This window comes from Corallococcus sp. EGB, from assembly GCF_019968905.1.
Taxonomy (GTDB): Bacteria; Myxococcota; Myxococcia; order Myxococcales; family Myxococcaceae; genus Corallococcus.
The window spans coordinates 1,654,155-2,107,979 of sequence record NZ_CP079946.1 but is presented as its reverse complement, the minus strand read 5'-3'; the positions used below and the strand labels follow the sequence as shown (position 1 = coordinate 2,107,979).

Sequence of the window (453,825 nt, the reverse complement as noted above, 5' to 3'; positions counted from 1 at the left end):
GGACACCGACAACGAGCGTGGGCTGATGGGCGTCGCGTTCGATCCCAACTTCGACAGCAACCACTATCTCTACGTCTATTACACGTCGGTCGCCGGCAGCATCCACAACCGGGTCAGCCGCTTCACCGCCAACGGCAACGTGGTGGTTCCCGGCAGCGAGCTGGTGCTCGCCGACTTTCCGACGCTCGACGCCGCCAACCACAACGGCGGCGCGGTTCGCTTCGGACTCGACGGCAAGCTCTATGTCTCGGTCGGAGAGAACGCGGTCTCCTCCAACTCGCAGAGCCTGAACACGCCGCTCGGCAAGCTGCTGCGCTTCAACCCGGACGGCAGCATCCCCACGGACAACCCCTTCTATGCGACCGCCACCGGGCTCGCGAAGGCGACCTGGGCGATGGGGCTGCGCAACCCCTTCACCTTCGACGTTCAACCCGGCACGGGAGTCCTGTTCATCAACGACGTGGGCGAAGGCGGCTGGGAGGAGATCAACCGCGGCCAGGCCGGCGCCAACTACGGCTGGCCGATGACGGAGGGCTATTTCACGAACCGCCCGGAGCTCACGCAGCCGTTCTTCGCGTACCCGCACGGCGCTGGCACGGCCGCCGGCAACTGCATCGCGGGCGGTGCCTTCTACAATCCGCCGGTCACGGCGTTTCCCAGCGCGTACGTCGGCCAGTACTTCTTCGCGGACTACACCAACAATTGGATCGCGCGCATCGACCCGAACACCGGTGTGCGTTCGCTGTTCGCGACGGCCGCCGCGGGGCCCGTGGACCTCGATGTCGGGCCCGATGGCGCGCTCTACTACCTGGCGCGCGGCGCGGGCCAGGTGGGTCGCATCGCCTACACGGCTTCACTGCCGCCCACCATCGCGCAGCAACCGGCCAGCACGTTGGTGTCCGTCGGCAATCCGGCGACCTTCACGGTGTCGGCGAGTGGCGAGCCGCCGCTCACCTACCGGTGGCAGCGGAACGGCGTGGACATCGCCGGCGCGACCTCGCCGGGCTACGAGCTGAGCGCCGCGCAGCTCGCCGACAGCGGCGCGCGCTTCCGCGTGGTCGTGACCAACGGGCTGGGCTCGACCACCAGCACCGAGGCCGTGCTGACGGTGACGACCAACAAGCCCCCCGTGGCCACGATCGTGACTCCGGCCGCGGGCGCGACCTACACCGCGGCCACGAACCTGACGTTCTCCGGCTCGGCCAGCGACCAGGAGGATGGCACGCTGCCGCCGAGCGCGATGACCTGGAACATCACCTTCCACCACGACACCCACACGCACCCGGCCATGGCCGACACCACCGGCATCGCGAGCGGGAGCTGGCCCATCCCGAGCGTCGGCGAGAGCTCGGCCAACGTCTGGTATCGCGTGCGGCTCACGGTGCGCGACTCGATTGGCCTCACCCATACGACCTATCGCGACGTCCACCCCGTCACGGTCCCGCTCACGGTGACCAGCGTGCCGAGCGGACTGCAGGTCCTGATGGACGGGCGACCGGTCGCGGCGCCACACGACACGACCGGCGTGGTCGGTGTCGTCCGCTCCGTGGGCGTCGAGTCGCCGCAGTATGCGAACGGAAGGTTCTGGGCGTTCTCGTCGTGGTCGGACGGCGGCGCGCAATCACACACCTTCATCACGCCTGGCAGCGCGGCCACCTACACCGCCCTGTTCACCGAGACCTCGGGCGGAAGCTGCTATCAGATTCAAAGCGAGCGCACCGACAAGTGGCTCACCGTCAACACCGCGGGCAAGGTCGTCGCCGGCAGCACGACGCAAGCAGGGGGACAGGTCTTCCAGCTCGTTCCGAATGGCACCCGGTACAAGCTCAAGGGCTCGGGCGACGCGTTCCTGACGGTGGTGGCGAACCAGCTCACGATGGGCGCCGATTTCACCAGTGGGGAGTCGTTCACCCGGATTGCCTGTGGTTACGGCGGGCGCACTCGCGTCGGATTCCAGTCCTCCACGGGCAGCGCGCCCCATTGGAAGGAGACCGCGGCGGGCGAGCCGATCCAGAGCGGTGACGGCGGCAATGGCGGCGCCTGCAATCCGGCCGATGGCGGTGCCTGGGAGGCCTTCTATCTCGAACCGGTGGCCTGCCCGGGCGACAGCACCGGCCCCGTGTGCGGCAACGGCACTGTCGAGAGCGGCGAGCAATGTGACGATGGCAACACCCAGCCGGGCGATGGTTGCGATGCGACATGCCAGACGGAGGCCAGCGGCAGCGCGGGCTGCTTCCGCATCCAGAGCGAGCGCACCGACAAGTGGCTCACTGTCGATGGCGCGAACAAGGTGGCCGCGCTCGGCACGACGCAGAGCGATGGTGAGGTCTTCGAGCTCGTCACCCACGGCGCGAAATACAAGCTCAGGGGAACGAACGGCGCGTACCTGGCGGTGGTCGCGGATCAGCTCACCGTGAATGCCTCACCCAGCACGGCGGAGTCGTTCACCCGCTACGATTGCGGTGTCCATGGCGGCCGCAATCGCTACGGCTTCGAGTCGTCGACAGGCACCGCGCGCAACTGGAAGGAGGTCACCCCCGGCGCTCCCATCCAGAGCGGCAATGGCGGCAACGCGGGCATCTGCAACCCCGCCGACACCGGCGCGTGGGAGGCCTTCTACCTCGAGCCCGTGACCTGCCCGGTCAGGGGATGATGAGCCGTGTACCGGTCTTCACCCGATCCAAGGCGATGAGCGTGCGGAACGCTCACGGGCTCGGAAGGCGTCCCGAGGTGGGCGCGGAGCATCCTTCATGAGGTCCCCGAGGGCCGTATGCCATTGAGCGCCAGGCGGAGCACCCGGCGCGCGGAGTGCGGGTCGTTTTCGTTGGCGACTGCAATCGCGTTCGCCAGCATCATCAGGTCCTCCGGTGTGGCACCGGAGTGAAGCGCGCCCGCCGAAGACGCCCTGACGACCAGGGCGTTCATCACGTCGAGCAGCATGTCGGTGCAGCAGATGTCCTCGGCGGAGAGGCCCTCCGGGCCGGCCAGCAGCGCGGCGGCAAGCCCTCGGTGGGTCGCGGTGTAGACCGTCACCTCCTCGAGCCACGACGCCAACTCACCGGCGGGATCCTTGCCCGGCTGCGCGGCCGCCCGCGCGCACAGCTGCGCGACGCCATCGCGAAAGATCACTTCCAGCAGTGACTGCCGCGACGGGAAGTGCCGGTGCAGCGTCGCCGAGCCGACCCCCGCCCGCCGTGCAATCTCCTCCAGCGATACCTGCGCGCCATCCCGGGCGACCAGCTCCGCGGCGACCTCGACAATCCGCTCCCGGTTGCGTCGTCCATCCGCTCGCAACGGCTTCCCTTGCTCCACGGCGCGCTTCTCCCCAACAGACGGTTCTTTTGACAAACGGGGGCCTCCCCCATATCTAACCACGAAAATAAACGGTGGGGTCCCCCACTTACCAAGGAGCTGCCGATGCGTCGCACCACTCCCGTTCTCGTCACGGCTGCCACAGGGCGGCAGGGGGGCGCCACCGCCCGGGCACTGTTGGCTGGCGGCCACACGCCGGTCCGCGTGCTGGTGCGCAATCCAGCGGCGGCGAACGCCCAGGCGCTCGCGGCGGCTGGCGCCGAGGTGGTCGTCGGAGACCTCGACGACCCGGCGTCGTTGCGCGCCGCCTGCGCCGGGGCTCGGGCGGTCTTCTCCATGCAGTCACCGATTGCCTCCGAGGCCGGCATCGACTTCAGCAAGGAGCTCCAGCAAGGGAGGAACCTCGTCGAGGCCGCGCTGGCCGAGGGCGTCGACACGTTCGTGCACACGGCGACGTCCGGCGTCGGCGACCACCGCAACGTCGAGGGCTGGGCGGAGGGGCGCTGGAAGTCTCACGAAGTGTACTGGGAGAACAAGCTCGCCACCTGCGACCTCGTACGCACGGCGGGCTTCAAGCACTGGACCCTCATCCTGCCCTCCACCTTCATGGATCACCCGATGCTGGATCCCGCCGGATTCGTCGACGGGCACCGATTGCTCACGGTGGTCAGGACCGACACGCCCATTCCGCTGATCGCCCCAGAGGACATCGGCAAGGCGGCCGCGGCGGCAATCAACGATCCCTCGAAGTTCCATGGAGTGACGCTGCAGCTCGCGGGTGACCTCCTCACGCTTCCCCAAATCGCCGAGGTCCTCTCGCGTGTCGACGGCAAGGAGTACGTCGCCCAGTCCGCCACGATTGAAGAGGCGGTCGCGGCCGGCCTGCATCCCGGCGTAGCGCAAGGCATGACATACATGAACGTCGCCCCGGTCCTGGCGCGGCCCGAAATCGCGCGTTCCTACGGCCTGTCGCCCATGAGCTTCGAGACCTGGGTGCGCCAGCGTCGCGTGACGACCTGAGCACCGTGAGACACCGACAAATGCGTGTCTTTTAATACCCATCTTCCACGTCCCCCGTTTCTCGTGGTCTTGCAAGGATGCCGTGGCGACGGACTCCCCCCGCCCGGCTCGCATCCCCCCCACTGAGAAATGGAGTTCGTGATGAAGCAGCTCCTCTTGAGCATGTTCGGCTTCGCGGGCGTCGTTGGCGCCGCGGGTCTCCCCTCCGTCGCCGAGGCCCAGGTCCCGTCCCCGTCCTGGGTGGCCCAGCTCGGCGCCAACCTGGATGAGCAGGCCACCGCCGTGGCCGTGTCTGGCTCCAGCGTCTACGTGGTGGGTCAGACGACCAGTCAGCTCGGCGCCGACCCGAAGGCCGGCGGTCAGGACGCGTTCATTGCCCGGTATGACACCGCCGGCAACCTCCAGTGGGTCCGCCAGCTCGGCACCACCGGGGCGGACCGCGCCACCGCCGTGACGACCGACGCGGACGGCAACGCATACGTCGCTGGCACCACCTTCGGCGGCTTCGACTTCTACACGAACGCCGGGGGGATGGACTTCTTCATCGCCAAGTACGACGCCGCCGGCAACCGCCTGTGGCTGCGCCAGAACGGCACGCAGATGGATGACTTCGCCACGGGCATCGTCGTCGGCGCGGACGACACCCTCTATTTCACCGGCTACACCGGCGGCAGCTTCACCAACGGCGGTAACCCCGGCAACTACGACATCGTCGCCGCGCTCTACGACACGGGGGGCAACCCGTACTGGCTCCAGCAATACGGCACCGGCAACAGCGACATCGCGCGCGGTATCGCCGTCACGCCGTCGCATGAGGTCTACATCGTCGGGAACACCTTCGGCAGCATCGACGGCACCACCCCGCCGGTGAGCAGCGACATCTTCCTGCTCAAGCTGAACATCCTCGGCGTCCAGCAGTGGGTCCGGCAGATCGACGCGGGCGAGCTCGATGACGCGAAGAGCGTCGCCGTGGGTCCGGACGGCGCCGTCTACATCGCTGGCGATACGTTCGGCAGCCTGGATGGCAACACCAACAACGGCACCATCGACGTGCTGCTCGCCCGCTATGACAGCGCGGGCAACCGCGACTGGAGCCGCCTGTTCGGAGGCGCTCAGCCCGACTACGCGTTTGGCGTCGCCGTCACCTCGGACAATGTCGTGCAGGTGGTCGGCTACACCGGCGGGATCGCCGGCATCCCGTATGCGGGCGCCAGCGATGCCTTCCTCACCCGCTACGACGCGCTCGGCACGCAGCTGGGCACGCAGACCCTGGCCACCCCGCGCCAGGACATCGCTCGCGGCGTGGCCGTGGACGCCGCCGGTAACACCTACGTCACCGGGCAGACGGCTGGCAGCCTCGGCGGCAACACCAGCGCCGGCGGCAACGACGCCTTCCTCGTCCGCTTCTGATTCGACGCGGGAGTCCTGACGACTCCAGGCAGCGCCCTTCCCTGCGGCTCCACGGGGAGGGCGCGTTCGCCTCCCAGCCACACCTGTGGCTGCTCGACCGCATGCGGGCACCTGGAATCGGAACATTGCGTCGGACACGCCAGCGCAGAAGGCTGGCACGCGGCCTGCTCTCCTTGAGGCCCCACGTGGACCTCGCCCTTCGAATCACCGGGCAAGTCACCCAAGCTCAAGGAAGACACCATGGGTCAGGTCGCTACACGGCGAGAGGTCCTGCTACAGGCGCTGGCAGGCTTTGCGCTGGTCCAAACACTCCTGCGGAAGGACGCGCTCGCGGGGCCCGTGCGTAAGGAGGTCCAGGCGTGGCTCACCCGCACGCATCAGCTCTGTTCGGATGTCCATGACCGGAAGTTGGAGCCACGGGAGTGGCAGCAGCAGGTCGAGGCGCTCTTTGCCCGCGTCCCTCTGTCCGAGTTGCTCCGGGCCATCGACGCGGACCGGCTGAAGCCGGGGATCGAGCTGCCGGATGACCGGGCTGGCGCCATGTCCGCGCCGTTGCCCAGGATTGAAGGGCTGCCGCGCGTCTTCGGCACGAAGCTCTTCGGGCTGGCTCAAGGCCGGGCCATCGTGCCTCACGGACATCAGAACATGGTGTCCATGCACGTGGTGCTCGCTGGAGAGTTCCACCTGCGCCACTTCGAACGGGTCGAGAGCCAGCCCGAGCACCTGGTGCTGCGCCCGAGCATCGACCGCGTGTCCGGACCAGGGGATCTCTCCAGCATCTCGGACCAGCACGACAACGTGCATTGGCTGGTGGCCACGAAGGGCCCGGCCTACACCTTCGACCTCATCGTCGACCGGATCGACCCTGCGCTCGGCTTCGCCTGGAAGCTCGACTACGTGGATGTCGACGGCGCAGAGCCCCTCAAGGGAGGACTGCTGCGCGCACGCCGGATCGAATTCGAGGAGGCACTCCGCCGCTACGGGAAGACCTGACACGAGCGTCGAGACGCTCACCCAGCAGGTCATCGATGTCACAGCCATGCCAGGCGCACCATCCACTCCGCCCATTAAAATACATCCACACCCAATCGTCCCAACTGCCCGCCAGGGCGTCTTGGATTGAAGCCACACTGAGAGTAACGTCCTCAATGCCTCTCAACCCAAGGAGCGCCAGATGCTGCGGATGCTTGTTTCCGGAGTCGCCCTGAGTTTTGCCTTCGTGGTGGGAATGGCGGGTTCCGCTTCTCAGCTCACCCCGAGCGAACCCGTATCGAATGAAGTGCTCGTCTCCACCGCCCCCAGCAGCGCGGTTCCGGACGGCATGTCGGAAGAGCCCTCGCGACTGCTCGGCTGCTGCACGGGAGATGGCCTGTTCTGCACCAACACGGCCGCATGTCAGGCCCGCGGGGCCGGCGTCTGCGGCGCACCCTGTAACTAAGCCTCGTCCCGGTTGACGTCACACACAGGCGCTGGACGCACTGGACGTCCAGCGCCTGGTGGGCAATCCCTCACAGCCGGAAGACAAGCACGTCCTGGTTCGCGGGGCTCATCCATACGATGGCGTCGAGGCTGGGGAAGTAGATGGCCCGGCGCCTCGCGATGCCGCTTTGCAAGACGGGCGCGGCGTTGGCGAAGGTCTTCGGACGCAGCGTCGCGGGCGTCGTCTTGAGGTCGAGCTCCAGCCAGCTCATGCCGCTGTTGAGCTTCGTGTACACCCAGTAGACGCCCTCCGTGGGCACGTAGACCATGCCGTGACCGTCGGTTGCGTGATGGGTGTCGGGAAACGACGCGAGCGACAGGCCGCCCTCGTAGTTCCACGTCGAACCCGACGCGAGCACGCTGTGCGTGGCCACGTCGTAGCGCTGCCAGCGGCCGGGCGAGGCATAGTCCCCGGAGCTATTTGGCGGCATGAAGAGGGTCACGACGTCGCCATCCTGCGTGTAGGCAGCGCCTGTCCAATCCCAGCTCCCCCAGCTCGCGCGCGGGGCAAGCCAGGCGTTGGTGCGCAGGTCGTAGTCAGCAGCGAAGGGCCCCCCGGAACCGCAGGAGCCAATCACCAGCTTCGACTCGTGGTCGAGCACCGCGATGACGTCCTCCGTGAGGGCATATTCGTCACCGTTCGCGCGCGGGTGCGTCTTGAGGGTCCACTGGTGGCTCTCGAGCGAGTACCGCCACAGCCGGCGGCAGGCGACCACCAGCTCGTTGCTCTCGGGCACGTAGAGGAAGCCGTCGTAGACGTGCCGCGCCGTGGGGTTGCCCATGGGGTTGCTTTCGGTGCGGTCCCAATAGAGCTCGTCGTAGTACCAGTGGTCGCGCTGCGCCCAGGTGCCCGCGTCGACCTCGGCGCTGTAGGCCGCGGCCGACTCGGGACAGCCCGCGAAGGTGCCTGACTGGCGGTACGCCTGACTCCAGAGCCGGGAGTCGCTCGGCATGTGCTCAATCGACCAGCGCATCGAGTCGAGGTCGAAGCGATAGATGCCGTTGTTGCTCGAGTCGCCATGGCCGCCGCCGTGACGCCACAGCCGGCGACCGGCGAGGTCGAAGGCCGGCGCGTTCCACGCCTCCGTGACGCCGCCCCAGCCCTGGCTGCCGTAATCCCGCCACCCGGGCATGGCGGTCTGCACCTGCGCCGCCAGGACGTCGAGGTTCGTGCCCGCGATGCTCACCCACCGGCCGTGCGGCACCAGCGCCCAGCTCGCTTCGTTCACACGGCCGTCGCTGTCGCGCCCGGGTGTCCACACGTCATTGACGACCGTGCCCACCTCCGTGCCCTGCCCCCAGCCCAGAGAGACGCCCGCGTCGCGCACGCCCGCATCGAAGGAGGAGCCGGCGTCGCGTGTGCCCGCGTCGCTGGAAACGCCCGCGTCGGACGGCGAGACGGACTCCGTACACCCCGAAAGCAGCAGCAGCGCGATGAGCCATCGTGACATGCCGGAGAGTGTAAATGGCTGCGACTGTCCGTCACACACCCCAGCACGGCGGATTGAAAACCCGGGAGTCCCAGGGCCTGCCTATCTCCGCCGGGCCGTCCCCTCGAGGTAGGTCCGGAAGTCGGAACCGGGAGGGGCGATCTCGAACTTGACGTTGAGCGTGCCGCCGGCGTTCAGCCGATACGACAGGCGGAACCGGGGCGTGCCAGGCGCCCCATCGGTGACGAACTCGGCGCTCGCCGGCGAGCCCTCCGCGCGGGCCGAGTACTGGAGGACGTGCCCTTCGTTGTCGAAGTAGCTCGCGCGCACCGCCCCCGGCGCTCCCGAAAAGAGGACCATCAGGTCCTCATGCCGCCCACCCGGCGTGGAGGACTCGTTCCGGCGGAGCAGCACATGCCCCTGCACATCCGGCTGGAACGTGAAGGTTCCCGCGGACGCACCCGGCGTACCGCCGCCCGCCGCGTCCCAGGTCCCCAGCAGGAAGGCGAAGGGCTTCAGGGCCTCGGTCAACTCGGCCGCGGGAGGGACCGCAAGCGGCGGCTCGTGCCGCCGCGGGCCCGTGGCACACGCGGAGAGCGCCTGGAGGAGGGAAGCACCGACGAGGAGGGTTCGAAGAAGGGAGGTCGTCATGGGAGGGCCAGCCTCCTATGAGGTGGCCCATGACGACACCAGGAACCCCGCGCTCAAAAGCGTAGGGCGCGCCGCGCGCCCCTTCCCCACGAGGAAGGGGCACCCGCCGCGAATCACTCCTTGCCGAAGGCCTTGGCGATGAGCTTCTGGACGCTCGACTTCTCGGGCTCGATGGCGATGGCGGGGGCGGGCACGCCCATCGCGGCGCCGAGCGCGGGGCGCAGGCCCGATGCGATGCCCGGCTTGATGTGGTGACGCAGGTCCACCGCCACGTCCGTCTTCACGTGGGTGCCCACGCCCACGGCCGTGTTCACGTCCGCGGAGTGCTTGAGGAAGCCGTTCTCGATGCCGAACTTCCCGCCCGCCTGGGCCGACGCGCCCGCCACCGCGCCCGCGGTGACCGAGCCGTGCACGCGGCCCACGTGGCCGCCCGCCGTGCCGTACACGCCCGCCGTGGCGCCCGCGCCCACCTGGCCGGAGACCATCGCCGTGGCCGTCTTCGGGTCCACCGTGGCCACGGCCTCCGCGAAGGCGGTGGCGGAGGCCTTCGCCTCGCCCTTCACGAAGCCGCCCACGTGCTGGTTGAAGTCGTGGCTCGCGCTCGCCGTGACGCCCACGCCCGTCTCCACCTTGGCCGTCAGCGCGGCGGTGTAGGCGTGCGAGTTCGTGTCGGCCGACACTCCGGCCTGGGCCTGCGCCTTGAAGCTGTTGGCCTCGCCGGTGACCTGCACGCTCGACACGCCCAACCGGCCCGCGTGCGCCTTCTGCATCTCGAAGGAGGCGTTGGGGCCCTGGACCTCGGCCTGGGCCGAGTAGTGGTGCACGCCACCGCCGCTGTGGCTCGTGGTGGAGGCCTGCACCGAGCCCATGTTGGCACTCAGCCGGCCACCGCCGAAGGTGTCCTTCTGGTAGGGCGTGGCCGGCTTGTCGATGAACATGGTCTGCTTCGCGGCCGGGGGCGCCTTGAGCTTGTTGTCACCGCCGCTCACCGACACGTCCGAGCCCTGGCCCGTGGTCGTCTCCCAGGGGGTGTACGAGGGCGCGCCCTCGGGAGCACCCGCGTGCTTCGGCGGCGTCGACGTGGTCGCGGAGGGGGTCGCCGCCGGGGGCTTCGCGGTCGTCGCCGCGGTCGTCGTCGCCGGGGGCTTCGCGGTCATCGTCGCCGGGGGCTTCGCGGCCGTCGTCGAGGCGGGGAGCGTCGACGCGCGCGCCGGCGGCTTGGGCTGAGACGTCGAGGAGGTCGGGAGGGTGGAGGAGCGGGAGGGGGTCGAACCGATGCGACGGGCCATGGCGGGAACCTTAGTAGGGCGAAGGGGGTGGGGGGCAATGATGCTCTGACCAATTGCATCCGCCATGCCCTGCGCCTGTCGAACGGTGGGGCCAAAGCCCGCCCGTGGTTTCAAGGGGTTGGCGGATGCGGCTTCACGGCAGGGGGCAGCGGGCTGATGACTGCCGTCATCAGCCGGAGGACCGCGGTCATCAGGCCAGCAGGTTGGCGATGTCCTTCACGGGCTGCGGAGCGGCCTCGGTGTTGCCCAGCGCGCCCATGACGCCGCCGAAGATCATGCCGGCCGGGTTGGCGCGGCCCTTCGTGATGGAGCCGATGACGCCCTCCGCGGCGCCCTTCAGGGTGTTGAGGTAGCCGGTCGCGGCGCCCTCCAGCACGCCCTTGAAGCCCCCCTCCGAGTTGCCAATCCCGGTCAGGACGTTGCTGACTCCGGGCAGGAACCACAGGGCCTTGCCCGCCTCGCCCGCGAACCACTGGAAGTTGTCCTTGTTGCTGCCGTCCGCCTTGACGTGGGTGTCCTTCGTCGTCGGCAGCTGGTGCTCGCCCAGGGAGGAGTAGCCCTTCTCGGCGAAGTCCTTGAGCATGCCGGCCTCGGTGCCGTGCCGCGCGTCGCCGTCCTTGGTGAGGCCCTCGATGTTGCCGTCGCCCACGCCGTCCTGGACCTTGTTCGAGCGGTCCCCGCCGGTGGAGGCCTTGGCGCTGTCGATGAACTCCAGCACCTTGGCCATGCGGTAGACGGCGTCGGCGTTCTGCTTCGGGTCCTTCAGGTCGAGCTTGGGGTCGACCCCCGTCTGCTTGCACAGCTGATCGAACTTGATGTCCTTCTGGCGGCCCAGCTTCTTGAGCACCGGGGTGTCGTCGACGATCTGCGCCGCGGAGCGGGTGTCACCGGCCGGCCGCCGGTCATTGGCGCTCGGCACGCCGGAGCCGGAGGACTGGGGCGCCGGAGCCGGCGCCTGGAGCGCCGGGGTGCGGGGCTGGTGCCGGTTGATGATGGCGGCGGGCTCGAAGGAGTCCACCATGCTGAAGCCCTGCTCCAGCTTGCCCCGCAGGCCCTGCTGGGGGCTGGCCTGGACGGGCCCCGCGGAGAGCTGCTGCTTCGGGTTGATGGCAGACGCCGGAGCCGCGTTCGGGCGCAGCATGGAGGACGAGAGGGCCGTGGGCTTGATCATGGGAGTCACCTGGGGCTGGGACAGCGTTGCCGGGCCCTGATGCAGCGCGGATGCCAGCCATGTGGCCCCCCCAACCCGCTGATTTCCCTGGGACGGCGGGCTTCCATCAGGTGCCCGGCCGGTGACCCCAGTCACCAGGCGGATGGCGCCAGTCACCAGGGCGTCCGCGCTTGCCGTCCGGCCGCGTTTGCCCGGAAGCTGCCTGGCAATGATGGACCCACGCCTTCCCGCCAGGCTTCTGGAAGACCTGTCCCAGATGCGCAGCACCTCCGGGCCGCGCACGCGCCTCGACATCGACAGGGGCGGTGATGAGAGCGAGGAGCTGCCCGCCGGTCTGGTTCCCTTCGCCCGGGATGGGGGCGGCGGCGTCTGGTACCTCGACGTCGAGGATGACTTGAAGAAGGGCGTGGGGGCCGTCTTCTATCTCCACATGAGCGAAACGTACGGCGACACCCGCTACATCGCGGCCTCCTACGATGAGCTCCTGCAGCGCGTCGCGGAGGGTCTGCATCCGCATGACGTGCCCTCGTTCGATGAGCTCGCGTCGCGGAAGGCGCCGAAGAACGTGCGCGTGCCGGGCATCAAAGGCGAGGTGGACGTCGAGCGTGTCCACGCGAGCACCGGCAGCCCCGCGGTCGTGACCGTGCACGACGACGCGCGCTGCGAGGGAGGCTTCGTGGCCCGGGCGGGCACGTGCGTCTACATGACCGAGGCGGGCCGCATCACGTACGTCACCCTGGCCGAGCGCGCGGTCGTGGACGGCATCTCGTGCGCCGAGGGCACGGCTCTCGCCATTCATCCCGAGACAGGGCGCCCGCTGAAGTTCACCCCCACGGAGCCCGTCGTCGTCGAAGGCCTCCCGCTGGCCCCCTTCCAAGAGGTCTCGGTCTCCCCCGGGGTGAGCGGCGTGCTGGCCCGCGACCACGACGTGGACGGGCTCCCCCTGGCCGGTGGCACCCGGGTAGCGCTGCTCATGGAGAAGATCCACAGCGGCACGCTGCGGGCCGACGCGACCGTGGCGGGGACCGCGCTTCCCGCTGGCACCTGGTTCGAGCTCGTGGCGGACCGTCTCTTCCGCACCCGCCCGCCCGCGGCGTGATGGCCGCGGGCGGAGGCCCCCCTCAGGCGGCGTCTGACTTGGAGCGGTGCTCCTTCATGAAGCGGTGCCGTCCCAGGTAGCGCCCGACGGCCTCCAGCGCCGCCTCGTGGTCCTTCAGCTTGCTCAGGCAGATGGAGCGTTTGCCCTTGAAGAGGCCCTCGCCGGAGACCTGGAGGTCCAGGTACTTCTTGAACATGCGGTCGGCGGTGGTGGCGGAGGCGATCCGGTCGAACTCAATGGGATGCTCCCACTCCGAGCAGCTCACCTGCGCGTAATCCAGCCGCACCTGGTAGCTGGCGTCCTTGCCCTCGAAGGTGAGCGCCGGGAAGTGCTTCTCCACGTGCTGCCGCTCCTCCTCCGTGGACGGCTCGTAGCGGTAGGCGAGCGACAGGTCGTGGGCCTCGGAGAAGCGCTCCTCGTAGACGCCCCACAGCCGCGCCTCGATGGCCTCCGCGTCCACGAAGGCCTCCACCCACGAGGACTCCACGGGCTCCAGGAGCACCTGCGCCATGTCCGCGGGCGTCAGGTGGACGCCCACGTTCTCCATGCGCGCGCCCAGGGGCGGGTGGGAATCGAACGGATGGGGCGTCACGGCGACCTGCAGGTCGTCGTGCACCGCATCGGACTGGGCGTACTCGGAGAAGCCGTGCGCGACCCGCTGCGCGATGGCCACCGACTGGTGCTGCTCGTCCTGGGCGAAGAGCTTCGCCTCCACGCGGTCCCGGAAGCTCGCGTACGCGCCCACCTTCACCAGCGAACGCGCGATGTCCTGCCCCGACGTGACGCCCGCCGCCAGCCGGTCCGCGGCGAGCTCGCTGGCGCGGCGGCTGCGGCCCAGGGAGAGCTCGAAGAGCCCGCGGTAGGCCGCCATGAAATAGAAGACAGGGCGCGTCACCCCGCCCTCGTAGAGCGTCTGCAGGTAGTGGCTGAAGTGCATGAGCATGGGCGCCAGCCGCTTGCCGTGCCCGGTGTCGCCGCCCAGCAGGTGCCCCATCTCGTGCGCCAGGACGGCCTCCGCCTCCGAGCGCTCCAGCAGGCGCAGCAGGGACAGGCTCACGAAGAGCGTGCGGCCGGAGAGGGTGCGCCCGTTCACGCGCACGTCGTTCTCGGTGACGAAGAAGTTGGTGTCGATGCCCGCGAGGATGTGGTCGGGCGGCGACGTCTGGAGCCGCTTGCACAGCCGGCGCACGCAGTCCCACAGCTCCGGGGCGCGTTCCGGAGGGACCTCCTCCGCCTCCACGTCGAAGTCCATGGGCGGGCGGCGGAAGATGGCCACCACCACCGCGAAGATGGCGATCGCCGCCATGATGCCCACACCACCGATGAGCTTCGGGTAGTAGCGCTGGGTCCAGAGCGCGGTCACCCAGAAGGAGAGCCACACCACCAGCACGCCCTGCCCCATCACCTGGAGCGCGCTGGTGATGCGCAGCACGAGCCAGCCCACCACGAAGCTGCCGTACTGGAAGGGGCGCGAGATGAACGCGGCCAGGCCGCACAGGAGCGCGACCAGCGTGGAGGCCAGCCCGAGCCCCAGCAGGCCCCACGAGGCCAGGTGCGCCCACCCGAACTGCTTCATGTCCGAGCACGTGCTGCCCAGGTTCCTGCGGTAGCCCGCCAGCTCCTCGTCCTCGCTCAGACAGGCCGCGGACGCGGGGACCGCGCGGTAGAAGGCGAGCGCCTCCTGGCGGTCCTCCGCGCTCAACTGCGTGTCGAGGCCAATCTGCTTCTCGACGACCTCCAGCACCTGAGCGTCGATGCGGTCGGAGGCGTGACCGGAGAACCAGAGTCCGAACAGCGGCAGGGCGAACAGCAGCAGCGCGGGCAGCACGTAGCTCGGGACGAAACCACGGGATTTTCGAGAGGAGGCCATGGGCACTGGAGAATCAGCAAACCGCATTCCGAGTCAACCCCCACCCTCCCCTCACTTCAACGGCAGCGGCCCTGCCCGGAGAGGGGCTTGTTCGTCACGAACTCGCAGACACACGGGTTGACCCGGCAGGTGAACGAGTCGTTCTCCGCGCACAGCGATTCCACCTTGCGCCAGCCCAGGACGGGCATGTCCTCGAAGTCCAGCTCCTGCGTGTAGAGGACGTTGCCCTTGAAGCCGAAGGCCAGGTGCAGGGTCTCCGTGTTGGCCTCGCCCCGGGAGGGGGAGCAGAAGCGCTGCATCGGAGAGCGAAGCGCCATTCGCGCCAGTATGAGTGTTTCCCGCTTCCGTGGACAGGCTCCCCCCTGCGAGCCGCTGCCTCTCGCCGGTGTCCTCGTATTTCATCGCGGATGACGCGGTCACCTGCGAAATAGGGCGAGGTGAAGGTTCGTTCTTCCGGAGAGCGAGCAACCAGCCCCCACGGGAGCACAACGAATGAGCCGCCTGACGTCACCCTCCCCCACTTCGCCCCATGTGAAGCCGCGCCGGGCCTTCGTGCACTCATGGCGCGTGCGGACGCTCTCGCTCGCGCTGGTGGGAGCCGCCGCCGGCCTCAGCGCTTGCGCCGCGCCGTCCACGCTCGCCGTGTCTCCCTCCGGAGTGCCCGCGTTCAGCGAGGACATGCTGTCGCCCGAGTTCTGGATCCGCCGTGCCCCCGCTCCGGATGCCGTGCTGCTCGATGCGGAGCAGGTGGCGGCGAAGCGCCTGCGCGCGTTCGGGCCGGATGGCGGCTTCATCGACCTGAAGGGCATCCCGCCCACGCTGACGCGCGCACAGGTCGCGGGCTGGATCCGGGACGCGCAGCGGACTCCCATCCCGGCGGCCATCGACGAACAGGGGCGGCCCGTGACGGAGGCGATGCTCGACGAGCTTCGCCAGAACGCCGCGGGCCAGCACATCCCCGAATCATCCGCCGCGCGCTACGGCCTCAGCGTTCGGCGCACGCACCTGCGGTCGCTGCCGTCCAGCCGGCAATTCTTCGCCTCGGGGGAGCTGCGCGACTACGAAAGCCTGCAGGCCGGAGTCCTGTTCCCGGGCGAACCGGTCATCATCGCGCATCAGAGCGCGGACCAGCAGTGGCTGTTCGTCCTGACGACCCAGGGTCCCGCGTGGGTCCAGCGCGGCGACATCGCGGAGGGCACGGCCGACGCGGTGTTCTCCTACGTGGCGACGGTCCCCGGGCGCGTCGTCACCGGCGATCAGGTGCGCACGGTCTTCACGCCGGAAGCGCCAGCGGTCTCCGAGCTCGAACTCGACATGGGGACCGCGCTGCCCCGGGCCGACGTGGCACCCGGTGAGCCCGTCAACGGCGCGAGCAGCTACGCCTCGTGGCCGGTGCTGCTGCCAGTCCGAAAGCCGGACGGCACGCTGGCCTTCCAGAGCGCGCTGGTGCGCCGCACCGCGGACACCGCGCCGGGCTACCTGCCGCTGACGCGCGCCAACATCCTCCGGCAGGCGTTCAAGTTCCTGGGCGAGCGCTACGGCTGGGGGCACCAGTTCAATGCGCGCGATTGCAGCGGCCTGACCAGCGAGGTGTACCGTGGCATGGGGCTGTTCCTGCCGCCCGACTCCGGGAAGCAAGGCAGGAGCGCCGCGCTGAACCACCGCCTCTTCACGGCGCAGGACTCGCACGACGAACGGGTGCGGGCCCTGGCGCAGGCGCAGGTGGGTGACCTCGTCGTCGTCCCCGGCCATGTGCTGATGATCATCGGCCACGTGAATGGCGAGCCCTACGTCATCCAGGATGTCCCCTACGCCGTGTTCAAGGACCCGGCCACGCAGCAGCTCCGCAAGACGAAGCTGAACCAGGTCTCGGTCACGCCCCTGCTGCCGCTCCACGCCGACGACACGACCCTGTACGTGGACGCGATGACCAGCCTCGTGCACGTCACGCAGCCATAGGCCCGGCCGACGTTCGAGCGATGACCGTTCGGGCCTCGGTGAGCCGCAGGATGTCCGACAGCGGATCAGCAGCCATGGCGCAACCGCGCGTTCCCGAACCGCGCGGGCGTCGTCCCCACGATGCGCCGGAAGTGGCGATTCAGCTGGCTCTGGTCATAGAAGCCGACGCGCGTCGCGACCTCGGACGCCCGCAGGCCGCGCTGGAGCAGCTCCTTCGCCCACATGATGCGCAGGTGCGTGAGGTACGCGTGCGGCGGCAGGCCAATCTGGGCGCGGAACGCTCGGCACAGGTGGAACTTGTCGAGCCCCGCGTGGGCCGCGAGGTCATCGAGCGTGACGGCGTCGCCCATGCGCTCATGGAGGTATGCCATCGCGCGCCGCACCGGCCGCGTGTGGTCCGGCGTGGCGCCCCTCAAGACGGTGAACGCCTGCACGGCCTCGACCACCGCGACCTCCAGCGTGAGGCGATCCGCGCCAGCGGCGACCGCATCCAGGAGCCGCTGGAAGGGAAGGCCCCGCTCGTCACCAGGCTTGAAGTGGGGATGCGCGAGGACCTTCCCCTCCAGGTAGACGCGCTGGATGTCGCTCTCGGGCAACACGACGGCCTGGTAGGTCATCGTCCCATCGTGCGCGACGTCGCGATGCACGTCGCCTGGCTGCTTCAGGTGGACCGCACCAGGCCCGCCATTCCAGACCCTGCCCCGGTTCCACCACTCGCTCTGCCCGCGCTCGATGCGCACCACGACGTGGTGCTCCTTCATGCTGACGCGCAGCTGGTCGGTCGTCATCCTCAAGGCCTGGAGCCCAGGGACCGGAACCGGGAGCACCTCGGTGGTGAACATCCCCTCAGTGTAAAGGCGCGCCGCCCCTGCTCGCTTGGGCATTCTTGGCGCGAAATTCCCGCCAAGAAGCGCCAAGCACGTGCGGTCCGGGCGCCGTAGTTCATGGGGCATGAACGATAGAAAAGTCGCCCTCGTCACGGGGGCCAACAAGGGAATCGGCCTGCAGATCGCCAGGGACCTCGCCGCGCATGGCTTCACCGTGCTCGTCGGCTCGCGAGACCTCGCCCGGGGCGAGGAGGCGGCGAAGACCATCACCGGGGATGCCCGCGCGGTCGCTCTCGACGTCACGGACGGGAAATCCATCACGGCCGCCGCCGAGCGCATCCGCAAGGAGCTCGGCCGCCTGGACGTGCTCGTGAACAACGCGGGCATCGCCCGGTCGGGCAGACAGGCGGAGAAGCCCGACCTGCCGCTGGCTGAGCGCGCGAAGGCAGGCCTTGCGACCGCAGCGCCGCTCGACGAGTTCCGCGCGGTCTTCGAGACGAACGTCTTTGGCGTCATCGCCGTCACCCAAGCGATGCTTCCGCTCCTCCGGGAGGCCCCCGCGGGACGCATCGTCAACGTGTCGAGCGGCGTCGGCTCACTCACGAACGCCTCGAACCCGGCGAATCCCTACCATGCGATGTACGGGGTCTATTCGACGTCGAAGACGGCCCTCAACGGCATCACGCTTGCCTTCGCCGTGGCCCTGGAATCCACCCGCATCAAGGTGAACGCCGCGTGCCCGGGCTACACGGCTACGGCCCTCAACAACTTCCAGGGGCCCCGCACCGTCGAGCAGGCCGCGCGCGAACCCGTGCGCCTCGCGCTCCTCGGCCCGGATGGCCCCACGGGCACCTACTCGGATGAACAGGGCGTCATCCCCTGGTGATGCCTGGACGGGAAGGCCGGCGCCAACGTCAGCGCCGGGCCCCGTGATGACGCTAGCTGGCGCGCTTCGCCTTCGCGCGCGAAGCCTTCGGCTTGTTGCTCTTGCTCTCCAGGTTGAGCACCACCGCGGCGCGGATGAGCGCCTTGAAGGCCGCTTCGTTGATCTTGTCGCCTTCGTGGATGTCGATGGCGCGCCGGACGTTCCCGTCGAGGCTGGAGTTGAAGAGACCGGCGGGGTCCGGCAACGCAGCGCCCTTCAGGAAGGTCAGCTTGACGGCGCTCTTGTACGACTCGCCCGTGCAGAGGATGCCGTCGTGGGACCAGACAGGCGTCCCCATCCACTTCCACTCCTCGACGACGTCAGGGTCCGCCGCGTGGATGAGCGCCCGCACCTTCGCGAGCGTCTTGCCACGCCAGTCCCCCAGGTCCTGGATCCGCTGGTCGATCAACGCGGACGCGGAGTCCGTCGCCACGGTCTTCTTCATGTCCCTCTCCAATCAGGCGGTCAGGCGGCGCCAGAAGAAATACGACAGCGCCCAGAGCATGCCGGTGCCCGCCGCGAAGCCCCACGCCTCCGGGCCATCCCCCACCGAGAAGTGCGCGATGAGCGCCGACACGAGGTTGATGGCGAAGCCCGCGTAGGCCCACTCCTTGAGCCTCGCCGGCACGGGCGCGAGCAGCACCGCGATGCCAATGAACTTGGCCCACGACAGCTCCACCCGGAAGTAGGACGGGAAGCCCATGTGGGTGAACGCCTCCGCCACCTGGGGCAGGCTCAGCTGCGCATAGGCGGTGAAGCCCATCTGCAGACAGAAGAGCACGGTGGCGATCCAGAAGCCGAGGGTCACGGCCTTGGGGGAGGTCCGGGCGGCGACATGGGCCGGGTTCGGAAGGGTCGATTCCATGGGTGGCGGGTCCTCTACTGCTTCGAAGGGTTGGCCGCCTTCCAGGCGGGAGACTGGATGCCGAACTGCTCGGCGTACTCGGAGTTCAGGCGCTGCCAGTCGTACTTCATGGCGTCGCCACCGACGATGCGGCCCACCGGGTCGCCCGAGAGGAGATGGTCGAGCACGTCGAAGCAGATGTGCCAGCCCGCGGCGCCCCAGGAGATGAAGCCCTTGTCGATGTTGTGCCAGAGCGTGAGGCGGGTGCCGCTGTCACCCACCGGCTCCAGCTCCCAGCGCAGGTCCTGCTGCCCCCAGCTGTACTCGAGCAGCTTCGGTTCTTCGGCCCGCTTCACGGTGGTCTCGGAGACCATGGGCGTCGGCGCGCCGACCGTGGAGAGCTTCACCGGCCCTGGCGTGGCCAGGCTGCGGTCCGCGTCGAACGGCGCCCACTCGGCCAGGTGCTTGGGGTCGGTCAGCGCCTTCCACACCTTCGCAGGGGGATGACGCAGATCCCGAACGAGGACGAGCGTCCACTTGTCGCCTTCCTTCTGGACCCTGGCTCCGGCCGCGGGGCCGGGGACGTACTGCGCACGGTGACTCATCGGTTCTTCCCCTTCTTGGGTTTGGGCTCGGGTTCGGGCTTGGGTTCAGGTTCGAAGTCCATCTGGTCGAGATGGCGTTCGAGCGCGTCGACGTGGGTCGTCCAGAAGCGCCTGAATGGTGCGAGCCATTCATCCACCGCCATCAGCGGCTCCGGCCGGATGCGGTAGACGCGCCGCTGGGCGTCGATGCGCGACTCCACGAAGCCGGCGTCGCGCAGCACGCGCAGGTGTTTGGACACCGACGTCTGGGGCATCCGCAGCTGGTGCTCGATTTCGCCGACGGAGTGCTCCGACGACGCCAGCAGGCTCAGGATGGCCCGGCGGTTCGGCTCCGCGATGATCGCGAACGTTGAGTCCATGGGCCGTATATACCCATCTGGTCATATGCCTGTCAATTCATATGACCCCACCTGGCAGGCAGGCGTGCGGTCGTGGCCCTGCCGTTCACCGCGCCTCATCACCGCTTACCGAGCGCTGACGCCGCTCGCGGAATGCCTCCGGCGGCGCGGTGAAAAGGGGGCCAGAGTCACGGCATCCGCTCGCGGAGGACTCCATGCCCCTGGCTCCCCTCACTTCGATCCTGATCACCACCTGGCTGATGGCCGCTCCCAGTGACGACGTGGCGGCCATCCGCTCGGTGGTGGCCGACTACACGGAGGGCGTGAAGTCCGGCGACGGCGCACGGCTCCAGCGCGCCTTCCATCCCGAGGCGAAGCTCCTCTCCGTGGGGCCGGACGGGACGCTCGCCACCTGGCCCGGCCAGGACTACATCCAGGGCGCGGTGAAGCGTCCCCTCGCGGAGCGCGAGGACCGGGTGCTCCAGGTGGACGTCTTCGGCGATGCCGCGGTCGCCAAGGTGGCCGTGCGCACGCCCAAGGCGGACTTCGTCGACTACATCTCCCTGCTCAAGCTGGGCGGACGGTGGACCATCGTGAGCAAGGTGTACCACCGCGCGCTCCGGGCGGAGCCCCGCCCCGCGGGCCCGCTCGTGGGCCGCACCGTGGCGCTGCTGCTCACCCATGGCTTCAACCTGCCGGAGATGACCGAGACCCGGCGCGCGCTGGAGGAGGCTGGCGCCAGGGTGGAGCTCGTGGCCCCCACAACGGGCAGCGTGCGCGCGGAGGTGCCAGCGGGACAGGTCAGCGAGTTCCCCGTGGACCGGGCGCTGTCCGACGCGCGCGCGGACGCGTATCACGCCCTCTATCTGCCGGGCGGCACGCACAGCGCGGACGCCCTGCGCCTCGTCCCCGGCGCGGTGGCCTTCGTGCAGGACTTCCTCCGCGCGAGGAAGCCGGTGGCCGCCATCTGTCACGGGCTGTGGCTGCTCGCGGACGCGGGCGGGGTGAAGGGCCGGCGCGTGACGTCCTTCCCTTCCCTGCGGCGCGACCTCCAGAATGCCGGGGCCACCTGGGTGGACGAGCCGGTGGTGGAGGATGGCCTGCTCGTCACCAGCCGCCAGCCCGCGGATCTGCCCGCGTTCAACTCGCGGGTGGTGGCGCGCTTCGCCCAGACGCCCTCGCCCTGACCTGGACCATGACGGACACCCGCCGCCTCTTCTGGAAGCTGAACCTCGCCGGGTGGCTGGGGTACGGCGTGGTCACCTACACCACCTACGCGCCCGTGCTCGCGGGGATGACGGTGGAGCGGCGCAACGCCATGCTCGTCTTCAAGGCGCTGCGGATGGGGATTGGCTTCGCCCTGAGCCTGGGACTGCACCGCGCCTGCCGCCGCGTCCGCGCGAGCCCCCTGCCCCCATGGGGCCAGGCGCTGCTGTTGTTCGTCGTCTGCTGGGGGCTGGGCGCCGTGTGGTGGCTGCTCTTGCGCGCGGCCTCCTCGCCCTTCTTCCCGGAGCGCACCGTGCTGGACTGGACGTGGGTGCCGCACGGCGGGCTGGACCTGGGCTGGGTGTTCGGCGGGTGGTGCAGCATCTACTTCGGCGTGAAGTCCTGGCAGGAGAAACAGGCCGGGGAACGGGCCCGGCTGGAGGCCCGGGCGCTGGCCCACGAGGCGCGGCTCCAGGCGCTGCGCTATCAGCTCAATCCGCACTTCCTCTTCAACGCGCTCAACTCCCTGCGCGCCACCATCACCGAGGACCCCGGCCGCGCCCAGACGATGGTGACGCAGCTGGCGGAGTTGCTCCGGAGCACGCTCACCGGCCCCCAGCAGGCGCTGATTCCCCTGGAGCAGGAGCTGGAGGGCATCCACAGCTACCTGGCCCTGGAGAAGGTGCGGTTCGAGGAGCGGCTCCAGGTGGAGTGGGCGGTGTCGCCCGCCGCCGCGCAGGCCCTGCTGCCCGCCCTCACGGTGCAGCCCCTGGTGGAGAACGCGCTCAAGCACGGGGCGCGGCGCGGCGCGGTCCTGCATGTGGCCCTGCGGGCGACGCTGGAGGCGGACGAACTGTGCCTGGAAGTGGCCAACACCGGCACCCTGCGACGCGCGGCGGACGCGCACGCGGCGCCGGCCTCCATGGGCATCGGGCTCCGCAACGTGCAGGAGCGGCTGGCGGTGCTCTTCCCCGGCCGGCATGCCTTCTGCCTGGAGGAGCACGACGGCTGGGTGCGTGCCACACTGCGGCTGAAGGTGTCCCATGGAACGACGACTCTCAGCGCTGCTGGTGGATGACGAGCGGCTGGCACGCGTGGAGCTGCGCAGGCTGCTCGCGGCCCACCCCGACGTGGAGGTGGTGGGCGAAGCGGAGGACGTCTCCGGCGCCACCCGCGTGCTGAGGGCCCGCCGTCCGGATGTGGTGTTCCTGGACATCCACCTGGCGGAGGCCTCCGGCTTCGAGCTTCTCGACGAGGAGCTGGGCGAGACGGCGGTGGTCTTCGTCACCGCGCTGGACGCGCACGCGGTGCGGGCCTTCGAGGTGAACGCGCTCGACTATCTGCTCAAGCCCGTCTCGCCGGCACGGCTGGCGCGCACCGTGGAGCGGCTGCGCTCCTCCCTGTCCGGACAGCTTCCCTCCGGTGAGCGCAGGCTCACCCTCGAAGACCGGGTGCTCGTCCAGGAGGGCGCGCGCACCGAGCTGGTGCGGGTGAGCGACGTGCGCTGCATCCTCGCGGAGGACGACTACTCCCGCCTGGTGCTCACCGATGGGAGGGAGCTGCTGGTGCACGAGTCGCTCAAGCGCTGGGAGTCGAGGCTGCCCCCGCGCCACTTCGTCCGCGTGCACCGCTCCACCGTCGTCAACCTCGAGCACGTGGAGCGCATGGAGCGCGAGGAGAACGACACCTTCCGCCTCCACCTGCGAGGGCTCGCCGTCCCCCTCACCATGAGCCGGCGCTACGCCGTGCGGGTGAAGGAGCTGCTGGCGTAGTCAGGCGGTGTCGCGCCAGAGCCGTCGGGCAGACCTCGGGTGGAACGGAACGCAAGGGCACTCCATGCGCCCAGCAGGAGCAGGGACAGTCCCGTAATCCCCATGACGACAAGTGCGGACACATGAGGCTCAGGAGCCGTCATGGGCAGGACGCTATCGCAAGGCCGTCAGACCTTGCGTCACATCGCTTGGATGATGGGGACATGCGCCCTTCCCCTCTTGCTCGGGCCCTCGTCATCAGTGTGTTGCTTCAGGGCGCGTCCGGCTGCACCGGATCGGTCGGCCAGGTCCTTCGTTCGTCCTTCGCCCACCGCCCGGTCGTCCCGGGCGAGACGTATGCGTACACCGTCACCGCGCTCACCGACGAAGGCGGCGAGAGTCTTCCGTCGAATCCGGTGGTGCCGATGGCGGGCGACGTCGTGCTCGAAGCGCTGAAGCTCCAGCCACCACCGACGCTCAAGGTCGTTCATGGCGGGTCACCGGGCATCAAGGCCATGGGCTCCTTCCACCGAGGCACCGAGCCTTCACGCGCGACGTCACCTGCGAGGCCACCTGGAGCTCCGACGCTCCGGCCATCGCCACGGTGGCACATGGCACGATCCAGGGGTTCTCGGAGGGAGCCACGATACTCCACGCGAAGGTCGGGACGGTTGAGGCCCAGGTCGCGCTGGAGGTCATTCCCAATGTGACCCGGGAGCTGAACGGATTGAACTTCCAGCCTCCCGGTGCGCCGCTGGTGCAGGGCTGGGCGGTGGCGGACGACTCGGCCTTCAATGCGGCCCGGGGCTGGGGCTGGCAGGATGTGGCGGGACTCCAGACCCGGGGGTGACCGCAACGGCACCCAGGATCCGCGCCTCGCCAGCTTCGTGGTGACGGCTGGCGCGAAGTTCCGGCTCCAGGTCCCGGATGGCCAGTACCACGTGGCGGCCTCTACTGGCTCGCGGTGATGCGCGTCAGCGGCCTGGACTTCAACCAAGCGCTCGCCGCAGCGAAGAGCTGGTAGCGGATCACCCGGAAACCGCCCTGCGCACCGCGGGGCGTTGAGAGTGACGCCTGACGTACTCCACCAACCGCGGATACCCATCGAGCAGCATCAGCGTGTTCGCAAGGTGGAGGATGGAAGCCATCACCACATCGGCGGCGGTGAAGGCCTCACCCATGAGGAACTCACGGCCGCCGAGTCCCCTTTGGATGTGGTCGAGAGCGGCCGTGAGCCGCGTCCTGAGCTTCATGGCCTCCCCTTCAGGGACTTCGCGCGCCACCGGTGACTGCGCGTCCCGGTAGAACTCCATCACCAGTGGGTCGAGGATCAACTCGGCGAAGGTCATCCAGCCGTAATAGGGACCGCGCTCCGTGCTCCCCACCGGCGGCGCCAGGTGCTTCTCCGGGAACCGGTCGGCCAGGTGCAGACAGCTGGAGAGGGAATCCAACAGCGTGAGGTCCCCATCCACCAGGGCGGGGAGGTCTCCCAGCGGATGCACCACCAGGTATTCAGGGGTGGTGTTCTCCTGCCGCGAAAGATCGAGTCGGACCAGTTCATACGGCACGCCTAGCTCCTCCAGGAGCCAGCGGGGACGGATCGCTCGGGTCCTGAGGGCGAAGTAGAGCTTCATGGGTGGCACTCCTGAGGTTGCGTGAGGCCTCAAGATGCGGGTTCCAGGCTGCTCGGACAATGCGGCCCCGGGCGAACTCATTGTCAGGCTAGGCTTGACGGCCATGATTCCACCGGCCGACATGGTCCTCTTCGCGATGGTCGTCCGTGAGGAGAGCTTCACCCGCGCGGCACTCAAGCTCGGCATCACCAAGCAGACCGTAAGCGAGCGCATCCGCCAGTTGGAGGAGCGGCTCGGCGTCCGGCTCCTCGAACGGACCACGCGGCGCCTGCGTGTGACGGGAGCGGGCGTGAGCTACTCCGAGCGCTGCGCCGCCATCGCCGCGCTCATCGACGAAGCGAACAGCGAGGTGCAACAGGGGAAGGCGGCTCCCTCCGGCCTGCTGCGGGTCTCCTCGACGTTGCTCTACGGCCGGCGCTTCCTGACGCCTGTCATCGCGAAGTACCTCGACCTCTATCCCCAGGCACAGGTGGAGCTGGTGCTGGCGGACCGGCGGCCGCACCTCATCGAAGAGGGGATCGACGTCGCCATCCACATCGGCCCCCTGACCGACTCGTCGCTCGTGGCGCGGAAGCTCGGGGAGACCTCGAGCCATTTCGTCGCGAGCCCCCGCTACCTGGCGAAGCACGGCACGCCGGACGCCCGGGACCTCCGCTCCGCCCGCTGCATCGGCTTCACCGCGTTCGATACGTGGATGGTCCACGGAGTGAAGACGCGGATTGATCCGGTCCTGACGGTGAACGACCTGGAGCTGGCGTGCGAGGCGGCCATCTCCGGAGTGGGCATCGGGCTCGTCCCGGACATCCTCTGCCGGGAGGCCATCCGCGACGGCCGGCTGAAGGTCCTCTTCGGCCCCAAGCCCGCGATGCTGCGGCCCATCCACGCCGTCTATCCCAGCCGCACGAACCTGCCACCCAAGGTCCGGCTCTTCGTCGACGTCCTGGCCGAGATGACCGCGCCGACACCGCCGCGGTCCCGTGGACGGAAGCGGAAGTGAGGCCGACTTGGGCGCGGTGATGAAGAGCTCCCCCAGCTGCGCGGCCTGCTGCCTGGCGAAGTCCGCGGAGGTGTTGCCCAGCAAGGCGACGACGACCTGCGAGTCCGGGAAGAGCATCAGCATGGCCCTTCCGCCTTCGATGGCGCCCCGGTGGTGGAGGATGCGCCGCCCCTGGGCGGACACGCCGATGCGCCAGCCGATGCCCACGCCCGTCTCCTTGTCGGACTTGAGCATCTGCGAGGTGAAGAGCAGGGCCAGTGTCTCCTTGCGCAGGAAGTCGGGCTGGAGGAGCGCGGAGCCGAACCCTTCGGACCCGACAAGCCTCCCGTGCTGCGCGACGGCCACGGAGAGGCCCGGCACCTGGAAGTCCTTGAGCAGCTTCTGGGCGAAGGCACGCGCCTGCTGGATTCGTTCTTCATGGCGCGAGGAGACAGGCGGGAGTGGATATGACGCATCTGGCGAGGCGCTCGCGGGCGTCACCGCGAGCAGCGTGCCCAGGCGAGCCGGGTCGCCCGCGCAACGAACGGGCAACCCAAAAACGCAACACAGTTGCATTTAAATCCACGAGGCATTACTTGGCTCCCCTCATCCGCGCGGTCGACGGCGTTCACCTGACGGGGCCATTCCATGTCTGTATCGGACAACAGCGGGGTCACGACGGAGGGGGACCTCCCCGATTCGTCCTGTGACTGCCTCCACCATCGAGCGCAGGCTTCACGCCCCGCCGATGGATCAGCCGGGGGCCTCTGGGCTTCATGGGTACCGCTCCTGGCGTGTGCCGTGTGCCCGGGTCACCTTTCGGCCTACGCGCAGGTGCTGTCCTTCGTGGGGATCGGCGTCTCGCTCTCCGAGTCCTCCCATCTGCTCATCCTGATGGTGGCCGTCTCCCTGTCGCTCGCCGTGAATGCATGGAGGGCGTGGCGACTTCGCCACCTGGCGCCGCTTGCGATTTCAGGAGTGGGTAGCGGGCTGCTCGTCCTCAGTCATGCGCTGGATGAGAATGCGCTGCTGCTCTGGAGCGGCGTCGCGGTGCTGCTGGGAGGGGTTCTCTGGGAGCGTCAGGTGTGGCGGCGATTCCCGGTGCGCCGCGCCTCCGCATCCCTGGCATCCGCGAAGGCTTCTTGACGAAGGCCGCGGGTGGAGTTCTCCACCAGCGGCTGGAGGATGAGGCTGGGCACGAGCGCGCCGAGTGTGGCCGGGTCGATGGCGCGGACCACCTGGAGCCGGTCCTGGAAGCGGGTCTGCTCGATGTCGAGATAGCGATCCAGGAAGTCGACATCCTCAACCGGCTGCAGCTGCGCGCGGGCACCTGGCACTGACGCTCCGGCCCTTCAAGCGGCACCGCCGGCCGGACCCACTGTTGGCGCCGAGCCCTCTTCCAGACGGCGACCACTGGAGGCAGGAGGGCTCCCCGCGCGCCCCTGGCCAGCACCTTGTCGGAGAAGCGCCGGTGGACCTCCGTGACGCCGCGCTCGCGCTCCAGCCGCAGGAGTCGTTCCCGCAGCGGCGCAAGGTCCCGGCCGGGGTCGAAGCCGCTGTAGGCGGCCTGTTCCGCAAGCGCTTCGAGCTCCGCGTCGGAGCAGTCCGTCAGTGAAGACAGGTTCGCGAAAGCTCCTGACATGGGCCCGCGGCGATACCGCACCCTGCGAGAATTCATCACGGACACCGCACCTGGAGCGGGCTCCCTTCAGTCCCCTCTGTCCTCCGCCGTGAAGCACATCGCACGAATCTGGGACTCCAGTTCGGGCGGCACCCGGACCCGAGGCTCGAACCTGTTCGAGAACATGGGCACCTCCCGGGTCGGACGCGGAAGTGGCTCCGCTTCACGCACGGCCACGGAGACGACCTCCTCCATGAATGATTCACAGACGCCGAAGTCCCCCGCGCGCAGCACCAGCGGGATGTCTGGCGAGTAGGAGCGACTCATGACCACGGTCGCCGCGGTCCACCGCCGCACCGTGCACTCCCACAGCGCGTCCACACGGGGTGAGGCGTCTTCCTCGCCGATGAAAGGCCCGACCTCCAGCACGGACAAGGGCTGTCCCTCCTCCGCCACGCCGTGCACGGCCACCCACTCCGTGGACGCGCCGTCTTCCGTCGAGCAGGCCCACAGCGGCACGAGCGTGAGCTTCACCAGCACCGGCCCGGCAAGTGACTGCTCGGCGCGCGCCAGGCAGCGGCCATGGTCCAGCCGCCCCGTCAGGAAGGGTTTCGCCGGGGCGGTCCGCCGCACGAACTCCGCCCATTCCCCACGCTTGCACGCCTCCAGCGCGGCGGTTGCGTTCTTCCATCGGCCCGACAGCACCTGCTGTGCGATCTCCACTTCCATGGTGGAGGGCAGTCTGCACCCTTCAGACAGGCTCTAACAAATGTCAGGGTAGAGGCGGCGCAGGAGCATGGGGCAGCAAATGCCCCTCAACAGGATGGCCGATTCCACGAACTCCGGCCCGTTGCCGCTCACCCATGGCGAACTCATTCACCAGCCGTGAGATGCACGATGCCACGCCCGGGTGGAAGTGCGGATCGATGGCGGACGTGCGCGGCGCTGCGCTCCTTCAGCGAGCGCGCTGCCAAGCTGTTGGCGGACGAGTCGTACGATGTCGCGTGTGGCAGCTTGGGATCGACCGCTGGCAGATGCATGACCATCGCCTGCATCCACTCCAGAAATGCATGGTTCGGCTCCGTCGGGAGTTCGGTGACCGAAGAGAGGCGTGAGCGTCGTCTCCGACCGCGTCCGAGGTTCAGGACGTGACCAGGACCTCGGAGAGCGCGGCGCGGGCTCCCTTCATCAAGTCGGCGAGCCCCACGGGCGCGCGCAGGCTCCTCGCCGTCAACGTCAACGTCGAGAGGTCGAGCCTCCGGTCCGGCGGAACCGCGAAGTGGTCCGATACATGACTCAGCGCGACACCGAAATAGTAGCCCACGCGCGGAGAGACGACGCTCGTGGGGGTCGCCCGGCGCGAGGTGCCCTGGCACCAGAGCGTGAGCTGATAGGACATGATCCGCTTGGGACCGGTCGGACGTCGTCCCAGGGTGAGCCGCACCTGTTCGCCCCGCGCGTTCGGCGAGGCGAACCGGACGTCGAACTCGATGCCCCTGGCTTGGGTCATCAGCCGGTCGAACGCCCTGCACGCGGCACCGGGTTTTCCGCCCGGCGGTGGACGGTGGTTCCTGGCTCCCTCCAGCTTCGCCTTGTCGGCCTGCTCCCGAGGAATCAAGGCGCTCGCGAGGTTGGCGTCCCTGAAGATGGCGCCTTTGAGGTTGCACGCCAGGAACCTCGCGTGTCGGAGGTCGGCCTGGGTGAAGTCGCAGTCACGCAGGTCGCACGCGTCGAACTCGACCCGGAACAGCTTCGCGCCCCGGAACGACGAGCCCTTCAGGTTCCAACCCTGGATGTTCGTCGATTCCTTCCACGGCGGAGCACGCGTGAGCCGGGCCTCGGTGAAGTCACTCTTCACGGCCTTCACGCCGCTCACGTAGCCAGCCCCCACGAGATTCGCCCGCTGGAACGAGGAGCCGCTCACATCCGGCACGTCCACGGAGGCCGAGGACCAGAACGAGGGCGTCAGGCGCGCACCGCAGAAGTCCCCCTTGCGCCGGGCAACCAGCGGCTGCTTCGGCTCCTTCACGGGCCTCGCCTTCTTCGCCGGCTCCTTCTTCAGCGGGGGCAGCCGCTTTTCGTCCCAGGCGTCGAAGGCCGTCGTCCCGAAGATGTGGCCCTCCACGAGATGTTGGAGGTACCTCTCGTCCGTCACCTTCACCGAGAGGTCGAAGTGATGGAGACGCGTCCACGCGGCATCGAGGAAGGCTCCCATGCCCTTCTTCTCGAGGGGAGACAGCTCGCGCCGGGCCTTGTACAGCAACCCGTCGCTGGCCGCGTTGTGCCGCGCGAGGAGTCTCGAGCGCGCCACGAAGCGCGGCGTGTGCTCGGCGTGCCACCGGTCATCCCAGACCACGGCGGCGCCCGCGTCCGAATGAAGGGGCGACTCGGCTTCTTCAGCCTCCTTCGCCAGGGCGACCCGCTTCTTCGCCACCGCCTTCGGCGCCCCCCTCACCAGATAGTCGATGTCACACGCGCGGCGCTTCGCATCCAGGAGCAGCATCAAGGCGAAGGCCCTGCCTGAGCCGAAGTCCCTCGGGGTGCCAGCAAAACCCGTCAGGCAGTGCAAGGTGACTTCCCGTCCCGCCTTCTTCCCCACCCGCACATAGAACGTATCCGTGGACACGAGGTCCTCCGCGCGAAGCAGTTGTCGACGACCGACCCATCTGGCCACCGAACGTCCGCGACTCAAAGCGGCATCTCCGATGAAAATGCCACCCGGTCACCGTTGCCGGATGCGGGCCCTCGATCGGCGCGCGCAGCGCCGCGGCTACGTGCTCGCGGCTGGGGGAGTAGAGGCAGGAAGCCAGCGACACGAAGGAGGCGAACAGGTTCGCGCCGCCGTAGACGTACGGGATGCCCTTGTCCCGGGCCAGGGTGTTGTTCCAGTTCAGGCGGGTGTTCGCGAGGTACGTGTCCACCCATTCGTGGACATCCTGCTTGAGGCCGGCGAAGGAGATGCTCCCGAAGGGGCCGCCGTCCACGCCCACGGCCTCCATGGAGAGGAAGCGCATGGCGACCGCGTCCCCGGTGGCGACGCTACCGCCGTTGCCCCTCGTCGTGCCGACAGGGTTGGGCCATTCAGAGCGGCGGAGTCAAGAACTCACGATTACAAGCCATGCCCCTGGAACACTGCCCCAGGGGTGGTAGCGAATGCGGCGACAGGCCGTCCGATGGCTGTGTCTTGGTATGAGTTGTCCGATGCTGGCGCTCGGTGCCTGCGGTGACGATTCCGGCCCGGGAACCTCACCGGACGCGGGGACCGAGGTCGACGCCGGAACGCAGGCAGACGCCCAGCGGGCGTCCGCGCTCCATGCCTGGACGGACGAGGCGGCGAAGACATACTGGAGCAACCTGCCCGGCGTCACCCGCTCCGGCATCACATGGGGCACGCTCAGCGCCGAAAGCAAGACGGAGGCGCTGCACCTCGCCTCCCTCGTCCTCACCGCCGAGGGATATGCCGACATGAGCGTCATCTTCGCGGCGACGGCTACCTCGGCGAACAGGGCGCCCCTCCCGGCGGCGCGGCCACGTGCGGCTGGGTGCTCGAACGCGCGCCGGGCGTGAGCACTCCGCTGGACACATGGGCGGAGGCCACTTCCCGTCATGCCTGGGTGGGCCTTGTCGTGCTCGCGGCCATGGCGGTGGCGGTGTCCCGCAGGCGCGCCCCTTCGCTCATGGGCGGATGAGCGCTCCCGAAGGCAGCCCGAAGCGAAGCAGCGCGCATTCGATGTGCTGGAACCCCATCGCCAGCGCGCGCGCGGCGGCCCGGGCGTTGCGGACGTCGAAGGAGCCTTGCGCCCTCCCCTCCTCGAAGATGGACGTCAGCATCGCGACCTCGCGCGCCCGGGGACGGGCGAGGCGCGGCTCGATGAGCGGCAGCAGCTCCCGCATCGCACGGGGCGTGACGCGCAGCCGCTGGACCGTCCGCTCCGCCATTCCCTGGCGCACCTCGATGAAGGTCCGCATCTTCTCCGCGGGCGTCCACGCCGCGCCCACGGCCGCCTCCAGCCGCGCGAGGCCCCGGTCGCAGACGTCATCCACCACCGCGTCGAACAGCTCCTTCTTGCCCTGGAAGAGCTGGGCCATCCTCGCGGGCGACAACCGCGCGCGGGCAGCGATGTCGCGCAGGGAGGCCTGCAGGAAGCCCTTCCTCGCGAAGACTTCTCGCGCGGCCTTGAGGACCGCCGCGCGCTGCATGGGAATGAGAGACAAGACAGTCATCTTGAGAGCTCGCGAAGGGCGGAATGACTGGATGGGCATTCGGGTCAGTCCCGACCGGGCAAGAGCCCCACCGCGCCCGGGCACGACATGGGGCCAGGAAGAGAGAGGTCAACCAGGAGGCCGCTTCAGGAGGCCCCGGATGAAGATGTCGAAGCAGTGCTCCACCGACGCCATCAGCGCGGCCTCGGCCTCGCGCGGCATCAACTTGACGGTGATCTGGCTGAGCAACGCCACGAAGCCACGAGCCACGGACCTGGGCTCGGCCACGGTGAACACCCCCTGCTCCACGCCGTCCTCCAGGAGGCTCGCCAGGACCGCCGCGTCAGACTCCAGCATCCTGGGCACGAGGTGCGCCGCCTGGAGTCCCAGCTCGAAGATGGTGCTCAGCTCGAGGCGCTGCCCTCCGGGGGCACGGGTCTGCTGCTCCAGCTTGCATTGGATGTAGGCCCGGACCCGGGCCTCGGGCGTCTTCGCCCGGCGCACCCGCGCGTTGAGCTCGGCCAGGCTCTCCCCGTACCCCCGCTCCACACAGGCCTCGAAGAGCGCCTCCTTGCTCTCGAAGTGCAGGTAGATGCTGCCCTTGCCGACGCCCGCGCGCCGGGCGATGTCCTCGACCGAGGCCTTCTTGAAGCCAAAGCGCGCGAAGACCTCGCCGGCGGCGTTGAGGATGGCTGTACGTGGGTCCTGACTCACTGACCCGATTCATACGAGGGTCATCCGGTCAGCGCAAGTCCCCTTCTTTCGCCCCTGGAACAATCACAGACTCATCCTTCGGAGCCCCGTGCCGCTGAAGGCATCGTGCGCCCCAAGCCGACGGCGGCATGCCTGGCGGCGGCCACCCAGGGAGGCGCGACGCGCTACGCGGAAGGAGCGCTGGGGGCGGACGGCGTGGTCACCGTCACCGTGGCGGTCATCCGCGGCTCCCAGCGGACGCGCCCCATCCAGTTCCGCTTCAGGCCTGACTTCATGGACATGCGGCCGACGTTCCCACCGTGGCTCGGCCGCTGGCTCCCGGCGCGGACGTGGCGCCCGACGGCAGCCCTGGCACGATCGTATACTCCGAGGACACGGCTCCCTCCTCGGTGAACTTCGCTTCGGGTTGCAGACACCACTTCAACTTCATGCACTCCTCGCATCTCTTCGCGGGTCCTTGCCCCCTATGCGCGCCCCGGAATCCATCGCCACCTTCACATGGGGACTCCGGGTCGTCTGGCTCTGCACGGGCCTCATGCTGACCACGTGCAGGTCCCCCTCCCCCGCTCCGGACACCCCCTCCATGACCTGGGCAAGCCTTCCGGCCTCCGACGCGCGGGTTCAGTACGCGGGCCGGACGTACCGCTCAGACACCGGGGTCGTCTTCTCCCATCCGGGCGTGACGGTCCGCGCGCGCTTCCAGGGAGACGCCGTGCGGATGCGGCTGGACGACGCCGGCCAGGGCGGCGACGTGGGGACCAACCACTTCGACGTCGTGGTGGACGGTGCGCCTCCCAGGCTGCTCGCGGTGCATCCCGGTCAGGGCACGTACCTGCTCGCCAGTGGGTTGGCCCAGGGCCCGCACACGGTGGAGCTCATCAAGCGCACCGAGTCCCTGGTGGGCACCAGCACGCTCCTCGCGCTGGAGGCCCATGGCGAGTTCCAGGAGCCGCCTCACCGCCCCACGGGGCTCCGGATGGAGTTCGTCGGAGACTCCATCACCTGCGGCTACGGCACCGACGTCACCTTCGTCCCGGAGTCCTCCTCCTCGAAGGCGCCTGGCTTCATGGCGAAGCACCAGAATCCCAGACGCAGCTATGGCTGGCTCACGGCCCGGGCCCTGGGCGCGGAGGCGTCGCTCGTCTGCTATTCGGGCCACGGCGTGTACCGCAACCTGGACCTGACCACGTCCGGGCTGATTCCCGCCATCTACGAGCGCGCCGTCCCGGACGCTCCCGCTGCGTGGGATTTCTCCATCGACCCGCCGGATGTGATTGTCATCAACGCCGGCACCAATGACACGTTCGCGGGCAGCGGCACCGCCGCGTTCCTCCCGGATGAAGCGGCGTTCAAGTCCGCGTACCGGACGTTCCTCGCACGGCTCCGCGCGCTGCACCCTCGCGCGCACATCGTGTGCACGCTCGGCAGCATGACGGATGGCTTCAAGCGCATGGAGCAGGGGGGCGTGGTGACGTCCGTGCACGTCGGCGATTGGATTTCCGACATGGTGGCCGAGCGCCAGCGCCAGGGCGATGCCCGGGTCCACCGCCACGTGATGGCCATGCAGAACCCCTTCGCCGACGGCGTTGGCGAGGACTGGCACCCCTCCGCCGCCACGCACCAGAAGATGGCGGAGTCGCTGAGCCGGTTCATCCGGGACGTCGTGCGCCCCTGAGCCAGGGCCCTCCTCAGCGCCTGGCGTCGCGGCGTGCCTGGGTCCGCCGGTTCCGGGCCGTGGCCCTGACCTGACGCTTGAGGGCTGGAAAGCGCTCCTGCTTCAGGGCCCCTCCCTGCTTCTGGCGGGAGGCGCGCTGCCCGGAGACAGCGGCCTTCGCGGTGCGCCCGGCGGCGCGCGTCCGGCGCGCGGGCTTGCGTCCCCCCGCCACCGCGCGGGCGGGCGTCTTGCGCTTCTCCCGCCGGGGGCCCGGGCTGCCCGCGGCGCGGGTCCGGGACTGCGCCTTGCGCTCGAGCAGGGCGAGCCGCTTCTCGAAGCGCTCCAGGGTGGCGGCGAAGTACTCCGCCTTGCGCAGGGTGTTGCGGTTGCCCTCGGCGCGGCGGGAGCGGGACGGCACCTCCCTGCCGAGCGCCTCCCTGCGCTGCCGCTGCGCCGCGTCCTGGTACTTCTCCATCAAGCGGCGCGTGCGCTGGATGCGCCCTCGCAGTTCCCGGGGCGACAGCTCGGCCAGGTTGCGTGGGGCGCTGGACAGGACGAGCTGGGCTTCACGCTCGGTCAGCAGGGACATCCGCTTCGACGGCACGGTGCGCATGGGCATCCTTCCTCCATGGGATTGCATGGCGGAACATCCACACCGTCCATCCGCCAGCAAACCGCTCCCGGAGGCAGCGGCGCGTGCCCTACTGGATAGGCCGCACCCGCCCGGGGACGTGCCCTCCGGGGAAGAGGGCCGTCCTCCGGGCGTCCCTGGCGCCCTACCTCACTTCACGGGCGCGCACTTCGCGGGGCCGAGCGTGGCCTGGAAGTACGGCGTGTAGAGGTCAGGCGTGAGCGTGAAGTTGCAGGTGTTCACCGCGTCCGGCGACAGGTTCTGGTGCTCCTGCATGTAGCGCGCGACGTAGTCACGCACCCCGTCCGCGGAGGACCACAGCAGGGTGCCCTCCTTGAACATGCTGAATCCGCCGCCGCCACCGCCGCGGTAGTTGTTGACCGCGATGCGGAAGAGCTGGTCGTCCTTCACGTCCTGCCCCTTGAAGCGCAGGTGCGTGAGCCGGGAGCCCGCGGGCTTCGTCAGGTCGTAGCCGTACTCGATGCCCGAGTAGAGGTCCCAGTTGTAGTCCGCGACGACGGGCGTGGTGGCCTTCGCGTCCGCGGGCTTCGCGGGCAGGTTGGCCGCGTCCAGCTGCTTGAAATAGAGCGTGTTCAACTCCAGCGCGCGCCGGAGGATGGAGCCGTTGATCTCCATCACGTACAGCGTGTTGTCGTAGATGTAGACGCTGTAGGCGTCGCGCAGGGTGACGTCCCCCGCGGGCAGCGCCACGTCATTGCTGAACAAGGCCGTCGCGGACAGGTCCACATCGAAGCCGGCCTCCTTCGCGGCCTCCTCCTGCACGGTGTTGAGCAGGTCCGCCAGGGGGCTGTCCACGTAGCGCCCGGGGAAGCCGCCCGTGAAGGCCGCGGTGGTGCTGCCAATCTTCTGGTTCACGTAGGCCACCGTCTTGTCGTGGTAGGCCTGGGTGGCCTGCACGACGGTGGCATCCACCGCCACCGTGTCGTCCACGGCATGGAGCGACGAGTCGTGCGCGTCCACGCCCCAGCGCTTGCCGTTCCAGGTGACGTTGAGCTTCACGTCGGCCAGGTGGCTGCCCCAGCGGTTGGGCTGCGTGAGGAGGACCTCGCGGCCATCCTGCTGCTTCAGCAGCATCTTCGGGATGGGCTGGTGCGTGTGGCCGGTGAGGAGCACGTCCACGTCCGCCACCTGCTGGGCAATCTGCACGGCCTCGTTCTCACCGGGGAGGTTGCCCCGGTCGGTCCACTTCGAATCATCCGCGTAGTCCGCGAGCCAGGACTCGGGGCTGCTCGCGTTGCCCGTGGGCTGCTTGTCCGGACCGCTGTGGATGGCCACCACCACCACGTCCGCGCCGGCCTGCTTCATCTTCGGGACGTAGACCCTCGCGGTCTCCAGCGGATCATCGAAGCGGAGCCCGGCGATGTTGTCCTTGCGCTCCCACGTCGCCACGCCCGGCGTCACCAGGCCGAGGATGCCGACCTTCACGTCGCAGACCGTGGTCAGCACATACGGGGTGAAGGCCTCGGAGCCGTCCGCGACCTTGCGCACGTTGGCGCCGAGGATGGGGAAGTTCACCTCGCGCTTGAACTTGTCCAGGACGTCCGGGCCGTAGTTGAACTCGTGGTTGCCCAGGGCCATGGCGGCGTAGCCCAGCTCGTTCATGGCGGCGGCCATGGGGTGCTTGGGCGTGTTGTCCACCAGGGCGTAGTAGGTGCCGAGCGGCGAGCCCTGGATGGTGTCACCGGTGTCCACGAGCAGCGTGCAGTCCGGGTTCTTCGCCCGCTCCTGCTTGACGAGCGTGGCCACCCGGGCGAGGCCGCGCTTCGCGTCCGCCTTCCCGGTGAAGTAGTCCCACGGGAAGATGTTGGTGTGCAGGTCGCTCGTCTGCAGCAGCGTCAGCGTGCGCGGGGAGGTGTCCACCGGCGTCGGGTCGGGGTCGACGGGCGGGTCGTCATTGGAGTCACAGGCGGTCAGCAGCGAGCTGGCGCCCAGGAGACAGAGCGCGCCGGTGCGCAGCGCGCGCATCAGGAAGGAGGAGCGGTTCACGAGGCCTCGACCTTGAGCCATGCCGGAAGGGAATCTTCCGGAGGGGCGCGCACCCTACATCGCTACTCTGACATTCCGTATGGATTCACCCGGCGTCGGGGTCCAGGTTGGCCACCACGCGGTGCAGGAGCGACAGGAACGTGGCGCGCTCGCGTTCGCTGAAGCCCGCCATCGCCTGCTCCGCGACCTCCTCCAACTGGACCTTCGCTTCCGGAACGCGCTTCCGGGCCTTCGCGGAGAGGGAGATTTGGCTCGCGCGCTTGTCGTCCGGGTGTGGCTGGCGCTCGATGAGCCCGTCGCGCTCCATGCGCGTGAGGAGCGCGGCCATGGTGGGCTGCTCGACGTGGGCGTACTCCGCGAGCTGCTTCTGGAGGAGCGGCCCTTGCTCCTCCAGCGCGATGACCACCGGCAGGTAGGCCATCCCGAACTCGAGCGGCCGCAGCCGCTGCTCGAAGTGGCGCATCAGCAACCGGGACGCATGGTTGATCCAGAAGGTCGGTACGGCCTCCGGGTCCCACGGGGGGGCCTTCCTGGCGCTCATTGGAGGCCCCCCGCCCCGTCCTCCGACTCCTCGTCGGCCGTGGGGTAGGCGGAGACGGCCAGCGCGATGCCCTGGTCCGCGAACCACCGGACGTCGTCGGGCGGGAAGTGGATGGAGCTGGTGAAGTGCCGGGCGGTTCCGACGAACAGCCCGAAGTCCACGACGCAGGGCACGGCCAGCTGGCGCAGCTCCGCGAGCAGGGAGCCCAGCACCTCCAGCTGCCGGCGGGCGGCGGCGACGGGCCCGTGCAGCGTGCCCTCCCCGTCCTCCACCAGGGTGAGGTTGAAGCCAGAGGTCGAATGCCGCCCCTGACGCCGCTGCTGCCCCTGAAACCAGACGGCATCCGGATGGCAGTCCGGGAAGCGGTCCAGGACGGATGCCACATCGAAGTCCGGAGCCTGGGCCCGCAGGACAGCCACCGTCATGACACCGCTCCATTCCACCGCTTCGACGAACGCATGGGGCCATCCTCGGATGGCGCGGGCGTTTTCGCGAGCACTGTCAGGAGGTGACTGTCCGGTCGTCCAGGTGCGCGCGGACGCTCCGTGCGTCCCGGCCGCGGCTGCTGACCCGAGGTCTCGAATCCCATCGCTCACGTCCCCCGGGCCGCGGTCCGCCCGGGTCAGATTCCGAGAAGGTCATGCAGCCGAAACTGAACCGGCTCCTGCGGGCGCTCGCCCGCGAGGGGCTCGACGTTGCTTACGACGGTCGTGTCTACACGGTCCGCCTCCAGGCGGATCCCCACGCTCCCCCCGCTGAAGTCCTCCTTCCGCCGGACCTGCCGGTGGAGGGCAAGGCGCTCCGGCAGCTCGCGGCGCTCGCCGCGCTCCATCACCCCGACGGCGGCCGCGTGAAGCAGGTGCGGGCGACGCCGGACTTCCATCCGGGTGACTCCGGGGTGGCCATCGGGTCGGTGGTCCACACGGAGGGCCTGGTGGTGCCCGGCGCCGTGGGCACGGACATCAACTGCGGCATGCGCCTGCACGTCGCGGACATCCCCGTGGAGGCCTTCCTCGCCCGCCGCGACGCCTTCGTCGAGCGGATGAAGGGGCATTGCTTCTTCGGCACGCGGGACGTCGCCCAGGGCTCGCGGGCGCTGGAGGCGCTCCTGCGCGACGGGCTGGCCGGCTGGCTGGGGGAGACGCAGACCCGGCCCCTGGGCATGGCGGCGCGCGTGGACCTGGGCCAGCTTCACCGTGAGTCCGAGCGCGTCCACCTGGGCGGGGCGCTGGAGGGCGACCCGGCCTGGGCGCCCACCGGGCTGCGGCGGGAGGGCGTGGTGCGCGACCCCGGGCTGGCCACCATTGGCGGAGGCAACCACTTCGTGGAGGTGCAGCGGGTGGAGGCCGTGGTGGACCGCGCGCGGGCGTGGGCCTGGGGCGTGCGGGAGGGGCAGCTCGCGTTCATGGTGCACTCCGGTTCGCGCGACATGGGCAGGCACGTGGGCAGGGCGTGGCAGGAGCGGGCCCGGGCCGCGTGGCCCCCGGGGACACCGCATCCGGCGAGCGGCATCTTCCCGCTCGCGGACCCGGCGAAGGTGCGCGAGTACCTGAAGGCCGAGGCCACGGCGGCCAACTACGCCTTCCTCAACCGGCTGCTGCTCGCGGAGCTGGTGCGGCAGACGCTGCGGGAGCTGTTCGGGGACGTGGAGGCGCCGCTCGTCTACGACGTGCCGCACAACATCACCCTGCCCTGGGAAGGCGGCTGGCTGGCGCGCAAGGGGGCCTGCCCGGCGGAGGTGGACCAACCGGTCATCGTCCCCGGCTCCATGGGCGCCACGTCCTACCTGATGCGGGGCCTGGGCAACGCGAAGGCCCTGGCGTCGGCCTCGCATGGGGCGGGCCGCGCGCACTCGCGCTTCTCCATGTCGCGCGGCGGCGCGAAGCACCGCGAGGAGGACCTGGGCCTGACGGGGGTGGACTGCATCGCGCTGAGGGCCGAGCGCCGCATCGAGGAGGCCCCCGCCGCCTACAAGCCCATCGGGCCGGTGGTGGCCTCGCAGGTGGACGCGGACATCGTCCGGGAGGTGGCCCGGCTGCGGCCGCTGATGACGTTCAAGGCGTGAGCCGAAGGCGTCTCAACGGCCCTGCACCTTCCCCGCGCGCGGAGCCGGCAGCCGCTCCGCGCGCAGGCGGCGAACCCGGGTCGTGCTGATGATCAGCCCGTCCACCTGCCCCGACTTCGCGCGCGTGAAGGTGACCGTCCCCACCTCGTCGCTGACGAAGCGGTCTCCACCGGCGGGTTCGAGCACGGTGCTCTTCTGGCGCTGCCAGCGCATTCGCGGCCTGCCGTCCTCCATGCGCACCGTGAAGGTCATGTCCACTTCATCGCTGTGGTACTGGCCCGCGAGCGCCTCCATCGCGGAGGCGGTCGGCATCCTCGCGTCCACGCGCGTGAAGACGCGGGCGGGCAGTGCGCTCTGCGTGTCCCGGGTGTGGAGCTCGCGCGGCGTCCTGGCGGCCTGCGCCGCGAAGCGCCACTCCTCCGTGGACTCCCCCGAACGGAACAGGCCGGGTTCGAGCGGCACGAGCGGCGCTTGCGAACCCGCGCCGCGCAGCGCCCCGTCCTTCACCTCCAGGCGAACAGCGCATCCACCTGCGCATGGCGCGCCACCGGAGGGGCTGCTGGCGCCTGGGCCCGGGCGACGGACGGATGCACCGCCCAGAGGACCCACGCGGCGAACAGCCAGCAACGGAAGGATGGGGACCGCACGCAGACCTCTTCCATGGAGCAGTGACCTCGGCGTGACGCAGGGCGTCTGGCGATTGGCTCGCAAGACACTCCCTGCCTCGTTAGCCTGCGCGCCCATGTACTTCGAAACCTTTTCGCAGATGAAGAAGCAGCTCGGGCAGTTGGGCAAGTGGTTGGAGACGGCCGCGGCGCACGCCAAGGCGAAGTCCTTCGACCCGAACCTCTACCTGGGCTTCCGGCTGGCGCCGGACCAGCTCCCGTTCGTGAAGCAGGTGCAGATCGCCTGTGACGCCGCGAAGCTGGGGGCCTCGCGGCTGACAGGCAAGGACGCGCCGTCGCACCCGGACACGGAGCAGACGCTGGAGGAGCTCAGCGCCCGCGTCCGGTCCACCCTCGAGTACCTGAACACGCTGACGGCGAAGGACTTCGAGGGCGCGGCCAGCCGCGTCATCACCCACCCGCGGTGGGAGGGACAGGTGATGAGCGGCGCGGACAACTTCCTGGAGCACATCATCCCGAACTTCTACTTCCACCTCACCCACGCCTACGCGCTGCTGCGTCACAACGGCGTCAACCTGGGCAAGGCGGACTACCTGGGCACGCTCAGCCTCCGCAAGCCCTGAGGGCCTCGGCCCGCCGCTCCGCGAGCGCCAGCGCCCACGGCGGGAAGATGCGCAGGTAGGCGTCGTAGTGGATGGCGCAGGTGCGGCTGAACACGCCGGCCAGGGGCTCGGGGGGCCACGCGCCCTCCGTCTCCTGCCACGCGCGGAGCCACGCCACGCCCCGGCGCGTGGCGTCCGCGTCCGCTTCACCCGCCGCCACCAGCGACAGCAGGGCCCAGGACGTCGTCACCGCGTGGCCCGAGCGCCCCTCCACCCAGCGGCGCTCGCGGCAGGCCTGGATGGTCTCGCTCCAGGAGCCGTCCCCGCGCTGGTGCGCCTTGAGGAACGCGACCGCCTTGCGCAGCGCGGAGTCGTCGGCCCTCGCGCCCGCGGCCACCAGGCCGGTGACGCCGAACCACGTGCCGTAGCTGAAGCACACGCCCCAGGAGCCCTCCCAGCCTCCGTCCGGACGCTGCTGGCGGCGCAGGAAGTCCGCGCCCCGCGCGATGGGCCGCGCCACCGGGGCGTCCGGGAAGGCCCCGCGCCACGCGGCCAGCGCCTGCACGCAGGCGGACGTGCACTCCACGTAGCTGGGGTCCACCATGATGCCGGCGAAGACGTCCGAGGGATTGAACCGCTCCAGCCACCGCGGCCCCCGCTGCCGCTCGTAGGTGGCCCACCCGCCGTCCCGGTTCTGGAGGGACAGGATGAACGCCACGGCCTGCTCCAGGCGCTCGCGCGGGACGCGGTTGAGCCCGAGCGGCTCCAACAACAGACACGCCTTCAGCGCCTCCGCCGTGCAATCACTGATGGGCCAGCCGTGCGCGCGCGTGCTGAAGGGCCACCCTCCCCGGCTCGGGTGCCGGTAATGCCTCGCGGCGTCGGGTGAATCCTCCAGCACCTGCTGCGCCTCCAGGTACCGCCCCGCGCGCGCCAGCGTGTCCCGGCTTCCGGCCGTCTCTCCGGAGGCCACCAGCGCCTGCACCGCGAAGGCGGTGTCCCAGAGCTGGGAGGAGTTGTAGCCATTGACCGTGATGCCTTTGGAGGTGTGCTGGAGGTAGTCCGGCAGGCGCTCCAGGTGGGCCCGCACCTCCGGGCCGTCCGGCCGCGCCACGTGCCACACCACCATGTCGAGCACCTTGTTGATGGGCCCGATGCAGATGAAGTGCGTCGCTTCGTCCTCGCCGCGAATCAGCGCCAGGGATTCATCCAGGGCGCGCGCCCGCAGCCGCTTCGAATGGAATCGCTCGTACAGCGCCAGCGCGCGGTGCACGGCGCGCAGCGCCAGCCCGTGGGGACTGTAGCCGTCCGTGGGCGCCACGCGTCCGCGCGCCGCCTTCCAGTCCACGTCCGCGTAGGGCTGGGGGTACAGCTCGCGCCGCAGCTCCGCCAGCAGCGGCGCCTCACGCGCGCGGGCGCGGCGGCCGTAGAGCCAGCCCATGGGCAGGTACACCATGCGGCAGTGGCACCAGAGCCGCGACGGGTGGAAGGGCAGCGCCCGCGGCAACAGCCATAGCTCGGGCGGCACGGGCGCCAGGCCCTCGTATTCATAGACGCCCAGCAGGGCGAGGATGGACTTTCCCCAGGACGCGCTGGCGAGCGCTCCGCCCCGGGGAAGAAACCACGCCCGCGCGCGCACGAGGCCCGGGTCGTCCGCCCCGATGCCCAGCAGCCGCAGCGCGACGTAGTTGAGCACCGACGTGAAGACGAGGCTGGGCGACTCCACGTCCAGCCCCCAACCTCCATCCGCGTTCTGGTGGGCGCGCATGAAGGCCACCATTCCGTCGCGGACGGGCCCCTCCGGCGTGCGGCCCATCACGTACAGCCCGGCCACGTGCACCGGCCCCAGGAAGAGCGGGCCGCTGTAGTCCCCCTTCCAGGAGCCGTCCGCCTCCTGCGTCCGCGCCAGCACGTCGAGCGCCCGCCGCATCAGCGCCACGCCTCCCCACCGCCCGAGGGCGCCCCTGCGCAGCGGGCATAGAGCGCGCGCAGGTCATCGTCGGAGCCCACCCGTTCCTGCGTGAGCCGCATCAACATTTCCACCGTCTCCCGGCGGATCTTCACCGGCTCGGGGTCGAGCACGGCGGGATTGCCCTCCACCGCGTTCAGCGTCGCGGCCGCGAAGAAGAGCGGGTAGAGGCAGAACAGCCGCAGGCCGGGCTCCTCCGCGGGCAGGGCCAGGGAGTATTCGAGCGCGACGTCCAGCTCCCGGCGCGTCACCGCCACCAGCTCGTCCATCAGCGCCACCGCGCGCGCGCGCAGCGAGGGCAGGACCAGGGTCGCGGGCGTGAGGCCATGCGCGGCCATGCGGTCCCTGGGCAGCCAGCAGGTTCCCCGGTCCAGGTCCTCGCGCACGTCCTTGAGGATGTTGGTGAGCTGCAGGGCCCGGCCAAAGGCAGACGCCCGGGGCATGAGCCACGCCTCGCGCCAGACAACCCGGGGAGCGCTGGCGACGAAGAGGCCGGTCAGCATCTCGCCCACGACGCCCGCCACGTAATAGCAATACATGAACGTCGCCTGGAGGTCGGGCAGCCCCATGACCTGTCCGCTCCCTCCGTGCAGCCGTTGAATCTGGTTCATCCCGCCGGTCATCGTGCGCACGCACCGGGCGATGGGGGGATGGACCCAGGAGGGAAGCGAGGCCAGGGTTTCGAGCACGGTCTCCGTGTCGGAAATCAGCTCCGCCTCCGCCGGAGGAGCCTCGTCCCGCAGCGCGAGCCGCGCCTTTCGCGCGAAGGAGCGGGCACGGGCCTCCCAGCCCGGCTCCAGCGACACCAGGGCGGCCAGCTCGTCGAGCAACGCCCCCTGATGCCCCCCGGGGGACTCATCCTCCACCGTGTCCGCGATGCGGCACAGCAGGTAGGCCGCCGTCACCGCCAGGTCCAGGGGCTCGGGCAGGAGCGGGATGTTGAGCGCGAAGGTCCGGGACACCCGGGGCAGTTGCCCGCGACAGAATGACGCTGCCTGCTCTCTCATGCCTGCCTCCTCTGCGTGCGACACCGCGCATGAATGGATAACTCGTCAATGACAGGCATGGATTCTGGGGTTCGAGCGGAGGCCACGTGGAGGACGCCGAGGTGGTGATCGCCGGGGGAGGGCCCGCGGGATGCGCGGTGGCGGCGGCGCTCGCCGAGTTGGGGTGGTCCGTCCTGCTGCTGGACGCGGGCGTGGACCGGCACAAACAACTCGCGGGCGAGCTGCTCCACCCCGCGGGCATCCGGGACCTGCGCGCGCTGGGCTTCGGGGACGTCGTGGAGGGGTGGACGGCCCAGCCCGTGAAGGGCTTCGCGGTGCGCTTCCATGCCCCTGCCCGCACGCTCGTCCTTCCCTACGGTCGCGGTCTCACGGGCCTGTCGCTCGAACACGCGGCCCTCACCCTTCCCCTGCTGGAGTCGGTGTCGCGGCGGCGCGGCGTCACCGTGCGCGCCCCGGCCCGGGTGACGGCCGTGGAGCACAACTGCGAGCACGGCGTGCGCCTGCGCTACTCGCACGCGGGCGCCGAGCACACCGTGCACGCCCGGCTGCTCGTGGCCGCGGACGGGCGCGCCTCGCCCGTGCGGAGGATGCTGGGCATCGCCGAGCACCACCGGCGCATCTCCACCATGCTGGGCGTGACCGTGGACAGCGACTGCCTCACCCATCCGGACCACGGCCACCAGTTCGTGGGCGGCGCCGTGCACGCGCTGGCCTATGCCATCCAGCCCGGCGTGGCGCGCGTGATGGTGGACCTGCCCCTGGGCAGCACCCTCCAGACGGTGCGGGCCCAGCCGGACCTGCTGCTCGCCCTGCCCCCGCGGCTGAGGGAGGCGGTCTGGCGGGCGCTGGAGGAGCGGCCCGCGGTGCGCATGGCCTCCAACGACGACTGGCTGGCGGAGACCGTCTGGATGGGGAGCGCCGTGCTCGTGGGCGACGCCGCCGCGTGCTGTCACCCCCTCACGGCGAGCGGCATGGCGTCGTGCTTCCACGATGCCCGCGCCCTCCAGGAGTCGCTGCACCGCCACCCGGACGACGTCGCCCGCGCGCTGGAGCACTACGCGCACGCGAGGCGGCCGGCGCAGCGCACGCGCGTCGCGCTCGCCTCCGCGCTCTACAGCGCCTTCGCCGGCCGGGACGAAGGGATGCGGGCGCTGCGGATGGGCCTCTTGCACTACTGGGAGCACAGCCCGCGCGGCGCGCGCGCCTCCATGGCCCTGCTCTCCTCCGAGGAGCCCCGCATGCGGGTGATGGCCCGCGAGTACCTGCGCGTCGTCTTCCATGCCTTCGCCGCGATGCTCTCGCCCAACGGTCCCGGGGGCAGCCTGCGGTCCACCGCGCCGCTGTTGCGCTCGGCCGGGCCGCCCTTGCGCGGCACCGTGGCGAGCGCGGTGGAACAGGTGGGCAGCTGGCTGCATCATCGCGTCCGCCGTCCCGTCTACACGCTGGCCCGGGCGGGCTGGGCTTCCCCCAGGCGCGCCTTCGCATCCAACCGGTATCCCCGGCCGCGCCAGACCACCTCGCGCGACAGCTTCGCGGACAGCGCCACGCCGGCGCCCAGCAAGGGGAGGACCGCCGGCACCCAGTAGTGCCGGGGCGCGACGTCCGGCCCGTGACAGGCCCGCTGGAGCCGCAGCTGGCTCCAGACGGAGAAGCCGATGGGCAGCGCCGACACGAGCGCCAGGCGCCAGTCCCTCCTCGCCGCCGCCAGCGCCACGCAACCCCACGACAGCCCGGTCACCGCTCCGCGTACCCAGTGGGTCCGCGCGAAGCCGCCGGGAATGCCGGCCTCCGCGAAGAGGATCCACCGCCGGAAGACGCGCAGGAAGGCGCCCAGCCCCAGGCGCCCGGTGACGACGCGCAGGGGAGCGTGGACGACGCGGTTCTTCCATCCGGCCTCGTGCAGCCGGCGGCCCAGGTACATGTCGTCCACGAACTGACCGGCGGCGCAGCCCACGCCCCCGATGGACGCGAGCGCCTGGCGGCGGAAGACCATCAGCTGCCCCATGAGGAAGGGCAGCGCGCCATCCGGCGCCGCGTTGCACGCCACCGACGCGCCGTACCACGCGTTCACCAGCAGCCCGTAGCCCACATCGCCCGCCAGGGGCGTGTCCGCCGCCGCGTAGATGGGCGCGAACGTGGCGCCCGTCCGTTCATCCTCCAGCAGCGCGCCCACCAGCGCCGTGAGCCCCCCGGGCGGGGGCCGCGTGTCCGAATCGCTGAAGGCCAGCAGCTCGCAGCGGGAGCGATCCACGCCCACCTGCATCGCGTTCAGCTTGCCGGTCATCCCCGAGGGGGGCTCGCCCGCCACCACCAGCTCCGCCCGCTTCGCGCGCGTCGGCGTCCTGCCCACCTCCTCCAGAGTGGGGAGGAACGCCGGGTCGTCCTCGCTGTCGAAGACGAAGAGCACCTCCCAGTCGCCGGGATAGTCCAGCTCCAGGAGCGCGCGCACGTTCTCCCGCGCCTCCACGTCCAGCCCGCGGATGGGCCGGATGACCGTCACGGAAGGGGGCTCGAAGTGTGTCGTGGGCGGCGGCGCCCGCCGCCGCAGGCCGGCCATCAGCTCCCGGTGTCCCCGCGCGAGCACGCCCAGCGCCGCCGCTCCCGCCGCCATCCCCCCGAGGCTCCATGTGCTCATGGCCGCACCTCCGTCCCCGGGACCCGCGGCCGCGAGCGCCTCCAGTGGCCGGGCCCCCACCAGTTGAAGTCCCCCATCAGGCGCATCATCGCGGGGACGATGAGCACCCGGACCAGCGTCGCATCCAGCGCGACCGCGATGGCCATGCCCAGCCCCATCGCCTTCACCACCACCACCGACGCCAGCGTGAAGGCCACGAACACCGCCACCATGATGGCCGCCGCGCTGGTGATGAGGCCGCCGGTCCGCTCCAGCCCTTCCGCCACCGCATGGGTGTTGTCGCCGGTGCGCAGCCACTCCTCGCGGATGCGGCTGAGCAGCAGGACCTCGTAGTCCATGGACAGGCCGAACAGCGCGCAGAACAACAGGATGGGCAGCGACGGCTCGATGGGCGCGGGCTCGAAGCGCAGCAGCCGGTGCAGGTGCCCCTCCTGGAAGATCCACACCAGGGCCCCGAACGAACCGGCCAACGACAGCAGGTTCATCAGGAGCGCCTTCAAGGGCAGCACCACGGAGTGCAGGAGCACGAAGAGGACGATGCACGTCATCCCCATCACGAACCCCACCGCCGCGGGTGTATGGCGCTTCACGAAGGCCGCCGCGTCCACGTCCGTCGCGGTCTGCCCACCCACGAGCCACCGGCCGTCGCCCACCGCGCGGTCCTTGCGCAGCTCGCGGACCAGGTTCCTTGCCTCCAGGCTGCTGGGGGGCGCGGAGGTCAGCACCTGCATCACCGCCACGCTGCCGGTGACGTACGCGGCCCGCGCGGCCTGGAGCTCGGGAGGAAGGAGCTGGGGAGGTGCCGCGGCCATTCGCAGGACGGTCGCGCGGTCGATGCCGGGGCCCAGGTCCACCGCGCTCTCCACGCCGACCACACCGGGCAGGGACGCCACCCGACGGCTGGCGTCGTAGAGGGCGCCCGCGCGCTCCGGCGTGAGCGGATTGCCTCCGGGGAACTCCACCGCCACCAGCACGCGGGTGGCGGCCTCGCGGGGAAACAGGCGCGCGAGGGTCTCCGCGCCCCGGCGCGCCTCCGTGTCCTCGGGCAGCGCGGTGATGTCCGTGGCCGCCAGTTGCAGGCGGCGGAACGGCAGCCCCATGGCCAACAGGAGCGTCAGCGTCGGCAACAGCACCCACCACGGATGCCGCATCACCCAGGTGGCCAGCGCATGCCAGCCGCCGCCCCCTCCCACGGTGCGCGCGAAGGGCAGACGTCCCCGGTCCACCCGGGGCCCCAGCCACGCGAGGAGCGCCGGCAGCACGGTGAGCGCGAAGAGGACCGCGAAGGCCACCACCAGCGCGCCGCCCAGCCCCATGGCGCTCAGGTACGAGCCTCGGAAGAAGAGCAGGCCGCCCAACCCCACCGTGACGGCCAGCCCGGAGAACGCCACCGCCCGCCCGGCGGTGTCCAGCGTGCGCATCAGGGCCTGCTCGGTGGTGGAGCCCTGCGCGAGCTCGGAGCGGAAGCGGCTCACGATGAAGAGCGAATAGTCGATGGCCACGCCCAGCCCGATGAGCGAGACGACGTTGAGGGTGTACTGCGCCATGTTCGTGACGTGCGACAGGAGCAGCACGCCCGCCACGCCGCAGACGACCGCCAGCCCGCCCACCACCAGCGGCAGCATGGCCGCCACCACCGTCCGGAACACCCACAACAGGACCAGCAGCGCCAGCGGGAAGGACAGCAACTCCGCGCGCAGCAGGTCGTGCTCCAGCAGGTTATTGAGCGCGGCGAGGAAGGCCACCTTGCCGGTGAGCGTCGTCCGGAGGTTCGGGTCCTCCAGCGCCGAGCGCACGGCGGGGAACGCAGCGATGGCCTCGCGCTCGCCGCCCTTGAGCCGCACCAGCGCCAGCACGTCGTGGCCCGTGGCGGCCACCAAGCGGGCCCGGAAGGCCGCGGGTGCCCCGACGGGAGACACCACCGACGCGACCTGTGGCAGCCGCTCCACGCGCGTCAGCACGGAGGTCAGCGCCTGGGTGAAGCGCGGGTCCTCCGTGGTCCACCCATCGTGGTGGAAGAGGACCGCCAGGGTCTGATCATTCGACCCCGCGGCGGCGCCCCGCGCGAGCGCCTCTGCCTGCGCGGACTCGATGCCCTCGATGGTCCCGGTGGTGAGCTGCCCGCCGCGCAGCAGCGCCCACACCGCCGCGCCGAGCAGCAACAGCGTGCCCACCAACACCCAGCTCCGGTGCCGGAACACGCCCACCGCCAGCCGGGCGAACACGGATGGTCCGCCCCCCACCGGTGAGTCGTCACTCCGTCCCGCCATCCCTGCCCTCCGTCCACCCGCTCCGCCGCACCCCAGGGAACTGGTGACGAAGGGAGCGCTTGGGCAGGGGCTTCATCCTTTGGGGCAATGCGGGAGTGGGCGGGCCTCCTGGAAGGTCACCCTGCCGTCCCGCTGGCAGCGGACATGCGGCACGCCATCCGTAGGACGGATCGTCACGCTCGGACGGCTGCCGTCCTGCACCATCCCAAGCTGGGTATAGGTCCAGGAGCCCTGGGCGTTCGTCATGACAGGCGACCGCGACGTCCCGTTGCGCAGGACGACGACCGGCCTGCCTCCGCCGGAGGCCAGGCCCGACGCGCCATGCTTGTCATCCACCGGCGAGGCCTTCGGGAAGTGCGGGGCCAGTCCCCAGACCGCCAAGAGCCAGGGGGTCCGTCAATCTGTTCCGCCTGCCAGGCAGTGCCGTCCCTGTGTCCATACCGAAGGCAGTTGTGGGTCTCGTTCGTGGAGACGACGTGGCCATTGCTCACGATGTCGCAACTGCCTCCCGTGACATCCGGCCCCGGAGCGATGACGGAGCTGGAGGCGAGTGGCGCGGCCACCACGTTGAAGTGGAACGCGCCCTCCACGGTCTTTCCGGATACCGTCTCGATGGTGACGGACAGGGACGCCGTTCCTGTGGCAGGCAGTTTCCAGGTGACGCGCTCCTCGGAGAGTTCGAGGGTTCCGCGCTGGCGCTCCGGCGCGCGGGCTTGATGGTTTCCCCCGAGGCGACGATCCGGAAGCACTCGGCCGTGCTTTCGACGCAGGGCCCCGCGCCGTCCTCCCGTTCGATCAACAGCGCCACGTCTCCAGGCCCTCGGGATTGGGGATGTGGCGAGCCCTGCTCGCCGCTCCCTGGAAGCCTGGTCAAGCGGATGCGCATCACGAAAGATTCATCAGAACCACTTCTCCATGAAACGCGTGTCATTCCGGCACGGGCATGCGCACCCCGGTGAGCTTCCGGTCCTCCAGCACGGAATGCAGCGCATGGATGCGTCCGCTCGCGTCTACGTCCACGCGAATCACCATGTTCAAGGCCAACAGCGGATCCGCTCCTGGAGGGTAGACCGCCACCACGGCGGGCAGGCCATTGAGCATCCGTGCCTCCCACGCCACTGGCGGGCCCCGCATCTCCATCAGCCGGCGAATGAAGAGGATGACGCGCTGTGGGCCCACGATGGGCACCTGGGCCGCGCGCACCTTGCCGCCTCCATCCGAGAGGGCGTGCACATCCGAGGCCAGCAGAGCCTCCGCGGCGGCCACGTCTCCCATCACCAGCGCGCCCAGGAAGGCCTCCAGCGCGGCCCGTGTGCGAGCCTGCACGTCGCGCGTGGGGACACAGCGTGCCTGGTCATACGTGGCCATGACCGCGCGGGCGCGGTGGTGCACCACCTTCACGTTCGCTTCGGACATGCGCAGCGCCTCGGCCACTTCCAGCACCGAGTAATCAAAGACATCGCGCAGCAGCAGCACCGCCCGCTGCTTGGGCGACAGGGCTTCCAGCGCCAGGAGGAAGGCGAAGGACACGCTCTCCAGCAGCTCGTAGCGGCCCTCGGTCGAACCGCCCCCGGGAAGCCTCGCCTCCACTGACGGTGGGACCTCCTCGTCGCCGGTCTCCACGGGAGAGGGAAGCCAAGGTCCGACGTAGCCTTCACGGCGCCGCCGACGCAGGTGGTCCCGAGCCAGGTTCACGGCCACGCGGGTCAACCAGGGTCGCAGCAAGTCCAGTCGCTCCGGCGGAGTCGCGAGCGCGCGAGCAAAGACCTCCTGGACCAGGTCGTCCGCGTCCGCGGCCACGCCCGTCATCCGGTAGCAGAGTCCCCAGAGGAAGCGCTCATGCTCACGCGCCGCCTGCCCCACTGCGCCTCGCGCCTGTGCATCCATCCCGTTCAAGTCCTCAGGTTCCAACAATCCAGGAGTACCAGCGGAGCGCGGTCATCCATGGCACCCCAGGCTCCCGAACATCCAGGAGGCCCCCCTCCCCGCCCGGTCCGGCAAAACCTGTCCAACTGTCAGACAAGTTCCCGAGGCCCAGAGTCGGCACTGGGGTCCACGCCCGGCACCATCCAAACCTGTCCGACTGTCCGACCGGTCTCCGACACTCGGATTCATCAAGGAGCCCTCCCGGCCACTGCCCTCCAAAACCTGTCCGACTGTCCGACAGGTTTCCGCAGCCCGGTCCCAACACCACGCCCCCTCGGCCACGGTCCTTCCAAACCTGTCCGACTGTCCGACAAGTTTCCGCTGTCCGACCGGTGCAGGAGTCCCAGCCACGGTCCTCCCAAACCTGTCCGACTGTCCGACAGGTTTCCACTGGCCAGTTGGGGCGGGAGGCCGTGCCACGGTCCTCCAACAGCTATCCGGCTGTCCGACAAGTCCCCCCTGTCCAGGCGGACCTGAGGCCCAACTGCGGTCCATCCAAGCCAGTCCGACTGTCCGACAGGTTTCCGATGTCCGGGGGCGTGGGCCCCCAGCCACGGTTCCCAACCTGTCCGACTGTCCGACAGGTTTCCCCGGCCTGGGTGGAGACGGTGGCTCCGGCCACGGCTCTCCCAACCTGTCCGACTGTCCGACAGGCTTCCGCTGTCCAGGCGGAACAAAGGCTTCGAGCTGCGGGCGTGCAACCTGTCCGACTGTCCTACAGGTTTTGCCGCTTCCGGCAGACAGCGCGGAGCCTGCCGCGGATCCCTCAAGCTGTCCGACTGTCCGACAGGTTTTGCCGCTTCCGGCAGACAGCGCGGCCCTGCCGCGGTCCTCCCAACCTGTCCGACCGTCCGACCGATTTTCCGATGCCTGGAGACAGCGCGAGGGGGCCTGCCGCGATCCTCCCAACCTGTCCGACTGTCCGACCGGTTTTGCCACTGCCCGGAGACAGTGAGGGGGTCTGTCGCGGTCCTCCCAACCTGTCCGACTGTCCGACCAGTTTTGCCACTGCCCGGAGGCGGCGAGGGGGTATGCCGTGGTCCTCCCAGCCTGTCCGACGGTCCGACTGGTTTTGCCACCGCCTGGAGACAGCGCGAGGGGGCCTCTCGCGGTCCTCCCAACCTGTCCGACTGTCGGCCAGGTTTTTGCGCTGCGCCGCCGCCGGGGCGGGGTTTCTGGCCTGGACGCCCATCCGCCTCAGGCTCCCGCCGCACTGCGCTGAGACGTCGCGGTGCGCTGCACCAGGGCTTGCTCCACGGCCTCGGCGCTCGCCAGGGATGCGTCCGCGAGCATCCCCTCCGCGCCCACCCAGTCGCCCACGCGATACAGCCCGTCCACGTGCGGCACCTCCACCGAGGGACGCCCTGAGAGTCCCCCGTTCGCGGCTCGTGGCAGTCCAGCGCTGACGGTGAGCGAGGGACGGAAGCGTCGCGCCACCACCTTCGCGCGCCAACCCGGCTGGAGCACCTCCATCACGGCTTCCAGCTCCGACTCGCTCGCCTCCGTGTCCGCCCCACCCAGGTACTTCGCCACGTGCACCATCGCCCCCCTCCCGGGGCAAGCTTCGCGGCAGCCGAATGCACCGACGCGTACCAGGGCCCGTCCAGCCCCAACGCGAACAATGCCTCCGGCCTCGGCAGCGCGGACAACCCCAGCTCCAGCGTCGCAGCCTGGACGGGCACCGCCTCCCGCGCCTCTCGCGCGAGCACCGCGTCTCCCGGCAGGAGCGCCGCCACGTCCGCGGGGCTCCCCGCCAACACCACCGCGTCCGCCCCCCGCACCGCGCCGCCCACGAGCCGCACGCCTTCGACCCGCTCGCTCCCCTCCTGGAGGACGACGGCATCCACCCTCGCGGACAACTCGAGCCGCGCACCGGCCTCGCGCCCCACGCGCTCCACCGCGTCCACGAGGGTGCTCCAACCTCCGTCCACGTACAGAACGTTCGCGGCGATCGCCAACTGGAGCTGCTTCAGCGCCGCTCCCGCGCTGAGCACTTCCAGGTCCGCGCAGTAGGTGGACACGCGGATCAGCGCCGCGATGAGCGCCCGGCTGTCCTTTCGCGTCAGGCGCGTCTCCAACCACTCGCGCATCGACAGCGCCCCCAGGGTCTGCGTGTCAATCCGGGCCAGCCCCGCCAGCACCCTCGCCACCTCCAGCTTCCCCGCGAGCGACAGCACGTCCGTCGTCATCAGCGTCACGGCGCCTCGGGGCAGCGTGTGCAGCCGGCCCGCGACGAGCGCATGGGACCCCGTCTGCGCCGGGACGCCTCCCGTGGGCTTCACCCCCAGCCGCTCCAGCACCCGCAGCGCCGCCCCCGCCCGGTACAGGGCATGCGGGCCCAGGTTGAAGCGGAAGCCCGCCACCTCCGTCGTCCGCGCCCGCCCGCCCAGGTGTTTCGAGCGCTCGTACAGCGTCACCTCGCAGCCGCCTCGCGCGAGCAACGCCGCCGTCGTGAGGCCACCCAGCCCGCCGCCCACCACGGCCACCTTCATCGCCTGCATGTCCGACCTCCGTTCCGGCGCCGGGTCCATTCCGGGCGTCCAACGGCCACCACGACGGAGCGGGTCGAAAGGTTACAGCGCCAGCCGAGGAGCCGCGCCGCGAGGTGACCCCCGGAGCGGAAGCAGCGGGCCCCCAAGCCACCGGCGCCGGTTGAGCCCGCCCCCGCCCTCAGCTCTTCGCGGAGGCCGTGTGTCGGCGCACCAGCACGTACGCGGCCGGCAGTCCCACCAACACCGTCAACGTGGACAAGGCCAGGCCCCCCAGCACGGTGACGGCCAGTGGCCGCTGCAACTCGCCGCCCTCGCCCAGCCCGAGCGCGAGAGGGGCGAGCCCCAGCAGCGTCGCCAGCGTCGTCATGAGGATGGGGCGCAGGCGCACGGCGGCGGCGTGGCCCACGGCCTCGGCGGCGGTCAGCCCTTCGGCGCGTCCCACCTCCGCCCGGTCGAGCAGGAGGATGCCGTTCTTCACGACGAGCCCGACGAGCAGGATGCAGCCCATCAACGAGGAGACGTTGAGCGGCGTGCCGGTGAGGCGCAGACAGGCGATGCCCGCCGCGAGCGCCACGGGGACCGAGCCCAGGATGAGCAGCGGGAGCACGACCCCGCGGAAGTGGAAGGTCAGGACCAGGAAGACCCCCAGCGTGGCCAACGCCAGCACGAGCACGAGGGCCTGGAAGGACTCGCGCTGACTCTCGCGCTGACCGCCCAGCCGCACCTCCACCCCCACCGGCGGCTTCAGCGTGGCGAGCCGCGCCTCCACCTCCGCGGTGACGCTGCCCAGGTCCCGCCCCTCCAGCCGCCCCGTCACCGCCACCAGCGGACGCAGGTTGTCCGAAAGCAGCGCCGCGGGCTGGCACTCCTGGCGCACGCGCGCCACCTGCGTCAGCGGGACCAGCTGCCCCGCGGCAGTCCGCAGGCGCAGGTGCTGGAGCACCTGGGGCTCCATGCGGTCGGCGTCACGCAGCCGCACGCGCACGTCCACCAGCCATCCCTCGCGGGGGATCGTCCCGACGACCTCGCCCGACAGCGCGGTGCGGACCTGCGCCGACACGTCCCGCGCCGTGAAGCCCAGACCGCCCGCCGTGACCAGGTCCACATCCAGGTGGGTCTCCGGAATGCACCCGGTGACGCCGTCGAACAGGTCCGCCAGGCCCGGGATGTCCTGCAGCCGCTCGGCGACCCGGGGCGCGAAATCCCGCAGCACCTGGACGTCCTGCCCCAGCAGCTTGACCTCGACAGGGTCCGGTGCGCCCTCCAGGTCGGAGAGCACGTCCTGCAGCAGCTCGACGAACTCCAGCCGGACGCCGGGAAGCGCGGCTTCGGCCCGCGTGCGCGTCTCCTCGATGATGTCCGGCCCCTGGCGCGTCCGCCGCGGGGAGAGCGACACGGTCAGGTCTCCCCGCGAGGACTCGGTGGCCGTCGGCGGCCCCAGCTCCGCGCCCAGGCGCCGGCTGGTGCCAACGACCTCGGGGATCTCCGCGACCACCGCCTCCAGCGCGCGCCCAAGCCGGTCCGCCTCCGCGACCGAGGTGCCCGTCGGCGTGAAGTAGTCCACGACGAACGCGCCCTCATCCAGCTCCGGCAGGAATCCCGTCCCCACGCTCCGGTCCAACATCGCCAACAGGCCGGTGAGGAGCGCCACGCCGGCCACCAGCACTCCCGGCCGCGCACGCCACTGCGTGAGCATGAACCCCGGGATGACCGGCTCGGGCGCGGGGTGGCCGCCGGGCGGGACGAGCAACCACCCGCACAGCAGCGGCGTCAGCGTGACGGCCAGCACGAGGGAGAGCAACACGGCGGTGCACAGCGTGAACGCCAGCGCGGAGAAGAACTGGCCGGACACGCCGGGCAGCAACGACAGCGGCGCGAAGACCACGACCGTGGTGAGCGTGGAGTTGGTGACGGGCCAGGCGATCTCCCGGAGCGCGTCCGCGGTCGCCGCCCACCGCTCGGTCCCCGCAGCCACCCGGCGGTACACCGCCTCCACCACGACCACGGCGTCGTCCACCACCAACCCGATGGCCACCGCCAGCCCTCCCAGCGACATCAGGTTGAGCGTCCCACCCGTGAGCCAGAGCACGCCAAACGTCATCGCCAGCGTGGCCGGGAGCACCACCGCCGCGGCCGTCATCGCCCGCCAGGAGCGAAGGAAGAGGCCCACGACCGCGAGCGTGAGCAACCCACCGAGGATGACCTCGTCCCGCACGTGGGCCACGGACCGGGCGATGAGCCCGGCCTGATCATAGGAGAGCCCGACGTCGATGCCCGGCGGCAGTCCCGCCCGCACCCGGTCGAGCTCCGCCTGGATGTCCCGCGCCAGGGTGACGGCGTCCGCCCCGGGCCGCCGGCCCACGTTGACGAGCACCGCGGGCCGGCCGTTCGCGTACGTCATGGAGAGCCGGTCCGCGTGTCCCTCCTGGATCCGCGCGACATCGCCCAGCCGCACGGGCGCCTCGGGTGTGCCGCCCACGACGAGCGCCGCCAACTTGTCCAGCGACTCCAGCGGCCCCCTCACCACCACCAGCGCCTGCTGGTAGTGCACGTCCACCCGGCCCGCCGGTTCGAGCATGAGCGCGCTGCCCACCTGGGTGGCGATCGTGGGCAGGTCCAGCCTCGCCTGCTCCAGCCGCTGTGCGTCCACGGCGATGTCAAGCTCGCGCACGTCGCCGCCAACCACGTCCACGCGCCCCACTCCCGCGAGTCCCGCCAGGCCCGGACGCAGCGTCCGCAGGGCGAACTCGCGCAGCCGGGCGGAGTCCGCCGTCCCGGTGACGGCGAGGGTCTGGATGGGAAAGGACGACGGGGTGAGCCGCTCGGCGGAGAGCGCCGCGCCCGGGGGCAGCGCGTTCTGCACCTCCGCGAGCCGGGCATTGACGAGCCCCAAGGCCCGCTCCATGTCCGTGTGCGAGTCGAACCAGAGGGATATCTCCGCGGCCGCGCGGATGGTCCGGGAGCGCACCTGCCGCACGCCGATGACGGTGGACAGCGCTTCCTCCACCGGGCCGGTCACGGACAACCGGAGGGTCTGCGCGCTGGCGCCATTCAGCGTCGCGGTGACGACGATTCGCGGGAAGGTCACCTCCGGGTAGAGCCCCCCGGGCAGGCGGCTCGCGCCGAGCACCCCCGCAAGCGTCAGCGCCGCCAGCAGCACCACGACCCCGGGCGCGTTGCGCCGCAGCAGCGTCAGCCACGTCACCGCAGGACCTCCACGCCGGCGTCGTCCGGCAGGGAGTACCCCCCTTCCACGACGACGGGCTCGCCCACCGCGAGCGGCCCCTGGATGATGGCCCCGCTATCGTCCTCGGAGACGACCTGGACCGGCACCCGGTGGACCCGCCCGTCCCCGAGCCGCGCGACCGCGACGCCCCCATCCTCCTGGGGCAGGAGCGCCGATGCCGGCACGGCCAGGGCGCTGCCCAGCGACGCCACGACCACGTAGGCTCGCGCGGTCGCGCCCAGGCGCAGCGCCCCGCTCGGGTTGGCGAAGCGCAGGCGGAGCAGCACGTTGCCGCTCTGCGGATCCACGGAAGGGGACACCGCGACGACCTCGCCCTCGCGGGTCCCCTCCAGCCCGTCGACGGTGAGCGTCGCGCGTTGACCGGGTTGGACCGCCAAGACCTCCTGCTGGGTAACGAACGCGCGCAGCTCCAGCGGATCCGTCGCCGAGACCTGGACCACGGGGGGGTTCGCGCCCTCCACCATCTCCCCCTGCCGCACCCCGATGGCCGTCACGACTCCATCGAAGGGGGCCCGCAACGAGGTGCGCCCCAGGCCGCTCCGCGCCAGCTCCAGGGCGCTCCGGGCCCGAGCCTCGGCGGCGCGGGCGGAGTCCTCCGCGTTCCGGTCCTGCTCCGCGTCCTGCCGCGCCGCGACTCCGCGCGCGGCCAGGATGTCCGTGCGCGCACGCTTCTCCTTCGCGGCCTCGAGCGCCGAGGTGGCTTCGCGCAGGGAGGCCTCCGCCTGCTGGAGGTCGGCGGTGGCGTTGACCGTGTCCACCTGGGCCAGGACCTCGCCCGCTCGCACCCGGTCTCCTTCCGCCACGCGCAGCAGCGACAGCCGGCCGGGCGCGGGCGGTGAGAGCCGGACCTCGCGCCCGGGCGGGGCCGCCAGCAGGCCCGCGACGCGAAGGCCGCGCACGGCCTGCCCCGGAGCCACGGGGGCGACGCGGACGCGCGGGAGGGGCGGCTCGCCTTCCGCGGGCGGCGTCCGCTGGCACCCCACGCCGGAAGCGAAGAGGCAGGCGAGCAGCGTGAATCTAGGGCTCATCGAGGGGCATCCCGGCGGCGAGTTCGAGGTCCGCGAAGGCGGACTGGGCGGCGAAGGCGGCCTCGATGGCCTGCGTCCGCATCTCCGTGGCCGTCTGGAGCGCGGCGTTGAGCGCCACCCGGGGACTGCGGCCCACGCGATAGGACTCCAGGGCCATGCCCTCCGTCTTCTCCACGGCGGGGAGGATCTCCTCCGAGTAGCGCGCGAGTCCCGCCAGCGCGGCGGACAGGCGCGCATGGCTGGAGACGAGGTCCGACCACCGGGAACGCCGCTCCTCGTTCTGGCGGGCGTGCGCGAGCTCCAGCGAGGCCGCGGCGCGGACCGTCTCTCCGCGTCCCCGGCCAGGGAGGAAGAGGTCCAGGTCGAGCGCGCCGCGAAGATACGCTCTGCTGCCCCCAGGACCATCCGCTTCCACGGAGACCCCCACCGTGGGCGCGGGCCACTGCTCCCGCCGTGACGCTCGCAGGGAGGCCTCGGCCGCCGCCACGTCCGCCTGACGCGCCTCGGCGGCGGGGGATTGCGCGCTTCGGGCCAGCACGGCTTCCAGTGAAGGCAGCGCGGGCGGAGGGGCGTCCACCAGCTCCAGCGCCGCACCCGGGGGCCGGCCCAGCAGCAGGGCCAGCGCCGCCGTGGCGGCGGCGAGCTCACCCTGGCGGGTCAGCCATTGGACTTCGGCGGAGCCTCGCGCGATGCGGGCCTGGAGCAGGTCCAGCTCCGGGGCCGCGCCGGTGTCGAAGAGCAGCACCGCGGCGGCCTCCGACTCGCGCGCGAGCGCCAGTGCGCGCGCGGAGGTCTCCAGGAGCTGGTGGGCGCGCACGCATGAGAAGTAGGCACGCCGCGCATCCGCCCGGACCGCGGCCTCGCTCGCGCGGCGCTCGTCAGCGGCGCCGCGGGTCGTCCACTCCGCGGCGAGCACACGGGCGGCCCGGGCGCCCGGGGCCGGAAGCTTCTGGACCAGTCCCACGGCCCACCGGGGATCATTTCCCCCTCCCCCCAGGGACAGGGTCAGCGGAGAGAAGGTCCGGGCGACCTCCTCGTCCCCTCGGGCCACGGCTTCCTGCGCCCGGGCCTGTGCGAGCGCCGGAGCCTGACTGCTGGCTTCGAGGAGCGCCAGTCGCAGGGTGAGCGGCTCCCCCAGCGCGGTGCCGCCATACAGCAGCAGCAACGTGACGACCCTGGAAGACCATGCACTCCCGTGCCACATCGAAGAACAGTCCTCCCGACAGCACCGTCGCCACCATCACCCACCGGGGCCGCTCACCGTAAGGGCGGCGGCGTCTCCGCCCCGGCAGGGTGCATATAGCGGGGTCTGGCCCGCACCATGTGAGTGTGAGAAAAAACTCATCCCCTCCCCAGGCGGACTTCATGAGCGCTGGCGGGGCGGTGCACCGTGACGCTCAGGCGCCCCGGTCCACCGGCAGCCCCGAGCGCGCGAAGGAGAACACCAGCGACGTCTCGATGCGGCTCACCTCCGGACGGCTGGTGAAGGACTGGATGGTGAGCACGCGCAGGTGCTCGGTGTCCCGACACGCGACGTGCACCAGGAAGTCCGTCGTGCCCCCCAGGCAGTAGACCGCCACCGTCTCCGGCAGCGAGCGCAGGTGGTCCCCGATGCTGCCGAAGGCCTCGCCCACGTGGAGCCGGAGCTGCACGGCGATGAGCGCCTGGAGGCCCGACCCCAGCGCGCGCGGATCCAGGTCCGCGCGGTAGGACCGGATGCCCCCGTCCGTCTCCAGCCGCTTCACCCGCGCGAGGCACGAAGATGGGGCCAGCCCCACCTGCGCGGCCAATTCCTTGTTGGACAGCCATGCATTGTCCTGGAGGGCCTCCAGAATCGCGCGATCAATTCGGTCGAGTGTGGCCATCCGAGGCTTCCGGGCGAATTCCATTCGATGGATGCCGCACAATCCTGACCCGTATTCTGTCTCTACGAGGTCTACAACGCATGGTCCTCGTTCGTGAGCAGCCCGGAGTATCAGGCCGTGGAACGCGCGATGGCGCCCCGGCTGTCGGCGTTCTGGGACGAGCAGTCCCAGAACCGGAAGCTCTTCCTCCGGGGCAAGGCGGTCCGGGACTCGGCCGCGAAGGGAGGGCTGACGCCGGAGCAGCCGCGCCTCGTGGAGTACTACCACGACGACTTCGTGCGCTCGGGGGCACAGCTGGACGCAGCGGGCTCGAAGCGCCTGGCCGCGCTCAACCAGCGGCTCGCCACGCTCTACACGACGTTCAACCAGAACGTGCTCGCCGACGAGAAGCGCTACACGCTCCTGGAGAACGAGGCGGACCTGGCGGAGCCGCTGCGCATGGCCGCGGCGGCCGAGGCCACCGCGCGCGGACAGCCGGGGAAGTGGGCCGTGGCGAACACCCGCCCGGTGGTCGCGGACTTCCTCCGGCGGGACCTGCGCGAGAAGGTCTGGCGCAACTACGACAGCCACGGGGACCACGGCGACGCGCATGACAACAACGCGGTCATCACGCGAATCCTCGCGGCACGCGCGGAGCAGGCGAAGTTGATGGGCTTCCCCACCCACGCGCACCGGCAGCTCCAGCGCGCGATGGTGAAGACCCCGGAGCGCGCCATGCAGTTGCTGGAGATGATGTGGACGCCCGCCGTCGCGCGCGTGAAGGAAGAGGTCGCCGCGATGACTGCCATTGCGCGGAGCCAGGGCCCCAAGGAGCCCATCGCGCCCTGGGACTACCGCTACTACGCGGAGAAGGTGCGCAAGCAGGCGTATGGCTTCGACGACAGCGAGGTGAAGCCCTACCTCCAACTGGAGACCCTGCGCGAGGGCATGTTCTGGGCGGCGGGCCAGCTCTTCGGCTTCACCTTCACGCCCGCGCCGGACGTGCCCGTCTACCCCCCGGACGTGCGCGTCTTCGCGGTGAAGGACCGGGAGACGGGCCGCGAGCGGGGACTCCTGTACTTCGACCCCTACGCGCGGGAGGGCAAGTACAACGGCGGACAGACGGAGACGTACCGCGTCCAGGAGCGCTTCCGGGGCGAGGTGCCAGCCCTGGTGGCCATCAGCATGCCCTTCGTGAAACCGGGAGCGGGGAGCCCCGCGCTGCTGGGCTGGCGCGACGCCCAGACGCTGTTCCACGAGTTCGGCCACGCGAGGCACACGCTGAATAGCGACGTGACGTCCCCGGCGCTCGGGGGCACCCGCGTGGTGAGCGACTACGCGGAGTTCCCCTCCAAGCTGTTCGAGCACTGGCTCGCCACGCCGGAGGTGCTCGGCCGCTTCGCCGTGCACCACGCGACGGGCCAGCTCATGCCGCAGGCGCTCGTGGCGCGCCTCCAGAAGGCGGCGACGTTCAACCAGGGCTTCTACACCGTCGACTTCCTCACCTCCGCGCTGGTGGAGATGAAGATGCACCTGGCGGGGAGCAAGCGCATCAACCCCGATGCCTTCGAGCGCGACGTGCTCCGCCAGATGGGCGCGCCCGCGGAGGTCGGCACGCGCTTCCGCATGCCCCACTTCGGACACGTCTTCGCCAGCAACGCCTACGCTGCGGGCTACTACCGGTATCTCTGGGCGGACATGCTGGCGGCGGACGCGTTCGAGGCCTTCCAGGAAGGGGGAGGCGCGTACGACGCGGGAGGTGGCCGCGAGGCTGCGCGAGCACGTGCTGTCCGTGGGCAACACCGTCGACCCGTTCGAGGGCGTCCGGGCGTTCCGCGGGAGGGACGCGCACCTCGACGCCCTGATGCGAGAGCGCGGCTTCGTGACACAGGCGCCGGCCGCCCCTTGAGCCATGGGGTGGGGACGGCCATACATTGCCCCCATGCTCGACCACACAGGCATTGGCGTCGCGGACGTCGCTCGCTCGGCCGCATTCTACGACGCGGCCCTGGGGGCGCTCGGCCTCCGCCGGGCCATGCAGCTTCCCGCGGACACCGGGGCGGATGGCATTGGCTACGGCCGCGAGTACCCCGTCTTCTGGATCGACCGCTTCCATCCCCACGGTGTGAAGCAACACACGGCCTTCGCCGCCACGAGCCGCGCCCAGGTCGACGCCTTCCACGCGGCCGCGGTGGCGGCGGGTGGAACCGACAACGGGCGGCCCGGGCTGCGCGCGGAAGCCTCCGGCTATCCGTCCGGGTACTACGCCGCCTTCGTGTTGGATCCGGACGGCAACAACATCGAAGCGGTCTTCCGGGAAGGCTCCCGCTAGAGACCGCGATGCGCGCCGTGACGGGCGGCCTCACTGCACGGCGCGCGCGAACTGCCCCGGGGTGACGCCGACGATGCGCTTGAAGTGCCGGTTGAGCTGACTCTGATCACAGAGCCCGACCTGGAGGGCGACCTCGGCGGGCGCCAGTCCCTGTGTCAGCAGCCGCTGCGCCCGCGAGACGCGCAGATGGGTGAGGTATGCGTGGGGAGGCATGCCCAGCTCCTCGCGAAAGGCGCGGCACAGGTGGAAGCGGTTCCAGCCCACTTGATGGGCCAGCGCATCCAGGGTGATGCCCGCCGGAATGGCTTCGTGCAGGGCCTCCACCACGCGCTGGATGGGCCAGCGGTAGCGCCGCTCCCACGCGCCTGAATGCTCCAGGCATCCGACCAGCGAGGAGAGGGCTTCGGTCAGGGCCGTCTGGAGCGCGAGGGCGTTGGGGCGCCCCGCCAGGCCCGGCTCCACCACAGCGTGGAGGCGCACGAAGGCGGCCGCCGCGGGCTGCGACGTTTCGAGTTGGAGCTGACGAAGCCGGGCGGAGGCCGGCGCCCCCAGAGCTTCGCGGGCCTCGGCGACCAGGGGCTCGTCGAAGGCGATGACCTGGAACCGGGCGGGCCCGTCGCGGCGAAGGTCCCGGTGCACCTCCCCCATCTGCTTGAGGTCGACCGTCCGGGGCGAGGAGGAATGGACCCGGCCCCGCCCCCACCACTCCGAGTGCCCCCGCTGCGTCAGCATCACGGAGAAACGCTCCTTCACGGAGCGCAGCAGCCGCCCGTCGGTCTGGTAGCGCACCAGCCGCAGGCCAGGCAGCTCCTGGAACAGGAAGGTCTGGATGGACAGGGGGCCATCCACGACGGCGTGAGGGAGCGCGGGCACGGATGGATTCTAGGGATGAGCCTTCCCCGTGGCTTGGGCGAAGTTGACATCCACGACATGTCAACAACGTCCAAGCCCAGGGTGCCCCGGCATGGGTACGTCTTGCATTGCAGGCCCGGCCCTCCCCTCACCTGGCCGGGCAGGAGGGCGTCATGTCAGGCATCCAGGACAAGGTCATTGCCATCACCGGGGCCAGCAGCGGCATTGGCGAAGCGGCGGCGCTGCTGCTCGCCGGGCGCGGGGCGAAGGTCGTGCTCGGTGCGCGTCGGCTGGAGCGGTTGGAGCCGGTGGTGGAGCGCATCACGAAGACAGGAGGGCAGGCCCTCTCCGTACGAACCGACGTGAGGCGGCGCGAGGACGTCGCCGGGCTCGTCCGACGGGCCCGTGAGCGGTTTGGCAGGCTGGACGTGCTCATCAACAACGCAGGCAGCCTGGCGACCTCTCCGCTGGACGACCTGCGCGTCGACGACTGGGAGGAGCTGATCGACACCAACATCAAGGGGGTGCTGTACGGCATCGCCGCGGCGCTGCCTGTTTTTCGCGAGCAGGGCTTCGGGCACGTCATCAACACCGCATCGACCTCGGCGCACCGGATCGTGCCGGGTCAGGCGGTCTACGCCGGGACGAAGTTCGCCGTGCGCGCCATCTCCGAGGGGCTGCGCCAGGAGGCAGGCGCCAGGCTGCGGGTGACGGTCATCTCTCCGGGGATGACCCGGACGAACTTCCTCGAGCACGTGAAGAACCCGGAGCTCCGGGCCCGGTTCGAGGAGGTCCGGGACAAGCTCGCGATATCGCCGGACGCGATTGCCCGGGCCATGGCCTTCGCCATCGAGCAGCCCGCCGACGTGGACGTGGGCGAGGTGATTGTCCGTCCCACGGCGCAGGACTGAGCGGGCGGAGCACCGTGAAGGACCGCTGGCTCGACCGGAGCCGCGGCGTCTTGTACGGTTCCCGCCGTCATGCGGCGGTCTGGAAACCCAGCAGGTAGCAGGTCCGTGGAGACACGGTCCCCTGCCTCTCCGGGGTACCCCCGGGGAATCCATACACGGAGCACTTCCCCACGCGTGGCCGACCCCGCGGCAAGCCGCGACCCTGGCCACGCCAGACGGGACAGGTGGGACCGGGCCGCCGCATGGCGGATGCGTGCCGGATGAGCGGGCGGACCGTGGTGGCCCGGGCGCTCGCGTCCGCCTTCCTCGCGGCGCCGTGGACAGTCTCCGGCCTGGTCGCGAAGGGGTCTGAGGTCGTGGGCGGCCGGTTCTCCTGGCTCCGGTCGCTCGCAAGGAGCGTGCTGCGGTTCTTTCCCCGGCCACCGCACGGAAGGCTGGAGCTGCTCGCGGAGGTGCTCGCGACGCGGGCCGCGTTGAAGCAGGCCTGCGCGAATCCCGAAGCGCCAGTGCGGGTCGTGCGCTGGCTCACCTCCGAGCCGGAGATGGGACGCCAACCGTGGCCCATTCCGGCCCTGTCCACCCAGGCGGACCTCGCGGACTGGCTGAAGGTGACGAGCGCCCAGTTGGACTGGCTCGCGGATGGGATGGGCCGGGAGCACACGTCCTCGCCGGGACGCTGGCGGCGCTATCGCTACACCTGGATTCCCAAACGCAGCGGCGGAGAGCGGCTCCTGGAGCAGCCCGGCGAGGAGCTCGCGAGGCTTCAGCGACAGGTGCTTCACGGCATCCTGGACCGAATTCCTCCGCACGAAGCGGCATACGGCTTCGTGAAGGGCCGTGGCATCCGCGGCTTCGTCGAACCGCACACGGGACAAGCAGTCGTCATGCGGTTGGACCTGGAGGACTTCTTCCTCTCCGTGCGGCCTCCGAGGGTCTGGGGGGTGTTCCGCGCCGCCGGGTATCCAGACGGAGTGGCGGGGGCGTTGGCGGGGCTCTGCACGAACCGGACGCCTGGAGCGGTGGTCGCGAAGGCCCGAAGGGCAGACGACGCCCGGAAGGTGGATGCGCGCTGGCTACTGGCACGGAGGCTGGAGTCGCGGCACCTGCCTCAAGGGGCACCGACCTCGCCAGCGCTCGCGAATCTCGCAGCATACAAGCTCGACGTCCGGCTGTCGGCGCTCGCGGCGGCCCTGGGCATGCATTACACACGCTACGCGGATGACCTGGCGTTCTCAGGAAGCGACGCGAGGGCAGGCAGCGCACACCGGCTGCTGCGGTGCGTGCGCAGCATCGTGCGCGACGAGGGCTTCACGGTGCGAGAGGACAAGACGCGGGTGATGCACCAGGGCCACCAGCAATGGCTCGCGGGAGTGGTGGTGAATCAGCACCCCAGCCTTCGCCGCGCGGACTACGACCGGCTGAAGGCCCTCCTGCACCTGAGCCGCACGCGAGGGCCGAACAGTCAGAACACCGGCGGCCATCCCGACTTTCGTGCGCACCTGCTCGGAAGGATTGCCTGGGTGACGCATCTGCACCCAGCCCGCGGAGCCAGACTGCGCGCGATCTTCGAGCAGATTGTCTGGGACTGAGGGCGCTAGAATCAAGGGATGTCGCAGAACGAACGCGGTCTTTACGAGCTCCTGATCACCGAAGCACTAGAAGGTCAGCTCAACGCTTTGGCCCCTCGGCTGGAGGCCCACCGCTCCGCGCTGCATGAAGCAGAGGCAGCGGACCGTATTGGCCTCCATGTAGCTCAGGTGGTTGAGCGCGCCATCGCTTCGATTGACCGAAAAGATCGCGTAGTTATCGGCACGGCCGTCGCGCGCAAGCTCGTCGAGCTCGTTGTATGCGCTACAGACGCGAGCGCCCTCACGCGTGAGCGTCCGGTGGAACCTGCCAGTATACTTCGCAGCATTCTCGGGAAGCTCCCCGATGGGCGCACTGAGACGCTTTCCGAGCCACTCATCCCGCTGCTCGACACGACCCTGCTAACGAATGCCCCCGGCGAACCGCGCGTAGGCAATCAAGTACTCGCGGAGATCCACTCAGCCGATCAAATTGACGTCGTCATGGCGTTCATCCGGCGCAGTGGAATTGCCCCCATGCTGGAGGCCCTGCGTACACATTGTCATGCGGGCCGGCGACTCCGCGTGCTGACGACGACCTACACAGGCTCGACAGAGGCACGGGCACTCGATGCGCTCCGGGAACTGGGGGCGGACATCCGGGTGTCCTATGACCAGAGCAGCACCCGACTCCATGCGAAGGCATGGCTCTTCCACCGTCGGTCAGGGTTCTCAACAGCCTACATCGGGTCATCCAACTTGACCCATTCCGCGCAAGTCAGCGGTCTCGAATGGAATGTTCGTGCTTCGCGCGCACGCAATCCAAGCGTTGTCGACAAGGTCGCTGCAGTCTTTGAAAGTTACTGGAACAGCGGCGACTTTGCCCCATACGACCGCGAGCAGTTTCTGGCCCGTACGGCGAGCGCTGGCGACCGAAACTCACCACTCGAGTTGAGTCCCATTGAGCTCCGTCCTGAGCCCTTTCAGGAGCGACTGCTCGAGCAGATCGCCTTGTCACGGCAGCGTGGCCATCATCGAAACCTGCTCGTCTCCGCGACGGGCACAGGAAAGACGGTCATGGCGGCGCTTGACTACGCGCGGCTGCGCGAGACCCTTCCTCGCGCACGTCTCCTTTTTGTCGCCCACCGCGAGGAGATTCTCATGCAGACCCGTTCTACGTTTCGCCATGCGCTCCGCGAGCATTCCTTTGGCGAACTGTGGGTGGGCGGTGAGCGTCCCACGCACTTTGAGCATGTCTTCGCATCAGTCCAGAGCCTGACTGCGACAGGGCTCAAGCATCTGGATGCAGCCCACTTCGACGTTGTCATCGTCGACGAATTCCACCACGCCGCCGCCCCCACCTACCAGAGTCTCCTGGAGCATCTCCGTCCAGTAGAACTGCTGGGGCTGACCGCTACCCCTGAGCGAAGCGACGGCATGCCTGTGCTCGACTGGTTTGAGGGCCGAATTGCTGCAGAGTTGAGGCTCTGGGATGCCATCGATCAGCACCGGCTCGTTCCCTTCGCCTACTACGCCGTTCACGACGGCATAGATCTGCGCGAGGTTCCATGGCGCCGCGGACGGGGTTACGACGTCGAGAGCCTCTCAAATCTGTTTACGCGCAACGACGCGTGGGTACGGCTCGTATTGAAGGAGGTCGCACGCCGGTCGGAAGACCTCTCTCAGATGAGGGCGCTGGGGTTCTGTGTCAGCGTCGAGCACGCCCGTTTCATGGCGCGGACCTTCAGCGATGCTGGCATTCGTGCCATCGCTATCTGGTCCGATACACCTGACGATGAACGGCGCCAGGCGCTTCGGGACCTGGCGCAGCGGCGCGTGAATGTCGTGTTCTCCGTCGACCTTTTCAACGAGGGTGTGGACGTGCCGGCCGTCGATACCCTCTTGATGCTGCGGCCCACGGACAGTCCCACGCTCTTTCTTCAGCAGTTGGGTCGCGGACTTCGCCGGCATCCGTCCAAGTCGGTGTGCACCGTCCTCGACTTTGTCGGCCACCACCATGCCGAGTTCCGGTTCGATCATCGCCTCCGGGCGCTGCTTGGTGGAACCCGCGCCGAGGTGGCCAGGCAAGTCGAGCAGGGCTTCCCGTTTCTCCCAGCGGGCTGTCACATGGAGTTTGACCGCGTCGCGAGTGAGATCGTGCTGGCAAGTATCCGCAACGCGGTCCCTTCACGCTGGAGCGAGAAGGTGGAGGAACTGCGCGGCTACGCCAAGACTGCCAAGAACATGTCGCTCAGTGGCTTCCTCGCGGAGTCCGGGCTTGAGCTCGAAGACATTTACGCTGCGGACAAGAGCTGGTCGGACCTGTGTCAGGACGCGGGGCTCCCTGTGCTTCCCGCAGGCCCTCATGAGGCTTCCTTGCGCCGAGCCTGTGGTCGGCTCCTCCACATTGATGACGGTGGGCGGATTGATACCTACCGGCGACTGCTTGACTCGGATGCAGCCCCCCATGAGAAGGCGCTCTCCTCTGTGGACCGACGCCTGCTTCGGATGCTGGTTGCATCGCTCGTCGATAAAGCGGTGAGCAAGTCATCCACGCTGGATGAAGGATGCGCAATCCTCTGGGGCCACCCCCAGATTCGCCGAGAGGTCCTCGCACTCCTCCACACGCTCAGCAGTCGCATTTCCCACCTACCTTCGCCTTTGGTGAGTCATCGGGACGTGCCGCTGACCATCCATGCTCGCTACACGCGCATCGAGATTCTTGCAGCGTTCGGCATTGGTGATGGGGCCAAAGTGGCTCCTTGGCAAACGGGCGTCTACTGGGCCAAAGAGTCCAAGACGGACCTGCTCGCGTTCACACTCGACAAGACGAGCGGGCACTTCTCGCCGACGACACGCTACCGCGACTACGCCATCAGCCGGGACCTCATCCACTGGGAGAGTCAATCGGTCACGCGCGCCGACAGCGAGACGGGACAGCGCTACCAATGCCACGTCCAGCAGGGCACCAGCATCATGCTCTTCGCGAGGCAGCGCAGCGACGACCGCGCGTTCTACTTTTTGGGCCCTGCAACCTACGTGAAGCACGAGGGCGAGTTGCCCATGGCGGTCACCTGGAAGCTTGAGCACGCGCTCCCAGGCGACCTTTTTGCGTCCTTCGCGGCGGCGGTCGCATAAGCACCCTTAGGTTGAAGTCCTGGGGCCGGCGACCCACCAACTCCTTGGCGGTTGTAGGCGATGTCCGTCAGCTCGGATTGTCGGCTCCACGCAATTGCAAAGCGCCTGTTATCGGTTGCGCCTCCCCCGTAGGGCAAACGCTTTCCGGACCCGACTCCGAGAGCCCGCCGCATGCGCCTCGCCCCTTCCATCCTGGGACGGCCGCGCTCTCGCGAGACGTGGCCCTGGCGCAGCAGGAGGCAATGCCAGACGCAGGCGCCCCGGTCCGGAGTGTGGATCCAGCGAAGGTCCTGGTCGGCACCTGGGGCAGAGACCGCACCTACGGTCCCGAGGTCCGAGGTGTGCTCCCCCTCGTCTGCGACCCGGCTGGATGGCGCGCGTCCATCACGGGCTTCATCGTCCCAGGCCCCCTGGAGAAGCAGCCCCTGCGATTCTTGCCTCCAGGGGGTCAGGATGACTTTCGCGTGTCGCTGTCACCGGATGGAAAGCGCATCCTCGGGCATTGGGTTCAACCCCGCATCCTCGTGGCCGGTGTCCGCTACGCCAACGCCCGCGGCATGACCGTGCCGCGGGCGCGCCGGAGCGCTACCGGTGCTGGGCGAGGAGCCAATCCCAGAACGCGTAGTTGTCGTACTGCTGGGTCCAGCAGTCATGCACACTGCCGGGCAGCACGGTGAGGCGCAAGAGGGCGTCGCCCGTGGCCACCACCCCGGGCTGTGACGTCCACGTGGGGCTGCTGGCGCCCGGGAACAGATACGTCACCGTCTGGGCGGGAGCCGGCACCTGGACCAGCTGGAACTGCCCGTAGTTCTTCGTCACGCCCATCAGCCAGGAGGTCTCCGCCGACAGGGAGCCGCCGTCCGCGAACGAATGCACCGCCCACACCGGAACGTTCTTCAACTGGGTGATGGTGGGCCCCGGCCCACCGATGTTGGTGGCCATGGGCGCCAGCGCGGCCAGCCGGCTCCCATACGCGTACGCGTACTGCCAGCTCCCATAGCCGCCGAAGCTGATGCCCGTCAGGTAGATGCGCGTCGTGTCCACGCGGTAGTTCGCCACGAGGAAGCTGATGAACGCGTCCAGCTCCGCGGGCTGCCAGTTCGTCGGCGCACGAGGCGTGAAGACCATCACCTGGTGCTGCCCGAAGTACGCCTTGCCCTGGCTCGTGAAATGGATGTTCTTCAACGCCCCGTGACGCGTCACCACGTTCAGCAGGTCCGCCTCCGTGGGGGACGTGCCGAACTCACCATTCCCGTTCAGGTGGATGATGACCGGATAGGACGCGGTGGACGTCAGGTAGCCCGGAGGCAGGTACTCCCCATAGGCATAGCCCGCTCCCGTGCTCGCGGGCAGCCGGGCCACGACCTGGTCCTCTGTGGTGATGGTGAGTCCCGCGCGTTGCGTCCCCAACGCCTCCGCGTCCTCCTGCTCGAAACCGCCTCCGCAGGCGACGGCCCCCAACGCGACAACCAGCGCAATCCATTGCATCCGCATCGTGCCCTCCAGGTCATGGATTGAAGCACCCGCAGTCTGCGATTCCAGACAAACAACGAAAAGCATCAATTGCTCGAACAATCACATTTCACCGTGAATGCTCAGCAGCGCCGCAGGATTCCGGTCGAGTGGCAATGCGCAGGGACTCCATGGAGGTACACCGCGCCACGTCCACCCACGCTTCGGGCCAGGCGCCGTGAAGGTGCACTTCAGGGCTCTTGGCGGATCCGGCTTCATCGGCGGACATTGCATCGTGCAGCTCCTGGCTGCGGGCCATCAGGTGCGCACCACCGTGCGGGACCTGACGCGCGAGGGCGAGGTCCTCACCGTGTTGAAGGAAGGCGGCGTGGAACCGGGCTCCCGCCTTTCCTTCGCCGCTGCGGGACGCGGGCTGGGCGGAGGCTGCGACTACGTGCTGCACGTGGCCTCCCCCTTCCCCTCCGGTGCCCCCCGGCACGAGGACGAGCTGCTCATCCCCGCGCGTGAAGGAGCGCTCCGAGTGCTGCGCGCCTCGCGAGACGCGGGCGTCAAGCGCGTGGTGCTGACCTCCTCGTTCGCGGCCATCGGCTATGGCCATCCGCCCGGGAAGACGCTGTTCCCCGAGGCGGATTGGACGGACCCGCAGCGCCCCGGCGTGGGCGCCTCCCCAAAGTCCAAGACGCTGGCGGAGCGCGCGGCCTGGGACTTCCTCGCCCGGGAGCCTTCAGCGTCTGGGATTGCTGGAGGCCCGTCCCAGGTCCTGAAGGGGACAGCCCTCCGTCACCGCCTCACGTGGGCAGGGACTTCAGGAAGGACAGCAGGGCGGCGTTCACCTCCGCGGGGCGCTCCTGCTGGATCCAATGGCCCGCGCCCGGGAGGACGACCATGTCCCGGAGGCCGGGCACCAGCGCCTTCATGGGGTCCACCGGCGAGAAGGCGCGGCCCGGGTCCTTCTCCCCGACGATGAACAGCGCCGGCTGCCGGATGAGGGCGGTCGCCAGCTCGGGCAACTCCTCCCAGTCCCGGTCCATGTTGCGATAGCGATTGAGCCCGCCCCGGAAGCCGCTGTGCTCCAGCTCCTTCGCGTAGTGCGCGACATCCGCCTCCGTCAGCCACGCGGGCAGCGCGTCCGGCGCATCGAGGCCGGTGAGGAGGCCATCCCCCTTGCGGCGCGTCTTCGAGACCAGCGCCTGCGAATCGAAGCCGGGGGTGCCGGCCAGGATGGTGCGGACCGACCTCGGAATGTCCGCTTCGAGCTCCGCCTCGGCGACGCCCGGCTCCTGGAAGTAGAGGATGTAGACCCACGTGTCCTTGAACATGCTCCGGAACAGCTGCGTGGGCGGCAGGGGCGCGCGGCCCAGGTGCGGCACGCTCATGCCCACGACGGCCCGGAAGCGGTCCGGGTGCAGCGCGGCGCAGGTCCACGCCATCGCCGCGCCCCAGTCGTGGCCCACGACCACGGCGGTCTCCTCCCCCAGCGCGTCCAGCAGGCCCACGAAGTCCGCGAGCAGCTGCTTCATGCTGTACGCCTCGATGGGCTCCGGCGCGTCGCTCTGGCCATAGCCGCGAACGTCGGGCGCGACCGCGTGGTAGCCCGCGTCCGCGAGCGCCACGAGCTGGTGCCGCCACGAGTACGCGGACTCCGGCCAGCCATGGAGGAGCAGCACCAGCGGCCCCTGTCCGGCCTCCGCCAGGTGCAGGTGGATGCCATTCGTCCGAACCATGCGATGGGTGATGTCGGCCATGGGCGTGTTCTGCACGACGCGCGCCTCCGCCGCCATGCCTCGGGTGACAGCGGGTTCGGCTGATGACGGTGGGCATCGGGCCGGTGACAGCCGTCACCAGGCACGGGGCCCCGGGCCCCCGCGCGGTCCTCGTGAAATCCAGGGGTTGCACGCGCCCTGGCGGCCCGTGGGGGCTGGCATGCCCGCTGCTATGGGGTCCTGCATCGCCTCACCCGAAACCCCATCCCCTTCGAGGTCTCCCGCCATGGCCATCTCGCCCCTCCGCAGCCCCTCCGCCTCCGTGTCCCGCCTGCCGGTGCAGGACGCCGCCACCTCCCGTCCCGTGGGCCGCCAGGGCGGCGTGGACGGGTTCTCCTCCAGCCAGAGGCCGGGCTCGCCGGGGCTCGCGGCGTTCCAGGACGGCTTCGACGTCGGCGGCGGCAAGGGCGCGCAGCTGGGCAAGCTGCTCCAGGACACGCTGACGGTGCTGTCCTCCGTCGTGCAGTTGATGGCGCAGGCGGCGGGCGGCGCGCAGGGGCCCCAGGGCGCGCAGGGTGGGCCGTGCGGCGCGGGTTCACAGCCCTTCTCCGACAGCAGCTTCACGCCGCAGACGTCCTCGGGCCGTCCGCCCGTGTCGCTCGACGGCGGCGCCCCGGCCCCGACGGGCTCGCAGCCCGTGGCGCCCAACGGCAACACGGGCGTCGTGGGCCCCTCGGCCCCGCAGCAGGTGTCCCCGTCGCAGGGCGGCGGCACGAAGCTGGGCGGCAACCTGCCCCCGGGCCTGGAGAAGTTCCGCGGCGCCATCGAGTCCGCCTCCGCCAAGACGGGCATGCCGGCGGAGATGCTGGCCGCGCAGATCTGGCAGGAGTCGCGCGGCAACCTGGATGCCGTCACCACCAACGGCGGCAACGGCCTGACGGACACCGGCCTGATGCAGGTCAATCCCAACACCTTCCAGGAGCTCCAGGCGAAGCACCCGGAGCTCCAGGGCAAGAACCTCTCCGACCCGGAGACCAACATCCTGGCGGGCGCCTACTACATGAAGGACATGAAGGCGCAGTTCGGCAGCGATGAGCTGGCCCTGCGTGCCTACAACTCCGGCCCCAACGGCGTGGACCGCAACAACCCGGACGCCATCCCCGCGGGCACCGGCGACGCCACCTACGTGCAGAAGGTGAAGTCCTTCATGAACACGCTGGCCACCGGCCAGGGCTCGCTGCCCGCGTAGGCCCCCACGGAGCGCCGGAGCACCGCCCCCAGGGCTCCGGCGTTCACGCCAGCGGCACGTACGGCTCCGTGCGCAGCACCCCTGGTGGAACCTGCCCCCGCCGGAAGCCGCCGCTCGTTGAGCCCCTCCGGCAGGATGGCATCGTCGGGGACGACGACGGCGGCCTCCGAGCGCAGCGGGTCCTGCGGCGTGGTCTCCGGCACATCGTGGTACACGGCGAGCATCGTGACCTCCCGCTGCCGCAACAGGCCCACCGCTCCGGCGAGTTCGCCCGGCTGCTGGAACGCCTCCGAGATGCGCAGCGCCTCATCGAGTTGGTGGACGATGCGGTCGACGGCCCTCCGCACCGCCGCCGCGTAGAACGATTGGGTCGATGCCTTCACGCGACGAGACCGACGCGCGCTCCGCCGCGGCGGCTTGACGCGCCTTTGCGATTTTCAGGCGCTCGCCATGACGCGTTCATGTCCCAGGGATGGTGGAGGACTGGAGCAACAGGGCGGATGACTGGTGCAAGATGCCCCGCCATGCCCCCTACCCACATCCCATTGTTCGTGTTGGCCGGGCTGTCGTCCGGGTGCCTGCTGCTCGGCGCGTGCTCCGGCACCGCCAGCGACAACCACCCCGCGCAATCCCTCACCGTCCGGGAGCTGAACATCGTCGACGAGCACGGGCAGGCGCGCGTGCGCATCGGCGCGCCGATCCCCGACCCCCAGGGCCTGAAGCGCGCCACCACCGCCTACGGCATCCAGTTCCTCAGTCCCTCCGGGCAGGAGATTGGAGGGCTCGGGATGCTCGACGACATTGGCTTCCGCGGGCTCTGCTTCGACAGCGAGGAGGGTTACGAGGCCATGTGCATGGCGCTCGATCAGGGAAAGCCCACCATCACCTTCCGGCATGACTGGAAGGAGCGCATCACCCTGGGCGTGGTGGATGGCGTGGCGGGCATCGTGCTCCACGACGCCCAGGGAACGCCCCGCCTCAAGCTGGAGGTGGACCCCGATGGGAAGACGCGTGTCGTCGGCATGACGCCCACCCCGTAGGCGGTGTCAGCGCGTGGCCGGAGGCACGACGCCCTGGCTGTAGCTGTCGCAGATCGACAGGTACTCGTCGCTGTCCATGGCGAGCGCGGAGACCCGCATCTTCTTCACGCGGGGCTTCTCGAGCGTGGTCTTGATCTGCACCATCTTGAGGATGGGCAGGCCCATGTACGACTGGGAGTAGTAGACGTTCTCCTCCATATCCCCCCAGCCGATGAGCACGCCATCCGGGAACCGGATGCCGTCCCGGCCGATGAGCAGCACGGGCGTGTCCAGCTTCCCCAGCCCCCGGATGCAGTTGAAGAGCATCCAGGCCGAGGCCAGGGTGATGAGCGCGACGGCGATCCAGATGTTGCTCACCGGGAGCGACCGCACGGTGAGCACGCCGAAGAGGCCCGTGGCCAGGATCCAGATGACCACGCCCGCGATGAGCTTGCCCCGCGAGTAGTAGATGGCGCGCGGCTTCTCCGCCTGCTTCTTGGACTGGGGGGAGCGGTAGATTTCCATGTCGGGATGTCCGTGGGGTCAGCCGGCCAGCCGGTCTGACAGATAGGCCAGCAGGACTGGCGCGTTGATGACCTTCGCTTCGTCGAACTTCCGGGCCCGCCCCTGCGCGACGATGACCAGCTCGCGGGACGCGTAGCCCTGGTCCACCTCGTCCTGGAGGCGGATGCTCTCGATGTCGTCCCAGCGCCAGAGCCTGCCCCGGTGGATCAGCCCCGCATCGCCCAGCACCAGGGGCCCGAAGCGCACCGGCTTCCCCGAGGCGACCTGGTGGTTCACCCGCTCTAGCAGGCGCGACACGACCTGCTCCAGCACGGCCGCGTGCAGCGCGTCCGCGTCGCTCCACAGGTCCAGCCGCAGGCGCAGCGTCCCTCCCGTGTGGCGGAGGATGACGCGGTCATGCGCGTGCTGTTCGATGATCTCCCGCACGTCCCGCCAGCGGATCCGCAGTGAGTCCGCGCGCAGGCCGTCGGAGTCCACCGTCACCGTGTGCGGCGCCAGCAGCCACGCGAAGAGGTCTCGGGCCCTCCAGCCCAGGACCCAGATGCAGCAGGGGATGCCCAGGAGGAGCAGGGAGAAGCCGAACCCGCTCCGGAGCACGTCCTGGATCATCTGGTGCGGCAGCAGGGGCACGCCCAGCGGATCCAGCAGCGCCGCCGCCTCCACGTAGAGCAAGCCCAGGCCCGCCAGGAGCCAATACACCGAGTGCGTTGGAAGGATCTTGTGGTGCTCGTGCTTCAGTGAAGCCTCCAGACGGGCCTGGACGGCTTGTCTATAGGTAATCACTCCTGTCTCCGCGACGTATTTCGCTCCTCGGGCGGGCGTTCTCGCGGGCTGGGAAAAAACATGCTCATGGACTGAGACAGCACTGTCTGACTTTGCCTGGAATCACTCCTATCCCAAAGCAACACAGTCCGGGTGTTTCGCGACGGGCACAGTCGTCCGGACACAATCGCAGACACCTGTCTCCGCCGCGCACCGGCCCGGCAACGCCGGTGCGGGGACGGAAAGCCCCGTGCTTCAGCGGCGCGCGTAGGAGCCGGTGCGCAGCTCGTCGATGAGGCTGGGGCCCTTGGGCGCCCAGCCCAGCAGCGTCTCCGCCTTCTGGGACGTGAAGCGCTGATCCAACGCCAGCGCGTCCGCGAACGGACCGAACTGCTTGCGGGCCTCCTCCAGGGGCCACGCCACCGTCTTGCCGGCCACACCCGCGCCCTCGCTCGCGGCCTGGGCGGCGTCCTTCACCTTCACGCCCGGGCCCTGCGTGGCGAGGAGGACGGTCCCCGCGGGCGCCTTCTCCAGGGCGCGCACGTAGAGGTCCGCCAGGTCGTCCACGAACACCACCGCCCAGTGGTTCTCCCCCGTGCCCACGTAGCGCACGGCGCCCCCATCCTTCACGGACCCGGTGAGCATGGCGGGGATGCCGGTGCCCTGCCCGTAGACGACGCCCGGGCGGATGACGATGGCGCGCACGCCCGGCGTGTTCAGCACGCGCTGCTCCACCCCGGGGCGCCAGGCGACGATGGGCGTCGAATTGAGCGGCGCGTCCTCGTTGGCGACGCCCTGCGTGTCACCATGCACCCAGACGCCGCTCGTGTAGAGGAATGTCTTGTGGGTGCCCTGGAGCGCGTCCGCCACCGCCGCCACCGCCGGCGCGTCCACGTTCTTGTCGTTGGACGTCGCGGTCCAGAGGACCGCGTCCACGTCCTTCACCATGGCCGCCAGCCCCGCCGGGTCCTTCAGGTCGCCCCGGGCCACCTGGACGCCCCTGGTGGCCAGCTTGCTCCGCGCCTCTTCCGACCGCGCCAGCCCCACCACCTGATGGCCCGCGCGCTTGAGCGCGTCCACCACCGCCGTACCGATGTAGCCCGTCGCGCCCGTCACAAGGATTCTCATGGTCCACCCCTTCTTCCGGTTCAGGTTGCGCCCCCCTGATGCGCGGCGCCCTTCCGGGTTTCACACTCCCTGGAGCGCGGTGTCCGGGGCCGGCTCCGGAGGCCCTTCCCGGACGGGGGCCTCCGAGGACCGCCACGCCCAGGCGAAGGCGGCCAGGTTGAAGGCCATCATCGTCAGGGAGAACAGCCACAGCCGCAGGCAGACGGCGATTCCCGCGTGCAGCAGCAGCGTGGCCACCAGCCAGTGCCGCCGCAGCCGGGGGACCCAGACCATCCCCGCGTAGCCCACCTCGATGAGCAGCGTGCCCCAGCAGGCGAGCTTCGCCAGCAGCGGGTACGACGCGAGCCAGGCGAAGTCGAAGGCCTGGAACTGCGGCTGCATCAGCGCGCGCCAGAGGGCCTCGCCGTTCCACCACTGGAGCCCCTGGGCCTTGGCGAGTCCCGTGTCCAGGTAGATGAAGCACAGGTGCAGTTGCAGCGTGCGCAGCGCCACGCGGGCGGTGGACGACGGGCCGGTGAAGACCCGGCCGGCCCGCGCATCCAGCGACCAGCGCCCCGCGGACGGCGCGAACACCAGGTAGAAGCAGAGGACGTGGAGGATGGTATCCACGCCATACAGCGACAGGTACGCGTTCGCGGACGTCAGGCCGTGCGTGAACCAGGCGAGCAGCGCGAACACGCGCGTGCGGTAGCCCACGAGCAGGCCCACCAGGCCCACCGTGTAGAGGGAGAACACGGCGTACAGCGTGACCCGCGTGTCGATTCCCAGCGGCGCCAGCATCCGCCCCAGCCACCCCAGGCTGGGCGCCCAGTCGCCCGCGCCGATATCGGTGATGACCCACTGGACGAGGCCGAAGTTGCCATACAGCTCCAGCAGGTGCGGCCACAGGATGGAGAGCTGGACGAGGGAGATGAGCGCGACGGCGATGCGCAGGAAGGCCAGCCCTTCCGGCGCGGCGGGCTCCAGCCAGAAGCGCCTCAGGTGGGGCAGGACCCTGTTCATGGCGAGGCCTCGGCTGCGGTGCCTTCGCGGCGGCCAAAGGTCCCGGTGTAGTGGATGGCCCACTCCGGCCGCTTCCCCGCGGCCCACGCCTCCATGGAGGGAAGCTGGTAGGACTGGGTGACGATGGTGACCCGCGAGGCATCCGGGTGGATGCCCAGCATCACCGCCGCCCACGACTGCGCCAGCACGTCCTGCGTCTTCCGGTTGGCGCGCAGGCCGGAGGCGACGATGCACTGGTAGCGCAGCCCCACCTCCAGGTTGTCCGAAGCCAGGGGTTCGAACACGGTGCGTCCGTCACCCAGCGCCAGGAAGAAGCCGGTGCGCGTGTCACTGGCCACCGCGGGCGCGAAGAAGCGGTAGTCGCTGATGACGCCGGACAGGCTCTGGTAGGTGCGGACGGCGCGGTCGAACGCGTCCTCCGAGTTCGCTCGGGCCAGGCCGGTCCACAGGAAGGCGCCCACCGCGGCCAGATGCAGCACCGCGATGCACGCCCAGAGGGCCGCCTGGCGTTCATCACCCTCGGGCCGCGATGGGACGGGGTTCATGGCTACTTGAGGAACTGGTAGGAGCCGGGGGTGATGTCCGCGAGGACGGCATCGATGGCGAAGGCCACGCGCTCCGACTTCGCGCCCGAGGCCTGACCCGCCGCGGTGTTCGGATCCATCACCAGGCCCATGATGTTCGCCTCCTCATCGAGGACGACGCTCTGGGCGCTGGCCATGCGCCGCACGTAGGCGATGGGCAGCGTGCCGTAGAGTCGAGACCCGTTGATGCCGCCCCGGGACGAGAAGGTGGGCAGCCGGATGTAGAACGTGTCCGGGGACACCTGGCGGATCTGCGCGACGATGGCGTCCACGTCCGCCTGCGTGAAGTCGTGGGTCAGCGTGCGCGTGGACACGGACGCGAAGCTGATGGCGCTGGTGAGCGCCACGCCCACCGTGGCGACGGCGGCCACCTTGAAGCCGGCGTGACGGAACGCGCGGCGCACGATGTTTCGAGACAGGAATTGTTTCATGGGGGGCCTTCGGGGTGAATGCAGCGGCAGGAATGCGGCTGCCCCTCAGGTACGCCCCGGTGAATCTTTATTCTCGGGCCCGGGGTGCGCGGTGACCGCCCTCCCCCTTCAAGCGGAGGGGGAGGCATCCGGGGCGCGGATGGCCTACGGTGCGGCGCCATGAGCTTCGCCGACAAGATGCGCGTCTGGATGCCCCTGCATGAGAACGGTGTCAGCCGCGCCGCGCACTTCATGGGGGCCTACCTCTTCACGTTCGCCCTGCTGGTACCGCTGAGCTGGGTGCACGTGCCCGGCACGCCCGTCACCGCCGCGCACCTGCTGGTGGCCGCGGTGGCCGTGTACGCCATGACGCTGGAGTGGACCGCCGGCCTGCTCATGGCCCTGCCGCTGGTGCCCACGCTGCTCGCCGCGGAGGCCGTGGCCCGGCTGCCCACGGGGACGGCCGCGGGCATCGCGGTGGGCGTCATGGTGTTCCGCTTCGCGATGGTGGTGGGCGCGCACGTCGCCTTCGAGAAGAAGACCCACGGCCTGTCCCTGGGCGGCCCGATGCTCTTCTTCATCGAGCCCGTGTACCTGCTCACGCTGGTGCTCTTCTCGCTGGGCCTCAAGCAGGACCTGCGCTCGCGCGTGGCGTCCGGCGGCGTCGAGCCGGCCTCCGGCGCCTGAGCGCATGGAAGGCCCCGGCCACATCGTCCGAAGTCCCGCCGCGCGGTGGGGGCTGCTCACCCTGCTGTCGCTCCTCGTGCTCTCCGCCGTCCCCCTGTCCGCGGTGACGTCGCTGGGGACGCTGAAGGAGGGCTACACGGACCATGTGCGCCACCCCTACGTGGTCTGGGTGGGGCTGCATCACGGGCTCCAGGCGCTCTACACCGCGCCCCTGGGCGAGCTTCGCGAGGGCATCCCGTACCGTCAGGCCACCAACCACTGGCTGGACGTGCCCTACGTGTATCCGCCCGGCGCGCTGGTGCTCTTCCTGCCCCTGGCGCTCGTGGGCGAGTGGGTGCCCCTATCGCCCCAGGCCTTCGGGCAGGTGTGTCTGTTGTACCTGCTCGCCTTCGCGCACGTGGCGCTCTACGCGGTGCTGCGGCTTCTGGACGGACAACCGGCGGGAGGCCGCTGGGCGGTGGGCGTTCTCTGCTGGCTGGTGTTGATGCGGCTGGCGCTCAATGGCCAGTACGACGGCGCGTGGCTCGTCTGCGGGGTGCTGGCGCTGGCGGCGCTCGCGCAGGACCGGCCGGTGGTCGCGCTGCGGTGGCTGGCGGTCGCGGCGCTGTTGCACTACCGGGCGCTCGTCCTCATCGCGGTGGGCGTGGTGGCGCTGTGGCGCGCGGTGCACGGGCGTCCGGTGCGTCAGTGGCCGTGGGGCACGCTGCTCGGGGTCGCGGCGGCGGGGGCCCTCTGCGTGCGCACGTTCCTGTGGATGGCGCCGCTGGCCGCGCAGACGGACGCGGCGACGCCTTCCATCCTGGGAGAGCCCGGCACGGTGGCCCTGGTGATGGGCTTGAGCGCGGCGATGCTGGCGCTGTCCTGGCGCGGCTCGGATGGGCTCGTGGTCGCGTCGGTGGGGCTGGGCGTCGTGCTCGCGGTCATCGACACGCGCCACTGGTGGCATGCCTCCGCGCTGCTGCTGGTGCCCCTGACGGTGGGCGTGCTGCGCGCGCCGCGCTGGCCCACGGTGGTGCGCCTGGGGCTCGTCGTCTGGGCGGGGGCGCTGGAGATGGCCGTGTGGTACGGCAGTCCCCTCTGGTTGTTCCGCGACCTCAACCGTTTCCTGCGGATGGTGTGACCGCTCAGCGGGGCAGGACGCGGAGGCGGGCCTCGTCCCAGACGAGCCCGTAGCGTCGCAGGAGGTCCTCGATGCCCGCGCCCGCCCGGGAGGGGCGCGGACGGGGTGAACGCCACGGCGCGCACGGGCTCGCCCATGTCGAGCCGCGGCAGGGGCTGACGCCGCGCCACGTCCCACGTGCGCACCGTCTTGTCCGTGCCGCCCGACGCGAGCCTGCGCCCCGTGCTGTCAAAGGCCAGGGTCCAGACCTTGCCGGTGTGCCCCTGGAGCAGCCCCACGGGCCTGCCGTCGGACACCGACCAGAGCTGGATGTCCGGGTCGCCCGCCACCGCGACGAGCGCCCCATCCGGGCTGAACGCCACCGCGCGCACGGAGCCCGTCGCTCCGGGCAGCTCCAGCAGCACCCGCCCCCGAGCGCGCATCCAGCACGAGCGCCTTCCCCTTCAGCGTGCCCACCGCGATGCGCTCGCGGTCGGGGCTCACCGCCAGGGACACCGCGGCCTCCGCTCCCCCCGGCGCTGAGCCCCCGTCCGTGATGCGCCAGCGCCGCCAGCCGTCCTCTCCCCCCGCCAGCAGCTCGCGCTCCTGTGAGAACGCGAGCGCCTCCACCCAGGCCCCCTGCGCGCTCAGGCCCCGCTCCGCGGGGACCTCCGGGCGGCGCCACACGTTCAGGACGCCGTCCATTCCCCCCGAAGCGAACGTGCGCCCGTCCGGCGACAAGGCCACGCTCATCACGAAGGCGTGATGCGCATCCAACCGCTCCAGCAGCGCGCCCCCGCGTCCGTCGATGAGCTGCACGCGCCCATCCCATCCGCCCTGGACCAGGAGCTGGAACCCGCCGTCGATGGCGGCCACGGAGACGCTGCCGTCATTGCGGAACACGTCCGTGAGTTGTCCGGACCGGGCGTCCCAGAAGCGCACGGCCCGGTCGCCCGCCGCCGTCATGATGCGCTGTCCATCCGAGGAGAACGCGCCCGCCTCCACCTTCTCCCCGGGGCCCACGAGTCGATGGACCTCCCTGCGCGACGCCAGGTCCCAGACCCGCGCGCCGCGGTCCGCGCTCGTGGACAGGAGCCGCCCGCCGTCCGGGGAGAAGGTCACCGCGATGACGTTGTCATCATGCTCGAAGCGGAGCAGCTCGGCGCCGGAGCGCACGTCCCAGACCCGGACCGCCTTGTCCAGGCCTCCGGAGGCCAGCCGCCCGCCGTCGGGAGAGAAGGCCAGCCCGAGCACGACGTCGGCGTGGCCCGGAAGCACCGCGTACGGCTGGCCCTGGCGCCAATCCCAGATGCGGAGCTCTCCAGGCCTCCCCGCGGAAGCCAGCCAGCGGCCGTCCGGGGAGAAGGCGACGGCGTGGACCTCGGCCGTGTGGCCCTTCAGCTCCGCCATCAGCTCGCCGCGCTCCACGTCCCAGAGCCGGACGACGGAGTCGTAGTGCCCGGACGCCAGCACCCGGCCGTCCGGCGTGAACGCCAGGGCCAGCACCGACCCGGGATGTGCTGCGACCAGCGAAGCGTGGAGGCGTGCGCCACCGCCTGGCCCTGGCCCCACTGCGCCGCGAGCGAGTCCCGCGACGCCCTGGCGAGCGCGAACGACGCCGCCGCCACGCCCCACTGCCGGGCCCCGGTAGCGGCTCCGCCCCGGGCCTCATGGATGCGGGCGCGCAGCTCCCGCCCGGTGGCGGCGTCCGGCGCGCCGTCACTGGCGGACCGGTGCGCTGAACAGGAAGCAAGCAACAGCGCGAGACACCACCACCGCATGAGGCTCCCTCCGGAGACAGGGCACGGCTTGCCTGGGCGCGGACCGTCCGCACCTTTGGGCCAGGACCGTAGCCCGAATGGGAGGACGTCATGCCGGACAAGGCGACCGTTGAACGAGCGAAGAAGGACCTGCGCGAAGGCAAGAGCCCCAGCACCGCCGCGGGTGAGTTCGTACACGAGGAACTGGAGCACATCCGCGGAGGCGAGCACGGCGCGCGCTCTTCGAAGCAGGCCATCGCCATTGGCCTCTCAGAGGCGCGCCGCGCGGGCGTGCCGTTGAAACCACCCAGGAAGGAGCAGGCCTCCGCGCGCACACGGCGCTCCGCGAAGAAGGACCTGGAGGTGGGCCAGCAGGAGCGCAAGCCTCGGGCTCCCTCGAAGAAGCGGAGCAAGGCCATCGAGGGGGTGCTCCAGCGCGAAAGCCGTCAGGCGGCGTCCAAGCAGGCGCTGTCCGCTCAGGCGAAGAGCGCCTCACGCCGGAGGAAGACCACCGCCCGCAAGACGGCCGCGCGCAGAGCGGCGGCGACCCGCAAGTCCTCCAGCCGGCCCCGGAAGTAGCCGCCATGCCCGCCACGATGAAGAAGCCGCGCGGCCCCACGGCCTCTCGCAAGCGCACGGCCACCGCCTCCCGTGGAAAGGCGAAGCGGCGCACCTTGTCCCGCGAGGTGACGGAGCACAGTGACGCGATGACCTTGGAGGACCAGGTCTTCAAGCGCACTCCGAAGGAGATTGCCCGCTCGGTGAAGCGCTCCGCGGAGCGCAGCCACCGGCGCAAGACGTCGCCGTTCCAATCGGCCATGTCGATGCTCTCGTTCTACGGCAACCGCGCGGGCCGGAACCTCCCGGCGTCCCGCAAGCGGGCGCTCCAGGAGGCCAAGGAGGAGCTGCGCAAGCTGTATCACCGCCCCACCCAGGCGCCCTGAACTCGGGGCTACAAGCCCGTCGGATAGGTCTCCGGAGCCTCGCCCCGCTCCCATCCGGCGGTGCGCTCCAGCGGTTCGAGCGCACGCGTCTCATCGATGTGCAGCAGGGCGTCGAACTGCTCCGGCAGCCGGGTGTGGAAGTAGTGGCTCATGCGCTCCGTGTCGGGCCGGTAGATGACGCCGATGGCCCGCTGCAGGCGCCGCTCGCGGAGCGCTCCGGCGGCCTCGCCCAGCTCGCGGAGCTCCAGCAGGAAGCCCGGCAGGCCGACCTGATGGAAGAGGGACTCACAGCTGCCCGCCAGGCCATGACGGATCCGCTTGCGCTCGGCGGAACCTCCCCAGCTGGAGGCCGCGGTGACGGTGCCCCGGTACGTGCTGAAGCCGATGAGCCGCGTCGCGTCCCGGTGCCGCTGGCGCGTCAGCTGTCCCAGGTTCACTTCCCCCGAGGCGCCCATCTCCGTCGCGCGCGCATCCCCGACATGCGAGTTGTGGGCCCAGACCACGACCCGAGCGACCCCCATGCGCCGCGTCAGGAAGCCCATCAGCAGGTCCAGCGTGTCCGCCATGTGCGTGTCGCGCAGGTTCCACGACGAGACGCGCCCGTGGAACATGGACCGGTAATATTCCTCCGCGTTCTGGACGACCCGCGCGTTCTGCTCGGCCTCGAACTGCGCGTCCTCCGCGATGAACCCATCGCGGTGCAGCAGGGTCTCGCGTTCTCGCTGGAGGTCGCGGAGCTGGGCGATGACCTCCCGCTCGCAATCCGGCGACAGTCCCAGCGACGTCGCGTGGCCGTAGTCCTGTGGGTCCTCCCCGAAGTGCTCGAAGCACGCGTAGCGGTGCCGGGCTCGCTTCGCGGCCTCCGGATCCGCGCGGTCCAGGTACTTCAGCACCGCGCCCATGGAGGCATGAAGGCTGTAGAGGTCCAGCCCGTAGAACCCGACCTTCTCCCGCGCGGAGTGGCGGTCGTTGTGCGTCCGCAGCCAGCCCGTGAAGTCGAGCACGTCCGCGTTGCGCCACATCCACGCGGGGAAGCGTTGGAAGTCGGAGAGTGAGTCCACGGCATCCGCGTCGGTGCCCATCGCGCGCACATAGCGGTTGATGCGGTACGCGTCCGGCCAGTCCGCCTCGACGGCGACGGCGTTGAAGCCCTTCTCCTCGATGAGCCGGCGCGTCAGCAGCGCGCGCAATCGGTAGAACTCGTGCGTGCCGTGGGTCGCTTCGCCAATGAGCACGCAGCGCGCGTCACCGACCAGGTCCATCAGGGGGTCGAAGTCCTCCCGTGTCCCCTGGAGTGGCAGTGCGGACTCCTTGATGGCTCGCACCAGCAGTCCATCGTCTCGGCTCGCCATGGTGTCTCCTCCCCCGTGTCTTCAACACTTGGGTCGCGCAGGCACCGAAGGAAGACAGCGGACGGCCATGCGGGGCCCCAGCACCTTGACCACCCCAGGTGCGGGGCTGGATGTTCCAACCCATGCCCCAGCGCGCCCCCTCGCTTTCCCAGACGCGGCTTGCTGACGTGACCGCCTCCCTGCGCGGCCATGTCGAGCGCGGTGAGCTGCCCGGCGTCGTCGCACTGATTGCCCGAGGCGCCACCGTGCACGTCGACGCGCTGGGCATGCAGGGCCTTACGGCTTCCGATGCGCCCATGCGGCGCGACAGCCTCTTCCGGCTTGCGTCCATGGCCAAGCCCATCACGGCGGTGGCCACGTTGAGGCTCGTGGAGGACGGGAGGCTTCCGCTCGACGGTGCCGTGGATCCATGGCTGCCGGAGCTGGCGAACCGCCGCGTCCTGCGCACGCCCGATGGGCCGCTCGACGACACCGTCCCCGCGAGGCGGGCCATCACGGTGCGCGACCTGCTCACGCTGCGTTGGGGATTGGGTGCGGTGATGGCGAAGCCCGGCACGCATCCCCTCCAGCGCGCCATGGCCGAGGCCCATGTGTCGCCCGGCTTCCACGTGCTCACGGCTCCGCCCGACGAATTCATGCGGCGGCTGGGCACGCTGCCGCTCCGCTACCAGCCCGGGGAGCGGTGGGCCTACCACACCGGCTACGAGGTCCTCGGCGTGCTGGTGGCGAGGGCCTCGGGCATGCGCTTCGACGACTTCCTGCGCGAGCGGCTCTTCGCTCCATTGGGCATGAAGGACACGGCGTTCACCGTGCCCGCGGAGAAGCTCGACCGGCTCACGACGGCCTGCTCGCGCGACCCTGCCACGGGAAGGCTGGAGGCGTGGGACACGCCGGCGGACAGCTTCTGGTCGCGGCCTCCCGCGTTTCCTTCAGGAGGTGGCCAGGGCGGGCTGGTGTCCACGGCCGATGACCTCCTCGCCTTCTGCCGGATGCTGCTCAGCGGAGGAAGGCATGGGAACACCCACCTGCTGTCCTCCGCGAGCGTCCGGGAGATGCTGACGGATCAGATTTCGGAGGAGCAGAAACTCCGCTCGCCCTTCTTCCCCGGCTTCTGGGATGCGTCCGGGTGGGGCTTCGGAGGGGCCGTGTGCACGAAGCCGGATGGCATCTCCCCCACCGCGGGGCGCTACGGCTGGGCCGGCGGCTACGGCCCGACGTTCTTCATTGATCCGCGCCAGGACCTGACGGCCCTCCTGTTGATCCAGCGAAACGCACAGGGCCCCGAAGACGGGGCCCTGGCCTTGGAGTTCTCCAAAGGCGCGTACCAAACGCTGGAGAACTGAGGCCCATCCTCAGAGCGCCGGGGCGGGCGTGGCCGCTTCGGCCTGGGCGCTCGCGGAGGAAGCCGGGGCGGCGCCACGCGCGGCGGCGTCCAGGTTCGCGAGGCCCCGCTCGAACTCCTTGCCGAGCATCGTGTCCATGTTCACGACGAGCGACATCGCCTTGCCCATCAGGGTGTTCTCGCCCTCCATCGCCCAGCTCACGCGGGTGCCGCCATTCTCCGGAGTGAGCGTGAAGGTGGCCTGGTTCGTGGCTTCGAAGGGCTTGAAGAACTCCAGCTTGAGGACGACGCGAGCGCCGGGCTGGCTCTCCGTGATGGTCATGCGGCCGTCCCCGGACTCACCGCCGGCGCAGGTGAAGCTGGCGCCCGGACCTTCGTTGGGTCCGTCGAAGGACTCGGTCATGCCGGGCACGGGCTCGGAGCGGAACGGGTTCCACGTATTGAACCGGTGCAGGTCGTTGATCAGCGCGTAGACGGTGGCCGGGGGCGCACCGACGTGCGCGTTGCGCTCGATGCGGAAGCGGTCCGGGCGGGTGGCGACGAAGGCGCCCAGGGCGACGACGAGGACGAGGGCGGCGACTGCGAGCTTGGTGGCCATGGAAGGCTCCTGTTCGGCGGAAGAAGTGCTCCCGGCTGAGCGGGAGGGTTCATCTCCACGTCGAACGAGGGGCCGCCGGATCGACACGGCATTTTCCGCCCCATTTTACGCGCCCGGGAGTGCCCCCGGAATACAGCTCACTTCACGGCAGGGCGGAGGGCCTGGAGCCGCGCCTTGTCCAGCTTCGCGGCGATGCCCACGCTGCGCCCCGCGAGGTTCGCGACGCTGTACTGCACGGAGCTGCCCAGCACCTGCGCGCTCTCCGACAGCGTGAGTCCGTAGTCCTGCTCCAGCCACTGCGTCATGCCCTGCGTCGCGGAGCGCAGGGCGTCATCCAGCGAACCGCCCTGACCCAGCGTCATCAGGTGCGTGGGCGACTCCACACGAGGCGTGGCCGGAGGCGGCTTTCCGTGCAGGACGTCCACGGTGAACTCGACGTCCATGGAGGTCTCCAGCGCGTACTGGGACGTCTCGCCGTCGCCCTGCGCGGCGTGCGCATCGCCCAGGTACAGGAGCGCGCCAGGCTGCGCCACGGGCAGGTAGACGGTGTTGCCCTCCACGACCTCGTTGAAGTCCATGTTGCCGCCGTAGCGGCCGGTGTCGCCGGTGGACAGGGGCGCGGCGCCGAAGCCGGGCGCCACGGCGAGACCGCCCAGCATGGGCCGCAGCGGTACGGTGAAGGCCTTCAGGCGTTCCGTCGGGTTCTCCGGCGTCGCGACGCCGCGCTCGGGGTCGAGCTTCCAGCGCACGGGCTTGCCCAGCTCCGTCGCCTTCGCGGCGAGGCCTGTCGTGAGGGCGCGGCCCACGATGCTGTCCAGGCTGTCCGCGAACGAGCGGTTCAGCTTCAGGCGGCGGATGCGGATGGCCAGCGTGTCGCCGGGGTTCGCGGTGGCGATGAAGAAGGGCCCGGTCTGAGGGTTGCCGAAGAGGGCGCGGGTGACGCCCTTCGAGTCCATGCCGCCGGAATCGAGCGTCGAGGTCCGCACGGTGTCGCCCGGCCACACGGTCAGCACCGGCGCGCGGTGCGCGGTGAACTCGTTGGACCAGGACGCGGGCGTGAAGTCATGCACGCGCGGAGGGCCCTCGGGGCGAGCGGGGAGCAACCGGGCCGAGAAGGAGTGGGACACCCGCGCCTTCGGGTTGTTGCTGTCGGGATAGTCCGCGGTGCCGCGCAGCATGTCACCGCTCACCTTGCCGTCGAAGACATAGGTCTGCTGGCGCGAGTCCGTGACAACGAAGTGGACGGCGTTGCCCGAGCGCTCCCCCTTCAGCGCGTCTCCATCCAGCACGCCCGTGAGGTGCTTCCCGTCACGCTCCAGCGTGAGGAACTGGTAGGCGGGATTGCCCCACAGGTCGGTCGTCACGAGCCAGGACTCAGAGGCCGCGAGCGCGCCAGCAGGCAGACAGCAGAGGAGGACGGCAAGGGAACGGATCATGGGCAATCGCAGTGTAGAGGAACGGCCCCAGCCCTGCGTCGCATCAACCAGTGTCCGCAAGCCCGCGACCACGCATAGGCCTCCCCAGCCCCCAGCCATGAGCGCCATCCAGGGGCTGAGAACATGAGAACCCGCAGGGGGCGCCCTCTCCGACGGCACCCGGCCAAAACTTGTCCGACTGTCGGACAGGTTTGAAAGGCACGGCGGGAGCAGCCCGCCTCGACCGGGCGGCCGAAACCTGTCCGACGGTCCGACAAGTTCGGAACGGTGCGACCGGGAACGGCCCGCCTCGACCGGGCGGCCGAAACCTGTCCGACTGTTCGACAGGTTCGGAACGGTGCGACCGGGAACGGCCCGCCTCGACCGGGAGGCCGAAACCTGTCCGACTGTCCGACAGGTTCGGAACGGTGCGACCGGGAACGGCCCGCCTCGGCCGGGAGGCCGAAACCTGTCCGACTGTCTGACAGGCTCGGAACGGTACGGCAGGGAGCAGCCCGTTTCGGGCAGGCGGCGAAAACATGTCCGACTGTCCGACAGGCTCAGAACGATACGGCTGGGAGCGGCTCGTTTCGGCCAGGAGGCCGAAACCTGTCCGACTGTCCGACAAGTTCGGAACGGTACGGCTGGGAACGGCTCATTTCGGCCTGGAGGCCGAAACCTGTCCGACTGTCCGACAAGTTCGGAACGGTACGGCCGGGAACGGCCGACTTCGGCCTGGAGGCCGAAACCTGTCCGACTGTCCGACAAGTTCGGAACCTGAAGCATCCCCTCATCTGAATCAGATGAGTCCGAAGGCCTCTCGGAAGACGGAGTGCTCGCGGACGAGTTGTCCGAATCGCTCCACCAACGGGCGGAGTCGTTCATCGCTCATGCGCGGCATGGCCATGAAATAGTAGGTGCCTTGGGTGAAGAGCGAGTGCGTACGCCGCTTCACCGTATTCACCTTCAAATGCTTGTCGTACCCCAGCGCCTCCCCCGCGGCTCCCAGCAGCGTCAGAAGGACCTGAGCCAGGGCGCTGATGAGCAGCAACCTGTCTCGACGCTCCGGCGTCTTCACGCGCACCTGCTTCAGCCCCATGCCGAACTTGAGGTCCTTCACATCCCGGAACGTCTCCTCGATGGTGAATCTCCGGGCGTAGACGTCCAGCACCTGCTGTGCCGTGGCGTCCGTGCGGCTGGTGGCCAGGCACCAGGAGTCTTTCATGCCCTTGCGTTTCACACACACCACGGCCCCCGCCTGTGCCATGGAGGTGGTGACGCGTGCGCCTCGGAGCACCTTCGCGCGTCCGCCTTCCGGGACCCACTCGGCCGCGCGCTTCGTCACCTCATCCTCGGACGTGACGAGCACATCCGCACGGAAACGCACCACGTACTCGAAGCCCAGTTGCCGCAAGAGCGCATAGAACTTCGCATCCGCGAAGCCCCGGTCCGCGACCACCGTCACCTTCACCTGCGAGGCAATCACCTCGCGCAGGCGCTGAAGCGTCTGGTCCTCCACCAGCTGCCGGTTGCCCACGGAGGCGGACTTCACCAGCGTCGTCCACAAGAGCGGCGTGGCCCGCCCATGCTGGGTGATGAGGCTGGCCACGAGCGTCTCCTGGTCGTCCTGCTCGAAGTCCGTCCAGTCCAGCGAGATGACCGCCTCGGTCCGCTCCGCCAGCACGAAGGGCACCCAGGACGCGAAAAGCTTCCAGACGTCGAAGCCCCCATTCGATAGCAGTCGGTCCACCTGCTTCACCGCGTGCTTGGACGTGACGTCCTCTCCACGCGCCCACGCCATCGCCTTGCCGATGGCCGCCACCGACAGGCTCGCCGCCTGCACCGCCCCCAGCGTCGCGTGCGACAGGGACAGGAGTCGTTTGACGTGCAGGTCGTCCTCGAAAACCTCCGTCAGAAACGCCCGCACCTGCTCTTCGTCGATCGCCACCTTGCGACTCATGGTGGCTGCCTCTTTGCCCGACTGCCAGCTCCATCGCACTCAGCTAGCGAGCGACCGTATGCTGATCAACTCGCTAAATGAGGGGATCCTTCAGGTTCGGAACGGTACGGCTGGGAGCGGCTCATTTCGGCCGGGAGGCCGAAACCTGTCCGACTGTCCGACAAGTTCGGAACGGTACGGCTGGGAGCGGCTCATTTCGGCCGGGAGGCCGAAACCTGTCTGACTGTCCGACAGGTTCGGAACGATGAGGCCGGGAACGGCCCGCCTCGGCCCGGACGCCGAAACTTGTCTGACTGTCCGACATGTTTGAAAGGCACGGCGGGAGCGGCCCGGTTCGGGCCGGCGGCGAACCCCTGTCCGACTGTCGAACAAGTTCGGGACCCTGCGGCCGGAACGCTCCCGTATCGGCCAGGCGGCGAAAACCTGACCGACTGTCGGACAAGTTCGGAACGCTGTGGCCGGAGGCGTCCGCGTCCGGGAGGCGGAGACCTGTCCGACTGTCGGACACGGTTGGAACGGCGAGGCCGAGAGCATCCGCTTCGTCGCGGTAGCGGAAACCGGTCCAACCGTCGGACAAGTTCGGAACGGGTGCGGCTGGGATGCTCCCGTTTCTATTCCAGCCGCAGAAACCTGTCGGACAGGTTCGGAACCGCGCGGTCGGGATGCGCCCCGTTTCATCCGAGCCTCGGAAACCTGTCCGACTGTCGGACAAGCCCGGGCCAGCGCGACTGGGAGTTGCCGCTTCGCCCAGCCAGGTACCGGAGACCTGTCGGACCGTCCGACAGGTTTGGAGAATCGCGGCGGGGAGCACCCGCTCCGCCCAGGAGGCGGAGACCTGTCCGACTGTCGGACAGGTTTGGCTTACGCCGCCCCGGCAGCAGGGTCATGCCTTGACGCCACGCAGCCCCCGTCAGCGCAGCCGCTGACCGAAGGCCCGCAGGCGGTCGCGGGCCTTCAACAGCTTCTCCCGGGGAATCGAGAACACCGCGCGCACACGCTCCGGGTCGCCGCACCACGCGCCGCCGTTGAGCACCACGTGGGTGTGCTCGTAGATGATGCGCGGCAGGTTGTCCGGCGTGAGCTTCACTCCCTCCATCGAGCGCCCCAGCCACGCCGTCATCCTCGGCGCGACGAACAGGCCACCCACCTCCGTGGCCTCCGCGCGGCCGTCGTCGGGCAGGGCCTCCGCGATCAAGGCCCGCTTCTCCGCCAGGTCGCGCCGCATCCGCGCCAGATAGCTCCTCAGCGCCTTGTGCCTCGCGACGTAGAGCAGCTGTCCATCCGGTCCGCGCGCATGGGCCGCGTACAGGTATGCCGCCGCTCGCGCAGTGGGCGTGTGCAGCACGCCCGGGGCGCTGTCTCGCAGCGCCGTCACCAGCGCCCGGTCCTTCGTGGCCACCCAGCCCACCCGCAGGCCTCCGGCCGCGAACTCCTTCGACAGTCCGCCCAGCAGCACCGTCCGCGCGCCGATGCCGGGTACCGCGCCCTCCAGCGTCACCGGGCTGTGCACCGTCTCCGCCGTGGGGTTGGTGAGGTTCACCAGGCCGAAGATTTCATCCGATATCCAGAGGCAGCGCTGCTCCACCACGAACGTCGCCAGCGCCATCAGCTCCTCGTGCGACAGGTAGTGTCCCGTGGGGTTCGCCGGCTGAGACAACACCACCGCATCCGGCGGCCCTCCCCGCGACCGGCGCGACAGGAGCGTGCCCACCGGCCCGGTCTCCACCTCGCACCCCGCAGCGAGGAACGTGGGCGCGAGCACGCCGTAACAGGGCGTCACCAGGAACACACGCGGCGCCCGCCCCAACCGCTGGCGCAGCGCCACGCCCAGATGGTGCATGAGCGGCCAGACACCGGGAGCCACCACGACGTCCTCGGGGGCATAGCGGGCCCCTCGCGTCTCCAGCAGGAAGGCCGCCACGGCCTCCGACAGCCCCGTCTGCGCTCCCTCCGAGCGCGGCGCCACGCCCGCCGCGATGAGCCCCTCCACCAGCGGCAGCGGCAGCGGGCCCTCGTTCTCGCCGTAGTCCAGGCGCACGAGCTCCGGGTCGTCCTCGCGGAAGAACTTCGGCGCGAACGCCGGCAGCGCCTCCAGCTTCGCGATGCGCTGCGAGCGCGGCAACGGCACCTCCGGCACCCGGTGCGGCGAGGGCGGCTCCGGCTCCGCGAAGGCCATGCGGAAGGCGAGCAGCTCGGAGAAGGTGCGCTCGTAGAACCACTCCGCCAGGACGCTGATGCGCGAGTACGTCACCTCCGCCGCCACCTCCAGGTCCGCGCGCAGCCGCTCCGGCACGGGCAGCAGCAACGTCAGCTCCAGGTCCGGCCACACGGCGTTCTTGATGAGGCCGTACAAGATGACCAGGTTGGGCGCGTGCGGCGTCCGCGCGAGGAACTCGAAGAGGGTGCGCGGCTCCACCTCCCCGGTGATGTTGAAGAAGGCGCTCTCGTCCAGCACTACCCAGATGCCCCGCCGCGCGGCCTCCGTCACGATGTCGCGCAGCACCGCCAGGTTGGTGCGCTCGCCCGGCTCCACCGTCAGGAGCACCGCCTTCACGTCGAAGGCCGTCAGCAGGCGGCGGATCTCCCCCAGCGTGTCGTGCGTCACGGTGGCGCGCACGCCCGCCTTGTCCAGCGCGCGGGCATAGAGCGGATGCAGGCTGCGCGACACCAGCACCGCGTCCCCGGGGTCGCACGTGGCGAGCAGGAAGGAATAGACGGCCTGCTCGCGCTCGGGCGCGACGAACACCGAGTCCTCCGACAACCTCAGGCCGAAGTGGCGGTCCAGGTAGCGCGCCACCAGCCTGCGGAAGGACGCGTCTCCGGCCTCGTGCGCGTAGGGCAGGTACGGCGCCTGCGACAGCCGCTCCGCGAGCGCCGTGACGAACCCCAGCTGCTCCGCGGACGCCGCCCCCAGATCCAACTCCTCCTGGAGCGCCGCGATGCCCAGCGAGCGCAGGGAGGAGCGCAGGGCCAGCGTCTCCCGGGGCAGCGACAGGTGCGCCTCCCACACCGCCACCTCGTGCCAGATGGGGTGACCCGCCTGGAGCCAGCCCAGCGCCGTCGCCGCGCGCAGGGGCTCCGGGCTGTGGGCCTCCATGAAGAACTCGAACTCGCGCCCGGTGCGCTGCTCCAGCGACACCAGCGGGCGGATGTCCGTGTCCGCCGCCTGCATCACCCGCCGCGCCACGCGCACCCGGGTCGTGAAGCCGCGCCGGGTGAACATCCGCGCGATGATGGCGCGCCCCGGACGGCCCGCCAGGTTCAAGAGCAGCCGCCCTCCCGGCAGCAGCCGCTCCGGCGCCTCATTGAGCAGCCGCGCGATGAGCCCCAGGCCGAAGTGGTCCTCGTAGACGTTCTGCAACGAGGTGTAGTTGGACAGGTCCAACAGCGCCTGCTCATCCGCCTGCGCCAGCTCCGCGGGCAGCTCGTCACCGCGCAGCACCTGCGGGATGCACCCGACGATGAAGTCCCACGTGGGAGTCTGCGGCAGGCTCAACAGCAGGTCGCTCTCCCCGAACGACAGCCGCGACACCAGCTGCTCGTCGCCGTTGAGCCACGCATTGCACAGCCCCACCGCCGGGGCCTGCGGGTTCAGGTCCAGCCCGCGGATGCGCTGGAGCCCCGTGAACTTCGCCAGCGCGATGCAGATCCACCCGGAGCCGGAGCCCACCTCCACCAGGTGCTTGCCGGCGTACTCGTCCAGGGGGACCTTCAAGAGCCCCTCCAGGAACGTGAAGGCCCACGCCTCGGGCGCGAAGATGGACGGCGGAATCAAGAGCTCCAGCCGCTCCTGGGACGCGCCCACCGCCACCACCACCGACGCCAGCCGCAGCGGCGCCCCCTCCGGCTGGTTCCGAGCCAGCTCCGCCAGCTCGCGCAGCTCCGCCAGTGCCCGCGGGCGCTCCTCCGGCCGGGACAACGCCTCCGAAAGCGTACGCAACTGGACAAAGGCTTCACGGGCTGACGCGGGATAGGTGGCCATGGCGCACCCGACTGTCCGGGCCCGCTTCCCCTCTGTCAACGACAGCCTTTCCCGAAAGCCTGACGCGATGCAGTACGCATTAACAGATTGTCATTCCCAGTTTACACGGGAAATCTTGCATCAAACGCCAGTAAGCAGCGCCCACCGGGCGGCACCTCTCGCCCGGTGAGGACGCCCATGAAAAGACAGCCGCAACTGGCCTTGCTCGCGGTGTTCGCCGTCATCCTGATACACGCGCAGCCGGCGCGGGCGCAGATCGCCGCCGCGCACGTGTATCACAATCACATGCCCAACTTCTGGGCGTACTACGACCTGACCCAATACAACGCGACGCCGGTGGGCGGCCCCATCCGCTACGCGTATGACGGGCAGGTCATCCAGATCAAACAGTCGCCCCCGTCCAACTACACCTATTTCCTGCCGTCGGGCGCGCCCATGCCGCACGACGACCTGGTGACGTACTACTCGCACCACGCGAAGGTGGGCGCGTATCAGTTCTGGCCGCCGGACGTCGCCGCGGACATGAAGACGAATGCCTCCACGGGACAGGTTCACGTCACCATGTCCGGCGCGGTGGTGAACAACGTCAACGACCTGGTCACCCGCCGCAACGTGTCCGGCTACGACAACGCCAGCTGGGGCGCGACCTGGAGGGACCGGTACACCACCCTGCGCACGCCCGCGGGCAACCGCACGCTGGACCTCATCCACTTCACGGGCCACCACTCCATGGGGCCGCTGGTGGGGCCGGACTACTTCCTCAAGGACCTCATCTACCAGAACGCCACGCTGTCCCAGTCGTACTTCCTGGGCACGGGCTTCACGTCCTCCAAGGGCTTCTTCCCCACGGAGCTGGGCTTCAGCGAGCGGCTCATCCCCACGCTGGCGAAGCTGGGCGTGAAGTGGGCCGTCATTGGAGACAACCACTTCTCCCGCACGCTGAAGGACTACCCGTTCCTCAACGACCCGGGCTCGGACACGCTGGTGTCGCCGCCCAACCGCGCGGACCTCCAGAACACCAGCACGGTGGGCGCGTGGGTGAGCGAGGCCATGGCGCACGAGCAGCAGGTCATCCGCAACAAGTATCCCTTCGCCTCCACGCCGCACTGGGTGCGCGCCGTGGACCCGGCCACGGGCGCCGAGTCGCGCGTCGTGGGCATCCCGGTCAACCAGAACGGCTCCTGGCTGGAGGGCTGGGAGGGGCAGGCCACCGTGGACGTGGTGGGGCTGCGCAACTTCGAGGGGCTCACGCCCCAGAAGCAGTTCTTCGTGCTCGCGCATGACGGCGACAACTCCGGCGGGCGCGCGGGGTCGCTCGACACGTGGCTCAACGGCCGCGCCGTCACCTGCACCGGCGGCGTGCAGTGCCTGGGCATCGACGAGTACCTGGTCAACAACACGCCCGCGACCACGGACGTGGTGCACGTGCAGGACGGGTCCTGGGTGGACACGCGCGACTCGTCGTCCGACCCGCAGTGGCACCACTGGCGGCTGCCGTTCGGCATCTGGAAGGGGCAGTTCCCCGACTTCAACTCCGCCACCGGCCTCAACCTGGCGCCCAAGACGAACCTGAGCGGCGTGCAGGAGGGGATGACGGTGTCGCTGGAGCACGGCTGGCACTACCTGGAGCGCAACTTCGCGCTGCTCCAGGCCGCGCTCAACTACGCGAAGACGGCCGAGCAGGTCTGGCTGGACGCGCACCCCAACCACTGGAAGCCCACCACGGCGCTGGACTCGCAGGTCACCTACGCGGGCAACCAGCTCAACCCGTGGATGCTGTCCTTCCCGGTGAAGGGCGACGCGGCGAATGACTGGGCGGGCGGCGCGAACCCCGCGGAGCTGGCCTGGTACTTCCTCCTGCCGGCCATGGACTCCGGCTTCGGCTACTACGACGAGAACGTGGACGACAACGTGAAGCCCACGCTGTCCTTCAACCAGTCCCTCTCCTTCTCCAAGCCGTACGTGCAGGACCAGCTGGCGCAGGACCGCACGGGTCCTTCCATCTGGTGGCCGCAGCGCTGGCCATACAACCCGGGCAGCGCCAACACCGACAAGTCGGAGGGGTGGACGCTGCACCACTTCGACAACAACTTCGCGCTGTATACCTATGCGTTCGACGTGAGCGGCATCGCCAGCATCAAGGCGCGCGTGCGCGTGCACACGGCGAAGAGCATCGACCCGTTGGACAACACGCCCCGCGTCTACGATCCGGTGGCGCTGAAGGCCTCGGGCGTGCCGAACATCGACCCGTCGCGCGTGGGCGCGTGGGTGGATTACCCGCTCCAGCGCCGTGAGTTGCGGCCGGTGATGAACGGCGTGGCGTGGCAGCCGGCGCACCTGCCGGTGATGCAGAAGGTGGCCGCGCAGGAGATTGGCGACCTCTATTACGTGTACCTGGGCGCCTATCGCGACCAGGTGCTCGACTACTACGTCGAGGCAACCGACGCGCGCGGCAACGTGACCCGCAGCGAGCTCCAATCCGTGTACGTGGGCGCGGGGAGGTACCGGCTGGAGGGCGGCAAGTACATCGAGGACCTCAACGGCTCGGTGGTGGGCACCTATCCGTTCCTGCGCGTGGACACCACGGCGCCGTCGGTGCCCACGGGGCTCGCGGCGACGCGCACGGACCGTTCGGTGACGCTGACGTGGACGGCCTCCACGGACAACGTGGGCGTGACGGGCTACCAGGTGTTCCGCAATGGCACGCAGGTGGGCTCGCCTTCCACGACGAGCTACACGGACAGCGGGCTCACGGCGGGCACGGCGTATAGCTATACGGTGAAGGCTCGGGACGCGGCGGGAAATACCTCCGCGGCGAGCAGCGCGCTCTCCGTCACCACCCTGCCCCCGGACACCACGGCTCCGTCCGCGCCCGCGGGGCTCTCTGCTTCAGGTGTCACCAGTTCTTCGGTCGTGCTGAGCTGGACGGCCGCCACGGACAACTACGGTGTGAGTGATTACCTCGTGTTCCGCAATGGCACCCAGGTCGCTGCGCCCACGGCGACGACGTACACGGACACGGGGCTGTCCTCGAGCACGACATACAGCTACACCGTGAAGGCTCGCGACGCGGCGGGCAACACCAGTGTCGCCAGCGCGGCGCTCTCCGTCACCACCGGCCTGGGGTACACGACGACGGTCTATTACAAGAAGGGCTTCGCCACGCCGTACATCCACTACCGGCCGGCGGGCGGCACGTGGACGACGCCTCCGGGTGTGCCCATGCCAGACGCGGAGGTGGCAGGCTACGCGAAGTACACGGTGAACCTGGGCTCCGTGCAGCAGTTGGAGGCGGACTTCAACAACGGCAGCGGCACGTGGGACAACAACAACGGCAGCAACTACCTGTTCCCCCCGGGCACCTCCACGTTCAACGCGGGTGTCATCACGACAGGCGCGCCGGTGAGCGACACCACGGCGCCGTCGGTGCCCACTGGCCTGACGTCTCCGTCGAAGTCCGCGACGACGGTGTCCTTGAGCTGGACCGCGTCCACGGACAACGTCGGCGTGACGGGCTACCTGGTGTTCCGCAATGGCACACAGGTGGGCACGCCCACGTCCACGAGCTACACGGACAGCGGGCTGTCCTCCAACACGGCCTATAGCTACACGGTGAAGGCACGCGACGCGGCGGGCAATACGTCCTCGGCGAGCACCGCGCTCTCCGTCACCACGTCCACCAGCGGAGCCACGGTCACGTTCAGCGTCACGGCCAGCACGGTGATGGGGCAGAACGTGTACGTGGTCGGCAACGTCGCCGCGCTGGGGAGCTGGAGTCCAGCCAGTGCCATCCTGCTGTCCCCGGCGAACTACCCCACGTGGAGCGCGGCCGTCGGACTGCCGGGCTCCACGGCGATTGAGTACAAGTTCATCAAGATGGACGCCGCCAACAACGTCACCTGGGAGAGCGGCGCCAACCGCACCCTGACGACGCCGGCCACGGGCACCTCGGCCGTGAACGACACTTGGCGCTGAGCGGATGAACGCACCTCGCGGCGGGCCTGGAGGCCGGGCCCGCCGTCGGGTGTAGTGTCGGGCCCAGGAGACGCCCGATGCAGCCACGAATCGCCGCGACTGCGGATGACACGGATTGGCGGATGCCCGTGGGAGGCCCCGGGCTGCTGCTGACCGTTCCCTCCTGGGGACACTGGCTGCGGCGGCCCCTGCTCCATGTCGAGGCCACCCGGCCGTACCTTCTGCGCGTGATGCACGGCGGGCAGCCGCTGTTCTGGATGCGGGTTGATGACTTGTGGGAGGGGTGTGCCTGGTTGCGCGGCCCGGCGAACCTTACGGGCGCGATTCCTCCCATCACCGCGGAGGAGGCCCGGCGTTACCCGGACCCGGGTTCACCCGGCTGGTGGGCGGCGTGGAGCCGGTCCTGGATCCGTCGGTTCGACGAGGCCACACCTTCACTGCTTCACGCCGGGCGATGGTGTTTGCGGCCCCTCCAGGCAATTCCCACGACAAAAGCATCGGGCTATCCCTGCATGCCCAGCGCAGGAATGGGGGAGTTGCCCGAGCCCCCCTGCGCGCTCGACAGGGCTCTGCGCTCCCAGCCCTTCCGCTCGGAGGCCTGGTCCTGGGCGGAGTCCGATGAGCTTGTGGAGCGCAGCGGCGGAGTCATGCAGCTTCGTGCCACGTCGATAGAAGGGGACGGACGGGTGAAGGCATGGCGCAAGCACGCGCGGGACGGAACGCTGCCGCCGGTCCTGCTGCTCTACTTCGCGCTGGTGCAGAAGTGGCTCGTGGTGGATGGCCACGACCGGTTGCACGCGGCGCTCCTGGAAGGCCGCGAGCCGCCGTTGCTGGGGTTGTGGAGCGTCTTCGAGAAACCCGTGCCGGAGGATGAAGGGACGCGAAACCGCCGGACGGGTTCCCTGCTCGCGGCGGAAGTCCGCCTCCGCTCGAAGCCGGGCGACGTGGAGACCGTCAATCAACGCCTCCTTCGCGCACACGAACGGGTTCATCGGCTCGCGGTCACGCGTGCGTTCCCGCTGCGAGGAGGCGCCGCGACCTGGAAGGCGGAGGTCACCGCCTGGCAAAAGTGGTCGGGCGTCACGGTCCAGCCAGACGACTGGGAGGCCTTCGTCAGCGGGCCTCGGTAACGGAGGATTCCACCGAGGGAAAGTTGGAGCCGAAGCGCTCCCGGAAACGTCAGACCGGCCCGGTATGAATCTCCCTGCGCAGCGCCATCCAGGGCGCCGCCGAAAGGGTTGCCTTCACAATGAACATGTCATTGATTTCCCTCGGGCTTTTGGTCGGCATGACAGGGGTCGGCTGCGCGGGACTCGACGAGGCCGAGGCGATGGACGCCTCCATGCCGGCGGACGCGACCTCCCAGGTCGCCCAAGGCCTGGTCACCCAGGTCACCGGCACCAGCGCGGTCACCTTCGTCGCCACGTCGGGCAACGAGACGAAGCCGTACGACCAGTCCGCCACGTCGGTGGTGGCCTACACGCGGGACTCAACGACCGGGGCGTTCACGGCCTATCCGGGCACGGGCTCCGCGGACGGCACCCTCTCCGTGCCGAACGTCCCTTCCGGCCGCATCTACCTGAAGCTGGGCTCGCGCTACCTGGTGAGCACCGGCCGCGCGTTCGACCTGGGCTCCACCGAGTGGGGCCGCGATGGCACCTTCCCCACGCTGCCCACTCCCGTGACGGTGTCCGCCACCGGCCTGTCTCCCTGGCAGCCGGGAGACTTCCTGGACATGTATTCGTTGAACCCGGGCGCGTTCGGCTACATCTCCGGCAGCGCCACGGGGTTCCCCCTGGCGGGCGCCACGTCGCTCTCCGGGCTGAGCTTCGATTACGCCAACATGACCAACCCGGTGCTGCTCGACAGCGGCCTCGGGGATGTGTTCTCGCTCGCGCAGATGCGGTTGCAGACGAGCGCGAATGGAGTGCCCTACCGCGCGATGCACAGGGTGCTCGACACGAGCATGACGCAGGTGGAGGGCCAGCCCGTCACCGTCAGCGGAACCTTCACCCAACCCGTCGAGACAGGCACCTTCGCGGTGGACTGGAGACGCTCGGCCTTCGAAGCCCTTCGCACCCAGGTGAACCCGGGCGCGGTCAGCACGTACAGCGAGATCTGGATGTCCGCCCGGCCGGCCGCGCTGAGCTCGGCGCTCGCGTCCATCAGCGGGCCGCCACTGCTCGTGAAGCTCAATCCTGACACGCAACGGACCGACATCGTCACGGGGAGCATGACCTACAACAACCCGCTCCCGGCGACGTGGCAGAAGGTGGCGCTCGCCGCCGCGGGCTTCACGAAGAGCTACGCGCTGGGAACCGCGGCGCCCTACACCATGAGCGTGGACATCCGCGTGGATCAAGAGGCGAGCGCGTTCACCGCCGCGCCCGTGCAGCCCCTCGTCGGGCCGGTGCAGGCGCCCCAGGTGAACACGCGCGGCGCGTTCCAGAACCTCACGGGCGTAGGGATCGACGCCTCGCTGCGCTGGTCGAAGCCACTGGTCGGCACGGCCACGAACTACGTGGTGAACATCTACCGGCTGGGCACGAGCAACGGTTCCACCACCGTGACGCGCGTGGCGGCGCTGCACACGGATCTCCAGAGCGTGTACCTGCCCCCGGACGTGCTGCAGGCGGGCCAGACGTACTTCGCGGAGATCCAGAGCTGGTACCAGCCCGGCTCCGACCTCGCGACGAGCCCGTTCAAGCGCTCGCTGCCTCGAGGCCGCGCCAGCGTGCTCACCGGCATGTTCAGCCCGTAGGCGCTGAAGGCCGGGGCCCGCTGGCATTCCGCTGGCGGTGCCGGGCACCGTCAGCCTCGCGGAGGTCCTCTCCGGCGGTCAGGGCATGTCGAACAGCAGGCCCAGCCGCTTGAACTCGACCTTGTCGAGCGCCTTGAGGAAGGTCCCGAGCACCGACGGCTCCACGTTCACCACGTCGGCGGCGAGCAGGACCTTCTCGGGAAGAATGGTCAGGGCCATCCCCAACTGGACCATGGAGGGCGGGAAGACCTGCCAGTCGAGGATGGGCTCGGAGACGATGATGGGGGCCGTCGCTCCCGGCTGTCCCGACGCGGGGCCTGCCCCCGCGAGCAGATACATCGACTGGCCATAGACATACTGGGCTGCAGGGACGGCACACCGCTGTGGGTGGTGCACCGCGAGGACGGTTCCGTCTCCGTCCTCTCCGCGATCATCCCTCGGACGCGTGATGCGTCCTCCGTGGGGTTCACGTATTGGGTTCCCACGATGCGGCGCTTCGAAGGCACCTACGTCTGGGATGACCGGGGCACCGTGCTGGGCAACGAAGGTGGGGATGGCTGCATTGGTGAGTGTCCCGCCACCAAGGACATGCCCGACTCGGCGCGCGACCTGGATGCCTTCCAGGTGGAGCGGCTCGAAGGCGAGCCCGCGCGCATCCGCGTGGGTGCGCCCAGCGAAGGCACCTGGCGGCGGATCCCCCATGCCCCCCTTCCCTCCTGGAGCCAGGAGCCGTTCGAGAGCGCCCCGCGCGCTCTGTCCGTGGAACAGGCGATGGCGCTCCCCGAAGGAACCATCGTCAGCGTCAAAGGCGACGCGGTGCTCGCCAGCGCGTCACCGCCGCGCGTCTGCGTCCACTTGAACAGTGGGTCGTGCTGCGCCGAGGGCTCGCCGCGCCTCTACGACGTGGACGGCATCCCCCTGCGGCCGCACGTGGGCCCGGAGGTCTCCACCCACTTCGTTCCCCTGCTCCGCCGCTACCGGGATGGCTTCGTCCAGTACGACGTGGGCGCGAAGCTGGGCGCCCCCTACGGCGGTTCGGTGCTGGAAATCCCGCCGCCTCCGGACGTGGCCAACTGGGATCCGGCCCAGCCTCCCCGCGCTCCTCTCTGCCCATAGGCGCTCAGGCGGGCAGCAGGCCCCGAGCGCGGCGCACCACGCGCTCCACGCCGCTCTTCATGTGGTCCAACGGCAGGAAGCGGTTCACCGGCGTAGGCCGGTAACCCAGCGGCCCCAGGTGCTTGCGCAGCACGTGGTTGGCGCGCAGCGCGCGCAGGTGCCGGGCCGTCTCGCGGGTGTTGAAGATGATGGACAGCGACACGGAGACATCCCCCGTGCCGTTCTTCACGTAGTGCGGCGCCACGAAGGGGATGTGCAGCGCGTCCCCGGGCCCGAAGGCATAGCGCGTCGCCGTCGCGTCGAAGGTCTCGCGATAGCTCACCTTGGAACCCGAGCGCGCGACGAACGCCTCCAGGTCCGGCGCGGGGACCACCTGCTCATCCCACGCCTTCGAGATGTGCACCGCCTTGCTGCCCCGGAACTGCAGCAGCAGCGTGGAGTAGCGGTCCAGGTGGAAGGGCGTGACGCTGCCGGGGGACGCGATGAAGAGATACAGCATCGGATCCACGGCGCGACTTCCCACGCCCTGCGCGCGCATCAGGTCCTCCACCTCCGACAGGAGCGCGCGGTACAGCTCGTGGAAGCTGGGGTCCTGCTCCGGCGCGCGCAGCATGATGTACGAGTTGCTCGTCATCATGTTCTCCACGGTGTCCTTCAACGACAGGCCGGTGCGGTAGTCCACGTGCGCGCGGTCGAAGTCCGCGTCCTTGGGCAAGAGGCCGGAGCTGAAGAACACGTTGTCCGAGGGCAGCCGCTGCACCACGCCCGCCAGGTTCTCCAACTCCAGCGCGGGATGGCCCAGGAGCGTGTGACGGCACCGGAAGGACTCACGGTCGAACTGCAACGGCGACCCGACAGACTCGAAGATGCGCTTCACGGATGTGAGCTCCTCGTCGCGCGTGGCGACAGGTGATCACTCCATGGCAACAGAGCGTGGATACAGCCGTCAAAGTGGGGCGTTTTGCCCCGGGTTCTCATGGGGCGTTCTGCCCCGCGCTCCTCTGAAGACAGTCGAACTCGTGGAATGTGAAACGATTGGAATCCAACCAGACCCAGGCTGCCTGCCTGCCCTGCCGTCGCCCTCAGGGGAGGGACAGGCGCGGCCGGGAATCATGCCCATGTTTCACCTCACACCTCGATGGGAGGAGAAGACATGGCGCTGGAAGCAATCCTGTTGTGGGCGGTGATTGGCCTCATCGCTGGATGGCTCGCGTCCGCGGTGGTCGGCGGTGGCTACGGCCTGATTGGCGACATCGTCGTGGGCGTGGTGGGCGCTTTCCTGGGAGGATTCATCCTCCGGGCGCTCGGCACGGGAGCCCCCTTCGGCGGACTCGCGGGCACCATCTTCGTGGCGTTCATCGGAGCGGTGGTGCTGCTGCTGATACTGCGGCTCATCCATTCGAGCACCGTCCGAAGGGTCTGATCCGTCCGGCCTGAAGCCGCGGAGACCGCTCGCGCGGGGCGCATGCGTCCCGCGCGAGCGGTGCTTCCGGGCCTGATGACGCCAGACACCAGGGGCCTGACGGCAGTCACCAGGGCGGCGGCCCTCCGGCGCCTTGGTCACGTCTGTCCCCTGAGGAATTCCACAGGGTTACCTCTTCGATGAGCGTGTGGGGAGCATGGCACGCGCCGTGCTCTAGCCCCCTGCATCGCTGAACCGGCCGGCTGACCCCGCCGGCCCATCCGAACCTCGAGGAACCCCGCCATGGCGCTCTCCCCCCTGTCGAAGTCGTCCGTTGCCAGCTCCTCCTTCTCGCCCCGCACGTCCGCCACGGAGCTCTCCAGCCCGGTGGCGCGCCCCACGGCGGTGACGGCGGACGCGGTGAAGGCCAAGAGCGGCCCGGGTTCGCTCCAGGGGATGTTCCAGGCGGATGGCTTCGACGGCCCGGCGGGCGTGGGCAAGAAGGGCGCGCTCCAGGGAGCCAACCCGCTTCAGCAGCTGTTCGAGCTGGTCCAGACGCTGAAGCAGATGATGGAGATGCTCGGCGGAATGAGCGGCGCCGGTGCGCAGCAGGGCGCCGCGGCGGGCAGCGAGGGGGCGGCGGGCGTGGACGGCGCGGCGGGCGGCGAGGGGGCGGCGGGCCTCGAAGGCGCGGAAGGCAGCGAGGGTGCGGGCGTTGGCGAGGGCGCCGGTGAAGCGCCGCAGGCCCAGGCCGCTGCCCCCGCGGAGGCGGCCCCGGCAGCGCAGGGCACCCCGGCCCCCGCGGCCCCCAAGCAGCAGGCGCCTGTCTCCGGTCCCCCGTCCGTGGGCGCTCCGGGCGCGGCGAAGGGCAAGAACACCATCACCCTCAGCAACGACGGCGACAAGCCGATGACGGTGAACTTCACCCCCAACGCGGGTGAGAAGGCCATCGACTCCGTCACGCTCAAGCCCGGTGAGACCAGGACGGTGCAGTTCCCGGACAACTGGTCCGGCAACTTCCGCAGCGACAAGGGCGACGGCAAGAACGCGACGCTCGGTGAGGTGAAGTTCGACGGCGGGTTCGGGAACACGTACTACGACGTCAGCTACATCGAGGGTCACAACACCGCCATGACCATCCAGCCGGAGAGCGGCGGCCGCCTGTCCGGCACGATGGAGAACCTGCTCGCCTCCGCGCCCGACTCGGTGAAGGCCAAGGGAGCAGACGGCACGGCGTACGGCATCAAGAAGAGCACCACCTCCAACGTGCAGGATCCGGAGGTGGTAGACTTCTTCCGCAAGCACGTCGGCGCGGATCAGGGCTACGTCATCCCCACGGACGACGCGAGCACGCTGGGCAGCAACACCAGCAACCTGGTCGTCCACCTGAAGGACCTGGCCTGATTCCCCTCAACCGAGGCCCCCATCCATGAGCGTCCGCCTTCCGTCTGGTCTTCCCCGCCCGGGCCTGCCCCTGCAGAGCCCCGCGCAGGAGAAGGAGGAGAAGGCGCAGCAGCCCGGTGAAGGCAGGTCCTCGGGCAAGGCCTCCGCGAAGGGCGGCACCGGCAAGGGAGGCGTCGCCGTCAAGGGCGGCTCCGCGAAGGGCGCCTCCGCCAAGGGGGGCCTGGAGCAGGCCGGCCCCCAGGACGGCATGGACTTCGGGCGCTCGGGAGAGACCGAGCGCAAGGAAGGCGGCGGCGCGAAGGGCGCCCAGCAGCAGCAGACGGGGATGGCGTCCGGCACGTCCCAGGGCGCCGCCAGCCTGGGCTCACTGGAGCAGCCTCCGGCCCTCGCGGCCCAGACGCCCCAGACGGCCCCGGCGCTCCCCCAGCCGCCGCCAGCGGCGCCGCAGGTGGGCGTGCCGCCCCAGCTCGCGCGCCAGCCCGCCGCTTCGGAGTCCTCCCGGGAGCGCACCGCGACGGACGGCCAGTCGTCGGAGGCCGCGAAGCAGGCGCTGGAGGGCCGCGCGAAGCTGCGCATCGCGGTCCTCAACCGGCTCCACCGGGGGCTCACGGAGGTGGAGGGGAAGATGGGCGCCTTCCTCGCCAACCCCGGCCGCCAGGGCGTCGTCACCCTGCCCGTGGTGCTGAGCGTGAGCAGCGTCACCTTCGAGTGGTGGAAGTCCGCGAACGCGGTCCCCGAGGACCGGGCCTACCTGGCCCAGGTGCTGGGCGAGCCCGGCTCGGTGGACGACGCCACGCTGCTGGGCACGCTGCGCTCGGAGATTGCCCAGGCCTTCGCGGAGTTCCCCCGCACGCCGCAGGGCGTGGAGGCCCGCAGGCTGTACGAGGCCGTCCTCCAGAAGTACGAGGCCGCTCGCATCCAACCCATCATCGCGGGCCACGACACCGGCCCCGTGGTGGAGGAGTGCGCGCGGCTGGGCCTCCCTTGCGACAAGGACTTCACCCGCTCCGTGCTCCTGTCGCCGTGGATGCTGGCGGTGGGCCAGAGCCCGGACGAGGGCACCGCGGCGCAGGTGATGGTGGCCGGCCTCACCCTGCCCCAGCTGGGCGCGCTGGTGGGCCACCTGCGCCAGCTCAACCCGCTGCTCAGCAATGCCCAGCTGCGCGCGCTGCTCCTGCGCGCCTCCACGGACATGAAGCTCGCGCTGCGCAAGGTGATGGGCCAGCAGGAGGTGGAGCAGGTGCAGGCCCTGGCGCGCCAGCTCCTGCGGCTCAAGGCCGTGCAGCACCTCGCCGTCTGAAGGGGCGTCCTTCCAGCGTCAGGCGCGGAAGAAGGTGGGCCGCAGCGCCAGCTCCGCCGTCGGGTCCAACGTCACGGACGCGAGCAGCGCTTCGGCATCGGCGCGCGTCGCGTCCAGCCGGTGCGCCAGCTGCGTGTACGTGAAGGTGAAGGCCACCTCTTCACGCAGCACGTAGAACTGGAGCTGCGCGAGCGGCAGCGACTGCATCCGGAAGGTGTACTCGCGCAGCAGGCCGGCGTTGGCGCCGAAGGTGGCCTTGCGCTCCGACACCGGGTGGAAGGCCTCCGCCGTGGCGGATGGACCGGGGAGCCATGCGGCGTCAGTCCTATGAGGACTCGCGGCCGAAGTTGGACATGGCGCGCGAGCCGCCGCCGTCCGTGTTGCCGAGCGCGACGGCCTTCAGCCCGCCCTCCTGCGCGGCCTGGGCCTCGGACATGCCCTGGGCGCTTTCGACGATCATCATTCCGCCGCCCTGGTGCTGGTTCCAGCTGATCTCCATGGAGTCCGCGAGCCGCTGCGCGTCCACCGGAATCTTGGAGCCGGTGCTGGGGTCCTTGAGCAGGTAGCGGCCCTGGTCGTCCTTGCCCTCCACGGAGACCCAGTGCGCGCGGCCCGTCTCGCCCGGCTTCGTGGTGGGGTCCACCAGGCAGGAGTCCACCATCACCGCGCCCTTGCCGCCGCGGGCGAGCGCTTCGTCCAGGGCCTTCGTGTCCAGCTTCGCCGACGTCTGCGTCACCTTGGCGCCCTGGTTCGCCAGCATGTTGGACAGCTCATGCGGCGACGTGCCCTGGCCCTGCGTGAAGCGCGACTCCAGCGCGTCCATCTTCTCCTTGTTGGACGTGGGCTGGGTCTTGCTGCTGCCAATCTCGTTGCCCAGCATCACCGCCACCGCGGCGCCGCAGTTGTTCTGGTTGGTCTGCTTGAGCACGTCCGGGTCCGCGCCCACGTCGTCCCAGCCGCCCAGCTCCGGGGCCTGGGGCGCGTTGGCGAGCGTCCCGTTGACGCCCAGGTCCTGCGCCGACGCGCCGGAGACGGACTGGAAGCGGCTCGCCCACGCCTGGTTGAGGGCCTGCACCACGGCGAAGGCGTCCGTGGCCTGCTCCGTCTGGACGGCGGTGGGCGTGCCCTCCACCTGCGAGACGACCTTCGACTCCGGCAGCCCGACCTGCTGCGCGGTCTGCTGCGGCTGGGCGGACGGCTGCACCTGCGCCAGTTGCTGGAAGGTACGGAGGAGGTTGGAGGGAAGGTTCACGCTCACGGTCGTGGCTCCGGAGGGGGGAAGGGGGATGTCATCCTACCTGTGATGCCGCCCCGTGTTAAGGCTCCCCGGATGGATCCAACCCGTGCTTGCGCAGGAGTTTCCGGAGGTAGACACGGTCGATATCAGCTTCGCGAGAAGCCCTCGAAATGTTGCCTTCGCAGCGCTCGATGAGGTTCTTCAGGTAGTCACGTTCGAACACTTCGATGAGGTGCTCTTTGGCTTCCTTGAAGGGCAGGTCCAGGTCCGGACCCTTGCGGCCGTCCGCGCCCGGGGGCGCCTCCAGGTCCGGCAGGGCCTCCTCGCCCAGGTTGACGACCTGTTCCACCACGTTGCGCAGCTCGCGCACGTTGCCGGGCCAGGGGTACTGCATGAGCAGGGCGCGCGTCTGGTCCGACAGCGCACTCTGCGGCCGGCCCATCTGCTTGAGCATGTGGTCGATGAGCAGCGGGATGTCCTCCGGGCGCTCGCGCAGCGCGGGCAGCGTCACGCGCAGCACGGCGAGCCGGTGGAAGAGGTCGCGGCGGAACTTCCCCTGCTGGACGGCCTGCTCCAGGTTGACGTGTGAAGCGGCCACCACGCGCACGTTCACCGTGAAGTAGTCGTTGCCGCCCACGCGCTTCACCTGCCGGCGCTCCAGCACGCGAAGCAGGCGCGGCTGCAGCTCCAGGGGCAGCTCGCCAATCTCGTCCAGGAAGACGGTGCCGTTCTGCGCGCGCTCGAAGGCGCCGGCGCGGTCGCCCTGGGCGCCGGTGAAGGAGCCCTTCACGTGGCCGAAGAGCTCGGACTCGATGAGGGTGGAGGGCACACCCGCCAGGTCCACGATGACGAAGGGGCCCTTGGCGCGCGGGCTCTGCTGGTGGATGGCCTCCGCGCACAGGTCCTTGCCGGTGCCCGTCTCGCCGTGGATGAGCACGTCCGCGCCGCCGGGCGCCAGGCGCTCCAGCACGGTGAAGGCCTCGCGCATCTTGCGGCTCTGGCCCACGAGCGCGCCGAAGCGGTCGCGTGAGGACAGGGGCAGCGAACGCTCGCGCGAGTCCTCTGGCACCAGCTTCAGCTCCGTGGTGCCCAGGGTGATGACGCTGCCGGGGCGCAGCTCCATGGCGGTGAAGCGAAGCCCCTCCACGAACGAGCCGTTGTGCGAGCCCAGGTCCGTGGCGACGACGTGCTCGTCGTGCACCTCCAGCTTCAGGTGCTGGCGGGAGACGGCCTTGTCCGCGAGGACGATGTCACACGTGGGGTTCTTGCCCACGGTGTACGTCCCCTGCTTGAGCGGGTGGGACCTGCCGGCATCCGCGCCGGAAAGCACCCGGAGCACCATCCGCACCTGTCCCGCACGGCCCCGGTTCAGGGTGGCCGTGGCATCCAGGAGCGCCTCGTCCTCGTCTGGCGGCAGCGACACGGTGGCGGACGGTAGCACGCCCCGCCATCACCGCCAGCAGCCGCGCGTGTCGTCCTACCTGCGCCGGCCGCGAGGCGGCTTGCGGGCAGGCGGGCGGGGGGGCTCCTTGGGGAGGGTCTGAAGCCAGGAGTCCACCTCCCCCACGCGTTCGTCCATGCCGGACTCGCTGAAGCGCGCCCGGGCGCGGGTGGCCTCGCCTCGGGCCTCTGGGGACTGGCCCGTCTGGTACAGCGCCCGCGCCAGCGCGAAGCCGGACTCCGCCAGCGCATCCGGCGGCGCGGAGGCGAAGGACACCGCCAGCTGCAGCGGCGCCACGGAGTCTCGCGCCCGGCCCAGCCCCAGCAGCGCCTGGCCCACGCCGTCGTAGGAGGGCTGGAGGCCCTCGTCACCTTCGGGCAACAGCTCGCGCTTGAGGGCCACGGCCTGCTCGTAGGTCTTGAGCGCGTCGTCGTAGCGCTTCATCCCCAGCTGGCACATGCCCAGCTCGTCCAGCGCCTCCGCCACCTGGGGGCTCTTGTCGCCGTGGAGGGTCTTGTAGAGGTCCACCACCGCCTGGGCGTGCGGCAGGGCGCGCCCGGGCTGACCGGCCTCGCGCAGGGCCAGGGACAGCAGGCCGTGGCGGCGGGCCACGTCCGGGTGCACCGGCCCCACCGCCGCCTCGGTCCTCGCGAGCGACGTCTCCAACAACGGCACCGCGGCCTTCGCGTCGCCGGTGCCCAGCACCAGCCGGCCCAACAGGAAGAGCGCCCGCGCGCGCTTGGGGTGCTCGGAGGGCAGCGCCTTGTCGTAGAGGGCGCTGGCCTCCTCCAGGCGCTTCCTGGCCTCCTCCATGTGGCCCTGGGACATGGCGAGGTTGGCCTGGTTCACCTTCACGTCGGCCTCCAGCACGGGCTCGCCGCCCAGGCGCTGGAGGGTGGCCTCCGCCAGCTCGCCCCAGTTCGCCGCCGGGTCGTAGTGCTTCTGGCCATCCTCCACATAGAGGAGCTTGTTGAGGATGGCGACCTTCAGCCGGTCCGCCCGGCCGGCCTCCGCGTCGAAGACGGCGCGCGACAGGAGGCGGGACGCCTCCGGCGACTGGCCCGTCTGTTCCTGGAGCCAGCCCAGGTGGAAGCGCATCTCCGCCTTGAGCGGCAGGTAGCCCGTCTTCTCCACCGGCGCCTCCAGCGCCTTCACCGCCGCGAGCGCCGCCGGGTAGCGGCCCGCGTCCACCTGCGCGCGCACCTCCGACAGCTGATCCTCCAGCTTTTCAATCGCGTCGCGCAGGGCGGGGTCGGAGGGGCGGCGCTGCTGCTCGGCCAGTGACTCCACGTCCTCGCACTCGTGCAGCGCGGGCAGCGCGTGGGCCATGTCCACGGACTTCTCCACCATGGCGGCGTCCGCGCCGGACAGCAGGTCCACCGTGGCGCGCAGGTCCTTGCGGCGGCGCTCCAGGCACACCACCTGCCGGTCCAGCTGCTCCTCCGGCTTCACGCCGCTCACGCGCGCCTCCTCGCAGGCCAGGACGCGCTGGTGCTTCCACGCGTCCGCGTACTGCGCCAGCACCTGCGTGGTGCGTGAGGCCATTGCTTCCGCGAAGGGCTTCCCGGTGGCGCGGAAGGCGGACTCCACCCGCGCCTTCGCGTCCGGCGTCCAGACGGTGTCCATCCCCGCGCCCGCGTCCACGCACACCTGGGACTGCTGCCACGCCACGCCGCCCGCCACCGCGAGCGCGGTGGTCATCGCGCCCGCCGCCCCCAGCCAGCGCTTGCGCTGTCCGTGGCGCTGCTCCTGGGAGAGCGCGTCGAGCAGGGCCTGCATCGAGGCGAAGCGCGCGTCCGCGTCCAGGGACAGCCCGCGCAGCACCGCCTGGCGCACCCAGCCGGGCACCTTCGCGTCGCGCGGGGGCTCGCGGATGAGCGCGGGCGGCGGCGCGATGACGGGGGCCCTGGCCGGCGCGGGGCTCAACGACTGCGTGCCGCCCAGCGACGCCGTGCCGCCCAGCGACGCCGTGCCGTCCGCCTCCGCTTCCGCGGTGCGGCTGGCGGAGGCGTAGGCCTTGATGCTGCCGGGGTCGAAGGGGCGCGTGCCGTAGAGCGCGCCGTAGAGCGCCGCGCAGAAGCTGAACTGGTCCGTGCGCGCGTCCAGCGGCGTGCCCCGGAACTGCTCCGGGGACATGTAGTTGGGCGTGCCCACCAGCAGGCCCGCTTCCGTGAGCGTGGTGTCCAGCATGCGCCGGTCCGAGGACTCCAGCACCTGGGCCTCCTCCGGCGTGGCCGCGGCCTCCGGGGCGTCCCCCACCTGCCGCGCCAGGCCGAAGTCCGTCACGTAGACGCGGCCCGCGTGGCTCACCAGCACGTTGGCGGGCTTGAAGTCGCGGTGCACCAGCCCCGCCGCGTGCGCGGCCTGCAGGCCCCGGCCCGCCTGGAGGTAGCGCTCCAGCACCTCGCGCCAGGACGGCTTCGCCTCCTTCAGCCACGAGCCGAGCGTGCCGCCCTCCACCAGCTCCATGGCGACGAAGACCTGGTCGCCCCACATGCCCACGTCGAAGACGGGGATGACGTTGGGATGGGACACGCGCGCCATGGCCTGCGCTTCACGCAGGAGCCGCGAGCGCGCCTCCTCGTTGTCCCGGTTGGCGCTCGGGTGCAGCAGCTTGAGGGCGATCTTCCGGTCCAGGTCCGGGTCATAGGCCGCGTACACCACGCCCATGCCGCCCTGCCCCAGCTTGCGCAAGAGCAGGTAGCGGCCCACCTGGGGAACGGGCGGGACGTCCTCCGCGCGGCGAGGCCGGGGGCCCGTCCCATATCCTCCCGAGCCCCGGCCCGTCCCCGCGCCGGAGCGCACGGAATCCGAATTGCCGGTGCCGGTGCTTCGCCTTCCGGTGTCTCTCTTCGTCATGGGGCCGTGACCTGATCCGCGAGTCTACCGCCGGCCGTCGCCCGCTCCGAACATCCTTCCGCGACGCGTCAACCCAGGACGCCTGCCTGGTGACGGTCGTCATCAGCGCCAGGAGCGTGGTCACCAGGGCCTGCGCACAGGGTGGGACACAAACCCCTGGAATCTGGAGGACGCCGGGGGCGCGGCGGCTGGCATGCGGGCCGCAATGGGGGAGCCCATCGCCGTCCTCGCAGCCCTCCCCTTCTGGAGTCCCCCATGGTCCTCCCCCCCGCCCTCCGGAAGCCGCTGTCTCCCGTCAGCCCTCCCGCCGTCGCCGAGAAGCCGGCCGTGGCCGCCCCCCAGGCCGCGCCCGTGGAGGCGAAGAAGCCCGCCTCTGTCGTGGCGGACGGGTTCGACGCGAAGAAGCCGGCCGCGGGCCCGGACCTGACCGGCGTGGGCAGCGCGGTGAAGGCCGCCGTGGACGCGAAGCCGGCGGTGGTCCCCCAGCTGCGCGTGGGGCTGGCGGCGACGGGAGCGGCCCCGCCCGAACGCCAGACGGTGTCCGGCGAGGACAAGGCGAAGCAGGCGGTGGACCTGAAGACGGTGGGCGAGGCCCGACAGGAGACGGCGGACGCCCAGCAGGCCCTGCGGGAGAAGACGACCCAGGAGGCCGACCGGCTCTTCGCCATGGCGGCTGGCCAGGCGCAGGTCCCCGAAGGCGCCAGCGTCAAGCGCGTGTCCGACAGCGAGGTGGAGCTCACCCGCGTCAACGGCCAGAAGGAAGTCGTGGAGCGCTCCGTCGCGACGAAGAAGGACGGCGCGGTGGTGATGGACAGCGCCACCTACGAGGACGGCGTCAACAAGCGCGACCGGCTGGAGATGAAGGCGGACGGCGCCACGCGGGTGGAGCGCGCGGAGTGGAAGGGCGACAAGAACGAGGCGGCGGACCTCAAGTCCTTCGGTGACATCTCCAGGACCCGCGACGCGGGGCTGACGTACACGCGCAACGAGGTCTCCCTCGAGAAGAACCAGGACGGCGACCGGCTCCACGCCGACGAGTACTCGCAGGTGAACGGCAACGCCGAGGGCAGCCGCACCTCGTACTACCAGCAGAAGGGCGGCGGCAGCATCGACAACAAGCTCAAGGGCCCGTTCGACTTCAGCAAGCCGGTGGACCGTTCGGACACGTATTCGTATTCCATTCCGGCGCCGGACGCGGACGGCAAGCAGGCCCCGCCGCAGTACAGCCGCGTGCAGAACTTCTCGCAGGACAACGTGAAGGCCACGTCCTACGTGGACCGCACGCTGGACGGCCACACGCAGTTCGCCGGTGAAGGCCCGCACACCTACGAGGACATGGCCCGGGTGCGCGACGAGTACTCCCAGCACGGGGGCGAGGACTACGACGCGGACAAGACGGGCGACGGACGCCCGCCGAAGCGCTGGACGGTGGACCTGCAGAAGGGCGCGGACCGGCTGGACTCGCAGACCTTCATCGAGGGCTTCCCGGACGCGACCCTCAAGACGGAGAAGACGCGCGAGGGCAGCACCGTGAAGGAGAAGTTCGAGGGCAAGACCTTCGAGAAGGCGGACTCCTCCAAGCGCGTGCCGGTGAGCGGCGAGTCCTCCACCACCTACGCCCAGGACGGCTCCATCGAGAAGCTGGACAGCAAGAGCCGCGAGCCGGACGGCTCCGACCTGGAGCAGCACTACCAGGGCAGCCGCAAGGCCACGGACCAGGGCCTGGAGCTCCAGGAGTCGCTGGAGACGAAGCGCACGAAGGACGGCAGGACGGAGAGCGTGCTCAAGGAGGACACGTCGCTGTTGTCGGATCAGGGCGCGCAGCTGGTGGGCTCGCGCACCACGGTGACGGACGCGGATGGCCGCCAGGGCATCCACGAGGTGGGCAAGGACGGCGAGCGGATGCGGCTGTCCGGCAAGGGCGGCGCGGACATGCGCGACGTCACGGACGCGGAGGCCTTCAAGGACGACGCGTTCGGCAAGGTGCTGCTGGAGCAGGCGTCCATCTCCACCGCGAACACGGTGAACCAGTACGCCAACAGCGGCGGCGCGAAGGCGCTGACCGTCCTCCAGGGGCTGAGCCAGGATGCGGGCCGGCTGCCAGCGAAGGCGACGGAGGTCCTGGGCCGGGACGCCCTCTCCAAGGGCCTGAACGCGGCGCAGGGCGGCGCGAGCGCGCTGGGCGGCGTGGCGGGCGTGGTGGCGGGCGGCATGACGCTGTCGCGAGGCATCCGCGAGAACAACATGCCGGACATCGTGAAGGGCGTGGCGGACACGGCCAACGGCGCGGCGAGCATCTACACGGGCGGCAAGGGCTTCACGGAGGCCATCAAGGGCTTCAAGAACGCGGGCGCGCTCACCACGACCTCCAACACAGCCAACGCGGCGAAGAGCATCCCCTGGGCGAAGACCCTGGCGGATCCGAAGGTGGGCAGCGCGCTCACGAGCACGGTGCTGGATTCGGTGAAGGGCATGGGCGGCATCGGCAAGGTGGCCGGCACGGCGGCGGGCCTGGGGAGCAAGGCGCTCTCCGCGCTCAAGGCGGCGGGCGGCGCGGCCAACGTGCTGGGCGCGGTGGGCGGCGCGGCGGGCGGCGTGATGGACATCGTCAACGGCGCGAAGGCGAACGACGGGGCGCAGATCGCCAAGGGCGCGGTCGGCATCGCGGGCAGCCTGGGCGGCGCGGTGGCGGTGGGCGCGATTGGCGGCCCCCTGGGCATGGCCGTGGGCGCGGGCATCGGCTTGCTGACCTTCGGCTTCGGGAAGCTCATGGACCTCATCAGCGACAAGCCGCACAAGATCGCCGAGCTGCAGATCGACTGAGGCGAAGCACGGAGCGGGGCGGCGGTGGAATCGGAGCCACCGCCGCCTCCTCGACTTCAGCGCTTCCCGCGCAGGGTGCGCTCGTAGTCCTCGTAGCGCAGCTTCGCGATGGTGCGCCGGTCGCGGGTGCGCACCACGATTCCTTCCGGGTGCTTCGCGGCCCCGGCATCCAGCGCGCACCGGGTCGAGGGCGCGTGCTCGCGCAGCCAGGCGGACGCGCCCTCCAGGTCCTTCGGGAGCGCGGCGCCGTCCTGTTCGAGGATGCGCGGCGTGGTCTCCAGTCCGTGCTCGCGGGTGAAGACCTGGAGCGCGTCCTCGGTCACGAAGGGCTGGCCGCCGGACTCACGCCAGCCGGCGATCTGCTCCGCGGACCAGGCGAGGGGCGTCTCGTAGTCGTTGAGGCGGATGACATCGAAGACGCGGTAGCCCACGCGCTTCTCGGCCGTGTACTGCTTGCTGTGGGCGGTGACGTTGCCGCCGTACACCTCGCCGAAGACGACGGTGATGCCGCCCGCGTCGAGCCGCTTCCCGAGCAGGGCGTCCGCCACCGGGCGCAGGTGCTCCACGATGCCCAGGGCCGGGTTCCCGATGAGGTCACCGCTCGCGTAGAGGAACTCCTCGCGGCTGCCGAGCAGGTACGTGCCGTCCGGCAGGAACACGATGCGCGCGTTGGTGCCGTCCACCTTCTCCGTGCCGACCACGGGTCCGTCGAACGCGATGGCGGGCTCGGCCAGCCGGCCCTTGTCGCCCATCGTGTGGTACGTGGGAATGGACGGGTACTTCGTCAACGAGTTGAGCGTGCGCAGGTTGGCGGTGCGGACGGAGAACGTCATGGCGCGGCCTCGGTGTGTGGGGGGCGACGGTAGCAGAAGCCCCGGGCGGCTCGCGGGACGCCGGGGCTCGCGGGCACCTGACATGCGGTAGGCGCCAGGCCCATGGGCATGTACGGAGAGGTCCTGGGCATCGGCCCGTTCCGCCGCGAGCTGGTGCCGTATCTCCAGCAGCCGGACGCATGGCACGAGGGAACGCACGAGGGCGCGGTCATCGTCGTGCCGGTGTTCGACGCCCCCGAGGGCAGCACCCGCAGCCAGAAGCTCGCCCACTGCATGGGGGCGGAGGCGTGGGACTTCAACACGCACGCGATCGACCCGTGGCACGTGGACGTGGAGGCGGTGCGGCTGTTCCTGAATCCCGGAGAGGAGCACCGGCTGAAGTGCTTCCTGAAACTGCGGGACGCGGGCTTCGCGTTCTTCTTCAGGCCGAACGGGTAGGCCCTGTGTCCATCCGTCGCGATCTCCGCGAAGGACGCGGAGGAGGTGCTGGCGACCTTCGACCGGGAGGGCCTGCTCGAAGCGGTGCTGCTCGTGCACCGGTGCCTGGACCTGGACCTCTTGGACATCACCTATGCCGTGGAGCCGTTGCTCCGGCACACCGGGCGCTACACGGGGCCCAAGGAGCTGGGCCTGGAGGCAGAAGTGGTCGCCACGGGGGTCTTCCACCGTGGGCTCGCGGCTCACATGGACTACGGCGCGAAGCGGTATGCCGACACGCGAGAAGGCACGAGGATGCTCGTGTCCTTCGTCAATGCCGGACTGGGGGCCTTCCAGGCGGAGGTCCTCGCCCACTGCATGGGCGCGACGGCCTGGGACTTCAACACGCACGCCATCGAGCCCGAGCGGGTGCGCATCTCGGACCTCGCTTCCCTCTTGATGGACGACGCGCTGGTGACGCGGTTCCACGCGCTGGGCGACGCGAGGTTCCAGTTCTTTTTCCGCGTGCGCCTCTACAGCATCCCCTTCTGACGCTCACTTCACCGTGAGGACGCGCGTGTCGGTGTTCTGCACGCCCTTCCAGTCCGTCACGGTGAAGCTTGCGCGGTACGTGCCCTTCGCCGTGTAGCGGTGCGTCTGGAGCGCGGTGGGCCTGCCCCGCCCCGTCGCCTTCGCGCTGCCATCTCCAAAGTCCAGGCTCCACGCGTCGTTGCCGGTGCCCGTGGTGGACTGGAAGCCCGTGCTGCCGGAGAGGTCGAACGTCACGGTGAGCGGTGCCATGCCCGTCGTGATGGAGGGCTGGAGCCAGGCCGCCGCGGTTGCGTGCGTGTAGCCGCTCGCGCCGAGCACCTGGAAGCCGTCCACGCTGGACGCCGAGGAGTCCAGCCACCACGAGCAGGTGCCGGTGGTGTGGAAGTACGACGCGACCTTGATTTCAGGGTGGCGCTTGAACGTGTCCAGCGCGTCGCGCAGCCACTGGCCCTTGCGGCCGGGCACGCTCGAGTCCTCCACGGAGCCCCACTCCGGCAGCATCACCGGTTTGCCCCTGGCATTGGCCCACGCGAGCACCGGAGCTACCGCCTCCTCCAGCGAGCGCCACGTGTCGCCCGCGTTGGGATTGCAGCCGTTCCAGTTGTAGGCATCCGCGCCCACCCAGTCCACGTAGGAGCTGCCCGGCCAGAACGCGTCCGCCGCGCCTGACTGGAAGCTGGAGGGGACAAGCGTCATCGAATAGCTCACGTTCGTCACGCCCTGCTGACGGAACACCGTGACCAGGCGCCGGAACGCCGCAGCGAACTCCGCGGGCGTGCCGTGAGCGGTGCCGGCCATGTCCGGCTCGTGGTTGAAGATGAGGAACAGCGGCTTGCCCGTGCCCTTCAGGGCCAGCGCATGCGCCTTGAGTTGTGAGTCCTCCGCGCCGCTCGCGATGCTTGCCCAGGACACGCCGCTGCCGTCCTGCCGCTTCGCCGTGATGGACAGGAGCGGGATGCGGCCGCGCTCCAGGTCCGCGAGCAGGAACTTGTTCGGCTGCGCTTCGTCCCACACCGCGTAGATGCGGTGCACGTCCATCTTCCGCGCCGCCAGCCGCTCCAATGCGTCCAACGCCGCCGCGTGGTCCTCCGTGCCACGCTTGCCCGCGAACGCGCCGAACAGGACGCCCGAGGCCGGCTCGAACGTGACCGCCGCTACCGCAGCCGTCAGCCCCGTCTCGCCGGAGTCCTCCATCGGCCCGCAGCCGGTGAAGCCCACCAAGAGGGCAAGCCCTCCGCCAGGAAGAGAAGAAATCCACTTCGGGACGGAGAAACGGCGCATGAGGGGGCTCCGGGGGAAAGGAAGCCCCAGGGTGCCAGCCCGGCTCGGCAGCTGTCGACGGCCGCCCTCCGAAGGAGACCACGGCTACGGTTCATCCCAGCCCGCTCTCCATCCCTCGTCGCTCAGCATCGGCATGCAACCACAGGGGTCTGACATGGACGCGTGGCCCCACTGCTCACGTCGCGCCATGGAGGGCGAGCCCCCGGGCCGCATGCGCCGAAAACCTGTCCGACTGTCGGACAGGTTCGCAACCCAGGGCCACGTACGCCGAAAACCTGTCCGACCAGTTCGCAGCCCAGGGCCACCACGCACGGCGGAAACCTGTCCGACAGGTCCGGAGGACAGTGCCGCTGGCGCCGAAACCTGTCCGACTGTCGGACAAGCTCGACGGCTCGCGCCTCAGGTTGCGAAAACCTGTCCGACTGTCGGACAGGTCCGGAGCCCAGGGGCGCGGGTGCCGCAAACCTGTCCGACTGTCGGACAAGCTCGATGGCTCGCGCCTCAGGTTGCGAAAGCCTGTCCGACAGCCCAACGACCGGACGCGTTCGCGGGGTCGTGCCCCAGGCTGCGAAGACCTATCCGACTGTCGGACACATTCGTGGTTCCGAGGCTCTTTGACGGACGGAGCCCTGTCCGACTGTCGGACACGTTCGTGGCCCCCGGCTTCAGGCTGCGAAAACCTGTCCGACTGTCGGACAGGTTTCTGGACAGCGCGCCCGGCAGGCGGGCCCTTTCCGTGACTCCACCTTCGCGCCTACGGCTACACCTCGTCGCGGGCTGCGGCTGCCGCCCCTGGCTCCATCTTTGCTTTCAGGCGGACAGGGCCATCGGGGACCACCACGGTCTCGGCACGGATCTCATGCGGGTGCCCGTCCAGCACACGGCGCGGCTTGTCGCCGGGCTCCGCGTGGCGCTCGTCCTGGTGGTGGGTTTCCAATCGGAGTGGCGTGGATGAACTTGCGGCACCCCTTCAGCGCTGGCGCATCCGGATGCGCAGGCACTCCGCGACTTCCTCCCGCAGAACTTCCGGGAAGCCCGACAGGCCTGGCGTGTCGTTGCACTCCTACAGCGTGGAGGTGCCATCCTTTGCCTGGAGGAAGTCCAAGCCCAGCACGTACGCCCCCAGGTGCCGCATGGCCCGGCGTGTGTACTCCGCGAGCTCCGGCGGCGGATCAATGCCCTGGTACCTGCGCGTGTCGACGTTGGCCTTCCAGCCCGCGCTCTCCCGCGTCATCGCCCACATGCGCTCGCCACCGCGAGGCAGCGGACGTCTCGCTCATCGTCGATGAAGGGCCCGACGGCCGCGTGGTCGTCTGCGGCGAAGAGGAGGTCCGAGAGCTCCGTCCACGCTCCGGCGTCGCGCACCAGCGCCTTCCCGAACCCCGCATGGGGGTTGCCGACCTTGACGACGAACGGCACGGGCCGATCCAACCGGCGCAACATGTCGTCGCTGAGCGCGGCGTCGAATGGGATGGCCGGCAGCCCTGCCTCGCGCATCACCGCAAGGATTGACAACCGGTCGTGACAGCGCGCCAACACGGGCGCCGGGTTGGTGCAGGGCACGCCGCTCAAACGGATGAGTTCCAGCGCCGCGCGGTGCCTGGGGTCGGGGCGGATGCCCATACCCGCCAGAGCACGCCGTCCAGCCGGGTCGCGGCTTCGCGGGTGATGCACCAAAGGTCTCCGCCGCGAAGGACCCAGGAGCACTCCTGGAGCCTGCGGTAGACGACCTCGCACTCCGGAAAGTAGCGCTACCAGGACTGTTCACCGTTGATGACCGCGAGAGTCGGTCTCGTCCGGCCATCATTCCACGTCCTGGCTTGGACCGCGCTCGGGCAGGCCCCCTTCCCTGTCCGGTCTGGACGGAAGCCTTTTCCCCATGACGCGCCGGTTGACGCGCGTCCCTGGCACCCCTCTTATCTGCTCCTCACCTTGAGCAGGAGTCCCCGTTGGCAGGTGTCCCGGTTGAATTGACCCCGGAGGAGTACGAGGCAGTCACCCGGCGGCCCGGCATGTGCGTCGTGGACTTCTGGGCGCCGTGGTGTGAACCCTGCCACGCCTTCGCGCCAATCTTCACCGAGGCGGCCGCGCGGTTCCCGGACATCCGGTTCGCGCGGCTCGACGCGGAGGCGCACGAGGCGGTGGCCGAGCCGCTGGGCATCGATGCCTATCCCACGCTCGTCGCTTTCAAGGACGGCCTGGAGGTCCACCGCGTCTCCGAGGCGCTGTCCACCGAGTCGCTGAACCGGTTGCTGAACGCGCTGAAGGCCGTGGACGTCGCGGAGGAGAAGCGCCGCATCGCCAACCGTGAGCGGACCGCGGCGGGCCAGCGCCCCTCCGGTGTCCCCGAGGGCGCCACCTGGGACGACAGCGACGAGGAGTGGTCCTCCGGCCCGAAGGATGACAAGGGCCGGCCCCACGGCACGTGGCGGTACTGGCGCGCCGACGGCACCCTCTGCAACGAATGCATCATGAAGCAGGGCACGCCGCACGGCCCCTTCAAGCGCTTCCATGAAGACGGCTCGGTGTCCCAGGAAGGCGCCTTCGAACAGGGCCAGCTTCATGGCCCGCGCACCTGGGTCGCCTCCGAGCACTTCACCACCGAACGCATGCACGAAGGCGGCGTGAGCGAGCGCGTGCGCCGGACGGTGATGCACTACGAGCACGGCACCGTGCGGCAGGTGCTGCACTACGACGGCAAGGGACAGCGCGTGGTGCCCTCCACCGGTGAGCCCTACCCCACCCGCCCCGCCCACGTGCCCGAGGACGCCGAGCTGCGCGAGGACCTGAACCAGTGGGCGAAGGTGATGCTCAACGCGGACGGCGAACGCCACGGCCTCACGCGCTTCTGGGACCCGAACGGGCAGCTCCTGTGGGAGGCCGAGTTCGAGAACGGCCGGCGCCACGGGCGCTACGGGTCGCGCGCGGAGAACCAGTACGCGGACTTCCGGGTCCACTTCGAGGAGGGCCGGGCCGAGGGCGACCTCGCGTGTGGCGAGTGGTCCCTGCTGGACTCGCAGCGGGCGGTGGTGCTCACGCGCGACCTGGGCCGGGCGATGGATGAGCGGACGCTGGCGCATTCGCCGGTGTTCTCGAACCTGGCCCGGAGCGCGGAGGACTGGCACGAACTGGCGAAGGAGGCCCGCGCGGACCGGCGCTACCGCGAGGCCCTGCTGGCCACGGCGCGTGCGTGCGCTACATCCCTGGATGTCCAGCAGCTGAAGCAAGGCCTGGAGGAGCTGACGCTGCCTCGGACCCAGGGCTCGGCGCTCGCGGTCGCGGACGAGGTGGTGGAGGAGGCGGGCCAGGCGTGGGCCCCCATGGCGGATGCGCTCATGCGCGGCGGAGAGGCCGCCACGCTGCTGCGGGCGTACGCGGTGCTGCTGGACCAGACGGACCGGCCTCGCGCGGCGCTGGACTTCCTGCACGCGGCGATGCTGCTCGCGCCGGAGCGCAAGGCGTACCTGTTCACCCGCGGCCTCATCCTGTTGAACCTGGGCGTGGCGGACCAGGCGCGGAAGGACGCGGAGGGGCTCGCGGAGGTGGAGCCGGAGACCGCTGCGTTCCTCGACACGTACGCGCGGGCGTTGTTCCCCCGGTTCGACTTCTGGGCGGGCCAGGAGCCGCCGCGCTGCACCTACGACGGCCTTCCGGAGAAGCCCGCGCAGCCCCTGGAGTCCATCCAGCAACTGGTGTGCAAGTACGCTACGCGGCTCCAGGCGATCCGCGGCGTGCTGCTCCAGCGGATCAAGCCCGGCGCCGAGGTGTCCTGGCTGCCGCCGGACCTGTCAGGCCTGCTGGGCGACGGGCCCGTGGCGCTGAAGCAGTACGAGTTGGAGCGGGACGAGGACGCGCAGGTGGAGGTCGATGAGACGGTCGACCTGGAGATGGGGCTCGCGGACCTGACTCTGATGTTGCGTGGAGACTGGAGCGCGTTGTCGTGGCTGTTGTGGTCGTGCGGGGAGACGACGTTCCGCATGCCTGCTCGCATCGCGCCTCCGGAGGATTACGGACAGGCGGTGGGGCAGGCCTCGCAGCGGCTGTGGCAGTGCCGGGACCGCAAGTTCCGCGGGAGCGCCAGCACGACGAAGCCCGGCCAGGGGTTCCTGTTCGAGGGCGTCTCGCTCGGCGACCTGCACCCGAACCTGGTGTCCATCGCGGAGCGGCAGTACGCGGAGACGCAAGCGATGTTCTATTGGCTCAATGACCCGGATCACGTCTCTCCGTGGCAGAGCAATCTGAGGGGCAGCTAGGCATGAAGCGGATTCGTGAAACCATTGAGGTCGCCGAGCCCCTGTGGCGGGCGCTGGAGCAGATGAGCCACGACCTGGGCGTAGACCGGAATGCCCTGGTGGCCCAGGCCCTGTTCATGCTCGCGAAGCAGAACGGGTACGTGGCACCAACGCCCGTGGCGCTCGGAGTGGCGGTCGCGGGAGAGCCCACGCAGGTGCCGGCGGCCCGGACTCCGGAGCCCGGCGTGCGTCCGGCGGAGCTGCCTGTTGCCGCAGCCCCTGTGAAGGAGGCCCTGTCCACCGCCCCGGCCGCGGCCGCGCCTGGACCCATGAACGCTCTCGCCCCCGTGGATGAGGCCGCCCAGGCGCGAGCCCGCATGCAGGAGGTCCTCGCGTCCGTGGATGCAGTCGCGCAACCCCGCGATGTGCCGTTTGCATCCGATGCCGAGGAGGAGTTGGACGAGGAGGACACCTCCGACGCCGACGCGTCCTCCGACGAGGGGGAAGAGGCCGGCGACGACGAGGTGGATGAAGACGAGGCGGCGGACGCATCTTCGGACGATGCGGAGGCCGACGGAGAAGCCGACGGAGCCTCCGACGACAAGGCGGCGGACGTAAACGCCGCAAGCGCGTCGGACGATGAAGCGGCCGACGAAGGGGCATCCTCCGCCGAAGACGAAGTGGCTGACGAAGCCGATGAAGCGGCCGACGACCAGGTCGCCGATGAAGAGGCATCCTCCGCCGAAGACGAAGCGGTTGACGAAGACGAGGTCGTTGACGAAGACGAAGCGGCCGACGAAGGCGAAGCGGCCGACGAAGGCGAAGCGGCCGACGAAGGCGAAGCGGCTGACTCAGGTACGGGCGAGGACGACGTGCCCTCTGAATCCTCGGACGACGAGGCATCATCCGAGGGGTCCGCTTCGGACCAGGGCTCGGCCGATGAGGACGAGGCGGATGCATCGGCTTCCGAGTTGGACGACGCGTCCACTGCCGACATCGAGGCCGCGATCGGCTCCGAGGAACGTCCCGGCTCTCACGCGGCCGAGGACTCCGAGCGCGAAGAAGCCAAGACGGGTGAGGAGGCGACGGACTCCGACGAGGACGACGAGCGGGCTGCCGCTTCCGCAAGCGACGAGGAGCAGGACTCGGGCTCCGACGACGAACCCGAGGAACAGGACTCCGGCTCCGGCGAGGAATCCGAGGAGCATGACCTGCCCTTCATCGCTCCTCCGGCCTCGCAGGCCTCCTCCGCCCGCCGGCAGGGCCGCGTCCTCCGGTCATCCGCCCCCGAGGACACTCCCGCGGAGTCCAACAAGGGCCGCAAGTCCGCCCCCGCGCCCGCCCCCAAGCCCTCCGCGCGCATGGACCTCTTCGTTCGCCTGAGCCCGGACGGTCCCCCGACCCGGGTGGACGTGGAGCGCTTCACCCTGGGGCGCGGTCCGCAGTGCAGCCTCGTCGTGAAGTCCGGCAGGGTCTCCCGCGAACACGCCGCCGTCGTGCGCGTCGGGAATGACTACTTCATCGAGGACCTGAACTCGTCCAACGGGACCTGGATCAACCACCAGCGCATCAAGCGCCAGAAGATCGCCGACGGGGACACCTTCAACCTCGGGACCGAGGCCATCTACTTCTCCCTCCAGCCCTCGGAGGACTGACGCGCTCAGGCCTTCCGCGGCGGATTGCGGATGCCCAGGGCGGAGATGACTCCGCCCAGCACCAGCAGCGCGGCGGTGACCTCCATCACCCGGTGGAAGCCCGCGACGTCCAGTCGCGGGCCCACGATGAGCCCCGTGAACGCGATGGCGATGAGCCCCGCCACCCGGGCAATGGCGTTGTTGATGGCCGAGCCGATGCCCGCCTGCTCCTTGTGGACGGACCCGAGCACCGCCGCCGTCAACGGCGCCACCGTCGTCGTCAGCCCCAGCCCGAACACCAGCACACCCGGCAACATCTGCGTCCAGTAGTTCACGGGCGTCCTGGCGCGCAGCAGGAGCAGGAACCCGGCGCCCGCGACCCACGGCCCCACCGTCATGAACAGGCGCGGACCGAACCGGCCCGCGAGCCCGCCGAACACCGGCGACAGCAGCAACATGATGATCGTCGTCGGCATCAGCGACAGCCCCGCCGTCGTCGCTCGGAAGCCGCCCACCTGCTGGAGGAACAGCGTGATGACGAACTCGCTCAGCGCCAGCGCCCCATAGATGAACGTCGTGGCCAGGTTGCCCGCCCAGAAGTTCCGCGCCCGGAAGAGCCACAGGGGCATCATCGGGTGCGACGAGCGCCGCTCCTGCCAGAGGAACGCGAGGAACGCCGGCACGCCCACGCCCAGCGACGCCAATACCGTGGGATGCGTCCAGCCCACCGTCCCCTGTTCAATCAGCGCGTAGACCGTGCCGCCCAGCCCCAGACACGCCAACGCGGCCCCCGGGAGGTCGATGCGCGCGCCCTCCGGACGGGCGGGCTCCTCCATGCGTGCGAGCAGCGTCAGCGTCAGCGCAATGGGCAGCACGTTGATGCCGAAGATCCAGCGCCACCCCACCGTGTCCACCAGCAGCCCGCCCACCAGAGGCCCCGCGATGAACGCACCGCCCGTCCAGCCGGTCCACGCGCCAATGGCCTTCGCCTGCTCGGGGCCGGAGAAGAAGGACAGGATGAGCGCCAGTGAGCCCGGCACCAGGAGCGCGCCCGCGGCCCCCTGCAGCGCACGCGCGAGGATGAGCACCGCGCCCGTCGGCGCCACCGCGCACAGCAGCGACGTGGCCCCGAAGCCGAGCAGACCCAGCCGCAGGATGCGCTTGCGCCCGAACGCATCCGACAGCGAGCCCGCGGCCAGCATCAGCGCGCCCAGCGTGATGAGGTAGGCATCCACCACCCACTGCTGGAGCGTGAGCCCTCCACCCAGCTCCCGTACCATCGCCGGCAACGCGACATTGATGATCGCCCCGTCCAGGAACGTGACGAGCGAGGCGAGCACGGCGATTCCCAGGACCAGCCGCTGTGGAGAAGTCACGGTGCCGCGACTCTTCCGGAGGCCGCCGACCCGCGCACCCGGTAGGACCCACGGGACGTCAGCCAGCGGACGACACCCGGAAACCAGCGAGGAGCCTGATGGCTCCCCACCGGCGAGGGCTCACAGACCCGAAGGTCCGTGAGGTCCATCAGAAATCGCACTTCGGGCCACGCTCCGTGCAGAGCGGCGAGGTGAGTTCCTTGCGCTCCTGCTGCTCCGCTCCCGCGCCCGACAGGAGGCGGACGGTCTCACGCTTCAGGCTCAGCTTCTTGGGCTTCTGCATGTCCTGCTTGTCCATGGCAGCTTCCTCTCGTTGCGACCCTTGACGGCGTTGACTGCAACTCCAAGCCAAACAGCTGCTTCCCGAGCAAACAAGCGCTCCACGCATTAACAGCAAGGCCCTTAAATTCATTTCCTCCAGCGTTCCCCCCACATGCGACGCGCGCTCCCATGGAACCCCTTGCTGCAAGGCGTCGAGCACACGGCGGCGGTGCAAGTGCTCGCAATGCTTGTCGATGCGCTGTCGGACCCTCCCTCCCAGGTGCCTTCCCTGGCGTCCCTCGCGCGAGGTGACGCGGGGCGCGCGGTGCTCTTCGATGCGCTGGCCCGGGCCCACGGTGACGCGGGGCATCGTGCGAGGTCGGAGGCCTTGCTGGAGCGCGCCACGGAGGCGCTCGGGGCGGAGACACTGGGGCCGGACCTCTATGATGGCTTCACGGGCATCGCGTGGGCCGTGCAGCACGTGCAGCGCCCTTCTGAATCACCGGAGGAGGATCCGCTCACGGACATCGACGCCGCGCTCGGCGACTTCCTCCAGACGCGCCCGTGGCCCCACCGCCACGACCTGGTGAGCGGGCTGGTGGGCATGGGCGCGTACGCGCTGGAGCGCCTGCCGCGCGACGGGGCGCGACACTGCCTGGAGGCGGTGGTGGCGCGGCTCGGAGAGCTGGCGGAGCGGACGCCCGAGGGACTGCGCTGGCGGACGCAGGCTGGCCATGTGGAAGCGCGGCTCCAGGGTGAACAGCCCGAGGGCAGCTTCAACCTGGGCGTCGCGCACGGCATGGCGGGCGTGCTCATCCTGCTGGGCGGCGCGGTGGCCTCGGGCGTTGAAGCGGCTCGCGAGCTGCTTCATGGAGGTTGGACGTGGTTCATGGCCCGGCGCGGAGCGGACTCCGCTCCCGCTCGCTTTCCCACGCGCGTGGGGGCCGGGAACGAACCTCTCACGTGGCCGCGCCGTCCGGCGTGGTGCTACGGGGATCCGGGCGTGGCGCTCGGGCTGCACTCGCTGGCTCGCGCGGTGGGGAATGCCGCGTGGGAGGCGCAGGCCCTCGCGCTCTGCCGGGAGGCCGCCGGACGTTGGAAGGACGCCGCCTCCGTGAAGGACGGCGGGCTCTGCCATGGATCCGCGGGGCTCGCGCACCTCTACAACCGCCTGTTCCAGGCCACGGGCGAGCCCGCCTTCGAGACCGCTTCCCGGTATTGGTTCCAGCAGCTGCTCACCGTGCACCGGCAGCCCGGCCTGGGCGTGGCCGGGTTCCGCACGCTGGAGCAGTTCGACGACGGCACCGAGGGGTGGACGGACAACGCCGGTCTGCTCGCGGGCGCCACGGGCATCGCGCTGGCGCTCCTCGCGGCGACCTCTTCCGTGGAGCCCTCCTGGGACCGCATGCTGCTCATGTCCCTGCGACCCTCTTCTTCCCTGGACGCCCCATGACACCGCCGGGCTTCGCTCCCTCGGGGTTCTTCGTCCTCCGCACCCCGCTGCTGCCCTTCGACGAGCTGCGCGCCTGGAGCCAGGGGCTCTGCGCGTCCTCCTCGCTGGCGGCCCCTGCCCCGGAGCTGGAGGCGGCGCTCGGCCGGGACCGCCTGCTGCTGCGTGAACGGCTTCGGGCCGTGATGGCGCGGCCGGAGGTGCGGGAGGCGCTGTTCCTCGCGTCACCCTCGCTGGAGGAGCACCTGCCCGCGTGGACGTCCGCGCCGGAGAGTCCCCACGGCGAGAAGCTGGAGCGGACGCTCGTGCGCTACTGGCAGCGCATGTCGGCGCGGGCGACGCCCTTCGGCCTCTTCGCGGGCAACAGCCTGGGCCTGTTCGCTCCGGCGACGCGGCTTCGGCTGTCCGCCCGTGAGACGTACCGGCGCCACACGCGGTTGGACACGGACTACGTCGACGCGTTGATGGAGAAGCTCGCCGGGCTGCCCGCGCTTCGCGAGGCCCTGCGCTACCGCCCCAACTCCAGCCTGTACCGGGCCGCGGGCCGGCTGCGCTACGCCGAGTCGCGGCGCGACGGTGGCTCGCGGACCCACCAGCTCGTCGGCGTGGAGCCCACGCCGTACCTGGAGGCCACGTTGGAGCGGGCCCGCGCGGGAGCCTCGCTCTCCTCGCTGGCGCGGGCGCTGGTGGAGGCGGATGCCGAGGTGTCGCTCGACGAGGCCACGGAGTACGTGGACATGCTCGTCGAGAGCCAGCTCCTGGTGCCGGACCTGGCGCCTCCCGTCACGGGACCGGAGCCGCTCCACGCGCTGCTCGCGCACCTGGAGAGCGTACCCGCGATGCGCGAGTCCCACCGCGTCCTCGAGCACGTGCAGCGCGCGTTGACGGAGCTGGAGGGTTCGCCGCCGGGCGCGGAGCCGGCTCGCTACCGCGCGCTGGCTCGCGGGCTGGAGGCCCTGCCCTCCCCCGTCGACCTGAGCCGCCTGTTCCAGGTGGATCTGCGCAAGCCCGCCGAAGCGTTGACGCTGGGGCCCGCCGTGGTGGACGCGATGGTCCAGGGCGTCACCCTGCTGCACCGCCTCAGCGCCGCCTCCGAGTCCCCCACGCTGCGGCGCTTCCGTGAAGCCTTCGTGCAGCGCTACGAGGCGCGCGAAGTGCCACTGCTGGAGGCGCTCGACGAGGACGTGGGCATCGGCTTCGAGCTGGCCAGCCCCGAGGCCGCGGAGGACGCGCCGCTCCTGCGCGACCTGGCCCTCCCCGCGCCCCGCTCCGAGGAACGTGTCGCGTGGGGCAAGGCGCAGGCCCACCTGCAATACCGGCTGTCGGAGGTGCTGCGGACAGGCGGTCCCCTGGAGCTGGACGCCGCCGACGTGGAGGCGCTCGCCCACCCGCGACCGGGGCCGCTGCCGGATGCGTTCTCCGTCCTGGGCACGGTGCTCGCGGCATCACAGGAGGACGTCGACGCGGGGCGCTTCCGGTTCGTCTTCGAGTCGATGATTGGCCCCTCTGGCGCGGCGCTCCTCGGACGCTTCTGCCACGGCGACCCGGAGCTGCTGCGCCACGTGACGGCGCACCTGCGCGCGGAGGAGGCCCTGCGCCCGGAGGCCACCTTCGCGGAGGTGGTGCACCTGCCGGAGGGACGCGTCGGCAACATCCTGTGCCGCCCCGTGCTGCGCGCGCACGAGCTGGTGTACCTGGGGCGCTCGGGCGCGCCGCCGGAGCAGCAGCTCCCGCTCACGGACCTGTCCCTCTCCGTCCAGGGCCGGCGCATCGTCCTGCGCTCCGCGAGCCTGGGGCGCGAGGTGCTTCCGCGCGTCACCCACGTCCACAACTTCGGCCGCGCGCACCTGCGGCCCTATACCTTCCTGGGCACGCTCCAGCAGCAGGGCGCGAGCCCCGGCCTGCGCTGGCAGTGGGGTCCGCTCGCCAGCAGCGCGTTCCTTCCGCGCGTGACGATGGGCCGGCTCATCCTCCACCGCGCGCGCTGGCGGCTCACGGCGTCCACGCTCCACGCGCTCGGTGAGCGCGAAGGCGCCGAGCGCTTCCGCGAAGCGCAGCGGCTGCGCGAACGGCTGCGGCTCCCTCGCTTCGTGGGCCTGGAGGACCGCGACAACGTGCTGCCGGTGGACCTGGAGAACGTGCTCAGCCTGGACACCTTCGTCCACCTGGTGCGGCAGCGCACGGACGCGGTGCTGGTGGAGCTGCTGGAGGACGACGGGCTTTGCGTCACAGGCCCCGAAGGCCGCTTCGTCCACGAGGTGGTGGTGCCCTTCGTGCGCGACGCGTCAGCGGTGCCCGCGCCCGCCGTGCACGTGCCCCGGCCGCCGCGCCTCCAGCGCTCGTTCCCTCCCGGCTCCGAGTGGCTGTACCTCAAGCTCTACACGGGCACGGCGCTCGCGGAGCGCGTGCTGAAGGATGCCGTGGCGCCGCTGGTCCGTCAGGCGCTGGCGTCCGGCGCCGTGAGCCAGTGGTTCTTCCTGCGCTACGGAGACCCGGACTGGCACCTGCGCGTGCGACTCCACGGCGACCCGCGACGGCTGCACGGTGAGGTGCTGGAGCACCTGCACACGCTCGTGCGCCCCCTCCAGCGGGACGGGCTCGTCCACCGCGTGCAGGTGGACACCTACGAGCGCGAAATCGAGCGCTACGGCGGAGATGCCGGCCTGCCGCTCGCGGAGCAGTGGTTCCACGCGGACAGCGAGGCGGCGCTGGAGCTGCTCGACACCGTCGCGGAGGATGGCGGCGCGGACGCACGCTGGCGGCTGGTGCTGTGCGGCATCGACTCGGTGCTGACGGACCTGGGCTTCGACCTGGAGGGCCGCGGCCGGCTGCTCGAAGGCTTGCGCCAGGGCTACGGCCAGGAGTTCTCCGTGGACGGCGCCGTCGAGCGGCGGCTGGGCGAACGGTTCCGCACGCACCGCCAGGAGCTGGAGTCCCTGCTGTGGCGGCCGTGGCTTGATGAAGGGCCGCTCGCGCCGGGGTTCGCGGCCCTGCGGCGCCGCGCGGAGCGGCAGGGGCCGGTGCTGGGACGGCTGCGCGCTTGCGCGGATCAGGGACTGCTCACCCAACCACTGGACCGCGTGGCCGCGAGCCTCGTCCACATGCACACCAACCGGATGCTGCGCACCGCCGCCCGAGCGCAGGAGCTGGTCCTCTACGACCTCCTCCACCGCCTCTACGCCTCCCGGCTGGCTCGCGAGCGGAAAAAGTCCTGACACGCCCCGTCCGGCCCGCGGCCTCCCGATGCGGTGCCGGAGGCCAACGCCATCGCACACCCGCTCGGGCCCTGCGCCAGGACACGCGCAGGGCCCGCCGTGCGCTCCCACCCCAGGTCGCCTTGACTTCGAAATTACGCAGATAATATTACGGTCGAAATCAAAGGAGCCACACATGACCGCCAGCTACATCGTCGACGCCGTCCGGACCCCGCGTGGGCGCGGGAAGATGGGCAAGGGAGCCCTGACGGGTCTGCACCCGCAGGAGCTGCTCGCGCAGACGCTCAACGCGCTCCAGCGCAGGGGTGGCTGGGATGCACGCGAGGTGGGCGACGTCATCGCGGGGTGCGTGTCGCAGGTGAACGAGCAGGGCGCGAACATCGCTCGCAACGCGGTGCTGGCGGCGGGGTGGCCGCAGGACGTGTCCGCCGTGTCGCTCAATCGCTTCTGCGGCTCCGGGCTCCAGGCGGTGAACTTCGGCGCGATGGGCGTCGCCTCCGGCGCCATGGACTTCGTGGTGACGGGCGGCGTGGAGAGCATGTCGCACCTGTCGCTGGGCGCGGACGGCGGCGGCCAGGACGGCGGCAACGTGCGGCTGCGCGAGCGCGTCTACCAGGTGCCCCAGGGCATCAGCGCGGACCTCATCGCGACGCTGGAGGGCATCACCCGAGAGGACGTGGACGCGTGGGCCCTTCGCTCGCAGCGCCAGGCGGCTCGCGCCATCGAGGAGGACCGCTTCGCGGGGTCCCTCTTCGCGGTGAAGGACCCGGCCACCGGCGCCGTGCTGCTGGAGCGCGACGAGTACCCGCGCCCGGACACCACCGCGCAGGGGCTGGCCGCGCTCAAGCCCGCGTTCGTCGCCATGGGTGAGACGGTCGTGGGCCCGAACGGCGAGACGCTGGACGGCATCGCGCTGGCCGCCTACCCGCAGGCGAAGCGCATCCAGCACGTGCACACCGCGGGCAACTCCAGCGGCATCGTGGACGGGGCCGCCGTGGTGGCGCTGGCGTCGGAGCGCTACGTGAAGGAGAAGGGCCTCAAGCCCCGCGCCCGCATCCGCGCCATGGCGACGCTGGGCACCGAGCCGCTCATCATGCTCACCGCCCCCGCGCCCGTGAGCGAGAAGGCCCTGCGCATGGCCGGCATGAAGGCGGGCGACATCGACCTGTGGGAGATCAACGAGGCCTTCGCCGCCGTGGTCCTCCAGACGACGCGCGCGCTCGGCATCGACCCGGAGCGGGTGAACGTCAACGGCGGCGCCATCGCGCTGGGCCACCCGCTGGGCGCCACCGGCGCGATGCTCGTGGGCACGGCGTTGGATGAACTGGAGCGCACGGGCAAGGGGACGGCGCTCATCACCATGTGCATCGGTGGCGGCCAGGGCATCGCCACCATCATCGAGCGCGTGTAGCGCTCGGCGCTCGCTCCAGGAGCGCGCCTAACGCTCCCGGAAGGCACGCACCATCGCATTGAGGCGCTCGCGGACCTCCGCAATGCGCCCGGGCTCCTGGGCCTCCAGCGCCAGACGGAAGGCGGCGATGACGGACGCGAGTTCCTCGCGCGGCAGGCCGGTGAGCTGGACGAACAGCGCATCGGCCCGAGCGAGCACGGTGGTGTTGGGCAGCGCATCGCGCGGGTGCAGCTTGAGCGCGGACATCCGCTGGCGCGCCTCTTCAATCTGCGCGGGCGTGAGACGGCCGGGGCGCTGCTCGATGACAAAGGCCTCCTTGCGCCCGGTGGCCACCACCGTCACCTCCACCTCCAGGATGCCGTTGAGGTCGTAGGTGAAGCGCACGTCCACGGCCTGCTCGCTCGCGGGCGCGGGCGGCAGTCCCTGGAAGTGGTATTCGCCCAGCTTGACGTTGTCCTCGCAGCGGGCGTGTTCGCCCTGGTAGATCTCCAGCTTGATCTCCCGTTGGAAGTCGCTGCTCGTGTAATAGCGCTCCACCCGGCTGGCGGGGATGACCGTGCCTCGCTCCAGGATGGGGCTGAAGACACCGCTGACGTGCTGGCGGCCCGCCCGCGCCAGGGTGGCGACGCCCAACGTGAAGGGCGCCACGTCGGTGACGACCAGGTCTTCCACGGCCCGGTCCCCGCCCTTCATCGCGGCCTGCACCGCGGCGCCCAGCGCCACGGCCTCGTCCGGCGGCAGCTTGCGCAGGGGCAGCCGGCCGAACAGCTCCGCGCTCATCGCCGCCACGCAGGGCATTCGGGTGGAGCCTCCCACCAGCAGCACCTCGTCCACGTCCTTCGCCTGGAGCGACGCGTCCTTCAGCGCCTGACGGATGGGGCCACGCACGCGCTCCAGCACGGAGGCCCAGGCGCGCTCCGCGTCATCGCGGGTGAGCTCCAGGTCCAGCGTCAGCCGGCGGCCGGTCTCCAGCGGCAGCTCCGGCAGCACCACGCGCGTGCGCTCGGAGGCGGACAGCCGGCGCTTGGCGGCCTCGCAGGCCTCTCGCAAGCGGGACCACGCGGCTGCGTGCTCCTCCAGGTCCACGCCCTGCTTCTCCCGGAACAGGTGCGCCATGTGGCGCGCCAGCGCGGTGTCGAAGTCCTCACCGCCCAGCCGCGCGTCTCCGGCGGAGGACTGGATTTCAATGACGCCTTCGATGATCTCCAGCACCGTCACGTCGAACGTACCGCCGCCCAGGTCCAGCACCGCCACGCGCATCTCACGGTCGCGCTCGTGGAGGCCGTAGGCCAGCGCTGCGGCGGTGGGCTCGTTGATGATGCGTTCGACATTCAGGCCCGCGATGGCGCCCGCGTCACGGGTGGCCTGTCGCTGGAGGTCTCCGAAGTAGGCGGGCACCGTCACCACTGCCTCCTCGATGGCGATGCCCAACGCGGCCTCCGCGTCCCGCTTCAGCGAGCCGAGCACCAACGCGGACAACTCCTGCGGCGAGAAGCTCCGGCCTCCGATGACGCGCTGACGGTCCGTGCCCATGTCGCGCTTGAAGGCCACCGCGCCGGAGACAGGGTCCAGCACCGCATGGGCCTTCGCCGCCGCGCCCACCAGCACCTCGCCCGCGGCGTTGAGGCTCACCGCGCTGGGCGTGAGGATTTCGCCCAATGCGTTGGGCAGAACGGTGGGACGGCCATCGCGCAGCACCGCCACCAGCGAGTACGTTGTCCCCAGGTCGATGCCCAGGATGGGCTTGTGGCCCGCACCACCGCTCATCGTCTCACCCCTGACATATGTTCCCCAGCGCCTGCTCGAAGGCCGTGAAGGCCTCGTCCAGATGGCGCTGGCGTTCCTGCCGCGCCGGATCCTCGTCCGCGCCGAAGACGGTCAGTTGATCCGCCAGCCGCTTCCTCAACTTGATGCGCTCTGCATACAGCTGACTGCAATCACCTTCGTCTCCCAGCGCGACCAACTCCCGGAGGTGCACACAGCCCCTCTGGCGATCCAGGCCGGAGAACCGGGCGCAGAGGACTTCCGCCTGCTTCCGGGCGGTCTCCACCCGCTCCTGCCCCGGCACGCGCGTTCCTCCGTTCGGCCGGGAGAGGAAGCCTTGAATGAGCATGGCCGCCACGAACAGCGCCACGACTCCCAGCACACCCAGCGCCACCTTGAACCCCGCGGAGGGAAACGCCGCCGCGGGATGGACCGGGGCCAACGGAACGGCCGTGCCATCCGGCGCGTGGGCCACCCGCTCCTTCCCATCCGGCGGCGCGGGGGAGTCCAGCACCTGGTAAAGGAGCGGTGCATGCTGGCGCAGAAGGAACACCGCCTCCGAGGCCTCCCCTGGCTGGGCCTCCGACAGCGCCAGGAAGGCGGACCGCGCGCTCTCCGCGTGCCCCTGGAGCACGGCCTTCGCGAGGCTTGAGCGCAGCGTGCCGTTGAAGGTGTCCGGAAGAGCCCCCAGTTCCAGGACCAGCGGCCAGAGCACGGCCACGCCCTCGGACGCGAAGGCGTCCGCCAGGTCTTCCGACTTCATCCAGGCCACATAGCGCCCGGCCAGGTCCCGCCCGGGACCCGGATGGACCTTCAGGTGCAACAGCAACACGAACTGCACGAACCAGCCGGGCGGCGGAGGCGGTTCCTCGGGGTTCTTCCCCATCCGCTCGAAGGCGACCTGCGCCACCTTCCACGCGCGCTCCACCTCGTCGAGCTCGAGCAACTGGTTCGCCAGCATCCAGAGGAACCGGTGCGGCGCCTCGCGTCCCAGCAGCGCAATCTCCGCGTCCTCCAGCGCGCGGGGGAAGCGCTGCGCCAGCTCCGCCAGGAACCCGCGGAGGCCCTGCCGGTACGCATCACGGTACGCGGCCAGGGCCTCCGGGATGCGATCCGCGGCGAGCAGCGCCTCCACCAGCCATTGCCGGGGCTCCACGGCATCCTGGAGCGCCTCCACCGCGCGGCGCGCCACCTCCACCGGCGCCTCTGGAGGCGCATCCGGAGGGAGTGCCCGGAACTCCGCGCGGAAGCGCTCCAGCGTATTCAGGGGGAGCGCAGTCTCGGGGGGCTGCTTCGCGGCGTCGTCCCGAGCTTCCGCCTGGGTGCGCGGGGCCTCGCGCCCTTCGCGGCGCGCGAGCGCGGTCTCGTAGGCTTCACGCAGGCGGGCAAAGCCCTCCGGGTCCGTCTCCGGTTTGCGTGTCTTCAGCTTGCGCAGATACGCGCGGCGGATGACGTCCCCACCGGGATCGGCATCCACCTCCAACTCCCGGAGCGCTTCCTGGAAATCCATGCGGGCGGCGACGATAGCCCAAAGCCCGCAAATGCCTCGCGGCCCCCTCGGGCGGACGCGTTGACAGGAGCGTCCGTCTCCGACATGAGGAAAGGTCGCTCCTGCAAGCACCGGGGCGCGCGGTCCAGACGTCTTCGCTGGCCGTGAAGCCAGACTGGAGCGCCCCATGGATGCCCCCACCGAGCTGCCCTCCTTCCTCGCCCAGGCGTCACACTGGCCCGTCGTGCCCGTGCTCACCCGGGTGGGGTTGGCCATCGCCATCGGGCTCTTCATCGGGTTGGAGCGCGAGCACAGCCGCAAGACGGGCGTGCGCACCTTCGCGCTCACCGCGCTGATGGGCTGCCTGGGCGGACTCACCGGCCAGGCGTTCGCGCTGGTGGCGGCGGGCTTCGTCACGCTGCTGGTGCTGCTGATGAACGGCCGGGAGCTCCTGCTCCACCGGCGCCTGGCGCTCACCACCTCCACCGCGCTGATGGTGGTGACCTTCTGCGGCATCCTGTGCGGCATGGGCCACACGTTCACGCCCATCGTCGTGGGCGTCCTGACGGCGGCGCTGCTCGCCTGGAAGCAGTCCATCGCGGGCTTCGTGGGCGGCCTGTCGGACAAGGAGCTGAGGTCCGCCATCCTGCTCGCGGTGCTGACGTTCGTCGTCCTCCCCATCCTGCCCGCGCACCCGGTGGACCCGTGGGGCCTCATCGAGCCCCAGTCCAACTGGGCCAGCGTCATCATCATCGCGGCGGTGGGCTTCGTGAACTACATGCTCCTGAAGACACTGGGGCCTCGGGGCATGGAGGTCACCGCGTTCTTCGGCGGGCTGGTGAACAGCCGCAAGGTCATCGTGGAGCTGGCCACGCGCCTGAAGGAGGTGGGCGCGCCGCTGTTGCCCTCCGCCTACCGGGGCATCCTCCTGGCCACCGTCGCGATGCTGCTCAGAAACGGCCTCATCGTCGTCATCTTCGCCTCGCAGGCCGCCGTGCACTGCGCCATCCCCTTCACCCTGATGCTGCTGGTGAGCGCGGTGCTGTGGCGGCGCTCACCCGTGCAGGCGCCCGCGGAGGGCACGCCCCGGCTGGCGCTGGAGTCCCCCTTCCGCCTGATGGCGGCGCTCAAGTTCGGCGCGGTGTTCCTGGGGCTCAACGTCGCGGGGGCGCTGGCGCAGCGCCACTTCGGCTCCGCGAGCTTCTACTTCGTCAGCATCCTGGGGGGCTTCCTGTCGAGCGCGTCGTCCATCGCGTCCGCCGCCACGCTCATCAGCCACCATGAGATTTCAGCGGCCACGGGCGTCAACGGCGTCATCCTCTCCAGCCTCACCAGCATCGTGGTGAACATCCCGCTCATCCGGAGCATGGCGCAGGAGGCATCCTTCCGGCGCCGCGTGTCCACCGCGCTCCTGGCCGTGGCGGTGGTGGGGCTGGTGGGCGTGGGACTCAACCTGATGGTCTTCGACGCCCTCCTCCACTCCGTCTGAGCCCGGGCGTCACGGCGGGCACGGCCGCCACCGTTGGCCCCTCTCATTCGTGTTCCTGAACGTGACGCCGAAGAGGCGAACCGCGCGGACCTCGTGGACGCGGTCCGCGCCATCGCCTCCCGCCGCTGAGGCTCCGGAGGCCCTACGGCAGATACCGCCACGCCGCCGTCACCGCCGGCTGGAAGCAGTGCACGTGGGCCTGGGTGGCGCTGGGAATCTCCTGGACCACGCCAGCCCCGTAGCCCTGCGTGCGGCACCACTGGCTCACCTCCAGGCGCGAGCCCGGAGCGGTGTAGTCGCCCAGGTTGGACACCGGCCCCAGCACGGACTTCTCCACGTTCGTCTGGAGCCCGGAGTTGAAGCAGCCCACCCACGGCCGGGACGTGACCTCGAACACCTGCCCCGTCGTCCAGCCCTGGCTGTTGCAGAAGCGGTGCGCGGCGGCGGAGCAATGGGTGCTCGTCACGCCCCGCTCGTCGGTGCAGCCCGCGTGGATGCGCGCCAGCTCCTCGAACGTCACGGCCACGCTCTCATGCTGGATGGGCGCGCACGCCACCGTCAGGTCCGTGGACGTGGACGCCACCGGCACGCCCGCCAGCGAGATGGGCGGACGGTTGCTGACCAGCTGCAGGATGGTGTCCCAGGTGTTGGTGGTGTTCGCCATCGCGTCGCCGGCGCCCCGCTGTGCGCACACGCGGTGCATCGCGGACAGGCATGCGGCGGAGTTCAGGGCGCTCGTGCCATTGCACGCGGGCGCCTGGGCGCTCAGCACGAACTGGCCCGCGGAGGGCGTGTGCTGGATGGCCTCCTCGCGGCAGTTGGCGCCGTGCGCGGTCAGGCAGATGCTCCGGTTGGAGCGCGCGTGCGTGAAGATGCGCACCTCGTCGATGGCGCCCCGGAACGAGCCCTCGCCGTTGGCCGGGCAGCGCTGCGTGTCCAGGTTCGCGCCCGCGCCGATGTAGAGCGCCCCCGCGCCCAGCTGCGCCGTTCCCGGCGCGACGGGCAACGCTCGGTTCGTGGGCACGCCGTTGAGGTACTCCTGGAAGACGCCGGTGGTGCCGTCCCACGTATAGGCCAGGTGGCTCCACTGCCCCACCGGCAGCACCGGACCGAAGCCCAGCCGCACGCGCTGGCCGTTGACGACCAGCGAGAAGTGCGGCTGGTTGCTGGCCTCGTAGATGATGTCCAGCCCGCCCGCCTTCTGCATCAGGTAGCGGTAGGGATTGCCGGTGGTGCACCCCTGCTGGATGTCCGCGTCCGGCCGCACCGCGAACTCCACGGACAGGCCGCGCACGGCCGTGCCCACGCCGGGAGTCGAGGCCCCCGCCAGGTCCACCTTGAGCGCGCCACCACCGGGCAGCACCAGCGCCTTGCCCTTGCCGTGCGGCTGCCACAGCGAGTCCGGCGAGGAGCGCGTCAGCGCGTTGCCCGGCGAGATGGAGGCGCCTCCCACCAGCGTGCCGGTGAAGAAGTGGCCGGACAGGTCCGGCGTGCGCGTCAAATCGTACGCGCCCGCGCGCGTGACGAGCTCGTTCATGGGCAGGAAGAGCAGGTGGAAGGGGTCCATCAGCTCGCCCAGGTCCACCTCGTTGTAGTCGGCCGTGTTGCTGCCGAAGAGGGCCAGCACGTCGTGCGTCTTGGTGACGGGCAGGTAGTGCGCCCCGTTGCTCTGCCCGGGAGGGAAGCTCCGCGACGGCAGGCGCTCCTGCTCGAAGTTCCACATGGGCCCCGAGTAGAAGAGGTGCGCGATGTCCATGCGGTCCGTGTTGATGGCTCCGTCGATGTGGTACGCGGTCCAGTTCGTGTCCGCGCCCACCAGGCTCACCGCCTCGCGCCGCGCGCCGTCCGTGTAGGTGACGGCGACGTAGACGAGGTTGCGGCCCTCGTGGTCCACCCACGCGTAGGCGCCGCGCACCATGGCGCCGGAGGGGGTGTCGCCGAAGTCCTCGCCCGTGGCCGCCTTCAGCCGCTTCCACGCGAGCGGGTAGCTCTTCACGCCGGCGTTCGGGTCGTTGAACATCATCGACAGCGGGCGCGGGGTGCTCCAGCCCGTGGCCGCGCACGGCGTGGGGTTGTACGCGTACATCATGTGGTCGATGTCGCCGTTGTTCGCGGGCGCCCCCTGGAAGATGAGCAGCCGGCCGTCGGACGTCATCGTCGGCTCGATGCCGCGAAGCGTGGCGCCGGTGACGGTGCGCAGCGTCTCCAGCGGACCCGTGGAGAACGACGCCACCTCCGCCGCCGTCGTGAAGGGCTGGGACACGCGGATGTCCGACGTGCGCCGCCGGAAGACGTTGTCCCCGTTGAACATCTTCGAGTCGAAGAGGAACGGCTGGTACACCGCGACGCCGGCCGACAGCGCGTAGGGCTGGGCGGGGTTGGTGAAGCAGAACGCCAGCGCGTTCTCTCCATCATGCACGTCCAGCGTCCGGCCCGCGGAGAAGGCCCCCGCGAAGGACGGCTTGCCCGAGGCGTCGTACGTCACCGCCTCCGGCCGGAACACCCGGGCGATCCACGTCGTGGTCGTCGTCGCGTGGTCCTCGCGGATGTTGCCCACGAAGATGCGCCCGTCCACCGTGGACGAGTGCCCGTTCGCTCCGAACGGCGTCCCGATGCGCGTGTTCACCAGCGACGGCCGTCCGTCCGCGAACGCCGCCCCGGGGAGGCCCCCGAGCGCGGTCCCCAGCAGGACACCGAGGCTCACACTAAGTAGGTTTTTCATGAAATCTAGATTAAACCAATTCCCATCCCGGGTCGAAGCGGGCCGGGTTCCCGCTCCCTGTCGGGGCTGGACACACCTTCGAGGAGCACGGATGGCGACGAGAGCCGTGAAGGCGTTGGGGATGCTGGCGGCGGTGCTGGGGCTGACGGCCTGTGGCGGGGACACCGCGGCTTCGCGGGACGCGGCGCCTCCGGCGCCGGTGGTGGCGGAGCGCGAGCAGTCCGCCACGGCGGCTCCCGTGGGGCAGACGGTGTGGCTGAAGGCGTGCGCGACGCAGAAGTATGTGTCCGCGGACCGGAACCTGGGGACGACCGCGCCGCTGGTGGCCAGCCGGGACAGCGCGCAGGGCTGGGAGCAGTTCCAGGTGGCGGACGCGGGCAATGACTTCATCTCGCTGCGCGTGGTGGAGACGGGCCTGTACGTGTCCGCGGATCCGAACGCGGGCGGTCAGGTGACGGGCTTCCGCACGGCGGTGGGGGACTGGGAGCGCTTCACGTGGGTGCCCTTCGCGGATGGCTCCGTGGGGCTGCGCGCGAAGAGCACGGGACAGTACGTGTCCGCGGACGTGAACCAGGGCGCCAGCGCGCCGCTGTACGCCAACCGCGCCACGGCCGGGTGCTGGGAGGCGTTCTCCTTCGGCATCGTGGGAGGCGGCGAGGACCGCTGGGTGCAGATCTGGGCCGACGAGTTCGACGGCGACAGCGTCAACGCCGCCAACTGGACGCCCAACACGACCGTGCACGTGAACAGCGAGCAGCAGCAGTACACGGCGTCCGGGGACAACATCTCCGTGAGCAACGGCACGCTGAAGCTCACCGCGCGGCTGCAGTGGAACAACGGCTATCCGTTCACCTCGGGCCGGCTGGAGAGCGCGGGCAAGCGCGAGTTCGGCCATGGCCGCATCGAGGCGCGCATCAAGATGCCGGTGGGCGCGGGCCTGTGGCCGGCGTTCTGGCTCCTGGGCAATGACATCAACACGGTGGGATGGCCGGCGTGCGGGGAGCTCGACATCATGGAGAACGTCGGCTACGGCGATTGGACGTCCGGCGCGCTGCATGGCCCGGGGTACTCCGGCAACACGCCCATCAACGGCCGCTTCTATCCGGCGTCCAGCGTGAGCAACTGGCACGTGTACCGCACGGAGTACTCGTCCTCGGACATCAAGTGGTTCATCGACGGGGCGCTGGTGAAGACCACCACGCGCGCGGAGGTGCAGCGCTACGGTGCGTGGGTCTACGACAAGCCCCTGTTCATCATCCTCAACCTGGCGGTGGGCGGCGGCTATCCCTTCGGCGTGAACGGCGCCTCGACGCCGTACTACGGCGTGCCGCAGTCCACGGTGGACCTGGTGCGCAACGCGCCGCAGACCCTGGAAGTGGACTGGGTGCGCGCCTACCAGTGGCGGTAGGCTGACGGGCATGCCGCTTCCTCCCCTCCTCCTGCTGGCTGACAGCGCTCCGCTGTTCTGGCGCGTGGAGGGGCGCCCCTTCCTGGACTGCGTGCGCGTGCTCACCGGCGCGGAGCTGCGCGTGCCGCCGGTGCGGGCCGCGTACCTGGGCGCGTCCAACGGCGACGTGCCGGAGTTCTACGACATCTTCGTCGCGGCCATGGAGGGCATCGGGCTCACGCGCTGCCGGAGCATCCCGGCCGCGCCCTCCGGCGAGGACCTGGCGTGGTTGAAGGACGCCGACGTCATCCTCCTCGCGGGCGGCGACCCGCGCGTGGGCTGGGACGCATTCCAGGCGCACGGCGTGGACGCGCTTCTGCGTCAAAGGCGCCAGGCCGGCGCCATGCTGATGGGCGTGTCCGCGGGGGCCATGCACCTGGGCCTGGGCGCATGGCGCGACGACCTGCCCGGCGAGGGTGAGCCCTTCCCGGTGCTGGGCCTCGCGCCCTACCTCATCGGCGTGCATGAGCCTCCCGAGTGGCCCGGCCTCAAGCTCGCCCTGAGGCGCATGGGGCTGCCCACGCGGGGGCTGGGGATTCCGAAGGGGGGCGGCGTGCTGCTGCACGAGGACGGCAGCGTGGAGCCCGTGCGCCAGCCCGTGGTGGACGTGACGGTGGACGTGGAGGGACGGCTGCACGAATCGCTGCTGCTGCCTCCGGCCACGCCGTACCGGGGCGAGTCCCCCGAGGCGCCGGTGGACCGGCGGACGCTCCAGTAACGACTCCCTGGCGAGGAACGACGATGGCGACGACAACGGGCTGGACGGTGGCGGCGTGGGCGCTGGCGGCGGGGCTGACGGCGTGCGCGGGGGCACCTCTGCGCGAGGCGGGCGTGGCTCCCCGGGACGACGGCTGGGTCCAGGTGTGGAGCGACGAGTTCAATGGCACGGAGGTGGACACGAGCAACTGGCGCATCCAGACCGACGTGCACGTGAACAACGAGCAGCAGCAGTACACGGCGTCGCCGGACAACGTGTCGGTGAGCGGCGGCACGCTGAAGCTCACGGCGCGGCTGCGGGAGGTGAACGGGTATCCGTTCACGTCGGGCCGCGTGGAGAGCGCGGGCAAGCGCGAGTTCACGCACTCCCGCGTGGAGGCGCGCATCAGGCTGCCGGTGGGCGTGGGGCTCTGGCCGGCGTTCTGGATGCTGGGCGCGGACATCCAGGCGAAGGGATGGCCGGCGTGTGGGGAGCTCGACATCATGGAGAACGTCGGCTACGGCGACTGGGTGTCCGTCGCGCTGCATGGGCCGGGCTACAGCGGCAACACGCCCATCAACGGCCGCTTCCATCCGCGCACGCCCGTGAGTGATTGGCATGAGTACCGCGTGGAGACCTCGCCCGAGGCCATCCACTGGTACATCGATGGAGAGCGCGTGAAGACGTCCACGCGCGAGGAGGTCGAGCGCCACGGCGCGTGGGCCTACGACAAGCCGCTCTTCATCATCTTCAACTTCGCGGTGGGCGGCGGCTACCCGGAGGGCGTCAACCAGACGAAGGAGCCGTACTTCGGCGTGCCGCAATCCACGGTGGAGCTGGTGCGCACCGCGCCACAGACGATGGAAGTGGACTGGGTGCGGGTGTCCCAGAAGCGCTGACGCCATCCCTCTCCCGGGGGATGGTTCGCGCCGGGCCGGGATTCCTAGGGTGTTCCTCGTACTGGAGGAACAAGCCATGGCGGTCACGGTGGTGGTGGTGTCAGGGCCCATCGGGGCGGGGAAGACGGCCCTCGCACAGGGACTCACGCGGCGGTTCGGCGCGCTGCATCTCCACTCCCGGGACCTGCTGCACGAGCACGGCGGTAGCGACTCACGGCGTTCGCGCCAGGACCGGAGCCTCTCGCTGGACCACGTGACGGGTGGGCGCTGGCTGGCGGATGGGGTGCTCGCCGCGCGTCAGGAACACGGGTTGAACACCGTGCGTCGGGAGCCGCGGACCTCCACGTGCATCGTCATGGATGCGGCGCACAGCGCCGTGCAACTGGAGGGCCTGCGCGCGAGCCCGGAGCTCCGCGTCGTGCACATCCACCTGGAGGCGTCCGAGCCGGAGCAGGCCCGGCGCGACGCGGAGCCTGACACCTTCGAGGAGGCCTGGGCGCATCCCGCGGAGCGCGCGGTTCATGAACTGGCCTCGCTGGCGGACCTCGTAGTGGACACGGGGAAGACTTCGCCTGAAGCGGTGCTCGTGCGAGTGGCCAGCCGGCTCGGGCTGTACGGCCGGTCCGGAGAACGGCGGGTGGACCTGATCATCCCGGGACCGCACGGTGATGAGCACATGCACCTCCTCACGGCACAGCTCGCGCCTCACTACGACGTGCTCCTCAAGGTGGGCGGACCAGACCGGAAGCCCTCTCGTGAGGAGTTGGAGGACGCGTTCGCCCAGGGCCGTCGCGTGCTCATCGAAGGTGCCGGGACGACGGCAGGTGGATGCCTCGTGGCCGCGGGCATTGCCCCAGGCCGGGTGCGGCGGACCGTCATGGTGTGCCGCACGGAGGGCCTCGCGTTCGATTGGGTGCGGCTTCGCGAAGCGGCCACCCTCAGCGCCCCTACGGACCTGGCCGTCACGCTCGCGGGGGAGCTGGCCCGGACCAACTGGAACGCGCGGCGCTTCGACCAGCTCACCGACGCGGCCCGTCACCACCTGGAGGAATTGGAACGCGTCGCGGGTGCGCCCACGTCCCACCTCTTCCCCGCGCCGCAGGCCCGCCATTTCATCGAACGGCGGCCGTGGTGAGCCTGGCGCTCACGAATTCCTGAAGCCCTTTCAAATCCTCCGGGCTGGTGTGTCCATACAGCACCCGTCCCCGGAGCCCGTGTGCCCCCACCTCTCCCATCCCCGAGCCGATGGCTGCTGCTCGGGCTGCTGCTGGGATTCGCGTCCCCCGCCGTGGCCATGCCCACCGGCCCTGGCGCTTTCTGCGCGGAATATCCCACCGCGCCCGCGTGCCAGGGCACCCAGCCCGCGTGCACCTATTGTCACGTGGCCCCGCCCCAGCGGAACGGCTACGGCGCCGCGCTGGAGGCACACCTCGCCCCCGGCAAGCCCCGCCCCCTGTCCGACGCGGACTTCGCCGCCGCCCTCCCCGCCGCGCTCCGCGCCACCGCCACCGGAGACGCCGACGGCGACGGCGCTCCCAACCAGTTCGAGATCGAGCAGGGCTCGCTCCCCGGCGACGCCGCCAGCGTCCCGCCGAGCGGCGTCTGTGGCGGCGGAGCGAATCCCCAGTTCAAGGTCTGCCAGTACGACCCGCGCTTCGCGTACCGCCGCATGCTCAGCGACTTCTGCGGCACGTCCCCCACCTACGCCCAGCTGACCGCCTTCCTGGCGCTGGGCAGCGAGGAGCAGCAGCGCGCCTTCATCCATCAGGAGCTGGACCGTTGCCTCCAGTCCGACTTCTGGCGCGGCAAGAACGGGCAGCTCTGGAAGGTCGCCCACCCGAAGATCCGTCCCGTCGGCTCCATCAAGTCCGGCGAGGACGCGGGCATCATCCCGCTGGCGGACTACTTCGATGACTACGCCCTCTTCGCGTGGTCCCAGACGGACGACCACGACGCGCGCGACGTCCTCACCGCCAACTTCTACGTGAAGCGCTCGGGCGCGGGCCCCACGACGTACACCGCCACCAACAGCCTGTCATCGCAGTTCGTGGAGGCCTCGCGCCGCGCCGGCAACATGACGAGCGCGTGGACGCTGACCTCGTTCGTCATGTTCACCGCGCTGCCGCGCAACGCCGCGTCGCAGATGTACCGCGCGTACCTGGGCCTGGACATCGCGAAACAGGAGGGACTGCACAGCGTCCCCAATGAGCCACGTGACTACGATGCCAAGGGCGTCCAGGCGGCCCAGTGCGCCGCGTGCCACGCGACGTTGGATCCCCTGGCGTACCCGTTCCGCAACTACAACGGCCTGGGGCCGCTTCCCAACCGCTACGTGCCCAATCGCCTGGAGCTGCTCTTCCCCAACGAAGTGGCCACGCTGAAGAACACGCCCGAACAGGGCGTCATCCTGGGCCAGCCGGTGAACACCTTGATGGAGTGGGCCCAGGTCGCGGCCAACAGCGACGCCTTCGCCATCTCCACCGTCACGGACTACTGGAAGCTGCTCGTCGGGCACGCGCCCCTGCCGGAGGAGAACGAGGAGTTCGTCCGCACCTGGCAGGCCTTCCGCACGACGCACGCGTACCGCGTGCAGAAGATGCTTCACGACCTCATCCGCACGGAGGCCTACGGTGCGCCCTGAACGCCTGCTGTTGACCTGCCTGCTCCTCACGGGCTGCTCCGAGAAGCTCCCCATCGCCGTCGACCTGGGACCGGGCGCGGACGCCGGCGTGACGCCCGGGTGGGACGGCGGCGTCGCGAAGTCCCAGAAGGGCAACCTGCGCTTCAAGGGCCCTGAGCGTCTGTCGCTCGACCTGGCCCAGGCGCTGGAATTGCCCGCGGCCTCCGTGTGCAACGAGCTGGGCCAGTACCCCTGCCAGAACGTGCACGGCGTCGCGCTGGGCGGCGTGGATCCCTACGAGCACAGTGTCTACGAGACGGCCTCCACCACGGGAGCCACCACGCCCATCGCGGTGGAGCGCATCATGCTCTCCGCCTGCAACGCGCGCATCGCGTTGGACGTGAACACACCCGCCAGCGCGGTGGTGTTCAAGGGCGTGCTCCTCACGGCGGACGGCAAGCTGGCCGACGCCGCGAGCCCCGCCGTCGCCACGGCGGTGACGTCCCTGGTGCGCCGCGCGTGGCTGCGTGACCCGACCGTCGACGAGCGCGACACGCTGGTGCGCCTCGCCGCGGAAGTGCAGGCCACGGGCGCGGCGGCTCCAGGCGTCGCCTGGATGCAGGCCGCGTGTCTCGCTGTCTTCTCTTCCGCTGAAGCCGTCTTCTACTGAGGAACCCCACCCATGACCCTCAAGACCACGGGCCGGCTGTCGCGCCGGGAGCTGCTGCGGGCGCTGTCGCTCTGCGCAGCGGGCACCACGCTGGCCCCCTTCCTCTCCGGCTGCCGCGACACCCTCCAGACACCCGAGTCGCTGGAGAAGCTGGGCCGCCAGCGGGATCCGCTCGACGGCAAGCCGAAGTTCCTCATCGTCATCGGGGCGGCGGGGGGCGCCTCCATCGTGGACAGCTTCCTCGCGGTGCGACAGTCCGAGTCCGCCAACGCCGCCACCCTCAACACCTTCCCGGATGCGCAGGTGCAGTCCGTCGCGGGCAGCCCCTTCCGAGCGGTGAAGTACAGCAACTCGCGACTGGGCAGCATCAACATCCCGGTCAACACGGACCAGTTGGCGTTCGTGAAGAAGCACGCGCACGAGATGCTGGTGGCCACCTCCGTGGGCACGTCCGTGAACCATGGCATCGCGCAGAAGCGCTCGCTCACCGGCAATGGCGCGTGGCGGGGCCGCACGCTCCAGGAGGCGGTCGCGCTCCAGTGGGGGAGCGGCACGCCGTTGCCCAACGTCAACATGGGCACCGGCGGCTACGCCGAGCGTGGCACCGACGACAGCCTGCCCCTGTCCTGCTTCGGAGAGCCGGTGGTCAATCCGTCCCTGTGGCCCCTGGGCCTGGATGGCTCGCGAGGCATCGCCGGGGCGCCGTCGAAGGACGTCATCGCGCTGGCCCGGAGCACCCGGAATGCGTTGGACGAGAAGTCCATCTTCGGCCGCACGTTCCAGGACAGCGCGGCGCTGAAGCGTTGGAGTGAACAGCGCGGCGTGCAGCAGCCGAAGCTGGAGGCGATGGACCTCATCACGAAGCTCAACATCCTCCCGGAGTTGCCCTCCATTCCGCTGTCGAAGTACGGGCTGGAGGGCTCACCGGACGGAGCACGCCTGCGAGAGGCGTTCCCCGGCTTCTTCACCGACCCGGTGCAGGGCCAGGCGGCGCTCGCGTTCCTGTTGCTCAAGTACCGGGTGTCCGTGTCGGTGACGTTGGGGCCGGACTTCAACGTCGCGGTGGGCGGGCCCAATGGCATCGCCAATCCGCCGCTCGCGTTCGACATCAGCCACAACGACCACCGGGGCGGCCAGGCCTTCATGTGGGCGCGCATCCTGTCCACGGTGGACTCGCTGATCACGCTGCTCAAGGCGGAGCCGTTCGACGCGGAGTCGGGGGAGTCCATGTGGGACCGCACGCTCATCTACGTGGCCACGGAGTTCGGCCGCACGCGCCCGCGTCCCTCGGGCGCCACGGAGTTCGGTTCGGGCCACGACCTCAACAACGGCTTCCTGCTGCTGTCTCCCATGGTGAAGGGCAACACCCTCCTGGGGGGCGTGGACCCCAACACCACCCTCACCTACGGCTTCGACGCGCGCACCGGAGAACCCCAACAGGGCAAGTTGACGTCCAACGAGCCGGACATCTTCTCGGGCGTCCTCACGGCCATGGGCGCGGACCTGAGCGGCAGCGGCCTCCCGGACGCGAGCGCCTTCAAGCGCGCCTGACACCACCCCATCCCGCAGCCAACAGAAGGCAGGCGCCAGCTCAATGCTCCACGGGGAGCCCCGCGGAGCCGCCGCGAACGGAGACGACGCTGGCGGACGCCAAATGCGGCTACCAGTGCAAAGGCCGGACCGAGAGCAGAGGCGCCCGCCGGGCACTGTCTTTCAAAACCTGTCCGACTGTCGGACAGGTTTGCGCCACCTGAAGCCCGGGCCCGCGGAACCTGTCTGACAGTCGGACAGGTTTTCAACCCAAGTCGCGGGCCTGCGGACCTGTCCGACTGTCGGACAGGTTTTCGACCCGAGCCGTGGGCCTGCGGACCTGTCCGACTGTCGGACAGGTTTTCGACCCGAACCGCGGGCCTGCGGACCTGTCCGACTGTCGGACAGGTTTTCGACCCGAGTCGCGGGCCCGCGGACCTGTCCGACTGTCGGACAGGTTTTCACAGCCCGTGCCCCGGGGGTGCCTCCCGACTGGCCAGCAACGCGGACGGTGGACCTACGCTCGCATGTCAGACCCGTGGGGTTGAGTGGTGACGCGGGGGATTCCGTGCTTCCGACCCCTGACGGCTTGCTCAGCCGCCGTAACAGTTCAGGGTCGACCCGCCACAGTAGCTGGACCCGGAGTTGCTCCAGGAGCCTGCGGAGTTGGTGCAGATCTGGTCCTGCCGGCGCTCCAGCGTGGGCGTGCAGCAGCCCACCTTGATGGTGCGCGTCTGGCCCGGGATGCAGCCGGCCTGCGCGGACACCTCCCGCGTGTCTTGCTGCACCGGCGTACCCTCTTCAGGGGCCTCCACGCCACAGCCCACGGTCCCCAGCAGACAGGCCGCCAGCAACAGTCCCCGCTTCAGCGTCTTCATGTGCCGCTCCCGGTGGTGAGTCAGAGCCGTCCGGGACGCTATCAGTCGCTCCCGGGCTCACCAGGATTCCCGGGGTTGCCCAGGCCCGGCAGTCGCGCCCACAACACCGTGGCGTTGGGCCTCGCGGGCTCCGGGGTGATGCCCAGCTTCTTGAAGTCCTTCGAGTAGCGCGACCCCTTCAGCACCACCACGCGGCGGGCCACGCGCCGGGCCTCGTCCACCGTCTCGCGCGTCAGCGGCGAATAGTCCGCGTGGCGGCGCAACGCTTCAAACGCGGCGGAGGACTTGCGCTCGCGCTCGAACATCGGATCGAAGAGCACCACGTCGAACGCGCCGTCCGGCACCGTGCGCAGGTACTCCGCCGCGTCCGCGTGCACCACGTCCACCGCGCACGCGGCCGGGTGGCGCTCGAGCCCCTCAAGCCCGTGCCGCACCAGCAGGTACAGCGCCGGACTCTTCTCCAGCGCGGTGACGCTTCCGCCCGGCCCGACCAGGCGCGCCGCCACCTGCGAATCCGCGCCCAATCCCAGCGTGCAGTCCAACACGCGCTCCCCCTCGCGCAGGCCCGCGACCCGCACGAGCTGGTCCTCCGTCACGCCCGCGTCCAGCTGCTTCACCCGCAGGTGCGCCAGCCCTGGCGAGAAGCGCAGCGTCCCTTCCGCGTCCACCAGCGACACCGCCGTGGACTCGAAGACGACCAGCGCGTCCGCCATGTCGGTGAGCAGCTTCTTCAGGGGCAGCTTGTGGTGACGCTCCACATACGGCACGCCCACCGCCTCCGCCGCACTCCACGCACGCTGTGCGAGCGGCGCATCCACCCGGTCCGACGTGGTGACCACCAACGGCTTGCGGGCGGAAGGCAGGGGCGCGGACGGAAGGAACATGGACCAGTGCAGCCTACCCCGCGCGCAAGCCGTCCCTCCGGGGCCTGTGGCTGTCCACCGCCCGTCACCCATCCGCCCCCCCGGCCGCATGGCCCCCCTCGGCGGGGCTTCCTACCTCTTCGTCATCAGGCGGGGATATCTCGAAAACCGCGTTCATACGGCCTTGCCGGTTCAGGGCCGAAGTCAGACGACGAAGAGGGGACGGACATGCGACATCCACGAATGGCCCATGCGAGCGTGCTGCTGTTCAGCATGGCGGGGCTGATGACCCTGGCCCTGCCACGCATGGCGGAGCCCCCGGTGCGGCCGGTGCTGGACATCCCCAGCGCGGCTCCCACGGGGAGGGGACCTCGCGCCGTCGCCCTGGGTGACTTCGACGAGGACGGACACCTGGACGTCATCACGGCCAACCACCCGGCGGGCACCGTGTCCGTGCTGCGGAACCTGGGGGACGGCACGTTCGCGCCCGGCCTGGAGGAGCGCACCGGGGCCCTGCCCGGCGCGGTCGCGGTGGGCGACTTCAACGGGGATGGCCACCTGGACGCCGTCACCAGCCACTTCGGGGGCACGGTGTCCGTGCTCCTGGGGCGCGGCGATGGGACGTTCCAGGCGCGGAGCGAGCACTCCGTGGGCGCGGAGCCCTCGGCGGTAGACGTGGGCGACTTCGATGGCGACGGACGCCTGGACGTGGTGACGGCCAATGCGCTCGACGACTCCGTGTCGGTGCTGCTGAACCGGGGCGAAGGCCGGTTCGTGTCCCAGGAGGACATCGCCACCGGCACCAACCCGTTCGCGGTGGCGGTGGGCGACGTCAACCACGACGGGAAGTTGGACCTGGTCACCGCGAACTACGTGGACACGGTGTCGGTGCTGCTCGGCAATGGGGACGGGACGTTCCAGCCGCGCAGGGACTTCACCACGGGCAACGCGCCCTACTCGGTCGCGGCGGTGGACGTGGACGGCGACGGGACGCTGGACCTGGTCACCGCGAACTTCCGGGGCCGGAGCGTGTCCGTGCTGCACGGCGACGGCACCGGCGCGTTCCTTTCGCGCGCGGACTTCCCCGTGCAGGGCTCGCCGTACTTCGTCGCGTCCGGCGACTTCAACGGCGACGGGACGCTGGACCTGGTCACCGCGAACTTCACCGACGACACCGTGTCCCTCCTGCCCGGACAGGGCCACGGAGCCTTCGGCGCGCCCACGCGCCTGCCCACCGGCGAGGGGCCCGCGGCGGTGGCGGTGGGCCTCATCGACGGTGACCTGAAGCCGGACGTCATCACCGCCAACACCCGGGGCAATGACGTGTCCGTGCTGCGAGCCGCCGCCTCCGCGGACGTGGGCGTGACGCTCACCGCCGTCCCCCGGGCGGGCGAGTCCACGCCGCGCATCGACTACACGCTCACCGTCACGCAGCACGGGCCGGATCCGCTGAGCCGGGCCGTCATCACCGTGGCGCTGCCCCGGGGACTCGAGGCCACCACCCGGGACTGCCACGTGTCCGCCGGCGCGCTCCAGTGCGAGGTGGGCCCGCTGGCCGTGGGCGACAGCGCCCTCGTGCACTTCAGCGCGCCGCTGCCGCGCTCCAGCCTGGGCCTGTCCTACCGCATCACCGCCATGCGGACGTTCAGCGTCCCGGCGGACCCCCAGTCCGCCAACGACGTCGCCAGCCAGGACTACGCGTCCCTGGGGGGACTCGCGGCGACGTGGTGAGCGCGGCCCGCCCGGCACACGGACGGGCCCGCTTCTGCGGGGACGCTTCAGCGGGGACGCTTCAGCTTGGACCACATGAGCCCGACGAAGGTGTCGGGGGCGGGCTCGGCGGTCATCAACTCCGCGTCCTCGTGGCCGCGCACGGGAGGCGGCAGCGGCTTGGGGGCCACGGGCAACGGCAGGGGCTCCGAGCTGTGCAGCCCCTGCGCGTGGCGCTCCATCACCTCCGCGAAGGAGCGCTGGGGCGCGTTGCGCTCCGCCACCGGCGCGGCGCCTTCCACCCCCTGGAGTGCCCGGATGCGGAGGATGACGTTCGCGCCCTCCGCGCGCGAGATGCCCGTCACCCGCCCGATTGGACCTCGCGGCCCGCGTGCCCGGCTCATCGGTTCCCTCCCGCTGCTCGAAGGGAACCGTAGCGCCTCCGGGCCCCCGCCGGCCACAGCCCGGCCCCCCGGAGGACCCTGGCGGGGCCTGCCCGGCCGGCCGGTCTTCACGAAACACTGAAACCGCCCACCGGGGTCCCGCGTACCAGGGAGAGCGCCCACTTCGAAGGCGCCCGGAGGCTTCGCGACCCATGTCGTCCGCCCGAACCGTGTCTTCTCCCACCCGGCACCCGGTGGCCCGCCGGCTGTGGCCCGCCGTGCTGGTGCTGGCCGCCGCGCTGAGCGCGTGCACCGAGGCCCGCGGCGCTCCGCCCGGCGCGAAGCCCGAGGCCACCGCTTCCGCCCCCGTGCGGGACGGCCGCGCGTACACGAAGCCGTCCGACGCGGAGCTGAAGCGCACCCTGTCCCCGCTGGCCTACCAGGTGACCCAGCACGAGGGCACCGAGCCGCCCTTCCGCAACGCGTACTGGAACAACCACGAGGAGGGGCTCTACGTGGACGTGGTCAGCGGCGAGCCGCTGTTCTCCTCGCGCGACAAGTTCGACTCCGGCACCGGCTGGCCCAGCTTCACGCGCCCCCTGGACAAGGCCCACGTGGTGGAGAAGCGCGACAGCACCCTGGGCATGGAGCGCGTGGAGGTCCGCTCGAAGGACGGCGACTCGCACCTGGGCCACGTGTTCGAGGACGGTCCGGAGCCCACGGGCCTGCGCTACTGCATCAACTCCGCGTCGCTGCGCTTCATCCCCGTGAACGCGCTGGCCGAGCAGGGCTACGGCGCGTGGCTGCCGGCGTTCGGCCGCGCGGCCCCCAGCGGGCCCCAGGGCTCGCTCGCCCCCGCCGCGGGCGCCGCCATGCTGGCGAAGGCCCCCGGCCCCACGGAGGCCCCGCGTGAGACGGCGTACCTGGCAGGTGGGTGCTTCTGGGGCATGGAGGACATCCTCCGGAAGATCCCGGGCGTCATCGACACGGAGGTCGGCTACACGGGCGGCGCGAAGAGGGACGCCACCTACGAGGACGTGCACACCGGGGAGACGGGGCACGCGGAGGCGGTGCGCGTCGTCTTCAACCCGAAGCTGCTGACGTACGAGGCGCTGCTGGAGAAGTGGTTCTTCCGCATGCACGACCCGACGACGCTCAACCGCCAGGGCAACGACGTGGGCACGCAGTACCGCTCCGCCATCTTCTATCTGTCCGAGGAGCAGCACCGGACAGCGGAGGCGGTGAAGGCCCGCGTGGACAGGTCCGGCAAGTGGTCCCGGCCCGTCGTCACGCAGATCGTCCCCGCCGGCCCGTGGGTGCCCGCCGAGGGCTACCACCAGGACTACCTGGTGAAGAACCCCGGCGGCTACACCTGCCACTACCTGCGCGACTGAAGAACGGCCCGCCGCGCCGTCACGCGGCGCGGTCGTGGACCTCGAAGGTCATGCCCGCCCTGCGCAGGCGCTCCACCAGCACCATGCCCATGGCGGATGCGGGGGTGAGGACGCCGCCGCGCTTGGGGATGGGGTCGAAGGCGAGGCACAGCGCGGACTCGGCGAGCATGCGCGCCGTCGCCGCGTAGCCCGGGTCTCCCTTCGCCGCGACCTTGCCCTCCACCTTCACGCGCTGGCCGCTCTTGGGCGAGTGGCCTTCGCCGAACAGCTTCACCTCGAAGAGGCCGCGCTCGCGCACGGTGGCGGAGGGGCCCTGTCCCGGCGCGGGCAGCACGTGCTTCTCCAGCAGCTTCCGCGCGACGTCCACGTTCGACAGGGCCATGAAGCCGCCCAGCCCCGCGGTGGTGGCCACCGCCAGCGCCAGGCCCCTGGGCCCGGGGCCGAAGTCGGAGACCTCCGAGTAGAAGAAGTCGCGGCCCCACGGGTAGCCCAACAGCGCGTTGGAGCGCCGCACGACGCGCGTGTTGACGGACGCCATCACGAAGGGCGCGGTCCACGTGCCCGTGTCCGGGCTCTTCTTCACCGTGGCCAGGTCGCGCTCCTCCTTCGTGCCGCGAGAGGGCTCCGGGTCCAGGGCGTGGGCGCTGGTGAGCACCTTCTTGAGGGACGGCTCCGCCTTCACCGCCGCCAGGGTGTCCATCATGCTGGCGATGGTGCCGCCGCTGAAGCCGCCGCGCATGCGCGTCAGGTGGAAGCGCACCTGGTCGCAGTGGCCGCCGTGCTTCTCCCGCATGTAGTCCTGGACCATCAGCGTGCCCAGGTCGGAGGGGATGGAGTCGAAGCCGCAGGTGTGCACGATGCGGGCGCCCGTCTCGCGCGCCCGCGCGTCGTGGGCGTCGATGGTCCCGCGCATGAACTGCACCTCGCCCGTGAGGTCGCAGTAGTCCGTGCCCGCGCGGACGCAGGCCGCGACCAGCTCCTCGCCATAGCGGGCGTAGGGGCCCACGGTGGAGATGATGACGCGCGTGCGCGCGAGCATCGCGTCCAGCGAGGCCGCGTCCTTCGCGTCCGCGAGCACCACCGGCAGGTCCGCGAAGTCCGGCCGCACCCTCGCCAGCTCCGAGCGGACCTGATCCAGCTTCGCATCGTCGCGTCCGGCGATGGCCCACTTCGCCTTGTGGGTGTCCTGCGTGCGCGCCAGGTACTCGGCCACCAGGCGGCCGGTGAATCCCGTGGCGCCCCACAGGAGGATGTCGAATTCGGCCTTCGTGTCGTGGGCCATGAGGGTCTCCTAGTAGCGGAAGTCCGCCGCCACCGTGGACAGCCGCATGCCATAGGTGGAGCGCCCCGGCCACGTCATCGTGACGCGGGTGCGCAGCTGCGACAGGGGCACGGGCGGGGACAGGGTGTAGGTGTCGTTGAACAGGTACCAGCCCTGCGTCATGTCCGGCAGGTCGTGGGTCACCGTCGACTGGGCGATGACGGTGTTGCCGCGCAGGAGCATGCTGCCGCCCTTGCCGCACATGAGCGGCGCGGTGCAGCTGGCGTTGCGCATGAAGTACTTCACGTTGACGTAGGCCACGAGCACCTCGCCCGAGGCGAGGGCCGGGTAGCTGAAGTCGACGGAGCTGCTGGAGCCGTTGCCCTCGATGTACGTCGCGTCGAAGTCCGGCTGCGCGGTGTCCTTCACGTCGTTGACCAGGTCCACGTCGTCCGGGACGCCGCGCACGCCGGAGCGCGCCACGGCGGCGTCCGGGCGCACCGCGTTCACGTCCGTGAGGCCCGCGCTCGACGTGGCGAAGGCCTCCGCGTCCTCGGGAGGGAGGCCTCCGCAGCCCACCAGCAGCACCCCCGCAACGGCACCCACGGAATACCGCGAACACTTCCAGGACATGGCGGCCTCGGACTCAACTCAGGGTCAGGAGCCCGAGCGCGTAGCCGGAGCCTCCATGTGCGCGCAAGCGGGATTCCATGATGCGCGGGCGCGGTGTTCAGCCCCGGCCGACGCCGAAGTAGGTGAAGCCCGCGCCGCGCGCCTGCTCCGGGTCGAAGACGTTGCGGCCGTCGAAGATGACCGGGCGCCGCATCAGCGACTTCAGGCGGCGCAGGTCCGGGTGGCGGAACTCGCTCCACTCGGTGACGAGGAAGAGGCCGTCCGAGCCCTCCGCCGCGTCGTAGCAGGTGCTGGCGTACGACACGCGATCCGCGAAGCAGCGCCGCGCGGCCTCGCCCGCCACCGGGTCGTGGCACTGCACGCGCGCGCCCGCGGCCAGCAGCCCTTCGATGAGCTCCACGGACGGGGCCTCGCGCATGTCGTCCGTCCTCGGCTTGAAGGCCAGGCCCCACACCGCGAAGGTGTGGCGGGACACGTCCCCGTAGTGCCGGAGCGCCTTCGCGAGCAGGCTCCTCCTCTGCCGGGCGTTGGTGGCCTCCACCGCGCGCAGCAGGTCGAACTCCAGCCCCACGTCCCGCGCGGTGGCCATCAGCGCGCGCACGTCCTTGGGAAAGCAGCTGCCCCCGTAGCCGACGCCCGGGTGCAGGAACGCGTAGCCGATGCGCCGGTCCGCGCCCACGCCCCGGCGCACGTGGTCCGCGTCCGCGCCCACCTTCTCGCAGAGCGCGGCGATGTCGTTCATGAAGGAGATGCGCGTGGCGAGCATCGCGTTGGCCGCGTACTTCGTCAGCTCCGCGGAGCGCGTGTCCATGAACAGGATGGGGTTCTCCGTGCGCACGAAGGGCGCGTAGAGCTCGCCCATGATGCGGCGGGCCCGCTCGGAGTCCGCGCCAATCACCACGCGGTCCGGCTTGAGGAAGTCCTCCAGCGCGGCGCCCTCCTTGAGGAACTCCGGGTTGGAGACGACGTCGAAGGCGTGCTCGGTGTTGCGGGCGATGACCTCCCGGACCTTGTCCGCGGTGCCCACTGGCACGGTGCTCTTGTCCACCACCACCGTGTAGTGCTGGAGCGCCCGGCCCACGTCCTCCGCCGCCGCGAGCACGGACTGGAGGTCGGCGCCGCCGGACTCGCCCATGGGCGTGCCCACCGCGATGAACACCACCGCCGCGCCCCCCACGGCCGACGGCAGGTCCGTGGTGAAGCGCAGCCGCCCGGCATCGCGGTTGCGGCGCACCAGCTCCTCCAGGCCCGGCTCGTAGATGGGCAGCTGCCCGCGGCGGAGCATCGCCACCTTCGCCGGCTCCACGTCCACGCAGGTGACGTCGTGTCCGGTTTCGGAGAGGCACGTGCCCGCGACCAGCCCCACGTAGCCCGTCCCGATGACGGCGATCCTCATGGCGCTCCTCCCCCTCTACGGCTCCGCATGGGGCGCTCGGCCGGACGCGGCCTCGCGCGCGTAGCGCTCCAGCGTCCGCGCGCGGTGCGCCGCCGTGTGCGCGGCGAGCACCCGCGCCCGCGCCCGCCGCCCCACCGCCTGGCGCTCTGCTTCCGGCAGCTCGCGCAGGTAGCGCAGCGTCTCTTGCGCGTCGTGCGACACCAGGATTTCGGCGCCCGGCGTGAAGAAGGTGTCCAGCCCCTCCCACGCGTCGCTGATGACGGGCACGCCGCACGCGGCCGCCTCGAACAGCCGCACGCTCGGCGAGTACCCGGCGCGCGCCATGTCCGCCCGGGTGACGTTCAGCGTGAAGCGCTGCGCGGTGTAGAAGGCCGCGTGCTCCGGCGGCGCCAGGTGCTGCACGCGCTCCACGTTGCGCGGCCAGGCGAGGTGCTCGGGGTACTGGGGCCCGGCCACCACGAAGCGGCCCTCGGGGATGCGCCGGGCCGCGTCCAGCATCAGCCGCTCCAGCACCGGCTGCCGGTCGTGGCTGTACGTGCCCAGGTAGCCCAGGTCCCAGCGCTGCGTCCCCGCGCACGGGCCATACAGCTCCGGGTCGCAGCCACAGTAGAGCGGCCGGGCCGCGGGCGAGCCCAGCTCCCGCTCGAGGCGCTGGAGCGTGGGCCCGCCGGTGAAGGACAGGTAGAGCTGGTAGCCCGGCACCAGGTGGGGCGCGAGGTACTCGAAGTCCCCGCGCTCCAGCTTCGCCAGCGTCACCGGCGTGTCGATGTCGTAGAAGGCCGCGACGCCCTTCGCGGTGCCCTGCACCCACGCGCCCACGTCCACGCCCTGCGGGACGTAGGAGCCCACCACCACGAGGTCGGCCTTGCGGACCTCGGAGGTGAAGCGCTCGCGCAGGTCGTCCAGGCTCGCGTACAGCTCCGTGCGCCCGGCCCAGGTGCCGCGTGGGTCCCGGTGCGCGGCGTACCAGGGCACGTCCCGCTCCAGGAAGAGCACGTCGTGTCCGCGCCGCACCAGCTCGCGCACCAGCGCCCGGTAGGTGGTGGCGTGGCCATTGCCCCAGCTGGAGGTGATGGACAGCCCCAGGATGACGATGTGCATGCGCTGGGGCTCCATCACACCGCCCCTCCCCGCGAAGGCGCGCGGTAGCCCAGCGCCGCCTCCACCTCCACCGCGCGGTGCGCGTACGTGTGCTCGGCCAGCACGCGCTGGAGCGCGGCCTGCCCGATGCGCCGGGCGCCCTCCGGGGTGAGGCGCCGCAGGTGCTCGGCGACCTCTTCGCCGGAGCGGGCCACCAGCACCTCGCGGCCGGGCTCCAGGAACAGCTCCACGCCCTTGAAGGCGTCGGTGATGAGGCAGGCGCCGGCGCCGGCGGCCTCGAACACGCGCGTGGCCGGGGAGAAGCCGAAGCGCGCCATGCTGTCGCGGTGGACATTGAGCACCGCGCGCGCCGAGCAGTTCACCGCGTTGTGGTCCTGCGTGTAGACGTGGCCCAGGCGCACGACGTTGGCGGGCAGGGCGCGGCCCTCCCAGCCGCTGCCGCCCAGGAGCATGCGCGAGCGGGGCAGCGCCTCCGCGGCCTTGAAGAAGAAGTCCTCCACGCGCGCCTCGCGGTCCGGCAGCCGGTTGCCCAGGAAGGACAGGTCGCAGGCGAAGCGCCAGTCCGTGGGCACGGGGTGGTGCGTGGCTGGATCCAACGCGTTGTAGATGGGCACGCACTGCTTCGCGCCCAGCTCGCGGTACGCGTTCACCACCGGCGCGCCGCCGCCGTACGTGAGGATGTGGTCGTAGCGCGGGATGAGCGGGAGGAAGGGGTCGCGGGCGTCCTTCATCACGCGCTCCAGCGTGGCGGGCGCGTCCACGTCCCAGAACACCCCCTGCGTGCCGGCGCGGCGCAGCTCCGGCACGCGCGCCTCCAGGTACGCGTCGAAGGTGCCCACGCCGCTGGCCTTCACCACCACGTCCGCGCCGAAGGCGTCATCCAGGCAGTCATCCACCGCGCCCTGGTTGTTGGCGTAGACGACGACGCGGGCCCAGTCCGGGTCCTGGATGTCGCGGTGCTCCTGCCGGCCATAGGCGTCCGGCTCGTAGAAGGTGACCTGGTGTCCTCTCGCGTGCAGGGCGCGGATGAGGCCCCGGTAGTAGGTGGCCGCGCCGTTCCAGTAGGCGGACACCAGGCTGGAACCAAAGAAGGCGATGCGGAGGCCATGGCTCATACGAGGACCCTTTCAGGGGACTGCGGATGGAGGACGTCCCCGGGCATGCCCAGCTCCTGGCAGATGCCCAGGAGCTCCTCCACGCGGTGGGCGCACGTGTGCCGCGACAGGACCGTGCGCAAGCCGGCCATCGCGAAGGCATGCCGCATCTCCGCGTCCGCGACGAGCGCGGACAGGTGGCGCCGCATCTCCGCCCCGTCGCGGGCGACGAGGTAGTCCTGGCCCGCGGTGAAGAGTCCGTCCGCGTCCCCCCAGGGCGCGGACACCAGCGGGATGCCGCACGCCAGCGCCTCGAAGGGGCGGATGGTGGGGATGCCGGGCAAGAGCGTGGCGTAGGGCCGGCGGGGGATGTGCACGGTGACGCGCGCCTGGGAGAAGGCCAGCGGCACGCGGTGGTTGGGCAGCCAGCCGGCGTACTCGATGCCGGCGTCGAAGAGGGCGCGCAGGGCGGGGGCCGGGTAGCGCACGCCATGCACGCGCGCGGTCAGCCCCAGCGCGTGCACCGGCTCCAGGAGGAACGCCTCCAGCTCCTTCGTGCGCTCGTCGTCGCCCCAGTTGCCAACCCACACCAGGTCGCGCACCTCGCGGTTGCGCGGGTGCGGGTGGAACACGCGCACGTCGGCGGCCTCGTGCCAGGTCCACGCGCGCGCCGCCCAGCCCCGCTCCAGGTAGAGGTCGCGGAGCACGTTTCCAAAGGCGAGCACGCCGTCGTACCGCGACAGGTCGTAGCCGGCCATCCCGCCGGGCGAGCTGACGCCCCGGTGGTGGGTGTCGTGGAAGAGGAGGCGGAAGCGGCCGCCGTCGCGGCGGTGCTCCCCGATGCGGCGCACCAGGTCCGGCGGCGTCCATTCGTGGACCAGGACCAGGTCCGCGCCGTCGAGCACGGCCTCCAGGTCCAGCGCGTCGGGGGTGTAGCGCTCCGGACGCACGTGCGGGTAGAGGGCGCGGAGCTCGTTGAGCGCGGCCAGGCCGTGGGGTTCCTCCAGGAGGTTCTGGAAGCTCCACGCGTCCGAGGCTTCGAGCGCGCGCACGGTGTGGCCGCGCGCGGTCAACTCCGTCACCACGCCGCGCAGGAAGTGGGCATTGCCATGGTTCCAGTCCGACAGCAGGGAGTGGCAGAAGAGGATGACGCGCATGGGTGAACAGACTCCTTGGTTCGTCAGGACACGCGGCGCTCGAGCCGGGCGAGGCTCGCGTAGAGCTCCAGGTATGCCTCCGCCATCCGGCCGGGGTTGAAGGTGAGCGCGCGCGCGCGGCCCCGCGCCGCCAGCGCCCTGCGCTCCTTCGGGTGGTTGATGAGAAAACGCAGGGCCCGCGCCAGCGCCCGGGGGTCCTCGGGCGGCACGAAGCACGCGGCGTCCCCCCACACCTCGCGCAGGCTGGGGATGTCCCCCAGCACCAGCGCGCAGCCGGCGAGCGCGGCCTCCAGCGCGGACAGGCCAAAGGGCTCGTAGCGCGCGGGCAGCGCGTACACGGGCGCGCGCGCCATCCACCGCGCGAGCACCGGAGGTGGAAGGTGTCCCAGGGGCCGCGTGCTCCGCGTCGTCGCCGCGGCGCCGCCTCCGGGGTGCAGGGCGTCTCCCGCGACATGCACGGGACAGGGCAGCCCCGGCGCCACGGCCTCCAGCGCGGCCAGGTTCTTCGCCTCGTCCCATAACCGCCCCGCCGCGAGCACGAAGCGCTCCTTGCGGGAGGGCGGGAAGCGCGTGGGGCACCGCGCGTTGGGGATGACCCGCGCGGTGGGGAACGCATGGGAGTCGCCGCTCGGGTCGTGGCGCGCGGTGGGGCTCGCACGCAAGGCGGAGCGCTGGCGGGCGAGGGGGCCGCCTCGGCAGGCCTCGGCTCCCTCCAGGCGCCCGCGCGGGAACGGAAGCGCGCCGTAGTGCCGCCGGATGGAATCGAGCATGGCCCGCGTGGGCGCCACCACCCGGGACGCCGCATGGAGGCCCTTCGCCACCTCCTCGCGATAGCGGCGGTAGCAGGCCGGTGCGTCCGCGCCCTTCACCGCTTCCCACCAGGAGAGGACGCACGAGTGCGCCACCACCACCACCGGAGCGCGGAAGGGCCACGCGCCGTGGGAATAGCCGTTGAGGTGCACCACGTCCGGCGACAACCGGGCCTCCAGCGCGAGCAACCACTCGCCCGCGGCGCGCACGTCGTCCCAGGGCGCGTCCATCCACTCCAGCCGCCAGGTGCTCTCATGCACCGTGAGCCCGGACAGCTCACGCGCCTCCTGCCACTGCGCGGGCGACAGCGAGCCGCCCATGGTGGCCAGGTCCACGCACACGCCCCGGGCACAGAGCGCCCGGCACAACTCCAGCGCGTAGGACCAGACGCCGCCGACCGTGTCGGCGGTCATCAACACCCGGCGTACGGGCGGTGCATGCGGCAGGGCCTCAGCGCTGGCCTTCGATGGCTTCAAGCATCCCCCCCTGCCCCCGGGCCTGTCGCGCCCGTCCACCCCGCAGCTCCTCCAGCCAGTCCCCCAGCCGCGCCACCCCCTCCTCCACGCCCACGCGAGGCATCCAGCCGGTGGCGCGCGTGAAGGCCCGCGTGTCGGAGACGTAGTAGCGCTGGTCCCCCGTGCGCCAGTCCTCGAAGCCGACGCGAGGCTCGCGGCCGGTGCGGCGCTGGATGAGCGCCAAGAGCTCCAGCAGGCTCACCGTCTGCCCGGGCCCGCCGCCGATGTTGAAGGCCCGGCCCCGGATGCGCGGCATGGCCTGCTGCGCCAGCCGGAAGGCGCGCACCAGGTCCTCCACGAAGAGGATGTCGCGCACCTGCATGCCGTCGCCATAGAGCGTGAGCGGCTTGCCCTCCAGCACGCGCAGGAGGAAGTGCGCCACCCAGCCCTGATCCTCCGTGCCGAACTGCCGGGGCCCGTAGATGCAGCTCATCCGGAACACCACCGTCGGAAGGCCGAAGCTGCGCGCGTGGTCCAGCACGTACTGGTCCGCCGCCCCCTTTGAGCACCCGTAGGGGCTCTCGAAGTCGAGCGGGCACGCCTCGCTGATGCCATGCGCGAGCGTGCGCGCGTCCGTCGGCGCATAGCGCTGGCCCCGGACCTCCAGCTCCAGCCCCGACAGGCCGCCATACACCTTGTTCGTGGAGGTGAACACCAGCGGCGCGGGCGTCTCCATCCCGCGCAGCGCCTCCAGGACGTGGAGCGTGCCGCGCGCGTTGACGTCGAAGTCGTGGAGCGGGGACTGGAGGCTGTGCGTCACCGCCACCTGCGCGGCGAAGTGGAACACCTCGCTCGCGCCGTGCACCGCCCGCCGCACCGAGGGCAGGTCGCGCGTGTCCGCCACGTCGATGCGCAGCCGCTCCCCGTGGCGCTCGCGCAGCCAGCGCAGGTTCCGCTCCACGCCCGGGCGCGACACGTTGTCGAACACGCGCACGCGGCGCCCCTCCCGCAGGCAGTGGTCCGCCACGTTGGAGCCGATGAAGCCCGCGCCCCCGAAGACGACGACCGTGCCCTCCTCGCGCCCTGACCTCATACGGTGAGCCCCCGCGCGTCCAGCTCCGCGCGCGCTTCCGCGGCCCGGTCCTGGGCCACCTGCCCCACGAGCCACCGCGACAGCTCCAGGAGCCCCTCCTGGAACCCGACGCGGGGCGCGTACCCCAGCACCTCGCGCGCGCGGGTGATGTCCGCGAAGCAGTGGCGGATGTCGCCCATGCGGTACTTCCCCGTGACGGCGGGCCGGATGCGGGAGCGGCCCATCGCCTCGCCCACCGCGCGCGCCACCTCGCGCACGGTGGTGGCCCGGCCGCTGCCCACGTTGAGCACCTGTCCATCCGCGGCCGCCACCTGGAGCGCCAGCCGGCAGGCCTGCGCCACGTCGCGCACGTTCACGAAGTCGCGCTGCTGAAGGCCGTCCTCGAAGAGCAGCGGCGCGTTTCCGTTGAGCAGCCGCGACGCGAAGATGGCCAGCACGCCGGTGTAGGGATTGGAGAGGGCCTGGCGAGGGCCGTAGACGTTGAAGAAGCGCAGCGCCACGGTGGGGATGCGGTACGCGCGCCCCACCAGCAGGCACAGCCGCTCCTGGTCGAACTTGGACAGGGCGTAGACGGACGACAGCGCGGGCGCCTTGTCCTCGGGCGTGGGCACGGGCGTCAGGCGCGTGCCGAGCGCGTCGCGCAGCTCCCAGTCCCCCTCCTGCAACTGCGCCAGCGAACGCTCCGGCCCCGGCACGGTGCGGCCGTCCGGGGTGAGGCACAGCCCCTCGCCGTAGACGCTCATGCTGGAGGCCACCACGAGCCGCTCCACCGGGTGCTCGATGAGGGCCTGGAGCAGCACGGCGGTGCCCTGGTTGTTCACCGACGTGTAGTGGGCCACCTCGTACATGCTCTGGCCCACGCCCACCGCGGCGGCCAGGTGCACGACGGAGTCCACGCCCTCCAGCGCCCGGCGTACGGCCTGCGCGTCGCGCACGTCCCCCACGTGAAGCTCCACCTCCGGCGACAGGTAGCCGGGGCGCTCGCGTCCGGGGCCGTGCACCTGCGGCACCAGGGCATCCAGCGCCCGCACGCGGTGGCCGTGCGAAAGCAGCTCATCCGCCAGGTGCGAACCGATGAAGCCCGCCCCCCCGGTGATGAGGATGTGTTTGCGGCCCATGGGCCCTCCCGTCCCCAGGCCGCATCCACGCGCGCGGCCCTCTGCCTGTCCGCAGGAAACGGTAACCACCCCACCGCACGGGGCACCCCACCCTGATGGCTTGCCTGGATGCGCGCCCGCGCGGGCAACAAGGCAGGTGGATCCGCTCAGGCGGACAGGGACGACGGCATCGCCTGGGGACGGTCGGGCAGCAGCCCGCGCGTCTGGCGGTGTACGAGCGACGCGTAGTAGCCGCCGTGGCGCATGAGCTCCGCGTGCCGCCCCTCCTCGGCGATGCGGCCCTCCTGGAGGACCAGGATGCGGTCCGCGTCCACCACCGTGGACAGCCGGTGCGCGATGGCGAAGGTGGTGCGGCCCTTCATCAGGCGGCCCAGCGCCTCCTGCACCAGCGCCTCGCTCTCCGCGTCCAGCGCGCTGGTGGGCTCGTCCAGCACGAGGATGGGCGGGTCCTTGAGCAGCGACCGCGCGATGGCGATGCGCTGGCGCTCCCCGGCGGACAGGCGGCTGCCCTTCTCACCCACCACGGTGTCGTAGCCCTGCGGCAGCCGCTGGATGAAGCCGTCCGCGTGCGCGGCGCGGGCGGCGGCCTCGATCTCCTGCTGCGAGGCCTCCGGCCGGCCGTAGGCGATGTTCGCCCGCACGCTCTCATTGAAGAGCAGGCTGTCCTGGAGCACCACGCCGATGTGGCGGCGCAGCGACATCTGCTTGAGGGAGCGGACGTCCTGCCCGTCGATGCGCACCGCGCCCCGCACGGGGTCATAGAAGCGGCACAGGAGGCTCATCAGGGTCGTCTTGCCCGCGCCGCTGGGCCCCACGAGGGCGACGGTCTCTCCGGGCCGCACCTTCAGGTCCACGCCGCGCAGGAGCGGCCGGCCCTCGCCCGCGCTGGAGGGATAGGCGAAGTGGATGTCGGAGAACTCCACCTCGCCCTTCACGCCCGTCACTTCGTGCGCGTCCGGGGCGTCCCCCAGGTGGTCCTGCGCGTCCAGGATGGAGAACACCTGGTGCATGGCCACGGACGCCGTGCGCAGCGTGCGGTACACGCCGCTCAGGCCCTGCACCGGGCCGAAGAGCCCGCCGATGTAGCCCAGGAACGCCACCAGCGTGCCGGTGGTGATTTCGCCCTTGAGCACCAGGAGGGCGCCCATGCCGACGGACGCCACGCGCGCCACCATCACGATGAGGTTCTGGCTGCCGCTCACCACGGCGTCGTAGCCCACGCCCCGGACGACGACGGCGTTGGCCTCGCGCACGCCGTGCAGGAAGCGCTGCTTCTCGCGCTCCTCCATGGCGCAGCTCTTCACGGTGACGATGCCGGAGAGCACCTCGTTGAAGCGGGCGTAGATGCTGGCCCAGCGGTCCATCAGCGTCTGCTCGCGCTTCGTCTGCACGGGCGCGGCCCTGCGCGCGATGAGCACGGGGAGGGGCGCGAACGCGAGCGCGAGCAGCGCCAGCCGCCAGTCCAGCCGGAGCATGATGATGACGGAGAGCAGCAGGTAGGCCGCGGCGGGCACCACGTTGAAGGCCAGCTCCGTGATGGCGCCCACGAAGCCCTGCATGCCCCGGTCGAGCCGGGTCATGATGGCGCCCACGCCCTCCTCGCGGTGGAAGCTCAGGGGCAGCGTGTGCAGGCGCGTGACGGTGGCCTCGTTGAGCGAGTAGTGCACGCGGATGCGCGTGCGCCAGGTGAGCCAGTTCGCCGTGGAGCCGAGCGCCTCGCGCGTCAGGCCCATGAGCACCAGGCCCGTGACGCCCAGGAGCACCGCCCGGACGGCCCCCTGCGCGCCCAGCTGGTCGAAGATGTGCTTGAGCACCAGCGGCTCCAGCGCGCTCAGCGCGGAGCCTGTCAGCACCAGGAGGAGGATGAAGACGACGGCGCGGCGGTGCGGCTTGAGCCAGGCCATCGCGCGGGACACCGATGCGGGAGGGACAGGAGGACTCTGCATGAGCGCCAGGAACGCGCTGCCCGCCCCTCCCCTTCCGCTCGGCCTTCGGGGCTCAGGCGTAGAGGCGGTCCAGCGCGGCGGCCACGTCCACGAGCCGCTCGGCCTCCGCGTCGAAGCGCTCGCCGTTCGCCAGCCGGGCGGCCCATGCCACGGCGGCCCGTCCGCCCCAGGCATCGGGGGGCGCGCTCAGCCGCTCGCGCCGCGTGCCCTGGAACAGGTCCGCGGTGAAGTCGTAGAACGAACCGTCCACGTTGCGGAACGCGGCGCCGCCCCGCGTGCCGTAGAAGGCCGCCTCGATGACCGCGTCGCACCCGGCGGGCAGGTTCCACGAGCAGGCGAGCTGCACGGTGGTGCCCGTGCCCAGGAGGAGCTGCGCGGCGGCGAAGTCCTCCACGTCCTCGCGCGAGGCCAGGGGGTGCCCTCCGGCGAAGCGCCGGGAGGACACCGCCTCCACCGCCGGGAAGCCGAGCGTCCACAGCGCCAGGTCCACCAGGTGGATGCCCAGGTCCATCACGCAGCCGCCGCCCGCCTGCTTCGGGTCGTAGAACCACGCCTTGTCCGGGCCGTACGCATTGTGGAACACGAGGTTCACGGCGTAGACGTGGCCCAGCGCGCCCGCCCGGATGCGCTCGTGCAGCTGGCGCACGCCGGTGGTGAAGCGGTAGCTGAGGTCCACGCCCAGGAGCCGGTTCTTCGCGCGGGCCACGTCCACCACGCGGCGCACCTCCGGGGCCGTGCGGCCCAGCGGCTTCTGGCAGAACACGGCCACGCCCCGCTCCAGCGCGCGCAGGGACTGCTCCGCGTGCACCGCGCTGGGCGTGGCGATGACCAGCCCGTCGAGCCCCAGGTCGAGCAGCGCATCCAGCGACCCGACACACTTCGCGCCGGGAGCCAGCGCTCGCGCCTCGCGGGCCGCGTCGGCGGAGGGGTCGCACACGCCCACCACCTGGACCTGCTCCGAGCGCACGATGGCCTCCATGCGGTTGCGGCCAATCCAGCCCACGCCCAGGAAGCCGACGCGGGGCTTCGCTCCAGGGGCGGCGCTCATGGGGTGACAAGCCCCTTGAGGAAGCCCTCCGGACGCGAGCGCAGGGCCTCGAAGGCGCGGTCCATCTGCGCCAGCGGGAAGGGCGTGAAGAGGGGGAACGGATCCACCCGGCCGGAGGCGACAGCATCCACGGCCATGCGGATGCCCTCGACGTAGACCTTCGGGTCGCGTTCGTGGGCGTTGATGACATCCAGCCCGCGCCAGTTCCACAGCTGCAGGTTCACCTGCCGGGGGCCGTCCTGGTGGTAGCCCGCGATGAGCAGCTTGCCGCGCACGCGAGTCAGCTCCGCGGCGAGGTCCAGCGGCCCCTGCGTGCCGACGGCCTCGATGACGCGGTCGCAGAGGGCGTCGCCGGTCAGGGCCTTCACGCGCTCGATGATGCGGTGAGGGTCCTCCAGGGGGATGCACTCGGCGGCGCCCTGGCTGCGAGCCACCTCCAGCGCCCAGGGCCTGCGGGCGATGGCGAGCACCCGGGCGCCCGCGTTGGCCGCGAGCCGCGTCACCACCGCGCCCAGGAAGCCGATGCCGATGATGGCGACCGTCTGGCCCGGCTGGATGTCCGCGCGCCGGAAGATGTTCATCGCGCAGCCCAGGGGTTCGCCGGGGAATGGCTTGCCCGCGAGCGACGGCGGCAGCACCACGGCGGAGGCCGCGTCCGCCAGGTCGTACTCGGCGAAGGCGGCCGAGGAGAGCATGGCCACGCGGTCGCCGGGTTTCAGGCTGGAGACGTCCGGGCCCAGCGCGTCCACCACGCCCCAGCCCTCGTGTCCTGGAGCGCCGGGCGGCAGGGGGTAGCGGAACCACTCGCGGCCTTCCCACACGGGGAGGTTGGAGCCGCAGACGCCGCAGCCCTCCATCCGCACCCGCACCTGGCCGGGGCCGGGTTCAGGCAGGGCCACGCGCTCCACGCGGATGCCCCGAGGTCCGCCCACCACCGCCGCCCGCATCGTGCCCACCGCCGCGCCATCCATGGACCGCCCTCCCCGGAGAATCGCCCCAAGCTAGAACCGCGCCCGCCACACGGGACCCGGCGCCAGGGGGCTGGACGCTGTGGACTCGCCGCCACTCGGGGGCTCAGCGCACGGCTTCCAACACACCGGCCGCGTGCCGCACGAACGGGGGCACGGGGAGCGACACCTCCGGCCCCACCACGAGCCGCTGCTCGCGGGACACCACCGCGCCCGTCACATCGTTCCACCAGGTGACGCGGTACTCACCGGGCGCGAGCCGCAGGCGCACCTGGGCTCCGGACACGGGCTCGCCGTAGCCCTCCTTCGCGCCCATCACCCACAGCGCGAGGAGTCCCGGGCGGCCCATGGCCCAGGCCCGCGTGCCGGCGGGGGACACCGCGGGTGGCTCCCGCGGCAACAGCGGCGGTCCCGGAGACAGCCGTGCGAGGTAATCCGCCAGCACGCGGAAATGATGACCGCGCTCCGGCGTCATCGGCAGGTCGGAGTCCTCGGTGAAGGGCGGGGCGCTGTGCGCGAGCACCCCCGCGCCACAGAAGGTGGTGACCCAGATGCCCACGTGCGTGTGGTCATACGTCCGGCGGTCGTCGCCGCCGTAGCCGAACTCTCCCAGGAGGATGGGCTTGTCGTAGCCCCACGTCTCCGCCACCTTGCGCGTCAGCTCCGCCGCGAGCGCATGCACCTCGTAGAACTCCTTGCCGTAGAGGTGCCATTGCAGGAGGTCGTCCTGTGGGCTCGCGTACCAGGGGCGCTCATCGCCCTCGACGTTCCAGTGCAACCCCACCGAGCCCACCGAGACGAGGTGTCCATACGGATCCTCCGCGTGCCACGTCGCCGCGAGCCGCTCCGCCCAGGGCATCCACGTCGCCTCGCCGATGTTGCCGTCCCACTCCGGTTCGTTGAGCAGGTCCACGGCCAGCAGGGCGGGTGACGCGCCGAAGCGCGCGAGCACGTAGCGCAGCCGCCGCTCGGCCAGCTCCGGCCGGGCGAAGAAGTCCCTGGGCGTGGCGGAGGGACCGCCGCGCGCGGTGCTGTAGGGGTTGTCCTCCCAGCTCTTCCACGTCTCGCCGGGCGTGAAGCCCACCGCGAAGAGGGTGAGGATGACCTGGAGGCCGTGCCGTTCCGCCGCGTCGAGGATGGCGTCGTAGCGGGCGGCGGCCTCCGGGTCGAAGACGCCGGGCCGGGGCTCCAGACAACCGGGCTGGGCGCCGGGCACCGGCTCCTCCTGCTCGCAGTCGGTGAAGATGAAGACGCGCAGGGTGTTCATCCCGCGCGCGGCCATGCCCGCGATGTAGTCGGTGGCGGACAGGCGTCCGTAGTTCCAGGTGGGGTCGTAGACGTTGAAGCGGTTCTCGCCCAGCGGCAGGAAGGTCGTGCCGTCCTCCCAGGCCAGGTGATGCGTGGAGACCGTGCTCCGGCGCACGAAGCCCCGGCGCGGCGAGGGCCGGGACAGGAACCGGCCTGACGCGACCTCGCGCGTTCCCGCCTGGACGCGGTAGCGGTACTCGCCCACCTCCTGGGGCGTGAAGCGCACGCGGAAGCCGCCGCCCGTCACGGGGAAGCCGCCCACTTCGATCTCCCGTCCGGAGGGCGCCACCAAGCGTGCGCGCACGGGGATGTCGTCCGGGGCGCTCGTGCTGCCGGGGACGGTGAAGCCGACCTCGAACCGGGCGAAGCGCTCCACCTCCTGGATTGGAGCCAGGGTGGCGGGCGGAGGCCGGGAGGCCGCGCAGCCCGCGAGCAGCAACATCCACAGCCACACCGGCCAGCGCCTCGTGAATGGCCCCATGTCCCTCCCCCTCTGTGCTGGCGCCAATCAGCGGGCCGAGCGCCCGGGGTTCGCTCCAGGCCGCCCGGCCGTCCCTCACCGCGGGGCGCTATCTTTCCTCCGCGGCCTCGCGGCCCTGGAGCAGAAGGGAGTGCGCATGCGCGTGAAGGAGCGGGAGCTCAACCTCGACTGGGTGACGCCGCTGCTGGCGGTGGGCGGAAGCTATCCCATGGATGCGGCGGCGCATCTGGCCCAGAAGCTGGGCGTGCGTCATGTGGTGGATGTCCGGGTGGAGTGTCGGGACGACGAACAGGTGCTGCGAAAGCACGGCATCACGTTCCTGCACCTGCCCACGGTGGACATGCGAGCCATCCAGCTGAAGATGCTCCACGACGGAGTCGCATGGGTGCGCGAGCGGCTTGCGAGGCGGCAGAAGGTCCTCATCCACTGCGAGCACGGCATCGGGCGGAGCGCGCTGCTGTCGTTGTGCGTGCTGGTGGATCAAGGCATGGAGCCGCTCGAAGCGCTGGAGCTGGCGAAGACACGGAGGCCGCGCGTATCACCCAGTCCGGAGCAGCTGAAGGCCTTCATCACCTACATGCAAGACGTGAGCGAGAGGACGAACGTCGCCTGGACGATCCCCACGCTCGAAGCCCTGGGCACCATCGCGTACCGGCATCTGCGTGCGAGCATGGAAACGACGGGCGGAAGCTGAATGGCATGCTGGTCTACGGCGACCACCCGCGAACGCTGCCGCCCGCGGAAGTCCTCGGAGCGCTGAAAGTCCGCCTGCGGCGGCTGGACACGCTGCCTCCGGGGCTCGAATGGCACGCGGAGCTGGTGACCCTGTTCATTGAAGCGAGCGTGCTCGCGCAGGGTCTGCTCGATGCGGACGCGGAGGCCGCGGGTGAGGACGAAGCAGGTCCCGGGAGCCAATCCTGGCTCGCGCTGCCTCTGGCACTGGCGAAGCTCCTGGCGGAATCGTGGACAGGCGTCACCCGACAGGTCACGGCATCGCTCGAGCGGAGTGAGACCCGGGGGCAGAGCCCCCGGCCCATCCCGTCCGAATCATTGAACCAGGGCCCATGGTCCACCCTGCCCGAACCGGCGGAACAGGGCGTACGGGCCACGAAGTTCGAATCTCTGGGCTTGAGTTCACCACCCCCATGGCCCGAATCGCTGCGACAGCAAGTCCTGCCCACGCGTCCCGAATCAAGGGGATGGAGCGTCCGGCTCACGCGTCCCAAATCGAGAAAATGGAGCGTGCGACTCACGCGGCCCGTGTCGAGAAGATGGAGCGTCTGGTTCGCGCAGCTCGAATCGCTGCATCAGCGCGTCCCATCCACGCGGCTCGAATCAAGGGGATGGAGCATCCGGCCCAAACACTTCGCATCGCTGCGATTGAACGCACGGCCCACGCAGCCCGAATCACTGCGACTGAACACACGGTCCACGCAGCCCGAATCACTGCGATTGAACGCACGGCCCACGCAGTTCGAATCGCGACAACATCCCGCGCTGCCCGCACTGCTCGATTCCCTGAAATGGAGTGCCCTACGTGCGCTGCTCAAATCCCTGGGACGGAGCAGCCTGCCCACGATGCTCCCCCTCCCGGAACGGGACAGCCTGCCCGAACTGCTCCAATCGCAGGAACAGAGTGCCCTGTCCGCACTGATCAAATCGCTGGAACAAAGTGCCCTGTCCGCACCGATCAAATCGCTGGAACAAAGTGCCCTACCCTCGCGTGTGACGCTCAAGGAGCCGGAGGGCTACGCGCACTTCGCGCTGTACCCGGAGCTGTACCTGGAGGCCGTGCGGTCCGCTCGGCTCGCGGGTTCGACCCGGGTGGTGGGCGTGCGCAGCATCGGCACCGGGCTCGCGTGCATCATTGCCTCGGGCCTTGGTTCGGACATGCCGCCCGTCACGGTCCGTCCCGTGGGCCCTCCGTTCGAGCGCCGTCTGTGTCCAGGCCCCCGGCTCACCCGCGAACTGGAAGCCATGGCGAGCGCGGACGCGGTCGCCATCGTGGACGAAGGCCCTGGGCTGTCGGGCAGCTCCTTCGGCGCGGTGGCGGATTTCCTGGAGGTTCGGGGCATGGCCCGCGAGCGGCTGCACTTCTTCCCCAGCCACGCGGGCGCTCCAGGTCCGATGGCCAGCGAGCATCACCGTACACGCTGGGCCCACGTCCACCGCCACCCGCCGGACTTCGATACCTGCGCGGCACGACTCGCGTCCTGGGTGGAAGACCTCACGGGGCCGGCCATCGGCCCGCTGGAGGACATTGGTGCGGGAGCATGGCGTCGGCACCTCTTCCCGGATCCACGAGACTGGCCAGCGGTTCACGTCCAGCAGGAGCGTCGCAAGTACCTGCTGACCACGGAGCGCGGCACGTTCCTGCTCCGATTCGCGGGCCTCGGCGTGCCCGCGGAGCACCGGGTCCACCGGGCACGTCAGCTCGCGGAAGCCGGCTTCACGCCTCCCGTCCTGGGACTGCGCCACGGGTTCCTCGTGCAGCCCTGGATGAAGCGGTCTCGTCCTCTGACAGTCGCACGCGAGCAGGACCGCACCGCGCTACTGGGACAGGCGGGGCGCTACCTCGGCTTCCGAGCACGCTCCTTCTCCGCGCCGGAGCCCGGACGTGGAGCCTCCATGTGCCGGCTGCTGGAGATGGCGCGCTACAACACCGCCCAGGCCCTGGGCGAAGGACTCGCGCGAGCCCTCGACGCATGGACGCCCCACCTGGCAGCGCTCACACAAGCCGCGCGGCCCGTGGAGACAGACCACAAGCTCCATGCCTGGGAATGGCTCATCCTTCCCGGAGGTCCGGTGCTCAAGACGGACGCAGTGGACCATCACGCCGGGCTCGACCTCGTGGGTTGTCAGGACGTGGCCTGGGACATCGTTGGCGCCGCCGTGGAGCTGGAGCTGAGCGAACCCGCGCTCGCCACGCGCGTCGAGCACAACTGCGGCCATCGCGTGTCCCCGGGGCTGTTGCGCTTCTATCGGCCCTGCTACCTCGCCTTCCAATGCGGTCATCACACCCTGGCCGCGGCCGCACTGGAGAGCGTGGTTCCCGAAGAAGCCACCCGGCTGCACGCTGCCGCGGCCCGCTACGCCACGCGACTCAGAGAGGTCCTGAACAGGTCGCCCGCAATGTGTTGACCCACCTTTCGGCGCAAAGTCCTTCGCGAGGATGCGCGCATTGCGAAGCGCAGCGGTGATCCGCCGACGTTGTGCCTGCGCAGGTAGCCACGAAGGTCCACCAAGGCCAGGACCAGAAATAGACCCCGGCCATGTGATTGCGCGGACAGCCATGCATGACCAAGGGCAGCGCCCGCCGGGCACGCTTTCCGAAAACCTGTCCGACTGTCCGACAGGTCTACGCCGCAGGACGCCCGCCCAGTGAACCTGTCCGATTGTCCGACAGGTCCACGCCGCGCGATGCCCAAGCCCGTGCCCCCCCTGTCCGACTGTCCGACTGGGTCAAGTTGCACGATGCTCAATCCCATGAACCTGTCCGACAGGTTTACGCCGGACGACGCTCGGGCCCATGAAGGTGTCCGACGAAGGTGTCCGACACTCGGACGGGCTTGCGCGACACGAAGGCCGAGTTTGCGAACGTGTCCAGCTGTTGGAGGGGTTTCGCAGCACGAGGAATGACGCACGAGCTTGTCCGACTGTCGGACAGACTTTCGCCCGATGACGCCTGGGGCCGCGCGCTTGTCCGACTGTCGGATGGGTCTTCGCCACATGACAACAGGGGCCGCGCGCTTGTCCGGCTGTTGGACTGGTTTTCTCAGTCTGAAACCCGTGCCCCAGACGTGTCCGACAGTCAGACCGGTTTTCACCGCATGAGGTCAAAGTCCTCGAACCTGTCCGACAGTCGGACAAGTTTTCGCAGCCCGCGCCCCGGGGCCGCGTCGGTGACGTAGGCAATTCGGACGGTGGGCACGTGCTTCGATGTCAGACCCCTGTGGTTGGATGGCGATGCTGGGGCGAGGACGAGGAAGGGGATGGAGATGGGGCGGGGTGGACTCGTGGCGTATGTCGAGACGGAGTTGGAGCGCGATATCGCTCTGGGACGATTGCCGCCCTGCGGGCAGTTCCCCTCGGAAGCGGAGTTGGCGCGTCGCATGAAGGTGTGTCGGGGCACCATGCGCGAGGCGCTGCGGCGGCTGGCGGCGCGGGGCCTGGTGGTGCAGCGCTCCGGCCGCAAGACGCGCGCGGTACCACTGGATGAGTCGCTGACACTGGAGAACCTGGGGCTGGCGCTGCATGACGCGCGCTCGCCGGAGGCCCGGTGGCTCCTGGAGGGCTACTTCAGCCTCCGGCGGCAGGTGATGGTGGAGCTCCTCGTCGACTGCTGCGTGAAGGCCTCCGAGCGAGACCTGGACTCGCTGGGGAGGCTCTGCTTCGGGCTCTGGGACGCGGCGAAGTGGGAATCGGGAGAGCAGTGCGCCCAGGTGGAATTCGAGCTGCTGCGGCTGGCGGCCCGGGTGGCGGAGCGGCCCGGGCATGTGCTCCTCGTTCAATCCCTGCATCGTGCCTTCCTGGGCGGCCCGGCCCGACTGCTGTCCTTCATGGAAGGGGAAGCACTGCGCCAGTGGGTCATTTGCGCGACGGATGCCCTGAGGGAGCGTGACACGCGGGCGCTCCAACAGGACCTGCCCACGCTCATGAAGGCTTGCGATGAGCGCTTGCTCGAACAGTTCGCGCCCGCCCCCTCGGAGCCCGCATCCCTTGAGGCCCTTCGCGTCGCGCCCCACCGCATTGATGCCCCCGTGTCAGCCCCCACGCAGGATGAAGCACAGGAATCACTTCCCCGCGTGGAGGAACGTGCCCCTGGCCGGATGGAACCGGTCGCCGAGCTGGGCCGTGCACTGGAGGCTGCTTCTGGCGTCGGGGCATGGAGCCCTGGCGGCGGTGCGCCTTCCACCGAGGTCGCCGAAACGCTCGGGGTTGCCCAGGACCTCCATTCGGAGGCCCCTGACAGCAGACCACGACGGGCATCCGCCACCACCGGGCCATCCGAGTGCGAAACCCTTGGAGAATGTGCCACGACCGCGCTGGGCGTGGCCCCGGGAACCCTGGCCGACTCTCGGACGGATGGGGTTCAGCCCGAGGCTTCCCCCACCTGCGATCCCGAGCCGGGGCACATGGTGCGAGGCCCCCGGCACGGCATCCAGAACCGACTGGTCCGGTGGACCGCGCGCCTCTGGGGTTCCGTTGCCTGCACCCTCGGAGCACGTGCGCATGCCCGCCGTGCCCACGAACTGCTGGCGGCCTACTTCGCGTAGCGCCGGGTCATCCTCGCGCAGAAGTCCGCGTATTCCTCCACATGGTTCGGCGGACTGGTGTGGTGCGCGGCCATGCCGCAGGACTCCGGGGTGAAGCAGTAGGTGAGCGTCACGTCGAAATCCTCCAGCGCGCGCATCTGCCGGTCGAACCACTCCTCCGCTCCGGGCCGGAGGCTGTCCGCCCAGCTCAACCCCGTCCGCAAGCGGCGCACCCCCAGCTTCTTCAACCACGCCACGGCATCATCCAGCCGCGGGTCCTCGAAGTGGAACCACTGACAGATGCCCAGCTCCGGCGTGTAGTCCGCGAAGTGGCGCAGCGCGCGCTTGGGGGTGCCGTCCTCGCGCAGCAGCCCCATGTGGAAGTGCCGGTAGTACGAGGACCCTTCCGCCTCGCGGTGGCGCGTCGTCGCGGGCCACGTGGCGGGCAGGTCATAGAGGCTGTACCAGTGGACCCGCTCCACCCGCCCCAGCAGCAGCTCCGCGGTGCGCCGGAGGCCGAACTGCTGCACCTCCTCCGCGCCAAAGGAGGACACCCCCACCTCCGTGACCCACACCGGATGGCGGGACACCGCGCGAACCTCCGCGATGCGCTGGGGCCATTCGTCGATGGGCCAGTGGTTCCAGTCCAGCGGGAAGCCATGCACCGCCACGACGTCCACCGCGTCCAGAACGCCCTGCCGATCCAGGTGCTCCAGGAAGCCCGGGTCGATGGGCGACATGCCCCCCAGCACCCGGGGCAGGAGCGGGTACTCCGCGCGGACCGCCTCCCCCGCCAGCCGCACCATCCTCGAATAGATGCGCCAGTCCTTGTCGAGCTCGAAGTCCCAGTGGGACTTGTTGTTCGGCTCGTTCCAGAGCTTCACCGCTTCAATCATCGCCCGCCCCCTGCCATCCAGGGTGTGCAGCGCACGCGACCTTTCAAGGCAACCGCCCCCCAGGGGCATCCCCGCGCCCGACGGCCACCCCCTCCCCAGAGGGCCCCCTGCCCATGAAGTACGAAAGGCTTCGTTGACATCTACGAAATCGTTCGTATACGTATGCGCAGGGAACCTTAGAGGCGAGAGGGAGCCATGAGCCGAGGAAAGCCGCCGCGACCCACGGATGCCGAACTGGCCATCCTGCGGGTGCTGTGGGACCAGGGGGCACGCACCGTGCGTGAGGTCCACGAGACGCTCCAGGACGGGAGCGGATACACCACCGTCCTGAAGACGATGCAGATCATGACGGAGAAGGGGCTGGTGACGCGCGACGAGTCCCAGCGCGCGCACGTCTACAGTGCCCGGCTCCCTCAGGCGAGCACCCAGCAGCAGCTGGTCGCCGACCTGATGGACCGCGTGTTTGGCGGCTCGCCGGGTCGGCTCGCCCTGCAGGCCCTGTCCACGAAGAAGACATCCCCCGAGGAGCTGGCGGAGCTGCGCCAGCTGCTGGATTCGCTCGAGAAGGAGTCGGAGTCATGAACGGTCTCGTCCTGGAAGCGGTGGGTTGGGCGCTCGTGCACCTGGTGTGGCAGGGGCTGCTCGTGGCGGCGGCCCTGGCGCTGGCGCTCCGGTGGGTGGGCCGGCGTTCGGCGAACCTGCGCTACGCGCTGGCATGCGGCGCGCTGGGCATCATGCTGGTGCTGCCGGTGGCCACCGCGTGGCGTCATGCCTCGCGTGCGGTGGACACGCGCCCGGTGCGCACGGTGGCCATCGCGCGGACCTCCGCGTCCGTGCAGCACCCCGTGCCCCGTCCCCCTGTGATGATGCCCACGCCGAGCATCCTGTCCGTGAGGGAGACCGCGTCGCTGCCCCGGCTGGACGAGCTGTTCCAGCAGGTGGGCGAGCGCCTGCCCTGGCTGGTGCTGGCGTGGGGACTGGGTGTGGCGGCGTCTTCGCTGCGCCTGCTCAAGGGCTGGGTGGGACTGCGGCGCCAGGTGGATGAGGCGGTGCACGCGTCGCGGGAATGGCAGCAGCGGCTGGAGGTGCTCGCGCGGCGGTTGAACCTCTCGCGTCCGGTGCGCCTGCTGGTGTCGCCGAAGCTGGATGTGCCGTCCACGCTGGGCTGGCTGCGGCCGGTGGTGCTGGTTCCCGCCGCCACGCTCACCGGGCTGTCCGTCCGGGAGCTGGAGCTGGTCCTGGCCCACGAGCTGGCCCACATCCGCCGTCACGACTTCGCGGTGAACATGGTGCAGACGCTGGTAGAGACGCTCCTGTTCTACCACCCGGCCGTGTGGTGGATGTCCCAGGTCATCCGCGTGGAGCGGGAGAACTGCTGTGACGACCTCGCCGTGCGACAGGGCCCCGGCGCCCTCCCCTACGCCCGAGCCCTCACCGCGCTGGAGGCGCTGCGGCTGCAAGGCATGGGCGCCAGCGGTCCCGCGATGTCCGCGCTGGGCGGTTCACTGAAGGACCGCGTGCGGCGGCTGGTGGTGGCGCCTGCGTCGCGGTGCTCGTCGCACTGGGCGGCGGGGGTCTCCATCGTCACGCTGGCCAGCAGCCTGGCCCTGGCGGCTCCGCTGACGGCGCTCGCCGTGCAGCCCGCGAAGGCGCACGGGGCGAAGGCCCCGGTCGCCTCCGCCGGGAGCAACGAGCCCACGACCTCGGCCCATCCGGGGGGCGGCACGTCCGTGGACCCGACGGGCTCCGCGCCGATGTCCTCACCGACCGGTTCCGCGTCCACGTCGATTGCGACCTCCGTGCCGCCCGCCAGCGCCCAGGCCGCGCCAGTCGCTTCGTCGGCGTCCGCGCGGCTTGCGGGTCTTCCGTCCGCTCGGAGCTCCGCGTCGGCACCGCTCGCCGCTCCTACGGGCACTCCGCTCGCGGTCGTCGCGGCGGCTCCCGCTCCGGCGTCCGCTTCCGCGCAAGTCAACGCCGCGGCATCCGGCCCGAAGCCGATCCCCGCGCCTGTCGCTGCGGCAGCTCCGGCTCCCGCGTCCGCACCGGCCCCCGCGCCCTCCGACAAGGCGAAGGCCCGCGCGGAGAGGAAGGAGTCGGACGACGCCGACGAGAAGACCCGCGTGGGCGTGGATCCGCTGAGCGTGGAACAGCTCGTCGCGCTGAAGGTCGCGGGCGTCACCCCGGAGATCGTCGAGCGCGTGTCCGCCATGGGCTACGCGCCCACGGTGGACACGCTGGTGGGCTTCCAGCACGCCGGCATCACGCCGGAGTACGTGAAGGCCATGACGGACCGCTTCGGCCGGTCCATTCCCACCAAGCAATTGGTGGCCATGAAGCACCTGGGCGTCACCCCGGAGTGGCTGGGCCAGATGGCGGCCCTGGGCTTCGGAAAGGAGGACTCCGACGACCTGCTGGCCGCGAAGGCGTTGGGCATCAACGCCACCTGGCTCAACGAGCTGAAGGCCGCGGGCTTCGGCAACCTGACGCTGGATGAGGCCACGCAGCTGCGCGCGCTGGGGGTCGACGCCCACTTCCTGCGCGAGCTGGAAGCCGCGGGCGTGAAGCCCACCACCGTGGATGAAGTGGTGCGCCTGCGCACCAGCGGCGTGGACGCGGACTTCATCCGCCGCATGCAGAAGCCCAAGAAGTAATCCCCCTCTCACTCTCCCAAGCGGCCCCACCGCGTGCTCCCTCCCGAGCACGCGGGAGGGCCGCGCCTTGCCGAAAAGGAGTCGCCGTCATGACGTCGCGCCTGTCTCCGTGGCTCACCCTGGCCGTGATGTTCCTCGCCCTCCCCGTCCTCGCCGCCGACGCGCAGCGCACCGGCACGTGGGGCGCGTCCGTGAAGGAGCAGCAGCTGTACCTGTCATTGCATCCCAAGGACCGTCCCGATTCGCAGCACGGCTTCTCCGCTCCCCTGTCCGACTTCCAGGGGCTCTCCACGGCGGACGGAAGCAGCGCCCCCTTCAAGCTGGTGCGTGAGGCGGGGACGTTCGACTTCGAGGGCCGCTTCAACGACGGACAGGGCGTGGGCACCTGGCGCTTCAGCCCGGACGCAAGCTTCCCGAAGAAGCTGGCGGACCTGGGCATTCCCAAGCCCGACGCGGACGAACAATTCCTCCTGGCTTGCGTGAACGCCGGCCTCCAGCGCGTCCAGGGGCTCGCGGCGGTGGGCCAGAAGGTGACCACCGTGGATGAGCTGGTCCACGTGGGCATCTTCAACGTGACGCCGGAATACGTCCGGGCCATGGCCGCGGAGGGCTACCCGAAGCTGACGATCCAGCAGCTGGTGAGCTCGCGCATCCACAACGTCACGCCGGAGCGCATCCAGGGCTTCGCGGCGCTGGGCTTCAAGGGCCTGCCGATGGACACGCTCATGTCCATGTCCATCCACGGCGTGACGCCGGACTTCATCCGCGAGATGCGCGGCCTGGGCTTCCCGGACCTGAGCGCGGACAACCTGATCTCCATGCGCATCCACGGCGTCACGCCCGCCTTCGTGAAGGAGATGCGCGGCCTGGGCTACACGAACGCCACCGCGGACGACTTCGTCTCCATGCGCATCCACGGCATCGACTCCATCTTCGTCCGCTCGATGTCGAAGCAGCGCAAGTAGCCTTCATTGCCGTGCCACGACGTCCTCCACCAGCGGGGGCGGCCCGCCGCCGTCCGGGCCGCCCTGGCGGATGACGGGGAGCTGGCCGCGCTTCTCGTAGATGGCGTATCGCACGGACTCGAGGTCGCCCACGCCCTGCTGGCGCAGCAGGCTGTGCAGATCCTCCGCGGTCAACCCGCACCGCCGCAGCTCCCGCCCGCGCACCTCCCCTCGCGTCACCAGCACCCGGGGAGAATGGTCAATGAGCCGTGCGAAGCCGGGACGGAACCGCAGCCACATGAGCAGCCGGTGCGCGGCCAGCAGGGTCACCAGGGTGATTGCACCCTCCAGGTAGCTGGTCGTGTCCGCGTTCGGGACGCGTCCGACGATGGCGCCCACGGCGACGGCCGCGACGAAGTCAAAGGGTGACATCTCCGCGAGCGTCCGACGCTCCCCCAGCCCGGAACCCCGCGATCGCGGTGACGTAGAGCAGCAGGGCCTTCAGCGCCGTCCAGCCCAGCTCACCGCCGCCGCCAAACAGGTGGGACATGGCTTCCTCCCTCGGAAGCCCCCACTCCACCGCCCCCGCCTTGGCCCTTGACGTCGCGGGCCCCAGGCGCTAACACTGAACCAAATGGTTCAGTCTCAAGCCGCCCTCGACCGTACCTTCGCGGCGCTGTCGGACCCGACGCGCCGGGCCATCCTCCTGCGACTGGGGGGCGGGGCCGGTGCGTCCATCGGCAGCCTGTCCGAACACTTCGAGATGACGCTCACGGGCTTCCAGAAGCACGTGCGCATCCTGGAGGAGGCAGGGCTCGTCACGACGGAGAAGGTCGGACGGGTGCGCCACTGCAGGCTCGGGCCCAAGCGGCTGGAGGACGTGGCCAGGTGGATGGACACGTACCGGACCTTGCTGGAGCAGCGCCTGGATCACCTCGAGGACTTCCTCGAGCGAACGAAAGGAACACCATGACGACCCAAGTCGCGAGTTCACCCAAGGCCCTCGTCACCCAGACCTCGGAGCGGGAGCTGCGCATCGAGCGCATCTTCAACGCGTCCCGAGAGCGGGTGTGGAGGGCGATGACCGACCCTGCGCTCGTCGCCCAGTGGTGGGGCCGGGGCAACAAGGTGGTCGTCGAGCGCATGGACGTCCAGCGCGGCGGCCACTGGCGCTTCGTCGAGCACGCGCCCGACGGCAGCACGCACGGCTTCGAGGGGCGCTACCGCGAGCTGAAGCCCATGGAGCTCATCGAACAGACCTTCGAGTGGGACGGCGCGCCCGGCCACGTGACCGTGGAGACGATGACCCTGGAGGACCTGGGCGACGGGCGCACGAAGCTCGTCACCCGGTCGCTGTTCCACACCGCCGAGGACCTCCAGGGCATGGTCGGCGCCGGCATGGAGCAGGGCCTCAACGAGACCTACGCGGCGCTCGACAGGCTGCTCGCGCGGCCCCACTGAGCCGGGGGTTCACTTCGCGTTCCGCAGCTCCTGCCAGACGGGGCGGTAGTCGTAGGTGGCGTACATCTCCGTGCGGAACGCGCCCCACGCGCCCTTCTCGAGGGCCAGGTTCACCGTGCGCAGCTTCTCTGGCGGGAAGCGCAGCGTGACGACCTGGCCCACGCCCATCATCACGTACCAGGACACCACCTCCACGCCTTCCGGCGGGAAGTTCTTCCGGAAGCCGGTGCGGTCCAACTGCGCGTTGATCTCCTCCAGCGTCTTCGTCTGGTCGTGCCGGAGGAAGACGGTGAGCATCACCACGCCGTCGCCCTGCGGAGGCCTGGGCGCGGCCGCGGGTGGCCCGGCGTGTCCTGGCAGCGCCAGCGTCAGCGCGGCGATGAGCGTCAGGGCCACCCGGCCGGCGGAGGGAAAGCGGAAGGGCTGCATGCGTCGGCTCCTCGAGCGTCAGGGAAGGTCGCCAGCGCCATGAGGCGCCGTCACGGGCGGGCCATTCTGCTCCCTCCGGGCGCCGCCCACGGCCTCCTGCTGGAGCTTCCAGCGGCGCGAAGTGGCGTGAACCGCACATCCCGTCGTCCTTCACTCCGTCGTACCTTCCTCATGCTTTTCGGTGTATCCCTGGCTCCCCCCCAACGGGCTTCCCCCCCTGCCCGGCCCACAGGAGCGCAGCCATGCACCACAGCCGACTCAGCACGTTCGTCATCGACTGCAAGGTCGAGGACCTCGACGCCGCCGCACGCTTCTGGAGCGGGGCGCTGGGGCGGGCGCTGAAGCCAGTGGATCCGGGCTCGCCCACGTACCGCGAGCTGGAGGTGAAGGACCACGAGCCCATGCTGCTCATCCAGCAGGTGGAGCACGAGAGCCGCATCCACCTGGACATCGAGTCGGACGACCTGGACGCGGAGCTGGAGCGGCTGGAGGCGCTGGGCGCGAAGCGCATCGCCTACGTGAAGCGCTGGTGGGTGATGGAGTCCCCCACCGGGCAGCGCTTCTGCATCGTCCGCCCGCAGCGCGGCCCCCTGGAGGGCCGCGCCAACGTGTGGGACGGCGAGGGCCGCTGAGGCGGGCGCCCTACCCCGCCCCCAGCGCGGCCTGGAGCAGGTCCACCAGCCCCGGCCATTCCTCCGCGGACAGCCACAGCCCCTCTGGCGCGTGCGCCGCGGTCATCATCAGCGAGGAGGACTCGAAGAGGCGGGCCGCCAGCGCGCCGTCTCCGGGCAACCTCCCCTCCACCCGGAGCACCTGTCCGTCCCAGGCCAGCTCCGGCGGCAGCAGCCGGCGCGCCAGGGCCTGGAGCGTGGCCTTCCCGGCCCCCGTGCGCAGCGCGCCCATGAGCAGGGAGGACGCGCCCGGGGAGCCCTCCAGCTCCACCCGGCCCGGCGTGGCCAGCCACAGCGTGTAGCGCCCCCGGGCCAGCTCCACGCGCTGGGGGGTCGTCTCCACCCGCAGCTTCCAGCCGCGCACGTCCAGCCGCAGGTCGTACACGGTGGCGCCGCTGTCCCAGCCGCGCAGGGTGAGCCCCTTCACGCGGCCCAGCACGCCGCGCGACAGGGCCTCCACCCGCGCGTGCGACAGGCGCACCCGCCGGCCCCCCACGTCCACCGCCACCTGGTTGGACAGCCCCTCCGGCAGGGCCCGGGCCCACGCGAGCACCCCGTCCAGCATTCCGGTCAACGACTGCCCCGCCATCGCGCGTCACCCTCCTGCGAGGCCCGCCTTCCCGCCTCCCGGCGTGGGGCACCCGACGGGCGCACAATGGGGGACGCGGGCCCCCGGTGCAAAGCGCACGCGCGGTGCTACGGTGCGCCCCCGTGTCCCAGAGCGAATCCCTGTCGGAGCGGGTGGAGCGGTTGGAGCTGCCCTTCAACGAGTACGGCGTCGACCCGTACGGCATCTCCAAGAAGCACCTGAAGCTGGCGCTGGAGTTCTTCGCCTTCCTCTACCGGAACTACTTCCGGGTGCGCTGCACCGGCGTGCAGCACATCCCCCGGAAGGGCCGGGGCATGTTGGTGGGCAACCACTCCGGCGGCGTCGCGGTGGACGGGATGATGGTGCTCACCTCCACCATGCTGGAGATGGACCCGCCGCGGCTCGCCCAGGGCATGGTGGAGCGCTTCATCCACAAGTTCCCCGTGGCCTCGCTGTGGGCCAGCCGCACCGGCCAGTTCACCGGCCTGCCCGAGCACGCGGTGCGCCTGCTGGAGGACGACCGGCTCCTGATGATTTTTCCGGAGGGCGCCCGCGGCACCGCGAAGCTCTACCCGGACCGCTATTCGCTGGTGGACTTCGGCACGGGGTTCATCCGGCTGGCGCTCCAGACGCGCTCGCCCATCATCCCGTTCGCCTTCCTGGGCGGCGGCGCGGCCATCCCCACGGTCACCAACGCCTACGCGCTGGGCAAGCTGCTGGGCGTGCCGTACGTGCCGCTGACGCCGTACCTGCTGCCCCTGCCCCTGCCGGTGGGGTTGGAAATCCACTACGGCGAGCCGCTCCTCTTCGAGGGCACGGGCGACGAGGAGGACCACATCATCCAGGGCTACGTGGATCAGGTGAAGGCCCGCATCCAGCGGCTCATCGAGGACAATCGCGCCGAGCGCAACCTGCGCCGGGCCCGGAGGCTGTTGCCATGAAGGTGTTGATCGCGGGCATCTCTGGCGGCATCGCGCGCAGGCTGGCGCACAAGCTGCGCGACAGCGGCCATGAAGTGGCCGGCATCGACATCCGGCCGTGGCGGGACGCGCCCAGGGACATCGAGGTCCACGCGGTGGACATCCGCAAGCGCGCCGCCGAGGACGTCTTCCGCCGCTGGAGGCCGGACGCGGTGATCCACATGGCCACGGTGACGGCGTTCACCGTGCAGGGCCGCGAGCGCGGCCGCATCAACCTGGACGGCACCAAGGCGCTGTTCGACCACTGCGCGGCGCACGGCGTGAAGCAGGTGCTCTTCGTTGGAAGGCACACGTTCTACGGCGCGGCGCCGGACTCGCCGCTGTACCACTCCGAGGACGAGCCCCCGCGCGCGCTGGAGGCCATTCCCGAGCTGGCGGACCTGGTGGCCGCGGACCTGTACGCGGCGACGGCGCTGTGGCGGCTGCCGGACGTCACCACGGCCGTCCTGCGGCTCGTGTACACGCTGGGCACGCCAGGCACGGGCACGCTCGCGAACCTGCTGCGCGGCAAGCGCGTGCCCATGGTGCTGGGCTACGACCCGCTCTTCCACGTGCTCCAGGAGGAGGACGTGGTGACGGCGCTGCAGCTGGCGCTGGAGAAGAAGGTGCGCGGCATCTTCAACGTCGCGGGGCCCGCGCCCATCCCGCTGTCGGTCATCATCAAGGGCACGGGCCGCACGCCGGTGCCGCTGCCCTCCCCGCTGTTGTCGGTGCTGATGGGGCGCGCGGGCTTCCCCCGCCTGTCGGTGGGGGCCACGGACCACCTGCGCTACCCCATCGTGGTGGACAACAAGCGCTTCCTGGAGGCCACGGGCTTCCACGCCGCCTATGACGAGGGCCGCATCCTGCGCGCCTACGCGGACTCGCTGCCGGTGGACCGGGCGGTCCATGGTGGCTGAGACCGTGGGCGCGCCGTCCGCCGCCTCGCCGGGCCTGTTGCGCCGGGTGGAGGCGGTGGTGTTCTTCACCGTGTTCCTGGACCTGGTGGGCTTCGGCATCGTCATCCCGATGCTGCCCTTCTACGTGCAGTCCATGGGCGGCTCGGCGCGCACGGTGGGCATCCTCCTGGGGTGCTTCAGCTTCACGCAGCTGCTCGCCACGCCGCTGCTCGGGCGGTACTCGGACCGGCACGGGCGGCGGGCGGTCATCCTGCTGAGCCTCCTGGCGAACGCGGTGGCGATGGCGCTGTTCTCGCTGGCCAGCTACCACCGGATGCTGCCGCTGTTGTTCGCGTCGCGCATCCTGGCGGGGGCGACGTCCGGCAACATCGCCGCGTGTCAGGCGGCGCTCGCGGACGTGACGACGAAGCAGACGCGCGCCCGGGCCATGGGCCGCATCGGCGCGGGCATTGGCCTGGGCATGGTGCTGGGGCCCACGCTGGGCGGCCTGTTCTCCGGGCTGGGCCCGTGGGTGCCGCCGCTGCTCGCCGGAGGCCTGGCGCTGGTGGGCTTCCTGGGCGCGCTGCTGGCGATGCCGGAGACGCACCCGGTGGAGCAGCGCATGGAGACGAAATCCCAGACACGCTGGGCCGCGCTGAAGGACTCGCCCCGGCGCAAGGCATTGGGGATGGTGCTGGGGCTGTTCTTCGCGGTGTTCCTGTCCATGACCACGCTCCAGGTGGCCTTCGCGCTGCTGGTGCAGGCGCGGCTGGGCTGGGGCTCCAAGGAGGTGGGCTACACCTTCGCGGTGGTGGGCGGGCTGGGGCTGGTCATCCAGGGCGGGCTGATTGGCCCCCTGGCGCGCGCGGTGGGCGAGTTCCGGCTGCTCATCGCCGGGGCGCTCCTCCTGGCGTGCGGCATGGTGGGGATCGCGCTGTCGCACCAGGCGATTCCGATGATGGCCGCCGTGGTGCTGGTGGGTGGGGGAATGGGCTTCCTGCAGCCATTGATTTCGAGCCAGGCCTCGCAGGTCGCGCCGCAGGCACAGCAGGGCGCCGTGCTGGGTCTGGCGCAGTCGTGCGGGGGACTTGCCCGCACGGTCGGTCCGGTGGCGACGGGCTGGATGTATGCGTCGTGGAGCACCCAGGCCCCCTTCCTGACGGGCATGGTCGCGGCGCTCGCGGCGGCGGGATTGGGGGTCCTTCTCCATCGGGAAACCGGGGACGACACAGGGCGCTAAAGCCTTTCAGACCCACCCGGGTCCCTTCCTTCCCGGCAACCCGCTACCTCCTTTGGGGGGCTTGTCTTCGCACGACCTGCGGGAGCAGGCTTTTGCTCACGAGGGGCGGTGAAGCCTTCACTCCCGGGGGGTAGTGCTTGCCATTGGCGGGGGAAGTCGCGCTGCTGGATGCGTTGGACCGCCAGGCCCGGCGCCGGGCGGAAGGCATCGCGACGCTGAGCGTGTTGGAGGGGCCGGAGGCGCTGGGGGGGACCCTCTGGGAGCGGTGGGCGGCGCGGCAGGGATTGACGGTGGTGGAGGTGTCCGGGGAGGACCCGCGAACGGCGGCGCTGGAGTGGGCCCGGGCGCTCGCGACGGCGCGGGACCTGGGGGCGGACGCGGAGGCGCTGGCGACGTTCAGCCTGACGGCGGCGAATCCCAGACATGCGCCTGTGTTTCGGGGAAAGACAGCGCATGAGCGGCGGGTGCTGCTGGAGGCCTTGCCGCCGCCCGCGATGTTGCCGGAGGCCACCTGGGCGCTGTGCCGGGAGCTGGTGATGGGGCGGGAGGCGGTGGCGCGTGGCGCGCTGCCGGACGCGGTGAGCACCGCGCTCCAGAAGAACCTGAACGCGGGGCTGCGCGCGTTGCATGCACTGGTGCCGCCCGGGAAGGCGCCGGTGGTGCGGGTGCCCGCGGGGGCGGCGCCGTCGTGCCGGGGGCTGCGGGTGGCGGAGGTGTTGAGCAACGCGGTGCCGGCGCTCGCGGTGGCGTGCGTGGTGTCCAGCGAGGCGCTGGGGGCGTTCCTTTCGGGCGGGGAGACGCGGCTGAAGGCGCTGGTGCGCGAGGGCGTGCTGGAGATTCCGGCGGAGCCCTCCGAGTCCTCGAGCGCGGTGGCGGCGCTCCGGAAGTTGGAGCGCGACGGCGCCTCCGACGCGCAGCGGGTAAGCGCCGCGGAGGTGGCGCTGGCGGTGCTGACGGGCGCGGGCGCGGCGGGCGCGGACCGCGCTCGGAGCAAGGCGGAGGCCTATCTGCGCGACCGGCTGGAGGAGCACCCGCGAACTTCTGGGCTCTTCGAGCTCAACGCCCGGCTGCATCCCGGGGACAAGCGCTCCTGGGAGGTGGACCTGCTGTGCCGGCGCTTCCGCATCGCGGTGGAGATCGACGGCTACTACCACTTCCAGGATCCGGAGCGGTTCCGCCGCGACCGGCGCAAGGACCTGGACCTGCAGCGCGAGGGCTACTGGGTGTACCGGCTGCTCGCGAACGACGTGCTGTCCCAGTTGGAACACATCCTCCACACCCTCGACACGTTGATTGAAGCCCGCGGGCGCGAGCTCGCCGGGCGGGAGCCACGACATGGACACCGACACTCCTGACACCCGGCTCCGGGGCCTGGCCCTGGCCTGGCTGGCGACGCGCTCGGAGAAGAAGGCCGGCACGCGCAATGAGTTGGCGAAGACGCTGCATGCCTTCGTGGAGCACCGCTGGAGCCGGGGTGAATGGACCGGGCGGTTCGACGCGCTGCTGACGGAGCTGCTGGACGGCAAGCAGGTGGAGGCCCGGGGCCGTTCGGGGCTCGCCCTGACGGGGCCGGGGCGTCAGCAGGCGCTGAAGTTCCTGCGGGTGGACTCGCCCAAGGGGCTCACGTGGAAGCGCGTGAAGCAGCAGCACCTGCTGGCGAAGGGACTGGGCGTGCCGGGCTCCAAGTCCGCGCTGGGGCGCCTGGCGGACGCGGACGGAGTTCGAGCGCTGGTGCTCAAGCGGGCGCACGAGGTGGAAGGGCCGGAGACGCCGACGCTGGCGCAGGTGCGCGACCGGCTGTTGTGGCGGCAGCTGGGCGTGGAGACGGATGAGCCGTTCTCGCTGCGCGCGGTGCAGGCGCACCTCTTGGGCAAGCTGCTGGAGCAGGAGGTCCGCGACCCGAAACGCGGCGTGGAACAGCTGGCCGCCCGCGCGGTGGGGGCGCCGCGGGTGGACGCGGAGGTGGTGCGGATGGCGGCGCTCCGGAAGTGGGTGCTGTCGGAGGACGCCGCGGCTCCGGCGCACGCGCCCGTGGAGGCGCCCGTGAAGTCAGCGCCCCCGGCGCCGCCCGTGGGCTCGGCCTCGTTCGCCCGGAGGGTGCTGGACGCGGCGAAGAGCGTCCCGCCCACGGGCCGCTTCGGTGACAACAAGGTCTTCATCTCGCACGTGTGGAAGGCGTTGCAGCCGGAGTGGGCGGACCGCCCGGCGTTCAACGAGGCGCTGCTCGAAGCGAACCGCGCGCGTCAGCTGTCCCTGGGCCGGGCGGACCTGCTGGCGGCCATGAGCCCGCGGGACATCACCGAGTCCGAAGTGCGCACCGTCGGCGCCACCTTCCACTTCGTCGTCCTCTAGCCGGATCCCCTCTCAGGAGCCTCCCCATGTCCAAAGACGCCCGTCTGAAAGCGTTCCTGTCTGATGGCCCCGAGATCTTCAACAGCGTCCAGCAGGGACAGACGCTGTGGAAGCGGGATCCGTTCGACGTCCCCTCCATCAATGCGCCGGCGCGCACGGCGTTCGAGCGGCTCGTGAATCGTGCCACCTCGAAGGTCCGTCCCGAGGACGGGAAGATCCTCCTGCTGCAAGGAGACTCCGGCAGCGGCAAGACGCACCTGGTGCGGGCCTTCCGCAACAGCGTGCACGAGGGCCGCAAGGGCTACGTCGGCTACCTGCCGATGACCGTGGATGTGACGCACTACGACCGGTACATCCTGTCGGAGGTCATCGACTCGCTGGAGAAGCCGTATGACCATGGTCACGTTGACGACACGGGACTGATGCTGTTGTCCGAGGCCGTGCTGCAGCGCTGCACGAACATCTTCGCGGCCAACATTCCCGGAGAGGACCTCCTCAGCGACGAGGAGTTGCACGGCAACATCCGCGCGGTCGCGGACGACCTGCACGCGGATCCCGAGTTCCGGCAGATTGACGTCAATCTGCTGCGCGCCCTGTTGTGCCTCCAACGCCGAGAGGCCCGCTTCCACCATCGCATCGTCCAGTGGCTGCGCTGCGAGGAGATGTCACCGGAGGACCGGGCCATCATCGGCAACCTGGTGCCGCGCAACACCGAGGACTCTCCCAGCCGGATGCTCATCCAGTTGGGCCAGCTCATGGGCATCTTCGGGAAGGCGCTGGTCCTCTGCGTGGACCAGGTGGAGGACATGCTCGACTTCGAGCAGAAGCCCCAGATGGAGCCCTCCTTCCGCCGGGCGATGAGCACGCTGGTGTCGCTGGCGGCGCAGGTGCCCACGGCCATCGTGGTGGTCTGCTGCCTCTCCGACTTCTGGACGGCGACGCGCACGCGGCTCAATCGCGCGATGATCGACCGCATCGAGCGCAACCCCGAACCCGTGGACCTGGAGGTCAACGTCACCGCGCAGACGGCGCGGGATATCGCGGCCCGCCGGCTGAAGTCCCTGTACGAGCAGCAGGGCATCACCTTCAACCCGGCCCAGCCCACCTACCCCATCCCGTCCCAAGGCTTCGACCAGCTGAGCGGCCTGCGCCCGCGCGACATCCTGAACGCCTGCCACCGCTACCGCGAGCGTGGCATCCAGGACGGCAGGCTGCCTGCGACGTTCCCCCTGCCGGAGAAGAACAGGTCTCCGGCAGCGACTCCCGTCTCCCTGCCGCCCGCGACGCCGGACCTGGACCAGGCCTGGACCGACTTCAAGGCCCGGTTCAAGGAGCGTGTGCCGGAGGGAGACGCGGACATCGCAGCCCTGCTCGACTGGGGCCTCACGGTGAGCGCGGAGGAGTTGGGAGGTGCCACCCGGTTCATCGTGAAGCCCTGCGACGAGGACGCGCTCGACGTCACGCTCCAGCCGGGGAACACCCACCTGTACGTCGCGATCTGCAACAACACCTCACGGGGCGGACACCTGGCGAGGCAGATGGAGACGGCCATCCGGGCCGCCAGGAAGAGCCTGCCGGTGCTGGTGCGGGCCACGGAGTTCCCAGGAGGCCTGGGCACGCTCGTGGCGGAGCAGACCGCCGTGCTTCACCGCAGGGGCGGAAGGCGGGTGGTGGTGGGCCCCAGCGACCTGCGGGAGCTGCTCGCGTTGCAGGCGTTCCGCAAGCAGCACGACGAGGCCGCGTTCCTTGCATGGAGCCGTGTGGCCCGTCCGGTGACGCGGCTTCAGGGCATCACGGACCTGCTGGCCCTGGAGAAGTTCGTACCGTCGACCGCGGCCCCCGTCTCGCCGCCCGCGCCAGTGGCTGGCAAGGCGCGTGCTTCGAGCGAATCCTCCGTGACCGACGGAGTCAGCGAGTGGGAAGTGACGCCCGCGAGCCAGATCCTCCCCCCCAACCCCGCGAAGTCGGCCCCCGCGGTCATCGAGGAGGATGGGCCCAAGCCCCCCAAGAAGAACGAAGGGCCCACGGCCCCCAAGAAGGACGAAGGACCCAAGGGGCAGATGCGCGTAGGCATCACGGAGAGCGTCTACGCCAGCACCAACACCGTCTACATCCAGCCGGATGAACTGAAGCAGCACAGCGCCTTCCTCGGCGGTCCTGGCAGCGGCAAAACGACGCTCGCGCTGAACCTGGTCGAGCAGTTGGTACTCCAGGGCATCCCCGCCATCCTCGTGGACCGCAAGGGTGACCTCGCCGCGTATGCGCGCGATGAGTCGTGGGAGGAGCCGCTCGACGACCCGATGATGGTCGAGCGCCGCAAGCTCCTGCGCGAGCGGGTAGACGTCGCGCTCTACACGCCGGGCCGGTCGGACGGGCGCCCGCTGTCGATTCCGGTGGTGCCCCGCGGCCTCGACAAGCTCTCCCCCGAGGAGCGCGACCAGATCCTCCAGCAGACGGCGGACGCCCTCTCCACCATGCTGGAGTACAAGAGCGGCCAGAGGGACAAGGCCGCGAAGGCCCTGCTGGCCCTGGCGCTGCGGCAGCTGGTGCAGCGGCCGTCCGGCAAGGAGATCACCCTGGACCTCGTCCAACGCTTCGTCGCCGCGCAGGACATGGCGCTCGTCCAGGAAGCCCATGGGCTGGATGACAAGGTCTTCACCAAGCTGTCCCAGGACCTGGCGACGCTGCGGCTCAACGCGCAGACCCTGCTCTCCAACACCGGGGAGAAGCTCGACATGAACGAGCTCTTGGGATTGGGCGCCGCGAAGGTGCCGGGCAAGACGCGGCTCACCATCATCAGCACCAAGTTCCTGGGCGGACTGCAGAGCTCCCTGTTCTGGGTGTCCCAACTCCTGGTGGAGGCCAACCGCTGGGCCAGCCAGCACCCGGCCCCCAAGCTCCAGGCCGTGCTGCTCTTCGACGAGGCGGACATCTACCTGCCCGCGCAGAGCATCCCCGCCACGAAGCAGCCCATGGAGAACCTGCTCCGGCGCGCGCGGTCGGCCGGCGTCGGCGTGATGCTCGCGACGCAGAGCCCGGGCGACCTCGACTACAAGTGCCGTGACAACGTGCGCGCCTGGTTCGCCGGCCGCGTGAAGGAAGAGGTGGCGCTCAAGAAGCTCAAGCCGATGTTCTCGGAGGCCCGCGTGGACCCCGCGGTGCGGCTGCCGCCGCAGAAGACCGGCCAGTTCCATGTGCTGCGTGAAGGCCAGGTGGAACAGCTCAGGGCGGACCGGAACATCATCAAGACGGAGCAGTTGTCCGAGGAGGAGATCCTCCAACTCGCACACCGCTCCAGCGAGCAGGGCATCCGCAACGCCGGGTGAGTCCCGCCTGGCAGGGCTCCTGACGCCCACCTCACGCGCCTCCTCGGCCCCCGCGGGCAGGGGGGGTGCTCCCCCTCCGTGGCGAGGACGGGTCCACGGGCGAGGAGTCGTCCCGGACGGCTTCACCGGGCAGCAACTCCCATACGTCCCTCAGGTGTCTTTCCCGAGCGGAGTGGCCGAATGGCCGTGCATCAGGGCCCGCACAGGACCGCGCGTGGGCGCCCCGCGTCGACGTGGCATGCGAACCGGACCTGCCCCCGGTGCGCGCGGACCGGGCGCGCCTGGTGCGCGTCTTCCAGAACCTGGTGGGCAATGCCATCCACTTCACGCCACCCGGCGGCCACATCCTCCTGAAGGCCGCGCGCCGGGGAGACCAGGTGTGCTTCCGCGTGGAGGACTCGGGGCCGGGCATCGACACGCGGTCGCTGCCGCACGTCTTCGACCGCTTCTGGCAGGCCATCCACGCGCGCAAGGCGGGCGCGGGGTTGGGGCTCGCCATCGTCAAGGGGCTGGTGGAGGCCCACGGCGGCCGCGTCTGGGTGGAGAGCCAGCCGGGCCACGGGGCCGCGTTCTTCTTCACGCTGCCCGCCCTCCCGCAGGGCGGCAATGCGGCCAGCCCCTGATGAGCACTCACCCCGGGCACCGGCGGGGCTAGAATGAGGGCATGCCCCCGCAGCCCGCTCGCCAGGCGTCGCCGTGGTTCTTCCTCCCCTGGGACACGTTCAGGGTGGGCCCCGACCGTGTGAAGCCGCCCGGCACCCAGGCCTGAGCATGTTCCCGACCGTCTCCGTCGATGGCGTCGTCCAGCGCTGGGAGGACCTGCGCCTCCAGGACTTCGCCCAGGGCTTCTTCTTCGGCGCGGGCTTCTTCACCACCTTCCGCATCGACGCCGGGCAGCCCCGGTTCCTCGCGAGACACCTGACCCGCCTGCGAGGGAGCCTGGACGCGTTCCCCGGCGCCGTGCGCACTCCGTCCCCCACGCTCCTGCGCGAGGACGCCGTTCGGGACACCCTGCGCCGCTGTCTCGCGGCGGACGCGGCGCTGGGTGCCCGCTTCACCGGCGTGGGCAAGCTCGCGGTCAGCGACGGCCACGTGCTGTGCACCTTCCGCTCGCTCCCCGCCGAGCTCGAAGTCCTGCACCGGGAGGGGCGCGAGCTGGACGGCGTGGAGACCGGGGCGTACCGGCGCTCGGAGCGCACGGTGAACCACAAGGGCCTGGCGTACTTCCGTCAGCACGCGCTGCTGCCGCGACTGCCCGTCATCACCAACGAGGCCGCCGAGGTCTGCGAGCTGCCCACCGCCAACCTCTTCGTGCAGCTCGACGGCGCGCTCGTCACCCCGCCGCTGTCCGCGCCGTGCCTGCCGGGCATCGCGCGCGCGGTGCTGCTGGCCATGGCCTCCGTGGACGGGCTCCCGGTGGTGGAGCGGGTGCTGCCGCTCGCGGACCTGTCCCGCGCGCAGGCGTGCTTCTACAGCAACGCGGTGGCGCTGGCCGTGGGCGTCCCGGCGCTGCTGGGCCGGGCGCTTCCCGACAGCCTGAGGCTCGCGGAGCGGGCCCGCGTCGCGCTCGAGGCCCGGGCCGTTCGCGAGGGCTGAAGCGCGTGGCACACTCGCGGCCATGACCCGCTCCCTCGTCATGGTCCCCCGCTGGGCGGGAAGCCCCGAGACGGACTTCTACCCGTGGCTCACCGCGAAGCTGCGCACGCCGCCGCCCCTCTTCGAGGATGTCCGCACGCTGGCCATGCCCACGCCGGGCGCGCCCACCATCGACGGCTGGGTGTCCACGCTCGCGTCCGCGGTGGGGCCGGTGCCCGCGCCCTCCACGGTGTTCCTGGGCCACAGCGTCGGCTGTCAGGCCGTGATGCGCTACCTGTCCGCGCTGCCTCCGGGCCACACCGTGGAAGGCGCCGTGTTCGTCGCGGGCTGGTTCGAGGTCGACAAGCCCTGGGACACGCTGCGGCCGTGGCTCGACGCGCCCATGGACTTCGAGCGCATCCGCGCCGCGCTCCGCCGCTGCGTGGTGGTGTTGTCGGACTCCGACCCCTTCACGTCCGACCATCGCCGCAACACGCGCCTCTTCGAGGAGCGCCTGGGCGCACAGGTGCGCCTCGTCCCCGGCGGGCGCCACTTCAACAACCCGCAGGAGCCCGCGGTGCTTGCCGCGCTCCAGGACGGGTTCGGCGCGTCGCGCTGAGCAGCCAGCCGGGCAGGCGCCGGACATGGCAATCCGCGCGGCCACCTCCCATCTTGGGAGGACGTCGGAGGACCTTCTTCAACGACAGGGGGTTCGAGATGGAGACGAAGAAACCGGACGAAAAGCAGGTCCAGCGCCAGGGCCTGGGCGAGGACGAGAACCTGCGGCACAAGGGCGGTGGACGAGAGGCCGAGGCGGACCGCCACGCAGGCCCGAAGCCCGAGGGCAACGGCGGCACGGGGCAGCCCGCCGCCTTCCCGGAACACAACTGACACCGGGCGCGCCAGCGATTCTCACCCGACGCCTCGAAGGCGCTTTCGCGGGAGCCGGGAGCCATTAACCTGGGGGGCATGCCCGCCCCCTTTGTCTCCCGTGTCCCCTTCGAGCCCGTCCACCCGAAGACCCTGGCCGTGTACTGCTCGGACGGGCGCTTCACCGAGGCCGTGGAGGACCTGGCCCGCCACCTGGGCCACCCGCGCATCGACACGCTCACCATTCCTGGAGGCCCCGCGCTGCTCAACCGCTGGGCGTCGGACTACCTGGAGAGCGAGGGCTTCACGAAGGCCGCGCGCTTCCTCATCGAGGGCCACCACATCGAGGACGTGCTGCTGCTGGCCCACGCGGGGTGCGGCTACTACCACGCGAAGCACGGGGCGCTGGGGCCGGACATCGCCGTGGAGCAGCAGCTGAAGGACCTGCACTTCGGCGCGAAGGAGCTCCAGACGGCGTACCCCCACCTGCGCATCCACCTCTATTACGTGCGCTCGCACGGGAAGACGATCGAGTTCGAGCCCATCCCCCGCGAGGGCTGAGCGGCCCGTCCGCCGTTAGTGCTGGATGAGCTCGACGCCCGCGAGCGCGAGCGCCCGCGCGAAGCCGGCGGGGGCAGGTGCGTCCGTCACCAGCCGGTCGATGAGGGAGAGGGGCCCGACGACAAAGGGGGCCGTCGTGCACAGCTTCTCCCCCGCCGCCACGGCGATGACCTCCGTGGCCGCGGCCACCATGGCGCGCTTCACCTCCGCGTCCTCGTGGCTGAACACGCCCAGTCCCAGCTCCGGGTGCACGCTCGCGGTCCCCAGCACGCAGAGGTCCGCGCGGAACTTGCGGTATCCCTCCACGGTCTCGGCCCCGGCCACGGCCAGGGAGTCCTTCAGCAGCCGCCCTCCTAGCAGGATGACCTCCACCCCCGGGTGCTCGGCGAGGACGGAGGCGACGGGCAGGCTGTGCGTGACGACCGTCAGCTTCAGGTCTGGCGGCAGGTGGGACGCGACCGCCGTGGCCGTCGTGCCCGCATCCAGGAAGATGAGCTGTCCGGGGCGGAGGAGGCCCGCCACGGTGGCGGCGATCGCGCTCTTGGCCTCCACGGACTCCCCCCGCCGTCCCGCGTAGGTCGGCGCGATGGGCGTGCGGGGGACCGCGCCCCCATAGACGCGGCGGAGCAACCCGTCCTCGGCGAGCTCGCGGAGGTCGCGCCGGATGGTGTCCTCGGAGACGCCGAACGCCTCGGCCAGGGCGGACGCGGCGACACGCTGGTCGCGGGCCAGGAGCTCGAGGATCCGCTTGTGCCGCTCGTGGGTGACCATGCGTGCGGGCTCCATGCAGGATTCGGCAAGGCAGGGTGCCGAATTCGTCCTCTGGATTGTCAAAGCGCACCGGATTCGGCAGATTGATGCCGAATCGTGCAGACGTTACCTCCCGAAGACAAGGCCTGAGGACGCCGCCCTTCGCGCGAGGCGCCGTGGCCGAGGCTCGCGGCCCACCTGCCGACCTGGATTGGAGACACCGTGCAGACGCAACACGTAGGGCGTGCGCTCCTGGCGCTGTCGCTGGGTGGCTTCGGTATCGGGACGACCGAGTTCGCCACCATGGGCATCCTTCCCCAAATCGCGAGCGGGCTCGGGACGACGATTCCCATGAGTGGTCACGTCATCGCCGCGTATGCGCTGGGCGTGGTCGTGGGAGCGCCGCTGGTCGCCATCGTGACGGCGCGGATGTCGCGCCGGGCGCTGCTGCTCCTGCTGATGGTGGCGTTCACCCTGGGCAACACGGCGTCGGCGCTGGCGCCCACGCTCGACACGCTCGTCGCGGCGCGGTTCATGGCGGGCCTGCCGCATGGCGCCTACTTCGGGGTGGCCTCCGTCGTGGGAGCCGAGCTGCTGGGAGCCGGACGCAGGGGGCGCGCGGTGGCGTTGGTCATGGCCGGGCTCACGGTGGCCAACATCGTCGGCGTCCCGGCGGCGACGTTCCTGGGGCAGCACCTGGGCTGGCGGAGCACGTTCCTGCTGGTGGGCGCCATTGGACTGGTGACGCTCATGGCGCTCTGGCTGTGGGTGCCGCACGTGGCCTCGCTGGGAGGCAGCAGCATCCGCCAGGAGCTGTCCGCGCTGCGGCAGCCGCAGGTGTGGTGGACGTCGCTGGTGGGCGCGGTGGGCTTCGGAGGGCTGTTCGCGGTCTACAGCTACATCGCGCCGACGCTGACGCTCGTGTCGGGCCTGCCCGAGTCGGGGCTGCCGTGGGTGCTCGCGCTCTTCGGCGTGGGGATGACGGTGGGGGCGATGTTCGGAGGCCGCCTCACGGACCATTCGGTGACGCTCGCGATGTGGGTGGGGTTTGGCGCGACGACGCTCGTGATGGGCCTGTTCGCGCTCACGGCGGGGGCGCTCTGGGCGGCGGTCCCGCTGGTGTTCCTCATCGGCTTCGCGGCGCAGTTCCTCGCGCCGGCCGTGCAGGTGCGGCTCATGGAGGCCTCCCCTGGAGCGCCCTCCCTGGCCGCGTCGATGTCCCACTCCGCCCTGAACATCGCCAACGCCGCGGGCGCGTGGCTGGGAGGCCTGGTCATCGCGGCCGGGTGGGGCTACCTCGCGCCGGCGTGGGCCGCGGTCGCGCTCACCCTCGCCGGAGCGGCCCTCTTCGCGGTCTCGAACCGTGGCGGCGGTCGTCCCGCCGCGGCACGCGCCGAGCACGCATAGGCAGGCGAGGCGGCGCGCAGGAAGCGCTCGGCGCCCATCAACCGCCCGAGGATTCGCCCGCCCATGCCGAGCGGATGTTGGCGACCATCCGCAAGGCATCCTCATCCGCGAGCGACCGGGCCAGGGATTCGGCCCTGTCCAGGCACGAGCGTGCGCTGTCCGTTGAACCTGATCGCCAGCGGACATCCGCCAGGGCGAGCAGCGGGAGCGGATCCCGCTCCTCGGTGGCAGCGGCTTCTTCGGAGTAGAGCGCTGCTTGCGAAAGTCTCCCGGCTGCGTCGCAGTGGAGTCCGGCAACCCGGGCCAGGAGGGATGTGTTGGCGGGCCGCTCCCTGTCCGACCGGGTGCGCGCCAGAGCGGCTTCGAGGCAATCAATGGCCTCGGCCGTCCGGCCTGCCAGGGCGAACTCGGACGCCATCCGAAGGGGATTCCCGTCGCTCACCGTGCTCCGCCGCCTGGGAGTGCCTCACGTGGAGGCGGGCTCGCCGCTTGCGGCCGCGCATCCAGCCCTCGCGAGGATATCCAGCTCGGGGCCGGCTTTCTGCGCTTCCGGTGTTGATGCCCGGGGGTGTCAGCCACGCTCACGGGCTGCCGCGTCCTGTCCTCCGAGCCGGAGCGCATCCAGCAACGCCGGAGGGTCACCCACGCGGAAGGCCTGGAGCCCCGCGTCGAAGTCCGCACGGGCGCCTACGACCGCTCCCCGCTGAAGCCGGAGCACGCCCCGCTCGTACAGCAGCTCGGGGTCCACCGCGTCGCCTGCCTGGGATGCGAGCGCGGCGGTCAGGTCCGCTTCCGCGGCGTCCGTCCGCCCCAGCCGGGCGCGGCTCCGGGCCCGCTGTTGAAGAAGCCACGGGTTGCCCCGGTCCTCGGCCAGGGCCGCGGTCCAGTCCGCCTCCGCCTCCGCCAGCCGCCCCAGCGCTTCGAGCGACTCCGCGCGCTTCATGTGCAGCACCAGCGCCTTGCGGAAGCCCGCGGACTCCACCCGCGCGAACTCCTCCACCGCCTCCGAGTGCCGCCCCAGCCGGGCCAGCGTGAGCGCCCGGTGATAACGCGTGGCCACGTGCCCCGGCGCCAGCTCCAGCACGCGGTCGAACCAGGGCAGCGCCTCCGCCGGCTGGCCGCCCCACACGCCCAGCGTCAGCCCCACCTCCACCAGCACCCGCACCTGCGTCGGATGCGCCTCCGCCAGCGTCCGCGCCAGCGCGAGCGCCGACGTGTAGCGGCCTCCCCGGCGCAGGCGGTCCACCTCGCGCAAGGGCTCGGACAGCTCCGGGGGCCATGCCTGTCGTCCGTTGCGTTCCATTCGGTGGGGGGCGGTCGTCCGGCATTTCGCAGGCACGTTCCGGGGTGTCAAGGCGGCGACTTGACCCGGAGGCCCGGTCGCGCGAAGAGCGCAGGCATGAAGCCCTGGGAGACAGTGGAGCGAGCGCAGGTGCCGGACGTGGGTGAGGTCGTGCTCGCCCGGCGAGACGAAGAGTACGTGCTGCGCGTGCGCGGGCAGACGTTGATGTCCAGCCGTCAGCATGGCTCGGAGATGGCCATGGCCGAGGCCGGCTGCGCGAACCTCGTGGCGGACGCGCCCGCCCGGGTGCTCGTGGGAGGGCTGGGTTTTGGCTTCACGGTCCGCGCGGTGCTCGATCGCCTGGGGCCGGGCGCCCGCGTCGTGGTCGCGGAGCTGATATCTCCGGTGGTGGAGTGGAACCGGGGCATCCTCGCGCCGCTGGCAAAGGCGCCGCTGGAGGACCCGCGCGTCACCGTGGTGGAAGGTGACGTGGGAAAGCTGATGCGCAAGCAGCAGGGAGGCTTCGACGTCATCCTGCTCGACGTGGACAACGGCCCCACCGCCCTCACCCACCCCGACAACGGCAGCCTCTACGACATCACTGGTGTGTCGCACGCCTTCAACGCCCTGCGCTCCAACGGCACGTTGGTGGTGTGGAGCGCAGGGCCCTCGCCCGCGTTCGTGAATCGCCTGGAGGAGGTGGGCTTCACCGTCCAGTTGCTCCACCCCGCGGCGCACGGCACCAAGGGAACGCGGCACACGCTCTTCGTCGCCCGGCGCGCGCCCAAGGCGAAGTCGCCGTCGTCGTCGCGCCCGCCGTCCCGGCGCTGAAGCCCGTGAGCATCCCTCGCATCAGGAGATAGCAACCGATGAGGTATGTCCGTCTTTTCCTGCTCACCGTCGTCCTCGTCAGCGGCGTGGTCCATGCCGCGGAAGCGGAGCCGATGCCTCCGCACGCGACGTTCACGCTCCCGTCGAAGGCGCTGAAGGAAAAACGGCGCATCAACGTCTACACGCCGCCCGGCTACGGCGCGGCGAAGGGCGTGCGCTACCCGGTCCTCTACATGCCCGACGGCGGCGAGCAGGAGGACTTCCCGCACGTGGCCACCACCGTGGACACCGCCATCCGCGCCGGGGAGATGCGTCCCGTCATCCTGGTGGGCATCGAGAACACCGAACGGCGCCGCGACATGACCGGGCCCACGCAGGTCGAGTCCGACAAGGAGATCGCCCCACGCGTCGGCGGCTCCGCGGCGTTCCGGGCCTTCCTGCGCGACGAGCTGATGCCGCACGTGCGCCGCCAGTACCGAGTCACCGACGAGACGGCCATCATCGGCGAGTCGCTCGCGGGGCTGTTCATCGTGGAGACGTTCTTCCTCCAGCCCGGGATGTTCGGCACCTCCATCGCGCTGAGCCCCAGCCTCTGGTGGAACGACGACGAATGGGTCCGCAAGGCCGCCGAGCGGCTCCAGGCACGGCCGGACCTGAAGGCCACGCTCTACCTGGCCTCGGCAGGCGACGACGTCGCGTCCGAGGCCGAGCGAATGGCCGAAGCGTTCCGCCAGCACGCGCCCAAGGGCCTGAAGTGGAAGTACGAGCCGCACCCCGACCTGCGTCACGCCAACATCTACCGTTCCCTGGAGGTGAAGGTGTTGAAGGAGGCCTTCGCGCCCGCCACAACGAAGGCCGTCCCCTAGGCAGGCCATCCGGAGCGCTCCAGGGAAGGCGCGCGAAGCCGCACACCCGAGCGGGGACGCGAAGGGCTGTCGCCGCTCACGAAGCAGCCAGTCCCAGGCAACGCGCGGTGAATCGCCAGAGGCGAGCAGTCCACCAGCGCAGGGCCCCCTGGATGTCGTGAAGCGGTTCTCCGTCCTCGGGCACCGCCGCGCGGGGAAACTCCCAGGAACCCCTGGGTGGAGTCACGGACGGGAGGCGCTCCGCCGGACACGAGGTCCCGGGCCCAGTCCGACAGCCGGACAGATTTCCCAAGGCTCCAGGCATCGAGTCCCCGGAGAGTTCTTCAGCGGACTCGAAAGGGACGGCCCCGGCGGAGGTGGGAGACAGCCCCGCCCCGCGGTACTGCTCCACGAGGCGGGGCACCCCATGGATGCAGCAGGCAGGCTCAAGTCCCTCACTCCTCGCGACGGCCGCGGTAGGGCCGCCCATGTGACGTGCATCCCCGCCAAGGCACTCATCCAGTGCCCCGCCCTGCTCGGGGATGGGCGCAAGCTCCTCAAGTTCCCGTATCGTCAGCTCAAGGCCATGCGCCTCCCTGTCGGGAAGTTCCCGCAGCACACCGTCATGCTCGGAGGTCGGCACGACTCTGTCAGGGCTACACGTCGCCCCACAGAGGCGGGCCTCCATCACATCGCCCTGCGGAATGGCTGACGCACAGCCGTCAAGAGCGCCGCTCTCGTCACGGTGGGGTTCAAGGGAAACCGGCTTCATGGGGACAGGCGCGAACTGTTCGAGCACGCGCTCATCGCAAACCGCCATCAGCGTCGGCAGCTCCTGCTGGAGCGCCCGCACGTCGCGCTCCGACAGAGCATTCATGGCGCGAATGGCCCACTCACGCAGCGCATCACCGCCCATGAAGGGCAGCAGTCGAGCCGCGGCTCCCAGAAAGGCCCGTTGCAGGGACTGGACAAGGAGCACATGTCCGGGCCGCTCCGCCACCCGGGCCGCCAGCCGCAGCAACTCAAACTCCACCTGGGCGCACCGCTCTCCCGATTCCCACTTCCCCGCGTCCCAAAGCCCGAAGCAGACCTGCGACAACTGGTTCAAATCCCCCTGCGAGGCCTTCGCGCAGCAGTCGACCAGGAGTTCCACCATCACCTGCCGCCGAAGGCTGAAGTAGCCCTCCAGGAGCCGACGAGCCTCCGGTGAGCGCGCGTCGTGCAGCGCAAGCCCCAGGTTCTCCAGCGTCAGCGACTCATCTAGCGCCACCGCGCGCGTCCTACGTCCGGGACGCTGCACCACCAGGCCCCGCGCCGCCAGCCGGCGCAGCGCCTCACGAATGGTGCCCCGACACACGTTATGGCGACGCGCCAGCGTCGCTTCCGAGCCGAACTGCCCGCAGCGCGGTAATCGCCCCAAGGCGATATCGCGCTCCAACTCCGCTTCCACATACGCCACGAGCCCACCCCGTCCCATCTCCATCCCCATTCCCCTTCCTCGCCCCAGCATCGCCATCCAACCACAGGGGTCTGACATGGACGCGGGTGGCAAACTGTCCGCGTCTCCTTCCGGGACAGCGAGCCCCCGGGCCTCGGTCTGCGAAATCCTGTCCGACTGTCGGACATGTTCGCGAACTCGGGGCTGCGGCGCAGACCTGCCCGACTGTCGGACAAGCTCGCGGCCTCCGGCCCCATGCGGTGAAAGCCTGTCCGACTGTCGGACATGTTCACGAACTCGGGGCCGCGGCGCAGACCTGTCCGACTGTCGGACAAGTTTTCGGAAAGCGCGCCCGGTGGGCGGCCTCTGCCGGTGGATCCTCTTTGCTGTCCACGCTGGCCCGCGGCTGCGGGTCGGCGCTTCCCCTGTGCGTGGACGCGCGCTGGATTCGTGCGGCATGAACCTGTCGGACAGTCGGACAGGTTTTCGGAGAGCGTGCCCGGCGGGCGGCGGCTGTCCGTGACTCCTCGTTCGCGCCCGCTTGCGCGCACCCTCGCGGTTCACTGCGGTGCTCCGCGCGCGACGTGTTCCCTCACGTTGAACTGCCGTGTCGCGGGATCCGCTATCGGACAGCTGGCGACCTGCGGGCCGGATGGTTCCGTCTCCCGGAAATCCGCTAGAAGTCCCACTACATTCCAATCCTTGGAGGTGCTCGATGGGTCTTCCCAATGGCGTCCATCACCTGGCGATCGCGACGCGGGACATGAAGGCGCAGCTCACGTTCTTCACCCAGGTCGTCGGCATGGAGTTGGAGGCGCTGTACTGGATGCACGGCGTGGAGAACACCGTTCACGCCTTCCTGCGGCTGGGCGACACCTGCTCGCTGAGCTTCGTACAGGCGCCGGACATGGCGAGCATTGAACCGGTGATGGGCGTCTCGCATCCGGGCTTCAGCGCGGGCTCCGTGGCGCCGGGCGCGATGCAGCATCTGGCGCTGAGCGTCCCATCCGAAGTGGAGTTGCTCGCGCTGCGCGACCGGCTGCGCTCGCATGGCTATTGGGTGGCGGGGCCCGTGAACCACAACCTGTGCAAGTCGATGTACGTCCAGGCACCGGAGGGGCTCGTGCTGGAGTTCGCGACGGAGGAGGGCGCCATCGACACCGAGCAATGGATCGACCCGGCCGTGGTCGCCTTCTGTGGCATCAGCCCTTCGGAGCTGGAGGGCTTCATGCGTCCGCCGCCATTCCAGTCCCAGGGCGGCAAGGTGTCCCAGCCGCCGCCGAACACTCGCCCCAACTTCGTCTTCACCGGAGAGTGGGCTCCGCGCGGTGAGGCCTTCTTCCAGCTCACCGACGCGCAGATCGCCGCCGCGCTGGATTCGCCCACGCCGCCAGTCCCGAAGCGGCGTCCCGCGCCATGAGCCAGCGCCTTACCTCTACTGCATGAGCGACGCAGTGCCCGTACCGCCCCGCGGCTCGGGAGGCCGCCGCACGCAGGTTCAGCCAGCGCGGCGTGAAGAGCGTCGGGTTGGCCTGCCGCCAGTTGCGCCACCCGGGCACCACCGATGCCCGGCCCTGGTCCAGGGCCTTGAGGCTTCGCAGCACCACTGCCTCCGCCGTCGCCATGGACCGACGGCAGCCAGCCGGGTCCCCACCACGTCGAAGAACGCCGTCTGGACAGGGCCCGGGCACAGCGCGAGCACCCGCACGCCACGCTCGCGCGTCTCCTCCGACAGCGCTTCCGTAAAGAACTGCTCGAGCGCCTTGCTGGCCGCGTAGATGGCCATAAGGCCGCGTTGAGGATGCCGCCCACGCCGCGTGCGAGGATGTCCGGCAGGAACAGGTGGCTGGTGTCCACCAGCGACGTGACGTTGGGCATCACCTGCTCGCGCTGCCGCGCGAACGGCGCCGCGATGAATGCTCTCTGCGTGCCGAAGCCGCGTTGTTGATCAGCAGGTCCACCCGCAGCATTTCTGCCGGCAGCGCGCGGGCAGCTCGCGGCCCGCGCTCTCGCGGCCCAGGTCCAGCGCTTGGACCTCCACCTGGATGTCGTGCGCCTTCGTCAGCTCCGCCGAGCGCGCGCATCCGGCCCCCGGAGCTGGCCACCAGAATGAGGGCCATGCCGCGCGCCGCCAGTTCGCGGGCGAACACCGCGCCCAGTCCGGCTGAGGCGCCCATCACGAGCGCCCGTGGCCCGCGTGGGGGAAGTCCTTGCACCGACGGGCGAGAGGGATGGAGGAGGAAGACGAGGTCGTTTGCATGTTCCTGGAATGTGAGCGACCGCGCACGTTCTCGACTCGCGTGGTGCTCACATTTCCCGTGGAGGCCTCATGCCACCTTCCCGTCGCAGGGCCCCCGCCAGGAGCGGGCGCAGGCCACGTGTGATGCCCTCCTCCCCGCGACTGCCCGCGTTCTGCTCAGGGGCGGCGATGAGGCCGCGAGCACCAGCCGCACCGCCTAAACGGCCGATCGTGATTCTCGAACGCCCATCACGGGAGCCTGCCCGCTCGCTCTGGTTCCGACTTGCAGCGGAAACCAGGACGTTCCTCGGAGCGGAGGGTTCCGATTGGTCGCCAAGCACCAACCACGTGGAGTCACAGGGAACCTCGGCCGTTCAGGAGGCGAGGGGGAGAGAGGGTTCGCTCTACCAATACTTCCCGGCTGGTGACGGCGCTGATGAAGCAGCACCGCGCGAGGGGGCTCGCGGACTTCGAGGCGGGGCTGGTGCCGGTGGCTGGACAGCCGCTTCAGGTGGCCATGCGCGCGCTCATCCGGCGGGTGCTGGCAGTGAAGCGGGAGAACCCGCGCCTTCACCAGGCGCTGCACGAGCTGAGGCCCCGGATGCGGCAGCGGGGCTTGTCGGATAGGTACTCGCAGCGGCTGCACCGGTTGGTGCGGGCGTTCCTCGCGCTCCGCTTCGCGGACCTGCGCCCCCGGAACCTGGACATGGTGGTCTTCATCCTGGTGAACGCGGTGGAGGCGCTGTGCCACTCGGCGGTCACCGACCGGCCGGACTATCTAGAGGACGAGGCGTTCGTCGAGGAGAGCTCCGTGCTCGTGCTGGGCTGCCTGCGTCCGGAGCCGGCCTTGGCCTGCCCCGGCGTGCGACGCGGGAGCGGGCGATCCACATGTGAGGGAGGACACCGTCCCGCGAGGAGGGTCCGACGCGTGGCCTTGGAGGGGCGTTCGCGCGCGTGGACACCCTCCTCGCGGGAGGAGACACCGTGCACCGAGCATCAGGGCTGCGCGGGTGCGCGACCCAGCGGAATCACCAGCGGCCCCGGCAGGTCCGGCCGCGCCACCACCTCCACCTGCAATCCGAACGTGTCCGCGATGAGGCCGGGCGTCAGCACGCCAGAAGGCGTGCCCGTCTCCACGCACCGGCCCTGCTCCAGCACCGCGATGCGGTCCGCGTACCGCGCGGCCAGGTTCAGGTCATGCAACACCGCGAGCACCGCTCCGCCGTCCCGCGCGAAGGCACGGGCGCGCTCCAGCACCAGGTGTTGATGGGACAGGTCCAGGCTCGCCGTCGGCTCGTCCAGGAGCAGGTAGCGGTGGCCGCGCGCGGGCGGCTTCCACAGCTGGGCCAGCACACGGGCCAGCTGCACGCGTTGCCGCTCGCCTCCAGAAAGCGTGGTGTATGAACGCGAGGCCAGGTGCTGCGTGTCGGTGGCGTCGAGCGCCGCTCGGGCGATGTCCAGGTCGGACGCGTCACCGCCCCTGCGCGCATGCGGGCTTCGCCCCAGGAGCGCCACCTCCAAGGCGGTAAAGCCGAAGCCCAGGGAGGACTCCTGCGGCAGGACTCCCAGCCGCTGCGCGCGATCCACATAGGGCCACTGATGCAGCGCTCGGCCCTCCAGGAAGATGTCGCCGGACTTGCAGCGCAGCTCGCCCGACAGCGCCGCCAGCAGGGAGGACTTGCCCGCGCCGTTGGGGCCCACCACGGCGAGAAGCTCACCCGGCCGGACCTCCAGCGTCAGCGGGCCGGCCACACGGCCCCGCCCGCGCCAGACCTCGATGCCGCGCGCCTCCAGGCTCATGCCGCCCCCTTGCGCGCGAGCAGCGCGATGAACGCGGGCACGCCCAGCACCGACGTGAGCGCCCCCACCGGCAGCTCGGACGGAGACGCCAGCGTGCGCGCGAGCAGGTCCGACGCGAGGAGCAGCGAGGCCCCCGACAGCGCGGAAGCGGCCAACAGCCTCCGGTGGTCCGGCCCGAGCGCGATGCGCAGCAGCCCCGGCACCAGCAGGCCCACGAAACCAATCATCCCGCAGAAGGCCACCGCCGCCCCCACGCCCAGCGCGGCGGCGAGGATGAGCTTGCGCTTGAGCCGCTCCACGTCCACGCCCAGGTGCCACGCCTCGCGCTCGCCCAGGAGCACCAGGTTGAGCGCCCGCGCCTCGCTCAAGAGCAGCCCCACCGTCACGAGCAGCGGCAGCGCCGCGGCGCCCACCGCCTCCCACGACGCGCCGCCCAGGCTGCCCAGGCTCCAGAAGGTGATGGTGCGCAGCTGCGCGTCCGTGGCGGCGTGCGTGAGCAGGCCCATGCCCGCGAACGCGCCCGCGCTCACCGCCACGCCCGCCAGCAACACGCGCGACGTGTCCGTGCGCCCGCCGCCCGTGCCCAGCCGCAGCGCGAGCAGCGTCGCCCCCAGTGCGCCCAGGAAGGCCGACCCCGGCACCACCAGCATCCGGAAGGGGCCCACGTGCGCGGCCAAGGCCACGTCCAGCACGATGGCCAGCACCGCGCCCAGCGCCGCCCCGCTGGACGTGCCCAGGAGGCCCGGCTCCACCAGCGGGTTGCGGAAGAGGGCCTGGAGCGCCGCCCCCGTGGTGGCCAGCACCCCGCCCACCATCACCGCCATCAGCACGCGCGGCAGGCGGATGGTGAGCAGCACCGCGCGTTGCATCGCGTCCAGCCGGTGGGAGGCCTCGCCCAGTCCGGCCGCCTCCCAGAGACTTCCGAGGATGGCGGACGGGGGCACCGTCATCAAGCCCACCGCCAGCGACGCCAGGACCATCACCGCCAGCAGCAGTCCCAACGTCACCCAGGGCCCCGCGCCCGGAACCCGCGAGGACACCGGCCGCGAGGCCGGCACGGGCATGGCCTCCGACGCGCTCATTTGCCGCCGCCCTTCTCCGCGGCCACCGCGTCCTGCACGCGGGCCACCGCCTTGCCCAGGCCGGGCCCCAGCCCCATGAAGTCCACGTCCTCCACCGTGACGAGCTTCCAGCCCTTCACCTGCGACAAGCCGGGCAGCTTCGCCAGGCCCTCCGCGCCGCCCACCGACGACACGGAGCTCGCGGGCAAAAGCACGTACTCAGGCGCCGCCGCCACCACGGCCTCCGCGCCCAGCGGCTTGTGGCCCTGCATCGCGTCCGCCGCGTTCAGCGCGCCCGTCAGGCGGATGAGCATGTCCGCCACAGTGCCCGAGCCCGCCACCATCATCGTGCCCGCGCCGCGCGCGTAGATGGCCAGGATGCGCGGCGGCTTCGCGCCCTTCACCCGGGCCGCGCGCTCCGCCGCCCTCTTCAGGTCCGCGTCCAGCTCCGCCACCAGCGCCTTGCCCTGCTCCGGCGTGCCCAGCCGCTCCGCGATGCCCAGGATGCGCGCGCGAGCGCGCTCCACCGAGGGCTCGTTGGAGTACGTCTCCACCGTCATGCCCGCCTGCTTGAGCTGCTCCAGCACCGCCGGAGGCCCGGCCTCCGCCGAGCCCAGGAGCAGGTTCGCTCCCAGTGACAGCACGCCTTCCGCCGACAGCGCGCGCTGGTAGCCCACCGTGCGCACCTTCGACGCCTCCGGCAGCGTCGCGCTGGAGTCGTCCACGCCCACCACCCGGTCACCCGCGCCCAGCGCGAACACCGTCTGCGTGATGGCCGGGCCAATGGTGATGAGCTTCGGCGTGGGAGGCGCCGCGTGCGCCGTCAGCGCGAACACGGCCGCGGCCAGGCCCCACCCGGAGGCCGTCCACCTCATGACGCCACCTCCACCGCGGGCAGAGTCCGGACCAACTCCTCCATCAGCGACCGCCACGCGGGGGACTCCAGCTCGCCCGGCTTCCGCTTGCCAAAGAGGAGCGCGATGTTCTCCCCCGCCTCGTCGAACAGCTCCAGCGAGGTGACGTCGCCGTCGCGGGTGGGCTTGCGCACCACCCACGCCGAGTGGACGTGGTCCGCGCGGACGTGCAGGTTGAAGCCCGGATCCATCACGTTCATCCACGGGCCCATGGGCCGCACCGTGCGCACCGGGCCGGTGTGGATCTGAATCGCGCCGGGGTTGCCCACGAACACCATGATGGGCAGCTCCGTGGCCGCGGCCCGCTCCAGCGTCCAGCCCAGCGAGTCCGGCGTCACGGGCCTGGCGAACTCCGTCCCCGCGAGCCGCAGCGCCTGCGTGCGCGCGACCTTGAACCTGTTGAGCAGCGCGAAGAACTCGTGCGTGTCCTGGAGCGCACGCCAGCCGGCCTTGAGCCCCAGCGCGTCGATCTCCGCGTCCGGCCGGGGCCCGGCGGGAGGCGACGCCGGCACCACGTCCAGCACATGGCCCTGGTCCTCGTGCTGGAGCTCGCGCACCAGCCCCTCGAAGGCGGAGACGTTCGCGTCGTCCTGGAGGTAGATCTTGTGCACCGCCGTGCCGGCGGCGTCGAAGACCTGGAAGCTGCGGCGCACCTGGCCGGAGAGGTCCTCGCGCAGCGCGAAGACGTAGCACCAGCGCGACAGGAACAGCCGCAGGTCGATGTCCTCGTCCAACACCAGCGCGCGGGAGCCGTTCAGCTCCACCTTGCGGTACACGCCCTTCTTCTCGTGCACGGCGGACGCGTTGCGCGTGAGCGCCATCACCCGGCCCAACGACTCCAGCCGGGGCAGCAGCACGTCGAAGCGCGGCTCCAGCCGCACCAGTTCGCCGCTGAGCCCCGTGGCGAGCAACTCCGCCTCGCTCACGCCCAGCTTGTCCGCCGCGTCGCGGATGCGCATGCGCGGCTCGGATTCCTTCAAGGCCCGCCAGCGCTCCCCCAGCGCGATGAGGGGGCTGGCCACCTCCTCCGTGCGGCCCATCACGGCTGCACCCCGGCCGGCGCGGCGACCTTCGCCCAGAGCAGCTTCAACTTCGCGGGAGTGCCGGCCGCGTCGTAATAGGACTCGAGCGCCACCTTGAAGTACGCCCCGGAATCCGAGCGCACGACGTAGAGCTGCGGACGCGGCGTGAGCGTGTGGGTCGGCAGGTCGTAGACGTACCAGCCGTCCCCCGCGTTGAAGACGGTGTCCACGTCCTCGCCGGTGTCCGGGCCGTCCGCCGCATCCGTCAGGTAGCCGGACGCGGGCGCCTGGGTGAGCGCCGCGAACGCCGTATCCGGCACGATGGCCACCTGCACGCCGCCCGTGCCGCTGACGCCGCCGCGCGACTTCACCGTGAAGCGCTGGAAGGCCAGGTCCCAGAGCGCGTCTTCCGTCGCGCTCGCCTCCTTGCCCGCGTCCAGGTCCAGGCCCACCCAGCTCTTCGTGTCGGTCGCGTCGACGACGGTGGTGAACGAACCGTCGCCGTTGTCCTGGTGGGTCAGGTGCTGGCCGTCCTGCGGCGTGACGGCGGGGTCCTCGGCCTCGCCGGGCCCTGGCGTGGGCTGGAGGTCGTCACCACACGCGGTGCCCAGGCCCGCGAAGAGCAGCGCCGCGCAGGCGCGGCCCAGGAAGCCGGGACGGATGGGATTGGGGAACATGCGGACTCCTTCGGATGCTGGGTGGGAAATCAGAACCGGGTGGAGACGCCGGCCTGGAGGGTGCGGGGCGGAATGGGCAGGTCCGTCGGGTTGCCCGCGTTGGTGAGGTTGCTGCCCACGACGAAAAGCTGGAGCCCGCCCGCCGGCATCAGCCAGGCGACCCGGGCATCCAGGGAGACGGTGGGGCTGGCACGGTAGGACTCCGCCACGCCGTCTCCGTTGGTATCGGGATAGAAGGGACGCTCGCCGGTGAGCGCGCCGCGCACGTTGGCCTCCAGACCCCACGCACGGTGGCGCCACGTGGCCTGCGCGGTGAGCCGGTGCCGCGCCTGGCCTTCCAGCTCGCGGTGCAGCTCCTGGTCGGTGCCGTCGGTGAGCGTGTAGCCCAGCTCCACCTGGATGCGGCCCGGCAGCGACTGGCGCACGCCCAGCTCGCCGCCGCGCACGCGCGCCCGGGCGATGTTGATGTACGAGTAGCGCAGGAAGTCGCCCTCGGACTGGAGCGACGCGGCAATCATGTCGCGCAGCGAGTGCTGGAACGCGCCCACCCACAGCAGGGTGTCGCCCGTGGGCCGCGCCTCCACGTTGACGCTGAAGCTGCGCGAGCGCTCCGGCTTGAGGTCCGGGTTGCCGCGCACGGTGTAGCCCACGGACGGGTTCTCGAAGTCGATGAGCAGGTCCTGGAAGCTGGGAGCCCGGTAGCCCCAGCCGTAGCTGCCGCGCACGGTGAGCCATGACAGCGGCTCCGCCTTCAGCGCCACGCGCGGCGTGGCCGCGAGCCCGAACTGCGAATCCACGTCCAGCCGTCCGCCCGGCACCAGCACCAGCCCCGGCTTCTCCGCCAGCGTCCAGCTGTCCTGCGCGTACACCGAGCCGCGCCCGCGCCGCCCGCGGCCGCCCTCCAGCCGGTCCGAGCGCAGCCACTCGCCCAGGTACTCGGTGCCCGCCACCAGCGCGTGTCCGCCGCCGGGCCGGGTGTCCACCTGCGCGCCCACGCGGGCCTGCTGGTCGCGCGTGTCCTCCACGGTGTCCAACGCGGAGGCGTTGCGCTGGTCGCGCAGGTAGCGCCGCTCGAAGTGCCCGTAGGCCACGTCCGTGCGCAGCGTCGTCGTGCCACCCAGGCGCCAGGACGGAGACAGGCGCGAGGCGAAGCTGTTGTCGCGGCTCGCGCGGTCGAACACCGCGCCCGCGGCGCCCAGGTCCACGCCGCGCTGGATGCGGTGGGAGAAGGACGCGGTGCCTTCCAGCGACAGGGCGCCCTGCCCGCGCCAGTCGCCGCTCGCGGACAGGTCGTAGCCGCTCAGGCTGCTGCCCGTGGTGCCGATATCGGAGAGGTCCAGGTCATAGGACGACCGCCGCTGGAGCCCGGCGCTCAGGCGCAGGCCCCACGCGTCGCCGCGCGTCTCGCCGGTGGCGTCCAGGTCCAGGCGGTTCAGCGTGCCGTAGGCGGCGCGCAGGTCCGCGCCCAGGGAGCGCTGCGCCCGGCGGGTGATGAAGTTCACCACGCCCGCCACCGCGTCGCTGCCGTAGAGCACGGACGCGGCGCCCTTCACGATTTCGACCTGCTCGATGTCCTCCAGCGACAGGCGCGACAGGTCGATGTTGCCGTCCACCTTGCCGGTGACGCGCTCGCCGTCCACCAGCACCAGCACGTACTCCGGCGCCAGGCCCTGCACGGACAGCCCCGCGCCCGCGAAGCCCTGCTGCACGACGAGCCCCGGGCGCGTGGAGAGCAGCTCCGAGGCGTCCCGCGCTCCGCTGGCGACAATCTCGGAGCGGCTGATGACCTCCGTGGCCACCGGCGTCTCGCGCAGCCGCTCCTGCGTGCGCGAGCCCGTCACCACCGTCTGGAGCGAGGGCGGCTCCTCCACGCCTCCGTCCACGGACGGCACGTCCTCCGCCCGGGCCACGCCGGACAGGGCACTCCCTAGCAGCGCACACAGCCACCAACGCCCGGACATCCCTCGTCCTCCCGGCACGCAAGCCGGGCGGCTTCCGTTCCCGGGAAGCCTGTCGGGCGCTGGGCTCAAGGGCCTCGGGCCGCAGGAAACACACTGCCGCGAGCCCCCTGCCGGAAGCCCGTTTCATCCAAGCGGTTCAGCCGCGCTCACTCCGGGGAGCGCCCCCGCGCCGGGGCTCCGACGACGGGCCGGACTCCAGCGGCACCACCTGCGTCCGGTGGCACCGGCGGCACTTCAGCTCCACGCCGCCCGGCACCAGTCGCGCCAGCAGGCTGCCGCACATGCAGCGCAGCTCCCCGGCGCCTCCCTGTGGTCCGCATCCCTCGTGCATCGCAGGCTCCCTGCGTTCGATGGAGCCGGACGATATTGATACTGACTATCAAAGTCAAAAGACTTCCAGTGAACAGGCCCCGCGCCGGAGCCTGGCGTTCAGCGGAGGACCGTCTACCTGGTGCCCGTCTTCGCCTCGGGGCGCGGGGTGGGCGCGGCGGCCTTCGGTGTGGGCAGCAATGGCACCCGCCCTTCCGGGTAGAGCGCCGTGAGGCGGTCCCCCCGAAGCTCCAGCGCGGCCAGGTGGCGGCCGTAGTGGGTGCTGAGGCCCGTGTCGATGACGATGACGCGGCCTCCGAAGCGGATGGAGAGCCGGCCGTCCTGCGACGGCGTGTGGCCCATCACCATGCGGCGGGCGCCGAAGCGCTCGAGCACCTGCGTGAGGCCCGCGTCCCACTTCGCCTCATCGTCGATGGCGTAGCCGCGGAACCACACCGGCCCCTGCGGGTCCACGCCGCCGCCCGGCGGCTGCCCCGGCGTCAGGTCCTGCCACACCCAGCGGTTCACCTCGTCCAGCGTGGCCCCCGGAACCGTGGGCGCCAGGCCGCCGTGCAGGAAGAGCGTGTCGTTGATGCGGATGACGGCGGGATGCGAGCGCAGCCACTTCCCGTAGCGCCCGTCCGCGGCATAGGCGGCGGCGTGGCCGTGGAAGCCCGGGGGCTCGCCGGGAGCATCGGCGGTGGGCGACTGATCCGCGAAGGAGGCGAACTCGCCGGGCGTGACGTAGCGCAGGTCTCCGCGCATGTTCATCAGCTCGTGGTTGCCCAGGAGCGGGTGCACGCGGCCGCCGGACTTGCGCGCCTCGGTCTCCAGGCGCATGAGCAGCTCGAAGGCGTCGCGGGTGTGGTCGCCCCGGTCGGGGATGTCCCCGGTCTGCACCAGGTGCGCCTTGCCGCCAATCCAGTGGTCCTTCGCGTCGATGAGGCCCGCCATCCGGAGGACCTCCTTGAGCGCGTCCACGTCGCCGTGCACGTCCGCGACGGCGACGATGCGCTCCACTCCCGTGAAGACAGAGGGGTCCTGCGCCTTCGGGGCGCCAGCGCCCGCGAGCGCGGGCAGGAGCAGCAGGGCCAGGAGAACGGGACGCACGGGCTTCCTCCCTTGGAAGAGGGGGGAAGCCTAACGCACGTCCCGCCCGGGACTACGCGTTCGCGGCGGCGTAGATGTCCAGCACCGTGATTCCCGCGACGGCGCCGGTGGCGGCGAGCAGGCGCCCCTTGCGCACGCCCGGCTCACGCAGGCCCCTGCCCATCGTCGCCAGGTCCAGCGCGTCACCGGCCACGCGCGCCCACAGCCACGGGCGCTTCTTCGCGGGGCTCAGCAGGGCCACGCCCGCCGCCAGCTCCCGAGCGCCATAGGCCCGCACCCACCTGCTCCCGCGCGAGACGCCGAAGAACCGGAGCAGGCTCCACGCCCCCAGCAACTCCGTGACGCCCAGGCCCACGCTGAACCAGCCCAGCGCGCGCGGCAGCTTGCTCATCGCCTTCGCCATTGCACCGCCTCCTTGAAACAGAAAGGTCCGGTGCAAAGCTGGAGGCGGCCCAGACGCGCGCCAAGACCCTCGGCGGCCGGGAGCAAGCCGCATGCGGGAAGGCAGGCAGGCGGCGGAGCCCCTGCCCTACCGGGGATCGCCCCGGAAGCGGGCCGGGATGGCGCGCAGCAGCTGCGGATCCGACCAGTCCCACGCGCGCTCCGGCGCGCTGTCCACGTTCACCGGGAAGGAGTTCCACATGTGCACGTCGTACGAGGTGGAGGCGCGCCAGTGGAAGACGACGCTGAACGCGGCCGTCGCGGCGAGCACGCCCGCCAGGGCGCGGTGCTGGCGCGGCGCCTCCAGCACGCGCTGGACGGGGAACGCGAGGAAGAAGACGAGGTAGGGCAGCACGTCCGTGAAGAAGCGCGGCCCCACCGAGTGCCCCGCCCACCAGATGGGGAACGCGGAGATGGCCACCCAGTGCAGGAGCACGATGGTGGCGAACGCCTTCTCATGGGGCGCGAGCTCCCGGCGGCGCCACCGCTGGACGAAGCCCACGCCGGCCAGCACCAGGAACGGCGAATAGATGAGCAGCCCCCGCGACGGGCTCACGAGGTTCGCGGCCAGCGCCATGAGGAAGCGCGGCCCCGCGATGTCCAGCGTGTTCCGGTAGTACGGCGACAAGAGCGCGCCGTAGATGTGGAGGTTGTACCCGCAGAACGGCGCCGCCACGAGCGCCGCGCCCGCGAAGTACGCGGGGAGCAGCCGGCGGAACCGCAGGGCGAAGTACGCGGTGAAGACGACCACGGTGATGGCGTGCGTGGGCCGGCACACGTACGCGAGCGCGACGGTGAGCCCCGCGAGGAACGCGGTGCGCGCGGTCTGCGTGGGCCGCGCCAGCAGCAGCACCCCGCATGCGACGGCCAGAAGCCCGGGGCTGTGCTGCCAGAGCACGCGGCTGGCGGTGGAGTACGCCGTCGTCCCCAGCCCGAAGAGCAGGACGGTGACGAGCGCCGCGCGAGCGGACACCTGCCTTCGCAGCGCGATGAGCAGCACGGCCGCGGCGGCGCACACGTAGACCGAGGCGATGAGCTGTTCGGTGCGGTGGTAGGCGCCCAGGTCCACCTTGCCGGTGCTCTGGAACAGCGCCAGCCACGCCAGCGCACGCGCACCGAGAGCGCCCAGGTGCTCGAGCAGCGGCCGTCCCAGGGAGAACAGCCCCTCCGCCAGCGCGAGGAATGGAACCGCGGAGAGCATCACCCCGGGCGGGTACACGTAGTACGTCCGGCCGCCGTGGTCGGTGCGCGCGTAGTCGGTCGCCTCGGAGAAGGTCGGGGCGAACTCGTCCAGGTCCGCGTTCCCTTCGTGGAGGATGCTGGCCGCGGAGGGGATGGACCAGAGCGAGTCCGTCTGCATCTGCACCTTGCTGCCGGTGTAGACCACGAACAATCCCAGGCACATCAGCCAGAGCGCGAGCGAGGACGAGGAGAAGTCGCGGCGGGACGAGGAGGGCGCGGAAAGCACGAAGCCGCTTCTAACGAATCCGCCTGCCTCACGCGAGGACCCGCGTTCCACCGGACGGAAATCAGCGAGGATGCCCCCATGCGAATCTGGGTCGATGCCGATGCCTGTCCGGGGCCCGTGCGGGACATCCTGCTGCGCGCCGTGCAGCGCGTGAAGGTGCCCGCCATCTTCGTGGCGAACACGCCCCTGGCGCTGCCGCGCCTGGCGTACGTGTCCACCGTGCAGGTGGGCGCGGGGCTGGACGTGGCGGACCGGCACATCGCCACCTCCGCCGAGGCCGGCGACCTGGCCGTCACGCAGGACATCCCGCTGGCCGCGCTGCTCGTCCCCAAGGGGGTGGTGGTGATGGATCCGCGAGGGGAGCTCTTCACGCCGGAGAACATCGACGAGCGGCTGTCCCTGCGGAACTTCATGCAGGAGCTGCGCGACGGCGGCGTGAACACCGGCGGCCCCGGCGGCTTCTCAGCTCAGGACCGCCAGCGCTTCGCGGCAACGCTGGACCGCGAGCTGACCCGGCTGGCGAAGCCGCGAGGATGAAGCGCCCCAGGCCTAATGGCCCGCGCCGCCGCTGCCCTCTTCCGGAGGCGTGCCGGTGGACGGGGCCACGGGGCTGGTGCCGATGCCTTTGTTCCGGTGCCAGGCCGGCGGGACGATGTCCAACCGCGAGCCCACGTACTCCGACGGCGCGGGCTCCGGGGCCAGGGGGTCCAGGTTGCGCATGTCGATGCTGCCCGAGCCGCCCGTCCCCAGCTCGTCGAGGTCCACGCATTGGTAGTCCTCTCGCTTCGAGCGCTGCGGAATGCCCGTGCCTCCGGTGGCCACGGCGGAGGCCTGGCCCTCCGCGCCCACGTCTCCGTAGAAGTTCATGCCGCCATGGTTGTGCAGCATCGCCTGCGTGCGCGGGGACTCCTGCGCGTCCCAGGACATCTCGTCGGAAGCGAACGCCCGGGTCGGGGACTCCTGTGGAACGGACGTGGACTGCGTGGCGCAGCCGCCCAAAAGGAGCGTGGTCAGCGAGGCCATGAGCGGAAGCTTCATCGGCGTGTCCTCCAGAAGTGTCGTGCGTCCATCAAGGTGGAGGCACTTACGTCGGGGGCAAGCGATGGGGGGCCGGCCGGGCCAGGGGCTCCGCTCCAGGCTGGGACCCTTCAAGGGTCGCCGGCTCCGCCCTCTCCATGCAGGCACGCCAGCGCCGCCACGGTGAGCGACTCGCATCCGGCACGCAGCGAACCCGCCCGGTCCGGAGCGTAGTGGCCCGAGTGCGGCCCCGGCAGGTGCGCCACCTTCTCCTGGGGCGTCGCGCCCGGCGCCGCCTCCCAGGCCCTCCGCGGCGTGATGCCCACGAACCAGTACGCCGTGGGCACCGGGTGCCCGGGGCCCTGGGCGAAGAAGGGGAAGTCCTCGCTCGCGGTGACGAGCACGCCCGGCACCAGCGCCTTGGGCCCGAACCATTCCGCGTGCGCGTCCCGCACGCGGCCGAGGAGCGCCGGGTCGTTGCGGTTCACCGGCGTGCGCCCCAGCACCTCCACCTGGGGCGGCCTGGGCGCCCCCGCCGCGGCGGCCTCGCCCTTCGCGATGCGCTCGATGGCGGTGAGCACGCGGGCCTGCACCGCGTCGTCCTCCGTGCGCACCGTCAGCTCCAGCACGGCCTCCTCTGGAATCACGTTGGCGCGAGTGCCCGCGTGGAACCGGCCCACGGTGACCACCGCCGCCTCCAGCGGCGACAGCTCGCGCGACACGATGGTCTGCAGGCGCAGCACCACGCTGGCCCCCAGCACCACTGGGTCCACGGACAGCTCCGGCTGCGCCCCGTGCGCGCCCCGGCCGAAGAGGCGGACGCGCACGTGCGCGGAGCCCATCATCGCCACGCCCTCACGGTGCATGAAGGTGCCCACCGGCAGCGGCGCAGAGTGCTGTCCCAGCACGGCGTCCGGCGTGCCGAAGCGCGCATAGAGCCCGGCGTCCAGCATCGCCTTCGCGCCCTGGAGGGTCTCCTCCGCCGGCTGCCCCACGATCATCAACGTGCCGCGCCACGCGTCGCGCGAGCGCGCCAGCACCGCCGCCGAGCCCACGAGGCACGCGGTGTGGACGTCATGCCCGCACGCATGCATCACCGGCTCACCAGCCTCCGTCCGCGCGCGGCTCGCGTAGGGCAGTCCCGTCCTCTCCTCCACGGGGAGCGCGTCCATGTCCCCGCGCAGGAGCACGGTGGGCCCGTCGCCGTTGCGCATGAGGCCCACCACGCCGTGGCCGCCCACGTCGCGGCTCACCTCGTAGCCCTCGGACTCCAGCCGCCGCGCCACCTCGGCGGCCGTGCGGGCCTCGTGGCCGGACAGCTCCGGGTGTTCGTGCAGGTCTCCGTAGAGCGCGTCCACGTCCGGCAGCACCGCGTCCAGTTTCGCAAGGACGCGGCGAGCACGGGCCTTGAGGCCCGAAGCCGTGGATGGGCCCGGGGTGGGCTGGGGATGGGCGGCGTCATTCATGGCGGTGTGCTCCCGCTCCCGGCGCCGGGGAAAGGCGTCGAAGGCATCGTCGAAGGCATCCAGGTACGGCTCAAGGTGGAAGCCGCGCCACCGGGTTCACAGGGCGGGTCGGGGAGGCAGGCAGGGCCCCGGCGCTCCCCGCTGCCCACCCCGCCCTCCGGGGCACCGTGTGCCTCCGAGGCACCGCCTGTCCGTTCGTTGTTCGCCCCACCCCCGGGGGTCACCTTCTGGCTGCGCAGGCGACACATGGAGGGAGCAGTCATGAAGAAAGGCATCGCGCTGGGGCTCTGCCTGATGGGATTGACGGGTGGCGCCGCCAGGGCCCAGGACCCACCGTCGGACGCGCCCACCCGGGTGGGACGGGTGGATTGGAAGGGCCCCTACTTCCTCCTGGGGCTGGGCGTGGAGGGATACACGGGCAAGCTCGCGCCCAACATCAATCCGGGGCCCTCGTATGGCGTCTTCGTGGGCTACCGCGCCAATGACTATCTGGGCGTGGAGCTGGGCTACAGCGGCGGCGTGAGCGGCCTGTCCGTCGCGGATCACGCCTCGTTCTTCGGCACCCCGGACATCGTGCGCAATGGCGGGCAGGCGGCGCTCACCGTGGGCTTCACTCCCACGCGGCTGCAGCCCTACGTGCTCGGAGGCATCGGCTTCGAGCGCTACTCGGTGCGCGAGGGCAACTTCTTCCGGTTCTTCAACGACACGGGAGGCTACGCACCGGTGGGCGTGGGTGTGCGCTACAAGTTCAATCCCAACCTCACGGCCGAGGTGCGCGGCAGCTACAGCTTCCTCTTCGGACAGGACTTCGCGCCCACGCAGAGCCTCGGCGCGGGAGATGGCCGCTACTCAGGCCTGCTGATGATTGGAGGCAGCTATTGAGGTCCGCATGCCCGTCCATCACGCTGATCGACCTGCTCGAGGAAACGGGCCGCCGTCCTCGGGAGCTCCCCCTCTACACCTTCCTGGAGGATGACGCGGAGGTGACGCTCACCCGGGGCGAGCTGGCCTCGAGCGCGCACCGCATCGCCGCCGCGCTCCAGCCGCTCGCGGCACCGGGCGAGCGCGCGGTCCTGCTCTATCCCCCTGGCGCGGACTACCTCCACGGATTCTTCGGCTGCGTGTGCTCGGGGTTGGTGGCGGTGCCCGCGTATCCTCCGGATCCCTCGAGGCTGGAGCGCACCCTGCCCCGCCTGCGCGCGCTCATCGCGGACTCCGGGGCCACGGTGGTGCTCACCACGTCCTTCATCCTCTCCATGGCGGAGCTCCTCTTCACGGACGCGCCGGAGCTGCGCGCGTTGCAGTGGGTGGCGACGGATGCGCTGGAGGCGGGCGACGCGGCGGCATGGCAGCGGCCGGACGTGACGGCCGACTCGCTGGCCTTCCTCCAGTACACGTCCGGCAGCACCGGGGTGCCGCGGGGCGTGATGCTCAGCCACGGCAACCTGCTGCACAACCTGGGGGCCATCTGCCGCGCCTTCGCGACGCGCGACGACAGCGTGGGCGTCATCTGGCTGCCGCCCTACCACGACATGGGACTCATTGGCGGCGTGCTGGTGCCGCTGGCGCAGGGCTTCCACACGGCGCTGATGTCCCCGCTGTCGTTCCTCAAGAGGCCCCGGGCCTGGCTGGAGGCGCTCACCCGCTTCGGCGGCACCATCAGCGGCGGACCCAACTTCGCATTCGACCTGTGCGTGCGGCGCATCCCGCCCACGGAGCGGGAGGGGCTGGACCTGAGCCACTGGGAGGTGGCGTTCTGCGGCGCGGAGCCCATCCGCCCGGACACGCTGGCGCGCTTCGAGGAGGCCTTCGGGCCGCACGGCTTCCGGCGCGAAGCCTTCTATCCCTGCTATGGCCTGGCGGAAGGGACGCTCATCGTCACTGGCGGCGCGAAGGAGGCCGAGCCCAGGCTGCGCGACGTGGACGCCTCCGCGCTGGAGGCAGGCTTTGCCCGGGCGCCCGCGGGCATGGCCCGGACGCTGGTGGGCAGCGGCGCGACGCTGCCGGATCAATCCCTGCGCATTGTGGCGCCGGACACGGGCCGAGTGCTTCCGGCGGGTGAGGTGGGCGAGGTCTGGGTGAAGGGCCCCAGCGTGGCGCAGGGCTACTGGCGCCGCGAGGCGGAGTCCGCGCGGGTGTTCCAGGCGAGGACCGACCAGGGAGACGGCCCGTATCTCCGGACCGGAGACCTGGGCTTCCTGAGCGCGGGCGAGCTGTACGTCACCGGGCGCGAGAAGGACCTGATCATCGTGAGGGGCCGGAACCTGTATCCGCAGGACCTGGAGGTGGTGGTCGAGGGAAGCCACCCCGCGCTCAGGCCCGGCTGTGGCGTGGCCTTTGGCGTCGAGGTGGACGGCGAGGAGCACCTGGTCGTGGTGCAGGAGGTGGATCCGCGCAAGTGGGACGGCGAAGTGGCCCCGGTGCTCCGCGCCATCCGCGGCCGTCTGGCGTCGGTGCACGAGGTACGGCCCCGCGCGGTGGTGCTCATCGAGCCCGGAAGCCTGCCCAAGACCTCCAGCGGAAAGGTACAGCGGAGGGCCACGCGGAAGGCGTTCCTCACCGGAGCGCTGCGCGAGCTGCACGCCTGGTGCGCGAACGCGCGGACCGGCGACGAATTCTCCGGCGAGCTGTCAGCGCCAGAGTTCCGGGTCTTGGCACGCGTGCCGTCACGCCTGGGCGCACGGAGGGAGGACCTGGATGTCCTGAGCCAGGGAACAGGCGACGCGGTCTGAGCCGAAACAAGCACCGAGCGTGCCACGGCAACCGGGGACCCGTTCGGAGCACGGAGCCGGCCCCCCCAAGGCCCGGCCATCCAAATGGCCCGCCCCCCGCCGGACGCGGTTCGCCAAAACCTGTCCGACTGTCGGACAGGTTGCACGGTCAGGGCGGAGGGATGCCCCCTGCGGCCACGGTTCGCCAAAACCTGTCCGACTGTCGGACAGGTTTCCGCGCTGCCCGAGCGGAGCGGCGCCCCACCAGACGCTGTTCTCGAAACCGGTCCGACGGTCCAACAGGTTGCCGCATCCTGATGCGGCCGGGCCGCCCCTTTGGCCGTGGCTCTCGAAACCGGTCCGAATGTCGGACAGGTTTCCGCGGCTCGCCGCCGACGGGGGCTCCCCTGAGGTCCCGTCTTCTCAGAGCCGTGGAGAGACAGTTGTTCCTGGGGTGTGGGGGTGGCCCCCGGGTCCATGGGGCGCATCCACTTGGGATGACTGCGCGAGGCGGTGTTCTTCGCGTCTGTCCCGGCGTGCTCCTGATTCGCTCGGGTTCACAGGGTTCCTGGTCCTTGCGACGGCGCCGAGCGGCGCGTCCCTGGCGGAGCGAAGTCGCCCTGCTAGCATCAGGCGCATCCCCCCACGCTGAAAGCTGACTCCGCTGAACGCCACCGAACCGCGCCACATGGCCGGCCTGGACCTGCTCCGGTGCCTGGCCATCCTCGTCGTCGTCGTCTACCACTACCCCCGCCCCGAAGGTCACGACGCCTTCCGTGCCTTCGCCAACTTCGGCTGGACGGGCGTGGAGCTGTTCTTCGTGCTCAGCGGCTTCCTCATCGGCTCGCAGCTGCTGGAGCCGGTGTCGCGCGGTGAGACGCCGTCACTCCGGCGCTTCTACCTTCGACGCGCGCTGCGCATCCTGCCGTCGTTCCTCGTCGTGCTGGGCCTGTACCTCTTCGTGCCAGCGTGGAGCGAGCGGCCCGTGGTGACACCCGCGTGGCGCTTCCTCACCTTCACGCAGAACTTCGGCCTGCGCATCAATGGCTTCTCCCACGCGTGGTCGCTGTGCGTGGAGGAGCACTTCTACCTGGTGCTGCCGCTCACCGTGCTCGCACTGCGCCGACGCATCCGCGCGCCGTCGCTCCTCGCGCTCGCGGGCGGCGTGATGGTCGGGGGCATGCTCCTGCGCGGCGGGCTGTGGATGCGCTCCTTCTCAGGGCTCGGTCCGGACGCACCGGGGTGGCGCGACTTCGACATGCTGCTCTACTACCCGACGTACGCGCGGCTCGATGGGCTGACCTGCGGAGTGCTGCTCGCGGCCCTGCGCGTGTTCCGGCCCGCGGCATGGGAGCGCTGGACGCGCGGCGGCCGTGCCCTGGGACTGGCGGCCCTGGGCCTCGCGTGCCTGGGCGGCGTGCTCTTCATCAACGAGGAGCACTTCCGCGAGCTCCCCTACGTCCTGCTTTCATTCCCCCTGGCCGCGCTGGGCTTCGCGGCGCTGTTGATGGCGCTGGCGGGCCCCACGGCCTCGCGCCTCTGCGCCCGCGTCCCGGGCGTGAGAACCTTCGCGGTCCTGAGCTTCACCGTCTACCTCACGCACAAGGCCGTGCAGCACGGCGTGCGGGACGCGCTCGCGCCCCATGGCCTGGACGCGTTCCACGCCGTCACGGTGCTGGGTGGCGCCGTGGCGGTGCTGCTCGCCTCGCTCGCGCTGCACCATGGCGTGGAGCGCCCCATGTTGAGGCTGCGGGAACGGCTGGAGCGCGGGCTTGCGTCCCGGGAGGCGCGGCCCCAGCCCGCCGTGTCTTGAGGATGGCCCCGCGCTTCTGCACGACAGAAGCCGTGCAGGGAGGTGCCCCTGGGCCAGGGCGTCGCGTGCGCGCTAGACCTCGCGCATGCGCCCCTTCCTGACGGCGACGTGGCGGTACCTGCTGATGCTCAACTACGAGGTGGATCCGGCGGTGCTGCGGCCCCTCGTTCCCCGTGGCACGGAGCTCGACGCGTGGCAGGGCCGCACGTTCGCGAGCATGGTCGGCTTCCGGTTCCTCGACACGCGCGTGCGAGGGCTCGCGGTGCCGTTCCACCGGGACTTCGATGAGGTGAACCTGCGCTTCTACGTGCGCCGCCTGGGCCCCGACGGCTGGCGGCGTGGCGTGGTGTTCGTGCGCGAAATCGTCCCCCGGCTCGCCATCGCCACCGTGGCGCGCGTCCTCTACAACGAGCCCTACGTCGCGCACCCCATGCGCCACGCCGTGAACATGGACGGCGCGGACACCGGCGAGCCCGGCCATGTCGAATACGCCTGGAAGTCCCATGGCCGCTGGCATCGGCTGGCGGCCCGGACGCTCGGCACTCCGGCGGAGAGCGCGCCCGGCTCCCAGGAGGAATTCATCACCGAGCACTACTGGGGCTACACCGCCCAGCGCGACGGCGGTTGCGCCGAGTATCGCGTGGAGCACCCGCGCTGGACCGTCTGGCGCGCCCGGGAGACCGCCTTCGACTGCGACGTGGCCCGCTTCTACGGCCCGGCCTTCTCCGAGTGCCTCCGGGGAACGCCCCACTCCGCCTTCGTGGCCACCGGCTCGGAAGTGGCCGTCTTTCCTGGAAATGAAGTCCCACCCTTGCCAAGCCCGTAGAAATCAATATTCTCAATATCGAAATTGATTTTCTGAACCCCATGACGACTTCCAAGCCCACCTGGCCCGTGCCAACCCGCTGCCCCGTCTGTGGAGGCGGCACCGTCATCGAACGGGTGCGCTGCGACGGCTGCGCGTCCGCGGTGGAGGGGCGCTTCACGACGGGCTGGGTGCAGCAGCTATCGCCGGAGCAGCTCGCGTTCGTGCGCGTGTTCCTGGCCTGCCGGGGGAAGATCAAGGACGTGGAGCAGGCGCTGGGCCTCTCCTATCCGACGGTGGTGGCGCGGCTGGACGACGTGGTGGAGGCCCTGGGCCAGGCGCCTGGAGTCCCGCCACCTCCCGCCCCTCCTCCGCCGCCTCCGCCCCGCGAGCGCGGCTCACCGCGCCGGGCGCAGATTCTCGATGACCTCGCGGCCGGGCTCATCGACGCGGACGAGGCCGCTCAACGTCTCAAGAAGGCACGGGAGTAATCTCATGATGGATCCTGAAGCCACGCCGTCCTCCGACGCCTCGTCTTCCTCGCGCGATGGAACCCAGCGCCACACGATTCCGTGGGGGCAGCACGCGGAGCTGGAGCTGCACGCGCTCGCCGCCACGCTCGTCGTGTCGCCGCTGCCGGAGGGAGAGAAGCCCTACCTGGTGACGCACGGCCGCATGGAGGCGCGCATCCAGGAGCACGGCCGGGTGACGAAGGTGGAGCTGGTGCCGCGCGAGGCGGGCTTCCTGTCGCTGTTCTGGCGTCAGGGCGGGCAGGCGGAGCTGTTCGTTCCGGCGGACGTGCGCGCGAAGCTCCTGTTGGACGCGGGCGCCGTCCGCATCGCGGGCCTGAAGGACTGCCAGTTGGAGCTCTCCACTGACGCGGGCACGGCGAGCCTGCGCGACGTGCACGGCAAGCTGACCCTGCGCACGGGCGCGGGCCGCATCATCGGCGAGCGCGTGGGCGGCACGTTCCATGTCCACGCCGCGGCGGGCGCGGTGAAGCTGGACGTGGACGCACTGGACGTGGGCGAGCACCGCATCGGGACGCAGGTGGGCGCGGTGGAGATGCGGCTGGTCCCCGGGCTGGACGTGAACATCTCGGCCCATACGTCGCTGGGCTCGGCGCAGACGCGCTACCCGTCCAATCCGCAGGCGGCCACGACCATCCTGCTGGAGACGGAGCTGGGCTCGGTGCGCATCCGCGAGTCGGGCCGTTCACGCGGCGAGGACGTGGAGGGCTGGGAGGAGGACTCGCTGCGCTGGCAGCGCCAGGCGGAGCGCTGGCAGCGCCGCGCGGAGCGCCACGCGAACCAGTGGGCCCACGCGTGGGCGAGCTCCTGGGGCGCGCCGCCCTGGGCGGGCCCTGGCGCCCGGCACCACCACCGGCCGCAGCCGCCCGCTCCGCCCCCGCCGCCGCCCCGAGGCATCCCCGACGAGGAGATGCGCCGCGTGCTCGACCTGGTGGAGGCCGGCAAGCTCAGCGCGGAGGACGCGCAGAAGCTGCTCAAGGCGATGCAGCGATGAAGCTCATTCCCCAAGCCCCGTGCCCGCGTGAGCCCGGCCCCTCGCGCATGCTGTACGAGCTGCCCGAAGCCGCGTCGGAACGGGACACCCTCTTCGAGGTACTCGAGGAGACCATTCACTGGTGCACGTCCAGGGCGACCCTGGACGCGCCAGCCACGTGCCTGCGCACCCCCGGCTTCCAGCCCCGGGTGATGATCGATGCGGACCGCTTCCAGATGATGGAGCGGGTCATCAGCGAGCGGCACTACGCACTGCGAGGCAGGCCGCCCCGCGCCCTGCCGCCGCGCGAGGGAGGGCCCCTTCACGGAGGCCGGTTGCTCGTCTATTTCCCGGATGACAACACCTGCGACGGCGCGGCGGAGCTGGCGACCCGGGGCTATCTCGACGTGGACAACATGCCGCCCTGGGACACCTGGGTCGGCATGTTCCGCGAGGATCCGGAATCCTCCACCCAGTCGTCGGACTACCTCATCGCCTGGGTGCCCCCCGTGTTCCTCGACTCCGTGGCCCAGGGCATCTTCGTGAACCCCGAGCAGTGCATCCAGTGGCTGGAGGACTCCACCACGATGATGGCCAGGCGCCTGAAGGACCTGACCTCGCCCTGACGCCGCTCAGGCGCCCTGGGTGAGGAAGCGGAACGGACGCGCGCAGTCCTCGCGCGCGCAGCGGAAGAGATAGCCCCTTCCGTTGTCTCCGAAATCCAGGCCGAACGGCATCGCGGACAGCTGCGCGACGAAGCGCATGGGCGCGTCACAGCACTCCGGCGTGGCCTCGCCATTGAGCCACCCGGGCACGCCGCCCACCTTGCTCTCCGGGGCATCCTCCTGCGCCCGGTCCAGCGCGGCGAGCTGCTCCTCGGTGGCCTCGTTGACGTCCACCGACAAGGCCTCGGTGTCCTCGGTGGCGGGCTCGAAGCCGAGCGTCCACTCGGCGTACGGCTTCACCGGCCCGGGCGGCGCGCTCACGGACGGCGCGCCCGCCTTCACCGGCACCGACGCGTTGGCGCCCTCCTCCGGATCCCACCGGAAGCAGACCGTGTCGGGGTTCTCGCACTGGAAGACGTGGACCGACGCGTACGGCGCCAGGTCCAACCGGCCTTCCACGTGCGGCAACTGGAAGAGGAAGCGCAGCGGCCCGCCGCACATCGCGCAGGCAGGCCACTGCAGGGGTCCCGGCGCCTCGGGCGTGCCCCCCACCTTCATCAGGGGGACACCGGTGCGGCCAGGGACGAGCGCCCACAAGGGCGCGAGCGGACGGGACATGCCCCGGACTCTAGAAGTCCGCGATGCGGTCGGCCAGCGACGCGTCGTCCACGAAGGGGTTGCGGTTCTGCTGGTAGGTCTCGATGGCGTCGTTGCGGGCGATCTCCGCCGCGTCCACCTTGTCCAGCTTGTTCCACTGCTTGAGCACGGCCTCGTCGTCCGCCGGGATGTGCTTGTTGTAGACGGTGGAGAAGTAGAACAGCGCGCGCGCCACGTTGCCCTTGTGCTCGTCGGGCGGCTCGAAGACGGTGCGGCCCTTCTCGTCGGTGCCGAACTTGGCGCCGTTCTCCTCCCACTTCACGTTCTTCACCGTGCCGAAGGGGTAGTTGCCCCGGACCGAGTTGGCCTTGCTGTCCGTGGGGAACAGGTGGTGCAGGTCCGCCTTCGCCGGGCCCGTGGCGCCCTTGGACTGGGGCCAGGTGTGCTCGGTGTTCATCACGTTGCTGCCGGGGATCTTGTTCGTCTTCACTTCCTTACCCGTGTAGACGCACTTGACGATGCCGTCGTGGTTGTCCAGGGCCGTGAAGATGATCTTGCGCGCCTGGTTGTAGCCCAGGTCCTTGTGCTTGCTGACCGCGTCGTGCAGGGCGTTGATCAGCGCCTGGTCCTTCAGCCCGTCGTAGCGCGGATCCGACTTGGACGGCGGCACGTCCTCCGGCCCCTGCGGCGCGGGCGCGGGCGTGGGCACCGGCGTCGTCGGCGTCTTCGGCGGCTTCTTCGCCGTCGCGCCAGCCTCGAACGTGGAGACCGGGGAGAACGCCTTCGGGGTGATACGGGCCGGGGTGGCCGGGGCCGACGCGGAGTTCGTCGAGGGGCGGGTCGCGGAGGTCGGGCGGGACGGGATGATCATGACAGGCCCTCGGGATTCGAGGTGGGGGATGACCCATTTTCGTCCGGACGCGGCCCCAGTTGCGTGACGCGTCGCATTTTCCCTCCGCACCGGTTGGTTTCCGCCACCCGACCCGGGACATCCCCGGAAATGCCCCGCCGCCGGGCTCCGGAGCCGGGGAAAAGCGGGGCTCATCGCCGGCACCAGGACGGCCCGGGGGCCTGGACTCCGGCGCCGGGCGGCGCACGGGGCCCCGCGCTATGCCTCCGCGTGTCGCACCAGTCGAACCACATGAGGGAGTTGCTTCCATGAAGGTCGTGATTCCGGGTGGCACGGGGCAGGTGGGCGCGCTGCTGGCGCGGGCGTTCGCCGCGCGGGGGGACGAGGTCGTCCTCATCAGCCGGGGAGGCCGGGGCGAGGCGCGCACGGTGTCCTGGGACGGGCGCACCCTGGGTGATTGGGCGAAGGAGGTGGACGGCGCCGACGCGGTCATCAACCTGGCGGGGCGCAGCGTGAACTGCCGCTACACGGAGGAGAACCTGCGCCAGATGATGGACTCGCGGGTGGACTCCACGCGGGTGGTGGGGCAGGCCATCCAGCAGGCCGCGAAGCCGCCTCGGGTGTGGCTGCAGATGAGCACCGCGACGCTGTACGCGCACCGCCTGGACGCGCCCAATGACGAGGCCACCGGCCTCATTGGCGGGAACGAGCCGGGCGTGCCCGCGTACTGGAAGCGAAGCATCGACATCGCGAAGGCGTGGGAGCGCACGCTGGCGGAGGCCGACACGCCCCACACGCGCAAGGTGGCGCTGCGCACCGCGATGGTGATGAGCGCGGACCGCGAGGGCATCTTCGACGTGCTCCTGGGCCTGACGCGCCGGGGACTGGGCGGGCCCGCGGGCAGCGGGCGGCAGTACGTGTCGTGGATCCACGGCCAGGACTTCGTGCGCGCGGTGCAGCTGCTGCTGGAGCGAGAGGACCTGGACGGGCCGGTGAACCTGGCCTCGCCGAATCCCCTGCCCCAGCGGGAGCTGATGGCGAGGCTGCGCGAGGCGGCGGACGTGAGCGTGGGGCTGCCGGCGACGAAGTGGATGCTGGAGGTCGGCGCGTTCTTCATGCGCACGGACACGGAGCTCTTGCTCAAGAGCCGCCGCGTGGTGCCCGGGCGCCTGCTGGACGCGGGCTTCACCTTCGAGTACCCCGACTGGGGGACCGCCGCGAAGCACCTCGTCGAGCGCTGGCGCGAGGGGAGCGGTCCCGTCCGGAGCTGACCGTGTCCACGAAGCAGTACCGCGTCCGTTGGGGTCGCATCGCCGCGCTGGGGCTCGCGCTGGGCGCGTTGGGCGCGGGCGGGTTCACGGCGGCGCGAGGCCTGCGCACGGCGCAGGCCCTGGTGCACCCGGCGCGCGTCCCGGTGACGCGCCCCACGGGCCCGGACGCACTGCCGGGCCTGGAGGACGTGTCCTTCGAGGCCGCGGGGCGGAAGCTCCGCGGGTGGTACGTCCCCTCGCGCGACGGGACGGCGGTGGTGCTGGTGCACGGCTTCGCGGACAACCGCACGCGGGTCCTCTTCGAGGCGCGGGTGCTGTCGGAGGCGGGGCACGGCGTCCTGCTCTTCGACCTGCACGGCCAGGGCGAAAGCGAAGGCGAGGCGGTGGGCTGGGGCGACAGCGAGCGCGAGGACGTGCGCGCGGCCCTGGCCTTCGTGCGGGCCCGCCCGGACGTGACAGCGGGCCGGGTGGGCCTGTTCGGCTTCTCCATGGGCGGGACGACGGCCCTGCTGGTGGCGCAGGAGGACGCGCGGGTGAAGGCGGTGGCCGCGGCGGGCGCGTTCCCGGACCTGGCGGAGGACATGGGCTCCCACTACGGCCTGAGCACCTGGGCGGTGTTGTGGGGGCTGAGGAGGGCCGGCATCGACGTGGGCGCCGTGCGGCCCGTGGACGGCATGTGCAGGCTGGAGGGCCGGCCGCTGCTGCTCATCAACGGCGGCAGCGATCCGGACGGCCCCCAGAAAATGGACGGCCGCCTCTACCGCGCGGCCTGCCAGCCCCGCGAACAGTGGGTGGTGCCAGAAGCGGCCCACGGCGAATACGCCCAGAAGAACCCCGAAGGTTACGCACGGCAGCTGCGCGACTTCTTCGGCCGCGCGCTATGAGCGTCGCCCCCGGGTGATCAGGTCCAACCAGCCCTCGGCACTGGTTCTCCGGGAGCCCCTCTTCGCGTGCTCCTTCGCCGTGTTGAGCTCGAGGCCGAGCGCCCGGGCGATGTCCTCATCGCGCCCCCATGTGGATCAGATCCGCCACCTGACGCTGCTGGGACGTCACTCCCGTCCAGAGGTCGTGCTCGCGCGGCGGCCCTTGGCGACGAACTCCGCGCGGCTGTGGATGCCGGTCTTCTCGAACAGCGACTTGATGTGGACCTTCACCGTCTCCACGGAGCACCCCAGGCGCGAGGAGATCTCCTTGTTCGCCAGTCCCTCGTGAAGACAGTCCGCCACGCGCGACTCCTGGGCGGTGAGCTTCTCCTTCCAGTCCGGACGCATCCAGTGGGCGCGCTCGTGCATGCGCACCTGCCACAGGTTGCGGCCGCCCCAGGTGACGGTGGAGGGGCTGAACGTCACGTCCAGCCGGTCCGCGCCGCGCTCCAGCGTGAGCGACTCCAGCCGGGGATCCACCGCGGCGTCGAAGCGGGCCAGGGTCCGCACCCGCTCCACCCAGGCGCGCGGCACGCCGTCGCTGAGCTCGTGCGGCGGAAACCACCGCTCCAGCAGCGGGATGGCCGGCCCCGTGTCCACCACCTTCCGCCCCAGGCCGTTGAGCACCAGCACCGGGCTGCCCCCCATGGCAATGGCCTTCAGCAGGTCTCGCTCGAAGCGCAGGGCGTAGAACTCCTGGAGCCGGGCCACCGCCTTGGAGATGGAGGGGATGATCTGCTGGAGGAACCACTGCGCCCGCAGCGTGAAGGGCCGGGAGGACTCCCGGTACAGCGCGATGCCGCCCTTCAGGTCCTGCTCCGTGAAGAGCAGTGACGCCAGCACGCGCTTGAGCTTCAGCCCCGCGCCCTGGCTGCGCCGGAAGGTCTCCGTCTCCGTCAGCGGCTGCCCCCGCAGCATCTGGACATCGCTGAGCACCACGTTCGGCTGGACCACCGTGGCGCGGAAGACAAAGTCCTCCTGGACCCAGTCCGCGTAATCCTTGAGGAGGGGGTGGACGGTCTCCGTCTTCCACTGCAGCCCCGCCGTCCCATCCGGATTCGCGCAGCCCACCGCCAGGTGGTCCGCCTCACACAGGGTGAGGAGCGCGTGGGAGATGGCCTCGTACACATCCTCCAGCGTCCGGGCATTGCCCAGCGCCTCCTTCAGCTCCGCGATCAACGCCTGTTCAGGCGCCAGGAACTTCCGTGCCTTGCCCATGGGTACACCCCCTGGTTTCAATACCCAGCAAGTATTACGAGGGCTGAAACAGGCCCATCCCTCCCCGGAGGTATGACAGGCCTGTCGGGCATGGCCGCGACCTCCCGCGCGTTTCCGCTCCCCGACGGGGCGGTGACGTCGCGCTGGACGAATCCCCCCCGGCAGGTCAGCCTGGACCGCCTTGGAGGATTTGACCCGCATGGCCGCCCCGCTGCCCCCTGACTCCCAATTCCACATCGAAGTCATCAAGCTGCTGCTCCAGGTGGCGACCAGCGACGACCGCGTCACCCGCGAGGAGATTGACGCCATCATCGACACCGCGCGCGGCTTCAGCGTGCCCCTGACGGAGCTCAGCGCCCTCACCCGCTGCCTCCAGGAGGGCCAGCCGCTCCCGCCGCCGAACCTGGGCGTGCTGCGCGAGGACCCCAAGGCCGTGCTCGACGCCGTCCACGCGCTCATCGCCGGCGACGGCCACGTGCACGAGTCGGAGATCGCCATGGCGCGGCAGATCCGCGAGCTGCTCGGCGTCGCCCCTTGAGCGGAGGTCTCCGCGGACGGCCTGGAGGCTCCGGGCCGCCCGCGCGCCGCGCTTCACGTCACGCGGGCATCCGCACCGGGTGGGCGTCCTTGTGCTCGGGCGCGCCCGCGAGCCTGCGGGTGAGCCGGCGGCGCACGACGTCCACATGCTCGCGGAAGAAGTAGAGGTTCTCCGCGTAGGCCAGCGGCACCGCGATGCGGTTCACCTCGCGCTCGGCCTCCTCCAGCCGCTTGAGCATGTCCTGGAGCATCTCCTGATCCGGGTCCTCCTCCAGCTGGATTTCAATCTCCTTCAGCCGCGCGTACCACCGGTGGATGCGCGAGCGCACCCGCCACAGGAACACCGCGGGCACCGCCCTCCCCAGCGGCACCACCACCGCGATGATGGGCACCAGCATCACCCACAGCCGGTCCACCAGGTTGGCCGCCCAGAACGGCAGGTAGCGCTGCAGGAGGGGCACGCCCGTCGCGTAGTAGCGCTTCGCCTCGCTGCTCAGGGGGAAGCCCGCGGCGAGCGGCGCGGGGAACTCGCCCGTCTTGTCCAGCAGGCCCGCCGTGCCGTGGATCTCACTGGCCGCGCGCATCAACAGGTACGCGAGCGCCGGGTGCAGCGAGTCGCGCGCCAGCAGGAGCGCGTTGGGCGCGAGCAGCACCACGTCCTCGTCCGGCACGTCCTTCGCGAAGTCGAACACGCCGCGGGGCAGCACGTGGCGCGACAGGTACGGGAAGCGGCGCGTGTACGCCTCCGCGCGCTTGAAGCTGAGCAGGCGCACGTCCTTCACCGCCGCCAGCTTCTGGATGCGCGGCGACTCCGCCGGTGACACCAGGAACACCGCGTCCACCTTGCCCTGCGTCAGCGCGTCGATGGCCGCGTCCCGGTCCAGCGGCAGCAGCTCCGTGGGCGAGGCATCCACCTTGTTCGCCTGGAGCAGCGTCATCGCCAGCGCGCGCGTGCCGCTCTCCTCGGGCCCCACCGCGATGCGCTTGCCCTGGAGGCCGCGCACGTCGTCCACGGGCTCGCCCCGGTAGAAGACCCACAGCGGCACATAGGAGAGGCTTCCCAGCGATACCACCTGCTCCGGCACCTCCTGCCCCTTGCCGCCGGTGGTGCCGCTCTGCGCGAAGGCGATGTCCACCCCGCTGTCCTCCGCGCTCAAGAGCGCCACGCTGCCCACGGAGCCCCTGGTGTTGCGCAACTCCAGCGTGATGCCCTGCTGCGCGAGGAACTTCTGATAGCGCTTGGCCAGGTAGTTGAAGCCGCCCTCCTCTGGCGCCAGCGCCATCACCAGCGTCTTGGGCGGCGCGGGCTTGACGAAGTAGAACGTCACCGCGAACGCGGCCGCGATGACGAGCACCGCGGGGCCGATGGCGAACCACAGGTCGCGCCGCATCGTGCGCTTGAGCTGTGTCTTCAACGTGTCCGTCTTCATGGGGATGCGCAGTATACCGACCGCGCCGTGCGGGGCCCCGCCGCACCCCACGTCGGTCCAGGCAGGCAGGCACGCCCTCGACCCGGGGGCACTTGGCGCAACCCCTTGCGCGACACACCCTCCCTCCCAGGCCTTCTTGAAGGGGTGCGGCATGGGTTGGCGCGGCGGGTGGGTGTTGTCTTTGCTGGTGGTGGGCGTGGGCTGCGGCGGGGAGCTCCCCGAGGAGCAGACGGAGACCGGACTCGTACAGGAGCCCACTTCGGCGCCGGAGGTGACGGCGGAGGCCCTCTGCCTTCCCACCGACGCGGGCACCCAGCGGGTGAAGACGATTCTCCCTCCTTCGCAGATTGGCATCCCGCGCTACACGATGGGGCCGGGCGACTTCGAGGACTTCCAGGGGACGCTGCACTTCGCGGTGAACTACGAGGATGGGCGAAAGGGCCTCTGGCGGACCACCGGCACGGCCGCGGGCACCACGGAGGTGAAGGCGTTCCCGGCGACACCGGGCAGCCGGAGCTCCCTCCTGTCGCAGCTCACCGCCACGCCGACGCAGCTCTTCTTCCAGGCAACGGACGCGGCGCACGGCAACGAGCTGTGGGTGAGCGACGGGACGACCGCAGGCACCCGGCTGGTGAAGGACGTGACGCCGGGCGTCGAGGACTCGTACCTGACGCACCTGACGGCGGCCGGCTCCACGCTGGTCTTCTTCGTGGAGAACTACGACGCGACGGCGTCCGCCTCGCGGCATGAGCTGTGGAGGTCGGACGGCACCACCGCGGGCACGGTGCGCGTGCGCGACTTCGGCACGTCCGTGGACGTGAGCTACCTGGACGCGAAGCAGGGCAACGCGCTGCTCTTCTTCGTGCGCGAGCTCAAGGGCGCGACCTCCCTCTGGCGGACGGACGGCACCGCCGCGGGCACCGTGATGCTCAAGCGGCTGGACGCAGGGCCCGACACCTACCCCTACGACGTGCGCACCTCCGGCGCGCTCACCCTGTTCAAGCTGAATGAGTCGAGCGGCCTGTCGGAGCTGTGGAAGACGGACGGGACGGCGGGCGGCACCCTGCGGCTGGCGTCCTTCGGCCCCACCCGCGGGGTGAACGTGCTGGGCGCGCTGGGCCCCTATGCGTACGTCACGACGACGTCCTTCAAGACCCAGTACATGGTCCTCTACCGCGTGCCGCTGGCGGGCGGGAACCCGGAGCCGGTCGTCACGCTGCCCAACGACTACACGTCGCAGGGCGAGGCGTTCCCCTACATCGACGCCGTGAGCCAGGCGCCGGGGGGCAAGAAACTGTTCTTCTCCGTGGTCATCGGCAGCAACGGCCCCGCGCCGCGCGACACGCAGCTGTGGGTGACGAACGGCACCGCCGGGGGCACCACGCTGCTGCGCCGGCCGCTGAGCCTGTCGGACGAGTACGGCTCCCCGGTGTACGCGGTGGCGGACAACCTGGTCTTCTTCAGCGCGTATGACAGCTCGACGGGCATCGAGCCCTGGGTGAGCAACGGCACGGTGTCCGGCACGCGCCTGCTCAAGAACATCGAAGCGCAGAACTCGTCCTACCCGCGCGAGTTCTTCCGCCACGGCGACCGCGTCTACTTCAATGCCTATGACGAGACGCTGAACTCCCAGCTCTGGTCGAGCAAGCTGAGCAACACCTGCGCGGCGCCGAAGGACGCACAGTAGGCGCACGGTGCCTCCCCGCCTGGGCTCCAGGCGGGTGACCGTGCCGGGCGGACGCGTGGGTGTTAGACACCACCGCATGCCCACCGTCAGCGACAGCGCACGCAGCGCGGGACTCCGGCTCGAACGCAGCCGGGCCTCCCGCCAGTTCGAGGGTCACGGCTTCCGCAACACCGCCCCCGTGGGGCCCGGCCTCCAGGGCAACCCGCTGCCCCTCCTGGGCGAGTACTTCTTCGGCGGCACGCAGCGCACGCCGCCCGCGCCGCTGCCGGTGGACGACCCGCGCGGCGCCTGGGCCCGCGCGCCGGACACGGGCCTCCGCGTCACCTGGCTGGGCCACAGCACGATGCTGCTGGAGGTGGACGGGGCGCGCGTGCTGACCGACCCCGTCTTCGGAGACCGGGTCTCACCCGTGTCCTTCGCGGGCCCCAAGCGCTTCCACGCCACGCCCGTGCCCGTGGAGGCGCTGCCGGACCTGGACGCGGTGCTGGTGTCGCACGACCACTACGACCACCTGTGCCGCGGCACCATCCGCGCGCTGGCGAAGCGGCGCGTGCCCTTCGTCACCGCGCTGGGCGTGGGGCGCCACCTGGAGGCCTTCGGCGTGGCGCCGGAGCTGATCACCGAGCTGGACTGGTGGGAGGAGCACCGCGTGGGCCCGGTGTCCTTCCGCGCGGCGCCGTCCCAGCACTTCTCCGGCCGGGGCCTGGGCGACCGCAACTCGACGCTGTGGGCGTCGTGGGTGCTCACCACGGACAAGCACCGGCTGTTCTTCAGCGGCGACACCGGCCTCACCTCCGAGTTCGAGGAGATTGGCCGGAGGTACGGCCCCTTCGACCTGGTGATGCTGGAGGTGGGCGCGTTCCACCCGAGCTGGGGAGGCATCCACCTGGGCCCGGAGAACGCGCTGAAGGCGCACGCGATGCTGGGCGGCGGCACGCTGATGCCGGTGCACTGGGGCACCTTCAACCTGGCGCTGCACGCGTGGGACGAGCCGGTGGAGACGCTGGTGAAGCTGGCCACGGAGCAGCAGGTGCGCCTCTTCACGCCGGGCCTGGGCCGGAGCCTGGAGCCCTCGCGCGTGGAGGGCGTGACGCCGTGGTGGCGCGACGTGGGCGAGCCCCGGCTCGTGCCCCGGCTGGCGCCGTGACGGCCTGACGTGAGGACTCGACGCCCACCCGAACCCCGGGCGTAGAGTCCCGGGCCATGCCCCGCTCCCCCCGGCTGCCCGTCGCGCTGTGCCTGGCCATCCTGCTGTCGCCGCTCGGGGGGTGCGACCCCGCGGCGGGAGCGCAATCCCAGACAGACGACCCGCCCCCCGCCGTGACGAAGAGCGCGAAGCGGGGCCTGGCGTATGGCGAGCACTCGGCGGCGGACCTGAAGGCGCTCTCCCCGGGGATGAGCTGGTGGTACAACTGGTCGCCCAAACCTGAGAGCGGCGCGGCCGGCGTCTACGCCTCACAGGGTGTCTCCTTCGTGCCCATGGCCTGGGGCGGCACGCCCACGGTGGCCCAGCTCGAGTCGGAAATCCCGGCGGGCGCGAAGGTGCTGCTGGGCTTCAACGAGCCCAACTTCAAGTCGCAGGCGAACAAGACGCCCCGCCAGGCCGCGGCGCTCTGGCCCGTGCTGGAGGAGGTGGCCCGCCGCAAGGGGCTGAAGCTGGTGTCCCCGGCGGTGAACTACTGCGGCGACTGCGTGACGGAGGACGGCGTCACCTTCACCGACCCGGTGGCGTACCTGGACGCCTTCTTCAAGGCCTGCGCGGGCTGCCAGGTGGATGCCATCGCCATCCACTGGTACGCGTGCGACGTGGGCGCGCTCAAGTGGTACGTGGGGCTGTTCAAGAAGTACGACAAGCCCCTCTGGCTGACGGAGTTCGCGTGCGGCGACCGGCCCGCCAATGAAATCACCGTGGACGTGCAGAAGAAGTACATGGTGGATGCCATTGGCTACCTGGAGTCGGAGCCCGCCATCGAGCGCTACGCGTGGTTCTCCGGTCGCAACAATGAAATCCCCGCCATCAACCTGCTCGGCGCCTCCGGCGAGCTGACCGAGCTGGGCCGCCTCTACGTCACGCTGGCCGCTGGCACCTCGAAGCCGTCGCCCTGAGCAGGGGTGAGGCCCCAACCTACACACGGGGTTGGGCAGACGCGACGACGTCTATTCGGCGCTCCCAGGATTCTGGGGCTAAGGTGGGCATCGAATGGCACTCGATGCGGGGGACACCTTCGGAAGGTATGAGCTGGTGTCCTGGCTGGGCCGGGGCGGCATGGCGGAGACGTGGCATGCCCAGTTGGTGGGGGCGGCGGGCGTCACCAAATCCGTGCTCATCAAGAAGGTCCTCCCCGAGTACGCCAACGACGAGTCCTTCATCTCCATGTTCATCAGCGAGGCGCGCATCTCCGCCACGCTGTCCCACGGCAACGTGGCCCAGGTCTTCGACTTCGGGCAGGTGGAGGGCGAGTACTTCCTCGCCATGGAGTTCGTCGACGGCAAGCCGCTCGACAAGGTGCTCAAGCGCGCGATGCGGAGCGGGATGCCCGCGCTGCCCGTGCCGGTGGCGGTCTTCATCGCGATGGAGATGTGCCGGGGGCTGCACTACGCGCACACGCGCACGGACAGCAGCGGCAAGCCGCTGAACATCGTCCACCGCGACATCTCCCCAGACAACGTGCTCATCAGCTACGAGGGCCAGGTCAAGATCGTCGACTTCGGCATCGCGAAGGCGCAGCTGCAACGTGGCTTCAAGACGGCGCCGGGCGTGGTGAAGGGCAAGTACCTCTTCTTCTCTCCGGAGCAGGCGCGCGGCGAGGACGTGGACGCGCGCACGGACGTCTGGGCCACGGGCGTCGTGCTGTATGAGCTGCTGTGCGGCCGGCTGCCCGTGGACGGCCCGCCGCACGTGGTGATGACGAAGATCGCGCACGGCGAGATTCCGTCGCTGCGCGAGGTGCGGCCGGACCTCCCGGAAGCGCTCAACCGCATCGTGCTCAGGGCGTTGAGTCCAGATCCGGCGCAGCGCTTCGCCACCAGTCACGCGTTCGGGGACGCGCTGGCGGAGTTCCTGTATGCGAATCATCCGCGCTTCTCGTCATTGAGCCTCGCGCACCTGCTGCGGGTGCTGTTCCGGGGAGACCTGCTGAACGAAGGCCGGGAGCTGGCGGTTCCGGAGGACTTCCTGGCGGAGCTCAAGGCCTGGCGCCAGCCCGAGACTCCCGCCGAGGCCCCCACGGCGCCCCGCGTCCGGGCCGTCCAGACGCCCCGGCCAGCCCCCTCGCCGGTCATCGTCACGCGCGAGTCCCAGGAGGAGGCACCCGCCCTGCCCACGGCGGAGATCGCGCCGGTCCGCCGAGCCCGAGCGCCCTGGGTCGGGCTCACGGTGGGGGCCGTGGCGCTGCTCGCGGTAGGCGGAGGCGTCTGGTGGACCCGGCTCCGGCCCCCATCACCGGGGGCCGCCACGGGGCCCGCTGAGCCAGAGACGCCCATCGCTCCGCCTCCAGACCTGGTGGATTCCGGGGTCGAGGATGCGGGCGTGGATGGGGGACCGGAGCTGGAGCCATTGCCTCCGCCGCCCCCTCCCTCCGCGAAGGACCACGGATGGACCGAGTCGCAGGTGGCCAGGCTGCTCGATGACGTGTATCGCCTGAACAAGAGCAACAAGGAGCTGACCCGGGCGGCGAAGCTGGTCCAGACCTGCGTGGACGCCGTGCCGGACAACGCGGACTGCCGGCTGGCGGCGGGCCTCACCTACGAACGGCTCCGCGCCTTCGACAAGAGCGTGCTCCACTACCGGGCCTTCCTGCAGAGCGCGCCCACCACCGACCTGAGGCGGGGCGCGGTCTCGGAGCGCCTGTCGACCCTGCTGCAGCGCAAGCCGCAGGCGCAGGCCCCCGCCAGCGAAGCGGACCTGGAGTCCGCGCGGAGCGCCGTCCTGATGTACCTGACGCGAGGACAGCCCAAGGAAGCGCTCGATGCGGCCAGTCAGTGCGTGACGCGGCTCCCCCGGGAGCCGGAGTGTCACCTGCTGCGAGGGGACGTCCTGGCGAGGATGAACCAGGTCTCCGAGAGCGCGCGAAGCTATGAGCGCTTCCTGGCGATCGCCCCCGGGGACCATCCCCGGCGTCCGTACGTCTTGAGGAAGCTCGCGGAGCTGGGAGCAACGGGCGCCAAGGATTGACGCGGCTTCACGCCGCCACGGATTGAGCGGCCAATGATTTCCACTCGCTGACATCCCAGGCAGCCAGCCGGGCTGAAAGACAGTCGCGATTCTGTCATCCATGGAATCTGGGTTTAAGATGCCCCACCCATGGCACTGCAAGCAGGCGACGTCTTTGGTCGGTACGAGCTGGTCTCCTGGCTGGGCCGGGGCGGCATGGCGGAGACGTGGCGCGCGCAGCTGGTAGGTGATGCGGGCGTCACCAAGCCCGTCCTCATCAAGAAGGTCCTGCCCGAGTACGCCAACGACGAGGCCTTCATCTCCATGTTCATCAGCGAGGCGCGCATCTCCGCCACGCTGTCTCACGGCAACGTCGCCCAGGTCTTCGACTTCGGGCGCGTGGAGGGTGAGTACTTCCTCGCCATGGAGTTCGTGGACGGCCAGCCGCTCCACCGCGTCCTCAAACGCGCACTGAAGAGCGACCTGGGGGCTCTGCCCATTCCCGTCGCGGTCTTCATCGCGATGGAGATGTGCCGGGGTCTGCACTACGCACACACGCGCATGGACAGCAGCGGCCGTCCGCTGGGCATCGTCCACCGGGACATCTCTCCGGACAACGTGCTGCTGGGGTACGAGGGGCAGGTCAAGATCGTCGACTTCGGCATCGCCAAGGCGCAGCTCATCCGGGGCTTCAAGACGGCGCCTGGCGTGGTGAAGGGCAAGTACCTCTTCTTCTCCCCGGAGCAGGCGCGCGGCGAGGACGTGGATGCGCGGACCGACGTCTGGGCCACGGGCGTCGTGCTGTACGAGCTGCTGTGCGGGAAGCTGCCGGTGCAGGGACCGCCGCACGTGGTGATGACGCGCGTGGGGCGGGGAGAGATTCCCGCGCCGGGCGTGCTCCGGCCGGACCTGCCACAGGAATTGAATGACATCGTAATGAAGGCGCTGACGCCGGACCGCGAGCTGCGCTTCGAATCCAGTCACGCGTTCGGGGATGCGCTGGCGGGATTCCTGTATTCGAACTTCCCGCGCTTCTCCTCCATGACCATCGCGCACCTGATGCGCGTGCTGTTCCGGGGAGACCTGGCGCATGAGGGCCGCGAGATGTCCGTCCCGGGCTCCTTCCTGGAGGAGCTGAAGGCCTGGCGTGTGAAGGAAGAACCGGTGACGCCGCTGCCTTCGACCGAGCGCCAGACCCGGCGCATCCGGGCCGTCAGCCCTCCGGCCACCGAGGCGACTCAACCGCGGGCCATGGTGCCCTCTTCAGCGCCCCCACGCTCGTTGCTCTACGGATTGAGCGCGGGAGGACTGTTGGCCATGGGTGCGAGCCTGTGGCTCCTCCTGGATGCACACGCTCCTTCGACGAACGGCGGAGCCCCACCTCCCACTCCGATCCGCCCTCCCGCCACCGTCGAGAGCTCGCTGCCGCCATCCCTCAAAGAGCGTCCACCGGCCCCACCCGCCATCATGGTCTTGGCGCCTCCCCAGCCCGCGGAAGAGGCCAGGCCCCAAGCTCCAGACTCCCCTGCTCCTGAAACCAGGGAAGCCCCCAAGGACCCCGCGAAGGAGGCCGCCGACGTCAGGAGGATGAAGGCAGGTGTCGCTCGGGCCATCCGTCTCAAGCAGCATCCAGACGCGGTCTACCTGAGCAATCACTGCGTGGAGATGTACCCCACCAACGCGGACTGTCATGCGCTGGTGCAGCAAGTCGGCGAAAGGCTCTTCAACGACCCTCCCAACCCATCGGCCCACAATCCCATCAGCCTCGAGACGGAGGCGGACCTCCAACGGGCCATGGCCTCGGAGGCAAGCGTCACGAAGTCGATCAACGAAATCATGAAGCACGCCGTCATGCTCAACAAAGCCGGGCATGCGGAGAAGGCCCTTGAAGTCGCTCAGGCCTGCGCGGCCAAGGCCCCCAAGCTCCCGGAATGCCAACTCATGTTGGGAACGTTCTATGCCCGGATTAGGGATTTCGTAAGGAGTGCGCAGGCCTACAAGCAATTCCTGTCGCTCGCTCCTCCAGAGCACCCAAAGCGAGCTCGCGTCGTTGAAATCCTGAACCGGAATCCCCAGTAGGCATCCGCCCCACGGAATTGCCTTCCCACCCCAAGCGGAATCCGTGTTTAGAATTCCTCGCACATGGGACTGCAAGAGGGGGACGCCTTCGGGCGCTATGAATTGGTGTCCTGGTTGGGCCAGGGTGGGATGGCGGAGACGTGGCGTGCCCAGTTGGTAGGTGATGCGGGCGTCACCAAGCCCGTCCTCATCAAGAAGGTCCTGCCCGAGTACGCCAACGACGAAGCTTTCATCTCCATGTTCATCAGCGAGGCGCGCATCTCCGCCACGCTGTCCCATGGCAACGTCGCGCAGGTCTTCGACTTCGGGCGCGTGGAGGGTGAGTACTTCCTCGCCATGGAGTTCGTGGACGGTCAGCCGCTCCACCGCGTCCTCAAACGCGCCATGAAGCGCGGCATGAGTGCCCTGCCCGTCCCCATCGCCGTCTTCGTCGCGATGGAGATGTGCCGCGGGCTGCACTACGCGCACACGCGCACGGATGGCAGCGGGAAGCCGCTCGACATCGTCCACCGCGACATCTCCCCGGACAACGTGCTCGTCAGCTACGAGGGGCAGGTCAAGATCGTCGACTTCGGCATCGCCAAGGCACAGCTCACCCGGAGCCTCAAGACCGAACCCGGCGTGGTGAAGGGCAAATACCTCTTCTTCTCTCCGGAGCAGGCGCGCGGCGAGGACGTGGATGCCGGCACCGACGTCTGGGCCACCGGCGTCGTGCTGTACGAGCTGCTCTGCGGAAGGCTCCCCCTGGAGGGGCCGCCCCAGGTCGTGATGATGCGCATCGCGAAAGGCGATCTCCCGTCGCTCGGGGAATCACGCCCGGACCTGCCGGACTCGCTCCACCGGATCCTCTTCAAGGCCCTGCATCCAGAGCGCGCCCTCCGCTTCGAATCCAGCCATGCCTTCGCGGAGGCCCTCTCGGGGTTCCTGCATGCGCACCACCCGGGTGTCTCCTCGCTGAGCCTCTCGCACCTGCTGCGGATGCTGTTCCGCGACGACCTGCTGGCGCAGGGCCGCGACCTCTCCATCCCGGGCTCCTTCCAGGAGGAGCTGGAGTCCTGGCGCGCGCAGGAGCCGGCGCGCGCGAAGGAGCCCCCTCGCCCCCGGCCAGTGCTCCACACCGCGAGAATCCCGCTCCCTGAATCCAACGTCGGAATCACGGAGGAGGAAGCGCCGGCCGCGCTCGCGCCCACCGCATCGAAGAAGAAGTGGCTGCTGGGATTGAGCAGCACGGGCCTGGCCATCGGGGCCGGCTGTTTCTGGTTCCTCACCTCCCCCGGTGAGCCTCCCGAGCATCCGGGAACGGTGCGCCCCATCGAACGTCCCGCCACGGCTGTTCCGTCCTCCGACACCGCACGGAGCCCCACGCGGGCCGCTCCGGAAGCAGTCCATCCGCCCCTCACGGTGGAGCCGCTCCCAGTCGCCGACGGCTCCCTGACGGACTATCAGGACCGCGTCCAGGCCCAGGTGCAGCAGGGAGACCTCAGCAAGGCCGTGGACCTGGCGCATCAGTGCGCGACGCGGTTCCCCCAGGAGGGGGAATGCGAGCTCCTCCTGGGCATGGTGTACGCGCGCCTCAATGACAGCCGCTCCAGCGTGACGCACTACCAACGCTTCCTGGAGTTCGCCCCCAGCACGCACCCCAGCCGCGCGAAGGTGGTGCGCATCCTGGACGACGCGAGCGCCCTCTCGTCGGCGTCGGGCCGGGTCGTGAAGCCGGAGACCTTCGCGGACATGATGGACGCCGGCCGCACGGCCTTCCGGGACGAGAAGTTCCCGGAGGCCGCCGCCGCGTACCGGAACGCGCTGGCCATGAAGCCGGGCTCGTTCGACGTCAAGCTGGAGCTGGGCTTGACGCTCATCAAGCTCAAGCCCGGCACGCCCTCCGACCACAAGCAGGCGGTGAAGCTCCTGGAGGACGTCACCCGGAACAATCCCAGCCTCCGGCGAGCCTGGCTGGGATTGGAGACCGCCTACACGCTGACCGGCAACAAGGCCAAGGCCAGGAAGGCCCATGACCGGTACATGGTGATGTCCCCCAGGAACATGGCGAACCCGGCGAGGGCGCGGGAGATGCTCAAGAACCTGGGCCGCTAGTCCGCCGCGCCGGGCTGGAACCCCAGCCCCTCCGTCACCTCCGCGTCCGTCAGCTCGCGCCAGGCCCCTTCCGTCACGTCCAGCACCAGCCGCCCCACCGACTCGCGGTGCAGCGCGAGCACCGGGTGCCCCACCGCCGCGAGCATCCGCTTCACCTGGTGGTGCCGCCCCTCCGTGAGCGTCAACGCCACCACGTCCGGCGCCCGGAGCTCGGCCTCCGCGGGGCGCGTGGGGCCGTCCTCCAACACCAATCCCTCTCGCAGGCGCGTGAGCGCGGCTTCCGGCGGCAGTCCCTCCACCCGCGCCACATACCGCTTGGGCAGGTGCGTGCGGGGCGCCGTCGCGTGCCGCACCAGCCGTTCGTCATTGGTGAAGAGCAGCAGCCCCGTGGTGTCCCGGTCCAACCGGCCCACGGCGTACCACTCGAAGCCTCGCAGCGCCGGCGTCAGCACCGCGCGCAGCCGCTCGAACACCGTGCCCACGCCCTCCGGATCCGAGCCATGCACCACCGGCCCGGCGGGCTTGTGGAACATCAGCGCCCGCACCTGGCGCGTCAGCGCCCGCTCCATGCCGTCCACCCGCACCCGCGTGTCCTCCCCCACCGGCGCGAACGGCTCCCGCTCCACCCGGCCGTCCACCTCCACGCGGCCGTCGCGGATGGCCTGCTCGGCCTCGGTCCGAGGCAGCACGCCAGCGCGGCCCAGCGCTCGCGCCAGCCAGTCCGCGCTGGGGCCGGCCGGGGTCTCCGGTCCCCTGCGCCTCGCGGCCTCCAACCACCTGGGCGTCCGTTGCTTGCGCGCCATGCGTCCTCCCGTGCGACACCCGCTGTATCAGATGCGTCACGCCCGGGGATTTCCCCGAGCCCCCTGGACATTGATACGAGCAGCAGGGCTTCCAGGGGAGCGGCGCGGCGTTTGACTCCCCGGGGCGGCTCTGCGCATGTGCGCGCCGCCGTGTCCACGCGTCCCTCCGACCTCGCCGAAGCCCCGCCCGAATTCGTCGCGTCCCTCGCGCCCCCGCCGCCCGGCCCCGCGGTGGCCTTCGTGCTGCGCCTGGGCCACGCCCTGCACCGGCACGGCACGCCCGCCCACCGCCTGGAGGGCCTGATGATGCGGGTGAGCGAGCGGCTGGGCCTGGAGGCCCGCTTCTTCTCCACCCCCACGTCCATCTTCGCCTCGTTCGGCCCGCCGGAGGACCTGCGCACCAGCCTCATCCGCGTGGAGCCCGGCGACATGGACCTGGAGCGCCTCATCCTCCTGGACCTGCTCGCGGACGACGTCATCCAGGGGCGCCTCACGCCCGCCGAGGGCGCCCGCCGCGTCGAGGACATCCTCGCCCGCCCGGAGCGCTACGGCCCCGCCCTGCAGTTGCTGTGCTGGATGCTGGCCGGCGCCTCCGCGGCGCTGCTGTTCGGCGGCGGCTGGAAGGAGATGGGCGTCTCCGCCGTCAGCAGCCTGGCCATCGGCGTGCTGGACCTGCTGACGCGCAAGCAGCCCACCACCGCCCGCGTGCTGGAGCCCGTGGCGGCGGTGCTGTCCGCCGCGTTCGCGGGGATCGCGGCCCACTTCTTCGGCCCGCTGCACGGAGAGGTGGCCACGCTCGCGGGCCTCATCGTCCTCCTGCCCGGCCTCACGCTCACCATCGCCGTCAACGAGGTGGCCACGCGCAACCTCATCTCCGGCACGTCACGCCTCACCCACGCCGCGCTCATCTTCCTGCAGCTGGGCTTCGGCGCCGCCCTGGGCAGCCGCGTGGCCACGGTGCTGCCTCCGGTGCCCACGCCGCCCGTGCCCGCGGTGATGCCCCCGGGGGTGGCGGTCGTCGCGCTCGTGGTGGCGGGCTTCGCCATCGCGGTGCTCTTCCGCGCGCGGCCTCGCGACTGGGGATGGATTGCGCTGGCCGGCGCCGCCGCGTTCATGGGGGCCCGGCTGGGGGCGCTGCTGCTGGGGCCTCAGCTGGGCGCCTTCGCGGGCGCGCTGCTTTTGGGCATGGGGAGCAACGCGCTGGCGCGGCTTCGCAACCGGCCCGCCGTCACCACCGTGGTGCCGGGCCTGATGCTGCTCGTCCCCGGCAGCGTGGGCTTCCGCAGCCTCGCGTCCCTGCTGGAGCGCGACGTGGTGGCCGGCGTGGACACGGCCTTCTCCATGCTGATGGTCGCGGTGGCGCTGGCGGCGGGCCTGCTGTCCGCCAACGCCATCATGCCCTCGCGCAAGGTGCTCTAGCGCGCGGGCCTCACGCCAGCCGCAGCAGGTACACGGCCGCGACGGTGACGATGAAGTACGGCACCAGCACCGCCGCGCCCGCGTACTCCTTCGCCATGCGCTGGCCGAAGAAGAGCGCCAGCAGCGACAGCGCGGAGAGCACCGCGCCCAGGTACGCGACGAGCGGGTTGCCATTCACCAGCAACATCACCGCGCCCACCGCGCTCAGCGCCCCGGCCGCCACCTCCATCAGCGTGATGACCGCCAGCATCGGCGTCACCACGCCCTTGAGCGGCGACTTGGAGAAGTGCCCCGTCAACCACCCCAGGTTCCCCTTCCAGTCCACGACCTTGTCCAGGCCGGACTGGAGGAAGAGGATGGCCAGGAAGACGGCGCACAGCAGCTGCGGAAGCCAGAGCGTGAAGCGGGCGGAGTCAAAGGGCGGCATGCGCGCACTCTAGCGCCCCCTTCGCCGCTCCCAAGCCCCGTGAGCAGGCAGCCAGCCAGGCCGCCGGGAATGTTCCAGGGACATTCCAGCCGGGCAGGCTCCCGCCGGCAGGTCCGGCTCCATAACTTCGCGGGGCCATGGCCTCCGATCAGGTAGCGCGCCGCGTCTTCGTGGGTCTCATCCTGCTGTCCATCGTCCTGCTGTGTCTGGTCATCCGGCCCTTCGCGGAGGCGTTCTTCCTGGCGGCGGTGCTGGCGGGCACCTTCCACGGCCTCTACACCCGGCTCAGGAAGCGGCTGCGCGGCCATGGCAACGTGTCCGCCGGCCTCATCGTCGGCGGCATCCTGCTGGCGCTGCTTTTGCCCCTGGGCGGCCTCACCGCCTTCGTCGTCGCGGAGGTCTCCGACGGCGCGCGCTTCGTGACGCAGACCGCGCAGCAGGAGGGCATGGAGGGCCTGGTGAACAAGCTCCCCAGCGGCGTCCGGGGCCCGGTGAGCAAGCTCATCGAACGGCTCCCGCTGGAGCAGGAGGAGCTGGACCAGAAGCTCCAGGAGCAGGTGACGACCCAGGGTGGCACCGCCGCCAAGGCCGTGACGGGCGCGGTGGCGGCCACGGGCACGCTCATCCTCCAGACGGCGATGATGCTCATCGCCTTGTTCTTCTTCCTCACGGACGGAGCGCGGCTGGTGCAGTGGTTCGAAAGCGTGTCGCCGCTGCGGCGGGGACAGACGCGGGAGCTCCTGCGCGAGTTCAAGAGCACCTCCGTGTCGGTGCTCGTCTCCACCGTGGCCACCGCGGGCGTCCAGGCCGCGGCCGCGCTCATCGGCTTTCTCATCGTGGGGGTGCCCGCGCCGCTGTTCTTCACGGGCCTCACCTTCTTCTTCGCGCTCATCCCCGCCATCGGCGCGGCCGTGGTGGTGGTGTTCGCCGCGGGCCTGATGTTCCTCAGCGGTCACCCGTGGGCGGCGCTCTTCCTGGTCATCTGGGGCGTGGTCGTGGTGGGGCTCGTGGACAACATCGTCAAGCCGCTGCTGGCCCGGAAGGGAATGAACCAGCACGGCGCCATCGTCTTCTTCGCGCTCCTGGGCGGCCTGGCGGCGTTCGGCGCGGTGGGCCTGCTCCTGGGCCCCCTCATCGTCGCCTTCTTTCTCTCCGTGGTGCGCATCTACGAGCGCGACTACGGCCGGCCCAACGCCCGGCTGGGCGACCCGGCCACGCCGGGAGGCCCCCTCCCACCGGGCTCCCAGCGCGTCGTGCTCACCACGGAGTCCGGCGCGCCCATCGAGGACACCGACACGCCGTCCAACCACTGACGGCCTCGCGCCCCCTCAGGGTGCGGTCTTCGCCGGCGCCGCGCCCTTCGCCGAGCCCTTCTTGGAGGAGGCCGGCGCCGGAGCCGTATCCGGCCCCAGCTCCCGGAACGCCTCGCGCACCGCGTCCGGAGAGCCCGCCACCTTCGCGGCGACGCGGAGGCCTTCCTGAGGGGACAGCCGGCCCAGCAGGCTGCGCTCCAGGTGCTGGTCCACGAAGGCCTGGGCGGTGTCCTCCTTCAGGTCCACCATCTGGCCCTTCGCGTCCAGCACCGGCACCACGTGCGGCGAGTTGAGCAGCAGCACCGTGGGCACGTCCACAGCCTTCACCCGGCGGGCGACCTCGTCGCGCAGCTTCGGGTCGAAGTGGATGCCCTTCTCCTGCACCAGCGCGCGGATGCCCTCGTAGTCGCCGGTGGCCTTGATGACCATCAGCTTGGAGAGCAGCTCGCCCACGGCCTCGTGCATCTTCGCGTAGTCCGGAATCACCAGGTACGTGCGGCCATTCTCCGTCACCTGCTTCACCGCGCCCTTCTCCTCCAGGAACGTCACCGTCATGTGGTGGCCGCGCTGGTGGTCCTCCTCGAACGCGTCGCCCACCTCCACGCGGCGCAGGTTGGTGAGCCCCTCCACCAGGAAGTCCCGGTACATCTGCCGGGCGATGGCGTCATGGTCCGGAGACAGCTCCGCGAGCGCCGGGTCGAACGCGTGCCACAGCGCGACCAGGTCCGCGCGCGCCTCCTCCAGCGTGTTGTCGTACTCCTTGAGGAAGACGGACGGGGACTGGCCCTTGAGCTTCGGATCCACCTGGCCGGAGGCGTGGCCCAGCACCTCGTGGAAGGCCACCAGCCACTTGCGCGCGGTGACGGAGTACTTCTCCGCCTGCTCCCGCTCCTCCGCCGTGCGGGAGAACTCCAGCGCCAGGGGCAGCCGCGTCACCGCGGAGGCGGCGTCCATGACGTTGGTGATCATCACGCTCTTGCTGCCGTACCTCTCCCGGATGTGCTGCTCGTTGGGCAGGTTGATGCCCGCGGGCGGCTCCGGGTTGGACGTGATGAGGTTGATGGCCTTGGCCACCGGCGGCGAGACCTTCTTGCGGCGGTACTTCTCCGGCCAGGGCAGCCGGTCCTCGAAGTACTGGGCCTTCTGGCCCATGAGCACCATGATCTGGTTCTCCTTCGCGTCGCGGTAGTTGACCAGCGCCTCCCACTGGCCCTTGTGCCCGCGAGGGTCCACGTACGTCTCGATGAAGCCCAGGTTGGCGTCCACCTTGGGGTCCACCTTGAGCCACGCGATGTTGTACGCGTCCCAGTCCTGGGGGCTGCCCGTCTGGAAGTAGCGCACCAGCTTGCCCAGCGCGGCCTTCTGCGCGGGCTCGGCGGACTTCATCGCCTCCTGGAGGTTCGCGATGACGCGCGACAGCTCCTTCGCGTACAGCCCCGGCTTCACCTTGCCGTCCGGCGTACCCGCGCGGAACACCTGCTCCGTCAGCTTGCCGTCCTGCTTCACCACGCGCGAGTTGAGCGGGTACTTCTCCTTGAAGCCCGTCAGGTCCTTCTCCGTCACGCCGGGCCCATAGGCGGTGTTGGAGGACGCGGTGAGGAGGTCCTGTCCCGGCGGCGGGGCCTTGGAGGTGAGCTGCGGCTCGAAGGTCGCGTCGAAGAGGGTGGGCTTCAGGTCCTGGAGCCACGCCTGGAGCGCGGCCTCGTCCTTCACCGTCCACGGCGCGCCGGCCTTGAGCGCGCGCGAGGCGCCGGCCGCGAGCTCCTCCGGGGTGAACGTGGGGACGAACTTCTGCCCGGTGGTGCTGTCGTGGTTGCCGGTGTGGCCGTAGAAGCGCAGCAGGTAGTCCGCCAGCTTCGCGTCGAAGCCGGACGCGGCGCTCTGCGAGTCGCGGCCGAAGAGCCAGACGCCTTCCAGGAGCTGCTTCGCCGGCACCAGCTTCCAGCCGACCTGATCCAACGCGATGTCCTCGCCCGCGTGCGCCGCGAGCGTCAGGAACCACGCCACGCGCTTCTCCGCCAGGGACAGCTCCGCGACGCCCGGCGCGAACATCTGGGCGACAGCGGTGTTGCCGGAGCGGGCGCGGAGGAACTTCCCGCCGGGCACGGTGAGGGTGGGCTGCGCGGCCTGCGCGAGCCCGGCGTCGGGGGCCTGGGACTTCGGCGGGGTGGCGGGCGCGGCGGCGAGGACGGCGGCCAGCAGCAGGGGCTTCATGGAGGGCTCCGGGGAGACGTGACGGGACGTGGCTACCCCGCGCGCGAGGTGGACTCAAGCGGTCCCCCGTCCGGACCTCACGGGCCGGACAGAGCGTGGAGCGGGAGGCGCCGGGTCCGCGGCCTGTCCTAGACTGGCGGCCCCTTGATGGAGACCTTCATGCCTCGCGCCGCTGGCCTTCCCCGTGTGTTGCTGGCCCTTCCCCTGCTCGCCCTGCTTGGCGGCCCGGTCGCCTGTGGCGACGACGGCCCGGATGATCCGCGCCCCGACAGTGGCCCCCAGACCGTGGACGCCGGTTCGGACGCGGGCACCGAGGCCGATGCGGGCCCGAACTCGGACGCGGGCATCGACGTGGACGCGGGCTCCGAGGCCGATGCGGGCACGGACGCCGACGCGGGCACCGACGGGGACGCGGGCTCCGAGGCCGATGCGGGCACGGACGCCGACGCGGGCACCGACGGCGGCGTGGTGACGTGTACCCCGAGCGGCTGGGTCGACACGCCGCCGGACCTGAGCGTCATCCAGAACACATCGCTCGACATCCTGGTCCGGCTGCGGGCCATCCCGGGCCTCGCCGTGCAGGAGAACCCCAACGGCGCGAACGTGCCCGCGGGCTACCGGCTCTTCCTCCTGCGCTACAACCAGCCGTCGGACCACGCCCACCCGGAGTGCCAGCGCTTCGAGCAGCGCCTGACGCTGATGCACAAGGCGGACACCAGCCCGATGGTGCTCTCCACCAGCGGCTACAACGTCTCCACCGGAACGGGCCGCAGCGAGCCCACACAGCTCCTGGCGGCGAACCAGGTCGCCGTGGAGCACCGCTTCTTCCCGCCCAGCATTCCAGAGCCCGCGGACTGGAGCCACCTCACCATCCGCCAGTCCGCGGATGACTTCCACCGCCTCACCCAGGCGCTCAAGCTCATCTACACCGGCAAGTGGGTGTCCACGGGCGGCAGCAAGGGCGGCGAGACGGTGGTGTTCTTCCGCCGCTTCCACCCGGACGACGTGGATGCCACGGTGGCGTACGTGGCGCCCATCGCGAAGCGCAACGACGAGCGCTTCGTGACGTTCCAGGACACCGTGGGCGGCGACGCGCAGGTGGCCTGCCGTGAGCGGCTGTGGGCCTTCCAGCGGGAGGTGCTCTCGCGGCGGGAGAACATGCTCACGCTCCTGAAGTCCTATGCGCAGGCGCAGAAGCCTGCGCTGACCTACTCGCAGCTCGGCTTCGAGCTGGCGCTGGAGCACGCCGCCATCGAGACCTACTTCGCCTTCTGGCAGTACGACTCCGCGGCGAACTGCACCCGGAACATCCCCGCCACCACCGCGACGGACCAGCAGCTGTTCGACGCGATGGATTACGAAGTGGGCATGAACTCGTTCGCGGACTCGGGCCTCGCCCCGTACGCCGCCTACTACTACCAGGCTGCGGCGGAGCTGGGCTGGCCCCAGCCCTATGACAAGCACCTGGGCGCGCTCATCCACTTCCCGGACACCGACACCGGTGAGGTGTACTCGCCGCCGGGCATCCCGTTCGTGTTCCGCCCCCAGGCAATGCCGGACATCCAGGACTGGGTGAACACGAAGGGGCAGCGGCTGATGTTCATCTACGGCAGCCATGACCCGTGGACGGCGGCGGCCTACACACTGGGCAACGCGCAGGATTCCTATCTCTACACGGTGGCGGGCGGGAACCACGGCTCGCGCATCAGCCAGCTCCCGGCGGCGCAGCAGGCGGAGGCGAAGGCCACGCTCAACCGCTGGATGGGCCTCGCCCCGCTGAAGCAGTCTCCGAAGGTGTCGCTGTCGGAGGAGCCGCCCGTCTTCGGCCCCCACGTGCCGCCCCGGCTGCGCGCGGCGTCGCGGAACTAGTCCGACCGTCGGACAGGTCGCCGGCCGTCCCGGCACGTCCGGGACGTGGCGGGGGCACACGCTCCCGGGTCGCTCCTCCGGACCTGCTTTGTCCGGAGGAGCGATGTTCATCCCTAGAACGCGGCGCCGCTGGCGCGCGTGCCCGGCGAGCTCATCAGGCTGGACACGCCGGTGTGCAGCACGAAGGTGCCCGAGGAGGACCCGTCCGGGCTGCGGTTGGCGGACACGCCGTCCGTGCTCGCCAGCGACGAGCCGAACGTGGCCGTGTCCACCACCGTGCCGGCGCTGTTCTTCACCGTGACGGTATCACCGCTGTTGCCCAGGTTGAGCTGGCCCGTGGACGCGGCCACCGCGCCTGGCGTGCCGGCGGGGATGCCGGACGCGCCGCCGAACACCACCACCGCCTTGCCCGCGGCCACCGTGGTGCCGCTGGCGAAGGTGTGGCGCACCGCCGTGCCGTCCGACACCGTCCAGCCGCTCAGGTCCACCGCCGCCGTGCCGCCGTTGACCAGCTCCACGAACTCGCCGTTCACGTCCGAGCCCGGCTCGTTGATGAGCACCTCGTTGATGAACAGGTTGCCCGTGCCGCCGGTGCCGCCCGTGGTGATGGTGAAGGCCGCGTTGGACAGGTCGGTGACGGTGGCGTTGCTCGCGTCACTCACCCGCACCCACGCGGTGGTGGTGGCGCTGGAGGGCACCGTCCACGCCACGCTGCCGGAGGACGCGCCCGTGCTGGACGTGATGGTGGTCCAGGTGGAGCCGTTCAGCGAGTACTCCACCTTCACGCTGGAGATGCCGGACGCCGTCCAGGTGATGGTCTGCGACGAGCCGGCCACCCAGCTCTCACCGCCGTTGGGCGACAGCACCGTCACCGAGGACGCAGGGGCGTCTCCCGGGATGAGGAAGTCCTTGATGACGCCCATGTGCTGCATGCCGGAAGCGCCGCTGTCACCCGACAGCGCCGGGGAGATGTCGGAGAGGGGCGAGTACACGCGCGTGTCCACCACCAGCCCGGGGGCGAAGGTGCTGGAGCCCATCACCACCGACGTCTGATACGGGCGCAGGTCGCTGTCCACCAGCACGTGGTCGTACGGCGAGTTGCGGCCCGCGTTGGTGTTGGTGTTGCCGTTCTTGTCCGCCGGGTACGGGGACGCCGTGGACACCACGCTGGAGAGGGTGCTGAAGGCCGCCTCGGTGCGGCTGCCGGTGTTGAAGTCACCGCCAATGACCAGGTAGTCCCCGGCGGGCACGTTGGCGTTGATGAACTTCACCAGGTTGGACGCCTCCGTGTTGCGGATGCTGGAGCTGGTCGTCAGCAGGTGCACGCTGATGGCCCACAGGTCCTTGGGCCCCGGGATGTCGATGCGCGCCCACGCGAAGTCGCGGTTGGACACCTGCGTGTCGTCCCACTCGCCGGAGGCGATGATGGGGTAGCGGCTGATGATGCCGTTCGGAATCTGCGCGCCGGACTCGCGGTAGTACGAGAAGCCCGTGCCGAAGGCCGTGTCCACGAAGCTGCGGATGTCCGCCGCGGAGTCCGTCTTGTAGTTGAACTCCTGGATCATCACGACGTCGGGAGCGGTGCCCTGGAAGATGCGGATGCCGTGGCCCGGGTCGTAGTCCTGCCCCGTGCCGCTGCTCAGGTTGGCCGCCATCAGGCGCAGCCGCACGTTGGCCAGCGAGTCCTCGCGCGCGACGAACTCCGGCGCCGTCGCCTCCGAGTCCGCCTCCACCGGGCCACCGCACGCGCTCAGCGCCGCGCACACCAGCGTGAAGGACCACGTCCGCCAGAAGGCGGCGGGCCGCCGGAGGAGAGTCTGTTCCAGGCTCACAATGTTTCATCCTGCTCCCGGTAAACCCGGGAGCTGTAGAGGTTCAGGGACGTCACGGCAGGGCCGCGGACGCAGTATTCCGCGTACACGACGCCACCGCCGTTTATCCGTCACATTCCTCGAAACGTTGCGTGAGCGGCGCATCCCGTCCTCGGAGCGCACGCAATGTTACGCATTGTTACATGGCGGCCGTGGTGGACAGCGCGACGAAGGCGTAGCGCAGGCCCTTGCCCAGGGTGACGAAGAAGACGAAGGGCACGGGCCGCACGCCCACGAAGCCACCCGCGAGCACGAACGCGTCCCCCAGGATGGGCAGCCACGACATGAGCAGCGCGGGCGCGCCCCAGTTGCGCAGGTTCGCCTCCACGCGCGCCATGCGCGGGCCTTCCTTCTCCCGGCGGCGCGCCACCCAGCGCCCCACGGCCCCGCCACCGCCGCGCGACACCCACTGGCCCAGGATGTAGAGCGTCACGGCGCCCAGCACGTTGCCCACGGTGGCCACCACGGTGGCCGTCAGCGGCGGCGCGCCGTTGTAGATGAGCGTGGCGAGCATCGCCTCGGAGGGCACCGGCACGACGGAGCCCGCCAGCATGGCGACGAAGAACATCCCGGGAAGGCCCCAGGTGGACAGGGTGGACGGCTCGGCGGGCATGGGAGGCCAGGGGCCATACACCCTGCACGGGGCGTTCGTCTTGTCCGTCGTCGCCGCTCCCCTGCCCGCCCACCCTGTCCACCGGGGCCGGAGGCTGTCCGGCGGCGCGGCCCATCCACCGGCAGGGGTTGTAGGCGCGGGTAGGGGTCACCATCGTCCCCGCAATGCGACGCTCGACGCACGAACGGTCAGGCATGCGGTCCATCGATACGGAGGACGAGCGGATCGCCTCCCTGCTCGTCGCGGAGAGCCGGGCGCTGCACTTCGAGGGCTCCCGCGACCTGGTGGTCCGGCTGCGCGATGGGCGCCGCTTCGCGCTCACCGTGCTGACCCTGAACGCGCTGGAGGCCCGGCTGGGCGGAGCACCGTCCTACGTGGCGCCGGGCATCGTCCTGGTGCGGAGGATGTCGGACGGCGCCCTGCTGCACGCGGTGCGCTCCGCGCTGGACCAGGGCATCGAGCGGTTCGGCACGCTCCAGCCGCCCATCGAGGAATGAGGCAAACGCTCAGCTCGCGGGGGACGCGAGCCCCTTTGTCACGACACCCTTGCTACAGGCCGGATGCGCGCGTGACGCGTGGCGGGAACTGGACGCCGCATCGCGGCGCGTGCGCGACTTCCTCCGGGAAGCGAGGCGCCGTGATTATGCTGCCCGCCCGATGGATGAACCCGGCCTGCAATATCCCGGAGAAGCCCTGCGCGGGTGGCTCCGGCAGTTCGCCAAGACGCCGCTCGCCGAGCCAACGCTGAAGTTGCTGGTCGTCCTGGCGGACACGGTGTTCTTCGCGAGCCTGGGTCGGGAGGAGGGCGAGGCCACGCGCGTGCGCATCGCGTACCACGCGCAAGGGTTGCAGGGCCTGCAGGCGGTGCGCGAGACGGTCTACGTCGGAGGCCAGAAGGGCAAACGTCAGGCGTGGGAGACGCTGCCCCTGGAGCCCAAGTCCAGCATCACGGACTTCAGCGTGGAGGCGCTGGTGAAGCTGGCGCCCGCGGCGAACCTGCCGCGCACGGCGGTGGTGGTGGGGCCGCGCGAGGGCAAGCTGCGCATCCAGGGGCTGGCGCGCCGGGTGGAGTACACGGAGTTCCACGCGGAGGGAGAGGAGGACGTCTTCATCCTCCACGCGCCGGAGCCGGGTCACCTGGTGGTGAGCACGCAGGGGCGCGAGGTGTTCCGCTACGAGCAGGGCGCGCCGGTGCCGCCGGGCCGGCGCGTGGCGTTGCACGACCTGCTCTTCCACGAGGACAGCGCGGTGCGCGCGGCGCTGATGGAGATGTGCTCCACGCTGGTGGAGTCCCTGCCCAAGGTGCAGCCGCTGATGGGCGGCAACCGCGAGTGGTACGTGTCCAACGCGGTGCAGGGGCTCATCCGGAGGATGGCCGGGCTGCACCACGGCGGGCTCATCGCGTTCCTGCCCAAGCAGCACGACGTGGAGCGCTTCCGCACGCGAGGCAAGTACGTCCTGCCGCCGGAGCAGGGGTCGCTCCTGCGCCAGCGGTTGCAGCGCTTCGTGCAGGCGCGGGCGGACCTCATCAACGGCGCGTGGCAGGCGGAGGCCGGCAAGGCGGCGGAGGAGGAAGAGGATCCGGAGCTGAAGAAGGCCGCCGCCGAGCACGACGACAAGGCGACGGAGAGCGACTTCCAGGCGCTGGTGGAGAGCATCGGGCAGTTCACCGCGGTGGACAACGCGCTGGTGATGGGGCCGGAGCTGGAGGTGCTCTGCGCGGGGTATCAGATCGCCATCCCGCGCAGCGGTCCGCCGCAGGTCTTCGAGGCGCGCACGCTCCAGGGACGTCCCGGGCCGCACTACCCCATCAACCAGCACGGCTCACGTCACCGGGCCGCGGCCGTCTTCGCCAACCAGCACTCCGGAGCCATCGTCTTCGTGGCGTCCCAGGACGGCCCGCTGCGCTGCCTGCACCGGCCGCCCGGCAAGAAGAAGGTGCTGCTCTGGAGCCTCCTGTTGACGGAGGACTGAGGGTGACATGACGCGGCTGTGTTGGGCGCTGCTCTTGGGATTGTGGGCCTCCGCTGCGCGACGACGCGGGTCGTGCGCCTGGAGATGGACAACGGCGAGCGAGTCGTCGTCACGCCTCGGGAGGAGGAAGGCGCGTCGCCCTCCGAAGCCCGGCTGGACGAGGACGAATTCGCGAAGGTCGTGAGGACGCTCGCGAGGGACGTGCGGCCCTCAGCCCATCCCTTGCGGCAAGCTCGCGAGCTGTTCGGCCTGCCGGAGCGCAGCGGTCTCTTCGCCTTCCGCGAGCGGACGCGGCGAATCGTTCCGCTGGGTGAAGAGGAAGCTCGCGACCTGCGCCTGCTCGAAGCGTCGGACGACCTGACGCGTGGCTACAAGCAATGGTGCGAGAAGCGGCGCAAGCAGTCAGGAGACTGTTTGCGCCTGCTGGACGAAGGCCCCTTGCTGGGCAGCGACGGCCGCTATGCACTGGCCATGGCCATCGCCATGGACTCCGTCTGGAACGAGACGGCTGAAGCACTTGAGGGTGTCGTGAGCCCACAGGCTGTCATGGCCACGCTGACCTCCACCGTAACCATGTACCTGCTGCTCTGGGCCATGCCGGAGCCGGTGTCCAAGGGCCTCGCCGCGCTCATCACGGCCACGGCGATGGCATACCTGGGCGTGGACACCGTGTGGAGCATCCTCGATGGATGGGTGACGCTGGTACGCCGCGTGGACCAGGCGACGACGTTCTTCCAGGTACGTGACGCAGGCGAAATCTACGGAGAAGTGCTGGGAAGGAACGCCGCGCGCGTCTTCGTGATGCTGGCCACGGCGGCGATTGGCAACACGGCGGGGCTCGCGATGAAGGCGCCCACCCTGCCCGGCTCCGCGCAGGCGTCCGTCGCCGTGGAGACACAAGCGGGCCTCCAGTTCGTGTCGCTCGGAGGCGTGCGCTCCGTGGCGATGACGGCCGACGGTTTCACCCTCGCGCTGGCGCCCAATGCGGTGGCCATGTCATCGCGGCCCGGGAAGCCGCAGCAGCACCACCTGGCCACCATCCGCAATGAGAAGTCTTCGAAGACTGGTGGACCGTGGACTCCACTCTTCCGAAAGCTCTTCAAGAAGGCTGGGATGGAACTGAAGGACCCGGAGAACATCGTCGAAGTCCCGGGCCACAGAGGGCCTCATCCTGCCGAGTATCATCGACGTGTCATGAGGCACCTCCTGGACGCCACCGAGCAGTGCAGAACCGTCGTCCAATGCCGCGAGGCACTGACTGGCGCACTCAGGGAACTTGCTGAAGAAGCCAACACTCCAGGCACTGAACTGAACAGGCTGCTGACCACCCGCCCCGGACGTTGAGGCAATCACCATGGCTGATCGTTTCTTCGAACTGCATGGCGACCCCCTCGAGGGGTACTGGTACCTGGATGATCCGGTCGACAAGAACGGAGTGGAGGTCGACAACGCCTGGCGCCTCAGGACTGGCAAACCTGTCGAACCAACGGGGCCGCTTCGAGTCCCCATCATGGAGCCTGGGAAGCCTCGGGATTTCTCGATGGCGGGGCTGAGCATGGTCCCGGTCGTTCACATCAAGCTCGCGACGCTCCTGGCGGAACGCGCGGCGGATGAGGTGCAACTCCTCCCTGTCACCATTCCCAAGCACCCGGATCAGTACGTCATCCTCGTCACCCCTCGCGTCATCCGCTGCATTGACGAGCAGGCATCCAAAGGAGTCCGGTTCTGGGAGCCCCGGCACGGTCAGCCTTGGCGGATCGGCGAATACCGCTCCGTGGACATCCTGCGCATCGACAAGTCGAAGGTGGGTGACGCGAAGATCTTCCGCCCCTGGGGCTGGAATGTCTCGCTCATCGTCTCCGAGGACCTCAAGGCAGCACTGGAGCGCACCGGTGCTACCGGCATGTACTTCACGGAGGTGTAATGCGCTCAACATCCGGGGCCCCACCCGCCCTGGATGTTGCCGCGTCCGCTGCTTTCCCGGCCGGGTGTTCACCTATGACGCCTTCCCTCAGGTGGACACCGGGAGCCGGAGCACGTGAAGGCGGATGAACTGTTCAGCGGGCCCGGCGAGATGGCCGCCCGCATGCGAGGGAAGGACTGGGCCGCCACGCCGCTCGGTCCCGTGGAGGGCTGGCCCGTCTCCCTGCGGACCCTCGTGCGGACCCTGCTCCACTCTCGCCACCCCATGGTCCTCATGTGGGGCCCTCGGCTCACCCAGCTCTACAACGATGCCTTCGTTCCCAGCTTCGGACGGGGCAAGCATCCCGAGGCGCTCGGGAAGACCGCGGACGAGGTCTGGCCGGAGGTCTGGCCCATCGTCGGTCAACAGCTCGAAGACGTGATGCGCGAAGGAAGGCCCAGCTGGAGCGAGGATCAGCTCGTCCCCATCTTCCGCAACGGCCGCATCGAGAACGTCTACTGGACCTACAGCTACTCGCCCGCCTTCGATGACGCCGGGAACATCCACGGCATCCTGGCGATCTGCTCGGAGACCACCTCCCGGGTGCTCGGCGAGCAGGCCTTGCAGCGCAGCCAGGAGCGGCTCCGCCGCGTCGTCGAGGCCTCCGGCGCGGGCACCTGGGAGCTGGATGTGCGCCATGGCCAGATGCAGGTGGATGAGCGGATGGCCTGGCTCTTCGGCCTCCCGGAGCCCGGGATGTTCACCCTGGAGCAGGTCCTCCGCTGCGTCCACCCCGACGAGCGCGAGGCCCTGCGTGAAGCCATCGCCGCCACGCTGGCGGGGCGGGCCCAGGGCCGCTACGTCATGGAGCACCGGGTCGTGGAGGTGCCCGGGCACCGCGTCCGGTGGATCGAGGCGCGCGGACAGGTGACCTTCGACGCCGAGGGCCGGGCCCTCCAGTTCGTCGGAGCGGCCCTCGACATCAGCGACCGCAAGCGCGCCGAAGCCGAGGTCCTTCGCGCGCGCCAGGAGTTCCAGAGCTTCCTCATCCAGGCGCCGCTCGGCATCGCCATCCTCAGCGGGCCGCACCACGTCTACACCTTCGCCAATGCGCCCTTCATGTCCATGCTGTTCAGCGGCCGGCCCGTGGAGGACCTGCTGAACAAGACCGTGCGGCAGGCGCTGCCGGAGCTGGAGGGCCAGGGCTATTACGAGATCCTCGACGGCGTCTACCTGACGGGCCAGAGCTTCCACGGCGCCAAGCAGCGCGCGTCCATGGTCCAGGCGGACGGCACCACGCGGGAGATGTTCATCAACTTCACCTACCAGGCGAAGCGCGACCCGGAGGGCCGCATCGACGGCATCCTGGTGCTCATCTACGAGGTGACGGATCAGGTCAACGAGCAGCGCGAGTTCGAACAACTGGCGGAGAACCTGCGCGCGGCCATCTTGTCCAGGGACGTGTTCCTGGGCATCGCCTCGCACGAGCTCAACACGCCCCTGACGACGCTCAAGCTCCAGTCGCAGATGAGCCAGCGGCTCTTCGAGGGTCAGGGCCTGCCGGGGTTCACCCCGGAGCGGCTCAAGCGGATGATCGACGGCACGCTGGCCCAGGTGGACCGGCTGGGACGGCTGGTCAACGACATGCTGGACGTGTCCCGCATCAGCTCCGGCAGGCTGTCCATGACACTCGACGTGGTGGACTTCTCCGCGTTGACGGCGGAGGTGCTGGAGCGCTTCGGGCCCCAGTTGGAAGCAGCGGGCTGCACGCTGGAGCAGGACATCGAACCCCGCATCGTGGCCCGGCTCGACACCACGCGCATCGAACAGGTGCTGACGAACCTCCTCCTCAACGCCCTCAAGTACGCACCGGGCAAACCCCTGCACGTGAAGGTCGAGCGGCGGCAGGACCAGGTCCACTTCAGCCTTCGCGACGAAGGCCCTGGCATCCCGCCAGAACACCACGAGCGCATCTTCGTCCGGTTCGAGCGGGCGACCTCCGCGAACGAGGCCAGCGGGCTGGGGCTCGGCCTCTACATCGCGAAGCAGCTCATCCAGGCCCACGGCGGGACCCTGGGCGTCGACAGCACGCCCGGCCATGGCGCGACCTTCCACTTCGAGCTGCCGTTGGACTAGGACCGCCCCATGCCCCGCACGGACAGCTTCATGGAGTACACGGTCGAACTGCTGGAGCCGCTCGGCCCGGTGCAAGCCCGCTCGATGTTCGGCGGCTGGGGCCTGTACTTCGGCGGCCGGATGTTCGGCCTCATCATCCAGGGCCAGCTCTACCTGAAGACGGACGAGGTCACCCGTCCCGCCTTCGAGGCCGAGGGCTGCCGCCCGTTCATCTACCAGAGCCGGGGCAAGGAGCAGCCCATGAGCTACTGGACGCCGCCCGCCGACGCGGAAGACGACGGCCGCCGGCTGCTGCCCTGGGCCCGCCGCGCCGTGGACGCCGCCAACCGCGCGGCGATGAAGAAGGCCGCGAAGAAGGCTCCCGCCGCCAAGAAGGCCGCAGCCAAGAAGGCCCCGGCCAGGAAGCGCCTCAAGCGGTCTTGATGCTGGCCACGTCGCCGAGCCCCAACTCGGCGATGGAGACCTCTCGCATGCGGAACTTCTGCACCTTCCCGGTGACGGTCATCGGGAAGCTGTCCACGAACTTCCAGTGGCGGGGAATCTTGAACGTGGAGATGCGGCCCGTGCAGAAGGCCGTCAACGTCTCCGGGGTGAGCGCCGCGCCGGATTTCAGGCGCACCCACGCCATCACCTCCTCGCCGTACTTCACGCTGGGCACGCCGATGACCTGCGCCTCGGAGATGTCCGGGTGCGTGTGGAGGAACTCCTCCACCTCGCGCGGGTACACGTTCTCCCCGCCGCGGATGATCATGTCCTTGATGCGGCCGACAATCTTGACGTAGCCGTCCGCGTCCATGGTCGCCAGGTCACCGGTGTGCATCCACCCCGCCCGGTCGATGGCCGCAGCCGTGGCCTCCGCGTTGTCCCAGTACCCGAGCATCACGCTGTACCCCCGCGTGCACAGCTCCCCCGGTTGCCCCAGCGGCACCACCGCGCCCGAGTCCGGCTCCACCACCTTCACCTCCAGGTGCGGATGCACGCGCCCCACCGTCCCCACGCGCCGCTCCAGCGTGTCGTCCAGGGGGTTCTGCGTGGACACGGGCGACGTCTCCGTCATCCCGTAGCAGATGGTGACCTCCTCCATGTGCATCCGCGACTGCACCTGCTTCATCACCTCCACCGGACACGGCGAGCCCGCCATGATGCCGGTGCGCAGCGAGCCCAGGTCGAACTCGCCGAAGCGCGGGTGGTCCAGCTCCGCGATGAACATCGTGGGCACGCCGTAGAGGGACGTGCAGCGCTCGGCCTGCACCGTCTGGAGCACCGCCAGCGGGTCGAACGCCTCGCCCGGAATCACCATGGTGGACCCGTGCGACGTGCAGGCCAGGTTGCCCATCACCATGCCGAAGCAGTGATAGAAGGGCACCGGGATGCACACGCGGTCCTCCGGCCCGTAGCGCAGCACCTCGCCCACGAAGAAGCCGTTGTTGAGCACGTTGTGGTGCGACAGCGTCGCGCCCTTCGGGAAGCCCGTGGTGCCGGACGTGTACTGGATGTTGATGGGGTCGTCGAACTGGAGCGAGCGCTCGCGCGCCTCCAGCACGTCGTCGCCCAGGCTCGCCCCGCCCTTCACCAGCCGGTCCCAGTCCGAGTCCAGCACCAGCGCCTCGCGCAGGCCCGCGCACCGGGGCCGCACCTCCGCCAGCATCCGCGTGTAGTCCGTCTGCCGGAAGCCCTTCGCCAGGAGCAGCACGCGCACGCCCGCCTGGTTGAGCGCGTACTCCAGCTCCGCCGTGCGGTAGGCGGGATTCAGGTTCACCAGGATGGCGCCCGTGCGCGCGAGCGCGTACTGCGCCACGGTCCACTCGAAGCGGTTGGGCGACCAGAGCCCCACCCGGTCTCCCTTCTGGAGGCCCAGCGCCAGCAGCCCCTTGGCCACCGCCGTCGTCGCGTCCCAGAACTGCCGCCAGGTGACGCGGTAGCCCTGCGACGCCACCACCAGCGCCTCGCGGTCGCCGTACCGCTCGACGGTGCGGCGCAGGTTCTGACCGATGGTCTCCCCCAGCAGCGGGGTGGTGCTGGTGCCATGAGCATAGGACAGGGCGGTCGTCATGCCCCCATCGTCCCCACGGGGCCCCCGGGCCGGCAAGCGACGGCGGGAAGCAGCCTCCGCCCGGGAAGCCCGTACGGCCCCCGCCCCAGCCCCTGGACGGCCGGACGGCCGCGACGTTTTCCGGCCGGCGGCATCCACGTCTGGAACCCGGCCGTTACGCCTGGAGACACGGGAAGAAGACCAACCCCGGTCACGCCAGCCGTTCCCTGAACGGAAACAAGGAAAAAGCCGTACCGGCACGTTATCCTGACGCAACGCCCCATGGACGATCCGAACGCCCGATTGGTTGCCACCCTGCTGGAGGCGCGACAGCGCCACTGCTTCCCCCCGGACGTGCGCAAGGCGGCGCCCGAGTTCGTCGCGCAGGTACTGGGGCTGCTCTTCCCCCACTTCGGCGAGCGGCTGGAGTGCAACGCCGCCGCCGTGCGCCGGGACGTCACCGCCGTGGAGGCGAGCCTCCAGCGCATCCAGGCGCTGCTCGCGCCGCACTACCCCGTGACGGACGCGGGCATGGCCTCCCGCTTCATGGCGAAGCTGCCGGACCTCTACGAGTGGCTCCAGCAGGACGCGCGCGCCATCTTCGAGGCGGACCCCGCCGCGCGCAGCGTGGACGAGGTGGTGCTCACCTACCCGGGCTTCTACGCCATCGCCATCTACCGCGTGGCGAACGCGCTGCACCGGCTGAACTTCCCCCTGCTGCCGCGCCTGCTCACCGAGTACGCCCACCAGCGCACCGGCGTGGACATCCACCCGGGCGCCACCATCGGCCGCAGGTTCGTCATCGACCACGGCACGGGCCTGGTCATCGGGGAGACGACCGTGATTGGCGACAACGTGAAGCTCTACCAGGGCGTCACGCTGGGCGCGCTGATGGTGGAGAAGGCGCTGGCGGACCGGAAGCGCCACCCCACCATCGAGGACGACGTGGTGGTGTACGCGAACGCCACCATCCTCGGAGGCGGCACGGTGGTGGGCAGGGGCAGCATCATCGCCGGCAACGCGTGGCTCACGCAGAGCGTGCCCCCGCAGTCCGTCGTCACCCGCCGCAGCGAGGTGCGCACGCGCCACGGCGACGAGGGCCTGGACGTCCTCGACTACCAGATTTGAGCTTTCCCCAAGCAGTGTCCGTTCCCCATTCACAGGAGACGCCATGAAGGTCGACAACATCCTGCAGACCATTGGCAACACGCCGCACGTGCGCATCAACCGGCTGTACCCGTCGCGCGTGACGGTGCACCTGAAGCTGGAGCGCGCCAACCCGGGCGGCAGCATCAAGGACCGCATCGGCCTGGCGATGATTGAGGACGCGGAGAAGAAGGGCCTCCTCAAGGAAGGCAGCGTCATCATCGAGCCGACGAGCGGCAACACCGGCATCGGCCTGGCGATGGTGGCCGCGGTGAAGGGCTACAAGCTCATCCTGGTGATGCCGGAGTCCATGAGCATCGAGCGCCGCCGCGTGCTCGCCGCCTACGGCGCCCAGTTCGACCTGACGGAGCGCGCCAAGGGCATGAAGGGCGCCATCGCCCGCGCCCAGGAGCTGGTCGCGCAGACGCCCAACGCGTGGATGCCGCAGCAGTTCGAGAACGAGTCCAACATCGAGGTCCACAAGCGCACCACCGCGCAGGAGATCCTGAACGACTTCCCGGACGGACTGGACTACCTCATCACGGGCGTGGGCACCGGCGGCCACATCACCGCCTGCGCCGAGGTCCTCAAGGCGAAGTGGCCCAAGCTGAAGGTGTTCGCGGTGGAGCCGGCGAAGTCCCCCGTCATCAGCGGCGGCCAGCCCGGCCCGCACCCCATCCAGGGCATCGGCGCGGGCTTCATCCCGAAGAACCTGCACGTGCAGAGCATCGACGGCACCATCCAGGTGGATGAGAAGGACGCCTTCGAGTTCGCCCGCCGCGCCGCGCGCGAGGAGGGCATCTTCGTGGGCGTGTCCTCCGGCGCCGCGCTGTCCGCGGTGAACCAGAAGCTGGCGGAGATGCCGGAAGGCAGCCGCGTGCTCACCTTCTGCTACGACACCGGCGAGCGCTACCTCTCCGTGGAGAACCTCTTCCCGGCGCAGTAACCCCGCGCGCGGGCTCCGGTCCGGGTGGGACGCCTCACCCGGGCCGGTACTCGCGCACCAGCTCCACCAGCCGGTCCATCTCCGCGTCCGTGTTGTAGAAGTGCGGCGACAGGCGGATGCGCCCGCGCCGGACGGAGTGGGACACCTTCCGTTCCGCCAGGTACGCGCTGAGCGCCCGCACGTTCGCGCCGGGTGGCAGGAAGGTGAGGATGCCCGCGCGGTCCTTCGGCTCCGGCCCCACCTCGCAGCCCAGCCCGCGCAGCCCTGAGTCCAGCCGGGCCAGCAGCTCGCCAATGCGCGCACCGATGGCGTCCGGCCCCACCTCCAACAGCAGCTCCAGCGCGGCGCCCATCGCGTAGATGCCGGGGTACGCGGCGCTCCCCTCCTCGAACTTCGCCGCGTCCCTGCGCAGCTCGAAGTGCGAGCGGTTGAAGTTCCACGCGTCGGTGGTGCTGCGCCAGCCCACCAGCACGGGGCGCACGCGCGGCAGCACGTCCTTCGCCACGTACAGGAAGCCGATGCCGGAGATGCCCAGCATCCACTTGTGGCTGTCCGCGCTGAGGAAGTGCACGCGGCTCTTCTTCACGTCCACCGGGATGCAGCCCACGCTCTGGATGCCGTCCACGCACAACAGCACGCCCCGGCGCTCACACAGTTCTCCCAGCGCATCCAGGTCCGTGCGGTGGCCCGTGGCGAACTGCACCGACGACACCGCCACCAGCCGCGTGCGCGGGGTGAGCACGGACGCCACGGCCTCCGGCGTCACGCCTCCGCCTGCCGCGGGAATCTCGCGGACGACCACGCCCCGGCCCTGGAGGTGCTGCCACGGGTAGACGTTGGAGGGGTACTCGAGGCTCATGGCGACGGCGACCTCGTCCCCGGGCTGCCAGTCCAGCCCTTCCGCCACCAGCCCCAGGCCGTGGCTGGTGTTGCGCACGAAGGCCACCTCCTCCGGGGAAGCACCGATGATGCGCGCCGCGAGCTTGCGCACCTTCTCGCTGTGGGCCTCCCAGTCCCTCTCATGGAGGACGCCGTGGTTCACCACGTCGTCCATCCAGGCCTTCACCGCGGTGGCGGCGCGCACGCTGGTGGGCGCGACTCCCGCGTGGTTGAGGTAGAGCTGTTCCTTCAGGACGGGGAACTCGGCGCGGCAGGACTCGAACGGAGCAGGCATGGGCGGCGAGTGTAGCCACGCGGCCACCGCCCACGGCGCGCTCCGGAGACCGCGTCGACTACAGGACGACGAGCAGGCCCAGCGACGCCGTGGGGTACACCGTGCGCAGGCCCAGGTTGCTGGAGCCCACCTGGAGCTCGCGTACGTCCGTGAAGGTGAAGCCCGGGCCCACCCGCGCGGACAGGCCCACGCGCCCGGAGCCCGGCCGCCACATCACGCCCAGCGTCGGCTCCACGAAGGCCGTCGTCGTGTAGTCCTTGAGGTCCGGCGTGGCCGCGCCGTTCGGGCGCGCGACGAACTCCTCCAGGCCCAGCGCCACGCCCACGAACGGGCGCACCGTGCCGTCCGCCAGGAAGGCCAGCGTGTAGCGGCTGTCCACGCCCACGCCGAAGTTGAGCTTCACGTCGTTGCCGCCCACGTTCGTGAAGCGCGCCTTCGTGCCCAGCGACCGGTTCCACCCGCCCGCGCGGCCCAACAGGCCGAACGCCAGCCGCGAGTCCCTCGACGGCGCCACCTCCGCCCGGATGCCGTACAGCGAGCCGTCCAGCGCGGGCGGCTGCAGCTCCAGCAGGAACGCCCCGCGCCGCTGCTGCTCCTGCCCCGTGGACGTGGCCCCCAGGTCCTGCGCCATCGCCGGCACCGCCACCAACGCCGCACCCACCGCCGCCGCCTTCACCCACTGCATCGACCGCTTGGACTCGACTCGCATGGCCCGTCTCCTTCGATTTAGCCGCATGACTGATTTAGTCACACGACTAACTAAGACCGACAACGCGGGATGTCAAGCCAACGGGCGGTCGCCGGCCTTGCGGGGGTGGGATGCAGTGCCCTATGGGTCTGGGATGCCATCCCCCCGCCGTGGCAAGACGCCGTCTCCTCCCACTGCTCCGGAGCCTGACGCCCGGGCGCGCCTCATCGCCGCTGGCCAGCGCGTGTTGGGGGAACGGGGCTACGACGCCGCGACGGTGAAGGAGGTGGCGCGCGAGGCCGGGGTGAACCAGGGCCTGGTGCACTACTACTTCGGCAGCAAGGACGCGCTGCTGCTGGCCGTCACCCAGGAGGCGAGCCGCCAGTACCTGTCGGAGCTGGAGCGGCTGCGCGCGCAGACGCCCGCGGCGGAGCTGGCGCAGACGGCCTTCACCTGGGGCGAGAAGCTGGCCACGGACGCGCCGGGGACGTGCCGGTTGCGTTACGAGCTGTTCGCGCTGGGCCTGCGCAACAAGGAGCTGACGCCCGCCGTCGCGCAGCTCTTGAGCCAGGGCGACGCGGAGATTGCCCGCACCGTGGCCCACGTGCGCACCGGGCACGACACGGCCCCCTCCGCCGAGGACCAGCACTACGCGGTCATCATCAAGGCGTGCGTGGACGGGCTCGCGCTGCACCACCAGTTGGACAAGAGCTTCGACCCGCTGCCCGTGTACTCGCTCCTGCGGCGGATCATGCTCGCCAGCATCGAGCAGCCCTCCCCGCCCCGCGCGCCCGCGCGCAAGCCGAAGGCCCAGGGCCGGCGGGGCACGCGCCCACCGCGCGCTCGCAAGGCGCCGGGCCCGCGCCGCCGCTGACCGTCCGGGCATCCGGGCCCGCAGCGCCCGCATGACAACAGACACTCAACATTCAGTGGCCTCACCAACCCGGCGGGGCGCAGGATGCCGCGCATGGACTTTCAACCCTCCGCCAGGACGACCGAGTACCTGGAGCGCGTGAAGCGCTTCATGTCTGACCACATCGAGCCGGTGGAGGGCGACTACCTCCGGGCCCTGCACGCCATGGAGGCCGGCGGTGACTGGCGCCAGTGGAAGGTGCCGCCGGTGATGGTGGAGCTCAAGGCGCGCGCCAAGGCCGAAGGGCTGTGGAACCTCTTCCTCCCGGACGCGAAGCTGGGCGCGGGCCTGAGCACGCTGGAGTACGCGCCGCTCGCGGAAGCAATGGGCCGCAGCTTCATGGCGCCGGAGGTCTTCAACTGCAGCGCCCCGGACACCGGCAACATGGAGGTGCTCTGGCGCTACGGCTCTCCGGAGCAGCAGGAGCAGTGGCTCAAGCCGCTGCTCGCGGGCGACATCCGCTCGGTGTTCTGCATGACGGAGCCGGACGCCGCGTCGTCGGACGCCACCAACATGCAGGCCACCGCCGAGCTGGACGGCGACCACGTGGTGCTCAACGGCAAGAAGTGGTGGTCCAGCGGCCTGGGACACCCCAACGCGAAGGTGGCCATCTTCATGGGCCGCACGTCGCAGGCGGGCGCGGACCGCCACCACCAGCACTCCATGGTCCTGGTGCCGTTGGATGCGCCGGGCGTCGAAATCATCCGCATGCTGCCCGTGTACGGCGACCATGACGCCCCGCACGGCCACGGCGAGGTGCACTTCCACGACGTGCGGGTGCCGGCGTCCGCGCTCATCTCCGGGCCGGGCATGGGCTTCGAGATCGCCCAGGGCCGCCTGGGTCCGGGCCGCATCCACCACTGCATGCGCTGCATCGGCGCGGCGGAGCGGGCGCTGGAGCTGATGATCGACCGGGGCATGGGCCGCACCGCGTTCGGCAAGCCGCTCATCAACCTGGGCGGCAACCGCGAGCGCGTGGCGGAGGCAAGAATCGCCATCGACCAGGCGCGCCTGCTCACGCTGTACGCGGCGTGGAAGCTGGACGAGGTGGGCGCCATGGGCGCGATGACGGAGATTTCGGCCATCAAGGTCGTGGCGCCCAACGTGCTCCAGCAGGTGGTGGACGACGCCATCCAGGTGCATGGCGGCGCGGGCGTGTCGCGCGACACGCCGCTCGCGGGCTTCTTCGCCCAGGCGCGCAGCCTGCGCATCGCGGACGGCCCGGACGAGGTGCACAAGGGCGTCATCACCCGCATCGAGCTCGCGAAGCGCGGCTTCAGCAAGGGAGGTTGAACATGACGGCTCCGGTCTCCATCCCCCTGGACGAGGGCAAGGCCGTGCGCTCCGGCGAGGCGCTGGACGTGCCCGCGGTGGACGCGTGGCTGAAGGCCCAGGTGCCCTCGCTCCAGGGCACGCCGGAGGTGACGCAGTACACGGGCGGTGCCTCGAACTGGACCTACCGGCTCAAGTACGACAACCGCGACCTCATCCTGCGCAGGCCGCCCGCGGGCACCAAGGCGAAGTCCGCGCACGACATGTCGCGCGAGTACACGGTGCAGCAGGCGCTCAAGCCGGTGTACCCGGTGGTGCCCACCATGGTGGGGCTGTGCCAGGACCCGGCCGTGCTGGGCACGGAGTTCTACGTGATGGACCGCATCCCCGGTCTCATCCCGCGCAAGCACCTGCCCAAGGGCCTGGATCTGGACAAGGCCCGCACGCGCCAGCTGTGCCTCAACGTGGTGGATCAGCTCATCGCGCTGCACGGCGTGGATCCACAGGCGGTGGGCCTCCAGTCGCTGGGCAAGGGCCCGGGCTATCCGCAGCGCCAGATTTCCGGCTGGTCCGACCGCTACGAGAAGGCGCTCACCTGGAACGTGCCCCGGATGACGAAGACGCGCGAGTGGCTGGCCGCGCACGTCCCGCCGGACATCAAGACGTGCGTCATCCACAACGACTGGCGCTTCGACAACGTGGTGCTCAAGCCGGAGGACCCCACGCAGGTCATCGGGGTGCTCGACTGGGAGATGGCCACGCTGGGCGACCCGCTGATGGACCTGGGCAACACGCTGGCCTACTGGGTCCAGGCGGACGACGACGCCTTCCTGCGCATGACGCGCCGGCAGCCCACGGACCTGCCCGGCATGCTCACGCGCGAGGAGGTGGTGGCGTACTACCTGGAGCGCACCGGCCTGAAGCCCGCCAACTGGACCTTCTACGAGGTCTACGGCGTGTTCCGGCTCGCGGTCATCGCGCAGCAGATCTACTACCGCTACCACCACAAGCAGACGCGCAACCCGGCGTTCAAGAACTACTGGCTCATCGTCAACTACCTGGCCTACCGCTGCCGGCAGCTCATCAAGAAGGCGGGAGGCTGAGAGATGGGCGTGCTCTACCTCATCCGCCACGGCCAGGCGTCCTTCGGCGCAAAGGACTACGACAAGCTGTCCGACGTGGGCGTGGAGCAGGCGCGCGTCCTGGGTGAGGCGCTGCGCGCGCGGCTGCCCCGGGTGGACGCCGTGGTGACGGGCACGATGCTTCGCCACCGCGAGACGGCGGACGCGTGCCTCCAGGCCATGGGCCAGTCACTGGAGCCGGTGCGGACCGCGGGCTTCAACGAGTTCGACCACGAGGAGGTCGTGCAGCGGCACACGCCTCGCTACGCGGACTTCGCCGTGCTGCGCGAGGAGCTGGCCGCGATGAAGGACCCGCGCCGCGCCTACCAGGACCTGTTCACCCAGGCCGTGGGGCGCTGGGTCGCGGGCGGACACGACAGCGAGTACCGGGAGTCGTGGAGCGCGTTCAAGGCGCGCTGCCTGGAGGCGCTGTCGGTGCTCGTCGCTTCACTGGGGCCCTCCAGGACGGCGCTGGTGTTCACTTCCGGCGGCCCCATCACGGCCATCAGCCAGGACCTGCTGGGCATCCCGGATGAGCACGCGTTCCGGACGAACTGGACGCTCGCGAACTGTGGAATCACCAAGGTCATCTACAGCGAGCGGGGCAGGTATCTGTCCACGCTCAACGAGCACGGACACTTCGAGGGCGAACACCGCGCGCTCATCACCTACCGCTGAGGTGGGGGCTCGCGTAGCGTGGGCCCATGACGCGGTGTCTGCTCAATATCGACCTGGGAGAGCTGCCCGGGGAGGACGAACAGCTCTACGCGCTCGCGCACCTGGCGAACATCGCCTGCGGAGGCCACGCGGGGGATGCGGCGTCCATGCGGCGGGCGCTGGAGCTGTGCGAGCGCCACGGCACGCTGGCGGGCGCGCACCCGTCATACGCGGACCGCGAGGGCTTCGGACGCAAGGCGCTGGACGTGGCGCCGGAGGTGCTGCGCGCGCAGGTGGCGGAGCAGTGCGGACAGCTGGCCGCATTGGCTCGCGAGCGCGGGGTGCCGGTGCGGCATGCGAAGCCGCATGGGGCGCTGTACCACGCGGCCAACAAGTCCCCGGCGCTGGCGCGCGCGGTGGTGGACGGCGTGGTGGAGGCGCTGGGCACGGACGTCACGGTCGTGGGGCCCGGCGCTGGCGCGTTGAGGGACGCGGCGCGGGCCGCGGGGCTCGGGTATGCGCGCGAGGGCTTCGCGGACCGGGGCACGCTGCCGGACGGTTCGTTGATTCCGCGCGGCCAGCCCGGCGCGGTGCTGACGGACGTGGGGCTGGCGAGGGAGAACACGGTGAGGCTGGCCACGGGCGGCACCGTGGACACGCTCTGCGTGCACGGTGACACGCCCGGCGCGGTGACGCTGGCCCGCGAAGTACGCTCGATGCTCGACGCCCTGGAGCAGCCCCCGGAGCCGCTGGGGGACAGCGCGCTGCGGCTGGTGTTGCCGGAGGCGGTGGACCGGAGCCTGGCGCGCGAAGTCCTGTGCGAGCTCCCGGGCGTGCGGGACGCGGTCATCACCGAGGCCCACGCCTGCGTGTACTTCGACCCGGCGGCCCCTCCTGAGCTCCCCGCGCTCGCCCTGACGCGGCTGCGCGTGGCGCCCATCGTGAACGTGGAGCATCCGCTCCTCCGCATCCGCGTGCGCTACGACGGCGAGGACCTGCCGAAGGTGGCCGAGCACGCGGGCCTGACGGTGGAGGAAGTGGTGCGGCGCCACACCGCGCGCGAGTACACGGTGCGCTGCGTGGGCTTCCTGCCAGGCTTCGCGTACCTGGGGGACGTGGATCCGAGCATCGCGTGTCCCCGGCTGCCGGTGCCGCGCACGCGGGTGCCGGCGCTCGCGGTGGGCATCGCCGGAGGACGCACGGGGGTGTATCCGTTCGCGTCGCCGGGAGGCTGGAACCTCGTGGGCACCGCGCTGGACTTCACCGCGTTCGACCCCACGCGAGGCGCGGTGCTGCAACTGGGCGACCGCGTGCGCTTCGAGCAGGTGGAGGCATGAGGGCCTTCCGGCCGACTCCGTCTCAAACCTGTCCGACAGTCGGACAGGTCTCCGCGGCACGGTCGCAAGGGGGCCCCTCATCCAGGACGAGAGCCCAGGTGGGCCCTCGTCCTTCGGAACCTGTCCGACTGTCGGACAGGTTCTTGCGGGGTGCCGCCGCCGGGGAGCCTCCCAGAACTCTCACCTTCTCATCCTCGGGGACAGCAGCCATGTCCCGAGACCTGGACCTGACCTCGCGGGGTGAAAAGGCATGAGCGCGTGGATCGAAATCGTCGGCCTGGGCGCGCCCGCGACCGTGCAGGACCAGGGACGTCCCGGCGTCATGCATCACGGCGTGCCGCCCGGCGGAGCGTGGGTGCCGGAGCTGCTGAGCGCGGCGAACCGCGCGGTGGGCAATGCGCCCGGCGCGGCGGCGCTGGAAGCCTTTGGACGGCTGGAGCTGCGCGCCCGAGGCCGCCACGTGCGCGTGTCGCTGGATGGCGAGGCCCCGACCCTCCTCTCGGACGGAGCCATTCTCACGGTGCCCGCGCCCAGCCGGTACGCCGTGCGCTACGTGGCCGTGGACGGCGCGCTCGCGGTCCCCGAAGTCCTCGGAGGCCAGGGCACGCTGTGGGTGGCCCGCCTCGGCGGCTGGGAGGGCCGGCCCCTGCGCACCGGGGACACGCTCCCGCTGGGGTCTCCCACTTCGCCGGGCACCGCCCCCTCCGAAGCCGACCTGTCGCGTCTCACGCAAGCCCTGGACCCGGCCGCCCCGCTGCGCGTACTCCTGGGCCCGGATGCGTCCCACTTCAACGACGCGGCCGTGGCGCTCCTCCTGGGCGGCACCTTCACCGTGTCGCCCTCCAGCGACCGCGTGGGACAGCGGCTGGACGGACCTCACGTGCCCCACGGCGACGAGGGCACGGGGACGTCACGGCCCATGGTGCGCGGCGCCATCCAGGTCACCCTCTCCGGCACGCCCATCGTGCTGGGCCCGGACCACCCCACCACCGGCGGCTATCCGCTCATCGCCGCCGTCATCCGCGCGGACTGGGGCCGCCTGGGGGCTCGCCGCCCGGGCGCCCCGGTGCGGTTCCAGGCCGTGCCCCTGGAGGTCGCCCGCGACGCCTGGAAGAACCACCCCGCCCGGCCAACCGGGGCACCTCCGGCCCCCACCCGGCCGATACGGGGGGCATGACTCCCACGTGGGCCTCGAAGCAGTCCGGCGTGAGCATCCGCCAGGAGGACATGCCCAAGCCCTTCGTGGACGTCCTCAAGGGCGGCGGCGGCGAGGCCCTGTCTAAGGTGGACGACCCGCTGCGCAAGCTGGGCCTGCCCGCCATGCCCACCGCGACATCGCCAGGGCCGGCGCGGACACGCTCGACAACGTCAGCAAGGCCATTGGCGACGGCGACGAGTTCGGCCACGAGTTCGCCCGCTTCGTGGAGACCATCCGGGGCGACATCCTGGACGGCTTCCCCTCCGACAAGCCGCTGATCAAGGACGCCTTTCGCGCCAGTCGGATCCGCACCTCTTCGACCAGCCCTTCGGCAAGGAGGCGCACGACCCCGTGGCCCCCTCCCGTCCACGCCCGGCCGCACCCGCCGTGGCGTAGGGCCCGCGCTCCCTGAGGAGAGCCCCGTCGCCGTGAATTCGCGGCGGCCCGCTGCGTCCATCCTGACATCCGACGCACTTGAAGGAGCCCCATGTCGAAGTGGCTGCTGGCAACGATGGCGCTGTCCCTCCCGGCCCTGGCTCACGCAGGCGGACCCCACGGCAACCCCGTGGAGCAGGCCCATGACCGGCAGGAGCTGCGGCAGGACGCGCGCGAGGCCCGGGATGACTATCAAGACCTGCGCCAGGTCGAGTCACTGCTCGCCCGCTACGACTCCGCCCGGGGCCGCGGCGCCCGCCGCGACCTGCTCCAGGTGGAGCAGGACCTGCGCGGCTACGTGGCGTCCGAGCTGAACGAGTCCCGCCGCGAGCTGGCCCAGGACAAGCAGGAAGCGCGCGCCAGCGCCCACGAGGTGCGCCGCGACGGCTACCGCTACGACGACCGCAAGGACCACCGCGACGACGTGCGCGACGTGCGCCAGGAGTCCCGCGCCCTGCGGCAGACGCGCTCCATCGCCCAGGAGCTCAACGGCCTCTACGGCCACATGGACAGCGGGAGCCTCACGCGCAAGCGCATGCTCATCGCCGACCTGGTCCAGCTCGCCCGCGAGGAGACGGCGCAGAACCGCCAGGAGATGCGCGAGGACCGCCGCGAGGCCCGCGAGGACAGCCGCTGGCACTGATGCCGGAGAGGTGCGCGGGTGACACAGCCGCGCCGTGCGTCACGCGTCCTCGGCGGCCGTGAAGCCCTCCAGCCGCGCGATGCCCAGCTTCTTCATCCGGCTCTGAAGCGTGGACGGCTTGAGCCCCAGGAGCGCCGCCGCGCCGCCCTCGCCGTAGACGCGGCCCCGGGTGAGAGCGAGCACCCGCAGGATGTGCTCGCGCTGCACCGCCGCCAGCGTGGGCACCTTCGCTCCGGGCTTCATCGGCTCCGGGGACCCCTCCACCGCCGCGGACACCTCCCGCACGCGCTCGCCCCCCGGCAGGTCGAAGGACTGCGCCGTCAGCTCCTGGCCTCGCGTGAGGATGGTGGCCCGCTCCAGCGCGTTCGCCAGCTCGCGAAGGTTGCCCGGCCAGTCGTACGCCGCCAGCCGCGCCAGGCCTGACGCCGTCACCCGCATGCCCCGCCGCCCCGTGCGCTTCGCCTGCTCCTCCAGGAGGAACACGGTGAGCTGCGGCAGGTCCTCGCGCCGCTCGCGCAGGGGCGGCAGCCGCAGCGGGAAGACGCTCAGGCGGTAGAACAGGTCCTCGCGAAAGCGCTTCTGGGCAATGGCCTGGTGCAGATCCACGTGCGTCGCCGCGAGGATGCGCACGTCCGCCCGCACCGTCTTGTCGCTGCCCACCGGCTCGAACGCCTTCTCCTGGAGCGCGCGCAAGAGCTTCGCCTGCAGCTCCACCGGCAGTTCGCCAATCTCATCCAGCAGCAGCGTGCCCCCGTGCGCCATCTGGAAGCGGCCCGCGCGGTCGCGGTTCGCGCCGGTGAAGGCCCCCTTCACGTGGCCGAACAGCTCGCTCTCCAGCAGGCCCGCGGGGATCGCCGCGCAGTTGAGCGACACGAACGGCTGATCCGCCCGCGCGCTCCAGCGGTGGATGGCCCGCGCCAGCCGCTCCTTGCCCGTGCCCGTCTCGCCGGTAATCAGAACGGGCGTGTCCGTCTCCGCCACCTGCCGCGCGCGGCGGGCCAGGTCGCGCATCACCGGACTCAAGGAGGTCTCCAGGATGCCCTCCGAGTCCCCGCCCAGCTCCGACTCCAGGAGCTTCGCGTGCTCGTGGTCCTGGCGGTGCAGCCGCTCCATCACCGCGCGCTGCTCCGCGCCCTGGAGCGCCGTCGCCAGCATCTGGCCGTACACCTCCACCAGGTCCACCACCGGCTGGGCGTACGTTTCACACTGCGCCCGGTCCAGGGTCAGCACGCCGTAGCAGCGCTCCCCCGCGCACAGGGGCACCACCATGCACGCGTGTCCCGCGGGCAGGTCCAGCACGCCGTCGAACGGATCTCCGTCCCCGTGCGAGTGGTCCTCCTCCGTGAAGGCCCGCGCGCGCCGCGTCTCCAGCGCCTGCTTCAAGGAAGGGAAGTCCGACAGCCGCAGCGAGTGCTTGCGCACGGCCTGATTGGCGAGCGGTCCACGCGCCGCCACCGCCTCCAGCCGCCCCTCCTTGAGGAGGAACAGCGTGGCCAGGTCGAAGGGCACCACGCGCGACACCCAGTCCAGTCCCCGACGAAGCAGCTCCCCCACACCCTCTTCGGCGGTTGCCAGCTCGACCAGCTCCCGAGCATCCTGCGTCACTTCCGGGTGGCGCCCCATCAGTTCATCCGGCATGTGTTACCGATAATAGCGGCCCACCGAAATTGCAGTGGCGAAAGGCACCGAGATTTCGTTATGCACCAGCCCGGCGTCACCGACCCGTCGGTGCGCTTCACAGGAGGAGTCGTAACCTCCTGGAATCACAACAGCTGAAGCATTGGCACGGTGGCTGCTTTACCCCGCAGCAACTCATAACCTCTGGGGTGGACCACGGTGGCCCGCCCCCATTCCCAAGGAGTCGAATCCCATGCTGACCGTTGGCGACAAGCTTCCGAACTTCAAGCTGAAGGGCACCGTGAGCCTGGAGAAGAACAAGGAGTTCCAGGACATCTCCAACGACACGTACAAGGGCAAGTGGATCGTCCTGTTCGCGTGGCCGAAGGACTTCACGTTCATCTGCCCGACGGAGATCGCGGAGTTCGGCAAGCACAACAAGGACTTCCAGGACCGCGACGCGCAGGTGCTGGGCCTGTCCACCGACAGCGAGTTCGTGCACCACGCGTGGCGCACGCACCACCCGGATCTGAAGAACCTGCCCTTCCCCATGCTGGCGGACATCAAGCGCGAGCTGTCCAGCGCGCTGGGCATCCTGCACAAGGAGGAGGGCGTGGCCCTGCGCGCCACGTTCATCGCGGACCCCGAGGGCATCATCCGCCACGTGTCCGTGAACGACCTGTCCGTGGGCCGCAACGTCAAGGAGACCGTCCGCACGCTGGACGCGCTCCAGACGGACGAGCTGTGCCCGTGCAACTGGCAGAAGGGTGAGGAGACCCTCACCTCCAAGCTGCAGAAGGCGGGGTAAGCACTCATGGCTTCGCTCGAAGTCGTCCGCAGCGAGCTCGCGGACGCCCACAAGGACACCCGCCTCAACCTCTCCGCGGTCCTGGAGGGGGGCAGCCTCACCCCCGAGCAGCGCTGGGGGACGGCTGTCGCGTGCGCCTTCGCCGCCCGGAACGAGCGGCTGAAGGAGGCCATGCTCAACGAGGCGAAGCAGGCACTGGGTGACAAGGCCACGCCGGTCATCGAGGACGCGCGCGCGGCGGCCTCGCTGATGGCGATGAACAACGTCTTCTACCGATTCCGTCACATGGTCGGGAAGGAGTCGTACGCGACCAAGCGGGCCGGGCTGCGGATGAACCGGCTGGCCCAGGTGCTGACCAACAAGGTGGACTTCGAGCTGGTCTGCCTCGCGGTCAGCGCCATCAACGGCTGCGAGATGTGCATCCAGTCGCATGAGAAGGTCGTGCTGGAAGGCGGCCTCTCCGAGGAGCACGTGCACGATGCGGTCCGCATCGCGAGCGTCATCCACGCGGCGGCGGTTGGGCTGGAGTCCTAGTCCCCTCGTCGTTATCTCCATGCGGTGAGCGGCGCCCTCCGGTGGAAGACACCGGGGGGCGCTGTCTTTTCGCTTCCGGCGTCCCACCCCTCACCCGAAAGGAACGTGTCCGTCATGGCCCTCTACAAGAGCCCGAGTCCCCTCTCCGAGCAGGCCCGCACCGCCATCGCCGCCACCCTCAACGAGCGGCTCGCGGATGGGTTGGACCTGCACTCGCAGATCAAGGTCGCCCACTGGAACATCAAGGGCCCGCAGTTCGCCGCGCTGCACCCGCTGTTCGAGACCTTCGCGGTGAGCCTGGCCAACCACAACGACTCCATCGCGGAGCGCGCGGTGACGCTGGGCGGGCGCGCCTATGGCACCAGCCGCCATGTGGGCAAGCACAGCCACCTGCCGGACTATCCCCAGGAGACCTCGCGCGACCTGGAGCACGTGAAGCTGCTGGCCGAGCGCATCGAGGTGTACCTCAACGGCCTGCGCGACAGCCGCAAGGCGGTGGAGGGGCACCAGGACACGGACACGGTGGACCTCTTCACGGGCATCATCACCGAGTTCGAGAAGCACGCCTGGTTCCTGCGCGCCTCCCTGGAAGGATGATGCTGGAGGCTGCACGGGAGCAGGGGGCGCGCTAGCGTAGGCAGCGTGAGCGACAGCGTCCCCCTGCATGCGTTTCGCACCGTGCCCCGCACGGGCGTCATCTTCGTCACCGCCGAGGCCTCGCGCCGCGGCTACCGTCCCGGCGACCCGGACTGGTGCAACCTGGGCCAGGGTCAGCCGGAGACGGGCGACCTGCCAGGCGCCCCGCCGCGCGTGCACTCGGTGACGGTGGACATGGCGGACCAGGAGTACGCGCCCGTCGCGGGCCTCTGGGAGGTGCGCGAGGCCATCGCGGGGCTCTACAACCGGCTCTACCGCAAGGGGATGCCGAGCCAGTACAGCGCGGAGAACGTCTGCCTGTCCGGCGGTGGCCGCGCGGCCCTCACCCGCGCCGCGGCGAGCCTGGGGAGCGTGAACCTGGGCCACTTCCTGCCGGACTACACCGCGTACGAAGAGCTGCTGGACGTCTTCAAGGCGTTCACCGCCATCCCCATCCTGCTGGAGGGCGAGCGCGGCTACGCCTTCACGCACGAGGACCTGCGCCGGGAGGTTCAGGGCCGCGGGCTGTCCGCGCTGCTCTTCTCCAACCCGTGCAACCCCACCGGCAAGCTGGTGCAGGGGGACGAGCTGGCGCGGTGGGTGGGCGTGGCGCGCGAGCTGGAGTGCTCGCTGCTCATCGACGAGTTCTATTCGCACTACGTCTGGACGGGCCGCCCGGGCGTGCTGCCGGTGGAGAGCGCGGCGCGGTACGTGGAGGACGTGAACCGCGACCCGGTGATTCTCTTCGACGGGCTCACCAAGAACTGGCGCTACCCGGGCTGGCGCATGACGTGGACGGTGGGGCCCAGGCAGGTCATCGACACGGTCTCCAGCGCGGGCAGCTTCCTGGACGGCGGCGGCAGCCGGCCCCTGCAGCGCGCGGCGATTCCGCTGCTCCAGGAGGACACGGTGGTGGCGGAGACGCGCGCCATCCACCACACGTTCCGGGAGAAGAGGGACCGGTTCCACTCGCGGCTGGAGCGGCTGGGCATCCGCACGGACCGGGCGCCGGACGGGACGTTCTACGTCTGGGGCAACCTGTCCGGGCTGCCCGCGCCGCTCAACGACGGCATGGCCTTCTTCCGCGCCGCGCTGGAGCACCAGGTCATCACCGTGCCCGGCGAGTTCTTCGACGTGAACCCGGGCAAGCGCCGCGCGCGGGCCTCGCGCTTCCGCAACTACGTGCGCCTGTCCTTCGGCCCGTCGTGGGAGACCCTGGACAAGGCGCTCCAGCGGCTGGAGGCGCTCGTGATGAAGCACACGCCCGGCGCTCCGTGACGGCGGGCGCGCCCCGGGGCCTCAGGACTCCGGGGCCGGGCGCGTGCGGAACTCCGCGGTGGCCATCACGTGCACCTTCTTGCGGTGGGACACGGGGAAGCCCAGCGACGCGGTCCGCTTCACGCTGTAGCTGCCCGGCGGGGCCATGGGCACCACGTCCTCTCCCCCGCCGCCATACCCTCCGCCCCTCGCGCCGAAGGCCTGCGACTCCCAGATGCGCTCGGAGAAGCGGTGCAGCCCGGCCAGCGTCACGCCCAGCCCGGCCGCCACGCGGCGCGCCTTCTTCACCGACTCGCGGGCCAGCGCCTCCAGCCAGTCCTGCCGGGCCTCCGGCTCGTGTGTGTAGCCCCACCTGAGCTCGCGCAGCGTCGCCTGCTTCTGGCCGGACAGCGCGGCGAGCACGTCCCCCACCCGCGCCATGTCCACCAGGCGGATGCGCACCGTGTAGAGGGCGGACGAGGAGCGCGTGAGCAGCCCCTCCGTGGTCTCCGCCTGCACCGACTGGAGGGTGAAGGCCGCGGCCTGCACGCCCAGGTCCTCCATGCAGCGCACCAGCGCGGCCACCTCGCGCGCGTTGGTGAAGGCCGCGTTGCCGGTGAAGAACGAGGACGCCTTCACGTCCACCACCGCGTCCACGTGGTCCGCCTCCAGCTCGTGCTCGGAGAACAGCTCCACGACGATGATTCCCGACTCGGCTGCGGCTTGCTCCGGCATGCGTCTCCCCGGGTGGTGACTGGAACGGCGAGTCTACGCCCACGACGGACACCCGAGGGCGTGCCTATGCTCGCGCCCACGACCATGCGACGCATCCCGTCCCGGCTGTGGCTGTTGTGCGCGCTGTACTTCGTGCAGGGGCTGCCCTTCGGCTTCCAGGTGACGGCGCTGCCCGTCTACCTGCGCTCGCGCGGCGTATCGCTGGCCGCGCTGGGGTTCGCGGGCGCGCTGTCCCTGCCGTGGATGTTCAAGGCGCTGTGGGCGCCGCTGGTGGACCGCTACGGCTCCGAGCGCGTGGGGCGCAGGCGTTCGTGGATCCTTCCCATGCAGGCGGGGCTCGCGCTCGCGTGCGCGCTGGCGGCCTTCGCGGCGGGGCGGGGCTCGCTGCCCCTGCTGCTGGGCCTCATCTTCGTGATGAACCTCTTCGCCGCGACGCAGGACATCGCGGTGGACGGCTTCGCGGTGGACCTCCTGCGGCCGGAGGAGCTGGGCCTGGGCAACACCGCGCAGGTGGTGGGCTACAAGCTGGGCATGCTCACCGGCGGCGGGCTCCTGGTGTGGGCCAGCGCGCGCATCGGCTGGTCCGGGCTGTTCCTCGCCATGGCCGCGCTGTGCCTGGCCGTCTTCACCGTCGTCCTCTTCGTGCGCGAGCCGCCCCCGCGCGAGTCCGAGGAAGGGCCGGAGTCACCGAGGCTGGACTGGCCCGCGCTCTGGGCCCGCATCAAGGCCGCGGTCACCGTGCCGGGCACCGGGTGGCTGCTGCTCTTCATCGGCACGTACAAGCTGGGCGAGACGATGTCCGACGTCCTCTACAAGCCCTTCCTCGTGGACGCGGGCTACACCGCCGGTCAGATTGGCCTGTGGGTGGGCACGTGGGGCACCGCCGCTTCCCTCCTGGGCTCCACGTGCGGAGGCATCCTCGCCGCGCGCCTGCCGCTGCTGCGGGCGGTGGCGCTCACCGGCACGCTGCGTTTGTTGCCGCTCGCGGGGCGCTGGCTGCTCACGCGGGCGGGCGTCAGCGACGCGAGCGTGCTGGGCGTCACCCTCACCGAGGAGTTCTTCGGCGGCGCGCTCACCACGGTGATGTTCGCGTTCATGATGTCGCGCACGGACCGGCGCATTGGCGCCACGCACTACACGCTGCTGGCCAGCGTGGAGGTCGCGGGCAAGGCGCCGGCGGGGCCGCTCGCGGGCGTGCTCGCGGATCCAAAGTTCGGCAACCTGGGCTACGCGAACATGTTCCTGTTGGGCGTCGTGCTGTCCGCCGCGTTCCTGGCGCTGCTCGCGCCCCTGCGCCGCCACGCGCCCGCGCCCGCGGCACCACAGCCCGCATCGTGAAAGTTTCCAGGCTCGCGACACACCCCATCATGGGCGTGTCACGGGCACGCGCGTCACCGGAACCTCACGCGAGCGGTGTCAGGGGGGCGTGTTACTCGCCAACGCGTCGTTCGCGGTTCTCCCCCTTGAACGCGCGCCCGTGACACGGGCCGCGAATGAAGAGGTTCTCCATGAAGACCCTGTCGATGACGTCCCTGCTGGGCAGGGCTCGTCCTGTTCAGCGCTCCGGCGGCTTTCGCCACGTCCACCACCAGCATCCCCGCCTTCGAGGCGAGCATCGCCGCGGCGAAGAGCCCCACGAGCCCCGGTGGCGCGACCATCCTGCGCTCGGAGATCAAGACCGCGCGGGACGCGTTCCTCAACGACACCGGCAGCCCCATGGGCGTGGACGGCGCCGAGCGCGCCTACCTCACCACCCGCCTCAACGACTCGCCCTTCCAGCAGTCGCTGACGGGCACCGCGGCGAAGTACTTCGCGGACTTCTACGAACTGAACGACGCCACCACCCCGGTCGCCCAGTGGTCCTTCAACCCCGTCGCCCAGACGCCCGCGTCGCTGTACGGCGCCACCGGTCCGCTGGCCAACTCCTCCACCATCCGTGAGGGCTTCATCCCCAACAACCAGGGCGTGGTGGCCAACCAGTCCATCCTGATGGAGGCGTTCAGCTACTTCGGTCCGCAGAGCAGCATCTTCGAGCCCATCACCGTGAAGGAGCTCATCGCGCTCTTGAGCACTCGCACCGTGTCCGGCACGCCGACGGTGGACGAGGTGGAGGGCGCCGTGGCGTACATCACGGCGATCTCCCGCAACAGCAACCGGCTCTACTACACCGGTTGGAGCTGCCGCGGCTGCGGCGCGCCGGGCTACACGGCCGGCTACGTCATCGCGGCGGTGAGCACGGACCGCCGCTTCGTGCGGATGGTCAACGTGATGACCGACTCCGACTGAGCCTGACGCACCGCCGCAAGCGCGCTGGGCAGCCACCGGCGCGCTTGCGGTCCCCGCCGCCTCCGTTCATTGATGCGCATCACACGCACCGGGCGGGCGGGAGCGCGCGCTCCCGGCCCGGGCATCACGCAACACCGGAGGAGACACCATGGCGGAGATGAAGACGTATACGGGCGGCTGCCACTGTGGACAGGTCCGCTACGAGGCGACCACGGACCTGGCGCAGGTGGTCAGCTGCAACTGTTCCATCTGCCACAAGATTGGCGCGGTGCTGACGTTCGTCCCGCCGGAGCAGTTCAAGTCCCTCTCCGGCGCGGACGTGGTGAAGACCTACCAGTTCAACAAGAAGGTCATCAACCACCTGCACTGCCCCACCTGCGGCGTGGAGTCCTACGCCATGGGCAAGGGTCCGGACGGCAAGGCCATGTACGCCGTCAACCTGCGCTGCGTGGAAGGCCTGGACCTGTCCACGCTCAAGCCCTTCCCCTACAACGGCCGGGACGCGTAAGGCCCCCGCCTCACGCGCGGCGGCCCCGCCACATCAGGCCGGCGGCGAGGACCGCCGCGGAAGGAGCGGCCCAGGGAAGCGACCTCCGCAGCCGGTGCTCCCAGACGTCCACCCGGTCCGCCAGCATCAGCAGCATCCAGTGGCCGGGCTTGTGGTCCGGCTTCGCGTAGGCCGCCTTTCGCAGCAAGCCGCTCAGCCCCTTCGGAGGCTGGGCGGTGCCGAACACCGGCGGCATCTGCTTGCGGCCGGCGTGCTTGTACACCGGCACGTCCGAGTGCTGCGGCGCGATGGGCACGCGCGCGCCCGCCAGCGGCTTCGGCGCCGTCTCCATGGGGACGCCCGGCCGGCGGGCGGGGTCCTCGTCCACGGCCAGGGTCGGGTTCTGCTTCACCCGCGCCTTCGACTGGCCGTTCTTCGCGCGGCGCGGCTTGTGCGGCGTCTTCTGGGGCATGGCGTGCCTCCTGTTCAGGGCGAGAGTTCGTTCACGCGTGGCCGTGCGGCATGAGGACGCACTTCACGCACCCGTCGCGCTTCTGCGCGAACAGGTGGTAGGCGTCCGGCGCCTGCTCCAGCGGGAAGCGGTGGGTGATGATGCCCTTCGCGTCGATGCGGCCCGCCTGGATGTGCTCCAGGAGGTGCGGCATGTACCGGCGCGTGTTCGCCTGGTTCATGCGCAAGGTCAGCCCCTTGTTCATCGCGGTGCCAATGGGCACGAAGTTCCACGGCGGCCCATACACGCCGATGATGGAGACGTTGCCGCCCTTGCGCACGGAGTTGATGCACCACTCAATGACGGTGGGCGCGCCGGCCTCCAGCTTCAGCCCCAGGCCCAGCACGCGGTGCGCGCGCGAGCCCTCCGCCTCCATGCCCACCGCGTCGATGCAGACGTCCGGGCCGCGGCCCTCGAACATCTCCTTCAGGTGCAGGACGATGTCGCCCACCTCCTTGAAGTTCACCGTCTCCACGTTGGCAAACTTGCGCGCGAACTCCAGGCGGTACGGCACGTGGTCCACCGCCACCACGCGGCCCGCGCCCATCAGCCACGCGGACTTCATCGCGAAGAGGCCCACCGGGCCCGCGCCGAACACCACCACCGTCTCGCCGCCCTTGATTTCGCCCATCTCCGCGGCCTGGTAGCCGGTGGGCAGGATGTCGGAGAGGAAGAGGACGGACTCGTCGTCCATGGCGTCCGGAATCTTCATGGGCCCCACGTCCGCGAAGGGCACGCGCACGTACTCGGCCTGGCCGCCGTCGAAGCCGCCCGTGGTGTGCGAGTAGCCGTAGACGCCGGAGGCCACGTCGCTGCCGGGGTTGCTGTTCTCGCAGTTCCCGGTGAGGCCGCGCTGACAGTAGAAGCAGGTGCCGCAGGAGATGTTGAAGGGCACCACCACGCGGTCGCCCTTCCTCAGCTGCGACACCTCCCTGCCCACCTCCTCCACCACGCCGGTGAACTCGTGGCCGAAGGTGCAGCCCACGCGCGTGTCCGGCACCAGGCCGTGCAACAGGTGCAGGTCCGAACCGCAGATGGCGGCGCGGGTCACCTTGAGGACCACGTCCTGCGGATGCTCGATGCGGGGGTCGGGCTTCTGCTCCACCTGGACCCGATAGGGCCCCTGGTACGTGAGTGCGCGCATGCGGGGTGAGTCCTCCGTTCCCTAACGGGTGAGGATGCCCGCGCGGTAAGACAAGGGACGGTGCGCTCCCGGCCCTCGCTCGGCTAGCTGTCCTCCGGCGGTGCGAAGGTGCCCACGGGCGCCTCCGCCGCCCGCCACAGGTACCAGCTCACCACGCTGCGGAACGGACGCCAGCGCTCGCCGTACTCCAGGAGCGCCTTGGGCTTGGGCTGTTCCTCCAGGTTGTGGAGCACCATGAAGCCCTTGCGCACGCCGTAGTCATCCACGGGGAGGATGTCCGGCCGGCCCAGGCGGAAGATGAGCAGCATCTCCACGGTCCACTGGCCAATGCCGCGCACCTGGGTGAGGTGCTCGATGAGGTCCGCGTCGGACATGCGGCGCACGCGCGCGAGCGGCGGCACCGTGCCGTCCACCGTCTTGCGCGCCAGGTCCTGGATGGCCAGCAGCTTGTTCGCGGACAGCCCGGCCTCGCGCAGCGTGGTGTCCGGGAGCGCGAGCAGCTTCTGGGGCGTGAAGTCCCTGCCCTTCCCCACCCGCTCGCAGACGCGGCCGAAGATGGTGGCCGCCGCGCGGCCGTGGAGCTGCTGGTAGACGATGGAGTGCGCCAGCGCCTCGAAGGGGCTGTGCAGCGGGGTCCGCGTGAAGCGGAACGGCCCTATCTTCTTGAAGAGCGTGCCCAGCGTCGGGTCCGCGCGCACGAGGGCGCGGCGGGCGGCGGGGGTGAAGGCATCCGGCAGCAACACGGGGGTGGAGACAGGAGCGCGCGGCATGGGCCGCATGCTGCCCGGCCCCACGCCACGCGCAACCCCCGTCTTGCCTCAAGAACGCAGCGCGCTAGATGGGCGCGGCGTGCTCCGTCTCCGCGGGCACGTCGTTGCGCGGCTCGCCCTCCATCAGGGTGTCGTACTCCTCTTCCAGTTGGATGCCCAGGTCATCAAGCTGGTCCTTGCTGAGGAGCTTGCGCGCCGCCTTGAAGAGGTCGCCCTCCTCCTCCTCGACGTGGTGCTCCACCTGCTCCTGGAGGACCTTCATCTTCGCGTCGAACTCCTCGTCGGAGGCGTCCATCTCCAGCAGGTCCGCGATGAGGCGCTTGACGGAGAGGTGCTCCTCCACGGCCTCGCGCAGGTCGTCCTCCGTGTCCTCCTTCTTCAGCGCCGGATAGAAGTAGTCCTCTTCAATCTTCGCGTGCGCGCCCAGCCGGTCGGCGATCTGCTCGAACAGCTCCTGGCGCTCGGCGTCCGCGTGCTCCGCCAGCTTCTCGTACTTCTTGAAGAGCCCGGCCACCTCTTCGTGCTGCTGCTTGATCAGCTCCAACGCGTTCATTCCCCAACCCCCGTGAATGAAATGGACGAGCTGATAGATGGGGGTGGGCTCGCCCGAAGGGAAGCCCACCCGCGCGCACTTCTCACTTCATCGGCAGCTTCACGGACGGCAGGTCCTTCACCGCGGGACCGTTCAGCACGCGGCCGGTGGGGCTGAAGCGGCCGCCGTGGCAGGGGCAGTCCCAGGTGCGCTCCGCGTTGTTCCAGTGCACGTGGCAGCCCAGGTGCGTGCACACCGGGGACACCGCGTGGGGCGTGCCGTCCTCCTCGCGGTACACGGCCACCTTGCGGCCCTCCACCTCCAGGATCTTGGCCTCGCCCGGCGCCACGTCCGCCAGGTGGCGTCCGTCCGGCTTCGCCAGCCGGTCCGCGACGAAGCGGAAGGCCACCTCCGCGTTCTCCTGGATGAAGTCCCTGGCGCCGGCCCTGGGCTTCACGCGGCCCGCATCGTAGAGCGCGGCGTAGGGGTTCTCGTTGCCGAGGATGAGGTCCGTCAGCAACATGCCCGCGAGCGTGCCGAACGTCATGCCCGTGCCGGAGAAGCCCGTGGCCACGTAGACGTGGCGGCTGCCCACGTTGCGGCCGATATAGGGCAGGCCGTCCGCGGGCTCGATGACCTGACCGGACCAGCGGTGGGTGATGCGCCTCACCGGGAAGCGGTCTCGCGTGTACGCCTGCAGCGCGGCGAAGCGCGCTTCGGTGTCCTCCTCGCTGCCGACCTTGTGGTCCTCGCCGCCCACGATGACGTAGGGCACCCCGTCCACCTGCTGCGTGCGGATGTAGTGATACGGGTCGCGGCTGTCGAAGTACTGGCCCGGCTCCAGCGGCCCGTCCAGCGGGGCCGCCACCGCGTAGGTGCGGTACGGATAGAGCTTGGTGTGCATGGCCACGCGGTTGAGCGGCGTGGTGGTGGCCTCCACCACCGCCTGCGCCGTCACCGTGCCGCGCTCCGTGACGACGCGGCAGGGCGCGCCGTCGTGGATGTCCACGACCTTGGTGTTCTCGAAGAGGTGGCAGCCGTCGCCGGGGATGCGGTCCGCGAGCGCGAGCAGGTATTCGCGCGGGTGGAACAGGGCCTGGTCCTCCACGCGCAGCGCGCCCTTCACCGGGAAGGGCAGCGGCACCTCCCGGGTGAAGGTGGCCAGGAGCCCCACCTGCTTCGCCACCGCGACCTCATGCAACAGGTCGCGCAGCTCGCGCTCGTTCTCCGCGTAGCGGAAGGCCGGCGCCCGGGTGAAGCCGCAGTCGATGCCGAGCGTCTCCACCAGGGACGCAATCTGTTCAATGGCGGCCCTGCTGGAGGACGCGGCCAGGTGCGCGCCCTTCTCACCAAAGTGCTTCGCGAGCGTGGTGTACGGCGTGTCCAGCAGCTCCGTGAGGTGCGCGGTGGTCTGCCCCGTCTGTCCGGAGAGGATGCGGTGCATCTCCAGCACCGCCACCTTCTTGCCGGCGCGCTTCAACAACCAGGCGGTCGTCAGGCCCGCGACGCCTCCGCCGATGATGGCCACGTCCACTTCCAGGTCGCCCGCCAGGGGGGGGAAGTCTCGGGGACGCGTCGTCACCGTCCAGAGGGATTTGTGCTGGCGCTCTTCGTTCATGGAAGAAGGCTAGGAATCCGCTCCCCAGGGCATAAGCCACGCCTGCCGAGCCCCGCCCGGCCGGCTGCCCAGCGCGGGGTGTATGCGACCCAACAGAGCTTCCCCCCGGGTGTTGGTCAATCAGGGGCCGGGCGCGGACGAGGCTGGGGTGCGCGGACGCCTCCGCGTTAAAACGGCCCCTGGACCCGAAGGTCCGCGCCGGGCGGACCCAAGGAGCATGCGTCGAATGCCCGTGGAACGCGTGTCGGGTGGGACCAGTCTCGTGGACGTGCTGGACCGCCTGCTGGACAGGGGGCTGCGCTTCGACACGCAGGCCCTGGAGGCCCTGTGTCGCACCGCGTCCCGGGACGGGGAGGCGCGCATCGTGGTGGCATTTTCGGAGGTCCGCACCGCAGACTCGCTGGAGCGCGGTCGTTCCCCGCGTCCCCCTTTGCCCGGAGCGTAAGGTCGTGGTGTCCCCTGCCCCGCTGCCCCCCGCCGAAGTCGATTCCGGGGCGCGCCTCGTGCTCGCCGAGCACCTGCTCGCCTGCGAGTCCGCCGTCGCCAGCGCGCGAGCGGTCGTGGAGTGGCTCGCGCGCAGGCATGGTGCGCCGGCCGCCTGTGTCGGTCCCGCGGAGGGCGCGAGCGCGTCCACGTGCCTGGCCAGCGAAGGGCTGACGGGCGCGCAGCAGGCCGCGCTGGCCCGGGCGTGGGATGCGCACGGCTCACCGCTCGCCGCCTCCCGCACCCGGCCCGGGGCACGGTGGCTGGCGGCGGACGCGGTGGAGGGCGCGGCGATGCCGGGTGGGTTCCTGGCGGTGCCGCTGGGCCGCTCCGGAGCCTCCGCGGCCGCGCTGCTGGTGGTGGGGCTGCCCGGCCCGGCCGTGCCGGAGGACGTAGCATGGGTGGCGGCGTGCGCGGGGCCGCTCCTGGCCCGGCAGCTGGCCGGGGACGCTCGGGCGCCGCGGCGTCCGGAGCCGGACCGGCTGCTCCGCCGGGTCATCAACGCGGTGTCGGATCCGGTGCTGCTCACGGACACGGAGGGCACGCTGCTCTTCGCCAACGCGCGCGCGGAGGCGCTGCTGGTGGCGGGCCCGGACTCGAGCCCTGGCCGCACGCGCGCGGTGGAGCTCAACCAGCGCCTGTTCCGGGAGACGCTCACGCAGGGCGGCACCTCGGTGCACCGGCGCGAGGTGCCGCTGGTGGATCCGCTGGAGGGCATGGACCTGCTCTTCGAGCTCATCACCACGCCGGTGCTGGCGCCGGACGGGCCATCCGTGGTGGTGAGCGTGCTGCGCAACCTCACGGACCTGGGCCGCGCCACGCAGGCCCTGGGCGAGAGCTACCGGCAGCTGCGCGCCACGGAGCGCGAGGCCCGGAGCGAGCGCCACCGCCTGGACCGGGTGCTGGACTCGGTGGCGGACCCCATCATCCTGACCGACCCCACGGGCGGAATGGTGATGATGAACGACCCGGCCGAGCGGCTCTTCGCATGGCCCCATGAAGAGGGCCCGGCGAGCGAGGGCCCCGCGGGCGAGGCCATGCTGCGCCGGGTGCGCTCCAACGACGCCCTCTTCGCGTCCTTCCTGGCGAACCTGCTGGGGCCGGAGAACGCGGGCGTGTCGCGCTGGAAGAGCCAGCTGACCCTGGACGACCCGGCCACCGGCGCGCCCGTGCCCATGGAGGCCATGGCCAACAAGGTGCAGGGCGACGGGGGCGAGCTGACGGGCATCGTCACCGTCTTCCACGACCGCACGGAGGTGCTGGAGCGGGCGCGGCTGCTGGAGCGCGTGAAGGAGGTCTCCAGCGAGCTGGAGGCGCGCGTGCAGTCCGCCACCGCGGAGCTGGCGGAGCAGAACGAGAAGCTGCGCCGGCAGGCCATCCAGCTGGAGCAGGCGAGCGCGGCCAAGTCGCAGTTCCTGGCCAACATGTCCCACGAGTTCCGCACGCCGCTCAACGCCATCCTCGGCTACACGAACATGCTCCTGCAGGGCGTGTCCGGGGAGATGACGCCGCCGCAGCGCAGGAACCTCACGCGCATCGACTCCAACGGGCGGCACCTGTTGGAGGTCATCAACGAGATCCTGGACATCACCCGCATCGAGGCGGGGCGGATGCCGCTGCACCTGTCGGACTTCGGGATTCCGGAGCTGTTGCAGGAGGTGATGGCGGAGATGGACCCCATCATCGCACGCAGCAAGCTGTCGGTGGACACGCGCCTGGATGAGGGGCTGCCAGGGGTGTGGAGCGACCGACAGAAGGTGAAGCAGATCGTCCTCAACCTGTTGTCCAACGCGCTGAAGTTCACGCACGAAGGCGGCGTGCAGGTGATGGCGGAGTATCAGAACGCCACCGGCACCGTGGCCATCTCGGTGAAGGACACCGGCATCGGAATCGACGTGTCGAACCAGGAGAAGATCTTCGAGGACTTCCAGCAGGTGGACAGCTCGCCCACGCGGGCCTATGGGGGGACAGGCCTGGGTCTGTCCATCTGCCGCCGACTGGCCGAGATGATAGGGGGACGCGTCTCCCTCCAGAGCGCTCCGGGCCAGGGTTCGACCTTCACCCTGCACTTTCCAAGACGTGCGAGACGGACATGACGAACACCCCGGAAAAACAAAAGCCGCTCGTGCTGGTGGTGGACGACTACCAGGATGCCCGGGAGATGTACGCGGAGTACCTGGAGTTCTCCGGTTTCCGCGTGGCGGAGGCGAAGAACGGCCAGGAGGCCTTGGACAAGGCGTTCGAGCTGACGCCGGACGTCATCCTGATGGACCTGTCCCTGCCGGTGATGGACGGCTGGGAGGCGACGCGCCGGCTCAAGGGCGATGAGCGCACCAAGGGCATCCCGGTGGTGGCGCTGACGGGCCATGCCCTGAAGGGCCACTCGGAGGACGCGAACGAGGCCGGGTGTGACGCGTACGTCACGAAGCCGTGCCTGCCGGACGCGCTGGTGGACCAGGTGAAGAAGATGATTGCCCGGCGCGAGGCGGCATCCAGGCGCTGAAAGAAGATGTCACTGCAGGGAGGTGGGCACGTCATGACGACGAAGACCCAGGCGGAGTCCCCACGCGAGGGACGGGCGCACTACCTCTACGGCATCATCCGTGAGGACACCGGCTGGGAGCCGGACGTCGCGGGGCTGGGTGAAGCCCCGGTGCGCACGGTGCGCGAGGGAGGCCTCGCGGCGCTGGTGTCCGATGTCGCGAGCCTGAGGGTGGTGCCCACGCGGGCGCACCTGCTGATGCACCAGCGCGTGACGGAGGCCCTGGTGCAGCGGCACACGCTGGTGCCGGTGGCCTTCGGGACGGTGCTGCCGTCGGAGGAGCGCGTGCGGGAACTCTTGCGCGTGGCGCGCGCGCCGCTGAGCCGGGCGCTCTCCGAGCTGGAGGGCCGGGTGGAGCTGGGGCTGAAGGTGTACTGCCATGGGGATGCGCTGACGCGCAGCCTGCAGAAGGCGAACCCGGAGCTGGCGCGCGGCCCGTCCGAGCTCGAGGAGGACCACGAGGCGCGGCTGGAGGCGGCGCTGCGCGAATGCACGACGAAGGACCTGGAGGGGTTGAAGGCCGGCCTGCGGACGCTGTCGGAGGCCGTGCACGAAGCGGCGCCGCTGGGGGAGCGGATGCTGCTCAACGCGGCCTTCCTGGTGGACCGCACGCGGGTGGCCGCGTTCGAGGCGCGGGTGCAGTCACTGGTGGCGCGGCTGGACGCGTACACGTTCCGCTTCACGGGGCCGTGGCCGGCCTACAGCTTCGTGGACGTGCGGCTGGACGTGGAGCCCGCGGACTCCGCCGCGCCGTGAGCGTCAGCGCGGCGTGGTGAGCTTCGCGGCGTCCTCGGCCAGCAGCTCCAGGCCGCCGCCCATGCGGACCCACCCCGGAGCGAGCTCCGTGCGCGCGTACCACGAGCCATCCGGCGTCTTCGCCATGGAGAGCTCGCCCACGGCCTTGCCGCCGCGCTGGTACTCCACGCGGAAGGCGGGCGTCGGGGCCGGGCCTGGAGGGGCTTCGCCGCGGCCCAGGAGCTCCACGGGGGTGAGGCGCCACAGGCGGTCGTGCCAGTTGCGGGCGAAGTCGTCCGGGGTGCCGGGGGCGTCCGCGGGCGAGAGCTGCACGGCGCCCGGGGGCTTGCCGTTGGCGGCGAAGGCACGGGACGTGGTGCCGGTGGAGATGACGACGCGGTCGAAGCCGTCCACGTCGAACGCGTGCAGGCGCCGGTCCACGAGCCGGCTGGCCGCGGCCTCCAGGTCCGGCAGCAGCCCGGGCCCGAGGAGGAAGACGTGCCCGTCGGACGTGCGCTGAAGATAGGGCGAGCCCCAGCCCGACGCGGGCGTGGCGAGGCGGAACAGCCGGGGCGTCCCATCAAACGTCAGCGTCAGGCCTCGCTGCGTCTTCGCGAGGCCGATCTCGTCCAGCTTCGTGTCGTCCAGGACGCCCAGGTCCCGCTGCGCGCGCAGCGGAGCGAAGTGGGAGAACAGCTTCAGCGCCACGTCGTTGCCGCGCAGCTCGCGGGGTGGAGGCACGGGAGCGGGAGTCCCCGCGTCCGTGGAAGCACTCGCGAGCGCGCCCGTGTTGGCGGCAGTCGCGGGCGAGCCCGCGTCGGACGTCGAGTGAGCCAGCGCACCCGCATCGAGCAGGGTGATGCCCGCGTCACCGGATGCATGGGCAACGACGCCCGCATCCATCGCGGCCTCAGCGCCCGGCTTCACGGGCTTGGTGCCCAAACGGACCCAGACGGTGTCACGGTCCTGGGGGTCGCGGAACAGCTCCACGAAGCGCGCCTCTTCGTCGTACCGGATGCGGTCGAGCGCGCTCGCGGGCGCGTCCTCCACCGTCACCTCGCCCGCCACCCGCGAGGGCTCGCGCTGCCACACGAAGAACGCGGCCACCAGGGCCACGCACGCCATTCCCCCCTGCACCGCCACGTCGCGCGCCTTCATCGCGCACCTCCCGCCACCGCGACGCCCCGGGGCGCGCGCCGCCCGCGCCGCCGCGTCACGAAGAAGCCCACCGCCAGCACCGCCACCGGAACCCCGAAGACCGTCGCGTAGAACCACGCGACGTCCTGCGAGCGCGTGTGCTGCAACGGCACGTCCTCCTCACTGTTCGTCACGCCGGAGAGCGACTCCTCGCCGGACAGCCAGCGCAGCGTGTCCACCGCGAGATACGCATTGCCCAGGTTGCCCAGGATGCCGTCCCCCAGCGCGTCCGCGTCCGCCATCACCACCGCGCGAGGTGCGGGCTTCCCCTCCCCCGCCGGCCGCTCCACCGCCACCACCAGCGGCCACGCCTTCGCGACCTCGCCGGGCTCCGGTTCGAAGTCGCCGTTGCGGTCCGCGAACGTCGCCGCGTGCGCTCGCACGCTCGTGTCCAACAGCACGCCGGGCACTGGCGGCGTCACCGTCTCCATCGCCGTCGCGCCCGGAAACGCCACCGCGCCCTGCGAGCCCAGCGCGGACAGCGACGTCACCGACGGGTGCGAGGAGAAGCTCGCCGTGCCCAGGTTGCCCCGGTCGCTCTGCTGACGCGTGGTGCGGAAGAACACCCGGTCGTTCGCCAGCGGCACGCGCAGCGACTTGAGCCCCATGGGTTGCAGCAACGGCTCCAGCGCCGCGCCATCCGGCTCAAGCGCGATCCACAGCCGCCCGCCGCGCTCCCAGTACTCGCGCAGCGCGGTGGCTTCCTCCGGAAGCAGCTCCCGCGTGGGCCCCAGCACCGCCACCATCGCCGCGTCGCCCGGCACCGCCGAGCCCAGCCCCTCCGCCACCGTGAGCGTGCGAACGTCCACGTTCTGCGCGCGCAGCAACTCCTTCAACTGCGCCACCGAGGGCCGGGCCTCTTCCCCCGGAACGGGCCGCGTGTCCGCGCGCTCCCCATGGCCCCCGGTGAGGTAGACGATGCGACGGGGCTTCGCCACCGCCAGCATCCGCCGCTGCACCTCCGCGTCCAGCCGCTGGAGCTGTCCGCGCGCCCGCTCCGGATCCAGGCCCAGCGTGAGGCTCTCCTTGCGGTCGCCCCGCGCCAGCACCACGGAGCCGTTGTTGCTGACGCCCAGGGTCTTGCCCCGAGCGGGCTCCACCGCCTGATCCAGCGACTCCACGCCCAGCTGCGGACTCTCTGGCTCCAGGTCGCGGAAGTACTGCCGCACCGCCTCGCCCACTTCGTTGGCGGGCGGGAAGAAGAGCGTCACCTGGAGGGGCTCGTTGAGGCCGCGCACCAGCTTGCGCGTGGCATCGCCCGGCTTCGCGGTCCGGAAGTACGACAGGTCCCAGGTCGCGTCCGCCTGCGTGGCCACGTACGTCGCCGCGAACGCGAACACGACGACGAACGCCACGCCCAGGCCGGAGAACAGCGCGCTCTTCACGCGGCCCGTCTCCGGCACCGGCGCGCGCGCCATCGCCACCAGCGCGGCCTCCACCATCGCCAGCGGCACGAGCGCGCACAGCAGCAGCGCCGGGAACAGCACCGCCAGCACCACCGACAGCCGGGGCGCCGAACGCGACAGCGGCGCACCGAGGAGCGCCGTCCCCACGTCCCCCTTCACGAAGTAGAGCGCCAGCGCGGCCAGCCCCACGACGTACAGCGTGAGCACCCAGCGCTCCAGCGCGCGCCGCTCAGCGGGCGCGGAGATCATCCGCACCGCGCGCCATGCCGTTGCAGCTACGGCCACTGCGGTGCCCAATGCCGCCAACGCCACGCGGCCGGAGCCCGCTCCCAGCACCCGCTCCGCGACGAATACGGCGATGAGCCCCGCGACGAACGCCCCCGTCGCGGCGAGCCCCGTCCCGAAAGAGGCCGGCGTGCTCATCGCCACCTCCGCGCTTCCAGCACCCGCGTGGCCGCGAACAGCGCCACGTAGGTGACCACCAGGTAGTAGACGACGTCGCGCACGTGGATGAGCCCGGTCTGGAACGGGGGGAAGTGCTGGTTCCACAGCGACATCGCGCTGAAGACGTCCGCCAGCGGCTGCTCGGTGATGCGCGCCAGCAGCCAGCACAGGATGAGCGCCACCAGCATCACCGCGGAGAAGATGGCCGCGAGCAGCTGGTTCTTCGCCAGCGACGACCCGAACGTCCCCACCGCCAGCGACGCGCTGCCCAGCAGCAGCAACCCCAGGTAGCCCGCCGCCACGTGCCCGAAGGACACCTTGCCGTTCACCAGCACCAGGAGCGGCATGTAGAGCGTGAGCAGCAGGTACAGCGCCAGGAACGCGAGCCCCGCCAGGAACTTGCCCAGCACGATATCCCGGTCCCGCACCGGCGAGGCGTAGAGCAGCGGCAGCGTGCCCGTCTGGCGCTCCTCCGCGAGCAGCCGCATGGACACGAGGATGGCGGCCACGATGGTGAAGCCGCTGGAGTAATAGAAGAACCCGGACAGCACCTCCGCCGAGCGCTTGCTCGCGCCGCCCAGGGCGTACGCGTTGAAGAACAGCCCGTTCACCGCGAGGATGATGGCCAGGATGACGTAGCCGCTGAGCGTGCGCAGGTAGCCGGCCAGCTCGCGGCGCGCAATCAGGAGCGCCTTCACGCCTTCACCTCCTGCCCGTGCGTCAGGCGCAGGAACAGCGCCTCCAGCTGCCCCTCGTTCGCGTCCAATCGCAGCAACTCCAGGCCCGCGCCCACCACCGCCCGAGCCACCTGGGGCCGCAGCTCCGGCGCCGCCGCGACCTTCATCGCCAGCACGCCCCGCTCCCCTTCCCGCGCCTCCACCGAGCCGAAACCCTGCAAGGCCTCCATGGCCCGCGCGCGGTCGCCCCGTACCTCCAGCACGATGGACGGACCGCCCAGGCTTCGCGACAGCTCCTCCTCACTGCCCTGCGCCAGCAGCGTGCCCTTGTGGATGATCAGCAGCCGGTCACATGTCTGCGAAATCTCCGGGAGGATGTGGCTGGACACGAGCACCGTGTGCGCGCCCTTGAGGCCGCGGATGACGTCGCGCATCTCGACGATCTGGAGCGGATCCAGGCCGCTGGTCGGCTCATCGAGGATGAGCAGCGCGGGCTTGTGCACCAGCGCCTGCGCCAGGCCCACGCGCTGACGGTAGCCGTGGCTCAGCGTGGAGATGACGTCGCCGTGCACGTCGCGCAGGCCGGTCTTCTCCTCGGCCTCGCCGACGTGGGACGCGGTGGCCTTCGCGGGCACGTCTCGCAGCCGGGCGACGTAGGCGAGGTACTCGCCCACGGTCATCTCCTCGTAGACGGGGGGCACGTCCGGCAGGTAGCCGATGCGCTGGCGCACTTCATGGGACTGGTTCACCACGTCGTGCCCGTCAATGACGACGCGCCCTGACGTGGGCAGCAACACGCAGCCGAGAATCTTGAGCGTCGTCGACTTGCCGGCGCCATTGAGGCCCAGGAAGCCGATGACCTCGCCCTGGCCGATGGTGAAGGCCAGGTCCCGGATGGCCGCGTGCTCGCCGTAGAACTTCGTCAGCCCTTCGACCTGGATCAATCAGGACTCCTCGAAGCGAGGGGGGAAGCGGCGCACTTCTGTCGCCCCTCCCGAGGAGTGTCAAGCATGGGGCGACTTGCGCCGCCCCCAACGGCTCACCCGTGGCGGTATTCCGCGCCGTCGGTGGTGCGGCCCAGCGTGAAGCGCAGCGCGCCCTCCAGGTCGGGCAGGAGGAAGGGGAAGCCATGCGCCTGCGCCACGGTGGGCAGCGCATGGGTGCTCGACAGGAGGGTCTCCTCGCCCATCTGACCGAAGACGGCCTTCACCACGGCGGCGGGCAGCAGGAACATGGCGGGGCGGTGGAGCACCTTGCCCAGCACCTTCGCCAGCTCGCCCTGTCGCACCGCGTTCGGGGACACGGCGTTGACGGGCCCCTGGATGGACGGCGTGAACATGGCGAACTGGATGAGGCCCATCACGTCCTCCAGGGACACCCAGCTCATCCACTGGCGTCCGGACGCCACGGGCCCACCGCCGCCCGCCTGGGTCGCGAGCGCCAGCTTCGCGAGCGCCCCACCCCGCGCGTCCAGCACCACGCCGATGCGCATGCGCACCACGCGGATGCCCGCGGCCTCGGCGGGGGCGGTGGAGGCTTCCCACTGACGCGTGACGTCCGCGAGGAAGCCGTCGCCAGAGGAGGAGGCTTCGGTGAGCTCCTCCTCGCCCCGGTTGCCGTAGTAGCCGACGGCGGAGGCGCTGATGAGCACGCGCGGCTTGCGGGTGGCTCGGGCCAGGGTCTCCGACAGCAGGCGGGTGGTCTCCGTGCGGCTCTTGAGGATCTCCGCCTTGCGCGCGTCGGTCCACCGGCCCTCGCCCACGTTGGAGCCGGACAGGTGCACCACGGCGTCCACGTCCTCCAGGCCTGCGGCGTCGATGGTGCCCTTGTCGGGGGCCCAGGCGATGTCCCCGCGAGCCGGGTTCGCGCGGCCGCGCACCAGCCGCTTCACGCGATGGCCGCCCGTGGAGAGGAACGCCGCCAGTGACGAGCCCAGCATGCCGGATGCACCGGCGATGGCCACGGTGAGCGGGCCCTGGGATGCGAAGGCGGCATGGCGGCGCAGGTCCGCGCGGGTGAGCGAGTGACGGTACGCGAACATGCGCTCCAGGCGCTTGCGCGCATAGCCGCCGCCGAAGGTGTCCCCGAGCGCCCCCACGGGCAGCTCGTACTGGATGGAGTCCTCCAGGATGGAGGTCCCGGGGCCCGCGGGGAGCATGCGGTGGTCATGGATCCACCTGGTGAAGGGGCCTTCGCGCTGGGTGTCCTGGAAGGAGGAGCCCTCCACGTAGGCGGTGTGCTCGGCGACCATGCGCTGGGGGATGGGGCCCAGGTGGAGCTTGACGGTGACGCGGGCGCCGGGGTGGATGCCGTCGCCGGAGCGGTCCACGACCTCCGCGGTCTCCCAGGGGGGCGCCAGACGTTCGAAGGCTCCCTCGCGGGCGTGCCAGGAGAAGAGGTCGGCGGCGGGGACTGGCATCTGGCTGCGCGCATCGAAAACGTGCGACTTGCCCATGGTTTCTCCTGGGGAGACAGTGCGGCCCGAGCATGCTTACTCCCGACCTCCTCGACCGTGCAGTCGAATTGCTGCGCCGCGGCGGCGTCATCGCCCTGCCAACAGAGACTGTCTACGGCCTCGCGGCCAACGCCGAGGACGAGCTGGCCGTCCGTCGCATCTTCGCCATCAAGGGCCGACCGGCGACCCATCCCCTCATCGTCCACATCCCGGATGCGGAGCACCTGCCTGAATGGGCACGCGTGGTGCCGGACGAAGCGAAGGCGCTGGCGAAGGCCTTCTGGCCGGGGCCGCTGACGCTGGTGCTGCCGCGCACGTCGAGGGCCACGGACGCAGTGACGGGAGGCCAGGACACGGTGGCGCTGCGGGTGCCCGGCCACTCCGTGGCGATGGAGGTGCTGGAGCGGCTGGGAGGAGGCGTGGCGGCGCCCAGCGCCAACCGCTTCGGCCGGGTGAGCCCGACGACCGCGGAGCACGTGCGGCGAGACCTGGGCGACGACGTGGACCTGGTGCTGGACGGAGGTCCGTCCACGGTGGGCGTGGAGTCGACCATCGTGGATCTGTCTTCAGGAGCGCCCGCGATTCTCAGGCCCGGAGGTCTGGCGACAGAAGACATCGAGCGCGTGCTGGGGCGCGAGGTGCCGGTGCGGACGTCGTCCACGGTGCGAGTGTCCGGGTCGCTGGAGTCGCACTACGCACCGCGAGCCGGCGTGGTGCTCGCGGAGCCGCACGAAGCGGTGCAGCGGGTGGAAGCCCTGCGTGCACAGGGATTGCGAGTCGGAGTGCTGGGCCCCGCGTCGCTGTCACTGCCCACGGACGTGCATCGCTTCGACGTGCCGGGCGAACCCGCGCAGGCCGCGCGAGTCCTCTACGCACGGCTCCGGGAAGCCGACGAACAGGGCCACGACGTGCTCGTGGCCTGTCTGCCCGCTGCGAGCGGCCTGGGCATCGCCGTGCGAGACCGGCTGTCCCGCGCGGCGGCGCCCCGCAGAGGCTAACCAGCCCTCAAAGCTCCTTGGCCATGCGCTGAAGCTCAAGTTCCCTTGCGCGTTGCCGGGCCGCTGCGAGTTCCGCTGCATACCTCGCACTCTCATACTCGATAACCACAGCCTCGACGCCTGGCGTCTTCACGCTCCTGAGCTTGACGTCACTTTCGACCGTCGCCCACCGGCTCAACAGCAAGAATCGCTTCTCGGCAGCGTGCGCCTGTCTCCGGGCTTCAGCCTCATCGTTTTCCGCACGGACATCGATGCGCTGCTGCGCGTACTGATCCTGGTGAACTCCGGTGAGTGATTCCGTGAGTCTCCCCAGCACGAACACGGTATCCGCGGCAGAGCGATAGCTGCCAACCCGCCGCTGGGCTTCATCGGCTGTATCCCGATCACGTACCGGGGTTCCGAACTTCCGATTGAGCAGCCGCCGGATCAGCAGGTGTGAGTTCCGAACGTTACCTGCGTCCGGAAAGAAGACGTCGACCGCGACGAATCGCCCCTTCAGAAAGCCAAACTTCACGACTGCTGGAAGGTCCGCGATGGTGCCTTTCCAGCGCATCGCATTCTCATTGAGCATTTTTCCATCCGGGAAGAGCTCACGGACTTCTTCGACGCTCATGCCCCAACGGGCATCTTGAAAGCCCTCGGAGCTCCGATAGGCAGCCCCCTGACGCCTCCAGTCCTGCATGGCCCCATGACGCTTCTTCTCGATCAGATCTTCGCGAGTGGTCACGCAGGCAGCGGAGAGGCACGCCGCGAAGATGCAGCCAAGCACGCCTAGTCTCATGGGACCTCCAATCTCTATGACGGCCCCTCTTACGCCACCCCGCCAGGATGGCCTCTCGGGCAAAAGCGATCATAAAACATGAAGGGAGCCAGGCCCGGACGCCCCAGGGGGACTTGCGGCGGAGGCCCCGGGTCGCTCAGGCTTGCTCCCCGCAGAGGGGAACCGGACATCCGCCAGCTTGAAAGCGTCACCCCCGGCGGGCCGCGTCATGGGCCGTTCTCCCTTTTACAACCGCCGTCCGCTCCGCTATCCCGCGACGGTCACCAGGAGTGTCCCCGTGAAGCGAAGTCTGTCCGGTCTGCTCGTCGCCCTCGCGTTCACCGCCTGCAAGCAGGAAGCGCCGGGCAAGATGGAGCCCATCCCGCGCCCGCCGGGTGCCATCGAGCCCGCACCCGCGGAAGAAGCCCCGCCCGCTCGCGCCGAGCCCGCCATTCCCAAGGACGCCGTCGTCCTGCGCTGGAAGCTCGCCGAGGGCGCCCCCATCTCCTTCCGCCTGGACCTCGCGCTGGACCGCAACGCGGCCGTCCCCGAGTCCGCCCCCGCGCCCAAGGCCGCCAAGAAGAAGGGCGCCAAGGCCGCTCCCGCTGAAACAGCCCCCCAGGCCGCCCCCAGCGCCCCCTTCCCCACCGCGTTCACCTACGCGCTCCAACTGGACAAGACCGGTGAGCGCCAGCTGCACGTGACGCCCAACGGCGGCGCGCCGGAGGACGCTTCCTTCAGCGACCGCGGCTTCATCATCGACGGGCTCCAGGGGCCCGCGCGCAACCTGGCCACGCTGGTGATGGAGCTGCCGCGCGACCCCGTGCGCCCCGGCGATACGTGGTCCCTGGGCACCGAGCTCACCACCCCGGACGCCCTGGGCACCCTCTTCCGCCGCGCGGGCGGCGGCGAGCGCCACAACCGCGTGAAGCTCGTCTCCATCACCCCGGGCGACAACGGCGAGCAGGTGGCCACGCTCGAGTACGACCTCCAGGAGCAGTTCGGCGGCACCCTCAGCCCCCCGCGCCCCACCCTGAAGAACCTGCCCAAGGAGAGCGAGGCCGCCGAAGCCCCCGACGCGCCGCCCCCGCCGTCCACCTCCCAGCCGGAAGGCACCGAGCTGGGCGCCACCGTGAAGGTCACCGGCAAGGGCGAGTTCCTGGTGAAGGCCGGCCAGTGGCGCTCCTGGCAGGGCACCCTGTCCACCACCCTCAACGGCCCCGCCCGGCCCGCCGTGAACCTGCCCGTGGGCACCTACCAGGCCCACATCACGCCCGTCAGCGCGCCCCAGCAGGCGCCCACGCCTACCGCGACGCCCGCGCCTTGACCGGCGGGCCGTCCGAAGCGCGCACCATCCCCACCACGGCGTCCACCCACGCCGGGTGGGCGTTGAGGGACGGCACCAGCGTCAGCGACTCGCCGCCCGCCTCCACGAACTGCTCCTTCGCGCGCAGGCCAATCTCCTCCAGCGTCTCCAGGCAGTCCGCCACGAAGGCCGGGCACATCACCGCCAGCCGCTTCACGCCCTTCGCCGCCAGCTCCGGCAGCACCAGGTCCGTGTAGGGCTTCACCCACGGCGTGCGCCCCAGCCGCGACTGGAACGACACCGTGGAGCCGCCCGCCGGCAGCGAAAGGCGCTGCGCCAGCATCCGCGCCGTCGCGAAGCACTGCGCCCGGTAGCAGTGCCGGTTCGCGTCCGTGATGGCGTCGCAGCAGCCCGCGGAGGCCAGGCAGTGCTGCCCCGTCGGGTCGCTCTTGCGCATGTGGCGCTCCGGCAGCCCGTGGAAGCTGAACAGCACGTGGTCCGCGCGCATGTCCGCAATCACCGGCCGGGCCACCGCCGCGAACGCGTCCAGGAAGCCCGCGTCGTCCCAGAAGGCCGGCACCGCGCGCACGTTGGGGACGTCCCAGCCCTCCGCCAGCACCTCATAGGTGCGCGCCAGCGATGACGCGGTGGAGGACGCCGCCTCGTGCGGGTACAGCGGCAACACCGTGAACTCCGACACGCCCTTCGCCTTGAGCCGCGCGATGGCGTCCGGCAGCGACGGGTTGCCGTAGCGCATGGCCAGCTCCACCTCGTAGTCGTCCTTCAGCCGCTCCGCGACCTCCGCCTCCAGCGCGCGGCTGTACACGAGCAGCGGCGAGCCCTCCTTCATCCACACCTTGCGGTACGCCTCCGCGCTCTTCGCGGGGCGCACGGGGAGGATGAAGAGGTTCAGGAGGAACCAGCGCGCCACCGGGTGGATGTCGATGACGCGCGGGTCATTGAGGAACTCGCGCAGGTAGCGGCGCACCGGGCCGGACTCGGGGGCGTCCGGCGTCCCCAGGTTGACGAGCAGCAGCCCCCGCTTCGTGGTCGGCACAGGCATGCGAGCTGTCCCCGTGCTCAGTGCAGCGCGTGCGGGAGCGTGAGCGCGAACTCGGCGATGCGCGCCTCGAAGCGCGTGCCGTCCGGGCGCTCCATCTCATACGCGCCGCGCATGGTGCCGAAGGGCGTCTTGAGCATCGCCCAGCTCGTGTACTCGAACCGCTCGCCCGGCTTGAGGTGCGGCTGACGGCCGACCACGCCCTCGCCCTTCACCTCGTCCACGTGCCCCTGCGCGTCGGTGATGATCCAATGCCGCGACCGCAGCTGCGCCGGCACGGTGCCCTCGTTGAGGAGCACCACCTTGTACATGAAGGCGTACTGCCCGGACTCGGGGGTGCTGCGCTCCGGCCAGAAGGCCGGCTCCACGGTGACGCGGATGCCGTCGGTGGTGGCGGTGGACATGGCGGGAGACTTGGCAGTGACTCCCGCCCGATGCAAGCGAAACGCAGGGCCCCGGGGCCTGACGTCAGCGGTGCTCCTGCTTCCGGGCCGGCGCGTCCGGAGCCTTGTCCGCGTCCGCCACCGGCGGGGCGCCTTCCGCCTCCGGGGGCTTGGGGAACACCAGCGACGCCAGGATGGCCACCAGCAGGCACCCGCCAATCACCGCCAGCGAGACGCCGATGGGGATCTTGTACCAGTGCTCGATGAGCATCTTCACGCCCACGAAGGCCAGGATGACGCCCAGCGAGGCCTTCAGCAGGTGGAACTTCTCCATCAGGCTGGAGACCACGAAGAACAACGAGCGCAGCCCCAGGATGGCGCAGACGTTGGACGTGTAGCTGATGAAGGGGTCCTTGCTGATGCCCAGCACCGCCGGGATGGAGTCCATGGCGAAGAGCAGGTCCGTGGCCTCCACCACCAGCAGCACGATGAACAGCGGCGTCACCTTGCGCCGGCCGTCCTCGGTGAGGAAGAAGCGGCTGCCCTCGCCCTGGCGCGACACCGGCAACAGGCGCCGGGCCATCTTCACGATGAAGCCCGTCTCCGGGTCCACGTCATCGTCGTCCTTGGCCCACAGCATCTTGGAGGCCGTGTAGACGAGGAACGCGCCGAACAGGAAGATGAGCCACTCGAAGCGGGCCACCAGCGCCGTGCCCGCGACGATGAGCCCCGCGCGCATCACGAACGCGCCCAGGATGCCCCAGAAGAGCACCCGGTGCTGGTGCTGCGGCGGCACCCGGAAGTAGCCGAACACCATCAGGAAGACGAAGAGGTTGTCGACGGAGAGCGCGTACTCCACCACGTACGCCGTCAGCCACTCCAGCGCCGGCGCTTCGCCGCCGTAGCGCCAGATGCCCCCGCAGAACGCGAGGCTGATGCTCACCCACACGAGCGTCCACAGCGTCGCCTCCTTCGGCGACACCGCGTGCTCCTTGCGGTGGAACAGCCCCAGGTCCAGGGCGAGCATCGCCAGGACGAAGACGTTGAAGCCCACCCAGGGCCAGAGTGAATGAATCATCGGGTCCGCTGCCTACCCCGGGACGGGCCCGGCGGCTACTCCCATTCCGTCGCCGGGCGCCGGAGGACCACCAGGGAACGCCCCACCGCCTGCACCTTGCCGCCCGCCGGGGTGTGCGTGCGCTGGGATTCCCCGGTGGCCGCCGTGTCCACCACCAGCTCCCAGTCCGCGCCCCACTCCAGCGCGGGCAGCATGAAGGTGATGGGCTCGTGGTGCGCGTTGAGCAGCACCAGCAACGTGTCCCCCACGATGCGGTGGCCCTCGTCGTCCGGCGTGGCGATGGCGTCACCGCCCAGCAGGAAGGCCAGGGAGCGCACGTAGGGCTTCTCCCAGTCCTCCTTGCGCATCTCCTTGCCGTCCGGCCGGAACCACGCCAGGTCCTTCAGCTCGCTGTCCCAGATGTGGGCCCCGCGGAAGAAGCGCCGCTTGGAGAGCACCGGCTGCTCGCGCCGCAGCTTCGCGATGCGGACGGTGAAGTCCAACAGCTGGCGTTGGGACTCGTTGAGCTCCCAGTTCACCCACGACAGCTCGTTGTCCTGGCAGTAGGCGTTGTTGTTGCCCTTCTGCGTGCGGCCCATCTCGTCGCCCGCCACCAGCATGGGCACGCCCTGCGACAGGAAGAGGGACGCCAGGAAGTTGCGCTTCTGCTGCTCGCGCAGCGCGTTCACCTTGGGGTCGTTCGTCTCCCCCTCCACGCCGCAGTTCCAGGCGTGGTTGTCATTGGCGCCGTCGCGGTTGTCCTCGCCGTTGGCCTCGTTGTGCTTCTGGCTGTACGTCACCAGGTCGTGCAGCGTGAAGCCGTCGTGCGCGGTGACGAAGTTCACGCTCGCCGTGGGCTTGCGGCCGGACAGCGCATACAGGTCCGAGCTGCCGGTGAGCCGTGACCCGATCTCCGCCGCCTGCCGGTCATCGCCCTTCCAGTAGCGGCGCATGGTGTCGCGGTACTTGCCGTTCCACTCGCTCCACAGCACCGGGAAGTTGCCCACCTGGTAGCCGTAGTCCCCCACGTCCCACGGCTCCGCGATGAGCTTCACGCGGCTCAAGACGGGGTCCTGGTGGAGGATCTGGAAGAAGGCCGCGCGGGTGTCGTAGCCGTGCCGGTCCCGTCCCAGCGTCGTCGCCAGGTCGAAGCGGAAGCCATCGACGTGCATCTCCTCCACCCAGTAGCGCAGCGAGTCCGCGATGAGCTTCAGCGCGTACGGGTGCGTGGCGTTCCACGAGTTGCCGCACCCGGTGAAGTCCATGAAGAAGCGCGGGTCCTTCTCACTGAGCCGGTAGTACGCGCCGGCATCCAGCCCCTTGAAGGACAGCGTGGGCCCCATGTGGTTGCCCTCGCAGGTGTGGTTGTAGACCACGTCGAGGATGACCTCGATGCCCGCGCGGTGCAGCAGCTTCACCATCCCCTTGAACTCCGCCACCTGCTCGCCCAGCGAGCCCGACGCGCTGTAGCGCGCGTCCGGTGCGAAGAAGCCCAGCGTGTTGTAGCCCCAGTAGTTGGAGAGCCCCTTCTGGGTGAGGAACGGCTCGTCCACGAAGGCGTGGATGGGCAGCAGTTCCACGCTCGTCACGCCCACCTTCTTCAGGTGCTCGATCGAAGCCGGGTGCGCCAGGCCCGCGTACGTGCCGCGCAGGTGCTCCGGCACGCGCGGGTGCAGCTTCGTGAAGCCCTTGACGTGCAGTTCGTAGAGGACCGTCTTGTGCCAGGGGACCTCCGGCCGCCGGTCACCCTCCCAGTCGAACCCGTCCGACAGGATGACCGCCTTGGGCACGCCCCAGGCGTCGTCCTGCGTGTCCATGGCCAGGTCCTCGTCCTTGCCCCCGTGCACGTAGGCGTGGATGGGGGCCTTGGGGTCCACGACGCCGTGCAGCGCCCGGGCGTAGGGGTCCACCAGGAGCTTGTGCGGGTTGAAGCGCAGGCCCTTCTTCGGTTCATACGGACCGTGAACCCGCAGGCCGTAGAGGCAACCGGCCTGCAAGCCCGGCATGTAGCCGTGCCAGACGTGGTTCGTGGTCTCCAGCAACGGGAAGCGGCGCGTCTCCTTGTGGGGCTGGGCAGGGTCGAAGAGACAGACCTCCACCTTCTTCGCGTGCTCGCTGAACACGGCGAAGTTCACGCCGTTCCCGTCGTACGTGGCGCCCAGGGGAAACGGCCTCCCTGGAAGCACCTCGGCCCTCCTCATCCAGTGCTCCTCTCCAGCAGCACCACCGGGAACTCCGCGAGGAGCGGCCCCAAGGCCAGCCCCACGCCACCCGGCCCCTGCTGGGGACGGACGGAGCGCCCGGTGAAGACATTGCGGAACATCATGCCCGCATATGCCGCCGGAAGGTCGAGGAACGTGCCGTCATACGCCTTCGCCAGCCCGCCGGACTCCAACGCCTCCAGGGTGTAACGCGGCGCGCAGGCGATGAGCACGCTGTCACCATGCGTGCGCGCGAAGCCGACCGCCGCGGGCGAGCGCGGCCCGGACAGCTCCAGCGCCTCGTAGCCGCCCGAGCGGAACAGGTCCGCGTACTTCTGGCGAAGCCGCAGCGCCTCCGCCAGCACGAAGAGCTTCACCTGCCCGTCGTCGAAGTCCTTCGACAGCCGCGCGCACAGGGCCGGCCGGTCCTTGGCCGCCTGCGTGTCCAGCGCGGAGAGCAGCCGCTCGCGCAGGGCGTAGTCCACCGGCCGCCGGTTGTCCGGATCCACCAGCGACAAGTCCCACAGCTCGCAGCCCTGGTACGTGTCCGCCACGCCGGGCGAGGCCAGCTTCAGGAGCAGCTGCCCCAGCGCGTTGTGCTGGCCCGCGCGCTCGATGCGGCGCTTGAAGGCCCTCACGTCATCCAGGAAGGCCTGGCCCCTCGCCGGGTCGAAGCACGCGTCCACGAAGCGCGCCACCGCGTCGTCATAGGCGCCGTCCGGGTTGGTCCACGACGTGCGGACCTTGGCCTCCTTGATGGCCTTGCCCATGTACTCGCGCACGCGGCGGTGGAACTCCTTCCACTCGCCTTCCGGCACCGGGTCGCCCATGGGCCACGCGCCCACCAGCGTCTGGAAGAAGAGGTAGACGTCGTTGGACGACGGCGCGGGGCCCGTGGGCAGGTGGCTGAGGAAGGGCTGCGTGAGGTCCGCCCAGGCGCGCACCTTCTCCCGCCAGGCCTCCGGCAGCTCCGTGAGGACGTTGATGCGCGCGCGCACGTCCTCGCTGCGCTTGGTGTCGTGGGTGCTGGAGGTGAGCATGCTCGCCGGCCAGCGCTCCGCGCGCTCCTGGTTGCGCAGGTGGAAGGTGGTGGCGCGCATGCCGAAGTGCTCCGGCTCGCCGCCCACCTCGTTGAGGCTCACCAGGCGGTTGTAGATGTAGAAGACGGTGTCCTCCAGGCCCTTGGCCATCACGGGGCCCGTCACCTGCTGCAGCTTCATCGCGAAGCGCAGCATCACCGCCTTCTCGTCGTCCCCCACGTGCTCCGGGTAGCGGCCCAGGAGGATGTCGCGCAGGAAGTCGAAGATGGAGGCGTTGGTGGTGGTGTTGCGCTCCTTGGCGCGCTGGAGGGTCCACTCGATGTACTGCACGTCGCGCACGTCCAGCTCCGCGCGCCAGCCGTCCACGTAGGTGCGGTACACGGGGAACAGCGCGATGAACTCCACCAGCGCGCGCCGCAGGCTGTTGAGCGTGAAGTCGCGCGTGCGGCGGTTCATCTCCGAGATGCGGTTGAGCTCGTGCGCCAGCACGTTGATCTCACTGGCCATGCTCACGCGCATGATGAGCAGCTTCTTCTGGTACACCAGCTCCGCGAAGTCGTGCGTGCCGCCCGCGAAGCGCTCGTACGTCTGCGTCAGGTGCGCCTCCGCGGCCGGGTGCACGAACAGGCCGCTCACCGCGTTGGCGAAGCGGTAGCCCGTGGTGCCGTGCACCGCCCACGCGTCCGGGATGCGCTCGCGGCCGCCCTGGATCTTCTCCACCGCCACGAAGAGCGCCTTGCGCAGCGGGCTGTCCGGCGTGTCCATCACCTCCTTGCGCCACCGGGCGCGCAGGAGCGCCTCCACCTCCGTCCACCGCGCCTCATCCCCGTCCTGCGCCTCCGCCAGGAAGCGCGCCCGCGCGCGCTCGACGAAGAAGCGCTCCTGCAGGTCCAGGAAGTAGGCGGTGGGGTCGAAGAGGCCGTCCGGATGGTCGATGCGCAGGCCCGTGACGCGCCCCTCGCGCAGCCACTCGAAGATGAGCTGGTGGGCCTCCTGGAAGACGTCCGGGTCCTCCACGCGGATGGCGGCCAGGCCGTTGATGTCGAAGAAGCGGCGGTAGTTGATCTCCTCGCCCGCCACGCGCCAGTGGGCCAGCCGGTAGCTGCACCCCTGCAGCAGCCCGTCCAGCAGGTCGAAGGAGCGCACGTTGCCGGGCGTGCCGTTGAACACCCGGACGTTCTCCTCCACGTACGCCGCCAGCTCCGCGCTGTCCGCCACCACCGCGGCCAGGCGCCGCTTGATGACCTCCTTCTCGCGGTGCCGCTCCACCACCTTCGCCGGGTTCACCTCCGTGCGCGGCGGCAGGTGCTCCAGCGCCGTGAGGATGGAGAGCAGCTCCACCAGGTGCGGCGACTCCGGCCCCAGCTGCTTCTGCAACCGCTCCAGGCCGTGCTGGAGGATGCTCGCGTACTGGCGCGGCGCCACCGGCAGCCGGTGGTCGTAGTAGTGCAGGTGGAAGGCGCCGGAGTCGTACGACAGCTTCAGCTCGCCCCGCTCCAGCACGATGCCGTACTGGTCCCCCAGGATGGGCAGCAGCACCTTGTCCGCCAGCTCGTCCTTCACCGGCCGCCAGTCCACGTCGAAGAACTTCGCGTAGACGGACGACGGGCCGTTCTCCAGCACGTCCAGCCACAGCCGGTTGTCGCGCTCGATGCCCATGTGGTTGGGCACCACGTCCAGCACCTGGCCCAGCCCGTGCTCGCGCAGGGTGTCACAGAAGGCCGCGTGCTCCTCCGGCGTCCCCACCTCCGGGTTGAGCCGTTGGTGGTCCACACAGTCGTAGCCGTGGGTGCTGCCGGGCGTGGCCTTGAGGTAGGGGGACGCGTAGAAGTCGCTCACGCCCAGCCGGGCCAGGTACGGCACCAGCGCCTTCGCCTGCTGGAAGGTGAAGCCCTGGTGCAGCTGCACGCGGTAGGTGGACAGCGGCGTGACGCGGCGCGATTGCAGCTCGCGTTGGACCTGCTCGAAGAGGCGGTCCGCCTGGGCCTCCACCGTCGTGTGCGTGCCCGCCGTGCCCTCCCGCCGCGAGGAGCGCTCTCCTGACTCAAGGCTGTCGTGGAACATGGGCCCCTGAGGTAGGCCCGACGCGGCGCGTCCGCCAGCGGGGCGTTGCGCCTTCGCCCCCTTTTCAACGCTCCAGACGGGCGGCTGTCTCCGGGGGAAAAGCGGAGGGAAAAAGCGGAGGGCCCGTCCCGCGCGGTGCGTGACGAGCCCCCAGGGTCCTTCGGGCAACCAGCAACGGCCCCGAGGGGCCCGCCACCTTCAGCTCAGGTGGTTGTTCACCAGCTTGGTCATCTCGAACATGGTGACGCTCTTCTTGCCGCCGAAGATGGGCTTCAGCTTGTCGTCGGCGTTGATCTGGCGCTTGTTCTTCGCGTCCTGGAGGTTGTTCTTCTTGATGTACTCCCAGATCTTGCTGACCACCGCGGTGCGGGGCAGCGCCTTGGACCCGACGATCGCCGCCAGCTCGCTGGAAGGCGTCATCTCCTTCATGAAGGCGGCGTTCGGCTTACGGCCCGCGGCCTTCTTCGCGGCAGGGGCCTTCTTCGCGGCAGCAGGGGCAGACTTCTTCGCAGCGGCTTTCTTGGCGGCCATTCGTCTTGTGTCTCCTCCCCTCCGAAGGGGACGTTGCACGGCGTCTTTGCATCATCAAGCTAGAGCCGATGGCGCGTAGTAGCACGGCCTAGAGCGAAAAACAGCGCCCATCGCGCGCTTTTTCCCTCTGGGGCCCCTCGGAGCAATGGATTCGGAGGCTAGAACTCGGCCCCGCAGCGCATTCTTCGCTCGGGAACGGAAGCCGCGCGGCGCGTCCGGAGGCCCAGAAACCGGCTCCGGAGGCCGTTTCCCCTCGGGGATTGTGCCTCGCGACGCGTCCGGAGGCGGAAACTCGGCCCCCGGAGCGTTCTCTCCCTCGGACGGGACCCTGCCCATTTCGACGGTGGACGGGATGTGGCTTTTCGGATGAAACAGCACCCATGAATGCCCTCATCACTGGCGCCGGAGGCTTCTTGGGGACCTGGCTCGCGCGGGCGCTGGCCGCTCGCGGCGACCGGATTTCATGCCTGTTGCGCCCCACCACGGACACCCGCGAACTGGCAAAGGCCCTGGAGGGCCATCCCTGGACGCGGGTGGTGGGCGACGTGACGGACCCCGCCTCGCTGGCTCCCGCGGTGGAGGGCGTGGACGTCGTCTTCCACCTGGCCGGCATCCGCCGCGCCGCGGTGCGCGACGAGTTCATGCGCGTCAACGCGGACGGCACCCGCCTCCTCTGCGAGGCCATGGCCGCCCTGCCCCAGCCCCGCCCCCGGCTGGTGATGTGCGGCTCGCTGGCCTCCCACGGCCCCTCCACCCCGGAGCGGCCCCACGTGGAGGAGGACGCCTTCCATCCCCATGAGTGGTACGGCGAGAGCAAGGCGGAGGCAGAGCGCATCGCGTTCTCCTTCCAGGATCGGCTGCCCGTGACGGTGATCCGCCCGCCGCGCATCCTGGGGCCCGGAGACCGGGAAAACCTGACCTTCTTCAAGCTGGGCAAGCAGGGCGTCCGGCTGGAGCTGACCGGGGGCCCACGCCCGCTGTCCCTGGTGGACGTGGAGGACGTGGTGGACCTCCTGCTGGTCCTGGCGGAAAGGCCGGAGGCCCTGGGGGAGGCGTTCTTCTGCGCCGGCCCGGAGCGCCTCACCCTGGAGGAGATGCAGGAGGTGGGGGCGAGGGCGCTGGGGTTCCAGACGCGCACCTGGCGGCTGTCCCCGGCGGTGCTGACGGCCCTGGCCACGGCGGCGGACGGCGTGACCCGGGTGACGGGGCGCAAGCTCCCCCTGAACCGGAAGCTGGCGCGGCAGCTCCTGGCCCCGGCCTGGACGTGCTCGGGGGCCAAGGCTGAACGCCTGCTGGGCTTCCGGCCGCGCCGTGGCCTGGCGGAGTCCATCACGCGCAGTGGTGAATGGTATCGCGCGCAGGGCTGGTTATAGACCCATGCGCCCAAAGGGCCGGCCGCCCACGCCGGCCCATCCGCTTTCGTTGACCGCACCCCCTCCAGGATGGGAGGAAGCCCGACCGCCCATGCCCCCCAAAGTGCCCGCCAAAGCCGCCTTCTTCGACGTCGACGGGACGCTGGTCCGGACGAACATCGTCCACGTCTATGCCTATTACGCGACGAACCGGGGCTCGCTCCGGGGCATCGCGGGCCGCACCCTGGGCACCGCCCTGGGGCTGCCGGTGTTCGGCATCCTGGATGCCGTCAACCGCAAGGCCTTCAACGAGTTCTTCTACCGGTACTACTCCGGCCTCAGCGAGGACCGGCTCGTCACCATCGCGGAGGACATGTTCGAGGACGTCCTCAAGCCCGCGCTGTACGAACAGACGCAGGACCTCATCGACGAGGCGCGTCGCTCCGGCTGCCGCATCGTGCTCGTCACCGGCGCGCTGGACTTCACCATGCGCCCGCTGGCCCGGCACCTGGGCTGCGACGACGTCATCGCCAACAAGATGCAGTTCGTGGGCGGCAAGGCCACCGGCAAGGTGATTCCGCCCATCATCGAAGGCGCCAACAAGGCCAACGCCATCCGCGCCTACTGCGAGCGCGAGGGCCTGGCCCTCAACCAGTGCCACGGCTACTCGGACAGCGCCTCTGACTACGCCATGCTCGCCGTGGTGGGACGGCCCACCGCGGTGAACCCGGACCTGCGGCTGCGCTCGCTCGCGCGCGCGTACAACTGGCCCATCCTGGACCTGAAGTAACCCCACCCCTTTCTTTCGCCCCCCTTCATCCATGCGCCCGCTCAAGACGCTCCAGAAGCTGTACGACGAGGAAAGCCAGGTGGTCATCACGGAGAAGGGCAGCCCCCCGCGGGCGCTCTTCTACGGCGAGGGCTTCCTCCAGGAAGACCTGCCCGTGGGCACCCGGGTCATCTTCCCCCGCCCCCCGCTGGAGGGCGTGCCCAACGTGAAGGCCGCCATCCGCTGGGCCATCAACCACCCGGAGGGCATGGACCCGCTGCACGCGCTGCTCAAGCCCGGCATGCGGCTGACGTGCGTCATCGACGACATCAGCGTGCCGCTGCCGCCCATGGTCACGCCGGACGTGCGCCAGTCCATCCTGGAGGTGGTGCTGGAGCTGTGCGCGGACTCGGGCGTGGACGACGTGCACCTGGTCATCGCCAACGCGCTCCACCGCCGGATGACGGAAGGTGAGATGAAGCGCATGGTGGGCGAGAAGATCTTCGACGCCTACTACCCGGACCGCTACTACAACCACGACGCGGAGGACCCGGACGGCATCACGGAGCTGGAGCGCACCAGCCACAACGAGGTGGTGGCGGTGAACCGGCGGGTCGCGGAGAGCGACCTCATCGTCTACGTGAACATCAACTTCGTGCCCATGAACGGCGGGCACAAGTCCATGGGCACGGGCGTGACGAACTACGCGTCGCTGCGGCACCACCACAACCCGAAGACCATCCGCGAGTCGGACTCCTACATGGAGCCGAAGGCGAGCGCGCTCTACACGAAGAACTCGCGCATCGGGACGGTCATCGACAAGACGCTGAAGGTCTTCCACATCGAGACCACGCTGAACAACCGCATGTTCGGCGCGCCCACGGACTTCCTCGCCAAGAAGGAGGAGGACTACACGGAAGGCGACCGGCTGAAGTTCCAGGCCCTGCGCTACACGCTGTCCAAGCTGCCCCGCGCGGCGGCGCGCAAGGTGCTCAACGCCATCCCCGCGCCCTATGACGTGACGGGCGTGTTCGCGGGGGCCACGGAGCCCACGCACGCCAAGACGCTGGAGCAGAGCTGGAAGCAGTACGTGGTGCCGGTGGAGGGGCAGAGCGACATCGTCATCTTCCCCATCCCGTTCGTCAGCCCCTACAGCGTCAACTCCATCCTCAACCCGCTGCTCGTGCAGGTGATGGGGCTGGGCTACTTCTACAACCTCAACCGGGGCGTGCCGCTGGTGAAGAAGGGGGGCGTGCTCATCCTCCTGCACCCGGCCTACGACGAGTTCGACCCCGTGCAGCACCCCAGCTACATCGAGTTCTTCCACCGGCTCCTGCCGGAGACGCGGGACTCCATGAAGCTGGAGCACAAGTACGAGAAGGAGTTCGCGGAGAACCCCAGCTACGTGCACCTGTACAGGAAGGGCAACGCCTACCACGGCGTGCACCCCTTCTACATGTGGTACTGGGGCGAGAACGGCCGCCAGCACGTGGGCAAGGTCATCGTCGCGGGCGCGGAGAACAACCACGTCCCGGCCCTGCTCGGCTGGGACCGCACGGACACCCTCTCCGAGGCGATTGAAGAGGCGCGCGGCTTCATGGGGCGCTCGGCGTCCATCAGCCTGCTGCGCATCGCGCCCACGGTGATGGTGGACGTGAAGTGAAAGGGTCGCACACGGACATGGCCACGCTTCCCTCGCTGGACGTCACCCGGGTCTTCACCGGCAAGCGCATCGTCTTCGTCGGCACCACCGGCTTCGTGGGCAAGGTGACGCTGTCGATGTTGCTGACCCACTACGGCGACGTGCTGGACCGGGTCTACGTCATCGTGCGCAAGGGCAGCGCCGCGTCCGCGGAGCGCCGCTTCTTCGACAAGGTGGCGCCCAGCGAGCCCTTCCAGCCGCTGCGCGACCGCCTGGGTGACGAAGGCGCCATGGCGTTCATCCAGCAGAAGTGCACCATCCTGGATGGCGACATCACCGACCCCCTGGTGGGGCTGGAGGAGGCGCAGGTCGCGGCGCTCACCGGGCAGGTGCACGCCATCGTCAACTGCGCGGGCCTGGTCTCCTTCAACCCGTCGCTGGAGGTGGGCCTCAACGTCAACACCCACGGCGTGAAGAACGCGGTGGACCTGGCGCTGCGCTGGAGCGTGCCGCTCATCCACATGAGCACCGCGTTCGTCGTGGGCAACCGCAGCGGGCTCGTGTTCGAGGACGAGCCGGTGCTGGGCTACTTCCCCAAGCAGGGGGAGATGGACGGGCGCGACTTCAGCCTGGAGCAGGAGCTCCAGGACGCGGAGAAGATCGTGGCCCGCCTGCGCGAACAGGCGGATGACAAGGCGCTTACCTCCCTCTTCCGGCAGAAGGCGCTGGACCGCCTGGAGGAGGAGGGCCGCGACGCCACCGACGAGAAGACGCTGCGCCTGGCCGTGGGCCGCGAGCGCAAGCTGTGGCTGTCCGGCGAGCTGGTCCGCGCGGGCATGGAGCGCGCGCAGCACTGGGGCTGGCCCAACACGTATACGTACGCCAAGCACCTGGGCGAACAGGTGATGGCCGGGACGCCGGGGCTTCGCTACTCCATCGTGCGGCCCTCCATCGTGGAGAGCGCGGCGCACTTCCCCTTCCCCGGCTGGAACGAGGGCTTCACCACGTCCGCGCCGCTGGCGTACGCGGGCATCAAGGGCCAGCGCGGCATCCCCGCGGGCGACCACGCCATCCTGGACATCATCCCGGTGGACCAGGTGGCGGGCGCCACGCTGGGCATCACCGCGCACGCGATGCAGGTGGAGGAGCGCCGCGTCTACAACCTGGCGTCCGGTGACGTGAACCCGTTCCTCGCCAGCCGCTCCGTGGAGCTGGTGGGGCTGTACCGCCGCCGCTACTACCGCAACCGCGAGACGGGCAACTCGCTGGTCAACGCGCTGCGCTCGCGCATCGAGCCGCAGCCGGTGAGCAAGCAGGAGTTCCAGCTGCTCAGCGCGCCCATGCTGGCGAAGGGCGCGAAGCTCCTGAAGAAGGCCATGGAAGAGGTGCGGCCCGCGTGGGGCGCGCCGCGCGTGCAGGCGATGATGGACAAGGCCCGCATCGCGCTGGACGAGGTGGAGTCGCAGGCGGACAGCCTCACGGGCCTCATCGACCTGTTCCTCCCCTTCCTCTGGGAGAACCGCTACGTCTTCCGCTGCGACAACACGCGCTCGGTCTACGAGCGCATGGCGCCGGCGGACCGCGCGAAGATTGACTGGGCGCCCGAGCGCATCGACTGGCGCGAGTACTTCCTGGGCACGCACCTGCCCGGCCTGGAGAAGTGGGTGTTCCCGGGCCTGGACGAGGAGCGCGAGAAGCGCACCGCCATCCCCGCGCACCGCGACCTGCTGGAGCTGTTCGAGGCCACCGTGCACGCGTACCGCCACCGGGTGGCGTTCCGCATGGCCGCGGGGGAGAAGGAGGAGCGCTTCACCTTCGGGGAGGTGCACCGCTACGCGGCCCGCGTGGGCAGCTACCTCATGGCCCAGGGCATCAAGCGCGGCGACCGCGTCCTCCTGGTGTCGGAGAACCGGCCGGAGTGGGCCATCAGCTACTTCGGCATCCTGCGCGCCGGCGCCACCGCGGTGCCGGTGGACCCCTCGCTCACGGAAGCGGAGGTGGTCAACATCGCGAAGCGCGCGGCGGCGAGGCAGTGCCTCGTGTCCGAGCAGGCCGCGGAGGACTTCCCCGGCCTCTTCGCGGCGCTCGGGGAGGGCGTGGGCGTGGCCAGCCTCGCGGAGGCCATGACGGGTGACCCGGCGTATCCGGACCGCATTGGCCCGGTGAGGAAGTCCGCCGCCGCGGACGACGTGGCGAGCGTCATCTTCACCTCCGGCACCACCGGCACGCCCAAGGGCGTGATGCTCACCCACCGCAACTTCGCGTCGCTGGTGGCGAAGCTGGCGGGCGCGTTCGACGTGGGCGTGGGCGACGGCGTGCTGTCCGTGCTGCCGCTGCACCACACCTTCGAGTTCTCCGCCGGCTTCCTCACGCCGTTCATGCGCGGCGCGGAGATCACGTACATCGACGAGCTCACGTCGGACCGGCTGGGCGACGTCTTCGAGACGGGCCGCGTGACGGCGATGATTGGCGTGCCCGCGCTCTGGCAGCTGTTGCACCGCAAGATCACCCAGGAGATGGCCGCGCGCCCGCCGGTGGTGGAGCAGGCGCTCAAGGCGCTGATGGCGGCCAACGGGGAGCTGCGCAACCGCAGCTCGCTCAACCTGGGCAAGCTCCTGTTCTGGCCGGTGCACCGCAAGTTCGGCGGCCGGGTGAAGGTGCTGGTGTCGGGCGGCTCCGCGCTGTCGGAGGAGGTGCACCAGGCCTTCCACGCGCTGGGCTTCACCATGCGCGAGGGCTACGGCCTCACGGAGGCCGCGCCGGTGCTGGCGGTGTCCGAGGCCACCAACAAGCGCGTGAAGGGCACGGTGGGCAAGGCGCTGCCGGGCATCGAGTTCAAGGTCCTCAACCCGGACAACGACGGCATTGGCGAGGTGCTCGCCAAGGGCCCCAACGTGATGGCGGGCTACTTCGGGGACCGCGAGGCCACCGAGGCCGTGGTGAAGGACGGCTGGCTGCACACCGGCGACCTGGGCCGCATGGACGACGAGGGCCGCCTGTACCTCATGGGCCGCGCCAAGGACGTCATCGTCGACGCCAACGGCAAGAACGTCTACCCGGACGAGTTGGAGGAGCTGTACCAGGAGCACGAGCACATCAAGGAGCTGTCCATCGTCGGCCTGCCGGATGAAGCGGGCGGCGAGAAGGTGGCGTGCCTGTGCGTGCCGGACTTCAAGGACCGCCCGCGTGAGGAGGTCCGCCACGAGCTGGAGGAGCACTTCCGCAAGGTGAGCGCGGGCATGCCCTTCTACCGGCGCGTGAAGGTGCTGCGCTTCTGGGATGGCGAGCTGCCGCGCACCTCCACGCGCAAGGTGAAGCGCAAGCGCGTGGTGGAGGAGCTGCAGCGGCTGGACCGCGTGGCGGCCAGCGCGGGCCGCGTGAAGGAGAAGGCGCAGGCGGCGCCCACCACGGGCGGCGTGTCGGACTGGCTCTACCCGCTCATCGCGGAGGTGTGCCACCGCCCGGTGACGGACGTGCGGCCGGACGCGCAGCTCATTGGCGACCTGGGCTTCGACTCGCTGATGCTCACGGAGATGTCCGTGGCGCTGGAGGGCGCGGGCGTGCCGCTGCCCGCCATCGAGGACCTGACCCAGGTGCAGACGGTGGAGGACCTGCGCAAGCTGGTGGTGGCCTCCGGGCGCCGGCCTTCGCAGGAGACGCGCGCGCGCGACATCAAGAAGGAGGCCGAGCGCGCGGAGGAGGCCGAGATTCCGGTGCCGGAGGCGGTGTCCGCGCTGGGCCGGCAGCTCCTGTCCTTCGGGCAGAAGGTGCTCTACGGCGGCGTCTTCGACGTGAAGGTGACGGGCAAGACGTTCATCCCGCAGAACCGCAACTTCCTCGTCATCGCCAACCACGCCAGCCACCTGGACGCGGGCCTGGTGCGCGTGGTGCTGGGCGACCAGGGCGAGCGCCTGGTGTCGCTGGCCGCGCGCGACTACTTCTTCGACACGCCGCTCAAGCGCGCGTGGTTCGAGAACTTCACCCACCTCATCCCCATCGACCGGCAGGGGAGCCTGCGCGAGTCGCTGCGCGTGGCGGGCGAGGCGCTCCGGCAGGGCTTCAACGTCCTCATCTTCCCGGAGGGCACGCGCTCCAAGACGGGCGAGCTGATGGAGTTCAAGCCGACGCTGGGCTACCTGTCGCTCACCTACGGCGTGGACGTGCTGCCGCTGTACATCCACGGCGCGTATGAAGCGCTGCCCAAGGGCTCCATGTTCCCGAAGACGAAGGAGCTGGAGGTGCACGTGGGCCCGGCGCTGGAGTACGCGTCGCTGAAGGCCCGGGCGCAGGGCATGGCGCGCTCGGAGGGCTACCGCTACGTGACGCACATCGCGGAGGAGGCGGTGCGCGCGCTGCGGGCGGGCAAGGTGCTGGACCTGGAGCAGGTGGGCGCGGACCGGGACTTCACCCCGCCCGCCCGGGCCCTGCCGGAAGGGAAGGACGCGTGAAGCTGCTCGTCACCGGAGGCACGGGATTCCTGGGCACGCACCTGGTGCCCAAGCTGGTGGCCGCGGGCCACGACGTGCGCCTCATCGCGCGCTCGAAGCCGTCAGGCCCCGCGTTCGCGAAGACGGAAGTGCGCCAGGGCGACCTGAAGGACCGGGACGCCGTGCGCCGCGCGCTGGAGGGCGTGGACGCCGTCTACCACCTGGCGGGGCTCGTCTCCTTCCAGAACAAGGACGCGCGGCGGATGTACGAGCTGCACGTGGACTGCACGCGCGAGCTCCTGCGCGACGTGCGTGAAGCGGGCATCCAGCGCGTCATCCTGGGCTCCACCTCCGGCACCATCGCGGTGTCGAAGGAGGACCGCGTGGGCACGGAGGAGGATGACTACCCCATCACCACCGTGGCCCACTGGCCCTACTACCTGTCGAAAATCTACGAGGAGAAGCTGGCGCTGGAGTACTGCCGCAAGCACTCCATCCCGCTGGTGGTGCTCAACCCCAGCCTGCTGATGGGGCCCGGGGATGACCGCCTGTCCTCCACCTGGACGGTGGTGAAGTTCCTCAACCGGGAGATTCCGTCCATGCCCGGCGGCGGCATCTCCTTCGTGGACGCGCGCGACGCGGCGGACGCCTTCGCGCAGGCGCTCACGAAGGGTGAGCTCTACGGCCGCCACCTGATGGGCGTGAACATGGCCATGCCGGACTTCTTCGACCGGCTCCAGCGCCTCACCGGCGTGCCCGCCCCGCGCATGAAGCTGCCGCGCGAGGTGAACATCTGGGGCGGCAAGCTGCTGGAGCAGGTGGCGAAGTGGCGCGGCGTCACGTCCAAGCTCGACCCGCAGGAGGTCGAGATTGGCGAGCACTTCTTCTACCTGGAGCCCGCCAAGGCCGAGCGCGAGCTGGGCTTCAAGGCGCGCGACGCGCACGAGACGCTGCTCGACACCGTCCAGTACATCTATTCGAAGATGCCGCCCGGAAGCCTCCCCGGCACCCGCGGCCGGCTGGCCGAGTCGCGCGAAGGCACCTGACGTCCGTGAAGCAGGGGCGCGGTGGGCCTTACGGGCGCGCCGCGCCGCCGCGCACCCGGCCGCCGCTCACGCGCTCTATGAGCCGGGCCGCCTTCGGGTCCCTGTCCTTCTGGTGCCACACCCAGGCGGCCCCCAGGAAGGCGAACCCCAGCAGGACGAGGACGAGCCGGGCCAGGAAGGACGGGCCGCCGCTTTCGTCCGCCGCCATGGAAGCTCAGCCCACCACGCGGTTGCGGCCCGACTTCTTGGCCTTGTAGAGGTTCGCGTCCGCCACCTTGATGAACTGGGACGGCTCCGACATCTCCGAGGCGACCTCCGCCACGCCAATGGAGATGGTGACCGGGATGTCCTTGTCCTCGAAGGCGAAGCGCTTGTCCTCCACCAGCTTGCGGATCTTCTCCGCGAACAGGCGCGCCTTGTCCGGCCCGTCCTCCGGCATGACGATGGCGAACTCCTCGCCGCCGTAGCGCGCGAAGCACTGCTCACGGCGCACCAGCCGCTTGATGGACTGGGCCAGCTCGCGCAGCACGTAGTCGCCGGCCAGGTGGCCGTGCACGTCGTTGATCTGCTTGAAGTGGTCGATGTCGAACATCATCAACGACAGCGTGCGCTGGTACCGGTGCGAGCGGCCCATCTCCCGCTCCAGGTACTCCAGGAAGTAGCGCTTGTTGTTGATGCCGGTGAGGCCGTCCGCGATGGTCAGCGTGTAGATGGTCTCGTGGTACTGGGTCTCGATGTTGTCGCCATCGAGGAACTTGAAGATGGAGCCGCCCACCTTCACCAGGTCCCCGCTGCGCAGGGGCTGCGCCTGGAGCACCTCCCGGTCGTTGAGGTAGGTGCCGTTGGTGGACTGGAGGTCCTCCACGAACATCTTCCCCTGCCGGCCCCAGATGCGCGCGTGGCGGCGGGACACGTTGTCCAGGTCCACCACGATGTGGTTGTGCTGGTCGCGGCCGATGGTGAACTCGGTCTCTTCCAGCACGTACTTCTTGCCCAGCTCAGGGCCGTGGATCTGCACGAGGCAGCACTCGGTGCCGCGCTCGGGACCCGGGGTGAGGCTGGAGATCTTGGTGACTCGCGTTTGGTCGCCAGACATCGCCCGGTCACGCTAGCACGCAAGGTCCGGGGAAGCCACGCAAGCCAAGAGGACACACGGGGTTGCGCCCCTCCTCCTACATGCGGCGAAAACGGGAGGCCGCCGCGCGCCCCTGCTTCCGCCGGTTGGGCACTCAACGGAAAGGCTTGCACGGGCCGCACGGCCATTGTGGGACGGCGGCCCGGGGCTAACGTGGCCGCACCTATGTCAAAGCTGCTGGCCATGATTCTGGCGGGAGGCGCGGGCACGCGCCTGGAGCCCCTGACCCGTGAGCGCGCGAAGCCCGCCGTTCCGTTCGGTGGGCGCTACCGCATCATCGACTTCGTCCTCTCCAACTTCGCCAACTCCGGTGTGTACCGGATGAAGGTGCTGACCCAGTACAAGAGCGACTCGCTCAACAACCACCTGTCGCGCGCGTGGCGCATGACGGCGTTCCTGGGCCACTACGTGGAGGCGGTGCCCGCGCAGATGCGCACCGGCCTGGACTGGTACAAGGGCAGCGCGGACGCCATCTACCAGAACCTCAACATCATCACGGACGAGGAGCCGGACCACATCTTCGTCTTCGGCGCGGACCACGTGTACCGGATGGACGTCCGCAAGATGCTGGACTTCCACATCCAGCAGAAGGCCGCGTGCACGGTGGCCGCGATTCCCGTCCCCATCGAGCAGGGGCGCGAGTTCGGCATCATCGACGTGGGGCCGGACGGGCGCATGCGCCAGTTCCTGGAGAAGCCCAAGGACCCTCCGCCCATGCCAGGCAACCCGAAGATGTGCCTGGCCTCCATGGGCAACTACCTCTTCACCACGGACACGCTGGTGAAGCAGGTGGTGCGCGACGCGGCGGATGAGAAGAGCGCGCACGACTTCGGCAAGTCCATCATCAGCGAGCTCTACAAGCACGAGCCCGTGTACGTGTACGACTTCGCGCAGAACACGGTGGCCGGCCAGGAGGAGAAGGAGCGCGGCTACTGGCGGGACGTGGGCAACATCGACGTGTACTACCAGTCCAACATGGACCTGGTGGAGGTGGACCCGACGTTCAACCTCTACAACGACCGCTGGCCCATCCACACGCAGCCCAACAACTACCCGCCGGCGAAGTTCGTCTTCGCGGACCGGGAGAACAAGCGGGTGGGCACCGCCACGGACTCGCTGGTGGCGGAGGGCTGCATCATCTCCGGCGGCCACGTGCACCGCTCCGTGCTGTCGCCGAAGGTGCGGGTGAACTCCTATTCGGAGGTGGAGGACTCCATCCTCTTCGAGAACGTCACCATCGGCCGCAGGTGCCGCATCAAGCGGGCCATCATCGACAAGAACGTGGAAATTCCCCCCGGGATGACCATTGGCTACGACCCGGTGGAGGACAAGCGCCGCTTCCACGTCACGTCCGGCGGCGTCGTCGTCATCCCCAAGGGGATGAAGGTCACCTGAGCGTTCGTCAGGCGCCTTCACGCAAGCGGGCGCTCCCGGAGGCACTCCCCGGGGCGCCCGTTTCCGCGTCACGCCGTCTGGCGGAACGCGGCCTTCACTTCCGGCTTGTTGAGAACGATGAGCGACCAGATGCCCGGCACGAGCGACAGGCACATGCACGGGCCACAGCACGGGATGCAGCAGATGATGGCGGCCGTCATGGACAGGCCGTAGCTCTGCAGGTTCTTCATCTTCCAGCCGCCGAAGGCCACCAGCGCGTTGAGCACCAGCCCGGGCACGGTGAGCGCGACGCGGCCCAGCGGTGACACGAACCACGTCATCGCGTCCTTCGCCTGCTGGGGGATGTCCGGGTTGCTGAGGACGGTCTCCAGCTGCGCCGAGTTCGTCGGCGTCACCAGGCTCACCAGCGAGTACAGGAAGGTGAGGCCCGCCATCACCATCATCAGGATGGCGGGGACGGACAGTTCCTGCGCCGCCTTGGCGCGCAGGGGGTTGAAGTCCGGCGAGGGGGGGAAGTCCTGGGGCGTGTCCATGTCTTCTCAGGTCAAGCGGGCTGGCGCATGGCCGCGACGGGGCGCTTCTCGAAGGCGGCCAGCGTGGTGGCGATCTCCTGGTTCACCTGCCGCAGCATGTCCTGTTTCTCGCGGAAGGGAAGGAAGGCGCTCTTGAAGCCGGACACGATGATGGTGGTGAGGTCCTCCAGCGACAGGCCCATGTTGCGGTGGGCCAGCCACAGCTCCTTCGTCACGGTGGTGTCGGTGATGAGGCGGTTGTCGGTGTTGATGGTCACCCGCAGGCCGTAGTCGAAGTAGAACTTGAGCGGGTGGGACTCCAGCGAGGACACCGCGCCCGTCTGGACGTTGGAGGACGGGCAGACCTCCATGGGGATGCGGTGGTCGTTGACGTAGTTGAGCAGGTCCCCGTCCTCGCGCAGCCGGGTGCCGTGACCGATGCGGTGCGCGCCCAGCGAGTGGATGGCCTGGGAGATGGACTCCGGGCCGAAGGCTTCGCCGGCGTGGGCGGTGCAGTTGACGTTGTTCTTGAGGATGAGGCGGAAGGCGTCCAGGTGGTCCTTCGCGGGGAAGCTGGCCTCGGCGCCCGCCAGGTCGAAGCCCACGACGCCGCGGTTCTTGTACGCCACGGACAGCTCCGCCAGGCGCATGGACGTCTGCGGGTTGATGTGGCGGATGCCGCAGACGATGACGGCGCACTTGATGCCCGTCTCCTTCTTGGCGGCGCGCAGGCCCTCCAGCACGGAGTCGATGACGGTGGTCATCTTCAGGCCCTTCTGCAGGTGCAGCGCGGGCGAATAGCGCACCTCCAGCCAGCGCACGTTCTCCGCGGCGGCGTCCACGGCCAGCTCGTAGGCGGCGCGGTAGAGGGACTCCGCGGTCTGGAGGACGGAGAGCGTCACGTCGAACGCGACGAGGTACTCCTCCAGGCTCTTGCACACCTGGCCCATGTGGATGGCCCTGGCGAGGCCGTCCTCGGTGTCGGCCATGAGCTTGATCTTCTGCTGCTCGGCCAGCTCCAGGATGGTCTTCAGGCGCATGGACCCGTCCAGGTGGCAGTGCAGGTCCGTCTTGGGGAGCGCGTGGAGCAGCTCCTCCGTCACCGCCAGCGTGGGAGGCGGGGTGATGTCCGTCCGCCGGGCGGATGAGGGGATGCCGGTGGCGTTGGGGGTTTCGTCGTCACGAATCGTGGGCATGGTCGAAGTTCCTCGCTTGCGTCATCCTCCCCCAAACCATGCCGTCCCGCGCCTGTCCACGCCTGCTCCTGGTGCCCTGCCTGACGTTGACGCTGGCCGTCATGGCATGCCAGCGCGCGCCGGTGGAACCGGCCTTCCAGTACTCCAGCGATGCCTCATCCCGGACAGGGCTGACAGCCCTGCCGGACGGGGTGCTCCTGGGCAACGAGGCGGGCGCCGTGGTGCGGCTGGACCGGGAGGGCCGGCCGCTGTGGACCACCCGCCTGGGCCGAGAGGTGGCGGTGGCTCCGGCCCCGGCCGGCGACAGCGTCATCGTGGGCACGGTGGTGGGTGAGGTGGCCAGCCTGTCGCTCCAGGACGGCAAGGAGCGCTGGCGCCTGGGCGGCGAGCCCCCCGTGCTGACGCCGCCGGTGGTGGACGACGCGGGACACACCGTCTTCCTGGTGGCGCCTGATGGAACGGTCCGCGCCCTGGCGGTGGACTCCGGGCGGACGCGCTGGAAGCGGGCGCCCCAGGCTCCGGGGTCCGTGCCAGCGGAATCCTTGGGGCCGCAGGCATCCGTGGCACCGGCGGTCCGGGCGGCGCCGGTGCTGGTGGAGGGCGTGCTGGTGGTGCCCCTGGCCTCCGGGCTGTGGGCGCTGGACGCCCAGAGCGGGGAGCCGCGCTGGTCGCGACCGGTGACGGACGTGGTGGGGTTGGACTCGGAGCGCGACACCGTCTTCGCGGCCACGCGTCCGGGCCGGGTGCTGGCGGTGTCCGTGAAGGACGGGAGCACGCGCTGGGAGCAGCACTTCGCGGACGGGGTGACGGGGCCGCCCGCGCGGGCGCTGGGCGCGCTGTGGGTGGGCGCCGGGCCGTCGTCGCTGGTGGGGCTTTCCACCGCGGAGGGGCGGGAGCTCGCGCGGGTGGCGCTGCCCTCGCCGTTGGTGGGCCGGGTGCAGGTGGGGTTGGAGGACCTCTTGCTGGTGCCCACGTCCGGGCACGAAGGGCGGCTGATCGCGCTCAAGGCGCCGGGCTGGACGCCCGCGTTCACGGTGCGGGCGGACACGCCGCTGCGCACGCGGCCGGTGGTGCGCGGCCTGCTGGTGTTCGTGCAGGGGCTGGACGGCCGCGTGCTGGCGTGGCGGCTGCGGGTGCCTCCGCCCGCCTGAGGTCTCAGGTGCCGGCGCGGGCGTCCGCGGTGTTCGCGGCGCCGGAGGACTCCACGTAGTCCAGGTCGCGGTGGAAGGTCTCCGCCAGCCGCGCGAGCGACAGGAGCGCGAGGCCGAAGCACACCGCGCCCACCGCGAGCGCCGCGTGCGCCACGCCCAGGGAGCCCTTGAGCTCGCCGAAGGCGGTGGCCGCGAGCACCGCGGAGCCGCGCACGAAGTTGGGCACCGACGTCGTCACGGTGGCGCGGATGTTGGTGCCGAACTGCTCGGCGGCCATGGTGACGAGCACCGCCCAGTAGCCCACGCTCAGGCCAATGAGGAAGGTCAGCGCGTAGATGAGCGCCGGGGTGAGGCCCGGCACCAGGCCGTACACCAGCACCAGCGCGAACCACGCGCACAGGCTGAAGCCCACGGCGCGCTTGCGGCTCTGCATCCACTGGCTCAGCACGCCGGACAGGAGGTCTCCCAGCGTCAGGCCCACGCTGCCGAAGAGGATGGCGTTGCCCGCGGTCACCGTGCCCTGCACGTGGAGGCCCGCCGTCAGCTCCGGGGCGAAGACGAAGAGGATGCCGGTGGTGAAGTAGATGGGCACGCCCACGAGGATGCAGCCCAGGTACTTGGAGAAGCGGCCGCCCGTGAGGAGCAGGAGCGCGTGGCCCTTCGCGGGGCCGGCCTTCTGGGTGAAGAGGACGGACTCGGACACCTTGAAGCGCGCGAAGAGGAGCAGCAGTCCCAGCACGCCGCCCGTCACGTACGCCGTCTTCCAGTGCAGGTGCTGCGCGACGAGCGCCGCGACCACGACGCCCAGCATGCCCAGCGTGGCGACGACGGTGGTGCCCAGGCCGCGCTTCTCCTTGGGCAGGGACTCCGCGACCAGGGTGATGGCCGCGCCCAGTTCCCCCGCGAGCCCCAGGCCGCCGAGGAAGCGGCAGGCGGCGTAGCTGTTCACGTCCCAGACGAAGGGGTTCAGCAGGTTCGCCGCCGAGTACAGCAGGATGGAGCCGAACATCACGGACAGCCGTCCCCGCTTGTCCCCGAGCAGCCCCCAGCAGAGGCCGCCCACCATCATCCCCGCCATCTGCGCGTTGTAGACGACGAGCCCCCTCTGGAAGATGTCCGAGGGGTCCGTGAGGCCCAGGTCCTTCAGCGACGCGACGCGCACCACGCCGAACAGCGTGATGTCGAAGAGGTCCACGAAGTAGCCGAGCCCCGCCACGAGGACGGTGAGGTTCAGGACCGAGCGCAGTTCCCGGAGGCGGTTCATGGGGCGTGATTAGGGACGTTCCCGCCTTTGGAGCAAGTGGGTTCAGGCATGTCTGGCGTTGAGCCACGACTCCGCGCTCCACGAAACACAGACATCCGGGCCGCGACGGCCGCCGTCCCTGCACTGGAGCGCAGGGATGTGCTGCTCCGGGTCCGGGAGGACAGGCAGGGGTGAACGCCGCCCGTCCGCCGTCCCCACCGGATTGTGACGGCAACCCGTACCGTGAGGTGCTTCCTCTAGAATTTCCTGGAAGGTAGGTTTTACCACATGTCCGTGTTGGAGGCCGTGGCGTGGCAGCGCGTGGTGGTGCTGGCCCTGGTGCTGGCGCTGGGGAGCCCCGCGTGGGCGGCCGCTCCCTGGCGGGCGGTCACGCGCGTCGCTACGCCGGAAGACCGCGCACTGCTGGAGCGGGTGCGGGGACAGAGCAGCGACCTGCCGGTGGTGCTGGAGTCGGAAGCCGGTCCGCCCCTGGACGCGAGCCCCGGTGGCGCGTGGCGCGAGGCGGAGCAGTTGGCTTCGCGGGAGGACGCTCGCGCGGTGCTGTGGTTCACGCGCGACGGGGCCCAGCTGCGCGTGTCGGTGGCGGCGCCGAGCACGGGCCACCTGTTCGTGCGGAGCGCGCGGGTGGAGGGTCCTCCGGAGTCGCTGACGTGGTCCGTGGGGGCGGAGGCCCTCGCGCTGACGGTGCGCTCGGCGCTGCGCGCGGTGGACGCGGGAGAACCGCTGGGTGAAGTCGTCGCGCCCGCGCCCCCGCCTCCCGTGGTGACGGCGCCTCCTCCCCTGCCCCCGGTTGCGGCGGATCCGGTGGTCACGGTTCCAGTGGAGGGCGCCTTCGTCCAGGTGGGCCTGCACGTGGCGCTGGATGGCTATTACCCGCGAGGACAGCAGGGCCTTTCCGTGGGCGCGGGGTGGGCGGGCCGGGTGCTGCGCCTTCGCGCGCAGGTGCTGGCGTCGCTGCCAGTACACCTGCGCGATGAGTACGCGGACATTCGCCTGACCCAGGGGGCCGCACTCGCGTGGGCCGACATGCCCTTCGTGAAGGCGGGGGCCTGGGAGGCCACGGTGGGGCTGGGCGCGGGCATCGCGGGTTTCTGGCGGCGCACGGCGGCGCGGGCTTCGGAGGTGGAGCCAACGCCCTCGCGCGGGGTGGCGGCCTTCGTCGTGGGGCCAGCGGTGCGTATGGCGTGGCGGCTGGGGCCGGCGTTCGCGCTGGAGGCGACGCTGTCGGGTGAGGTGCTCCTGGGACGACCCCGGCTGGGCTATGCGACGGATGGCGGCTTCGTCCTCCGGGAGGACGGCGCGTCGGTGCGTCCCCGACTGGGAGTGGGGATGGTGATTTTCCCGTGAGCACCGATGACCCGATTTCGCGGCGTCCGTTCTCTCTACCGGGCATGAGGAGCTCGGGCTCACATGCGACGGTCGCGCCCCGGGGTGAAGACCCTCGGCTGGCGGCGGCCATGCGGGGCCAGCGCGACGCGACGGAGTCCTTGCTCCTGGAGCTGCTGCCGCGGGTGCGCAACCTGGTGCGCTACCTGGTGCGCGGGGACTCGGATGTGGAGGACATCGCCCAGGAGTCGCTCATCGCGCTGGTGCGGGGCCTGCCCACCTACCGCGGCGACGGGCGTTTTCACGGCTGGGTGGACCGCGTGGTGGTGCGCACCACGTTCGCGTGGCTCAAGCGTTCACGCGGGCGCGAGGCCCGCTACAGTGAAGACCCGGTGGAGTTGTTGGCGGTGCCGTCCGACGAAGCGCCGGCGGACGAATACCTGCATCGCCGTCACCTGGTGACGTTGCTGGACAGGTTGTCGACGGAGCAGCGGCACGCGCTGGTGCTGCACCACGTGCTGGAATTGAGCGTGCAGGAGATTTCGTCAGAGCTGGGCGTCCCCTTCGAGACCGTGCGCAGCCGGCTGCGCCTGGGACGCACCGCCTTGCGCGCGTTGGCCTCGGACGGCGAGGCACCGGAGGGGGAGACGTCATGAGTCCCCTCCCCCCCGACGATGGTGAGGCAGCGCCGATGGACGACCTGCTGCGGCCCCTGGACGGCGGCAGTGGCCCGGCGCGGCGGTTGTCCCGACAGCGCTCAAGCGCGCTCGTCCAGGCAGCGCTGGACGCGGCGCTCCAGCAGGCGCCAGCGCCTCCGCGCGGACGCAGGCGGCCTCCCGTGTGGTTGATGGCGGGCGCGGCGCTCGTCTTCACCGGGGCCGCGGCCGCCGCCGTCTGGCGCTATGCGCTCCCCGAGCAGCCGCGGCCGGTGGTGCTGACACCGGCCGTCCCGGAGCCGACGCGGGTGGCCACGCTGGAGCCGGTGCCCCTGCCTCCGCCAGCGCCCCCCGAGCCCTTCGTCATCGAGCATCCCCGCCCGCTGCGCCCGAGCATCACGGTGAAGGAGTCCTCCAAGCCGGAGGACCTGCTGCGCCAGGCCAATGCGCTCCGTTCCGAAGGGAAGTGGGCGGAGGCGGAAGGGCTGTACCTGCGCGTCATCCGCGCGGAGCCGTCGTCGCTGGCCGCGTACGTCGCGCGCGTGGCGTCGGGGTCGCTGCGGCTGGAGCACCTGCGTGACGCGCGAGGAGCCCTGCGCCAGTTCGAGGACGCCGTGCGGTTGCAGCCCGGTGGAATGTTGGATCCGGAGGCGCGCCACGGCGTGGCCGAAGCACACCGGGCCCTAGGCGATGCCACGGCGGAGGCCCGAGCGCTGGAGGAGTTCCTCGCGCTGCATCCGGACTCGCCGCTGAGCACGGCGTCGCGCGCGAGGCTCCGGGAGCTGTCGCCTCCATGAGGCGAGGCGAACCGTGGAGCAGCCCACGTCGAGCCATGCCCCGTCCATCAGGCCTCTGGACACGAGTTCCCACCACATTGCTGGAAGCCAAGAACCCAGCGGGGCCGCCCCTTGACCGGAGCACCGCACGAACCTGTCTGACAGTCGGACAGGCCACGAGAAGCGGGGCCCGAGGAGCCGCCGCGCCATCACGGCGGCCAAAACCAGTCCGACAGTCGGACCGGCCAGGAGGGGCGGGGTCCGTGGAGCCGCCCCTTGACCGGAGCACCGCACGAACCTGTCCGACAGTCAGACCGGCAAGGAGCAGCGGGGTCCGAGGAGCCGCCGCGCCATCCAGGCACCAGAAACCTGTCCGACTGTCGGACCGGTCAGGAGAAGCGAGGCCCAGGGAGTCGCCACGCCATCCAGGCACCAGAAACCTGTCCGACTGTCGGACCTGTGAGGAGGTGCGGGGCCAGGGAGTCGCCACGCCATCCGGGCACCAGAAACCTGTCCGACTGTCGGACAGGTCGGAATGGCCGCGGCACGGGGCACCCGCTTCGAACGGGCAATGGGAAAACCTGTCGGACCGCTTGGGCGAACGGAGGAAACCTGTCGGACAGTCAGTCGGGTTGGAGCACCGCAGCTGGGGCGAGCGCTCTGGCCAGGGAAACCTGTCCGATTGTCGGACCGGTTGGACCTCGCGCGGGAAACCTCTCGGACTGTCGGAGCAATTGGGCTGGCCGCTCGGAGCGTCCGCGCCGGCCGGACTTCGGAAACCTGTCCGACTGTCGGACGGGTTGGGCCGGGCGTCGCAATCCTGTCGGACAGTCGGACAGGTTTGGATGTTTCGGGCGAGGGGGGAACGTCTTGGATGGCCAGGCCGCATGGCATACAGCGTGCAGTGCGTCCACTTGCGGCACGCGCCCCGGAGCGCTGTCGATGACGCGTCAGGAGCCTCCCGCACAGGACGGGGCATGGCGACAGGCCCATGAGCTTCCGCATCGCACGGTACACGCCGTGGGTCGCACTGCTGGGCACGGCGTGCACGGTGAACGATCCTGTGGCCACGCTGCGTTCGCCCGACGCGGGGACTGGCATCCCGGATGAATGGATGGCGCACTGCGCGGACAGCGGTCCTCCGCTCCTGCTGGGGAATCCTGCCTCGGGGCCTCAGCTCTGCAGCGGCCAACTGGCGCAGACGCTGTTCCGCCGCGCGGCGTGCTCCTGTGAAGGCTTGTCCCTCAGTGCCCCTTTCAAAGTCGATGCATTCCGAAGCTCGGCGGGGCCCTACGCGCCCGGTGGCGCGGGCGGCGACGTGGGCGTGAACGGCGGCCTGTCCGCGAACGACCGCGTCACGGTGGGCGGTTCGCTCCAGGTGGGAAGCGTCCAGCTTAGCAGCCCCCTCAGCGTCGGCGGCAACCTGGACAGCAACGGGCCGCTCTCCGGTCCGGGGACCTCCGCCACCGTGGCCGGGGACGCCCGGGTGAACGGGGACGTGGCGCTCGCGTCGCTCACCGTGGGCGGAGTGCTCACCGTTCCTCCCGGGTTCTCCCCCGGTCCCGCGCAGGCCTCCGAGCTGCGCCGTGAGCCCGTGCCCTCGGTCACCCCCTGCGACTGCGACGAGGGCTCGCGCTTCGACCCGGCCGCGCTCATCGCTCACCACACCGTGGACAACGACAACGCGGTCATCGGGCTGGATCCAGCGGCGCTGACGGACGTCACCGGCCAGCGCGTGCTGGAGCTGCCCTGTGGCCGCTTCCTGCTCACACGCATCGAGGGGCCAGGCCACGCCACGCTGCGCATCCGGGGCCGTACCGCGCTGTTCATCCCCGGCGGCGTGGACCTGAAGGAAGCACTCACCATCGATGTACAGCCGCCGGGCGAGCTGGACCTCTTCCTCGCCGGGGGCTTCATCGTGTCCGGCCAGCTTACGCTGGGCTCCGCCGCCCTGCCCTCGCGCGTGCGCGTCTACGTCGCGGGCACGCAGGCGTTGGACATCTCCGCGGGTAGCACCCTCGCCGGCAACGTCTACGCGCCCCAGGCCCCACTCAACCTGAGCGGCAACGCGGAGGTGTTCGGCTCGCTGTTCGTGCGCCACCTCGAAGCGTCCGGCGCGGTGCAGGTGCACCACGACACGGACGTGCTCGACGCGGGCGCGGCGTGCCCCGCCGGATGATCAGCGGAACACGACGGTCTTGTGGCCGTTGAGCAGGATGCGGTGCTGCACGAACCACGTCACCGCGCGCGCCAGCACCACGCTCTCCACGTCGCGGCCGATCGCCGTCAGCGCCTCGGGCGACAGCGTGTGGTCCACGCGCTCCACGTCCTGCTCGATGATGGGCCCCTCGTCCAGGTCGCCCGTGACGAAGTGGGCCGTCGCGCCAATCAGCTTCACGCCCCGGTCGTACGCCTGCTGATACGGCCGAGCCCCCTTGAAGCTGGGCAGGAACGAGTGGTGGATGTTGATGAGCCGCCCGCGCAGCGCCTCGCACGTCTCCGCGGAGAGGATCTGCATGTACCGGGCGAGCACCACCAGGTCCACGCGCTGCTCGCGCACCAGCTCCAACAGCCGCGTCTCCTGCAGCGCCTTGTTCTCCGCCGTCACCGGCAGGTGGTGGAACGGGATGTCGTGGGACGCGGCCAGTTGGTAGAAGTCCCGGTGGTTGGACACGATGGCCGGGATCTCCACCGGCAGGATGCCGCTGCGGTAGCGATACAGCAGGTCGTTCAGGCAGTGGCCAATCTTCGAGACCATCAACAGCACCCGGGGCTTCACCGCCGCGTCGTGCAGGTGCCACTCCATGGAGAAGCGCCCCGCGAGCGCCCCGAAGGCCTCGCGCAGCGCTCCAGGCTCAGCCTTCCCCTCTTCATCCGCGAAGTGCACACGCATGAAGAACAGCCGAGTCTGCGGGTCGCCGTACTGGGCGCTGTCGAGGATGTTGCAGCCGTGCTCGGCGAGCCAACCGGAGACGGCATGGACGATGCCGCGCTGATCCGGGCACGACAGCGTGAGGATGTATTGGGCGGGACGCTCGGTCATAAGCGGCGGCGACTATAGGCACTCCGGGTGATGGCGCGCTCGCAGGGACGACGGGGATTGTCCGGTCCCATGCGCGGGAGGCTTCCCTCTCCAGGAAGCGAACCTAGACTCTGTTCATTCATGGCCGACCGTCTCCCAGCCGACGCGCCCCGACCCCGACGACCGGTGCCGGAGTCCTTGCGCGAGTACGGCCGGGGCATCGCCGGGGGCCTGCTCTTCAGCCTGCCGCTGCTCTACACGATGGAGGTGTGGTGGGCGGGCTTCACGTCCCATCCGGGCAGCGTGCTGACCTACCTGGTGGCCACGTACGTGCTGCTGCTCGGGTACAACCGCTACGGGGGGTTCCGCCGGGACGTGTGCTGGTTCGACGTCTTCACGGACTCGCTGGAGGAGCTGGGGCTGGGGCTGCTCGTGTCCGTCGTGGTGCTCGTGTTGATTGGCCGCATTGGCCAGGGCACGTCGCTGCAGGAAGCGGTGGGCATGGTGGTGGTGGAGGCCGGCACGGTGGCCATCGGCGTGTCGGTGGGCACCGCGCAGTTGGGCGGCCAGCACCGCGAGGAGGACGACGAAGAGGACGCGAAGCGGCTGGGGTCCGCGGATCATGTCCCCGGTCAGCTGGTCATCGCGTTCTGCGGCGCGGTGCTGTTCGCGGCCAACGTGGCGCCCACGGAGGAGGTCGTGATGATCGCCGTGGAGACGCAGCCCTGGTGCCTGCTGGGGCTCGCCGTGCTGTCACTGCTCCTGGGCGGGCTCATCCTCTTCCAGAGCGACTTCACGCGCGCCAGGCGCTTCACGCGCCGCCGACTGCGCCGGGATGTGCTGGCGGGCACGGTCGTCACGTATGCGCTCGCGCTGCTGTCGAGCGCGCTGGTGTTGTGGTTCTTTGGACGGTTCACCGGCAACGGCCTGAGCATCTGCGTGGCGCAGGTGGTGGTGCTGGGGCTGGCGTCGACGCTGGGTGCGTCCGCGGGGAGGTTGCTCATCCAATCATGAAGGCGAACTGGAACTGGCTGGAGGGCGTCGTCTTCGTGTCGAGCTGCGTGCTGGTGGCACTGGTCATGGGCTACCTGGTGGTGGACGCCTGGACGACGGGCAGCGGACCGGCGGACCTGGTCGTGCAGGTGGGCACACCGGTGGCCGCCGCGAGCGCGAAGGAGTGGCGGGTGCCCGTCACGGTGAGGAACCAGGGCGACTCGGCGGCGGAGGAGGTCCACGTGCGCGTGTCGATGCGAGGCGGCCGCGAGCCGAAGCAGGTGGCGGAGTTCGTGCTGGCGTACGTGCCGCGCCACTCCCAACGGGAGGCCTGGGTCTCCTTCCGCGAGGACCCGACGCTCACGGGTGTAGAGGCCTACACGGTGGGCTTCGCCACGCCCTGACACCCGCTGCTATCCTGGCAGCACATGCGCGCCAGGAAGCCGTGGTGGGGGGCAGTCGCGTTCCTCTTCGGATGGAGCGTGGCCTGTGTGTCATTGCAAGACGCGACCAGCGCAGACGCCAGGGCGGCCCGCGCGGGAACGCGTTCCACGCGGCCCCTTCCCTCCCCGCCTCCGGGCCCGCTGCGCATCACCGGCGCGGTGCGCGATGCACGAGGCCCTGTCGCGGGGGTGGAGCTGTCCGCGACGCGCGTGGACGCAGACAGCGTGTCTCAGCGTCCGTGTCCCCACCCGGAGCGCGCCCGTCCGCTGCAGACACCGGTCGAACACTGCTTCCTGGAGCTGGCGGCGTCTACCGCACGCCTCGTGGAGGCCCGCGCAGGCGAAGCACCCGTGTTCGCGCGGACGGTGACGGGGACGGATGGCACCTTCGTGCTCGAGGGACTGCCGCCGGGCGCCTTCACGCTCTGGGCGCTGGGCGACACGGGCGCGGCGGTGCGACAGGAGGTGCAGGCCGGCAGCGAGGGCGTGACCTTCCCGCTGGATGCGGGCTTCTTCCTCTCCGGCGCGGTGGTGGAGGACGACGGGCAGACGCCCATTCCAGGCGCATGGGTGACGGCGGTGCACGAGTCCGCGTCCCGCTTCTTCCGTGTGCTCGCGGATGACAAGGGACACTTCCGCATCGGGCCCCTTCCGCCGGGGCGCTACCTGAAGGTCGCGGGGGCGGAGGGCCGGGTCCCCCATGCCTTCCGCGAGGACGTCTGGCTGAGCTCGGACGTGGAGGTGACGCTGGGGATCAAGAGGAGACAACGGCTCGAGGGCGTGGTCCTCACGCAGGAGGGACGCCCCGCGAGCGGCATGACCGTCCACCTGCGGCCCAACGCGGAGTTTGGCGAGACGTTGACGACCCGGAGCGATGCCCGGGGACGGTTCGTCTTCGACGGCATCCCTCCCAGGGAGTACACGGCCTGGGCCTGGAACGACGGCCAGACCGCATATGGCGACAGCTGGGTGACTCCGGCCCGCAGCGCCGTCATCCGGATGCGGCCCAGCCCGTTCATCGAGGGCACTGTGAAGAACGAACAGGGGCGTCCGCTGAGCGGGGTGCTCGTGCAGGATCTCTCGGGTACCGTTGGAGACGAGCTTCCCCCAGAGACTGTCACCGACGAAGCCGGTCACTACCGGCTGGGGCCGCTGAGCAAGACCTCCGTCACCGTCTCTCTCAAAGGTGACCACTCCCGCGTTCGACGCGAGCAACTGCTCCTGGGTGGAGCACGGACCGGCCCATGGGACTACACCCTCACGTCTGGCCAGTCGGTCGACGGCACCCTGGTCGATGACGAAGGCAAGCCTGTCCCCGGCGTGTCCCTGTCGCTGGGACGGCCCAGCGCTTCCGGTGGATTCACCTTGGCGGCCATGAACTTCGAGGATGCGTTTGGCAAGTCCGACGAGGCGGGCCGCTTCGTCGCGGGTGCGCTCGATGCAGGCGCGTGGGACCTCTCCGTCGAACCCCAGGGCTTCATCCCCCTGACGGTCCCCGTGAAGGTACCGTCGACAGGGGTCCGCCTGGTGCTGGACCGGGGAGCCTCCGTGTCGGGCACGATCACGGATGCGACGGGACAACCCCTGCCCGAGGTGCGTGTCGGTCTCTGGAGTTCGACGCCCTCGAGCGGTCGCTCGCAACCCGACCCCATCTCCACGGACAGCCACGGGGCCTTCTCGATGAGCGGACTGAAGCCGGGCCGCTACGTGCTGGAGGCCTGGCACCGCACGCCGGGCGCCGTGCAATGGGCTTCCCAGACCCTCGACCTGAAGGAGCGGGCCCACGCGGACGTGGTCCTGCGGTTCGAGGAGGAGGGTCGGACGCTGCACGGGGTGACGACGGATGCCGCGGGCCAGCCCCTCGCAGGGGTCTGGGTCCAGGCCTGTCTCTCGCCAGAGGACGCTTCCGCGGGAAGGGGGCGGATGCTGAGTTGCGCCTCCACGGAGGATGACCGTGTGAGGTCCGGACCGGACGGCCGCTTCACCCTCAAACATCTGACCGCGCCGGTGTATCAGCTCGTCGCCGCAAGGGAGGGCTTCCGCCTCGCGCCCGGCCGCTCGCGGGGCGGGACACCCGGTCCGCGCTCCATGCGCGTTCCGGCGGGAGCCGACGACATCCGGTTGGTCATGGAGCCCTCCCCCCGGTTGAGAGCACAGGTCGTGGATGAGAACGGCGCGCCCCTTCCCAGCACGGTCCGAATCGAGGAGGCCACCTTCGTCGTTGCCTGCCCGGATCCAACCTCCGTGTCCCGGGCAGAGCAGCATCGCTTGGATGGCCGTTTCGCCCTCCCCCTTCCGGAGGACCGCACCTGGCAGGTGACCGTGAGCGCGAAGGGCTTCTTGGGCCTCGAGCGATTCGTCGAAATGAGTCCCGGTCAGGACATCGACCTGGGGACCGTGAAGCTGCTCAAGGGCCGGAAGGTTCGGTTCGACATCCTGGATGAAGCGACCCGCGCTCCCCTTGCGGGAGCCCGCGTCACCATCGACCTGAGCTACGCCCTGAATGTCTGGCCGTATGAGGTCGCCATGCCGCCCTCGTTTCACGGGAACCTCGACATGACGGGCACGGTCGAGTTCGAGGACCTGCCCATCTCCCCCATCCACTTCAAGGTCATGACGGAGGAAGGTCAGCCCTATCGGGAAGGCATCGTGGAGACGCGGCAGGACGTCGTCACGGTGACGCTGCCGGCTCCGGGCCGCTGAGCCGGACGGGGGCCTTCACCGCCGGGAGATACGCGCATGAAGAGGGGACATGGCCAGGCAGCGTTCCTCGTCGCGGGCATCATCGCGGTGCTGCTCGTGGCCCTCTTCCTGCGCTCAGGTGACGCCGCCTCGCCTCCTCCGGGCCGGAGTTCCTCCAGCGGTCCAGCGCGCGTCCCGGGCTCCCATACGGACTCGTTCGCCATGACCTCCGCAAGGGAGAGCCTCCGCATCCGCGGCATCGTGCGGGATGCGCGCGGTCCGGTCCCGGGCGTGCGTGTGTCCGCGTCCCAAGTGGACGCGGACTCCCTCTCGCAACGCGCCTGCCCGTTGGAACCACGGTCCCGCGAGTTCTCCTGTGCCGGGAAGACGTGGCTGACGAAGTGCTGCTTTCATGAACGGGGATTCGAACTCGCGCGGCTCGTGGAGGCCCGCGAGGGCGAAGCCCCCGTGTTCGCGCAGACGGTGACAGCGCACGATGGCAGCTTCATCCTGGATGGACTGCCCGCCGGAGCGTTCACCCTCTGGGCCCAGGGCGATATGGGCACGGCGATGCAGCCGGATGAGCCAGCGGGAAGCACGGACGTGGCACTGACACTGGAAGCAGGCATCTTCCTCTCCGGCACCGTGGTGGATGAAGACACGCAGGTTCCCATTCCCGGTGCGCGGGTGACGGCGGTCCAGGATACGCAGTCCCGCTTCTTCGACACGCTCGCGAATGCCCAGGGGCGCTTCCGCATCGGCCCCGTGCCTCCAGGCCGGTACCTGAGGGTCGGGAGCGCGCAGGGCTGGCGGGCGACCCCCTTCCGCGATGGCGTCTGGCTCGACGCCGACGAGGACATGACCCTGGAGTTGCGGAAGCAGGCCCAGCTCGAGGGACTGGTGCTCACCCCGGAGGGACGGCCCGCGAGCGGCGTCACCCTCCACGCATTCGCCGCGGGCGTCTCGGACGACACCCAATCCACGCGAAGCGATGCGCAGGGCCGGTTCGTCTTCGAGGACGTCAGTGGGGTTCACCACACCGTCTGGGCCTGGGCCCCGGATGGGAGCGCCTATGGCGACGCCCCGGTGACGCCTCCGGCGCGGATCGTGATCCGGCTGGAGCCCGTGACCTTCATGGAGGGCACGGTGAGGGATGAGCGGGGCAGACCCCTGGAGGGTGTGCGCCTGCGAGGAGGAAACCTGCCGGAAGAAGTCCAAGCCTCCCTAGAGGCCCGCTCGGATGCAGCAGGGCACTACCGGCTGGGGCCACTGCGACAGACTCACCTGCACCTGCGACTGCTGCGCGCTCGATACACCAACAGGGCCGAGGAGGTCGACCTTCGCGCGCCGCATCCGGGACCGTGGGACTTCACACTCCAGCCAACGGGCTCGGTCGAAGGCCAGGTCGTCGATACCGAAGGCACCCCGCTTCCAGGCATCCGGTTGCTGCTCGCCAACATCCCTGACGACATCAGTACCCGTGACTCCTTCGAAGAGACTGAGGTCCGGTCGGACGACGATGGTCACTTCATCCTGGACACCGCGGCCAAGGGGTCAGGCTACCTCTTCGCCGAGTCCGAGGACTTCGCCCCCGTGGAGCAACCCGTGGAGTTCCCATCGACGGGAGTCCGCGTGGTCCTCAGCCGAGGGGCTTCCGTGTCCGGCAAGGTCTTGGATGCGAAGGGAGTGCCGCTGTCACACGCGGAGGTCCTGTTGTGGGACACCCCGCCACTGCATGGAGACTCTCGCATCCTCCGGGTGGACGGCGAAGGCGCCTTCTCCGCTGCGGGGCTGAAGGCAGGACACTACGTGGTGGAGGCCCGGCTCCAGACCTCTGGCGTCGAGCAGTCCTTGTCGCGGCCCGTCGACCTGGAAGCGCACTCGCGGGCCACTGTGTCGCTTCGCTTCGAGGAAGGTCGCGCGGTGAAGGGGCTGACGGTCGACACCGATGGACAGCCATTGGCCGGCGTCCGGGTCCAAGCATGTCTCGTTCAGGAGAAGGATCCCGCTTGGCCGACACGTCCCCCTCGATGTGACGCCGACCTCGAGCAAGGCGTTCTCTCCAGGCAAGGGGGTCACTTCGTGCTCAATCGCCTGGTGGGCTCGGCCTATCAACTCGTCGCGTGGAAGGAGGGTCATGTCTTCGTGCCCGCTCGCTCGCGTGGCGGAAACTCCGGGCCAACCGCGGGAGGTCCTGGCGGGGACAGAAGACATCCGGCTGGTCCTGCAGAAACGTCCCACGCTGCGCGGACAGGTCGTGAACGAAGACGGAATCCCCGTACCCTGCGAGGTGAGAGGCTGGCGCAACCAGGTGCCCGCGCCTGACGGCGCCATCGCGTTTCCCTTGCTGGAAGATGGCCCCGGGAAGATCACCGTGATGGCCAAGGGCTTCATCGACCTCAAGCGGGAACTGGTCGTGAGCCCCGACAAGGACATCGACCTGGGAACGCTGGTGATGCAGCGAGGCCGCAGGACGCGCTTCATCATCCTGGACGAAGCGACGGGAGCCCCCCTGGTGGGCGCCCGCGCATTCATTGGCCCGAGTGAGCACGATGCAGTTGAGTACACGGGGCAGCCTCCCGGAACGTTCTACGGAAACCTCGACACGGAAGGTGGCGCCGACGTGGAGGACCTCCCCTTCACGCCCGTCGTCATGACCGTCAGCCTGGGGTCGGACGAGTTCGAAAGGGAGGTGACCTTGGGCAGGCGGCAGGAAACCGTCACGGTACGGATGCCCGCCCCAAAACACTGAGCCCGGCGAACGACTATCGTGCGACTTCGCACTTCAGGAGACGCAGCGCATGCAGAGAGGGCATCGAGCAGCCGGGTTCACGGCCGCGGTCGTCGCCGGATTGCTGCTCCTGGCCTTCTTCGCCCTGCGCGGGCCCGAGAGCACTTCGGGCCGCGCATCCCGGGGCTCCACTGCTTCCTCCGGGTTCTTCACTGGCATCAGCGCGGGACAGGCCACCCTCTCCTCGACTGGAAACGCGCGCATCACCGGCGTCGTGCGCGATGCACGGGGTCCGCTTCCGGGCGTCCGCGTGTCCGCGTCCCGCGCTGAGCCGGAGGTCACGCTGTCGGAGCGCTCGTGCCCTCCTTCCGATGACGCGTCTCCGCGCCGGTTGATGCAGTGCTGGAACGAAGCCTTCGATGAGCTGGTGGATCAGGTCGACAAGCGCGAAGGAGAAGCCCCCACCGTCGCGGAGACCCTCAGCGCGGAGGACGGCACCTTCGTCCTGGACGGACTTCCCGGCGGGACGGTCACGCTCCAGGCCTCCCGCGGCCAGAACGTGGCGCTGCGCTCGGACGTAGCGACAGGCCAGCAGGGCGTGGTCCTCGTGCTCGATGAAGGCTCCTTCTTCGAGGGCGTCGTCCTGGAAGGACCGACGGGAAGCGCCCCCATCGCGAATGCCCGCGTCACCGTCTTCTCCCACGAGCACACGCGCTTCTACCCCGCGACCAGCGGCGCGGACGGACGCTACCGCATCGGGCCCGTGCCTCCAGCGGACTACGGCATCCTCGTCACGGCATCCGACCGCGGCCCCAACCTGCGCATGCGGGCGGAGCCGCTGGAGGAGGACACCTTCATCATGGACCGCCCCGCGAAGTACGCGGGCACGGTCGTGACGGAGAAGGGAGCTCCCGCGCCCGGCGTCTCCGTCCGGCTGTACACCCCCCGCGCCGCGCCCGAGTCGCGCACCGCCCTCACGGATGCTCGGGGCCACTTCTCCTTTCCCTCCTTCGAAGAGGTGCCTGGCCAGCTCTTCGCGGAGACCTCCACGCACGACGGACTGGCCCATCTCAGGACAGAGCCCCGCGAGGACATCGTCCTCACGCTCGGGCCCGGGACGATCCTCCAGGGCACTGTCAGCGATGGGAATGGAAGCCTGATTCCCGGCGCTCGGGTCCAGGCGGATCTCGACGATGGGAACGCGCCGTCCCCACGGAGGCAGGCCGTCACGGATGCACGAGGCCACTATCGGCTGGGGCCGCTGTTCCCTCTGCCACATTTCGTGACGGCCCACGCCGCGCGCCACCTCCACGTGGAGCCGGATTACCAGCAGTTTGACGAGGCGGAGGAGACGCTCGACTTCACCCTGCCGCGCGCAGTCTCCGTGCAGGGCATCGTCGTTGACGAAGCGGGCCAACCTCTCGCGGGCCGCAAGGTCGTGCTCCAGCCGGGCCCAAAGCAGGATCCCCAGAAGCTGGACACCGCCATGGATCGCACCGTGACGGATGACGCAGGGAACTTCGTGCTGGCTGCGGAAAAGGCAGGCCTCGCATCGCTGCGGATCCACGACCCGGCCTTCATCCCCCAGAGCTTCGCCGTGGAGCTGCCCTCGGAGAACGTGCGGCTGGTCCTGCGCCGGGGTATCACCGTGTCCGTCACCGTCCTGAGCGCGGCAGGTGCACCGGTACGCGGCGCCCAGGTGGCGCTCTGGAAGAGCCACGCGCGCGGCGAATCCGAACACACCGGCGTCACGGATACCCGGGGACAGGCCACGCTCCAGGGCGTCCCTCCCGGAAGCTACGTGGTCGAGGCTCGGGTGGCGAAGCAGGCCGTGGACGTCCACGCGTCCCAACCGCTGGAGATCGCGACGGGTGAAGCGCCGTCCGTCACGCTGAGATTGGAGGAAGGCCGGACCTTGAAGGGCGTCGTCGTGAATCTGCGGGGCCTGCCCCTGGCTGGGGTCAGCATCCGCGCCCAGCTCCTGGACGCGGACCGCCCCCGCTACCGCGGCGACCTGCCCGACCTTCGACGGGCTCCCGAGGGCGTCCGCACGGACGCCGAGGGCCGCTTCACCCTGCGCCAACTGAGCGCGGACCGCTACGTGCTCACAGCCTCACTGGAGGAGCACGTCATCGACACCTCCCTCTCAAAGGGCATCCGCGCTGGCGAGGACGACACCGCCGTGGTGGCCAGCGACGCGGGAGAGGTCCGGCTGGTGCTGCGGCGCACGCCGCACGTGCGGGGCCGGGTGGTGGCGGAGGGTGACGCGAAGCTGGAGTTCTTCGAAGTGAATGGCCGTCGCTACACGGACCCGGATGGGCACTTCGACACGCTCCTGCACGAAGCCACCGGAGCCCAGCGCTTCGTGGTGAGCGCCAGGGGCTTCGCAAGGATGGATCGCACCGTCACGCCTGACGGGGAGAACGACGTGGACCTGGGGACGGTCACGCTGACGCGGGGACGGACGCTCCAGGTGTTCCTGCGCGATGCCGCGACCGGCGAGCCGTTCACCGGACGCGTGCGCGATGACTCCGGGCAGTGGGCGACAGGGGCCATCGGCTATTGGATCCACGGGGAGGGCGTCGCGGACGGCCCGCCCTATCTGTCAGCTACTGGAGCAGAGCCTCGAAAGGATGGCTCGCTGCTGCTGGAGCATCTGCCCACCACCGAGTTCACGCTCGAGGTGGACACTCAACGCCACCTGCCGGCGCGAGCGACGGTGAGCGCGGAGCAGGACACCCTCACCCTCTCGCTCGACACTGGCGCCCGCGTGGTGGGGCACGTACGCGATGCACAAGGCAAGCCCGTGGAAGCCCGGCTCACCTTCACGCGCTCTGACGGCGTAACGCTTCAACGCTATCTCGGCTCGGGAGACTTCACGCTCCGGGGCATGCCCCCCGGGCTCTACACGGTGAACGCCTTCGTGGAGGACGCGGCACGCGACACCGTCTTCCCGCCCCGCACCTTGCGGATTCCTCCCAGCGGAGACGTTGCCCTCACCTTCGACGCCCTGGACACCGGCGCCACCGTCACGCTGCGGCTGCCGGAGGATGTCGACGACGCGTTCCTGCTGCCCGGCCAGGCGCCCATCCCCGACAGCGCAAGGGCCTTGGTACCCCTGCGCCTCCAGCAGCACCCCGTGGAGGAATGGGCAGGCACGTCCATCACGTTCCGGCACGTTCCCGCGGGCCACTACACCGTCATCGCGCTCACCCGCGACAAGGACCGCATCCATCGCGAGGAACTGGACGTGCCCGCCGACGGCACCGTGTTCCGCGACGTGAAGCCGGCGTGGATGCCTTTCACGCGCTGACGCACGAAGCAGGGCCCCGGGTATCCTGTCTGGCATGGGGAATGGCAGACAAGGGGGATGGAAGCCCTGGCTGGGAGGCGCCGCGCTGATGGTCGTCGCGCTCCTCGCCTTCCTCCTGTGGAACACCGAGGCGCCTTCATCGACGAAGGACACTCCCGCGCCCACGGCGTCCGCGCTGAAACCCGTGGCTCGTGCCACACGGGTGACCACGCCACCACGGCCCGCGGGCACCGCGCGCATCACGGGTCATGTCCTGGGCCCCTCTGGCCCGACCGCGGGCGTCCGCGTCTCCGCCTCCCGCGTGGAGCCGGGAGTCACGCTGTCGGAACGGCCCTGCCCCTCCCCCACGGACCAGGACGACGCGCGGGCTCCGCTGCTCAAGAGCGGCGCGTGCAGCTTCGACTTCGAACGCATGCAGGGCGAGTCCATCGAGGCCCGCGATGGTGAGGCCCTGGTGTTCGCGGAAGCGACCACGGACGCGGAGGGCCGCTTCGTGCTGGAGGGACTGCCCGAGGGCCACGTCACGCTCTGGGCCCTGGGCGACACGGGCGCGGTGTCGCAGGGCGGCGTCGCGGTGGGCTCGGACAATGTCGAACTGACGTTGGAGCAGGGCGTGCTCTTCGAGGGGACCGTCACGGACACGGACCGCAAGACGCCCGTCCCCGACGCACGGGTGACACTCGTCTCGCGCTGGCACACGCGCTTCTTCGACGCGGTCACCGACGCCGAGGGTCACTTCACCGTGGGCCCCCTCCCCCAGGGGGACTACGCCGCCTTCGTCACCGCCGAGGGCCGGTCCCCGTGGTTCCAGCCGGAGCTCGAATCCCTCACGGCCCTGGAGCCCGTGGTGCTCGCGCGCGCACTCTCGCTCTCGGGACAGGTCCTCTCGGCGGATGGCGCACCGGTACCGGGCATCCTGGTGCACCTCGACGGTGACACCGCGACGGCGTCCAACCAACGCACCACGACCGATGGAGAGGGGCGCTTCCGCTTCACCGCACCCGCCGTTCTCCATCAACTCAACGCGGAGTCAGGAGGCGCGTTCGCCACGCTGGACGTGACCCCGCCCCTGGAGCACGTGGAGCTGCGCCTCCAGCCCGGCGTGTTCGTCACAGGCACGGTGCGAGACGACGCGGGCCAGCCCATCGCGAACGCGCGCGTGGAGACCTACCGCGAGGACGGCGGTCCGGTCACCGCCGAGGCGACCACCGTGACGGACGCTGGGGGCCGCTTCCTGCTGGGCCCCACGCGGCCCGGGCCGCATACCTTCCGGGTCCTCGCGCCCCATTACCTGGACGTGGAGGAACCTGCGCGGAAGCTCCAGCAGGGCATGGCGCCCCTGGACTTCACGCTCCGGCGCGCGCAGAGCGTGGAGGGCCGCGTCGTCGACACGTCGGGTGCTCCAGTCGCGGGCATCCTCCTGTCGCTGTCGGGCAAGCTCGGCGACAGGGACGCCATCGACGCAGGCGGAGCCCGGCGCTCGGATGCCACCGGGCACTTCATCCTGGACGTGAAGCGCGCGGGGACTGGTGAGCTGTCCGTGGAGGATCCGTCCTTCCAGCCTCGAACCCTCGCGGTGCGCGTCCCCTCGCGAGACGTGGTGGTCGTGCTGGACCGGGGCGCCTCCGTGTCCGGCACCGTCACCGATTCGCGGGGACTGCCGCTGCGGGGAGCGAACGTGACGTTGGAGTCGGAGGCGCAGGCGGCGGAGGAAGACGTGCCGTACAAGGAGCCACGTCAGGCCCTGACGGATGAACAGGGCCGCTTCCATCTGCAAGGGATTGCTCCGGGCACCTACCTCCTGGGCGCCGTCGTCCGAGGAGACCTGATGGACGCCTCCGTGTCCCAGCCCCTCACTTTCCAGGCGCGCGAACACCCAGACGTGTCCCTGCGCCTGGAAGCAGGCCGTGAGCGCTCCGGCATCGCGGTGGATGGCGCGGGCCAGCCGCTCGCGGATGTCGTCATCACCGCGGACCTCCCCGAGAGCGCTTCATCCGGTTGGCGAGTCGACTACGACGAGGGTCCTCCCGGCCTCCGCACGGGCCCGGACGGGCGCTTCACCCTGCGCGGGCTCGTGGCCCCTCGCTACGCGCTGTGGGCCAACCTGCCGGGCTACAGCTTCCGCCCCCGGCGCTCCCTGGGAGGCGAGCCCGACACGGAGAACGGCGCCCTCTGGGTGGACTCCAGCGAGGCGCCCCTCCAACTCGTCCTGGAGCGCGACGGACGCATCCGGGGCCGCGTCGTGGACCCCGGAGGCCAGGCCGTCACCTCGTTCAAGGTGACGGGCCTCCCGGACCACCAACAGCCCGATGTGTCACCGGACGGGTCCTTCGAGCGTCCCTTCTCCGCCACCGGCCCGGTGGTCCTGACCGTGGAGGCCCCTGGCTTCATGCCGCTGGAGCGCGCCGTGACGCTGACGGAGGGCGTGGACCTGGACCTGGGCCTGCTGACGCTCGATCCCGGCTGGACGCTGCGGCTCGACCTCCACGACGCGGAGACCGGCGAGGTCCTCTCCCAACTGGAGTCCCTCCGGGCGACCCTCGGCAAGCCCACGGACTCCGCCCTCGTCCGCGGGCTCGCGCTCCCCCGGAACGTCTCCGTCCGCGACGGCGTCTACACGCTGACGGAGCTGCCGCCCCCACCCTTCACCCTGTCGCTCCGGAGCCGGAACACGCGGCCCTTCGAGCAGCAGGTGACAGCCCGCATGGACACGCTCACCGTGGCCCTGGACCGCGCCGCGACGGTGCGGCTCCTGGCCCGGGACACGAACGGCACGCCCCTGCCCGCGCTCATCTCGCTCAAGGAGGTGGAGCGCCCGGGGATGATCCGCTACCAGGACGCTGCCCCAGGCGGAACCCTCGTCCTCCGAGGCGTCGAACCCGGCGAGTACCTGCTGGACGCCCGCGCGGCCGACCCGGACGAAGGGCCCCGCTTCACGCCCAGGAAGGTCCAGATTCCCTCCCGGGGCGAGGTGACCTTCACCGTGGAAGCCCCCCCTCTGTCGCATCAATGAAAACGGCGGCCTTCCCTGGGGAAGGCCGCCGCTCTCACTGCTTCGGACTCCGGACTACTGCGCGGCGGTGATGGTGCCCACCGCCACGTTGATGGCCTGCAGCGAGCCGGAGGCCGGCAGCGCGTGCGCCTTGAGGACGTTCAGCGGCACCACGGTGCCGGCCGGCGTCTCGGCAGAGGCCTTCACGGTCAGCGCCACGGACAGCAGCGCGCCGTCGTACGCATGCGCCGCAGCGCCCTTCTGGTACACGCCCACGCTCAGCGTGCTGCCCTTCACGGCAGACTTGAGCAGGTGGGGCGCGGCGCCCAGGTCGTAGCCACCGTTGGCCACGTACTCGGTGCCGCCCACGGTGGACCAGGACGCGGTGGCCGCATCCAGCCCCAGCGTCAGGTCCGCGCCGCGGCCAGACTGGCCCGTGGGGCCCACCAGGTCCAGCACCAGCGTGTTGCCCGAGGACAGGCTGGCGTTGCGAACCAGGCGCCAGCCCGTACCCGTGGGGTCCACGTAGTTCACAGTGCCGGCGGCGGGCACGGTGATGACGGCGGAGTCCTTCTTCGACGCATCCGCCACGCTGGTGGCCGTCACGGTGAACGAGCCCACGCGGCGCGGCGCCCGGTACACGCCCGTGCTGCTGACGGTGCCGTTCGCGTCACCGCCCTCCACGGACCAGAGCACCGCCTGGTTGTTGGTGCCGGTGACCTGCGCGGACAGGGTGAAGGCGCCATCCTGCGCCACCGTGCCCGTCTTCGGAGAGACGGTCACCGTCACCGTCTCGACGACGACGGGGTCCACCCGGATGGTGGCCGTGGCCTTCTTCGTCGCATCCGCCACGCTGGTGGCCGTCACGGTGAACGTGCCCGTCTTCTTCGGCGCGCGGTACACGCCCGTGCTGCTGACGTAGCCGTTCGCGTCGCCACCCTCCACGGCCCACTGCACCGCGAGGTTGTTGGTGCCGGTGACCGTGGCCGTGAGCTGGACGGTGCCATCCCACGTCGTGCTGCCCGACGCGGGGCTCACGGCGACCTTCACCTCTTCGACGACGACCGGCTCCACCGTGATGGTGGCGGAGGCCTTCTTCGTCGCATCCGCCACGCTGGTGGCCGTCACGGTGAACGTGCCCGACTTGTTCGGCGCCGTGTACCGGCCCGTGCTGCTGACGGTGCCGTTCTCGTCGCCGCCCTCCACGGACCACTGCACCGCGGTGATGGAGGAACCGGAGACCTCGGCCGTGAGGTCCGTGACGGTCCCCTGCCCGATGGTCACCGTCTCCGGCGTCACCTTCACGATGACCGTCGGCGTCTCGCCGACATCAGCAGGCTCCACCTTGACGGTGGCCGTGTCCTTCTTCGAGGTGTCCACCGCGTTGGTGGCCACCACGGTGTACGTGCCGGCTTCGGCCGGCGCGGTGTAGACGCCCGAGCTGGTGATGGTGCCGTGGGAGTCGCCTCCCTCCACCGACCAGAGCACGCGCGATTCCTTCGCGTCCTTCACCGAGGCGCTGAAGGCCTTCTTCTCACCGGCCTTCACCGTCGCGGTCTTCGGAGTCACCGTCACCGGCCCCGAGTCGGGGTCGGTGCAGGCCGCCAGCGCCCCAATCAGGAGCGGAACAATGAGCTTCATCCACGTTTTCATGGGGGATTACCGTCCGAACTGGCTGACGAAGAGGGTGATGTCGTTGTCGTCCACAGAGCCGGCCCCGTCGAGGTTCGTCACCTCGGAGCCGTTGGTGCCGTAGTCCTGCGCGAGCAGGCCCATGTCCTCTCCGTCCACGACGTTGTCGCCATTGATGTCGCCCGTGTAGACCTGGATGGCCGCCACGGCCTTCGCCGTCGGTACCACGACGCTCGCCGCGGACACGTGGCACAGGCCACGGGCCACCGGCGCGGTGTAGACGCCGTCCGCGCCGACGGTGCCGCAGACGCGGCCCTCCGCCACGGACCAGCTCACCGACGTGTTCACCACGTTCGCCACGTTCGCCTGCAGGGTGACGGAGCCACCCACCGGCACCGCGAGCCGCGCCACCGCGAACTCCACCGTGACGGGCAGGAGCGTGAAGGGGGTGGTCGCCTTGGACGAGTTGCCGTAGGCGTCGTACGCCACCGCCTCGAGCACGTGCTCCCCCGGCGCGAGCGGAATCGCGAACAGCGGCAGCGTGTACGGCGCGGACGAGACCCGGCCCTTCAGGGCGCCGTCCACGTAGAACTCCACGTACGTCACGCCCGTGTCGTCGGTGGCCTCGGCCCGCATCGTGTAGGTCTCATACAGGCCCTCCACGCTGGCGGTGATGTGCGGCGCGCCCTGGTCCTGGATGGTGGAGTTGCGCACCTCGAAGGTCACCGTGCGCTCCGTCGTGTTGCCCGCCCTGTCCGTGGCCGTCGCCTTGAACTCGTGCGGGCCGTTGGACAGGCTCTTCGTGTCGAACGCCTTCGCGTAGACGCCCGCGACGTCCGTGAACGAGACCACCGGGGTGCCGTCCACCTGGAACGCCAGGGTGGAGGTCCAGACGTTGTCGCTCACGGTGGCCTTGAGCTGCACCGTCCCGTAGCTGCCCTCGACCGCCGCGGTGAGCGCGGGGGGCTGGATGTCCGCCTGGGTCGAGGTGACCAGGTTGACGTCGTCGAGGAAGAACTGGACGTCTCCGTCCGGCAGCTGCATGGCCGCCATCTGGTCCACGTCGAAGAACAACTGCACCGTCTGGCCCTTGTACGCGGTCAGGTCGAAGCGGTGCTGGATGTACTCCGCGTTGGTGTCATCCGCGTTGGAGAGCGTCTTCAGCGTCGCCAGTTCGGTGCCGGCGGAGTCCCTCACCTTCGCGCTGAAGGTGTGGTGGGCCAGGCCGTCGGTGAAACCACCGTCGTAGATGCGCAGCCAGAAGCTGAAGATGGCCGAGGTCGAGGTCGCCGGGATGGCCACGGACTGGCGGACGGAGTGCCGCACCGGCCCGGAGGTCCAGAAGATGTAGAAGCGGCTGCCCGTGTGCGCGAAGGACGCGCTGCTGAAGATGCCCGTCGAGCCCGACACCGTCGTCGCGCTCGTCCAGCTCCCGGAGGTCTCGAAGCTGGGATTGAGCACGCGCTGGGTGGCGGTGGCGTCCACGTAGAACGTCACCACGGGAGAGTTCCCCACGTTGCCGCCCGCGTCCGTGGCCCGGGCGACGAGCGTGTGCGCGCCGCTCGTCAGCGTGGAGAGGTTGACGACCCGGGTGAACGACTTGACCGAGTTGCCCAGGGACACGCCGTCCACGAGGAACTCCACCGCGTTGACGAAGCCGTTGTCGGACACGTCCGCGAAGTAGCCCACGCGCGTGCCGGAGATGACCACGTTGGCCTTCACCCGGGGCGCCTCGGCGTCCGCCGTGCGGGTGACGCGCAGCGAGAAGTCATCCACCTGGAAGTTGGTGGCGAGCGAGGCGTTCTCGCTGCCTTCCAGGAAGATTCGCACCGTCTGGCCCGCGTAGGCCGTCAGGTCCACGCTCTGCTGCGCATAGCCCAGCGTCGCATCCAGGTTGGACCACGTCGCCACCGTCCCCAGCACCGTGCCCGAGGTGTCGCGCACCTGCAGCGTCAGCGTGTCGCGCACGGCGGTGGTCGTCGTCTCGGCGGTGGTGATGTTGAGGAAGAAGGTCAGCGCGGCCTTGGTGACGTCGGCGGGAAGGGTGACGTCCTGCCACAGCCGATCGATATGCGTCGTGCCATAGCCGTTGAGCCACGCGAAGCCCTGGCCGGTGCGCGGGCCGGACGAGACCGGGAAGTTGATGTTCGACGGGTCATCCGTCCAGCCCAGGGTGTTCTGTTCGAAGCCCGGGTTGATCAGGAGCTGATCGAAGCTGTTCGTGACGTTGAAGCTCGCCGGCGCGGACGCAGCGGAGTTGCCGGCCGCGTCGAACGCCACCGCCACCAGCGTGTGCGCGCCGTTGGACAGCGAGGTGGCATCCAGCGGGATCTGGAACGGCTGGGCGAGGACGTTCCCCGCCAGGGCGCCGTCGACGTAGAACTCCACGCGGGCCACGCCGACGTTGTCGTCGGCCTGCGCCTTCAGCTGGATGTCAGGCGCGCTGCCAGAGACGCTCGCGGCGACGGTGGGGGCCGTGCGGTCGTCGTACGTACCGGCGGTGTAGCCCACGTTGATGGCCGCGAAGGCGTTCTGCACCGCGCGGTACTCGTTGGACTGGGAGCCGAAGAGGTCCGCCGCGGCCTGGAGGGCGCTGGTGCGGGCCGACATGTAGTTGGACGACGGGAACAGGTAGGTGGTGAGCGCGCGGAACCAGATGGCCGCCGCCTTGTCGTTGCCGATGCCCCTCGCGCCCGCGGGCAGGTACCTGCTGGAGTAGTCGGTGCTGACCGACAGCGGCTGCACGCCCTGGGACAGGAAGTAGAAGGCGCGGTTCATCGGGCCGCTGCTGTAGTGCACGTCGACGTTGCCGATGCCGGGGTACCAGGCGTCCGGGCTCGCGCCGTCCAGCGACGGGCGGAACATGACGCGCAGCGGGAAGTCGCTGAGCTGCTCGGCCATGAGCCAGTTGCCGCCCGTGTCACCAATGGTGCTGCCGCGGCCGTTGGCCACCCAGAACTCCGTCAGGGTGCCGAAGATGTCCGAGTTGGCCTCGTTGAGGCCGCCGGACTCGCCGTCGTAGATGAGGCCGGCCGTGTGCGAGGTGACGCCGTGGGTCATCTCGTGGCCCGTCACGTCGAGCACGCCCATGGAGCGGAAGCCGCCTGCGGCCGGGAACGAGCCATCGCCGTAGCTCATGCAGAAGCAGCCGTCGCTCCAGAAGGCGTTGTTGTAGAGGTTGCTGGCGTGCACCCGGTTGTAGGTGGGCGAGCCGAAGCCGTCGATGCCGTCGCGGCCGAAGATCTTCTTGTAGAAGTCCCAGGTCGCCAGCAGGCCGAAGTGCGCGTCGACGGCGGCCGTCTGGCCGTTGGTGCTCAGGGTGTTGTTGGCACCGACGATGTAGTTCTGCCCATCGCCCCAGACATTGTCCGCGTCCGTGTAGAGGGTCAGCGTGGGAACGACGCCGTTCTGCACGGCGGCGTGGTTGACGTCGTAGGTCCGGATGCCCTCACCGCCGGCGCGCGTGACGTCGCGCAGCTCGAAGAGGCCCTGGGCGTTCTGGAAGACGTCCAACGAGACGTCACCGCTGTATTGCGAGTGGCCGAGGCCCTTGGCGGCGGCCGTCTGGAGCGAGTTCCACTTCTTCAGCACGTCGCCCGACCGCGCGTCGATGATGAAGTCCGTGTGCTTGACGCCGTCCTTCGCGTTCTCCAGCTCGGTGTGCACGTGGTACGCGAGCCGGTAGGCGACGACCTCCGTGTCGAAGTCCGCCGCGTTCTGCTGCGCGGCCGGCTTGCCGGGGTAGCGGTTCACGAGTCGCGTCTGGGGGTAGACGATGAGCTCGCTATTCGGCGCGACGGCGAACTCGCCCTTGGGCGCCAGTTCCTGGGTGGCCTTCGCCACCGCGGACTTCGCGTCCAGCGTGGGCGTCACGTCCAGACGGATGCCCTTGCGCAGGCCGTCGGTGGTGATGCGGATGTCCCCTGAGGACAGCCCCTGGTGGGTGATGGCCATGGCGCCCCACACGGGTACGCCCTGGTACGTCTGCGCGAAGCGCGCGTGCGTCTGGCCAAAGGAGTCCGTGCTGGAGCTGGACAGCTGGAAGTCGTCCCGCGACCCCAGCCCGAGCTTGAGGCTTTGCGCCTTGAGGTTTGCCAGGGATTCCGCCACACGCGCTGGCTCCCGGACCTGGAGTTGCAGCAGCGTGGACGGAGCAACAGGGCTGAGCTTCTCAGCCGCGAGGGATGTGCTCGCCGAGAGGAGACCGGCAAGGAGCAGAGGCCACTGGGGCCACGGCTTGGGCATGGAATTGACTCCACAGCGTTCAGGGGAACTCCCGCCGGCAGCACCCGTGGGGGCGTGCTGCCACCGGAAGGATCACGCTCATGGCGGAGGGTCCGGACAGCCTCAGACCTTTCCCCCCGTTCGTTCCATGATCAGCGTAATTGTCCGCCATTATACAGTGTCAAATTCCCAAGGAAATGGGGGGGGACCGTGAAAGGCATGAGCCGGCCACTGGAAATACAGGGCGTTGCGGCGGCTTCACGGTGGGTCCTGGATTACTCCGCCCGGCCTAGTTGGCGCGCTCCCACGCGTCCTGCCACGCGATGCCCGTGCCGGGCGCGTAGTACGACGCCGCACCGTTGCACCAGCCCGAGTACGGGAACGGCTTGCAGCGGTAGAGCAGCCCATCCGTGCCCTCCACCAGCGTGCCCGCAGTGTAGCTGTTGATGCCCGCCGGGTACTTGTCCTGCGCCGTGCCGCCGGTGCCTCCATCGTTGCCGCCACCGGTGGAGGGCTTCTCGATGTCCACCTGGAACGAGTCGCCCGTCTCCTTCGCGTACACGCGGTTGCCCAGCGCGTCCTGCACCGGCGTCACGATGCCATTTGATTGCAGCACGCCGACCTGCGCGCGGCGGGAGCTCGCGTTCACCTGCTGCGCCAGCCGGTAGATCCACGTGGCCGCGGGCGTCGCCGCGTCGAGCGTGAGCGGATACGACTCGGCGTCGCGGCCCGCGCTGTCGAAGAGACGGAACGTCACCTTGCTCGACCTGGGGAGCTCCTCACGCGCCTGCACCTGTCCCAACTCCTTCCACGCCGCCGGAGGGGGCGGCGTGTTGCTGAACTTCACGTCCGTGCAGGCGTAGAAGGCCTCCGGGCTGTCCGCGCGCTGCCAGATGGCGTAGATGACGTGCGAGCCCGTCCGAGCAGCCGGGAAGGGGCAGTCGAGGCGATAGCGGTTGTTCACCGCGGTCACGTGGGTGACGTTGCAGAAGGGCGTCGCCTCCAGGTCGGACCACTTCAGCGGCAGCGCCGGGTTGTAGCCCTCCTTCGTCACGAAGAGCTGGAAGTAGCCCGTGGCGTGCACCGCGGTGGCGTGGAAGACGAACTCGAAGCGGCCGTTGCTGTCCGGGGTGATCCACGTGGACGGCCAGTCCGCGCGCGCCAGGTCCAAGCCCTTGTGGCTCTCATTGGCGCCGCTGCACAGCTTGCCGTCGGGGATGATTTCGCGGTGGCGCCCGTTGGCGGCGCCCTGCCGGACGCCGTTCCAGTCATACAGGGCCTGCGTCCCACCGGCCTGCACCGCGGCCCGGCACGCGGCGGACTTGGGGTTCTCCGGCCCCTCCTTGAAACATCCATAGACGCGGCTCAGGGGGACTTCCATGGAGCCGTGCGCCGCCGCCGGACCGGCGGACAGCAGCGAGACGAACGCGAGCGACGCGGTGAAGGCCTTGCGGATTGCTGGGAACATCCCTTCCTCCTCTGTTCAGAAACAAAGGAGGAAGGGCGGCGTCGAATCGGGTCAACGGCGCATCAAGCCAGCAATTCCGTCAGCAGCCCCTTGGGCAGCGAGGGGTCACCGAAGTCATCCAGCGGGCCACCGGCCGCGTTCTTCAGGCCCACCGCGGCGCCAATCGTGTTGAGCATCTTGTTGAGGTTGGGGTTGCCGCTGCCGTTGGCCACCGTCACCGCCACGCCCTGCTTGAGGTAGCCGTTGCAGCTGCCCGCGAGGATGAAGGGGATGTTGTGCGCCGAGTGCGCCGGCCCGTTGCCCAGGTCGTTGAACCAGACGGACACGCCCTGGTCGACCAGCTTCTTGCCGTTCGGCAGGGCGTACGCCGCCAGCCGGTCCAGCAGGTAGTTGAAGGTCTGCGCGAACTGCGCGTCCACGCGCGAGTGCAGCACGTCCGACCCGGCGATGATGCCGCCCGACGCGTCATGCGACGCGCGACGGTGGGAGATGTAGTGGAAGTTCTCCATCAACTGCCCTGTCGTGGGGTCTCGGTAGCGCGTGGAGCTGTCGTTGCCGTTGCCCACCTGGATGGCCACCGAGCGCGTGGTGCCACACGCCACCGCCAGCACCGCGATGTCCATGTGGAGCCGCACCGTGGCCAACACCTTGTCGCCGTCCGTGCTGTTGTAGCCGGGCGCCTGCTGCTGGAGCCGCAGCTCCTCATCCGCGCGGGCGCGGCAGCTCAGCGCCACCTCCAGGTCGCGCACGTTGGACAGGTGCAGGTCCAGGCGCTGCCGGTCCGTGCTGCTCAGCTCCGGCCGCGACTGGAGCGCCTTCAGCTGGCCCGACACCAGGTCGTTGAGGCTCTTCTGGCGCACCAGCAGCTGCTCGCGCGCCTCCGGCGTGAGGCCTCCGGGGCCGCCCACCATGGTCTGGTAGGCCACCCACGGGTCATGCAGCGCGGCCCGGCGCGAGGCGCTGCCCCGGTGGGAGATGCACGGGCCGCCCAGCCACCCGCCGGCCTGCCCCGCGTAGAGGTAGAGCGAGTCGCGCTTCTGCGGGTTCAGCTCGCGGCCGATGCGGTGATCCAGCGACTCGCCGGACGCCTCGGAGTCGCCGCCCACGCCCTCCACGGCGGGGCCGCGCGCGGTGAGCGCCTGCAGCGCGCCACGGGCGTGGCCGTCCCCGTAGTTGTAGTCCTTCATGTTGACGTTGCGCACCACCAGCAGGCGCGCGCGGTGGTCCGCCAGCTCCACCAGCGACTTGCCCGCGAGCGTCGTGGTGGTGAGGTTGCCCAGCGGCTCCGGCCAGAAGCGCTCCGGCTCGTTGCCCAGCTCGGAGGTGTTCTGCGCGGCGGCCACACCATCCGCCTGGCGCAGGAAGATGGCGAAGGGCAGCGCGTCCGCCTCCGCCGCCTGGGCCTTCCGAGGCAACAGCCCCTCCAGCACCGGCAGCCCCAGCACCACGCCACCCAGGCCCTGCAACACGCGTCGACGGCTCAGTTTCACGGCAGCTCCTCCGGGTGGCGATTCACGAAGCCCACGCCCGTCACGACCTCGACGACCAGGTCCACGATGGACAACTGCCCGGCCTGTGACAGCCTGCCCAACCGCGCCACCAGCGCGTCGTCCTCCGCCGCCGCGGGGCGTCCGCTCAGGAACTCCACCCAGTGGCGCGCGTAGCACTCGTGCACCGCCTGCGAGCTCGCGAGCACGTCCGCCAGGTCCAGCGCGTCCTTCACCGACACCTTCTGCCCACCGATGCCCGGCGACGACGACGCGTCCACCGGGTGCCCGTTGTCCGTGGTGCGGTAGCCACCCACGGCGTCGAAGTTCTCGAAGGGGAAGCCCAGCGGATTGATGAGCGTCGCGTGGCAGGACGCGCACACCGTTCCGGGCGCCTCCGTGTGCGACGTCACCACCTCGCGGTTGGTGCGGCCGTTGGGCGCGGGCAGCGCGGGGATGTTGGCTGGCGGCGCGCCAATCTTCTGGCACAGCAGGTGCTCCGACAGGAACACGCCCCGGTGGATGGGGTCCGGGTCGATGGACGTCGCGTGCGATGCCAGGAAGCCCACCTGCGTGAGCACGCCCCGGCGCTGCGCCCCGTCCAGCGTCACCGGCACGAAGTCCGCGGTGAACGTCCCGGTGAGGCCGTAGATGCGCGCCAGCTCGTCGTTGACGAAGGTGTCGCGCGACGTGAGCAGGTCCGTGAAGCGCCCCTTGCGCCCGAAGACGACGTCCTGCACGAAGAGCGCGTTCTCCTTCGCCGCGGACTCCGCCAGCTTCGCGGTGACGTTGGGGAAGCGCGTGGCGTTGGGCCGGATGCTCGCGTAGCGGGGCACGTCGAAGACGGCCTGGTGGTACGCGTTCACCACGTCGCGCGCCCGGGGGTCCGCCATCATCCGGCGCGCCTCCGCGGCCACGCCCTCGCGCTTCGCGAGCAGGCCCTCGCGCGCGGCGGCGAACAGCGCGTCGTCCGGCATGGAGTTCCACAGCGCGTAGCTCAACCGCGACGCCACCTCGAAGCCATCCAGCGGCACCTTCCCGTCCGCCGCCTGCGTGCTGCGCTCCACGCGGTAGAGGAACAGGGGCGACTGGAGGAAGCCCTCCAGCACCAGCCGCAGGCCGCCCTGGAACGCGGCCATCGCCGGGTACGCCTGCGGGCCCTGGCGGTACAGCTTCAGGTACGTCTCCACCTCGTCCGCGGTCAGCGGGCGCCGGAGGGCGCGCAGGCCAAAGGACTCCACGAACGCCTTCGCGCGCGCTTCATCCGTGGTGGCGCCGGCGGGCAGCAGCTTGCCCAGCTTCGTCGCGTCCGCGGCCACCTGCCCGGCCAGGTCCGCCGCGGCGCGCTGGTAGGCGCTCCACAGCGCCTCATCCACCGACAGCGCGCGGGCGTCGTTGTCGAAGAGGAAGCCGCTCTGGGACGGGTCCGCGCGGAACGACTGCGCCAGCGCCGTGGGCGCCGCGTCCAGCCTGAGCAGGTCCTTCACGCTGCTCACCCACTGCGCATGCGTCAGCCGGGCGACGCGCGTCGAACGCGCCGCCTGCTCCACGCCAGGAGGAGGATTGGCCGTCCCGCCAGGGCCCGGATTGCGCGGGTTCGCCGCGTCGGCAATCTGGCCCTCGCAGGCGCTCAGAAGACTCAAGGAGCCCGCGAGCAGCGCGGAAGTCCACCATCGTTGACGTAGCGCCATGGGGGGAAGCGCCTCCGTTCGTTGGCGCTCATCCCAATTGGGAAATCCCCGGAAGTCAATCCGCACCCTGGCCGGGCAGGCAGCGTGTCACACGCCTGCTGGAAACCGCTGCCCCCACCGGATCCGCTCGTCGCCTAGCCGGGGATGAGGAAGCGCGCGATGACGCGCTTGAGGCCCACGCTGCCGCCGAACTCCACGGTGACCTTGGCGTTGGGGCCGGACCCCTCCGCGGCGACGATTCGGCCCATGCCGAACTGTTCATGCCGCACGCGCATGCCGCGCACGTCGCCGCCCACGCCGTCCATGTCGGACGAGGCCTGCGAGTAGCTGCGGTCCACGCGCGGGCCTGTCTCGTCGTCGTCCCAGTTGCGGCGGCGCTGCGGCATGGCGGCGGCGCGCGGCGGAGGCGGCAGGTCGTTCTCCTTGAAGCCGAACAGCGCCTGCGGCACGTCCGCGAGGAAGCGGCTGGGTGCGTTGTACTTGAGCTCGCCGAAGAGGGAGCGGCACTGCGCCAGGCTCACGAAGAGCCGCTTGCGCGCGCGGGTGAAGCCCACGTAGCAGAGCCGCCGCTCCTCGGCCATCTCCTCGCCGTCGGGCTCGTCGCTCTTGAGCGCCCGCGAGTGCGGGAAGACGCCCTCCTCCAGGCCGGTGAGGAACACGGCGTCGAACTCCAGGCCCTTGGCCGCGTGGAGCGTCATCAGCGCCACGCGCCCCTCGCTCACCTCCGCGTCCGCCTCGCCCACCAGGCTGATCTGCTCCAGGAAGGCCTGCAGCGGAGGGATGTCCGCGGTGAGCGGCGCGGAGTCCACGCCCTCCGGCGCCTCCTCCTCGCGCTCCTCGGCCGCCTGCGCGGAGGCCACCATGTCGGACGCGCGCTTCAGGTCGAACTCCTGCGCCGCGCCCAACAGTTCCTTCAGGTTCTCCGCGCGGGTGAGCGCCTCGTCGCTGCCTTCCGCGACGAGCGTCTCCACGAGCTTCGTCTCCTTCAGCATCTGGTCCACCGCGCCCGCCGCGTCCTTCGCCGTGAGGGAGAAGGCGTGCAGCGACTGGAGCAGTTGGTGGAAGCCGCCCAGCCGCTTCTGCGCGGTGGCGTTGAGGCTGGGGATGCGGTGGCGCTCGCCCAGGGCCTCGTAGAGGCTCAGGCCCTGCTCGTTCGCGAAGTCCGTCAGCCGCTCCTCGGTGGTATCGCCGATGCCGCGCGCCGGCACGTTGAGCACGCGCAACAGGTCCGCGTCGGAGCGGGGGTTCACCATCAGCCGCAGATACGCGGAAGCGTCGCGCACCTCCGCGCGGTCATAGAAGCTGCGCCCGCTCACCAGCGTGTACGGCACGCGCGCCAGCCGGAGCGCCTCCTCCAGCACGCGGCTCTGCGCGTTGGTCCGGTAGAAGACCGCCATGCTGGAGAACTTGATGAAGCCCTCGCGCTGGAGGGCCAGGATGCGCCGGGCCACCTCCTGCGCCTCCGCGCGCTCGTCGCGGTGTAGGAGCAGCTCCAGGTTCTCTCCCTTGGGCCGCTCGCTCCAGAGCTTCTTCGCCATGCGGCGCGTGTTCTTGGAGATGACCTCGTGCGCGGCGGTGAGGATGTTCTGGTCGGAGCGGTAGTTCTGCTCCAGCTTCACCACCTTCGCGCCGGGGTACTGCCGGGGGAAGTTGAGGATGTTGTCCACGTCCGCGCCGCGCCAGCGGTAGATGGACTGGTCGTCGTCACCCACCACCACCAGGTTCGCGGACGGCGGCGGCGCAAGCTGGCGCAGGAGCGCGTACTGCACGGGGTTGGTGTCCTGGAACTCATCCACCAGCACGTGCGTGAAGCGCGTGCGGTAGCGCTCCAGCACGTCCGGCCGGTCGCGGAAGAGCTTCACCAACAACAGCAGCAGGTCTCCGAAGTCCACCGCGTTCGCCGCGCGCAACAGCTTCTGGTAGCCCGCGTACACGCGCTTGACGATCTGCCCGCGGATGTCCTCCTGCTCCACGCGCATGTCCTCTGGCAGGCGCGCGGCGTTCTTCTCCTGGTCGATGCGGTGGAGGATTTCGCGCGGCTGCATCACCGGCTCCACGCCGGTGTCGCGCATGGCGCGCTTCACCAGGTTGAGCTGATCGCCGTCGTCGTAGATGACGAAGGACTTCGTCAGGCCCACGGACTCCGCCTCACGGCGAAGAATCATGGCCGCGGCCGAGTGGAACGTGCTCACCACCAGGTCGTTCGCCTGCGCGCCCAACAGCTGGGTGAGGCGCTCGCGCATCTCGCGCGCGGCCTTGTTGGTGAAGGTGACGGCCAGGATGCGCCACGGGAAGACGCGGCGGACCTTCACCAGATGGGCCACACGGCGGGTGATGACGCGCGTCTTGCCGCTGCCGGCGCCCGACAGCACGAGCAGGGGGCCGTCGCCATGGAGCACGGCTTCCGCCTGGGGCGGGTTGAGGTCTTCGAGGAGGGCGGTTTCGTGGGCGTTCACGGGGGTTTCCACCAGGGGGAGAACCCCGTCTTCTAACGTCTTTCGCATGTGGGTGCCGGGTCTTCCGCCAACCCTGGCGCCCGCCGGGCCGTCCGCTCCCGGGACGGGCAGGAGCGTGGGTTATAAGAGGCGTCACCTGCCATGTCCGACACCCCGTCCCGACCCTCCCAGGAAAAGCTCGACCGCTTCGCGGAGCTCTTCAACCAGAGCCTCACCCTGCGCCACTTCGGCGCCAGGATGTCCTTCCCCGAAGGACGCATGGTGGTGGTGGAGCTGCCGGAGGTGCAGCCCCAGCACCGGGGCGGCCTGGGCGCCTCCGCCGTCAACGGCGGCGTGCTCTCCGCCCTCTTCGACTTCGCCATCGGCTGCACCCCGGCGCTCCGGGACCCCACCCGCCGCTGCGCCACGGTCCAGCTGTCCATGAGCTTCGAGCGCCCCGCCACCGGCAACCACCTCCGCGTGGAGGCCGTCATCGACAACGGCGGCCCGTCCACCGTCTTCGCCTCCGCCAGGCTGATGGACGCTGAAGGCCGCGTCTGCGCCCGCTGCCAGGGCGTGGTGCGCGTCTCCAGTCAGCCCTGGGCCTCCGGCGAGAGCCCCGCCACGAACTGACATTTCCCCACCCCGGGCCCCCATTGCCCATTCCCGTCGATATGTCCGGCCAGGAGGCGCGTTTCCCCGGAAGCCCGGGGCTGGAACGCGCTCCGGTGGACGAGCGCGGCTCGCAACGGGAAGACGGCATGGATGCAGCCGTTCAGGGCTTGGGGATGACGACCCTCCAGTCACGGCAGGACTCGAGCAGGGCCGCCCGGCCCGTGGCGCCGGACGAGGAGGCCCTGTCCCGGCGCGCGCTGTCCGGGGAGCGGGCCGCGTGGGACGCGCTCATCGCGCGGCACCAGCGCCGGGTGGTCGTGTCGCTGCTCGCGCGGGGCCTGCGGGTGGACCGGGCCCAGGAGCTGGCGCAGGAGACATGGGCGCGCCTCATCCAGCAGCAGCAGCGGGGCCTGCTCACCGAGCTGCGCCTGCCAGCGCTCGCGCTCGCCCAGGCGGCGTTCCTCGCGTCGGATGATGCCCGGCGCACGCGGCGCGAGTCGGTGGATGGCACGGTGGAGGAGCTGACGGAGCGGCAGCACCCGGTGGACCCCGCCGAGTCCGCGGAGAAGCGCCTGTTGTCGGAGGAGCAGCTCACCCGGGCCCGGAGCGCGCTGGAGCAGGTGTCGCCAGGCGCGCGCAACGTCTTCCTCCTGGCCTGTGACGGCCAGGGGCTTCCCCATGCCGAGGTCGCCTCCCGCGTCGGGCTGTCCGTCCAGCGCGTGCGACAGATTGTGTGCGAGGTCCGCAAGAAGCTGCGCGCCGCGCTCGAAGAGGAAAAGCCATGAAGCCGCTCACGCCCCACCTCACCCGCGACCGCACGGAGCAGTACCTGCTGGGCGCGCTGCCGCCCGAAGCCGCGGCGGAGCTCGAGGCCCACACGCTCACGTGCGAAGCGTGCGCGCGGCTGCTCCAGGAGGAGGCCCTGCTGGAGGAGCAGTTGTACGAGGTCGCCGCCTCCATGCCGCACGACACGGTCGTGGTGCGCCCCGCGCGCTGGCACCGTCCGGCAGCCGCTGCCGCGGCGCTGGTCGCGGTTGCGGCCTCCGTGTTCCTGCTGCTGCGTCCGGGTCGGGAAGCGAGTTCCCCGTCCGTGACGCCCGTGGAAGCGCCAACCGTCGCGGCTCAGGAGGCGGAGGAGGTGCCCCGGGACATCGTGGTCGCGTGCCCGGACCTGGCCACGCAGGAGCACTGCCTCCGGTCCGCGAATGCGCGCGGGCTGCTCGTGTATCACCCCGGTGGACAAGGCGAGGTCCCCCGCTACGACGCGTCCAGCGGCCTGACACGGGCGGCGCTGAGCTCGCGGCCGGCCGCCCTGTGAGGACATCCGTGATGGCACTCCGACACCGCATCCCCGGCCTGCTCTTCGTGCTCTGCGCTACCCTCGCGGCGGCCCAGCCGTCCCCGTCCGGTGCTTCAGCGCTGACGTCGGGCGCGGCGTCCGTCTCCGCGTCCTCGGCTCAGCCGGGCGCTGCGACGCCGTCTCCCGCCGCATCCGGCGGCATGCCCGCGGCGCAGGACACCTCGCGGCCGAAGCTGCCGCAGGGTTGGTACGTCACGGAGAGCGCGCCCCAGCACTACGAAGCCGGCGTGGATGAATCCTCGCCGTGCGAAGGCACGCGCAGCGCCTTCCTGCGCTCGCGCACGCAGGCCACGGACAGCTTCGGCACCTTCATGCAGGCCTTCAGCGCGCAGGACTTCCGGGGCAAGCGCCTGCGCTTCTCCGCGGCCGTGCGCCACCAGGACGTGAAGGGCTGGGCGGGGCTGTGGATGCGCGTGGAGGGCTCGGACCCCAAGCAGCCGCTCGCCTTCGACAACATGCAGTCGCGCGCCCTGGTGGGCACCCGCGGCTGCAAGCGCTACGACGTGGTGCTGGACGTGCCGCAAGAGGCCACCACCATCATGGCCGGCCTCATCATGAGCGGCACCGGCCAGGCGTGGCTCGGCGGCGTACGCTTCGAGACGGTGGACGCGTCCGTGAAGACCACGGACCTGCTCACCGCGCCGCAGCCCCTGCCCTCCGGCCCCCAGGGTCTGGAGGACGACCCCAAGCCCAAGGCGAACACACCGCTGGGCAGGGTCGGCACCGCCTGGTTCGACGCGCAGCACGTGCAGACGGCGACGCCGCTCGTGCGAGGCAAGGGCCCCTCGTGGAAGGGCGGGTTCGGTGACGAGCTCTTCGAGCACGGCATCGAGGTGAACGGAACCTACGAGCTGCGCGACCTTTCGGTGAAGGTGCGCGCCGGAGGCCCCGCCACCCTCATCGAGGGCACCTGGGGCGGAGAGCCCCTGCTCATCCGGCTCGCGGCGGACTCCCTCCGCATCCGCTGGGGCACCGACGACCAGCACTTCGACCGGGACCTGGGCGCTTCCACGCCGAAGGGCTGCAACGCGTACCGGCAGACCCAGGGGCGCTTCGAACAGCAGGTGTTGATGGTGTGCGGCGTGGCGCTCGCCACCCGGCCGCCGCTCACACAGCTCGTGGCGGCGTTCCTGTCCGGCGGCGTGCGGGCCGGCGCCTCGCGGGGCCCCCTCCCACTGCCCCGCTCGCCGGTGCGCTCGCCCCAGCCGTACGACTCCTCTGGCCGGGACGAGCCTCCCTCCCAGATGCAGTGAGCGGGAGCGGAGGCGGAAGGATCCCCCTTCCGCCGCTCCGCGCTTCACTCAGAAGGCGAAGTCGCGCTCCAGCGTCTCCTGCCCGGCCTGCACCGTGAGGTGGGCCGAGTGCGCGCCGGTGGCCAGCGCCGTGGACAGGTCGAAGGACAACCCCTCCGGTCCCTGCGTCGGCTTGAGCGACGGGCGTCCAGGCGACAGGAAGACGGCGGCCGTCACCGGCCGCGCGCCCAGGGGCTGCACCAGGAGCCTCAACCGCTGACGCTCGCGCACCAGCACCACGCGGAAATCGCGCCGCTCCTCCAGCACCTCGCGGTGCTCCGGGAGGCGGGCCGCGCCGGGGCGCCGGGCCACGTCCGCGCGCGAGTCGCGCGCCGCGCGCGGGGCCTGCACCCCGTCCTCTTCCAACTCCAGCGCTTCCTCGATGGCGGCGTCGCCCTCTTCCAGCGCCAGCACGGCCTGCGCGCAATCAGCGCAGCTGGCGGTGTGGGCCTCCACGCGGTCGCGCTCCTCGAGGCTCATCTCGCCCGAGTCCAGCCGCCACAGCTCGTCGTCCGTGAGGTGGCGGCGAGGGGGCGTGTCCACCACCGCGGTGTCCATCCGGTCCGCGCGGCAGCTGGCGCAGTCCTTCAGGTGCTTCGGGTCCTTCATGGGGCGGCCCGTCCAGGACGCCACCAGGTCATCACAGCCGGCCCGCGCGGAGAACCACCAGGCGCCGGGGCGCTCCACGGGGTCCAGCAGGTCGCGCTCGGCGCGGCGCTCGGTGTTGAGCGGGATGAACCAGCGCGCCCTCGGGCGCAGCGCGGTGTCCAGGTGCCCCAGCGCCCCGAGGAAGCGCTCGCGGGCGGCGCCCGCATCTCCGTCCAACGGGCCCTTCAACATCTCCCAGGTGATGAGCGCGCGGGCGGCCGAGGCGGCCCGGTCCCGGGCGGCCAGCCCTTCCAGCGCGGAGGCGCGCCACAGCTCCGACTCCTCACCCTCCTCACCCAGCGCCACCTCCATCGACTCCTCGGCGGCGCGAAGGAGCACCGGCTGGAGCGCCTGCGGTTTCTGCTGGGCCAGCCAGGCCTCCACTTCGGGGCGGCCCAGGCCCTTCAAGGCCTCCTCCACCCCGTCGGTGCCGAGCCGGTCCGAGCGGCGCAGCACATCCCCCACCACCTCCAACAACTCACCCACCTCGAGGGGGCCCGCACCCAGGCGCGCGAACCGGGCCTGGTAGCGGGACAGCGCATCACTCTTCATCGCGACATCCCGGGCAGGGCGGAGGACGGCATGCCCCCGCGCGGCATCACGACTGGTCCTCCGGCAGTCCGTCCCGCTGCAACTCCAGCAGGTACAAACGCAGGTATGCCTGTGCGCGACTGACGCGCTTGTACGAGTTCACCACGCTGATGTTCAGACGGCGTGCGCATTCCTCGTGATCCTCCACGTCCTCGTGGTGATAGAGCTCCCATGCGGAAGCCTCCTTGGGGTGCTCCTGCTGGAGCCTGGCGTAGGCGGCCCAGTACAGTTCCTGCGCCTCGGCGCGCTCCTCGCGACGCCGTGCGCCCTCCACCGCCCGGGCCACTTCGGACGGGGTCTCTTCCATCACGTCGTCGGGTGAGGCCGGCGCGGGCGCCAGCTCCTCCCGGTGCCGCCGGTAGAAGTCGATGGCGACGTGCTTGACGATGCGCAGGAAGAACGTCTTGGGAGACGCGCTCCTGCCCGGCATCTGCTCGGACACGCCCCGGAACTGATCCAGGCCCCGGTCGAGGAACTTCCCCACCGCGTCCTGGAAGAGCTCGTCGGCGTCCGCCGGCGAACCCCGTCCGTAGCTGCCCTGGATCCTGCTGATGACGTAGCGGGCCGGGCGCGCCCACCGCGCGCACAAGGCCCCCAGCGGGGTCCCGACGGCCTCGCCCGTGGCTCGGCGCCGCGTCACCTCCGCGAACAATTCCTCATCCGTGAGCTGCTCGTACACCGGAAGACCCTGGAGGCTGTCCCGGGAGGTCCTCGTCCCGAGAGGTTGGGTTACGGGGATGTGGCGCGGCAAATTAACACGTTGCATCCGCGAACAGCCTCCGACTGGTTACAGGACCTCCGACGCCCTCCCCCAGCGCTTCCTGACGCGCTTTCTTCCGGCGCCACGCATGACGCGGTGGGTCTTCTCCAAAGACGCAGGGGCAGGCCCGTAAGGTCCCGGAAAAAGGCCCGGAAAGTGCGCCGTCAGGGTTCCGGCCGAGGTGCCGTCCAGGGGCGCATCGCTTTCGAGCGCCCGGCCGAAGAGGCCCTACACGCCGTGGTTCGACTCCACCTCTCCGCTCACAAGGCGGGGGGACCGCCGGCGGTCCGGCACTGAATTCTGGATTCAGCCTTCCGGCTTCCTCACTCGGGCGCTCACTTTTTCCCTCCCACCCCAGGCAGCCCTTCCGGGCATGCCTCTGCGTCCCGAAAGGGGGACGACCGCCATGAGCACTCGCACGCAGACGACCCTTCCGGAGACGCAGCGGGGACCAGCCGAGCGGCTGCTCGACGTGGTGCTCGGCGGCGCTGCCCACCTGTGGCACCACCGCCCCGGCCTGGACGTGAACGGCACCTGGGTGCCCGCCGCCAGAGCGGACGCGAAAGTGCGGACGCTCGGCCGCAAGGTCGCGCCGGGCCTGTTCGTGCCCGCCGCGGTGAAGCTGTACGGACAGCTGCTGGAGCTCTACCGCCTGAACCCGGCGCTGATGGCGCACTTCGCGTCGTACGCGCTGACGCAGACGGACTGGCGCGACCTGAAGGTGGCCACCTGCGCGCTGATGCTGGTGCAGGAGCACGCGGGCCAGCCCGTGCGCGACGGCCAGGGCACCATCGCCTTCCACGACGACGACTATCGCGCCATCGGCGAGGCCATGGTGTTGCACTACGTGCGCCGCTCCACGCGGATGCTCACGCCCAAGGCCGTGCTGCGCGTGGCGGAGCTGCTGGAGACGCCGGAGATCGCGCGCCTCAACCGCGCCGCGGGCTTCGGAGACCCTGCGTCGCGCAAGCCGCCCCTGGGCCGCTGGAAGCGCGTGGCGCAGAAGTGGCTGGCCGCGCGTGAGGCGAACCTGCCCATGCTCCAGGGCCTGGTGAAGGCGGGCTACAAGGAGACGCTGAAGAAGCTGGCGCGCAAGGCGGGCTACAAGCCCCAGTCACAGGGCTTCTTCGAGGTGCTCGGCTGGAAGCAGAAGCAGGCGGGCGGCGGCCACCGGCAGGTGGGGCTGCAGGGGCTCACGCTGGTGAAGCGCGAGCGCTTCGACGGCCTCTCCGAGGCGGAGATCTGCGAGTGGATTGAACTGGAGCGGCTCTCCTACAAGGAGGTCGTGGGCCGGCTGCCGAAGGACGTGGGCCTCACGCCCGCCATCCTGGCCACGCTGCTGCCGTCGTTGTCGGACCGCGACCTGCGGCTGATGACGCCCACGCTGGAGGAGCTGGGCCTGCTGCAGGAGCCGTCCGTGAAGGCGCGCTGGGAGCGGGCGGTGGCGAGCGCCACGGATCAGCGCGCGCTGAACATCGCGAAGAACGTCCGGAGCGAGGACGTGCGTCGCAAGCTTGAGGAGGCGAGCGACAACGCCGTGAAGAAGGCGGTGGCGGAGGCGACGGCGGAGACGGACGTGCGGGTGATGTTCCTCATCGACAAGTCGGGCTCCATGGAGGGCGCCATCGAGCAGTCCAAGGAGGCGCTGTCGCGCATCCTCGCGGGCTTCCCGATGAACAAGCTCCATGTGGCGGCGTTCGACACCATGGGCACGGTGCTCCAGCCCAAGGCGGCGAACCGCACGGCGGTGCAGCACATGCTGTCCGGGCTGCAGGCGTGCGGCGGCACGGTGCACGCGGCCGGCATCCACGCGCTGCACCGCTCCGGCGTGCGCATCCCAGCGGAGGCGAAGCTGGTGGTGATGGTGGTGGGTGACGAGGCGGGCGAGGCGGGCGACCAGTTCGCCAGGGCCTTCCACGCGTGTGGCTACAGCGTGGCGGCCATGGCGTTGCTGGTGAGCGTGGCGAGTGCGGGAGCGCGCGGCAGCACGGTGCGCTCGTGCGCGAAGCAGCTGGGCGTGCCCTTCAGCGAGGTGAACGTGCTGCAGTTCGCGGACCCCTACCAGGTGCCGCGCGTGCTCCAGGCGATGATGGACGCCCCGCGCGAGGCGGGCGCCAGCCAGTCCGGCTGGGTAGACCGGGTGATGAGCACGCCCCTGCTCAAGGTGGCGTGAAGCAGGAGGCAGGGGCGTGGATTACCGGAAGCTGCTCGGAAAGGTGGAGTCGGCGGTGCTGCCGTATTTCGGCGGCGGGACCGTGGATGCACCTTCACGCCGCCTGCGCGTCCCCCAGCCCGTCGCCCCGGGCTGGTGGCGTTTCGAGGTGAAGGGCCGCGAGGCCACCGCGCGCGAACCGGCGTCTCCGGAAGGACTGGAGGCGCTGCCGCGCGTGCGGGGCCATCTCTGGGGGACGCGGCTGGTGCGAGACGGCGCGGTGGCGGAGCCGCTGGCGTTGATGCCGGACGAGGAGCCGCCGCGCCTGTCACCGGTGACCGCGCGCCGCTGGCATGACGGCACGCTGCTCTTCGAGGGCGTGGAGTTTGAAGGTGACGCGGAGGAGACGGCACGCCGCGCGCTGGAGGAGGACCGCCCGCTGGGGGACGCGCGCGGCGTCGGTGCATCGCTGCGCGCGGCGTTCGGCTTTGCAGTGTTGGAGGCGGCGTCGCGCGGCACGGGCATCCCGTTCGCGCCCGTGGAGGCCCGTGCTCGCGTGCTCGACGTGGCGCAAGAGGGCCGCGCGGAGGCCGAGCGCTGCCTGCGCGCGCTGGCGGAGGAGCGGGTGCGCTTTCTCCGGATGCAGGTGGAGCGGGAGGCCCGGCGCGAAGCGGAGGCACGTGCGTGGACGGACCGAGACCACGGGACGGAAGCGGTCTGGCGGGACGCGGAGGGACGTGAGGTCGCCCGGCCGCTGCCAGGGCGCGAGCGCGCACAACGGGAGTCCCTCCACCGCGAGGAGGCTCGCGTGTGGGACGCGCACGCTTCATCCCGGACGTCGGGTGCGTGGAACGGCCGGGAGCCCACGCGCCAGGAGCGCTGGCGAGCGGAGTCCGACGTCGGCGCGCGGATGGAGCGCGCGCTCGAAAAGGCCGGCGCGCGGCTGTTGGGCCACCGCCGGCTGGGGGACGGCCTGCTGGAGGTCATCTACACGTTCATGGGCGAGCGCTTCGTCACGGTGGTGGAGGCCGCGACGCTGCGCGTGCGCGACGCGGGCGTCTGCCTGGCGGGCGCGGATGCCCGGGTCACGCTGGAGAGCCTGCCGTCCGTGCTCAGGGAAGCCATCGACACGGACGCGCTGGTCATCACCCGGCACGCCTGAAGCCCGCGTGTCCGACCGGACCCGTCCCGCACGTCGATCCAGGCATTCGGGAGGACGAACGGAATGTCGACGACGCGCGAAGTGTGTCTGCTCATCGGACCGGGGGACCGGGTGCTGTGGGGGGATTCGTTCGATCATCCCCTGGCGCTTCCAGACTCCCGAGCCCGGTGGGAAGCCATCTGGAGCCTGAGGGCTCTGCTGGTGGAGATCACCCACAGCCATCCGGAAGGTCCCCTGGCCTTCTCGCAGGAGGACGAGACGACCATGGCCGCGCTCCAGACCGCGCTGGGCCGCCCGCTGCGCTTCTCCGTGGTGGCCCCCGACGGCATGGTGGTCCGCATGGGCGGCGAGGACGTGCTGGTGCACGACGAGCCCGTGTGGGCCGCGCCGCTGCGCATCGCCTCGGGGCTGCTGTACGGACGCCCCCGGCCCGGGCCGACCATCCTCCAGGAGGACGGCCTGCTCCTGGACAGCGCCCACCGCAAACCGTGAGCCGCTTCTTCAGCCCGGCAGCAGGATGATGCGGGCGATCTCCGGCGGCGCGGCGACGCGCATGGGCGGCCCCACGAAGCCGCACCCGCGGCTGACATAGATTTGCGAGTTGCCCCGCTGGCTCAGGCCGGCGTCCGTCTCTCCCCAGACCATGTGCGCCATCACGTTGCCCGGGAACATCTGCCCGCCGTGCGTGTGCCCTGAAATCTGGAGCCCCACGCCCCGCTGGGCCACCACCTCGAAGTTGGAGGGCTGGTGCGCCAGCAGCACCGAAGCGCGGTCCGGCTTGAACCCCTGCATCGCCGCATCCAGGTCGTAACCGGCCTCGCCGAAGCGGCTCGCGCTCCAGTCATCCACGCCCAGCAGGTCGAAGGACGCGCCCACGTCACCAATGGACACCCTGCGGTTGCGCAGCACGGTGATGCCCAGCCCCCGCACGAACTCCGTCCACGCCTCCACCCCGGAGTAGTAGTCGTGGTTGCCGGTGACGAAGTACGCGCCGTGCCGGGCCTTGAGCGCGCCGAAGCCGGCCGCGTAGCGCCCCAGCTCCGGCACCGTGCCATCCACCAGGTCGCCCGTCACCGCGATGAGGTCCGGCTTGAGCGCGTTGGTGCGCGCCACCAGCTCGTCCACGAAGCGGCGTTGCAAGATGCCGCCCAGGTGGATGTCCGTGAGCTGCACCAGCGTGAAGCCCTCCAGTGCCTTGGGCAAGCCGGGCAGCCGCACCGGGATGTCCCGCACGTCCGGCGGATGAAACGCGCGCCAGGTGCCGTAGGTGCTCACCGCCGCGCCCGCCACGGTGGCGCCCGCCGCCAGCCCGCGCGAGAGGAAGGCCCGCCGCTCCGGCGACGGCGGCGCCGGAGGCTTGCGCACCTTCGCGAGCACGCCCCGTCCCACGTCCAGCACCAGGGTGAACATGAGCATGTAGAGCACCAGCCCCATCCAGATCAGGAGCACGATGCTCGTGCCCCAGGCGGCCTCGGAGGCGAACCTTCCTCCCACGGCCCGGGCGCCCAGCGAGCCCACCAGCCCCCCGGCGAAGAGCGCCATCCCCGCGCGGCGCAGCCCCCTGCTCGCCGTCACGTCACGCACCAGGCGGCGGTACAGGTAGACGTGCGCCAGCGCGAGCAGCGCGGTGACCGGCACGAGGAACAACATCATCCGGAGCCAGTGGGACATGAAGGGCCGTTTCTACCCGCGCAGGAGCCGCTCCACGAGCGCCACGTACTGCTGCTTCGCGGCGTCCTTCGCCAGCCCCTTGCGGCCGGCCCACGCGTCGTACTTGGCGCGGCCCTTGATATCGAGCATGCCGGGGCGCTTGCCCTGCACATCGCCTTCCGTGCCCTGCTTGTAGAGGGAGTACAGCTCCAACAGCGTGTCGTTCGAGGGAGCCTTGGTCAGCGTCTTCACCCGGGTCTGGGCAGCGCTGAAGTCATCATCGAGGGCCATGTTGCGCGGTCTCCGGCAAGCGTGCGCCGGAGACCTTAACAGCCCCCTTCACATCGTCGGCAGCCAAAGGTGGCGGATGTCCGGCGGCAATTGGGCGCTCACGTCCTCTGCTTCGCCTTCGCTGATCTGATGGCGGACGGCGTCCATCACCGCGCGCACCACCGGCTCCACCGCGTCCGGGTGCAGGGCCAGGTCCTCCCCCACGAGCTTCAGGAGCTCGTCGCGGCCGAACTTCGACGGACGCGGGTCGGTGTCGTGGCGCTCACAGCGGTGCAGGAGCTCCGTGAGCCTGCGCGGCAGCTGCGCCTCCAGGTCCTGGGACTCCTCCGCCTGGATGCGCTGCTCCAGGCCGCAGAGGACGGAGACGGCCGCCTGCTGGGCGACGCTCGGGGACATGCCGCCCCGTTCGCAGAGGTGGTCAATGAAACGGGCATACGTCTGACTGGCCCGCATCGCACTGCGCCGCGCACGCCGCTCCTCGATGGACAGCTCGCGCCGCTCCTCCGCATGCTCCTCGTCCTGGGGTGCGCCCGAGCGGCGCTGCGGATCACGGTCTTCAGCCATGGGGGTCCTCCCTGTCGGTCCCGGTGGTTGACAGGGTGACCATGCTCGCCCCGGAGGGCACGTCACCGCGGACCGCCGCGCTGTCCGCCGGCTGGCTGACTGCTAGGCGGCCACGCGCCGGACGTAGGTGTCCCAGAGCGCGCCGAAGAAGAAGCCGCCGAAGCGAGCCAACGCCTCCGCCCGCTGCTTGCCGTCCCGGGCGTTGAGCACGCGCAGGGTGGTGAGCTGGCGCGCGAACTCCTCCGCCGTCAGCCGCAGGAAGCCCCGGCCGATGCACGGCGCCTCCGGTCCGCTTCCCCGGTGCAGGGACACGAACAGCGTCGTGGTGTCCTTCCACAGGTCCAGGCCCGGGTCGTCGTAGAGGTCCTTGTAGCCCTCCAGGTAGTACGCCTCTCCGGACTCCGTGAGCAGGTGCAGCAGGTACTCCATGCGCTGGCCTCCCGGGCGCGCGTGCTCGCGGGTCATCAGGCGCAGCTCACCTCGAGTCACCACCAGCGGGCGGGACGACAGCACCGGGGCCGTCACCGTGCCCATCAGCTTCAACGCGTGCCGTTCGTCGCGCAGCGTCGCGTCCAGGTCCTCCGCCGTCACGGTGAGCACGAAGCGCAGGGGCGTGGCGTCGTCGCGCTCCGGGTCGCCGGCCTCCAGGTGCGGAGCCTTCACGTCGCCGGACACGAAGCCGTGCATCGTCTCCGTGAAGCGGACGCCCACGGGCCCGGGGGCCTGGGGCGCGGCGGCCTCCGGCAACGGCGCGTAGTCGATGGTCCACCCGTGACGCCGCGCCATCAGGACGCAGGCGCGCTCGGCGACGGCGGAGATGGTGAGCAGCGGGTTGATGCCCAGCGAGCGAGGCACCACGGAGCCGTCGGACACGTACAGGCCCTCGTGCACCGCGTGGCCGGACGCGCCGGAGAAGACGCGCCCTTCGTGGTCCACCACGCCGTCCTCCGCCCGTTCGGCCATGACACAGCCGCCCAGCGGATGCGTGCAGAGCAGCTCCTTGCCAAAGGCTTCCGACCAGAGCGGGTAGCGCACGAAGGTGCCGCCCAGCGCGGCGGTGGCCCGGCGCAGGCGCTCCTCGATGCGCGTGAGCTGCGGGTCGCGTCCGGCGTCCGGCCAGTGCAGGCGCACGCGATCGTTCTCCAGCCGCAGCTCACCCTTGCCCTCGTCGTGGGACATCACCATCAGCGTCTGCGTGTGCTCCACCGCGCCGTGGTCCGGGCCGCGCACGAAGCTGTCCGCCTGGCGCAGCCGCTCCTGGACCCAGTCCAGGATGCCCTCGTCGGTGTCCTCGCCCACCAGCGCCGCGGCCCCCGCGAGCGCCGCGGGCATCAAGGACGCGAGCGCGCCGGGGATGGCGCCCTCCTCGATGATCATCCCCTCGTCCAGCCGGGCGGTGTCGCGCTGGTCGATGACGCCCGCGATGCAGGGGCCCACCGGGTCGCGCTTCTCGTGGTCCTGCTCGCCATGGCCCACGCCGTGGACGCGCATGTCCAGGTTGTAGCCGAAGGCCAGCACGTCGCCGTTGCTGCTGAAGCGGTGGCCCAGCTTCGAGGAGACGGACAGCCCCAGTTCGCGCGAGCGCAGCAGGATTTCAGCGGTGCCCATGGTGCCGGCCGCCAGGACGACCCGGTCCGCGGTGAGCCAGGCATCGGGCGCGTCGAAGCGCTCGCGGCCGGTGTGAAGGGGGCGGTAGTAGACGCGCCACTTCGCGCCGTCCGGCACCACCGCGCGCACCGAGACCTCGGTGAAGATGCGGGCGCCGTGCGCGCGCGCGTCTGGCAGGTAGTTCATCAGCACGGTGTTCTTCGCGCCGGTGTTGCAGCCCGTGGCGCAGTCACCGCACAGCGAGCACCCCGGCTGCCGCACGCCCGCGGCGTTGACGCCCGCCTCGAACGTCACCGCCACCGGCGGCCGCGTCAGCCGTCCTCCCAGCTTCTCCGCGGAGATGCCGAACGTCTTGAGCTTCTGCAGGGGCGGATGGTCCTCCGGATACGGCAGGGGCCGCAGCATCAGCTCCGCGTGCGTGAAGCCGTCCTCCAGGAGGCCGTGCACGTCGGCGCGAAGGGCCGCCGGCCAGCGAGGGTCCTCGAACACGCGAGGGTCTGGCCGCATCGTCACGCCGGCGTTGATGAGCGACGTGCCGCCCAGGCCGCAGCCGTCGATGACGGACACGTCGCCGTTGCGGTGCACCTCGATGAGCCCGGTGGGGCTGCCCACGTCCAGGTCGCCCTGGCCCGGGGCGCAGTGGAGCTGGAACTCGGCCAGCGCCTGTGCGGGCGTGCGCGGCATCTCTCCCGGGTGCATCTCCCGGCCGCGCTCCAGCACGCACACCTGCTGTCCCGCGCGCGACAGCCGGCTGGCCGTGATGCCTCCGCCATAGCCCGACCCCACGACGACCACGGGGTAGTGGGATGCCAGCTCACTCAACGGGGATGACAGCCTGCGCATGCGCACTCCTGGCGGCTCGACCGCCGCCCTCTTCCAGATGCCGCCTTTTTATTCCCCACCGCTGACACCGGGACGGCGGGCCGCATGCTGCGCGGTCCAACGCCGCGGATCCACTCTCCGGCTGTCCCCCGTCCGCCGCCTGTCCTTGAGGACAGGCCCCCATCTGAACGGCCGGACAGCAGGCAGCCCACCTGTCCAGTCGGCTCTCCGCCGGTCAGACGCGCAGGGCGTCCTTTCTTGAGGGGAAATCCGCCGGGGCGTCCAAAGGCCTACAGGAAGCGGCGCAGCACCCACGCCCCCAGGCTGAGCAGGACGGAGATGAGGAACATGGACGCCAGCGGTGCATAGATGCGCGTGTTGCCGCTCTCCACGCGGATGTCCCCGGGCAGGCGTCCGAACCAGGCGAAGGCGCCGATCCACACCAGCAGGCCCACGACGACGAGCCCCAGGCCCGCCACCACCAGCATCAATCCCACGGGTTTCATCCGGGACGGCCCTCCTCCAGCTCCGAGGCCTCGCCCCCCGCGCGGCGGAAGGCATTCACCAGCCGGTGCGCGTGGCGCGTCGTCTCCGGTTCGCGGTAGCGAGGGCTGGCCTTCAACACCCACTCCACGGCGGTGTCCAGGTCCATGCGGTGGCCAGGGGAGACGTAGACGGGGCTGACACCCGCGCGGGTGCGGACGGCCATGCCCACCACCTCGCCCTTGTGGGTGATGGGGGACGTGGCGCCCCGCCGCTCCGTGAGCTTCCCGGGCGTGCCCACCAGCAGCGACTTGGCGCACCCGATGGACGGGATGTCGAACAGCAGCCCGCCGTGGCAGGCGATGCCCAGCCGGCGAGGGTGCGCGGTGCCCTGGCCATCGAAGACGAGCACGTCGGGGCGGACGGTGAGCTTCGCCCAGACGGCGGCCAGCACCGGCAGTTCGCGGAAGGATAGCAGGCCGGGGACATAGGGGAACGTCAGCGTCGCCGTGGCCACGGCGCGGGCCACCGGCTGGAGCGTCCGAGCGTCGAGCACCACCATGCCGCCATAGCCCGTGTCGTTGCCCTTCTCCGTGGAGATGTCCGCGCCCGCCAGCCGGGTAACGCTCAGTCCCGGCGGCGGTTCGAGGATGAGCTGGTCGCGCAGGCGCTTCTGAAGCGCCACGGCCTCCGTGGGCGTCACGATCCAGGTGTGCGGTGCTCGCGGTGACTCCATGCGGCTCCTCCCGTGAGCCCAACACTGTGCATCGTGTGGCCGGAAAGTGACCGCCGCGCCCCTCCCCCTCGTCCAGGAGGTGACGGACATAGCGGCCTGCCTGACGGGCCGGGTTGTCAGGAAGCGCCGGGGGGTGTCGTCCCGGGCCAGGGTTTCTCTTCCCTGGAGGCACGCGGCCATGGCGACGCTCAACATCACCCTCGACGGATACTCGGCGGACGTGCCAGTGGAGCTGGAGCGGCACATCAGCGACGCGGATGTGCGCCGCATCGCGGTGGAGTTGGTGCGCTCGGGTGGCGTGCCGGGCCTGCACCGCTTCCAGCTGCATGACGAGGCCTTCCAGCACTACGTCGTGGACCGCTTCCGCGGCACGCACGGCGAGGAGCGCATCTACCTGCGTCCGAAGGTGCCCTTCGGGGCGTGCTGAGGGCGGCCACCATGCGCATCGTCTTCTGTGGCGTGGGGGCCATCGGGTCCACGACGGCGCTGCTGTGCCGCAATCTGGACGCGACGCAGGTGTTCATCGACTTCGACCGGGTGGAGTCGAAGAACCTGCTGTCGCAGGCCTACGTGAAGCCGTCCGTGGGCAAGAACAAGGCGGAGGCGCTGAAGCTCCAGCTGCACAACCTGCACGGCGTGAAGGCGGAATCCTTCGGCGTGCGCCTCACGCGCGACAACGTGGAGGCGCTGTGCAAGGGCGCGGACCTGCTGGTGGATGCCTTCGACAACCAGGACAGCCGCCAGCTGCTCAGCGAGCACGCCCGCAGGACGGGTACGCCGCTGGTGCACGGTGCGGTGTCCGCGGACGGCATGTTCGGGCTGGTGCGCTGGGATGAACGCTTCACTCCCGACGCCGAGGACACGCAAGGCCAGGCCACCTGCGAGGGTGGCGAGCACCTGCCGCTCCTGGGTCTGCTGGCCGCGACGCTCGCGCGGGCGGTGCAGGACTTCCTCAAGCACGGGGTGAAGCGAGACGCCTTCGTGAACCTGAGCTCCGTCACCCCGGTCGTGGATCCGGGCTGAGCATCCACTGTCAGCCCGTCCGCGCCAGGGCTTCACGCTCCTGGTCGAAGCGCATGAGCGCCTGAACGACGTCCGCCTGCGAGTCCGTGAGGAGCAGGTGTCGCGCGTACTCCTGTCCCCGGGCCAGGTGCTCCAGCAGCGGGTACACGGGCCGCGTCTTCGTCCAGAACTCGCGGCCCAGGAAGACCATGGGGCTGATGACGCCCACGGTGTTGTAGTGGTTCTGGCAGGCGTCCTGGAAGACCTCCTGCACCGTGCCCGCGCTGCCGGGGGAATAGATGACGCCGCCGCGGGCGATGGAGAGCAGACCCTCCTCGCGCACGCTGTTGGCGAAGTACTTCGCGATGCGCGTGGCGAAGGGGTTGGGCGGCTCATGGCCATAGAGCCAGGTGGGGATGCCCAGGCTGTCGCCCATCTCCGCCGCGTCGCGAAGTGGCCAGGTGGCGCGCACCTCGAAGGCGCGTGAGAGCCAGTCCCGGTCCTTGTAGGACGGAGCCCGGGCCAGCACCGCGAGCGCCGCGTCCAGGTCCGCATCCGCCCGCGACGCGAACCACGCGCCCAGGTGCGTGGCCTCCATGGCGCCCGGCCCGCCGCCGCTCACCAGGAAGAACCCCAGGCGCACCAGTGAACGGGCCAGCTCCGCGACGGAGCGGTAGTCGTCCTGGCCCCGCAGCATGGAATGGCCGCCCATGATGGCCACCACGCGGCGGGGCTTGCCCTGATCCACCAGCGCCTCCTCCAGCGCGTCACTGATGGCATGGTCGTGAAGCCGCTGCGCCAGGGTCTCCAGGATGGAGGGCGGGTGGGCCCCGCCGCGCGAGCTCCAGTGCGCGTAGACACGCGCGTCCAGCGTGTCCGCGTAGGTCTCCGGGAGGGTCGGGTCGAAGCCCGCGTACAGCTCCTCCGGCGTGTAGAGGCTGCCCCGGTACGGGCAATAGGGCAGCCCGGAGAACGGCGGGAACACCATGGCGCCCCGTTCGAGGACCTGATGCAGGGTCGCGGGCTCCAGGAGGCAGCCCAGGAAGACGGTGCCGGGGAGGTCCGCGCCGAGCAGCGCGTCGCTCCACGCGCGCAGATCCAGCCCCTGGAGGACGACGTTGGCGAGGCTCCGGCCTTCGCGAAGGTACTGCTCGAAAGCAGCCAGGGTCTCCAGCTCCGTCATGGGTGTCTCCGCGAGGTGCGCGTCAGGCGCGGAATCATCGCCCCGTCATTCCCCACAAGAAAGGAGGGATGCCCATGCTGAACCCCCATCTGCCGAACCCGCAGCGACCCGCCACGCCGGTGGCTTCTCCGGAGAGCCTGGAGCTGGCCATCGCATCCTTCCGTGGCGGTCCGCTCGGCACCTGACCCTCGAACCCGCCGCCCGGCGAACCGGGCTGGCGCGGACAGGGGCCGGGTTCCCGAGGGGGGACCCGGCCCCTGTCGTGTCCGGGTCCTCCCTCGAAGGTCGTCGAAACACCTCGGGATGTAGCTCAGCCTGGTTGAGAGCGTGCGCCTCGGGCGCGCAAGGTCGCTGGTTCGAATCCAGTCATCCCGACTTCAAATCCAATCACAGACACACCCCGCCGGAGTAGCCCAACCTGGTAGAGGCGCCGCGCTCAGAACGCGGAGGTTGCGGGTTCGAATCCCGCCTTCGGCACTTCGAACAAACCTCCAAGTCCTTGTGACTTGGGGGCTTTTTCATTTTCAGGCCGTGGCCTCCTGCGCGTGTGCCCCCAGTGTGCCCCTCGGGCGGCTGTCGAGGACCTTCACCGCCTCTCGTTTGATGTCCGGGCTCAAATGGGCGTACCGCTCCGTCATGCTGAGGGTGGCGTGCCCCATCAGTTCCTGGATGACCCGCAGTGGCACGCCCTTCATGGCGAGGTGGCTCCCGTAGGTATGGCGCAGGTCGTGCCACCCGATTCTCCCCACTTCGCGGGTGATGCCTGCTGCCCGGAGGGCCCGGCGAAGCGGCGCACCCATCTTGCCCGGGGTGAGGCGCTCACCGTTCTCCTCGCAGAAGACATAGGGGCCTCGGAGGTGCCGGTGGGCCTTGAGTGCGTCCACGACGGACTCTGGAAGGTCCACCGTCCGGGTGCTGCCGCCCTTGGGTGGGCCTTCGACACCGCGCCAGACGGTCCGCTTGACGTGGAGCTTGGCGCGGATGAGGTCAAGGTCCGGCCACTGGAGCCCGATGAGTTCCCCCTGCCGTAGGCCCGTCTTCGGAGCCGTCGTCAGGAGGGCGACGTCTTGAGGCGCGGCGGAGTCGATGAGCTGCTCCACTTCTTCGAAGGAGAGGAAGTCGAAATCCGGCTTCTTCAACTTGAAGAGTTTCATGTCGGGAGCGTGCGCCAGGACGCCTTGCTCCTTCGCGAGATTGAGCAGCTTGCCGAGGACGGCCAGGGCGTTGTTGATGGTCTTCAGGCTCAACGTCTTCGGCTTTGAACCCGTGCGCCTGCGGAGCGCCCTCTTGGACGGATTCTCCGAGAGCCTTCCCCGCCTCGGGGCCTTCTTCTTCATGACGGCCTTGAAGTCCTCGATTTCGGCGGGGCCGATGGCGTCCAAGGCCATCTCCCCGAAGAAGGGGAGGATGTGGTCCCGGAGGATTTGCTGCTTGCTGACGACGGTGGAGTACTTGTTGTTGTTGTCGCTGTAGGTGAGGAATCGCTGGGTGAAGTTCATCATGGTGAGGGGCGCTTCCTCGCTCTTGTTCTCCTTTCCGAAGGTTCCGGTGAGCAGGGCGTGGCGGACCTGACGCTCGTACTCTTCGGCGCCCCTCCTGGTGTCGATGGGCGAGGCCTTGCGGACTCTCTCCACCTTCCCGTTGGGGTGCTGGTACTTGACGTCCACCCACCACGCCTCCTGCACCTTGCCCTCCTTCGTCTTCCATTTCCGCAGTCTGACGCTCATGGCTTCTCTCCGAGCGCAGGACCGCCGTTACCCGGCCGCCATGCTAGCAGCGCGTCGCGGCGGATGCGGAGCACTCTGCCGAGGCGGGCGATGCCGGGCACCTGCCCGAGGCGGATGGCCTCGTACAGCGTCTTGCGGTTCACGCGCAGGAGCGTGGCGGATTCTTCCACGGTGAGGAATTCGGGAGCCGCAACGGTGGGCGGCTCTGCTGGCGTCGCGGGCCCCTTCTGGCAAGTGCGACGGCTCATGACGCCGCCCTCCCCATCTGCGACGGGCGCGCCTGGAGTCGCTGGGCAATCGATGCCCCCTGCGCGTTCTCCGCCCCCACCTTCTCGTCATCGAGAACCAAGCAATAGGCGCGCACACGCTTGCCCTCGACGGAGACCTTGCGCGTCAGGTGGCCGTCTTCCTTGAACACCAACCCCTTCGCGGCAAGCTCCGTCATCACCTGTCGGGTGTCGAATCGTCCTTCCCTCGCGATGTCGTGCATCGTCGTCTGGAAGATGGCGACAACCCGCCTCCCGCTGGAGTCCCTGTCGTCCGTCACCATCCCGGGGCGCTTGATGGGGAAGGAGCTTTCAAAGCCGGACCAGTTCGCGGCGACGTAGTTCATGATGAAGTCATAGGCCGCGTCGGCGGTCGTCCTCGTCTCGCGGGACTCCTTCAACACCGCCGCGCAGAAGGCGTGCCCCGCTTCGAGCGCGGCTGCCTGGGCGTGGGCATCGGCCTCGCCGCAGATGTGGATGCGCGCGAGTATGTCGGCCAACACGAGGAGCGCGGCGTAGCGTGCTTGCTCCGCTGTCTCCGTCACCATCTGGGCGGCGAGCTGGCGGTGTTGCTCGCGGAGTTCGTCGAGTCGGTCCGCGCCCGTGTAGCGCTCCATGAGAGCGCGGATGAAGGCGGGCCCCGCGTGGCCGTGGTGCTTCTCCAAGCCCTGGTGCGTTTGCGTGGCGAGGCTCGCGTCCCCCAACGGCTGGGCGCACACCTCCAGCGTGCGATTCTTCGCCCCTGCCGCGCCTCCAATCTGCAACAGCGGCTTTTCGCCGGAGATGAAAGCCAGCGAGCGCCAGGTCTTCCGTGCGCGCAGCTCTCCGGTCTGCGTCGCCCGCGCGCCGCTCGTCTCCGTCCCCACGATATAGGCCATGAGGTTCGTCATTCCCTCGCGTGTAACTTGGGTGTCGTCAATCCAGGTGGGCAGGTCGCGGTGACGGGACAGCTCTCCCTGCAACGCGGCTGACGAGACGTCCCCGCTGACCTTGAGGCCAGAAGGACGCCCCCACACCGACGTGGTGGTGGCCTGCACGGCGGACTTCCCCGTCCCCGAGGCGCCCCAGATGGACAGGCACATGCTGCGCAGGCCCAAGAGCCGCAACAGAGGGGCCGCGAAGCCAGCAGCCCACGCCATTTCAGCGAAGGGGCCCCTGTCACGAACGGCCAGCATCAAGCGCAGGTGTTCATCCGCCGAGCCCCGCGACACGAGCGCATCGAGGAAGGCTGCCTCTCCGGGCATGATGACGCGGCCGGGCTCGCCAATCACCTGCCGTCCCACGACGAAGCTCTTCATGTCGTGGGACCAGCCGCTCTGAGTGAAGATGCGCACCCGGGGCAAGCTCGCGTGACTGTGCTGCTCCTGGGCTTGGAGGAAGTCCTGGACCTTCTTGCTGTTGCTGCTGGTGAGGGGCGCGCCGCGACCGGCCAGTTCCAGGATTTCGTTCCCCGAGACCTTGGCGCGCGGCATCGTCTCCACGCGCTCGCGTTGCCCGTACCGCCACCGCACCGTCACGTAGCAGGTGCCGTGCTCGTCCTCCCCTGTCTCGGTGATGTTGATGGGGGCGGAGGCGATGGTGGAAAGGTTGCCCTTGTCGGTGAGCTTGAAGATGCCGAGCGACTGTCCATCGTGGATGGCGTAGCCCGGAGCCGCCATCCAGCCGTCGGCGCCAGGGGGCGCATCGGAGGGGACAGGAGTCTCGGTTGACGGGCGGGCCCCGGCCACGCCTCTCAGTGCAGCGGCGATCAGCGCGGACTCGGCCAGCGCGGCGCCGTAATCGTCATTGATTCGTCGGAGGCGTTCCGCAACGTGCGCGGTGTCGTGCTTCGCGCAGTTCATCGCCGTCACGGACGGGGCCAAGAGCCGCAGCACGGTTGCGTCCGATGCCTCGGGAGCCTTGAAGCGCAGGTACGAGATGAAGGCCCAGAGGTTCCCTTCATGATGCCCAGAGGGGAACAAGGGCTGGCCCTGCTTCATGCGCTTCACCGCCGCCGCATGCTCCGGGGCGCTTGTCGCGTGCCACCGCATCCAGAGCTGGGACTCGGTGAGTCCATCCTGGGTTGGCGGCTGCCACGTACCCACCGCCGATTCCCCCTTCGCGAGCGTGGGGCGCGTGCGCTTCGCTTGGGCTGCGTCGCGAATCCACTGCGGCGCTTCGGCGGGCGGAAGCTCGGAAGGGGACGCTCCCTCAAGCCATGCGTAGCGCTCTCCCGTGCGGTGAAGGCTCGGGGGCGCGATGACGTAACCGCCGTTGCCCCGGGTGTCGATGCCGGGCGCAAGGCTGCCAGCCTTCGACACCATGCCCGCGTGGCGGAAGTAGACGTGACAACCGCCGCCGCTGGTGCGGGCCGTGACGGTGTCAGGCAGTTCGCCTCGTTCCTCTTCCAGCTTCACGAGGGTCGCCACTCCGTCGGCCTTCGCGTCCGCGTCCACAACATCCACGCCGGAGAGGGCACCCGTGGCGATGGCGACGTTGGCGAACGGCCACTGCTGCCACCACTCGCGGATTTGGGCCTCGTCCGTCGTGGCGTCCTTCACTCCGTTGCGTGTGCGTGGGTGTTTGCCCGCTTGGCTGCACTCCGCTCCCTTGGGGCAAGCGCAAATGACGGCGCCGGAGGGCGAGCGAACGGGTTCAAAGCAAGGGAAGACATGCCAGCCGCGCCCCGCGTACTCCAGGGCGGCGGCTTCCAGTGAGTGAGTCGAGTTCGGGTCAGAGGCTTCCACGGGACATCCAAGGGCAAAAGAAGGGAATCGCGGCGAGCCCAAGGGCTGCTGCGCTGGCCATCCGGGGTGGGCCCGGGGCGGATTGAGTGGCGGGGCGGAAAGCGGGGCAGGCTTAAGCGGCGAGAATCACTAGGGAATCTGGCGATCTGCCCCGCTGCCCCGCTGTTTCACCGGAACACACGCAGTGGTGCATGGAGAGAATGAGAGGAGTTGAATGTCTGTAATTCCCCCTCTGGGGTATGTCCTCCTCTTTCTCTCTCTCTTCTTTGAAACAAGCGGGGCAGGCGGGGCAGTGAGCCAAAGGGGCCCGCCAAGCCGTTGATTTCTTGGAGGTTTCTCGCGTTCGATGGTGCCCCGCTTTGTGCCCCGGTGTGCCGAGAGGCGGGGCAGTGAGCTGACAGCCGGAGTGACGTCCTGAATGCGCTGGGGGACGCTCACGGCTCGCCCTCGCGATTCGCGTCGGTGAGGCTGTAGGCCCGAGGCACCGCGCCGCGCGCTCCGGGCGTGTACCTCGCGGCCTCGCGAATGACGCCAGCCAGCACGAGGGCGGCGAGGCAACGGCGGAGGACCTGCTCTCCGGCGCCAAGCGCGGCGCACAGCTCCTTCACCGTCAGCCCCTGCGGCGAGGCCTTGGTGAGTGCGTCGATGATGCGGGGTCGGTACTGCTCAACAAGCTCCAGCATGGTTCGAATCTCCCTTTCCCCCTTTCAATGGGGGCAACTTCTGGGAGTGGCTCGCTCGCTCCGTCGTTCTCTCGGGCGAGCGCTTCGATGATGTGGGGCCGGTACTGCTCAACCGGCTCCAGCATGTTTCGAATCTCCCGTACCCGCGTAAATGCCTGCGGCTTTTGGGACTGGCTCACGTGCCCTGTCGCTTTCTCTGGAGCGGGACGGCTTGCCCGGCCTGGCGGGGGGCGGGAGTGGATCCCCCCCGGCTCGGATTTCCGGAGCCCGGCCTCTTCAAGGCTTGCTCGGCGGTCGTACACGCTGAAGAAATTCTGGGACAAAACGCGGGCCCCCGTGGGGTGGGCGTTATGCGCAGCGCAAGGCGGGTTTCGCCTCAAAACTGAACGAAACCCCGCCGATGGTGGGACACGGAGGCCGCCCCGCCCTCGTGTCCGTGGATCCGTCCTGACCTCGCTCGCGGGTTCCACGCCGCGTTTCCAGGGCTGTGGGTCCTTCCGGTTTGGTAGGGTCGCGCGCGGAGGCCGTCCCGCTTGTCCTTCCCCTTCTCCGCGTTGCACCTGCCCCTCGTGCTGGGGGGACTGCTCCTCTTCACGACCGCCCAGGCCCAGCCGTCCGCATCGGTCCGCGAGCGCAGGGATAGGCGGGTTGCGCTTCCCCGTCCTGGTGAGCCCGTCCTGGAGGTCCCGGTCGCGGCTGGCATCCTGACGACCCTCGTCCTCGACTCGGCGGTGGATCGGAATGCCGTGGAGTTGGAGGGCCGCACGCGCTTCAAGCTTGTGGACGTGGGTGAACGCGCCATCAACCTGGAACCGGGCGTGGAACTCGGCGCCGGAGAACGGCTGATGCTCCGCGTGCGCTTCGCGGATGGAGCCTTCCCCGCGCATGCGGTCATCGCTCTCGTTTCGCACCCGTTGATGGTGGACACCCGCGTGGAGGTGTCTCGTCGTCCAGTGAGCCCCGAGGCGCTTCAGGCGGAGCTGTCCGAGGTGCGCGCCCAGCTTGCGGCGAAGGATGCCGAGCTTGCCGCACTCAGAACGCAGCACGAGGCGACAGGCCCAGCCGCGCTTGCACTGAATGGACTCCTAGAAGAGGGCGGCGTGTTGGACAGTGGGATTACGGCCCAGCCCAAGAAGGAGACGGAGTCCTCGTTGCGTGTCCAGTACGGACGGAGCTTCCGCGCGCGTGCATGGGGCGTGTTGTTCGTGGAGGTGGAGAACTATGGCAAGGACCCCTGGACGCCCACGGTGGCGCGGCTTACCAGCACTACGAGCGGCGCGCGCGTACGAGTGCTCAAGGTGCTCATGAAGCAGCCGCGAATTGGGCCTGGGGAGATCGGTAGCGTGGTGGTGGAAACGGGGGCCCCAACTTGGAAGAAGGGAGCCCTATTCAACCTGGAGCTGGTTGATGCCTCGGGCGTTCGTCGCCTTCTCGTTCCTCATGTTGCGCTGTAGAGGTCAGCCATGCTGACAGTCATCCACCATCCCGCATCGCTCCCACCCGGATACCTGTTCGATGGATGGCGCGTGGTGAAGCTGCTCGGCGCAGGCACCTACGGCGCTGTCTACCGTGTGGAGAAGGGCGGACAGCACTGCGCGATGAAGATCGCGATGCACCGGCCGGGGAGCGGCGATGCGGAGCAGGCGGACGCACGATTGAAGCGTGAGTTGGGCTGTCTCGTTCACTTGACCCACGCGAACATCGTCGGCCTCCATGCCCATGGGCGCTGGCCGGACTACCGCACGGGCTGGCTCTACGTCGTCCTCGACTTCGTGGAGGGCTACACCTTGGCGGAGTGGGTGGAGCGGATGCACCCCACGGCGCAGGAGGTGGTCCGCGTCTTCGAGAAGCTCGCGGGCGCCATGAACTACATGCATGGTCGCGGCGTCTTCCACCGCGACTTGAAGCTCGCCAACATCATGGTGCGAGCCAAGGACGGCGAGCCTGCCATCCTCGACTTCAGCGCAGGGGACTACACCCACGCCGAGGACTTGACGGACGCCCCCCTGCCTCCGGGCACTCGCCGCTACCGCTCGCCCGAGGCCTCGCGCTTCTTCAAAGAGCACGGAGACGAGAAGGGCGCGCGCTACGAGTTTAAGGTGACGGATGACGTCTACGCGCTGGGCGTCTGTCTCTATGACGTGCTGACGACGCCGGAGCCCGCGAGCGGTTCTCCGAAGGCCGCCGTCGAGGGGCGCTGGGTGCCCCTGCAAGCCCGGGAGCTGAACGCGCGGGTGCCAGCGGGACTGAGCGACGTGGCGATGCGCTTCATCGCGCGGAAGCCAGAAGAGCGCCCTCCCACGGCGGAAGTGATGCGTCGCGAACTGGAAGCCCTCGCGGGCGAGGCGGGGCCTGAATGGACCGTGCCCGTCCATGCTCCTTCGCTGAAGCCCCCAACGGCTCCGGCCACCAACACGGACGAGGAGCCCCCCGCCCGTCGTGTCCGGCGGGCCCGTGTCGTGGGCGCCGGAGTGGCCGTCCTCGTCGTGGCGGCCGTGGTGGGGGCGTTCATGTGGCTGCGTCCCATGTCTCCGACTGCGGCCCCCATGGAAGCTGCCGGGCGTCCCGCTGAGCCCGCCGCGCCGAGGGATGCAGGGTTCGCCTCCCTCGTGCCTTCTCTCGCGCCCACCGATTCGGAGGACGCGGCCCTCTCACCTGACGCGGGCGACATGCTGACCGCGTCATCCCCTGGGGTAGCTTTGCCCCCTCTTGATCCTGTCCGGAAGGAAAGCTCCGCCGTGAAGCGTGCCCCCATCGTCGCAAGCCCGTCCAACGCCCCGGCCAAGAAGGCCACCACTCCTAGCGCCAGGGCGGAGTTCTTCGCGAAGTGCGCTGCGGCGAGCGCCGCCGTGGCCTTGCAACTCGGTTGCCCCAGCAGTTCCCAGGTACGTCCCGAGTCGGGGGCATGCCCCGAAGAGGCCCGCAACGCCATGTTCAATGCAATCGATGATGGTGGGCTGCAACTGGACCCGGGCAACTCGGTGATGCTCACCATCGACAAGAGCCAACCGGGTTCTCCAGGCGATGAGGGGCTGTTCAGGGATGGCCCGGTCACGGGAGTTGTCCGAAGTGGCAGCCGGTATATCCCCAAGGGCACGGTGTTCTACGGGCGGCTATGGACGGGAGACGGGACGTTCCTGTTGGCCCGCTACACCGAAGCGCGATTTGCGGACGGGCGTACCGTTCCCGTCTGCCTCGCAATTGGGCGGAACGGACCGGAGGCGGCGTGGGAGGGCTCGAAGCCGGGCGCAGTCCTCTTCTCCCGCACGGCTGTGGCTTTTGTCGTGGACCGCTGGCCCTGAGCCCGGAGTGTAAAGACTCGTTGCGTTTCTGGAGCCGCGTGAACAACTCCAGGAATACCAGGGAAATTTGAAGTAAGTGACCTGTGAAGTCGTTCCTGGAGGAAGGCAGCCGGAGGTAGCTTTCTGTCTGCCTTTGCGCGGCTCCCTCGCGCGGGCATTCAGGAGCCCCTTCCATGTCCAGTGGCGCTGACTCCCGGCTCGCCGGGGGCACGGTCCTCTTTTGCGATGGAGACACGGCCTACGAGTTCTTCCAGGACCTAGGCACCGGCCGGAACGGCGAACGTGTCCTCTACGCGCGGCCTCGAACTCCCGACGGCTACCGGGGCAAGGTCCTGGTGAAGTGCGTCCCTCTGCCGGAGGGGCCCGCAACGGAGCGCTTCCTCCGGGCTCGCGCGCGGCTGGAGGAGGAGGTGCGGCTGGCGCAATTCCTCCAGCACCCCAACATCGCCCGCGTCCATGGCCTCTTCGAGATGAAGCACGGCCTGGGCGCCGTCATGGAGCACATCGAGGGCTTCAGCCTGAACACCCTCCTCGACATCGCCCAGCTTCGGGGGCACTACTTCTCCGAATCCTTCGTCCTCTACGTGGGGGCAGAGGTGGCGGCGGCCCTGGCGCATGCGCACACGCGCACGGACGACGCGGGCAATCCCCTGGGCATCGTCAACCGCGACATCAACCCCGGCTGCATCCGCTTGCGGCCCGGTGGCGGCGTGGCCCTGACGGACTTCGGCGTGGCCTTCTCCCTGCTCCAGGGGCGCCCGTCCACGACGATGCCGCGCCCTGTCGGGGACGTCATCTACGCCTCACCGGAGGCGCTGCTGGGGGAGGCGACGGACGCTCGCTCGGACCTCTTCTCCCTGGGATTGACGCTGTTGGAGTTCGCCACGGGACGGCACCTGTATGACCCGGGCGACATCCACCCGGAGGACGCTCCCTTCCGTCGCTCGCGGGAGCAGTACCTGAAGGCCTTGAAGATGACGGCTTTGTCCATGGGGGCACACCCTCCGCCCTTCATGGAGGACGCGCTCCGGTGCGCCATGGCCTACCGGGTCGAGGACGTGAAGGAGGCAGCCTTCGGGCTGTCCAAGTCGCTGCGCACCGTCTTCCTCCGACTGCTGAGCCGCAATCCGTCCTCTCGCTTCGCGACGGCAGCGGCGCTGGAGGTGGAGCTGCGCGCGCAACTGGCACGTCTGGGGCCCTTCACGGGGGCGGACGCGGTGAAGGAAGTCCAGGTGGCGATGCTGGAGGGAGGCGAAGCGCTGGAGGAATTGAACTTGGTGGAGGACGAGGGCGGCATCCTTCCCGCCTTCCCTCGGCGGAGTCAGGACGACATCCGCACGGAGCCCTTTCCGGCACGCAGCGCGGACGAGACGACGACGGAGCCAAGGCCCGGCGCGCTGCGCGTGACAAAGCACTGACGCCCGCTGGCCTGACGCGGCCGGCACCCATTCCTTTCAATCCTGAGTCATGACGCGCGGCCGGCCCCAAGCCGAGCTGAACGTCAGACGTGTGTCCTTTGCTCCCCTCGCTGGGGGCATTGCTGGGAGGCGTGTATGCGAATGACAAGACGGTGGGCCGTATGGCTGTGGTTGTTGTGGCCGGTTGCCGCATGGGCGGAGGACGTCCCGGAGGTGCCGCCCGTGGAGGAGGAGCGGCGCACGCGGGCCACTACGTGGCGCTCGCTGCTGCGGCTGGACGCGACGACGTGGGCCCTGTTGCCGCGCGCGGGCATCGGCTCGGGCGAGGGCTTCCTCCAGGTGGAGCCGACCTTCATCCTCGACGGAGGCGCGGAGTTCGGCTTCAACCTGGGCGCCCCGGTGCGGCTGCGGCTGTGGGGTGGAGGGGAAGACGCGGGCCTCGTGCGGCGGGAGGACTGGGACAGCCTCTCAGACTTCGGGCAGGTGGTGCGCGGCCTCAAGCTGGGCTCGGACAACGCGCCCGTGGGCGTCTGGTTCGGCGGGCTGGAGTCCTACAGCCTGCTGTCGGGGCACCTCGTGCGGCGCTACTCCAACCGAAGCAATCCCGACTACCACCCGGCCGGAGGCTTCCTCACCGGGACGTTGGGCCCTCTCTACACGCAAGCCTTTGCCTCGGACGTGCTGGGCGCGCGCCTCATGGGGGCGGAAGTCGCGCTGGACGTGCAGCACGTCCTCTTCGGCCAGCCCCGCGAGCCGGGCCGCTACACGCTGTCGCTCTCCGCCGTGCATGACTGGGGACGGGCCGGAGGTCGCGCGCCGTCGGTGACGCTGGCGCACCTGGACGGTACTGCCGTGGTGGTGGTGCGGCCGGGCTTCGAGGCCCACCTGATTGCCGGTTGGGGCGGGCGGCCAGGTGAGGGCGGCGCATGGGGAGCCGTGGTGGGCGCGGGCGCGGATGCGTTGACGCCCACGCTGGACATGCGGCTGCGCTTGGAGGTGCGCCGGCAGCACGGCGGCTTCCGACAGGGCTTCTTCGGCCCGGACTACGAACTGGCGCGCTTCCAGGCCGCAGGGCCGGAGAGAGTGCCGCTAGCGGAGGCGCCCTTCCCGGACGGGTACTCGGCTTATGGCGAGGCGGAGGTGGGCTGGGACGCGGTCCGCTACGGCGGCCTCTCCAAGCACCTGAAGCTGTCGCTGGGAGTGGAAGCCTTCTCGTGGGGGCGTTTCGACGTGGATGGGCGCGTGGCGGTGCAGCTCTTCGCGCGCAGCCTCGAAGTGGCGGTGAAGGGGCTGGGTATGGGCATGGGCCAGCCCGGGGCGCGCTACCTGGGCGGGGCGGAGCTGCGCTGGCGCTTCCTGGGAGGGAAGCTCTACGCCATGGGCACGGCGGGCACGCTGCTGTTCCCCGAGGGGGAAGGCTCGCTGCGGCCGAGCGCCTTCGCTTCGGTGGGCCTGGGGGTGGACAATGCGCGCTGACGCCCTGGTGCTGGCCGTGGCGCTGCTGGCCACGGGATGCGCCTCCGTGCCGCACGCGCCTGGGAGTCGCCGGAGCTTGAGCTACGTGCCGCGTGCGGCTCCCGTGCCCGCATGGGTGGAGGCTCCGAGCGATGAGGCCCCACGCGCCTGGGGTTCTCCGCCGCCTTCCCTCTCGGGCCCCGAGGTGTTCCAGCGGATGTTGCGGCGTCCGGGGCCACGCGACGACGTGACCGCCCTGGGGGACAGCGCTGTCGGGGGTGGGGCCCGGAGCGCGGCATCGACGCGGCAGGCGGTCCTGGACGCCACGGACGAGGTGAAGGGCTCCCTGCGCGGCGTCGCGGCCGCATTCACCCAACTGGCGGCCCGTCCTCCCGACCTTTGGGGCTTCAGCCTCACCGGCGTCTTCACGCGCTACCTCGACCAGGGCTCCAAGCAGGTGACGTGGCTGCATGGTGCGCTCGGGAGTGCCACCGCGTTGACGGATGCGGCTTCGGAAGTCGGTGACACGGACATGGAACTGGGCCTCCTTCGCATGGCGGGGCCCAGGCTCCAGGCGGCCCAATTCGGGACTCTCCTCCTGGCCACCTGGGTGGACTTCCTCCACCTCGCGGATGCCATTCTTCGCAACTGCCCGATGTGCAGCGTCGAGAAGCTCTTCACGGACCTGCATCGCATGCAGGGACTCATGGAGCCCACGTTGACGGACCTCGCGTCCCTGGACCCTGAGCGAGTCGAGGCCGCGACCCTCGCGATGCCCGAGTTGATGGGGAAGCTGACGCGTGAGTTCGACACGCTCCAGCGAGAGACCCGCTCGACCATGAAGCTCGGCGGGCAGGTCATCGCGGCGATGAAGGCGTTGGAGATGGTCACCATGATTTCCACCATGAAGATGGCCCTGCCGCGCGTACCGCCCTCGGCCCCTGCGACACTCGGCGTGGGCCTCGTGATGAGTTCGGGTGGAGTGATGGTGGGCTCGCGGCTGGTGGTCTCCGCTGAGTGGGTGGAGATGATGCGAAGGCTCGTGCAGGCGGGCGTCATCTCTGTTCCCGCCGTCGGCGCGGCCGTCCTCATTCACGGCGGACAGGTCACGATGGCCCAGGCGCATCAGGACCTGCCCGAGGGCGTGCGCGAAGCGCTGGGGGACGGTCCCGAGGTGCGCGGCATGCACGAGACTGGCAGGGCAGGGGCGGGCATGTCGGACGCTCCGAAGCACCATGTGCTGCCGCAGGAGCACCGAGAGTGGTTCGAGCGGCGCGGCTTCAAGGGCGACATGGACATCGATCAGTTCTGCGTCCGGTTGGAGCAGGCCGATCATGAGGCGATTCACGGCGGAGGGAACTGGAAGCTGGGGCGCACATGGCCCGGTGAGTGGAACAGGATGATTATGAAGGCCCTGGGCGACGCCGAGATTGCCACCGGTCGAACTCTGACGCGGAACGAGATCCTGACTCTCGTCGCGAAGAGTATGCGGGACTATAGGGTCCCGATGAGCTTCACTCGTGGGAGAGGACGATGAGCGACGGAGGTGCATGGCAGGGCAACATCAAGGCGCGCCTGTACGAACGGGTCCGTGAGCGAGGCTATGACTCACTGACCGCTTTTGCCGATGCGCGCCCGGCCGTTCCGCTGCACGTCCTGGCCGACGAGTTGGGCAACGACGTTGCTGCGGTACAGGTGTTGAGCGGCTTGCTGTACGAGGCGGAGCAGCACAAGCGGGTCACACGCTTCGTCCGCGACGTGCTCGTGCGCGAAGTCGCCGAGGGACTCCCCAACGGTTGGCCGCCCATCTTGGACGACGCAAGCCGCTTCGATGTTGCAATGACGCTTGGGCGCTGGTCCGCATACACCCCCGAGACTCACGAAGCGCGCGTGCGGCATGCTCGCGATGTGCTCCTCGCCAGTCCACCACCTCCCGGCTGGCGTCCGCTCGGACCCGACGACGAGCTTCTTCGGACACTGCTTCCCGACGAGGAAGCCTGACCGGAAGCGGAGGCCCTGCCAGCCAGTGAGGGAGTTGGCGTGTGCCCCTAGTGTGCCCCTCCAGCGTGGTTCGAGGGGGCACACCAGGGGACAGCGTGGGACGAGGCGGGATGTTGAATCCGAGCGAAATCAGGGAGATAGCGGGTAACTGCGCGTCCTGCTTGAGGTTTCCTACCTCCCTGTCTGCGGGTTCGAATCCCGCCTTCGGCACTGTTTCGCCCTGGATTTACGAGTGGTTGGCAGCGCCCTCTCCGCATGTCGCACGGAAGTCGCACGCCGAAGCGAGCGGATGGTCCAGGACGCTGACCGCTGACCTCCTGCGGTCAGGGCTCAGGTGGGCGTAGCGCATCGTCATTTCGACGGTGGCATGCCCCATCAGCTCCTGAACCACCTTCAGCGGAGCCCTGTTCATCGCAAGGTGGCTTCCGTAGGTGTACCGCAGGTCGTGCCAGCCGATTTGCCCCACGGTTCGCGTGATGCCTCCCGTCCGCAGGGCTCTGCGAAGAGGCCCGGCCATCCGGCCTGGGGGAGGTGTTCTCCGTCCTCTTGGCAGAGCACGAAGCGACTCCGCAGGTGCCGGTGGGTCCAGAGCGTTCCACGGGAGCCCGACCAGTTCGCCCTGCCGCAGCCCGCATTGACGGCGACCGGCAGCACGGGGCGCCGCTTCGGACCAGCGTCAGAGACAAGCCACTCGGCCTCTTCGAAGGTCCGGAAGTCGAAATCAGTCTTCCGCAACGTCCCGAGGTGCTTCACACGCGTGAGCGCCATCGCAGCGAAGATTTTTTCGCGCGCGTGTCGATCTCATGGGTCATTTTTCGTCGTCCGCATGCAGGACCCGGTATCCAACTCACCTTTCGACATGGGGACGTCATGAACAAGCAGATCATCTTCAACCTGCCGGTCAAGGACCTGGACAAATCCAAGGCCTTCTTTTCCGCTCTCGGCTTCAGCTTCAATCCACAGTTCAGCAGCGAGAACTCGGCGTTCATGGTCATCGTGGATGGCACCATTCATGCCATGCTGATGACCGAAGCGTTCTTCAAGACCTTCATCGACAAGTCCGTCGTGCAGGCGAAGGAGGCCAACGAGGTCATCATCTGCCTGAGCTGCGAGAGCCGGGAAGAAGTGGACAGGCTGATCGCCAAGGCCGTCGCCGCTGGCGGCCGTATTCCGCATCCGCCCGAGGACCACGGCTTCATGTATGACCAGGGCTTCGAGGACCTCGACGGCCATCTGTGGAACCTGGTCTGGGTGGCGCCGCAGGCCTGATGCAGCCGGGCGGGCTGCTCAGCGCCCGTCGCTCCGATGAGAGATGCCGCTCGGGGCTGGTCCGCCATGGCGCCACCTCCGAGGGGCGGGAGAGGCTGCCTCGCCCGGCGTGTTGCGTGAGAATACGGAACGGGGCGGGACGGGCTGGGACGCGGAGGGATGTCGGCACTTCATCTCCCAAGGAGCCTGGTCATCCACCCATGGCCCGCCTTCACGCAGAGCGATGCGAGCCCGCATCGTCCGTCGGTCCATGCTTGTCCCCCTCGATGCGGCGATAGAGGACGTACGAGTAGAGCACGGGAATCACCGCCGCGACGGCGACAGCCACAAGCACGGGGACCGGACCACCGCCGAGAAGCCCCGAGACGAGGACGATGACTCCCGCGAGGACGAAGAGCCTTCCTCCCAGGCGATGCGTGCGCAGCCAGACCTCGTCGCTCGCGAGCGTCCAGGGCGTCCGGATTCCACAGAAGAAGTTCTTCGTGAACTTCCCCATGTAGTTGCCCAGGACCATGAGGACCAGGCCCGTGGCAGCGGGAACCACGCGCGCCATTGGAACGGAAACGCCGAGGCCCGCGAGCAGGACCAGGGCGTTGAGCAGAAACAGGAACGCGACCAGCGCCGCCTGGATGCCCTCGAAGACGCCCTGGAATGGGGCCACGCGGTAGCCCCTGGGCGAAATCCGCGGCACGGCCAGCAGCACCAGGAACAGGGCGGCCATCACCAGCGGCAGGACGAAGGGCCCCCAGGGCTTGGACGTATACCCATCCACCACGCCCTGGGCATTCCAATGCGTCGGGATCGACTCCGGCAACTGGCCGTAGAGCATGAAGGCCATCGCGAACGCCACGACGACGAGTCCCAGACTCAACCCATTGGCCCGGCTGATCCTCATGACTGCGCTCCATTCCCCTTTTCGACCTTGAAGAGGTCAAGAAGGACTGCCGCTACGTCCTCGAACACGGTCGTATTGAGGGAGTAGACGATTTGCTGCCCGCGGCGCTCACAGCGCACCAGGTCCGCGGCTTTGAGCACGTTGAAATGATGCGACAGCGATCCCTTCGTGATGTCGAACGCCTCAGCGAGCTCTCCCGCTGATTTCGAGCCGCCCTGCAGGAGCTTGAGCACCCTGCGTCGGGTCGGGTCTGAAATTGCCTTGAAGACCTCCTGCGTTCTCATCACGACCCTTTGATATTTTGAATAATTTCAAAATATAGCCCTGGGAAGCCATGTCAAGTGGACTGCATGGGTCCCCGGGGCTCGTGGGGACCGAGGAAGACCGCTGACGGCGGCAGCCGAGCGATGCTTCCGACCGGCGGACAGGTCGCTTGAGCTGCCCCCTGTGGCCTGGAATGGCCCTCGTGCCGGAGCCCACCTCTTACGTGCCGTGGAGCAATGACCTCGTGGAACCTCGCCGTTCACCTGAGTGCATTCATGCGCGCCTACGTACGCTTTCCGGAGATCGGCGGACGCTCGGCACGTTGACTGGCTCAAGTCAGAAGGCGCCCCCCATGACCAGCACCGCGCCCCCGGACGTGGGCACCACGGCGACGCGCGGCAGGCGCCGCAGGTCCGGGTCTGAATTCCACTGATGCACCAGGTGCTCGGTGGCGCTTCCCGTGTACCGGGCACGCAGCAGGTTCGACGTGGCACTCACCGCGGCGAGCAGCGCGGCGCGCTCGGCTTCCCTCACGTCGTGGCCCGGCCAGCCGTTCGCTCGCCGCACCTCGGCGACCCCCAGGAACAGCGCAGCCGCGCCCATGTAGATGTACCCCACCGTCTCCAGCCGGCGCCGGATGTTCCGCTCCTGCACGAGGAAGCGGTTGAGCCGGTAGTCCACGCGCGCGATGGCGAGGCCCGGGTCCGCCGCGGCGTCCGCCTGCGACGCGTGGAACTCCCGCAGAAGGTCCTCCGGGTCCTCGCGCCGCAACTGCTGGAGGAGGTCCGCGCCGCTGAAGAGCAGGCTCACGGCCAGCGCTGAGATGCCCTGGACCCGGTTGTCCCGGCCCCCTTCCGCGATGAGGAACGCACCGGTGCCCAGTGAAGACACCAGCGTCGCACCGAAGAGGATGGTCTCCGTTCTGCGCCGGTCGCGCTCGATTTCGCTGAAGGTCTCCACCAGCTGCCGCATCCGCTCCCGCTCCGCCAGCGAGATGCCGTACACCGGCGCGGGCTCGGCGCTCCGCGCGCGCTCGAACGCGGCGAGCGACTCGGGACCAAAGGGCGTCGCGAAGAGGCTGCGCAGCTGGTCCTGCACCCCGCGCGCGGCCGGTGGCGTGGGCCTGGGAAAGCGGAAGCTCGCCAGCTCCACCGTGGCCCCGGACACCACCTCCCCGAGCGACCCGACGCGCTCGGTGTCGGGACCGCCGGAGCGCTCCACCTCCAGGCCCCGCGCCACCCGGGGCGGCAGCCGCAGCGCCAACGGCATGCCGGCCTCCTTGTTCAGGTCCACCCACCGCAAGCCCTGGGCATCGCGCAGCGTGAGCCGAACCGGGGGACGGCGTCCACCTTCAGCGTCACCGCCGAGCGCACCGCCCGCAGGTCCACCAGCGTGGCCTGGGGACTGCGCCCCGGACCGAGCGCGAAGAGGCGGGGCCGGAAGAGCGGGTTGGGAATCTCCCTCGCCGCGATGTTCGCGAAGGCCTCCAGCTCCGCATACGTGATGCGTCCATCCCCGTCCGCGTCCGCGGCCCCCATCAGCCCCGAGCGCACCACGTGGCTGAAGACACCGGACTGGAGCTCGGACCACTCGTAGACCTCGGCCTCGGCGCTCGTGGACAGCAGCACGCCGACCGCGGGCAACCGCTGCGCCAGGCTCCGCGTCATGTCCTCCGGCGTGGCATAGCGCCGCCCACCTGCCTTGCGCGGGCTCACCACGAAGAAGGAGTTGCAGCTGTCCAGGATGACGTGTGCGCGCGTGGCATCCACCTGGCGCAGCAACGCCTGCAGGTCATCCGCGTCGAAGGCCCGGTCGCTCAGCTCCAGAAAGCCGCGCCCCTGGTCCACATCGCCGTGGCCAGCGAAGACGAAGTAGAAGTCCACCTCGCGGCCCGCGCGCTTCACTTCCGCGATTCGCGTGGCCAGCGACCGCGCCGCCGCCGCGACGTTCTCCGAGCTGGGAGCGCGGACCTGCGGCTCCAGCGCGGGGAAGAGCCGGCGGGTATCCGCGTCCAGCCCGGTGAGGAGCACCACGTCCTCGGGCTCCGCCAGCATCGAGAAGAACTCGTGGTACTTCGCCCCGTCGTCGTCCGCGTACTGCAGCACCGCGCGGCCGGGCGCGAAGCCCTGGTTGTTGGCCACCACCAGCGCGAACACCGCTGGCGCCTCGGCCGCCGCGGAGGTGGACAGCGTGAGCATGACGAGCAGCGGAAGCAGGAACCTCAAGGCGTGGCCCCCGCTCCCGCCATGACGACGGACACCGACTCCACCGCGGCCTCCGGCCACTGTCTCCGCAGCGCCTCGGGCGTGCGCCCTTCCGGCGGGAGCGACTCCACATCCATCACCCCCAGCGGCGAGCGGGTGACAATGGACACGAGGCGCAAGGGCCCGGGCGCCGGCTCCTCCAACACCACCACCTCATCCAGCGCCCGAGCCTCCGCCGACGGCATCAGCCGCACCGACGGCTCGTTCGCGTCCTCACGCAGGTGGGCCGGATAGAGCCAGTGCACCTCGCCGCGCGCGTCCTGGGCGAAGGCCAGCAGGTACACCGGCTCGCGCGTGTCCAGGTTGCGGTAGCGCACCCCGAAGCCTGCATCCGCGGACACCACCGAGTCCGGCGCCAGCGGCGCGGCGCCTGTGTGGAAAGTGACGCCCACGCTTCGGCCCAGCGTCGCCGCCACCGGCCCGCCGCGCGCGGTAAACGTCTCTCCGAGCCCGGGCCCCGGTCCGGACGAGGGCCGCAGCATGAACACCGCCAGCCCCGCGGCGAGCGCGGCGGCCACGGCCCCTCCCACCCAGGGCCGGGCCCTCAGCGGACTCACCCGCCGCTCCCCGCCCCCCGCGAGCACCCGACGCATCACCCGCGCCACCGCCTCCTCCGTGGGTGCGGCCGGATCCAGCGGCGCGGCGATGCGTGCGACGAGCGCCTCGGTCTCCCGCAGCTGGGACTGGCAGCGCGCGCAGCCCCGGGCATGGTCCCGCAGCGCCTGCGCTTCTTCCTCGGAGAGCTGCCGGTCGACGAGCTGCGGCCACACCGACGGCTCGGGGCATGCCGACATCATGGACTTCCTCCCGGCACCATTTCGCGGAGCTTCTTCAGCCCATGGAACACGCGCGAGCGCACCGTGGACTCGTTGCGCCCGACGATGCGGGAGATCTCCGCGTAGTCGAGCTCCTGGTCGAACCGCAGCAGCAGCACTTCGCGGAACTTCTCCGGCAACTCCAGCAGGGCCTCGCGCACGCGCCGCATCCGCTCGCGCTCCAGCAGCTGGTCCACCACGTCCGCGGAGGCCGGCGAGGCCACGGCCTCCACCCGGGCTCCGTCGGGAGCCTCCGCCTGCCAGCGCCCGCGCCGGCCCGCATCCCGGACGCGGTTGCGGCACAGGTTGCGAGCCAGCGTCAGCATGAAGACGACGAAGGGCGCGCGGGGCTGGTACTCGCGGCGCGCCTCCCACACCCGCACCAGTGTCTCCTGCGCCAGCTCGTCGCCCTCCGCCGTGCTGCCCACGGACTTGCCGCAGTAGCGCGCAAGCCGCGCGTGATGCCGGCGCACCAGCTGCTCGAAGGCCTGCGTGGACCCACCCGCGGACAAGAGCATGAGCTCCTCGTCCGAGCGCGACTCGAGCTGTCGCCGGGCGTCCCCCGGGAAGGGCAGGACCGAAGCAGGAGCGGTGGTGGAATCCGACATGGAGCGGCGCCAGAAAGACTAGCGGACCTGTTACAGGACGGAGAAGCCGCCGGAAATGCCCAGGATCACGCCGCCCGGCCGGGCGAAGCGCAGGTTCCGTTCCTCACTGTCGGTCAGCTCGCGCTCACCGCCCGTGCGGTACGTGGCGGGATCCAGGCGGTAGGCCCAGCCCCCCTCGAAGGCGAGCCATCCGCGGCGCCCCAGGTCCATGCGGTAGCCCAGCGAGGCATTGGCCGTGGTGACCGCCGAGCGGATGACGCTCAAATCCACCCCATCCTCCTCGCCGAGCCAGGTCGTGCGCCCCAGGTTGTGCGCCAGCGCGCCCTGGAGGAAGAAGCCGCGCGAGACGCCCAGCGGATATACGCGCGAGTGCGCGGTGAAGCGCACGCCCCACAGCCCTCGTCCCACGCCTGCCCCCAAGGACACGAAGTCCACCGGTCGCAGGTCGGCCATCAGGCTGAACCCCGAGAACAAGCCCTGGCCCCCGGCGTTGTTGACGCCAAAGCTGCCCCCCACGTCGAGCCGGTGGCCATACGACGGGCCATTCCGGATGGAGCCGGGCGGCCCGGAGTCCACGGGTGCCTCGGCATGGGCGAGCGTGGACATGGCGAGGGCGGCGAACAGCGAGGCGGCGGCGACAGCGCGAGCGGGCTTCATGGGTTCTCCGGGGCCGGTGGCGCGCCCCTGTGGCGTGAATGCCCGGAGAACCCCAGCGGCCAGCGCGCGTTTAAAACCTTCATTTCGGCCCGATTTTCCGCGCCGGACGCGTGCTGCCCGTCACTCGCGGAGCCATCCATTCACGGCCGCCACGCCCCTGACTGAACCGCCCAGCCGCGCGGGCCCTTCTCCAACAGAAGCCGCACGGTTCCGGATGACGCGGATCCGCGCTCGCCCTCATGGACCCTGTAGGTGAAGGTCCACGCGTCATCTCCCCACGTGAAGTCCTCGAGGATGAGCTTGACGCCTTCGCGAAGATCATGGCTCCGGCGCTGCAAGGTCCATCCCGGGACGTGGAGCACTTCCTCGATGGGCGCATCCAGCGAGAACGGCTGGATCCGGAGCACACAGACGCGATTCGCGGTCTTCAGCCCCAGACACTCCAGCACCCAGGACACGGCACACTGGAGGCGCGGCGCATCCTCCTCCTTCGCACGGATGACGTCGGTCCACCGCTCTCCGACAGACCGGGACAGCCGCCAGCCGTCGCGGCGAGCATCGGGGCCCTGGACCTTGCGCAGAATGCGAACCGGGGTGTGCGCCAGCGTGGACTCCACGGAAGACAGCGCCTCCGCCCGCTCCAGGGTCCACCACCGGTCGAAGGTCTCCACGGTCAGCGGCGGAGCTCCCAGCAACCCCGTGAGCACCCGCGCCGTCTCCAGCTCGGTGTCCTCCTCGGCAGCCGGCCTGGCGTCATCCGCGCGGTTCATGAAGCTCGCGAGCACCGCGAGCTTGAGGAAGGTCTGCTCGTCCTCGCCCTGCCCTTCGTAGTCATGGTCCCCTACCTCTCGCTGACTCCAGAGGTGCGGACGATCCAACCGCAACCACGCGGGAACGCCCTTCTCCTTCAACCATGACAGGAGCGTTGGCGTGGGATGCACGACGTAGAACCGATCCATCACAAAGGCCAAGAGCGACCTCCATCTTCGAACGCCGTCAACCGTAACCGCTTCGGCGTCCTTGATGAATGCGAGCAAATCCAAGGCGCGGGCCTCCGCCTTGGGCCTACCGGATGCGCTGTCATTAAAAGACTTCAATCCCTTCCAAGCTCTGCAGGAATGTCAGAGGGCTCCTGTATCTCCTCATTCGCCATTTTCCCCGGCTAAGGAGGCAGTGTGAAAGGATTCAAGTGGATGTTGGCCGCCGCCGTCGCGGTCATCGCGCCTGTCACGACGAGCGAGGCCGTGCCCAACCGGGTCACCAACGGCCTGGTCGGCGAGTGGAAGACCATCACCTCATCGCCGTTCGGTCTCCCCGAGCGGGCCCTCGACACGAGCGGCCTGAACCAGACGGCCACGGCCGTGGGCGGCTCGGTGCTGTCGTGGGGTTGGTGGGACAACGGCATGAACCTGGTGGGGGACAAGTACCTCCAGGTGGCCAACTCGCCGAACCTGAACTTCGGTACCGGCAGCTTCACGCTCACGGCGTGGATCCGCATGACGGACACCAGCCGCTACAACAAGACCATCATCGACAACCGGGGCACCGACGGACGCGGCTATTCGTTCGCGGTCACCGAAGGCAACAAGCTGCTGCTCCAGATGGCGGACGAGACGGGTTGGCTCAACTTCCTCTCGGAACCGTATCTGGTGCCCAATCGCTGGCATCACGTCGCGGTGAGCGTCAACCGCACCTCGTGGCCGGTGCACATCGCCTTCTACATCGACGGCTACGACGCCGGCCTGGCCACGCCCAAGATGGGCAACATCAACAACACCAACAACCCGTTCTTCATCGGCGGCCACAAGGACACCCAGGGGTACCGGTTCTCCGACCGGCTCGACGAGGTGTTCGTCTTCAACCGCGCCCTACCCAATTACGAGGTCTGGAACGTGCTCAACCCGGGGCGGCCCAGCTACACGCCGTCCTACTGGAATGACAACAGCCGGCAGGGCCAGAACAACTGCTACAACTACGCCAACAACAAGGCCACCAACACCTTCGCCCAGCCGGGCCGGGCCTCGGGTTCGCAGGCCACGATCATGGATTGCTCGGTGGTGCGGCAGGCCGCCATCAACGATGGCCTGGAGCCCCTCTCCGACTATCCGAGCACGATCCTGAACTTCAAGACCGGCGCCGCGCTGGTGGTAGCTCCGGGCTACGACTACCACTGGTACCGGCTCGACGAGAACGGCACCTGGACCCACAAGCCGGGCGGGACGCGCGCCACGAACCTGGACAACTCGGGTCAGGTCATCACGGATCCGCGCACCGCCAACCGCGGCCCTTACACCCAGTTCTGCGGCTTCTTCAGGATCTGGTCGGACATCGCTGAAGGCTACGGCCACGAGTCCATCAATTAGTCCTCCCCTTCCCCATTCCACGGAGAACCTTCCATGTCGCGTCTTTCGTTTCGTGCGTTCGTCGTGTGCGGTGTGCTGGGGTTGGGTGTCGCCGGGTCGCTGACGGCCTCCGCGTCCGACCTCCAGGCCGAGCAGCCCCAGCAGGGGCTGCGCGTGACGTATCTGTTGTACTCGGGCCGTCCCAACCCGAGCGTGCTCGTGACCGACCCCGCGCAGGTGCGCGGCATCGAGGAGCAGCTCGCCCGGGCGCAGGCGAGCGGCCACCTTGCCGCGGTCCCCGAGTCCCCGGCCGTCCTGGGCTACACCGGCGTCCAGATCGAGCGGCTGGGCGACGCGAGCCGGGGAAGCGCCCCCATGGTGCTGCGGGGCGACGTCCTGCGGGAGCAGGCGGCCCCTGAACAGGCGGCCCTCGCGCCCTCGTCCGCCACGGTGTCCCGTGACGTCGCGGCGCTCGAGTCTTCGCTGATTGACCTGGGCCGTGCGCAGCAGGTGATTGGCGACGTCGAGCTGTCGGTCATCCGCTCGACGAAGTAATCCCTGACGCCGCTCCAGAACCGCGGGCCCGCGCACAGCCTGGCGCGGGCCTGCGGTGATGACAGTGTGCCGTCAGCGAGCGCGCTACTCGCTGACGGGCGTCTTCTGCTTGTAGGCCTCCAGCTTCGCCGCGTCCTCCTTGGACAGCTTCGGATCCAGGTCGACGGAGCCCTTGAGGAGGCGGTCGAGCCCCTTGTTCTTCACCTCGGCCTTGTCCGCGTAGAAGGTCCGCTGCGGCAGGCCCTGCTCGTGGCGGTAGGTGTTCTCCGACGGGCGGGTCAGCTTGCCCTTGCCCTCGATGAACGCGCTGTCCTTGAAGCCATCCAGGCCCGCCGCGCTCATCTCGCTCAGCGACAGGTCCTGCTTGTTGCCACGCTTCACCGTCGTCTTCGTGTCGATGGTGCCATCCACGTACTCGCGCGCGTGATGCAGCTCGTGGAGGAGCGTGGAGTCGGACGGCTTGTTCTTCGGCGTGCCCCAGGCGCCGTACTTCTCCTTGTGCGAGGCGTGCTTCGGGTCGGGGATGCCGTCCTGCGGGCTGTACTCCACCTTGGCGCCCTCCTTGATGCCGAACGCCTTGCTCTCACCCGACTTGTCGGTGGTGCCGCTCTCGTCCTTCTTCCAGATCTGCACGTGCTTCTCGGTGGTGCCGTTGAGCCCCGAGTGACGGTTGATGCCGTTGAGCTCCATGCGGCCCGTCTCCGTGCCGGAGATCTTCTTCAGGTCCTGGAGCGCCGCCAGCGTGAAGCCCGGCTGCTTGTCCGTCTCGCCAATCTTGATCTGCCCCACCGTGGTGATGCGCACCTTGCGGTTGTCCTGCAGCGCCACCTCCTCCGTGCGCACGGGCAGGCCGGGGCTCAAGAGGTCGCGGCGGATGCCGTCGGTGAGCGTCTTCTCCTCGGGCGGCTGGCTCACCGGCTTCGGATCCCCCAGCGGCTTCTTCATGAACCAGTCGTCCGGCTTCGCCTTCGCGGGGGACTTGGGCGTGGACGGCGCCTGCGACGCGCCCGCGGTGGGCATCTTCAGGGATGGCATCTTGAGTTTGGATGGCATGGGGAAGCTCTCCTGGGGGATGGCGCAAAGCCTATCGCAGAGTCCCTGGCGCCCGCCTGATGACAGAAGTCATCAGCCCCTACGACGGCAGTCACCAGGAGCGCAGGCCGGCGCCTCATGCGGTCCAAACAAGATCAACGATTTGCGCATGCCCTGGCAGGACCCAGGCATTGGCATGCCCGCTGCTACGGGTGTCCTCGTCGCTGAAAGCAACACGCACTCCCCTTCCAGAAAAGAGTCCCGTCATGGCCATCCGCTCCGTTCGCAGCCCCGCCGCCAAGCCCACCCCCTCCGTCCAGCCGCCGGCGCCCCCCGCCTCCAAGCCCACCACCCCCCAGCCGTCCTCGCTCTCCAAGCCCACCACCCCCCACCAGCCGTCCGCGGTCTCCAAGCCCACCACCCCAGCCTTCCGGGCGCCCCGACGTCCTCCCCCGCTGGGAAGGTGGACGGCAAGCCCTCCGGTCCGCTGGCGGGCCTGAAGCAGGACGGCTTTGACGTCGGCGGCATCGGCGGCAAGGCCGCGGAGTTGGGCAAGCTGCTGGAGGGCGCCGCCTCCGTGCTGAGCAGCATCGCGCAGCTGGTGCAGGGCATCACGCAGGGCGTGCAGGGTGTCGCCGAGGGCGTGCAGGGCGTCGCGGGCGCGGTGGGCGGCGCCGCGGGTGCGGTGGGGGGCGCCGTGGGCGCGGTGGGCAACGCCGCGACCAGCGTGCTGTCCCTGGCCCAGTCGCCGATGCAGGACCCGACGGCCGGCATGAACGAGGCCCCGGCCCTGGAGTAGTCCGCCGCGAAGGCTGGCGCGACGAAGAAAAAAGGCGTGGCGGCGATGAGCCGTCACGCCTCTTTGCCGTCAGGGTGCCGCCCGCGCTACTCGATGGCGGCGACCTTGTCGTCCTTGAACTTCACGCGCACCTTGGTCGCCTTCGACTTCCAGTAGGTCCAGGTGCTGGAGTGGAACGACGGCGTCTCATGCGGAGGCGGCGGGCCCCACGCCATGCGCACGGCCTCGCGGCTCATGCCGGGCTCCACTTCCGACGCGGCGACCCGACGGCGGTCCTCCGGCGACAGCGCCTCCATCTTGGCGGCCTGGTCCTCCAGCGCGAACGCGGCCTGGAACAGCTTCCAGGTCTCCGACCCCGAGCGCGAGTCGTTCTCGAACTCGAGCTCCGCGCCGGTGTCCACGACCTTGAACTTCACGGACGACGAGCCCTTGTCCAGCACCTCCACCTTCGCGTTGAACGGGATGATGGGGCCCTTGAGGTAGTTCACCCAGGACACGGTGCCCGCTTCGAAATGGAAGTTCGCGGTCGCGTGGTAATAGGTCTTCTCCACCGGAGCCGGCGCGGCCACGGGCGCGGCCGCGGGCTCGTCACCCACGCGCACCACCTTGCCATCCGGGCCGAACTCCACCTCGAACGTGGACAACTTCGAGCTCCAGTACGTCCAGCGGCTGGACTGCAGCGACGGCGTCCGGTGCGGCGGCGGCGGGCCGGCCGTCAGCAGCACGGCCTCGCGCGACATGCCCCGGGCCAGCTCTCCGGCCTGGACCTGCTTCTGCTCCTCGGGCGTCAGCGCGGCGATGCGCGGGGCGGGGTCCTGCGCGGAGAAGAAGCCGTCGAACAGCACGTTGATGGGCTTGCCCAGGCTCCGGTGCGTCACGAACCGGAACTCGACGCCGGAGTCGATGACCTTGCAGCGCACCTCATCGTTGTCGCGCTTGAGGACCGCGACCTTCGTCCCCACGGGGATGGCCGCGCCCTTGCCGCGGTAGTTCACCGCGGAGAGCTGGTTCTTGTTGAGCAGGAAGTTGGCCTGGGAGAACAGCACCTCGGCCTGCGCCCCCATCGCAGTCAGCAACCCCAGCGCGAACACCGCGCCAAGGACATTCTTTCGAAACACGTGAAAACCCCCTCGGGTGGATAGCGGCGCGGTTGTAGTGGTGTCCCGCGCGTGGCCGCAAGAGGGCCCCCTGCGCTTCAGGCCGCGGCGCGTGCTCCGTCCCAGTCCTCCACCTCGTAGAGGAACTTCGTGCCGCCCTTGAGCTTGCGATTGGCGGACGTGCTCTGGACGAAGACGACGTACTTCTCCAGGCTCGCGGGCCGGATGCGCACCGTCTCCCCGGGCGGCAGCCCGAGCATCTCCCGCGCGCGCTCGCCGCTGTAGAGGTCGCCGGACTTGCGGTCCATCAGCACCACCTCCTTGCGGCCCTGGATGGTCTCCGTCTTGGTGAACTCGTAGAAGCCGCGCCCCGTCTTGAAGCCCAGGCCGTTCTCCGTGACGAACTCCTTGATGGCGCAGTCCCCCTCCACCTCCAGCACCTGGAAGCGCCCGGGCGGCACCGCCCGCAGGTCCGCCTCGCCGAAGAGCGTGGACGCGGCCCGCTTGAGCATCGTGTTGAACATCGCGTTGAGGCCGCGGCTCATGCGCCCCTCGCGCGACACCTCGGCCTCATACGCCTGCAACTGCGTGTCCGAGGACTGCTTGTAACAAACGGCCAGCAGCATGTCGGTGACGTGCGAGAACTGATCCAGGCTCAGGTGGAAGCCGCCCGACTTCTCCGCCAGCTCCTTGTAGAACGACGTCGCGTGGCGGCGGTTCAGCGCCTGGACGCCATACACCGGCACGCCCTGGGCTCCCAGCGCGGCCACCTCCTTGCGCCAGTCCAGCTTCTTCGGGTTGTGCTGGGGCGGGTGCGGCACGTCGTCGCCAATGAGCACGAACGCCTTCGTGTAGCCCTCCGTCCAGGACAGGCTTCGCGCCTCGTGCAGCACCAACTCGTAGCACTCCGGCGCGTCTCCACCGCCCGTCTGCTCCACCTTCTCCACGAAGCGGGTGATGGCCTTGGCGTCGTCCGTGAGGTCCAGCGCCTTGGTCACATAGGTGGACTTCGCGTCACAGTAGTCGCCGTGCGCGATGATGCCGATGCGGATGCCTGGAATCTCCTTGGTCAGCCGGGCCACCGCGGCGCCCAGCTTCTTTCGCACCTGCGCGAGGCACGGATACATGCTGCCCGTGGTGTCAAAGCTGAAGACGACCTCGACGCGGTTATCAATCACAGACATGGCCATTGACGTGTTCCCCCTCGTGCGTTTCTCGCTGCGACAGGAAGAACAGTACTCGCGGGGTCTGACATGGACGGGGGCTTCGGGGCGTTGGTTTTCCGGGCGGGGTCGTACCGGAGTACGTAGCCAGGAAGGCGCCCCGGGTCCGTACTCTCATGGCGGGGCGTGACGCCCGGACATCATCAGGGGGGACCATGAGGAACATCGGCATCATCGGCGCGGGCCAGGCGGGGCTTCAGCTCGGCTTTGGCCTGCTGGAGAAGGGCTACGCCGTCACCGTCTATTCGGACCGCACGCCCGAGCAGCTCTTCAACGCCCGGCTGTCCGCGACCACCTACCTCTTCGGCCGCGCGCACCAGTACGAGCAGGAGCTGGGGCTCGACTTCTGGCAGGGCCCGGGCGAGTACGCCCGGGGAGGGGACCTGGACATCTGCGCGGCCCCGGGCCAGCGGGTGTTGCGCATCCAGGGGCGCATCCTCCACCCGGGCAAGGCCGTGGACCTGAGGGCGAAGTACTCGCGCTGGCTCGCGGAGTTCGAGCGGCGCGGCGGCACCGTGGTGGTGCGCGACGTGGATGTGGAAGCGCTGGAGGTGATCGCGCCGGAGCATGACCTGGTGGTCGTGACGGCAGGCCGCAACAGCTTCACCAGGCTGTTCGAACGGGACGCCGAGCGCAGCGTCCACACCCAGCCGCAGCGCCGCCTGACGGCAATGATTGTCACCGGCATGAAGCCGCTGCACGAGACGCCCTACCCCGCGCTCAAGTTCATCCTGACGGCAGGCCATGGCGAGTACTTCTCCATGCCGTACTTCGACCGCATCCGGGGCCCGCTGAGCTGCATCCTGATGGAGGCCATTCCCGGACGGGGGCTGGACCGCTTCGGCGGTGTGAGCACCGCGCGGGAGGCGATGGAGCGGATGAAGCAGGTGCTGCGGGACTTCTCGCCCTGGGTCGCGGAGCGGCTGGAGCGCGCATCCATCGTGGATGAGTCATCCTGGCTCACCGGCGCGTTCACGCCCACGGTGCGCAAGCCGGTAGGCCGGCTGCCGTCGGGGCGGGCGGTGCTGGGGCTGGGGGATGTCGTCATGCTCAACGACCCCATCGCGGGCCAGGGGCTCAACAGCGCGTCCAAGCAGGCCCACGCGATGACGCAGGCCATCCTCGCGCACGGCGACCAGCCCTTCACCGCGGACTGGATGGAGCAGAGCTTCGAGCACTTCTGGAGGACGGAGGGCCAATACATCACCGCGTTCACCAACATGCTGCTCCAGCCGCCCCCGCCGCACATGCTGGACTACCTGGGAGCCGCCTCGGAGCTCCCCTCCCTGGCCGACACGTTCTTCGACAACTTCGGGGAGCCGCAGCGCTTCTGGCCATGGATTGCCAATCCCACCGAGACCGAGGCCGTCATCCGACAGGCCGCCGCGTAGGAGGCCGGATTCTGGCGCGGGGCTCCGCGTCGCCGTGTTGCCCACCTTCCCGCATCTCTTCCTGCCCCGCCGAGCAAGGCCCCGCCGGCCTCTGCTAGCCTCCCGGCCGTCCCACACGGGTGGGACAGGAGGCGACGCCGGGATGGACTCACTGGACGCGCGCATGGAGCGGCTGGAGGGCCGGCTCCGAAGGTGGCAGGGCCTCACCCTCGCGGCCTTGGTGCTGGCCGGAGTGGGGCTGGGAACCGCGGCATTGCGTGACGAAGCGCCACGGACGGGGGAGCTGGTGGCTTCCCGGTTGGTGCTCAAGGACGCCCGGGGCCGCACCCGGGCCAGCCTGGAAGCAGGTCCCCATGGCGGCGCGGCGCTGGTGTTGAACGACAGCGAGGGCCGTCCCCGGGCGCTGCTGGGCGTGGGCGAGGACGACTCGCCCCGGCTGCGCTTCTCCACCGCGGAGGGCGAGTCGCTGGCGGAGCTGATGGTGTTCTCGGACGAGGCGCCGCGCCTGACGCTGTCCAAGTCCGGAGGCGCGGAGCTGTTCTCCGTGGGGCTCCAGGTGGACGGCTCATCGCGGCTGGAGCTGGCGGACGTGACGGGACGGCCCCGCGCCATCCTGGGCGCGGACGAAGAGGGCTCGCCCGGCCTGCTCCTGGTGGACCGGCGGGGACAGCCTCGCGTGGAGCTGCGCGTGGGCAGCTCCGACGAAGCCAGCCTCGTGCTGGAAGGCCGCAACGGTCAGGTGTTCCGCGCGCCCGGCGTGCAGTGACGCCGCGCCGTCACGTCCGGAGGGGGCCGGACGTCGTCAGCACCTCGGAGAACGACTGGTGACGGCGCCCACGGACAGCATCCTGTTGGTCCTGGACCTGGATGAGACCCTGGTCCACGCGAGCGAGAAGCCCCTGGCCCGGGAGGCGGACTTCCAGGTCCTCGGGTACTTCGTCCACATGCGTCCGCACCTGGAGGCCTTCCTCCGGGAGTGCGCCGCGCGCTTCCGGCTCGCCATCTGGTCCGCGGGAGATGACCGGTACGTCGCGGAGATCGTGAAGCGGATCGTGCCGCCGGAGCTCGAGCTGGACTTCGTCTGGGGGCGAAGCCGGTGCACGTACGCGCTCGACCGGTCCGGCGTCCAGCGAGACGGGTTTCTCGATGCGTCCGCGCACTACGACTGGGTCAAGAAGCTGCACAAGCTGAAGCGGCGAGGCTACCGGCTGGAGCGGGTGCTGATTGTCGATGACAGCCCGGCCAAGTGCATCCACAACCACGGCAACGCCATCTACGTCCGGGAATACGAAGGCCAGCGGCACGACACGGAGCTGCTCGACCTGGCCCGGTATCTGGCGATGCTCGCGGACGTGGACAACGTCCGGCGCATCGAGAAACGAAACTGGCGGAAGCAGCTCACCGAGGACTGACGCTTCGCGCCAGGGGTTGCTTTCGTCGGTGTCGTCCGGGGCGAGGCGCACGATTGCGCGCGGTCTCCGGGATGGCGCTGGGAGGGAGCATGAAGATCTCCAGCTGACTGAGCGAGAGCTCCTTCGCCTTGGCGACTTCCTGGATGAGCTGCGCGATGCCTCCGCCGGTGGCCCGTCCCCGCCAACACCTTGCAGGTGGCGCCGCGGAAGCCGCCGACGACCTCAGTACCCGCCGACGACGTTGACCGTCTGGCCATTCTGCGCCACCACGCGAAGGCGGCTGAAGCCCCAGACCTGGCTCGTCCGGACGGCCTTCACGTGCAGCACGCCGTCCTGTTTGCTTCCAGAGAGCGAGATCTCCATTTCGGCGATTGCGTCATCGCCTTGAACGTTCGTCTTGCCTGTGAAGAAGAAGCTGCCCGTCACGGGCGCGCCCAGTGTCTGGACCACTTGATGATGGTTCACCACGCGCGCCAGTGCTTCATCACGGGGAAACTGGCTTCGGAACCACAGGCCGCCACAGCCGCAGCACATCAACGGCAATCCCACCAAGGCTCCGAGCACCCACTTCAGTGTTGGCGACATTCCTGGCTCCTGACCCTGCCGGGCGTGGTGCGGCGTGCAAGGGCACTCTAAACAGCCGCCCGGCATGGGCGAAAATCCGGACGGAATCCGTTTTCGCTCCGCGCGAGCGCCCATTAACCTGGGTCTCCCAGCAGCCCTGTCCCACATCTGTTCACGAGCCCCGGCCGGCGGCATGCCGTCCGCTCTGGAGATGAAATGACGCGCGAGTATCCCGAGGAGCAGCTCCTGGCGTTCATCCAGGCCATGGCCAACGTGGCGGCGAGCGACGGTCGCGTCACCGAGGACGAGCGCCAGCAGCTCGATGACGTGGTGCGGGGCCTCGGGCTGTCGCCCCGGGAGGAGCGGGTCGCCGCGCTCATCGAGAAGGAGTTCCAGAAGCCGGGCAACCTCGCGGACATCGTCCGCAAGATTGAAAACCGCGAGCTGCGAGCCTCCGTGCTGCGCATGCTCGTCGAGGTGGCGTGCGCCGACGGGGAGATCGCGACCGGGGAGCGCGCGGCCGTGAAGGACGCCGCCAGGACCTTCGGCATCGACACATCGGTCGCCGACGAGCTCATCGCCTGGACGCTCGACTCCATCAAGCTGGACCAGCGCGAGAAGGAGATCATGTCGAAGCTGCTGTGAAGCTCCGGGACATCCACTCCCGCATCGCCCAACCGGAGGCCCCATGGTCGCGCAGACGTCACCCGAGGAGCTCACCGCGCAGGTGCGCCAGCGCATCGTCGACCTGGCCCGGCAGGGCGGCTACTTCGACGCGGTCCTGAACGCGGGGCCGGAGCTGGACCGGCTGAAGCACTACCTGCGCATGCTCGCGGGACAGGTGCCCGCGCCCCCCAGCCGGCCCGAGCAGTCCCCCACCATCTTCCCGCCCTTCCCCGGCCTGGACGAACGGCCATGGCGCGACCCTCCGCCGCCGGCCGCGAAGGCGCTGGAGGAGTGCCTGGCCGCGGTGACGCGCGACCTGGAGCGGCTGGAGCACGCGGACCTGCTGCACTACGACTCCGGCATCGTCGGCACCGGCCGCTGGACCGTGCACCCCATCTACTTCGGCGGCGAGCGCACCGACCGTCTCTTCTGGCCCCAGCTCGCCATGGAGGAGACAGCGGCAGCGGTGCGGTCGCTGGACGGCGAGTGCACCGACTTCCCGCTGGCGGACGTGCTCTTCTCCTCGCACGAACCCGGCACCACGCTAACGCCGCACTGCTCGTGGGACGGCTTCCGGATGCGGCTGCACCTGGGGCTCCGGGTGCCGGAGGGCTGCGGCATCCGCGTGGGCACCGAGAGCCGGCACTGGCAGCCGGGCCGCGTGCTCACCTTCCACGACTCCTTCGAGCACGAGACCTGGAACCGGGGCACCGAGCGCCGCGTGGTGCTCATCGCGGACTGCTGGCACCCCGGCCTCACCGTTCCGGAGCGAGACGCCCTGCTCGGCCTCACGCGCAAGTTCGAGGTCCGCGCAATGCTCGCGCAATTGCGCGTGCCGGAAGCCATGTCCGAGCCCCTCCTCGTCCGCTTCGCGGAGCAGGAGCGCACGGACGCCCGGGTGCGCCACTTCTGGAACATGTGAGCCGCGCCGGAGACAGGGCATGAGCGTTTCCTCTCCCGATGCGCGGATGGCACGTGCGCTCGTCTCGCTGGACGGCGTATCCGTGGGAGATGCCTTCGGCGAGCGCTTCTTTGGCCCGCACGAGCTCGTGCAGCCCTGGGTGGAGCAACGGCTGCTGCCGCGCGCCCCCTGGGCCTATACCGACGACACCGAGATGACGCTATCCCTGGTCCAGGTGCTGGAAGACCACGGCCACGTGGATCCGGATGCGCTCGCGCACCTCTTCGCGAAGCGCTACCGCCGCGACAAGAACCGCGGCTATGGCGGGACCGCACACGACATCCTGTGGAAGCTCGGGCTTGGCCTTCCCTGGCGTGAAGTGTCCTCGGAGGTCTTCGAAGGCCAGGGCTCCATGGGCAATGGAGCAGCCATGCGCGTGGCCCCCCTGGGTGCGTACTTCGCGGGAGACCTGGACCGGGTGGTGGCGGAAGCGCGCGCGTCGGCGCAGGTGACGCACATGCATCCGGAGGGACAGGCGGGCGCCATCGCCATCGCGGTCGCCGCCGCGTGGGCCTGCCAGTGGCCACAGGTGCGCGGATCCACGACGGAGCTCTTCGACACGGTGCTGGACTGCACGCCTGCCGGAGCCACGCGTCAGGGGCTGGAGAAGGCCCGGGCCTGGCCACGGGACACGAGCCCCTCTGCCGCGGCGCGCACACTGGGCAGCGGGCAGAAGGTCCTCTCCGAGGACACCGTGCCCTTCGCCGTGTGGTGCGCGGCCAGACACCTGGACTCCTTCGAGGAGGCCCTCTGGTGCACGGTGGCTGGCTTCGGAGACCGGGACACCACCTGCGCCATGGTGGGGGGAATCGTCGCCCTGAGCGCGGGGCGTGCCTCCATTCCGGCGCCCTGGCTCTCCGCCCGGGAGCCGCTGCGCAGACGGGTGTGACGACGACTCGAACCCAGCGGATAGATTCGCATCCGTGAGCGCCTTCCCCACCGCCCTCCCCTCCGTCGAAGCCATTCCCTTGCGCGGAGGACCCACGCTGCGCTGGGGCGTGCTTGCTCCGGGGCGGATCGCCGGGGGCTTCGTCTGGGCCCTGCACCGGCACACCGACCAGCGCGTCCACGCGGTCGCCTCGCGGGCTCCCGAGCGCGCCGGGCGCTTCGCCGCGCAGTACGGCATCCCGTGCGTCCACGCGTCGTACGAGCAGCTCGTCGCCGATCCCCACGTCGACATCGTCTACGTGGCGTCACCTCACAGTGAGCACAAGCGCCAGGCCCTGCTCGCCATCGCCGCTGGCAAGCACGTCCTCGTGGAGAAGCCTCTCGCGCTCGACGCTGGCGAGGCCCGGGACATCGCGCGGGCGGCTCGTGCCGCGGGCGTCTTCGCCATGGAGGCCCTGTGGTCTCGCTTCCTTCCGCAAACCCTGCTCATTGAACGCCTCCTGCAGGACGGCGTGCTCGGAGACATCCAGCTGGTCTCGGCGGACTTCGGCGGCCGCTTCGACTTCGACCCCGAAGGCCGCGTCTTCAACCCCGCGCTTGGCGGGGGCGCCCTGCTCGACATCGGCATCTATCCCATCTGGTTCGCGCACTTCGTGCTCGGCCCTCCGCCTCATGTGCATGCCACGGGGTCCCTTGCGCCCACCGGCGTGGAGGGACAGGCGGCCCTCGTCCTCACCTACCCCACCGGTGCCCAGGCGCTGCTGCACACCACCCTCTTCGCGGAGACGCCCCAGGAGGCCGTCGTCGCCGGGACGCACGCGCGCCTCCAGCTCGAGTCGCGCTTCTTCACCCCCACTGGCTTCACGCTGAAGGCCGCGCGGTCGGATCAGCGGCTGCACTGGACCGACCCGTCCGGCATCCACGGCAGCGAAGGCCTCGCGTGGCAGGCGGCCGCCGTCGCGCGGCACATCGCCGAGGGACACACCGAGTCCCCCCTGCATCCACTCGCACGGAGCATCGCGTTGCTCGAAACCATCGACGCGGCGCGAAGCCAGCTGGGCGTGGGCATGGCGCTCAAGGCCCGCGTCCTGTGACCCGAACCGTTATGACCCATCCATCAGTCATTGTCATTCCAGCGGCTGTATCGCTGAGTGCGCGGCGTGGACACGGGCCCGCCGTTATGGTTCACGGGCGCGTGCCGGGACCTTTCCTTTCCCCGGCACACACTTGGAGAACACCATGGGATTCCTGCGGCCCCACGCTGAACGCATCTACGCCCTGTTCCGCATCGCCGCGGGACTGATGTTCATGCTGCACGGCATGCAGAAGCTCTTCGGCCTGTTCGGCGGGATGCCCGCCGGGGCGCCGCCGTTCATCGTCTACGGCGCGGGGACCATCGAGTTCCTGGGCGGCCTGCTCGTGGCGCTCGGGCTGTTCGCCGGCCCGGCGGCGTTCATCTCGAGCGGCACCATGGCGTTCGCCTTCTTCATGGGGCACGTGATCCCCAACGGAGGCAACCTCAACCCCCTCCTGAACAAGGGCGAACTCGCGGCGCTCTACTGCTTCGCCTTCTTCTACATCTCCGCCCACGGCTCCGGCATCTGGAGCGTTGACGCGGCTCGTGGGGGCGCACCCCGAGTGTGAGCTCCAGCCGTGCCCTGGACCGTCCGCTGTGCTAATCCGCGCTGACAGCAGGGTGACGTCCCCACCCCTCGGACCGGAAGACATCCATGGCAGGCAGCAGCCTGATTGCGCTCATCGACGACATCGCCACCATCCTGGATGACGTCTCCATCCTGACCAAGGTGGCGGCGAAGAAGACCGCGGGGGTGCTGGGAGACGACCTGGCGCTCAACGCGGAGCAGGTGACGGGCGTGAACGCGGACCGCGAGCTGCCCGTGGTGTGGGCGGTGGCGAAGGGCTCGCTCGTCAACAAGGCCATCCTGGTGCCGGCGGCGCTGGCCATCAGCGCGCTGGCGCCCTGGCTGGTGACGCCGCTCCTGATGGTGGGCGGCGCCTTCCTCTGCTTCGAGGGCTTCGAGAAGCTCGCGCACAAGTTCCTCCACGGCCATGAAGAGGACACGGCGCGCCAGGCCGAGCTGCGCAAGGCGCTGGAGGCCCCGAACGTGGACCGGGTGGCCCTGGAGAAGGACAAGATCAAGGGCGCGGTGCGCACGGACTTCATCCTCTCCGCGGAGATCATCGCCATCACGCTGGGCACGGTGGCGACGGCGGACTTCCCCACCCGCCTCACGGTGATGGTGGGCGTCGCGCTCATCATGACCGCGGGCGTGTACGGAATCGTGGCGGGCATCGTGAAGCTGGACGACGCGGGCCTGTACCTCACCCGCAAGGGCGGCGGCTTCGCGCGAAGCCTGGGCGCCGGCATCCTCCGCGCGGCACCGTTGCTGATGAAGTTCCTCTCCGTCGCGGGCACGGCGGCGATGTTCCTGGTGGGCGGCGGCATCCTCGTGCACGGCGTCTCCGGCCTGCACCACGCGGAGGAGTCCTTCTCCGCGTGGGCCGGGAAGGTCCCGGCCGTGGGCAGCATCCTGGGCGGGCTTGCCCCCATGCTGCTCAACGCCGCGGTGGGGCTGGGCGCCGGCGCCGTGCTGGTGGTGCTCTTCACCCTGGGCCAGAAGCTGTTCAAGGGCCGCGGCGCGAAGAAGTAGCCACAAGCCGGGGCGCTCGGAAGCGAGGAGGCACCGAGAGCCGCCCCCCGGCGGGCATTTGAACCCGGGTGTCTGTTGATGGCCGCTCAACACCCGCCCGTGCGCGCCACAGAGTTCACTTGAGACCTTCCTTGAACTTCCTGAAAGAGAAGGAATGCAAAGGAGCGTCACAATGCACGTGCATCCCCCTCCCGCCGCCGTTCGCCGCGCGGGGCTGGCCTTCATCTTCCTCGCCGCCGTGGCCTGTGGGGAGAAGCCGGAGAGCAGCCCCGAGCTCCAGGCCCAGATCGCGGCGGTGACCGCCGGCTCGCGGCTCATCGGTGTGCAGTCCGGCCGCTGCCTCGACGTGGCGCAGAACAGCCAGACGCCGGGACAGGAGCTCCACATCTATGACTGCCACGGCCAGGTGAACCAGCGGTTCCTGTTCACGCCGGAAGGCGAGCTGCGCGCATTCGGCGGCGCGTGGTGCGTCCAGCCCGCGACCTCCACCTCCGGGGCGAAGGCCGTCATCGCCACCTGCGATGGGACGGCGAACCAGCGGTGGGTCCGCAACTCCAGCGGCGCGGTGGTCCACACGGCGACCGCGCTGTGCCTCGACGTGTCCGGGCAGGCCACCGCCAACAGCTCGCCGGTCATCGTCTGGACCTGCAATGGCCAGACGAACCAGCAGTGGTCGCTGCCGCCGGACAGCCAGCCTCCCACCGTGCCCACGGGGCTGACGCTGTCCAACGTGACGTGCAACACGGCCACGCTGTCGTGGTCGCCGTCCACGGACAACGAAGGCGTGGCCTTCTATGACATCTACCACGACGGCCAGCTGATGAAGTCCGTCTCCGGCGCCGTCGTGTCCACCGCGCTGACGGTGATCCCCGGCGCGACCTGGGGCCTGTATGTGAATGCGCGGGACGCGGCGGGCAATGTCTCCCAGGGCAGCGCCTCGGTCTCCATCACCCCGCCGCCGTGCCAGGCGGACACCCAGGCTCCCACCGTTCCAACCGGCGTTACCGCCACCGCGTCGGGCACCAGCGTGACGGTGGGCTGGACCGCGTCCACCGACAACGTGGGCGTGAGCGCGTATGACGTGTTCCGGGGCGGCGTGAAGATTGGCACGGTGTCCGGCTCGCCGCCGGGGACGACCTTCGTCGACAGCGGCCTGTCTCCGAACACGGCCTATGCCTACGCCGTGCTCGCCCGCGACGCCCAGGGCAATGCCTCCGCGAAGAGCGCGTCCGTGACGGTCACCACCGGACAGGCCTGCGCGAACGCCGTCTGCTCCGTCACCCAGGTGGCCACCGACACGGACATCCCGTGGGGACTGCTGAACCTGCCGGACGGCACGGTGCTCTACAGCCGCCGCGACGCGCAGAACATCGTCCGCCTGGACCCGGCGACGGGACAGAAGACGTCCGTGGGCACCGTCCCCAACGTGCAGAGCACGGACGGCGAGGGCGGGCTGATGGGGCTGGCGCTCTCCCCCACCTTCTCCACCGACCCCTGGCTGTACGTGATGCACACCTCCCCCACCGACAACCGCATCGTGCGGCTGCGGTATGAGAATGGCGCCCTGAACACCGCCTCGCTCCAGGTGCTGGTCCAGGGCATTGGCCGCAACAAGTTCCACAATGGCGGGCGCCTGCGCTTTGGCCTGGACGGCAAGCTCTACGCGTCCACCGGCGACGCCCAGAACGGCGCGTACGCCCAGGACATCAACAACCTGGCCGGCAAGGTGCTGCGCATCAACGCGGACGGCACCGTCCCTTCCGACAACCCCTTCGGCAACTTTGTGTGGAGCTACGGCCACCGCAACCCGCAGGGGCTGGCGTTCGACTCGCAGGGCCGCCTGTGGGAGCAGGAGTTCGGCAACTCCGTGATGGACGAGACCAACCTCATCCAGAAGGGCGGCAACTACGGCTGGCCGGACTGCGAGGGCACGGTGTCACAGGGCGGCTCGGGCTGCGCGACGCCCGGCTTCATCGCCCCGAAGCAGACCTACTCCACGGCGGACGGCTCCTGCTCCGGCATCACGGTGGTGCGTGACGTCCTCTACGTGGCCTGCGGCCGTGGCTCCCGCCTCTACCGCGAGGTCATCAGTGGCTCCAACCTGACCAACGTGCAGCAGTTCTTCGTCGGCACCTACGGCCGCCTGCGCACCGTCGAGCCGACGCCGGACGGCAACCTGTGGCTGACCACCACCAACCAGGGTGACAAGGACAGCATCCCCGACAACAGCAACGAGCGGATCTTCCGCGTCGAGCTGGGGCAGTAGCCGCCACGACACTCACGCATGGCACCGCTCGCGCCATGCGTGAGCGGCCCTTCAATCCGGCCAGGTCCAGTCCGAGATCTCAGGGCGGTCCCGGCCGTGCTCATGCGCGTAGGCCAGGCTGTCGAGGATGGCGTTCTTCATCTCCTCCTTCAGGTGCCCCGCCTTCACCTGCAGCCCCGGCACGCGATCGATGACGTCGATGACCAGGTGGAAGCGGGACGTGTCGTTGAGGATCGCCAGCTCGAAGGGCGTGTTGATGTTGCCCTTCTCCCGGTAGCCATGCACGTGCAGGTCCTCGTGGTTGATGTAGCGATAGGCCAGCTTGTGGATGAGCGAGGCATAGCCGTGGAAGCTGAAGATGATGGGCTTGCCCGGCGGGAACAAGCTCTCCAGCTCGCGCTGGGTGGACCCGTGCGGATGCTCCGCCGATGACTGCAGCTTGAACAGGTCGACGACGTTGATGAAGCGCAGCTTCAGCTGGGGTGCGCGCGCACGCAGGATGGAGGCGGCTGCCAGGGCCTCCTGTGTCGCGACGTCGCCGCAGCAGGCCATGATGACATCCGGCTCCGCGTCCTCGTCCGTGCTGGCCCGCTTCCAGATGCCAATCCCCTTGGCGCAGTGGGCGACGGCCTCGTCGATGTTGGTGAACTGGAGGTGCTTCTGCTTGTCCGCGACGATGACGTTGACGCAGTCGGTGCTGCGCAGGCACTGGTCCGCCACCACCAGCAGCGTGTTGGCGTCCGGCGGCAGGTAGATGCGCGTGACCGAGCCGGACTTGTTCGTCACCAGGTCGATGAAGCCCGGGTCCTGATGTGAGAACCCGTTGTGGTCCTGACGCCACACCGTCGAGGAGAGGAGGATGTTCTCCGAGGAGACGGGAGCCCGCCATTTCACGTGGTTCTTGCTGATGTCCAACCACTTGGCGTGCTGGTTGAACATGGAGTCGACGACGTGGGCGAACGCCTCGTACGTGTGGAAGAGGCCGTGGCGTCCCGTGAGCAGGTACCCTTCCAGCCAGCCCAACAGCGTGTGCTCCGACAGCATCTCCATGACGCGGCCGTCCCGCTCGAGGTGCCCCCCATCCGCGTCCTCCGGCAGCAGGGCGGCCATCCAGGTCTTCCCGGTCACCTCGTAGAGGGCCTGGAGCCGGTTGGAGGCGGTCTCGTCCGGGCCGAAGACGCGGAAGCTCGTCGGGTTGTCTCGCATGATGTCCCGCAGGAACTCGCCGAGCGGCTTCGTGTTCTCATGCAGCGTGGTGCCGCGCGAGCCGACCTTGACCGCGTACTCGCGGAAGTCAGGCATCCTGAGCGCCTTGCGGAGCAGGCCGCCGTTGGCGTGGGGGTTCGCGCTCATCCGATGGGGCCCCTTGGGTGCGAGCGACCGGAGCTCCGGCATCAGCCGTCCCTCCGCGTCGAACAGCTCCTCGGGCCGGTAGCTGCGCATCCAGTCCTCGAGCGCCTTCAGGTGCGCCGGGTTGTCGCGCACGTCGCCGAAGGGGACCTGGTGGGAGCGCCAGGAGCCCTCCAGCCGGTGCCCGTCCAGCTCCTTCGGGCCGGTCCAGCCCTTGGGCGTGCGCAGGATGATCATGGGCCAGCGCGGACGCGTCGGGGTGTCCGACAGCCGGGCCTTCTTCTGCAGGCCGCGGATCTCCTCGACGGCGCGCTCCAGGGTCTCCGCCATCTTCTGGTGCATCTGCGCCGGGTCGCTGCCCTCGACGATGTAGGGCTTGTAGCCATAGCCGACGAACAGGGCCTCCAGCTCCTCCTGGCTGATGCGGGAGAGGATGGTGGGGTTGGCGATCTTGTACCCGTTGAGGTTCAGGATGGGCAGCACGGCGCCGTCCCGCACGGGGTTGAGGAACTTGTTCGAGTGCCAGGCCGTCGCGAGCGGTCCGGTCTCCGCTTCGCCGTCACCCACGACACACGCGACGATGAGGTCGGGATTGTCGAAGGCCATGCCGTAGGCGTGGGAGAGGCTGTAGCCCAGCTCGCCGCCTTCGTGGATGGAGCCTGGCGTCTCCGGAGTGACGTGGCTGCCGATGTGCCCGGGGAAGGAGAACTGCTTGAAGAACTTCCGCATCCCGTCCGCGTCCTGGCTCTTGTCTGGATAGACCTCCGAGTAGGTCCCCTCCAGGTACGCTGGCCCGAGCACGCCCGGGGCGCCGTGGCCCGGCCCGGCCACGAAGATGACGTCGAGGTTCTGCTCGACGATGAGCCGGTTCAGGTGGACCCAGATGAACGAGAGCGCCGGGCTCGCGCCCCAGTGGCCGAGCAGCCGGTACTTCACGTCCTTCGGCATCAGGGGCCTGCGCAGGAGCGGGTTGTCCTGGAGGTAGATCATCCCCACCGACAGGTAGTTGCACGCCCGCCAGTACGCGTTCATCAACTCCACTTCCCTGGCGGTAAGCGGTCCTCCGCCCCGGGTCCGCTCCCGGCCTGGAGCAGAGGGCCCTGGGCCATGCTCCCTGGCGGACACCGGTGGCCCATACTCCGACGCTTCCGTTCCTTCGGGGTGTGCCATGACATGTCTCCCATTAGTGATGGGTGTGGAGTGTTGAGTCGGCCGGAGCGAAACCCGCTTCGCCCTCCATGGCCGCGCTGTACCTGCCCAGGGCCGCCGCGCTGTCACACCAGGCGCGGTGGTGGAACGCCCGCTGGGCAGCGGGAACCTGCGCGCGCTGGCCCCGCCACGCATCGAGCGCCTCGTCCTGCAGCGCGCGCCCGAAGGAGAAGCTCAGCGTCCAGGGCTTCGGTCCTGCCAGTGCATTGATGGCGTTGAGGTGCTCGGTGGCCAGGACCGCGTCCTGTCCGCCGGACAGGAAGACGATGCCGGGGACCGCGGGCGGCACGTGGCGCGTCAGGACGCGCAAGGTCGCCTCCGCTACCTCCGCCACCGAGGCCTGCCTCGCGGAGTCATGGCCCTCGGTGACCATGTTCGGCTTGAGCAACATCCCTTCCAGGGTCACCCGCGCGGCGAAGAGCTCCGTGAAGACCGCTTGCAGCACGCGTCCCGTCACGTGCTCACACCGCGCGAGCGCGTGCGCTCCCTCCATCAGGACCTCGGGCTCGACGATGGGCACCAGGCCCTGCTCCTGACAGAGGGCGGCGTAACGCGCGAGCGCGTGCGCGTTCGCGTGGATGCACGTCGCAGAGGGACGTCCATCGCGGAGGGTGAAGACCGCGCGCCACTTGGCGAAGCGCGCCCCCAGCTCGCGGTATTCCTTCAGCCGCTCGCGGAGCCCGTCGAGGCCTTCCGTGACGAACTCTCCCGGCGCGCCGGCCAGGGGGTGGACGCCGGCGTCGACCTTGATGCCGGGGATGATGCCGCGGCCCACCAGCAGGTCGGCCAGCGGGATGCCTGCCGCGCTGTCCTGGTGGATCGTCTCGTCCTGCAGGATGACACCGCCGATGTACTCGGAGATGCCGGGCGTACTGAAGAGCAGCTCCCGGTAGGCGCGGCGGCTGTCCGCAGTCGACTCGATCTCTCGCGCGCTCAGACGCTTCGTGATCGTGGAGACCGTCTCGTCCGCCGCCAGGATGCCCATTCCGTTGGCAATGATGGCTCGCGCGGTTTCGCCGAGCCCCGGCATCGTCGGCATGTCTTCCTCCCATCCTTGGAGCCAAACTTGAGGGCGTCCCGGTGCGCCGGCAACCAGCGGTGTGGCGCTCGGCAACGAAGCTGCCTCCGGGCGCCGGGCAGGAGGGTGCGGCCCGCATCGCGATGCCATCTTGAGCTCGCGGCCGCACTGTCACTGACAACGCCCGGCGTGCGGTCGCGGCAGCGGGCGGGCGGAGACAGCCATGACCATCAAGTTGCTCATCGCGGACGTCGACGGGACCCTGGTGACGCGGGACAAGGTCCTCACCTCGCGAACCCGCGAGGCCGTGGCCCGGCTGAGCGCAGCCGGCATCCTGTTCACCCTCACGAGTGGGCGTCCGCCGCGTGGGATGTCCGGGCTGGTGGCCCCGCTGGGGCTCACCGCCCCCCTGGCCGCATTCAACGGCGGCGTGTACGTCAAGCCCGACCTCACGACGGTGCTGGCGCAGCGGACCCTGCCTCCCGCCATCGCCAGACACGCCGTGGACTTCATGCTCCAGGCGGGCCTGGATGTCTGGGTCTACCAGGGGGCGGACTGGTTCCTCCGCGCCCCCGAGGCCTTCCGCGTGGCTCGCGAGCGGAGCAACATCGGGTTCGACCCGGTCGTCGTCGCGAACCTGCACGGCGTGCTCGACGCCGCCATCAAGATCGTCGGGGTGAGCGAGGACACGGCGCGGGTCGCGCGCTGCGAGGCGCAGCTCGCCTTGCGGCTGGGCGCAGAGGCATCCGCGGCGCGCTCGACGGCCTACTACCTCGACGTCACGCACCCCGAGGCGAACAAGGGAATGGTCGTGCGCGAGGCCGCACGCCTCCTCTCGCTTCCCCTCGAGCAGATCGCGGCCATCGGGGACATGGCCAACGACCTGCCCATGCTGAACACCGCCGGCCTGGGCATCGCCATGGGCAACGCCAGCGCCGAGGTTCAACGGTCCGCACGCCACGTCACCCGCACCAACGAGGAGGACGGGTTCGCCCACGCGGTGGATGGCTTCATCCTGGGCCAGCCCCCCCTCGCGCGGACGAAGCTGGGGCTCCCGCCGCGAGCGCGTGCCTGCCTCTTCGGCGTGGAGGGCGTCCTCACCCAGACCGCCAGCCTCCATGCTAGGGCCTGGAAGCAACTGTGCGACTACTACCTGCGGCAGCGCGCGCGGTCCTCGGGGCAGCCCTTCATCCCCTTCGACCTGGTGCGCGACTACAGCCGCTGCTTCGATGGCAGGCCCTCCCTGGAAGGCATCCACGCGTTCCTCGACGACCGCGGCATCGAGCTGCCGGAGAGCACGGTCCACGCACTGGACGACCGCAAGGGAGGGCTCCTGGTGGAGCTGCTCCGGCAGGAGCGCGTGGAGACGTATGAGGGAGCGGTCCGCTACGTCCAGGCGGCGCGCGCCGCGGGACTCCGGACAGCGGCCGTCTCCGCGAGCAGGCACGGCGAGGCGATGCTCCGGTCGGCCGGCATCGCGGACCTCTTCGACGCGCGGCTCGAAGCCACGCCGCCCCCCGAGCTCTACCTCGCGGCGGCCCGGGCGCTCGGTGTCACCTCCGAAGAGGCGGTCCTCTTCGAGGACACGCCCGCTGGCGTCGCGGCGGCGCGAGAGGCCCACTTCGCCTATGTCATCGGCGTCGGCCGGCTGGGCCCGTCCACCGGGCTGCGCCGCCACGGCGCGGACCTCGAGGTGACGGACCCCGCCGCCCTCCTCGGGCAGGACGAAGCCCTACGGAGCTACGCTGTCAGTACTTTTCAGGGATGAAGTTCTTCCCCTGGAGCGAAGCGGAGTCGTCGTACTCCCCATGATTGGAGCGCGGGGGCAGCTTCACCTTCGCGCGCTTCACCTTCTTGTGGGGAATCCTATCCAGCAGGAAGCGGATGCAGTTGAGCCGCGCCTTCTTCTTGTTGTCGGAGCGCAGGATGTGCCAGGGCGCATACGGCGTGTCCGTCGCGGCCAGCATCTGATCCCTCGCGTGGGAGTAGTCGTACCAGCGCTTCCAGGACTTGATGTCCATCGGGCTCAGCTTCCACTGGCGCAAGGGGTCGTCGATCCGCGCCGCGAACCGCCGCGCCTGCTCCTCCTTGCCGACCTCCAGCCAGATCTTCAGCAGGAGGATTCCGCTTTCGACCATGTACTTCTCGAAGACGGGACAGCCAATCAGGAAGCGCTCGTGCTCTTCGGGAGTGCAGAAGCCCATCACGGGCTCGACGCTGGCGCGGTTGTACCAACTGCGATCGAAGATGACGATTTCGCCCGCCGCGGGAAAGTGCGGCACGTACCGCTGCAGGTACATCTGTGATTTCTCGCGGCTTGAAGGGGCCGGGAGGGCCACCACTCGGAACACGCGGGGACTCACCCGTTCGGTGATGGCGCGAATCGTTCCGCCCTTCCCGGCCGCGTCCCGGCCTTCGAATACCACGATGACCCGCATCTGCTCCTGCTTGACCCACTCCTGGAGTTGGCAGAGCTGGGACTGGAGCTTGCGCAGCTCCTTTTCATAGGCCTTGCGCTTCAGCGGCTCCGCGTGTGCGTCCTGTGCCATGGCCTTAGGGTTGTGCGGCGCCACCGCCCGCGCAATGCGTGCGAGCCCACCGGCCAAGTCAGACAACAGCCACGTCGCCCTCGGGTTCGTGGCAGGAATGGCGCAACGAACATCGAGCATTGCCCATTGGTGCATTTGGACGACGCGGACTTCCGCGCGCCGCATGGCATGCGAATCCTCCCTCGCCATCGAGGAGCCTCGGATGTGGAGGACGAACAGCACCATGCAGGGGAAGAACTTCACCGGCGCATGGCCGCTGCTTGGCGTCCTGACCGTGCTCTCCGGGTGCACGGTCGGCCCCCGGTTCACGAGGCCCGAAGCCCCTATCGCCAAGGAGTGGAGCACCCAGGGCGACCCGCGACTTTCGACCCAGGATGCGGTCAATACCGAATGGTGGAAGTCATTTGGGGACCCCTCGCTGGATCGCCTCGTCGAGCTCGCCTACCGGCAGAACCTGCCGCTGCAAATCGCGGGGCTGAGAATCGTCGAGGCGCGCGCCCAGCTGGGCATCCTGACCGGCAGGCAGTTTCCACAGGTCCAGGTCGCGACCGCCAGCGTGGCCGCGGTGGGGCGCAGTAAGAACTCCGCCGCGTCGAACATCATCGACCTGGCCAACCTCAATGAGATCGACCGCCACTTCCTGGACTACCAGGTGGGCTTCGACGCGCTGTGGGAGGTGGACTTCTGGGGCAAGTACCGTCGCGGAGTGGAATCGGGAGCCGCGAGCCTGCTCGCGTCGGTGGCGGACTATCAGTCCTCCGTCGTCTCGCTCACCGCGGAGGTCGCGCGCACCTACGTCACGGTCCGGACCTACGAGGTCCTCATCGAGCAGGCCCGGGAGAACGTCCGGATCCAGGAGGAGGGCTACCGCATCGCCGAGTCGCGCTTCAGCAACGGTGTCACCTCGGAGCTCGACATGATGCAGGCCGAGACCCTGCTGGAGAGCACCCGGGCCACCATCCCCCAATTGGAGGCCGGCCTGGAGCAGGCCCACAACGCCCTGAGCACGCTGCTCGGCCAGCCCACGGATGAGGTGCAGGCGTTGCTGGCGGGTCCCAAGCGGATTCCGCTCGCGCCCGCGACGGTGGCCGTCGGCATGCCGGCGGAAATCCTGAGGCGGCGTCCGGACGTCCGCAGCGCGGAGCTGTCCGCCGCCGCGCAGTGCGCCCGGGTTGGCATCGCCGAGGCGGAGCTCTATCCGAGCTTCTCCCTCTTCGGAACCATCGGGCTGCAGGCGAGCACCGCCGGCTCTGCGAACGGCAATCTCTTCTCCTTGGGCAGCCTCGCGTATTCCGTGGGTCCCCGGATCGTCTTTCCCTTCCTGAACTACGGCCGCCTGAAGAACGGCGTGCGGGTCGAGGACGCGCGGTTCCAGCAACTGCTCGTCAACTACCGCAACACGGTGCTCAAGGCGGCCCAGGAGGTGGCGGACTCCCTGACGGGATTCGTCAACGCCCAGAGGGCCATGGCGTTCCAGCAAGCCGCCGTGAAGGCCGCGCAGCGGTCCGTGGAGCTCGCGGTGGTGCAGTACCGGGAAGGCGCCGTGGACTACCAGCGCGTGCTGGACGCGCAGCGCTCGCTCCTGGAGCAGCAGAACAACCTGGCCCAGACGAGCTCATCCATCGCCACGAACCTGGTCGCCCTCTACAAGGCGCTGGGCGGGGGCTGGGAGGTCCGCCAGGGCCAGCCCATCCTGCCGGAGCCGGTGAAGGGCGAGATGGAGAAGCGGACCCACTGGGGCGACATGTTGTCCAAGCCGCGGGCGCCGGAGCAGAAGGCGCTTCCGCCAGCCGGAAAGCCATAGAGAGTCCGCCATGCCCAAGCACCCGAAAGGGAAACTCAAGTGGGTCATTGGGTTGATCGCCCTCGCGATCATCGTGATCATCGGCTTCAGCTACTGGAAGGGGAAGAAATCCAAGCTGCCGGAGGGAATCGTCTCCGGCAACGGCCGCATCGAGGCGAAGCTGGCGGATGTCTCCGCCAAGGAGCCCCTGCGGGTGAAGGAAATCCTCGTCAACGAAGGCGACCTCGTCAGGCCCGGTCAGGTGCTGGTGCGATTGGACACCTCCACGCTGGAGTCCAGCCTGGCGGAGGCCAACGCGAACCTCGCGGCCACGCAGGAGAAGCTGGCGGTGGCCGAAGCGGGGGTCGTCAAACAGAAGAGCGAGATAGAGCTCGCCACCATCGAGGTCGAGCGCTCCAGGAGGCTGGTGGCGCAAGGCGCGGGCTCGCAGCGGGACCTGGACGTCCGGACGAGCCAGGCGGAGACCGCCCGGGCCGCACTGGAGGAAGCGGCCGCCACGCTGAAGACCTCCCGCGAGGAGATTGAGGTCGCGCGCGCCAACGCGGCGACGATTCAAACGCGCATCGCCGACGCGACGCTCAAGTCTCCGGTGACGGGGCGGGTCCTCTACCGCCTCGCGGAGCCCGGAGAGGTGCTCGCCCCCGGCGGACCGGCGCTGACGCTCGTGAACCTGGAGGATGTCTTCATGGAGATCTTCCTCCCCGCCAGTGAGGCCGCCCGCGTGAGGATTGGCTCGGAGGCGCGCCTCACCGTCGACTTCGAACCCGACCGCTCCATCCCCGGCTACGTCTCCTTCGTGTCACCGGAGGCGCAGTTCACGCCCAAGCAGGTGGAGACGAAGAGCGAGCGGGAGAAGCTGGTGTTCCGCGTGAAGCTCCAGGTCCCCCGGGAGCTGGCCGGCCGCTACGTCGAGCGCATCAAGACGGGCATTCGCGGCGTCGGCTACGTCAAGGTGGACCCCAACGCCACCTGGCCTTCCCAGCTGCGCAACGTCATCACGGCTGAGTCCGGATCCCACTAGCCCGGAGACCCGGGAGGGCTCGGCCATGATCTCATCCTCGTCGCCAGAATCGCCGGCCGGCTCCTCCCGTGGGCCCGTGGTCTCCGTCCAGGACGTGACCCACCGCTACAAGAAGACCGTCGCGATCGACGGGCTCTCGCTCGACGTCCCCAGTGGCATCCGGGTGGGCATCGTGGGGCCTGACGGCGTGGGCAAGTCCACGCTGATGGCCCTGGTGGCCGGCGCCAAGAAATTGCAGCAGGGACGCGTGATGGTCCTGGACGGGGACATCGCGGACGCCCGGCACCGGCGGGACGTGGGACCGCGCATCGCGTACATGCCGCAGGGGCTGGGAAAGAACCTCTACCTGGAGCTCAGCGTCTACGACAACGTCGACTTCATGGCCCGGCTCTTCGGCCTGTCCCCCGAGGAGCGCAAGGTGCGCGTGCCGGAGCTGCTCGCGGCCACGGGGCTGGGCAGGTTCGCGGAGCGCCCCGCCGGCAAGCTCTCCGGCGGCATGAAGCAGAAGGTGGGGCTGTGCGGAGCGCTGGTGCACGACCCGGACCTGCTCATCCTCGACGAGCCCACCACCGGCGTGGACCCGCTCTCCCGGCGGCAGTTCTGGACCCTCATCGACGAGATTCGCGCCGGGCGCCCCGGCATGAGCGTCATCATCTCCACGGCCTACATGGACGAAGCGCAGCAGTGGGACTGGATTGTCGCCATGGACGCGGGGCGCGTGCTGGCGACAGGGACCCCCGCGGAGCTGATGCAGCGCACGGGGACCCAGGACCTGGAGAAGTGCTTCATCGCGCTGCTGCCCGAGGAGAAGCGCCGGGGCCACACGGAGCTCACCATCCCCCCCCGCGCACCGGGCAACGCGGAGCTGGCCATCGAGGCCCACGGGCTGACCCGCCGCTTCGGGACCTTCACCGCCGTCGACCACGTCACGCTGTCCATCGAGCGCGGTGAAATCTTCGGCTTCCTGGGCTCCAACGGCTGCGGCAAGTCCACGACCATGAAGATGCTCACTGGACTGCTGCCTCCCTCGGAAGGGACGGCGAAGCTCTTCGGCAGCTCCGTGGATGCCGGCAGCATGGAGGTGCGCAAGAACCTGGGCTACATGACCCAGGCGTTCTCGCTGTACGGCGAGCTGAGCGTCCAGCAGAACCTGGTCCTGCATGCGCGGCTCTACCATCTGCCGCCAGACAAGGCGAAGGCGCGCATCGATGAGCTGGTCGAGCGGTTCGGCCTGGGCGCCCACCTGGAGACCCTCGCCGGGGACCTGCCCATGGGCCTGCGTCAGCGGCTCTCGCTGGCCGTCGCCGTGCTGCACGGGCCGCAGATCCTCATCCTGGACGAGCCCACGTCGGGAGTGGATCCGGTCGCCCGGGACAGCTTCTGGGAGCTGTTGATCGACCTGTCGCGCAAGCAGGGCGTCACCATCTTCGTGACGACGCACTTCATGAACGAGGGGATGCGATGCGACCGCATCTCCCTCATGAACGCGGGGAGGGTGCTGGCGGCGGACAGCCCGCAGAAGCTCATCGAGTCGAAGCACGCGGACAGCCTGGAGACGGCCTTCATCGCCTACATGGAGGAGGCCATCGCCGAAAAGGCACGCACGGAGAGCCAGGAGGGGAAGGGCCAGGGCACAACGCCCGCCCCCAAGCCCGAAGCCCCCCCAGCCGAGCCCCCGTCCGCGCCACGAGCGGACCGGGCCGGCCTGCGGCTGCGGGTCGGCCGGATGCTCGCGTACGCCTCCAACGAGACCAGTCAAATCCTCCGCGACAAGGTCCGGCTGGCGTTTGCATTCATCGGTTCGGCGCTGCTGATGCTCGTCTTCGGCTTCGGCATCACGACCGACGTGGAGAACATCCGCTACTCCGCGTTGGATCTGGACCAGTCCCCCGAGAGCCGCACGTACCTGGAGCAGTTCAGCTCGGCGAAGCCCTATTTCGCCCGGACTCCGCCATCACCGTCCGCGGACGATGCGCTGCGCCGGCTCCAATCCGACGATGTCTCGGTGGTGCTGGAGATTCCACCCCGCTTCGGTCTGGATTTCCGCCGGGGCTCCGGCCCCGAGGTGCTGGCGCAGGTGGACGGCGCCATGACCTTCCGTGGCGACACCGTCGAGCAATACGTCCAGGGGGTCCACGAGCGGATGCTCCGGGATCCCGCGAGCGGCTTCCGGTCCGCCAGCGCGCAGGAGTACACGGCCAATATCGAGGAGCGCTACCTCTACAACCCCACCTTCAAGAGCATCTACTCCATCGTGCCGAGCGTCCCGGCGCTGCTGCTGTTGCTCATCCCCGCCATCCTCATGACGGTCAGCATCGTGCGGGAGAAGGAGCTGGGGTCGATCATCAACTTCTACGTCACGCCCACGGGGAGGCTGGAGTACCTGCTCGGAAAGCAGCTGCCCTACGTCGCCATTGGCATGGCCAACTTCTTCATCCTGACCGTCCTGGCGCTGGTGGTCTTCGGCGTCCCCATCAAGGGCAGCTTCCTGACGCTGGTCCTCTGCACGGTGTTCTACGTCACGGCGACGACAGGCATTGGGATGGTGACGTCCACCTTCACCGGCAGCCAGGTCGCGGCCGTGTTCGTCACGGCCATCTTGACCATCGTTCCAACCATCCAGTTCTCCGGCTTGTTGCAGCCCGTCTCCACGCTGCAGGGGGGGGCCAAGCTCGTCGGCTCCATCTGGCCGGCGACCTATTACATGCACGCCAGCCTGGGCGCCTTCACCAAGGGACTGGGGGCGGGCCTCCTCCTGGGGGACGTCCTCTTCCTGGCGGTGTGCGTCCCCATCCTCCTGGCCATCAGCGTGATGGGCCTGAGAAAGCAGGAGAAATAGCGGTGAACTCGCTGCTGAACATCCTGTGGCTCGGGCTCAAGGAGCTGCGCAGCCTGCTCAGCGACGCGGTGCTGGTCGTGTTCGTCGTCTATGCGTTCACCCTGGCCATCTACGTCCAGGCCACGGGCACCTCCAGCGAGGTGAACAACGCCTCGATTGCCTTCGTCGACGAGGACGGGTCCGCGCTGTCCAAGGAATTGCTCAACGCCTTCTATCCGCCCCGCTTCAAGTCGCCGGAGGTCATCACCTCGGAGGACATCCAGCCGGACATGGACCGGGGCCGGTTCATGTTCGTCGTCGTGATTCCGCCCCGCTTCGAGCACGACCTCCGTGCGGGGCGCAACCCGGACATCCAGGTGAACATCGATGCGACCGCCATGCAGCAGGCGGGCATCGGGGCCGGCTACATCAAGAACATCATCAACGACCGCACCTCCTCCTTCCTCAAGCGCACGGAGGCGACGGGACCGAAGCCGGTCCGCCTGGTCGTCCGGAAGCTCTTCAACCCCAACGGGGTGTCGTCCTGGTTCAAGAGCGTGGTGGCCATCATCAACCAAATCACCCTGTTGACGGTCGTGCTCACGGGCGCCGCGGTCATCCGCGAACGCGAGCACGGAACGCTGGAGCACCTGCTCGTGATGCCGTTGACCTCGTTCGAGATCGCCATGGCGAAGGTCTGGGCCAACGGGCTGGTCATCCTGGTCGCGACCGGGGCCTCGCTCCTCCTGGTCGTGCGGATGGTGCTGAAGGTGCCGTTCGCGGGCTCGGTGGTGCTGTGGTTCGTGGGCGTCGTGCTCTACCTGTTCTTCGCCACGGCGCTCGGCATCTTCCTGGGGACCATCTCCCGCTCCATGGCGCAGTTCGCGCTGCTCATCATCCTGGTGGTCCTGGTGTTGATGCTGCTTTCAGGCGGGAGCACGCCCGTGGAGAGCCAGCCCAAGTGGCTGCAGTACGGCACATACCTCCTGCCGGCCCGGCACTTCGTGAGCTTCTCGCAGGTCATCGTCTACCGTGGAGGAGGACTGTGGGCCGTCTGGCGCCAGTTCCTGATGGTGAGCGCGGTGGGCGTGGGGTTCTTCGTCTACAGCCTGGCGCTGTTCCGCAAGTCCATCGCGGTGAGCAAGTAGGGTCCGAGGCGATGGAAGACGGACGCGAGGAGGCTCTATCCTCCTCGCGATGAACCTGCTCCCCAGACTCCACCTCTTCGAGTTCCTCGACCAGTCGTGGCTGCCCACGCCGTTGCGCCGGGGCGAGGCCGACTACCTGCACGTCGTGCTCGACAAGACGCGCCCCTACGACACCGTGGCCCCCCAGCTGGCGGAGCTGCTGCGCATGTCCGGCACGGACCGCATCATCGACCTGTGCTCGGGGACGGGCGGCCCCTGGCGCACCCTGCTCCCAGCGCTGCGCCGCCTGCACGGTGAGGCCGAGGTGGTGCTCACCGACCTCCACCCCACCCCGGTGCCGGAGCTGCCCGAAGGTGCTCGGTACCGCGACACTCCGGTCGATGTCATGCGCGTTCCGGAGGAGCTCACAGGGTTGCGCACCCTCTTCGAGGCGTTGCACCACTTCCGTCCGAAGCAGGCGAAAGCCCTCCTCGCGGACGCCGCCACACGAGGCGTTCCCATCGCCGCCTTCGAGCTCACGCAGCGCTCGGCGCTGTACGTCCTCTTCCAAATCCTGCTCATCGTGCCCCTGGTCTGGGGCTTCACCCCGCTCATCCGCCCGCGGCGCTGGTGGCGGCTGATGTTCACCTACCTCATTCCCATCATCCCCCTGCTCATCCTCTGGGATGGCGTGGTGTCGTCGCTGCGGACCTACACACCGGAAGACCTCGATGAGTTGACCGAGGGGCTCGACGCCAATGGCTATCGCTGGCACAGCGGCGTTCACCGGGCCAATGGAATGACCATCACCTACCTCATCGGACTGCCTCGCCGTCAGCCGTGAGCCAGGCCGCGCGGGGCCATGCGCGAGGAATGGCCATCCACCCACCTCGCCGGACAGCCCCCAGGTGCATGGAGACATCAGGACCAGCCAACTCAACGTCCAAGAACAACTCATTCCCTTCACGGCGCCCCTTGGAAAACAAAGCATCACACCCCACTCTCCGAGTGCAGCAGACCGGGAGGAGATGCCATGCATGTAAGGAATTGGAGCGCCTTGCTGTGGTTGGGTCTGGCCGGGGTAGGTTGTGGGGGATTGCAGGAGGATGAGCTGTCGGGTGGTCCTTCACCAGCGGAGGCACTCCCCGTGGCCACCGTGGCGGAGGACTCCCGCGAGGTGACCGCCCAGGCGTGCCCCCCAGGGGTGGCGTCCCCGGTGGCGACCCTCCAGCCCGCGGGCCAGGTGGACGTCATGACGGAGTTCACGAACGTCCAGGGGACGCTCTTCTTCGTCACCTCCACCTACTCGACCGGTTCGGTCCTGTGGCGCAGCGACGGCACGGCGGCGGGCACCGTCAAGGTGAAGTCGTTTCCGGGGCCGCCCGGCGTCTATCAGCCCCAGCACCTCGTCGCGGTGGGCAACACGCTCTTCTTCCAGGTGCGCACCGACACCACTGGCATGGAGCTGTGGCGCAGTGACGGGACGCCGGGAGGGACGCGGCTGGTCAAGGACATCACGCCCGGCGCGCAGGGCTCCGTGCTGACCAACGCCACGGAGCTCGATGGCCGCCTGGTGTTCTTCCGCTGGGTGCCGCTCCCGGGAGGCCTGGCCGGGCCGGAGCTGTGGCGGTCCGACGGGACGGCCGCCGGTACGCTTCGGGTGCGCACCTTCAATGGGATGACCGGCCTGGGCAACTACACCATGAAGGTCGACAACGCGTTGCTCTTCTTCTTCTCCGAGGACACGGGCACCACGCTGTGGCGCACCGACGGCACGCTGGCCGGGACCACCTCCGTCAAGCGGTTGGATGCGGGACTCACCTACCTCACGGAGGTGAGCCGCCCGGGTGAGCAGCCGGTGTTCATCCTGGAGGACGGCCCCAACTACGAGGTGTGGAAGACCAATGGCACCGCCGCGGGGACCCTTCGCCTGGATTCCTTCGGCAAGCGGGTGAGCCTGCTCGGGACGCTGGGCAGCCATGTCTATCTGGCGTCCTTGGACAGCCCGGCGACGCGGCGGCTGCGCATCGACCGGCTCTCGCTGAGCGGCGGTGGCAAGACGGGAATCACCACCCTGCCCAACCCCTATGCCTCCGACGAACGCGCGTATCCCGCCGTGCGGACGGCCGTGGTCTCTGGCGGTGACCTCTACTTCGAGGTGGACATCGTCAATGACGACCCCGTGCCCGCGGATGTCTCGCTGTGGGCGACGAATGGAACGGCCGCGGGGACCCGCCAGCTCTTCGACAATCCCTATGTGGAGTACGGGTACTACTATCCCCTGTTCGCCACAGGCTCGGGCCAGGTCCTTTTCGGCGGCACGTCCCAGCCGATTGGCCCCACCTTCCCCTATTTCACCCGGGGCTCCACGGCGACGCAGGGGCGGTTGGCGGACGTCTCCTCTCCCAACTCGTTCATCCGCGTGGGCAATCGCATCTTCTTCACCGGCATCGCCGCCACGGGTGACGGCCAGCTGTGGTCCGTGCCGGCCACCTTCAGCTGCCCGCCCGGGCTGACCGAAGCGCGGGAGTAGGCAGGGCCGACGCCGTGGCGATGATCCGCCCCCGGCTCATCGCCACGGCGTGCGCCTCCGCCTTCCCGGAGAGGGGTCCTGTGACACCTGTGAAACAGGAAATGACGCGCATTTCCTGACAGTTACAGACACCAAGGACTCCACGGCTTGCTCGCTTCTCCGTCCCTTCCTAGGATTCGGGGCCCCGCTGATCTCCCCTCATCCCCTGGAGTCCCCACCATGCGGTACACGCGCAAGAACATCTCCGAGCTGCTCGACACCGTGCAGGGCACCCCCGACGTGACGGGATTCTGGACGTCCACGATTGGCGGCACCCTGTACAACATCACCCCATCCGCGGGCGGCAACATCCTCCAGGACGTCTACAACCCGAACCACCGCATGTGCGAGGACGGCGGGCAGACCGTGTTCGAGGACGCGGCCCAGATTGGCTGCTACTAGCCCCAAGACCCGCGCCTCTCCCCTGCCGTTCCCCCCGCAACACGGAGGTCCCCGATGCGTTTCACGCGCAAGGATGTCTCGGAGCTGTTGGAGCAGGTCCACGGAGGCCCGGACGTCCAGGGCTTCGCCACGTCGAACTTCTCCAGCACCACCTATTCGCTCGTCGCCTCGGGGCCGGGAACGGTCTGGCAGGACCTCTTCAACTCAGCCCACCGGCTGTGTTCCGAGGACGGCGCGACGTCCCCCACCGAGGACTGCGGCGGCGGCGCCTAGCCTCGCGGTTCGCAGTGCTTCCCCGTCCCCCTCCGTGTCGCGGTCCCCTCATGAACACGCGCCTCACCCTGATCCTCAACACCCACATGCCGCAGGTGTTGGGCGAGGGGCCCCTCTTCGATGAGCCGGAGAACTGGCTCTTCGAAGCGCTGACGGAGACGTACATCCCGCTGTTCCGGATGTTGGAGCGCTGGGATGCCCAGCGCTTCGCCGGCACGCTGGTGATGTCCTTCACCCCGTGCCTCGTGGAGCAGCTCGTCGCCTGCGAGGAGCGCTACACCGGCTACCTCCAGCTGCTGAAGCGCATCGCCACGCGCGAGCTGGAGCGCACGTCGCGGCTGGAGCTCTACAACCGCTACGAGAAGTATCCCCAATCCCTGTCGGACGAGGCGCTCTCCCGGGTCCACCGCACCGCGGGCATGTACCTGCGGCGCGTGGAGGACAGCCTCGCGTTCCTGCGCCAGCACAGCCTGCGCGACGTGTTCGCCACGCTGGGGCGCTCGCGCCCGTCCAACGTGCAGCTGTGGACCTCCACGCCGCAGCACAACTTCCTGCCCTTCTTCCAGCCCGCCATCGCGGACCGGCTGGTGGCGCGGGGCGTGGAGTCCTTCCAGGACATCTTCGGCCGCGAGCCGGACGGCCTCTGGCTGCCCGAGTGCGCCTTCCAGCCGGGGGTGGAGCGCGTGCTCACGCGCCATGGCATCCGCCGCACCGCGCTCAGCCTGACGGGCATTGGCGCATCACAGCCCCAGGACCCCAGCGGCGTCTTCCGCCACGAGGACCTGGAGGTGATGGTCCACGACTACCGCATCGGGCTGTACCTGTGGAAGTCGCCCGAGTCCACGTTCCCCGCGCACCCGGTGTACCGCGAGTTCTTCCGCGATGTGGGCTTCGACCTGCGGCCCGAGTACTTCGAGGAGCTGGGCGTGCCCGTGCCCGCGAACAAGCGGGGGCAGGTGTGGACGGGCCTCAAGTACCAGGCGGTGACGGGCCAGAAGGTCGACCTGGGACAGAAGGCGCTCTACGACGTGGACGCCGCCCGCGCCCAGGTGACCCGGCACGTGCGCGAGTTCTGGGAGCTGCTCGACTCGCGCCGCTCGCTCGTCCAGGACGGGCAGACGTTCGTGCTCGCGTTCGACACGGAGCTGTTCGGGCACTGGTGGCACGAGGGCATCGAGTGGCTGGACGGCGTCATGCAGCCCGCCGCGCCCGTTGAAATCCAGGCCGCCGCGCCGCCGCCGGAGCCGCCGACGCTGCCCCGGCTCTACTATTCGACGTGGGGGCGCGACTTCTACAGCGAGCACTGGCTGACGCCGGGCAACGCGTGGATGTACGCGCTCATCAAGCTGGTGGAGGCGCAGCTGCCGGAGCCGGTGGACGCGGAGACGCGCGAGACGTGGCGCCGCTTCGAGGTCTTCAGCGGCAGCGACCTGCTGTTCATGATTCCGGATCCAACGCAGCGGGACCGGGCGCGCTCGCTGTTCCTCGCGCGTTACGCGGACGTCGTGTCGCGGTTGAAGGACTTCTCGCCGGAGCTGCTCACGTCCTTCCCGGTGGACCCCTTCAAGTGCGTGCTCATCCACGTGAGCAAGGCCGGCGGGCAGGAGCAGCCGCCGTTCCTCCTGCGCCGGCTGTCCCTGGAGGGGCGGAACACCGAGGCGCGCCGGGAGCTCACGCTCGACGCGGAGGTGCTGGAGGTCGCGGGCCTGCGCGTCGCGTTCCAGTACTTCCTCCTGCACCCGCAGGGCCGCTACACGTTGCGCGTGGAGGGCTCCGAGCGCGAACACATCTTCCAGATGCCGGACTACGGCGTGCCGCTGCTCATCGCGCCGGACACCCGCACCTATCCCAAGTACGACCCGGAGGTGCTCTACCGGAAGCTGGGTGAAATCTGGGAGGGCGATCAGCACCTGCCCCTCAAGCAGAACCCCACGCTGCGCAGCCGCCACATGTACACGCGCGCGCACGTGATGGAGGTGCTCCAGGGCAAGCGGACCGCGGTCTTCAAGTACAACAAGGAGGGCTACGCGCTCCTGCGCTTCCGCGACCGCAGCCCGGCGCCTGCGACGGTCGTGTTCGACGACACGGTGACGCTCAGCGACGCGGGCACGTACATCCAGGCCGGGGCGCTGTCGGTGCCCGTGGTGAATGATCCGGCGGACATCGCGCGCCACGCCTTCGACGCGGTGGTGTTCACCTGCTCGCTCAACTTCGAGACGGAGGTGCCGCACGTCCGCGCGCTGCTGGAGGTGGCCACGCGCAGGCGGCTGCCGGTGGTGTCGCTGTACGACGACATCCTCTACTACGACCTCTTCGACGGGCTGGAGCCGGACCCCGACCTCTTCTTCCGCGTGGCCGTGCCGGAGCAGGACGCGCTCGCGAAGCCGGGCCCGGAGGACTATGGGCCGCGCAACCTGCTGGGCGTCTTCGGCACGGACACGGTGCAGGGCAAGTTCACCACGCAGGTCTACCTGCGAGAGGCGCTGGCGAAGCACGTGCGCGTGCGTCACCACGCCACGGAGCCCACGGGCATCCTGCTGGGCTCGGATACGGGCTACTCGCGCGTGCTGCGCGTGGAAGGGCCGCAGCGGCTGGCGTTCGAGCGGCGGCTCATGGCGGACCTGGCGAAGGACTGCGACCTGGTCATCACCGGCGGGCAGAACGGCCTCCTCTATGTGCCGCAGGGGCAGGACCGCCGGGCCAACGCCTCCACGCACATCTACGAGACGTTCCTGCCGCGCCTGGTGGTGCTGACCGTGTCGGTGGACACCAGGCCGGAGGACGTGGTCGCGACGCGCGAGTACCTGGAGCTGCTCGCCCGTGAGCACCACGTGCCCTGCACGGTGGTGGGCCTGGCGATGATGGGCGGGCGCAAGCTCTTGGGCAGCCGGTGGACGGAGACGTGGTTCCTGGGCGTCCGGGACGAGGTGTTGGAAGGTGCGCGGCGGAAGCTGGAGCAGCACACGGGCCTGCGCGTCCACGCCATCCCCGAGGAAGCGGACGCGCTGGCTCGGAGCGTGCTCACGCACCTGTGATGGAAGCGGACTGCGCGATGCAGGCGGAAGGGCCCCCCGGGCTGCGGCAGTCAGCGCGCTACCTCGTCGCGCTGCTGCGGCTGTTACGTCCGGCGTGGGGCGCGCTCGCGAGGAGCGCGCTCCTGGGGCCGGTCATCACCGGGCTGCTGCTCATCCCGCCCTTCCTCACGCGGCTGTTGTTCGACCACGTGTCGTCTCCGCGGGACCTGGGGCTGTTGCACGTGCTGGTGCTGAGCATCCTCGCCGCGTCGGTGGCGGCGGCGCTCGCGGAGTCGCTGTTCGGCTACTACTCCTCCTACCTCACGGTGAAGCTGGAGAGCTCCGCCGCGCTGTACCTCTTCAACCACCTGCAGCACCTGCCGGACCGCTTCTTCTCCCGGCGCCAGGTGGGGGAGCTCACCAGCCGCTTCGATGATGCGAAGGCGGGCATGGCGCTGGTGCTGGGGTTCATCCGGCTCGTCTTCTCACAGCTCACCTTCCTGGTCGTCATCCCGTTCACCCTCGCGTCGCTGCACTGGCAGCTGGCGCTGGCGGCCGTGGCCACGCTGCCCATCGTGGTGTCGGTGCCGCTCGGCATCGGCCGCGCCATGGGGCTCGCGTGGCAGGAGGTGATGGGCGTGCACGGCGCGCTCCAGGCGCTCCAGGTGGAGACGCTGCGGCAGAGCCGCACGACGAAGGTGCTGGCGCTGGAGCCGTTCGTGTACCAGCGCGCGGCGGGGCTGATGCGGTCCGTGCTTCGGGCGCACCTGAAGGCCCATGGGGTGGAAGGGGTGCTGCGGCTGTTCGAGCGTTCGGTGGAGGCGGCGCAGACGGCGCTCTTCACCTGGCTGGGCTGGGGGCTCATCCTCCAGGGCAAGCTGACGCTGGGCGGCTTCGTGGCGTTCGTGGCGTATGCCGCATACCTGCGCGGGCCGGTCATCGAGGCCATCGCCTTCGTCACCGGCCTTCAGCAGCGCGGCGTCCACCTGCGCCGCTTCTTCGAGTACCTGCACGAGACGCCGGAGCAGGATCCGTCCCGTTCGCTGACGCCGCCGGCCCCTCCGACGCGGCGGCTCTCCGGCGGAGTGGAGCTGGAGGACGTGTCCTTCGGCTACCTGCCCGGCCAGGACGTGCTGCGCGAGGTGAGCGCGCGCATCCGGCCCGGCACGGTGGTGACCATCGTCGGCTCCAGCGGCTCCGGGAAGACGACGCTCGCGCGGCTGCTGACGCGGCTGGAGGCGCCGGGCCGGGGACGCGTGCTGTACGACGGGCAGGACGCGAGCACGCTGGAGCTGTCCGACCTGCGCCGGCAGCTCGCGGTGGTGTGGCAGGACGTGGAGCTGTACCACGGCACCGTGCGCGACAACCTCACCCTGGGGCTCCCTGCCGTGAGCGAAGAGGACCTGCTCCAGGCGGTGCGGCTGTGTGTGTTGGAGCCCGTGATTGCCGCGCTGCCGCAAGGCTACGACACGCCCGTGGCCGAGGCGGGCGCGAGCCTCTCCGGCGGACAGCGGCAGCGGCTGGCGCTGGCCCGCGCGGTGCTCCGCGACGCGCCGGTGTTGCTGTTGGATGAAGCCACCTCGCAGCTCGACGTGGAGACGGAGTCCGCCATCGTGCGCGCGCTGCTCGCTCGGGCCCGGGAGCGCGGGCAGACGGTGCTGTTCATCACGCACCGGCTGGCCAACGCGCCCCTGGCGGACGAGGTGTGGATGCTCGCGGGAGGCCAGTTGGTGGGTCAGGGGCCGCACGCGGAGCTGCTCGCGCGCTGTGCTCCGTACCAGCGGCTGTTCCGCGCGGGCATGGGCGAAGCGGACGCCGCCTAGCGCGGACGGAAAGGTGTCCGATCATGGCGAACGAGAGTCCACGCTCCTCCGCACCGCTGCCCCTGTTGGAGGACCCCGACCACGCCGGCCTCTTCGTCGTGCGGCGCATTGGCACGCTCACGCTCCTGCTCGTCGTGGTGCTCGGCGCGGGGATGGCGCTCGCGGGGTCGCTCGTGCATCTGACCGTGTCCGTTCCTGATGCCGTGCCGCCCCGCACGGAATCCGTGTCGCTGGGCACCTACGTGCTCCAGCAGCTGAAGCACTGGAGGCCTTCGCGGCTGGGAGGCGGTTCTCCGTGAAGAAGGTGGGCATCATCGACAGCGGCGTGGAGGTGGCCTTCCTGCGCGAGCACGGCCTGCATCTGGCGGGAGCCGCGTCCTTCTCGCTCGATTTGGACGCGCAGGTGCTGGAGGCGCGTGCCTATGAGCGGGAGGAGTTGGAGGCGTGGAGGGACGGAACGGGCACGCTGGACCTGGAGGACACGCACGGGCATGGCACGGGCATCCTGAGCATCCTCTACGACCAGGTCCGTCCATGGCCGGACGTGGAGGTCTACGTCGCCCGCGTCCTCGACCGGAACATCCGCGGACACTCACTGTGCCTCGTGGAGGCGATGGCGTGGATGCTCGACGAGGTGGGCGTGGACGTGCTCAACCTGAGCTTGGGCACGACCCACCGCGCGCTGGAGGCGTCCATGCGGGAGCTGGTGGACCGCGCGGCGGCGCGAGGCGCCATCATCGCCTCGTCCGCGGGCGGCATGCCCACCCTGCCCGCGCAGTTGGAGTCGGTGGTGTCCGTGGGCGACCCGGCCCTCATGGAACGCGTGGGGGCGGACGTGAAGGTCGACCACGTCGTGAAGGAGCGGGAGGTGAAGCTCTACATGGGGGGCCACTGGATGCAGATCCCCATGACGACCAGCTTCGCCTGCGCGGTGGCGGTGGCAGAGGTGCTGCGCGACGGTGCGCCTCCGGGATGGCGGCGCAAGTCCGGCTGAAGCCTCACGGGGTGGACGGTGTCACCTCCAGGGCGACGTCCCCCAGGTCCAGCACCTCACCTTCCTTCAGCTTCAATGGCCGGCGCAGATGTCCCTGGGAAGGGCTTCCCAGGAGGACGAGGAGGCGCTCGCCCGCGCGCACTCCATCGAGGGAGAAGCGGCCCTCCGCGTCGGACTGCCCAGGGGAGGAGCGCTCACCCTCGATGAAGATGAACGCACCGGAGACGGGCGCCTTCGTGGCCGCGTCCACCACCCGCCCACGCACGGTGGCCGGCGTCGTCAGGGGGATGTCCACTTCGAGCACCGTGCCCGTGCCGGGAGAGGCCAGCACTTCCCCGACAGAGCCGTCCACCGTGCGCGCCGTCAGCTTCACGGGCTCGGGAGGGACATCGCGCAGTTCGAAGCGATCGCCGGAGAACTCGAAGGGCCCATCTCCATCCGAGAGGAATCCCTTCTGGAGCTGGAGCGACACGGAGAAGCCGCGCACGGGTTCGCCCTTGCGCACCACGCAACCGCGGAGGAAGGCCGAGGGCCGCAGCCGCACCACCACGTCTTGCTCCGGGACGATGGGCGTGGCCTCGCTGGAGCGTCCGCCGTTGCGCGCGACCATCATCAGGCGGCGCGTGGCGGAACCTCCCACGCGGGAGTGAGGAACCGCGAAGCGTCCCTCTTCATCCGTGGGCGTCATCGACAGGGGAATCCACTGTCCTTCCCCCGCCGTGAGGGTGATGGTGGCGTGGGGCGAGGGCGAGCCATCCGGCTCCAGGACGACGCCCCGGTATTCGTTCACGTCGTGGTGCTCCTCCCAGGTGAAGTCGACCTGGGTCGTCCGCCCCGCCTCCACACGCACCTGCTCCCGCTGGCCCTGGACGAAACGGCCACGCGCCATGAGCACGAGCGTGTAGCCCCCAGAAGGAAGCACCATCCGGAAGACGCCGTCCGCGTCAACGACGGTCTGGCCCACGCCCAGGGTCGCTCCTTGCGGGGCCTCATCCCCCACGGCCGTCACCTCCAGCAGCGCGGGCGGAAGTGAGCCTCTCGCCGCGCGCACCCGGCCCTCCACCGTGCCGGTGCTCTCCAGCGTGAAGTCCACGCGCATCGCGCGGGCCGCCGCCACGGTGACGTTCTGGGTGACGCCGACCGTCGCCCCGTCATGGCGCGCGGTGAGGGACAGGCGACCCGCGGCGAGCCCCTCGAGCTGGTAGCGGCCGTCGACGTCGGTGCGGACCTCCATGGGGCTCGCGCCTGACTCGTTGCTCCAGTCGTTGACGCCAGAGACCCGGGCCGCCGCCACCGGCGCACCGTTCCTGTCGCGCACCTGGCCCTCCACCGAACCGGTGCCTGAGAGCTTGAACTCCACGGGGAAGCGTTCGCCCTGGGTGACCGTCAGGCCCGAGCGGGTGGCGGGCGAGTGGTTCGCCGCCGTGACCTTCGCGTCGTAGCTGCCGGGTGCGAGCCCTCGCACGACGAAGCGCCCCTCCGCGTCCGACACGGCGGAGCCAGGGCCTCCGTCTTCGCCCGAGGGCGTGACATCGACACGAGCCCCTTCCACGGGCCCTCCTGACGACTCCTCCACGACGCGGCCCTCCAGCACCGCGCCGGGTCCCAACTGGATGCGCACGCCGCGCACGGTGCCGCCCGCGACACAGACGACCGGCATGTCGAGCGCCCCGGTCTCCTCGCCGCGCCGCGCGGACAGGGGATGGGAGCCGGGCTCCACCTCCACGGAGAAGCCGCCCTGCGCTCCCGTCGTCACCACCTGCGACGGACTGCCGCCCACGCGCACCTCCGCATCCGCGGCGGGCAGGCCCTTCGCGTCCACGACGAAGCCCTCGATGACGCTCGCCCGCCGGAGCGCCAGCGTCAGCGGGCCTTCCGTGGGGATGCGCAGACGGCTGAGCACCACGCGCGCGTAGCCGGGGGAGCGGGCCTCCAGCAGATAGGTGCCCGGAGCGAGGCCATCGATGCGGAAGCTCCCCCGCTCGTCGCTCGTGGCATAGACGCGCTCGTCGTCGGGAGCCGCCACGCGCTCCCAGGGCTGCAGGTCGCGGGGGTGCGCCGTGAGGATGAGCTCCACGAGCGGCAGCGGTTCATTCGTCTCACGCGTCACCGTCCGGCCTGTGAGCGATTGCGCGGGCCCCAGGGCAATTCGCACGGACGTGCGCGACTCGCCGAGCGGGCGGACCGCATCGCGCAGGAAGGGGGCTCGGCCTGGAGCGCGCACCGCCACCAGATAGCGGCCGGGGCCGGAGGCGAGGCGGACATGGCCTGTCGGATCCGTGAGGCCGGTGCCCGCCAGCGTCCACGCGGACGTCACTGCCCCTTGTGCGTAGAGCCGCACGGTGATGCCCGCCAAAGGCTTCCCCTCCGCGAGCACCTCCACGTCCAGGACGCCCTCCGCCTCGTTCGGGGACTGCGAGGTCGGAAGGGGATCGCCCTCCGCCTGCATGGGATGCCCCGACGCGAACGCGGAGTGGGTGGGGCGCTTCCGCGTGAGTGTCGCCTCTGAGTCGCCTCCGGTCGCGGACGGCCCATCAGAGCGTAACGCCCAGAACAGCACGAGGCCGCACGCGACCAGGACCCACACGCCACCGATGAGCCACCTGCGCATGACCGCCGTCCTCGCACCCCGCCTCCATGGGGGTTCCAGCCACCAGTATCCACCGAAGCGATGTGCACGTCCCGCCCCTGCATCCGCCACGCGCGCCGCGTTGCATGTCGGCTTCGCTCAAACAACACGGCGTTTCGGGCCCCTCCGAGGTCCTGTCCTGAATGCTTCCGCGTTCCAGGTGACAGGTGCCGCACAGGGCCTGCCAGGGCATTGGGGGGCGGTCCTGGCCGCGTGACACACTTTCGTCATGGCCGACACGCTGCCCACGGATGCAGCACCTCCCAGTGGCTTCGACCGCCGCAAGTTCCTCACGTGGCTGGTGGCCTCGCCCACGTTGATGATCGCGGCGCGATGCGGGCTGGACCTTCCCTCCGCACAGGCCGCGGAGCCCGCGGCGGCACCGGAGGAGACGCCGCTCAACCTCTACGTCGCCGTCCGGACCGACGGGCGCGTCGTCGCCACCCTGCCCCGTACGGAGATGGGCCAGGGCATCACCACCGCCGTGTCCATGCTCGTCGCCGAGGAACTCGATACGAGCCTCGACGCCGTGGATGTGCACACCGCCGACGCGGATCCGCGCTGGCTCATCCAGCTCACCGGGCTGTCCTCCTCCATGCGCTATCTGGCGGGTCCGCTCCGCGCCGCCGCGGCGGAGGCCCGGGCGCGGCTGGTCACCGCCGCCGCGCACCGCTGGCATGTCCTGGCCCTCACGCTCACCACCGCGCAGGGAGAGGTGCGCGCCCCCGACGGCCGAAGGCTCGGCTACGGTGAGCTCGCGGAGGACGCCGCGCGCGTGTTGCTGCCGGAGGTCTCCCCTCTTCCGAAATCCCCGAGCAAGTACACGGTGGTCGGTCAGCCCACGGGGCGCGTCGACGCGCGCGACATCGTCACCGGCGCGGTTCGCTTCACCCTGGACCTCGATATTCCGGACGCTGTGCCCACGGTGGTGGCGCGGCCTCCCACGCTGCGCGGCACGGTCCAGTCCTTCAATGCCTCCACCGCCGGGGGCATGCCTGGCGTGGTGGGCGTGGTGCGGATTCCCTCGGGCGTGGCGGTGGCGGCCCAGACGTTCGCGCAGGCCTTCTCCGCGCGCGATGCGTTGCAGGTGACCTGGTCCCCCGGCCCGGCCAGCCATCTCTCCGACGCCAACATCCGGACCCGGCTGCGCGATGCCATCGGTCCCCGTCCGCTGCCCCCGCTGCTCACGACCCGGGTCGTGGAGGGACGCTTCGACTTTCCCTACCTCGCGCACGCCCCCATGGAGACGCAGAGCTGCGTGGCCCGGGTGACGGCCGACGTCGCGGAGATCTGGTCCGGCGTCCAGGATCCGAAGTTCGCGCGGAGCCAGGTCGCCGCGGCGCTCGGCTGGGCGCTCACCCCGCAGCGGGTCACCGTGCATCCCATCCGCGCGGGAGGCGGCTTTGGCCGGCGCTTCTTCACCGAAGCGGCGGTGGAGGCCGCGCTCATCTCACGGGCGCTCGGGAAGCCGGTGAAGTTGATGTGGAGCCGCAACGATGAGATGCGCCACGGACACTACCGGCCCGCGAGCCACCACCGCATCCTCGCCTCGCTGGGAATGGGAGGTTCCATCCTCGGCTGGCACCACCGCGCGGCCATCCCCACCGTGGAGTTTCCCCACGGCTTCGGAGACCTGCTCACCTCGCTGGCCGGGCAGGTCCTGCCGGAGGTCACCAGCGCGGTGTTCTTCGCGCTCACCCAGCACGTCCCCTACCAGTTCGGTTGGGTGTCGCAGGAGCTGGCCGAGGTTCCGCTCCCCATTCCCACCGCCTCCTTCCGCTCCGTCTTCACCAGCCAGGTGGGCGTGGCGAACGAGCTCTTCGTCGACCAGCTGGCTCGCGAGCTTCAGAGGGATCCGGTGGAGCTGCGGCGCTCCCGCCTCACCTCGCGAAAGCTCAAGGCCGTGCTGGACCGCGTGGTGCAGGAAGGTGCCTGGGGCCGCGCGCTGCCGCCCGGGGTCGCGCAAGGCGTCGCCGTGCTGGAGGAGTGGGACAGCGCCATCGCCCACCTCGTCGAGGTGGACGTCACCAGCGGGACGCCGCGCGTGTTGCGCGTGGTCATCGCCGCGGACGTGGGCCTGCCCATCAACCCGAAGGGCATCGAGGCGCAGCTGCAAGGCGCGGCGGTGGACGCGATGTCCACCACGCTGAGCGCCGGGCTCCACATCGACGCGGGCGCCGTGCGCGAGGGCAGCTTCGCGGACTACCGGTGGCTGCGGATGAAGCACACGCCCGCCGCCATCCAGGTGCATCTGGTGCGCTCCGACGACCGCGTGGGCGGCGTGGGAGAGCTGGGCTACCCCAGCGCGGCGGCGGCCCTGGCCAACGCCATCGCCCGGGCAACGGGCGTCATGCCCACCCGCTTCCCCATCCTCGACGAGGGAGCCTGACCATGCCGGCCCATTCCTTCCTCCTCAACGGTCAGCCGGTGTCGGTGGAGTCGCCCGCGGACCTGCCCCTCTTGTGGGTGCTGCGCGACATGCTGGGCATCACCGGCCCCAAGTACGGCTGCGGCGTGGGCGTCTGTGGCGCGTGCACCAGCCACCTGGATGGTGAAGCCTTCCGTCCCTGCCTCCACTCCGTCGGGGACATCGCGGGCCGCGACGTAAGGACCATCGAAGGGCTCGCGGGCGCGACGGGGCTGCACCCCGTGCAGCAGGCGTGGATCACCGAGGACGTGGCCCAATGTGGCTTCTGCCAGCCGGGGCAGATCATGGCCGCCGTCGCGCTGCTGCGGAGAAACCCCCAGCCGTCCGACGCGGACATCGACGCCGCCATGAGCGACAACGTCTGCCGCTGCGGCACCTACGTCCGCATCCGCGCCGCCATCCACCGCGCCGCGCTGCTGCTGCGAAATGGAGCGGCCCCCCACCGCTGAATCCGGCAGGACTGCTAGACTCACTCCGGGGCCCGCCATGCCGAAGCGCGAATTCGATGAGGGATATGACGTTTCGACCCTCATGCGGGTCTCCATCCTCTTCATCCCCTTCGACGCCGCGAAGAAGTTCTACAAGGCCAACACCACCCAGGGCGTGAAGGGGCTGAACGCCTCGTTCGATGCCAGCGGCATGCGGGTGGACGGCGCGAACCTCGCGGCCCCGCTCGTCCCGGGCCTGGCCCCCAGCGACTTCCTCCAGGGGCCGGACATCGCGGCGAAGCTCGCGGACATCGTGGAGCAGGAGTGCGACCTCATCCGCGACATGCACGTCCGCGACGAGGACCATGACGACAACTTCCAGTCATGGCTGGAGAGCAACGGGCCGGGGGTGGACACGTCGCAGTGGAGCGACAAGCGCAGGAAGCGCATCGAGCGGAACCTGCGGGGCTACAAGCACTACCCCGTCTTCATCTTCCTGTCGGAGAACCCCACGGGCTCGCCGTTCCCGGACCGCATCGACGTCTCCGGCCTGGGGATGTCCTACGTCCGCAGGCACCTGATTGACGACACGACGGTCAAGGGCATCAAGCACGTCAACGAGGTCGCCCTCTACCTGCGCGAGGACATCGACCGGCAGGTGGACCCCACGAAGGACGACGGCTTCTACCTGGAGGCCCGCACCGTCACGCGCAACACGGCGTCCATCCAGGCGAAGCTGAAGGCCAAGGACGAGTACATCCTCAAGGTGACGCTGGGGAACTCGCATGGCCATTCGCTGACGGTGGCCGGGGTGCACCTGCGCGCGTCGCTGACGGGCTCCAACGCGCAGGAGCGGCTCGTGGAGCGCAATGCCTTGCAGGCCTTCTGCGCGTCCGAGGGCATCCAGGTGATGGTGGGCGACTTCAACATGGACCTTCAGGAGACGACCCAGGGCAGCCGGGGCGTCTACGTCGACGGCCGGCCGGAGACCCGGCCCACGTACATGCTGCCCCACAAGAGCACGGCGGCCATCCCGCGCTTCCACCAGCAGTACTCGAACTCCACCGGCACTGCCCATTACATGGGCCTCTACCAGGCGGACACGGAAGACCTGGAGTTGGTGGGCCCCGGCATGTCCGGCCTGATGGGCGCGAGCGGCTCCCGGCACCTGAAGTCCGAGGGGAAGTTCTACTCGGACCATCCCTCCATCTACCTGGAGGTGAAGTCCACGCGCCTGACCGAGGAGGCGCGCCACCGGATCCTCCAGCGGAAGCTCCTCCGCGTCGTGAGGCCCCGGAAGTGAGCCCGGGCGTCATTGCGCCCGCGGACGCCAGCGCATCACTGCCGCGAGCCCCAGCCCGCTGAGCAGGGACAGGGTCAGGCCCAGGCGGAAGCTGAGCGGCCGGTAGTCGAAGCGGACCGTGTGGGCTCCGCGCGGCAGCCGCACGGCCCGTAGCGCCAGGTCTGCCCGGTGGATGGGGGCGTCCTGCCCGTCCACCGTCGCGGTCCAGCCGGGGTAGTGGCTGTCGGACACGACGAGGTAGCTCTCGTCGCAGGCCTCCACCTTCAACTCTTGATGCTGGGCGCCCTGAAGCGTCCACTCCACGGAACCCGTGCACGAGGGCAGATCCAGCGGCGCTCCCGAAGCGAGGAAGGCCGTGTGCCGGAAGGGTTGGGAGTCCTCCATCACCGCCGCGAGCGCCTCGGCGTCCGTCACCACGCGGGCGCGCTGCACCAGGAAGGCGCGCGGCAGCGCGGTGCGCGAGCGGGACAGGGTGGTGCCGTCGTCCGCCATGTGGAGCAAGTCCAGGTCGTCGTAGGGCGGTGGCCCGTTACGCAGATAGTGGGTGACGCCCACCAGGTCGAAGACAGTCCGTTGGCCCGCGTCGTGGAAGACCTCCGAGTACAAGGGCTCGGGGGCCCCCGAGCCCTCCAGGGCGGGCAGGCGCGCCTCGACGAAGCGGTTGGGGATGAGCTGTTCGAGACTGCGCTCGACGGTATTCCCCGTGCCATCGCGCGAGGGATCCTCGGGGCCCTGGATGTCCACGCTGATGCGTCCCAGGTAGGGCTGGGGCAGGAAGACGCGCAGGGAGAAGGGCCGTAGCAGTGACTCCAGGGGGGCGTATCCCGGCCGCCCCAGCAGCGCGTGCGAGGCCGCCACCTCCAGCACCGCGAGCATCGCGACACCCTGCCGCACCTGGCGGGGCCGCGCGAAGCCGCCGCGAGGCCAGAGCACCACGAGCGCGGCCAATCCCAGACACAGCGGCACCCAGGGGGCGCCCGCCTCGGCGGAGGCGCGCATGGACAGGTTGCGGGCCACGGGCCCCAGCGCGGCCATGGCGCCCACCATGCCCACCAGGGCCACGGCCGCGCGCAGGCGCGAAGGACGCAGGCGCCGCGCGAGCCGCCCCAGGGCATCCACCCCGAAAGCGGAGAGCACGGACACGCAGAACGCGGCCCCGACGAAGTACTTCACCGGGTAGCGGAAGAGGGAGAATGGAGGCACGTGCAGCAGCACCCAGGCCGCGGGCGCGAAGTGCCGGCCCAGGCTCAGTGCCACAAGCACCAGCGCAGCCATCATAAAGGGCCGGGCCCGCCGGGGTCCGCGCAGGGCGCCCAGCGCCGCGAGCGCGCAGGGGAGCGTCCCCAAGAAGACGCTGAGGATGAACCACTGATCCTCGCCCCAGTAGCGGTCCCGGGGCCAGTCCGCGAGCGGCCACATCGCGGATAGCACCTGGGGCCACGACATGGACCAGACGAGCGGCCAGCGCCAGGACTCCTGCGCGCGAAGGGAGTGCCTCGCGAACTCGGCGGTGGGCAGCAGCGCCACCGCGGCGAGCAGCGCCGCCAGCGCGAAGCCCGCCGTCACGAGAGCCACCGAGCGCACGCGAGCCTCCGGCCCGCGCCAGGGCGCGCCCCCCGCGGCCAGCACTGCGACCAACCCCTGCCACAGCGTGGTCTCCGGCGAACCAGCGAAGAGGGACAGCGCGCCGTACACGGCCAGCCACGCCAGGGGACCGCGCCCCGGGCGGCGTTGCAGGTCGAGCGCGGCGCCAACGATGAAGCCGCTCCAGGCCGCGGCGTCGACGACATTCTGCTGGGTCCCCAGCCGCGTCATCAGCGCCGACAGCCCGAACGTGGTGCCCGCGACGACGGCCGCTGACCAGGAAGCCCGCAGCCTCCGGCACAGCAGGAACACGCCCACCGCCGCGAGCACGACGTGCCCCAACTGCATCACCGTCATGGACACGATGGGGCCCGTGAGCAGAACGGCAGCCCAGCGAGGCGGGTAGTACACCTGCGAATAGAGGGTCGCCGCGAACGGCTGGCCCAGGCGCAGATAGGGGTTCCACAGGGGCATTTCGCCCGCGCGTAGTGACTCCAGCAGGAAGGCAGAGTCCGGGAAGAAGATGCGGAACAAATCCCGGCCCGCCAACAGGTAACCGCCGAGCACCGGCCAGTAGACGAAGACGAGCAGCATCAACAGCCCCACGACGGTGGGAACCGCTGCCCGTCTTCGCGTCCGTAGCGTCATCATGCCGACGGCATCGTAGGACGGATGCCCCCGCCTCAGTAGACGTAGGGTGTTTTGCGCGCCCACTCCGTCTTGCCGTACTGCTTGTGGAGGAAGGCGAAGGCCTTCTTCGCCTCTGGGGTGTTCTGGCCGCAGCCGCGCTTGCTGGAGCGGACCGCGCGGTACAGCGCGATGGGTGAGCGCGGGTCGTCCGGGTGCGCCTTCGCCCAGTCCAATGCCACGCGGGAGAAGAAGGCCACGGAGTTGCCCGCCTCGTTGAGCGCCTTCCACTCCGCGGCGGCGTCCGCCCGCTCCTCCGGGCTCGCGAACGGGAGCGGCGTCTTCAGGGGGGCCTCCCCCAGGTTCTTTGGCCCCGGCACGCACCACCCGTTCCGGTACCAGCTCATGTCCTGCGTGAGGTCCAGCTTCGGGGAGACATCCGCCAGGCGGTCCCTGCCGGGCTCCAGCCTCGCGGAGACGACCGGCAGCCCCATGATGAGCAGCCGCGCGTCGAAGAGGCGCTCCTCCGCCGAGGGCCGCCCCGCCAGGGCCAGCAGCTCCGCGCGCGCCGTGGGCTCCGACTCCGCGAGCGTGGCAGCCTGGGCCTTGAGGACCGCGTCGTCACCCACCACGGCGGCGCGGGCCAACACGGCCCACGACAGTTGCCGGCGCAGCTCGGGGCTCACTGACGGAAGCGCGGCCCACTCACGCAGCCGGCGCGTGGGGACATGGGTCTCCAGGAAGGACGCCCGCGCGGTGCTGAGCCCCATGGGTGCGGTCTCCTGCGTCGGGGCATTCCAGTCCTGATGGGGGACCGCGACGAACTCGTCCACCCGGAACTGAGCCGCGTTGCGCAGCGCCTCGTCCCAGGTGTTCGCCAGGTGCAGCCGCTCCTCCCGCAGGGCGTTGTCCGTGGACGGCAGGTCGCGCACCCGCTCCAGGGGAATGGCGTCCAGCCGCGCGCGGGCCTCCGCCAGCTGTCCCCGCTCCCGCAGCAACTGCACGGAGCGCCACGCGAGCGTCATGCCCGCGGGAGACTCCAACGGCACCGCCGCCGCGTCCGCGAGCAGCGCGAGCACCTCCGGTGAGTCCGCGCGGGCCGACAGCAGCGCCAGCACGAGCCAGGGCTGATGCCCGGACTTCTTCCAGCGGGCCACGGCGGTCACGTGGGTCTTCGCGGGCCACGGCGCCTCCGGAGCATCGGACTCCTCGGGGACGGGGGCGGCCATGAGCTGGAGCCACGCGAAGAGCTCCGCCGCTTGAGGCTTCAGCCCCGGGCACGAGAGGGCGTTGTCGTCCGGGCCCGTCGAGATGTTGGCCAGCTCCGACTCCAGCGCGGAGCCCGTCCCCTTCTCCAGCACCCGCGAGAACAGCTCACACCGCAGGGCACCCGGCGACAGGCGCCAGCGCACGAGGACCCGCAGGCGTTGCGCGGGGCCGTGCACTTCGCGCAGCTTCGGATCCGCGAGCACCGCCTGGATGGCCGCCTCCGCCCGGGTGAAGCGCGCGAGCGAGGCCTCGTCGTGCTCGCGCTCCGCGAGGTCGCCGTCTTCCTGGGCGGACATCGCCTCGCGCACGCGGGTGCGCGCCACGAGGTACGCGGCGAGCGTCCGGTGGGGGGAGTCCGCCGTGTTGGCAATGGCCTGGAAGGCCTCCGCCGCCGAGTCGAACCTCCCGCAGTACAGGTGCATGGCCGCGGCCTGGTAGTCGCGCTCGGCCTTGCGGCGCGCTTGCTCCCGTGGCGTCAGCGACTCCTCGAGACCCGGCTCCGGGTCGGCCAGGGTGCAGGCCTTGCTGAAGACGGAATCCTGGTGGACCACCCATTCCTTCAGCAGGGCCGGGCGCTGCTTCCATTCCTTCGCGAGCGCGCGGGCCGTGGCCGCGGCATGCAGGAAGGCATCGCCGTGGATGTAGGCATCATTGGAGGCCTCCGCCACCTGGAGAGGGTCCACCTGTGGCAGGTCCTTGAAGGGCGCGACCTCCTGCCGGACGGCGGTCCACTGTTCGCGGGCCCAGCTCGGGTCCGGCCCATAGCGGGACTCCACGTCCACCCACCCAGCCACCAGGTGCTTCTGCTCACCGGCCGTGGTGGGGATGCCCATCATCGAGCGATAGGCGAAGGCGAGGTATCGCCCATCGAAGGTGCGGCGAAGGACGCCCAGGCCGCCGGCCGCGTAGGTCTCGAAGGGCCGGTCGGGGTGGTCGATGACGTGGAAGCGGGGCTCGGGTCCCAGGTCGGGCCCGCAGGCGTCGGCGATGACGGGAGGTAGCAGGACCGCGAGGCCCACGAGCCCCAGGACTGTCTTTGCGTTCTTCATGGTCGGGTCTCCCCCACGGCGCGAGCGAACGCATCGGGCGTCCACGGCCGGGGGTTGAAGAGGTAGAGGGTCGAGATGCCAGGCGGCACGGGCTGCCACTCATCCATTGCCAGGCCCATGCTGCCCGCGCACGGGCGGGGCAAGCCGCGCGCGAAACGCGCACGCCAGACCGGCCCCTCCGGGCCCATGCGGAAGAGCTGTGGCACCACTTCGTCCACGGGCGCGCGGACAATCCAGCTGCCGGGCACACACCACGACGCGAGCCCCGTGATGGACAGCGGCATCCCCGGAGGCAGGCGCGCACGCAGCCGCTGGAGCAGGTCGACGTAGGCGTCGTGCTCGGACGCGCGGGCATCGAAGTCGAGCTGCAACGCCGTCACGTCAGGGCGGCGGCGCACAAGCGAATCCAGGTGCCCGGCCAGGGCCTCCAGGCGCTCCGGTCCGAAGCGCGCGAACGAGCTCCCTGGAAGCATCTGCAACCGCACGGTGGCCTTCAATGCGGTGCCGGACGGAACGCGAAGCGGCTGCCGGCGTGGCAGCACGTGGACGTCCTCCTCGGTGAGGTCGAGCGTCGCGAGCAGGAACGCAACATCCACCGCGTGCCCCTCCAGGAAGCGCAGGTCCTCCGGCCGCTCCCAGGCCCAGAGCACGAGCCGGGGCGGCGACGACACTGGCGGAGGCAGGGGCACGGGCAGCGGCAGACACAGCAGCACGAGGACGGCAGTGGCCAGGAAGCCGCGCCGTGGGCCGGGTGCCGCGAGCGGGTGGGAAGAGTCGGGGAGCATCGCGGCCAGGGAGCCACGGCCGGGCACCCTGCCCGGCTGGCGTGGCGACATTTAGCAACCCGTGCGCCAGACGCCCATGACCTCCCCGGTGACGCGTCCGGCTCAGGGACGGGCCGCGGGCATGAACGCGCGAACCTCCGCGACCACCTGCTCCGCCGTGTCCTCGAAGAAGAAGTGGTTGGCATTGGGAAGCTCCACCGTCCGGTGCTTCGGGAAGATTTTCTCGAAGTGCTCGGTGTCGCGGCGGGGGAAGCCCTGGTCCAGGTGCGCCCAGAAGAGGAGGGCATCCTTGTCCGCCAGACGCGGCAGGCCCGCCTCGACCTCCTGGAAGTACGCCGTCGCGGCGGTGATCTGCCCCGGGTAGAAGGCCGCGATGCCCCGACGCTCCAGGGGGACGAAGGGCCGTAGATAGGCCTCCAACACGTCGGTGGGCAGTTCACGGGTGACGCCGTTCTGGATGCCGAAGGACGCGAAGCCGTTGAAGTTCAGCTGGAGGAACTCGCCCACGGGTCCACCCGCGATGACGGAGAAGATGCCGCGAGGCTCGCCCGTGCTCGTGGGCCAGGCCCAGGTGCTGCCCAGCACCATGCGCTTCACGAGCTCCGGCCTGCGTCCCGCGAAGCCGAGTCCAATCGGGCCACCCCAGTCCTGCATGACCAGCGTCACGTCACGCAACTGGAGCTGCTCGACGAACGCCTCGACCACGAGGCTCTGCTCCCGGGGCGTGAAGCCAAAACCCACCGGAGCCTCGGACAGGCCGAAGCCCGGGTAGTCGAGCGCGATGCAGCGGTACGAACCGCGCAGCCCGCGGATCAGCTCGCGCCACTGATACGACCAGGCGGGATTGCCATGAAGGAAGAGCAGCGTCTCCCCCTGCCCTTCATCCACGTAGTGGATGCGCGCGCCGCCCGGCAGCGTGACGAACCGGGAGCCTGCGTCCGTCAGCGCGCGCGTGGGGGATGCCCGCTCACTCGACACCGCCCGGACGAACGCCCCGGCCTCCAGCAGACCCAGCAGGAGGAGCGTGGCGGTGCCCACGCGTGACCACCGGGGACGGACCACGAAGCGAGGAACGAGCCACGACACGGCGACAGCGACCGCGAGCATCGCGGGAGCCGCCGCGACCACCAGGCCCGCCGGTCCTCCCAGGACCATCCCGCCAAGGATCAGCAGCGAGAGCCCCACGAGCCCCAGCGACAGCGTGAGCCTCGGGCGCGGTACCCGCGCCGCGAGCGCGGGATACAGCAAGGCCACCGTCACGGAAACGAGCAGGCACGCGGGCGCGATGACCGCGAAGCGAAGCACCGGGAAGAACCCGATGCCGCGGACGTGCGGCGCCGCGAGCACCGCGAGGGTCGCGAGGCCCACGAGGGGAACGGCCGCGGCCCCTCCGGCCCGAAGCAGGTGGAAGGTCCGCGAGCGCGTCTGTGTCGATGTCATGGTCATGGAAGCGTCCTTTCTCCAGGCCGATGGGTAGTCCCGCGACGCTGGACGTTCCATGTGCGAAGCTCCGTGTTTCTCGTCCAATCGTCCGAAGGGAGCGCTCGAGATGGATGTCCTGGCGGATTCGCTTCGCAGCCTGCGGTTGAAGACGGAGGTGTACGGACGGCTGGAGCTGAGCGCGCCGTGGGGACTGAAGCTTGACCTGGGGCACCCGGGCTTCTTCCACGCGGTGACGCGCGGCAGCTGCTGGCTGGAGATGGAGGGCCAGCGCAGCGCGCTCGCGGCGGGCGACTGGGTCTTCATCCTGGGCAACGCGCCCCACTCCCTCCGCGACTCACCCCGGACGCGCACGCGCCCCCTGCCGGAGCTCTACGAGGAGACCGGCGCCCGCTGCGGCGGTGTCCTGCGCCATGGAGGAGACGGGCTCCAGACGACGCTCATCTCCTTCAGCTTCGGGTTCGCGGGAGCGTGGCTCGACCGGCTCCTCGTGGGCCTGCCCCGGGTCCTCCACGTCCGGGGCGACGGAAGCGGCGCCACGCGACAGGTGGAGTCCGTCATCCAGCTCGTCGCCTCGGAGATGGAAGCCGGCCGGCCGGGGCACGAGCTGGTCGCCACCCGGCTCGCGGACGTCCTGTTCATCCACGCGCTGCGCATGCACGTCGAGGCGTTCCCCGAAGGCAAGAGCGGCTGGCTCCGGGCGCTGGAGGACGCGCAACTGGGCCGTGTCCTCCAGCAACTGCACGAGCGTCCCCAGCACCCGTGGACGGTGGAGGCCATGGCGAGGCTGGCTGGCATGTCGCGCTCGACGTTCGCGGCGCGCTTCCAGCAAGTCATTGGAGAGAGCCCCCTGACGTACCTCACGCAGTGGCGGATGCACACCGCCACGCGGCTGATGGCGGAGAGCGATGCGTCCATGACCGCCATCGCGGAGGCGGTGGGCTACGAAACGGACAGCGCCTTTGGCAAGGCCTTCAAGCGGCACGTGGGCCACACGCCCGCCGCGTACCGCCGTCAGCTCCACCCAGCCCGGGCCCTGGGTCCTGGCACGCCCCTGGGGTGAATCCGACGCCTGGCCATTGCCGGCGACTCCAGGACAACCCGGCAAGCCGTGGACAGCACGTCCACGGCCATGTTGAGCTTGACGCAAAGGCAGACATCCTCCGCCCGCTCCTCCCGAGACGCCTGGTCCATGTCCTTCTTCGAAGTGCTCTCCCCGGTCCCACGGAAGATGGACATGGGAGGCGACCTCCCGCTGCGCTTCCACACGCGTCCGCTGGCCGGACAGGTCGTGTGGCCCCTGCTCGGTCTGGTGCTCTTCGCCGTGCTCCCCGCCGCCTACGCGCTGGACCAGGACCTGTCCCTGGACCGGCTGCGCGAGGAGTGGGGGCTGCCGCTGGGGGTGGTGCTGGGCTTCCTCGTGTCCGTGACGCTCCTCCTGCGGTGTGTCCTCACCCGGCTGGAGGTGGTCGTGACGGACTCCCAGGTGTCCCTGCGCGGCAGCGGAGCCCTGCGCGCCTTCACCTGGAGCGAGCCCCTGGAGCACTACGTGGGGCTCGACTGCGAGCGGCGCCACCACCCGGACTGGATTGGCGCGCAGGACGAGTACGGCATCGCGCTGACGCACCGGAAGGACCCGGAGCGCAACGTCGTCGTGCACTGGGGCCGGGACGCCCGGCGCTTCGAGGACCGGCTCGCGCGCTACGCCCAGCTGCTGAGGCTCCCCGTCCGCCGGGAACAGCGCGCCCCCCTCACGCAGGCGCGCGCCGCCCGCCGGTAGCCCTCCCGTCACGGGCGTCCGCTGACACGTCGGAGATTTCCGACGCCTCTTGACGCGTCGGATAGTTCCGACGTATCAATCCCATCCATGTCCGACCTGGATGTCTTTTCGGCGCTCTCCAATCCGGTGCGCCGGGAAATCCTGCTGCAATTGCGCAAGGGGCCGCGCGCGGTGAACGACCTGGCGAGCGGCTTCGACCTGGGCCGCCCCGCCGTGTCCGAACACCTGCAGGTGCTGCGCAAGGCACGGCTCGTGCGCGAGGAGCCACGCGGCCGCGAGCGCTATTACCACCTGGATCCGCGTCCATTGTCGGAGGTGGAAGACTGGCTCAAGGCCTTCACGCACTACTGGAAGCAGCGGCTCGCCGCGCTCGAGGACGTGCTCGACGAGGAGTCACGCAAATGAATCCCCCCGCCGTCATTCAACTGGACCATGTGTATGCCCATCCGCCCTCCGCCGTGTGGAAGGCATTGACGGACCCGGCGCTGCACGCGAAGTGGTGGGCCGCGGGAGACGTGCGGCCCGTCGTGGGCCACCGCTTCACGCTCGACATGGGTCCCTGGGGCCAGCAGCCGTGCGAGGTGCTGGCCGTGGAGCCGGAGCGGCTCCTCCAGTACCGCTTCGCCACGGGCGTGCTCGACACGACCCTCACCTGGCGCCTTCAGCCAGAGGGCGCGGGGACGCGGCTCACGCTCATCCACGAGGGCTTCAACCTGGACTCGCCCATGGGCCGCCGCGCCTTCGAGGGGATGAAGCCGGGCTGGCCGGGCGTGCTCGCACGGCTGGGAGCCGTACTCGGCGTCTGAGTGTCCGCCCCCTGAGACGACCCGTGGACGCAGGGGGGGAACGCGGATACAAGGCCGCCGCATGGAGCCCGTATCCGTGAAGAAGCCCGCCCTCGTCACTGAAATCTCGAAGGAGTTCACCTTCGAGGCCGCGCACCGCCTGCCCCACGTTCCGGAAGGGCACAAGTGCTCGCGTGTGCACGGCCACAGCTACCGCATCGAAATCACCCTGCGCGGCCCCGTGCACCCGCGGTTCGGGTGGATCGTGGACTTCGCGGAGCTGAACGCCGCCTGGCAGCCGCTGCACGCCCAGTTGGACCACCGGCTGCTCAACGACGTCCCGGGCCTGGAGAACCCCACGAGCGAGCTCCTGGCCGCGTGGCTCTTCGAGCGGGTGAACGTGCCCGGCGCCACCGTCGCGCGCATCCGCGTGGCGGAGACCTGCACGTCCTCGTGCACCGTCTACGCGCAGGAAGGCTGAAGCCGTCTCAGCGCTCGATCTGCCCCAGATTGGCGTGGAGGACCGCGCCATTCAGGACCGGGGTGGTGGCGCAGAGGTAGAGCACGTTGGCGATCTCCTCGGGCGCGATGAGGCGCCCGAACGTCGTCATCCCCGCCACGCTCGCCCGGACGACAGGGTCCGCCCCCATGTGCTCGCGGAGCATCTCCGTGTCCGTGAAGCCCGGGCAGACAGCGGCGGTGTGGACCTGCGTCCCCGCCAGGTCCTGGCAGGTCGCCCGCATCATCCCGATGAGCGCGTGCTTGGTCGTCACGTAGGACGCCACGCCCTTCACCGCCTTCTCCCCCAGCGTGGACGCCACGTAGAGCAGGGATGAGCCCGGCGTGAGCAGCAGCCGCGCCAGGCGGTTGAGCACCAGCGGGGCCACCACGTTGACCTCCAGCACGCGGCGCAGGTGGTCCGCGTCCATGGTCAGCGCGTCGTCGTGCTCGTAGAGGGCGGCGTTGTGCACCACGCACAGGCGTCCCGTTCCGGCGCCCTCGCGCAGCGCCTGCTCCACCGCGGGCTCCCAGCCCGGCACGGCCAGGTCCACCGGCACGTTGACCACGTCCGGCACGGTGCACGGGCCTCGCGACACGTTGATGACGCGCCAGCCCTCCTTGCGGAAGCGCTCCGCCGCCGCCTTGCCAATGCCCCGGCTGGCGCCGGTGATGAGGACCTGATCAGACATCCTGATTCCACTCCCAGGAGGCCCACTGGCCGGGGCCCGAAGCACACTTCACCACCAGCCGCGTGATGTGGTCGCGCGCCATGGCGCTGCCGTCACCGACCAGCGCCTCGCCGAAGACGCGCGCCAGCTCCTCCAGCGACACGTTGGCCACGGGCAGCACCGTCACGTCGCGCGCGAGGAAGCGCAGCTCCTCGCCGTTGAAGTGCGCCACGTGGTTGCCCTGCGCGTCCCGCTCCAGCCGCAGATGCGGGGAGCGGTCCGGCAGGAAGAAGGTCTCGTTCCAGGCCTTGCAGCGCGCGATGATGGCCTGCTTGAGCGGTCCGTAGTCCGAAAGCAGGCCATCGTCGGACACCTCCCCCGTCAGCGCGACGTAGACGGAGAAGTTGTGCCCATGCAGGTTCTCGCGGTGCGTGGCGGAGAAGATGGTGAAGTGCCCCGCGGAGAACTTCATCTCTTCCTTGTGCAGCTCGAGGGTCGTGGTGCGCGCCATGGGTTGCCCCAGGGCTTAGCACCAAGGGCCGAGGCGGGACTAGAAGAGGAAGTCGGTGGTGAGGAAATCCGACTCTCGGCGGGTCAGGATGGATTGGACGAGCGCCGTGTTGTCCTGCGTCGTCTTCGTCGCCACCAGCGTGCGGATGGAGAACACCCGCAGCGCGTCCGCCACGGACAGGGTCCCCTCCGCGGAGTCCTTGCGGCCGTTGAAGGGGAAGGTGTCCGGCCCGCGCTGGCACTGGCAGTTGAGGTTGATGCGGCCCACTTGGTTGGAGAACGCGTCGATGAACCGGCCGATGCGCGCCGAGTCCTTCCCGAACAGGCTGAGCTGCTGGCCGAACGGCGACTCCACCACCAGCCGCACGGCCTCCGCGTCGTCGTCGAAGACCATCACCGGCACCACCGGGCCGAACTGCTCCTCCGTGGCCAGCCGCATGTCCCGCGTCACCGGGTACACCACCGCGGGCGAGTAGAACGACCGCGACGCCTGGCCGCCCGTCTGGTTCACCACGCGGGCGCCCTTGGAGACCGCGTCATCCACCAGCCCCTGGAGGTACGCGCCCTTGCCCGGCTCCGGCAGCGGCGTGATGGCGACGCCCGGGTCCCAGGGCATGCCGGGCTTGAGCTTGTCCACGGCGGCGGTGAACTTCGCGAGGAACGCGTCCACGATGCTCCGGTGCACCACTAGCAGCTTGAGCGCCGTGCACCGCTGGCCGTTGAAGGACAGCGCACCGGTGATGCACTCCTTCACCGCGTTATCCAGGTCCGCGTCCTCCAGGATGATGGCCGGGTTCTTCGCGTCCAGCCCCAGCACGGACTTGAGGCGGTGCGGACGGGGGTGCATGCGCTTCAGCTCGCTGGCGCCCTTGTTGGTGCCGATGAAGGCGAACAGGTCCACCTGCCCGCTCTCCATCAGCGCGCCCACGGTCTCGCGGCCCCGGCCGTAGATGATGTTGATGACGCCGGGCGGGAAGCAGTCGCGGAACGCCTCCAGGAGGGGGCGCACCAGCAGCACGCCGAACTTCGCCGGCTTGAACACCACGGTGTTGCCCATCAGCAGCGCGGGGAAGAGCGTGCTGAAGGTCTCATTGAGCGGGTAGTTGTACGGCCCCATGCACAGGGCCACGCCCATGGGCGCGCGGCGGATCTGCGCCATGATGCCCTGGTCCTGGACGAAGCGGGACGAGGTGCGGTCCAGCTCCTTCAGCGCGCGGATGGTCTCCACGATGAGGTCCACCGTGCGGTCGAACTCCTTCTCCGAGTCCGGCTGCGTCTTGCCAATCTCCCACATCAGCAGGTTCACCACGGCGGTGCGCTGGGCGCGCATGGCGGTGAGGAAGCGCTCCACGTGCTCGATGCGCTGCGCGACCTTGAGGGAGGGCCAGACGCCCCGGCCGGAGTCATAGGCCTTCACGGCCGCCGCGAGCGCGTCCAGGGACTCGCGTGAGGTGAGCAGCGGAGTCGCGCCAATGGCCTTCTGCTTCAGACCTTCCGGGGTCCGGACGAACACGGGGCTCAGCACCGGGTTGAGGTCACCGGTCCAGGTGCGCAGCTCGCCTCCCACGAGGTACTCGCGTTGCTCCAGGTACGCGGGCAGCCGCACGCCGGGGGGAATCTGCTCTTCAGTGGGAAAGAGGGTGTCGAGTGCCGTCATGGACGGCCTTTCTAATCAGCCCCCCCCGCTCCCGGCACGACTTCCCGCCATGATGAAACCATGATGAGGAGACGAGCCCCCCATGCGGTTCGATGCGGGGTGCATCTGGATGATGGCTCCACCCTGATGCGCGAGAGGTGGTCCATGCTGAAGTCTCTCTTGAGAAGCGCCCTGCCCCTGTTCCTGATGACGTCCGCCGTCCCCGCGATGGCCCAGCCAGATGCGGGCGCCGCCGCCACGAGCGTCATCATTGGCACGGTGATTGACACCGAAACCAAGAAGCCCCTGGCGGACGTGGTCGTCACTGCGACCTCGCCCAGCCTTGTGGGCGAACAGACGGTCGTCACGGATGCCAACGGGAACTTCCGCATCCCCCAGCTTCCCGTGGGCACGTACACGGTGCGGTTCGAAAGGGAGTCGTACAAGCCCTTCGCCCGTCCTGAAGTCCGGCTGCCGTTCAACCGCACCATCCGCGTGAACGTGGAGATGCTCCCCGAGAGCTTCTCGTCGACGGAAACCATGGTGGGTGCGCCGCCGACCATCGACGTAGGCTCCACGAACCAGGGCGTGAACGTGGACCAGGAGTTCATCAAGCGCATCGCGGTGTCGCGCCCGGCGAGCAGGGGCGGTCCGACACGCAGCTACGAATCCCTGGCGGAGTTGGCGCCGCACGGTGATGGCGATCCGAACAGCACCAACGACCGCGCGCGCGCACCGTCCTGGGCCCTGCCGTACATGCACGTCCTCGTCCCGGACGGCACGCCGCAGACGGTGTACCGCGCGCCCCAGGCCTCGGCGGTCCCCACGCCGCAGCCCGCGCCGGAGCGCACCGTGGCCCCGAAGGACCGGCCCTTCTTCGACATGTACTTCAAGGGCTACGGCGTGAACCCCACCGTGGACACCGAGGAGGAGCGCTTCTCCACCTTCTCCGTGGACACCGACACGGCGTCGTACACGCTGACGCGCGCCTACCTGGAGCGCGGCGCGCTTCCGGACGAGCAGGCCGTGCGCGTGGAGGAGTTCGTCAACACCTTCGACTACGGCTACGCCAACGCCCCGGACGGGCCCTTCAGCGTGAACGTGGAGGGCTTCCCCTCCCCCGCGCGCAAGGGCTACCAGGTGGTGCACATCGGCGTGAAGGCGCGCGACGTGAGCAGCGCGCAGCGCAAGCCGGCCCACCTGGTCTTCGTCATCGACGTGTCCGGCTCCATGGCCATGGAGAACCGGCTGGGCCTGGTGAAGCGCTCGCTGCGCCTGCTGGTGGACGCGCTCGATGAGCGGGACCAGGTGTCCATCGTCGTCTACGGCAGCACCGCCCATCAGGTGCTGGCCCCCACCAACGCCACGCAGAAGGCCGCCATCCTGGACGCCATCGACAGCCTCCAGACGGAGGGGGCCACCAACGCACAGGCTGGCATGGAGCTGGGCTACGCGCTGGCCGCGAGCCACATGCTCCAGGGCGGCATCAACCGCGTCATCCTCTGCTCGGATGGCGTGGCGAACAACGGCATCACCGAGGCGGACGGCATCTGGGCGCGCGTGAAGGAGCAGGCGGCGGCGGGCATCACCTTGTCCACCGTGGGCTTCGGCATGGGCAACTACAACGACGTGCTGATGGAGCGTCTGGCCCAGGTGGGTGAAGGCAACTACTCCTACGTGGACAAGCTGGACGAGGCCCGCCGTATCTTCGTGCAGAACCTCACCGGCACCCTCCAGGTGGTGGCCAAGGACGTGAAGCTCCAGGTGGAGTTCGACCGCAAGACGGTGTCCCGCTACCGCCTCATCGGCTACGAGAACCGGCTGCTCACGAAGCAGCAGTTCAACGACGACCGCGTTGACGCGGGCGAGGTGGGCGCGGGCCATGCCGTCACCGCCCTCTACGAGGTGAAGCTGCGCGACCCGTCGCAGACGAACTTCGGCACGCTGCGGATCCGCTACAAGTCGCCGGAGGGCGGCAGCTCGCGCCTCATCGAGAAGGCGATGCCCGTGACGCTCCTGCGTCCCGCCTATGAGAAGGCCGCGTCCCCCACCCGCCTGTCCTACGTCGCCGCTGCCTTCGCGGAGAAGCTGCGCGGCTCCTACTGGGCGCGTCCGCTCACCTACGACGCGCTCGTGTCGCTGTGGGAGGAGCTGGGCACGCCGCTGAAGGCCCGCGAGGACGTGGCGGAGCTGGGCGAGCTCATCCGGCTGGCGAAGAAGCTGGACCGCCGCGAGGACCGCTTCGAGTCCATCGCGCCGGTGCGCACCATGGACGCCGACCGCGTCCCCACCATCAAGTAGGGACCTCCGGATGCCGCGCAGGCTGCTGCCCACCCTCGTTGCCCTCGTGCTCGGCCTCGCCGGGCTCGGGGTCGGCCTGGGGTATCTCCACCGCATCTTCGCCGCGGAACGCGAGGATGCGCGGGCCTCGCTCCGCTCCCGGCGCGAGGCCCTGGAGCAGTACGCGCGCGCCTCGTTGGGGCAGGCGCTGCGCGAAGGCCTGGAGGCTGCGCGCGGCACGCTGGCGATGGCGAAGGAGGACCCGCTTGTGGCCACGCCGGGGCTGTACCTGCGGGAACAGGGGGAGCAGGTACTGCCCCGGCTGGCGCTGTTCGACACGGCCGGGGACTCGCCCGCGAAGGACCGCTACGCGCGGCTGCGCGCGGGCACGGAGGTCGCGGACGAGGACGAGGGCCCGTGGAAGGAGCAGTTGGAGCGAATGGCGCTGGTGGAGCAGGCGCTGAAGGCGAAGGACCGCAGGGCCACGCTGCTGTCGTTGATGGCGCTGCTCCAGCACCGCACCCACTTCGTGCTCGCGTCCACGCGGGACCTGCCCTCGATGCTGGTCGTCCTGGAGGACGTGGCGGCGCGGGGCGACGTGGTGCCGGACCTGATGCGGGCCCTGGTGCGCGACGGGCTCCTGGATGGACAGGGTGGAGGACGGCTGGAGGGATTGCAGCGGCTGCTGCTGCTCAAGCGCTCGCGCTTCACCCCGGAGGACTTCGACTTCCTGCGCGGGAAGGTGTCGGCCCTTTCCGCGCGCGTGGGCGTGCCGGCGGCGGACTTCGAGGCACGGGCGCGCGAGCTGGCCGCGTCGCCGCTGCCTCTTCCAGAGGCCGTGCTGGAGCCGGTGCTGACGCGCTCCGGCTGGTACCTGGAGCCGTTGTCGGGCGGAGACGTGCGCGGCCTCGCGCTGGACCTGCCCGGGCTGCTGGCGGGGCTCACCCGCGAGATGCGTGAGCGCGGCCTGCTGGAGGCGGATGGGCGCGTGACCCTGCCGGGAGATGCGCCGGTGTTGACGCTGGCGTCGCTGCCCGTGGCGGTGGAGTCGTCGGCGTGGGCTCGGGGCGAGGATGCGCTGGAGAGCCGCTACCGGCTCAAGACGCTGATGCTGGCCCTGTGCGCGGCGCTGGCGCTGATCATCGCGGCGCTGGCCTTCGTGGCGCAGCAGCGCAAGTACCGCTTCCTGGAGCTGAAGAGCGACTTCGTGGCCACGGTGTCGCATGAACTGCGCACGCCGCTCGCCTCCATCCGCCTGCTCGCGGAGACGCTGGAGTGGCGGGTGGCGGAGGGCGCGGACGCGAAGGACTACCCCGCGCGCATCATCCGCGAGGCGGACGGGCTGGGCTTCCTGGTGGAGAACCTGCTGTCCTTCAACCGCATCGACAAGGGGCGCTGGGTGCCGAAGCTCGCGCCGATGCGACTGGACGAGTTGGTCTCCCAGCTGCGCCGGGACCTGGAGTCCGGCGCGCCGGTGCTGGTGGAGCTGACCGCGGACGTGGACGCGCGCGAGCTGAACGCGGACGCGCAGCTGTTGCGGCTCCTGCTGGCGAACCTGGCGCGCAACGCCTGCGCGTACAACACACGCAGCCCCGTGCGGCTGCATGTCCAGACGCTCTCCGGAGGACGGGTGCACTTCACGGACAACGGCACCGGCATCCCGGCGTCCGAGTGGGAGCGCGTCTTCGGCGAGTTCTACCGGCTGTCCGGCCGCGACGGCCGCGAGGTGCCCGGCAGCGGGCTGGGGCTCGCGCTGTGCCGGAAGATTGCCCGGCTGCATGGGGGCTCGCTGCGCGTGGCCGCCTCCAGCCCTGAAGGCACCACCTTCGAATTGACCCTTCCCGAGTACCGGCCCGAAGCCCGGAGCACCGCATGACCACCGCCGTCCCCACCGTCCTCGTCGTGGAGGACGACCCGAACCTGCGGCTCGCGCTGCGCGACAACCTGGAGCACCAGGGCGGCTACGCAGTGGAGGAGGCCGCCACGGTGAAGGAGGCGCGCGAGCAGCTCTCCCGCCGCGACTTCCAGCTCATCCTCCTGGACGTGATGCTGCCGGATGGAGACGGCTATGCACTCTGCCGCTCGCTGCGCGAGGAGGGTCTGGGCGTTCCGGTGCTGATGCTCACCGCGCGCACGCTGGAAGAAGACGTGGTGCGCGGCTTCGAATCTGGCGCGCAGGACTACCTGGGCAAGCCCTACCGGCTGCGCGAATTGCTCGCACGCGTGGGCGCTCACCTGCGGCGCGGTGGCGTGGCTCCGGCGAAGATCCTGCGCTTCGCGGGCTACAGCGTGGACCTGGACCGGCGGCGGGTGGAGACACCCGAGGGCGCGGAGGTGGAACTGACGCGCAAGGAGTTCGACCTGCTGGCCTTCTTCCTGAAGGAACGCGAGCGCGCGCTCAAGCGCGACGAGATCCTGGACGCGGTCTGGGGCACGGACGTGGTGGTGGATCCGCACACCGTGGACAACTTCGTCTCCAGCCTGAAGCGCAAGCTCAAGTGGACCAGCGCGTCCCGCTTCTCCATCCAGACCGTGCGCGGCGTGGGCTATCGTCTGGAGGTCGAGCGCGGTTCCTGAGTTGAGAGGGGGTCACCGATGCGGTTCCTGTTCCACGGCCTGCCGTGCCTCGTGTTGTGGCTGTTCGCAACGCCCGCGAGTGCCGGGTCCGACAGCGCCATCTTCGGAACCGTCATCGACGTCGCAACCCAGAAGCCCATCGCGGACATGGTCGTTACAGCGGTCTCGCCCTCCCTCGGGAAGGAGGAGGTCGTTGTCACGGATGGACAGGGAAACTTCCGCATCGGGCACCTGCCACCGGGGCGATACACGCTGCGCTTCGAACGGATGTACTACCACCTGTACGTGCGCGAGGACCTCCAGCTCCAAGAGGGCCACTCGCTCCGGGTGCGCGCCGAAGTGGCTCCCAACCCGAACGAGCCCGTCATGGGGTGCGGACCCTGAAGTCCGCTTGTCAGCCCCGAGGCCGCGGGAAACACTGACCGCATGGCCTCCACCCGCCGCGTCCTCGTTCCGCTGCCTGACCACGACTTCGACGTCACCGAGGTGGCCGTGCCCTGGCGCATGCTCACCGACGCGGGCCACGACGTCGTGTTCGCCACGGAGAAGGGCCACATGCCCGCCGCGGATCCGCTGCTGCTCACCGGCGTGCTCTTCGGACAGCTGGGTGCGGATCCGGAGCCGAAGCGCTTCTACGGCGAGCTCACGCTCACGGAGGCCTTCCAGAAGCCCCTCACCTGGGACGCGGTGACGCCGTCGGACTTCGACGCGCTCCTGCTTCCCGGAGGCCACGCGCCGGGCATGCGGCAGTACCTGGGCAGCGAGGCGCTCCAGGCGAAGGTGGCCGCGTTCTGGGCGCTCCACCGGCCCGTGGCGGCCATCTGCCACGGCGTGCTGGTGCTGGCCCGCGCGAAGGACCCCGCCACCGGCAAGAGCGTGCTCCACGGCACGCGCACCACGTGCCTGCCCAAGTACATGGAGCGCTCCGCGTACCTGCTCACGGCGTGGAAGCTGGGGCGCTACTACCGGACCTACCCTGCCTACGTGGAGGAGGAGGTCATCGCCGCGCTCGCGGACCCGGGCCACTTCGAGCGCGGCCCCCGCGTCCTCTCCAAGCGTGGCACCGCGACGGACCACACGCCCGCCTTCGTGGTGGAGGACGGGCGCTACGTGTCCGCGCGGTGGCCGGGGGACGCGTACCTCTTCACGGAGCGCTTCCTGAAGCACCTTTCGGATTCCCCGGATTGACTGGATACCAGGCCCAATGGCATGAATCCCGGGAAACTTTGTTCATCCAGAAAACAAAGTTCACCTGGGATGTATGAATCCACCTCCCAGGAGTTCCTCCACCTGCTGGCGGTACCCATGGGAGACGTCATGAGCCACAAGGGAGTCATCCGCGGTCTGTCGTTGCTGGGAGTCGTGGGCGCGCTGGCGGGCTGTTCGGGGCCGGAGACCGGAGACACCGCGCAAGCAGCCGTCGGCCAGGTGGAGAGCGCCGCCGTCGTGTCCACCATCACGGAGGGGGACTACGTCATCCGCTCCGTGCGGACGAACAAGTGCATCGACGTGGCGTCCTCCAGCACGGCCGACGGCGCGAAGGTGCAGCAGTGGGACTGCAACGGCACCAACGCGCAGAAGTTCCACATCTCGCCCACGTCGGGCGGGTTCTACAAGATCATCAACGTCAACAGCGGCAAGGCCCTGGACATCGAGGGCGTCAGCACCGCGGAGAACGCGGTCCTCCACCAGTGGACCTACGTGGGCGGCGCCAACCAGCAGTTCCAGTTCATCAACCGGGGCGGCGTGCAGTTCAGCTTCCACCCGCGCCACACGGGCATGGCCATGGACCTGTCGTGGGGCTCGCCGGACAACGGCACGCTCATCGTCCAGTACCCCTTCTATCCGGACCGCGACAACCAGCGCTGGACGTTCGACCTGGTCTCCGGCGGCGGTGGAGGCGGCGGCACGGGCTTCGCGGGCATCCTCACCCGCGACACGTTCAACACCATGTTCCCCAACCGCAACGGCTTCTACACCTACGACGCGCTCATCGCCGCCGCGAACACCTTCCCGGGCCTGGCGACCACGGGAGACACGGACACTCGCAAGCGCGAGGTGGCCGCCTTCCTGGCCAATGCCTCACATGAGACGGGCGGGCTCGTCTACATCGAGGAGATCAACCAGACGAGCTCCTACTGCGACACGTCGTGGGGGCCGCCGGGCTGCACCTGCGCGCCGAACAAGAAGTACTTCGGCCGCGGCCCCATGCAGCTGTCGTGGAACGGCAACTACTGCGCGGCGGGCAACGCGCTGGGACTGCCGCTCCAGGCGAACCCGGAGCTGCTGGCCCAGGACGCGAACGCCTCGTGGCGCTCGGGCTTCTGGTTCTGGACCACGCAGACGGGCGCGGGCTCCATGACGGCGCACAACGCCATGGTGAACGGCGCGGGCTTCGGTGAGACCATCCGCACCCTCAACGGCTCGCTGGAGTGCAACGGCCGCAACCCCGCCCAGGTGAAGAGCCGCGTGGACGCCTACAAGTACTTCTGCTCGCTGCTCGGCGTGAGCCCCGGCGCCAACCTGGAGTGCTGACGGCGCGCACGTGCGCTCAGGGGATCTGCCCCAACAGCTCGAAGAGCGCCTCGCGCGTGAGCCCCGACGCGTCGCGAGCGACCGTCTCCAGCATCCCCTTCGCCCGGCCCAGTCGGGCCGGGCCCGCCTCCTCCAGCGCGGCCACCGCGGCCTCCTGGAGCTCGCGCGATGCGGCCGGCCCCAACTGGCCCTTCAGCAGAAAGAGAGCCTCCGCCGCCGGAGCGCCGGAGCGCACCAGCGCCACGGCGGAGCGGGCCGCGACGTGGGGGCTCTCGTCCCGGAGGTGCTCGCGCAGGGCAGCGATGGCGGCGGGCGACAAGGGGCCGCTCAATCCCAGCAGGGACGCCACCTCCTGCCGGATGGGCGCTTCCGGCGCGGTCAGCGTGCGCAGCAACGTTGGCTCCAGGTCCGGCAAGGCGGGCACGGGCAGTTCATCCAGGGACAACTCATCCAGCATGCCCCGCAGGGTCACCAGGGCCAGGTAGAGGCGCGCGCCGTCCGACCCGCGCACCACCTCCAGCAACCGGGGCGCGGTGAGGTCCGGCGCCAGCAGGGCCAGCGCCGCCAGGGACTCCAGCGCGGAGAGGGCCACGGGCTCGTCATCCTCCAGGAGCTCCAGCAGCCTGGGCAGCGCCG

General features: G+C 70.1%; 387 protein-coding genes, 2 tRNA genes and 7 pseudogenes (2 of these 396 running past the window's edge). 208 read left to right on the top strand and 188 right to left on the bottom strand.

Features of this window, described 5'->3' with window-relative positions; genetic code table 11:
• Positions 1-2,653: the 3' portion of a PQQ-dependent sugar dehydrogenase gene (locus KYK13_RS08790; protein WP_223643606.1), read on the top strand. Its footprint begins 359 nt before the window's first position; only the last 2,653 of its 3,012 coding nucleotides appear in the window; the start codon falls outside the window, past its left edge; it ends in the stop codon at positions 2,651-2,653.
• 95 nt (positions 2,654-2,748) lie between these two features.
• Here KYK13_RS08790 and KYK13_RS08785 read toward each other — a convergent pair whose 3' ends face one another.
• Positions 2,749-3,312 (bottom strand): TetR/AcrR family transcriptional regulator, encoded by a 564-nt coding sequence (locus KYK13_RS08785; protein WP_223643604.1) that lies wholly within the window; start codon positions 3,310-3,312, stop codon positions 2,749-2,751.
• Between the two features lie 105 nt (positions 3,313-3,417).
• Between KYK13_RS08785 and KYK13_RS08780 the strand changes: the two genes are divergently transcribed.
• The 3 genes from KYK13_RS08780 to KYK13_RS08770 all read left to right on the top strand — a co-directional run bounded on the left by KYK13_RS08780 (position 3,418) and on the right by KYK13_RS08770 (position 6,735).
• On the top strand, positions 3,418-4,332 hold the full coding sequence (locus KYK13_RS08780; RefSeq protein ID WP_223643602.1) for an NmrA family NAD(P)-binding protein: 915 nt from the start codon (positions 3,418-3,420) through the stop codon (positions 4,330-4,332).
• 141 nt (positions 4,333-4,473) lie between these two features.
• A complete protein-coding gene (locus KYK13_RS08775; protein ID WP_223643600.1) occupies positions 4,474-5,742 on the top strand; it encodes an SBBP repeat-containing protein in 1,269 nt (422 codons plus the stop codon).
• A 339-nt stretch (positions 5,743-6,081) separates the two neighbouring features.
• Positions 6,082-6,735: a hypothetical protein gene (locus KYK13_RS08770; RefSeq protein ID WP_223643598.1), complete on the top strand. Its 654-nt coding sequence runs from the start codon at positions 6,082-6,084 to the stop codon at positions 6,733-6,735.
• Positions 6,736-7,250: 515 nt separating this feature from the next.
• Here KYK13_RS08770 and KYK13_RS08765 read toward each other — a convergent pair.
• The 4 genes from KYK13_RS08765 to KYK13_RS08750 all read right to left on the bottom strand — a co-directional run bounded on the left by KYK13_RS08765 (position 7,251) and on the right by KYK13_RS08750 (position 11,762).
• A complete protein-coding gene (locus KYK13_RS08765) occupies positions 7,251-8,672 on the bottom strand; it encodes a hypothetical protein (RefSeq protein ID WP_223643596.1) in 1,422 nt (473 codons plus the stop codon).
• An 81-nt stretch (positions 8,673-8,753) separates the two neighbouring features.
• On the bottom strand, positions 8,754-9,302 hold the full coding sequence (locus tag KYK13_RS08760) for a hypothetical protein (protein WP_223643593.1): 549 nt from the start codon (positions 9,300-9,302) through the stop codon (positions 8,754-8,756).
• 113 nt (positions 9,303-9,415) lie between these two features.
• Entirely contained in the window at positions 9,416-10,591 is a 1,176-nt protein-coding gene (locus KYK13_RS08755; RefSeq protein WP_223643591.1) for a hypothetical protein, read from the bottom strand.
• 190 nt (positions 10,592-10,781) lie between these two features.
• Positions 10,782-11,762 (bottom strand): hypothetical protein, encoded by a 981-nt coding sequence (locus KYK13_RS08750; protein ID WP_223643589.1) that lies wholly within the window; start codon positions 11,760-11,762, stop codon positions 10,782-10,784.
• A gap of 256 nt (positions 11,763-12,018) precedes the next feature.
• On the opposite strand from KYK13_RS08750, the gene KYK13_RS08745 reads away from it, so the two are divergent.
• Positions 12,019-12,861, top strand: coding sequence for an SMI1/KNR4 family protein (locus KYK13_RS08745; RefSeq protein WP_223643587.1), 843 nt, complete (start codon positions 12,019-12,021; stop codon positions 12,859-12,861).
• Between the two features lie 22 nt (positions 12,862-12,883).
• On the opposite strand, the gene KYK13_RS08740 is transcribed toward KYK13_RS08745, so the two are convergent.
• Positions 12,884-14,731, bottom strand: coding sequence for a M48 family metallopeptidase (locus tag KYK13_RS08740; RefSeq protein ID WP_223643585.1), 1,848 nt, complete (start codon positions 14,729-14,731; stop codon positions 12,884-12,886).
• A 56-nt stretch (positions 14,732-14,787) separates the two neighbouring features.
• Positions 14,788-15,048 (bottom strand): hypothetical protein, encoded by a 261-nt coding sequence (locus KYK13_RS08735; RefSeq protein ID WP_223643583.1) that lies wholly within the window; start codon positions 15,046-15,048, stop codon positions 14,788-14,790.
• Between the two features lie 175 nt (positions 15,049-15,223).
• Between KYK13_RS08735 and KYK13_RS08730 the strand changes: the two genes are divergently transcribed.
• The gene (locus KYK13_RS08730) at positions 15,224-16,690 is read left to right on the top strand and encodes an SH3 domain-containing protein (protein WP_223643581.1); all 1,467 of its coding nucleotides are present in this window, start codon (positions 15,224-15,226) and stop codon (positions 16,688-16,690) included.
• Positions 16,691-16,755: 65 nt separating this feature from the next.
• Here the strand turns inward: KYK13_RS08730 and KYK13_RS08725 are convergent, their stop codons facing one another.
• Complete coding sequence (locus KYK13_RS08725) at positions 16,756-17,478, bottom strand: AraC family transcriptional regulator (RefSeq protein WP_223643580.1); 723 nt, start codon at positions 17,476-17,478, stop codon at positions 16,756-16,758.
• Positions 17,479-17,641: 163 nt separating this feature from the next.
• On the opposite strand from KYK13_RS08725, the gene KYK13_RS08720 reads away from it, so the two are divergent.
• Positions 17,642-18,403: an SDR family oxidoreductase gene (locus KYK13_RS08720; RefSeq protein WP_223643578.1), complete on the top strand. Its 762-nt coding sequence runs from the start codon at positions 17,642-17,644 to the stop codon at positions 18,401-18,403.
• Between the two features lie 52 nt (positions 18,404-18,455).
• On the opposite strand, the gene KYK13_RS08715 is transcribed toward KYK13_RS08720, so the two are convergent.
• The 4 genes from KYK13_RS08715 to KYK13_RS08700 are packed head-to-tail and all read right to left on the bottom strand — an operon-like array spanning position 18,456 to position 20,250.
• Positions 18,456-18,887: a DUF1801 domain-containing protein gene (locus KYK13_RS08715; RefSeq protein WP_223643576.1), complete on the bottom strand. Its 432-nt coding sequence runs from the start codon at positions 18,885-18,887 to the stop codon at positions 18,456-18,458.
• 12 nt (positions 18,888-18,899) lie between these two features.
• Positions 18,900-19,307, bottom strand: coding sequence for a DoxX family protein (locus tag KYK13_RS08710; protein WP_223643572.1), 408 nt, complete (start codon positions 19,305-19,307; stop codon positions 18,900-18,902).
• Positions 19,308-19,321: 14 nt separating this feature from the next.
• Positions 19,322-19,891 (bottom strand): SRPBCC family protein, encoded by a 570-nt coding sequence (locus KYK13_RS08705; protein WP_223643570.1) that lies wholly within the window; start codon positions 19,889-19,891, stop codon positions 19,322-19,324.
• Entirely contained in the window at positions 19,888-20,250 is a 363-nt protein-coding gene (locus tag KYK13_RS08700; RefSeq protein ID WP_223643568.1) for a helix-turn-helix transcriptional regulator, read from the bottom strand. The genes KYK13_RS08705 and KYK13_RS08700 overlap by 4 nt, the downstream gene beginning before the upstream one ends.
• Positions 20,251-20,444: 194 nt before the next feature.
• On the opposite strand from KYK13_RS08700, the gene KYK13_RS08695 reads away from it, so the two are divergent.
• The 5 genes from KYK13_RS08695 to KYK13_RS08675 all read left to right on the top strand — a co-directional run bounded on the left by KYK13_RS08695 (position 20,445) and on the right by KYK13_RS08675 (position 24,154).
• The gene (locus KYK13_RS08695; RefSeq protein ID WP_223643566.1) at positions 20,445-21,416 is read left to right on the top strand and encodes a DJ-1/PfpI family protein; all 972 of its coding nucleotides are present in this window, start codon (positions 20,445-20,447) and stop codon (positions 21,414-21,416) included.
• Between the two features lie 8 nt (positions 21,417-21,424).
• Positions 21,425-22,513 (top strand): sensor histidine kinase, encoded by a 1,089-nt coding sequence (locus tag KYK13_RS08690; RefSeq protein WP_223643564.1) that lies wholly within the window; start codon positions 21,425-21,427, stop codon positions 22,511-22,513.
• Positions 22,479-23,207 (top strand): LytTR family DNA-binding domain-containing protein, encoded by a 729-nt coding sequence (locus KYK13_RS08685; RefSeq protein ID WP_223643562.1) that lies wholly within the window; start codon positions 22,479-22,481, stop codon positions 23,205-23,207. Before KYK13_RS08690 ends, KYK13_RS08685 begins: the two co-directional genes overlap by 35 nt.
• 685 nt (positions 23,208-23,892) lie before the next feature.
• A complete protein-coding gene (locus tag KYK13_RS08680; protein WP_223643560.1) occupies positions 23,893-24,036 on the top strand; it encodes a hypothetical protein in 144 nt (47 codons plus the stop codon).
• Positions 24,008-24,154, top strand: coding sequence for a hypothetical protein (locus KYK13_RS08675; protein ID WP_223643559.1), 147 nt, complete (start codon positions 24,008-24,010; stop codon positions 24,152-24,154). The genes KYK13_RS08680 and KYK13_RS08675 overlap by 29 nt, the downstream gene beginning before the upstream one ends.
• Positions 24,155-24,214: 60 nt before the next feature.
• On the opposite strand, the gene KYK13_RS08670 is transcribed toward KYK13_RS08675, so the two are convergent.
• Positions 24,215-24,820 (bottom strand): glutathione S-transferase family protein, encoded by a 606-nt coding sequence (locus tag KYK13_RS08670; RefSeq protein WP_223643557.1) that lies wholly within the window; start codon positions 24,818-24,820, stop codon positions 24,215-24,217.
• A gap of 103 nt (positions 24,821-24,923) precedes the next feature.
• On the opposite strand from KYK13_RS08670, the gene KYK13_RS08665 reads away from it, so the two are divergent.
• Together KYK13_RS08665 and KYK13_RS08655 are read left to right on the top strand one after the other, a co-directional pair.
• Positions 24,924-25,817, top strand: coding sequence for a LysR family transcriptional regulator (locus tag KYK13_RS08665; protein ID WP_223643555.1), 894 nt, complete (start codon positions 24,924-24,926; stop codon positions 25,815-25,817).
• Between the two features lie 150 nt (positions 25,818-25,967).
• Positions 25,968-26,267 carry a hypothetical protein gene (locus tag KYK13_RS08655; RefSeq protein WP_223643553.1) on the top strand — a complete coding sequence of 100 codons (300 nt, stop codon included), beginning with the start codon at positions 25,968-25,970 and terminating at the stop codon, positions 26,265-26,267.
• 608 nt (positions 26,268-26,875) lie between these two features.
• Here KYK13_RS08655 and KYK13_RS08650 read toward each other — a convergent pair.
• Positions 26,876-27,133 carry a hypothetical protein gene (locus KYK13_RS08650; RefSeq protein ID WP_223643551.1) on the bottom strand — a complete coding sequence of 86 codons (258 nt, stop codon included), beginning with the start codon at positions 27,131-27,133 and terminating at the stop codon, positions 26,876-26,878.
• A gap of 134 nt (positions 27,134-27,267) precedes the next feature.
• Between KYK13_RS08650 and KYK13_RS08645 the strand changes: the two genes are divergently transcribed.
• Positions 27,268-27,411, top strand: coding sequence for a hypothetical protein (locus tag KYK13_RS08645; protein ID WP_223643549.1), 144 nt, complete (start codon positions 27,268-27,270; stop codon positions 27,409-27,411).
• A 93-nt stretch (positions 27,412-27,504) separates the two neighbouring features.
• On the opposite strand, the gene KYK13_RS08640 is transcribed toward KYK13_RS08645, so the two are convergent.
• The 3 genes from KYK13_RS08640 to KYK13_RS08630 all read right to left on the bottom strand — a co-directional run bounded on the left by KYK13_RS08640 (position 27,505) and on the right by KYK13_RS08630 (position 30,431).
• Positions 27,505-28,146 carry a hypothetical protein gene (locus KYK13_RS08640; protein ID WP_223643547.1) on the bottom strand — a complete coding sequence of 214 codons (642 nt, stop codon included), beginning with the start codon at positions 28,144-28,146 and terminating at the stop codon, positions 27,505-27,507.
• Positions 28,147-28,558: 412 nt separating this feature from the next.
• Positions 28,559-29,920, bottom strand: coding sequence for a pentapeptide repeat-containing protein (locus KYK13_RS08635; protein WP_223646564.1), 1,362 nt, complete (start codon positions 29,918-29,920; stop codon positions 28,559-28,561).
• Positions 29,886-30,431, bottom strand: coding sequence for a hypothetical protein (locus KYK13_RS08630; RefSeq protein ID WP_223643545.1), 546 nt, complete (start codon positions 30,429-30,431; stop codon positions 29,886-29,888). Before KYK13_RS08630 ends, KYK13_RS08635 begins: the two co-directional genes overlap by 35 nt.
• A gap of 187 nt (positions 30,432-30,618) precedes the next feature.
• Here KYK13_RS08630 and KYK13_RS08625 point away from each other — a divergent pair, with 187 nt between their 5' ends.
• Entirely contained in the window at positions 30,619-30,984 is a 366-nt protein-coding gene (locus KYK13_RS08625; protein WP_223643543.1) for a DUF3500 domain-containing protein, read from the top strand.
• A 108-nt stretch (positions 30,985-31,092) separates the two neighbouring features.
• On the opposite strand, the gene KYK13_RS08620 is transcribed toward KYK13_RS08625, so the two are convergent.
• Both KYK13_RS08620 and KYK13_RS08615 read right to left on the bottom strand, forming a co-directional pair.
• Positions 31,093-31,632, bottom strand: a complete 540-nt coding sequence (locus tag KYK13_RS08620; RefSeq protein ID WP_223643541.1) for a TetR/AcrR family transcriptional regulator — start codon at positions 31,630-31,632, stop codon at positions 31,093-31,095.
• A 117-nt stretch (positions 31,633-31,749) separates the two neighbouring features.
• Complete coding sequence (locus KYK13_RS08615) at positions 31,750-32,334, bottom strand: TetR/AcrR family transcriptional regulator (RefSeq protein ID WP_223643539.1); 585 nt, start codon at positions 32,332-32,334, stop codon at positions 31,750-31,752.
• Between the two features lie 583 nt (positions 32,335-32,917).
• On the opposite strand from KYK13_RS08615, the gene KYK13_RS08610 reads away from it, so the two are divergent.
• The gene (locus tag KYK13_RS08610) at positions 32,918-34,009 is read left to right on the top strand and encodes an SGNH/GDSL hydrolase family protein (RefSeq protein ID WP_223643537.1); all 1,092 of its coding nucleotides are present in this window, start codon (positions 32,918-32,920) and stop codon (positions 34,007-34,009) included.
• A gap of 13 nt (positions 34,010-34,022) precedes the next feature.
• Here the strand turns inward: KYK13_RS08610 and KYK13_RS08605 are convergent, their stop codons facing one another.
• From KYK13_RS08605 to KYK13_RS08590, 4 genes are all read right to left on the bottom strand, one after another.
• Positions 34,023-34,607, bottom strand: a complete 585-nt coding sequence (locus KYK13_RS08605; protein ID WP_223643535.1) for a hypothetical protein — start codon at positions 34,605-34,607, stop codon at positions 34,023-34,025.
• A gap of 162 nt (positions 34,608-34,769) precedes the next feature.
• On the bottom strand, positions 34,770-36,647 hold the full coding sequence (locus KYK13_RS08600) for a bifunctional UDP-sugar hydrolase/5'-nucleotidase (protein ID WP_223643533.1): 1,878 nt from the start codon (positions 36,645-36,647) through the stop codon (positions 34,770-34,772).
• 64 nt (positions 36,648-36,711) lie between these two features.
• A complete protein-coding gene (locus tag KYK13_RS08595; protein WP_223643532.1) occupies positions 36,712-37,167 on the bottom strand; it encodes a MarR family winged helix-turn-helix transcriptional regulator in 456 nt (151 codons plus the stop codon).
• Positions 37,164-37,592 carry a hypothetical protein gene (locus KYK13_RS08590; protein ID WP_223643530.1) on the bottom strand — a complete coding sequence of 143 codons (429 nt, stop codon included), beginning with the start codon at positions 37,590-37,592 and terminating at the stop codon, positions 37,164-37,166. Before KYK13_RS08590 ends, KYK13_RS08595 begins: the two co-directional genes overlap by 4 nt.
• A 215-nt stretch (positions 37,593-37,807) precedes the next feature.
• Between KYK13_RS08590 and KYK13_RS08585 the strand changes: the two genes are divergently transcribed.
• Entirely contained in the window at positions 37,808-39,232 is a 1,425-nt protein-coding gene (locus KYK13_RS08585; RefSeq protein ID WP_223643528.1) for an RtcB family protein, read from the top strand.
• A 12-nt stretch (positions 39,233-39,244) separates the two neighbouring features.
• On the opposite strand, the gene KYK13_RS08580 is transcribed toward KYK13_RS08585, so the two are convergent.
• Positions 39,245-39,694, bottom strand: a complete 450-nt coding sequence (locus KYK13_RS08580; protein ID WP_223643526.1) for a DUF3471 domain-containing protein — start codon at positions 39,692-39,694, stop codon at positions 39,245-39,247.
• A gap of 41 nt (positions 39,695-39,735) precedes the next feature.
• Positions 39,736-39,879, bottom strand: coding sequence for a hypothetical protein (locus KYK13_RS08575; RefSeq protein ID WP_223643524.1), 144 nt, complete (start codon positions 39,877-39,879; stop codon positions 39,736-39,738).
• 95 nt (positions 39,880-39,974) lie between these two features.
• On the opposite strand from KYK13_RS08575, the gene KYK13_RS08570 reads away from it, so the two are divergent.
• Entirely contained in the window at positions 39,975-40,481 is a 507-nt protein-coding gene (locus KYK13_RS08570) for a DUF1993 family protein (RefSeq protein WP_223643522.1), read from the top strand.
• On the opposite strand, the gene KYK13_RS08565 is transcribed toward KYK13_RS08570, so the two are convergent.
• Both KYK13_RS08565 and KYK13_RS08560 read right to left on the bottom strand, forming a co-directional pair.
• Complete coding sequence (locus KYK13_RS08565) at positions 40,462-42,390, bottom strand: 2,3-oxidosqualene cyclase (protein WP_223643520.1); 1,929 nt, start codon at positions 42,388-42,390, stop codon at positions 40,462-40,464. The two genes, KYK13_RS08570 and KYK13_RS08565, sit on opposite strands and share 20 nt — an antisense overlap.
• Positions 42,390-43,436 (bottom strand): phytoene/squalene synthase family protein, encoded by a 1,047-nt coding sequence (locus tag KYK13_RS08560; RefSeq protein WP_223643518.1) that lies wholly within the window; start codon positions 43,434-43,436, stop codon positions 42,390-42,392. Before KYK13_RS08560 ends, KYK13_RS08565 begins: the two co-directional genes overlap by 1 nt.
• 86 nt (positions 43,437-43,522) lie before the next feature.
• Here KYK13_RS08560 and KYK13_RS08555 point away from each other — a divergent pair, with 86 nt between their 5' ends.
• The gene (locus KYK13_RS08555) at positions 43,523-45,022 is read left to right on the top strand and encodes an NAD(P)/FAD-dependent oxidoreductase (RefSeq protein ID WP_255654227.1); all 1,500 of its coding nucleotides are present in this window, start codon (positions 43,523-43,525) and stop codon (positions 45,020-45,022) included.
• A gap of 134 nt (positions 45,023-45,156) precedes the next feature.
• Here the strand turns inward: KYK13_RS08555 and KYK13_RS08550 are convergent.
• The 9 genes and pseudogenes from KYK13_RS08550 to KYK13_RS08510 all read right to left on the bottom strand — a co-directional run.
• Positions 45,157-45,993: pseudogene (locus KYK13_RS08550) on the bottom strand (glycosyltransferase); the annotation flags it as partial.
• 74 nt (positions 45,994-46,067) lie between these two features.
• Positions 46,068-48,341 (bottom strand): MMPL family transporter, encoded by a 2,274-nt coding sequence (locus KYK13_RS08545; RefSeq protein WP_223643514.1) that lies wholly within the window; start codon positions 48,339-48,341, stop codon positions 46,068-46,070.
• 927 nt (positions 48,342-49,268) lie between these two features.
• Positions 49,269-50,228, bottom strand: a complete 960-nt coding sequence (locus KYK13_RS08540) for a sigma-70 family RNA polymerase sigma factor (protein ID WP_223643512.1) — start codon at positions 50,226-50,228, stop codon at positions 49,269-49,271.
• Between the two features lie 1,236 nt (positions 50,229-51,464).
• On the bottom strand, positions 51,465-51,809 hold the full coding sequence (locus KYK13_RS08535) for a hypothetical protein (protein WP_223643510.1): 345 nt from the start codon (positions 51,807-51,809) through the stop codon (positions 51,465-51,467).
• Positions 51,740-52,768 (bottom strand): NAD(P)/FAD-dependent oxidoreductase, encoded by a 1,029-nt coding sequence (locus tag KYK13_RS08530; protein ID WP_223643508.1) that lies wholly within the window; start codon positions 52,766-52,768, stop codon positions 51,740-51,742. The genes KYK13_RS08535 and KYK13_RS08530 overlap by 70 nt, the downstream gene beginning before the upstream one ends.
• 169 nt (positions 52,769-52,937) lie before the next feature.
• Positions 52,938-55,964: an efflux RND transporter permease subunit gene (locus KYK13_RS08525; RefSeq protein WP_223643506.1), complete on the bottom strand. Its 3,027-nt coding sequence runs from the start codon at positions 55,962-55,964 to the stop codon at positions 52,938-52,940.
• Entirely contained in the window at positions 55,961-57,034 is a 1,074-nt protein-coding gene (locus tag KYK13_RS08520; RefSeq protein WP_223643505.1) for an efflux RND transporter periplasmic adaptor subunit, read from the bottom strand. The genes KYK13_RS08525 and KYK13_RS08520 overlap by 4 nt, the downstream gene beginning before the upstream one ends.
• The gene (locus KYK13_RS08515; protein ID WP_223643503.1) at positions 57,024-58,199 is read right to left on the bottom strand and encodes a TolC family protein; all 1,176 of its coding nucleotides are present in this window, start codon (positions 58,197-58,199) and stop codon (positions 57,024-57,026) included. Before KYK13_RS08515 ends, KYK13_RS08520 begins: the two co-directional genes overlap by 11 nt.
• Before the next feature lie 232 nt (positions 58,200-58,431).
• Positions 58,432-58,899 carry an Lrp/AsnC family transcriptional regulator gene (locus KYK13_RS08510; RefSeq protein ID WP_223643501.1) on the bottom strand — a complete coding sequence of 156 codons (468 nt, stop codon included), beginning with the start codon at positions 58,897-58,899 and terminating at the stop codon, positions 58,432-58,434.
• Between the two features lie 69 nt (positions 58,900-58,968).
• Here KYK13_RS08510 and KYK13_RS08505 point away from each other — a divergent pair.
• Both KYK13_RS08505 and KYK13_RS08500 read left to right on the top strand, forming a co-directional pair.
• Positions 58,969-60,787 (top strand): annotated as a pseudogene (locus KYK13_RS08505) (M3 family metallopeptidase); the annotation flags it as partial.
• 3 nt (positions 60,788-60,790) lie between these two features.
• The gene (locus KYK13_RS08500; protein ID WP_370645321.1) at positions 60,791-61,210 is read left to right on the top strand and encodes a VOC family protein; all 420 of its coding nucleotides are present in this window, start codon (positions 60,791-60,793) and stop codon (positions 61,208-61,210) included.
• A gap of 30 nt (positions 61,211-61,240) precedes the next feature.
• On the opposite strand, the gene KYK13_RS08495 is transcribed toward KYK13_RS08500, so the two are convergent.
• Entirely contained in the window at positions 61,241-62,083 is an 843-nt protein-coding gene (locus tag KYK13_RS08495; RefSeq protein ID WP_223643499.1) for an AraC family transcriptional regulator, read from the bottom strand.
• 152 nt (positions 62,084-62,235) lie between these two features.
• Between KYK13_RS08495 and KYK13_RS08490 the strand changes: the two genes are divergently transcribed.
• The 3 genes from KYK13_RS08490 (at position 62,236) to KYK13_RS08480 (ending at position 67,676) form a co-directional block, all read left to right on the top strand.
• On the top strand, positions 62,236-62,973 hold the full coding sequence (locus KYK13_RS08490; RefSeq protein ID WP_223643497.1) for an SDR family oxidoreductase: 738 nt from the start codon (positions 62,236-62,238) through the stop codon (positions 62,971-62,973).
• Between the two features lie 260 nt (positions 62,974-63,233).
• Positions 63,234-64,562 (top strand): reverse transcriptase family protein, encoded by a 1,329-nt coding sequence (locus tag KYK13_RS08485; RefSeq protein WP_223643494.1) that lies wholly within the window; start codon positions 63,234-63,236, stop codon positions 64,560-64,562.
• 18 nt (positions 64,563-64,580) lie between these two features.
• Positions 64,581-67,676 carry a DUF3427 domain-containing protein gene (locus KYK13_RS08480; RefSeq protein WP_223643492.1) on the top strand — a complete coding sequence of 1,032 codons (3,096 nt, stop codon included), beginning with the start codon at positions 64,581-64,583 and terminating at the stop codon, positions 67,674-67,676.
• A gap of 585 nt (positions 67,677-68,261) precedes the next feature.
• Here the strand turns inward: KYK13_RS08480 and KYK13_RS08475 are convergent.
• Positions 68,262-69,164 (bottom strand): PHB depolymerase family esterase, encoded by a 903-nt coding sequence (locus tag KYK13_RS08475; RefSeq protein ID WP_223643490.1) that lies wholly within the window; start codon positions 69,162-69,164, stop codon positions 68,262-68,264.
• A gap of 103 nt (positions 69,165-69,267) precedes the next feature.
• On the opposite strand from KYK13_RS08475, the pseudogene KYK13_RS39225 reads away from it, so the two are divergent.
• Positions 69,268-69,831, top strand: a pseudogene (locus KYK13_RS39225) (NAD(P)H-binding protein); the annotation flags it as partial.
• A gap of 106 nt (positions 69,832-69,937) precedes the next feature.
• Here KYK13_RS39225 and KYK13_RS08465 read toward each other — a convergent pair.
• Complete coding sequence (locus KYK13_RS08465; protein WP_223646562.1) at positions 69,938-70,894, bottom strand: alpha/beta fold hydrolase; 957 nt, start codon at positions 70,892-70,894, stop codon at positions 69,938-69,940.
• Positions 70,895-71,138: 244 nt separating this feature from the next.
• Here KYK13_RS08465 and KYK13_RS08460 point away from each other — a divergent pair, with 244 nt between their 5' ends.
• Positions 71,139-72,101 carry a lytic transglycosylase domain-containing protein gene (locus KYK13_RS08460; RefSeq protein ID WP_223643488.1) on the top strand — a complete coding sequence of 321 codons (963 nt, stop codon included), beginning with the start codon at positions 71,139-71,141 and terminating at the stop codon, positions 72,099-72,101.
• On the opposite strand, the gene KYK13_RS08455 is transcribed toward KYK13_RS08460, so the two are convergent.
• Positions 72,035-72,484 carry a GyrI-like domain-containing protein gene (locus KYK13_RS08455; protein WP_223643486.1) on the bottom strand — a complete coding sequence of 150 codons (450 nt, stop codon included), beginning with the start codon at positions 72,482-72,484 and terminating at the stop codon, positions 72,035-72,037. The two genes, KYK13_RS08460 and KYK13_RS08455, sit on opposite strands and share 67 nt — an antisense overlap.
• A 141-nt stretch (positions 72,485-72,625) precedes the next feature.
• Between KYK13_RS08455 and KYK13_RS08450 the strand changes: the two genes are divergently transcribed.
• The gene (locus KYK13_RS08450) at positions 72,626-73,141 is read left to right on the top strand and encodes a hypothetical protein (protein WP_223643484.1); all 516 of its coding nucleotides are present in this window, start codon (positions 72,626-72,628) and stop codon (positions 73,139-73,141) included.
• 6 nt (positions 73,142-73,147) lie between these two features.
• On the opposite strand, the gene KYK13_RS08445 is transcribed toward KYK13_RS08450, so the two are convergent.
• From KYK13_RS08445 to KYK13_RS08420, 6 genes are all read right to left on the bottom strand, one after another.
• Positions 73,148-73,645, bottom strand: coding sequence for a hypothetical protein (locus KYK13_RS08445; protein ID WP_223643482.1), 498 nt, complete (start codon positions 73,643-73,645; stop codon positions 73,148-73,150).
• 18 nt (positions 73,646-73,663) lie between these two features.
• Positions 73,664-74,428 (bottom strand): hypothetical protein, encoded by a 765-nt coding sequence (locus KYK13_RS08440; protein WP_223643480.1) that lies wholly within the window; start codon positions 74,426-74,428, stop codon positions 73,664-73,666.
• Between the two features lie 234 nt (positions 74,429-74,662).
• Positions 74,663-75,535: an NAD-dependent epimerase/dehydratase family protein gene (locus tag KYK13_RS08435; RefSeq protein WP_223643478.1), complete on the bottom strand. Its 873-nt coding sequence runs from the start codon at positions 75,533-75,535 to the stop codon at positions 74,663-74,665.
• Positions 75,536-75,595: 60 nt separating this feature from the next.
• Positions 75,596-76,537, bottom strand: a complete 942-nt coding sequence (locus KYK13_RS08430) for an HTTM domain-containing protein (protein WP_223643476.1) — start codon at positions 76,535-76,537, stop codon at positions 75,596-75,598.
• Positions 76,534-77,082, bottom strand: coding sequence for a hypothetical protein (locus KYK13_RS08425; RefSeq protein ID WP_223643474.1), 549 nt, complete (start codon positions 77,080-77,082; stop codon positions 76,534-76,536). Before KYK13_RS08425 ends, KYK13_RS08430 begins: the two co-directional genes overlap by 4 nt.
• A gap of 2 nt (positions 77,083-77,084) precedes the next feature.
• Entirely contained in the window at positions 77,085-77,552 is a 468-nt protein-coding gene (locus tag KYK13_RS08420) for a hypothetical protein (RefSeq protein ID WP_223643472.1), read from the bottom strand.
• A gap of 159 nt (positions 77,553-77,711) precedes the next feature.
• On the opposite strand from KYK13_RS08420, the gene KYK13_RS08415 reads away from it, so the two are divergent.
• On the top strand, positions 77,712-78,218 hold the full coding sequence (locus tag KYK13_RS08415) for a hypothetical protein (protein ID WP_223643470.1): 507 nt from the start codon (positions 77,712-77,714) through the stop codon (positions 78,216-78,218).
• A gap of 4 nt (positions 78,219-78,222) precedes the next feature.
• The gene (locus KYK13_RS08410) at positions 78,223-79,338 is read left to right on the top strand and encodes a hypothetical protein (protein WP_223643468.1); all 1,116 of its coding nucleotides are present in this window, start codon (positions 78,223-78,225) and stop codon (positions 79,336-79,338) included.
• A gap of 224 nt (positions 79,339-79,562) precedes the next feature.
• Here KYK13_RS08410 and KYK13_RS08405 read toward each other — a convergent pair.
• Positions 79,563-79,760 (bottom strand): annotated as a pseudogene (locus KYK13_RS08405) (WD40 repeat domain-containing protein); the annotation flags it as partial.
• Positions 79,761-80,049: 289 nt separating this feature from the next.
• A pseudogene (locus KYK13_RS08400) lies at positions 80,050-80,823 on the bottom strand (WD40 repeat domain-containing protein); the annotation flags it as partial.
• Between the two features lie 365 nt (positions 80,824-81,188).
• Here KYK13_RS08400 and KYK13_RS08395 point away from each other — a divergent pair.
• Together KYK13_RS08395 and KYK13_RS08390 are read left to right on the top strand one after the other, a co-directional pair.
• The gene (locus tag KYK13_RS08395; RefSeq protein ID WP_223643466.1) at positions 81,189-81,656 is read left to right on the top strand and encodes a DUF6496 domain-containing protein; all 468 of its coding nucleotides are present in this window, start codon (positions 81,189-81,191) and stop codon (positions 81,654-81,656) included.
• A 5-nt stretch (positions 81,657-81,661) separates the two neighbouring features.
• Entirely contained in the window at positions 81,662-82,021 is a 360-nt protein-coding gene (locus KYK13_RS08390) for a DUF3175 domain-containing protein (RefSeq protein WP_223643464.1), read from the top strand.
• 8 nt (positions 82,022-82,029) lie between these two features.
• Here KYK13_RS08390 and KYK13_RS08385 read toward each other — a convergent pair whose 3' ends face one another.
• Complete coding sequence (locus KYK13_RS08385) at positions 82,030-83,373, bottom strand: erythromycin esterase family protein (RefSeq protein ID WP_223643462.1); 1,344 nt, start codon at positions 83,371-83,373, stop codon at positions 82,030-82,032.
• Positions 83,374-83,495: 122 nt separating this feature from the next.
• Here KYK13_RS08385 and KYK13_RS08380 point away from each other — a divergent pair, with 122 nt between their 5' ends.
• Positions 83,496-84,716 carry a serine hydrolase gene (locus KYK13_RS08380; protein ID WP_223643460.1) on the top strand — a complete coding sequence of 407 codons (1,221 nt, stop codon included), beginning with the start codon at positions 83,496-83,498 and terminating at the stop codon, positions 84,714-84,716.
• Positions 84,717-84,725: 9 nt separating this feature from the next.
• Here the strand turns inward: KYK13_RS08380 and KYK13_RS08375 are convergent, their stop codons facing one another.
• From KYK13_RS08375 to KYK13_RS08360, 4 genes are all read right to left on the bottom strand, one after another.
• Complete coding sequence (locus KYK13_RS08375; protein WP_223643458.1) at positions 84,726-85,313, bottom strand: SRPBCC family protein; 588 nt, start codon at positions 85,311-85,313, stop codon at positions 84,726-84,728.
• Positions 85,314-85,450: 137 nt separating this feature from the next.
• Positions 85,451-86,749 (bottom strand): acetamidase/formamidase family protein, encoded by a 1,299-nt coding sequence (locus tag KYK13_RS08370; protein WP_223643456.1) that lies wholly within the window; start codon positions 86,747-86,749, stop codon positions 85,451-85,453.
• A gap of 778 nt (positions 86,750-87,527) precedes the next feature.
• On the bottom strand, positions 87,528-88,688 hold the full coding sequence (locus KYK13_RS08365; protein WP_223643454.1) for an IS4 family transposase: 1,161 nt from the start codon (positions 88,686-88,688) through the stop codon (positions 87,528-87,530).
• Positions 88,689-89,598: 910 nt separating this feature from the next.
• Positions 89,599-92,670, bottom strand: coding sequence for an aminotransferase class I/II-fold pyridoxal phosphate-dependent enzyme (locus tag KYK13_RS08360; protein ID WP_223643452.1), 3,072 nt, complete (start codon positions 92,668-92,670; stop codon positions 89,599-89,601).
• Positions 92,671-92,847: 177 nt separating this feature from the next.
• Here KYK13_RS08360 and KYK13_RS08355 point away from each other — a divergent pair, with 177 nt between their 5' ends.
• The 3 genes from KYK13_RS08355 (at position 92,848) to KYK13_RS08345 (ending at position 99,406) form a co-directional block, all read left to right on the top strand.
• Positions 92,848-96,645 carry a carbohydrate binding domain-containing protein gene (locus tag KYK13_RS08355; protein ID WP_223643450.1) on the top strand — a complete coding sequence of 1,266 codons (3,798 nt, stop codon included), beginning with the start codon at positions 92,848-92,850 and terminating at the stop codon, positions 96,643-96,645.
• Positions 96,646-97,292: 647 nt separating this feature from the next.
• A complete protein-coding gene (locus KYK13_RS08350; protein ID WP_223643448.1) occupies positions 97,293-97,775 on the top strand; it encodes a hypothetical protein in 483 nt (160 codons plus the stop codon).
• A gap of 119 nt (positions 97,776-97,894) precedes the next feature.
• Positions 97,895-99,406 carry an ABC transporter substrate-binding protein gene (locus KYK13_RS08345; protein WP_223643447.1) on the top strand — a complete coding sequence of 504 codons (1,512 nt, stop codon included), beginning with the start codon at positions 97,895-97,897 and terminating at the stop codon, positions 99,404-99,406.
• Positions 99,407-99,484: 78 nt separating this feature from the next.
• Here the strand turns inward: KYK13_RS08345 and KYK13_RS08340 are convergent, their stop codons facing one another.
• A complete protein-coding gene (locus tag KYK13_RS08340) occupies positions 99,485-99,745 on the bottom strand; it encodes a hypothetical protein (protein ID WP_223643445.1) in 261 nt (86 codons plus the stop codon).
• Between the two features lie 147 nt (positions 99,746-99,892).
• Between KYK13_RS08340 and KYK13_RS08335 the strand changes: the two genes are divergently transcribed.
• Complete coding sequence (locus KYK13_RS08335) at positions 99,893-100,522, top strand: hypothetical protein (protein ID WP_223643443.1); 630 nt, start codon at positions 99,893-99,895, stop codon at positions 100,520-100,522.
• Positions 100,523-100,526: 4 nt separating this feature from the next.
• Here KYK13_RS08335 and KYK13_RS08330 read toward each other — a convergent pair whose 3' ends face one another.
• Positions 100,527-101,399: a JmjC domain-containing protein gene (locus tag KYK13_RS08330; RefSeq protein ID WP_223643442.1), complete on the bottom strand. Its 873-nt coding sequence runs from the start codon at positions 101,397-101,399 to the stop codon at positions 100,527-100,529.
• A gap of 276 nt (positions 101,400-101,675) precedes the next feature.
• Here KYK13_RS08330 and KYK13_RS08325 point away from each other — a divergent pair, with 276 nt between their 5' ends.
• The 3 genes from KYK13_RS08325 (at position 101,676) to KYK13_RS08315 (ending at position 104,628) form a co-directional block, all read left to right on the top strand.
• Positions 101,676-101,945 carry a GlsB/YeaQ/YmgE family stress response membrane protein gene (locus tag KYK13_RS08325; protein WP_120525713.1) on the top strand — a complete coding sequence of 90 codons (270 nt, stop codon included), beginning with the start codon at positions 101,676-101,678 and terminating at the stop codon, positions 101,943-101,945.
• 282 nt (positions 101,946-102,227) lie between these two features.
• A complete protein-coding gene (locus KYK13_RS08320) occupies positions 102,228-103,328 on the top strand; it encodes a hypothetical protein (RefSeq protein ID WP_223643440.1) in 1,101 nt (366 codons plus the stop codon).
• Between the two features lie 25 nt (positions 103,329-103,353).
• Positions 103,354-104,628 (top strand): hypothetical protein, encoded by a 1,275-nt coding sequence (locus KYK13_RS08315; protein WP_223643438.1) that lies wholly within the window; start codon positions 103,354-103,356, stop codon positions 104,626-104,628.
• Between the two features lie 18 nt (positions 104,629-104,646).
• Here KYK13_RS08315 and KYK13_RS08310 read toward each other — a convergent pair.
• The 4 genes and pseudogenes from KYK13_RS08310 to KYK13_RS08295 all read right to left on the bottom strand — a co-directional run.
• Positions 104,647-104,904: pseudogene (locus tag KYK13_RS08310) on the bottom strand (DcrB-related protein); the annotation flags it as partial.
• 49 nt (positions 104,905-104,953) lie between these two features.
• Positions 104,954-105,886 carry a hypothetical protein gene (locus tag KYK13_RS08305; protein ID WP_223643434.1) on the bottom strand — a complete coding sequence of 311 codons (933 nt, stop codon included), beginning with the start codon at positions 105,884-105,886 and terminating at the stop codon, positions 104,954-104,956.
• Positions 105,887-105,944: 58 nt separating this feature from the next.
• A complete protein-coding gene (locus KYK13_RS08300) occupies positions 105,945-107,207 on the bottom strand; it encodes a sigma 54-interacting transcriptional regulator (RefSeq protein ID WP_223646560.1) in 1,263 nt (420 codons plus the stop codon).
• 135 nt (positions 107,208-107,342) lie between these two features.
• A complete protein-coding gene (locus tag KYK13_RS08295; protein WP_223643432.1) occupies positions 107,343-110,165 on the bottom strand; it encodes a serine/threonine-protein kinase in 2,823 nt (940 codons plus the stop codon).
• A 255-nt stretch (positions 110,166-110,420) separates the two neighbouring features.
• Here KYK13_RS08295 and KYK13_RS08290 point away from each other — a divergent pair, with 255 nt between their 5' ends.
• Positions 110,421-112,988, top strand: coding sequence for a hypothetical protein (locus KYK13_RS08290; RefSeq protein WP_223643430.1), 2,568 nt, complete (start codon positions 110,421-110,423; stop codon positions 112,986-112,988).
• 56 nt (positions 112,989-113,044) lie between these two features.
• Here KYK13_RS08290 and KYK13_RS08285 read toward each other — a convergent pair whose 3' ends face one another.
• The gene (locus KYK13_RS08285) at positions 113,045-113,821 is read right to left on the bottom strand and encodes an RNA ligase family protein (RefSeq protein ID WP_223643428.1); all 777 of its coding nucleotides are present in this window, start codon (positions 113,819-113,821) and stop codon (positions 113,045-113,047) included.
• 102 nt (positions 113,822-113,923) lie between these two features.
• On the opposite strand from KYK13_RS08285, the gene KYK13_RS08280 reads away from it, so the two are divergent.
• Both KYK13_RS08280 and KYK13_RS08275 read left to right on the top strand, forming a co-directional pair.
• On the top strand, positions 113,924-114,259 hold the full coding sequence (locus KYK13_RS08280) for a hypothetical protein (RefSeq protein ID WP_223643427.1): 336 nt from the start codon (positions 113,924-113,926) through the stop codon (positions 114,257-114,259).
• A gap of 45 nt (positions 114,260-114,304) precedes the next feature.
• Complete coding sequence (locus tag KYK13_RS08275) at positions 114,305-114,790, top strand: hypothetical protein (protein ID WP_223643425.1); 486 nt, start codon at positions 114,305-114,307, stop codon at positions 114,788-114,790.
• Positions 114,791-114,793: 3 nt separating this feature from the next.
• On the opposite strand, the gene KYK13_RS08270 is transcribed toward KYK13_RS08275, so the two are convergent.
• From KYK13_RS08270 to KYK13_RS08260, 3 genes are all read right to left on the bottom strand, one after another.
• Positions 114,794-116,071 carry a PKD domain-containing protein gene (locus KYK13_RS08270; RefSeq protein WP_223643423.1) on the bottom strand — a complete coding sequence of 426 codons (1,278 nt, stop codon included), beginning with the start codon at positions 116,069-116,071 and terminating at the stop codon, positions 114,794-114,796.
• 1,063 nt (positions 116,072-117,134) lie between these two features.
• Positions 117,135-117,314: a hypothetical protein gene (locus tag KYK13_RS08265; RefSeq protein ID WP_223643421.1), complete on the bottom strand. Its 180-nt coding sequence runs from the start codon at positions 117,312-117,314 to the stop codon at positions 117,135-117,137.
• Positions 117,302-117,694, bottom strand: coding sequence for a hypothetical protein (locus KYK13_RS08260; protein WP_223643420.1), 393 nt, complete (start codon positions 117,692-117,694; stop codon positions 117,302-117,304). The genes KYK13_RS08265 and KYK13_RS08260 overlap by 13 nt, the downstream gene beginning before the upstream one ends.
• Before the next feature lie 326 nt (positions 117,695-118,020).
• Between KYK13_RS08260 and KYK13_RS08255 the strand changes: the two genes are divergently transcribed.
• Both KYK13_RS08255 and KYK13_RS08250 read left to right on the top strand, forming a co-directional pair.
• On the top strand, positions 118,021-120,324 hold the full coding sequence (locus KYK13_RS08255) for a thioredoxin family protein (RefSeq protein ID WP_223643418.1): 2,304 nt from the start codon (positions 118,021-118,023) through the stop codon (positions 120,322-120,324).
• 356 nt (positions 120,325-120,680) lie between these two features.
• Positions 120,681-121,958 carry an FHA domain-containing protein gene (locus KYK13_RS08250; protein WP_223643417.1) on the top strand — a complete coding sequence of 426 codons (1,278 nt, stop codon included), beginning with the start codon at positions 120,681-120,683 and terminating at the stop codon, positions 121,956-121,958.
• A gap of 5 nt (positions 121,959-121,963) precedes the next feature.
• Here the strand turns inward: KYK13_RS08250 and KYK13_RS08245 are convergent, their stop codons facing one another.
• Entirely contained in the window at positions 121,964-123,313 is a 1,350-nt protein-coding gene (locus tag KYK13_RS08245) for an MFS transporter (protein ID WP_223643415.1), read from the bottom strand.
• Between the two features lie 148 nt (positions 123,314-123,461).
• On the bottom strand, positions 123,462-123,611 hold the full coding sequence (locus tag KYK13_RS08240; protein ID WP_223643414.1) for a hypothetical protein: 150 nt from the start codon (positions 123,609-123,611) through the stop codon (positions 123,462-123,464).
• Between the two features lie 207 nt (positions 123,612-123,818).
• On the opposite strand from KYK13_RS08240, the gene KYK13_RS08235 reads away from it, so the two are divergent.
• The 3 genes from KYK13_RS08235 (at position 123,819) to KYK13_RS08225 (ending at position 129,650) form a co-directional block, all read left to right on the top strand.
• Positions 123,819-125,027: a lanthionine synthetase C family protein gene (locus KYK13_RS08235; protein ID WP_223643412.1), complete on the top strand. Its 1,209-nt coding sequence runs from the start codon at positions 123,819-123,821 to the stop codon at positions 125,025-125,027.
• Positions 125,024-128,239 carry a lantibiotic dehydratase gene (locus KYK13_RS08230; protein ID WP_223643410.1) on the top strand — a complete coding sequence of 1,072 codons (3,216 nt, stop codon included), beginning with the start codon at positions 125,024-125,026 and terminating at the stop codon, positions 128,237-128,239. Before KYK13_RS08235 ends, KYK13_RS08230 begins: the two co-directional genes overlap by 4 nt.
• 175 nt (positions 128,240-128,414) lie before the next feature.
• A complete protein-coding gene (locus tag KYK13_RS08225; protein ID WP_223643408.1) occupies positions 128,415-129,650 on the top strand; it encodes an acetyl-CoA C-acetyltransferase in 1,236 nt (411 codons plus the stop codon).
• A gap of 27 nt (positions 129,651-129,677) precedes the next feature.
• On the opposite strand, the gene KYK13_RS08220 is transcribed toward KYK13_RS08225, so the two are convergent.
• Both KYK13_RS08220 and KYK13_RS08215 read right to left on the bottom strand, forming a co-directional pair.
• Positions 129,678-131,417, bottom strand: coding sequence for an Hsp70 family protein (locus KYK13_RS08220; protein ID WP_223643406.1), 1,740 nt, complete (start codon positions 131,415-131,417; stop codon positions 129,678-129,680).
• Positions 131,418-131,421: 4 nt separating this feature from the next.
• On the bottom strand, positions 131,422-132,891 hold the full coding sequence (locus KYK13_RS08215) for a hypothetical protein (RefSeq protein ID WP_223643404.1): 1,470 nt from the start codon (positions 132,889-132,891) through the stop codon (positions 131,422-131,424).
• A 199-nt stretch (positions 132,892-133,090) separates the two neighbouring features.
• Between KYK13_RS08215 and KYK13_RS08210 the strand changes: the two genes are divergently transcribed.
• Positions 133,091-134,392, top strand: a complete 1,302-nt coding sequence (locus tag KYK13_RS08210) for an MgtC/SapB family protein (protein WP_223643402.1) — start codon at positions 133,091-133,093, stop codon at positions 134,390-134,392.
• Between the two features lie 142 nt (positions 134,393-134,534).
• Here the strand turns inward: KYK13_RS08210 and KYK13_RS08205 are convergent, their stop codons facing one another.
• On the bottom strand, positions 134,535-137,096 hold the full coding sequence (locus tag KYK13_RS08205; RefSeq protein WP_223643400.1) for a LamG domain-containing protein: 2,562 nt from the start codon (positions 137,094-137,096) through the stop codon (positions 134,535-134,537).
• Between the two features lie 109 nt (positions 137,097-137,205).
• On the opposite strand from KYK13_RS08205, the gene KYK13_RS08200 reads away from it, so the two are divergent.
• From KYK13_RS08200 to KYK13_RS08170, 7 genes are all read left to right on the top strand, one after another.
• Complete coding sequence (locus tag KYK13_RS08200; protein ID WP_223643398.1) at positions 137,206-138,522, top strand: family 16 glycosylhydrolase; 1,317 nt, start codon at positions 137,206-137,208, stop codon at positions 138,520-138,522.
• Positions 138,523-138,532: 10 nt separating this feature from the next.
• On the top strand, positions 138,533-139,279 hold the full coding sequence (locus KYK13_RS08195) for a Type 1 glutamine amidotransferase-like domain-containing protein (protein ID WP_223643396.1): 747 nt from the start codon (positions 138,533-138,535) through the stop codon (positions 139,277-139,279).
• A gap of 23 nt (positions 139,280-139,302) precedes the next feature.
• Positions 139,303-140,157 carry a family 16 glycosylhydrolase gene (locus KYK13_RS08190; RefSeq protein WP_223643394.1) on the top strand — a complete coding sequence of 285 codons (855 nt, stop codon included), beginning with the start codon at positions 139,303-139,305 and terminating at the stop codon, positions 140,155-140,157.
• A gap of 76 nt (positions 140,158-140,233) precedes the next feature.
• Entirely contained in the window at positions 140,234-141,292 is a 1,059-nt protein-coding gene (locus tag KYK13_RS08185; RefSeq protein ID WP_223643392.1) for a hypothetical protein, read from the top strand.
• Between the two features lie 81 nt (positions 141,293-141,373).
• A complete protein-coding gene (locus tag KYK13_RS08180; protein WP_223643391.1) occupies positions 141,374-142,798 on the top strand; it encodes a hypothetical protein in 1,425 nt (474 codons plus the stop codon).
• Entirely contained in the window at positions 142,788-143,447 is a 660-nt protein-coding gene (locus tag KYK13_RS08175; RefSeq protein ID WP_223643389.1) for a hypothetical protein, read from the top strand. The genes KYK13_RS08180 and KYK13_RS08175 overlap by 11 nt, the downstream gene beginning before the upstream one ends.
• A 12-nt stretch (positions 143,448-143,459) precedes the next feature.
• Positions 143,460-144,998: a hypothetical protein gene (locus KYK13_RS08170; protein WP_223643387.1), complete on the top strand. Its 1,539-nt coding sequence runs from the start codon at positions 143,460-143,462 to the stop codon at positions 144,996-144,998.
• Positions 144,999-145,570: 572 nt separating this feature from the next.
• Here KYK13_RS08170 and KYK13_RS08165 read toward each other — a convergent pair.
• Together KYK13_RS08165 and KYK13_RS08160 are read right to left on the bottom strand one after the other, a co-directional pair.
• Positions 145,571-145,855: a hypothetical protein gene (locus KYK13_RS08165; protein WP_223643384.1), complete on the bottom strand. Its 285-nt coding sequence runs from the start codon at positions 145,853-145,855 to the stop codon at positions 145,571-145,573.
• 41 nt (positions 145,856-145,896) lie between these two features.
• Positions 145,897-146,739 carry a class I SAM-dependent methyltransferase gene (locus KYK13_RS08160; RefSeq protein WP_223643382.1) on the bottom strand — a complete coding sequence of 281 codons (843 nt, stop codon included), beginning with the start codon at positions 146,737-146,739 and terminating at the stop codon, positions 145,897-145,899.
• 207 nt (positions 146,740-146,946) lie between these two features.
• On the opposite strand from KYK13_RS08160, the gene KYK13_RS08155 reads away from it, so the two are divergent.
• The gene (locus tag KYK13_RS08155; RefSeq protein ID WP_223643380.1) at positions 146,947-148,449 is read left to right on the top strand and encodes an FG-GAP-like repeat-containing protein; all 1,503 of its coding nucleotides are present in this window, start codon (positions 146,947-146,949) and stop codon (positions 148,447-148,449) included.
• A 47-nt stretch (positions 148,450-148,496) separates the two neighbouring features.
• Here the strand turns inward: KYK13_RS08155 and KYK13_RS08150 are convergent, their stop codons facing one another.
• Entirely contained in the window at positions 148,497-148,832 is a 336-nt protein-coding gene (locus KYK13_RS08150; RefSeq protein WP_223643378.1) for a hypothetical protein, read from the bottom strand.
• A gap of 191 nt (positions 148,833-149,023) precedes the next feature.
• Between KYK13_RS08150 and KYK13_RS08145 the strand changes: the two genes are divergently transcribed.
• Positions 149,024-150,205, top strand: coding sequence for a bifunctional methionine sulfoxide reductase B/A protein (locus tag KYK13_RS08145; RefSeq protein ID WP_223643376.1), 1,182 nt, complete (start codon positions 149,024-149,026; stop codon positions 150,203-150,205).
• A gap of 19 nt (positions 150,206-150,224) precedes the next feature.
• Here KYK13_RS08145 and KYK13_RS08140 read toward each other — a convergent pair whose 3' ends face one another.
• The 13 genes from KYK13_RS08140 to KYK13_RS08080 form a co-directional block, all read right to left on the bottom strand.
• Positions 150,225-151,487 (bottom strand): trans-acting enoyl reductase family protein, encoded by a 1,263-nt coding sequence (locus KYK13_RS08140; protein ID WP_223643374.1) that lies wholly within the window; start codon positions 151,485-151,487, stop codon positions 150,225-150,227.
• Positions 151,488-151,496: 9 nt separating this feature from the next.
• Positions 151,497-152,099 (bottom strand): hypothetical protein, encoded by a 603-nt coding sequence (locus KYK13_RS08135; protein WP_223643372.1) that lies wholly within the window; start codon positions 152,097-152,099, stop codon positions 151,497-151,499.
• A 97-nt stretch (positions 152,100-152,196) separates the two neighbouring features.
• Entirely contained in the window at positions 152,197-153,495 is a 1,299-nt protein-coding gene (locus tag KYK13_RS08130) for a UDP-glucose/GDP-mannose dehydrogenase family protein (RefSeq protein ID WP_223643370.1), read from the bottom strand.
• A gap of 15 nt (positions 153,496-153,510) precedes the next feature.
• Positions 153,511-154,596, bottom strand: coding sequence for a glycosyltransferase (locus KYK13_RS08125; protein ID WP_223643368.1), 1,086 nt, complete (start codon positions 154,594-154,596; stop codon positions 153,511-153,513).
• A gap of 14 nt (positions 154,597-154,610) precedes the next feature.
• A complete protein-coding gene (locus tag KYK13_RS08120; RefSeq protein WP_223643366.1) occupies positions 154,611-155,711 on the bottom strand; it encodes a glycosyltransferase in 1,101 nt (366 codons plus the stop codon).
• On the bottom strand, positions 155,708-156,847 hold the full coding sequence (locus tag KYK13_RS08115) for a glycosyltransferase (RefSeq protein ID WP_223643364.1): 1,140 nt from the start codon (positions 156,845-156,847) through the stop codon (positions 155,708-155,710). Before KYK13_RS08115 ends, KYK13_RS08120 begins: the two co-directional genes overlap by 4 nt.
• A 23-nt stretch (positions 156,848-156,870) precedes the next feature.
• On the bottom strand, positions 156,871-158,133 hold the full coding sequence (locus tag KYK13_RS08110) for a glycosyltransferase family 4 protein (RefSeq protein ID WP_370645318.1): 1,263 nt from the start codon (positions 158,131-158,133) through the stop codon (positions 156,871-156,873).
• On the bottom strand, positions 158,108-159,205 hold the full coding sequence (locus KYK13_RS08105; protein WP_223643362.1) for an NAD-dependent epimerase/dehydratase family protein: 1,098 nt from the start codon (positions 159,203-159,205) through the stop codon (positions 158,108-158,110). Before KYK13_RS08105 ends, KYK13_RS08110 begins: the two co-directional genes overlap by 26 nt.
• Positions 159,202-160,323 (bottom strand): NAD-dependent epimerase/dehydratase family protein, encoded by a 1,122-nt coding sequence (locus tag KYK13_RS08100; protein ID WP_223643360.1) that lies wholly within the window; start codon positions 160,321-160,323, stop codon positions 159,202-159,204. The genes KYK13_RS08105 and KYK13_RS08100 overlap by 4 nt, the downstream gene beginning before the upstream one ends.
• Positions 160,324-160,469: 146 nt before the next feature.
• Positions 160,470-162,227, bottom strand: coding sequence for an ABC transporter ATP-binding protein (locus tag KYK13_RS08095; protein ID WP_223643358.1), 1,758 nt, complete (start codon positions 162,225-162,227; stop codon positions 160,470-160,472).
• A gap of 94 nt (positions 162,228-162,321) precedes the next feature.
• Positions 162,322-163,317, bottom strand: a complete 996-nt coding sequence (locus KYK13_RS08090) for a Gfo/Idh/MocA family protein (RefSeq protein ID WP_223643356.1) — start codon at positions 163,315-163,317, stop codon at positions 162,322-162,324.
• Positions 163,314-164,288, bottom strand: coding sequence for an alcohol dehydrogenase catalytic domain-containing protein (locus KYK13_RS08085; protein ID WP_223643354.1), 975 nt, complete (start codon positions 164,286-164,288; stop codon positions 163,314-163,316). Before KYK13_RS08085 ends, KYK13_RS08090 begins: the two co-directional genes overlap by 4 nt.
• Positions 164,289-164,391: 103 nt before the next feature.
• Positions 164,392-166,074 (bottom strand): cellulase family glycosylhydrolase, encoded by a 1,683-nt coding sequence (locus KYK13_RS08080; RefSeq protein WP_223643352.1) that lies wholly within the window; start codon positions 166,072-166,074, stop codon positions 164,392-164,394.
• Positions 166,075-166,210: 136 nt separating this feature from the next.
• On the opposite strand from KYK13_RS08080, the gene KYK13_RS08075 reads away from it, so the two are divergent.
• From KYK13_RS08075 to KYK13_RS08065, 3 genes are all read left to right on the top strand, one after another.
• Positions 166,211-166,768, top strand: coding sequence for a dual specificity protein phosphatase family protein (locus KYK13_RS08075; protein WP_223643350.1), 558 nt, complete (start codon positions 166,211-166,213; stop codon positions 166,766-166,768).
• 5 nt (positions 166,769-166,773) lie between these two features.
• Positions 166,774-169,215, top strand: a complete 2,442-nt coding sequence (locus KYK13_RS08070) for an aminoglycoside phosphotransferase family protein (protein ID WP_223643348.1) — start codon at positions 166,774-166,776, stop codon at positions 169,213-169,215.
• Between the two features lie 851 nt (positions 169,216-170,066).
• Positions 170,067-171,350, top strand: coding sequence for a FadR/GntR family transcriptional regulator (locus KYK13_RS08065; RefSeq protein ID WP_223643346.1), 1,284 nt, complete (start codon positions 170,067-170,069; stop codon positions 171,348-171,350).
• Here the strand turns inward: KYK13_RS08065 and KYK13_RS08060 are convergent.
• Positions 171,338-172,225 carry a glycosyl hydrolase gene (locus KYK13_RS08060; RefSeq protein ID WP_223643344.1) on the bottom strand — a complete coding sequence of 296 codons (888 nt, stop codon included), beginning with the start codon at positions 172,223-172,225 and terminating at the stop codon, positions 171,338-171,340. The two genes, KYK13_RS08065 and KYK13_RS08060, sit on opposite strands and share 13 nt — an antisense overlap.
• Before the next feature lie 195 nt (positions 172,226-172,420).
• Here KYK13_RS08060 and KYK13_RS08055 point away from each other — a divergent pair, with 195 nt between their 5' ends.
• The 3 genes from KYK13_RS08055 to KYK13_RS08045 all read left to right on the top strand — a co-directional run bounded on the left by KYK13_RS08055 (position 172,421) and on the right by KYK13_RS08045 (position 175,841).
• Complete coding sequence (locus tag KYK13_RS08055; RefSeq protein WP_223643343.1) at positions 172,421-172,807, top strand: BlaI/MecI/CopY family transcriptional regulator; 387 nt, start codon at positions 172,421-172,423, stop codon at positions 172,805-172,807.
• A complete protein-coding gene (locus tag KYK13_RS08050; RefSeq protein WP_223643341.1) occupies positions 172,804-174,876 on the top strand; it encodes a M56 family metallopeptidase in 2,073 nt (690 codons plus the stop codon). The genes KYK13_RS08055 and KYK13_RS08050 overlap by 4 nt, the downstream gene beginning before the upstream one ends.
• 89 nt (positions 174,877-174,965) lie before the next feature.
• Positions 174,966-175,841: a 4-hydroxy-3-methylbut-2-enyl diphosphate reductase gene (locus tag KYK13_RS08045; protein WP_223643339.1), complete on the top strand. Its 876-nt coding sequence runs from the start codon at positions 174,966-174,968 to the stop codon at positions 175,839-175,841.
• 3 nt (positions 175,842-175,844) lie between these two features.
• Here KYK13_RS08045 and KYK13_RS08040 read toward each other — a convergent pair whose 3' ends face one another.
• Positions 175,845-176,252, bottom strand: coding sequence for a DUF421 domain-containing protein (locus KYK13_RS08040; protein WP_223643337.1), 408 nt, complete (start codon positions 176,250-176,252; stop codon positions 175,845-175,847).
• Positions 176,239-176,370: a hypothetical protein gene (locus KYK13_RS38830; RefSeq protein ID WP_255654226.1), complete on the bottom strand. Its 132-nt coding sequence runs from the start codon at positions 176,368-176,370 to the stop codon at positions 176,239-176,241. Before KYK13_RS38830 ends, KYK13_RS08040 begins: the two co-directional genes overlap by 14 nt.
• A gap of 84 nt (positions 176,371-176,454) precedes the next feature.
• Between KYK13_RS38830 and KYK13_RS08035 the strand changes: the two genes are divergently transcribed.
• Positions 176,455-176,793 (top strand): helix-turn-helix transcriptional regulator, encoded by a 339-nt coding sequence (locus tag KYK13_RS08035; protein WP_223643335.1) that lies wholly within the window; start codon positions 176,455-176,457, stop codon positions 176,791-176,793.
• Positions 176,790-177,281: an SRPBCC family protein gene (locus tag KYK13_RS08030; RefSeq protein ID WP_223643333.1), complete on the top strand. Its 492-nt coding sequence runs from the start codon at positions 176,790-176,792 to the stop codon at positions 177,279-177,281. The genes KYK13_RS08035 and KYK13_RS08030 overlap by 4 nt, the downstream gene beginning before the upstream one ends.
• A gap of 9 nt (positions 177,282-177,290) precedes the next feature.
• On the opposite strand, the gene KYK13_RS08025 is transcribed toward KYK13_RS08030, so the two are convergent.
• Positions 177,291-177,710, bottom strand: a complete 420-nt coding sequence (locus tag KYK13_RS08025; protein WP_223643331.1) for a hypothetical protein — start codon at positions 177,708-177,710, stop codon at positions 177,291-177,293.
• A 242-nt stretch (positions 177,711-177,952) separates the two neighbouring features.
• On the opposite strand from KYK13_RS08025, the gene KYK13_RS08020 reads away from it, so the two are divergent.
• A complete protein-coding gene (locus tag KYK13_RS08020) occupies positions 177,953-178,342 on the top strand; it encodes a VOC family protein (protein WP_223643329.1) in 390 nt (129 codons plus the stop codon).
• A 10-nt stretch (positions 178,343-178,352) separates the two neighbouring features.
• Here KYK13_RS08020 and KYK13_RS08015 read toward each other — a convergent pair whose 3' ends face one another.
• Positions 178,353-178,970 (bottom strand): hypothetical protein, encoded by a 618-nt coding sequence (locus KYK13_RS08015; RefSeq protein ID WP_223643327.1) that lies wholly within the window; start codon positions 178,968-178,970, stop codon positions 178,353-178,355.
• A 122-nt stretch (positions 178,971-179,092) separates the two neighbouring features.
• Between KYK13_RS08015 and KYK13_RS08010 the strand changes: the two genes are divergently transcribed.
• The 11 genes from KYK13_RS08010 (at position 179,093) to KYK13_RS07960 (ending at position 190,752) form a co-directional block, all read left to right on the top strand.
• Complete coding sequence (locus KYK13_RS08010; protein ID WP_223643325.1) at positions 179,093-179,911, top strand: lysophospholipid acyltransferase family protein; 819 nt, start codon at positions 179,093-179,095, stop codon at positions 179,909-179,911.
• Positions 179,908-180,849 carry an SDR family oxidoreductase gene (locus KYK13_RS08005; protein WP_223643323.1) on the top strand — a complete coding sequence of 314 codons (942 nt, stop codon included), beginning with the start codon at positions 179,908-179,910 and terminating at the stop codon, positions 180,847-180,849. The genes KYK13_RS08010 and KYK13_RS08005 overlap by 4 nt, the downstream gene beginning before the upstream one ends.
• The gene (locus KYK13_RS08000) at positions 180,839-182,068 is read left to right on the top strand and encodes an MFS transporter (RefSeq protein ID WP_223643322.1); all 1,230 of its coding nucleotides are present in this window, start codon (positions 180,839-180,841) and stop codon (positions 182,066-182,068) included. Before KYK13_RS08005 ends, KYK13_RS08000 begins: the two co-directional genes overlap by 11 nt.
• 143 nt (positions 182,069-182,211) lie before the next feature.
• Positions 182,212-183,423 carry an endonuclease domain-containing protein gene (locus tag KYK13_RS07995; RefSeq protein WP_304504101.1) on the top strand — a complete coding sequence of 404 codons (1,212 nt, stop codon included), beginning with the start codon at positions 182,212-182,214 and terminating at the stop codon, positions 183,421-183,423.
• Complete coding sequence (locus tag KYK13_RS07990) at positions 183,404-184,420, top strand: hypothetical protein (RefSeq protein WP_223643320.1); 1,017 nt, start codon at positions 183,404-183,406, stop codon at positions 184,418-184,420. The genes KYK13_RS07995 and KYK13_RS07990 overlap by 20 nt, the downstream gene beginning before the upstream one ends.
• Before the next feature lie 26 nt (positions 184,421-184,446).
• Positions 184,447-187,746: an ATP-binding protein gene (locus KYK13_RS07985; protein ID WP_223643318.1), complete on the top strand. Its 3,300-nt coding sequence runs from the start codon at positions 184,447-184,449 to the stop codon at positions 187,744-187,746.
• A 233-nt stretch (positions 187,747-187,979) separates the two neighbouring features.
• Positions 187,980-188,369: a cell wall metabolism sensor histidine kinase WalK gene (locus tag KYK13_RS07980; RefSeq protein ID WP_223643317.1), complete on the top strand. Its 390-nt coding sequence runs from the start codon at positions 187,980-187,982 to the stop codon at positions 188,367-188,369.
• Positions 188,370-188,517: 148 nt separating this feature from the next.
• Entirely contained in the window at positions 188,518-189,342 is an 825-nt protein-coding gene (locus tag KYK13_RS07975) for an aminotransferase class IV (RefSeq protein WP_223643315.1), read from the top strand.
• Positions 189,343-189,364: 22 nt separating this feature from the next.
• Positions 189,365-189,940 carry an alpha/beta hydrolase gene (locus KYK13_RS07970; RefSeq protein ID WP_223643312.1) on the top strand — a complete coding sequence of 192 codons (576 nt, stop codon included), beginning with the start codon at positions 189,365-189,367 and terminating at the stop codon, positions 189,938-189,940.
• Between the two features lie 98 nt (positions 189,941-190,038).
• A complete protein-coding gene (locus KYK13_RS07965; protein WP_223643310.1) occupies positions 190,039-190,212 on the top strand; it encodes a hypothetical protein in 174 nt (57 codons plus the stop codon).
• A gap of 78 nt (positions 190,213-190,290) precedes the next feature.
• A complete protein-coding gene (locus KYK13_RS07960) occupies positions 190,291-190,752 on the top strand; it encodes a carbonic anhydrase (protein ID WP_223643309.1) in 462 nt (153 codons plus the stop codon).
• Between the two features lie 15 nt (positions 190,753-190,767).
• Here KYK13_RS07960 and KYK13_RS07955 read toward each other — a convergent pair whose 3' ends face one another.
• On the bottom strand, positions 190,768-191,523 hold the full coding sequence (locus KYK13_RS07955; protein ID WP_223643307.1) for a DeoR/GlpR family DNA-binding transcription regulator: 756 nt from the start codon (positions 191,521-191,523) through the stop codon (positions 190,768-190,770).
• A gap of 201 nt (positions 191,524-191,724) precedes the next feature.
• Here KYK13_RS07955 and KYK13_RS07950 point away from each other — a divergent pair, with 201 nt between their 5' ends.
• Entirely contained in the window at positions 191,725-192,909 is a 1,185-nt protein-coding gene (locus KYK13_RS07950) for an MFS transporter (protein WP_223643305.1), read from the top strand.
• Positions 192,910-192,946: 37 nt separating this feature from the next.
• On the opposite strand, the gene KYK13_RS07945 is transcribed toward KYK13_RS07950, so the two are convergent.
• A complete protein-coding gene (locus KYK13_RS07945) occupies positions 192,947-193,327 on the bottom strand; it encodes a hypothetical protein (protein WP_223643303.1) in 381 nt (126 codons plus the stop codon).
• Between the two features lie 153 nt (positions 193,328-193,480).
• Positions 193,481-194,212: a tetratricopeptide repeat protein gene (locus KYK13_RS07940; RefSeq protein WP_223643301.1), complete on the bottom strand. Its 732-nt coding sequence runs from the start codon at positions 194,210-194,212 to the stop codon at positions 193,481-193,483.
• 96 nt (positions 194,213-194,308) lie between these two features.
• Here KYK13_RS07940 and KYK13_RS07935 point away from each other — a divergent pair, with 96 nt between their 5' ends.
• Positions 194,309-195,022 (top strand): hypothetical protein, encoded by a 714-nt coding sequence (locus KYK13_RS07935; RefSeq protein WP_223643299.1) that lies wholly within the window; start codon positions 194,309-194,311, stop codon positions 195,020-195,022.
• Between the two features lie 38 nt (positions 195,023-195,060).
• Positions 195,061-195,888 (top strand): alpha/beta hydrolase, encoded by an 828-nt coding sequence (locus tag KYK13_RS07930; protein ID WP_223643297.1) that lies wholly within the window; start codon positions 195,061-195,063, stop codon positions 195,886-195,888.
• A 76-nt stretch (positions 195,889-195,964) separates the two neighbouring features.
• Here the strand turns inward: KYK13_RS07930 and KYK13_RS07925 are convergent, their stop codons facing one another.
• On the bottom strand, positions 195,965-197,350 hold the full coding sequence (locus tag KYK13_RS07925; protein ID WP_223646554.1) for a FadR/GntR family transcriptional regulator: 1,386 nt from the start codon (positions 197,348-197,350) through the stop codon (positions 195,965-195,967).
• 670 nt (positions 197,351-198,020) lie between these two features.
• Between KYK13_RS07925 and KYK13_RS07920 the strand changes: the two genes are divergently transcribed.
• The gene (locus KYK13_RS07920; protein ID WP_223643295.1) at positions 198,021-198,725 is read left to right on the top strand and encodes a VOC family protein; all 705 of its coding nucleotides are present in this window, start codon (positions 198,021-198,023) and stop codon (positions 198,723-198,725) included.
• Positions 198,726-198,803: 78 nt separating this feature from the next.
• Here KYK13_RS07920 and KYK13_RS39220 read toward each other — a convergent pair whose 3' ends face one another.
• Both KYK13_RS39220 and KYK13_RS39215 read right to left on the bottom strand, forming a co-directional pair.
• Positions 198,804-199,091 (bottom strand): SDR family NAD(P)-dependent oxidoreductase, encoded by a 288-nt coding sequence (locus KYK13_RS39220; RefSeq protein WP_223643293.1) that lies wholly within the window; start codon positions 199,089-199,091, stop codon positions 198,804-198,806.
• Between the two features lie 91 nt (positions 199,092-199,182).
• Positions 199,183-199,482, bottom strand: coding sequence for a hypothetical protein (locus tag KYK13_RS39215; RefSeq protein WP_223643291.1), 300 nt, complete (start codon positions 199,480-199,482; stop codon positions 199,183-199,185).
• 498 nt (positions 199,483-199,980) lie between these two features.
• On the opposite strand from KYK13_RS39215, the pseudogene KYK13_RS39210 reads away from it, so the two are divergent.
• Positions 199,981-200,364 (top strand): annotated as a pseudogene (locus KYK13_RS39210) (hypothetical protein); the annotation flags it as partial.
• A gap of 176 nt (positions 200,365-200,540) precedes the next feature.
• Here KYK13_RS39210 and KYK13_RS07900 read toward each other — a convergent pair.
• From KYK13_RS07900 to KYK13_RS07855, 10 genes are all read right to left on the bottom strand, one after another.
• The gene (locus tag KYK13_RS07900; RefSeq protein ID WP_223643289.1) at positions 200,541-201,344 is read right to left on the bottom strand and encodes a heme ABC transporter ATP-binding protein; all 804 of its coding nucleotides are present in this window, start codon (positions 201,342-201,344) and stop codon (positions 200,541-200,543) included.
• On the bottom strand, positions 201,341-202,426 hold the full coding sequence (locus KYK13_RS07895; protein WP_223643287.1) for an iron ABC transporter permease: 1,086 nt from the start codon (positions 202,424-202,426) through the stop codon (positions 201,341-201,343). Before KYK13_RS07895 ends, KYK13_RS07900 begins: the two co-directional genes overlap by 4 nt.
• On the bottom strand, positions 202,423-203,280 hold the full coding sequence (locus tag KYK13_RS07890) for a hemin ABC transporter substrate-binding protein (protein ID WP_223643285.1): 858 nt from the start codon (positions 203,278-203,280) through the stop codon (positions 202,423-202,425). The genes KYK13_RS07895 and KYK13_RS07890 overlap by 4 nt, the downstream gene beginning before the upstream one ends.
• Complete coding sequence (locus tag KYK13_RS07885; RefSeq protein ID WP_223643283.1) at positions 203,277-204,359, bottom strand: hemin-degrading factor; 1,083 nt, start codon at positions 204,357-204,359, stop codon at positions 203,277-203,279. Before KYK13_RS07885 ends, KYK13_RS07890 begins: the two co-directional genes overlap by 4 nt.
• Positions 204,359-205,018, bottom strand: a complete 660-nt coding sequence (locus KYK13_RS07880; protein WP_223643281.1) for an HmuY family protein — start codon at positions 205,016-205,018, stop codon at positions 204,359-204,361. The genes KYK13_RS07885 and KYK13_RS07880 overlap by 1 nt, the downstream gene beginning before the upstream one ends.
• A gap of 29 nt (positions 205,019-205,047) precedes the next feature.
• Positions 205,048-206,979, bottom strand: a complete 1,932-nt coding sequence (locus KYK13_RS07875; RefSeq protein ID WP_223643280.1) for a TonB-dependent siderophore receptor — start codon at positions 206,977-206,979, stop codon at positions 205,048-205,050.
• Between the two features lie 136 nt (positions 206,980-207,115).
• A complete protein-coding gene (locus tag KYK13_RS07870) occupies positions 207,116-207,262 on the bottom strand; it encodes a hypothetical protein (protein WP_223643278.1) in 147 nt (48 codons plus the stop codon).
• 161 nt (positions 207,263-207,423) lie between these two features.
• On the bottom strand, positions 207,424-208,398 hold the full coding sequence (locus KYK13_RS07865; RefSeq protein ID WP_223643276.1) for a metallophosphoesterase: 975 nt from the start codon (positions 208,396-208,398) through the stop codon (positions 207,424-207,426).
• Between the two features lie 52 nt (positions 208,399-208,450).
• Positions 208,451-208,801, bottom strand: a complete 351-nt coding sequence (locus KYK13_RS07860) for a hypothetical protein (protein ID WP_223643274.1) — start codon at positions 208,799-208,801, stop codon at positions 208,451-208,453.
• A gap of 126 nt (positions 208,802-208,927) precedes the next feature.
• Positions 208,928-210,307 (bottom strand): hypothetical protein, encoded by a 1,380-nt coding sequence (locus tag KYK13_RS07855; RefSeq protein ID WP_223643272.1) that lies wholly within the window; start codon positions 210,305-210,307, stop codon positions 208,928-208,930.
• A 78-nt stretch (positions 210,308-210,385) separates the two neighbouring features.
• Here KYK13_RS07855 and KYK13_RS07850 point away from each other — a divergent pair, with 78 nt between their 5' ends.
• The gene (locus KYK13_RS07850) at positions 210,386-210,844 is read left to right on the top strand and encodes a YaiI/YqxD family protein (RefSeq protein WP_223643270.1); all 459 of its coding nucleotides are present in this window, start codon (positions 210,386-210,388) and stop codon (positions 210,842-210,844) included.
• A 12-nt stretch (positions 210,845-210,856) separates the two neighbouring features.
• Here KYK13_RS07850 and KYK13_RS07845 read toward each other — a convergent pair whose 3' ends face one another.
• Together KYK13_RS07845 and KYK13_RS07840 are read right to left on the bottom strand one after the other, a co-directional pair.
• Positions 210,857-211,345 (bottom strand): hypothetical protein, encoded by a 489-nt coding sequence (locus tag KYK13_RS07845; protein WP_223643269.1) that lies wholly within the window; start codon positions 211,343-211,345, stop codon positions 210,857-210,859.
• Between the two features lie 110 nt (positions 211,346-211,455).
• Positions 211,456-212,790, bottom strand: coding sequence for an amidohydrolase (locus tag KYK13_RS07840; RefSeq protein ID WP_223643267.1), 1,335 nt, complete (start codon positions 212,788-212,790; stop codon positions 211,456-211,458).
• Positions 212,791-213,051: 261 nt separating this feature from the next.
• Between KYK13_RS07840 and KYK13_RS07835 the strand changes: the two genes are divergently transcribed.
• The 7 genes from KYK13_RS07835 (at position 213,052) to KYK13_RS07805 (ending at position 220,248) form a co-directional block, all read left to right on the top strand.
• A complete protein-coding gene (locus KYK13_RS07835; RefSeq protein WP_223643265.1) occupies positions 213,052-213,672 on the top strand; it encodes an outer membrane beta-barrel protein in 621 nt (206 codons plus the stop codon).
• Positions 213,669-215,522 (top strand): fatty acyl-AMP ligase, encoded by a 1,854-nt coding sequence (locus KYK13_RS07830; protein ID WP_223643263.1) that lies wholly within the window; start codon positions 213,669-213,671, stop codon positions 215,520-215,522. Before KYK13_RS07835 ends, KYK13_RS07830 begins: the two co-directional genes overlap by 4 nt.
• A gap of 667 nt (positions 215,523-216,189) precedes the next feature.
• Positions 216,190-217,314: an acyltransferase gene (locus KYK13_RS07825; protein WP_223643261.1), complete on the top strand. Its 1,125-nt coding sequence runs from the start codon at positions 216,190-216,192 to the stop codon at positions 217,312-217,314.
• A gap of 85 nt (positions 217,315-217,399) precedes the next feature.
• Entirely contained in the window at positions 217,400-218,140 is a 741-nt protein-coding gene (locus KYK13_RS07820; protein ID WP_223643259.1) for a YqjF family protein, read from the top strand.
• Between the two features lie 41 nt (positions 218,141-218,181).
• A complete protein-coding gene (locus KYK13_RS07815) occupies positions 218,182-218,610 on the top strand; it encodes a DUF2089 domain-containing protein (protein ID WP_223643257.1) in 429 nt (142 codons plus the stop codon).
• A gap of 4 nt (positions 218,611-218,614) precedes the next feature.
• Positions 218,615-219,643, top strand: a complete 1,029-nt coding sequence (locus KYK13_RS07810) for a hypothetical protein (protein WP_223643255.1) — start codon at positions 218,615-218,617, stop codon at positions 219,641-219,643.
• A complete protein-coding gene (locus tag KYK13_RS07805) occupies positions 219,640-220,248 on the top strand; it encodes a hypothetical protein (RefSeq protein WP_223643253.1) in 609 nt (202 codons plus the stop codon). Before KYK13_RS07810 ends, KYK13_RS07805 begins: the two co-directional genes overlap by 4 nt.
• A 6-nt stretch (positions 220,249-220,254) precedes the next feature.
• Here KYK13_RS07805 and KYK13_RS07800 read toward each other — a convergent pair whose 3' ends face one another.
• Together KYK13_RS07800 and KYK13_RS07795 are read right to left on the bottom strand one after the other, a co-directional pair.
• Complete coding sequence (locus KYK13_RS07800; RefSeq protein ID WP_223643251.1) at positions 220,255-220,905, bottom strand: hypothetical protein; 651 nt, start codon at positions 220,903-220,905, stop codon at positions 220,255-220,257.
• A 10-nt stretch (positions 220,906-220,915) separates the two neighbouring features.
• Positions 220,916-221,755 carry an endonuclease I family protein gene (locus KYK13_RS07795; protein WP_223643249.1) on the bottom strand — a complete coding sequence of 280 codons (840 nt, stop codon included), beginning with the start codon at positions 221,753-221,755 and terminating at the stop codon, positions 220,916-220,918.
• 287 nt (positions 221,756-222,042) lie between these two features.
• Between KYK13_RS07795 and KYK13_RS07790 the strand changes: the two genes are divergently transcribed.
• Together KYK13_RS07790 and KYK13_RS07785 are read left to right on the top strand one after the other, a co-directional pair.
• On the top strand, positions 222,043-223,005 hold the full coding sequence (locus KYK13_RS07790; protein WP_223643247.1) for a TIGR01777 family oxidoreductase: 963 nt from the start codon (positions 222,043-222,045) through the stop codon (positions 223,003-223,005).
• 2 nt (positions 223,006-223,007) lie between these two features.
• Positions 223,008-223,889: an alpha/beta hydrolase gene (locus KYK13_RS07785; protein ID WP_223643245.1), complete on the top strand. Its 882-nt coding sequence runs from the start codon at positions 223,008-223,010 to the stop codon at positions 223,887-223,889.
• Positions 223,890-224,054: 165 nt separating this feature from the next.
• Here KYK13_RS07785 and KYK13_RS07780 read toward each other — a convergent pair whose 3' ends face one another.
• A complete protein-coding gene (locus tag KYK13_RS07780) occupies positions 224,055-225,146 on the bottom strand; it encodes a helix-turn-helix transcriptional regulator (RefSeq protein ID WP_223643243.1) in 1,092 nt (363 codons plus the stop codon).
• 199 nt (positions 225,147-225,345) lie between these two features.
• Between KYK13_RS07780 and KYK13_RS07775 the strand changes: the two genes are divergently transcribed.
• Entirely contained in the window at positions 225,346-225,684 is a 339-nt protein-coding gene (locus tag KYK13_RS07775; protein ID WP_223643241.1) for a TerB family tellurite resistance protein, read from the top strand.
• Positions 225,685-225,742: 58 nt separating this feature from the next.
• Here KYK13_RS07775 and KYK13_RS07770 read toward each other — a convergent pair whose 3' ends face one another.
• Positions 225,743-227,113, bottom strand: coding sequence for a TAXI family TRAP transporter solute-binding subunit (locus KYK13_RS07770; protein ID WP_223643239.1), 1,371 nt, complete (start codon positions 227,111-227,113; stop codon positions 225,743-225,745).
• Between the two features lie 151 nt (positions 227,114-227,264).
• Between KYK13_RS07770 and KYK13_RS07765 the strand changes: the two genes are divergently transcribed.
• The 6 genes from KYK13_RS07765 to KYK13_RS07740 all read left to right on the top strand — a co-directional run bounded on the left by KYK13_RS07765 (position 227,265) and on the right by KYK13_RS07740 (position 237,126).
• Entirely contained in the window at positions 227,265-228,800 is a 1,536-nt protein-coding gene (locus tag KYK13_RS07765; protein WP_223643237.1) for an ELWxxDGT repeat protein, read from the top strand.
• Positions 228,801-228,876: 76 nt separating this feature from the next.
• The gene (locus tag KYK13_RS07760; RefSeq protein ID WP_223643235.1) at positions 228,877-229,947 is read left to right on the top strand and encodes an MBL fold metallo-hydrolase; all 1,071 of its coding nucleotides are present in this window, start codon (positions 228,877-228,879) and stop codon (positions 229,945-229,947) included.
• Positions 229,948-230,003: 56 nt separating this feature from the next.
• Positions 230,004-230,906 carry a glycoside hydrolase family protein gene (locus KYK13_RS07755; RefSeq protein ID WP_223643233.1) on the top strand — a complete coding sequence of 301 codons (903 nt, stop codon included), beginning with the start codon at positions 230,004-230,006 and terminating at the stop codon, positions 230,904-230,906.
• A gap of 94 nt (positions 230,907-231,000) precedes the next feature.
• On the top strand, positions 231,001-232,974 hold the full coding sequence (locus KYK13_RS07750) for a serine/threonine-protein kinase (protein WP_223643231.1): 1,974 nt from the start codon (positions 231,001-231,003) through the stop codon (positions 232,972-232,974).
• A 129-nt stretch (positions 232,975-233,103) separates the two neighbouring features.
• Entirely contained in the window at positions 233,104-235,032 is a 1,929-nt protein-coding gene (locus KYK13_RS07745; protein WP_223643229.1) for a serine/threonine protein kinase, read from the top strand.
• 63 nt (positions 235,033-235,095) lie between these two features.
• Positions 235,096-237,126, top strand: a complete 2,031-nt coding sequence (locus KYK13_RS07740; protein ID WP_223643227.1) for a serine/threonine-protein kinase — start codon at positions 235,096-235,098, stop codon at positions 237,124-237,126.
• Here the strand turns inward: KYK13_RS07740 and KYK13_RS07735 are convergent.
• Positions 237,123-237,929: a pseudouridine synthase gene (locus tag KYK13_RS07735; protein ID WP_223643225.1), complete on the bottom strand. Its 807-nt coding sequence runs from the start codon at positions 237,927-237,929 to the stop codon at positions 237,123-237,125. The genes KYK13_RS07740 and KYK13_RS07735 overlap by 4 nt on opposite strands.
• A gap of 150 nt (positions 237,930-238,079) precedes the next feature.
• On the opposite strand from KYK13_RS07735, the gene KYK13_RS07730 reads away from it, so the two are divergent.
• Complete coding sequence (locus KYK13_RS07730; protein ID WP_223643223.1) at positions 238,080-239,348, top strand: threonine/serine exporter ThrE family protein; 1,269 nt, start codon at positions 238,080-238,082, stop codon at positions 239,346-239,348.
• Between the two features lie 10 nt (positions 239,349-239,358).
• On the opposite strand, the gene KYK13_RS07725 is transcribed toward KYK13_RS07730, so the two are convergent.
• Complete coding sequence (locus KYK13_RS07725; RefSeq protein WP_223643221.1) at positions 239,359-239,775, bottom strand: DoxX family protein; 417 nt, start codon at positions 239,773-239,775, stop codon at positions 239,359-239,361.
• A 137-nt stretch (positions 239,776-239,912) separates the two neighbouring features.
• Between KYK13_RS07725 and KYK13_RS07720 the strand changes: the two genes are divergently transcribed.
• Positions 239,913-241,088, top strand: a complete 1,176-nt coding sequence (locus tag KYK13_RS07720; protein WP_223643220.1) for an AI-2E family transporter — start codon at positions 239,913-239,915, stop codon at positions 241,086-241,088.
• A 15-nt stretch (positions 241,089-241,103) separates the two neighbouring features.
• On the opposite strand, the gene KYK13_RS07715 is transcribed toward KYK13_RS07720, so the two are convergent.
• Complete coding sequence (locus KYK13_RS07715; RefSeq protein ID WP_304504100.1) at positions 241,104-243,302, bottom strand: peptidase; 2,199 nt, start codon at positions 243,300-243,302, stop codon at positions 241,104-241,106.
• Positions 243,303-243,461: 159 nt separating this feature from the next.
• On the opposite strand from KYK13_RS07715, the gene KYK13_RS07710 reads away from it, so the two are divergent.
• Positions 243,462-245,171 carry a S28 family serine protease gene (locus KYK13_RS07710; RefSeq protein ID WP_223643218.1) on the top strand — a complete coding sequence of 570 codons (1,710 nt, stop codon included), beginning with the start codon at positions 243,462-243,464 and terminating at the stop codon, positions 245,169-245,171.
• A 113-nt stretch (positions 245,172-245,284) separates the two neighbouring features.
• On the opposite strand, the gene KYK13_RS07705 is transcribed toward KYK13_RS07710, so the two are convergent.
• Positions 245,285-247,003: a lamin tail domain-containing protein gene (locus tag KYK13_RS07705; RefSeq protein WP_304504099.1), complete on the bottom strand. Its 1,719-nt coding sequence runs from the start codon at positions 247,001-247,003 to the stop codon at positions 245,285-245,287.
• Positions 247,004-247,181: 178 nt separating this feature from the next.
• Entirely contained in the window at positions 247,182-247,655 is a 474-nt protein-coding gene (locus KYK13_RS07700; RefSeq protein WP_223643216.1) for a YqaA family protein, read from the bottom strand.
• Between the two features lie 194 nt (positions 247,656-247,849).
• Here KYK13_RS07700 and KYK13_RS07695 point away from each other — a divergent pair, with 194 nt between their 5' ends.
• From KYK13_RS07695 to KYK13_RS07670, 6 genes are all read left to right on the top strand, one after another.
• Positions 247,850-248,152 carry a hypothetical protein gene (locus tag KYK13_RS07695; protein ID WP_223643214.1) on the top strand — a complete coding sequence of 101 codons (303 nt, stop codon included), beginning with the start codon at positions 247,850-247,852 and terminating at the stop codon, positions 248,150-248,152.
• Between the two features lie 160 nt (positions 248,153-248,312).
• Complete coding sequence (locus KYK13_RS07690) at positions 248,313-249,629, top strand: putative sensor domain DACNV-containing protein (RefSeq protein ID WP_223643212.1); 1,317 nt, start codon at positions 248,313-248,315, stop codon at positions 249,627-249,629.
• A 201-nt stretch (positions 249,630-249,830) separates the two neighbouring features.
• Entirely contained in the window at positions 249,831-250,973 is a 1,143-nt protein-coding gene (locus KYK13_RS07685; protein ID WP_370645313.1) for an AHH domain-containing protein, read from the top strand.
• Between the two features lie 10 nt (positions 250,974-250,983).
• Complete coding sequence (locus tag KYK13_RS07680) at positions 250,984-251,553, top strand: imm11 family protein (protein ID WP_223643208.1); 570 nt, start codon at positions 250,984-250,986, stop codon at positions 251,551-251,553.
• A gap of 114 nt (positions 251,554-251,667) precedes the next feature.
• Entirely contained in the window at positions 251,668-253,668 is a 2,001-nt protein-coding gene (locus KYK13_RS07675; RefSeq protein WP_223643206.1) for a PAS domain-containing sensor histidine kinase, read from the top strand.
• Between the two features lie 9 nt (positions 253,669-253,677).
• Positions 253,678-254,091, top strand: a complete 414-nt coding sequence (locus tag KYK13_RS07670) for a TfoX/Sxy family protein (protein ID WP_223643204.1) — start codon at positions 253,678-253,680, stop codon at positions 254,089-254,091.
• Here the strand turns inward: KYK13_RS07670 and KYK13_RS07665 are convergent.
• Positions 254,078-255,721: an AMP-binding protein gene (locus KYK13_RS07665; protein WP_223643202.1), complete on the bottom strand. Its 1,644-nt coding sequence runs from the start codon at positions 255,719-255,721 to the stop codon at positions 254,078-254,080. The genes KYK13_RS07670 and KYK13_RS07665 overlap by 14 nt on opposite strands.
• A gap of 261 nt (positions 255,722-255,982) precedes the next feature.
• Between KYK13_RS07665 and epsC the strand changes: the two genes are divergently transcribed.
• Positions 255,983-256,828, top strand: coding sequence for a serine O-acetyltransferase EpsC (gene epsC / locus KYK13_RS07660; RefSeq protein WP_223643200.1), 846 nt, complete (start codon positions 255,983-255,985; stop codon positions 256,826-256,828).
• A gap of 43 nt (positions 256,829-256,871) precedes the next feature.
• A complete protein-coding gene (cysK, locus tag KYK13_RS07655; protein WP_223643198.1) occupies positions 256,872-257,792 on the top strand; it encodes a cysteine synthase A in 921 nt (306 codons plus the stop codon).
• A 34-nt stretch (positions 257,793-257,826) separates the two neighbouring features.
• On the opposite strand, the gene KYK13_RS07650 is transcribed toward cysK, so the two are convergent.
• Together KYK13_RS07650 and KYK13_RS39045 are read right to left on the bottom strand one after the other, a co-directional pair.
• Complete coding sequence (locus KYK13_RS07650) at positions 257,827-258,966, bottom strand: aminotransferase class V-fold PLP-dependent enzyme (protein WP_223643196.1); 1,140 nt, start codon at positions 258,964-258,966, stop codon at positions 257,827-257,829.
• Positions 258,967-259,024: 58 nt separating this feature from the next.
• Entirely contained in the window at positions 259,025-259,675 is a 651-nt protein-coding gene (locus KYK13_RS39045) for a hypothetical protein (protein ID WP_304504098.1), read from the bottom strand.
• 133 nt (positions 259,676-259,808) lie between these two features.
• On the opposite strand from KYK13_RS39045, the gene KYK13_RS07640 reads away from it, so the two are divergent.
• From KYK13_RS07640 to KYK13_RS07610, 7 genes are all read left to right on the top strand, one after another.
• Positions 259,809-260,528 carry a TetR/AcrR family transcriptional regulator gene (locus KYK13_RS07640; protein WP_223643194.1) on the top strand — a complete coding sequence of 240 codons (720 nt, stop codon included), beginning with the start codon at positions 259,809-259,811 and terminating at the stop codon, positions 260,526-260,528.
• A gap of 93 nt (positions 260,529-260,621) precedes the next feature.
• Positions 260,622-261,860 (top strand): acyl-CoA dehydrogenase family protein, encoded by a 1,239-nt coding sequence (locus tag KYK13_RS07635; RefSeq protein WP_223643192.1) that lies wholly within the window; start codon positions 260,622-260,624, stop codon positions 261,858-261,860.
• Between the two features lie 2 nt (positions 261,861-261,862).
• Complete coding sequence (locus KYK13_RS07630; protein WP_223643190.1) at positions 261,863-262,942, top strand: phosphotransferase family protein; 1,080 nt, start codon at positions 261,863-261,865, stop codon at positions 262,940-262,942.
• A gap of 3 nt (positions 262,943-262,945) precedes the next feature.
• Positions 262,946-263,638: a histidine phosphatase family protein gene (locus tag KYK13_RS07625; protein ID WP_223643188.1), complete on the top strand. Its 693-nt coding sequence runs from the start codon at positions 262,946-262,948 to the stop codon at positions 263,636-263,638.
• 26 nt (positions 263,639-263,664) lie between these two features.
• Positions 263,665-264,954, top strand: coding sequence for a LamB/YcsF family protein (locus tag KYK13_RS07620; protein ID WP_223643186.1), 1,290 nt, complete (start codon positions 263,665-263,667; stop codon positions 264,952-264,954).
• A gap of 250 nt (positions 264,955-265,204) precedes the next feature.
• The gene (locus KYK13_RS07615; protein ID WP_223643184.1) at positions 265,205-266,131 is read left to right on the top strand and encodes a biotin-dependent carboxyltransferase family protein; all 927 of its coding nucleotides are present in this window, start codon (positions 265,205-265,207) and stop codon (positions 266,129-266,131) included.
• Positions 266,132-266,639: 508 nt separating this feature from the next.
• Positions 266,640-267,230 carry a hypothetical protein gene (locus KYK13_RS07610; protein WP_223643182.1) on the top strand — a complete coding sequence of 197 codons (591 nt, stop codon included), beginning with the start codon at positions 266,640-266,642 and terminating at the stop codon, positions 267,228-267,230.
• 39 nt (positions 267,231-267,269) lie between these two features.
• Here KYK13_RS07610 and KYK13_RS07605 read toward each other — a convergent pair whose 3' ends face one another.
• Entirely contained in the window at positions 267,270-268,868 is a 1,599-nt protein-coding gene (locus tag KYK13_RS07605; protein ID WP_223643180.1) for a sigma 54-interacting transcriptional regulator, read from the bottom strand.
• Between the two features lie 232 nt (positions 268,869-269,100).
• On the opposite strand from KYK13_RS07605, the gene KYK13_RS07600 reads away from it, so the two are divergent.
• From KYK13_RS07600 to KYK13_RS07585, 4 genes are all read left to right on the top strand, one after another.
• A complete protein-coding gene (locus tag KYK13_RS07600) occupies positions 269,101-269,655 on the top strand; it encodes a peroxiredoxin (protein WP_223643178.1) in 555 nt (184 codons plus the stop codon).
• A gap of 6 nt (positions 269,656-269,661) precedes the next feature.
• Complete coding sequence (locus KYK13_RS07595; protein WP_120605839.1) at positions 269,662-270,189, top strand: carboxymuconolactone decarboxylase family protein; 528 nt, start codon at positions 269,662-269,664, stop codon at positions 270,187-270,189.
• A gap of 114 nt (positions 270,190-270,303) precedes the next feature.
• Complete coding sequence (dps, locus tag KYK13_RS07590) at positions 270,304-270,786, top strand: DNA starvation/stationary phase protection protein Dps (protein WP_223643176.1); 483 nt, start codon at positions 270,304-270,306, stop codon at positions 270,784-270,786.
• Positions 270,787-270,831: 45 nt separating this feature from the next.
• Positions 270,832-272,103 carry a pyridoxal phosphate-dependent aminotransferase gene (locus KYK13_RS07585; RefSeq protein WP_223643174.1) on the top strand — a complete coding sequence of 424 codons (1,272 nt, stop codon included), beginning with the start codon at positions 270,832-270,834 and terminating at the stop codon, positions 272,101-272,103.
• A 21-nt stretch (positions 272,104-272,124) separates the two neighbouring features.
• Here KYK13_RS07585 and KYK13_RS07580 read toward each other — a convergent pair whose 3' ends face one another.
• Positions 272,125-272,817, bottom strand: coding sequence for an SIMPL domain-containing protein (locus KYK13_RS07580; RefSeq protein WP_223643172.1), 693 nt, complete (start codon positions 272,815-272,817; stop codon positions 272,125-272,127).
• 84 nt (positions 272,818-272,901) lie between these two features.
• On the opposite strand from KYK13_RS07580, the gene KYK13_RS07575 reads away from it, so the two are divergent.
• The 3 genes from KYK13_RS07575 (at position 272,902) to KYK13_RS07565 (ending at position 275,611) form a co-directional block, all read left to right on the top strand.
• Positions 272,902-274,155 carry an MFS transporter gene (locus KYK13_RS07575; RefSeq protein ID WP_223643170.1) on the top strand — a complete coding sequence of 418 codons (1,254 nt, stop codon included), beginning with the start codon at positions 272,902-272,904 and terminating at the stop codon, positions 274,153-274,155.
• Between the two features lie 378 nt (positions 274,156-274,533).
• Positions 274,534-275,103 (top strand): hypothetical protein, encoded by a 570-nt coding sequence (locus tag KYK13_RS07570; RefSeq protein ID WP_223643168.1) that lies wholly within the window; start codon positions 274,534-274,536, stop codon positions 275,101-275,103.
• A gap of 148 nt (positions 275,104-275,251) precedes the next feature.
• On the top strand, positions 275,252-275,611 hold the full coding sequence (locus tag KYK13_RS07565) for a GFA family protein (RefSeq protein WP_223643167.1): 360 nt from the start codon (positions 275,252-275,254) through the stop codon (positions 275,609-275,611).
• Positions 275,612-275,621: 10 nt separating this feature from the next.
• On the opposite strand, the gene KYK13_RS07560 is transcribed toward KYK13_RS07565, so the two are convergent.
• From KYK13_RS07560 to KYK13_RS07540, 5 genes are all read right to left on the bottom strand, one after another.
• Positions 275,622-276,062: a hypothetical protein gene (locus tag KYK13_RS07560; protein ID WP_223643165.1), complete on the bottom strand. Its 441-nt coding sequence runs from the start codon at positions 276,060-276,062 to the stop codon at positions 275,622-275,624.
• A 31-nt stretch (positions 276,063-276,093) separates the two neighbouring features.
• Positions 276,094-277,245 (bottom strand): zinc-dependent alcohol dehydrogenase, encoded by a 1,152-nt coding sequence (locus KYK13_RS07555; RefSeq protein WP_223643163.1) that lies wholly within the window; start codon positions 277,243-277,245, stop codon positions 276,094-276,096.
• 83 nt (positions 277,246-277,328) lie between these two features.
• Entirely contained in the window at positions 277,329-278,015 is a 687-nt protein-coding gene (locus KYK13_RS07550) for a DNA-3-methyladenine glycosylase (RefSeq protein ID WP_223643161.1), read from the bottom strand.
• A gap of 64 nt (positions 278,016-278,079) precedes the next feature.
• On the bottom strand, positions 278,080-278,568 hold the full coding sequence (locus tag KYK13_RS07545; RefSeq protein WP_223643159.1) for a hemerythrin domain-containing protein: 489 nt from the start codon (positions 278,566-278,568) through the stop codon (positions 278,080-278,082).
• Between the two features lie 82 nt (positions 278,569-278,650).
• Positions 278,651-280,165, bottom strand: coding sequence for an FAD-dependent oxidoreductase (locus KYK13_RS07540; RefSeq protein WP_223643157.1), 1,515 nt, complete (start codon positions 280,163-280,165; stop codon positions 278,651-278,653).
• 226 nt (positions 280,166-280,391) lie between these two features.
• Here KYK13_RS07540 and KYK13_RS07535 point away from each other — a divergent pair, with 226 nt between their 5' ends.
• The 4 genes from KYK13_RS07535 to KYK13_RS07520 are packed head-to-tail and all read left to right on the top strand — an operon-like array spanning position 280,392 to position 283,946.
• Positions 280,392-280,610: a hypothetical protein gene (locus KYK13_RS07535; RefSeq protein ID WP_223643155.1), complete on the top strand. Its 219-nt coding sequence runs from the start codon at positions 280,392-280,394 to the stop codon at positions 280,608-280,610.
• A gap of 4 nt (positions 280,611-280,614) precedes the next feature.
• Positions 280,615-282,744, top strand: a complete 2,130-nt coding sequence (locus tag KYK13_RS07530) for an ATP-binding protein (RefSeq protein WP_223643153.1) — start codon at positions 280,615-280,617, stop codon at positions 282,742-282,744.
• Positions 282,741-283,151 carry a response regulator gene (locus KYK13_RS07525; RefSeq protein ID WP_223643151.1) on the top strand — a complete coding sequence of 137 codons (411 nt, stop codon included), beginning with the start codon at positions 282,741-282,743 and terminating at the stop codon, positions 283,149-283,151. Before KYK13_RS07530 ends, KYK13_RS07525 begins: the two co-directional genes overlap by 4 nt.
• 33 nt (positions 283,152-283,184) lie before the next feature.
• On the top strand, positions 283,185-283,946 hold the full coding sequence (locus KYK13_RS07520; protein WP_223643149.1) for a GvpL/GvpF family gas vesicle protein: 762 nt from the start codon (positions 283,185-283,187) through the stop codon (positions 283,944-283,946).
• 3 nt (positions 283,947-283,949) lie between these two features.
• On the opposite strand, the gene KYK13_RS07515 is transcribed toward KYK13_RS07520, so the two are convergent.
• From KYK13_RS07515 to KYK13_RS07495, 5 genes are all read right to left on the bottom strand, one after another.
• Positions 283,950-285,083: a hypothetical protein gene (locus KYK13_RS07515; RefSeq protein ID WP_223643147.1), complete on the bottom strand. Its 1,134-nt coding sequence runs from the start codon at positions 285,081-285,083 to the stop codon at positions 283,950-283,952.
• Positions 285,080-286,951: a Gldg family protein gene (locus KYK13_RS07510; protein ID WP_223643145.1), complete on the bottom strand. Its 1,872-nt coding sequence runs from the start codon at positions 286,949-286,951 to the stop codon at positions 285,080-285,082. Before KYK13_RS07510 ends, KYK13_RS07515 begins: the two co-directional genes overlap by 4 nt.
• The gene (locus KYK13_RS07505; protein ID WP_223643143.1) at positions 286,948-287,670 is read right to left on the bottom strand and encodes an ABC transporter permease; all 723 of its coding nucleotides are present in this window, start codon (positions 287,668-287,670) and stop codon (positions 286,948-286,950) included. The genes KYK13_RS07510 and KYK13_RS07505 overlap by 4 nt, the downstream gene beginning before the upstream one ends.
• Positions 287,667-288,593, bottom strand: a complete 927-nt coding sequence (locus tag KYK13_RS07500; protein ID WP_223643141.1) for an ABC transporter ATP-binding protein — start codon at positions 288,591-288,593, stop codon at positions 287,667-287,669. Before KYK13_RS07500 ends, KYK13_RS07505 begins: the two co-directional genes overlap by 4 nt.
• A 95-nt stretch (positions 288,594-288,688) precedes the next feature.
• Complete coding sequence (locus tag KYK13_RS07495) at positions 288,689-290,104, bottom strand: TIGR01777 family oxidoreductase (RefSeq protein WP_223643139.1); 1,416 nt, start codon at positions 290,102-290,104, stop codon at positions 288,689-288,691.
• Between the two features lie 32 nt (positions 290,105-290,136).
• On the opposite strand from KYK13_RS07495, the gene KYK13_RS07490 reads away from it, so the two are divergent.
• The gene (locus KYK13_RS07490; protein WP_223643137.1) at positions 290,137-291,102 is read left to right on the top strand and encodes an L-threonylcarbamoyladenylate synthase; all 966 of its coding nucleotides are present in this window, start codon (positions 290,137-290,139) and stop codon (positions 291,100-291,102) included.
• Between the two features lie 7 nt (positions 291,103-291,109).
• Here the strand turns inward: KYK13_RS07490 and KYK13_RS07485 are convergent, their stop codons facing one another.
• Positions 291,110-291,871, bottom strand: a complete 762-nt coding sequence (locus tag KYK13_RS07485; protein WP_223643135.1) for a hypothetical protein — start codon at positions 291,869-291,871, stop codon at positions 291,110-291,112.
• 289 nt (positions 291,872-292,160) lie between these two features.
• Here KYK13_RS07485 and KYK13_RS07480 point away from each other — a divergent pair, with 289 nt between their 5' ends.
• Positions 292,161-293,189 (top strand): hypothetical protein, encoded by a 1,029-nt coding sequence (locus tag KYK13_RS07480; protein WP_223643133.1) that lies wholly within the window; start codon positions 292,161-292,163, stop codon positions 293,187-293,189.
• On the opposite strand, the gene hemH is transcribed toward KYK13_RS07480, so the two are convergent.
• From hemH to KYK13_RS07450, 6 genes are all read right to left on the bottom strand, one after another.
• Positions 293,167-294,231 carry a ferrochelatase gene (hemH, locus tag KYK13_RS07475; RefSeq protein ID WP_223643131.1) on the bottom strand — a complete coding sequence of 355 codons (1,065 nt, stop codon included), beginning with the start codon at positions 294,229-294,231 and terminating at the stop codon, positions 293,167-293,169. The genes KYK13_RS07480 and hemH overlap by 23 nt on opposite strands.
• Before the next feature lie 17 nt (positions 294,232-294,248).
• Positions 294,249-294,632 (bottom strand): Co2+/Mg2+ efflux protein ApaG, encoded by a 384-nt coding sequence (gene apaG / locus KYK13_RS07470; RefSeq protein ID WP_223643130.1) that lies wholly within the window; start codon positions 294,630-294,632, stop codon positions 294,249-294,251.
• A 64-nt stretch (positions 294,633-294,696) separates the two neighbouring features.
• Entirely contained in the window at positions 294,697-295,689 is a 993-nt protein-coding gene (locus tag KYK13_RS07465) for a TerC family protein (RefSeq protein ID WP_223643128.1), read from the bottom strand.
• 35 nt (positions 295,690-295,724) lie between these two features.
• A complete protein-coding gene (glgX, locus tag KYK13_RS07460; RefSeq protein ID WP_223643126.1) occupies positions 295,725-297,869 on the bottom strand; it encodes a glycogen debranching protein GlgX in 2,145 nt (714 codons plus the stop codon).
• Positions 297,866-300,973, bottom strand: a complete 3,108-nt coding sequence (treY, locus tag KYK13_RS07455; protein ID WP_223643124.1) for a malto-oligosyltrehalose synthase — start codon at positions 300,971-300,973, stop codon at positions 297,866-297,868. The genes glgX and treY overlap by 4 nt, the downstream gene beginning before the upstream one ends.
• Positions 300,974-301,171: 198 nt before the next feature.
• The gene (locus tag KYK13_RS07450; protein ID WP_223643122.1) at positions 301,172-301,504 is read right to left on the bottom strand and encodes an SWIB/MDM2 domain-containing protein; all 333 of its coding nucleotides are present in this window, start codon (positions 301,502-301,504) and stop codon (positions 301,172-301,174) included.
• A gap of 380 nt (positions 301,505-301,884) precedes the next feature.
• Between KYK13_RS07450 and KYK13_RS07445 the strand changes: the two genes are divergently transcribed.
• The 5 genes from KYK13_RS07445 (at position 301,885) to KYK13_RS07425 (ending at position 310,740) form a co-directional block, all read left to right on the top strand.
• On the top strand, positions 301,885-302,877 hold the full coding sequence (locus KYK13_RS07445; protein WP_223643120.1) for an NAD(P)-dependent oxidoreductase: 993 nt from the start codon (positions 301,885-301,887) through the stop codon (positions 302,875-302,877).
• Positions 302,878-302,980: 103 nt separating this feature from the next.
• The gene (locus KYK13_RS07440) at positions 302,981-303,646 is read left to right on the top strand and encodes an HAD family phosphatase (protein WP_223646549.1); all 666 of its coding nucleotides are present in this window, start codon (positions 302,981-302,983) and stop codon (positions 303,644-303,646) included.
• A 31-nt stretch (positions 303,647-303,677) separates the two neighbouring features.
• Positions 303,678-305,288: a lactate racemase domain-containing protein gene (locus KYK13_RS07435; RefSeq protein ID WP_223643119.1), complete on the top strand. Its 1,611-nt coding sequence runs from the start codon at positions 303,678-303,680 to the stop codon at positions 305,286-305,288.
• 17 nt (positions 305,289-305,305) lie between these two features.
• Complete coding sequence (locus tag KYK13_RS07430; RefSeq protein ID WP_223643117.1) at positions 305,306-309,715, top strand: AMP-binding protein; 4,410 nt, start codon at positions 305,306-305,308, stop codon at positions 309,713-309,715.
• A complete protein-coding gene (locus KYK13_RS07425; protein ID WP_223643115.1) occupies positions 309,712-310,740 on the top strand; it encodes an NAD-dependent epimerase/dehydratase family protein in 1,029 nt (342 codons plus the stop codon). The genes KYK13_RS07430 and KYK13_RS07425 overlap by 4 nt, the downstream gene beginning before the upstream one ends.
• A 28-nt stretch (positions 310,741-310,768) precedes the next feature.
• Here KYK13_RS07425 and KYK13_RS07420 read toward each other — a convergent pair whose 3' ends face one another.
• Both KYK13_RS07420 and KYK13_RS07415 read right to left on the bottom strand, forming a co-directional pair.
• Entirely contained in the window at positions 310,769-310,948 is a 180-nt protein-coding gene (locus KYK13_RS07420; protein ID WP_223643113.1) for a hypothetical protein, read from the bottom strand.
• A 6-nt stretch (positions 310,949-310,954) separates the two neighbouring features.
• Positions 310,955-311,836, bottom strand: a complete 882-nt coding sequence (locus tag KYK13_RS07415) for a GGDEF domain-containing protein (protein WP_223643111.1) — start codon at positions 311,834-311,836, stop codon at positions 310,955-310,957.
• Positions 311,837-312,040: 204 nt separating this feature from the next.
• On the opposite strand from KYK13_RS07415, the gene glgC reads away from it, so the two are divergent.
• Positions 312,041-313,270 carry a glucose-1-phosphate adenylyltransferase gene (gene glgC / locus KYK13_RS07410; RefSeq protein ID WP_223643109.1) on the top strand — a complete coding sequence of 410 codons (1,230 nt, stop codon included), beginning with the start codon at positions 312,041-312,043 and terminating at the stop codon, positions 313,268-313,270.
• 68 nt (positions 313,271-313,338) lie between these two features.
• Here glgC and KYK13_RS07405 read toward each other — a convergent pair whose 3' ends face one another.
• Together KYK13_RS07405 and add are read right to left on the bottom strand one after the other, a co-directional pair.
• Entirely contained in the window at positions 313,339-313,803 is a 465-nt protein-coding gene (locus KYK13_RS07405; protein ID WP_223643108.1) for a hypothetical protein, read from the bottom strand.
• 11 nt (positions 313,804-313,814) lie between these two features.
• A complete protein-coding gene (gene add / locus KYK13_RS07400) occupies positions 313,815-314,978 on the bottom strand; it encodes an adenosine deaminase (RefSeq protein ID WP_223643107.1) in 1,164 nt (387 codons plus the stop codon).
• Positions 314,979-315,079: 101 nt separating this feature from the next.
• On the opposite strand from add, the gene KYK13_RS07395 reads away from it, so the two are divergent.
• Positions 315,080-316,129: a PQQ-binding-like beta-propeller repeat protein gene (locus tag KYK13_RS07395; RefSeq protein WP_223643105.1), complete on the top strand. Its 1,050-nt coding sequence runs from the start codon at positions 315,080-315,082 to the stop codon at positions 316,127-316,129.
• A gap of 4 nt (positions 316,130-316,133) precedes the next feature.
• On the opposite strand, the gene KYK13_RS07390 is transcribed toward KYK13_RS07395, so the two are convergent.
• On the bottom strand, positions 316,134-317,393 hold the full coding sequence (locus KYK13_RS07390) for an MFS transporter (protein WP_223643103.1): 1,260 nt from the start codon (positions 317,391-317,393) through the stop codon (positions 316,134-316,136).
• A gap of 267 nt (positions 317,394-317,660) precedes the next feature.
• Between KYK13_RS07390 and KYK13_RS07385 the strand changes: the two genes are divergently transcribed.
• The 4 genes from KYK13_RS07385 to KYK13_RS07370 all read left to right on the top strand — a co-directional run bounded on the left by KYK13_RS07385 (position 317,661) and on the right by KYK13_RS07370 (position 322,330).
• Positions 317,661-318,740: a hypothetical protein gene (locus tag KYK13_RS07385; RefSeq protein ID WP_223643101.1), complete on the top strand. Its 1,080-nt coding sequence runs from the start codon at positions 317,661-317,663 to the stop codon at positions 318,738-318,740.
• Between the two features lie 110 nt (positions 318,741-318,850).
• Positions 318,851-319,375 carry an RNA polymerase sigma factor gene (locus KYK13_RS07380; RefSeq protein WP_370645309.1) on the top strand — a complete coding sequence of 175 codons (525 nt, stop codon included), beginning with the start codon at positions 318,851-318,853 and terminating at the stop codon, positions 319,373-319,375.
• Positions 319,372-320,172, top strand: coding sequence for a tol-pal system YbgF family protein (locus KYK13_RS07375; RefSeq protein WP_223643097.1), 801 nt, complete (start codon positions 319,372-319,374; stop codon positions 320,170-320,172). Before KYK13_RS07380 ends, KYK13_RS07375 begins: the two co-directional genes overlap by 4 nt.
• A gap of 970 nt (positions 320,173-321,142) precedes the next feature.
• Positions 321,143-322,330: a hypothetical protein gene (locus tag KYK13_RS07370; RefSeq protein ID WP_223643095.1), complete on the top strand. Its 1,188-nt coding sequence runs from the start codon at positions 321,143-321,145 to the stop codon at positions 322,328-322,330.
• On the opposite strand, the gene purU is transcribed toward KYK13_RS07370, so the two are convergent.
• Positions 322,331-323,194, bottom strand: a complete 864-nt coding sequence (purU, locus tag KYK13_RS07365; protein WP_223643093.1) for a formyltetrahydrofolate deformylase — start codon at positions 323,192-323,194, stop codon at positions 322,331-322,333.
• 120 nt (positions 323,195-323,314) lie between these two features.
• Here purU and KYK13_RS07360 point away from each other — a divergent pair, with 120 nt between their 5' ends.
• The 7 genes from KYK13_RS07360 (at position 323,315) to KYK13_RS07330 (ending at position 336,348) form a co-directional block, all read left to right on the top strand.
• Positions 323,315-324,187 carry a TIGR02587 family membrane protein gene (locus tag KYK13_RS07360; protein WP_223643091.1) on the top strand — a complete coding sequence of 291 codons (873 nt, stop codon included), beginning with the start codon at positions 323,315-323,317 and terminating at the stop codon, positions 324,185-324,187.
• Positions 324,184-324,570 carry a hypothetical protein gene (locus tag KYK13_RS07355; RefSeq protein ID WP_223643089.1) on the top strand — a complete coding sequence of 129 codons (387 nt, stop codon included), beginning with the start codon at positions 324,184-324,186 and terminating at the stop codon, positions 324,568-324,570. Before KYK13_RS07360 ends, KYK13_RS07355 begins: the two co-directional genes overlap by 4 nt.
• 87 nt (positions 324,571-324,657) lie before the next feature.
• A complete protein-coding gene (locus tag KYK13_RS07350) occupies positions 324,658-327,312 on the top strand; it encodes a carboxypeptidase-like regulatory domain-containing protein (RefSeq protein ID WP_223643087.1) in 2,655 nt (884 codons plus the stop codon).
• Positions 327,313-327,732: 420 nt separating this feature from the next.
• Positions 327,733-329,616 (top strand): carboxypeptidase-like regulatory domain-containing protein, encoded by a 1,884-nt coding sequence (locus KYK13_RS07345; RefSeq protein WP_223643085.1) that lies wholly within the window; start codon positions 327,733-327,735, stop codon positions 329,614-329,616.
• Positions 329,603-330,043 carry a hypothetical protein gene (locus KYK13_RS07340; protein WP_223643083.1) on the top strand — a complete coding sequence of 147 codons (441 nt, stop codon included), beginning with the start codon at positions 329,603-329,605 and terminating at the stop codon, positions 330,041-330,043. The genes KYK13_RS07345 and KYK13_RS07340 overlap by 14 nt, the downstream gene beginning before the upstream one ends.
• 49 nt (positions 330,044-330,092) lie before the next feature.
• Positions 330,093-333,335 (top strand): carboxypeptidase-like regulatory domain-containing protein, encoded by a 3,243-nt coding sequence (locus KYK13_RS07335; RefSeq protein WP_223643081.1) that lies wholly within the window; start codon positions 330,093-330,095, stop codon positions 333,333-333,335.
• Between the two features lie 88 nt (positions 333,336-333,423).
• Positions 333,424-336,348 carry a carboxypeptidase-like regulatory domain-containing protein gene (locus KYK13_RS07330; RefSeq protein WP_223643079.1) on the top strand — a complete coding sequence of 975 codons (2,925 nt, stop codon included), beginning with the start codon at positions 333,424-333,426 and terminating at the stop codon, positions 336,346-336,348.
• Positions 336,349-336,402: 54 nt separating this feature from the next.
• Here KYK13_RS07330 and KYK13_RS07325 read toward each other — a convergent pair whose 3' ends face one another.
• The 6 genes from KYK13_RS07325 to KYK13_RS07300 all read right to left on the bottom strand — a co-directional run bounded on the left by KYK13_RS07325 (position 336,403) and on the right by KYK13_RS07300 (position 349,333).
• Positions 336,403-337,968, bottom strand: coding sequence for a hypothetical protein (locus KYK13_RS07325; RefSeq protein ID WP_223643077.1), 1,566 nt, complete (start codon positions 337,966-337,968; stop codon positions 336,403-336,405).
• Between the two features lie 18 nt (positions 337,969-337,986).
• Positions 337,987-342,069, bottom strand: a complete 4,083-nt coding sequence (locus tag KYK13_RS07320; protein WP_223643075.1) for a M4 family metallopeptidase — start codon at positions 342,067-342,069, stop codon at positions 337,987-337,989.
• A gap of 403 nt (positions 342,070-342,472) precedes the next feature.
• Positions 342,473-343,651: a lytic polysaccharide monooxygenase gene (locus KYK13_RS07315; protein WP_223643073.1), complete on the bottom strand. Its 1,179-nt coding sequence runs from the start codon at positions 343,649-343,651 to the stop codon at positions 342,473-342,475.
• Positions 343,652-343,713: 62 nt separating this feature from the next.
• Entirely contained in the window at positions 343,714-345,141 is a 1,428-nt protein-coding gene (locus KYK13_RS07310) for a DUF1552 domain-containing protein (RefSeq protein ID WP_223643071.1), read from the bottom strand.
• The gene (locus KYK13_RS07305) at positions 345,138-346,829 is read right to left on the bottom strand and encodes a DUF1592 domain-containing protein (protein WP_223643069.1); all 1,692 of its coding nucleotides are present in this window, start codon (positions 346,827-346,829) and stop codon (positions 345,138-345,140) included. Before KYK13_RS07305 ends, KYK13_RS07310 begins: the two co-directional genes overlap by 4 nt.
• A gap of 134 nt (positions 346,830-346,963) precedes the next feature.
• Positions 346,964-349,333 carry an ATP-dependent helicase gene (locus tag KYK13_RS07300; protein ID WP_223643067.1) on the bottom strand — a complete coding sequence of 790 codons (2,370 nt, stop codon included), beginning with the start codon at positions 349,331-349,333 and terminating at the stop codon, positions 346,964-346,966.
• A 93-nt stretch (positions 349,334-349,426) separates the two neighbouring features.
• Here KYK13_RS07300 and KYK13_RS07295 point away from each other — a divergent pair, with 93 nt between their 5' ends.
• The 4 genes from KYK13_RS07295 (at position 349,427) to KYK13_RS07280 (ending at position 352,492) form a co-directional block, all read left to right on the top strand.
• Entirely contained in the window at positions 349,427-349,897 is a 471-nt protein-coding gene (locus KYK13_RS07295; RefSeq protein WP_223643065.1) for a PaaI family thioesterase, read from the top strand.
• Positions 349,898-350,025: 128 nt separating this feature from the next.
• Positions 350,026-350,664 (top strand): RNA polymerase sigma factor, encoded by a 639-nt coding sequence (locus KYK13_RS07290; RefSeq protein ID WP_223643063.1) that lies wholly within the window; start codon positions 350,026-350,028, stop codon positions 350,662-350,664.
• Entirely contained in the window at positions 350,661-351,197 is a 537-nt protein-coding gene (locus tag KYK13_RS07285; RefSeq protein ID WP_223643061.1) for a zf-HC2 domain-containing protein, read from the top strand. Before KYK13_RS07290 ends, KYK13_RS07285 begins: the two co-directional genes overlap by 4 nt.
• 11 nt (positions 351,198-351,208) lie before the next feature.
• Positions 351,209-352,492, top strand: coding sequence for an AraC family transcriptional regulator (locus tag KYK13_RS07280; RefSeq protein WP_223643059.1), 1,284 nt, complete (start codon positions 351,209-351,211; stop codon positions 352,490-352,492).
• A 48-nt stretch (positions 352,493-352,540) separates the two neighbouring features.
• On the opposite strand, the gene KYK13_RS07275 is transcribed toward KYK13_RS07280, so the two are convergent.
• On the bottom strand, positions 352,541-353,731 hold the full coding sequence (locus KYK13_RS07275) for a zf-HC2 domain-containing protein (RefSeq protein WP_223643057.1): 1,191 nt from the start codon (positions 353,729-353,731) through the stop codon (positions 352,541-352,543).
• Positions 353,732-353,777: 46 nt separating this feature from the next.
• Positions 353,778-354,449: an RNA polymerase sigma factor gene (locus tag KYK13_RS07270; RefSeq protein WP_223643055.1), complete on the bottom strand. Its 672-nt coding sequence runs from the start codon at positions 354,447-354,449 to the stop codon at positions 353,778-353,780.
• A gap of 487 nt (positions 354,450-354,936) precedes the next feature.
• On the opposite strand from KYK13_RS07270, the gene KYK13_RS07265 reads away from it, so the two are divergent.
• The 3 genes from KYK13_RS07265 to KYK13_RS07255 all read left to right on the top strand — a co-directional run bounded on the left by KYK13_RS07265 (position 354,937) and on the right by KYK13_RS07255 (position 358,336).
• Positions 354,937-356,703, top strand: a complete 1,767-nt coding sequence (locus KYK13_RS07265; RefSeq protein WP_223643053.1) for a VWA domain-containing protein — start codon at positions 354,937-354,939, stop codon at positions 356,701-356,703.
• 16 nt (positions 356,704-356,719) lie between these two features.
• Positions 356,720-357,844, top strand: a complete 1,125-nt coding sequence (locus KYK13_RS07260; protein ID WP_223643051.1) for a hypothetical protein — start codon at positions 356,720-356,722, stop codon at positions 357,842-357,844.
• 63 nt (positions 357,845-357,907) lie between these two features.
• Complete coding sequence (locus KYK13_RS07255; RefSeq protein WP_223643049.1) at positions 357,908-358,336, top strand: Mov34/MPN/PAD-1 family protein; 429 nt, start codon at positions 357,908-357,910, stop codon at positions 358,334-358,336.
• Between the two features lie 9 nt (positions 358,337-358,345).
• Here KYK13_RS07255 and KYK13_RS07250 read toward each other — a convergent pair whose 3' ends face one another.
• The 6 genes from KYK13_RS07250 to nfi form a co-directional block, all read right to left on the bottom strand.
• Positions 358,346-359,515, bottom strand: coding sequence for a metallophosphoesterase (locus KYK13_RS07250; RefSeq protein WP_223643047.1), 1,170 nt, complete (start codon positions 359,513-359,515; stop codon positions 358,346-358,348).
• A gap of 12 nt (positions 359,516-359,527) precedes the next feature.
• On the bottom strand, positions 359,528-359,785 hold the full coding sequence (locus KYK13_RS07245; RefSeq protein WP_223643046.1) for an acyl-CoA-binding protein: 258 nt from the start codon (positions 359,783-359,785) through the stop codon (positions 359,528-359,530).
• Positions 359,786-359,833: 48 nt separating this feature from the next.
• The gene (locus tag KYK13_RS07240) at positions 359,834-360,349 is read right to left on the bottom strand and encodes a DUF2267 domain-containing protein (RefSeq protein WP_223643044.1); all 516 of its coding nucleotides are present in this window, start codon (positions 360,347-360,349) and stop codon (positions 359,834-359,836) included.
• A 102-nt stretch (positions 360,350-360,451) separates the two neighbouring features.
• Positions 360,452-362,800 (bottom strand): GMC family oxidoreductase N-terminal domain-containing protein, encoded by a 2,349-nt coding sequence (locus KYK13_RS07235; RefSeq protein WP_223643042.1) that lies wholly within the window; start codon positions 362,798-362,800, stop codon positions 360,452-360,454.
• Positions 362,801-363,069: 269 nt separating this feature from the next.
• Complete coding sequence (locus KYK13_RS07230) at positions 363,070-363,285, bottom strand: DUF2905 domain-containing protein (protein ID WP_223643040.1); 216 nt, start codon at positions 363,283-363,285, stop codon at positions 363,070-363,072.
• Positions 363,282-363,998, bottom strand: coding sequence for a deoxyribonuclease V (gene nfi / locus KYK13_RS07225; RefSeq protein WP_223643038.1), 717 nt, complete (start codon positions 363,996-363,998; stop codon positions 363,282-363,284). Before nfi ends, KYK13_RS07230 begins: the two co-directional genes overlap by 4 nt.
• Before the next feature lie 178 nt (positions 363,999-364,176).
• On the opposite strand from nfi, the gene KYK13_RS07220 reads away from it, so the two are divergent.
• Together KYK13_RS07220 and KYK13_RS07215 are read left to right on the top strand one after the other, a co-directional pair.
• Complete coding sequence (locus KYK13_RS07220) at positions 364,177-364,425, top strand: hypothetical protein (RefSeq protein ID WP_223643036.1); 249 nt, start codon at positions 364,177-364,179, stop codon at positions 364,423-364,425.
• An 11-nt stretch (positions 364,426-364,436) separates the two neighbouring features.
• A complete protein-coding gene (locus KYK13_RS07215) occupies positions 364,437-365,021 on the top strand; it encodes a ThiF family adenylyltransferase (protein WP_223643034.1) in 585 nt (194 codons plus the stop codon).
• A 10-nt stretch (positions 365,022-365,031) separates the two neighbouring features.
• Here the strand turns inward: KYK13_RS07215 and KYK13_RS07210 are convergent, their stop codons facing one another.
• Positions 365,032-366,183, bottom strand: coding sequence for an LOG family protein (locus KYK13_RS07210; protein ID WP_223643032.1), 1,152 nt, complete (start codon positions 366,181-366,183; stop codon positions 365,032-365,034).
• Positions 366,184-366,482: 299 nt separating this feature from the next.
• On the opposite strand from KYK13_RS07210, the gene KYK13_RS07205 reads away from it, so the two are divergent.
• Positions 366,483-366,558 (top strand) — tRNA-Pro (locus KYK13_RS07205).
• A 27-nt stretch (positions 366,559-366,585) separates the two neighbouring features.
• Positions 366,586-366,660 (top strand) — tRNA-Leu (locus tag KYK13_RS07200).
• Positions 366,661-366,707: 47 nt separating this feature from the next.
• Here the strand turns inward: KYK13_RS07200 and KYK13_RS07195 are convergent.
• From KYK13_RS07195 to KYK13_RS07180, 4 genes are all read right to left on the bottom strand, one after another.
• Complete coding sequence (locus KYK13_RS07195; protein ID WP_223643030.1) at positions 366,708-367,910, bottom strand: site-specific integrase; 1,203 nt, start codon at positions 367,908-367,910, stop codon at positions 366,708-366,710.
• Positions 367,907-368,158 carry a helix-turn-helix domain-containing protein gene (locus KYK13_RS07190; protein ID WP_223643028.1) on the bottom strand — a complete coding sequence of 84 codons (252 nt, stop codon included), beginning with the start codon at positions 368,156-368,158 and terminating at the stop codon, positions 367,907-367,909. Before KYK13_RS07190 ends, KYK13_RS07195 begins: the two co-directional genes overlap by 4 nt.
• Positions 368,155-370,902, bottom strand: a complete 2,748-nt coding sequence (locus KYK13_RS07185; protein WP_223643026.1) for a bifunctional DNA primase/polymerase — start codon at positions 370,900-370,902, stop codon at positions 368,155-368,157. The genes KYK13_RS07190 and KYK13_RS07185 overlap by 4 nt, the downstream gene beginning before the upstream one ends.
• Before the next feature lie 434 nt (positions 370,903-371,336).
• The gene (locus KYK13_RS07180; RefSeq protein ID WP_223643023.1) at positions 371,337-371,585 is read right to left on the bottom strand and encodes a hypothetical protein; all 249 of its coding nucleotides are present in this window, start codon (positions 371,583-371,585) and stop codon (positions 371,337-371,339) included.
• A 533-nt stretch (positions 371,586-372,118) separates the two neighbouring features.
• Here KYK13_RS07180 and KYK13_RS07175 point away from each other — a divergent pair.
• The 6 genes from KYK13_RS07175 (at position 372,119) to KYK13_RS07150 (ending at position 379,761) form a co-directional block, all read left to right on the top strand.
• Positions 372,119-373,039 (top strand): DUF2381 family protein, encoded by a 921-nt coding sequence (locus tag KYK13_RS07175; protein ID WP_223643021.1) that lies wholly within the window; start codon positions 372,119-372,121, stop codon positions 373,037-373,039.
• Positions 373,040-373,048: 9 nt separating this feature from the next.
• Complete coding sequence (locus tag KYK13_RS07170) at positions 373,049-374,887, top strand: serine/threonine-protein kinase (protein WP_223643019.1); 1,839 nt, start codon at positions 373,049-373,051, stop codon at positions 374,885-374,887.
• A 173-nt stretch (positions 374,888-375,060) separates the two neighbouring features.
• Positions 375,061-376,305: a protein kinase gene (locus tag KYK13_RS07165; RefSeq protein WP_223643017.1), complete on the top strand. Its 1,245-nt coding sequence runs from the start codon at positions 375,061-375,063 to the stop codon at positions 376,303-376,305.
• Between the two features lie 141 nt (positions 376,306-376,446).
• Positions 376,447-377,781, top strand: a complete 1,335-nt coding sequence (locus KYK13_RS07160) for a hypothetical protein (protein ID WP_370645307.1) — start codon at positions 376,447-376,449, stop codon at positions 377,779-377,781.
• Between the two features lie 313 nt (positions 377,782-378,094).
• Positions 378,095-379,297, top strand: coding sequence for a DUF2380 domain-containing protein (locus KYK13_RS07155; RefSeq protein ID WP_370645306.1), 1,203 nt, complete (start codon positions 378,095-378,097; stop codon positions 379,295-379,297).
• The gene (locus KYK13_RS07150; protein WP_223643011.1) at positions 379,294-379,761 is read left to right on the top strand and encodes an NUDIX hydrolase; all 468 of its coding nucleotides are present in this window, start codon (positions 379,294-379,296) and stop codon (positions 379,759-379,761) included. Before KYK13_RS07155 ends, KYK13_RS07150 begins: the two co-directional genes overlap by 4 nt.
• A gap of 226 nt (positions 379,762-379,987) precedes the next feature.
• On the opposite strand, the gene KYK13_RS07145 is transcribed toward KYK13_RS07150, so the two are convergent.
• Positions 379,988-380,278: a tyrosine-type recombinase/integrase gene (locus KYK13_RS07145; RefSeq protein WP_223643009.1), complete on the bottom strand. Its 291-nt coding sequence runs from the start codon at positions 380,276-380,278 to the stop codon at positions 379,988-379,990.
• 29 nt (positions 380,279-380,307) lie between these two features.
• On the opposite strand from KYK13_RS07145, the gene KYK13_RS07140 reads away from it, so the two are divergent.
• Entirely contained in the window at positions 380,308-381,030 is a 723-nt protein-coding gene (locus tag KYK13_RS07140; protein ID WP_223643007.1) for a VOC family protein, read from the top strand.
• Between the two features lie 211 nt (positions 381,031-381,241).
• Here KYK13_RS07140 and KYK13_RS07135 read toward each other — a convergent pair whose 3' ends face one another.
• A complete protein-coding gene (locus tag KYK13_RS07135) occupies positions 381,242-381,925 on the bottom strand; it encodes an SdpI family protein (protein WP_223643005.1) in 684 nt (227 codons plus the stop codon).
• Complete coding sequence (locus KYK13_RS07130) at positions 381,922-382,209, bottom strand: autorepressor SdpR family transcription factor (protein WP_223643003.1); 288 nt, start codon at positions 382,207-382,209, stop codon at positions 381,922-381,924. The genes KYK13_RS07135 and KYK13_RS07130 overlap by 4 nt, the downstream gene beginning before the upstream one ends.
• 216 nt (positions 382,210-382,425) lie before the next feature.
• Between KYK13_RS07130 and KYK13_RS39205 the strand changes: the two genes are divergently transcribed.
• On the top strand, positions 382,426-382,515 hold the full coding sequence (locus KYK13_RS39205) for a DUF5953 family protein (RefSeq protein ID WP_223643001.1): 90 nt from the start codon (positions 382,426-382,428) through the stop codon (positions 382,513-382,515).
• A gap of 10 nt (positions 382,516-382,525) precedes the next feature.
• On the opposite strand, the gene KYK13_RS07120 is transcribed toward KYK13_RS39205, so the two are convergent.
• The 6 genes from KYK13_RS07120 to KYK13_RS07095 all read right to left on the bottom strand — a co-directional run bounded on the left by KYK13_RS07120 (position 382,526) and on the right by KYK13_RS07095 (position 387,492).
• Entirely contained in the window at positions 382,526-383,458 is a 933-nt protein-coding gene (locus KYK13_RS07120; protein WP_223642999.1) for a hypothetical protein, read from the bottom strand.
• A gap of 14 nt (positions 383,459-383,472) precedes the next feature.
• On the bottom strand, positions 383,473-384,414 hold the full coding sequence (locus KYK13_RS07115; RefSeq protein WP_223642997.1) for a hypothetical protein: 942 nt from the start codon (positions 384,412-384,414) through the stop codon (positions 383,473-383,475).
• Positions 384,411-385,250 carry a zf-HC2 domain-containing protein gene (locus KYK13_RS07110; protein WP_223642995.1) on the bottom strand — a complete coding sequence of 280 codons (840 nt, stop codon included), beginning with the start codon at positions 385,248-385,250 and terminating at the stop codon, positions 384,411-384,413. The genes KYK13_RS07115 and KYK13_RS07110 overlap by 4 nt, the downstream gene beginning before the upstream one ends.
• Positions 385,247-385,876 carry an RNA polymerase sigma factor gene (locus KYK13_RS07105; protein ID WP_223642993.1) on the bottom strand — a complete coding sequence of 210 codons (630 nt, stop codon included), beginning with the start codon at positions 385,874-385,876 and terminating at the stop codon, positions 385,247-385,249. Before KYK13_RS07105 ends, KYK13_RS07110 begins: the two co-directional genes overlap by 4 nt.
• 30 nt (positions 385,877-385,906) lie before the next feature.
• Complete coding sequence (locus tag KYK13_RS07100; RefSeq protein ID WP_223642991.1) at positions 385,907-386,533, bottom strand: hypothetical protein; 627 nt, start codon at positions 386,531-386,533, stop codon at positions 385,907-385,909.
• A gap of 140 nt (positions 386,534-386,673) precedes the next feature.
• Positions 386,674-387,492 (bottom strand): hypothetical protein, encoded by an 819-nt coding sequence (locus KYK13_RS07095; protein WP_223642989.1) that lies wholly within the window; start codon positions 387,490-387,492, stop codon positions 386,674-386,676.
• Between the two features lie 216 nt (positions 387,493-387,708).
• On the opposite strand from KYK13_RS07095, the gene KYK13_RS07090 reads away from it, so the two are divergent.
• Complete coding sequence (locus tag KYK13_RS07090; RefSeq protein ID WP_223642987.1) at positions 387,709-388,896, top strand: LamG domain-containing protein; 1,188 nt, start codon at positions 387,709-387,711, stop codon at positions 388,894-388,896.
• Positions 388,897-388,929: 33 nt separating this feature from the next.
• Positions 388,930-389,430, top strand: coding sequence for a hypothetical protein (locus KYK13_RS07085; protein WP_223642985.1), 501 nt, complete (start codon positions 388,930-388,932; stop codon positions 389,428-389,430).
• 84 nt (positions 389,431-389,514) lie between these two features.
• Here the strand turns inward: KYK13_RS07085 and KYK13_RS07080 are convergent, their stop codons facing one another.
• Positions 389,515-390,483 carry a M91 family zinc metallopeptidase gene (locus KYK13_RS07080; protein ID WP_223642983.1) on the bottom strand — a complete coding sequence of 323 codons (969 nt, stop codon included), beginning with the start codon at positions 390,481-390,483 and terminating at the stop codon, positions 389,515-389,517.
• 442 nt (positions 390,484-390,925) lie between these two features.
• Between KYK13_RS07080 and KYK13_RS07075 the strand changes: the two genes are divergently transcribed.
• Entirely contained in the window at positions 390,926-391,261 is a 336-nt protein-coding gene (locus KYK13_RS07075; protein ID WP_223642981.1) for a hypothetical protein, read from the top strand.
• An 86-nt stretch (positions 391,262-391,347) separates the two neighbouring features.
• On the opposite strand, the gene KYK13_RS07070 is transcribed toward KYK13_RS07075, so the two are convergent.
• Positions 391,348-392,379 carry an outer membrane protein assembly factor BamE gene (locus KYK13_RS07070; RefSeq protein ID WP_223642979.1) on the bottom strand — a complete coding sequence of 344 codons (1,032 nt, stop codon included), beginning with the start codon at positions 392,377-392,379 and terminating at the stop codon, positions 391,348-391,350.
• A 77-nt stretch (positions 392,380-392,456) separates the two neighbouring features.
• Positions 392,457-393,542 (bottom strand): vWA domain-containing protein, encoded by a 1,086-nt coding sequence (locus KYK13_RS07065; RefSeq protein WP_223642977.1) that lies wholly within the window; start codon positions 393,540-393,542, stop codon positions 392,457-392,459.
• Positions 393,543-393,736: 194 nt separating this feature from the next.
• Between KYK13_RS07065 and KYK13_RS07060 the strand changes: the two genes are divergently transcribed.
• The 3 genes from KYK13_RS07060 to KYK13_RS07050 all read left to right on the top strand — a co-directional run bounded on the left by KYK13_RS07060 (position 393,737) and on the right by KYK13_RS07050 (position 396,384).
• Positions 393,737-394,972: a styrene monooxygenase/indole monooxygenase family protein gene (locus KYK13_RS07060; RefSeq protein WP_223642975.1), complete on the top strand. Its 1,236-nt coding sequence runs from the start codon at positions 393,737-393,739 to the stop codon at positions 394,970-394,972.
• A gap of 142 nt (positions 394,973-395,114) precedes the next feature.
• A complete protein-coding gene (locus tag KYK13_RS07055; protein ID WP_223642973.1) occupies positions 395,115-395,738 on the top strand; it encodes a hypothetical protein in 624 nt (207 codons plus the stop codon).
• A 58-nt stretch (positions 395,739-395,796) separates the two neighbouring features.
• Positions 395,797-396,384: an NIF family HAD-type phosphatase gene (locus KYK13_RS07050; RefSeq protein ID WP_223642971.1), complete on the top strand. Its 588-nt coding sequence runs from the start codon at positions 395,797-395,799 to the stop codon at positions 396,382-396,384.
• A 222-nt stretch (positions 396,385-396,606) separates the two neighbouring features.
• Here the strand turns inward: KYK13_RS07050 and KYK13_RS07045 are convergent, their stop codons facing one another.
• The gene (locus tag KYK13_RS07045; RefSeq protein WP_223642969.1) at positions 396,607-396,969 is read right to left on the bottom strand and encodes a cytochrome c oxidase assembly factor Coa1 family protein; all 363 of its coding nucleotides are present in this window, start codon (positions 396,967-396,969) and stop codon (positions 396,607-396,609) included.
• 195 nt (positions 396,970-397,164) lie between these two features.
• Here KYK13_RS07045 and KYK13_RS07040 point away from each other — a divergent pair, with 195 nt between their 5' ends.
• From KYK13_RS07040 to KYK13_RS07010, 7 genes are all read left to right on the top strand, one after another.
• A complete protein-coding gene (locus tag KYK13_RS07040; RefSeq protein WP_223642967.1) occupies positions 397,165-397,593 on the top strand; it encodes a tellurite resistance TerB family protein in 429 nt (142 codons plus the stop codon).
• A 43-nt stretch (positions 397,594-397,636) separates the two neighbouring features.
• A complete protein-coding gene (locus KYK13_RS07035; RefSeq protein WP_223642965.1) occupies positions 397,637-398,536 on the top strand; it encodes an aspartyl/asparaginyl beta-hydroxylase domain-containing protein in 900 nt (299 codons plus the stop codon).
• Between the two features lie 19 nt (positions 398,537-398,555).
• Positions 398,556-399,464 (top strand): ADP-ribosylglycohydrolase family protein, encoded by a 909-nt coding sequence (locus KYK13_RS07030; RefSeq protein WP_223642963.1) that lies wholly within the window; start codon positions 398,556-398,558, stop codon positions 399,462-399,464.
• A gap of 34 nt (positions 399,465-399,498) precedes the next feature.
• Positions 399,499-400,557 (top strand): Gfo/Idh/MocA family protein, encoded by a 1,059-nt coding sequence (locus KYK13_RS07025; protein WP_223642961.1) that lies wholly within the window; start codon positions 399,499-399,501, stop codon positions 400,555-400,557.
• 145 nt (positions 400,558-400,702) lie between these two features.
• Positions 400,703-401,107, top strand: coding sequence for a DoxX family protein (locus tag KYK13_RS07020; RefSeq protein ID WP_223642959.1), 405 nt, complete (start codon positions 400,703-400,705; stop codon positions 401,105-401,107).
• An 86-nt stretch (positions 401,108-401,193) separates the two neighbouring features.
• Positions 401,194-402,135 (top strand): DUF808 domain-containing protein, encoded by a 942-nt coding sequence (locus KYK13_RS07015; RefSeq protein ID WP_223642957.1) that lies wholly within the window; start codon positions 401,194-401,196, stop codon positions 402,133-402,135.
• A gap of 172 nt (positions 402,136-402,307) precedes the next feature.
• Positions 402,308-404,401, top strand: coding sequence for a PQQ-dependent sugar dehydrogenase (locus KYK13_RS07010; RefSeq protein ID WP_223642955.1), 2,094 nt, complete (start codon positions 402,308-402,310; stop codon positions 404,399-404,401).
• Positions 404,402-404,452: 51 nt separating this feature from the next.
• Here the strand turns inward: KYK13_RS07010 and KYK13_RS07005 are convergent, their stop codons facing one another.
• Positions 404,453-406,921, bottom strand: coding sequence for a phosphoketolase (locus tag KYK13_RS07005; RefSeq protein WP_223642953.1), 2,469 nt, complete (start codon positions 406,919-406,921; stop codon positions 404,453-404,455).
• Positions 406,922-406,934: 13 nt separating this feature from the next.
• Positions 406,935-407,999: a class I fructose-bisphosphate aldolase gene (locus KYK13_RS07000; protein WP_223642951.1), complete on the bottom strand. Its 1,065-nt coding sequence runs from the start codon at positions 407,997-407,999 to the stop codon at positions 406,935-406,937.
• Between the two features lie 202 nt (positions 408,000-408,201).
• Between KYK13_RS07000 and KYK13_RS06995 the strand changes: the two genes are divergently transcribed.
• Positions 408,202-409,746, top strand: coding sequence for a Cof-type HAD-IIB family hydrolase (locus KYK13_RS06995; RefSeq protein ID WP_223642949.1), 1,545 nt, complete (start codon positions 408,202-408,204; stop codon positions 409,744-409,746).
• Here the strand turns inward: KYK13_RS06995 and ppk2 are convergent.
• Positions 409,727-410,527 (bottom strand): polyphosphate kinase 2, encoded by an 801-nt coding sequence (gene ppk2, locus KYK13_RS06990; RefSeq protein ID WP_223642948.1) that lies wholly within the window; start codon positions 410,525-410,527, stop codon positions 409,727-409,729. The genes KYK13_RS06995 and ppk2 overlap by 20 nt on opposite strands.
• Before the next feature lie 202 nt (positions 410,528-410,729).
• On the opposite strand from ppk2, the gene KYK13_RS06985 reads away from it, so the two are divergent.
• The 12 genes from KYK13_RS06985 (at position 410,730) to KYK13_RS06930 (ending at position 426,375) form a co-directional block, all read left to right on the top strand.
• A complete protein-coding gene (locus KYK13_RS06985; protein ID WP_223642946.1) occupies positions 410,730-412,331 on the top strand; it encodes an efflux transporter outer membrane subunit in 1,602 nt (533 codons plus the stop codon).
• Positions 412,332-412,341: 10 nt separating this feature from the next.
• Positions 412,342-413,352, top strand: a complete 1,011-nt coding sequence (locus tag KYK13_RS06980; RefSeq protein WP_223642944.1) for an HlyD family secretion protein — start codon at positions 412,342-412,344, stop codon at positions 413,350-413,352.
• Between the two features lie 25 nt (positions 413,353-413,377).
• Positions 413,378-416,191, top strand: a complete 2,814-nt coding sequence (gene rbbA, locus KYK13_RS06975) for a ribosome-associated ATPase/putative transporter RbbA (RefSeq protein WP_223642942.1) — start codon at positions 413,378-413,380, stop codon at positions 416,189-416,191.
• Positions 416,192-416,193: 2 nt separating this feature from the next.
• A complete protein-coding gene (locus tag KYK13_RS06970; RefSeq protein WP_223642940.1) occupies positions 416,194-417,318 on the top strand; it encodes an ABC transporter permease in 1,125 nt (374 codons plus the stop codon).
• A gap of 49 nt (positions 417,319-417,367) precedes the next feature.
• Positions 417,368-418,141: a class I SAM-dependent methyltransferase gene (locus KYK13_RS06965; protein WP_223642937.1), complete on the top strand. Its 774-nt coding sequence runs from the start codon at positions 417,368-417,370 to the stop codon at positions 418,139-418,141.
• A gap of 303 nt (positions 418,142-418,444) precedes the next feature.
• Positions 418,445-419,830 (top strand): ELWxxDGT repeat protein, encoded by a 1,386-nt coding sequence (locus tag KYK13_RS06960; RefSeq protein ID WP_223642936.1) that lies wholly within the window; start codon positions 418,445-418,447, stop codon positions 419,828-419,830.
• 219 nt (positions 419,831-420,049) lie between these two features.
• Entirely contained in the window at positions 420,050-420,271 is a 222-nt protein-coding gene (locus tag KYK13_RS06955) for a hypothetical protein (protein ID WP_223642934.1), read from the top strand.
• 54 nt (positions 420,272-420,325) lie between these two features.
• Positions 420,326-420,544 (top strand): hypothetical protein, encoded by a 219-nt coding sequence (locus tag KYK13_RS06950; protein WP_223642932.1) that lies wholly within the window; start codon positions 420,326-420,328, stop codon positions 420,542-420,544.
• A gap of 50 nt (positions 420,545-420,594) precedes the next feature.
• Positions 420,595-423,579, top strand: coding sequence for a DUF1611 domain-containing protein (locus KYK13_RS06945; RefSeq protein ID WP_223642930.1), 2,985 nt, complete (start codon positions 420,595-420,597; stop codon positions 423,577-423,579).
• Positions 423,579-425,381 carry a peptidase domain-containing ABC transporter gene (locus tag KYK13_RS06940; protein ID WP_223642928.1) on the top strand — a complete coding sequence of 601 codons (1,803 nt, stop codon included), beginning with the start codon at positions 423,579-423,581 and terminating at the stop codon, positions 425,379-425,381. Before KYK13_RS06945 ends, KYK13_RS06940 begins: the two co-directional genes overlap by 1 nt.
• 23 nt (positions 425,382-425,404) lie before the next feature.
• Complete coding sequence (locus tag KYK13_RS06935) at positions 425,405-425,680, top strand: hypothetical protein (protein ID WP_223642926.1); 276 nt, start codon at positions 425,405-425,407, stop codon at positions 425,678-425,680.
• Positions 425,677-426,375 (top strand): S8 family serine peptidase, encoded by a 699-nt coding sequence (locus KYK13_RS06930; RefSeq protein ID WP_223642924.1) that lies wholly within the window; start codon positions 425,677-425,679, stop codon positions 426,373-426,375. The genes KYK13_RS06935 and KYK13_RS06930 overlap by 4 nt, the downstream gene beginning before the upstream one ends.
• Before the next feature lie 4 nt (positions 426,376-426,379).
• Here the strand turns inward: KYK13_RS06930 and KYK13_RS06925 are convergent, their stop codons facing one another.
• The gene (locus KYK13_RS06925; RefSeq protein WP_223642922.1) at positions 426,380-428,824 is read right to left on the bottom strand and encodes a carboxypeptidase regulatory-like domain-containing protein; all 2,445 of its coding nucleotides are present in this window, start codon (positions 428,822-428,824) and stop codon (positions 426,380-426,382) included.
• A gap of 409 nt (positions 428,825-429,233) precedes the next feature.
• On the opposite strand from KYK13_RS06925, the gene KYK13_RS06920 reads away from it, so the two are divergent.
• The 3 genes from KYK13_RS06920 to KYK13_RS06910 all read left to right on the top strand — a co-directional run bounded on the left by KYK13_RS06920 (position 429,234) and on the right by KYK13_RS06910 (position 433,163).
• Positions 429,234-431,393 (top strand): molybdopterin cofactor-binding domain-containing protein, encoded by a 2,160-nt coding sequence (locus KYK13_RS06920; protein WP_223642920.1) that lies wholly within the window; start codon positions 429,234-429,236, stop codon positions 431,391-431,393.
• Positions 431,394-431,395: 2 nt separating this feature from the next.
• The gene (locus KYK13_RS06915) at positions 431,396-431,881 is read left to right on the top strand and encodes a (2Fe-2S)-binding protein (RefSeq protein ID WP_223642918.1); all 486 of its coding nucleotides are present in this window, start codon (positions 431,396-431,398) and stop codon (positions 431,879-431,881) included.
• Between the two features lie 82 nt (positions 431,882-431,963).
• Positions 431,964-433,163 carry a hypothetical protein gene (locus KYK13_RS06910; RefSeq protein ID WP_223642916.1) on the top strand — a complete coding sequence of 400 codons (1,200 nt, stop codon included), beginning with the start codon at positions 431,964-431,966 and terminating at the stop codon, positions 433,161-433,163.
• Positions 433,164-433,172: 9 nt separating this feature from the next.
• Here the strand turns inward: KYK13_RS06910 and KYK13_RS06905 are convergent, their stop codons facing one another.
• The 4 genes from KYK13_RS06905 to KYK13_RS06890 form a co-directional block, all read right to left on the bottom strand.
• Positions 433,173-435,398 carry a YfhO family protein gene (locus KYK13_RS06905; protein ID WP_223642914.1) on the bottom strand — a complete coding sequence of 742 codons (2,226 nt, stop codon included), beginning with the start codon at positions 435,396-435,398 and terminating at the stop codon, positions 433,173-433,175.
• 32 nt (positions 435,399-435,430) lie between these two features.
• The gene (locus KYK13_RS06900) at positions 435,431-437,692 is read right to left on the bottom strand and encodes a hypothetical protein (RefSeq protein ID WP_223642912.1); all 2,262 of its coding nucleotides are present in this window, start codon (positions 437,690-437,692) and stop codon (positions 435,431-435,433) included.
• On the bottom strand, positions 437,689-438,477 hold the full coding sequence (locus KYK13_RS06895) for a DUF3142 domain-containing protein (RefSeq protein WP_223642910.1): 789 nt from the start codon (positions 438,475-438,477) through the stop codon (positions 437,689-437,691). The genes KYK13_RS06900 and KYK13_RS06895 overlap by 4 nt, the downstream gene beginning before the upstream one ends.
• Positions 438,478-438,579: 102 nt before the next feature.
• Positions 438,580-439,917: an alpha/beta fold hydrolase gene (locus tag KYK13_RS06890; protein WP_223642908.1), complete on the bottom strand. Its 1,338-nt coding sequence runs from the start codon at positions 439,915-439,917 to the stop codon at positions 438,580-438,582.
• Between the two features lie 109 nt (positions 439,918-440,026).
• Between KYK13_RS06890 and KYK13_RS06885 the strand changes: the two genes are divergently transcribed.
• The 5 genes from KYK13_RS06885 to queD all read left to right on the top strand — a co-directional run bounded on the left by KYK13_RS06885 (position 440,027) and on the right by queD (position 442,963).
• Positions 440,027-440,980: an AraC family transcriptional regulator gene (locus KYK13_RS06885; protein WP_223642906.1), complete on the top strand. Its 954-nt coding sequence runs from the start codon at positions 440,027-440,029 to the stop codon at positions 440,978-440,980.
• 174 nt (positions 440,981-441,154) lie between these two features.
• The gene (locus tag KYK13_RS06880) at positions 441,155-441,697 is read left to right on the top strand and encodes a hypothetical protein (RefSeq protein WP_223642904.1); all 543 of its coding nucleotides are present in this window, start codon (positions 441,155-441,157) and stop codon (positions 441,695-441,697) included.
• An 87-nt stretch (positions 441,698-441,784) separates the two neighbouring features.
• Positions 441,785-442,102 carry a helix-turn-helix transcriptional regulator gene (locus KYK13_RS06875; RefSeq protein ID WP_223642902.1) on the top strand — a complete coding sequence of 106 codons (318 nt, stop codon included), beginning with the start codon at positions 441,785-441,787 and terminating at the stop codon, positions 442,100-442,102.
• On the top strand, positions 442,099-442,503 hold the full coding sequence (locus KYK13_RS06870) for an SRPBCC domain-containing protein (protein ID WP_223642900.1): 405 nt from the start codon (positions 442,099-442,101) through the stop codon (positions 442,501-442,503). Before KYK13_RS06875 ends, KYK13_RS06870 begins: the two co-directional genes overlap by 4 nt.
• 61 nt (positions 442,504-442,564) lie before the next feature.
• On the top strand, positions 442,565-442,963 hold the full coding sequence (gene queD, locus KYK13_RS06865) for a 6-carboxytetrahydropterin synthase QueD (protein ID WP_223642898.1): 399 nt from the start codon (positions 442,565-442,567) through the stop codon (positions 442,961-442,963).
• A gap of 7 nt (positions 442,964-442,970) precedes the next feature.
• On the opposite strand, the gene KYK13_RS06860 is transcribed toward queD, so the two are convergent.
• From KYK13_RS06860 to KYK13_RS06850, 3 genes are read right to left on the bottom strand one after another with little or no spacing between them, the layout of a single operon-like run.
• Positions 442,971-443,672, bottom strand: a complete 702-nt coding sequence (locus tag KYK13_RS06860) for an SDR family NAD(P)-dependent oxidoreductase (RefSeq protein ID WP_223642896.1) — start codon at positions 443,670-443,672, stop codon at positions 442,971-442,973.
• Entirely contained in the window at positions 443,665-444,162 is a 498-nt protein-coding gene (locus KYK13_RS06855) for a 6-carboxytetrahydropterin synthase (RefSeq protein ID WP_223642894.1), read from the bottom strand. The genes KYK13_RS06860 and KYK13_RS06855 overlap by 8 nt, the downstream gene beginning before the upstream one ends.
• A gap of 39 nt (positions 444,163-444,201) precedes the next feature.
• Entirely contained in the window at positions 444,202-445,818 is a 1,617-nt protein-coding gene (locus tag KYK13_RS06850; RefSeq protein ID WP_223642892.1) for an NADP-dependent glyceraldehyde-3-phosphate dehydrogenase, read from the bottom strand.
• 144 nt (positions 445,819-445,962) lie between these two features.
• Between KYK13_RS06850 and KYK13_RS06845 the strand changes: the two genes are divergently transcribed.
• From KYK13_RS06845 to KYK13_RS06820, 6 genes are all read left to right on the top strand, one after another.
• Entirely contained in the window at positions 445,963-448,098 is a 2,136-nt protein-coding gene (locus tag KYK13_RS06845; protein WP_370645305.1) for a von Willebrand factor type A domain-containing protein, read from the top strand.
• A 10-nt stretch (positions 448,099-448,108) separates the two neighbouring features.
• Complete coding sequence (locus KYK13_RS06840) at positions 448,109-449,953, top strand: HAMP domain-containing sensor histidine kinase (RefSeq protein ID WP_223642890.1); 1,845 nt, start codon at positions 448,109-448,111, stop codon at positions 449,951-449,953.
• Entirely contained in the window at positions 449,950-450,654 is a 705-nt protein-coding gene (locus KYK13_RS06835) for a response regulator transcription factor (protein WP_223642888.1), read from the top strand. The genes KYK13_RS06840 and KYK13_RS06835 overlap by 4 nt, the downstream gene beginning before the upstream one ends.
• 18 nt (positions 450,655-450,672) lie before the next feature.
• Positions 450,673-451,038: a carboxypeptidase-like regulatory domain-containing protein gene (locus tag KYK13_RS06830; protein ID WP_223642886.1), complete on the top strand. Its 366-nt coding sequence runs from the start codon at positions 450,673-450,675 to the stop codon at positions 451,036-451,038.
• 42 nt (positions 451,039-451,080) lie between these two features.
• Positions 451,081-451,842, top strand: coding sequence for a type 1 glutamine amidotransferase domain-containing protein (locus tag KYK13_RS06825; RefSeq protein WP_223642884.1), 762 nt, complete (start codon positions 451,081-451,083; stop codon positions 451,840-451,842).
• A gap of 129 nt (positions 451,843-451,971) precedes the next feature.
• Entirely contained in the window at positions 451,972-453,189 is a 1,218-nt protein-coding gene (locus tag KYK13_RS06820; protein WP_223642882.1) for an RICIN domain-containing protein, read from the top strand.
• A 16-nt stretch (positions 453,190-453,205) separates the two neighbouring features.
• Here KYK13_RS06820 and KYK13_RS06815 read toward each other — a convergent pair whose 3' ends face one another.
• Positions 453,206-453,825, bottom strand: partial view of a hypothetical protein gene (locus KYK13_RS06815; protein ID WP_223642880.1) — the 3' portion only. Its footprint extends 463 nt past the window's final position; 620 of the gene's 1,083 nt are visible here — the last part of the coding sequence; the start codon falls outside the window, past its right edge; its stop codon occupies positions 453,206-453,208.

Coding starts and splice junctions, on each gene's coding strand:
- KYK13_RS08170 (WP_223643387.1), top strand. CDS start 143,460: ATGACCCTCAAGACCACGGGCCGGCTGTCGCGCCGGGAGCTGCTGCGG.
- KYK13_RS08480 (WP_223643492.1), top strand. CDS start 64,581: ATGTCGCAGAACGAACGCGGTCTTTACGAGCTCCTGATCACCGAAGCA.
- KYK13_RS08670 (WP_223643557.1), bottom strand. CDS start 24,820: ATGAAGCTCTACTTCGCCCTCAGGACCCGAGCGATCCGTCCCCGCTGG.
- KYK13_RS08435 (WP_223643478.1), bottom strand. CDS start 75,535: ATGAGAATCCTTGTGACGGGCGCGACGGGCTACATCGGTACGGCGGTG.
- KYK13_RS06885 (WP_223642906.1), top strand. CDS start 440,027: ATGGATGTCCTGGCGGATTCGCTTCGCAGCCTGCGGTTGAAGACGGAG.
- KYK13_RS06880 (WP_223642904.1), top strand. CDS start 441,155: ATGGGAGGCGACCTCCCGCTGCGCTTCCACACGCGTCCGCTGGCCGGA.
- KYK13_RS08190 (WP_223643394.1), top strand. CDS start 139,303: ATGGCGACGACAACGGGCTGGACGGTGGCGGCGTGGGCGCTGGCGGCG.
- KYK13_RS06840 (WP_223642890.1), top strand. CDS start 448,109: ATGCCGCGCAGGCTGCTGCCCACCCTCGTTGCCCTCGTGCTCGGCCTC.
- KYK13_RS08070 (WP_223643348.1), top strand. CDS start 166,774: ATGCTGGTCTACGGCGACCACCCGCGAACGCTGCCGCCCGCGGAAGTC.
- KYK13_RS07385 (WP_223643101.1), top strand. CDS start 317,661: ATGTCCGTGTTGGAGGCCGTGGCGTGGCAGCGCGTGGTGGTGCTGGCC.
- KYK13_RS07895 (WP_223643287.1), bottom strand. CDS start 202,426: ATGAGCGCGTCGGAGGCCATGCCCGTGCCGGCCTCGCGGCCGGTGTCC.
- KYK13_RS07925 (WP_223646554.1), bottom strand. CDS start 197,350: ATGGAGATGGGACGGGGTGGGCTCGTGGCGTATGTGGAAGCGGAGTTG.
- KYK13_RS08730 (WP_223643581.1), top strand. CDS start 15,224: ATGAGCCGCCTGACGTCACCCTCCCCCACTTCGCCCCATGTGAAGCCG.
- KYK13_RS06905 (WP_223642914.1), bottom strand. CDS start 435,398: ATGATGACGCTACGGACGCGAAGACGGGCAGCGGTTCCCACCGTCGTG.
- KYK13_RS08130 (WP_223643370.1), bottom strand. CDS start 153,495: ATGAGGATCGCCGTCATCGGGACGGGCTACGTGGGGCTGGTCGCGGGC.
- KYK13_RS07165 (WP_223643017.1), top strand. CDS start 375,061: ATGTCCAGTGGCGCTGACTCCCGGCTCGCCGGGGGCACGGTCCTCTTT.
- KYK13_RS08210 (WP_223643402.1), top strand. CDS start 133,091: ATGGATGCCCCCACCGAGCTGCCCTCCTTCCTCGCCCAGGCGTCACAC.
- KYK13_RS08335 (WP_223643443.1), top strand. CDS start 99,893: ATGCGGCGCTTCGAAGGCACCTACGTCTGGGATGACCGGGGCACCGTG.
- KYK13_RS06995 (WP_223642949.1), top strand. CDS start 408,202: ATGACCATCAAGTTGCTCATCGCGGACGTCGACGGGACCCTGGTGACG.
- KYK13_RS07255 (WP_223643049.1), top strand. CDS start 357,908: ATGTCGACGACGCGCGAAGTGTGTCTGCTCATCGGACCGGGGGACCGG.
- KYK13_RS08340 (WP_223643445.1), bottom strand. CDS start 99,745: ATGTATCTGCTCGCGGGGGCAGGCCCCGCGTCGGGACAGCCGGGAGCG.
- KYK13_RS07650 (WP_223643196.1), bottom strand. CDS start 258,966: ATGCCTGCTCCGTTCGAGTCCTGCCGCGCCGAGTTCCCCGTCCTGAAG.
- KYK13_RS07520 (WP_223643149.1), top strand. CDS start 283,185: ATGACGACGAAGACCCAGGCGGAGTCCCCACGCGAGGGACGGGCGCAC.
- KYK13_RS06935 (WP_223642926.1), top strand. CDS start 425,405: ATGGCGAACGAGAGTCCACGCTCCTCCGCACCGCTGCCCCTGTTGGAG.
- KYK13_RS08295 (WP_223643432.1), bottom strand. CDS start 110,165: ATGACGAAGAGAGACACCGGAAGGCGAAGCACCGGCACCGGCAATTCG.
- KYK13_RS07690 (WP_223643212.1), top strand. CDS start 248,313: ATGGATGAACCCGGCCTGCAATATCCCGGAGAAGCCCTGCGCGGGTGG.
- KYK13_RS08045 (WP_223643339.1), top strand. CDS start 174,966: ATGACGTCGCGCCTGTCTCCGTGGCTCACCCTGGCCGTGATGTTCCTC.
- KYK13_RS08135 (WP_223643372.1), bottom strand. CDS start 152,099: ATGTCCTGGAAGTGTTCGCGGTATTCCGTGGGTGCCGTTGCGGGGGTG.
- KYK13_RS07020 (WP_223642959.1), top strand. CDS start 400,703: ATGGGATTCCTGCGGCCCCACGCTGAACGCATCTACGCCCTGTTCCGC.
- nfi (WP_223643038.1), bottom strand. CDS start 363,998: ATGGAGTCACCGCGAGCACCGCACACCTGGATCGTGACGCCCACGGAG.
- KYK13_RS08120 (WP_223643366.1), bottom strand. CDS start 155,711: ATGAGCCATGGCCTCCGCATCGCCTTCTTTGGTTCCAGCCTGGTGTCC.
- KYK13_RS07515 (WP_223643147.1), bottom strand. CDS start 285,083: ATGAAGGCGCGCGACGTGGCGGTGCAGGGGGGAATGGCGTGCGTGGCC.
- KYK13_RS07715 (WP_304504100.1), bottom strand. CDS start 243,302: ATGAAGCCCCTGCTGCTGGCCGCCGTCCTCGCCGCCGCGCCCGCCACC.
- KYK13_RS08375 (WP_223643458.1), bottom strand. CDS start 85,313: ATGGCCACCAAGCTCGCAGTCGCCGCCCTCGTCCTCGTCGTCGCCCTG.
- KYK13_RS07805 (WP_223643253.1), top strand. CDS start 219,640: ATGAAGCTCATTCCCCAAGCCCCGTGCCCGCGTGAGCCCGGCCCCTCG.
- KYK13_RS08125 (WP_223643368.1), bottom strand. CDS start 154,596: ATGCACATCGTCATCCTGGGGCTGTCCATCACCTCCAGCTGGGGCAAT.
- KYK13_RS07305 (WP_223643069.1), bottom strand. CDS start 346,829: ATGGCGCTACGTCAACGATGGTGGACTTCCGCGCTGCTCGCGGGCTCC.
- KYK13_RS08425 (WP_223643474.1), bottom strand. CDS start 77,082: ATGAACCCCGTCCCATCGCGGCCCGAGGGTGATGAACGCCAGGCGGCC.
- KYK13_RS07790 (WP_223643247.1), top strand. CDS start 222,043: ATGAAGGTCGTGATTCCGGGTGGCACGGGGCAGGTGGGCGCGCTGCTG.
- KYK13_RS07295 (WP_223643065.1), top strand. CDS start 349,427: ATGTCCGACACCCCGTCCCGACCCTCCCAGGAAAAGCTCGACCGCTTC.
- KYK13_RS08545 (WP_223643514.1), bottom strand. CDS start 48,341: ATGGCGGGACGGAGTGACGACTCACCGGTGGGGGGCGGACCATCCGTG.
- KYK13_RS07550 (WP_223643161.1), bottom strand. CDS start 278,015: ATGCCGCGCGCTCCTGTCTCCACCCCCGTGTTGCTGCCGGATGCCTTC.
- KYK13_RS07610 (WP_223643182.1), top strand. CDS start 266,640: ATGTCGAAGTGGCTGCTGGCAACGATGGCGCTGTCCCTCCCGGCCCTG.
- KYK13_RS07265 (WP_223643053.1), top strand. CDS start 354,937: ATGAGCACTCGCACGCAGACGACCCTTCCGGAGACGCAGCGGGGACCA.
- KYK13_RS08165 (WP_223643384.1), bottom strand. CDS start 145,855: ATGAAGACGCTGAAGCGGGGACTGTTGCTGGCGGCCTGTCTGCTGGGG.
- KYK13_RS08030 (WP_223643333.1), top strand. CDS start 176,790: ATGACGACCCAAGTCGCGAGTTCACCCAAGGCCCTCGTCACCCAGACC.
- glgC (WP_223643109.1), top strand. CDS start 312,041: ATGTCAAAGCTGCTGGCCATGATTCTGGCGGGAGGCGCGGGCACGCGC.
- KYK13_RS08675 (WP_223643559.1), top strand. CDS start 24,008: ATGTGGCGGGACTCCAGACCCGGGGGTGACCGCAACGGCACCCAGGAT.
- KYK13_RS08510 (WP_223643501.1), bottom strand. CDS start 58,899: ATGGCCACACTCGACCGAATTGATCGCGCGATTCTGGAGGCCCTCCAG.
- KYK13_RS07290 (WP_223643063.1), top strand. CDS start 350,026: ATGGATGCAGCCGTTCAGGGCTTGGGGATGACGACCCTCCAGTCACGG.
- KYK13_RS08005 (WP_223643323.1), top strand. CDS start 179,908: ATGAAGGTGTTGATCGCGGGCATCTCTGGCGGCATCGCGCGCAGGCTG.
- KYK13_RS08280 (WP_223643427.1), top strand. CDS start 113,924: ATGGGCATGTACGGAGAGGTCCTGGGCATCGGCCCGTTCCGCCGCGAG.
- KYK13_RS08395 (WP_223643466.1), top strand. CDS start 81,189: ATGCCGGACAAGGCGACCGTTGAACGAGCGAAGAAGGACCTGCGCGAA.
- KYK13_RS08390 (WP_223643464.1), top strand. CDS start 81,662: ATGCCCGCCACGATGAAGAAGCCGCGCGGCCCCACGGCCTCTCGCAAG.
- KYK13_RS06850 (WP_223642892.1), bottom strand. CDS start 445,818: ATGACGGCACTCGACACCCTCTTTCCCACTGAAGAGCAGATTCCCCCC.
- KYK13_RS08410 (WP_223643468.1), top strand. CDS start 78,223: ATGGAAGGCCCCGGCCACATCGTCCGAAGTCCCGCCGCGCGGTGGGGG.
- KYK13_RS07535 (WP_223643155.1), top strand. CDS start 280,392: ATGCCCGTGGAACGCGTGTCGGGTGGGACCAGTCTCGTGGACGTGCTG.
- KYK13_RS06950 (WP_223642932.1), top strand. CDS start 420,326: ATGCGTTTCACGCGCAAGGATGTCTCGGAGCTGTTGGAGCAGGTCCAC.
- KYK13_RS08200 (WP_223643398.1), top strand. CDS start 137,206: ATGGCGACGAGAGCCGTGAAGGCGTTGGGGATGCTGGCGGCGGTGCTG.
- KYK13_RS08690 (WP_223643564.1), top strand. CDS start 21,425: ATGACGGACACCCGCCGCCTCTTCTGGAAGCTGAACCTCGCCGGGTGG.
- glgX (WP_223643126.1), bottom strand. CDS start 297,869: ATGAGGAGGGCCGAGGTGCTTCCAGGGAGGCCGTTTCCCCTGGGCGCC.
- KYK13_RS07430 (WP_223643117.1), top strand. CDS start 305,306: ATGGCCACGCTTCCCTCGCTGGACGTCACCCGGGTCTTCACCGGCAAG.
- KYK13_RS07630 (WP_223643190.1), top strand. CDS start 261,863: ATGACGGCTCCGGTCTCCATCCCCCTGGACGAGGGCAAGGCCGTGCGC.
- KYK13_RS08780 (WP_223643602.1), top strand. CDS start 3,418: ATGCGTCGCACCACTCCCGTTCTCGTCACGGCTGCCACAGGGCGGCAG.
- KYK13_RS07160 (WP_370645307.1), top strand. CDS start 376,447: ATGACAAGACGGTGGGCCGTATGGCTGTGGTTGTTGTGGCCGGTTGCC.
- KYK13_RS07135 (WP_223643005.1), bottom strand. CDS start 381,925: ATGAGGATCAGCCGGGCCAATGGGTTGAGTCTGGGACTCGTCGTCGTG.
- KYK13_RS08240 (WP_223643414.1), bottom strand. CDS start 123,611: ATGGACAAGCAGGACATGCAGAAGCCCAAGAAGCTGAGCCTGAAGCGT.
- KYK13_RS07280 (WP_223643059.1), top strand. CDS start 351,209: ATGGCACTCCGACACCGCATCCCCGGCCTGCTCTTCGTGCTCTGCGCT.
- KYK13_RS07545 (WP_223643159.1), bottom strand. CDS start 278,568: ATGAACGCGTTGGAGCTGATCAAGCAGCAGCACGAAGAGGTGGCCGGG.
- KYK13_RS07815 (WP_223643257.1), top strand. CDS start 218,182: ATGACGACTTCCAAGCCCACCTGGCCCGTGCCAACCCGCTGCCCCGTC.
- KYK13_RS08365 (WP_223643454.1), bottom strand. CDS start 88,688: ATGAGTCGCAAGGTGGCGATCGACGAAGAGCAGGTGCGGGCGTTTCTG.
- KYK13_RS08370 (WP_223643456.1), bottom strand. CDS start 86,749: ATGATCCGTTCCCTTGCCGTCCTCCTCTGCTGTCTGCCTGCTGGCGCG.
- KYK13_RS07775 (WP_223643241.1), top strand. CDS start 225,346: ATGGCCGCCCCGCTGCCCCCTGACTCCCAATTCCACATCGAAGTCATC.
- KYK13_RS07740 (WP_223643227.1), top strand. CDS start 235,096: ATGGGACTGCAAGAGGGGGACGCCTTCGGGCGCTATGAATTGGTGTCC.
- KYK13_RS07665 (WP_223643202.1), bottom strand. CDS start 255,721: ATGACGACCGCCCTGTCCTATGCTCATGGCACCAGCACCACCCCGCTG.
- KYK13_RS07580 (WP_223643172.1), bottom strand. CDS start 272,817: ATGCCGGAGCAAGCCGCAGCCGAGTCGGGAATCATCGTCGTGGAGCTG.
- KYK13_RS07555 (WP_223643163.1), bottom strand. CDS start 277,245: ATGCGCGCACTCACGTACCAGGGGCCCTATCGGGTCCAGGTGGAGCAG.
- KYK13_RS08260 (WP_223643420.1), bottom strand. CDS start 117,694: ATGGGCATCCGCCCCGACCCCAGGCACCGCGCGGCGCTGGAACTCATC.
- treY (WP_223643124.1), bottom strand. CDS start 300,973: ATGTTCCACGACAGCCTTGAGTCAGGAGAGCGCTCCTCGCGGCGGGAG.
- KYK13_RS08095 (WP_223643358.1), bottom strand. CDS start 162,227: ATGGCCTGGCTCAAGCCGCACCGCCGCGCCGTCGTCTTCATCCTCCTC.
- KYK13_RS07055 (WP_223642973.1), top strand. CDS start 395,115: ATGGACTCACTGGACGCGCGCATGGAGCGGCTGGAGGGCCGGCTCCGA.
- KYK13_RS08485 (WP_223643494.1), top strand. CDS start 63,234: ATGAGCGGGCGGACCGTGGTGGCCCGGGCGCTCGCGTCCGCCTTCCTC.
- KYK13_RS08460 (WP_223643488.1), top strand. CDS start 71,139: ATGGCCATCTCGCCCCTCCGCAGCCCCTCCGCCTCCGTGTCCCGCCTG.
- KYK13_RS07885 (WP_223643283.1), bottom strand. CDS start 204,359: ATGGGCCGCACGGAGGAGGTGGCCAGCCCCCTCATCGCGCTGGGGGAG.
- KYK13_RS08250 (WP_223643417.1), top strand. CDS start 120,681: ATGCAGGAGGTCCTCGCGTCCGTGGATGCAGTCGCGCAACCCCGCGAT.
- KYK13_RS08145 (WP_223643376.1), top strand. CDS start 149,024: ATGTCGTCCGCCCGAACCGTGTCTTCTCCCACCCGGCACCCGGTGGCC.
- KYK13_RS07620 (WP_223643186.1), top strand. CDS start 263,665: ATGACGCGGTGTCTGCTCAATATCGACCTGGGAGAGCTGCCCGGGGAG.
- KYK13_RS07030 (WP_223642963.1), top strand. CDS start 398,556: ATGAGCGTTTCCTCTCCCGATGCGCGGATGGCACGTGCGCTCGTCTCG.
- KYK13_RS07420 (WP_223643113.1), bottom strand. CDS start 310,948: ATGGCGGCGGACGAAAGCGGCGGCCCGTCCTTCCTGGCCCGGCTCGTC.
- KYK13_RS07250 (WP_223643047.1), bottom strand. CDS start 359,515: ATGTCCCACTGGCTCCGGATGATGTTGTTCCTCGTGCCGGTCACCGCG.
- KYK13_RS07835 (WP_223643265.1), top strand. CDS start 213,052: ATGAAGAAAGGCATCGCGCTGGGGCTCTGCCTGATGGGATTGACGGGT.
- KYK13_RS07875 (WP_223643280.1), bottom strand. CDS start 206,979: ATGTCCGGGCGTTGGTGGCTGTGTGCGCTGCTAGGGAGTGCCCTGTCC.
- KYK13_RS07810 (WP_223643255.1), top strand. CDS start 218,615: ATGATGGATCCTGAAGCCACGCCGTCCTCCGACGCCTCGTCTTCCTCG.
- KYK13_RS08160 (WP_223643382.1), bottom strand. CDS start 146,739: ATGTTCCTTCCGTCCGCGCCCCTGCCTTCCGCCCGCAAGCCGTTGGTG.
- hemH (WP_223643131.1), bottom strand. CDS start 294,231: ATGCCTGTGCCGACCACGAAGCGGGGGCTGCTGCTCGTCAACCTGGGG.
- KYK13_RS07380 (WP_370645309.1), top strand. CDS start 318,851: ATGCGGGGCCAGCGCGACGCGACGGAGTCCTTGCTCCTGGAGCTGCTG.
- KYK13_RS07360 (WP_223643091.1), top strand. CDS start 323,315: ATGGCCGACCGTCTCCCAGCCGACGCGCCCCGACCCCGACGACCGGTG.
- KYK13_RS08745 (WP_223643587.1), top strand. CDS start 12,019: ATGCGCAGCACCTCCGGGCCGCGCACGCGCCTCGACATCGACAGGGGC.
- KYK13_RS07525 (WP_223643151.1), top strand. CDS start 282,741: ATGACGAACACCCCGGAAAAACAAAAGCCGCTCGTGCTGGTGGTGGAC.
- KYK13_RS07190 (WP_223643028.1), bottom strand. CDS start 368,158: ATGAGCCGTCGCACTTGCCAGAAGGGGCCCGCGACGCCAGCAGAGCCG.
- KYK13_RS08430 (WP_223643476.1), bottom strand. CDS start 76,537: ATGAACAGGGTCCTGCCCCACCTGAGGCGCTTCTGGCTGGAGCCCGCC.
- KYK13_RS39205 (WP_223643001.1), top strand. CDS start 382,426: ATGACCTCGTGGAACCTCGCCGTTCACCTGAGTGCATTCATGCGCGCC.
- KYK13_RS06955 (WP_223642934.1), top strand. CDS start 420,050: ATGCGGTACACGCGCAAGAACATCTCCGAGCTGCTCGACACCGTGCAG.
- KYK13_RS08625 (WP_223643543.1), top strand. CDS start 30,619: ATGCTGGCGCTCGGTGCCTGCGGTGACGATTCCGGCCCGGGAACCTCA.
- KYK13_RS07005 (WP_223642953.1), bottom strand. CDS start 406,921: ATGGCACACCCCGAAGGAACGGAAGCGTCGGAGTATGGGCCACCGGTG.
- KYK13_RS07860 (WP_223643274.1), bottom strand. CDS start 208,801: ATGGCGAAGGCGATGAGCAAGCTGCCGCGCGCGCTGGGCTGGTTCAGC.
- KYK13_RS07045 (WP_223642969.1), bottom strand. CDS start 396,969: ATGTCGCCAACACTGAAGTGGGTGCTCGGAGCCTTGGTGGGATTGCCG.
- KYK13_RS07930 (WP_223643297.1), top strand. CDS start 195,061: ATGAGGTATGTCCGTCTTTTCCTGCTCACCGTCGTCCTCGTCAGCGGC.
- KYK13_RS07110 (WP_223642995.1), bottom strand. CDS start 385,250: ATGATGTCGGCATGCCCCGAGCCGTCGGTGTGGCCGCAGCTCGTCGAC.
- KYK13_RS08415 (WP_223643470.1), top strand. CDS start 77,712: ATGAGCTTCGCCGACAAGATGCGCGTCTGGATGCCCCTGCATGAGAAC.
- KYK13_RS07210 (WP_223643032.1), bottom strand. CDS start 366,183: ATGACGGAGCTGGAGACCCTGGCTGCTTTCGAGCAGTACCTTCGCGAA.
- KYK13_RS08540 (WP_223643512.1), bottom strand. CDS start 50,228: ATGGATGCACAGGCGCGAGGCGCAGTGGGGCAGGCGGCGCGTGAGCAT.
- KYK13_RS08085 (WP_223643354.1), bottom strand. CDS start 164,288: ATGGATGGCGCGGCGGTGGGCACGATGCGGGCGGCGGTGGTGGGCGGA.
- KYK13_RS07800 (WP_223643251.1), bottom strand. CDS start 220,905: ATGTCCCGTCCGCTCGCGCCCTTGTGGGCGCTCGTCCCTGGCCGCACC.
- KYK13_RS06875 (WP_223642902.1), top strand. CDS start 441,785: ATGTCCGACCTGGATGTCTTTTCGGCGCTCTCCAATCCGGTGCGCCGG.
- KYK13_RS07300 (WP_223643067.1), bottom strand. CDS start 349,333: ATGCGAAAGACGTTAGAAGACGGGGTTCTCCCCCTGGTGGAAACCCCC.
- KYK13_RS08265 (WP_223643421.1), bottom strand. CDS start 117,314: ATGTGGGCGATGACGCGGGAGAGCGCGGGCTGGAAGGCCAACGTCGAC.
- KYK13_RS07735 (WP_223643225.1), bottom strand. CDS start 237,929: ATGGCGCGCAAGCAACGGACGCCCAGGTGGTTGGAGGCCGCGAGGCGC.
- KYK13_RS08720 (WP_223643578.1), top strand. CDS start 17,642: ATGAACGATAGAAAAGTCGCCCTCGTCACGGGGGCCAACAAGGGAATC.
- KYK13_RS07615 (WP_223643184.1), top strand. CDS start 265,205: ATGAGCGCGTGGATCGAAATCGTCGGCCTGGGCGCGCCCGCGACCGTG.
- KYK13_RS07375 (WP_223643097.1), top strand. CDS start 319,372: ATGAGTCCCCTCCCCCCCGACGATGGTGAGGCAGCGCCGATGGACGAC.
- KYK13_RS08535 (WP_223643510.1), bottom strand. CDS start 51,809: ATGGTGCACGTGGCGAAGTACCTGGGTGGGGCGGACACGGAGGCGAGC.
- KYK13_RS08105 (WP_223643362.1), bottom strand. CDS start 159,205: ATGAGGTCAGGGCGCGAGGAGGGCACGGTCGTCGTCTTCGGGGGCGCG.
- KYK13_RS07465 (WP_223643128.1), bottom strand. CDS start 295,689: ATGATTCATTCACTCTGGCCCTGGGTGGGCTTCAACGTCTTCGTCCTG.
- KYK13_RS08500 (WP_370645321.1), top strand. CDS start 60,791: ATGGGGTGGGGACGGCCATACATTGCCCCCATGCTCGACCACACAGGC.
- KYK13_RS07100 (WP_223642991.1), bottom strand. CDS start 386,533: ATGAAGCCCGCTCGCGCTGTCGCCGCCGCCTCGCTGTTCGCCGCCCTC.
- KYK13_RS07940 (WP_223643301.1), bottom strand. CDS start 194,212: ATGGAACGCAACGGACGACAGGCATGGCCCCCGGAGCTGTCCGAGCCC.
- KYK13_RS08445 (WP_223643482.1), bottom strand. CDS start 73,645: ATGGAAATCTACCGCTCCCCCCAGTCCAAGAAGCAGGCGGAGAAGCCG.
- KYK13_RS08155 (WP_223643380.1), top strand. CDS start 146,947: ATGCGACATCCACGAATGGCCCATGCGAGCGTGCTGCTGTTCAGCATG.
- KYK13_RS06870 (WP_223642900.1), top strand. CDS start 442,099: ATGAATCCCCCCGCCGTCATTCAACTGGACCATGTGTATGCCCATCCG.
- KYK13_RS08700 (WP_223643568.1), bottom strand. CDS start 20,250: ATGGACTCAACGTTCGCGATCATCGCGGAGCCGAACCGCCGGGCCATC.
- KYK13_RS07725 (WP_223643221.1), bottom strand. CDS start 239,775: ATGCCGCCCTTTGACTCCGCCCGCTTCACGCTCTGGCTTCCGCAGCTG.
- KYK13_RS08565 (WP_223643520.1), bottom strand. CDS start 42,390: ATGCGGCGGGCGCTCGACGTGCTGGCGCGGACGCAGGAGGCGGACGGC.
- KYK13_RS08315 (WP_223643438.1), top strand. CDS start 103,354: ATGAGCGTCCGCCTTCCGTCTGGTCTTCCCCGCCCGGGCCTGCCCCTG.
- KYK13_RS07445 (WP_223643120.1), top strand. CDS start 301,885: ATGAATGCCCTCATCACTGGCGCCGGAGGCTTCTTGGGGACCTGGCTC.
- KYK13_RS08530 (WP_223643508.1), bottom strand. CDS start 52,768: ATGCAGGCGATGAAGGTGGCCGTGGTGGGCGGCGGGCTGGGTGGCCTC.
- KYK13_RS08585 (WP_223643528.1), top strand. CDS start 37,808: ATGCAGCCGAAACTGAACCGGCTCCTGCGGGCGCTCGCCCGCGAGGGG.
- KYK13_RS07680 (WP_223643208.1), top strand. CDS start 250,984: ATGGCTGATCGTTTCTTCGAACTGCATGGCGACCCCCTCGAGGGGTAC.
- KYK13_RS08140 (WP_223643374.1), bottom strand. CDS start 151,487: ATGGCCCACGACACGAAGGCCGAATTCGACATCCTCCTGTGGGGCGCC.
- KYK13_RS07595 (WP_120605839.1), top strand. CDS start 269,662: ATGGCTTCGCTCGAAGTCGTCCGCAGCGAGCTCGCGGACGCCCACAAG.
- KYK13_RS06895 (WP_223642910.1), bottom strand. CDS start 438,477: ATGCTCCCCGACTCTTCCCACCCGCTCGCGGCACCCGGCCCACGGCGC.
- KYK13_RS07395 (WP_223643105.1), top strand. CDS start 315,080: ATGGCATGCCAGCGCGCGCCGGTGGAACCGGCCTTCCAGTACTCCAGC.
- KYK13_RS07435 (WP_223643119.1), top strand. CDS start 303,678: ATGCGCCCGCTCAAGACGCTCCAGAAGCTGTACGACGAGGAAAGCCAG.
- KYK13_RS08290 (WP_223643430.1), top strand. CDS start 110,421: ATGGTCCTCCCCCCCGCCCTCCGGAAGCCGCTGTCTCCCGTCAGCCCT.
- KYK13_RS07575 (WP_223643170.1), top strand. CDS start 272,902: ATGCGACGCATCCCGTCCCGGCTGTGGCTGTTGTGCGCGCTGTACTTC.
- KYK13_RS07220 (WP_223643036.1), top strand. CDS start 364,177: ATGGCGACGCTCAACATCACCCTCGACGGATACTCGGCGGACGTGCCA.
- KYK13_RS06940 (WP_223642928.1), top strand. CDS start 423,579: ATGGAAGCGGACTGCGCGATGCAGGCGGAAGGGCCCCCCGGGCTGCGG.
- KYK13_RS07710 (WP_223643218.1), top strand. CDS start 243,462: ATGCCTCGCGCCGCTGGCCTTCCCCGTGTGTTGCTGGCCCTTCCCCTG.
- KYK13_RS08080 (WP_223643352.1), bottom strand. CDS start 166,074: ATGGGGCCATTCACGAGGCGCTGGCCGGTGTGGCTGTGGATGTTGCTG.
- KYK13_RS07330 (WP_223643079.1), top strand. CDS start 333,424: ATGGTCGTCGCGCTCCTCGCCTTCCTCCTGTGGAACACCGAGGCGCCT.
- KYK13_RS08630 (WP_223643545.1), bottom strand. CDS start 30,431: ATGCGCTTCCTCTCCATGGAGGCCGTGGGCGTGGACGGCGGCCCCTTC.
- KYK13_RS07795 (WP_223643249.1), bottom strand. CDS start 221,755: ATGATCATCCCGTCCCGCCCGACCTCCGCGACCCGCCCCTCGACGAAC.
- KYK13_RS07900 (WP_223643289.1), bottom strand. CDS start 201,344: ATGAGCCTGGAGGCGCGCGGCATCGAGGTCTGGCGCGGGCGGGGCCGT.
- add (WP_223643107.1), bottom strand. CDS start 314,978: ATGCCCACGATTCGTGACGACGAAACCCCCAACGCCACCGGCATCCCC.
- KYK13_RS07170 (WP_223643019.1), top strand. CDS start 373,049: ATGCTGACAGTCATCCACCATCCCGCATCGCTCCCACCCGGATACCTG.
- KYK13_RS07990 (WP_223643320.1), top strand. CDS start 183,404: ATGGACACCGACACTCCTGACACCCGGCTCCGGGGCCTGGCCCTGGCC.
- KYK13_RS08050 (WP_223643341.1), top strand. CDS start 172,804: ATGAACGGTCTCGTCCTGGAAGCGGTGGGTTGGGCGCTCGTGCACCTG.
- KYK13_RS07780 (WP_223643243.1), bottom strand. CDS start 225,146: ATGGGCAAGGCACGGAAGTTCCTGGCGCCTGAACAGGCGTTGATCGCG.
- KYK13_RS07670 (WP_223643204.1), top strand. CDS start 253,678: ATGCCCCGCACGGACAGCTTCATGGAGTACACGGTCGAACTGCTGGAG.
- KYK13_RS07850 (WP_223643270.1), top strand. CDS start 210,386: ATGCGAATCTGGGTCGATGCCGATGCCTGTCCGGGGCCCGTGCGGGAC.
- KYK13_RS08560 (WP_223643518.1), bottom strand. CDS start 43,436: ATGAGAGAGCAGGCAGCGTCATTCTGTCGCGGGCAACTGCCCCGGGTG.
- KYK13_RS08225 (WP_223643408.1), top strand. CDS start 128,415: ATGACCGCCAGCTACATCGTCGACGCCGTCCGGACCCCGCGTGGGCGC.
- KYK13_RS06890 (WP_223642908.1), bottom strand. CDS start 439,917: ATGACATCGACACAGACGCGCTCGCGGACCTTCCACCTGCTTCGGGCC.
- KYK13_RS07355 (WP_223643089.1), top strand. CDS start 324,184: ATGAAGGCGAACTGGAACTGGCTGGAGGGCGTCGTCTTCGTGTCGAGC.
- KYK13_RS08025 (WP_223643331.1), bottom strand. CDS start 177,710: ATGCAGCCCTTCCGCTTTCCCTCCGCCGGCCGGGTGGCCCTGACGCTC.
- KYK13_RS38830 (WP_255654226.1), bottom strand. CDS start 176,370: ATGTCCCACCTGTTTGGCGGCGGCGGTGAGCTGGGCTGGACGGCGCTG.
- KYK13_RS07920 (WP_223643295.1), top strand. CDS start 198,021: ATGGGTCTTCCCAATGGCGTCCATCACCTGGCGATCGCGACGCGGGAC.
- KYK13_RS07490 (WP_223643137.1), top strand. CDS start 290,137: ATGCTTACTCCCGACCTCCTCGACCGTGCAGTCGAATTGCTGCGCCGC.
- KYK13_RS08060 (WP_223643344.1), bottom strand. CDS start 172,225: ATGATTGAAGCGGTGAAGCTCTGGAACGAGCCGAACAACAAGTCCCAC.
- KYK13_RS06860 (WP_223642896.1), bottom strand. CDS start 443,672: ATGTCTGATCAGGTCCTCATCACCGGCGCCAGCCGGGGCATTGGCAAG.
- KYK13_RS08385 (WP_223643462.1), bottom strand. CDS start 83,373: ATGGCGAGCCGAGACGATGGACTGCTGGTGCGAGCCATCAAGGAGTCC.
- KYK13_RS08665 (WP_223643555.1), top strand. CDS start 24,924: ATGATTCCACCGGCCGACATGGTCCTCTTCGCGATGGTCGTCCGTGAG.
- KYK13_RS08220 (WP_223643406.1), bottom strand. CDS start 131,417: ATGAGCGGTGGTGCGGGCCACAAGCCCATCCTGGGCATCGACCTGGGG.
- KYK13_RS07765 (WP_223643237.1), top strand. CDS start 227,265: ATGGGTTGGCGCGGCGGGTGGGTGTTGTCTTTGCTGGTGGTGGGCGTG.
- KYK13_RS07985 (WP_223643318.1), top strand. CDS start 184,447: ATGTCCAAAGACGCCCGTCTGAAAGCGTTCCTGTCTGATGGCCCCGAG.
- KYK13_RS07085 (WP_223642985.1), top strand. CDS start 388,930: ATGTCGCGTCTTTCGTTTCGTGCGTTCGTCGTGTGCGGTGTGCTGGGG.
- KYK13_RS08635 (WP_223646564.1), bottom strand. CDS start 29,920: ATGCTGCTCCTGGATGCGAAGCGCCGCGCGTGTGACATCGACTATCTG.
- KYK13_RS07625 (WP_223643188.1), top strand. CDS start 262,946: ATGGGCGTGCTCTACCTCATCCGCCACGGCCAGGCGTCCTTCGGCGCA.
- KYK13_RS08185 (WP_223643392.1), top strand. CDS start 140,234: ATGGCGGTCACGGTGGTGGTGGTGTCAGGGCCCATCGGGGCGGGGAAG.
- KYK13_RS07955 (WP_223643307.1), bottom strand. CDS start 191,523: ATGGTCACCCACGAGCGGCACAAGCGGATCCTCGAGCTCCTGGCCCGC.
- KYK13_RS08715 (WP_223643576.1), bottom strand. CDS start 18,887: ATGAAGAAGACCGTGGCGACGGACTCCGCGTCCGCGTTGATCGACCAG.
- KYK13_RS07060 (WP_223642975.1), top strand. CDS start 393,737: ATGAGGAACATCGGCATCATCGGCGCGGGCCAGGCGGGGCTTCAGCTC.
- KYK13_RS07770 (WP_223643239.1), bottom strand. CDS start 227,113: ATGAAGACGGACACGTTGAAGACACAGCTCAAGCGCACGATGCGGCGC.
- KYK13_RS08765 (WP_223643596.1), bottom strand. CDS start 8,672: ATGTCACGATGGCTCATCGCGCTGCTGCTGCTTTCGGGGTGTACGGAG.
- KYK13_RS06820 (WP_223642882.1), top strand. CDS start 451,972: ATGAGCCACAAGGGAGTCATCCGCGGTCTGTCGTTGCTGGGAGTCGTG.
- KYK13_RS08740 (WP_223643585.1), bottom strand. CDS start 14,731: ATGGCCTCCTCTCGAAAATCCCGTGGTTTCGTCCCGAGCTACGTGCTG.
- KYK13_RS08685 (WP_223643562.1), top strand. CDS start 22,479: ATGGAACGACGACTCTCAGCGCTGCTGGTGGATGACGAGCGGCTGGCA.
- KYK13_RS07450 (WP_223643122.1), bottom strand. CDS start 301,504: ATGGCCGCCAAGAAAGCCGCTGCGAAGAAGTCTGCCCCTGCTGCCGCG.
- KYK13_RS07230 (WP_223643040.1), bottom strand. CDS start 363,285: ATGAAACCCGTGGGATTGATGCTGGTGGTGGCGGGCCTGGGGCTCGTC.
- epsC (WP_223643200.1), top strand. CDS start 255,983: ATGGACGATCCGAACGCCCGATTGGTTGCCACCCTGCTGGAGGCGCGA.
- KYK13_RS08360 (WP_223643452.1), bottom strand. CDS start 92,670: ATGGCCACCTATCCCGCGTCAGCCCGTGAAGCCTTTGTCCAGTTGCGT.
- KYK13_RS06985 (WP_223642946.1), top strand. CDS start 410,730: ATGTGGAGGACGAACAGCACCATGCAGGGGAAGAACTTCACCGGCGCA.
- KYK13_RS07195 (WP_223643030.1), bottom strand. CDS start 367,910: ATGAGCGTCAGACTGCGGAAATGGAAGACGAAGGAGGGCAAGGTGCAG.
- KYK13_RS07965 (WP_223643310.1), top strand. CDS start 190,039: ATGGAGACGAAGAAACCGGACGAAAAGCAGGTCCAGCGCCAGGGCCTG.
- KYK13_RS06855 (WP_223642894.1), bottom strand. CDS start 444,162: ATGGCGCGCACCACGACCCTCGAGCTGCACAAGGAAGAGATGAAGTTC.
- KYK13_RS07605 (WP_223643180.1), bottom strand. CDS start 268,868: ATGCCGGATGAACTGATGGGGCGCCACCCGGAAGTGACGCAGGATGCT.
- KYK13_RS08100 (WP_223643360.1), bottom strand. CDS start 160,323: ATGGGCCGCAAACACATCCTCATCACCGGGGGGGCGGGCTTCATCGGT.
- KYK13_RS07015 (WP_223642957.1), top strand. CDS start 401,194: ATGGCAGGCAGCAGCCTGATTGCGCTCATCGACGACATCGCCACCATC.
- KYK13_RS08000 (WP_223643322.1), top strand. CDS start 180,839: ATGGTGGCTGAGACCGTGGGCGCGCCGTCCGCCGCCTCGCCGGGCCTG.
- KYK13_RS07640 (WP_223643194.1), top strand. CDS start 259,809: ATGCCATCCCCCCGCCGTGGCAAGACGCCGTCTCCTCCCACTGCTCCG.
- KYK13_RS06825 (WP_223642884.1), top strand. CDS start 451,081: ATGGCCTCCACCCGCCGCGTCCTCGTTCCGCTGCCTGACCACGACTTC.
- KYK13_RS08325 (WP_120525713.1), top strand. CDS start 101,676: ATGGCGCTGGAAGCAATCCTGTTGTGGGCGGTGATTGGCCTCATCGCT.
- KYK13_RS08020 (WP_223643329.1), top strand. CDS start 177,953: ATGCACCACAGCCGACTCAGCACGTTCGTCATCGACTGCAAGGTCGAG.
- KYK13_RS07240 (WP_223643044.1), bottom strand. CDS start 360,349: ATGGCTGAAGACCGTGATCCGCAGCGCCGCTCGGGCGCACCCCAGGAC.
- cysK (WP_223643198.1), top strand. CDS start 256,872: ATGAAGGTCGACAACATCCTGCAGACCATTGGCAACACGCCGCACGTG.
- KYK13_RS07720 (WP_223643220.1), top strand. CDS start 239,913: ATGGCCTCCGATCAGGTAGCGCGCCGCGTCTTCGTGGGTCTCATCCTG.
- KYK13_RS08710 (WP_223643572.1), bottom strand. CDS start 19,307: ATGGAATCGACCCTTCCGAACCCGGCCCATGTCGCCGCCCGGACCTCC.
- KYK13_RS07760 (WP_223643235.1), top strand. CDS start 228,877: ATGCCCACCGTCAGCGACAGCGCACGCAGCGCGGGACTCCGGCTCGAA.
- KYK13_RS08055 (WP_223643343.1), top strand. CDS start 172,421: ATGAGCCGAGGAAAGCCGCCGCGACCCACGGATGCCGAACTGGCCATC.
- KYK13_RS07565 (WP_223643167.1), top strand. CDS start 275,252: ATGGCGGAGATGAAGACGTATACGGGCGGCTGCCACTGTGGACAGGTC.
- KYK13_RS08750 (WP_223643589.1), bottom strand. CDS start 11,762: ATGATCAAGCCCACGGCCCTCTCGTCCTCCATGCTGCGCCCGAACGCG.
- purU (WP_223643093.1), bottom strand. CDS start 323,194: ATGACCGAGCGTCCCGCCCAATACATCCTCACGCTGTCGTGCCCGGAT.
- KYK13_RS07635 (WP_223643192.1), top strand. CDS start 260,622: ATGGACTTTCAACCCTCCGCCAGGACGACCGAGTACCTGGAGCGCGTG.
- KYK13_RS07180 (WP_223643023.1), bottom strand. CDS start 371,585: ATGCTGGAGCTTGTTGAGCAGTACCGACCCCGCATCATCGACGCACTC.
- KYK13_RS07960 (WP_223643309.1), top strand. CDS start 190,291: ATGCCCGCCCCCTTTGTCTCCCGTGTCCCCTTCGAGCCCGTCCACCCG.
- KYK13_RS08230 (WP_223643410.1), top strand. CDS start 125,024: ATGACACCGCCGGGCTTCGCTCCCTCGGGGTTCTTCGTCCTCCGCACC.
- KYK13_RS07975 (WP_223643315.1), top strand. CDS start 188,518: ATGTTCCCGACCGTCTCCGTCGATGGCGTCGTCCAGCGCTGGGAGGAC.
- KYK13_RS08600 (WP_223643533.1), bottom strand. CDS start 36,647: ATGGCTCAAGGTCGAGGCCTCGTGAACCGCTCCTCCTTCCTGATGCGC.
- KYK13_RS07745 (WP_223643229.1), top strand. CDS start 233,104: ATGGCACTGCAAGCAGGCGACGTCTTTGGTCGGTACGAGCTGGTCTCC.
- KYK13_RS06920 (WP_223642920.1), top strand. CDS start 429,234: ATGGCCGACACGCTGCCCACGGATGCAGCACCTCCCAGTGGCTTCGAC.
- KYK13_RS08090 (WP_223643356.1), bottom strand. CDS start 163,317: ATGAGCGCCGCCCCTGGAGCGAAGCCCCGCGTCGGCTTCCTGGGCGTG.
- KYK13_RS07415 (WP_223643111.1), bottom strand. CDS start 311,836: ATGTCTGGCGACCAAACGCGAGTCACCAAGATCTCCAGCCTCACCCCG.
- dps (WP_223643176.1), top strand. CDS start 270,304: ATGGCCCTCTACAAGAGCCCGAGTCCCCTCTCCGAGCAGGCCCGCACC.
- ppk2 (WP_223642948.1), bottom strand. CDS start 410,527: ATGGCACAGGACGCACACGCGGAGCCGCTGAAGCGCAAGGCCTATGAA.
- KYK13_RS08300 (WP_223646560.1), bottom strand. CDS start 107,207: ATGGTGCTCCGGGTGCTTTCCGGCGCGGATGCCGGCAGGTCCCACCCG.
- KYK13_RS07390 (WP_223643103.1), bottom strand. CDS start 317,393: ATGAACCGCCTCCGGGAACTGCGCTCGGTCCTGAACCTCACCGTCCTC.
- KYK13_RS07825 (WP_223643261.1), top strand. CDS start 216,190: ATGGCCGGCCTGGACCTGCTCCGGTGCCTGGCCATCCTCGTCGTCGTC.
- KYK13_RS07035 (WP_223642965.1), top strand. CDS start 397,637: ATGGTCGCGCAGACGTCACCCGAGGAGCTCACCGCGCAGGTGCGCCAG.
- KYK13_RS07245 (WP_223643046.1), bottom strand. CDS start 359,785: ATGGCCCTCGATGATGACTTCAGCGCTGCCCAGACCCGGGTGAAGACG.
- KYK13_RS07700 (WP_223643216.1), bottom strand. CDS start 247,655: ATGCCCGCCGAGCCGTCCACCCTGTCCACCTGGGGCCTTCCCGGGATG.
- KYK13_RS07130 (WP_223643003.1), bottom strand. CDS start 382,209: ATGAGAACGCAGGAGGTCTTCAAGGCAATTTCAGACCCGACCCGACGC.
- KYK13_RS07935 (WP_223643299.1), top strand. CDS start 194,309: ATGAAGCCCTGGGAGACAGTGGAGCGAGCGCAGGTGCCGGACGTGGGT.
- KYK13_RS07285 (WP_223643061.1), top strand. CDS start 350,661: ATGAAGCCGCTCACGCCCCACCTCACCCGCGACCGCACGGAGCAGTAC.
- KYK13_RS08640 (WP_223643547.1), bottom strand. CDS start 28,146: ATGGAAGTGGAGATCGCACAGCAGGTGCTGTCGGGCCGATGGAAGAAC.
- KYK13_RS08475 (WP_223643490.1), bottom strand. CDS start 69,164: ATGCAATGGATTGCGCTGGTTGTCGCGTTGGGGGCCGTCGCCTGCGGA.
- KYK13_RS06835 (WP_223642888.1), top strand. CDS start 449,950: ATGACCACCGCCGTCCCCACCGTCCTCGTCGTGGAGGACGACCCGAAC.
- KYK13_RS07755 (WP_223643233.1), top strand. CDS start 230,004: ATGCCCCGCTCCCCCCGGCTGCCCGTCGCGCTGTGCCTGGCCATCCTG.
- KYK13_RS07335 (WP_223643081.1), top strand. CDS start 330,093: ATGCAGAGAGGGCATCGAGCAGCCGGGTTCACGGCCGCGGTCGTCGCC.
- KYK13_RS06830 (WP_223642886.1), top strand. CDS start 450,673: ATGCGGTTCCTGTTCCACGGCCTGCCGTGCCTCGTGTTGTGGCTGTTC.
- KYK13_RS06925 (WP_223642922.1), bottom strand. CDS start 428,824: ATGCAGGCGGAGGGCGATCCCCTTCCGACCTCGCAGTCCCCGAACGAG.
- KYK13_RS08605 (WP_223643535.1), bottom strand. CDS start 34,607: ATGCCCATGCGCACCGTGCCGTCGAAGCGGATGTCCCTGCTGACCGAG.
- KYK13_RS07750 (WP_223643231.1), top strand. CDS start 231,001: ATGGCACTCGATGCGGGGGACACCTTCGGAAGGTATGAGCTGGTGTCC.
- KYK13_RS07040 (WP_223642967.1), top strand. CDS start 397,165: ATGACGCGCGAGTATCCCGAGGAGCAGCTCCTGGCGTTCATCCAGGCC.
- KYK13_RS06980 (WP_223642944.1), top strand. CDS start 412,342: ATGCCCAAGCACCCGAAAGGGAAACTCAAGTGGGTCATTGGGTTGATC.
- KYK13_RS08015 (WP_223643327.1), bottom strand. CDS start 178,970: ATGGCGGGGCAGTCGTTGACCGGAATGCTGGACGGGGTGCTCGCGTGG.
- KYK13_RS07275 (WP_223643057.1), bottom strand. CDS start 353,731: ATGAAGAGTGATGCGCTGTCCCGCTACCAGGCCCGGTTCGCGCGCCTG.
- KYK13_RS07105 (WP_223642993.1), bottom strand. CDS start 385,876: ATGTCGGATTCCACCACCGCTCCTGCTTCGGTCCTGCCCTTCCCGGGG.
- KYK13_RS08380 (WP_223643460.1), top strand. CDS start 83,496: ATGCCCCAGCGCGCCCCCTCGCTTTCCCAGACGCGGCTTGCTGACGTG.
- KYK13_RS07845 (WP_223643269.1), bottom strand. CDS start 211,345: ATGAAGCTTCCGCTCATGGCCTCGCTGACCACGCTCCTTTTGGGCGGC.
- KYK13_RS39220 (WP_223643293.1), bottom strand. CDS start 199,091: ATGGCCATCTACGCGGCCAGCAAGGCGCTCGAGCAGTTCTTTACGGAA.
- KYK13_RS07495 (WP_223643139.1), bottom strand. CDS start 290,104: ATGGGCAAGTCGCACGTTTTCGATGCGCGCAGCCAGATGCCAGTCCCC.
- KYK13_RS39045 (WP_304504098.1), bottom strand. CDS start 259,675: ATGCGAGTCGAGTCCAAGCGGTCGATGCAGTGGGTGAAGGCGGCGGCG.
- KYK13_RS08420 (WP_223643472.1), bottom strand. CDS start 77,552: ATGAAACAATTCCTGTCTCGAAACATCGTGCGCCGCGCGTTCCGTCAC.
- KYK13_RS08695 (WP_223643566.1), top strand. CDS start 20,445: ATGCCCCTGGCTCCCCTCACTTCGATCCTGATCACCACCTGGCTGATG.
- KYK13_RS07120 (WP_223642999.1), bottom strand. CDS start 383,458: ATGCCGTTGGCGCTGCGGCTGCCGCCCCGGGTGGCGCGGGGCCTGGAG.
- KYK13_RS08150 (WP_223643378.1), bottom strand. CDS start 148,832: ATGAGCCGGGCACGCGGGCCGCGAGGTCCAATCGGGCGGGTGACGGGC.
- KYK13_RS08520 (WP_223643505.1), bottom strand. CDS start 57,034: ATGAGCCCTAGATTCACGCTGCTCGCCTGCCTCTTCGCTTCCGGCGTG.
- KYK13_RS07510 (WP_223643145.1), bottom strand. CDS start 286,951: ATGAGCACGCCGGCCTCTTTCGGGACGGGGCTCGCCGCGACGGGGGCG.
- apaG (WP_223643130.1), bottom strand. CDS start 294,632: ATGTCCACCGCCACCACCGACGGCATCCGCGTCACCGTGGAGCCGGCC.
- KYK13_RS07235 (WP_223643042.1), bottom strand. CDS start 362,800: ATGCGCAGGCTGTCATCCCCGTTGAGTGAGCTGGCATCCCACTACCCC.
- KYK13_RS08075 (WP_223643350.1), top strand. CDS start 166,211: ATGCGCGTGAAGGAGCGGGAGCTCAACCTCGACTGGGTGACGCCGCTG.
- KYK13_RS08735 (WP_223643583.1), bottom strand. CDS start 15,048: ATGGCGCTTCGCTCTCCGATGCAGCGCTTCTGCTCCCCCTCCCGGGGC.
- KYK13_RS07065 (WP_223642977.1), bottom strand. CDS start 393,542: ATGTCTGTGATTGATAACCGCGTCGAGGTCGTCTTCAGCTTTGACACC.
- KYK13_RS07095 (WP_223642989.1), bottom strand. CDS start 387,492: ATGGATCGGTTCTACGTCGTGCATCCCACGCCAACGCTCCTGTCATGG.
- KYK13_RS08270 (WP_223643423.1), bottom strand. CDS start 116,071: ATGCGCCGTTTCTCCGTCCCGAAGTGGATTTCTTCTCTTCCTGGCGGA.
- KYK13_RS07315 (WP_223643073.1), bottom strand. CDS start 343,651: ATGTTCCCAGCAATCCGCAAGGCCTTCACCGCGTCGCTCGCGTTCGTC.
- KYK13_RS08610 (WP_223643537.1), top strand. CDS start 32,918: ATGACCTGGGCAAGCCTTCCGGCCTCCGACGCGCGGGTTCAGTACGCG.
- KYK13_RS08725 (WP_223643580.1), bottom strand. CDS start 17,478: ATGACGACCGACCAGCTGCGCGTCAGCATGAAGGAGCACCACGTCGTG.
- KYK13_RS08065 (WP_223643346.1), top strand. CDS start 170,067: ATGGAGATGGGGCGGGGTGGACTCGTGGCGTATGTCGAGACGGAGTTG.
- KYK13_RS08450 (WP_223643484.1), top strand. CDS start 72,626: ATGCCCCCTACCCACATCCCATTGTTCGTGTTGGCCGGGCTGTCGTCC.
- KYK13_RS08350 (WP_223643448.1), top strand. CDS start 97,293: ATGCAGCTTCGTGCCACGTCGATAGAAGGGGACGGACGGGTGAAGGCA.
- KYK13_RS07405 (WP_223643108.1), bottom strand. CDS start 313,803: ATGGACACGCCCCAGGACTTCCCCCCCTCGCCGGACTTCAACCCCCTG.
- KYK13_RS07695 (WP_223643214.1), top strand. CDS start 247,850: ATGCGGTCCATCGATACGGAGGACGAGCGGATCGCCTCCCTGCTCGTC.
- KYK13_RS08035 (WP_223643335.1), top strand. CDS start 176,455: ATGGTTCAGTCTCAAGCCGCCCTCGACCGTACCTTCGCGGCGCTGTCG.
- KYK13_RS08235 (WP_223643412.1), top strand. CDS start 123,819: ATGCTTGTCGATGCGCTGTCGGACCCTCCCTCCCAGGTGCCTTCCCTG.
- KYK13_RS06900 (WP_223642912.1), bottom strand. CDS start 437,692: ATGAAGAACGCAAAGACAGTCCTGGGGCTCGTGGGCCTCGCGGTCCTG.
- KYK13_RS07080 (WP_223642983.1), bottom strand. CDS start 390,483: ATGCCATCCAAACTCAAGATGCCATCCCTGAAGATGCCCACCGCGGGC.
- KYK13_RS08595 (WP_223643532.1), bottom strand. CDS start 37,167: ATGAGCGCCAGGAAGGCCCCCCCGTGGGACCCGGAGGCCGTACCGACC.
- KYK13_RS07880 (WP_223643281.1), bottom strand. CDS start 205,018: ATGTTCCCCAATCCCATCCGTCCCGGCTTCCTGGGCCGCGCCTGCGCG.
- KYK13_RS08490 (WP_223643497.1), top strand. CDS start 62,236: ATGTCAGGCATCCAGGACAAGGTCATTGCCATCACCGGGGCCAGCAGC.
- KYK13_RS08285 (WP_223643428.1), bottom strand. CDS start 113,821: ATGACGTTCTCCGTCCGCACCGCCAACCTGCGCACGCTCAACTCGTTG.
- KYK13_RS07540 (WP_223643157.1), bottom strand. CDS start 280,165: ATGAACGAAGAGCGCCAGCACAAATCCCTCTGGACGGTGACGACGCGT.
- KYK13_RS07570 (WP_223643168.1), top strand. CDS start 274,534: ATGGGCGTGGACGGCGCCGAGCGCGCCTACCTCACCACCCGCCTCAAC.
- KYK13_RS07820 (WP_223643259.1), top strand. CDS start 217,400: ATGCGCCCCTTCCTGACGGCGACGTGGCGGTACCTGCTGATGCTCAAC.
- KYK13_RS08115 (WP_223643364.1), bottom strand. CDS start 156,847: ATGCGCGTCATCCTCTTCTGCCACTCCCTGCTGTCGGACTGGAACCAT.
- KYK13_RS08755 (WP_223643591.1), bottom strand. CDS start 10,591: ATGGCCCGTCGCATCGGTTCGACCCCCTCCCGCTCCTCCACCCTCCCG.
- KYK13_RS08590 (WP_223643530.1), bottom strand. CDS start 37,592: ATGACGGTGGCTGTCCTGCGGGCCCAGGCTCCGGACTTCGATGTGGCA.
- KYK13_RS07325 (WP_223643077.1), bottom strand. CDS start 337,968: ATGAAGCTCATTGTTCCGCTCCTGATTGGGGCGCTGGCGGCCTGCACC.
- KYK13_RS06965 (WP_223642937.1), top strand. CDS start 417,368: ATGAACCTGCTCCCCAGACTCCACCTCTTCGAGTTCCTCGACCAGTCG.
- KYK13_RS08195 (WP_223643396.1), top strand. CDS start 138,533: ATGCCGCTTCCTCCCCTCCTCCTGCTGGCTGACAGCGCTCCGCTGTTC.
- rbbA (WP_223642942.1), top strand. CDS start 413,378: ATGATCTCATCCTCGTCGCCAGAATCGCCGGCCGGCTCCTCCCGTGGG.
- KYK13_RS08345 (WP_223643447.1), top strand. CDS start 97,895: ATGAACATGTCATTGATTTCCCTCGGGCTTTTGGTCGGCATGACAGGG.
- KYK13_RS07150 (WP_223643011.1), top strand. CDS start 379,294: ATGAGCGACGGAGGTGCATGGCAGGGCAACATCAAGGCGCGCCTGTAC.
- KYK13_RS06910 (WP_223642916.1), top strand. CDS start 431,964: ATGCGGGTCTCCATCCTCTTCATCCCCTTCGACGCCGCGAAGAAGTTC.
- KYK13_RS08355 (WP_223643450.1), top strand. CDS start 92,848: ATGAAAAGACAGCCGCAACTGGCCTTGCTCGCGGTGTTCGCCGTCATC.
- KYK13_RS07560 (WP_223643165.1), bottom strand. CDS start 276,062: ATGCCCCAGAAGACGCCGCACAAGCCGCGCCGCGCGAAGAACGGCCAG.
- KYK13_RS07370 (WP_223643095.1), top strand. CDS start 321,143: ATGAGCTTCCGCATCGCACGGTACACGCCGTGGGTCGCACTGCTGGGC.
- KYK13_RS06845 (WP_370645305.1), top strand. CDS start 445,963: ATGCTGAAGTCTCTCTTGAGAAGCGCCCTGCCCCTGTTCCTGATGACG.
- KYK13_RS07970 (WP_223643312.1), top strand. CDS start 189,365: ATGACCCGCTCCCTCGTCATGGTCCCCCGCTGGGCGGGAAGCCCCGAG.
- KYK13_RS07010 (WP_223642955.1), top strand. CDS start 402,308: ATGCACGTGCATCCCCCTCCCGCCGCCGTTCGCCGCGCGGGGCTGGCC.
- queD (WP_223642898.1), top strand. CDS start 442,565: ATGGAGCCCGTATCCGTGAAGAAGCCCGCCCTCGTCACTGAAATCTCG.
- KYK13_RS08465 (WP_223646562.1), bottom strand. CDS start 70,894: ATGGCCGACATCACCCATCGCATGGTTCGGACGAATGGCATCCACCTG.
- KYK13_RS08760 (WP_223643593.1), bottom strand. CDS start 9,302: ATGACGACCTCCCTTCTTCGAACCCTCCTCGTCGGTGCTTCCCTCCTC.
- KYK13_RS08705 (WP_223643570.1), bottom strand. CDS start 19,891: ATGAGTCACCGTGCGCAGTACGTCCCCGGCCCCGCGGCCGGAGCCAGG.
- KYK13_RS06945 (WP_223642930.1), top strand. CDS start 420,595: ATGAACACGCGCCTCACCCTGATCCTCAACACCCACATGCCGCAGGTG.
- KYK13_RS07945 (WP_223643303.1), bottom strand. CDS start 193,327: ATGGCGTCCGAGTTCGCCCTGGCAGGCCGGACGGCCGAGGCCATTGAT.
- KYK13_RS07215 (WP_223643034.1), top strand. CDS start 364,437: ATGCGCATCGTCTTCTGTGGCGTGGGGGCCATCGGGTCCACGACGGCG.
- KYK13_RS06915 (WP_223642918.1), top strand. CDS start 431,396: ATGCCGGCCCATTCCTTCCTCCTCAACGGTCAGCCGGTGTCGGTGGAG.
- KYK13_RS07870 (WP_223643278.1), bottom strand. CDS start 207,262: ATGTGCGGCAGCCTGCTGGCGCGACTGGTGCCGGGCGGCGTGGAGCTG.
- KYK13_RS07840 (WP_223643267.1), bottom strand. CDS start 212,790: ATGAATGACGCCGCCCATCCCCAGCCCACCCCGGGCCCATCCACGGCT.
- KYK13_RS07600 (WP_223643178.1), top strand. CDS start 269,101: ATGCTGACCGTTGGCGACAAGCTTCCGAACTTCAAGCTGAAGGGCACC.
- KYK13_RS08040 (WP_223643337.1), bottom strand. CDS start 176,252: ATGTCACCCTTTGACTTCGTCGCGGCCGTCGCCGTGGGCGCCATCGTC.
- KYK13_RS07000 (WP_223642951.1), bottom strand. CDS start 407,999: ATGCCGACGATGCCGGGGCTCGGCGAAACCGCGCGAGCCATCATTGCC.
- KYK13_RS07145 (WP_223643009.1), bottom strand. CDS start 380,278: ATGGCCGGGCCTCTTCGCAGAGCCCTGCGGACGGGAGGCATCACGCGA.
- KYK13_RS08320 (WP_223643440.1), top strand. CDS start 102,228: ATGGCGCTCTCCCCCCTGTCGAAGTCGTCCGTTGCCAGCTCCTCCTTC.
- KYK13_RS08570 (WP_223643522.1), top strand. CDS start 39,975: ATGTACTTCGAAACCTTTTCGCAGATGAAGAAGCAGCTCGGGCAGTTG.
- KYK13_RS08775 (WP_223643600.1), top strand. CDS start 4,474: ATGAAGCAGCTCCTCTTGAGCATGTTCGGCTTCGCGGGCGTCGTTGGC.
- KYK13_RS07890 (WP_223643285.1), bottom strand. CDS start 203,280: ATGAGGTGGACGGCCTCCGGGTGGGGCCTGGCCGCGGCCGTGTTCGCG.
- KYK13_RS39215 (WP_223643291.1), bottom strand. CDS start 199,482: ATGGGCGCCTCAGCCGGACTGGGCGCGGTGTTCGCCCGCGAACTGGCG.